The organism is Pseudomonas sp. I3-I5, from assembly GCF_022699445.1.
Lineage (GTDB): Bacteria > Pseudomonadota > Gammaproteobacteria > Pseudomonadales > Pseudomonadaceae > Aquipseudomonas > Aquipseudomonas fulva.
This window is the reverse complement of sequence record NZ_CP093940.1, coordinates 2694809-3156181: the sequence shown is the minus strand read 5'-3', so window position 1 is coordinate 3156181 and position 461373 is coordinate 2694809. Positions and strand designations below refer to the sequence as shown.

The following is a 461373-nucleotide window of genomic DNA, read 5'->3' as shown; positions in this document are numbered from 1 at the left end:
GCCATCACGCCGGAAGCGCCATCCAGCGCACGGCCACCCAGCGAGCCGGTCAAGGCCGAGCCCGCCGACAAGGTTTCCAAGCCCGTAGCCCGGCCTGACCTGGAAAGCGCCGTCAGTGCCATCCAGGATTTCGTCAAGGCTTCGGAGCGACAACTGGATTTTTCCATCGACGACTCCACCGGCCAGGTGGTGGTCAAGGTCATCGCTCGCCAAAGCGGTGAAGTCATTCGCCAGCTGCCTTCTGAAGCTGCGCTCAAGCTGGCGGAAAACCTCAAAGATGCCAACAGCCTGTTGTTCAGCACCCAGGTTTAAGTTGGCACGGCTTTTGTTTACCAGCGCACGGATGCTTTTTCGTCGGGATACCGGCGGTTACGATAAAGGAGATGTGATATGGCAAGCTCGACCATCAATGGGCTTGGCTCTGGCCTGGACATCAGCGGCATTGTGAAGGCCCTGGCTAGTGCCGAAAAGGCGCCTAAGCAAACCCAGATCAACAACCAGACCACCACCGCCACCACCTCGCTTTCGGCCATCGGCTCCGTCAAGAGCGCGCTCGAAACGTTCCGTGCCGCAGTCGCCAAGCTCAACACCGCTTCAAGCTTCTCTGGCCTGGCTTCTTCGTCCTCGGACGAGGCCATCGCCAAGATCAAGCTGGGCGACGGCGCTTCCTCGGGCAATTACGCGCTTGAAGTCACCCAGCTGGCGACCGCCTCGAAAATCTCCACCCAGATTTATGAAAAGACCTCGACGATCGTCAACGACTCGGGTGAATCCCAGACCCTGACCATCAACCAGGGCAATGCGACCCACAGCGTAAACATTGCCGCGGGCGCCACTCTTCAGCAGGCGCGTGACACGATCAATGACCAGCTGCAGTCCAAGGGCATCACGGCCAACATCGTGACCGATGCCAGTGGGTCGCGGCTCATTTTCTCATCGACCAAGATGGGCGAAGGTACCGAGTTGACGCTGGGTGGCGATGCCAGCATGGCGCAGGGTGTGTCTACCGTTGCCACGCCGCAGAACGCCAAATACACCCTCGATGGGCTGGCGCTGGAGTCTGCTTCCAACACCGTGACTGGCGCGATCAGCGGTGTGGACATAACCCTGGTCAAGGAAGGCAAGTCCAACCTGGCCGTCACCAGCAACAGCGACACGCTCAAGACGTCGGTCAAGTCTTTCGTCACTGCCTACAACGCGCTGATGACCACCATCAACACCCAGACCAAGGTCACTACCGGGGCCGATGGCGCAGCCACAGGTTCGGCCGCGTTGACCGGCGATGCCACCATGCGCTCGCTGGTCAATTCCGTGCGCAACGAGATCAGTCATAGCGTCGGTGCAACGGGTCTGCGCACCTTGTCGCAGCTCGGAATCAACACAGTACAGAAAACCGGCCTGCTGGAGTTCAACGACACCAAGTGGGATGCGGCGGTCAAAACCTATGGTGCCGACATCAACAACCTGTTTACAGGCAAGGATGGGCTGTTGACGCGCATGACCAACGTCACCGAGGAGTACACCAAAGCCGGTGGCATCCTCGCCTCGCGCCAGACCAGCCTTACCAATCAGCTCAAGGAGCTTGAGGAGTCGCAGCAGGCGTTGGATCGGCGCATTGATTCACTGACGGACACCTTGACCAAGAAGTACAACGCGATGGACACCATGGTTGCGCAGCTCAAGGCGACCAGCGACAGCGTCATGACCACGCTCAACGCGTTGAATAAAGCCAAGAGCGACAGCTGACAGCGCTAAAGAAAACGCGCGGGGCGCCGATAAACAGGTTATACGGCCCCCGTCCAGCCTTGTTCACTGAGGATTCACCATGCACCCGATGAGAGCCCTTCGCCAATACCAGAAGGTCAATTCCCACGCCCAGATCTCCGAGGCCACGCCCCATCGTCTGGTGCAGTTGCTCATGGAAGGCGCGTTGGATCGCATGGCTCAAGCCAAAGGCGCCATCTCTCGCGGTGACGTGGCACAAAAAGGTGTCATGTTGGGCAAGGCCGTCGACATCATCGGCGGCTTGCGCGAAGGGCTGGACAAGGACAAGGCTGTCGACCCGGATGAACTTGATCGCCTGGACAGTCTGTACGAGTACATGGCACGCCGGCTGACCCAGGCCAATCTACACAGTGATCCCGAAATGATCGATGAGGTCGCACGACTCATGATCACCGTCAAGAGCGGCTGGGATGCTATCGCGACTGCCGAGTAACAACCTCTCTGCAAGGAGTCACCTATGAGCGCATTGCATCAGATTGCCCACACCTGTCACGCATTGAACGAAGCGCTGGAAGCTCGCGATTGGGTGACCATTGGTCAATTGGACTTGGGCTGCCGTGCGCTCGTCGATGAGGCGCTGGTAGCCGACCAGGAAGATGCGACCGCGCTCAAGGCGAACCTGGAGGCACTCATGGCCGTGTATCGTCAGCTAATCGACGTTGCAAGTGATGAGCGTCAATCTCTGGTCGCAGAAATGTCGAATATCAATCAAGCCAAACAGGCCACAAAGGTATACCATCTGTTCAGCTGAGATTGCGTGAGGCCGTATGCAGCCCGCACTTCTACGGCGCCATATATTTGACTGCTCGGAAGTTTTTGACTTTACTAGTGCCTGTTCTCGTATTCCAGACGTCGAAACACTGACCATTCAGTCGGAATGATGTCGAGCACGCCCTCGGGCGCCGATATGACTAGGGAAGTTGCTATTGCATGTGGCGTGAAACCAAGATTCTCCTGATCGATGACGACAGCACCCGCCGCCGCGATCTGGCGGTGGTGCTCAACTTCCTGGGCGAAGAAAACCTGTCATGCGCCAGCCATGAGTGGCAGCAGGTGGTCGAGCCCTTGTCTTCGAGCCGCGAGGTGTTGTGCGTGCTCGTCGGAGCCGTCAACACGCCCGGCACACTGCTCGGGCTGCTTAGGACAGTGCTTTCATGGGATGAGTTCCTTCCTGTTCTATTTTTAGGTGATATTTCTTCGAGCGAGTTGCCTGAAGAGCTGCGCCGTCGCGTGCTGTCGAACCTGGAAATGCCGCCCAGCTACAGCCAATTGCTCGATTCGCTCCACCGAGCGCAGGTTTACCGCGAGATGTACGACCAGGCACGTGAGCGCGGTCGTCAGCGCGAGCCGAACCTGTTCCGCAGCCTGGTGGGCACCAGCCGCGCCATTCAGCACGTACGCCAGATGATGCAGCAGGTGGCCGATACCGACGCCAGTGTGCTGATCCTGGGCGAGTCGGGCACGGGCAAGGAGGTGGTGGCGCGCAATCTGCACTACCACTCCAAACGCCGCGAAGCGCCGTTCGTGCCTGTCAACTGTGGCGCGATCCCGGCTGAGTTGCTGGAAAGCGAACTGTTTGGCCATGAAAAAGGTGCGTTTACCGGCGCCATCACCAGCCGTGCTGGTCGCTTCGAACTGGCCAACGGCGGCACGTTGTTCCTGGATGAGATTGGCGACATGCCGCTGCCCATGCAGGTCAAGTTGTTGCGCGTGCTGCAGGAGCGTACGTTCGAGCGGGTGGGCAGCAACAAGACACAGAGCATCGATGTGCGCATCATTGCCGCGACCCATAAAAATCTCGAGAACATGATCGAGGCCGGCACCTTCCGCGAAGACCTGTATTACCGGCTTAACGTCTTCCCTATCGAAATGGCGCCCCTGCGCGAGCGCGTCGAAGACATCCCGCTGCTGATGAACGAGCTGATCTCGCGGATGGAGCACGAAAAACGTGGCTCCATCCGCTTCAACTCGGCGTCGATCATGTCCCTGTGCCGCCACGGATGGCCGGGCAATGTCCGCGAGCTGGCCAACCTGGTCGAGCGCATGGCCATCATGCATCCGTACGGGGTGATCGGTGTGTCGGAACTGCCGAAGAAATTCCGCTACATCGATGACGAAGACGAGCAGATGGTCGATAACCTGCGCAGCGACCTGGAAGAGCGCATTGCCATCAACGGGCACGCGCCCAGCTTTAACAACCCTGCCATGTTGCCGCCTGAAGGCCTGGACCTGAAGGACTACCTGGGCAGCCTGGAGCAGGGGCTGATCCAGCAAGCACTGGACGACGCCAACGGCATCGTCGCGCGCGCTGCCGAGCGCTTGCGCATTCGCCGCACCACGCTGGTCGAGAAAATGCGTAAGTATGGGATGAGCCGGCAGGGTGGTGAAGACCAGGCAGAGGAGTGATCGTGGTCGATAGGCGGTAGATTCTCTGCCGGAGTGCAAAGTCTCCGGCAAATGTCGTAAGCCCTTATCTGCGGCACGGGTATTGCTACGCACTGGCCACCACACCGTTTTTATGACGGTCAGCCACGCGAGAGAGCACGATGCCCCAGGCCGCCCATGTATCCCGAGCCCTTTCCCCCCAGGCGCAGTCACTGGTCGAGCAGGAAAGCCGCCAGGGTGTCGAGCAGGCGTTCGCTTTGTTCGACCAGGTCTCCAGCCAGCTCAGCCAGTCCTACAGCCTGCTCGAAGCCCGGGTCAGTGAGCTCAAGGGCGAGCTGGCGGTGGTCAGCGCCCAGCGCATCGAGGAGTTGAACGAGAAAGAACGCCTGGCCAACCGCTTGCAGCATTTGCTGGACCTGCTGCCGGGCGGGGTGATCGTCATCGACGGGCAGGGTAGCGTTCGCGAAGCCAATCCGGCCGCCTGCGAGTTGTTGGGCAAGCCATTGATCGGCCAGCTGTGGCGTGAAGTCATTGCCCGCAGTTTTGCCCCGCGCCTGGACGACGGCCATGAAGTGTCCCTGCGCGACGGCCGTCGCCTGTCCATTGCCACGCGCTCGCTGGATGCCGAGCCGGGGCAGCTGGTGCTGCTCAACGACCTGACGGAAACCCGTCGCCTGCAAGACCAGTTGGCACGCCACGAGCGATTGTCCTCGCTCGGGCGCATGGTCGCCTCGCTGGCGCATCAGATTCGCACGCCGCTCTCTGCTGCCATGCTTTACGCCAGCCACCTGGCCGACCCTGAACAGGCGTTGACCACTCAGACCCGGCAGCGCTTCGCTGGCAGTCTCAAGGAGCGTCTGCATGAGCTGGAACAACAGGTCCGCGACATGCTGGTGTTCGCCCGTGGCGAGTTGCCACTCACGGATCGAATTTCTCCGAAAGCCTTGTTCCAGGCGTTGCAGCAGGCTGCGCAGACGCATGTTCACGGGCACGCGGTGCGCTGGCAGTGTGACAGCCGCCTGGGTGAGCTGCTGTGCAACCGCGACACGCTGGTGGGTGCACTGCTGAACGTGATCGAAAACGCCACCCAGGCCAGCCAGGGCGCTGCGCGGCTCAAGGTGCACCTATGGCGTCGCCAGCAGACCCTGCACCTGTGCATCAGTGACGCTGGCACTGGCATTGCACCTGATCTGCTCGCCCGTCTTGGCGAGCCATTCCTGACCACCAAGTCGACCGGTACGGGGCTCGGGCTGGCGGTGGTCAAGGCGGTGGCCAAGGCCCACCACGGCAGCGTGCAGGTGCGCTCGAAGGTGGGGCGCGGCACCTGCGTGCGGGTGGAGTTGCCCTTGATCGACGGGTCGTTGGCGGAGAGCCGGTGATGACGGTGAATGTGTTGCTGGTCGAGGATGACCGTGTGCTGCGCGAGGCACTGGCCGATACCCTCGACCTGGGTGGTTTCGCCTACAAAGCGGTGGACAGCGCAGAGCAGGCCCTGAAAGTGGTGCACGAAGAACCCTTCAACCTGGTCATCAGCGACGTGAACATGCCGGGCATGGACGGCCACCAGTTGCTGGCCCAGCTGCGCCGCCAGCAGCCGCAATTGCCGGTATTGCTGATGACCGCTCACGCGGCCGTGGAACGGGCGGTGGAAGCCATTCGCCAAGGTGCGGTGGATTACCTGGTCAAACCCTTTGAACCCAAGGCACTGCTCAACCTTGTGCAGCGGCATGCCGCCGGGCGTATGACGGACGAGGAGGGCCCTGTTGCACGCGAGCCCTCCAGCCGGCAGTTGCTGGAGCTGGCCGCACGCGTGGCGCGCAGTGGCTCGACCGTGTTGATTTCCGGTGAGTCGGGCACGGGCAAGGAAGTGCTGGCGCGCTACATCCACCAGCAGTCCCCCCGTGCCAGCCAGCCGTTCGTTGCGATCAACTGTGCCGCCATTCCGGACAACATGCTTGAGGCCACGCTGTTCGGCCATGAGAAGGGTGCCTTTACCGGGGCGATCGCTGCCCAGCCCGGGAAGTTCGAGCAGGCCAACGGGGGTACCTTGCTGCTGGACGAGATCTCGGAAATGCCCCTGGCCTTGCAGGCCAAGTTGCTGCGGGTGCTGCAGGAACGTGAGGTCGAGCGGGTAGGGGGGCGCAAGCCCATCGCGCTGGATATCCGCGTGGTGGCCACCACCAATCGGGACCTGGCGGGCGAGGTGGCTGCCGGTCGTTTTCGCGAGGACCTGTTCTACCGGTTGTCCGTGTTCCCGCTGGCCTGGCGCCCCCTGCGCGAGCGGCCCGGCGACATCGTTCAACTGGCCGAGCGCTTGCTGGCTCGTCACATTGCAAAAATGCAGCATGCCCCCGTGCGCCTGTCCGCCGACGCGCAGGCCTGCCTGCAAGCCTGGACCTGGCCTGGCAACGTGCGTGAGCTGGATAATGCATTGCAGCGCGCCTTGATCCTGCAGCAAGGCGGGGTGATTGAGGCGGCGGATTTTTGTCTTGATGGCGCCATTCCCTTGTCAGGTGGCGCTGTGCCACTATCTGGGCAAGGTGGACTTGCAGCCGAGCAGGGCGACGACAAGCGGCGTCACGAGTACCAGCAGATCATCGATACCCTGCGGGCCGAGCGAGGTCGGCGCAAGGAAGCGGCCGAGCGCCTGGGGATCAGCCCGCGCACGCTGCGCTATAAGCTTGCGCAGATGCGCGACGCCGGTTTCGACGTCGAGGCCAGTCTGTTTGGCGAGTAAGACAGTCGCGTTTTACCCTGCAGACGTCATCTCTAGCGCGGGTAATCCAGCGCTCTTTTAGGCATCGCCCGCCAAGCGTGCGTGATCTTCACGGTGCTTCGTAGCCTGATACGCCCGTTTTTTCCTAGACGTATTCACCCTTTCATAAGGCTGGCACCTTTGTTGCTTTACGAAGGCTATCCGCCGCATGACTGTCAAAAATATGCGGCCGCCGGAGAGAGAAGCTCATGACCCAAGGTGTTGAATTCAATCGTCTGATGCTGGACATGCGGGCCATGCAGGCCGATGCCATGTCGCTGCCGAAAGTATCAGCCGCCCCTGAGCTGGCCCCAGGGCAAAGTACCTTTGCCGACATGCTGGGCCAGGCCATCGGCAAGGTGAATGACACCCAGCAGGCCTCTTCGCAGTTGGCGAACGCGTTCGAAATCGGCAAGACCGGGGTCGACCTCACCGACGTGATGATTGCCTCGCAGAAAGCCAGCGTTTCGATGCAGGCCTTGACCCAGGTACGCAACAAGCTCGTCCAGGCGTACCAGGACATCATGCAAATGCCGGTTTGAGGGCAGACGTAGACCATGGCTGAAGCAGTCGTCGACAACGCGCCCGCCAAGGGCGGCGCGCCAGCGCCCAAGGCACCCCTGGTGCGCCTGGCGTTCCTGGAAAACATTGCGCAGATGCCCATGCTGCGTCAGATCGGCCTGATGGTCGGCCTGGCTGCCAGCGTGGCGATCGGCTTTGCCGTGGTGCTGTGGTCGCAGCAGCCGGACTACCGTCCGCTGTACCCCAGCCTGTCGGGCATGGACACCAAGCAGGTCATGGACACCCTGGCGGCGGCCGACATTGCCTACAACGTGGAACCCAATTCCGGGGCCCTGCTGGTCAAGGCCGACGACATCTCCCGTGCGCGCCTGAAGCTGGCAGCTGCGGGCGTGGCGCCTACCGACGGCAACGTCGGCTTCGAGCTGCTCGACAAGGAGCAGGGCCTTGGCACCAGCCAGTTCATGGAGGCCACGCGTTACCGCCGCAGCCTGGAAGGCGAATTGGCGCGCACCGTGTCGAGCCTGAACAACGTCAAGGGTGCTCGCGTGCACCTGGCCATTCCCAAGAGCTCGGTGTTCGTGCGCGATGAGCGTCGGCCCAGTGCATCGGTTCTGGTCGAGCTCTATCCAGGTCGTGCACTTGAGCCCGGCCAGGTAATGGCCATCGTCAACCTGGTGGCTACCAGCGTGCCTGAGCTGGACAAGTCCCAGGTCACCGTGGTCGACCAGAAAGGCAACCTGCTGTCCGAACAGATCCAGGATTCTGCCCTGACCCAGGCCGGTAAGCAGTTCGACTACAGCCGCCGAATGGAAGGCATGCTGACCCAGCGTGTGCACAACATCCTGCAACCGGTGCTGGGCAACGACCGCTACAAGGCCGAAGTGTCTGCCGACCTGGACTTCAGTGCGGTCGAGTCCACCTCCGAGCAGTTCAATCCGGACCAACCGGCGCTGCGCAGTGAGCAGTCGGTCGACGAGCAGCGCGCTAGCAGCCAGGGCCCACAAGGTGTGCCGGGCGCGTTGAGCAACCAGCCACCGGGTGCCGCTTCGGCGCCACAGACCACTGGCGGTACCGCAGGTGCAGCGGGCGCCATCCAGCCTGGCCAGCCGTTGGTCGATGCCAATGGCCAGCAGATCATGGACCCGGCCACCGGCCAGCCGATGCTCGCGCCTTATCCGTCCGACAAGCGCCAACAGAGCACCAAGAACTTCGAGCTCGACCGCTCCATCAGCCATACCCGCCAGCAACAGGGGCGCATGACGCGCCTGTCCGTGGCGGTTGTGGTGGACGATCAGGTCAAGGTGGACGCCGCCACCGGGGAGACCACCCATGTGCCGTGGGCTGCCGAGGACCTGACGCGCTTCACCCGGCTGGTCCAGGATGCCGTTGGCTTCGACGCCAGCCGGGGCGACAGCGTGACCGTGATCAACGTGCCGTTCGCGCCAGACCGTGGCGAAGAGATTGCCGATATCGCGTTCTACCAGCAGCCCTGGTTCTGGGATATCGTCAAGCAAGTGCTGGGCGTGCTGTTCATCCTGGTGCTGGTGTTCGGCGTATTGCGGCCTGTGCTCAACAACCTGACAGGGGGTGGCAAGCAGCCTGCCCTTGAAAATGACATGGAGCTGGGCGGCATGATCGGTCTGGATGGCGAACTGGCCAACGACCGCGTCAGCCTGGGTGGCCCGACAAGCATTCTGCTGCCTAGCCCCACCGAGGGTTACGAGGCACAGCTCAACGCAATCAAAGGCCTTGTGGCCGAAGACCCGGGCCGCGTAGCCCAGGTCGTCAAAGACTGGATCAACGCCGATGAGTGATAACCGAGCCGTTACCGCCAAGCTGAGCCGCGTCGACAAGGCAGCCATCCTGCTGCTATCGCTGGGTGAAACCGACGCCGCGCAGGTACTGCGCCACATGGGGCCCAAGGAAGTGCAGCGCGTGGGCGTGGCCATGGCGCAGATGGGCAACGTGCACCGTGACCAGGTCGAACAGGTGATGAGCGAGTTCGTCGAAGTGGTCGGCGATCAGACCAGCCTGGGCGTGGGCTCCGATGCGTACATTCGCAAGATGCTCAACCAGGCACTGGGCGAGGACAAGGCCAACGGCCTGGTCGACCGCATCCTGCTCGGTGGCAACACCAGCGGCCTGGACAGCCTCAAGTGGATGGAACCACGCGCCGTGGCCGACGTGATTCGCTACGAGCACCCGCAGATCCAGGCCATTGTCGTGGCTTACCTGGACCCTGACCAGGCCGGTGAGGTGCTGAGCAACTTTGACCACAAGGTCCGGCTGGACATCGTATTGCGCGTCTCGTCGCTCAATACCGTGCAACCTGCTGCCCTGAAGGAGTTGAACCAGATTCTGGAGAAACAGTTCTCCGGCAATTCCAACGCCGCGCGCACCACCCTGGGTGGCATCAAGCGTGCCGCCGACATCATGAACTTCCTCGACAGCTCCGTGGAAGGCGCCCTGATGGATTCGATCCGCGAAATCGACAGCGACCTGTCCGAGCAGATCGAAGACCTGATGTTCGTCTTCAACAACCTGGCCGATGTGGATGACCGCGGTATCCAGGCGCTGCTGCGCGAGGTGTCTTCCGACGTGCTGGTGGTGTCGCTCAAGGGCGCGGACGAGCGGGTCAAGGACAAGGTGTTCAAGAACATGTCCAAGCGTGCTTCGGAACTGCTGCGTGATGACCTCGAGGCCAAGGGTCCAGTCCGTGTCAGCGATGTTGAAACGGCCCAGAAGGAAATCCTCACCATCGCCCGTCGCATGGCCGAAGCCGGCGAAATCGTGCTCGGTGGCAAAGGTGCCGAGGAAATGATCTAAGCGGCGAGCCGCCATGGGTCAGCGCAAGGCGATTGCGTCACGCACGCAATCTGCCTTAGCGTGCAGTCTTCGGCAGGCGGTATGACGCCTGGCACCCTGATAGACAGGTTTTTGAATGTCGACCAAAGAACATCACCCCAGTGACCTGATCCGGGCCCGCGACCTCGAGGGCGTGGACGTCTGGACGTTGCCCAGCTTCGACCCCCAGCCCGCGCACGAGCCTGAGCCCGAACCGGTCGAGGTGGAGGAAGAAGTCGAGGAAGTGCCGCTGGAGGACGTTCAGCCGCTGACCCTCGAAGAGCTCGAAGCTATTCGCCAGGAAGCCTACAACGAAGGCTTCGCAACCGGTGAGCGTGATGGGTTTCACAGCACCCAGCTCAAGGTGCGCCAAGAGGCCGACGAGGCCCTGAAGGCGAAGCTGGCCAGCCTGGAAAAGCTGATGACCCATTTGATGGAGCCCATCGCCGAGCAGGACACCCAGATCGAAAGGACCCTGGTGCACCTCGTGTCGCACATGGCGCGCCAGGTGATCGGCCGTGAACTCACGAGCGATTCCAGCCAGATTACCCAGGTGCTGCGCGAAGCCCTCAAGCGCCTGCCCATGGGTGCCGACAATATCCGTATTCACCTGAACCCGCAGGATTTCGAACTGGCCAAGGCCTTGCGCGAGCGCCACGAAGAGCAGTGGCGCCTGCTCGAAGACAGCACCCTGCTTCCCGGTGGCTGCCGTATCGAGACTGCCCACAGCCGTATCGATGCGACCATGGAAACCCGCATCGAGAAGACCGTCGCGCAGTTGTTCGATCAGATGCATGACCATGCGCTGCACCCGGCAGCGCCTGATGTGAGCGTTGACCTGGACGCGCCGGTGGAGGACGCCGATGCGCCTTGACCGTACCAGCTTCGCCAAGCGCCTGGGCAGTTATGCCGAGGCCATCGAGGTGCCGGCGCAACCGGTGGTCGAGGGGCGACTGCTGCGCATGGTAGGCCTGACCCTGGAAGCCGAAGGGCTCAGGGCAGCCGTGGGTAGCCGCTGCCTGGTGGTCAACGACGACAGCTACCACCCGGTGCAGGTCGAAGCGGAAGTCATGGGGTTCTCTGGGTCGAAGGTGTTCCTCATGCCGGTTGGCAGCATTGTCGGCATCGCCCCGGGTGCCCGCGTGGTGCCGCTCGACGACGGTGGCCGGCTGCCCATGGGCATGAGCATGCTGGGCCGGGTACTGGACGGCGCGGGCCGCGCGCTGGACGGTAAAGGCGGCATGAAGGCCGAGGACTGGGTGCCGATGGACGGGCCGGTGATCAACCCGCTCAACCGCGACCCCATCAGCAAGCCGCTGGACGTGGGCATCCGCAGTATCAACGGCCTGCTCACCGTCGGGCGCGGCCAGCGCCTGGGCTTGTTCGCCGGTACCGGTGTGGGCAAGTCGGTCTTGCTGGGCATGATGACCCGCTTCACCGAAGCAGAAATCATCGTGGTCGGCCTGATCGGCGAGCGGGGCCGCGAAGTGAAGGAATTCATCGAACACATCCTTGGCGAGGAGGGGCTCAAACGCTCCGTGGTGGTGGCTTCGCCCGCTGACGATGCGCCCCTGATGCGCTTGCGGGCGGCCATGTACTGCACCCGTATCGCCGAGTATTTTCGCGACAAGGGCAAGAACGTGCTGCTGTTGATGGATTCGCTGACCCGCTTTGCCCAGGCGCAGCGGGAAATCGCACTGGCCATCGGGGAGCCGCCCGCCACGCGTGGCTATCCGCCTTCGGTGTTCGCCAAACTGCCCAAGCTGGTCGAGCGAGCGGGCAATGGTGAGCCGGGTGGCGGCTCGATCACGGCGTTCTACACGGTGCTGTCCGAGGGCGACGATCAGCAAGATCCGATCGCAGATTCGGCCCGGGGGGTGCTGGACGGCCACTTCGTACTGTCGCGACGGCTGGCCGAGGAGGGTCACTACCCGGCAATCGACATCGAAGCGTCCATCAGCCGGGTGATGCCCCAGGTGGTCGATGCCGACCACCTTCGCCAGGCGCAGAAATTCAAGCAGCTCTGGTCTCGGTTGTCGCAGAGCCGCGACCTGATCAGCGTGGGTGCCTACGTGGCGGGCGGGGACCCCGAGACTGACCTTGCCATCGCGCTGCAGGCCAGGCTGGTGGAATTTCTGCGTCAAGGGCTGCGTGAGAACGTGGGCATGGCGCAAAGCCGCGATCAACTGGGGGCGATCTTCACGCCCCCGGCGGGCTGATAGGCCATGGCATTGCCCGGACGTGCGGCGCGCCTGGCCCCCGTGGTGGACATGGCCGAGGAAGCCGAGCGCAAGGCGGCCCAGCGCCTGGGCCATTTCCAGCAGCAGGTGGCCACGGCCCAGGCCAAGCTAACGGAGCTGGAGCGCTTTGGCGAGGATTATCAACAGCAGTGGCTCAACCGGGGCGGCCAGGGTGTAGACGGTAACTGGCTGGTCAACTACCAGCGCTTTCTCGGCCAGCTGGAAACGGCCATGACCCAACAGCGCCAGAGCCTCGCCTGGCACCAGAACAACCTCGCCAATGCCCGCGGCACCTGGCAGCAGGCGTATGCGCGGGTAGAGGGCTTGCGCAAGCTGGTGCAACGCTATATGGACGAGGCGCGGCGCGCCGAGGACAAGCGCGAGCAGCGCTTGCTCGACGAGTTGTCCCAGCGGCTGCCGCGGCAGGGGCCGCTGTAGCTGGGGGAGCTTGATCTAGCCCCAGGTCTCTGCCCACCGGCCAATACAGCTCCCATCCCCGCTTGCCCCCTCGCCCCATCACTGCTACACCTTCATGGAGCCGCATCCGCCATCATCGAAGGAATCGCTAGCATGGCAGTGGAAACCGATGTCTCGCAGGACGGTAAAAAGCTGACGATCAAAATCAAGGGACGTTTCGATTTCGGCAAACACCAGGCCTTTCGTGAGGCCTACGAACGCCAGCCACGCCGCCCTGACGCGGTCATCGTCGACTTGCAAGAGGTGACCTACCTGGACAGCTCTGCATTGGGCATGCTTCTGCTGCTGCGCGATCACGCCGGCGGGGACGAGGCGGATGTGCGGGTCGTCCATGCCAATTGCGACGTACGCAAGATTCTCGCCATCTCCAATTTCGACAAGCTTTTCGACATCAGTTGAATGCGCCGATGGCTGATGAACTTGGGTTGACCGTGCTGGTGGCTGAAGATGGCGCGGTTGATCGGCTGCTGTTGGCGCAGATCGTCAGGCGTCAAGGGCATGAAGTGTTCACTGCCGAAAATGGCCAGCAAGCCGTGGACGTGTTCAAGGCTCGACGCCCGCAGCTGGTGCTACTCGATGCGTTGATGCCGGTCATGGACGGTTTCGAGGCGGCGCGGCAGATCAAGGCCCTGGCTGGCGAAACCCTGGTGCCCATCATCTTTCTCACGGCACTCAACGAAGAACAGGCCCTGGTGCGTTGCCTGGAAGCCGGTGGGGATGATTTTCTGGCCAAGCCCTACAGCGCAGTCATTCTGGCAGCCAAGATTCGGGCCATGGACCGGCTGCGACGGCTTCAGGCCACGGTGCTGGATCAGCGCGATCAGATTGCGCGGCACCACCACCATTTACTCAACGAACAGCGGGTGGCCAAAGCCGTATTCGACAAGGTGACCCATTCGGGCTGTCTGGACGCACCGAACATCCGCTTTTTGCAATCGCCGTACGCGCTGTTCAACGGCGACCTGATGCTGGCCGCGCTCACGCCGTCCGGGGACATGCGCGTGCTGCTGGGGGACTTCACCGGGCACGGGCTGCCGGCTGCCGTGGGGGCGATGCCGCTGGCCGAAGTGTTCTACGGTATGACGGCCAAGGGCTACGGCATGGCGCAGGTATTGCGAGAGATGAATGCCAAGCTAAAGCGCATTCTGCCTGGCGACATGTTCTGCTGCACACTGCTGGTCAACCTGAGCATGCAGCGCGGCGCAGTGGAGGTATGGAATGGCGGCATGCCTGATGGCTTCCTGCTTTCCACTGGGGGCAAGGTGTTGTCTGCATTGAGTTCCCGGCACTTGCCGCTGGGTGTTCTGGGTGCTGAGCAGTTTGACGACCAGACCGAAGTCTGGCCGCTGGCGCCGGGCGAGCGGCTGCTGCTGATGTCCGATGGGGTGCTCGAAACCGCCGATGATCAGGAGCGTCTGTTCGGTGAGCAACGCCTGCGGGCGGTATTGGCCGACAACCGCAATCCCGCGCTGTTGTTCGATGAGCTGCTCGACGCGCTGCAACGCTTCGGTGGGCGGGCGCGCGACGATGTCAGCTTGTGTGACATACGCATGCTGGGTGCGCAATTGCCGCAGCCCATGGCGATGTTGCCTCAGGACCTGGGCCGCTGTAGCGCCATGGACTGGTCGCTGAGTTTCGATGTGAGAGGAGAAAGCCTGCGCCGTTTCAACCCGGTACCCTACCTGGTGCAGTTGTTGCAGGAAATACATGGCCTGCGTTCATCGGCCGGCACCCTCTACAGTGTGCTGAGCGAACTGTACTCTAATGCGCTTGAACATGGCGTGCTGGGGCTGGATTCTCGGCTCAAATGCGATGCGCCAGGCTTTGCCGATTATTATCAGGAGCGTGCCAGGCGCTTGCAGGTGATCGAAGAAGGCTACGTGCGCATCAATCTTGCAGTTGAACCGCTCGCCGCTGGTGGGCGTCTGAAAGTGGAGGTCAGGGACAGCGGCGAAGGGTTCGACGTGCAGCAGGTGCTTGCGCAGCCATTGCCAGAGCAAGGCCTCAGTGGCCGGGGAATGGCACTGGTCAGGCGCCTGTCCACTGTGGCGCGCTGGACAGAGGGCGGGCGCTGTGCGCACGTCGAGTTCATCTGGTGAGTCCGCGTCGGGCTCTGCCATAATCTGACTTGATCAAGGAGCGAACAAGTGGCTGACATGCATATCGACCACAAGGTACTCAGTGACCTGCGTGAAATCATGGAAGACGGCTATCTGCAGCTGGTGCAGACCTTTCTGGACGATTCCGAACGGCGTCTTGGCCAACTTCACGCTGCCCGCAGCGCAGTGGAACTCGGCGCCGCCGCCCACAGTTTCAAGGGCAGCAGCAGCAACATGGGTGCCGTTGCGCTGGCAACTCTGTGCCAGGAACTCGAGGACAAGGCCCGCCATCCCCCGCTGCTGGGCATCGAAGACCTTATCAACCGGATTGATCTGGAGTTTGCCGAGGTGCAGCGCTTCTACCGTGCCGAACATCATCGGATATCGGCAGGTTAGCCCACGCGCTTGCCGCCCCGTATGAGTTGGCGCGAGTTTTGCTGGGTAATGCCCGTGATCATTTTGTTTATGGCGCGGAGACTGCTCAATGCCTGTTGCATCCAACCCTTTGCTGCAAGCCAACATCAAGGCTGACGCAGCCCGTTCTGCTAGCGCCACCGCCGCCAAACCCCAGCAGACGCTGGGCGAGCAGGGTGATGGCTTCGGTCAGATGATGGCCAGGCAGGGGCGTGACAAGGTTGCCGGCGCTGCAGACAAGAACGCTTCGAGCAAGGCCGCTGACAAGGCTGAAGCGGCCTCAAGCGGCAAAGGCAAGCCTGCCGACAAGCGCAGCGTTGCCGATGACGGCAATGCCTCGCCCACCGAGCACGCCACCCAGGCCGACACTGGCATGCGCGATGCCAGCCTGGTTGCCGGTCAAGTCACCGACGCGCAGCCTGGCGCTCAGTTGATCCAGGCCCAGGCCGAGGCGGTAGCCCCTGTTTTGCAGGCTGCCAATGATCAGCCGCCGTCCGAAGAGGCGCCAGATTTCGACCCTGCTGCCGATGCCCTGGCGAACTTGCCTACCCTGCGCCTGGCCCTGGAGCACAGTGCCCAAGCCAAGGGGGCCACCTCGGCCCATGCCGCAGACCCTGGTCAGCAACAGGCGCAGGCTGCGTCCGTCAATACCTTGGCGCAGGTGGGGCAAGGGGCCGAAGAAGCTTCCACCGACACCGGTGACAAGGCATTTGGCGCATTGCTCGAAGAAGGGTTGAAAGACACCAAGGGCGCCAACAGCGATACCCGAATCGATGACTTCGCCAGCCGCCTGGCCAACCTCACCCAGGCGGCAACGGCCAAGACGGCCAACGCCGTGCCGGTGAGCCCCAACCCGTTGCAGCAGCCGCTGTCGATGAACCAGAACGCCTGGACCGAGGGGCTGGTGAACCGAGTCATGTACTTGTCCAGCCAGAACCTCAAGTCGGCTGATATCCAGCTTGAACCTGCCGAGCTGGGGCGCTTGAACATCCGCGTCAATGTCGCCGCCGACCAGGCTACCCAGGTGACCTTCATCAGCGGCCACGTCGGTGTACGCGATACACTGGACAGCCAGGTGCACCGGCTGCGCGAACTCTTTGCCCAGCAGGGCCTGGCCCAGCCGGATGTCAACGTGGCCGATCAGTCGCGAGGTCAGCAGCAACAAGGGCAGGCGGCGCAGGGGCAGGGGGGGAATGGCCTGTCCGGGGTGGCTGCGCGTGCAGGGGAGGGCTCGGTCGACGCAGCCGAGCGCGAACGGCCTGTGGAGCAGCAGGTCGTGATTGGGGACAGCGCTGTGGATTATTACGCCTGAGGCGGCTGAAGATAGGGTGACCGCCCGGCTGCCAATGCTGTTCATGTAAGACCGCTGGGGCCGTGTAATGGCCCCAGCCTGGACGCTCGCCTATTTGGCATAACACTTGCTCACCCCAAGCCATCTTCCCAGTTACTCCCGATGGACGACGGAATATTGGCATGGCGAATACCGAAGCAGTCAAAGACCCTGCCCCAAAAGGCAAACTCAAACTGATCCTCCTGGCCGTGGGTGGCCTGCTGGTGGCCGTGGGCATTTCCGTGGGCGCCACGTGGTTCATCATGCACAAGAGCGAGCCCGCGCCTGCTGAGCAGGAAGGCGCCAGCACCACCAAGCCAGCAGCCATCTACGAAGCGCTCACACCCGCGTTCGTGGTGAACTTCAACCAGAATGGTCGCCAGCGCTACATGCAGGTCAGCATCACCTTGCAGGGGCGCAATCAGGCTGACCTCGATGCCCTTAAAGTGCACATGCCGGTCATCCGTAACAACCTGGTGATGATGTTCTCCGGGGTCGGCTTCGATACCCTGGCCAGCAGTTCGGTCGGCCAGGAAATGCTGCGCCAGAAAGCGACCGTCGTGGTGCAGGAAGTGGCCCAGAAAGAAGTCGGCAAGCCCGTGATCGACCAGTTGCTGTTCACCAATTTCGTATTGCAGTAGGAGCACGCAATGGCCGTACAGGACCTGCTGTCCCAGGATGAGATCGATGCCCTGCTGCACGGCGTCGACGATGGCCTGGTGCAGACTGAAAGTGCATCCGAGCCTGGCAGTATCAAAAGCTATGACCTGACCAGTCAGGACCGTATCGTCCGAGGCCGCATGCCGACCTTGGAGATGATCAACGAGCGATTTGCCCGTTACACCCGCATCAGCATGTTCAACCTGCTGCGCCGCTCGGCCGATGTGGCCGTGGGCGGCGTGCAGGTGATGAAGTTCGGGGAATACGTGCATTCGCTGTACGTGCCCACCAGCCTCAACCTGGTCAAGATCAAGCCGCTGCGCGGCACCTCGCTGTTCATCCTCGACGCCAAGCTGGTGTTCAAGCTGGTGGACAACTTCTTCGGCGGGGACGGCCGGCACGCCAAGATCGAAGGCCGCGAGTTCACCCCGACCGAGTTGCGCGTGGTACGCATGGTGCTGGACCAGTGCTTCATCGACCTCAAGGAAGCCTGGCAGGCGATCATGGAGGTGAACTTCGAGTACATGAACTCCGAGGTCAACCCGGCCATGGCCAACATCGTCGGGCCCAGCGAGGCGGTCGTGGTGTCCACGTTCCATATCGAGCTCGACGGCGGCGGGGGCGACCTGCACGTGACCATGCCGTACTCGATGATCGAGCCGGTGCGTGAAATGCTCGATGCCGGGTTCCAGTCCGATCTGGACGACCAGGACGAACGCTGGGTCAAAGCGCTGCGTGAGGACGTGCTTGATGTCGCCGTGCCGGTAACGGCCACGGTAGCCAGGCGTCAGCTCAAATTGCGGGACATCCTGCACATGCAGCCCGGGGACGTCATCCCAGTCGAGCTGCCCGAGCACCTTGTGCTGCGCGCCAACGGCGTGCCGGCCTTCAAGGCGCGCCTGGGCTCACACAAGGGCAACCTGGCGCTGCAGATCATCGACCCGATCGAACGCCGCTGACGGCGGCCGCTCCCAACGAACTGAATGCCTGTCGAGGAAATCATGGCTAACGAAAACGAGATCACCTCCCCGGAAGACCAGGCGCTCGCCGATGAGTGGGCTGCTGCGCTGGAAGAAACCGGTGCGGCCGGCCAGGCCGACATCGATGCACTGCTGGGCGATACCAGCCAGAATCAGGGGCCCGGCCGCCTGCCGATGGAGGAGTTCGCCAGCTCGCCCAAGCCCAATGCCAACGTCAGCCTCGAAGGCCCGAACCTGGATGTGATTCTCGACATCCCGGTGAGCATCTCGATGGAAGTAGGTAGTACCGAAATCAACATCCGCAATCTGCTCCAACTCAACCAGGGTTCGGTGATTGAGCTCGACCGCCTGGCAGGCGAGCCCTTGGATGTGCTGGTCAATGGCACGCTGATCGCCCATGGCGAAGTGGTAGTGGTCAACGAGAAGTTCGGCATCCGCCTGACGGACGTGATCAGCCCCAGTGAACGCATCAAGAAGCTGCGTTGATGAAGGCCAGGGTGTGCGTCATTGCGGCGGTTGCCGCGGCACTGGCCAGCCAGGCGTGCCTGGCCGCCGCTACGCCTGCGGCGACGCCGGTCAACCCTCCAGGGAGCCTGGGCGGGCAGCTGGCACAAATGGTCTTTGGCCTGTTGCTGGTGGTCGGGCTGATCTTTCTGCTCGCCTGGCTGCTGCGCCGGATGCAAGGTTCGGCGGTCAAGGGCGGGCACGTGATCGACATCATCGGCAGCCGCGCCATCGGCCCGCGTGATCGGCTGCTGCTGGTGCAGGTGGGCAAGGAGCAGATCCTCATCGGTCATACACCTGGCAACATCGAAGCGTTGCACGTGCTGGCCGAGCCAGTGGATGTACCCCAGGGTGCCCGCCAGGTGACGCCTGAGTTCGCCCAGCGGCTGATGGAACTGATGGGCAAGGACCCTAAGGACAAGACCCGATGAGCGCAGCGCTGCGACTGTTGTTCACCTTGGCGCTGCTGTTGGCGGCGCCGTTGGCACTGGCGGCCGACCCGCTGTCAATCCCGGCCATCACCCTGTCCAACGGTACCGATGGGCAGCAGGAGTACTCGGTCAGCCTGCAGATCCTGTTGATCATGACGGCGCTGAGCTTCATTCCAGCGTTCGTCATCCTGATGACCAGCTTCACCCGGATCATCATCGTCTTTTCCATCCTGCGCCAGGCGCTGGGGCTGCAACAGACGCCTTCGAACCAGATACTGACCGGCATGGCGCTGTTCCTGACCCTGTTCATCATGGCGCCGGTGTTCGACCGCATCAACCAGACGGCCCTGCAGCCTTACCTGAACGAGCAGTTGACCGCCCAACAGGCCATTGACCGAGCGCAGGGCCCGCTCAAGGACTTCATGCTGGCCCAGACCCGGCAGAGCGATCTGGACTTGTTCATGCGCCTGTCCAAGCGCACCGACATCGCCAGCCCCGATCAGGTGCCGTTGAGTATCCTGGTGCCGTCCTTCGTCACCTCGGAACTCAAGACGGCCTTCCAGATCGGCTTCATGATCTTCATTCCGTTTCTGATCATCGACATGGTGGTGGCCAGCGTGCTCATGGCCATGGGCATGATGATGCTGTCGCCGCTGATCATCTCCTTGCCATTCAAGATCATGCTGTTCGTGCTGGTCGATGGCTGGGCCCTGATCATGGGCACGCTGGCCAGCAGTTTCGGTGGTGTGTGACTTTGCCTGGGAGGGCCGTGCATGACGCCTGAAGTAGCCGTCGACCTGTTCCGCGACGCCTTGTGGCTGACCACGTTGATGGTTGCCGTGCTGGTGGTTCCCAGCCTGCTGGTGGGTTTGATCGTGGCCATGTTCCAGGCCGCCACCCAGATCAACGAGCAGACCTTGAGCTTTCTGCCGCGCCTGCTGGTGATGTTGATCACACTGATCGTGGCCGGGCCGTGGTTGGTGCAGAAGTTCATGGAGTACATCACGACCCTGTACACCAACATCCCCCAGCTCATCGGTTGATGCGCCAATGCTTGAGCTGACCGACACGCAAATCGGCACCTGGGTGGCCACCTTCATCCTGCCGCTGTTCAGGGTGACGGCAGTGCTGATGACCATGCCCATCTTCGGCACGCGCATGTTGCCGGCGCGGGTGCGCTTGTACGTTGCCGTGGCGATTACCGTGGTCATCGTGCCGGCGCTCCCGCCCCTGCCGCCGTTCGATCCGTTGAGCCTCAAAGGGGCGCTGCTGTGCGCCGAGCAGATCATCGTCGGTACCATGTTCGGCTTGGGGTTGCAGTTGCTTTTCCAGGCCTTCGTGATCGCCGGGCAGATCGTGGCAGTGCAGATGGGGATGGCCTTTGCATCTATGGTCGATCCTGGCAACGGGGTCAACGTCACTGTGATCAGTCAATTCATGACCATGCTGGTGAGCGTGCTGTTTCTGCTGATGAACGGTCACTTGGTGGTATTCGAGGTGTTGACCGAGAGCTTCACCACGCTACCGGTTGGCAATGCCCTGGTGGTCACGCATTTTTGGGAGTTGGTCGGGCGCATGGCGTGGGTGTTCGGCGCTGGGCTGATATTGATCCTGCCGGTGATCGCAGCGCTGCTGGTCGTCAACGTCGCCTTTGGCGTGATGACCCGTGCGGCCCCGCAACTGAATATTTTTTCCATTGGTTTCCCACTGACCTTGGTCATGGGCATGCTCATTTTCTGGATCGGCCTTGCCGATATACTGTCTCATTACCAGGCGTTGGCCAGCGAAACGTTGCTGTGGCTGCGGGATTTGGCGAGGGCCGGTTGAATGGCAGAAAGCGAGAGCGGTCAGGACAAGACAGAGGAACCCACCGAAAAGCGCAAGCGCGACGCACGGGAAAAAGGCGAAATCGCGCGTTCCAAGGAGCTCAACACGGTGGCGGTCACCCTGGCAGGTGCCGGGGGCATATTGGCTTTTGGCGGGTATCTGGCCGAGACTTTGCTGGAAATGATGCGCATGAACTTCAGCCTGACCCGAGAGATCATCGTCGATGAGCGATCCATGGGGGCGTTCTTGCTCACGTCCGGCAAAATGGCCATCTGGGCCGTGCAGCCGATTCTGATCCTGCTATTCGTGATTTCCTTCGTTGCGCCGATCGTACTGGGTGGGTTCGTATTCTCCGGCAGCTTGCTGCAACCCAAATTCAGCCGCATGAACCCACTTTCGGGCATCAAGCGCATGTTTTCCATGCATGCCTTGACCGAGTTGCTCAAGGCGCTGGCCAAGTTCTTCGTGATCCTGGTGGTGGCCGTGGCGGTGCTGGCCAGCGACCGTCAAGCTCTGCTGTCGATCGCCAACGAGCCGCTGGAGCAGGCAATCATCCACAGCCTGCAGGTGGTAGGGTGGAGCGCACTCTGGATGTCGGCCGGGCTGTTGCTGATCGCGGCCGCCGACGCCCCGTTCCAGCTGTGGCAGACGCACAAGAAAATGAAGATGACCAAGCAGGAAGTGCGCGACGAGTACAAGGACAGCGAGGGCAAGCCCGAGGTCAAGCAGCGTATCCGCCAGTTGCAACGCGAGGTGTCGCAACGGCGAATGATGGCGGCGGTGCCCCAGGCCGATGTGATCATCACCAACCCGACCCATTACGCCGTCGCGCTGCAGTACGATCCGGAAAACGGGAATTCGGCCCCCTTGCTGCTGGCCAAGGGCAGCGACTTCATGGCCTTGAAGATTCGCGAGATCGGCGCTGAGCACAAGATCCAGATTCTCGAATCCGCCGCCTTGGCTCGGGCGATCTACTACTCCACCGAGGTGGAGCATGAAATTCCTGCCGGCCTGTACTTGGCGGTGGCTCAGGTGTTGGCGTATGTCTTCCAGATCCGTCAGTACCACGCAGGCAAGGGTAAGCGGCCAGATCCGCTGAAGACCGACTTGCCCATTCCGCCCGATCTGCGACGCGACAGTTGACCTTGCGCCGGGGATGGCTGAAATGGCCGCCATAGGGCCAGCACAGGCAATATAAATTCTCCACCCGACAAAGTTGGAAAGCTTCTTGCAATGGCAGCGCCAGTCGCCTGACAGGCGTCAAAGTTTTGCAAGAAGAGGACTCGCGGTGGATCGCACTCAGTTAATCAGCAACGCTCGCCATAACCTGGCCGGTCTCGGGCGGGGCAATCTCGGCGTGCCGCTGTTGCTGTTGGTGATGCTGGCAATGATGATGTTGCCAATACCACCGTTTTTGCTCGACGTGTTCTTCACCTTCAACATCGCCTTGTCCATCGTGGTGCTGCTGGTCAGCGTGTACGCGCTGCGCCCGCTGGACTTCGCCGCTTTCCCCACCATCCTGCTGGTGGCGACCCTGCTGCGACTGGCCCTGAACGTGGCTTCCACCCGCGTGGTCATGCTGCACGGCCAGGAAGGGCACGGCGCCGCGGGCATGGTGATCCAGGCCTTCGGCGATGTGGTCATCGGCGGCAACTACGTGGTCGGTGCGGTGGTCTTCGCCATCCTCATGATCATCAACTTCGTGGTAGTGACCAAGGGTGCGGGGCGTATCTCGGAGGTCAGCGCACGCTTCACCCTGGATGCGATGCCGGGCAAGCAGATGGCCATCGACGCCGACCTGAACGCCGGCCTGATCGACCAGGCGCAAGCCAAGGCGCGCCGCAGCGAGGTCGCCCAGGAGGCTGAGTTCTACGGTTCGATGGACGGTGCCAGCAAGTTCGTGCGCGGTGACGCCATCGCTGGCCTGCTGATCCTGTTCATCAACCTGATCGGTGGCATGCTGATCGGCATGTTGCAGCATGGCATGAGCTTCGGTGATGCCGGCAAGGTGTATGCCCTGCTGACCATCGGTGACGGCCTGGTGGCGCAGCTGCCTTCGCTGCTGCTCTCCACCGCCGCAGCCATCATGGTCACCCGTGCCTCGGGCTCGGAGGACATGGGCAAGCTGATCAACCGCCAGATGTTCGACTCGCCCCGGGCCCTGGCCGTGTCCGGCGCCATCATGATCGTCATGGGCCTTGTGCCGGGCATGCCGCACCTGGCGTTCCTGAGCCTGGGCCTGATGGCGGGCGGCGGTGCCTACCTGGTGTGGAAAAAACAGCATAAGACCAAGGTGCTGGCCCAGCAGGAAGCGCAGCGCCAGCAAGAGCTGCTGCCGTCCCCGCAGAGGGCGGCCGAAACCAAGGAGCTGGGCTGGGACGACGTCACCCCGATCGACATGATCGGCCTCGAGGTGGGTTATCGCTTGATTCCGTTGGTCGACCGCAACCAGGGCGGGCAGCTGCTGGCGCGGATCAAGGGGGTGCGCAAGAAGCTGTCTCAGGACTTGGGCTTTCTCATGCCTACCGTGCACATCCGCGACAACCTGGACCTGCAACCCAGTGCCTATCGCCTGACGTTGATGGGGGTAATTCTGGCCGAAGCAGAGATCTACCCGGACCGCGAGCTTGCCATCAACCCAGGGCAGGTGTTCGGCAGCCTCAACGGCATTGCGGCTCGCGATCCTGCTTTTGGCCTGGAGGCGGTGTGGATCGACGTCGGTCAGCGCTCCCAGGCTCAGTCGCTTGGCTACACCGTCGTAGACGCCAGCACGGTGGTGGCCACTCACCTCAACCAGATATTGCAGAAGCATTGCCACGAGCTGATCGGTCACGAAGAAGTGCAGCAACTGTTGCAAGTCTTGTCCAAGGCGTCGCCCAAGCTGGCGGAAGAGTTGGTGCCGGGTGTCATTTCGCTGTCTGGTCTTCTCAAAGTCCTACAGGCTTTGTTGTCAGAACAGGTGCCAGTGCGCGATATTCGTAGCATTGCCGAATCCATCGCCAACAACGCGGCAAAGAGTCAAGATACCGCCGCTTTGGTCGCGGCCGTGCGCGTCGGATTGTGTCGCGCCATCGTGCAAAGCATTGTTGGCGTTGAGTCCGAGCTGCCTGTGATCACTTTGGAGCCCAGGTTGGAACAGATCTTGCTCAATAGTCTGCAGAGGGCCGGGCAAGGTCAGGAAGACGGAGTGCTTCTTGAGCCGAGCATGGCCGAAAAGCTGCAGCGTTCGCTGATCGAAGCCGCACAGCGTCAGGAGATGCAAGGCCAGCCGGCCATCCTCCTGGTTGCTGGCCCGATCCGCGCCATGCTGTCGCGTTTCGGTCGGCTGGCCGTACCGAATTTGCATGTGCTGGCGTATCAGGAAATACCGGACAACAAGCAAGTCACCATCGTTGCCACCGTGGGCCCTAATGGCTGAGGTAGTGGATAATGCAAGTTAAGCGATTCTTCGCCGCTGATATGCGTCAGGCCATGAAGCTGGTGCGCGATGAGCTGGGCGCTGATGCGGCCATCATCGGCAATCGCCGTATCGCAGGCGGGGTCGAACTGACCGCCGCGCTGGACTACAAGCTGTCCGCCCTGGCACCTCGGGTACCGAACGTCGAACTCGAAGAAGAGCTTCGCAAGACGCACACGCGCATCGCCACGGCCAAGGCCGAGCTCGATCAGCGCCCGGACAGCAGCGACAGCAATCGCCAACTGTTCGCCGGTCAATCGCTCACGGCGTCCGAGCCCTTGGTCGAGCCGCATGTCGATACCCCGCAGCCGGCCGCCACCGCAAGCAGCCAGGCCTCGGTGGACCCGCGCCTGTTCGATGCCATGCGCTCGGAGCTGTCCGGCTTGCGCGAATTGCTGGAAGTGCAGCTGGGGTCGCTGGCCTGGACCCAGCTGCAAGGTAGCAAGCCGCAGCAGGCCACGTTGTGGCGCCGGCTGCAGCGCATCGGCCTGTCTGGCCCCATTGCCCGCGAATTGCTCGAGCTGACCAAGGACATCGAGGAGCCTCGCCACGCCTGGCGTATGCTGCTGGCGCACCTGGCGCGCATGATCCGTACGCCTGACGTCGAACCGATCGAGGACGGCGGCGTGATTGCCGTCGTCGGCCCAGCCGGCATGGGCAAGACCACCACCCTGGCCAAGCTCGCGGCGCGTTATGTGCTCAAGTACGGCGCCCACAACCTGGCGCTGGTGAGCATGGACAGTTTTCGCATCGGCGCCCAGGAACAGCTCAAGACCCTGGGCCGGATCCTGAATGTGCCGGTCACCTATGTCGACCCCGGTCAGTCGTTGGCGGCGGCGCTCGAGCCGCTGCTGCGCAAACGCGTGGTGCTGATCGATACGGCCGGCCTGCAAGCCAGCGACCCGGCCTTGCGCATGCAGCTCGATACCCTGGCCGGTCGCGGTATCGCTGCGAAGAATTACCTGGTCCTGGCCACCACCAGCCAGAAGCAGGTGCTGACCGCGGCCTACCACAGCTACAAGCGCTGCGGGCTGGCCGGCTGCATCCTGACCAAACTCGACGAGTCGGCAAGCCTGGGCGATGTCCTGAGCCTTGCCATCAGTTTCCGACTGCCCGTGGCCTACCTTACCGATGGGCCGCGTATCCCGGACGATCTGCACTTGCCCCGTGGGCACCAGCTGGTCACCCGCGCGGTCAATGTGCAGCAGCAGGACGAGCCCAGCGAGGAGGCCATGGCCGACATGTTCGCTGATCTCTACCACAACCCACGGCGAGCGGGTTGAAAATGAAATGTGTGCAAGGTAGCTATGCCAAGGGGTACGCAGCATTGCCCTTCGTGTGGCATGAGTCCCAGCGAGACAAGGTAAAGAACAGACATGGGTAGCATGCATCCCGTACAGGTGATCGCCGTGACCGGTGGCAAAGGTGGCGTCGGCAAGACAAATGTTTCAGTGAACCTGTCTCTGGCGTTGGCCGAGCTGGGCCGCAGGGTCATGCTGCTCGACGCCGACCTGGGCCTGGCCAATGTCGATGTGTTGCTGGGCCTTGCGCCCAAGCGCACGCTGGCCGATGTCATCGAGGGGCGTTGCGAACTGCGCGATGTGATGCTGCAGGGCCCGGGCGGTGTGCGCATCGTCCCGGCCGCTTCGGGCACCCAGAGCATGGTGCACCTTGCGCCTGCCCAGCATGCGGGTCTGATCCAGGCGTTCAGCGAAGTCGGCGACAACCTCGATGTGCTGGTGATTGATACTGCGGCCGGCATCGGCGATTCGGTGGTCAGCTTCGTGCGCGCGGCTCAGGAAGTGCTGCTGGTGGTGTGCGATGAGCCGACCTCGATCACCGATGCCTACGCGCTGATCAAGCTGCTCAACCGCGATTACGGCATGAATCGCTTCCGGGTGCTGGCCAATATGGCCCAGAGCCCTCAGGAAGGGCGCAACCTGTTTGCCAAGCTGACCAAGGTCACCGACCGCTTCCTGGATGTGGCGCTTCAGTACGTGGGCGCCGTGCCTTACGACGAATGCGTGCGCAAGGCGGTGCAGAAACAGCGTGCCGTGTACGAGGCGTTCCCGCGCTCCAAATGCGCCTTGGCCTTCAAGGCCATTGCGCAGAAGGTCGACAGCTGGCCGCTGCCTGCCAACCCCCGTGGCCACCTGGAGTTCTTCGTCGAACGCCTGGTGCAGCCGACCAGTGCAGGTTCGATGTCATGAGCGCCAGCGGCTTCAAGATGTACAGCCGCGCCTCGAAGGACGCGCAATATGAGCTGATCGAGCGCTATGCCCCGCTGGTCAAGCGCATCGCCTATCACCTGCTTGCGCGACTGCCTGCCAACGTGCAGGTCGAGGACCTGATCCAGGCGGGCATGATCGGTCTGCTCGAGGTCGCCAACAAGTATGACGCCAGCAAGGGCGCCAGCTTCGAGACCTATGCCGGCATCCGCATTCGCGGCGCCATGCTCGACGAGGTGCGCAAAGGCGACTGGGCGCCGCGTTCGGTGCACCGCAACACCCGCATGGTCAGCGACGCCATGCGCGCGGTAGAAGCCAAAACCGGCCGCGACGCTAAAGATCATGAAGTTGCTGCCGAACTCAAGTTGAGCCTCGATGATTATTACGGGATTCTCAACGACACACTGGGCAGCCGCCTGTTCAGCTTCGACGACCTGTTGCAGGACGGCGAGCACGAAGGCTTGCATGAGGACGGCGTTAGCGGCCAGGCCGAGCCTGCCCGTGGGTTGGAGGAAGAGCGGTTCCAGGTCGCGTTGACCGAGGCCATCGCCAACCTGCCGGAGCGTGAGCGCCTGGTGCTGGCGCTGTACTACGACGAGGAACTGAACCTGAAGGAGATCGGTGAGGTCTTGGGGGTCAGCGAGTCGCGGGTCAGCCAGTTGCACAGCCAATGCGCCGCGCGCCTGCGCAGCCGCCTGGGGGAATGGCGGGCCCGTTGAGCCCGCCGCCGTCGTTGCCGTTTTCCACGTTGTACCGAATCGATTGAGTGCGCGCTCGGGGCCGAGCGCGTTTGAGACTGCTTGGAGGTCTAATTGGACAAAAACATGAAAATCCTCATCGTCGACGACTTTTCGACGATGCGGCGCATCATCAAGAACCTGCTGCGTGACCTGGGCTTCACCAACACCAGCGAAGCCGATGACGGCATGACGGCGCTGCCCATGCTCGAAAATGGCCATTACGATTTTCTGGTAACTGACTGGAACATGCCGGGCATGTCCGGTATCGACCTGCTGCGCAAAGTGCGCGCCAGCGACAAGCTCAAGAGCTTGCCGGTGTTGATGGTGACCGCGGAAGCCAAGCGCGACCAGATCATCGAGGCCGCCCAGGCAGGCGTGAATGGCTATGTGGTCAAGCCGTTCACCGCCCAGGTGCTCAAAGAAAAGATCGAGAAGATCTTCGAACGCGTCAACGGCTGAGTCACGTCAGGGGGCGCGCCATGAGTTCATCACACACGTCATTGGGCGAGTTCGAATCGACCCTCAAAAAGCATGCCCAGGAGTTGGTCGAAAGCCTGGAGCGCGGACGGTTCGGCGAGGCGGTGCAACTCATTCACGAGTTGAACCAGACCCGCGATCGGGGGCTGTACCAGGAAGTGGGCAAGCTGACCCGCGAACTGCACAGCGCCATCGTCAGTTTCCAGATCGACCCGACCATACCCCAGGCCGAAGAGGTGTCGCAGATTACCGACGCCACCGAACGCCTGTCCTATGTGGTCAAGCTCACCGAAGGGGCGGCAAACCGCACCATGGACCTGGTCGAGGAAAGCACGCCTGTGCTCAACGACCTGGCCAGCGAAGCCAAAGCGCTGAGTGCCGATTGGCAGCGCTTCATGCGCCGGGAAGTGAACGCCACGGAGTTTCGCGACCTGGCCAAGCGCGTCGACGGTTTCTTGGCGCACAGCGCCGAAGGTAACCGCAAGGTGGCTGGCCATCTCAACGACATCCTGCTGGCCCAGGATTACCAGGACCTGACCGGGCAGGTGATCAAGCGCGTCACGGCGTTGGTGACCGAAGTGGAAAGCAACCTGCTGAAACTGGTGATGATGGCCAGCCAGGTCGACCGCTTTGCAGGCATCCAGCATGACCAGGATCAGTTGCGCGCAGAAAAAGATCGAGAAAAACATCCGACTCGGGGTGAAGGTCCGCAGATTCATGCCGATAAGCGTGAAGACGTCGTGTCCGGTCAGGACGATGTCGATGATCTGCTATCCAGCCTGGGTTTTTAAGGAGCACCTTTGATGAGCTTCGGCGCCGATGAAGAAATCCTTCAGGATTTCCTGGTAGAAGCCGGTGAAATACTTGAGCAATTGTCCGAGCAGCTGGTCGAGCTTGAAAGCCGCCCTGACGATGCCGACTTGCTCAATGCAATTTTTCGCGGTTTCCACACTGTAAAAGGGGGCGCCGGCTTCCTCCAGCTCAATGAGCTGGTGGAGTGCTGCCATATCGCCGAGAACGTGTTCGACGTGCTGCGCAAAGGTGAGCGCCGGGTCGATGCAGAACTGATGGATGTGGTGCTCGAAGCACTGGATGCCGTCAACGGCATGTTCGCCCAGGTGCGTGAGCGCAGCGAGGTCACACCGGCCACGCCCGAACTGCTGGCAGCCCTGGCGCGTCTGGCAGAGCCCGGCAGCGCCGAAGCGGCCCCGGCACCGGCTGTGCCCGTGCCGGTTGAACCTGCGCCCGTGCAGCAGGCTGCGCAAGCTACCGAAGCTGACATCACCGACAGCGAGTTCGAGCAACTGCTCGATTCGCTCGACGCAGTCAAAGCCCAGGCGGCGGCCGAGCAGATGCCTGCCGAGCCGGTCAGCGGCCAGGGTGACGACATCACCGATGCCGAATTCGAGTCGCTGCTCGACCAGTTGCATGGCAAGGGCCAGTTCAGTGCCGAAGTGACGGCCCAGCCGGTGGCTGCCACTGCCGAGCCGGCCAGCGATGAAATTACCGACGCCGAGTTCGAGTCGCTGCTGGATCAGTTGCATGGTAAAGGCACGTTCAAGGCCGATGCCTTGCCCGCAGCCAAGGCGGCGGCGCCTGTCGAACAAACATCTGCCATCCCTGGCGACGATATCAGTGAGCACGAGTTCGAGGCGTTGCTGGACCAGCTGCATGGCAAGGGCAAGTTCAATGGCGACGTGGCTGCCGTCGATGCACCTGCCAGTGTTCAGGCCGCAGCCCCAGCCAGGGCCGAGGCGCCGGCGGTCGCCCGTCCTGCTGGCGCGGCGGCACCGGTTGCAGCGCCCAAGCCTGCCGCGGCCCCGCGGGCGCCAGCGGCGAGTGCCGACAAGCACGCGGTCAGCGAAGCGGAAACGACCGTCAGGGTCGATACCGCGCGCCTGGACGAGATCATGAACATGGTCGGCGAACTGGTGCTGGTGCGTAACCGTCTGGTACGCCTGGGCCTGAACAGCGGCGATGAAGCCATGTCCAAGGCCGTGTCGAACCTCGACGTGGTCACCGCCGACTTGCAGACGGCGGTGATGAAGACGCGCATGCAGCCGATCAAGAAAGTGTTCGGCCGCTTCCCGCGCCTGGTACGTGACCTGGCGCGGCAGTTGAAGAAAGAGATCAACCTTGAACTGGTGGGCGAAGAAACCGACCTGGACAAGAACCTGGTCGAGGCGCTGGCCGACCCGCTGGTGCACTTGGTGCGCAACGCCGTGGACCATGGGGTGGAAATGCCCGATGAGCGCGAGGCCGCGGGCAAGGCGCGCACCGGGCGTGTCGTATTGTCTGCCGAGCAAGAAGGCGACCATATCCTGCTGTCGATCTCCGACGACGGCAAAGGCATGGACCCGAACGTACTGCGTGCCAAGGCCGTGGAAAAGGGCCTGATGGACAAGGACGCCGCCGACCGCCTGAGTGAGTCGGACTGCTACAACCTGATCTTCGCCCCGGGCTTTTCCACCAAGACCGAGATTTCCGACGTCTCCGGGCGGGGCGTGGGCATGGACGTGGTCAAGACCAAGATCTCCCAGCTCAATGGCTCGATCAACATCTACTCGGCCAAGGGGCAGGGCTCGAAGATCGTCATCAAGGTCCCGTTGACCCTGGCGATCATGCCCACCCTGATGGTGATGCTGGGCAACCAGGCGTTCGCCTTCCCGTTGGTCAACGTCAACGAGATCTTCCACCTGGACCTGTCGCGCACCAACGTGGTCGATGGCCAGGAAGTGGTGATCGTGCGGGACAAGGCGTTACCGCTGTTCTACCTCAAGCGCTGGCTGGTCCAGGGCCAGGTGCATGAAGAACAACACGAAGGTCACGTGGTGATCCTGTCGGTCGGCACCCAGCGCATCGGCTTTGTCGTCGATCAACTGGTGGGCCAGGAAGAAGTGGTAATCAAGCCTCTGGGCAAGATGTTGCAAGGCACCCCGGGGATGTCCGGGGCCACCATCACCGGCGACGGTCGCATTGCGCTGATTCTCGACGTCCCGAGCATGCTCAAGCGTTACGCCGCGCGGCGTATTTGATCTCGGTGGCGCCCCCTTGGCCGGGGGCGCCGCCTAACGGAGTGTTTATGGCAGTCAAGGTCCTGGTGGTGGATGATTCCGGTTTCTTCCGCCGCCGCGTCTCGGAAATCCTCTCGGGGGACTCGACGATCCAGGTAGTGGGCACTGCAACCAACGGCAAGGAAGCGATCGACCAGGCGCTTGCGCTCAAGCCCGATGTGATCACCATGGACTACGAGATGCCCATGATGGATGGCATCACGGCGGTGCGGCACATCATGCAAAGGTGCCCGACACCTGTGCTGATGTTCTCATCGCTCACCCATGAAGGCGCTCGGGTCACGCTCGATGCGCTCGATGCCGGGGCGGTGGACTACCTGCCGAAGAATTTCGAAGACATCTCGCGCAACCCCGAGAAGGTCAAGCAGATGCTGTGCGAGAAGGTGCATACCCTGTCGCGAAGCAATCGCCGCATGGCCAGTTACGCCCGCCCGGCGGTCGCGCCCGCTGCTGCCCCTGCGCCGACGCCCACAACAGCCACCAGCGCTGCAGCGCCGGCACCGGTGCGCAGCACCACAGCCCCCGTCAGGCCGGCGGCCGCCCATTCGCCTGCGCCCAAGCGCAAGCCTTACAAGCTCGTTGCTATCGGCACCTCGACCGGGGGACCGGTGGCCTTGCAGCGTGTGCTCACGCAATTGCCAGGCAATTTCCCGGCGCCGATCGTGCTCATCCAGCACATGCCGGCAGCCTTCACCAAGGCCTTTGCAGAGCGCCTGGACAAGCTGTGCCGGATCAGCGTCAAGGAAGCCGAAGATGGCGACATTCTGCGCCCCGGGCTGGCGCTGTTGGCCCCCGGTGGCAAACAGATGATGATCGATGGCCGTGGAACCGTGAAGATTCTGCCCGGTGACGAGCGGCTCAACTACAAGCCCTGCGTGGACATTACCTTTGGCTCGGCAGCCAAGTCCTATGGCGACAAGGTGTTGTCCGTGGTACTGACGGGCATGGGCGCGGACGGCCGGGAAGGGGCGCGCCTGCTCAAGCAGGGTGGCAGCACGGTGTGGGCACAGGATGAAGCCAGCTGCGTGATTTATGGCATGCCCATGGCGATCGTCAAGGCCAACCTAGCCGATGCGGTGTACAGCCTCGACGATATTGGCCGGCACCTGGTGGAGGCGTGCGTCTGATGGACGTGCTCAGCCTGATTGGCCTGATCCTGGCTTTTGTCGCCATCGTGGGCGGTAACTTCCTCGAAGGCGGCCATGTGGGCGCCTTGATCAATGGGCCGGCAGCGCTGATCGTATTGGGCGGTACCCTGGCGGCAGCCTTGCTGCAATCGCCGCTCTCCTCGTTCAAGCGGGCCTTGCAGATCCTGCGCTGGATCCTGTTTCCACCGCGCGTCGATCTGCCGGGTGGGGTCGATCGCGTGGTGAACTGGAGCCTCACGGCGCGCAAGGAAGGCCTGCTCGGGCTGGAAGGGGTAGCCGATGGCGAGCCTGACCCTTACGCGCGCAAGGGCTTGCAGTTGCTGGTCGACGGCGCCGAGCCCGAAGCCATTCGCAGTATCCTCGAAGTGGATTTCCTGACCCAGGAGGGCCGTGACCTGCAGGCTGCCAAAGTCTTCGAGAGCATGGGCGGGTACGCTCCGACCATCGGAATCATCGGCGCGGTGATGGGGCTGATTCACGTCATGGGCAACCTGGCCGACCCGGCGCAACTGGGCAACGGCATCGCCGTTGCCTTCGTGGCGACCATCTACGGGGTCGCCAGCGCCAACCTGATCCTGTTACCCATCGCCAACAAGCTCAAGGCGCTGGTGCTGCGCCAGTCGCGTTACCGGGAAATGCTCCTCGAAGGCCTGCTGTCCATTGCCGAAGGCGAGAACCCGCGCTCGATCGAGCTGAAGCTGCAAGGCTTCATGGAGTAGCCCATGCGTCGTCGCCGTCATGCCGAGGAGCCGGAAAACCACGAACGCTGGCTGGTATCCTACGCCGACTTCATCACCTTGCTGTTCGCCTTTTTCGTGGTGATGTATTCGATTTCCTCGGTCAACGAGGGCAAGTACAAGGTGGTGTCCCAAGCCTTGTTGGGCGTGTTCAACGACCCTGAGCGCAGCATGAGGCCCATTCCCATCGGGGATGAGCGCCCGCTGACCGTGCGACCTGCCCAGCCCTTGGTCAAGGACAGCGAGCAGTCCGACGCTGGCCTGACGGCCGCCAGCAACGACCCGCTCAAGACCATCGCCGATGAAGTGCGCGACGCCTTTGGTGACCTCATCAAGGGTGATCAGATGACGATCCGGGGTAACGAGCTGTGGATCGAGATCGAGCTCAATTCCTCGTTGCTGTTCGGCAGTGGCGATGCCATGCCCAGTGACAATGCATTCGCCATCATCGACAAGGTGGCGGCCATTCTCAAGCCTTTCGCCAACCCGGTTCACGTCGAAGGCTTCACCGATAACCAGCCTATCCGTACGGCGCAATACCCGACCAATTGGGAGCTTTCCTCGGCCCGTGCCGCCAGTATCGTCAGGCTGTTGGCCATGGGCGGCGTGAACCCTGGGCGTATGGCCTCGGTGGGCTACGGCGAGTATCAGCCCGTGACGGGCAATGATACCCCCGAGGGCCGGGCCCGTAACCGGCGCGTGGTACTGGTGATATCCCGCAACCTTGAGGTGCGCCGCAGCCTGACCAGTACCGGTGCTGCCAATGCCACGCCTGATGCTGCACTGCGCCGGGCTGGCACACAAAGTGCACCGGCAAGCTCAGCAGCGGTGGCAGGCCAGTGACTCGTCAATTCTCTGTCGCCCCATTGGCGGATGTCCATGCACGGCGCCTGACCGACAGCCATCCACGCCTTTCATTTTCCAGCAAGGCAGCGGGCACACCACGCGCCCTGCCTCACCCACGGACAGAGTTTGCCTGATGAGAGTCTGGGCAGTAGCCAATCAAAAAGGTGGCGTCGGCAAGACCACCACCACCATCGCCCTGGCTGGCCTTCTGGCCGACGCCGGCAAGCGTGTAATCGTTGTCGATCTTGATCCGCATGGGTCGATGACCAGCTATTTCGGGCATAATCCCGATGCGCTGGAGCACAGCTGCTACGACCTGTTCCTGCACAAGGGCAGCGTTCCGGACGGGCTGCCGGGGCAGTTGCTGTTGCCAACCAGTGACGAGCGCATTTCATTGCTTCCCTCTAGCACTGCCCTTGCTGTGCTGGAGCGTCAATCGCCCGGTCAGAACGGTTTGGGGCTGGTCATCGCCAAGAGTCTGGCGCAGTTGTGGCAAGACTTCGACTTCGCATTGATCGACAGCCCCCCTTTGCTAGGGGTGTTGATGGTCAATGCGCTGGCGGCCAGCCAGCAACTGGTCATCCCGGTGCAGACCGAGTTCCTGGCCGTCAAGGGACTTGAGCGCATGGTCGGCACCCTTGCCATGATCAACCGCTCCCGGCGCCAGGCGCTGCCTTACCAGATCGTGCCGACGTTGTTCGACCGACGTACCCAGGCGTCCCTGGGAACGCTCAAGTTGCTGCGCGATGCCTACGGCGAACAGGTATGGCAGGGCTACATTCCCGTGGACACGCGGCTGCGCGATGCCAGCCGCAAGGGCGTCACGCCGTCGCAATTCGACAACAAGAGCCGAGGGCTGGTGGCCTATCGGGCGCTGCTCAAGCACTTGTTGACCTACAAGCCCGCGGCGCAGGTGGCCTGATGACACAAACACGGCAAGTGAGCAGCAAGCCCCAGTTGGCCCTGCAGTCCTATCTTGACGGTCTGCTCCAGGAAGCCACCGAGCCCTTGGAGACGCCGCCACCGCCAGGCGCGGCAGATGACTTCGCCCTGGCGGTGCGCCAGGAGCAGGCCCGCGATGCGCGTCAGCCTGGCCAGGCCACGCAGGCACAACCGGCGCCGCCCGCACCTGAGCGGCCGTTCGCCGAGCCCAGGCTTGCGGTGTTGCCTAGCGTCATACCTGTGCAGCCGCCCGTGGTGGCGGTGGTGGAACAGGCAGTGGTGGCCGAGGCCAGCATCCCGGTCTTGACTGATACCCCGGCTGTGGAGCCGGCAATGCCCCTGGTGGACGTCCACCTGCCTGCACCGGATGTGCCCGTACCGCCGGCCACCGTCGATGGGCGCCCGGCCTGGGCTGCCGAGCCGTTCGAGTGCCTGCTGTTCGATGTGGCCGGCCTGACCTTGGCCGTGCCGCTGGTGTGCCTGGGCTCGATCTACACCTTGGCCGACCGCGAGCTGACGCCGCTGTTCGGGCAGCCCGAGTGGTTCCTGGGCATCCTCACCTGCCAGGCTGGCAACCTCAAGGTGCTCGACACCGCGCGCTGGGTCATGCCTGACCGCTACCGCGATGATTTCCGCCAGGGCCTGCAATACGTCATTTCTGTCCAGGGCTACGAGTGGGGGCTGGCTGTGCATCAGGTCAGCCGCTCGCTGCGCCTGGACCCGTCCGAGATCAAGTGGCGTAGCCAGCGGGGCCAGCGGCCGTGGCTGGCCGGCACGGTCATTGAACACATGTGTGCACTGCTGGACGTGGCGGAGCTGGCCGAGTTGATCGCCAGCGGCGCCGTCAAGCAGTTGCACGCCAAACAGCACATCACACCGAACACACCGCCAAAGGCGGATTTCAAGGGGTAGGGGAATGAAAAAGTCGTCCGCACAAGGTTCTGAAGATCCGATCCTGCAGTGGGTTACCTTCCGTCTGGACAACGAGTCCTACGGCATCAACGTGATGCAGGTACAAGAAGTGCTGCGCTACACGGAAATCGCCCCGGTGCCGGGTGCGCCCAGCTATGTGCTGGGTATCATCAACCTGCGCGGCAACGTGGTGACCGTGATCGACACGCGCCAGCGCTTCGGGCTGATGCCAACCGAGGTCACCGACAACACCCGCATCGTCATCATCGAAGCTGACAAGCAAGTGGTCGGCATTCTGGTCGATAGCGTCGCCGAGGTGGTGTACCTGCGCCAGTCCGAGATCGAAACCGCGCCCAACGTCGGCAACGAAGAATCGGCCAAGTTCATCCAGGGCGTGTGCAACAAGAATGGCGAATTACTGATTCTGGTCGAGCTGGACAAGATGATGACCGAGGAAGAGTGGTCGGAACTGGAGAACATCTGACTTGATTTTCGAGGTCGGCGTCATCTTACTGGCCCTGCTGTGGGCCTTGAGCCTGTGGTTCTTCCTGAACTACACCAAGCGTCAGCGCGAGCTGGCTGCGCAGCAGGCCATTGGCGATGCCTTGCGCGACCAGCGTATCAAGGACCTCGGCAAGCGGCTCGATGACTACCAGAACGTCACCGTGCGCATGGGCGACGCCATCCATGAGCTGCGCGGTGCGGTGGCCACGCTGCCCGACCGGCTGGAACGGCTGGAGCAGCGTGACCCGAGCAGCGTCACCTTCACCCAGGCTGCACGGCTGGTCGGCATGGGCGCTAGCGTGTCGGAACTCACCGAAACCTGCGGCCTGACCCAGGCCGAGGCCGAGCTGATGAGCAAGCTGCATCGCAACGACTGAACATCAGGGCGGCGCCAGTCGCCCTGTGCGTTTCAAGGTTTGCCCCACGAATGGTAGTTGCCCACTTGTGCAACATTGCCCAGTGCCAAGTCGTGGGTAATCGCCGCCTTTACCGCCTGCGTCTTGCCAATGGTCAGAAACAGCGGTTTGGTCTGTGGCAATGTGTGCAGGTTGGTGAGTTGGCGCAAGCGGTAGAGCCGGGGTAAGTGCTGATCGATCACATCATTGAGCACTGCGGGGCCCGTCAAGTGATTCAGGCGTCTGGCATACGCCTTGAAACCGGCAGTGCCGGTGATGGGCCTGTGCTGATAAAAGTCTGGCATGGCCTGGTAGCGTTCGTGCATGAGATCGCTGATCGCCTGCAGGTTGGGGTTTGAAGGATGAGTGCCAATCATGTTGGTGTTGTAGTGGCAGTGCATGCCGAGCGTATCGTTGTTTGTAGGGTCACCCAGGATGAAACCGTCCTGTGTCGTGGCCAGTTCGACGGTTTCGATAGCGGCGCGAGCAGGGTCCTGCGGTGCCTCGGGATGGGGTAGCAGCGAATCGTCGACATCCATGTAGATGCCCCCCAAACTGTCGAGCATTGAATAGCGCAAGATGTCCGATGCCGAAGCGTAATTGGCCCCAGGATCGCTGGTGGCATGCTGGTATTGCTCGAAATTCACGCTTTCAGTGAAGTGCGCATAGAACGGCTGCTCCTCTAAAGGCAGCACTTCAAGCCTGGGCGCGCGTTCATTGAGCAGTTGCCGATTGGCTTCAAAGGCCTGGGGTTCTGCCTTGGACAAGTACAGGCGGTAACTGTAATTGCTGTTGCTCAGGCGCTCTGCGTTGGCGGCCAAGTTGTCTACAAGCTCAGGCGCGATGATCTTGTTGCCTACCCATAGGCTGGAAATGGTTTTGGGAATAGGCTGAGCCGCCGAGTGGTCGACGGCAGGGATATCGAGCGGTAATGGCAGATCAATACCAAGGCCCCTGAGCGTTGCCGTGCGCATTTCGTCGGTAACCGGGCGCGTCGTGATATCCACTGGGGTAAGGCCACGACGGCCCGGGGTCACCTGGTAGTAGGTTGGGTCCACATCGTTGACTGCATCATCGACGATGAAAGCATCGTGTTCACTGTCGTACAGCACGTTTGCGTTGTAACCGCCGATTTCCCCTTGCAGCTGCGCGGGTCCCTGCTCACTGACAGGTATTCGGATGATGGAGCGCGCGACCGGGCTATCGTCAGCCGGCACGGGCTGCAGCGCATCGCCGAAGAAATCACCGATCTCCGGCTCGGAAAAATGCGGTGGGTTTATCGGGCTCAGCGGGTAGCCCAATTGGTCGTTCAAACGGATGGGCGTGAAGAAGCGCGAGCGTTGTGCGCAGAACACTTCTGTTGCGCGCGTCGTGGCCTCGCCAACCAGGGGGAGGGCATTGAACAGTCCGTAAACCGTGTTGCTGACGCCCTGCGCTTTGTCCTCCAGTGTCTTGCCATTGATGGCCTGATCCAGGCCCAGGCCAAACTGAGCGGCGCCTGCCAACGCAAGCATAGGTGCCAGGGCAGGAATCACGATCGCCAGCGGTGCCAGTAAATTGATCGAGGCGAGCACATAGCCTCGCCATTTTGCCTTGGTCACGGCTTGGTCACTGGTGATGATGAAGTCCGCATCGGCGTAACTGCGCACGCGCTGACGCTCAGTAAGCACGGCAAACAAGTCATCCTTGATCGACGGGCTGTACTGTTTGGTCTTGTAGTAGACGTATTGCCGCGGCGGCCACTGACCATCGGTTGTGAAACCGGAACGATTGGGCGATCGATGATAAACGGCAGGATAGGCGCCTAACCCCTCGAGCGCCGTATCCAAGCCGCTGAAGTCCAGCCCGTCTGGCGTATCGGCTAGCCGGAAATATCGGCGCAGTGCCTCACGCTTCTCTGCAACGCGGCACTGGTCACCAAACCAGTCTTTCATGCTGTCCAGGCTTGCGAACTCATGGAAAGGCGAGGCATTACCTGGAAGGTACAGCACCACCCCGCGCCTGTGCTGGTCAGCGATTGCGATCAGGTCGGTGGCTGTGTAGCCATAGACATTGAGCGCCCGGATTCTGAGACTGGTAGCGCGAGGCGCCAGGCCTGCCGCTTCCCAGAGCATCTGGCGCGCCGTGTCGCTGAGCGAGCCCTCTTGCACTTGCTTGTTGCAAGCCGCTACGAAGCCGATTTGCAGGCATTGCTGGTGGCTGTCACGGGCGTTGTGCCAGTAATCGTCGAGCATGGCGACGAAACGGGTGTGAAAATCCAGCTCCCAGATGGCGTGCTGCATGGCTTCGACGTCGATGGGCAGGTGGGTCGAGCTGTCGTAGCGTGCGGGTTGGGTTCTGCGGAACAGCCCATTGAAGACCGAATAGGCAGGTCTGTTGTCCAGCACGCTATTCTCGGGCAGGCGGTTGACGATTTTGAACGGGCGCGATGGCATGTGACCTGCCCACTCGCCAGGAAGCAGCTGCCCCAACAGATTCTTGCAGGTTTCCCCCTGCCAGTTCGACAGCACTGCCTGGGTCAGCGAAAGCCGTTGCATCACGACGGCCTCATCGCCCCGGTAGTGCAAGGTGACGACATCCGTCTGATCCGGATCCAGGTCATGGCCTTGCCGCTGAGCCCACTCGCGTATAGCAGCGGCGGCCTGGCGATCTGGGCGCGGTATGTTGCGCAGGTGATTACGCACGTACCGTTGGCCGACTGAGTTGACGAAGGTAGTAGCCATGGTTATCGACTCATGTAGTGGATAGAGCCGATACAGTGTCGATGCGCCTGCAGTTTTGGGTCGTAGCCAACTACTACCCTTCAGGCAAACGCAAGTGCGCCGGGGTAATGTCCCTCGGCTCAGCCGGGGTGTCCTCGAAGCCCGGTGGTACTTTGCCGCGCAGCTGCCAGGCGAAAGCGATGACTTCGGCGATGGTCAGATACAGCGCCTCAGGGATCTGCTCGCCCAGTTCAAGACGCGCCAGTAAACGAACCAGCTCAGGGTTTTCATAAATGGGCACTTCATGTTCGCGGGCCAGGGCCAGGATGGCGTCTGCCAACTCATCGTCACCTTTGGCGCTCAGTGTCGGCGCCTGCTGCCCGTCGTAGCTCAGCGCCACGGCCTGACGCGGGTTAGGGTTACTCATGCGTTTTCATCTACCCAACGTTGTTCGACCCTGGTACGTGAGCCTTGTGCAGGCCTGCCGGGGTAGCAGTGCAGATCATCGACCAGCAGACCGCGGGCCAGCAGGCGCTCACGCAGCGCGCCAAGCTGCCCTTCGATCAGGCGGGCGGTCTGTTCGCGCTCGGCCCACAGCTGGCCGTTCAGACGGCCCTGTGTCAGCTGGGCCTGGACTTGAAGCGGCCCGAGCGGCGGCAGATCGAAAGCCAGCTCGATACGCCACAACGGTTGCAGCGTTTCAGGCGCCTCACGCTCGCGGTCGGCTTGCTGCTGAGGTGTCTCTTCGCGCTGAAGCTTGATTTGCAAGGGCACGAAATCCTGTCCATGGCGAATGGGCACTTCGGTCTGCCAAGTGGTCTGCAGGTTGCCGTTTTCCAGCGTGCCGCTTTGCTGCAGGCTGCTCATGGCGTGGCTTTGCAGGCGAGAGACGGCGGCCGCTGCCAGGCGCAGCAGCTGTTCCAGGTCCCCTTCTTCTTCCATCGCCTGCAATAACCTGGAGGGGAGGGGGAACGCGCCGGGCTGGGGTTTGGGGCTTACCCGCTCCAGCATGCCCAGGGCGTTTCGGACCAGGGCGGGCATGGCCGCGGCCACGCTCGCCGCTGGTGGGCCGAGGGCGCTACTGGCACTGATCTGGTTGATCAATTGCAGCATGTTTGCCTTGAGGTCAGTGGCCAGCGTGGCTGTCGTCCCTGTCATCAACTTGGCCTCGAGAAAGGCGCCGCTGTTGAGCAACGCCTGAGCAACGGCTTTGGCATCCCCCAGTTGCTGGACCGTCGGCAGCGCGCCAAGCAATCGTTCGACGGTCGTGCGCAGCGCGCTGTCAGTCCCGGCGTCGCGTGCCACCTGTTGCAAACCGGCCAGCAGGCCCGGCAGCGACGCCTGACGATTCTGCTGGCTGCCAAGGTGCTGGGCGATGCCCAATTGATCCTGCCTGCCGGCCAGGGGGACGAACTGCAGCGACTGGTCGCCCTGTACGCTTGCACTGAGCAGACTGCCGATTGCCAACGGCCGGGGGCTGTCCACGGCCAGCACGGCACCGGCTTGGGCGGTATTGAGAAGGCTCACCAGCGCGCGATAGCTTGCAGGCTGACCCGGTACTTCAGGGAGTAGTTGGTTGGTCATGACCTTACCCTGCACCAGGGTACCGACCGGTACCTGCGTAGTATCCAGGCGGGTGAGGGTTGCGGTTTGGCTAGCGCTGGCCTGCTGCAGCAAAATGGCCAGACGCCCGGCTTCGGGTTGGCTGACGGTCACTTGGCTGCCCTGGGGCAAAGGCTGGCTGGCGCTGGCTTGCAGTTGAGTCTGCAGACCGTTGGCTTGCAGCAAGCGCAACACCAACTGGAACTCCTGGCCAGTCTGGCGCATGGCAACCACCTCGGCCTGCGCCGTCTCCCCAGGGCTCAGCAAACCCGGTTGAGCCTGGGTGAGGCGCAGCAATTCGCCGGTCATGGCAGCCTTGATCGCTTGGGCTCCAGTGACGGTTTGCGGGCCGAGACTATTGATTTCAGTCATGATTGTATACAACCTTAGGCGCTCAGCCTCTTGGCAGCAGGGCTGTGCATGTAATAATGCCGCCCGCCCGTAGTTGCCACTGTAACGGCAGCGCATCGGGCGACTTGAGTGGCAGGGCTCCGGGCACCGTCACCCGAACCCTAGAACGATAAGGCGAAACCGTGACCCTTCATCTTCAAGCCGTGGGCCTGGCCTGCGAGCGCGACTGGCGTCTGCTGTTCGAGCACCTTGCCTTCGAGCTGCGACCCGGCGACATGCTACAGATCAGCGGCCCCAACGGCAGCGGCAAGACCAGCCTGCTGCGCCTGCTGGCTGGCCTGATGCAGCCGACCGCCGGTCAGATCCTGCTCGGTGGCCGTCCGCTGGATGAACAGCGGCATGCGTTGGCCAGCATCCTTGTGTGGATTGGCCATGCTGCGGGCATCAAGGAACTGCTCACGGCCGAAGAGAACCTGACCTGGCTGTGCGCGCTGCACCGTCCAGCCAGCCGCGAACAGATCTGGCAGGCCCTGGCTGCCGTTGGGCTGCGTGGTTTCGAGGACGTGCCCTGCCATACTTTGTCGGCAGGGCAGCAACGCCGCGTGGCCCTGGCGCGCCTGCACTTGGCAGCTGCGCCGTTGTGGATCCTGGACGAACCGTTCACTGCCCTGGACAAACAGGGTGTCGCGGACCTGGAGGCCCACTTGGCCAGCCATTGCGAACACGGTGGCACCGTGGTGCTGACCACCCACCACACCTTGTCCCACACGCCTGCGGGCTACCGAGAACTCAACCTGGGGCAATGGGCAGCATGAGCGTCTTCACCCTGTTGTTGCGGCGCGAGGCGCGGTTGCTGTTCCGCCGTCCTGCGGAGCTTGCCAACCCTCTGGTGTTCTTCGCCATCGTGGTGGCCTTGTTCCCCTTGGCGGTTGGCGCGCAGACCCAGATGTTGCAGAACCTGTCCCCGGGGCTGGTGTGGGTGGCCGCATTGCTGGCGGTGTTGTTATCGCTCGATGGCCTGTTTCGCAGCGATTTCGAAGACGGTTCACTGGAGCAGTGGGTGCTCTCGCCGCATCCGCTGGCACTGATGGTGTTGGCCAAGGTGCTGGCGCACTGGTTGTTCTCCGGGCTTGCGCTGGTGTTGCTGTCACCTTTGCTGGCGCTGATGCTCGGCTTGCCTGGGCATTGCCTGCCTGTGCTACTGGGCTCGCTGTTGCTGGGTACGCCGGTATTGAGCCTGTTGGGCGCGGTGGGCGCCGCGCTGACCGTCGGCCTCAAGCGCGGCGGTTTGTTGCTGGCGTTGCTGATCCTGCCGTTGTATATCCCTGTATTGATCCTGGGCAGTGGTGCCTTGCAGGCGGCGTTGCAGAATATGCCCGCCACTGGCCACCTGCTCTGGCTCGCCAGCCTGACGGCCCTGGCCGTGACCCTGGCACCCTTTGCGATCGCCGCCGGCCTGAAAATCAGCGTCGGCGAATAACGAGCCTGGGCTTTGAAGCCTGGCCAATACCCTGGATGCACCCTGATGAAAATGAGCTGGACGTGGTTTCACAAGCTGGGCTCTCCGAAATGGTTCTACGCCATTAGCGGGCGCATGTTGCCCTGGCTGTCCATCGCTGCCGTTGTATTGCTAGTGGTTGGCACGGTCTGGGGGCTGGTCTTTGCGCCCCAGGACTACCAGCAGGGCAACAGCTTTCGCATCATCTATATCCATGTCCCGGCAGCGATGCTGGCGCAGTCCTGTTATGTCCTGCTGGCGGTGGCCGGTGTGGTGGGGCTGGTGTGGAAGATGAAGCTGGCCGATGTCGCCCTGCAATGCGCTGCCCCCATCGGCGCCTGGATGACCGCCGTGGCGCTGGTGACCGGGGCCATCTGGGGCAAGCCAACCTGGGGCAGCTGGTGGGTGTGGGATGCGCGCCTTACCTCGATGCTCATCCTCTTGTTCCTGTACTTCGGCATCATTGCGCTGGGCCAGGCAATCAGTAATCGTGACAGCTCGGCGAAAGCCTGCGCCGTGCTGGCCATCGTTGGGGTGGTGAACATCCCCATCATCAAGTATTCGGTCCAGTGGTGGAACACGCTGCATCAGGGCGCCACCTTCACCCTGACCGAAAAGCCCGCAATGCCCGCCGACATGTGGTTGCCGCTGTTGTGCACGGTGCTGGGCTTCTACTGCTTTTTCGGCGCGGTGCTTCTGATGCGCATGCGCCTTGAGGTGCTCAAGCGCGAGGCGCGTGCCAGTTGGGTGAAGGAAGAGGTATCGAACAGCCTGGGTGGGAGGGCCGTGCCATGAGTTTCGCCAGTTTCGGCGACTTTATCGCCATGGGTCATCACGGCCTTTATGTGTGGTCGGCCTACGGCATCTGCGCCGCTGTGCTGGCGCTCAACGTCGCCGTACCGGTGCTGGCCCGGCGCCGTTACCTGCAAGAAGAGGCGCGCCGCTTGCGCCGGGAGAAAACGCAGTGAATCCGCAGCGCAAGAAACGCCTGTTGCTCATCATCGGTCTGCTGGTCGGCGTGGGGGTTGCCGTGGGCTTTGCCCTCACTGCCTTGCAACAGAACATCAACCTGTTCTACACCCCCACCCAGATCGCCAATGGCGAGGCTCCGCTGGACACGCGTATCCGCGCTGGCGGCATGGTCGAACAGGGCTCGGTGCAACGTTCCTCCGACTCGCTGGACGTGCGTTTCGTGGTCACCGATTTCAACAAGTCCGTGCCCATCACGTACCGCGGCATCCTTCCGGACCTGTTCCGTGAAGGGCAGGGCATCGTGGCCTTGGGCAAGCTCAACGGCGACGGCGTGGTGGTGGCCGACGAAGTGCTGGCCAAGCATGACGAAAAGTACATGCCTCCTGAAGTCAGCAAGGCGCTGAAGGAAAGCGGCCAGGCGTCAGCCCAGACGGGGGCGCGGCCATGAACGCAGCGCTGGTGATACCTGAACTCGGTCAACTGTCGATGATTCTGGCCATCTGTTTCGCTGCGGTGCAGGCCAGCCTGCCGCTGCTCGGGGCGTGGCGTGGTGACAGCTTGTGGATGAGCCTGGCGCGGCCCGCAGCCTGGGGGCAGTTCGCCTTCCTGACGTTCGCGTTCGCGTGCCTGACCCACGCCTTCATGACCGACAACTTTTCGGTTGCCTACGTGGCCAGCAACTCGAACAGCGCATTACCCTGGTACTACAAGTTCAGCGCAGTCTGGGGGGCGCATGAAGGCTCCCTGCTGCTCTGGGCGCTGATTCTGGGGGGCTGGACCTTTGCCGTGTCGGTGTTCTCGCGGCAATTGCCCCAGGTGATGCTCGCCCGGGTGCTGGCGGTCATGGGCATGATCAGCGTGGGCTTTCTGAGCTTTTTGATCATCACCTCCAACCCGTTCCAGCGCCTGCTGCCTCAGGTGCCTGTCGATGGCCGTGACCTCAACCCGCTGCTGCAGGACATTGGCCTGATCGTGCATCCGCCAATGCTGTACATGGGCTATGTCGGCTTTTCGGTCGCCTTCGCCTTTGCCATCGCCGCCTTGCTCGGCGGGCGTCTGGATGCCGCCTGGGCCCGGTGGTCGCGGCCCTGGACCCTGGTAGCCTGGGCCTTCCTGGGCGTGGGTATCACCCTGGGTTCCTGGTGGGCGTACTACGAACTGGGCTGGGGTGGCTGGTGGTTCTGGGACCCGGTGGAAAACGCATCGTTCATGCCCTGGCTGGTAGGGACGGCGCTGATCCACTCCCTGGCGGTGACAGAGAAGCGCGGGGTGTTCAAAAGCTGGACCGTTCTGTTGGCCATCGCTGCGTTCTCACTGAGCCTGCTAGGGACGTTCCTGGTGCGTTCCGGGGTGCTCACCTCTGTGCATGCCTTTGCCGCCGACCCCTCGCGCGGCATTTTCATTCTGTTCTTCCTGCTGTTCGTGGTCGGCGGCTCGCTGACCCTGTTCGCCCTGCGTGCGCCGGTGGTCAAGAGCCAGGTGGGGTTCGCCCTGTGGTCGCGCGAAACCCTGCTGCTGGCGAACAATCTGGTTCTGGTGGTTGCAGCGTCGATGATCCTGCTAGGCACCTTGTACCCGCTGGTGCTCGACGCCCTGACCGGCGCCAAGCTTTCGGTAGGCCCGCCTTATTTCGATGCCCTGTTCCTGCCGCTGATGGCACTGTTGATGCTGGTGCTGGGGGTAGGGGTAGTGGTGCGGTGGAAGGATACGCCTGGCAAGTGGCTGCTGGGCATGATGACGCCGGTCCTCGTCGGCAGCGCAGTGCTGGCCCCGGTGGCGGGTCTGATCGTCGACGATTTCGACTGGCAGGTACTGACCACGTTCGCTCTGGCTGCCTGGGTGGTGCTCGGAGGGCTGCGCGATGTGTTCGACAAGACGCGCCACAAAGGGCTGCTAAAGGGGCTGCCTGGGCTGGGGCGCAGTTACTGGGGGATGCAGGTCGCTCACCTGGGGCTTGCGGTGTGTGCCCTCGGGGTGGTGCTGTCGAGCAACAATAGCGCCGAGCGTGATCTGCGAATGGCCCCGGGCGAAAGCGTGGAGCTGGGCGGTTATCACTTCCTGTTCCAGGGCGCCAGGCACTTCGAAGGGCCCAACTTCATTTCCGACAAGGGCACAGTGGTGGTCAGCCGCGAGGGTCGTCTTGTGGCCACCCTGCACCCGGAGAAACGCTTGTATACCGTGCAGCAGTCGATGATGACCGAGGCCGGGATCGACGCAGGCTTTACCCGCGACCTGTACGTGGCCCTCGGGGAGCCTTTGGAAAACGGTGCCTGGGCGGTGCGTGTGCATATCAAGCCCTTTGTTCGCTGGATCTGGCTGGGCGGTCTGTTGACGGGCCTGGGCGGATTGCTGGCGGCCCTCGACCGGCGCTACCGCGTCAAGGTCAAGTCCCGGGTGCGTGAGGCCCTGGGCGTGTCTGGAGCAGTTGCATGAAACGTTGGTTGATGGTGGTGCCCCTGGCGGTGTTCCTGCTGGTGGCGGTGTTCCTGTACAAGGGTTTGTTTCTCAAGCCCGATGAATTGCCCTCGGCAATGATCGGCAAACCGTTCCCGGTCTTTTCGCTGGCTTCCACCCAGGGCGACCGTACGCTTACCCAGGCAGACCTGCAGGGCCGGCCTGCGCTGGTCAACGTCTGGGCCACCTGGTGTGCGTCGTGCAAAGTCGAGCATCCTTATCTCAACCAGCTGGCTTCCCAGGGTGTGGTCATCTACGGGGTCAACTACAAGGACGACAACGCCGCAGCGCAGAAGTGGCTGACCGAGTTCCACAACCCCTACCTGCTCGACATCAGCGACGAGCAGGGCAGCCTAGGTCTGGACCTGGGTGTGTACGGTGCGCCGGAGACGTTCCTGATCGATGGCGATGGCGTGATTCGGTACAAGCATGTGGGCGTGGTCGACGCCAGCGTTTGGCGAGAACAGTTGGCGCCACGCTACCAGGCGCTGCTCGACGAGGCGACACCATGAAGCGCTGGTTCGCAGCCCTGGCCTTGAGCCTGTGCGTGGGTGGGGTAGCCAAGGCCGCCATCGATACCTACCAGTTTCGTGACCAGGCCGAGCGTGAGCGTTACCAACAACTGACCAAGGAATTGCGCTGCCCCAAGTGTCAGAACCAGGATATCGCCGACTCCAACGCACCCATTGCGGCTGACCTGCGCCGGGAAATATTCCGCATGCTGGGGGAGGGCAAGAGCAACCAGCAAATCGTCGACTTCATGGTGGACCGTTATGGCGACTTCGTGCGCTACAAGCCGGCGCTGAGCGGCCGGACCTGGTTGCTCTGGTTCGGCCCGGGCATTCTGCTGGCCGGCGGGTTTGCCGTATTGGCGATGATTGTACGGCGTCGTCGCCTGGCGTCCGTGCAAGGCACTGATGAATTGTCAGCCGAGGAGCGCGCACGGCTGGCCAACCTGCTGGAAAAAGAACGTACCCATGACTGAATTCTGGCTTAGCGCGGGCTTGTTGCTGCTCGCGGCCCTCAGCTTTCTGCTGATCCCGATCCTGCGTGGCCATCGCCGCCAGCAGGAGCAAGACCGAACAGCGCTCAACGTGGCGCTCTATCAGGAACGTATCGACGCGCTGGCCGCGCAGCAAGCATCGGGTGTGCTCGATGACCTGCAATTGAGTCAGGGCCGCGATGAAGCCGCCCGGGAGTTGCTGGCCGACACCGAGGGCGCCGAACCCGCCAGGCAGCGTCAATTGGGCAAGGCCTTGCCGTTGCTGGCAGCCGTCCTGGTGCCGCTGCTGGCGTTAGGGCTGTACCTGCACTTCGGTGCGGCGGACAAAGTGGCCCTGACCCAGGAATTTGCCCAGGCACCGAAGTCGATGGAAGAGATGACGGCACGTCTGGAGCGAGTGGTCCAGGCACAACCTGATTCAGCCGAGGCGGTGTACTTCCTGGGCCGTGCCTACATGGCCGAACAACGCCCTGCCGAGGCGGCCCGCACGTTCGAGCGCGCAGTGGCCATGGCCGGTCGCCAGCCCGAGTTACTGGGCCAGTGGGCCCAGGCCCTGTATTTCGCGGCCGACAAGCGCTGGAGTGCGCAACTGCAGGCATTGACTGACGAAGCGCTCAAAGCCGACCCCAACGAGGTCACCAGCCTGGGCCTGCGTGGAATTGCGGCGTTTGAAGGTGAGCGCTATCAGGAGGCTATCGCGTACTGGAAGCGGTTGTTGGCGCAGTTGCCGCAAGGAGATGCTTCGCGCGCTGCATTGCAGGGTGGCATTGACCGTGCGGCCGAGCGGTTGGGCACTCAGACCGCTCAGGTGCCGGCACCTGCTGCGGTGCGTTTGAAGGTGCGGGTGGAATTGGCGCCGGCTTTGCGGGACAAGGTAAAGGCACAGGACACCGTCTTCATTTTCGCCCGCGCCAGCAGTGGCCCGCCCGTGCCGCTTGCCGCCAAGCGGGTGACGGTGGCGCAATTGCCGATCGAGGTCGAGCTTTCAGATGCGGATGCGATGATGGCGCAGATGAAACTGTCCGATTTCGCCGAAGTCCAACTGGTTGCGCGTGTTTCCAAGGATGGGCAGCCGACCCGTGGTGAGTGGGTTGGCCAGAGCGCGCCTTTGCCCAATACGACCCAGGCCCAGCAGCGCCTGATCATCGACAGCCCTGATTCGTAAGAGAGTTTCCTATGCACGCGACGGTACGCCTCACCCTGATCACCCTGGCGCTGGGTTTGTCGGCCTGTACGGTGCATGGGCCTTCTTCGCAGCCTGAGCCTGAACCACCGATCGAACGGCTGCCGCCCAAGGGCCCGGTGGTCACGCCGCTGCCGGGTGGGCAGCCTGCAGGGCCTGGGAGCAAGCCTGCACCGCCAGCCAAGCCAGTGCCGCGCACCTCGGCAAGCTTTGCGCCGCCGCCGGGCGGGGCGAGCCATTGGGACCCCAAGTTGGGCGTGTATGTGTTGGACAAGAAGCCCAATACCTTCTATCGCCAGCGAACGTATTACCGGTTCGACAATGGCTGGAGCTGGTCGGTGAGCCCGGATGGACCGTGGCAGCAGACCGACAGCAGTGGTGTGCCTGGGGGGCTGGGGCGGGCTTTTGGGCAGTAGTTTTTTTCGACACCCGGCCGGCCGCGATACGACGCACAGCAGCCTTAGTTATATAGGCGTTCTAACCGACAACCTGGGGCCGCTGCGCGGCCCATCGCGGCACAAGACCGCTCCTACATGAAATGGGATTGCCTTGTAATATTGTGCAAAGCAGTTGCACCGCAATGAGCAAAATGAATGCTTGGTACCCAAGACACTTCATCCCAAAGAGCGCCAGTCCATTGAAATAGCCGCTCTTGATCTTGATCTTGATCTTGATCTTGATCTTGATCTTGATCTTGATCTTGATCTTGATCTTGCTTCTAAGCGCGCGGTAGTTCAGACCCCGCAGATCGCGACTTCAGGAGGCCGAGCGCAGGGCTTGCGGAGGGAGGTGACAGGCATGGATGCCTGTCAAGCGCTGGGCCCCAGGATGGGGCCTGCAGCGCGGTCCTCCCGGGAGCAAGCCCGGAGCGAGGGAACCCCGGAGCGCAGCGTAGGGGCCGGATGATAGGAGCAGGCGGTTTTTGCTTACTTTTTGACAAGACAAAAAGTGAGCCGCCGTAAGGGCGGAAGGGTGACTGTGCGCCACCCTAGCCAATGAATACCTACTCAATATAAATGCCCATGCTAACAATCCAACTCCAGCCTCAAAGACCTGAGCCCCAAGTCCCAGGTTCAAAGTCCCAAGTCCCAAGTCCCAAGTCCCAAGTCCAAAGTTCAAAGTCCAAAAGCCGCAGAGTCCAATTCAAGATCAAGCTAATTACAAAGCGCCCGCCCCCAAATCCCACTCCCGCCTCCCATACAGCCCCCACCCATAATACCCATTGACTCCACCACCCACCCCCTCCGCATAATCCCCAACCCACCCGGAGGCATCATGCACAAGACAATCCTGGTCCTGGTCGAAACCGTAGACACCTACCTCCCCCTGCTGACAAACGCCGGCTACCACCTCATCCTCGCCCAGACCCCCGACCTGCGCACCCAGGCCATCGAGCAAAACGGCCCTCGCATCGACGCCGTCCTCACCCGCGGCCCCCTCGGCCTGACAGCCAAGGAAATCGACGCACTGCCCAACCTGCAGATCATCTGCGTCATCGGCGCCGGCTATGAGCAGGTCGACCTGCAAGCCGCCCGTGCCCGCCACATCACCGTCACCAACGGCGCCGGCGCCAACGCCGACGCCGTGGCCGATCACGCCATGGCCATGCTCCTGGCACTGCTGCGCAACATCCCGCAAGCCGACGCCAGTACCCGCGCTGGCCAATGGCAGCGCGTGATCAGCCCATCGGTCACAGGTAAACGCCTGGGCATTCTGGGCATGGGCGCCGTTGGCCAGGCCATTGCCAAGCGCGCACACCAGGGGTTCGACATGCCCGTGAGCTACTACAACCGAACACCACGACCGGCGTTGCCCTACACCGGCCATGACAGCGTCCCGGCCCTGGCCGAGGCAGTCGATATTCTCGTGGTCGCCACACCCGGCGGCGCCGACACTCGCCACCTGGTGAATGCACAGGTGCTGAAGGCGCTCGGCCCCCAGGGCTACCTGGTCAACATCGCTCGGGCCAGCGTCGTCGATACCCAGGCCCTGACCCAGGCACTGCAGAGCGGTCAATTGGCCGGTGCGGCCCTGGACGTGTTCGACGAGGAACCTGATGTTCCCGACACCCTCAAGTCGCTTCCGAACACGGTATTGACGCCCCATGTCGCCGGGCAATCGCCAGAGGCGGCAGAAGCCACGGTGACGTTGGTCCTGCGTAACCTCGATGCCTTTTTCGCCGGCAAGCCAGTGCTGACACCGGTGCTTCATTAGGCCCCACACCGCCAATAGCCTGCACAAGGGCAGGCAACAAGGAGCGTATTGATGCAACTCGAAATCTTCCAGGTCGACGCCTTCAGTGCCGAACCCTTCGGCGGTAATCCGGCCGCGGTCATCCCGCTCGATCAGTGGCTGCCCGATGCCGTGCTGCAGCGCATCGCCGAGGAAAACAACCTTTCGGAAACGGCGTATTTCGTGCGCAACGGCGATGTGTTCGACCTGCGCTGGTTCACGCCCACCGTGGAAGTGGACTTGTGCGGTCACGCCACCCTGGCCTCGGCCTACGTGCTGTTCGAACACCTCAAAGAACCGGCGCAGGTGCTGCGCTTCAATACCCGCAGCGGTGAACTGCGGGTAACACGGCAAGCGGACGGCCTGTTGGCCATGGATTTCCCTGCCCGCCAACCTGAGGCCCAGCCAGTGCCAGCCGGTCTGCTGCAAGCATTGGGCCTGCGCCAGGCGCAGGCGGTGTATCGCAGCGATGACTACGTGGTGGTGGTCGATGACCCTGAGTTGCTCGATACCCTCACGCCAGATTTCGTCGAGCTGGCTGGCTTTGACGTGCGCGGTATCGCCGTAACGGCGCCGGGGCGTGGGTTCGACTTCGTGACGCGCTGGTTCGGGCCACGCGTGGGGGTCAATGAAGACCCGGTGACCGGTTCGGCCCATACCTCGCTCGCACCGATCTGGGCACAACGGCTAGGCAAGCAGTCGCTTGAATGCGAGCAAGGCGGTGCGCGCAAGGGCCAGCTTCGCTGCGTGCTCCCGGGCAATGGCCGGGTGATCATCAGTGGGCGGGCGGCGTTGTTCATGCGCGGTACCGTCTACCTGTAAGACGACCCTGTCGTCACCGACGATGCGCAGGCCGACACCAAGGCTTGCCAAATCCGGGCAATGCTGCGAAAAGAACGGCATTTTCGTAGCGGCTGGAGCCTGCGCATGAACCAAGAACTGCAAATCATCGACCTGGTCGAGGGTGAGGGCAAGGCGGCCGTCAAAGGTGCGCTGATCACGACCCAATACACCGGGTGGCTGGCCGATGGCACCGAGTTCGACTCCTCCTGGTCACGCGGCAAGCCGTTTCAATGCGTGATCGGTACCGGGCGCGTTATCAAGGGGTGGGACCAGGGCATCATGGGCATGCGCGTTGGCGGCAAGCGCAAGCTGTTGGTGCCGGCGCACCTGGGTTATGGCGCGCGTAGCGTTGGTTCTATCCCACCTGATTCGGACCTTGCGTTCGAAATCGAGCTGCTCGAAGTGCTGACGCGCGATGACTGACACGATAGCCCCGTAATGCCTGTGCCAGACGCCTGGCACCCTGGCAGCGGGGAACAAAACGGGCTATTGGCACTCTGAACCGAACCCGTCGTCAAGGAAGGCACTCACTGCAAAAGGCGCCCTGTGCCCGTCCAGGCGATGCGCGGGTGACCCGTTTGTCACACGAGCCTGCATTGATGAAGTTGATTCCACACCTGCATCGTCGCCGTCATTGGTTGCTGGGCCTGGCCCTGACCGCCGTAGGCGTACCGCTGGCGCTGGACGCCGTCGAGAGCCGCGCGCAACCGGTGGATGGCACCCAGACCCTGGTGTTTCTGCGCCATGCCGAAAAACCCGGTGAAGGCCTGGGCCAGCTGAACTGCCAGGGCCTGAACCGCGCGCTGGACCTGGCCACGGTTTTACCCGAACGTTTCGGCAAGGCCGATTACGTGTTTGCTGCCAACCCGTCCCGGCACGTGGAGGAGGGCGCTGATGACCAAAGCTACAGCTACCTGCGTCCGCTCATGACCATCAGCCCCAGTGCCATTCGCCTCGGCCTGCCGGTCAACATCGACTACAGCGCCAACGACACCGATGACCTGGCCGACGAACTGCTCAGCGACAAGTACCGTAACGCGACCATCTATACGGCATGGTCTCACGGCTACCTGCCGGACCTGATCAATACCGTCGCCCAGAAGGCTGTCGGCAAGGAGCATGTCATCACCGAAGATTGGCAGGATGGGGACTTCGACACCCTCTATGTCCTGACCCTGGACTGGCACGATGGCAAGGCCAGCCTGCGCAGCCGCAACGTGCGTCAGGGGCTCGATGACGGTGAGCATAGCTGCCCGACCTGATCCGCTGGTACTGTTGAGCCAGGATGCTGAACAGGGATGAACGATGAAGCGGCAGGTGACGGTGATCGGGGGCGGCGTGATCGGGCTGGCGACGGCCTATGCGCTGGTGCAGGAAGGCCATTGCGTTGAATTGATCGAGGCCCACGACACCTTGGGGGCGGCCACCAGCTTTGCCAACGGTGGTCAATTGTCCTACCGCTACGTCGCGCCACTGGCGGATGCGGGCGTGCCGTGGCAGGCGCTGGGGTGGTTGTTGCAGGGCGACTCCCCGCTGCGCCTGCGCTTGCGTCTAGACCCGGCGCAGTGGCGCTGGTTACTGGCCTTCACACTGGCGTGCCGACGCAGCGTCAATCAGCGCAACGCCGCCGTATTGCTTGACCTTGCCCTGCAAAGCCAGGCCGTGTTGGCCCAGTGGCGCCAAGCCCAGGCAATCGGTGATTTTGCCTGGCGCCGCAACGGCAAGCTCGTAGCGTTTCGCAGCGAAGCCCAGTTCAGGCGCAGCCGTCTGCAACTGACGGACCCTGATCGCCAGCAGGTACTCGGCGCCGCTGAGCTGCGGGCGCTGGAACCGGCGCTGCAGGCGTCGCCATTCGTGGGCGGCGTCTTCACCCCGGACGAAGAAGTGGGCGACTGCCACGCCTTCTGCCTGCGCTTGGCCGCCGCTCTGCAAGCCTGCGGCCAATGCCAGTTCCGGCTCGGTCAGCCGGTGACGCAACTGCTTCACCGTGAGCATCAGGTGGTGGCGCTGCGCCTTGGCCATGAAGAACTGCCAATCGACCAGTTGGTGCTGTGCGCAGGTTACCGCAGCGCGGCGCTGAAGGTGCCAGGGGTGAACATTCCGATCTATCCACTCAAAGGGTACAGCCTGACTGCGCCCCTGGTGCCGGGGCAGGGGGCGCTTGAGATCAGCCTGACGGACTACGAGCGCAAGATCGTCTATGCCCGGCTGGATCGACAGTTGCGCGTCGCGGCCATGGTGGACATCGTGGGACAGGACGAGGCGCTGGACAAACGCCGCTTGCAGAGCATGCGCCGCCTGGCACTGGAGACGCTGCCCCACGCCGCCGATTATGCCCACGCGGTGGAATGGGCCGGTATGCGACCGGCGACGCCCACCGGTGTACCCATCATAGGCGCAACGCCTTACCGTAACCTTTGGCTCAACCTTGGCCATGGCGCGCTGGGCTTCACGCTGGCCTGCGGCAGTGGCCAGCGGCTGGCCAGAATGATCGGTTGAGCAGTGCCTGCGCAGGATCGATTGCCGATCCCGCGCAGGTTGCGCCCTGGTGCCCTAGCGGCCGACGCGCATTGGCCAGCCTATGACCTTCTTCGCCCGAGGGGTGGCATAGGTGCGCACCTTGGACGTACTCAGGCCCAGGCGCACCAACGACTCGGCGATGGTCACCGCCGCGCTGACCCCATCGACCACCGGTACCCCGGTGCGTTGGCGGATCTGCTCGTCCAGCCCGGCCATGCCTCCGCATCCCAGGCAGATGACCTCGGCCTTGTCATCACGTACGGCCCGTTCGGCTTGTTCGACGATGGCCTCGACAGCGCGCTGCGGATCGGCTTCGAGCTCCAGCACCGCCAGGCCGCTGGCGCGTACCGATGCGCAGCGGTCGTACAGCCCGGAAAGCCTGAGGCGGTCCTCGATCAAGGGGACGGTACGGTCCAGCGTGGTGACCACCGAGTAAGCGTGACCCAGGTACATGGCGGTGCTGGCGGCGGCATCGGTGATGTCCACCACCGGCACGTTCAGCAGCTCCTGCAGGCCTTCACGGCCGTGCTCGCCATAACCGGCCTGGATCACTGCATCATAGGGGCCCTCATAGGCCAGTACCCGATCCATCACGGCAATGGCGGCCAGGTAACTCTCGAAATTGCCCTCCACCGATTCTGCGCCGAACCACGGCGTAAGGCCGATGACTTCTGTGCCCGGCGCCGCCACGGCGCGGGCCTGCTCGGCGATGGCCTCGGTGATGGCTTCGGTGGTGTTGACGTTGGCAATCAGGATTCGCATGGGCAGTCCTCCTTGTTCAGTGGCTGCTGTGGTCGACGGCGATGCATTCGCCGCTGACGTCGTGGTAATGACGGTTGCGCGGCGCGATCAACAGGTACAGGGCGGCGGCGATGCCAGCCCCGATCAGCCACGAGAAGGGCGCGACGCTGTGGAAGTTGGGTACCAGGGCCAGCACGATGGCCAACAGGGCCGCCGGCACGAACGCCGCGACCGCGCGCAGGTTGATGCCCTTGGTGTAGTGATACGCGCCGGCGGGGTCTTCGCTGTAGAGCTGCGGGACGTTGATGCAGCCTTTGCGCAGCAGCCAGTAGTCGGACATGATCACCCCGTACAGCGGGCCCAGCAATGCACCCAGGCCGGACAGGAAGTAGACGATCACCAAGGGGCTGTTGTACAGGTTCCACGGCAGGATGAGCACCGCCAGCGTGGCGCTGATCAGCCCCGCGCGACGGAAATTGAGGTGACGCGGTGCCAGGTTGCTGAGCACGAAGGCCGGTGCCACGAAGTTGGCCATGATATTGACCGCCACCGTGACGATGAGGAACGACAGGCAGCCCAGCACCAGGAAGGTGGTGTTTGGAATGGCTGCGACGATCTGCGTTGGGCTGTCGATGATCTGGCCGTTGATCTTGAACTGAGCGCCGCACAGCACGACGGTGATCACGGCAAACACCAGGATGTTCACCGGCAGGCCCCAGAAATTGCCAACGCGAATGGTCTTGCGGCACGGCGAGGAACGGGCGAAATCACAGAAATTGAGCACCAGCGTGCCATAGATGGCCAGCCACAAGGCACCGCCGGCAAAGATGTTGCGCCACATCTCGTAACCGCTCAGGGGTTCTGCCACCGACCAGGCGATGCGTGTGTCGGCCTTGAAGTACATGAACACCGCCAGCGCTGCAACCGTTACCAGAATGACAGGGCCTGCGAAAGCTTCGTAGCGACGGACCATCTCCATGCCGTAGGCGAGAATCACCAACTGCACCAGCCAGATGGCCACGAAACAGGCCCAGCCCAGGCTGGACAGGCCAAGGATGCTGTCGTGGTCGTAGGCTGCCATCTGCGGCCAGACGGCGCTGAGCAGCACGCGCAGGACCACCGAGGCCAGGTAGGTCTGGATACCGAACCAGGCGATGGCGATGACTGCGCGGATCAGCGCCGGGATCTGCGCGCCGTGGATGCCGAAGGCGATGCGGCTGATGACCGGGAAGGGGACGCCGGTCTTCTGCCCCATGTAGCCCGACAGGTTCATGAAGAAGTACACCAGGGCGGCACCAATGGCCAGCGACAGCAATATCTGCCAGCCGCCCAGGCCCAGGGCGAACAGGCCCATGGCGAATGAATAGTTGGCGATGTTGTGCACATCGTTGGTCCACAGGGCGAAGATGCTGTAACGGCCCCAGCGGCGCCCGGCGATGCGGGTGGGGGCCAGGTCCCGGTTGTGCAGGCGGGGGCTCAGTGCCATGTCCGGCACCGTGTCGGCCGGGGTTGATTGGGTCTGGGTGCTGTCGACGGATAGTTCAGGGGCAAGGTTGAGGCTGCTACTCATTCCGGCGGGCTCCTGATGCACGTTGACTGCGATGAGCGGGCAGCGCACGGGCTCGCCATCTCGTCGGTGCAGCGTTGGCATCTCGGGGTTCTGGGCGCGGCGGCCGACGGTCAATCGGCGTCGCGGGTTCTTGTGTATTTATGTTCGGTGAAACTTGTATACAAAACACAAGCACAGGGAAGCCAGTTCCATGCCAGCTTGAGCAGGCGATCGCCACAGTGACCACTCAGGAAGCGTGCAGATTTCAGTAACAAGCTGAAAAATCAGCGTTTTAAGCTGACCATTGAGTCAATAATTGTTTGAATTCATGGGCTTAGTTAATCAGTTAGTCAGCATTAAGTGAGCGCTTCATGTAACACATCGGGGCATGGGTGGTGAAAGTGCACACAAAAATGGCACTTAAGGTGACATTAGTGTGTACAAAAAATAGGCAATTCAAGGTGGCGCACTTGGGCGGTCTTGCCATGTAAAATACGCCTCCGCTTACCGATGTGACCTGACATGACCTCTCCGATTGCCGCCCTCGAGCAGCATCTGCTTGCCGCCCTGAACCCCGCCCCTGCAGAAACCCGTCGCCTTTTCCACGGCCGAGGACGTTGCTGGCCCGGCCTTGAGCAGATCACGGTGGACTGGCTTCAAGGCGTGTTGTCGGTCGCCTTGTTCCGTGAGCCCCCCGAGGGGCAATTGGCAGAGCTCGAGGCGATGCTGTTGCGGCTGTCGCACCTTGAGCAGTGGACGGGCCAGGCGATCCTGCTGCAACACCGTTACCTGCCCGACAGCCCCGGTCAGTGGCTGGTGGGCGAGCCGTGTCAGCAACGTGAGGTGATCGAGGACGGGCTGACCTACCTGCTGGACCTGGGGGTACGTCAGAACAATGGCCTGTTCCTGGACATGCGTCATGGTCGCCAGTGGGTGCGCGCCCAGGCCAAGGGGCAGCGCGTGCTGAACCTGTTTGCCTACACCTGCGGTTTTTCGGTGGCGGCGATTGCAGGTGGGGCCGAGCAGGTGGTGAACCTGGACATGGCGAAATCGGCACTGTCCCGAGGGCGCGACAACCATCGCCTCAACCAGCATGACCCGTCCCGTGTGGCCTACCTGGGTCATGAGCTGTTCAAGTCATGGGGCAAGGTGCGCAAATACGGGCCTTACGATCTGATCATCATCGATCCGCCCACCTTCCAGCGCGGCAGCTTCGTGTTGACCCAGGACTACGCGAAGATCCTGCGCCGCTTGCCTGAGCTGTTGAATGAAGGTGGGACGGTTCTGGCCTGCGTGAACGACCCCGGCATAGGGCCTGAGTTCTTGATCGAGGGCATGGCCGAGCACGCGCCCGGCCTCGCCTTCGTGGAACGGCTGCAGAACCCGCCGGAGTTCCCGGATGTGGATCCGGCTGGGGGGTTGAAGGCGTTGGTGTTTCGGTTAGGTTGATCGGGGCAGGCCGTCATTCAGGGGACCACAGCCGCGTCCGGCTTTCATGGGTGTTGCGAAGCTCAAGCCCCGGACCGCTGTACTGCCGGCCTAGCCCCATCAGCTTCACTGACCGGTATAGATCTGGTCGAACACGCCCCCATCGTTGAAATGCGTTTTCTGCACAGTGCGCCAGTCACCAAAGGTCTTCTCGACCGAGAGGAATTCGACCTTGGGGAAACGATCGGTGTACTTGGCCAACACGGTCGCATCGCGTGGACGCAAGTAGTTCTGGGCGGCGAGTTCCTGGGCGGCCGGTGACCACAGGTACTTCAAGTATTCCTCGGCCACGGCTTGGGTGCCTTTACGGGCCACAACTTTATCGACCACGCTCACCGGCGGCTCGGCTTCGGCTGAAACGCTTGGATAGACCACCTCGAACTGATCGCGACCGAATTCGCGCGCAATCATTTCCGCTTCGTTCTCGAACGTCACCAGCACATCGCCAATCTGGTTGGTCATGAACGTGGTAGTGGCGGCGCGACCACCGGTGTCCAGCACTGGCGCCTGCTTGAACAGCTTGCCGACGAACGCACGCGCCTTGGTCTCGTCACCGCCTTGCTTGAGCACATAGCCCCACGCCGACAGGTAGGTGTAGCGGCCGTTACCCGAGGTCTTGGGGTTGGGTACGATGACCTGTACGCCGTCCTTGAGCAGATCCGGCCAGTCCTTCAATGCCTTGGGGTTGCCCTTGCGCACGATGAACACCGTGGCAGAGGTGAACGGCGCACTGTTGTTCGGCAGGCGCGTGACCCAGTTGTCAGGGATCAATTTGCCGTTGTCGACCAAGGCATTGATGTCGGTGGCCATGTTCATGGTGATCACGTCGGCCGGCAGGCCATCGATCACCGCGCGCGCCTGTTTGCTGGAGCCACCGAAGGACATCTGCACAGTGACCTTCTCGTTATGCTCGGCCTCCCAGTGCTTCTGGAAGGCCGGGTTGTAGTCCTTGTAGAAATCACGCATCACGTCGTAGGAAACGTTCAGCAGGGTCGGGGCAGCGTGGGCCAGGGTGCCGAAGGCCAGGCTGGCAGCGGCCAGCGAGACGGTGAAAAACTTTTTCACGACGCATTCCTTATAGGTATGAATGTTGGGGCAATGTGCCAGCGACTATAGCGTCTTGTTCTTCAGGTATTAAAGAATCAATGCGTCTTTGCTTATGCGTGCTGGCCGATGGGCGGTGTTGGCAGTTGTCCACGGGCTTTGCCCACTCAATGACTCCCTCACCCTCCAAGGTGCGGGAGCCCTCCGGATCTCGTCATGAGCGCCTCGCTCAACCGGATTTGGGGAACAACGCATTTCCACACCGGGCACAAAACGCCGCTCCACTTTCATGGGATTTCTTGCTGCAGGTCGGGCAGGGGTGTTGCAGTTGCTCGCCACGCATGGCATTGGCGAGCTCGGCGGTAAAGATCCCGGTTGGCACCGCGATGATCGAGTAGCCGATGATCATCACCAGCGAAGACAGCACCTGGCCCAAAGGTGTTCTAGGCACGATGTCGCCGAACCCGACCGTGGTCAGCGTGACGATGGCCCAGTAGATCCCCTTGGGAATGCTCGTGAAGCCATGCTCCGGGCCCTCGATCACGTACATGAGGGTGCCGAATACGGTGACCAGCGTCGATACGCTGACCAGGAATACGATGATCTTCTGCTTGCTGCCGCGCAGGGCATCGAGCAGGTAATTGGCCTGCTTGAGGTACGGGCTGAGCTTGAGTACACGGAAGATCCGCAACATGCGGATGACCCTCACGATCAGCAGGTACTGCGCGTCACTGTAGTACAGCGCGATGATGCCCGGCACGATCGCCAGCAGGTCGACCAGGCCGTAGAAGCTGAAGGCGTAGCGCAGGGGCCGGGGCGAGCAGTACAGCCGCGTGATGTATTCGCACAGGAAGATGGCGGTGAAGCCCCACTCGATCGCGGCCAGCAGGCCTCCGTAGCCGCGATGCACCTCATCGATGCTGTCCAGGATGACCGTGACCAGGCTCGCCAGGATGATCAGCAACAGGGTTTTGTCGAAGCGTCTTCCGGCCACGGTGTCGCTCTGGAAGACGATCACGTAAAGCCGCTCGCGCAGGCTTGCAGGTTTGTTCATTGGCTCTGTCCATCGTGAAGTCGGCTGAGCCTATGGGGTGCCTTTCAGCTATGCAAGCGCCCCGGTGTCTGGCGTTTGCCAAGCTTCAGGTGACTGCCCAAGTGGATAAGCCAGCAGGCGGCGACGAAAGGCGCCGTGAGCGCCGGGAACGGCAGCCTGCTCAACAGCGGGTGTAACGCCAGTGCCAGGCCGATGGCCAACAACGTGACCCAGGGTTTTTCCCCCTGACGGCTGAAGGCTAGGGCTGCCAGGGCCGCGTTGAAACCATAAAGCCCCATCCATGCCGACGGCGTATCACCCACGAGCAGTGCCAGGCCTGCACCTGCGGCAGAGCCTATGACCGCCCAGAAGCAGGCATACGGGTTGGCGATCAATAGGCCGACGATGATCAGCAGCCCAGCCAGGGGTTGATCGAGCAGGAAGATCTGCCCGACCCCTCTTGCCAGGGCACTCGCCAGGTCGGCCTCGACCACCGCGGGTACGGTGACCGTCTGTACGAACAGCAACGTGCCCCAGCCCAGGAGCACGAACGGCGCCGTGTAGGCAGTCAGCAGCTTGCCGCCGCGTTTGCGCCACTGGTGGGTGATGATGCTGGACAGCCCGCCGGCAGCGAGGATCAGCGGCGGCAGAATGGCGGACCAGGGCAGCACGGCGCTGATCAGCAGGCCTATGAGTACGCTGTTGTAGCAGTACAGCCCGGCCTGGCGGTCAGCACGGTCGTAGCCGCGACGCTGCGCGGTGAGCAGGCCGGCCAAGGCGCCGAGCAGGGCGCCACCGACCAGGTTGGGCGCGGTCAGCAGGATGGCCAGCAGGCAGCACAGGCCGCACAGGGGGTTGCGCAGCAGTAGCACCTGGCTGAAACCGTTGAGTATCGCCGTCGCCCAGTCGGGGCAAGGGTTTACGAAATTTTTGGTGTACATGGGGCAGTCAGTGAGGTGGATGGGAGGGCGGTGGGCCTCTTTGGGCCTCGATTTACCGCAGGTCCGGTACATCGGTGTTCGGGGAGGGCTGCGCCCTCCATTCGCGGGTCAAGCCCGCTCCTACAAGCTCTGCGCTGTGCCATGGAGCGGCGCGCCTCCTGTGGGAGCGGGCTTGACCCGCGACGGGGGCGCATAGCGCCCCCGGGAATCTCAGTTCAACGTCTCGATCCGCAGCGTGTTGGTCGACCCTGGCTTGCCGAAAGGCACACCGGCAGTGATCAGAAGCGTGTCGCCACGGCTGGCCATGCCTTGGGCCTGGGCAATTTCCAGCGCAGTGGAAACCACTTCGTCTACCTGGCGTAGGCGGTCATTCACTACCGAATGCACGCCCCAGGTCACGCTCAGGCGGCGAGCGGTGTTCGGGTTCGGCGTCAGGTTGAGGATCGGTGCCCGTGGCCGCTCGCGCGAAGCACGCAGGGTCGAGGCGCCTGACTCGCTGTAGTTGACCAGCACCGCCACCGGCAAGATGCCGCTGATGCGGCGGATGGCGCAGCTGATGGCGTCCGATACGGTGGCCTCTGCCTTCGGCCGGCCGACGTCGAGCTGGGCCTGGTAGTCCGGGCCGTTCTCCACCTGGCGGATGATCTTGCTCATCATCTGCACGGCTTCGAGCGGGTAATCGCCCGAGGCCGTCTCCGCCGACAACATCACAGCGTCCGCGCCTTCCGCCACGGCATTGGCCACGTCGGTGACTTCGGCACGAGTCGGAGCAGGGGAGAAGCGCATGGATTCGAGCATCTGCGTGGCCACTACCACGGGCTTGCCCAGCTGGCGGCAGGTGCCGATGATGCGCTTCTGGATCTGCGGCACGCTCTCGGCAGGCACTTCCACACCCAGATCGCCCCGGGCCACCATGATCGCGTCGGCCTGCTCGGCGATCGCTTGCAGCTGCTCCACCGCCGACGGTTTCTCGATCTTGGCCATCAAGTAGGCGCGGTCGCCGATCAGCCGGCGTGCCTCGGCAATGTCCTCGGGGCGTTGCACGAACGACAGCGCCACCCAGTCCACGCCAAGCTCCAGGCCGAACGCCAGGTCGCGGCGGTCCTTCTCGGTCAGGGGCGACAAGTCCAGAACCGCCTGAGGCACATTCACCCCCTTGCGGTCGGACAGCTCCCCACCTGCCAGCACCTCGGTGACGATGGCGTCACGGTGTTTGGCCGTCACGCGCAGCCGCAACTTGCCGTCGTCCAGCAGCAGGTCCATGCCAGGTTCCAGCGCAGCGATGATCTCCGGGTGAGGCAGGTTGACCCTGCTGCTGTCGCCTGGCGTCTTGTCCAGGTCCAGGCGCAAGGCTTGACCACGTTGCAGGTGCACCTTGCCTTCGGCAAAACGACCCACCCGCAGTTTTGGCCCTTGAAGGTCCATGAGGATGCCCAATGGGTAGTTGAGCTGCTGCTCCACCTCGCGGATCCATTGATAGCGCAGCGCATGGTCGGCGTGCTCGCCATGGCTGAAGTTCAGGCGAAAGATATTCACGCCTGCTTCCACCAGTTGCCGTACAGCGTCGATGCCACCGGTAGCCGGGCCCAGGGTGGCGAGGATTTTCACTTTCTTGTCAGGCGTCATGAGGGGTCGGTCTCGAGAATCAGGATGGCGCGAAAGTCGTTGACGTTGGTGCGCGTGGGTTCAGTGACGATCAGCGCATCGAGCGCGGCGAAGTAGCCGTAGCCGTTGTTGTCGTCCAGCTCGTCGCTGGCAGAAAGGCCCAGGGCTTGGGCGCGTGCGTAGCTGCTGGGCGTCATCACAGCGCCGGCGTTTTCTTCCGAGCCGTCGATGCCGTCGGTATCGCCTGCCAGTGCGTAGACGCCCGGCAGGCCCTTGAGGCTTTCGGTGAGGCTGAGCAGAAATTCCGCGTTGCGCCCGCCGCGCCCATTGCCGCGCACGGTGACCGTGGTCTCACCGCCGGACAGAATCACGCAGGGGGCCTTGAGCGGCTGGCCATGCTGGACGATTTGCCGGGCAATGCCTGCGTGCACCTTGGCCACTTCCCGTGACTCACCCTCCAGGTCGCCCAATATCAACGGACTGAAGCCTGCCTGGCGCGCCTTGACTGCCGCAGCTTCCAGCGATTGCTGAGGCTTGGCGATCAGCTGGAAATGGCTGCGGGCCAGGGCTGGGTCGCCCGCCTTGAGGGTTTCGGAGGCCGGGTCGTTGAGCCAGTCGATGACGGCCTGTGGGGCGTCGATGGCGTAGCGTTTGAGGATCGCCAGTGCCTGGGCCGAGGTGCTCGGGTCGGCCACGGTGGGGCCAGATGCGATGACCGTGGCCAGGTCGCCCGGCACGTCCGAGATCGCATAGGTGTAGACCGTGGCCGGCCAGCAGGCCTTGGCCAGGCGCCCACCCTTGATCGCCGAGAGGTGCTTGCGCACGCAGTTCATCTCGCCGATGGTGGCGCCGGATTTGAGCAGGGCCTTGTTGATGTGCTGCTTGTCCGCCAGGGTCAGGTCGGCGGCGGGCAGCGCCAGCAAGGCAGAGCCACCGCCGGACAGCAGGAATATCACCCGATCCTGCTCGCTGAGGTTGCCGACCAGCTCCAGCACGCGCCTGGCAACCGCCAGGCCGGCTGCATCAGGCACCGGGTGGGCGGCTTCGACCACTTCGATGTGTTGGCAGTTGGCACCGTGGCCGTAGCGGGTCACGACCAGGCCGCTGACCTCGCCTTGCCAGTGCTTTTCGACCACCTCAGCCATGGCGGCGGCGGCCTTGCCTGCGCCGATGACGATCACCCGGCCACTGCGGTCGGCGGGCAGGTAGGGTTCGAGCACGTGGCTGGGGTGGGCAGCGGCAATGGCTGTGTCGAATAGCTCACGCAGCAGTTTCTGTGGATCGACCGACATGGCAGGCTCCCTTTATTGTTGTTCTGCACAATCGAGAACGCCCCTGGAACAGCCTCCGTGCAGGCCGAACCAGGGGCGGTGTTGCTCGGGGTCACCCCTGGCTGTGTTCAGCCAAGAGGCGTAACAGGCGTGCCGGTTTACCGGCAGCAGGGCTGCAAGGCAGGACCGGCGCTCGGATCAGCGGTCGTCGCGGATCGAGAAGTTGGCCATGTGCTCCAGGCCCTTGATCAGCGCCGAGTGGTCCCAGTTGCTGCCGCCCAGGGCCGCGCAGGTGTTGAACACCTGCTGCGCGTTGGACGTGTTGGGCAAGTTGATGCCCAGCTCACGGGCACCCTGCAGGGCCAGGTTGAGGTCCTTCTGGTGCAGGCTGATGCGAAAACCTGGGTCGAAGGTGCCTTTGATCATGCGCTCGGCGTGCACTTCCAGAATTTTCGACGAGGCGAAACCGCCCATCAGTGCTTCGCGCACCTTGGCCGGGTCTGCGCCGTTCTTGGCGGCAAACAGCAGCGCCTCGCTGACGGCCTGGATGTTCAGGGCGACGATGATCTGGTTGGCCACTTTCGCCGTCTGACCGTCACCATTACCGCCTACCAGGGTGATGTTCTTGCCCATGCTCTGGAACAGTGGCAGGGCGCGCTCGAAGGCGTTCGGGCAACCGCCGACCATGATGCTCAGGGTCGCGGCCTTGGCACCCACTTCACCTCCGGATACCGGAGCGTCCAGGTAGGTAGCGCCGGTGGCGTTGATCTTCTGCGCAAAGGCTTTGGTGGCGGTCGGGGAAATCGAACTCATGTCGATCACCACCTTGTTCGGTCCCACGCCCTGGGCGACGCCGTTTTCCCCGAACAGCACACTGTCGACTTGTGGGGTGTCCGGGACCATGACGATGATGAACTCGGCTTCCTGGGCTACTTCCTTGGGGTTGGCCAGGGCCACGGCGCCGTCGGCGATCAGGTCGGCTGGAGCCGCATCGTGGTGGGTGGAGACGAACAGGCTGTGCCCTGCTTTTTGCAGGTTCTGGGCCATGGGCTTGCCCATGATGCCGGTGCCGATGAAACCGATTTTAGCCATGAGAAATTACCTCTTTTTATCGTTGTTCGCGTTCCCGGTGGGGCTCAGATCGCGTTGTGTGATTTCAGCCAGCCGAGGCCTGCTTCGGTGGTGGTCAGTGGCTTGTACTCAGCCCCCACCCAGCCCTGGTAGCCGATGCGGTCCAGGTGCTCGAACAGGAAGCGGTAGTTGATCTCGCCCGTGCCCGGTTCATGGCGGCCAGGGTTGTCGGCCAGCTGCACGTGGTTGATCAGCGTGAGGTTGGCTTCCAGCGTGCGCGCCAGGTCACCTTCCATGATCTGCATGTGGTAGATGTCGTACTGCAGGAACAGGTTGTCGCTGCCCACCTCGGCCTGGATGGCCAGCGCCTGATCGGTGGTGTTGAGGTAAAAGCCTGGGATGTCGCGGGTATTGATCATTTCCATGACCAGACGAATCCCGGCGGCCTGCAGCTTGTCGGCGGCATAGCGCAGGTTTTCCACGAAGGTCTTGCGCACGGTGGCGCAGTCCGGGCCGTCTGGACGAATCCCAGCCAGGGCGTTGACCTGGGTGTTGCCCAGTACCTTGGCGTACTCGATGGCCTTGTCGACACCTGCACGGAATTCTTCGACGCGGTCGGGGTGGCAGGTGATGCCACGCTCACCCTTGGACCAGTCACCTGCGGGAAGATTGAACAGCACCTGGGTCAGGCCATGGGCCTTGAGCTGCGCCTGGATTTCGTCAGCGCTGAAATCGTAGGGGAACAGGTATTCGACACCACTGAAACCGGCGTCGGCGGCGGCCTTGAAGCGGGCCAGGAAGTCCTGCTCGGTGAACAGCATGGACAGGTTGGCAGCGAAGCGAGGCATGGTTGTCTCCTTGCGTTGAGAGCCCCGGACCAGCCGGGGCGTCAGGCGATCAGTCCAGCAGCGAGATGGCGGTCGGCGCGTCGTTGCCGACCAGGGCGAGGTCTTCGAATTCGTTGACCGCGTTGATCTCGGTGCCCATGGAAATGTTGGTGACGCGTTCAAGAATGATCTCGACCACGACCGGCACGCGGAACTGCTCGGCCATTTGCCGTGCCTTGAGCAGGGCAGGGGCGATGTCGGCCGGCTCGAATACCCGCAGGGCCTTGCAGCCCAAGCCTTCGACCACGGCTACGTGATCGACGCCATAGCTGGCAGCGTCGGTGGCGTTGATGTTCTCGAATGCCAGTTGTACACAGTAGTCCATGTCGAAACCACGCTGAGCCTGGCGAATCAGCCCCAGATAGGCGTTGTTCACCAGCACGTGGACGTAGGGCAGGTTGAACTGCGCCCCGACGGCCAGCTCCTCGATCATGAACTGGAAGTCGTAGTCGCCAGACAAGGCCACGACCTGGCGCTTGGGGTCGGCCTTGACCACGCCCAGTGCTGCAGGAATGGTCCAGCCGAGCGGGCCGGCCTGGCCGCAGTTGATCCAGTGCCGTGGCTTGTACACGTGCAGGAACTGCGCACCGGCGATCTGCGACAGCCCGATGGTGCTGACATAGCAGGTGTCCTTGCCGAACACCTGGTTCATCTCCTGGTACACACGCTGGGGCTTGACCGGCACGTTGTCGAAATGGGTCTTGCGCTGCAGGCTGGCCTTGCGCTGCTGGCAGTCTTCAAGCCAGGCCTGCCGGCACTTGAGTTTCCCGGCGGCTTGCCATTCCCTGGCGACTTCCAGGAACACATCCAGGGCTTTGCCGGCATCGGACACGATGCCCAGGTCCGGGGTGAACACGCGGCCAATCTGGGTCGGCTCGATGTCCACATGCACGAATTTGCGGCCTTCGGTGTACACGTCCACGGAACCTGTGTGGCGGTTGGCCCAGCGGTTGCCGATGCCCAGCACCAGGTCGGACTTGAGCAGGGTGGCGTTGCCATAGCGATGAGAGGTTTGCAGGCCGACCATCCCGACCATCAGCGGGTGGTCATCGGGGATGGTGCCCCAACCCATTAGGGTCGGGATCACCGGCACACCGGTCAGTTCGGCGAATTCGACCAGTTTGTCGCTGGCGTCGGCGTTGATGATGCCGCCGCCTGCAACGAGCAAGGGCCGCTCGGCTTCGTTGAGCATGGCCAGGGCTTTTTCGGCCTGGACGCGCGTGGCCGACGGCTTGTGCACGGGCAATGGCTCGTAGGCATCGATGTCGAATTCGATTTCAGCCATCTGCACGTCGAATGGCAGGTCGATCAGTACCGGGCCGGGGCGGCCGCTGCGCATCTCGAAGAACGCTTTCTGGAACGCGTACGGCACCTGGCCAGGCTCCAGCACGGTGGTTGCCCACTTGGTGACGGGCTTGACGATGCTGGTGATGTCCACGGCCTGGAAGTCTTCCTTGTGCAGGCGGGCGCGCGGCGCCTGGCCAGTGATGCACAGGATCGGGATGGAGTCGGCGCTGGCGCTGTAAAGGCCGGTGACCATGTCCGTGCCAGCTGGGCCGGAGGTGCCAATGCAAACGCCGATGTTGCCCGGGTTGGCACGGGTATAGCCCTCTGCCATGTGCGAGGCGCCTTCGACGTGGCGAGCGAGGACGTGATCGATGCCACCCACTTTCTTCAGGGCCGAGTACAACGGGTTGATGGCAGCCCCTGGGATGCCGAACGCAGTCACGACGCCTTCACGGCGCATGACCAGTACGGCTGCATCGATTGCTCTCATTTTGCTCATGATTTGTGCCTCATCGATTTTGTAATTGTATACAACCTGTGTTGCGATTCAGTGTATTCACGGTCAGGTGATCAGGTCAATGGGTTTTGATCGGGTAAGTCGATGCGGCCGTGAAATGGGGTGATTGCGCTATCGAATACGATTGGATCTAAATATTGTATACAAAAATATTTTCGGTTGTGTTCTATTGCTGTATCGGTTTTCAACTGCCCTCAGGGCTTCTCACAATAAAAAGAGGACCTTCCCATGAATGCTTTGAACCTGAACCTGGCGCTGAGCCTGGTAAACGCCGCATTGGCTGCTGGGCGGACCATCCAGGCGGCGCCGCTGACGGTGGCGGTGCTCGATGCCGGTGGGCACTTGCTTGCCTTGCAGCGTGAAGACGGGGCGAGCCTTATCCGACCCGAGGTCGCAACGGGCAAGGCCTGGGGGGCGATAGCGCTGGGCAAGGGCTCGCGTCTGCTGGCGCTGGATGCGCAGCAACGGCCGGCTTTCTTCGCCGCGCTCAACGGATTGGGCGAACGTCCGGTCGTGCCGGCGCCAGGCGGCGTGCTGGTGCGTGATCAGGATGGGCGGGTGCTAGGGGCGGTGGGGATCAGCGGGGATACATCGGATATCGACGAGCAGTGCGCGATCAGTGCCATCGAGGCGCTGGGGCTGCGCGCCGATGCGGGCGCGGTGGCCTGACCCGCATAAACTGTCTTTGCTCAATGCCCCAACCTGCGGCGCAGGTGGGCACATTCAGGGCGAACGGCAAGGTGGTGCTGCTCAGGCCGGCTCGGGTTCGCAGCCTTTGAGCACCATGCGGATGATGGTTTCGGCCGCAGCGTCGTAGTCGCTGTCGGCCAGCTTGGCCTTGCCGGTCACCGCCGAGATCTGCCAGTCGAAATCGGCGTAAGTCTGGGTCGCCGCCCAGATGCTGAACATCAGGTGATGCGCATCGACGTGGGCAATCTGGCCGCGGTCTATCCACTGCTGGATGCACTCGATGTTGTGCCGCGCCTGTTCGTTGAGCTGTTCCACCTGGCTGGGCGACAAGTGCGGTGCGCCGTGCATGATTTCGCTGGCAAATACTTTCGAAGCATGGGGCAGATCGCGGGAGATCCGGATCTTGGAGCGAATGTACGCGCTCAGTACCTCGCGAGGATCGCCCTCGGCGTTGAATGGGGTGGAGGCCTGCATGATCGGCGCGATGATGCTTTCCAGCACCTCGCGGTACAGGTTGTCCTTGGATTTGAAGTAGTAGTAGACGTTGGGCTTGGGCAGGCCGGCCTTGGCGGCGATATCGCTGGTTTTGGTGGCTGCGAAGCCCTTGTCGGCGAATTCCTCGCTGGCCGCGCGCAGGATCAATTCCTTGTTGCGCTCGCGAATGGTGCTCATGGTCAGGGATCTTCCTCGTGTCAGGCCACCTCTAGGAGGCAGCCGGCATGGTAGCACCGTGCCCAATGGCGGCTCAAGGCAGCGGCTTTGGGCAGGGCCTTTGCGTCCAGTCGCGCGCATAGGCGCTAGCGCAGCAGGTTGGTCTTCGCCAGGTCCAGCACCTCGTCGCCGCGCCCGCTCATCACGGCCTTGAGCATGTACAGGCTAAAGCCCTTGGCCTGCTCCAGCTTGATCGCTGGCGGCATGACCAGTTCTTGGGTGGCGGTGACCACGTCGACCAGTACGGGGCCGTCGTGGGCCAGCGCACGGCGCAGGGCCTGCTCCAGGTCTTCGGAGCGCTCGACGCGAATCCCCAGGATGCCCATGGCATTGGACATGGCGGCAAAATCGGGGTTGTGCAGGTCGGTGCCGGTATCGAGGTAGCCGGCAGCCTTCATTTCCATGGCGACGAAGCCCAGTGACGCGTTATTGAACACCACCACCTTCACGGGCAGTTTGAGCTGCGCGAGCGAGATGAAGTCCCCCATCAGCATGCTGAACCCACCATCGCCACTCATCGAGATCACCTGGCGCCCCGGGAAGGCCGCCTGTGCGCCCATGGCCTGTGGCATGGCGTTGGCCATCGAGCCGTGGTTGAACGAGCCGACCAGGCGACGCTGGCCATTCATCTTCAGGTAACGCGCCGCCCAGACCGTGGGCGAACCGACGTCGGCGGTGAAGATCGCGTCTTCGGTGGCCAGTTCGCTGAGCAGGCGTGTGACATATTGTGGATGGATCGGCCGGTCACCCTTGGAGGGTACCGCCAGATCGTCCAGCCCCTGGCGCGCCTTGTCATAGGCTTTGAGTGCATCATCCAGGAAGCGCCGATCAGTCTTGCGCGTCAGGCGTGGCAGCAGGGCGGTGAGGGTTTCGCCGACATCGGCAGCGATACCCAGCGATAACGTGGCGCGTCGCCCCAGCGCTTGCGGGTCACGGTCGACCTGCACGATCTTGGCGTCGCTCGGGAAAAACTGCCGGTAGGGAAAGTCGGTGCCCAGCATCACCAGCGTGTCGCAGCCGAGCATGGCGTGGTAACCGGAACTGAAGCCGATCAAGCCCGTCATGCCGACGTCGAAGGGGTTGTCCCATTCCACATGCTCCTTACCGCGCAGCGCATGGACCACTGGTGCGCCGAGTGCATCGGCCAGGGCCACGACCTGGTCGTGCGCACCTGCGCAGCCGCTGCCGCACAGCAGGGTCACCTTGTGGCTGTCTTGCAACAATTCGGTCAGGCGCTGCAGATCGACGTCCGTGGGCAAAATGCGTGGCTGCTGCAGGGTAGGCCAGGCCGCCGGTTTCTGCTCGACCTCCAGCAGCGAGACGTCACCGGGAATCACCACCACCGCCACACCGCGATTGAGGATGGCCGAACGCATGGCCCGGTGCAGCACCTGCGGCATTTGCGCAGGGTTGCTGACCAGTTCGATGAAATGGCTGCATTCCTTGAACAGTTCCTGCGGGTGGGTTTCCTGGAAGTAGTTCAGGCCAATCTCCGAGGAGGGGATCTGCGCGGCGATGGCCAGCACGGGCACCCGGTTGCGGTGGCAGTCGAACAGGCCATTGATCAAATGCAGGTTGCCCGGCCCGCAACTACCCGCGCACACCGTCAGCTCACCGGTTACCGCCGCCTCGGCACCGGCGGCAAAGGCCGCAACTTCCTCATGGCGCACGTGCATCCACTCGATGCTGTCCATGCTGCGCAGGGCGTCGGTCAGGCCATTGAGACTGTCGCCGGTCAGGCCCCAGATCCGCTTGATACCGGCTTGTTCGAGTGTCGAGGCCAACTGCTGGGCCATGTTGAGCTTTGCCATGGGTACTCCTGGTGCGAATGGAAGAACGTGATCGATGGGATAGAGACAGGCGCTTGGCCACGGCTGTTCGTTTGCGTCCATGAACGAATCGTCATGCGCGCTGCCCCGTGCCTGACGCTGCCCTGAAACCCATGTGTGCGTCCTGGGTCATCTGCCGCCGGCAGGCCACGGCACGCGCGCGCCCGGCAGAACTGTTCCGCCACCGGCCGGTCTGTATGCCATCGTGATTGCCCTGGGAGCACGCCTGGCTATTCAGGCGCTTCAGGATGATGAAATCGCACGCGTCTACTAAGGATGAATGGAATGGCTGGCAGCAGTTTTTTTGCGTTGTTGGATGACATCGCGGCCCTGTTGGATGACATCTCGTTGATGACCAAGGTCGCGGCCAAGAAGTCGGCCAGCGTACTGAGCGATGACTTGGCCGTTAACGCCGAGCAAGTAACAGGCATGAAGGCCGATCGCGAACTGCCGGTGGTATGGGCCGTATTCAAAGGCTCTCTGAAGAACAAGGCCATCCTGGTGCCGTGCGCCCTGATCCTTAGTGCGGTGCTGCCGGCGGCGGTCAAATGGCTGCTCATGGCCGGCGGCCTGTACCTGTGCTACGAGGGCTTCGAGGCGATCAAGGACAAGTTTTCCCGCAGCGAGCATGGCGCGAAGGGGCAAGGGAAAAAAGCGCTTCCCAAGACCCCCGAGGAACTGGCCGCGTATGAAAAACGCAAGGTCAAAGGGGCGATCAAGACCGACTTCATCCTGAGCGCGGAAATCATCGTCATTACCCTCAACGTGGTGGCTGAGGCCCCGCTGTACCAGCAGATTCTGACCTTGGTCTTGATCGCCTTGGTGATGACGATTGGCGTGTACGGGCTGGTCGCTGGCATCGTGCGGCTGGACGACGCAGGGTTCGCCCTGGCGAAATCCAAAGCCCAGGGTATGTGGGGTCGCGCGGTCAGAAAGCTGGGTGAAGTGCTGGTGTCGGCCGCGCCTTTCCTGATGAAGGCGCTGTCCTGGATCGGCACGGTCGCGATGTTTCTGGTCGGCGGTACATTCATTACTGAAGGCATTGCGCCACTTGAGCACGTCATCGAAGGCTGGGTCGCGCACAGCGGAAGCTGGGAAGCAGTGGCCAAGCTCGTCGTGTTCGGGGTTGTCGGGGCTGTCGCTGGCGGCCTGACAGCGCTGGTGGTCGGCGGATTCTCTTGGGTTCGCGCACGCGCTACCGGCTGAGCGACAACGCTTGGGCAAAGGGGCCGCCAGGCGGCCCCGTCATCATGCCGTGATCAGAACAGCACCTTGACCAGGAAGCTCATGGTGTTCTGGTCAGTGGTGAAGGCGCCGGAATCCTTGATGCCGTATTTGTTCTTCCAGTAGTCGTATTCCACACCCACGTACAGCTGCTTCTCGCCCAGGTGCATGGCTTTGCCCAGGTCATACTTGATCTGCGGGTTGAAGTGCAGGTTGGCGTGGTAGGTGCCACGGCGGTTTTCATCGTTGTCCACCACCCAGTCCATGAAGCCATCGATCAACACGTCGGAGGCGCCGACCGGGATGGTGTAGGCCCACACCGGGGTGATCTGCCAGACATTGTCGCCAGGGCGGCTGCCGTCGGTGGTGCGCTGGTAGAAGTTCAGCTGGAAGTAGTCGAAGCCTGGGATGTCCAGGTCGAAACCGGGGCCGATCAGGTAGGCTTCCGTGTCGCCCTCGCCAAACTCGTAGGTCATGGCCAGCAGCACGTCCTTGACCGGCCCGAAGGACAGCTTCTGATCGAAGATCTTGTTGAACGACAGCCGCGGGCTGATCTCGCCGTAGTAGGTGTTGGGGCCGTTGCCGGCGTCCTTCTGGCCTTGGTAGAAGATCTTGTCGACGAACAGGAAGTTATCGCCGTACTTCCAGCCGTCGGCGTGCTCGAAGGTCAGGGTCTGTTGGGTCGACGGATTGACCTTGAAGTTCTTGCCCCACAGGTAGGTCAAGCTGTTGCTCTGCCACTGCAGCAGGTCGCCGGCGAAGGTGGTGCCACAGGCCAGCAGGCCGCCGGCGAGGATCAGGCTGTTGATGGTACGCATTGCGGATGTCGCTCCCTTGGTTGATCTGTTGTCAGCGCTCGGTGTTGGCGCTTTTTCTGTCTTTGTAGTCAGCTTTTTTCGATGGGCCACAGCTGTCTGGCAAGGGTTGAGCCAACTTCTTCCCGGTTGGCGAAACCGTCCTGCTCGACGTCGTTCTGAACGGATGAAAAGGGTCTTTCAGGCTGGCAACACGTTGGCCAACCGCCCGAATTCATTGACTGAGCGGTCAGTAAACGCAGGCAGAATCCGTCCTGCCCTGATCGAGGGGGCGCGCAGATTACTGGCTTGCGCGCCTGGCCTCAAGTGCTCCGTCATGGAGCACGGTGGAGCAAACCTGTGCATGTGGTCAGGTTGTCAGAAGTGTACCTTGATCAAGGCACTGGCCACGCTCTGATTGCTGTCCAGGGCGCCCCGGCTGTCGATGCCGTATTTGTCTTTCCAGTAGCTGTACTCCAAGCCCACGTACAGCTGCTTGTCGCCCAGGCTCAGCGCCTTGCCCAGGTCGTATTTCACCTGCGGGTTGAAGTGCAGGTTGGCGTGATAGGTGCCCCGTCGGTTCTGGTCGTTGTCGGTCACCCAGTCCATGTAGCCGTCTATCAGAATGTCGGATTTGCCCAGTGGCACGGTGTAGGACCAGGCGGGCGTGATTTGCCATACGTTGTCGCCGGGGCGGCTGCCCTCGGTATTGCGCACGTAGAAATTGAGCACGAAGTAATTGAAACCTGGCACGTCCAGGTCGAAGCCTGGGCCGATCAGGTAGGCTTCATTGTCACCTTCGCCACGCTCGTAGGTCATGGCCAGCAGCACGTCCTTGACCGGACCGAACGCAAGCTTGCGGTCGAGGATCTTGCCCAGCGAGAAGCGAGGGCTGAACTCGCCGTAGTAGGTGGTCACCCCTTTGCCGGGGTCGGCCTTGCCGTTGTAGAAAATCTTGTCGACAAACAGGAACGTGTCGCCGTATTTCCACTTGTTGGCGTGCTCGAAGGTAAGCGTCTGCTGGATGCCAGGGTTGATCTTGAAATCCTTGCCGTACAGGTAGGTCAGGCTCTCGCCGTGCCATTGCAGCCATTGGCCGGCCTGGGTCGGTACGCTGGCAAGCAGGCTGGTGCCCAGCAACAAGGCGGTGGGGATGTGGTTCATGTGACAGCTCCCGGATGTTGTTCTTGTGGGTTGTCAGGCGCGTGCGCGCCCCGGGCGGCCCACGCGCAGTGGGCCGACGGCACAGCAGTGATTCAGGCGTGAAGCATGGGCGGCCAGGGCGCCGCCCGTTGGCTCAGTGGGGGTGGCAGGGCGCGTTGTGCGCTGCGCGGTCCGCGCCGCCGAGGATGTTGAACAGCACGTTGAGCACCAGCGCACTGACCGTGGCCATGGCGATGCCGCTGTGGGTGATGGGCTCCATCCACTGGGGCATCTGGGCGAAGAACTCCGGCCGTACCACCGGGATCAGACCGAAACCGACGCTGACCGCAACCAGCAACTGATTGCGCCGATCGCCGATGTCCGCTTCCTGGAGGATCTTGATGCCCGTGGCAGTGACCATGCCGAACATGGCAATGGACGCGCCGCCCAGCACCGCTGGCGGGATCGAGGCGATCAGGTAGGCCGCCTTGGGCAGCAAGCTGAGCACCACCAGCAAGCCGCCGGCCACCACCGTGACGAAACGGCAGCGTACGCCGGTCATCTGCACCAGGCCGATGTTCTGGGCGAACGAGGAATGGGTGAAGGTGTTGAAAAAGCCTGCGATGAAAGAGGCGCCTGCGTCGCACAGCAGCCCCCGGCGCAGCATGCCTGGGGTGACTTCACGGTCGGTGACCTTGCCCAGGGCCAGGAACATGCCCGTGGATTCGACGAAAATGATCACCACCACCAGGCACATCGACAGGATCGGGGCCAGGCTGAAGGTGGGCATGCCAAAGTGCAGCGGCGTGACCACCTGCAGCCAGGGGGTAGCCCCCAGGCCCGAGAGGTCGACCATGCCGATCGACCCCGCCAGCAGGTAACCCAGGCCCATCCCCACCAGCACCGACACGTTGACCCAGAAGCCCCGCATGAAACGGTTGATCAGCAGAATCACTGCCAGCACCAGGCCGGCGACCAGCAGATAGATCGGTGAGCCGAAGGTGGTCGCTTGCTGGCCGCCTCCGGCCCAGTTCACCGCCACGGGGAACAGCGACAGGCCAATGGACGTGATCACCGTGCCGGTCACCAGCGGCGGGAAGAACCTCACCACCTTGGACATGAAGGGCGCGACCAGCATGCCGAAGAAGCCTGCGGCAATGGTGGCCCCGAAGATGCCCTGCAGGCCCACGCCGGGCATGCCGGCCATGGCCACCATGCTGCCGACGGCGGCAAAGCTGGCCCCCATCATCACGGGCATGCGAATACCCACAGGGCCGATGCCCAGCGACTGCACCAGGGTGGCGACGCCGGCGACCAGCAGGTCGGCGTTGATCAGAAAGGCAACTTCTTCGCGGGACAGGCCTGCAGCCTGGCCGATGATCAGCGGTACCGCGATGGCGCCGCCATACATCAGAAGCACATGTTGCAGGCCAACCAGAAAGAGCTGGAACAGGGGCAGGGGCTGTCGCGGCGGCGCTACCGGAATAGACGCCTTGGATGACTCGGACATGCAGCACCTCGAGTTTTGTTTTTATTCTCGGATCCAAGCGGCGGGCGAGCCCAGGCTTCAAATGGCGGTCTTCAACCTGAAGATCGCCTTGTTTGAAGCCTGTGCCAGCGCCTGCGCTCGATGCTTGCGTACGACGTTATGCGGTGTAGCCAATTACGCTCAGTTGACCGGCGCGCCCTTGGCGATCCAGTCGCCTACTAGCTTGCGCTCCTCGGTGGTCATCTGCGTGATGTTGCCCAGCGGCATGATCTGGCTGGCAACCGCTTGCGCCTGGATGCGCGCGGCCTGGGCCTGGATCTGTTGCGGTGTGTCGAACATCACGCCACCTGGAGCGGCGCTGAACAGTGGGCTGGTCGGTTTCGAGGAGTGGCACACGGTGCAGCGTTCCTGGATCACGTGATGGATCTTCTCGAAGCTGTCACCGCCGGCCTGCGCCGTCGCCTCGGCCGGCACCGCCGGTTCGGCGGGCTTGGCCGCGTCTTCGGCGTGGCGCTCGGCGGCCGTTTTGCCGCCCACGGCCGTGGCTGGCAACGGCTGGTATTCGATCTTGGCAGCGGCCTGTTCCGGGCTGACCGGCATTGGCTTGGGACCGGTGACATAGGCCAGGCAGATCATGGCCAGGGCACCGACCGGCAGCGTCCAGGCGTACTTGTTGCTGTCGTGACGGGTGTTGAAGTAGTGACGGATCAACACCGCCGCCACTGCGATCCCCGCCAGGATCAGCCAGTTGTACTGGCTGCCGTAGGTGCTGGGGAAGTGGTTGCTGATCATGATGAACAGCACCGGCAGCGTGAAGTAGTTGTTGTGGCGTGACCGCAGCAGGCCCTTGGCCGGCAAGACCGGGTCCGGGGTCTGGTTGTTCTCGATGGCAGCCACCAGCTGGCGCTGGGCCGGCATGATGATACGGAACACGTTGCCGACCATGATGGTGCCGATGATCGCGCCCGTGTGCAGGTAGGCGCCGCGGCCACTGAACACCAGGCTGAAGCCCCAGCAGGCGGCAATGATCAGCACGAACAGCACCGCACCGAGCAGGGCAGGGCGCTTGCCCAGGGGCGAGTCGCACAGGAAATCGTAGACGAACCAGCCCACGACCAGCGACCCGATACCGATCGCCACGCCCTCGGCGCCACTGAGGGTGCTACCCGGTGCCAGCAGGTACAAGGTGGGATTCCAGTAGAACACCACGCACAGCAGGGCAATGCCGGACATCCAGGTGAAGTAGGCTTCCCATTTGAACCAGTGCAGGTTCTCGGGCATTTTCGGCGGGGCGAGCTTGTATTTTTCCAGGTGGTAGATGCCACCGCCATGGATGGCCCAGAGGTCACCTGACAACCCATCGCGCGGGTTGCTTCGATTCAGGTGGTTCTCCAGCCAGACAAAGTAGAACGATGCACCGATCCAGGCCACGCCGGTGATCATGTGAACCCAGCGAATGCTCAGGTTCAGCCACTCGTGAAGGTGTGCTTCCACAGTATGTACCTCTTGCCGGTCACAGGCGCGGGCAGTGCCCTGGCATGACCGACCTTTTCTTATTGGTGGGGGTTGAGGATCAGCATCTGTTCCTCGCTGAAGTAATGCTCATCGCAGTTGTTGCCAGAACCACTGCGATCAACCACCAGGAAGTCATCCCGCTTTTCGATCGTCAGCACCGGGTGGTGCCAGACGCCGCGATGGTAATTGACGCCCTGCCTGCCGTTGCTGCGGAAGGCGCGGACCAAGCCTGATACAGGTGCATCGCCAAGTGGCGCGACCACGATCAGAAAGGGGTTGCCGAGCAGCGGAATGAAAGCCTGGCTGCCCAGCGGATGGCGTTCGAGCATGCGCACGGTCAGCGGCATTTCCAGCGCGTCGGCGCGGAAAATACTGATGATCGCCTTGTCTTCAGGCTCGGCGGTCTCGACCGTGGCGAGCTTGTGAAAGCGCATGGTCGAGCCGTTGTTGATCATGAAGTGGTCGCTGCCATCGGTTTCGATCACGTCACCGAAAGGGGCGAAGGCTTCTTTGGTCAGGGGCTCGATCATCAGGGTGCGCATGCGGTTATCTCTTCTATTGTGCGTTGTTCTGTAAAGAATCGTCGGTCGCTTACAGCTGTTGCAGGCGGAACAGGGCGATCTGGTTGATCTGCTTGAGCGCCTCGGCGAACTCGGCCTTCGCATCGTTGTGGATGCGCTGTTCGAACGAGGCCAGGATCTGGTGCCGGTCGCTGCCCTTGACGGCCATGATGAACGGGAACTGGAACTTGGCCTTGTACGCCTCGTTGAGCGAGGTGAAGCGCGCGAATTCCTCGGCGGTGCATTGGTGAATACCGGCCCCGGCCTGTTCGTTGGTGCTCGAGGCGGTCAGTTCACCCTGGACGGCAGCCTTGCCGGCCAGGTCCGGGTGGGCGTTGATCAAGGCCAGTTGGTCGGCGTGAGGTGCGCTCAGCAGGATGTCGCTCATGCGCTGGTGCAGCGCGTGCACGTTGTCCAGTTCGTCCAATTGGCCGAGGTCGTAGGCCTTCTCGGCAACCCAGGGCGAGTGCTCGTAGATGTCGGCGAAGGCGTGAACGAACGCGTCACGGTCAAGGGTGGACGGCTTGAGGGTCTTGAAGGTGGTCATCAGACGGTCTCTTTCTGGTACGGGTGGGTGGCTTGCCAGTGGCGGGCAATGTCGACACGGCGGGCGAACCATACCTGCTCGTGGCTTTTGGCGTAGTCGACGAAACGCTTGAGCGCTGCCAGGCGTGCCGGCCGGCCGACCAGGCGGCAATGCAGGCCGATGGAGAGCATCTTCGGCGCCTCGGCGCCTTCGGCGTACAGTACGTCGAAGGCGTCCTTGAGGTACTGGTAGAACTGCTCGCCACAGTTGAAGCCCTGGACCTGGGTGAAGCGCATGTCATTGGTGTCCAGGGTGTAAGGGATGACCAGGTGCGGCTTGCCGGTGGGATTGTTCGGCTCCCAGTAGGGCAAGTCGTCGTCATAGGTGTCGCTGTCGTAGAGAAAGCCGCCTTCTTCCATGACTAGCCGACGGGTGTTGGGGCCGGTGCGGCCGGTGTACCAGCCCAGCGGGCGTTCGCCAGTGATTTCGGTCAGGATGCGGATGGCTTCGAGCATGTGCTCGCGCTCCTGGGCCTCGTCCATGTACTGGTAGTCGATCCAGCGGTAGCCGTGGCTGCAGATTTCATGACCAGCCTGGACCATGGCGCGGATGACGTCGGGGTGGCGCTGGGCGGCCATGGCCACGGCGAAGATGGTCAAGGGGATGCCGCTGTCTTTAAACAGCTTGAGCAGGCGCCATACGCCTGCGCGGCTACCGTATTCATAGAGCGACTCCATGCTCTGGTTGCGTACGCCCTGCAACGGCTGGGCCGCGACCATCTCGGAGAGGAAGGCTTCGGATTCCTTGTCACCATGCAGGATGTTGCGCTCGCCGCCTTCTTCGTAGTTGAGCACGAACGACAGCGCAATGCGGGCGTTGCCTGGCCAGTGCGGGTGAGGAGGGTTATTGCCGTAACCGATCATGTCGCGAGGGTAGTCAGCGCTCACTGCAGTCTTCCTTCTTGTACGTGTGGGCAGGGTGGCGGGCCGCGTCGCTGTGTCGCACCACCGGATGCAATGATTGTATACAACTTATGAATTCTTTTGTAAGTCCGAATTTCCGTATTTATGACCAGGTGTCGCGTCTGGATACCTTGCAAGAAACCTGCCCACTTGGTCAGCTAAGCAAGGCGAAGACGCAGTGTCCCGCTTAATTCACGCTGGTGCCATGGCCCACAAGGGCATCGGCTTGGAAAGCAAAAAAATTGTGTACAATTTACTTTGCGAATGTCTTAATTGCGTTCATCCAAGGCGCACGCTGCCCCGATTCGGGTCACTGCCGTGCGTACTTGCCCCTGGCAAACACGAGGCGACAAGCAGATGGGACGTTTGACCACTCACGTACTGGACGCAGCCCATGGCTGCCCAGGCAGCGCAATCAACGTGGAGTTGTACCGTGTCGAAGGCAGCCAGCTGACGCTGGTCACCACGGCGCTCACTAACAGCGATGGCCGCGTCGATTCGCCATTGTTGCAAGGCGATGACTACCGTTCCGGTGTTTACCAGCTGCAGTTCAATGCTGGTGACTACTACCGCGGGCGAGGCGTGGCGCTGCCTGAACAGCCGTTCCTGGATGTGGTGGTATTGCGCTTTGGCATCGATGCGCAGCAGGAGCACTACCATGTGCCGCTGCTGATCTCGCCTTACAGTTATTCGACCTATCGTGGAAGCTAGTTGGTCGCTAGAAGAATCTTCGTAGGTCCTTGCCCGCTCTCACACTGGCGGGCTTTTTTTTGCGTTGGGTACGCGTCAGATTCTCAATCTATCCAGACCTGCACCGCGCCAGTAGGCAAGCGCATCTCAAGCAGGTGCGGCCTTGCACTGCGATGAGCTCCAAATACGGTGCACGGTTGTTGCGCTCACCCCGCAGAGAGGTGGCCTTGAGGTACTGGCCGGCGGTTTACACCGATAAGGCATGCGCCCCAGTGCTGAGCGTTCGCATTGCTTATGCGCCTGGATAAACGGCAGTGTGCGAAGGTAGTACAAAGCGGTATTTCTCGTACCAGGGTCATGAGTTACATTCCGCCTCTGCGGACTTAGGCGCTCAGGCGCCTTTGTCCGCAGAGGATCGGGTCAAAGAAATATGAACTTGGCAATGAAGATCGCGCACAGTACCCACAAGCTGGCGGAAATCTCCTTGTACTTACCCGTACCGGCCTTCAATGCCACGTAGCTGATGAAACCCAGCGCAATGCCATCGGCCACCGAGAACGTCAGTGGCATCATGATCACGGTGACGATCGCCGGAATGCTGTCGGTCGCCTCGTCCCAATTGATGTGCGCCATGCTGCCCATCATCAGCATCGCGACATAGATCAAGGCACCTGCGGTAGCATAGGCCGGGATCATGCCGGCCAGCGGTGCGAAGAACATGGCGGCGATGAACAGCACGCCCACTACCACCGCCGTCAGGCCGGTGCGACCCCCGGCGGCCACCCCCGCTGCGCTTTCCACATAGCTGGTGACCGGCGGCACGCCGACCACCGCGCCAAACACGCTCGACGCACTGTCGGCCTTGAGGGCCCTGGACAGGTTCTCGATACGGCCGTCGGGGGCCACCAGGTTCGCCCGCTGTGCCACGCCCATCAGCGTGCCGGCGGTGTCGAACATGTGCACGAACAGAAACGCCAGGACCACGCTGATCATGCTCACGTTGAACACGCCCGCCACGTCCATGGCCATCCAGGTCGGTGCCAGGCTGGGCGGCATCGACACCACGCCACCGAACTTCACCAGCCCCAGGCCCCAGCCCGCCAGCGTCACGCCGATGATGCTGATCAGGATCGCCCCGAATACCCGCTTGTAGCTGAGGATGGCGATCAGCAGGAAGCACACCGCCGCCAACAGCGGGCCTGGTTCATGCAGCGAACCGAGCTTGATCAGGGTGGCGGGGCTGTCGACGATGATGCCTGCTGTCTTCAGGCCGATCAGGCCGAGGAACAGGCCCACACCGGCGCCCATGGCATGGCGCAGGCTGACGGGGATGCTGTTGAGCAGCCACTCGCGCACCTTGGACAGCGTCAGGAACATGAACAGCACGCCGGAGATGAAGACCGCGCCCAGCGCCGTTTCCCAGTTGTAGCCCATGGTGCCGACCACGGTGTAGGTGAAGAACGCATTGAGGCCCATGCCAGGCGCCAGGCCCACCGGCCAGTTGGCATACAGCCCCATGAGCAGACAGCCGAGGGCGGCGGCGATGCAGGTCGCCACGAAGGCGGCGCCATGATCGATGCCGGCATCGGCCATGATGTTGGGGTTGACGAAAATGATGTAGGCCATGGTGATGAAGGTGGTCACCCCGGCGATCAGCTCGGTCTTGACGGTACTGCCGTGTTGCCTGAGTTTGAAAATGCGCTCCAGCCAACCCGTGGCGGGCGGTGAGGCGATGTCCAGCGTAGGGACTTCGGTTTTGCGGCTTTCCACAGCGAGTACTCCTCAAGTCTTTCTTGTTGTTATGGAGCCCGTGGTCCTGAGCAATGCACTTGGCGGCTCCGCGAGGGCGGCAACTGTCCAGCGGCTTGCAATGTCGCTGGATATTGTTGACCGTAAGGTCAGGAAGTTGCCTGAGCGATTATGCTTTTGTGTACAAAGAAAGCAAATACTGTTTTATGTTTTGTATGCCGGGTGTGGTGAACAATCGCTATATGCGTTAAAGCGCGCCTGCAGAAACGGCTCAGCCTGTGTACAATGACGCCATACTTTCCTTCGTGCCTCGAGAGCCCATGAACGAACAGCTGCAACCCCTGAAAAAACCCGCGCGTACCGGCAAGGCCGGCCGCAGTGGTACCCAGGACGACATTGTCTATGCGCACATCTTCGAGGCCATCCTGGAGCAACGTCTGGCGCCGGGCACCAAGCTCAGCGAAGAGGCGCTGGGCGAGATTTTCGGCGTCAGCCGCACCATCATTCGTCGGGCCCTGTCACGGCTGGCTCATGAGAGCGTGGTGCTGCTGCGGCCCAACCGAGGTGCCGTGGTCGCCAGCCCAACCGTGGAGGAGGCGCGCCAGGTGTTCTTCTCGCGGCGCATGGTCGAGCGCGCCATCACCGAGCTTGCCGTGGAGCACGCCACGGCCGAGCAGTTGGCCGAGCTTAGGCAGATGGTCCGCGAAGAGCGCGACAGCTTTTCTCGAGGGGATCGCGGTGCCGGTATCCGGTTGTCCGGCGAGTTTCACCTTAAGCTCGCCGAAGCGGCCGGTAATGCGCCGTTGGTCAGCTTCCAGCGCAGCCTGGTATCGCAGACGTCGCTGATCATCGCCCAGTACGAAAGCGGCAACCGTTCCCATTGCTCGTACGACGAACACCTGCAACTGATCGATGCTATCGAAGCGCGTGACGCCGCCCAGGCCGTCAGCCTGATGATGCATCACATGGACCACATCGACAGCAAGCTGAACCTGGATGAGGAGAGTGCCTCGGACGATCTGCACGCGGTGTTCTCCCATCTGTTGAAAAAGCCCAAGGTCGCGGTCAAGAACTGACCGCTCGCCTGGGCTCGCATCAAGCGCGAACCTTATCCTTCGCGCTGATGCACGCAACGGCCGGCCGCATAGGTTTCACGAACCGTGCGGTCGTCGCCCAGGGTGGTCAACACGAACAACGTCTCCTCGATGCTTCTGGACTGCTGCAGGCGATAGTCCAGCAAAGGCGTTGCCTTGTAGTCCAGCACCACGAAGTCCGCGTCATTGCCCGGGCGCAGGCTGCCAATCCGGTCATCCAGGCGCAGCGCACGCGCACCGCCCAGGGTCGCCAGGTAGAGCGACTTGTAGGGGTGCAGGCGTGCACCTTGCAGTTGCATCACCTTGTACGCCTCATTGAGCGTGTTGAGCAGCGAGAAGCTGGTGCCGGCGCCTACGTCGGTGCCCAGGCCGACATTGACCTTGAAACGCTCCGCCTGGGGCAGGTTGAACAGCCCGCTGCCCAGGAACAGGTTGGAGGTGGGACAGAACGCGATCGCCGAGCCCGTTTCTGCCAAGCGCTGGCATTCTTCGTCGCACAGGTGCACGCCATGGGCGAATACCGAGCGCTCGCCCAGCAGTTCGAAGTGGTCGTACACATCCAGGTAGCCTTTCTGTTCGGGGAACAGCGACTTGACCCAGTCGATTTCCTGAAGGTTCTCCGACAGGTGCGTGTGCAGGTAGACGCCTGGGTGTTCCTTGAGCAGTTGGCCGGCCCGTGCCAACTGCTCAGGCGTGCTAGTCGGTGCGAAACGCGGGGTGACGGCATAATGCAGACGACCCTTGCCATGCCAGCGCTCGATCAGCGCCTTGCTCTGAGCGTAACCGGACTCGGCGGTGTCGGTCAGGTAATCGGGGGCATTGCGGTCCATCATCACCTTGCCGGCGATCAGGCGCAGGTCCAGGCGCTCGGCTTCCTCGAACAAGGCATTGACCGATTCGGGGTGCACACTGCCGAACACCAGTGCGGTAGTGGTGCCGTTACGCAGCAGCTCCTTGAGAAAGATGTGCGCCACCTGGTCAGCGTGGTCCTTATCGGCGAATTGCTTCTCGCAAGGGAAGGTGTAGGTGTTCAACCAGTCCAGCAACTGCTCACCGTAGGAGCCGATCATGCCGGTCTGCGGGAAGTGGATGTGGGTGTCGATGAAACCTGGGGTGATCAATGCGTCCTGGTAGTGCTCTACCGGTATGTCGGCGTCCAGGGTCGGCAACAGGTCACTGGCATGGCCCACGGCCTGGATGCGTCCGCCGTCGATCACCAGCAGGCCGTCTTCGAAATACTCATGGGAAGCGTCCAGGCCGACCTCGGCCGGGTCGGCGATGCTGTGCAGGATGGCGGCTCGGTAGGCTTTGCGGGTAACGGTCATATCTCACTCGTCAAATGGCTTGGCTGCGCCGTGAAGGCGGCAGCAACTGGGCAATGGGGCCGGCGTTGGCGGCAGCATCGTGCTGGCCGAAGCGGGCGTTGTAGGTGGCGATGATTTCGCCGGCGATGGACACGGCGATTTCGATGGGCAGCTTGCCCTTGACCTCGGTCAGGCCCATCGGGCACCGCATGCGGGCCACCACGGCGGCATCGAACCCGCGCTCGCGCAGGCGATGCTCGAACTTGACCCGCTTGGTCTTCGAGCCGATCAGGCCGAACCAGGTGAAATCGTTGCGCTTGAGGATGGCAGCGGTCAGCTCCAGGTCGAGCTGATGGTTATGGGTCATGACGATGCAGTAGCAGCCCGGCGGCAGGTCTGCCACTTCGTCGACCGGCTCCTCGCTCACCACGCGCGTCACGCCAGCAGGGATCTGGGCAGGAAATTCCTGCTCGCGCGAATCGATCCAGCGCACCCGGCAGGGCAGCGCGGCGAGCAAGGGTACCAGAGCCCGGCCTACATGGCCCGCGCCGAATACCGCGATCTGCGCTTGCACGGCGGCCATGGGTTCGAACAACAGCACCGTCACGCCCCCGCAGCACTGGCCGAGGCTGGCGCCCAGGCTGAAGCGTTCCAAATGGGGGGTGCCGCGTTGCTCAAGGAGCATCTGCCGGGCGATATGCAGCGCCTTGTATTCCAGATGGCCGCCGCCGATGGTGTCGTATGAACCGCACGCGCTGACCACCATCTTCGAACCGGCATTGCGCGGGGTGGAGCCGCGCTCCTCGATGATGGTCACCAGTACGCAGGCCTCACCGCGGGCTTGATGTTCGGCCAGGGCGTTGATCCATTGGTGCATATGCAAGATCCTCCTGTGGATGCCAGTTCAGGCCTTCCTGCCGACTTGCCGGCAATGGGGCCCGAACAGGCAACGCACCTTCAATTGTTCACTGCGTCCAGTTCCTGCACCGCAGGTTGCACGGCAGCCGCCTTGCGCATTTGCTCGCAGCCCCACAACACCCGTTCTGGCGTGGCAGGGGCGTCTATGTTCGGCTGCACGCGGTAGTCGGCCAGGCTGGCCACCGCATCCTTGATCGCGCACCAGGCGGCAATTCCGAGCATGAACGGCGGCTCGCCCACCGCCTTGGAATGGAACACCGTGTCCTCTGGGTTCTTGCGGTTCTCCACCAGCTTGACCCGCATGTCCAGCGGCATGTCGGCCACCGCTGGGATCTTGTAGCTGGCCGGCCCATTGGTCACGAGTTTGCCCTTGGCGTTCCACACCAGCTCCTCGGTGGTGAGCCAGCCCATGCCCTGGATGAATCCGCCCTCGACTTGCCCGATGTCGATGGCCGGGTTCAGCGAGTCGCCCACATCGTGCAGGATGTCGGCACGCAACATCTTGTACTCGCCGGTCAGGGTGTCGACGATCACTTCCACGCAGGCCGCGCCGAAGGCGTAGTAGTAGAAGGGGCGGCCCCGTGCCTGGCTGCGGTCATAGAAGATCTTTGGTGTGCGGTAGAACCCGGTGCTCGACAGCGACACCTGACCGAAATAAGCCTGCTGCACCAACTGCTCGAAACTGACGATCTGGTCGCGCACACGCACGTGGCCATTACGGAACTCGACGTCTTCCTCGGTGACCTGGTAATGCCTGGCGGCAAACTCGGTCAAACGCTTCTTGAGAATCTCGGCGGCATGCTGGGCGGCCTTGCCGTTCAAGTCGGCCCCACTCGAAGCAGCGGTGGGGGAGGTGTTGGGCACCTTGTCGGTGTTGGTGGCGGTGATCTGGATCCGGTCGATATCCACCTGGAAGACCTGGGCCACCACCTGCGCCACCTTGGTGTTCAGGCCCTGGCCCATCTCAGTGCCACCGTGGTTCAGGTGAATACTGCCATCGGTGTAGATGTGGATCAGCGCCCCTGCCTGGTTGAGGAAGGTGGCGGTGAAGGAGATGCCGAACTTGACCGGGGTCAGCGCCAGGCCTTTTTTCAGGATCGGGCTGCCGGCATTGAAGCGACCGATGGCCGCTCGCCGTTCGGCGTAATCACTGCTGGCTTCAAGCTCGGCGGTCATTTCCTCGAGCATGTTGTGCTCGACGGTCTGGTAATAATGGGTAACGTTGCGCTCGTCCTTGCCGTAATAGTTGGCCTTGCGCACAGCCAGCGGGTCGCGGCCAAGGTATCGGGCGATATGGTCCATCACCTGCTCGATGGCGACCATGCCCTGCGGCCCGCCAAAGCCTCGGTAGGCCGTGTTCGACGCGGTGTTGGTCTTGCAGCGATGCCCGTGGACGGTGGCATCGCCCAGGTAGTAGGCGTTGTCGGAATGGAACATGGCGCGGTCGACGATCGAGCCGGACAGGTCTGGGGAATAGCCACAGTTGCCGGCCAGGTCCAGGTTGATGCCGTGCAGGCGACCCTGGTCGTCGAAGCCCACGTCGTACTCGACGTAGAAGGGGTGTCGCTTGCCGGTCATGGTCATGTCCTCGACCCGAGGCAAGCGCATCTTCGTCGGTTGCCCGGTCAGGCGGGCGATGACGGCGCACAGGCAGGCCGGGCTCGCGGCCTGGGTTTCCTTGCCGCCAAAGCCGCCGCCCATGCGGCGCATGTCCAGCACCACTTTGTTCATGGGCACATCAAGCACTTCGGCCACCAGTTTCTGCACCTCGGTGGGGTTCTGAGTGGAGCAGTAGACGATCATGCCGCCGTCCTCGGTGGGCATCACCGAGGAAATCTGTGTCTCCAGGTAGAAGTGTTCCTGGCCACCGATGTGCAGGGTGCCTTGCAGGCGATGCGGCGCGCTGGCCAGGGCCGCGGCGCTGTCACCGCGCTGGTGGGTATGGCTGTCGAGCACGAAGTGCCGCTTGCGCAGCGCCTCGACCACATCGAGCACCGGTTCGAGGTCCTCGTATTCGATGATGGCTGCCATGGCGGCGCGGCGTGCGGTGTCCAGGTCACGTGCGGCCACGGCCAGGACCGGCTGGCCAAAGAACTCGACCTTGTCGATGGCCAGCAAGGGGTCGCCTGCCACCACCGGTCCAATGTCCTTGAGCCCGGGTATGTCCTCATGGGTAATCGCGATGCGTACCCCTTCGAAGGCATAGCAGGGCGTGGTGTCGATGCGCAGGATGCGCGCGTGGGCACGGTCTGCGGTGCGTGCGTAGACGTGCAACTGGTTGGGGAATTCCAGTCGGTCATCGATGTACAGCGCTTCGCCGGACACGTGCTTGTCGGCGCTGTCGTGCTTGACGCTGCGCCCGACCCCGGTGGTCAGGTCCTGGCGGAACAGGTCGGCCATTTCGGCCTGGCTTTTTGCCACATGATGATTAGACATAAGCGGTCACCCGGGTTTCGATGTGCGGCGTTTGCTGTTCGATGAAGTACTTGCGCAGCAGGTTCTGCGCGGTCAGCAGGCGGTACTGCTGGCTGGCGCGGAAGTCGCTGAGCGGGGTGAAGTCTTCGGCCAATGCCTGGCAGGCGCGCTCCACGCTGGCCTTGTTCCAGGGCTGGCCCAGTAACGCCGCCTCGCAGGCACGGGCGCGCTTGGGGATGGCGGCCATGCCGCCAAAGGCGATGCGTGCCCCGTTGACCACACCGTGCTCGATGCTCAGATTGAAGGCTGCGCACACCGCCGAAATATCATCGTCCAGGCGCTTGGAAACCTTGTAGGCGCGGAACGTCCAGTCGTGCCGGGCGAGGGGTACCAGGATCTTCTCGATGAACTCGCTGTCTTGCCGGGCGGTGATGCGGTAGTCGATGAAATAGGCTTCCAGCGGCATCGTGCGCTGGCGCTCGCCCTGGCGCAGGACCACCTGGGCATCCAGTGCGATCAACAAGGGCGGTGAGTCGCCGATGGGCGAAGCGTTGCCGATGTTGCCGCCCAGGGTGCCCTGGTTGCGGATTTGCAACGAAGCGAAGCGATGCAGCAGCGCGCCGAAGTCCGGGTACTGCGCATTCAACGCCTGGTAGCAGTCGGTCAGTGGGGTGGCAGCACCGATTTCTAGGTGGGTGGCGGTCTGCTCGATCCGCTTGAGCTCGGCCACATGCCCCACGTAGATCATCACCGGCAGGGTCTTGTGCATTTGCGTGAGTTCCAGCGCCAGGTCGGTACCACCAGCCAGCAGCCTGGCTTCGGGGTGCGAGCTGTACAGCTCGGCCAGGTCGGCGACGGTCAGCGGGACCAGGCAACGTTTGTCGCCACTGTTCAGCTCGCCGGTCTGCGACGGTGCAATGGCCTTGAGGCGGGCGATGGTCTGCGCTTGCTGGGCATCGAACTGATCGTGGCAGGGCTGCCGGCAGCTCTGCCGGGCCGCGTCCAGGATGGGCCGGTAGCCCGTGCAGCGGCACAGGTTGCCCGCCAGTGCTTCCTGGGCTTGATGCACGTCGGCACCCTGACTGTTCTTTTGCAGGGCGAACAACGACATGACGAAACCTGGCGTGCAGAAACCGCATTGCGATCCATGGCAGTCCGCCATGGCTTGTTGCACGCTGTGCAGCTGGCCTTGGTGCTTGAGGTCTTCGACGCTGATCAGTTGCTTGCCGTGCAAACTGGACACGAACGTCAGGCAGGAATTGAGGCTGCGATAGCGCAAGGCATCGTTGCCGGCGTCGTCCTGAGTCAGTTCACCGATCACCACGGTGCAGGCGCCACAGTCACCGCTGGCGCAGCCCTCTTTGGTGCCGGGTTTGCCCAACTGCTCGCGCAGGTACTGCAGCACGGTCATGTTCGGGTCCAGGGCGTGCTCGCTGCGCAGCTCCTGGTTGACGAGAAACTGGATCACGGGGATGGCCTCGCAATGGTTTTATTGTTGTTGGGCCGACTCTAAGCAACACCTGTCACGCGGGTCAATGTTTTTCTGACTCAAAGGTCAGGAAATTGCTCGGCGGCCGGCCCACCCTGGTTGATGGTGCTTACACCAAGCATAGATCGCGCCGACCCGGCAGCTGTCCGGGCGGTCAAATAAACCGCGATACACCGCTGCGCTTCCCAGGGGCAAGTAGGCTACAATCCGCCCCCTTGTGCCCCGTTCAGTGATTTGAAGGAAAACCATGACGTTCAAGGCCCCGGACAGCCTCGCCGAGCAGATCGCCGATTACCTGGCCGAGCGCATCATCCGCGGCGAACTGGCGCCTGCAGAGCGTATCCAGGAACAGAAGGTGACCCAGGCGCTCAACGTCAGTCGGGGTTCGGTGCGTGAAGCGCTGCTGATCCTCGAGCGCCGCCACCTGGTGGCGATATTGCCGCGCCGTGGCGCCCACGTCACCGAGCTGGACGAGCGCAGTGTGCGCAGCCTGTGCACGCTCATGAGCGAGTTCTACATCCTGCTGGGCAACGCGGTTGCACAACGCTGGCGCAACGAAGACGAACTGCGCCCGTTTCTGGACATTCAACAGCGTCTTCAGGTGGCTCACGCCGCGCGTGACATCGAGGCGTTCGTGGCCGAGAGCTTCGAGGTAATGCGTGCCGCCTATCCCTTCGCCGACAATCCGTTCCTCCAGGAAACCGTCGAGAACCTGCAACCCGCCATGAGCCGCGCCTACTACCTGTCCCTGGACCAGCGTCAAGCGAACATGGTCGATTACCTGGGCCTGTTCAGTCACTTGCTCGAGGCGGTGGTGCTGCGCGACTTGCCGCGCATTCGTGAAGTACTCACCGCCTATGGCCAGCGCAGTTGCGAACTGGTACTGGCGGCGCTGGCCCGGCCCTGATCGATGCGCCTCAAATGCATCCGCCTGGCGGGGTTCAAGTCATTCGTCGACCCCACCACCGTCAACTTCCCGAGCAACATGGCGGCGGTCGTGGGCCCCAATGGCTGTGGCAAGTCCAACATCATCGACGCCGTGCGTTGGGTGATGGGCGAAAGTTCGGCAAAGAACCTGCGCGGCGAGTCGATGACCGACGTCATCTTCAACGGCTCCAGCGGCCGCAAGCCAGTCAGCCAGGCCAGCATCGAACTGGTGTTCGACAACAGCGAAACCACGCTCGTGGGCGAGTATGCCGCCTACGCCGAGATCTCGATTCGGCGCAAGGTGACCCGCGATAGCCAGAACAGCTACTACCTCAACGGCACCAAGTGCAGGCGCCGGGACATCACCGATATTTTCCTGGGCACCGGCCTTGGGCCACGCAGCTACTCGATCATCGAACAGGGCATGATCTCCAAGCTGATCGAAGCCAAGCCCGAGGAACTGCGTAATTTCATCGAGGAAGCGGCCGGTATCTCCAAATACAAGGAGCGTCGCCGCGAAACCGAAAACCGCATCCGCCGCACCCAGGAGAACCTGGCGCGCCTGACCGACCTTCGCGAGGAGCTGGAACGCCAGCTCGAACGCCTGCACCGCCAGGCCCAGGCGGCCGAGAAGTACCGTGAATACAAGGCGCAGGAACGCCAGCTCAAGGCACGCCTGGCGGCGCTGCGCTGGCGCGAGCTGGATGAACGGGTTCGTCAGCGCCAGTCGGTGATCGGTAACCAGGATGTGTCCTTCGAGGCACTGGTGGCCGAGCAGCGCAATGCCGATGCCAGTATCGAGCGGCTGCGTGACGGTCATCATGAGCTGTCCGAGCGCTTCAACCAGGTGCAGGCCCGGTTCTACTCGGTGGCCGGCGACATCGCCCGGGTCGAGCAGAGCATTCAGCACGGCCAACAACGCCTGCGCCAGTTGCAGGACGATTTCAAGGAAGCCGAGCGCACGCGCCAGGAAACCGAATCGCACCTGGGGCATGACCGTACGCTGCTGGCAACCCTGGGCGAAGAACTGGCCATGCTTGAGCCCGAGCAGGCGCTGACCCTGGAGGCTGCCGAAGAAAGCGCTGCCGTGCTGGAAGAGGCCGAGTCAGGCATGCACGGGTGGCAGGAGCAATGGGACACCTTCAACAGTCGCTCGGCTGAACCGCGTCGCCAGGCCGAGGTGCAGCAGGCGCGCTTGCAGCAGTTGGAAAGCGGCCTGGAGCGACTGGCCGAGCGTCAGCGCAAACTCACCGACGAGCAGGCGCAGTTGGGCGAAGACCCGCAAGACGCAGCCATGCTGGAGCAGGTTGAACAGTTGGCCAGCAGCGAGTTGTCGCTCGAAGCACTGCAACAGGAGGAAGAGCAGGTTATCGAGCGCCTGGAAACGGTGCGCCAGGCGCTGCAGGAGGCTGGGCTGGCTCAGCAGCAGGCCCAGGGCGATATGCAACGCCTGGGCGGGCGCCTGGCATCGCTGGAAGCCCTGCAACAGGCAGCCCTGGACCCAGGCGCTGGTGTGGGCGAGTGGTTGCAGGGGCAGGGGTTGGCAGACTGCCCCCGCCTGGCACAAGCGCTGCGCGTGGAGCCCGGGTGGGAGCTTGCGGTGGAAACCGTGCTGGGCGCCGATTTGCAAGCGGTGCTGGTGGACGACTTTGCACCGTTGGACCTGGCAGGCTTGCAGCAGGGCGATGTAAGCCTGCTGCTCGCGGCTTGCGCCAGCCAGGCAGCGACTTCCGGCAGCCTGCTAGACAGGGTGCAGGGTCCTGTTGACCTGGCGCCATGGCTGGGCCAGGTCAGGCCCGTGGAAGACCTGGCCGAGGCCCTGGCCTTGCGTGCCGGGTTGGGCGAAGGGCAGAGCCTGGTCAGCCGCGATGGCTACTGGGTCTCTCGAAACAGCCTGCGTGTGCGCCGCGGGGGTAGCGGTGAGAGCGGCGTGCTGGCGCGCGGTCAGGAAATCGAACGACTCGAGCACAGTCAGCGCGAGCAGCACATCGCCTTGCAGCAGCTTGAACAGCAGTTGCAGACTTTGCGTGAACAGCAGCAGCACCTGGAAGCGCAGCGCGAGCAGGTACGCCGTCGCGCCCAGGAAGAAAACCGCTTGCAGGCCGAGCTCAAGGCCAGCTTGTCAGCCAACCGTGCCCGCGCCGAACAGGTCGCGCTGCGCCGCCGCCGTCTGGAAGAGGAGCTGGCGGAGCTCGACGAGCAGCGCGCCCTTGAGCATGAGCAGCTGGGCGAAGCCCGCTTGCTGTTGCAGGATGCCCTCGAACTGATGGCCCAGGACACCGACCAGCGCGAAGTGCTGCTGGCCCAGCGCGACCGGCTGCGTGAGGGCCTGGACCGTATTCGCCAGGAAGCCAGGCAGCACAAGGATCATGCCCACCAACTGGCGGTGCGCCTGGGGTCGTTGCGCGCCCAGCATGACTCCACGCGTCAGGCTCTGGAACGCCTGGAACTGCAGGCGGCCCGTCTGAGCGAGCGACAGGAGCAGTTGAGCCTGAACCTGGAGGAGGGGGAGGCGCCGTTGGAGGAACTGCGGCTCAAGCTCGAAGAGCTGCTGGAACGGCGCATGGGCGTCGACGAAGAAATGCGCCAGGCACGCTTGCAGATGGACGAGGCCGACCGCGAACTGCGCGATGCCGAAAAGCGCCGCACCCAGGCCGAGCAGCAGGCCCAGTTGCTGCGCGGTCAACTTGAACAACTGCGTCTGGAATGTCAGGGCCTGGAAGTGCGGCGTACCACGTTGCAGGAGCAGTTGCTTGCCGACGGTTACGACTTGCAGGGTGTTCTCGCCACGGTCGAGCCCGACGTTACCGAGGCCGGCACCGAGCAGGCTTTGGAGCAACTGGAGGCCCGTATCCAGCGGCTGGGCGCGATCAACCTGGCCGCCATCGAGGAATACGAACAGCAGTCCGAGCGCAAGCGCTACCTCGATGCCCAGGATGCTGACCTGGTCGAAGCGTTGGACACACTCGAAAATGTCATTCGCAAGATCGACAAGGAAACCCGCCACCGCTTCAAAGATACCTTTGATCAGATAAATGCCGGATTGCAGGCACTTTTCCCAAAAGTTTTCGGCGGTGGCAGCGCTTATCTGGAACTGACGGGCGAAGATCTACTCGATACAGGGGTGACGATCATGGCGCGACCACCGGGCAAGAAGAACAGCACCATTCATCTGCTGTCCGGTGGCGAAAAAGCACTGACCGCCTTGGCGCTGGTGTTTGCCATCTTCAAGTTGAACCCCGCACCGTTCTGCATGCTCGATGAAGTCGACGCACCGCTGGACGATGCCAACGTCGGGCGGTATGCCCGGCTGGTGAAGGAAATGAGTGAGAGCGTGCAGTTCATCTACATCACGCACAACAAGATCGCCATGGAAATGGCCGACCAGTTGATGGGTGTCACGATGCACGAGCCAGGCTGTTCGCGCCTGGTGGCCGTGGACGTGGAGGCGGCAATGGCGATGGTCGATGCGTGAAACCTGTAGTCAAACGGCACAATCTTCATTGAAATGCCCCTGTCATGTGAGACAGACGGTGTAAAGTTGTCTTTGGTCGTGCTAGCTTTATGTCACTCGTTTTCTGCGTGGGTAAAACGCCTGTCAGAACATAGGCTTGGCGCCACGTGTTAAAGGCCTTTGAAGCCTTTGTTTTCAGCATATTTATTAGAGGCACGGGATTACATGGAAATCGGTCTGCGCGAGTGGCTGATCCTTATCGGCATCATTGTCATTGCCGGCATTCTTTTCGACGGCTGGCGCCGTATGCGCGGCGGCAAGGGCAAGTTGAAATTCCGTCTGGACCGCAGTTATGCCAATGCGGCGGACGATGAAGGCGGTGGCGCCGAAGTACTTGGCCCACCCCGCGTGCTCGACACCCACAGGGAGCCTGAGCTGGACGAAAGTGATCTGCCGTCGCTCAGTGCCTCGGATCGCGACCGTGAGCGTGAGCCCAAGCCCGCCAAGGTCAGCAAGTGGCCAAAACGCCCGACGGCTGCAGAAGCGCCACGCGTTGACGCAGGCTTCAGCGCGCCTTCCCGCGAAGCGGATATCGTGATCGACGAGGAAGACGACTTCGCCGCGGACAATGGCCGTAGCCCATCCCCAGCAACGGCCAACAACAGTGTCAAGGAGCTGCCACCGGCCGAGGAAGTGCTGGTGATCAGCGTCATTTCCCGGGACGAGGGCGGGTTCAAAGGCCCGGCGTTGCTGCAGAACATTCTGGAGAGCGGCCTGCGGTTCGGCGAGATGGACATCTTCCACCGTCACGAGAGCATGGCCGGTCACGGCGAAGTGCTGTTTTCCATGGCCAATGCCGTCAAGCCGGGCATCTTCGACCTGGATGACATCGACCATTTCAGCACGCGTGCGGTGAGCTTCTTCCTCGGCCTGCCAGGCCCACGCCATCCGAAGCAGGCCTTCGACGTGATGGTGGCGGCCGCTCGCAAGCTGGCCCATGAGCTCAACGGTGAACTCAAGGATGATCAGCGCAGCGTGTTGACGGCGCAGACCATCGAGCACTACCGCCAGCGCATCGTGGAATTCGAGCGCCGCGCCCTGACCCAGAAGCGCTGATAAATCCAGACGAAGAGCAGCCTCGGGGCGTGCTGGTCGGCCCAGGCCTCTTGCTCATCGAATCGGCTTTCGGCAAGCGAGCCCGCTTCACAGGTTCACCACAGTCTTTCGAGTCTGTGTCGAACCTGTGAAGCGGGCTCGCTGCCTAAGGCAGAAGGCGATGACCAGGCTTGGCCCTCCAGACGCTGCCAGGCTGCTCTTTCGTTTTGCAAGAGAAGCTGAAAAATGACCGCTGAAACCCGCATCCACGAACTGCGTGCCGAACTCGACCAGCACAACTACCGCTACTATGTGCTGGACGAACCCAGCGTGCCCGACGCCGAGTACGACCGGCTGTTCAACGAACTCAAGGCGCTGGAGGCCGAGCACCCCCACTTGGTCACGCCCGATTCGCCCACCCAGCGGGTAGGTGGTGCGGCCCTTGCTGCATTCAGCCAGGTTCGTCATGAGGTTCCCATGCTCAGCCTGGGCAATGCCTTCGAAGAAGCCGACCTGCGCGAGTTCGGTCGCCGCGTGACGGAGGGGCTGGACCAGCCAGACGCGGTGGATTTCAGCTGCGAGCCCAAGCTCGATGGCCTGGCGGTCAGCCTGCTCTACCGTGACGGTCATCTGGTGCAGGGTGCCACGCGAGGCGACGGCACCACCGGCGAGGACATCAGCGCCAACGTGCGCACCGTGCGCAACATTCCCTTGAAGCTGCACGGCCAAGGCTGGCCTGCGGTGCTGGAAGTGCGGGGCGAGGTGTTCATGAGCAAGGCCGGCTTCGACCGGCTCAATGCGTCCCAGGCCGACATTGGCGGCAAGACGTTCGCCAACCCGCGCAATGCTGCGGCAGGCAGCCTGCGTCAGCTGGACTCCAAGATCACTGCCAGTCGCCCGCTGGAATTCTGCTGCTACGGTGTCGGTCAGGTGTCCGCGCCTGTGGCCGACAGCCATATCGCCACGCTGGAGCAACTCAAGGCATGGGGATTGCCGATCAGTCGTGAGCTCAAGCACGCGGCCGGCATCGAGCAATGCCTGGACTATTACCGCGACATCGGTGAACGGCGTAACAGCCTGCCTTACGAGATCGACGGCGTGGTGTTCAAGGTCAACAGCCTGGCCGCACAACGTGAGCTGGGTTTCCGTGCCCGGGAGCCGCGCTGGGCCATCGCCCATAAGTTCCCGGCGATGGAGGAGCTCACCGAGGTGCTGGACGTGGAGTTCCAGGTGGGGCGCACGGGCGCGGTTACCCCGGTCGCCCGTCTGAAGCCGGTAAAGGTCGCCGGTGTCACGGTGTCCAATGCCACGTTGCACAACATGGACGAAATCGCACGCCTGGGCCTGCGCATCGGCGATACGGTCATCATCCGCCGCGCAGGTGATGTGATTCCGCAGGTGATGCAGGTGGTGCTGGAGCGTCGCCCGGAAGGGGCGCGTGAAGTGCAGGTGCCCAGCCAATGCCCTGTGTGCGGCTCCCACGTGGAGCGCACCCAGCTGGTCAAGCGCAGCAAGGGCAGGGAAGTGACCAGCGAAGGGGCCGTGTACCGCTGCGTCGGCCGCCTGGCCTGTGGGGCGCAGCTCAAGCAGGCGATCATTCACTATGTGTCGCGCCGGGCGATGGATATCGACGGGCTGGGTGAGAAAAGCGTGGAGCAGTTGGTGGACGAGGGCCTGATTGCCTCACCAGCCGACCTTTACACGCTCGCGTTCGACCAAATCGTAGGCCTCGAGGGTTTTGCCGAAGTGTCGAGCCGCAAGCTGCTCGAAGCCATCGCCGCCAGCAAGCAGCCGACCCTTGCCCGCTTCATCTATGCCCTGGGCATTCCCGATGTCGGTGAAGAAACCGCCAAGGTGCTGGCCCGCTCACTGGGCAGCCTGTCACGCGTGCAACAGGCATTGCCGCAGGTGCTCACCTACCTGCCGGACATCGGCCTGGAAGTGGCCCATGAGATTCACAACTTCTTTGAAGACGAACACAACCAGAAGGTCATCCGCCAGTTGCTGGACAGCGGCATGCAGTTGCAGGACGAAGGCGAGCTGGCAGCCGAATTCGCCGCCAGTACCACCCTGGCCGACCTGCTCGCCAAGCTCGACATCCCCTCGGTAGGGCCGACCGGCGCGCAGAAGCTGGTGGCGCGCCTGGACAGCCTGGACAAGATCATCGCCGCGGATGGCATCGACCTGCGCCAGGCGCTCAATACGCGCCAGGCAGAGGCTGTACGCGCGTTCTTCAGGGATGAAGCCAACCAGCAACTGGCCCACGCCATCGAAGCGCAGTTGCTGGCCTTCGGCATGCACTGGCGTAGCGAGAAGAAGGTGGCCGAGGGGCTGCCTCTGGCGGGCCAGACCTGGGTGCTCACCGGCTCCCTGGAACGCATGAGCCGCGACATCGCCAAGGAAAAGCTCGAAGGCCTGGGTGCGAAAGTGGCGGGGTCGGTTTCTGGCAAGACCCACTGCGTGGTGGCAGGGCCGGGTGCCGGGTCGAAGCTGGCCAAGGCCAGCGAGCTGGGCGTGAAGGTGCTCGATGAAGAGGCGTTTGTGGCGTTTCTTGCCCAGCAGGGCATCGAGGTCTGATCACCCTGGGGCTGTGCTGACCCGCTGCGTGAGTGCCGGCACTTGTCCATCTTGGCGGCCGGGGTCGCTGGCGGGTTAGGGTGTTTGACCGTGTGGCGCGCGCTAGCCAGACAAGTCATTGAGAAATGATGACTTTTTCTGCCGCAGAGGTTGTATCTGGGCTCAGGACCGGTACAATGGCGCCACTCGCTGTTCAGCGAGACATGTAGTGGTGGCCCTGTCGGTCCTCCCGCATTGATTACCCGTTAACCTGGTCAGGCCCGGAAGGGAGCAGCCATAGCGGGAACATCGAGTGCCGGGGTGTGGCTGGCGGGGCCGCCTCCATTTCAGGCCCTGAATTCTACAAGGCCAAGCGCTCAGTCACCTAAACTGTGCCGTTTTTTCGTAAGTGCCCGCACTGCGAACACTGGTTATAACGCTGCGCACACTACCGCATACGCAGCATCAGGCGCTGGGGTTACTGTGATTTTGCCAACGTGCACTTCTGCAGATGGGCCTGGCCCACGCTTTCAGGCACAACCTCCAACTTCGCACCGCCTACGAAAACGCCAACTTTGATCGATTGGCGGATGTAGTAATTCTTCCCGCCCACCGCCATCAAATCGATGACATTGTCACTGAATTCGGACTCAGTGCCGATCTTGTGCGGGCCAGGGGTAACCAGGCGGTAGAAGTAGACCCGGTTTGCAGTTTGTCCCACGATCTTGCCATCGACAGTGACGATTTTCTTCAGGGCTTTACCGACGAAGTTGTCACGGTAGATATAGAGGCCGGCCTGGTCGGCGGGCGGTGCTGCAAAAGTCTTTAGCGCGGCGTCTGCTTCGGGGCTCTCCATGGGTACGGAGGCGCAGCCCGTTAAGATAGCCAGACTGATGACAGTAGCGAACAGCTTGATGCGAGACAGCATCGAGATTTCCTTGTCGATAATGAATGTTGAATGATCAGCGCTTCGCTCCATCATTAATATCATTATGCCATGCTGCCTCGCGGTGCATCGAGACGTGAATACAAACGCCTTGAGCGTTGCACTCATGGGCATGCAGGTGAATCCGATTCTGGATGTCGTTAGCCCTATTCAGTGCCTAGGTTTACCTGCCGAAGGGGTCGCCATTTTCAAACGGCGCACTACATTCGGATGTGCTGATCGTGCTGAGGCCACTGCCATCAACCGGCGAAACCGCGGGCAGGCCAGGTGATCGGCCGCAGGGCACTCAGCCGCATGGCGTAAGCCCTTGCTCATGGCCTGCAATGTCTTGATCTGGCTGTCGAGCTCATCGGCCTTGGCCAGCAGCTGCGCCCGGTCGACCTTCAGGTCCACCAGCAGGGTGCTGATCTCGTCCAGCGAAAAACCGGCGGCCTGGCCCAGCGCTATCAATGCGAGCCTTTCAGCCACGTCGGCCGAGAACTGCCGGCGTTGGCCTGGCTCGCCACGCGCCGTGAGCAGGCCTTTCTTCTGGTAGTAACGCAGCGTGGAAGACGGCACGCCCGTGCGTCTCGCCACATCGGCAATGTCCATGTACAAGCCCTTGACTTGAAGTTGACTTCAACTTGCATGCTGCCCGGCGTATTCAACAACGTCAAATGAGAGGAAGCGTCATGGTCATCAGCAAACAGTGGATTGCAGCAATGGGCATCGGCGTTGGCGCCACACTGGTCATGGACGGCTGGTCTGCGGTCTCCAGGCGCCTGGGCGCCACCACGCTCGATTACGCCTTGGTAGGTCGCTGGGCCGGGCATGCACTGCAAGGGCACTGGCGCCATCAGGCGATCCGGCAGGCCCCGCCCATCAAGCACGAGCGGGTGTGGGGCTGGGCGCTGCACTACGCCATTGGCGTGGCGTTCGCGATGCTGCTGGTCACTACGGCGGGCGTCGCGTGGCTGAGCGCGCCGACCCTGTGGCCGGCATTGGCCGTGGGCGCAGGTACGGTACTGGCGCCCATGTGCCTGATGCAGCCTGCCATGGGCATGGGTTTTTTTGCTTCACGCACGCCCAGCCCCTGGCGTGCGCGCTTCAAGAGCTTGGTGAACCACATGGTATTCGGTATCGGGTTGTACGTGACGGCCTTGGCGCTATAGGGGTCAGGTGCCCGTCCCGGTGGGTGGGGGCTCTTCGGTGCTGCCGTAGCGTTGCAGCAAGCGCTCCATCTCCCCACTCTGCTTGATGCGCACCAATGCGCGCAGCAGCGCTTGGGCGGGGATGTCAGGGTCGTTGCGGACCAGGCAGCCCAGGTCCTGCTCGTCCAGCACCGCCAGTGGCTGCAATTGCGCATGGCGCTGGTGGTTGAACCACCGTAGTGACAGTTGGTTGCTGACGGCATACCGGTACCGTCCCGCTTGCAACTTCTGCAAGGCCAGCTCCTGGCTGCGGCTGTCTTCCCGGTAAAGCCGGTGTGCCGCCAGCAAGGGTTCAAGCGTGGTGTAGGTGTAGCCCAGAACGGTGCCGATGGGCTGGGGTGACAGCCGTTGTGGCGAAATCGGGCCGCCTTCGCCCAGGCGGCCTACCAGCACATCGCGCTGGTGAATCAGCGGCACGCTCCAGATGAAGTCCTTCGGCCGCGCCATCAACCACTGGTCGCTGACGTAGCAACGTACATCGATATCACCCTGGTTCATCGCCTCCTCGAGGCGCATTCGAGCCATCACATGATATTCGGGTCGGGCACCGGCTTGTTTGGCAGCTGCTTCCATGACATCGAACAGCAGGCCTTCGACCGGCTGGCCGTTCTCGATGCGAATCAGCGGCATGCTCCAGCTCTCGGCCACCGAAAAGCGCAGTACCGGCTGTTCAGCCAGGCTGTGAGCCGACCAGAAAAGAAACAAAGCCAGCAGGGTCCGCACCGCAGGTTCTCCATGATCCGCTGTCCATCGTCGCGCACGGCCAGTCAGGCAGTGCAATTTTGCCCCCGCTCCGCTAGCATTAGCGATCTTCCGCTCGATCAGGCTACGATGGTTTTTCGATGAGTTATCAGGTTCTTGCACGTAAATGGCGTCCGCGCTCGTTTCGCGAAATGGTCGGCCAGGCCCATGTGCTCAAGGCCTTGATCAACGCGCTGGACAACCAGCGCCTGCACCATGCCTACCTGTTCACCGGCACGCGCGGTGTAGGCAAGACTACCATCGCGCGCATCATCGCCAAATGCCTGAACTGCGAAACCGGTATCACCTCCACGCCCTGCGGGACCTGCTCGGTCTGCCGCGAAATCGATGAAGGGCGTTTCGTCGACCTGATCGAGATCGACGCCGCCAGCCGCACCAAGGTCGAGGATACCCGCGAGCTGCTGGACAATGTCCAGTACGCGCCGAGCCGTGGGCGCTTCAAGGTCTACCTGATCGACGAAGTGCACATGCTCTCGACCCACTCCTTCAACGCGTTGCTCAAGACGCTGGAAGAGCCACCGCCCTACGTCAAGTTCATCCTGGCCACCACCGACCCGCAGAAACTGCCGGCGACCATCCTTTCGCGCTGCCTTCAGTTCTCGTTGAAGAACATGAGCCCGGAGCGGGTGGTCGAGCACCTGAGCCACGTGCTCGAGGCCGAAAACGTGCCGTTCGAGGCCGATGCGCTGTGGTTGCTCGGCCGCGCGGCCGACGGCTCGATGCGCGATGCCATGAGCTTGACCGACCAGGCCATCGCCTTCGGTGAAGGCAAGGTGCTGGCCGCCGATGTGCGCGCCATGCTCGGCAGCCTGGACCATGGCCAGGTGTACGGGGTGCTGCAGGCATTGCTCGAAGGGGATGCACGCGCCCTGCTCGAAGCCGTGCGCAACCTGGCCGAGCAGGGCCCGGACTGGGCCGGGGTGCTGGCCGAAATGCTCAACGTGCTGCACCGTGTGGCCATTGCCCAGGCCTTGCCCGAGGCCGTGGACAACGGCCAGGGTGACCGGGAGCGCGTGCTCGCCCTGGCCGCTGCATTGCCGGCCGAGGACGTGCAGTTCTATTACCAGATGGGCCTGATAGGGCGGCGCGACTTGCCTTTGGCGCCCGACCCGCGTGGTGGTTTCGAGATGGTACTGCTGCGCATGCTGGCGTTCCGCCCGGCCGATGCCGATGGAGCCCCGAGGCCGGTGCTAAAGCCAGTGGGGATCAGCCAGGCCACAGCTGATTCCGTCGAACCGGTGGCGCCCCCGGCAGCGGTTGCCCAACCGGTAAGCGAGCCGGCTGCGTCGGCGCCGTCAACGCCTGCGCCTGTGATCGAGGTGCCTGCGCCGGCAACGGCAGACCATGAACCCGAAGCTGAGCGTGACCGCGAACTCGAGGCGGAGATTAAGGCCATCTCGGTGCCTGAGCCAGTCGCGCCGGTAATCGATCTGCCGTGGGAAGCGCCTGCCGCACCGGCCATGCAGGAGCCCCAGCCGGCTCCAGCCCCCGTTGCTGCAAACCCTGCTCCTGCCCAACAGGCCGCTGCAACCCACGATGATGTACCTCCGTTCGATCCGGGTGCGTATGCATCGGTGGGCATGGACCGCGACGACGAGCCGCCGCTCGACGAAGACTACTACGCTGGCGAAAGCGATCCGGTGGGCTTCAGCTACCTCGACGAGCTGGCCGAACACGTCCAGGAGCAGCCCCAGGCGGCCGCCGAGCCGCTGCCTGCTGCCAAGCCGGCGACCGGGCTGGCCTTGCAATGGCTGGAATTGTTCCCGCAGTTGCCTGTCTCTGGTATGACGGGCAACATCGCGGCCAACTGCACGTTGATCGCCGCCGACGGTGATGACTGGCTCCTGCACCTGGACCCGGGCCAAGGCGCGTTGTTCAACGCCACCCAGCAAAGACGCCTGAACGAGGCGCTCAACCAGCACCTGGGGCGTACTTTGAACCTGCGCATCGAGCTGATCCGGCCCGAACAGGAAACGCCAGCTCAGGCGGCAGCCCGCAAGCGCCTGGAGCGCCAGCATGAAGCCGAGGCGTCGATCGAGCACGACCCGCTGATCCAGCAGATGATCAAGCTGTTTGGCGCCAAGGTGCGGCACGATACTATTGAGCCTGTAGAGGCCCTGGCCAGTCAGGGCCAATAACGAATAACCATGCGGCCAGCCCCGTGCCCGGCCGCATCACATGACCCAATCGAGGTATTCCCCATGATGAAAGGTGGCATGGCCGGCCTGATGAAGCAGGCCCAGCAGATGCAGGAAAAGATGCAGAAAATGCAGGAAGAGCTGGCCAACGCAGAAGTCACCGGCCAGTCCGGCGGTGGTCTGGTCAGCGTGGTGATGACCGGTCGCCACGACGTCAAGCGCGTGAGCATCGACCAGAGCCTGATGTCGACCGAAGAAGACGACAAGGAAGTGCTCGAAGACCTGATCGCTGCAGCCCTGAACGATGCCGTGCGCAAGATCGAACAGAGCAGCCAGGAAAAGATGGGCGGCATGACGGCTGGCATGCAATTGCCGCCAGGCTTCAAGATGCCGTTCTGAGCCCCTGCGCGCCCACGAACCGTCGCTGGTAACAGCGGCGGTTTTTTTATGGCCGCCGTGCCGATTTGACGCCACACCCCATGGTGGGTATAAACCGCCTCTTAATGACTTGTCAGGCGTTTCCCATGAGCTTCAGTCCTCTCATCCGCCAGCTGATCGACGGCTTGCGCATCTTGCCCGGCGTTGGCCAGAAAACGGCACAGCGCATGGCCCTGCAATTGCTGGAGCGTGACCGCAGCGGGGGGCTGCGGCTCGCCCAGGCGCTGACTCAGGCCATGGAAGGGGTAGGACATTGCCGCCAATGCCGCACCCTGACCGAACAGGACCTGTGCCCGCAGTGCGCCGACCCACGGCGTGACGACACGCAACTGTGCGTGGTCGAGGGCCCGACGGATGTCTATGCCGTCGAGCAGGCCGGGTATCGCGGCCGCTACTTCGTGCTCAAGGGGCATCTGTCGCCGCTCGACGGACTGGGCCCGGAGGCGATCGGCATTCCACAGTTGATGGCACGCATCCAGGAGCAGGGCACCTTCACCGAAGTCATTCTTGCCACCAACCCCACGGTGGAAGGTGAAGCCACGGCGCACTACATTGCGCAGTTGCTAGCTGAGAAGGGTCTGGTCGCCTCGCGTATCGCCCATGGCGTGCCCCTGGGCGGCGAGCTGGAGTTGGTAGATGGCGGCACGCTGGCCCATGCCTTTGCAGGGCGTCGCCCTATCTCGCTCTGAGGCAGTGATAGGGTACGACCTGCGGTGCAGTGACCTCGGGATTTCCGCCGCGAAGCTGATCCTGGTGTCGCCGCACCCCATCGCCGCCCAGGCGTCACCCCTCAACGCTCGCTGAGGGAAAACTCGGTCAGGCAGAAGGTCGGTACGCCCGCCGCTTGCAAACGGCGCGAGCCGTCCAGCTCGGGCAGGTCGATGATGGCTGCCGCCTCGAACACCTGCGCACCCGTACGGCGCACCAGGTTGGCGGCGGCCAGAAGCGTACCGCCGGTGGCGATCAGGTCGTCGAAGATCAGTACCGAGTCGCCCTCGCACAGACTGTCGGCGTGCACTTCAAGGAAGGCTTCACCGTACTCGGTCTGGTACCCCTCGCTGAGCACGTCAGCGGGCAGCTTGCCTTGCTTGCGGAACAGGATCAGGGGCTTGTTCAGTTGATGGGCGATGATCGAACCGATCAGAAAACCACGCGCGTCCATGGCGCCGATGTGGCTGAATTCGGCCTCCACATAACGCTCGATGAACTGATCGGCCACATAGCGCAGCCCGCGCGGCGACTGGAACAGTGGGGTGATGTCGCGGAAGATCACACCCGGCTTGGGAAAGTCCACTACCGGGCGGATCAGGGCTTTGAGGTCGAAGGCGTCGCTGTGCATTGTTGCAGGTATCCTGGGAAAACGAACGGCCCAGTATACCTGCTAAAGCCGCCCTCAGGCCTCCATTGCGCCACCGGCCAGCGCGCAAAGCTGGATCGGGTCGAGGATATGCACCTCCTTGCCTTCGGCGCGCAGCAGGCCATTCTGCTGGAAGCGGGTGAACACGCGCGACACGGTTTCCACCGCCAGCCCCAGGTAGTTGCCCATCTCGTTGCGCGACATGCTCAGGCGGAACTGGTTGGCCGAATAGCCACGGGCGCGGAAGCGCGCCGACAGGTTGACCAGGAACGTCGCGATGCGCTCATCGGCGGTTTTCTTCGAGAGCAGCAGCATCATCTGCTGATCGTCGCGAATTTCGCGGCTCATCACGCGCATCAACTGGCGACGCAGCTGCGGCAATTGCACCGACAGTTCATCCAGGCGCTCGAACGGAATTTCGCAGACCGACGTGGTTTCCTGGGCCTGGGCCGACACCGGGTAGGCCTCGGTGTCCATGCCGGAGAGGCCCACCAGTTCGCTGGGCAGGTGGAAACCGGTGATCTGCTCTTCACCGCTGTCGCTCAGGCTGAACGTCTTCAGAGCGCCGGAGCGTACGGCATAGACCGAGCCAAAATTATCCCCCTGGCGGAACAGGAACTCGCCTTTCTTGAGAGGGCGACCTCGCTTGACGATTTCGTCCAGTGCGTCCATGTCTTCCAGGTTGAGTGAAAGGGGCAGGCACAGGGGGGCCAGGCTGCAATCCTTGCAATGGGCCTGGCTGTGTGGGCGCAGTTTGACTGGCTCGGACATTTGACTCGATCCTTGTGGGAAAGCACACATAAGTCGTAAGGGTAACCCACGACATAGGGTGTAGGCCAGTGGCCGCGACCAGTAGGCTGGCTTGCCACGCCCGGCTGCGCATCACCCGATGGCCTGAGTGCCAGCAGCCGCATGGCCAGGACGCATGGAGTGCGGCCAAATGCCTCGCTCAGATCACACGGGAGAACCGTTGGCGATTGTGCAGGGCCAGGTAGGCATCGAAGACCATGCACACCGAACGGGCCAGCAGTCGCCCGGCCGGTAGAATCCGAATGCCCTTGTCGTCCAGGCGAATCAGGCCATCGCGCTGCAAGGTCAAGAGCTCCGGCCACAGGTCATTGAAATAGCCACGAAAATCGATGGCGAATGACTGTTCGATCGACTCGAAGTCCAGCTCGAAATGGCAGATCAGCTGTTGGATGACCGCCCGGCGCAGACGGTCGTCGGGGGTGCACAGCAGGCCGCGCTGGGTGGCGAGCTGGGCGTTGGAGAGGCTGTCCTGGTAGGTGGTGAGGTCGCTGCTGTTCTGGCAGTACAAATCGCCGATTTGGCTGATCGCCGACACGCCCAGGCCGATCAGGTCGCAGTGCCCATGAGTGGTATAGCCCTGGAAGTTACGCTGGAGCGTGCCTTCCTCCTGGGCAATGGCCAGTTCGTCATCGGGCAAGGCAAAGTGGTCCATGCCGATGTAGCGGTAGCCGGCAGCGGTCAATTGCTCGATAGTGGCGTGCAACATGTCCAGTTTGGCCGCTGCACTGGGCAGCTCCCCGGCTTCGATGCGCCGTTGCGGCATGAACCGTTCGGGCAGGTGGGCGTAGTTGAAGACTGACAGGCGATCGGGCTGCAGGCGGATCACTTCTTCAACGGTGCGTGCGAACCCTTCGGGCGTCTGGCGCGGCAGCCCGTAGATCAGGTCCAGGTTCACCGAGCGAAACTGCAGGGTGCGAGCCGCCTCGATCAAGGTGCGCGTCTGCTCCAGGCTCTGCAGACGGTTGACGGCACGCTGCACGGCCGGGTCCAGGTCCTGCACGCCGAGGCTGACGCGGTTGAAGCCCAGCTCACGCAGCAGGCCCATGGTCGACCAGTCCGCCTCGCGCGGGTCGATTTCGATGCCGTAATCGCCCGAATCGTCATCGAGCAGGCTGAAGTGCTGGCGCAGCGTGGCCATCAGCTGACGCAGCTCTACATGGCTCAGGAAGGTCGGGGTGCCGCCGCCGAAGTGCAGCTGCTCCACACGTTGCCTGCTGTCCATGTGGCAGGCCACCAGCTGGATTTCCTGTTCCAGGCGTTGCAGGTAGGGGGCAGCGCGTGCCCGGTCCTTGGTGATGACCTTGTTGCATGCGCAGTAGTAGCAGATGTTGGCGCAGAACGGCACATGCACGTACAGCGACAGCGGGCGCACGGCCCGCCGGCTTTCGCGCAGGGCGTGCAGCAGGTCGAACGAGCCCACTTCGCTGTGCAGTTGCACGGCGGTTGGGTAGGAGGTGTAGCGTGGCCCGGCCAGATCGTAGCGGCGGATCAGGTCGGTGTCCCAACGTAGGTCGTCGAGCATGAGGGCGGTCCCCGGAAAGAGCAGCAATGTTCCGGAGTCTAGGGATGTCTGTAGGAATCTGTGTTGATTTGTATCAAGCGCTAAACGGCCTGAGGGCGCTAGGTCTAGCTCAAGCGATGCGCGGTGGGTACGGCCGGTTACTGGCCATAAGCCATACGCTGCGCCGCCTGGCTCGCCTCAGTGGCCCATCAGCCAGTGTTGATGAGGGCCGGGCATTGTCCATACGCCGAACAGCACCACGAGCATGCCGCCGGCCACCCGCACGCTGCGTTGTCTCAACAACCTGTTTACCCGCTCGGCCGCCAACCCGGTGGCCAGCAGCACGGGCCAGGTCCCGAGCCCGAATGCCGCCATCAGGGCTGCACTGTGCAATGCATTGCCTTGGCTGGCGGCCCACAGCAAGGTGCTGTACACCAATCCGCACGGCAGCCAGCCCCACAAGGCGCCCAGCAGCAGTGCGCGAGGCAGGCTCGAGACCGGAAGCAGGCGTGACGCCACCGGCTGGATGTGCCGCCACAGCCCGCGACCCATGGCTTCGATGCGGGTCAGTCCGCTCCACCAACCGGCCAGGTACAGGCCCATGGCGATCAGCAGCAAGGCGGCCATGATGCGCAAAACAAGCACGGCAGGGCTGTTGGCCACCGCCCAGCCCGCCATGCCGAGCATCAGGCCCGCGGCCGTGTAGCTGAGCACACGCCCGACGTTGTAAGCCACCAGCAGCCGCAATCGACGGCCGCGCTGCGCCGGGGGTATGGCCAGAGTCAGGGCGCCCATCAGGCCGCCGCACATGCCCATGCAGTGACCGCCTCCGAGCAGGCCGAGCACCAGCGCCGAGCCCAGTAGGGGTAGCAAGTCAGCCACGAGCCGGGGGCTCGGAAGGGTTATCAGGCGTTTGTTCGGGCGTGACGGCGGCTTGGTGACGGGGATCCTGATCGTCGAAGAGAATGCTGTGAGCGGGGCTTTCCAGGTCGTCGTACTGGCCGCTGTCCACCGCCCAGAAGAAGATGTAGACGGCCACGCCGACCAGCAGCAGCGCTGCGGGAATCATCACATAGAGGGCGGGCATGGCAGGTTCCTCGCAAGGGTAGGTGCTGACGGGGCCAGGGCAGGCGCCGCAGCAGGCATTCGGGTCAGGCGCAGGGCGTTGAGCACTACCACCAGTGAACTGACCGACATGCCGACCGCTGCCCACACCGGGGTGATCCAGCCAAGGGCCGCGAACGGCAACATGAGGCCATTGTACAGGCTGGCCCACAGCAGGTTCTCGATGATGATGCGCCGCGTGCGCCGCGCCAGCGAGGCCGTCTGCACCAGCGCCTGAAGCCGGTTGGAAAGCAGCACCGCGTCGGCGCAGGTCTTGGCCAGGTCAGTGGCACTGCCCATGGCGATGCTGATGTCTGCCGCCGCCAGCACCGGCACGTCATTGACCCCGTCCCCCAGCATCAGCACCTTGTGCCCGGCCTCTTGCAGGGCCTTGAGCCGCGCTAGCTTGTCATCGGGCCTAAGGCCGCCGGCGGCCTCGTCGATGCCCAGTTGCGCGGCCACCTCGCCGACCATCGGCGAGCTGTCTCCGGACAGCAGCAGCGTACGCCAGCCAAACGCCTTGCAGGCCGCGAGCAGGGCAGGGGCGTCTTCACGCAGGCGATCGTCCAGCCCGAACCAGGCCAGCGGCCCGCGGCGGTCGCCCAGCAGCAGCCACTGTCCCCGTGGCTCGGGTATCGCCGGCGGCGGGGTGCCGCTCAAGGCGCAGACGAAGCTTGCCTGGCCGATGCGCAGGCGTTGGCCTTCAACCTCACCCTCAAGGCCCAGCCCGGGCACGGCCAGCACACCATCGGCCGGCGTGGCCACTTGGCCGAAGGCCCGTGCGATGGGATGCTCGGAGCGGTTTTCCAGGGCCGCGGCCCAGGCCAGGCAAGTGTCGGCCGTTGCATGGCCCAGCGGCCTGATGCTGCGCAAGGTCAGGCGCCCTTCGGTCAGCGTGCCGGTCTTGTCGAAAATCACCGTGTCGATCTGATTCAGGCCCTCCAGCACATGACCGCGTGTAACCAGCAGGCCCAGCTTGTGCAACGTGCCTGTCGCCGCCGTCAACGCGGTCGGGGTGGCCAGCGACAGCGCGCAGGGGCAAGTCGCAACCAGCATGGCGAGCACAATCCAGAACGCCCGTTGCGGCTCCACCTGCCACCACCACACGCCAATCGCGGCGGCCGCGAGCAGTGAGCACAATAGGAACACCTGGGAGGCGCGGTCGGCAATCTGGGCCAGGCGTGGCTTTTCGGTCTGGGCACGTTCGAGCAAGCGGACGATGGCAGACAACCGCGAATCCTGGCCCAGGGCTTGCACCTGCACCTGCAGGGCGCTTTCCACGTTCAGCGTGCCACCTGTGACCCGATCACCCTCCTGGCGAGGTTGGGGCAGGTATTCGCCGGTCAGCAGCGACTCATCGACACTCGAGCGCCCTTGCACGATGCGACCGTCAGCCGGGATCACCGACCCCGGCAGCACCTGCACGCTGTCCCCGCAACGCAGTTCACTGAGCAGGATGCGCTCGCTGCGGCCCTGGGCATCGACACGCAGACAGGATGCCGGCAACAGGTTGACCAGTTGCGCCGTCGCGGCGGCCGTGCGTTCGCGGGCGCGCCGTTCCAGGTAGCGCCCGGTCAGGAGGAACAGGGCGAACATGCCGACAGTGTCGAAATACAGCTCGCCGCTACCGGTGACAGCCGTCCAGATCCCGGCACCGAACGCCAGGGCGATGGCCAGCGAGACGGACAGGTCCATGGTCAGGTGGCGGGTGCGCAGGTCACGCGCTGCGCCCTTGAAAAAGGGCGCGCAGCTGTAGAAGACGATGGGAATGGTGAGGAACAGGGCCACCCAGCGCAGGATTGTGTGCAACTCGGCGGACAGGTCCATGTTGAATTCCGGCCAGGTGGCCATGGTTGCCATCATCGCCTGGAACCACAGCAATCCTGCGACCCCCAGCCTGCGCAACGCACTGCGGTTTTCCCGGTTCAACTGCTCGGCCGCCTGGTCCGGCTGATAGGGGTGGGCGGCGTAGCCAATCCGGCGCAGCGCCGCCAGCACCTGCGACAGCGGCAATTGCCGATCATCCCAGCTCAGCAGCAGCCGATGATTGGACAGGTTCAAGCGCGCCTCGGCCACCCCCGGCAGGTTGCGCAGGTGCTTGTCGATCAGCCAGCCGCAGGCGGCGCAACTGACGCCCTCGACCAGCAGCGTGGTTTCGGCCAGTTCGCCCTCGTGCCGCACGAATCGCTGCTGCACATCGCTGCGGTCGTACAGCGCCAACTCGTCTTGCAACTGCCGGGGCAGGGCTTGCGGGTTGGCGCTGTTGTCGCTGCGGTGCTGGTAGTAGTGCTCGAGGCCCCCGGCCATGATCGACTCGGCCACAGCCTGGCAGCCTGGGCAGCAGAAGGCTCTGGGCTGCCCCAGGACCACGGCGGTGAACCCGCGACTGGCGGGAACGGGCAGTGCGCAGTGGTAGCAGAGGATGGGTTGGGTCATCGCATCATTGCCTTGCACAAGTCGATCGCGAGCGCGATCAAAGGTGTTGAGCGCCTTGTAGCGCCTCGTCACCCAACTCCAGGATCACACCATGCTCGACCTTCTCTTCTTCGAACAGGCGCCACACCTGATCGCCTTCGCTGCCCAGCAGCTCGACGAAGCGCCGGCCATTGACCTTGTCTTCCAGCTGGCCGACATAGCGCCCCTGCTCGACACGGCTCAGCAGCACCCGGCGGTCCATGGCCGGCTGGGTAGGGGAGATAAGGTTCAGCTCCAGCGTCTGCGGGTCACTGCTACCGGTCAGGCGCACATCTACCTCACCGGTCAGGTCGTCCAGGTGGACGCTGGCCTTGAGCGCCAGTTGCTGAGCCAGCAGCTCCCTGTCCAGGGAGCGGTTGATGCCCTTGCCGGCCTCGTAGTAGTTGTCGTTCACCAGGTTGTCCGGGTTGCGCACGGCGATGCTGACCATGGTCAGGCTCAGGCACACCGAGGTGGTCAGGATGCCGATGATGATCCAGGGCCAGAGGTGCTTGTACCAGGGGCTGGCGGCGGTGGCAGGCATGGTGTTCATCCTTCTTAGCGAATCTGCGGGCCGATGAAACGGCTCTTGGCTTCAACCTGGGCGTCGCTGTCATCGGCGCTCTTGAGGATGAAGGTGATTTCGTTGGTGGTCGAGGGAAGTTTTTCCGGGGCCACCGACAGTTGCACGGGGAGGCTGACGATGTCGCCGGCGGCCACGCGGATTTCCCGTTGGCCATCGAGCATCAGGTCGGGCAGGCCGGTGGCATCGAGCACGTAGACGTGGTCGCGCTGGTCCTTGTTCATGACCTTGAGGCTATACACGTTTTCGATGCGCCCCTGCGCATTCTCCCGGTACAGGACGCGGTCCTTGCTCACGTCCAGGCCTACCAGCGAGCGGGTGGCAAAGGCGCTGGCCAGGGCGATGATCATGACCAGCAGCACCACGGCGTAGCCGATCAGGCGAGGGCGCAGCAGGTGGGTCTTCTGCCCGGACAGGTTGTGCTCGGTGGTATAGCTGATCAGCCCTCTGGGGTAGTGCATCTTGTCCATGATGCTGTCGCAGGCGTCGATGCACGCGGCGCAGCCGATGCACTCGATCTGCAGGCCATCGCGGATGTCGATGCCCGTGGGGCACACCTGCACGCACAGGGTGCAGTCGACGCAATCGCCCAGGCCCTTGGCCTTGTAGTCCACGTCTTTTTTACGCGGCCCACGGGTCTCGCCACGGCGCGGGTCGTAGGACACGATCAGTGTGTCCTTGTCGAACATCACGCTCTGGAAGCGCGCGTAGGGGCACATGTACACGCACACCTGCTCGCGCAACCAGCCGGCGTTGCCATAGGTGGCCAGGGTGAAGAAACCGACCCAGAAGTAGGCCCAGCCGTCTGCCTGGCCCGTGAAGAACTCGACCACCAGCTCGCGGATGGGGGCGAAATAGCCGACGAAGGTCATGCCGGTGACGAAGCCGATCAGCAGCCACAGGCTGTGCTTGGCGAACTTGCGGGCGAACTTGTTGGCGCTCATGGGCGCCTTGTCCAACTTCATTCGCTGGTTGCGATCACCTTCGGTGACCTTCTCGCACCACATGTAGATCCACGTCCACACGCTTTGCGGGCAGGTATAGCCGCACCAGACCCGGCCTGCGAACACGGTGATGAAGAACAGGCCGAAGGCCGCCACGATCAGAATGCCCGACAGCAGGATGAAGTCCTGGGGCCAGATGGTCGCGCCGAAGATGTAGAACTTGCGCTCTGGCAGGTTCCACCACACGGCCTGGTGCCCGCCCCAGTTCAGCCAGACGGTACCGAAGTACAGCAAGAGCAAGACCGCACCACCTACCATGCGCAAGCGCCTGAACAGGCCGGTGAAGGCACGTGTGTAGATTTTTTCGCGCGAGGCGTAGAGGTCGACGGAATCCTTTCCTGTCTTGGCAGGCGGGGTTACATCATGTACCGGTATATGCTTGCTCATCATCATGTCCCACGGCAGTGGAGAAATGCCGCGGCCAGTGCATGCCGGCCGCAGTCTCGCGCAATCTGCTAGGCCCTGTGTGAAAAGCCTTGATACTCGGTGATGCTGCGTTGAAAACAGCCTGGATCGCCAGCCCGGTCGGAATGCTCATTTACAACATGTAAACTCCGCTTCCTCGGCTGTTTTCGCCTTGCCTGACCTTCGTCTCAAGACTCTTCACACAGAGCCTAGCGCTGCGCGGCCATGATACGCCCCTGGCAGACGTTCAGACCGAGGTGCGACCTTTGGCCGCATTGGGTTGATCTTGTGAAACGTGATATGGGAAGTGTCAATTGATCCAGGTCAGCCGGTGACGCATTTGTTGCCCGCCTGTTGGAACAACCCGGTTGCTGGGCTTATGTCTGGCCTGGCTGCCAGCAGCCCACCCCCAAACTTCCTCACTCGGCTTTCTCGCCTGCCTCCGGCGAGTGCGAAAGGCTGTACACATAAGCAGCCAGCAAATGCACCCGGTCGTTGCCCTGCAACTGTGCCTGGGCCGGCATCTGCCCCTGGCGGCCGTAGCGGATGGTCTGCTGCAACTGTGCAAAGCTCGACCCATAGATGAACGCCTGGGGGTGCGTGAGATTCGGAGCGCCCATGGCCGGGGTGCCCTTACCCTCCGGCCCGTGGCAGGCCACGCAGCTGCTGGCGAAGATCACCTTGCCCTTGGCCGGATCGGCATTGATGCCCTCCGGCAGACGGCGACCGTCCAGGTTGGTGAGCACGAAGGCGGCCACATCGGCCACGCCCTGTTCGCCCAGCACCTCGGCCCACGCCGGCATGACCCCGTGGCGCCCGTTCATGATCGAGGCTTTTATGGTTTCCGGCTCGCCGCCCCAGCGCCAGTCCTTGTCGGTCAGGTTGGGGAAACCGTAGGCACCCTTGGCATCGGAACCGTGACATACCGAGCAGTTGGAGGCGAACAGGCGACCGCCCATCTTCAGCGCTTGTGGGTCCTTGGCCACCTCTTCGATGGGCATGGCCGCGAACTTGGCGAAGATCGGCCCGAACCGGGCGTCGGCCTTGGCCATTTCCTTCTCCCATTCGTGTACACCGCTCCAGCCGGCCTGGCCGTCCGAGAACTCGGCCTGCTTGTCGTTATCCAGGTAAGCGTAGCCGGGCAGTATGCCTTTCCAGTTGCCCAGGCCCGGGTACAGGGCCAGGTAGCCCAGGGCGAAGACAATGGTGCCGACGAACAGCCAGAACCACCACTTGGGCAGCGGGTTGTCGTACTCCTCGATACCGTCGAACGCATGGCCGACGGTTTCGCTGGTGGTCTCCTCGCGTTGACCCTTGCGGGTAGACAGCAGCAGCCAGGTCAGGGCGAGGATGGTGCCCAGGGTCAGAACGGTGACGTACACACTCCAGAACGTTGTCATTGTTTTTTGCTCCCGGATGCCTTTTCTTGTGCGTGCTCGACGTGTTGGCGGGCCTGGGGGTCATCGGCAAAGGGGAGTTGGGTCGCTTCGTCGAAGTCTTTCTTGCGCCGCGGGCTGAACACCCACAGCGCCAGGCCGATGAAGGCCACCAGCACCACCACGGTGCCCAGGCCGCGAATCATTCCGATATCCATCGCCGTCACCGTTTGCTCTTGATGAGGGTGCCAAGGCCTTGCAGGTACGCCACCAGGGCGTCCATTTCGGTCTTGCCCTTGACCGCATCCCGAGCGCCGGCGATGTCGGCATCGGTGTAGGGCACCCCGAGGGTGCGCAGCACCTGGAGCTTACGGGCGGTGTCCTTGCCATCGAGGGTGTTTTCCACCAGCCATGGGTAGGCGGGCATCTTCGATTCCGGCACCACGTTGCGCGGGTTGTACAGGTGGGCGCGGTGCCAGTCATCGGAATAGCGCCCACCGACCCGGGCCAGGTCCGGGCCGGTGCGCTTCGAACCCCACAGGAACGGGTGGTCCCAGACGCTTTCGCCGGCGACCGAGTAATGGCCGTAGCGCTCGGTCTCTGCCCGGAATGGGCGGATCATCTGCGAATGACAACCCACGCACCCTTCGCGGATGTAGATGTCCCGGCCTTCAAGCTCCAGTGCGGTGCGCGGCTTCATGCCTTCGACCGGCTGATTGGTCACGTCCTGGAAGAACAACGGGACGATCTGGGTGAGCCCGCCGATGCTGACGGCGATCACCATGAAGAAGGCCAGCAGGCCGATGTTCTTCTCTACGGCTTCGTGCTTCATCAGTGCGCTCCCACGACAGCGATCTTGGCGGCTTCTTCAGCCTCCACCGGGTTGGCCGCGCGCACGGTGCGCAACACGTTATAGGCCATCAGCAACATGCCGCTGGCGAAGAACGCGCCGCCCAGCGCGCGAACGATGTAGCCCGGATGGCTGGCCTGCAGGGCTTCGACGAACGAGTAGGTAAGGGTGCCGTCGGCATTGATGGCGCGCCACATCAGGCCCTGGGTGATGCCGTTGACCCACATCGAGGCGATGTACAACACGGTGCCGATGGTCGCCAGCCAGAAGTGGGCATTGATCAGGCCGATGCTGTGCATCTGCTCACGCCCGTACAGGCGCGGGATCATGTGGTACACGGCGCCGATGGAGATCATCGCGACCCAGCCCAGGGCCCCGGCATGCACATGGCCGATGGTCCAGTCGGTGTAGTGCGACAGCGAGTTCACCGTCTTGATGGCCATCATCGGCCCTTCGAAGGTGGACATGCCGTAGAAGGCCAGCGACACCACCAGAAAGCGCAAGATCGGGTCGGTGCGCAGTTTGTGCCAGGCACCGGAGAGGGTCATCATGCCGTTGATCATGCCACCCCAGCTTGGGGCCAGCAGGATGATCGACATCACCATGCCCAGCGACTGCGCCCAGTCGGGGAGGGCGGTGTAGTGCAGGTGGTGCGGGCCGGCCCAGATGTACAGGGTGATCAGCGCCCAGAAATGCACGATGGACAGGCGGTACGAATAGATCGGCCGCTCGGCCTGCTTGGGCACGAAGTAGTACATCATGCCCAGGAAGCCCGTGGTCAGGAAGAAACCGACGGCGTTGTGGCCGTACCACCACTGGATCATGGCATCGGTCGCGCCCGAATAGGCCGAGTACGACTTGAACAGGCTGACCGGCAACGAAATGTGGTTGACGATGTGCAGCATCGCAGTGACCACGATGAAAGCCCCATAGAACCAGTTGCCGACATAGATGTGCTTGGTCTTGCGCTTGACGATGGTGCCGAAGAACACCGCGCCGTAGGCGACCCAGACAATGGTCAGCAGAATTGCCAACGGCCATTCCAGTTCGGCGTATTCCTTGGTAGTGGTGTAGCCCATGGGCAGCGTGACCAGGGCGCCGACGATCACGGCCTGCCAACCCCAGAAGGTGAAGGCCGCCAGGCGATCGGAGATCAGCCTGGCCTGGCAGGTGCGCTGCACCACGTAGTAGCTGGTGCCGAACAGTGCACAGCCGCCAAAGGCGAAGATCACCAGGTTGGTGTGCAGTGGGCGCAGGCGGCCGAAGCTGGTCCAGGGCAGGTCCAGGTTGAGCTCAGGCCACACGAGCTGCGAGGCGATGAAGACACCCAGGCCCATGCCGATGATCCCCCAGACCACCGTCATGATGGCGAACTGGCGGACGACCTTGTAGTTATAAGCAGTCGAACTGATTGCAGTGCTCATTCTCAGGTTCCACGGTTTTATGTTCTTGTTGGTCGAAATCGGCATCAGTATCGGAAACCCCCTGGGTTACCGCAACGCAACTTTGGTACGCCGACCCGTGTCCAGCCCTGTTCGACAGTGGCACGCAGTGAACGGGGGATGCCATGGATTGTACACAAATAAATATTTGTAATGTGTACCGTTTCTCGGTTTTTTCTGATCGAACGGTCAGGCTTTTTCGGACGGTCAGAAAGTGGGCCTCAAGGCATGGCAAGAATGTGCATTGAGGGGGCGTGGGATGCGCAAGCGGCTGGGGTGCTGGACGCTCACAAATGAAAAGCGCCGCTAGAGCGGCGCTGTGGGGCGGGGAAGAAGACGAAGAGCGGGTTACTTGACCGTCACGCCTTGGGCTGCGTCGCCCTGGGAGAGGCTGTAGACGTAGGCCGCCAGCAAGTGCACTTTGTCATTGCCCTGGATCTCGGCCTGCGCGGGCATCTGGCCCTGGCGACCATAACGAATGGTCTGTTGCAACTGGGCGAAGCTCGATCCATAGATGAACGCCTGCGGATGGGTCAGGTCCGGCGCACCCATGGCAGGAGTGCCCTTGCCCTCAGGCCCGTGGCAGGCCACGCAGTTGCTCGCGAACAGCGCTTTGCCCTTGACCGGGTCGGCCTTGACGCCTTCGGGCAGCTTGCGCCCATCGAGGTTGGTCAGCACGAACGCCGCCACATCCGACACGCCCTGTTCACCGATCACCTCGGCCCAGGCCGGCATCACGCCGTGACGGCCGTTCATGATCGACGCCTTGATCGTTTCAGGCTCACCGCCCCAGCGCCAGTCGTGGTCGGTCAGGTTGGGAAAGCCGTAGGCGCCCTTGGCATCGGAACCATGGCAAACCGAGCAGTTGGAGGCAAACAGGCGGCTGCCCATCTTCAGTGCTTGCGGATCCTTGGCCACTTCTTCCACCGGCATGGCGGCGTACTTGGCGAAGATCGGGCCGAACTTGGCATCGGCCTTGTCCATCTCCTTCTGCCATTCATTGACACCGGTCCAGCCATCTTCGTAACCGGGCAGGATGCCTTTCCAGTTGCCGAGGCCCGGATACAGCACAAGGTAGCCAGCGCTGAAGACCAAGGTGCCGACGAACAACCAGAACCACCACTTGGGCAGCGGGTTGTCGTATTCCTCGATGCCATCGAAGCTGTGCCCCATGGTCTGGTCGGTCGTGCTGTTGCTCTGCCCTTTGCGGGTGCCGAGCAACAGCCAGGTCAGGCCGATCAGGCTGCCGATGGTCAGTACGCTGATGTAGGTACTCCAGAAGGCGGTCATTGTGCTTTGCTCCTCGCAGCTGCACGGGTTTCAGGTGCCTGCTCGACAGGAGGCAGGCGGTCGTCGACGAAGGGCAGCAGGCGCGCTTCGGCGAAGTCCTGGTCGCGGCGCCGGTTGAATACCCACAGGCTCAGGCCGATGAAGGCGATCAACACCACCAGGGTGCCCAGGCCGCGGATCATGCCGATGTCCATTTCCATCGCATTCACCTCTTGTTCTTGATCGAGGTGCCCAGCACCTGCAGGTAGGCGACCAGGGCGTCCATTTCGGTTTTGTTCTTCACCGCCTCGCGCGCGCCGGCAATGTCTTCGTCGGTGTAAGGCACGCCCAGGGTGCGCAGCACGCGCATCTTGGTGTCGGTGTGGCTGTTGTCGACCTGGTCGGCCACCAGCCACGGATACGACGGCATCTTCGACTCCGGCACCACGTTGCGCGGGTTATACAGGTGGGCGCGGTGCCAGTCGTCCGAGTAGCGCCCGCCGACTCGGGCCAGGTCTGGCCCGGTGCGCTTGGAGCCCCACAGGAACGGGTGGTCCCACACGCTTTCGCCGGCAACCGAATAATGGCCATAGCGCTCGGTTTCGGCGCGGAACGGGCGGATCATCTGCGAGTGGCAGCCTACGCAGCCTTCGCGGATGTAGATGTCACGGCCTTCGAGTTGCAGCGCGGTGTAGGGCTTCATGCCCTCGACCGGCGTATTGGTTACGTCCTGGAAGAACAACGGGACGATCTGGGTAAGGCCGCCGATGCTGACGGCGAAGACCATCAGCAAGGCCAGCAGGCCGACGTTTTTCTCGATGACTTCATGTTTCATCAGGCAGGTCTCCTCAAGCCAGCTGGGCGTTCGCAGGGACGGTATCCAGCGCTGGCGAACGTACGGTGCGCCAGGTGTTCCAAGCCATCAGGAACATGCCGCTGAGGAAGATCGCGCCACCGACGAAGCGCACGACGAAGCCTGGGTGGCTGGCCACCAGGGTTTCGACGAACGAGTAGGTGAGCGTGCCGTCGCTGTTGACTGCGCGCCACATCAGGCCCTGGGCGATACCGTTGACCCACATCGAGGCGATGTAGAGCACGGTGCCGATGGTGGCCAGCCAGAAATGCGCGTTGATCAGCCCGATGCTGTACATGCGCTCCTTGCCGAAGACCTTGGGGATGGTGTGGTACAGGGCGCCGATGGAGATCATCGCTACCCAGCCCAGGGCGCCGGCATGCACGTGGCCAATGGTCCAGTCGGTATAGTGGGACAAGGCGTTGACGGTCTTGATGGCCATCATCGGGCCTTCGAAGGTGGACATCCCGTAGAACGCCAGGGAGACCACCAAGAAGCGCAGGATGGGATCGCTGCGCAGTTTGTGCCAGGCGCCGGACAGGGTCATCATGCCGTTGATCATGCCGCCCCAGCTCGGTGCCAGCAGCACCAGCGACATCACCATGCCCAGCGATTGGGCCCAGTCGGGCAGGGCGGTGTAGTGCAGGTGGTGAGGGCCTGCCCAGATGTACAAAGTGATCAGTGCCCAGAAGTGCACGATCGACAAGCGATAGGAATACACCGGGCGTTCGGCTTGTTTGGGCACGTAGTAGTACATCATGCCCAGGAAGCCTGCGGTCAGGAAGAAGCCCACGGCGTTATGGCCATACCACCACTGCACCATGGCATCGGTGGCCCCGGCGTAGACCGAGTAGGACTTGGTCAGGCTGACAGGCAGTTCCAGGTTGTTGACGATGTGCAGCATCGCCACGGTCAGGATGAAACCGCCGAAGAACCAGTTGCCCACATAGATGTGCTTGGTATTGCGTTTGATCAGAGTGCCGAAGAACACCACGGCATACGCCACCCACACGATGGTGATCAGGATGTCGATCGGCCATTCCAGTTCGGCGTATTCCTTGGAGCTGGTGTAACCCAGCGGCAGGCTGATGGCAGCCAGCAGAATCACCAGTTGCCAGCCCCAGAAGGTGAACGCGGCCAGGCGTGGCGCGAACAGGGTGGTCTGGCAGGTGCGTTGCACCGAATAATAGGAGGTGGCGAACAGCGCACAGCCGCCAAATGCGAAAATCACCGCATTGGTATGCAGTGGGCGCAGGCGGCCGAAGCTGGTCCAGGGGAGATCGAGGTTCAGGAAAGGCCAGGCAAGCTGGGCGGCGATGAAGACGCCGAGCCCCATCCCGACGATTCCCCACACCACCGTCATGATGGCGAATTGGCGGACCACCTTGTAGTTATAGGCGGTACTGCTGGTTGTGTTCATGTATGGGTTCCCATCCACGGTTATTGGCAGGCTATAGAGCGAGGCAAGCATGAGTAATGGGCAAAATGCCTGCATTGACGGGGATCAATGGGCCAAGGTCGGAAATGTCCCAGGCTTGCGCTGCACACCTGAACACTGGGTGTACGGTGAGCCGTACCGGACCTGCCTGATCCTTGCCCATGGCGCCGGGGCGCCGATGGACAGCGAGTTCATGGAGCAGATGGCGCAAAGGCTTGCAGCACGTGGGGTAGCCGTGGTGCGCTTTGAGTTCCCGTACATGGCCCAGCGTCGGCAAGGCGGCAGCAGAAGGCCACCCAATCCGCAGCCGGCCTTGCTGCAATGCTGGCGCGAGGTGTACCAACACGTGCGACCTTTGGTCGCGGGTAAATTGGCGATTGGGGGCAAGTCGATGGGCGGGCGCATGGCCAGCCTGGTAGCGGACGAGTTGGGGGCCGATGCGCTGGTGTGCCTGGGCTATCCGTTCTATGCAGCAGGCAAGCCGGAAAAGCCACGGGTCGAACACCTGGCCGGGTTGCAGACTCCGACCTTGATCGTTCAGGGTGAGCGCGATGCCTTGGGCAATCGGGAGGCGGTTGGGCGGTATGCCTTGTCACCTGCAATCGAGGTGCAGTGGCTTGCGACGGGCGATCATGACCTAAAGCCCCTGAAGGCTTCCGGGTTCAGTCATGAACAGCACCTGCAGGCAGCGGCCGACAAGGTGGCGCGCTTTCTGGATAGGCAATGACGATGCGCGGTGGCAAACCCCGGGTTCATCAAGGGCATGCGGCCGAGTGAGGCACTCGGCCTGGGGCAGGCTTAGTCGCGGTACTCGCACAGGTAAGCCGTATCGACCTTGACTTGCAACTGGAACTTGCTGTCGGCCGGCACGTTGAACTGGGTGCCAGTCGCGAAGGTTTCCCAAGCATCGCTGCCTGGCAGCTTCACGGCCAGCTCGCCCGAGACCACGTGCATGATTTCACGCTTGGCCGTGCCGAACTCGTATTCACCAGGGGCCATCACACCGACGGTGGCCGGGCCTTCTTCGCCAGTGAAAGCGATCGACTTGACGGTGCCGTTGAAGTACTCGTTGACCTTGAACATGGGCGACTCCAGTAACAGAAGAGGGCAAAAAGGCTGGCCAGTATGCCCAAGGCCACCGGCGCCGTCATCCGCTTTGACAGGCGCCGCCCATCAACCGCTCGGCAGGCTCAACGGCAGCAGGCGCGCGGTGTTGCGCGCGTCTTCCAAGGCCCTGTGCTGTTGGCCGCAAAAGTGCATGCCGGCCATGTGCAGGGCACTGTTGAGCCCCGTCGGACGCTGCAGGTGGCGGGCCTTGGCAAAACGCTGCTTGAGATTGATGTGCGGCAGTGCCCGCAGCGCGCTGTCCAGGCCATGTTGCCGCCATTCCTGGAGCAATTGCACACGGTCGTAGTCGCCCCAGCTCACCCAGGCCTGCAACTGCGCCTGATGGTGCGCCAGCCACCGTTCGAAACTGGGCCACACCTCGGTGAAAGGGGCCGCCGAGTCCACGTTCGCCTGGCTGATGTGGGTCAGCTCACGGCAGAATGGCGTCAACTGAGGCCGCCTGCGTGGCCGCACGAAGCGCTGGAAATGATCGACCTCGCGGCCTTGGCCAGTTACCAGGCTCGCGCCGATTTCAATCACTTCCATGTCTGCGACCGGCCATCCGCCGTCGTCTGTCGTCGCTTCCAGGTCGATCACCAACCAATGGCCCATATCAGGCTCCCTTCCAGGTCATGCTAGAGCGTAGCCAAAGTCCCGCCTCCCGACACCCCCTGGCATTTTGCCGCCTGCTTTGGCATAAAGGGCGCGACCCGGTGGTTGTGCCGGGTCCGGAAAGCGCCTAGCGTAAGCGGATCCCGTTCTGGCATGTGATGAGTGTTCGTTTTGACCCTAGCGCCCGGCCTCAAGGTCCTGTCCGCACTGTTTATTTCTGCCGCCTGTTGGTTGGCGCCGTCGGCACGGGCCGTCGAGCGGGTGGAAGTCAGGGTCGGGGCTGCTCACTTCCCGCCGTACACCGTGCGTCCCGAGCAAGGTGCGGGCACCGGTCTGCTGACGCAGTTGATCGACGCGTTGAACCTGTCGCAACCCCGTTATCGCTTCGTGCTGGTGCCCACCTCGGTGCAACGACGCTTTGGCGATCTGCTGCAAGGCCGTACCGACATGGCAGTGTTCGAGAACCCGCAATGGGGTTGGGCGCAAGTGCCGCACGAGGCGGTGGACATGGGCCTTGAAGACGCCGAAGTGTTCGTAGGGCGTACCAGCAGCCTGGCCGACCCGCACTATGTCGATGCCCTGCAGGGCAAGCGCCTGGCCATGTTCAACGGCTACCACTATGCCTTCGCAGGGTTCAACCCCGACCCCACCTACCTGCGCAAGGCCTTCAACGCCACCTTGACCTATTCCCACGACAGCAACCTGCTGATGGTGCAGGCCGGTCGCGCCGACATCGCACTGGTGACCCGCTCGTACCTCACCGATTTTCTGGCCCGTAACCCCTCCAGCCAGGGCCGGCTGGCGGCATCGGGGCGTATCGATCAGGTCTACCATCACTATGCCGTGCTGCGCGCAGGTGGGCCGTTGTCAGCCACCGCGTTTGCCGGGTTGCTGCAGGCGCTGCGCGAGAAGGGCGAGCTGGCGCGCATCTTCGAACCCTACGGCATCACCGTCACTGCCGGGCGCCCGTAATCCCCCTCAAGGGCAGCAGCTAAATCCGGGGGAGGTGGCATCGTCTTGCAGAGTGAGCCTTTCTTTCACGTCACCGAGTATCGCCCATGCCCTCAGATGCCGCTTTGCAGACACCCTACACACCACGCTGGCGCAGCCTGAGCGCCGAGCAGCGCGACGGTTTTCTGTGCCTGTCGCTCGAAGCTCGACCCTTGATCACCCTGCGGGTGCACACCCAAGGCACTCCAGTCGTGCAGGTGGAATGGGTCTGCTCGCAGCGACCCTACCAGGCGCTGTGGGCGGCGTGCTATTGGCTGTTGTCCCAGGACCTCACCTGCCAGACGTTGACTTGGCACCTGCATGAAGTGCCTGCCCAAGCGCTGGCCTCTGGCTTGCTGGTGAGCAGCGAGCAACCGGGGCAGTACCTGTGCCAGCGGGCATTGTTCTGGCAGTTGCCTCAGCCGTGGCTGGGTGAAGTGCAGGCCGCGGTGTATCCGCAACAGATGCGCATCAGCGCGGGCAAGCGACACCCGTTGCGAGCGCCCAAGCCGCGAGGCGAAGTGTACCGGCGCTTCGATGCGCGGCTGGGCAGCTGGGTATCGCTGCGCACCCTGGAAATCGAGCACGACCTTGAGCGCTTCAACCGCTGGCAGAACGAGCCGCGGGTAGAGGCGTTCTGGCAGGAAGGGGGTAGCCTGGCGCAGCACCGCGAGTATCTGGCCAAGCTAGAAGCGGACCCTCATACCCTCACGCTGATCGGTTGCTTCGATGATCAGCCGTTTGCCTACTTCGAAGCCTATTGGGCCAAGGAAGACCGCATCGCCCCGTTCTATCAGGCCGACGATTATGACCGTGGCATCCACATGCTGGTAGGCGAACAGCAACACCGCGGCCCCCACAAGGTCGCCAGCTGGCTCTGCGCGCTGGTGCACTACCTGTTCCTGGATGACCCGCGCACCCAGCGCGTTGTCGCCGAGCCACGTGCCGACAATGCGCGGATGATCGGCTACATGCAGGATCAATGCTTTCACTGCGACAAAGTGTTCGACTTCCCGCACAAGCGGGCTGCGCTGATGATTCTGGGGCGGGAGCGGTTTTTCGATCGGTGCACGCTGGTTTAAGGAGGGTATTGACGGAGGTTCGACAACTACCCGGTGTCGCACTTCAAACCAGTGATTTTGCGGATGCGCACCGGCTGGGTAGGCGCGGCCTTGCCGGTCCGGCGCCCCGGCCAGGCCGCTCTACACGGGTCATCCTTCCCCCTTCGCGCCGTGCCTAGCGCGTCATCTTCCGGCAATGCACCATCGCATCGCGAATCATGAAGTTGACCAGGGTAGGGGAGACGCCCAGTTCCTTGGCGATGTCTTTCTGCGGCACACCATGCAGGCGGTACATTTCGAACGCATACCGCGTGCGTGGCGGCAGGTCGTTCAGTGCGCGGGCGATGTCGTCGAGGGCCGCAAGGTTGATGTGGGTAGCTTCGGGCGAGGCGTTCTGCAGGACGACGTTCAGCCCTTCTTCCTCGCTGCCGGAGTATTTCAACTCCATCGCCTGCTTGCGGTAGTGGTCGATGGCCAGGTTGCGCACGATCTGGAACAGGTAGCTCAGCTGCGCCTTGAACGAAGAGGTGATCTGCGGGGCGCTGCCGAGCCTGAAGAAGGCGTCCTGCACCACATCTTCGGCCCGCGAGCGGCAGCCGGTGATGCGGGCGGCAATCTTGAGCAAGATGCTGCGGTTTTCTACGAACGCTTGGAGCAGTGGTGAATCGCACTTACTTGTGGACAGTTGTTCCGCCATGGAAATCACCTGGAAGCATAGGGTAAAGAGCGCGTTGATTTGTAGGACGCGTCCTGGGACGAGCGACAAGCTATTCAGAATGATAATGATTGTCAAATACGAAACGAAATTAGTATCTGTATCTTTCAGTTCTAAGTCGCGCCCGACTCGCGTGCGTACCCGCCGCATGGCGCCACGCATCACGCGGCGCCTGGTTAACGCGCACGCCCGTCTTTTCTCCCACAGGCCCGCGCTTCGTTAATTTCTGCCCCCCGCCATCCGTTCCCCTCTGTACATCCCCGGCCGCTGATGCTGTCCGCCCCTGCAGGTGGCCACACCGGCCCGCCCACCTCGACACCGGCAGGAACACCCATGACGCATGCCTTCGAACTCCCGACTTCGCTGGTCCAGGCCCTGATGCAACGCGCCGCACAGAGCCCGGACAAGATCGCCTTGCGCTTTCTGGCCGATGCGCCCGGCGAACAGGCCGTGCTCACCTACCAGGCGCTCGACCAGCGCGCGCGCGCCATCGCGGCTGCGCTCCAGGCACGGGCCGCATTCGGGGACCGTGCCGTACTGTTGTTCCCTAGCGGCCCGGACTACGTGGCGGCCTTCTTCGGCTGCCTGTACGCCGGCGTCATCGCGGTGCCGGCCTACCCACCGGAGTCCGCACGCCAGCACCACCAGGAGCGCCTGCTTTCGATCATCGACGACGCCGAGCCGCGCCTGCTGCTGACCGTCGCGGCATTGCAAAAAAGTCTCCAGGGCCTGGAGACGCTGCAAGCCGCGCAGGCCCCGGAGCTGCTGGCCGTTGACCCGCTCGATCCGGCACAGGCGGCGGCTTGGCGCGAGCCTGCGTTGCAGCCCCATGACATCGCGTTCCTGCAATACACATCCGGTTCCACGGCCTTGCCAAAGGGCGTGCAGGTCACCCACGGCAACCTAGTGGCGAACGAACAGCTGATCCGCCACGGCTTCGGTATCGATCTGAACCCAGACGACGTGATCGTCAGCTGGCTCCCGCTCTACCACGACATGGGGCTGATCGGCGGGCTGCTGCAGCCGATCTTCAGCGGCGTACCCTGCGTACTGATGTCGCCTGGCTATTTCCTGGCACGGCCGCTGCGTTGGTTGCAGGCCATCAGTGAGTACGGCGGCACCATCAGCGGCGGCCCCGACTTTGCGTACCGGCTGTGTAGCGAGCGGATCAGCAAGGCTTCCTTGGCAGGGCTCGACCTGAGCCGCTGGCGGGTGGCGTACTCGGGTTCCGAGCCGATCCGCCAGGACAGCCTGGCCACCTTCGCCGACACCTTCCAGGCCTGCGGCTTCAACCCACAAAGCTTCTTCGCCAGCTACGGGTTGGCAGAGGCCACGCTGTTCGTCAGCGGCAGCCGCCGCGGTGAGGGCATCGGCGCCTTGGCGCTCGATGCCCAGGCCTTCGCCGAAAACCGTGCCGAGCCCGGTGAGGGCAGTGTGGTGATGAGTTGCGGCTGGCCACAGCCCGGCCATGCGGTACGCATCGTCGAACCCCGGCAGCGCCAGGTGCTGGCGGACAATCAGGTAGGGGAAATCTGGGCTGCCGGGCCAAGCATCGCCCACGGGTACTGGCGCAATGTCCAGGCCAGCGCTCAGACGTTCGTCGAGATGGATGGCCAGCGCTGGCTGCGCACAGGCGACCTGGGTTTCATGCGCGGCGGCGAGGTGTTCGTCACCGGTCGCCTGAAAGACATGCTCATCGTGCGCGGGCAGAACCTCTACCCGCAGGACCTGGAAAAGACCCTTGAGCGTGAGGTCCCTGCGCTGCGCAAGGGCAGGGTGGCCGTGTTTGCCGTCGAGCACGAGGGTGAGCAAGCCATTGGCGTGGCCGTGGAAATCAGCCGCAACGTGCAGAAGACGACCGCGCCCGATGCGCTGATCAAAACGCTTCGTCACGTTGTCGCCGATGCGTGCCGCCAGGCCCCGGCCGTGGTCCTGTTACTCAACCCAGGTGCCTTGCCCAAGACTTCCAGCGGCAAACTCCAGCGCTCGGCCTGTCGCCTGCGCATGGACGATGGCACCCTCGATTGCTACGCGCGCTTTCCACAACCCGCTTTGCCGGCCACCGAGACCGTGACCGGTGAAGGGTTGCAGGCGCAAATCGCGCGTCTTTGGTGCGACATTCTCAAGGTCGAGGCGGTGGCGGCGGACGATCATTTCATGCTGCTGGGCGGCAACTCCATTGCCGCCACCCAGGTCACGGCAGCGCTGGCCGACGCCTTGGGCATCGAGTTGAGCCTGCGCACCCTTTTCGAGGCGCCAGTGCTGGCCGACTACACCCAGGCGGTTGCTGCAAGCCTTGCCCAAGGCCAGCAAGCGGGGGCCATCGACCTGTTGCCCCGCGACAGGCCACTGCCCCAGTCGCTGGCGCAGAACCGCCTGTGGCTGCTTTGGCAACTGCAGCCGCAATCGGCTGCCTACAACATTCCTGCTGGCCTGCAACTGCGCGGGGCCCTGGATGAACCTGCTCTGGAAGCCGCCCTGCAGGCGCTGGTAGAGCGCCACGAAGCCTTGCGTACGGTGTTCAGCGAAGTCGACGGCCAGCCATTGCAACGCGTCCTGGCTCACCTGCCGGTGAACCTTCAGCGGCTTGACTTGCAGGGGCAAGCGCCCGAGCAGGTCGACAGCCAGCGAGAGGCCGAGGCCTGCCTGCCGTTCGACCTGCAGAGAGGGCCGCTGCTGCGCCTGACGCTGGTCCATCTGGACGAGGAGCATCACCAGCTTTGGGTAACCCTGCACCACATTGTTGCCGATGGCTGGTCGCTCACCTTGCTCATGGACGAGCTGGCGCGTCTTTATGCGGCTTATTGCCAGGGCCTGGAACCCAAGCTGGCACCGCTCGGGCTGGGCTACGCCGACTACGGTAACTGGCAGCGCACCTGGTTGGCAGAGGGTGCAGCCGAGCGTCAGCTCGCCTACTGGCGCGATCAGCTGGGCGATGCGGCGCCGGTTCTGGACCTGTGCACCGACCACCCCCGCGCCAGCCAGCGTGGCAACCACGCCGCACGCCTGAACGTGAAGGTGCCTGCGCACTTGTCCCAGGCCCTCAACGCCTTGGCACATCAACACCAATGCAGCTTGTTCATGGTGCTGCTGGCGGGTTGGCAGGCGCTGCTGCACCGTTATACCGGCCAGGCCGACATCCGGGTCGGTGTGCCCAATGCCAACCGCTCGCGCCTTCAAAGCCAAGGGCTGGTCGGTTTCTTCATCAACACCCAGGTGCTGCGCGCTCAGGTACACGGCCGACTGCCGTTCGCCGAATTGCTCGGCCAGGTGCGCCAGGCCACCCTCGACGCACAGGCCAACCAGGACCTGCCGTTCGAGCAGTTGGTCGAGGCGCTGCCCCAGGCCCGTGAACAAGGCCTGTTCCAGGTCATGTTCAACCACCAGCAACGCGATCTGTCGGCGCTGCGGCGCCTGCCGGGTCTGCTGGCCGAAGAGCTGCCCTGGCACAGCCGGGAAGCCAAGTTCGACCTGCAACTGCACAGCGAGCAAGATCACCAGGGCCGTGTGCGCCTGGCGTTCGACTACGCCAGCGAACTGTTCGAGCAGGACACGGTGGCGCGGCTTGCTCAGCACCTGTTGAGCCTGTTCGAGCACGTCTGCGAAACGCCGCAGCTGCCCATCGGCGAAGTCCCCCTGCTGGATGAGGCGAGCCGTGCACGCTTGCTGGACTGGGGGCAAGCGCCGGCTGCGCAGCCGCCACAGCTGCTGGTCGAGCAGCTCAATGAGCAGGCTCGCCTGCACCCGCAGCGCACGGCACTGGCCTGGGAGGGCGGCAGCCTCGGTTACGCCGAACTGCATCAGCAGGCCAATCGCCTGGCCCATTACCTGCGCGACAAGGGCGTGGGCCCCGATACCTGCGTGGCCATCGCCATTGAGCGCTCGCCCCAGCTGCTGGTAGGCCTGCTGGCCATCCTCAAGGCCGGCGGCGCCTATGTGCCGCTGGACGTGGATTACCCGGCCGAGCGTCTGGCCTTCATGCTGGCCGACTGCAATGCCGGCCTGCTGCTCAGCCACAGCAGCCAATTGGCCACGCTGCCGCACGTGCAGGGTGTTGGCGTGATCGCGCTGGACCAACTGCACCTGGACAACTGGCCGAGCCAACCGCCCCGGCTCCACCTGGACGCCGACAACCTGGCCTACGTGATCTATACCTCCGGCTCCACCGGCCAGCCCAAGGGCGTAGGCAACACCCACGGGGCGCTCACCGAGCGGCTGCAGTGGATGCAGGCGACCTACGCACTTGGCGCGGACGACGTGTTGATGCAGAAGGCACCGATCAGTTTCGATGTTTCGGTGTGGGAATGCTTCTGGCCGCTGATCACCGGCTGCAAGCTGGTACTTGCCGGTGCCGGTGAGCACCGCGATCCGCAGCGCATCGCAGCGCTGGTGCAGGCCCATGGCGTGACCACCCTGCATTTCGTGCCACCTTTGTTGCAGGTATTCGTCCAGGAACCCCAGGCTGCGGGCTGCAGCAGCCTGCGCCGCCTGTTCTCCGGCGGCGAGGCGTTGTCGGCTGCCTTGCGCGACCGGGTCTTGCAGGTGCTGCCACAGGTGCAGCTGCACAACCGTTACGGCCCGACCGAAACCGCCATCAACGTCACCCACTGGCATTGCACCGCCAGCGACGGTGGGCATTCGCCCATGGGCCGCCCGTTGGGCAATGTGCTGTGTCAGGTGCTGGACGATGAGCTGCACCTGAGTGCACCTGGGGTGCCGGGCGAGCTGTACCTGGGTGGCACGGGCTTGGCCCGTGGCTACCTGGGCCGCCCTGGCCTGACGGCCGAGCGCTTCGTGCCCCAGCCTGGCGGCAATGGCCAGCGCCTGTACCGAAGCGGCGACCGAGTGCGCTGGTTGGTGCAGTACCCGGCGCTTGAGTACCTGGGCCGCCTCGACCACCAGGTGAAAGTACGTGGCTTCCGCGTGGAGCCCGAAGAAGTGCAGGCCTGCCTGCTGGCCCAGGCCGGCGTCGAGCAGGCGGTGGTGCGGGTTCATCAGGACACCGTCGGCGCACAACTGGTGGGTTACTACAGCGGCACTGCCGAATCGGGCCCCTTGCTCGCGGCGCTTGCCGAGCAACTTCCGGCCTACATGGTGCCCGCACAGCTGATGTGGCTGGCGCAGATGCCGCTCGGCCCGAGCGGCAAGGTCGATCGCAAGGCATTACCGGCGCCTGTGTGGCAGCAGCGTGAGCACATCGAGCCACACAGCCCCTTGCAACGGCAGGTCGCGGCCATCTGGTGCGAGGTGTTGGGCCTGCCCCAGGTCGGCTTGCAGGACGATTTCTTCGCCCTGGGCGGGCACTCCTTGCTGGCGACGCAAATCGTCTCGCGCACGCGACAGGCCTGCGACGTCGAGCTACCGTTGAAAGCCCTGTTCGACGCCAGCGAGCTGGGCGCCTTCTGCGCTGAAGTCGCACGCATCCAGGCCAGCGGTGAACGCAATGCGCAAGGCGACATCCCGCGCGTGGATCGCCGTCAGGCGGTACCGCTTTCCTATTCGCAACAGCGCATGTGGTTCCTTTGGCAAATGGAGCCCAACAGCCCGGCCTACAACGTCGGCGGCATGGCGCGCCTGCGCGGCACCCTGCATGTAGATGCCTTCGAGCGGGCGTTGCACGCGCTGGTCGTGCGTCACGAAACCCTGCGCACCACCTTCCCCAGCATCGAGGGCGTGCCTTATCAGTGCGTGGCCGACGACAGCAACCTGCAGCTGGCCTGGCAAGATTTCAGTGCACTGCCCGACGCTGCCCGCCAGCAGCGCCTGCAACAGCTGGCCGACCAGCAGGCACACCAGGCGTTCGACCTGGAGAGTGGCCCCCTGCTGCGTGGCTGCCTGGTCAAGCTGCAGGAGCGCGAACACGTCTTCGTGCTCACCTTGCACCACATCGTCACCGAAGGCTGGGCCATGGATATCTTTGCCCGCGAATTGGGCGAGCTGTACGAAGCCTTCGTTGACGACCGTGAGTCGCCGCTGACGCCCTTGCCCGTCCAGTACCTGGACTACAGCGTATGGCAACGGCAATGGCTGGACAGCGGAGAGGGCGCTCGCCAGCTGGCTTACTGGAAACAGCGGCTGGGACAAGAGCACCCGGTACTGGCGCTGCCCACCGACCGCCCTCGACCTGCCGTGCAAAGCCACAAGGGCGAGCTCTACAGGTTCGAGCTGGACCCTGCGCTGGTGCAGCGCGTGCACACCTTCAACAGCCAGCGTGGCCTGACCTTGTTCATGACCATGACCGCCACCCTGGCGGTGCTGTTGCACCGCTACAGTGGTCAGCGCGACCTGCGTATCGGCGCGCCGGTGGCCAACCGCATCCGCCCCGAGAGCGAAGGGCTGATCGGTGCCTTCCTCAACACCCAGGTGCTGCGCTGCGAGCTGGACGGCCAGATGACCGCTGCCGAGGTGCTCGAGCAGGTGCGCCAGGCCGCCATCGAGGGGCAGTCCCACCAGGACTTGCCGTTCGAACAACTGGTCGAGGCCTTGCACCCGCCGCGCAGCAGCGCCTACAACCCGCTGTTCCAGGTGATGTGCAACGTGCAGCGCTGGGCCTTCCAGCAAAGCCGTACGCTGGCCGGCATGCAGGTGGACTACCTGGTCAACGACGCAGCCGCCACCAAGTTCGACCTCTACCTGGAGGTCACGGACCTCGATGGCCGTCTGGGCTGCTGCCTGACCTACAGCCAGGACCTGTTCGACGCGCCACGCATTGCCCGCATGGCCGCGCATTGGCAGCAGTTGCTGATCGGGCTGCTGGACCAGCCGCAGCAACGCCTGTGCGAACTGCCGATGCTCAGCAGCGCCGAACAGCAGGGGCTGGTCGCGCGACTGCGCGGCGAGCCGGTCAGCACGGCGCGGCATACACTGCATGGGCTGTTCGCGGCCCAGGCGGCCCAAGACCCGCAAGCACGGGCCCTGACGTTCGCCGGCCAGCACCTGAGCTACGCCGAGCTCGATCAGCAGGCCAACCGCCTGGCCCGCGCCTTGCGCGAGCGCGGTGTCGGCCCGCAGGTGCGGGTGGGCGTGGCGCTCGAACGCTCGCTGGAAATGGTCGTCGGCCTGCTGGCAGTACTGAAGGCCGGTGGCGCCTATGTACCGCTTGACCCGGAGTACCCGCTGGACCGCTTGCGCTACATGATCGAGGACAGCCAGGTCGCCGTACTGCTCAGCCAACGCCGCTTGCTGCAAGACCTCGGGCCGCTGCCGGAGCACCTGGCCTGCTGGAGCCTGGAAGACGACCAGCCTACGCTGGGCGCCTATAGCGAGGCGCCGCTGGACGATGTCAGCCTGGCGCAGCACCCGGCTTATCTGATCTACACCTCCGGGTCCACCGGCAAACCCAAAGGTGTGGTGGTCAGCCATGGCGAGTTCGCCATGCACTGCCAGGCAGTGATCCAGGCGTTTGGCATGCGCAGTGACGATTGCGAGCTGCATTTCTATTCCATCAACTTCGACGCGGCCAGCGAACGGCTGTGGGTGCCGCTGCTGTGTGGCGCACGTGTGGTCATCCGCGCCCAAGGGCAGTGGGGCGCCGACGAGATCTGCCAGCTGGTGCGAGAGCAACACGTCAGCGTGCTGGGCTTCACGCCCAGCTACGGCAGCCAGTTGGCTCAGCATCTGGCCGTGCAGGGCGAGTGCCTGCCGGTGCGCCTGGTGATCACCGGGGGCGAGGCGTTGACCGGCGAGCACCTGCAGCGCATCCGCCAGGCCTTCACCCCTGATCAGCTGTTCAACGCCTACGGCCCCACCGAAACCGTGGTCATGCCGCTGGCCGCCCTGGCCCCGCAATCGCTGGCGGCCGACCTGGGCAGCGTGCCCATCGGGCGGGTGATCGGCCAACGCACGGCCTACATCCTCGATGATGACCTGGCCCTGTTGCCCCAGGGGGGCATCGGTGAGCTGTATGTGGGCGGCGCCGGCCTGGCCCAGGGCTACCACGACCGTCCTGGGCTGACCGCCGAACGCTTCGTCGCCGACCCCTTCAGCCACACCGGCGGGCGCCTGTACCGCACCGGCGACCTAGTGCGCCTGGGCCAGGATGGCCTGGTGGAGTACATCGGGCGCGCCGATCAGCAGGTGAAGATTCGCGGCTTCCGCATCGAGCTGGGTGAAATCGAAAGCCGCTTGCAGGCCCATGCCGATGTGGATGAAGCGGTGGTCATCGCCGTTGACATGCAGGGCGTGCGGCAACTGGTCGGCTACCTCGTAAGCCAGCACGCCGCTGGCGACCCGCATGCCCAGCAACAGCTGCGCGAAGCCGTCAAAGCCCATGCCCATCAGCATCTGCCGGACTACATGGTGCCGGCGCACCTGGTGCTGCTCGATTCCCTGCCGTTGATGGGCAATGGCAAGCTGGACCGCCGGGCCTTGCCGCTGCCCGACCTCGACCAGGCTCGCCAGCATTACCAAGCGCCGACCAATGATGTGCAAGCGCAATTGGCGCAGGTCTGGGGCGAGGTGCTCAACGTCGATCAGGTCGGTGTTCAGGACAATTTCTTCGAACTGGGCGGTGACTCGATCCTGTCGATCCAAGTGGTGAGCCGCGCGCGGCAGGTAGGCCTGCAATTCTCCCCGCGTGACCTGTTCCAGCACCAGACCATCCAGGCCCTGGCGGCCATCGTGCAGCCGGTGCAGGTCACCGACAGCATCGAGCAAGGCCTACGCCAGGGCAGCGCACAGTTGACCCCGATCCAGCACTGGTTCTTCGACAGCGCGTTGGCGCAGCCGCAGCACTGGAACCAGGCCGTGCTGTTGCAATGCCGCGTGCCGCTGGATCAGACCCGGCTGCACACCGCGCTGGCCGCCCTGGTGGAGCACCACGACAGCTTGCGCCTGCGTTTCAGCGATGCTGCTGGCCATTGGCAGGCCGAGTACGCCCAGCCTGATGATCAACAGCTGCTGTGGTCGGCCACGGTCGCCGACCTGGACGATTGCCAGGCGCTGTACACCGACCTGCAACGCAGCCTCGACCTGCAGCGCGGTCCCTTGCTCCGTGCCTTGCTGGTGAGTGACGGGGAGGGCGAACAACGCCTGGCATTGACCATCCATCACTTGGTGGTCGACGGCGTTTCCTGGCGCATCCTGCTCGAAGACTTGCAGGCGCTGTACCGAGGCCAGGCCCTGCCGGCCAAGACCCATGCCCCAGGTGACTGGGCGGCGCGGCTGGCAGCCTATGCCAGCAGCGATTCGCTGCGTGACGAGCTGGGCCAGTGGCAGGCCCAGGTGGGTGAGGTACGCCATGAGCTACCCTGCGATCATCCCCAGGGCGGCAACGTGCAGCGTCATGCCCGGACCGTGACCATCGGCCTGGATGCCCAGCAGACCCGCCAGTTGCTGCAGCAGGCGCCTGCGGCCTACCACACCCAGGTCAATGACCTGCTGCTGACGGCACTGGCCCGCACCCTGTGCCAGTGGACTGGCCAGCCGCAGGCGCTGGTGCAGTTGGAGGGCCATGGCCGGGACGGGTTGTTCGAGGACATGGACCTGACCCGCAGCGTCGGCTGGTTCACCAACGCTTATCCGTTGAGCCTGTCCCCCCTGGCAGGGGATGATGACCAGGCACGGGCGGCGTCCATCAAGCGCATCAAGGAGCAGTTGCGCCAGGTGCCGCACAAGGGCCTTGGCTACGGTGTGCTGCGCTACCTGGCGGACCCGGCAGCGCGCGAGCAAATGGCGGCCCTGGCCCAAGCGCGCATCACCTTCAACTACCTGGGGCAGTTCGACCAGCAGTTCGACGACGGCGCGCTGTTCACGCCGGTGGACGCGCCGGTGGGCCTGGCCCATGACCCGGATGCGGCGCTGCCCAACTGGCTGAGTGTCGATGGCCAGGTCTACGGCGGTGCGTTGCAACTGCGCTGGACATTCAGCCGCGAACGCTATGAGCCGCACACCATCGCCACGCTGGCGAATGCCTATCGCCAGGAACTGGTGGCGCTGATCGACCATTGCCTGGCAGACGGGCAGGGCAGCTACACCCCCTCGGACTTCCCCCTGGCGCACCTTACCCAGGCGCAGATCGACGCGTTGCCCGTGCCGGCCAACCTGATCGAGGACGTCTACCCCCTGACCCCAATGCAGGAAGGCATGCTGCTGCACACCCTGCTCGAACCCGGCACGGGCCTGTACTACATGCAGGACCGCTACCGCATCAGCAGCGCACTCGACCCGCAGCGCTTCGCCCAGGCCTGGCAACAGGTGGTGGCGCGGCATGAGGCCTTGCGCGCCTCGTTCAGCTGGAACAGTGGCGAGGCCATGCTGCAGATCATCCACAAGCCCGGGCAATTGGCCATGGATTACCAGGACTGGCGCGACCTGGACGACGCCGACCAGGAGGCTCGCCTGCAAGCCCTGCACAAGCAGGAGCGCGAAGCCGGCTTCGACGTGTTGCACACGCCGCCGTTCCACCTGCGCTTGGTGCGAGTGGCCGATGCGCGCTACTGGTTCATGATGAGCAACCACCACATCCTCATCGATGCCTGGTGCCGCTCGCTGCTGATGAACGACTTCTTCGAAATCTATCAGGCGCTGGGCGAGGACCGACAGGCGCAACTGCCGGTGCCGCCGCGCTACCGTGACTACATTGGCTGGCTGCAGCGCCAGGGGTTGGACGACGCGCGTGCCTGGTGGCAGGCCAACCTGGCCGGCTTCGAGCGCGCCACGGCGCTGCCAAGCGATCGTCCGTTGCGCCATGAGCATGCGGGCAGCGGCATGGTCGTCGGTGATTGCTACACGCGCCTGGCGGTCAGTGAGGGCACTCGCCTGCGCGAGCTGGCCCAGGCTCACCAGTTGACCGTCAACACTTTCGCCCAGGCGGCCTGGGCCCTGGTGCTGGCGCGCTACAGCGGCGAGCGCGACGTGGCCTTCGGCGTGACCGTGGCGGGTCGGCCGGTGAGCATGCCGCAGATGCAACGCACCGTCGGCCTGTTCATCAACAGCGTGGTGCTGCGTGTGCAGCTGCCAGCGGTTGGCCAAGGGTGCACTGTGCGCCAGTGGTTGCAGGGTTTGCTGGAGCGCAACATGGAATTGCGCGAGTACGAATACCTGCCGCTGGTGGACATCCAGGCGTGCAGCGAACTGCCCAAGGGCCAGCCGTTGTTCGACAGCCTGTTCGTGTTCGAGAACGCCCCGGTGGAAACCGCCGTGCTCGACCACGCCAAGCACCTGGATGCTACCTCCGACTCAGGTCGCACCCACACCAATTTCCCGCTCACCGCGGTCTGTTACCCAGGTGATGACCTGGGCCTGCACCTCTCGTTCGACCAGCGCTACTTCGACTACCCGACCGTCGAGCGCTTGCTGGCCGAATTCAAGCGCCTGCTCCTGGCGCTGGTCCAGGGGTTCGACGAACAGGTGCAAGCCTTGCCGCTGGTGGGCGCCGAGGAACAGCGTTTCTTGCTCCAGGCATGCAACGACACTCAGCGGGCTTACCCCCTGGAGCAGAGTTATGTCGCGCAGTTCGAGGCGCGCGTGGCCGCCCATCCCCAGCGTACCGTGGCCCGGTGCCTGGACGCCGAGTACGACTATGCCAGGCTGAACCTGGCGGCCAACCGCCTGGGCCATGCATTGATCGGGGCTGGTGTACGGCTGGATCAGCCGGTGGCCCTGCTGGCCGATCGCGGCCTGCCGCTGCTGGGCATGATCGTTGGCAGCTTCAAGGCCGGTGCTGGTTACCTGCCGCTGGACCCAGGCCTGCCACCTGCGCGCCTGCAAAGCATCCTTGAGCTCAGCCGGGCGCCGGTGCTGGTGTGCAGCGCGGCCTGTGCCGAGCAGGGGCAGGCCTTGCTGCAAGCCCTGAACCCTGGCGTACGGCCCCAGTTGTTAGTGTGGGAAACCGTCCAGACCTGCACCATGGACAGCCACAACCCTGGGGTCCACAGCGGCCCGGACAACCTCGCTTACGTGATCTACACCTCAGGCTCCACCGGCTTGCCCAAGGGCGTGATGGTGGAGCAGCGCGGCATGCTCAACAACCAGCTGAGCAAGGTGCCCTACCTGGCGCTGACCGAGCACGATGTCATTGCGCAGACGGCGTCGCAGAGCTTCGACATTTCGGTGTGGCAGTTCCTGGCCGCGCCGCTGTTCGGCGCCCAGGTTGAAATCGTGCCCAACGCCATTGCCCACGATCCCCAGGGCCTGCTCACCCATGTCCAGGCCACCGGCATCACCGTTCTTGAGAGCGTGCCATCGCTGATCCAGGGCATGCTTGCCAGCGAACACCAGGCGCTGGACGGCCTGCGCTGGATGCTGCCTACCGGCGAAGCCATGCCACCGGAGTTGGCGGCGCAATGGCTGCAACGTTACCCACGGATCGGCCTGGTCAACGCCTACGGGCCAGCGGAATGTTCGGATGACGTGGCGTTCTTCCGTGTCGATGCCGACTCTACCCAAGGCAGCTACCTGCCCATCGGCACCCCGACCGACAACAACCGGCTGTACCTGCTGGGCGATGAACAGCAACTGGTGCCCTTGGGGGCCGTGGGCGAGTTGTGCGTGGCGGGTACGGGTGTGGGCCGTGGCTACGTGGGCGACCCGGCACGCACGGCGCTGGCGTTCATTCCCCACCCTTACGGTGCAGCAGGCGAGCGTCTGTACCGCACCGGCGACCTGGCCCGCCAGCGGCCTGACGGTGTGCTCGAGTACGTAGGCCGGATCGATAACCAGGTGAAGATTCGCGGTTACCGTATCGAACTGGGAGAAATCGAGGCCCGGCTGCATGAGCAGCCGCAGGTCCGCGATGCAGCGGTCGCTGTGCAGGAAGGTGTCAACGGCAAGCACCTGGTGGGTTACCTGGTGCCTCACCACGGGGTCACGGGCGACGACACCGTGCTCGCTCAGCTCAAGGCACGCCTGCGCGCCGAGCTGCCTGAGTACATGGTGCCCCTGCATTGGGCCTGGCTTGAGGCCTTGCCTCACAATGCCAACGGCAAGCTCGACCGCAAGGCCCTGCCCGCCATCGACATCGGCAGCCAGCACAGCCAGGCCTATCAGGCACCGCGCAGCGACCTCGAGGGCCTGCTGGCCGGTATCTGGGCCGAGGTGCTCAAGGCCGACCGGGTCGGTGTGCACGACAACTTCTTCGAACTGGGCGGCCACTCGCTACTGGCCACCCAGATTGCCTCGCGGGTGCAGAAGCAACTGCAACTGAACGTGCCACTGCGGGCGATGTTCGAGTGCAGCACGGTGGCGGAACTGGCCGTGTACGTGGAGGGGCTGCAGGGCAGTGCGCTGAATGAAGACAAGGTGGATCGGTTGAGTGACTTGATGGCGGAGTTGGAGGGGTTGTGAGGGGCGGCGGGCGATGAGCAATCGTTCGTCCGTTCAAGGGCTAACGAAGTCGCAGGGGCTGCGGGGCTGAAGTCCTGATGCTGCGGTGCGGCCTCTCGCGGCCGGTCCAGCGCCCCGGTGAGGCCGCTCCCAGGAATGAGTGGCTTTTGGATTCAGTGCGAAGCATCACGGGCAAATCCCAGGCTGTTTGCACTGCACCTTGAGACTCTAATTCCCAGGGACTTCAGCGCGTATTCCCGTTATTCACCGCTTACCCAAAATCGTCCCCAACATCTCAGGCCGCGGTGCCCCTTGCTGGCTGTGCACCTTGCCTTCACTGTCCCGGTAGAAGATCGCAGGAGTGGCCTGCAGGCCCATCTCCTGCATCAGGGCCATGTTGAAGGCGAGCTTTTGCTGCACCTCGGCCGGCACCTTGTCCAGGGCCTTGAGGGTGCTGGCCTTGCCGGCTTTCTCGTGCTGCTGCAGCGCCTTGGCAGGGTCCTTGGCGGCGAGCAGTGCTGCCGACTTACCTGGGCTGTCTTCACGGATGATACCCACCATGATGTGGCGCAGCTGCACCTTGCCCGATTCCACCCAGGGGCGGGCCTGTTCCCAGAACATGTTGCAATACGGGCAGTTGGGGTCGCTGAACAGGTAGATCTTGCGCGGTGCATCGGCCTTGCCGTCGGCGATCCAGGCGGACTTCTCCATCTTTTGCCAGAACGCCTGGGTCATGGGGCCGTAGACCAGCTTCTCCAGCGGGGCGGCGCTCAGGTCCTGGCCCTGCTCGTCGAACAGGTTGCCCACCAGCACGTGCTTGCCGTCAGGGGTCAGGTACAGGGCCAGGGGGTTGTTCTGGTACTCGGCGGCATAGCCGCGCAGGCCGTCGGGCGCATCGAAGCTGCCCTTGATCACGGCGCCCTTGCTTTGCAACTGCTGGACCGCCTTGGGCAGGTCTTCGGCATACAGGGCGGGGCTGGCAAGCAAGCAAGCGGTGAGCGGGAAGAGTGCAGGCAATCGCATGGTCAATGTCCTTGTGCGGCAGGTTCGGGCGTGGCGGCCCGTTGGTAGGATTCCAGGGCGTGACGCAGGCTGGCGCGCGACAGCTCGCCCAGATGGCTGCCAAGCAGGCGGCCGCCCTCGTCGTAGAACAGGGTGGTAGGCAGGGCCATGGAGCCGACGCGCTGGGCCAGCAGGCCAGTGCCGTCGAACAGCACGTGGGTCAGGCTCAAGCCGGTGGTGGCCAGGAAAGTGCTGACGTTTTCAGGTGTCTCGCCTTGGTTGACGAACAGGAACGTCACATGGGGGTACTCGCCTTGCGCTTGTTGCAGTACAGGCATTTCCCGACGGCAGGGCGGGCACCAGGTCGCCCAGATGTTGATCACCAGCGGCTTACCCCGGTAGCGCTGCAACGCCACCGACTCGCCTGCGGCATCGCGCAGGGTGATGGCAGGCAATTCGGTCCCCTTGCTGTACAGGTGGCTACCCAAGCTGGCCAACCCCCAGAACAAGGCGCCGCTGAACAGCGCCCAGCTCAATGGCCGGCGCAGGCCAGGGCGACGCCAGCCTTGCCACACAGCAGCCAGGCTGATGCCCACAAGCCCTGGCCAGAGCAGGAAACCGCCGTCGCGGATGTCGATGATCTGGAGCAGATCGCCCCGGTACATCGACCAGTAGGCCGCGACAAATCCGATCCGCGCGCACAACAGGCCGATCAGGAACAGATTGAACAGCGCGGACTCGGGGCTCTCGCCGCCACGCCGTGCCACCCACCAGCCGACCACGCTGGCAATGCCCAGGGCACACAGCAGCACCAGATGGTTCAGGGCCATGGTCAGTGGCCCCAGGGTCACGGTCAGCATCAGCCCTGGCTCCGGGTGAGGGTCCACTGTTGCACGAAGGTGGCGGCATCCACTTCTCCGGTGATGCGCCTTGCCCGGCGCTCCTGGCCTTCTGGGCCGAGCCAGATCAGGGTAGGTGGGCCAGGCACCTGGTAACGCTGCAACAGCGCCTTGCTGGCGGGCGTATCGGTGGTGACGTCCAGGCGCAGCAGGTGCACGCCGGCCAGTTCGGCCTGGACGTCGCTGCGGCTGAACACCTGCTTTTCCATAACCTTGCAGGCCACGCACCAGTCGGCGTAGTAATCGAGCAGTACCCACTGGTTGCGGCCTTTGGCCGCGTCCAGCTCCCGTTGCAGTGCCTCGGGCGTACTCACGGTGACGAAGGCGTCGTGGGCAGGCGAGTCGGTGGCGGCCACCGTCCCACCCGTGAATGGGCGCAGCGGTTGCCACAGGTCATCGCCGCCGGCAGCGGCGCCGACCAGCAGCAAGCCGCCCCACATGGCTGCCAGCAACGGTGCAATGCGCAGCGCCGGAAGGCGCTGTAGCGCAGGCCAGGCGGTCCAGCCCAGTGCGATCAGCCAGGCCCCGCTCAAGGCCAACAGCAAGCTGGCCGGGAGCAGGCTGCGCACGGTGTACAGCGCCATGGCCAGGAACACGAAGCCGAAGATGCCTTTGACCAGGTTCATCCAGGCGCCAGGGCGTGGCAGGAAGCGGTTGCCCAGGGTCACGATCAGCAGCAGCGGTACTCCCATGCCCAGGCCCAGGCTGAACAGCACCAGCGCCCCTTGAAGCACGTCGCCGCTCTGGGCGATGTACAACAGCGCCCCGGCCAGCGGCGCGGTCATGCAGGGCCCCAGCAGCAGCCCGGACAACACGCCCAGCAGCGCAGCACCATACAGGTTGCCACCGCGCGTGCCCTGGCCGGCGCGGTCCAGGCGGTCGCGCAGGGCAGCGGGCAATTGCAGTTCGAAGGCACCGAACATGGGCAGGGCCAACAACACGAACAAAGCGGCCAGGCTGCCCAGTAACCAGGGTTGTTGCAGCCAGGCCTGCAAGCTGGCGCCCAGTAGCGCAGCCACCACACCCAAGGCGGCATACACCAGGGCCATGCTCAGCACGTAGGTGCCAGCCAGCATCCAGCCACGCCGTGCACTGGCACCATTGCCCAGCACCAGCCCGGCGAGAATCGGCAGCATCGGCAACGAACAGGGCGTAAAGGCCAGCAGCAGGCCCAGGCCGAAGAAGGCCAGCAGGCCCCAGGCCAGGTTGCCCTGCTGCAGGCCGCTGGCCAACGCCTGATCGCTGGCCTGCTCAGCTTCCAGGGTGGCGACCGAGGCTTCGCCTCCCAGGTCGACCAGCGTCGTCTGCGGGGGGTAGCACAGGCCCGCATCGGCGCAGCCTTGCCAGCCAAGACGCAACTGCCCCTGGGCGCCGGGGGGCACCATCAACTCAAGCTGTTCGCGGTAGACGGTGCTGTCGCCGAAAAACTCATCGTGGTGATTGATGCCCGCAGGCAAGGGCGGATGCTGGGCCGTGGGCAGCCCGTCGAACTTCAGGCGTTTCTGGTACAGGTAATAGCCCGGCTGAATCTGAAAATACAGGCGGGTAGAGCCGTCGGCCTGACGGTCGTGGGTTAGCACGAAAGCCTGTTCGACGGGTAGAAAGTCAGGCTTGGTGGCGAATGGGTTGGCCTGCGCTGGGCCAGCCAGCAGCACCATCAATAACAGCAGAAAAACGCGCATGAGTTTGCCTTGGCAGATCGTTGAATGGGGCCATGCTGGCGAGGATCGATTAACCCACTGTTAACGCGGGAATAGGGTTGAAGCAAGTCGGCTGACCTCAGGGTTCGACGAAATACCGCGACACAATGTCAGCTTGACTTTGCTTGTGATGGCGTCAATGCGGTAAAGTTGACAATCAAGTCAGTTTTTCCTGACCTGCACGACAGGGTTTCGACCCCCTCGACCCCTGCACAAGAATTAAGAACACATGGGCAGCACCCCCTGCTGCCCAGAGGATCAAGCATGTCCAACCGTGATATTTCCCGGCGCGCCTTTCTGCAAGGCGGCCTGATCGCTGGCGTCGGCGTGACCCTGGCGCCGCTTGGCAGCCAGGCGTTCGCCGCGCTGATGGAGGACCGGGTTACCGCCTCGCCGCTCAAATGGATGAACCATGACGGCAAGGCGCGCTTTCGTAACGACGCGTTGTCGAAAGTCTGTGGCAACAAGGTCTTCGCCCGTGACATTCGTGCCAAGGACATGCCCGGCTGGCCTGCGCAGCAAGGCCACGCTCTGTTGCTCAAGGCCACCAAGGCCGACCGCCTCTATGAAGGCCACGACCTCAGTGTGCTGGGTGCCGAGTTGCAACCGGACCGCATCGTCACCGCTGCCGACCTGGAGCGCGACGGCATCGCCTGGCCCGAGGCGCACTCGCCAGACCCGCTCTTGCCCCCTGGCAAGGTCCCGATGTTCATCGGCCATCCGGTGGCGCTGCTGATCTGGCACGACTTCGAGCGCTTTCGTCAGGCCAAGCGCCTGCTGCAATTCAACGACCAGGTGATTCGCTACGGCGCCCAGGCGCCGTTGTACCAGCGTGACCCCTACGGCAGTTTCCGCTTCGTGCGGGTGGGTGGCGCCACCCCGTTCGACGAAGACGAATTCTCCAGCCTGAAGGATTCGCCGCTGTTTCCCACCATCCTCAACCGCAAGCCGGTGTGGTCCAAGTCGCCCAACCAACATGGCGACCTCACCGAGCAGGGCCTGTTCTACGCCAACCGCATGGCCGAACAGCTGGCCAACCCGCCCGAGCACTGGCTGGTCTTCGACGAGCGCTTCAAGACCCCCTCCATCGAGCCGGCGGCCTTGGAGCCGGACAACGGCAACGGTTGGTTCGACGAGGCCAGCGGCACCCTGCATTTCGTCGTGGCGACCCAGTGCCCGTTCGAGGCCGCGCAGGAATGCGTGCACATGATCAAGCCGTCACGCTTTGGCCTCAAGCACTTGAACATGCACCCAGGCTACACCGTCGGCTACGGCTCCAAGGACAACAACATCTTCGTCTTCTACGCTGCCGTGGCAGCGCTGTATGGCGAGGGCGTGCCGGTGCGCCTGGCCAACGACCGCTACGAGCAATTCCAGAGCGGCATCAAGCGCCACGCCTTCGACATCCGTTACCAGCTGGCGGTGGACAAGAAGGACAACAGCTTCAAGATCTTCCGTGCCGACATGAGCTGTGACGGCGGTGGTCGCATTAACTACAGCCCCTCCGTTGCAGCCGTAGGCGCTACCGCTGCCCAGTCGATCTACTACATGCCGCAGAACGATCTGGCAGTCACTGCCTATCATTCGCGGGCAGTGGAAGCCGGCTCCATGCGCGGTTACGGCACCCTGCAAAGCATGGCCGCCACCGAGATGATGGTGGACGAAGTGGCCGGCCGCCTGGGCGTCGATGCCATTGACCTGCGGCGCAACAATGCCCTGAAGTCGGGCATGAAGAATACCCAGGGCGCGGTGCCAGCCGGTGCATTGCGCCTGCACGAGATCCTCGACAAGGCGGCTCAGCACGAAGGCTGGCGTAACCGTGATGCACGCAAGCAACGGCGCGAGGCCAGCGACCCGGATCATTGGTACGGCACTGGCTTTGCCATCTGCCAGAAAGACTTCGGCACCGGCGCCGAAGCACCCATGGCCAGCATCGAGTTCAGCCGCGACGGGCGCATCAGCCTGCGCCACATCGGCACCGAGCTTGGCACCGGCATGTCCACCTCCCAGGCACTGGTGGTCAGCGATTTCCTGGGCCGTTCGGCCGACGAAGTGCTCACTGCCGTCACCGAGTGGCCCGAGCTTCAACTGTCCACCAGCGGCAACCCGTACCTGATCAGCCAGGCCGAACAGGACGCCGCCCTGCGCAACCCGCGCTGGGTCGGCAAGCTGGCCTCACCCTCGTCGGCGACCAACTCGGCGTTCTATTTCAGCCATGCCACACGCGAGGCGGCTCGCGCGTTGTTCAATCACGGCCTATGGCCTGCTGCCATGGCCATCTGGACCCAGGGCCCGCACGGCGGCCAGGCCAACCCGCTGGTGGTGCGTCGGGAAAACGCAGTGTGGGTCAACGGTGAGCTGACCGGCAACGGCCTGGCGCCTATTCCTTTTGCGCAACTGGCCGAGAAGGCCCATGCCATGGGCCTGGTAACAGGCGTGAGCGTCCACGGTTTCAACCGCTGGAGCTGGGCTGAGTCCGACTTCGTCATCGACGGCGTGCGCGAGCGTTTCCCGCTCGACGCGTTGGCCGTGAAGTACGGCGACGGCGCCGCCAATGCCAAGAAGGCGCAGATGACCAGCAGCGGCTACCACCTGCTCGACCGTCAGAACCCTGCTTACCCCGATACACAGTTGAACAACGCCATGGTCACCTATTACAGCCCGGTCGCCACCCTGGTGGAGGTGAAGGTGAACAAAGGCACGCACCAGGTGCAGGTCCTCGATCACCACAGCTGGGTCGAATGCGGCCGCGTGCTGGTGCCTGAACTGGTCAAGGGCCAGCTCGAAGGCGGCATCGCCATGGGCATTGGCCATGCACTGACCGAGGAAATGCCGTTGTACGAAGGCGGGCCGGGGGAGGGCGACTGGAACTTCAACCGGTACCGCCTGCCGCACGCGCGTGATGTGGCGGTATGGACGCAAAGCAGCGAGATTCTTCCGCCGCTTTCACCCACCGACCCGTCCAAAGGCATCGCCGAGGTGGTGATGATCCCGATCGTCGGTGCCATCGGCAATGCCGTGGCCCATGCCATCGGCAAGCGCGTACGCGATCTTCCCATTACCCCAGCCCGTATCCAGGAGGCCCTCAATGGCTAACCGTCCACTGCAACTGACCCTCAACGGTCAACCGGTCGGCCCGGTCCAGGTCCCTGACGACCTGGCGATGATCGACTACCTGCACGAGCACCAGAACCTCACCGGCTCGCGCCTTGGCTGCGGGCAGGGCATCTGCCACGCCTGCGTGGTGATCGTCGACAACCCCGACGGCACCAGCGAAGAAGTGCGCACCTGCATCACCGGCGCCCATTACTTCGAAGGCAAGAAGGTCCGTACCATCGAAGGCCACGCCCAGCAGGACGAGGCTGGCAACCTTACGTTGAACCCGATCCAACAGAAGTTCGTCGACCTGTTCGCGTTCCAGTGCAGCTACTGCGCACCAGGCTTCGTCAACGCCGCCACAGTCCTGGTGGAAACCGCACAGCGCCAGCCGCTGAAAAAGAGCGAGGTGCAAGCACGTATCGAAGCCAGCCTTGGTCACCACATCTGCCGTTGCACCGGCTATGTGCGCTACTACCAGGCCACGCGCACGGTGCTCGATGACCTCGGCCTGGTAAAGGAGGGTTGAGCATGGGCTTTTTCCGTAGCGCCCTGGCGCTAGCGTATGGCCTTGCCGCAACGTGCTCGGCGCTGGCCAGTGATGACGGCCAGATCAAGCGCGGCCAGTACCTGGCCCGTGCTGCCGACTGCATGGCGTGCCACACGGCCGAGGGCGGAGCGCCGTTCGCCGGTGGCCTGCCGATCCATTCGCCGTTTGGCACCATCTACGGCACCAACATCACGCCCGACAAGCAGTACGGCATCGGCAACTACAACGCCGACGAGTTCTTCGCGGCCGTCACCCAAGGCAAGCGCAAGGACGGCGCCAACCTGTATCCGGCCATGCCCTATACCTCGTATCACCTGATGCGGCGTGAAGACTCGGATGCGATCTTCGCCTACCTCAAGACCATCGCCCCGGTCCATCGCCCGGCACCCCGGACGGCCCTGCGTTTTCCGTTCAACGTGCGCCTTGGCCTGAGCGGCTGGAACATGCTGTACGGCAAGAGCGTGCAGGCCCAGCCTGTCGAAGGCAGCAGCCCTGCCTGGCAGCGTGGCCAGTACCTGGTCGAGGTCATGGGGCACTGCGGCGAGTGCCACACCCCGCGCAACGCGGTCGGCGCCTTGCAGCAGGACCTGCGTCTGAGCGGTGGGCTGCTCAACGGATACCTGGCCCCGAGCCTGCTGGCCACCGACCTGGCCGAGCGCGGCTGGTCGCAACCGGATCTGACCGCGTTCCTCAAGCACGGGATCAGCGCCCAGGGCAGTATGTTCAACGAAATGTTTCCGGTGGTGCACCTGAGCACTCAGCACCTGGAAGACGCCGACCTTGCCGCCATGGCCACTTACCTGCTCGGCGACAACCCGCCGGTGGCCAAGGCGATCGCGCCCGTGCCGCTGGCGCAGATGAGCGAAAGTGCCCAGCGCGGTCGCCAGCAATACCTGAACGTATGCGCCGGTTGCCACGGCGTGGAGGGGCAGGGCAAGCCGCACATCGCCGTGGCGATGCAAGGCAATACGGTGCTGCGCCAGGCCGATTCGCGCAACCTGGCCAAGGTGATACTCGACGGGATCCGCGAGCAGCAGTTCACCGGCTTTGAGCGCATGCAGCCGATGCCAGGGTTCGCTGATAAGCTCGATGAACGCCAGGTGACCGACATGGTCAACTACCTGCGTCAGGCATGGGGCGGGCTGCCCGGTGATTTCAGTGAACAACAGCTGGCCGAGCTGAAAGCGGAGTAAAGCGTGCAGCATCTCGATCTACAGGTGATTCGCCAGGCGTTGCAGTGGTCTAGCACAGGTCAAGCGGTGTGGTTGTGCACCGTGCTCGCCACTTACGGCTCGGCGCCCCGCGCGCCGGGCTCGTTGCTGGCAGTCAACGACAAGGGCCAGTGGCTGGGGTCGTTGTCCGGCGGTTGCGTCGAAGACGATTTTCTTGAACGCGTGGCCCTGGGCGAGTTCGTGCAACCGGCGGCCATCGTGCGCTACGGCGATGGCAGCGACCCGCGCTCGCGGGTCAGCTTGCCCTGTGGCGGCGTGCTGGACGTGCTGGTGGAACGCCTGCCGTCCACGTGCGAGGTGCAAGACCACCTGCGCCAGCTGGAAAGCGCGTTGCAGGGTCAGCGGCGGGTACTGCGCCAGGTGAAGGTGCCCAGCGGCATCCAGGCTCTGACAGACGCAGCCGGTCAAGGGCCGCGCGTGCACCGCGACGGTGACTGCGTGCATCTGCGCGTGGGTGCCGCCCAGCGGCTGCTGCTGGCGGGGTATTCCAGTGTTGCGCAGTACTGCGCCGAATTCGCCAAGGCCATGGGGTTCGAAGTGGTCCTGTGCGAGCCACGTGAGGAGGTGCTCGAAGGGGTGCAGATCGACGGTATCGAGGTACGCCGCGAGCTGCCCTCGGAATTCATCTTCAATGGCGGTTGTCATGCCGACACCGCCGTGGTGGCGCTCACCCACGATCCCAAGATCGACGATCTGGCCATGCTCGAAGCTGTGCGTACCGAGGCGTTCTATATCGGCGTGATGGGTTCGCGCGCCACCTCCGATAAACGCCGCGAGCGGCTGCACCGCATCGGCGGCCTGGATACCGATGCGCTGGATCGCATCCATGCGCCCATCGGCCTCAACCTGGGCAGCAAGACGCCGGCCGAGATCGCATTGGCGGTGTTGGCAGATGTACTGCGGGTGCGCAACGGGCTTGACCGGGCCGCCTTGTGAAGGTGGCGGCGCTGGTCCTGGCCGCTGGGCGCAGCAGGCGCTTCGGTGCCGACAAGCGCCGGGCCCTGCTGCCCGACGGGCGCAGCCTGTTGGCCCAATGTGTACAACGGGCCGAGGCGGTGTTCGAGGATGTGCGTGTCGTGGTACGCGAGGACGAGGGCCGCGAGGACTTCGACCTGGGCACCGCCTGTGGCTGGGTCGTCAGTGCCCAGGCAGCTTCGGGCATGGGGCACAGCCTGGCAGCAGGCGTTGCCGCCCTGGCTGACAGCGATGCGCAGGCGGTGGCTATCTTGCTGGGGGACATGCCGTGGATAGAGGCCGCGACCCTCAGGCACCTGGCCGAGATCGCCCAGGCTTCGACCATCGTGCTGCCGCGTCATGCTGGGCAGCAGGGGCATCCGGTGATCTTCGGGCGCGCGTTCTGGCCGGCGCTGTTGGGGCTGACCGGTGACGAAGGCGCCAGAGCGGTGGTGCATGCCAACCGCGCCTCGTGCACGGTGATCGAAGTGTCGGATGCGGGGGTGTTGATGGATGTGGATACGCCCGAGGCACTGGGCGTTTTAGGGCGTTGAGCAGGGCGGGGCACGTGGTGCTGCGCTGTATCTGGAAGATAGCGATCTCTATAAAAGGGCCTGGCTGGATCAGTCAGGGGGGGGCGCTGTTTTGAGGTTTCAGCTTCGCAGCTGATAGTGCCGGGGCCGCTGCGCGGCCCATCGCGGCACAAGGGCCGCTCCCACACGGGAAGCCGATAGACTCCAGATGTGGTGCATGACAGTTGACCCCCAAAGTTAAGCACCGCATGGTCCGGCGCTCCGGCAAGACCGCTCGTTGACTGTCAGACAATCCGCACGTTTCGCCGCCCAATCCTTCTCCCCAAACCCTGTGCCTGCGTCCATAATTCCCCCTTAATCCATTCACGCTGCAATATCGGCCACACCATTGCGGGAGCCCCACCCATGCACGTTCTGCTTTGCGAGGACGACGACCTCATCGCTGCTGGCATCTGTGCAGGCCTTGCCGCACAGGGCTTGACCGTCGACCGGGTGGGCAATGCCGCCGCCGCCCGGGCCATGCTCCAGGCGGCGCAGTTCGACGTGATGATCCTCGACCTTGGCCTGCCCGACGAGGACGGCCTGAAGCTGCTGCGCCGCCTGCGTCAGCAAGGTGAGACGTTGCCAGTGCTGGTGCTCACCGCCCGTGATGCGGTCACTGATCGCGTCGACGGCCTGCAGGCCGGGGCCGACGACTATCTGCTCAAGCCGTTCGACCTGCGCGAGCTGGCCGCGCGCCTGCACACCCTGCTGCGCCGAGTCGCCGGCCGTGCGGTGAACGTGATCGAGCATGGCCCGCTGCGTTACGACCCCAGCAGCTGCGAGGCTACGCTTGCCGGCAAACCCGTGGACCTGTCTCGTCGTGAGCAAGCCTTGCTCCAGGCGCTGTTGCAGAACGCCGGGCGCGTGCTGTCCAGCGAGCAATTAAAGGACTGCGTGTACGGGTTCAACGACGAAGTGGAAAGCAATGCGCTGAACGTGCATATCCATCACCTGCGCCGCAAGCTGGGCAATGGCATCGTCGAGACCGTGCGCGGGCTAGGCTATCGCCTGGGCCCAGCCAATGCACCCACCGAGACGCCATCATGAGCCTGCGTGTGCGCCTGAGCCTGATCCTGGGCAGTGCCTTCGTGATCATCTGGGCGCTGGCCGCCGCCTGGATGTTGCGCGACCTGCGCCAGCAGATGATGTTCTCCCTCGACCAGCGCCTGGTGGCATCTGCACGCATGGTTGCCGGCCTGATCGACCAGCTGCCCCAGCCGCTCAGCGTCAAGGGCGAAGGTACTCACTATGCGGCTGACCAGTTGAGCGTACCGGACGGCATGGCCTGCCAGGTCAGCTCGCTGCGTGGGGAAATCCTGGCCAGCAACCACAAGCACGATGGCGTCATGGATGACGGGCGCAGTGGTTTTCGCGACCAGACCATCGACGATGCCTCATGGCGCACCTTCACCTACAACCATGGCGATGTACGCATCACCACAGCCGACCGGCACATGGAGCGCGAAGCCCTGAACCAGTCCATCCTGCTCGCTGCCTCGGCGCCGGTGCTGATGGCCTTGCTGGGCAGCCTGGGCTTGCTCTGGATCGGGCTGGGCAAAGGCCTGGAGCCGCTCAATCGCATGCGCGATGCCCTGCGGCGCAGGCGCCCCGACAGTGTCGAGCCGTTGCAGGTGGCCGGCATGCCCAGTGAGCTCCAGCCGTTGCTGGAGACCCAGAACCAGCTGTTCGTGCGCATCGCCCAGACCATCGAGCGCGAGCGGCGCCTGACCGACGATGCCGCCCATGAGCTGCGCAGCCCGCTGACAGCCATCAAGACCCACCTGCAGGTTGCTCGCATGACCGAGGGCACGGTGCGCGAACAAGCGCTCGAGCATGCCGAACAGGGCGCCGATCGCATGCACCGGACCCTGGAGCAATTGCTCATGCTGGCACGGGTGGAGGGTAGCTTGTCGTTCGACGACGGTGTGCAGTGCAGTGCCGAGCAAGTCGCGCGTCAGGCGGTGCAGGACGCCGGGGGTGGTGACAACCGCAGGATCGTCCTGAACTTGCCGCCCGAGGCGGCCCAGGTCTACCTGAGCATGCCCGCACCGCTCGCGGTGGCGGCGCTGCGCAACCTGCTGGACAACGCCTTGCGCCATGGCGGTGACGATGCGGTGGAGCTGGAGGTACAGGCCGTGGAGGGGCAGGTGGGGTTCATGGTGCGCGATCACGGGCCAGGCATCGCCGAGGCAGACCTCGGGCACCTGACCGAGCGTTTCTGGCGTCATGGCCAGAGCAGCGGATGCGGACTTGGCTTGGCCATCGTTCAGGCAATTGTGCAGCGCTGTGCGGGTAGCCTGAAATTCGATAGCCGAAGTGATGGGTTGAGGGTGGTATTGCAGGTGCCGGCGCGGCCTGCGGGGTGATCCTGGGCGTTGTCTGAACATTCTGGGGCCCAAAGCACGCCGTGTAAGAGGTGGTTGAGCAAGCTAGTTCTTTTATAGTCGGTGAAGATGTCTACTGCTACCTATTCTGGTAGACTTCTCGATCTATAATCATTGCAGTTGCAGTTGCAGTTGCAGTTGCAGTTGCAGTTGCAGTTGCAGTTGCAGTTGCAGTTGCAGTTGCAGTTGCAGTTGCAGTTGCTCTTGCTCTTGCTCTTGCTCTTGCTCTTGCTCTTGCTCTTGCTCTTGCTCTTGCTCTTGCTCTTGCTCTTGCTCTTGCTCTTGCTCTTGCTCTTGCTCTTGCTCTTGCTCTTGCTCTTGCTCTTGCTCTTGCTCTTGCTCTTGCTCTTGCTTCTAAGCGCGCGGTAGTTCAGGCGCCGCAGATCGCGACTTCAGGAGGCCGAGCGCAGGGCTTGCGGAGGGAGGTGACGGGCATGGATGCCCGTCAAGCGCTGGGCCCCAGGATGGGGCCTGCAGCGCGGTCCTCCCGGGAGCAAGCCCGGCGCGAGGGAACCCCGGAGCGTAGCGTAGGGGCCGGATGATAGGAGCAGGCGGTTTTTGCTTACTTTTTGACAAGACAAAAAGTGAGCCGCCGTAAGGGCGGAAGGGTGACTGTGCGCCACCCGCGCCAATGAATACCAACTTGCTGTATGCGCCCACGCTTTGAAGTTTGAAGTTTGAAGTTTGAAGTTTTAAGTTTTAAGTTTTAAGTTTGATTGCATTGGTGTGGGTGTTGATATTGAGCATAGTCCATTTGCGATGGCGACGCTTAATCACCTTTTCGCCCTTACGGCGAGTTACTTTTTGTCAAACGCCACAAAAAGTAACCAAAAAAGGCTGCGCTCCATTCATACGGCCCCTACGCTGCGCTTCGGGGTTCCCTCACTCCGGTCTTGCTCCCGGGAGGACCGCGCTGTAGGCCCCATCCTGGGGCCCAGCGCTTGACAGGCATCCATGCCTGTCACCTCCCTCCGCAAGACCTGCGTTCGGCCTTCTGAAGTCGCGAAGATCAAGATCAAGATCAAGATCAAGATCAAGATCAAGATCAAGATCAAGAGCCAGAGCCAGAGCCAGAGCCAGAGCCAGAGCAAGAGCAAGAGCAAGAGCAAGAGCCAGAGCAAGAGCCAGAGCAAGAGCAAGAGCAAGAGCAAGCCCCCCTAAATCCTCCCCCCGGCCAAGCGTCTCTCAAGCGACTACCGCCCATTCGCTTGCTTGCGAGGATTCACCATGTCCACCGCTACCAGCCTTGCTCAGATCCCACCGGCCACCACCCCGCATCCCCTGTACGAATTCACCGACTCCCCGCTGCTGCACCGCCAGCAGCAACAGGAGTCCAATGCCCGTAGCTACCCCCGCCGTATCCCGCTGGCCCTCAAACGAGCCCGTGGCATCTATGTCGAGGACGTCGAAGGCCGCCAGTTCATCGACTGCCTGGCCGGGGCCGGTACGCTGGCGCTGGGCCATAACCATCCCGTGGTGGTCGAAGCCATCCAGCGCGTGCTGGCCGATGAACTCCCCCTGCACACCCTGGACCTGACCACCCCGGTCAAGGACCGCTTCGTCCAGGACCTGTTCGCCGTACTGCCCGAAGCACTGCGCCGTGAAGCCAAGGTGCAGTTCTGTGGCCCGACCGGTACCGATGCGGTGGAAGCGGCGCTCAAGCTGGTGCGCAGCGCCACCGGACGCAGCACGGTCCTGACCTTCCAGGGCGCCTACCACGGCATGAGCCAAGGGGCACTCAGCCTGATGGGGAGCCTGGGTCCCAAGCAACCCCTGGGCGCATTGCTGGGCAGCGGCGTGCAGTTCATGCCGTACCCCTACGACTATCGCTGCCCATTCGGCCTGGGCGGCGAGGCGGGCGTTAAGGCCAACCTGCACTACCTGGAAAACCTGCTGCTCGACCCCGAAAGCGGGGTGCCGCTGCCAGCAGCGGTGATTCTGGAAGTGGTGCAGGGCGAAGGCGGCGTGATACCCGCCGACATCGAGTGGCTCAAGGGCGTAAGGCGCATCACCGAGCAGGCGGGCGTCGCGCTGATCGTCGATGAAATCCAGAGCGGCTTCGCCCGTACCGGGCGCATGTTCGCCTTCGAACACGCCGGTATCGTCCCAGACGTAGTCACCTTGTCCAAAGCCATCGGTGGCAGCCTGCCCCTGGCCGTGGTGGTGTACCGCGACTGGCTCGACACCTGGAAGCCGGGCGCCCATGCCGGCACCTTCCGCGGCAACCAGATGGCCATGGCCGCAGGGTCTGCCGTGCTCGAATACCTGGTCGAGCACCGCCTGGCGGACCATGCCGAGGCCATGGGGCAGCGCCTGCGCGGGTACTTGCAACGCCTGCAGGCGGACTATTCGCAGTTGGGGGATATCCGTGGCCGGGGGTTGATGCTGGGCGTGGAACTGGTCGATCCGCACGGCACGGCGGACGCCCAGGGGCACCCGCCGGCCAACCGCGAACTGGCCCCGCGCGTACAGCGCGAGTGCCTCAAGCGAGGCCTGATCCTGGAACTCGGTGGCCGCCACGGGGCCGTGGTGCGTTTCCTGCCGCCTTTGATCATCAGCGACGAACAGGTCGACGAGGTCGCGCAGCGTTTCGCTGCTGCCGTGGCCGCGGCGGTCTGAGCCCAGCCGGGGGCCGCGTGCCCCCGGCTATACCCCTTCAGTCCAAAGTTCTGCCTGCACGCCAGTAGCCCATCAGGGTCAGCCATTGGCGCGGTAACCCGCGCTCCTTGATCAAATGACGACGGATGGCCATGACCGTGGCCGACTCGCCCGCCACCCAGGCGTGGAACGCGCTGCAGGCGGTACTGGCCTGCTCCCACAGGATGCGCTTGTCGATATCGATATCCTCCAGCCTGGCCCTGGGCACGGCATGCCCCTGGGGCAGGCGGGCCAGTTCATGCACGGCATGCAGCATGGCCTGGCCGTGCTCGCAGTTCAGCAGATCGCGTGGCAGCCAGTGCAACTCGACGCCGCTGCCATGCCGCACATCCAGGCAATCGGCCTGCAATGGCACCTCGATGAACGCCTGCACCGCCAGGTCCGGTTGCGTCACGGCCAAGGCTTCGAGGATGCCGGCAATCGCTGGCAGCGCCGTTTCATCCCCGACCAGCAGCACATTACGTACCCCTTGCGGCGGCTTCCACTCGTACCCACCAGGGTCTCCCGTATAGGCCAGATTAGGTGCCAGCATCTGCAGGCGATCACCCGGCTGCGCCTGGGTAGCCCAGGCTGAGGCAGGGCCGTTGACGCCGTGCAGGACGAAATCCACGTCCACCTCCAAGGCCTCTGGGCGCAGTGCGCGCAGGGTGTAGGTACGCATGGGTGGGCGCTGCTCGGCAGCGAGCGCACTGTGGGCGGCCTTCCAGTGCTGGTCGGCAGGCAGTTGCGCAACGGAGCCATCGGGCGCGGGGAAGAACAGCTTCACCCGCTGGTCTGGGGCCAGGGTCGTCATCTGCGCCACGTCCGGGCCGGTGAACACCAGCCGGGTGAGCGAAGGGGTAAGGGTCAGGCGACGGCTGAGCACCAGGTCGAACAGGCGGTAGGGCTGGGCCTGGCGTGTGGCGCCGCCAATCAGACGGCGCAGGCCTTGCTGGAGGGTTTGGGTCATGCGGGCGGGGCTGGGCATGGGGCGTTCTCGTGCAGACGTCTTTGCTGAGAAACGTGCTGACGCCCAGGCAAATTAAACGCACATCACCAACCGCGACCGGCGTTCACCCAGAAGTTGACCGACAGCGACGTGGACACCGACTCCACCTGGTGGAACCAACCCTCGGGCAAAAACAGCAGGTCGCCGGCTTGCAGCACCACGCGCAGGAACGGCACATCGCGGGCGGCCGGGAAACGCTGGTAGTCGGCGGCATCGGGGTTGAAGTCGCAGCCGTCCAGGCCACCCTTGGGGCTGGTCGACCAGGTGCCCAGCGCCGGACGGTGATGCGGGGCAGCAAGAATGAACGACTTCTGCCCCCAGACTTGAGCGAACAGGTTGTCGGTGTCGTCCCGGTGCAAGGGTGTGAGCGTCCCTTTGGGCCCGATCCAGATGCGTGGCGCGATGTAGCGCGAGCGTTCGAAATAGTCGGGGAAGCGGATCAGCGCCAGGAGCTTTTCCGGGACGATGTTGTTGCCCATGTAGGCCGGGGTTTCACCCGGTTTGGCCGGGGTATCGAGCGAGGCAATGAAGTCGGCCATGGAGGTAGCGCGAAAGTCGCGGTCGGTGGAGAAGGTCTTTTTCACGTAATCGCCGTGGCGGGTGATGCCTTGCAGCTCGGCAAAGTGCGCGAGGGATGCCTCACGCCCCATGCTGAACAGCGGCCAGTCGTGCAGGGCATCGCTCATCACCACCGGCATGCCCTGGGGCAGGAACTCCCGGGCAAAACGCTCGGCTGACAGGTGCGCCCGTGGCAGGCGGGGCACCTCACGCAGCACAGGCTGCGCTGCCGATATCCGTTCGCTGATGCGCGCGGGCGTGGGGTAGCGTTGGTTCATGGCCACCTTGCTGGCCGACGTGCCTTGCCGCGCGCTGTTGATGATCTGCGGCAGCAGCGTGGCCAGGCCCATGTTGCCGGTGATCTTCAGCCGCGCACTGGCGAACAGTTCCTCGACATTGGCCGTGCCGCCCATGATCCCGAGAAAGTCGCGCTCGGCCACTTCGATGGTGACGTCCGGCGCTGCGTGGCGACCCGCACCGGTGCGGCTCTGCTCGCGCACCTCCGACCAGAATGCCCGGTCATGGGCGAAGACGAACTGGTAGACGCCCTCGATGCCCACGCCATGGGCATTGGCGAACAGCCTGCTGAGAATGCTCTGAAGGTCCACGGTCAACCCCTGTCGATCTTTCGTTGTGCAGGGTTAACGAGCGATACGCGCACCGATTTAACCGGCGCCTTACCGGCATGCGTGGCGCCAGCGCCTAAGCTGCGCGGCTAATTTTCTTGCGTCGTCCTACGTCCCGTAGGGATAGCCGAGCCAACGCTCGATACCCAACTGTATGGAAGGTCGCAGATGAATGCCGATAAGTCCCTCAAGCTTGCCCGCCGTTTCATAGAGCTGCCAGTGGACAAGCGTCATCTGTTTCTGGATGGCCTGCGCGCCGAAGGCATCGACTTTTCCCAATTCCCCATCGCCGCCGACGTGCAGGTCCCGGACCGTGATGCACTGTCCTATGCCCAGCAGCGCATGTGGTTTCTCTGGCAGCTGGACCCGCGCAGCGGTGCCTATAACCTGCCCAGCGCCGTGCGCTTGAGCGGGCCTCTGGACGAGGCGGCGCTGGAGCAGGCCTTTGCTTGCCTGGTAGCACGCCACCAGAGCCTGCGCACGGTATTCGCCGAAGGCGAAGACGGCCAGGCTCGGCAGGTAGCGGCCAAGTACCCGATGCACGTGGCCAAGCACAGCCTGGTTGACCTGGACGCCGATGCCCAAGCGCGCGGTGTGCGCGAGCTGGCCGAACACGAGGCGCAGCAACCCTTCGATCTGGCCGTCGGCCCCTTGATGCGCGTCACCTTGCTGCGGCTTGGGGCGCAGGAGCACGTGCTGCTGCTGACCCTGCACCACATCGTGTCCGACGGCTGGTCGATGAACGTGCTCATCGACGAGTTCGTCCAGGCTTACCAGGCCTTTGCCGCAGGCCTTGAACCAGCGCTACCGGCCTTGCCTGTCCAGTACATGGACTATGCGCTGTGGCAACGCAAGTGGCTGGAAGCCGGTGAGCAGGCGCGGCAGTTGGGCTACTGGCGCGAGCAGTTGGGCGATGAGCAGCCGTTGCTGGAGCTGGCCACCGATTTTCCACGCCCGGCGGTGGCCAGCCAGCGCGGCCAACGTCACGAGCTGGTCATCGACCCGGCCCTGGCTGATCAACTGCGGGCCTTGGCGCGCCAGCACAACGTGACCTTGTTCATGGTGCTGCTGGCGGCATTCAATGTGCTGCTGTACCGCCACACCGGCCAGACCGATCTGCGCATCGGCGTGCCCGTGGCCAACCGCAACCGGGCCGAGGTCGAAGGCTTGATCGGTTTGTTCGTCAACACCCAAGTGCTGCGCACCTGCCTGCACGGGCATCAGTCGGTCGCCAGCCTGCTGGCCGCCGTAAAACAGACCACCGCCGGTGCCCAGGCGCACCAGGACCTGCCCTTCGAACAGCTGGTCGAGGCCCTGGACCTTGACCGCAGCCTCAGCCATAACCCGCTGTTCCAGGTGATGTACAACCACTTGCCCAACGTTGCCGATATCGAGGTAATGACGGTGGGCGAGGGGTTGGAGCTGCGCCCACTGGAGGCGAGCAGCCGCCCCACGCCCTTCGACCTGACCCTGACCACCTTCGAGCGCGGCGGTCGTCTGCATGCCTCGCTGACCTATGCCAGCGAGCTGTTCGAACCGGCCACCATCGCCCGCATGGCCGGGCACTGGCTGCAACTGCTGCAAGCGATGAGCGAGGATGCCGACCAGCAACTGGACCAACTGCCTTTGCTCGATGCGCACCAGACGGCATTTTTGCAACAGCAGGCCACGGGCCCACAGGCACCAGCAGCGCCGTCGGCACTGGAGATGTTCGAGGCCCAGGTGCAGCGCGTTCCCGATGCCTTGGCGCTGACATTCGCCGGCCAATGCCTGAGTTACGCCGAGCTGGACGCCCGCGCCAACGCGCTGGCCCTGCAACTGGTCGAGCTGGGCGTCGGTGCTCAGGTGTGCGTTGGCCTGGCCGCCGGGCGCTCGTTGGAAATGGTGATCGGCCTGCTGGCCGTGTGGAAGGCCGGGGCAGCTTATGTACCGCTGGACCCGGCATTCCCTGCCCAGCGGCTGGCCTACATGATCGAAGACAGCCGGGTCGGTGTGCTGCTGACCCAGCAGGCGTTGCAAGCCAGCCTGCCGCACATCGCCGGGGTGACGACCCTGCTGCTCGACCCCGCCCGCCCTGAAATGAGTGCGCAGGGCCCGCAGCGCCCCGTCCACGCTGGCGAGCTGGCCTACGTCATCTACACCTCCGGTTCCACCGGCACCGCCAAGGGTGTGGCCGTCAGCCACGGCGCCCTGGGCAACTACCTGCAAGGCATTTTCCAGACCTTGCCGCTGCAGGGCGCAAGCAACATGGCGGTGGTCTCCACCCTGGCTGCGGACCTGGGGCATACCGTGCTGTTCGGCGCATTGTGCTCCGGGCGGTCGCTGCACATCATCGAGCAGGACGTGGCCCTCGACCCGCAGCGCTTCGGCGCCTACATGCAAGGCCATGGCATCGACGTGCTGAAAATCGTGCCGTCGCACCTGGAGGCGCTGCTGGGCGCCGATCAACCGCAACAGGTGCTGCCTGCTCGCTGCCTGGTGCTCGGTGGCGAGGCCTGTTCGCCTGCACTGATCGAACGCCTGCGCGCCTTGGGCCGCTGCGACATCATCAACCACTACGGCCCGACCGAAACCACCGTCGGCGTACTGACCCAGAACCTCAGCGCGGCAGACAGCCCCATCGTGCTGGGCCGGCCATTGCCCAACACCCGCACCCAGGTGCTCGATGCCGGCCTGCAACTGCAGGCGCCGGGCAGCCACGGTGAGTTGTACATCGGTGGCGCTGGCCTTGCGCGTGGGTACCAGAACCGTCCAGGCATGACCGCCGAGCGCTTCGTGCCTGACCGCTTCGGTGCACCGGGTGCGCGCCTGTATCGCACAGGTGACCGGGTGCGTCGCCTGCCCTCGGGCGAGCTGGCGTTCCTTGGCCGTGTCGATCGCCAGGTCAAGCTGCGCGGCTACCGCATCGACCTGGATGAAGTGCTGCTGGCCCTGCGTGCAGCGCCCCAGGTGCGCGACGCGGCCGTGCTGCTGGTGGGCGAAGCCGCCCATGCGCAACTGGTGGCCTATGTGGTCTACGCGGACACTGACGCGCAAGCGCAGCTGGAGGCGTGGCTGCAAGCGCGTCTGCCTGACTACATGCTGCCCAGCACCTATCAGGCCCTGGCCGTCATGCCCCTGACCGCCAACGGCAAGCTCGACGCCCGCGCGCTGCCTCAGCCGACCCAGGCGCGTGCCGCCGATGCCCATGTGCCGCCGGTAACTGAGCGCCAACGTGCCCTGGCGGGCATCTGGGAACAGGTGCTCAAAGTGCCGGCAGTCGGCCTTGGCGACAACTTCTTCAGCCTGGGCGGCCACTCGTTACTGGCCGTGCAGATCGTCTCGCGTGTGCGCCGCCAACTGGGGCTCGACCTGCCGCTGCGGGCCATGTTCGACACGGCCAACCTGGGTGAACTGGCCCAGGCGCTGGAGCACTGCGAGCGCTACCGCGAACAGGCGGCCATTGCGGCACTGCCGCGCAGCGAGCGCCTGCCGGCGTCGTTCGCCCAGCAGCGCCAATGGCTGTACTGGACCTTGCAGCCCCAGAGCACCGCCTATCACACCCCGCTGGCCGTGCGGCTGCAGGGCCAGCTTGATCGCCAGGCCTTGCAGCGGGCGATGGACACCTTGCTGGCACGGCACGAAGCCTTGCGCACCACGTTCGTCCAGGAGGATGGCCAGCTTTACCAGCAGGTGCAGCCGGCCGGGGCGGTGGACCTGCAATGGATGGCCTTGCCCGATGCCAGCCAACCCCAGCTGGAGCTTGCGGTGCGCGCCGAAATCACGCGCCTGTTCGACCTGCACCAAGGCCCCCTGATGCGGGTCAAGGTGATCGAGCGCGCGATTGATGAATGGGTGCTGGTGCTCACGCTGCACCACATCACCTCCGACGGCTGGTCCATGAGCCTGTTGGTGCACGAATTCGTCGACCTCTACAGCGCCTTCAGTGCCGGCCATACGTCCGCTCTGCAACCGCTGGTGGTGCAGTACGCCGACTACGCCCACTGGCAGCGCCAGTGGCTGGACCAAGGCGAGATGCAGCGCCAGCAGGCCTATTGGGTCGAACGCCTGGGTGGTGAACCGGTGGTGCTGTCGCTGCCGACCGATCACCCGCGCACGGCGCAGCTCAGCGACCGTGGCGGGCGCCTTGACCTGCGCCTGCCGCAGGACCTGGAGCGTCAAGTACGCGAGTTGGCCCAGGCCCAGGGCGTCACCTTGTTCCAACTGTTCCTGGGTACCTTCGCCTTGCTGTTGCAACGCTACAGCGGCCAGCCGGACGTGCGCATCGGGGTGCCGGTGAACAACCGCAACAGCCAGGAGCTGGAGGCGGTGGTGGGCTTTTTCGTCAACACCCTGGTCATGCGCTTGTGCCCGCAGCCTGAGCAATCGGCGGGCCATTGGCTGCAGACGGTCAAGGAGATGACGTTGTCGGCCCAGGCCAACCAGGACCTGCCCTTCGACCGCCTGGTGGAAGTGCTCAACCCCCAGCGTGCGCTGAATCACAACCCGCTGTTCCAGGTGATGTACAACCACCTCAGCACTGTCGGCGCCACCGCGACCGGCACTAGCCTGCCAGGTTTGCAGGCTCGCGAACTGGTGCTCGATGGCGGCGGCGCGCAGTTCGAGTTGTCCCTTGAAACCCTGGAAACGCCGCAGGGCATTTCCGTGGCCCTGGTGTACGCCGCCGACCTGTTCGAAGCCGCCACCCTCGAGCGTATGGCCGGTCACTGGCAGACCCTGCTGCGCGGCATGGTTGCCTGCCCTGCACAGGCCATTGGCGAGCTGCCGATGCTCGCTGCCAGTGAACAGCACGGCCTGCGCACTTGGAACCAGACCGCTCAGCGTTACCCCGAGCAATACTGCGTCCACCGCCTGATCGAGCAGCAGGCCCAGCGCAGCCCCGAGGCGACCGCCGTGGTGTTCGGCGCACGTCAACTCACCTATCGCCAACTCAACAACGCCGCCAATGGCCTGGCCCGGCAACTGATCGATCGCGGCGTTGGCCCGGACGTGCTGGTAGGCATCGCCGCCGAGCGTTCGCTGGAGCTGGTCATCGGCCTGTTAGCCATCCTCAAGGCCGGTGGCGCCTACCTGCCGCTGGACCCGGACTACCCCGAGGAACGCCTGGCCTACATGATCGAGGACAGCCGCATGGCCTTGCTGCTGCATGCACCAGGCTTGCGCCTGCCGGTGCCCGAAGGGCTGGCGACGCTCGAGCTGCTGGCCCCGCAGGCGGACCCGGTTGACGTACCGAACCCGCAGGTCGACCTGGCGCCGGAGCACCTGGCCTACGTGATCTACACCTCCGGCTCCACTGGCAAGCCCAAGGGTGCCGGCAACCGCCACGTCGCCCTGGCCAACCGCCTGTACTGGATGCAACAGGCCTATGAACTGACCGCCGTCGACCGGGTGCTGCAGAAGACGCCGTTCAGCTTCGACGTGTCGGTGTGGGAGTTCTTCTGGCCGTTGATGACCGGCGCCCAACTGGTGGTGGCCGAACCCGGCGCGCACCGCGACCCGGCGCAACTGGTGGCCCTGATCGAGCAGCATGGCATCAGCACGTTGCACTTCGTGCCGTCGATGCTACAGGTGTTCCTGCAATCGCCGGACCTGGACGGGTGCCACAGCCTGCGGCGCATTCTCTGCAGCGGCGAGGCACTGGCGCTCGATGCCCAGGCCCAGGTGTTCGCACGCCTGCCCAAGGCCGGCCTGTACAACCTGTATGGTCCGACCGAAGCCGCCATCGACGTCACCCACTGGACTTGCGTGGAGGAGGGCAGCGACAGCGTGCCCATCGGGCGCCCCATTGCCAACCTGCACACTTATGTACTGGACGCGGCCCTGCAGCCGGTCGTGCCGGGGGTGGCCGGTGAGCTGTACCTGGGCGGCGTGGGTCTGGCCCGTGGGTATCACCGCCGCCCGGCGCTGACCGCCGAGCGCTTCGTGGCAAGTCCTGTGGGTAATGGCGAGCGCTTGTACCGCACGGGCGACCTGGTGCGTTACCGCGCCGACGGCGTGCTGGAATACCTCGGTCGCCTGGACCACCAGGTGAAGATCCGTGGCCAGCGCATCGAGCTGGGTGAGATCGAGGCGCGCCTGCTGGAAGTGGCCGGCGCGGGTGAAACCGTGGTCGTGGCCCGAGAGGATGCCCAAGGTCAGCACCTGGTCGGCTACGTGGCCGACCCATACCCGCCTGCTGATCTAGCAGCCTGGCAAGCCCAGCTCAAGGCCCGATTGGCCGAGGCCTTGCCGGCCTACATGGTGCCTTCGCACCTGGTCTGGCTGGCGGCGATGCCCTTGAGCCCCAACGGCAAGCTGGACCGCAAGGCCTTGCCTGCGCCTGATCTGGAACAAGCCCGGCAGGCCTTCCAGGCACCGAGCACTGAGCTCGAGTGCACCGTTGCAGCCATCTGGAGCCAGGTGTTGCACCTGGACCAGGTAGGCATGGCCGATCACTTCTTCGACTTGGGCGGGCACTCGCTGCTCGCCACCCAGGTGATTTCGCGCGTTGCCCAGGAACTGGACCTGGAGGTGCCGCTGGCGCTGCTGTTCGAACACAGCACCCTGCACGCCTTTACCCAGGCCGTGAGCGCTCTGCAAGGCCACCGCGCCGCACCGATTGCCCCCGTGGACCGCAACCAGCCGCTGCAGCTGTCGTTCGCCCAGGAGCGGCAGTGGTTCCTGTGGCAGCTGGAGCCGCACAGCAGCGCCTATCACATCCCCATGGCCCTGCGCCTGCGTGGCGAGCTGGACCTGCAAGCGCTGGAAGACAGCTTCAACCTGCTGGTGCAGCGCCACGAAAGCCTGCGCACCACCTTCATCCAGGAGCAGGCCCAGGTTCGTCCGGTCATCCACGCCCACTGTCGTTTGCCTGTGCCGGTGCAATCCGTTGCGGGCGAAGACGAGGAGGGCACACTGATCCAGGCCTTTATCCAGGCCCAGACCGCCCAGCCTTTCGACTTGGTCAATGGGCCGTTGCTGCGCATCGGTGTGCTTAAACTGGGGGCACAGGACCACGTGCTGACCTTGGTTCAGCACCACATCGTTTCCGATGGCTGGTCGATGCAGGTGATGGTCGATGAATGGATGCAGAGCTATGCCAGCCTGACAAGCGGCGCGCAGCCGAACCTTGCGCCGCTGCCCGTCCAGTACCTGGACTACGCCCACTGGCAGCGCGACTGGCTGGCAGCCGGTGAACGCGAGCGTCAGCTGATGTACTGGCGTGAGCAACTGGGCGATGAGCCGGTGGTGCTGGAGTTGCCCACCGATCACCCGCGTCCTGCCGTGCAGAGCTACCGCGGTGCCCGCCTGGGGCTGACCTTGGACACGCAGCTGACCACGGGCCTGCAACAGCTGGCGCAGCAGCACAACGTCACGCTGTTCATGCTGCTGCTGGCCTCGTTCCAAGCACTGTTGCAGCGCTACAGCGGCCAGGACGACATCCGTGTCGGCGTGCCCGTCGCTAACCGCCATCGCCTGGAGACCGAGCGTCTGATCGGCTTCTTCGTCAATACCCAGGTCTTGCGTGGGCGCTTCGATGGGCAGCTGACCGTAGAGGCGCTGTTGGAACAAGTGCGCCAAGCCGCGCTGGGCGCCCAGCAGCATCAGGACCTGCCGTTCGAGCAGCTGGTCGAAGCCCTGCAGCCGGCACGCAGCCTGAGCCACAACCCGCTGTTCCAGGTGATGTTCACCCACCGCAACCTGCTCGACCAGCAGCTGGGTGACGGCTTCAAGGTGCCGCAGCTCGATGTCCAGACCCTGAGCGGCGAACACCACAGTGCCCAGTTCGACCTGGCCCTGGACACCTTCGAGACACCCGACGGCCTGGGGGCGACCTGGACCTTTGCCACCGACCTGTTCGAAACCAGCACGCTTGAGCGCATGGCCAGCCATTGGCAAACCCTGCTGCGCGGCATGCTTGCCAGCCCTGGGGCACGAGTGGCCGAGCTGCCCCTGATGGACGCACGGCAGCTGGACACTGCGCGCACCTGGAACCAGACCGCTCAGCGTTACCCCGATGAGCACTGCGTCCACCGCCTGATCGAGCAGCAGGCCCAGCGCAGCCCCGAGGCGACCGCCGTGGTGTTCGGCGCACGTCAACTCACCTATCGCCAACTCAACAACGCCGCCAATGGCCTGGCCCGGCAACTGATCGATCGCGGCGTTGGCCCGGACGTGCTGGTAGGCATCGCCGCCGAGCGTTCGCTGGAGCTGGTCATCGGCCTGCTGGCCATCCTCAAGGCCGGTGGCGCCTACCTGCCGCTGGACCCGGACTACCCCGAGGAACGCCTGGCCTACATGATCGAGGACAGCCGCATGGCCTTGCTGCTGCATGCACCAGGCTTGCGCCTGCCGGTGCCCCAAGGGCTGGCGACGCTCGAGCTGCTGGCCCCGCAGGCGGACCCGGTTGACGTACCGAACCCGCAGGTCGACCTGGCGCCGGAGCACCTGGCCTACGTGATCTACACCTCCGGCTCCACTGGCAAGCCCAAGGGTGCCGGCAACCGCCACGTCGCCCTGGCCAACCGCCTGTACTGGATGCAACAGGCCTATGAACTGACCGCCGCCGACCGGGTGCTGCAGAAGACGCCGTTCAGCTTCGACGTGTCGGTGTGGGAGTTCTTCTGGCCGTTGATGACCGGCGCCCAACTGGTGGTGGCCGAACCCGGCGCGCACCGCGACCCGGCGCAACTGGTGGCCCTGATCGAGCAGCATGGCATCAGCACGTTGCACTTCGTGCCGTCGATGCTGCAGGTGTTCCTGCAATCGCCGGACCTGGACGGGTGCCACAGCCTGCGGCGCATTCTCTGCAGCGGCGAAGCACTGGCGCTCGATGCCCAGGCCCAGGTGTTCGCACGCCTGCCCAAGGCCGGCCTGTACAACCTGTACGGCCCGACCGAAGCCGCCATCGACGTCACCCACTGGACTTGCGTGGAGGAGGGCAGCGACAGCGTGCCCATCGGGCGCCCCATTGCCAACCTGCACACTTACGTACTGGACGCGGCCCTGCAGCCGGTCGTGCCGGGGGTGGCCGGTGAGCTGTACCTGGGCGGCGTGGGCCTGGCCCGTGGGTATCACCGCCGCCCGGCGCTGACCGCCGAGCGCTTCGTGGCAAGTCCTGTGGGTAATGGCGAGCGTTTGTACCGCACCGGCGACCTGGTGCGTTACCGCGCCGACGGCGTGCTGGAATACCTCGGTCGCCTGGACCACCAGGTGAAGATCCGTGGCCAGCGCATCGAGCTGGGTGAGATCGAGGCGCGCCTGCTGGAGGTGGCCGAAGTCCGTGAAGCGGTCGTGCTGGCTCAGCCTGGCGCCGCCGGTGCGCAACTGGTCGGCTACGTGCTGGTCGCCGGCGCTGACCTGGAGGCCACGCGCCAGGCGCTGCTGCGCGAGCGCCTCAAGGCTCACCTCAAGGCCAACTTGCCCGGCTACATGGTGCCCGGCCAATGGCTGCTGCTGGAACAGTGGCCGCTCAGCCCCAATGGCAAGCTGGACCGCAGGGCCTTGCCGCTGCCCCAGGCCGCGCCACAACAACAGGGCTACGAAGCCCCGCAACGCCCGGTCGAGTGCCAACTGGCAGCGATCTGGCAGGACCTGCTCCAGCTCGACAAGGTCGGCTTGAACGACCATTTCTTCGACCTGGGCGGTCACTCTCTTCTCGTCGTGAGCCTGGTCTCACGCATTCAACTCGAGCTTGGTATGAAGGCAACTGCGCAATTGATTTTCCAATACCCCACCCTGGGCGAGCTGGCCCGCCAACTGGAGCGCGAAGGCGGGGCGGTGGATGCCTCCACCCTTGACCAGCTCGAAAGCTTGCTCGACGAAATGGAGGCGGTGTAATGGATCACGCCAGCGCCCTGCGCATTGCCCAACGCTTCATCGCCTTGCCCGTGGACAAGCGCCGTCAGTACCTGGCCAAGATGGCCGAACAAAAGGTCTCGCCCAGCAACCTGCCGATTCCGGTCATCCGCGAGCAGTTGGACAGCTTGCCGCTGTCCTTCGCCCAGGAGCGCCAGTGGTTCCTCTGGCAGCTGGAGCCAGGCAGCAGCGCCTCTCACATCCCTACCGCCCTGCGCCTGCGCGGCCAACTCGACACCCAGGCCTTGCAGCAGGCGTTCGATGCCCTGGTGGCACGCCACGAGACCCTGCGCACCACCTTCGTGGTGGAGGAGGAGCGGCCCTGCCAGCGCGTGCATGGCGCCCTGCCGATCGCGATCGAGCCGTTGCACCTGCCGGCCACCCTGGCACCCGAGCACCAAGACGCCCAGGTACAGGCGTTGATCGAGCAGCAGATCGCCAGGCCCTTCGACCTCGAACACGGTCCGCTGGTACGGCTGGGGCTGCTGACGGTGGCTGACGATGAACATGTGCTGGTGATGGTGCAGCACCACATCGTCTCCGATGGCTGGTCGATGCAGGTCATGGTCGATGAGCTGATGCAGCTGTACTTGGGCTTCGTCCACGGGCGGGCGGTCGAGCTGCCCGCGCTGCCCATTCAATACGCCGACTACGCCATCTGGCAGCGTCGCTGGATGGAAGCCGGCGGCAGCGAGCAGCAACTGGCCTACTGGCGTGAGCAACTGGGCGCGCATCAACCTGTGCTGGAGTTGCCCACCGACCGTCCGCGTGCGGCCCAGCCAAGCCTGCGCGGCGCGCGTGTCGACCTGCCCATCGACAGCGCCCTGAGCGAAGCCTTGCAAGGCCTGGCGCAGCAGCAACAGGTCACGCTGTTCATGCTGTTGCTGGCGTCGTTCCAGGTGCTGCTGCACCGCTACACCGGCCAGACCGATATTCGCGTCGGGGTGCCCAACGCCAACCGCAACCGGGTCGAGACCGATCGCCTGCTGGGCTTCTTCGTCAACACGCAGGTGCTGCGCGCCGATGTGCAGGGGGCCTTGGCCTTCCCGGCGTTGCTGCAACAGGTCAAGCAGACGGTGCTCGGTGCCCAGGCGCATCAGGACCTGCCGTTCGAACAACTGGTCGAAGCTTTGCAGCCAGACCGCAGCCTGAGCCACAACCCGTTGTTCCAGGTGATGTACAACCACCAGCGCCAAGGCCGCGACCAACGCACCCGGCAGGTGCCTGGGCTCGATATCGAAGGGCTGTTCTGGGAAAGCCACAGCGCCTCGTTCGACCTGACGCTGGACACCGTGGAGGGCGAAGACGGCCTGTGGGCGTCGCTGACCTATGCGTGCGACCTGTTCGATGCCGCCACCATCGAGCGCCTGGGGCGCCATTGGCTGACCCTGCTGCGCAGCCTCGTCGCCGACCCGTCGCGCTGCATTGCTGCGCTGCCGATGCTGGCCGTCGATGAGCATGAGCACCTGCACGCTGTGCGCAACGCCCCGGACCTGCGTCACGCCGACGGCCCGCTGGTGCACGAGCGCATTGCCCAGTGGGCTGCGCAAACCCCGCAGGCCACCGCCTTGTTGTTTGGCGAGCAGCGCATGAGCTTTGCCCAGCTTGACCAGCAGGCCAACCGCCTGGCCCATGCCCTGGTCACAGCCGGGGTCGGGCCGGAAGTGCTGGTCGGTATCGCCCTGGAGCGTGGCCTTGAGATGGTCGTGAGCCTGTTGGCGGTGCTCAAGGCCGGCGGTGCCTATACGCCGCTCGATCCGCAATACCCCCGCGAACGCCTGGCCTACCTGATGCAGGACAGTGGCATGGCCCTGCTGCTCAGCGACAGCGCGCTCATGCAGCGCCTGCCGGTCCCTGAGGGGTTGGCAACCCTGGCCCTGGACCACATGGACCTGGCCTCGCAACCCTGCCACGCGCCGGCGAACGCCGCCCAGGCCGATAACCTGGCCTACGTCATCTACACCTCGGGTTCCACCGGCCTGCCCAAAGGGGTGGCGGTAGCCCATGGCCCCATCGCCATGCACTGCCGGGCGATTGGCGAGCGCTACGAAATGACGCCAGCCGACTGCGAACTGCACTTCATGTCGTTCGCCTTCGACGGTGCCCACGAGCGCTGGCTCACGCCCCTGACCCACGGCGCTTCGCTGCTGATCCGCGACCCGCAGCTGTGGACGCCGGAGCAAACCTATGCCGCCATGCATGAGCATGGGGTGACGGTCGCGGCGTTTCCACCGGTCTACCTTCAGCAACTGGCCGAGCACGCCGAGCGCGACGGCAACCCACCGCCGATGCGGGTGTACTGCTTCGGCGGCGATGCGGTGTCCGAGGCCAGCTACGCCATGGCCCGGCGCGCACTGCGCCCGACCTACATCATCAATGGCTACGGCCCTACCGAAACCGTGGTCACCCCCCTGATCTGGAAAGCCGGCGAACAGGACCGCTGCGGCGCAGCCTATGCGCCCATTGGTGATCGCGTCGGTGAACGGCGCGCGTATGTGCTCGATGCCGACCTGAACCTGTTGCCCCTGGCCATCCCGGGAGAGTTGTACCTGGGCGGGCAGGGTTTGGCCCGTGGCTACCTCAAGCGCCCGGCGCTCACTGCCGAAAGGTTCGTACCGGACCCGTTCGGCAACGGTGCCCGGCTGTACCGCAGCGGTGATCGGGTAAGCCTGCGCAGCAGCGGCATCATCGATTACCTCGGGCGCATCGACCGCCAGGTCAAGGTGCGAGGTTTTCGTATCGAGTTGGGCGAGGTGGAAGCTCGCCTGCTGGCGGTGCCGGGTGTGCGCGAAGCGGTGGTGGTGGCCCAGGCCGGCCCGAGCGGCCAGCAACTGGTCGGCTACGTGGTGAGCGACGACGCGCCGCAACTGGCGTCCGATCATCAGGCCCAGGCTGAGCGCCGCGAATCGATCAAGCGCCGTTTGAAGGTGGACCTGCCTGACTACATGGTGCCCACGCACGTGCAGTTGCTCGAACGCATGCCCCTGACCCCCAACGGCAAGATCGACCGCCAGGCCCTGCCGGCAGTCGACCTGACCCAGCTGCAAGGCCAGCATGTGGCCGCCAGCAGCCCGCTCGAGCAGGCGTTGGTGCAGATTTGGCAGGCGGTGCTGAAGGTCCCTCAGGTTGGGGTGACCGACAATTTCTTCGAATTGGGCGGCGATTCGATCATCTCGATCCAGGTGGTCAGCCGGGCCCGTCAGGCCGGCATCGTGCTCAGCCCCAAAGACCTGTTCCTGCACCAGACCGTGCAGGCCCTGGCCGGTGTGGCCCGTTTTGGCGAGGTCGCCCGCATCGACCAGGGCCCGGTCGCTGGCAGCCTGCCGCTGCTGGCCATCCAGCGCTGGTTCTTCGCCCAAGGCATTGCCGATGCGCATCACTGGAACCAGTCCGTGCTGCTGGCGCCGACGCAGGCGTTGCAGCCACGGGTGCTGGAGGCGGCGTTGCAGGCGCTGGTGCTGCACCATGATGCCTTGCGCCTGCGCTTCGATGCCCAAGCCGGGCTCGCCTGGCACCGGGCTGCGGCCCAGCAACAGGGCGCCGAGGAGCAGGCGCCGCTGCTGTGGCACGCCACGGTCGAGCGCGGCCAGGCCCTGACCGCGTTGTGCGAGCAGGCCCAGCGCAGCCTCGACCTGCACCAAGGGCCACTGCTGCGGGCTGTGCTGGCGGAGCTGGACGATGGCAGTCAGCGGCTGTTGCTGGTGGTTCATCACCTGGTCGTGGACGGTGTGTCCTGGCGCATTCTGTTCGACGATCTGCAGCAGGCCTACTCGCAGTGCCTGGCAGGCCAGGCGCTGTCGCTGCCGGCCAAGACCACGGCCTACAAGCATTGGGCAGAACGCCTGCAGGCACTGGCCAAAACCCCGGCCCTGGCCGAGCAGCTGCCGTACTGGCAGGCGCAGGTCGAAGGCGCCGTCGACGACCTGCCAGGCGCACGTCCTCACGCCAGCCTTGAAAAGCGCCATGCCTGTACGGTACACACGCGCCTGGACGACACGCTGACCCGGCAACTGCTGCAACAAGCCCCGGCGGCCTACCGCACCCAGGTCAACGACCTGCTGCTGACCGCGCTGACCCGCGTGATCTGCCGCTGGACCGGGCAGGCTTCGGCGCTGATCCAGCTTGAAGGGCACGGCCGTGAAGACCTGTTCGACGATGTCGACCTGACCCGCACGGTGGGCTGGTTCACCAGCGCCTTCCCGGTACGCCTGGACAGTGCAGGTGACGTGACCGACGCGATCAAGACCGTCAAGCAGCAACTGCGCGCGATCCCCGACAAGGGCATCGGCTACGGCGCCTTGCGCTACATGGGCAGCGCCCAGTCGCAGGCAGCCTTGAACGGCCTGGCCGAGCCGCGCATCACCTTCAACTACCTGGGCCAGTTCGACGGCAGTTTTGCCAGCGATCAAGGCGCCCTGTTCGTGCCAGCCAGCGAGGACGCCGGCGCCGAACAGGGCGCCGAGGCGCCGCTGGGCAACTGGCTGAGCATCAACGGCCAAGTGTACGCAGGCCAATTGCGCTTGGGCTGGACCTTCAGCGAAGCGATGTTCGAGCGCACTGACATCGAGCGCTTGGCGCAGGATTACGCACGCGAGCTGAACCAGCTGGTCGCCCACTGTCTGCTACCGGACAGTGCCGGGGTGACGCCTTCGGACTTCCCGCTGGCCATGCTCGACCCGTCACAACTGGACGCCCTTGGCCTGCCTTGGGCGGACGTTCAGGACCTGTACCCGCTCTCGCCCATGCAGCAGGGCATGCTGTTCCACAGCTTGCTGGAGCAGCAAGGGGGCGACTACATCAACCAGCTGTCGGTCAGCGTCCAGGGGCTGGCGCCTGAGCGTTTCCGGGAGGCCTGGCAGGCGGTGGTGCAGCGACATGACATATTGCGCAGCGGGTTCCTCTGGCAAGGCGGGCTGGTCCAGCCGCTTCAGTGGGTGCGCAAGCAGGTGCAGTTGCCATGCCGTGAAATTGACCTACGTGGCCATGAAGACCTTGACGCTGCACTGACGCGCCTGGCCGATGCCGAACGCGAGCAAGGCTTCGACCTGGCCCAGGCGCCACTGCTGCGCCTGACGCTGGCCCGCACGGGGGATGATCGTTATCAACTGATCTATACCAGCCATCACATCCTGCTCGACGGCTGGAGTAATTCGCAGTTGCTCGGCGAGGTGTTGCAGCACTACGCAGGCCAGGCGGTACACAGCCTCAATGGGCGCTACAGCGACTATATCGGCTGGCTGCAACGCCAGGACAAACGGGTCAGCGAGGCTTTCTGGCGCACGCAGTTCGCCACCCTTGACGAGCCGACCTGGCTCAGCCGTGCGCTCAAGTGCGCCGCCACCGGCCAGAGTGGGCAAGGCGAATTCAAATGGCGCCTGGACGCTGCGATCACCGAACAGTTGCACGGCTTTGCCCGTCAGCAGAAAGTCACCCTCAACACGCTCGTGCAGGTCGCCTGGCTGTTGCTGTTGCAGCGCTACACCGGTCACGACAGCGTGACATTCGGGGCTACGGTGGCGGGCCGGCCTACGCAATTGCAGGGCATCGAGCAGCAGATCGGCTTGTTCATCAATACCTTGCCCGTGGTCGCGCAGCCTGAACCGCAACAAGCGCTGGCGGATTGGTTACAGACCGTACAGGGCATCAACCTGGCACTCCGGGACCACGAACACAGTGCACTGAGTGATGTGCAGCGCTGGGCCGGGCAGGGCGGCGATGGATTGTTCGACACCTTGCTGGTCTTCGAAAACTACCCCGTGTCCGAGGCGCTGCAGCAGGGCGGCGTCAGTGACCTGCACTTTGGCGACATGCACAGCCATGAGCAGAACAACTACCCGCTGACGCTGAGCGTCAGCACCGGGGCCGACCTGTTGTTGCATTACAGCTATGACGCTGCGCAGTTCAGTGCCGAGTGCATTGCCCAGGTTGCAAGCCAACTGGCCCATCTCCTGGCGCAGATGGCCGACGGCTCGCCCCAGCGTTGCCTGGGCGAGCTGAAGCTGTTCGAAGAGGGGCGTCAGCGCGCCCCGGTGCAGGACTGGGGCATGGCCGCCGGTGAGTACCCAAGCCTGGCGCCTGCCCATGTGCTGTTCGAGCAGCAGGCCCGGCGTGTTCCGAACCACACTGCGCTGATCACTGAAACCACCGAGCTGACCTACGCCCAGCTCAACGCAGCGGCCAACCGCCTGGCGCACCGCTTGATCGCCCAAGGCGTGGGCCCCGACGTGCTGGTCGGCATCGCCGTCGAGCGCGATGCGCCGATGGTCGTTGCCCTGCTGGCCGTGCTCAAGGCAGGCGGCGGCTATGTACCGCTCGACCCGAAATTTCCCCAAGAGCGCTTGCAGCAGATGGTCGAGGACAGTCGCATCGCGTTGCTGTTGACCCAGTCGCACTTGCGCGAAACGCTGGCACTGGACGCGCAGGTGCAGTGCCTGCTGCTGGATACGCCTGACGACGGCAACGGCTCCGCCAGCGACCCGCTCAACCGCGTGCACGCCGACAACTTGGCCTACGTGATCTTCACCTCCGGCTCGACCGGTCGGCCGAAGGGCGTGGCCATCAGCCATGGTGCCTTGACCCGCCACGCCTTCGTGGCCCAGTGGTATTCCGATATCCACGCGTCCGATTGCGTGCTGCAATTTGCCACGTTCAACTTCGATGCCTTCGTCGAGCAGCTGTACGCCCCGCTGGTCTGCGGTGCCACCGTGATGCTGCGCGGCAATGAAATCTGGGACAGCGAGACGTTTTACCAACGGGTGCTGGCCCACGGCATCAGCGTGGCCGACTTGCCGACCGCGTACTGGAACCTGCTGGCAACCCAGTTTGCCAGCGTAGGGCCACGCGACTACGGGCAACTGCGTCAGATTCATGCGGGCGGCGAAGCCATGCCCCCTGAAGGCATGGCCGCCTGGCACAAGGCCGGCCTGGGCCATGTGCGTCTGCTCAACACCTACGGCCCGACGGAAACCACGGTCACCTCCACCACGCTCGACTGCACTCCATACGTGCTGGGCGAACAACCCGTGCCTCACACCTTGCCGATCGGCACGGCCTTGCCTGGTCGGGAGATCTACCTGCTGGACGATGCCGGGCAACCGGTACCGACCGGTGTCGTGGGTGAGCTGGTGATCGGCGGCGAGTTGCTGGCCCGTGGCTACTTCGGCCGCAGCGCGCTGACCGCCGAGCGCTTCCTGCCCGACCCGTTCGCCGGCAACGGCGGGCGCTTGTACCGCACGGGCGACCTGGCGCGTTACCGCGCCGATGGCGTGATCGACTACGTCGGCCGGGTGGACCATCAGGTGAAGATCCGTGGCTTCCGCATCGAGCTGGGCGAGATCGAGACTTGCCTGCTGGCCCAGGCCGGTGTCAGCGAGGCGTTGGTCGTGGCACAGCCTGGTCCGAACGGGCCGCAACTGGTTGCTTACCTGGTTGCAGATGCAGACGTGCAGGCGTTGCGCGAAGCGCTCAAGGCGAGCCTGCCGGACTACATGGTTCCTGCCCATGTCATGCTGCTCGATCACATGCCGCTGAGCCCGAGCGGCAAGATCGACCGCAAAGCGCTGCCGCTGCCCGAGGCCTCCAGCAACCAGGCGTTCATCGCCCCCCAGACCCCGCTCGAACAGCAACTGGCGCGTATCTGGCAAGACGTGCTGAAGCTTGAGCGGGTCGGGGTGGACGACAACTTCTTCGAGCTGGGCGGTGACTCGATCATCTCCATTCAGGTGGTCAGCCGGGCCCGTCAGCAGGGGCTGCACTTCACGCCCAAGGAGCTGTTCCAGCACCAGACCCTGCGCGCCCTTGCCAAGGTCGTGCGCAATGCCGACAGCGCGGTGCAGATCGACCAAGGCACCGTCCTCGGCGGCATGCCGCTGCTGCCGGTGCAGCACAGCTTCTTCAGCGAGGTCATTGCCCAGCGTCACCACTGGAACCAGTCGGTGCTGCTGGTACCGCGCACAGCACTTCAGGGCGTTGCACTGGAGCAGGCGTTGCAGGCGCTTGTGCAACATCACGATGCGCTGCGCCTTACCTTCAGCGAAGGTGAGCAAGGCTGGTTGGCCGAACATGGCGAGCCGGTGATGGCGCTGCTGTGGCAACGCCAGGTGGCCGATGCCCAGGCGCTGACCGCCCTGTGCGACGATGCCCAGCGCAGCCTGGACCTGGCCGAGGGCCCGCTGCTGCGCGCCGTGCTGGCCACGCTGGCCGACGGCAGCCAGCGCTTGCTGCTGGTGATCCATCACCTGGTGGTCGATGGCGTGTCGTGGCGCATCCTCTTCGAGGACCTGCAACAGGCCTACGCGCAATGCCTGGCCGGGCAGCCCGTGAAACTGCCGAGCAAGACCACGGCTTACAAGGCCTGGGCGCAGAAACTGGAGGCGCATGCCCACAGCCCGGCGCTACAGGGGCAGAAGGACTACTGGATGGCACAACTGCGCGGGCAGCGCGCAGACCTGCCGGGCGTCAAGGTCGATGCAGGCATGCAGGGGCACCACGCCCAGACTGTGCAGACCCGCCTGGATGCCCAGCAAACCCGTCGCCTGTTGCAGCAGGCGCCTGCAGCCTACCGCACCCAGGTCAACGACTTGCTGCTGACCGCCCTGGCGCGTGTGATCTGCCAGTGGACAGGCGAACAGGCCGCGCTGATCCAGTTGGAAGGCCATGGGCGCGAGGAGCTGTTCGACGACGTCGACCTCACCCGTACCGTGGGTTGGTTCACCAGCGTGTTCCCGGTGAAGTTGCCCGTGTCCAGCGACCTTGGCGACACGCTTCGCCAGGTCAAGGAGCACCTGCGCGGCATTCCCGACAAGGGTGTCGGCTACGGTGTCCTGCGCTACCTGGGGGACGCTGCCACACGCGAGGCCTTGGCGGCGCTGGCGACACCGCGTATCACCTTCAACTACCTGGGCCAGTTCGACGGCAGTTTTGCTGGCGACGATGACGCCTTGTTCACCCCCGCCACAGAAAAGCGCGGCCGTGAGCAAAGCCCGGACGCACCCCTGGACAATTGGCTGGTGCTCAACGGGCGCGTATACGACGGTTGCCTGAGCCTGGACTGGACGTTCAGCCGCGAGCAGTTCGATGTGCAGGCCATCGAGGCCTTGGCCGATGCCTACGGCGCACAACTGCAGGCGCTGATCGAACACTGCCTGGCCCCTGATGCAGGTGGCGTGACGCCCTCCGACTTCCCCCTGGCCGGTCTGGACCAGGCGCAGCTGGACCAGCTTGCGGTGTCGGCGGCCAACCTCGAGGACATCTATCCACTGTCCCCGATGCAGCAAGGCATGTTGTTCCATAGCCTGTACGAGCAGGGCAGCGGCGATTACCTGAATCAGATGCGTCTGGACATCGGCGGGCTCGACCCGCAGCGTTTTCGCAGCGCCTGGCAGGCCACCCTCGACGCCCACGCCATCCTGCGCACCGGGTTCAACTGGCAGTTCGAGCAGGCCGTGCAGATGGTCATGAGCCGGGTCGAGCTGCCGTTCCGCCTGCTGGACCTGCGCGACGACCCCGCTGCAAAAGCCACCCTCAACGCACTGGCGCAAAGCGAACTGCAACAAGGCTTCGAGCTTCACACCGCGCCGCTGCTCAGGCTGGTACTTGCACAGACCAACGCGCAGGACTATCACCTGATCTACACCAGCCACCATATCCTGATGGACGGCTGGAGCACCTCGCAGCTTCTGGGCGAAGTGCTCCAGCGCTATGCCGGCCAGCCGGTGACCCATGGGCCTACGCAGTACCGCGACTACATCGGTTGGTTGCTGCGTCAGGACCGTCAGGCCAGCGAAGTGTTCTGGCGCGATCAATTGGCTTGTCTGCCGGCGCCGACCCTGCTTGCACAAGCCTTGAAGCCGGCAACGCGCAGCACAGGTCAACATGATCATTACCACCGGCTGGACGAACATCACACCCAGCGCCTGAATGCCTTTGCGCGCCGTCACAAAGTCACCCTCAACACCGTCATCCAGGCGGCCTGGCTGTTGTTGCTGCAACGCTACACCGGGCACAACGGCGTCGTGTTCGGGGCCACCGTCGCCGGACGCCCGGCGGCGATCAGCGGCGTGGAGCAACAGATCGGCCTGTTCATCAACACCTTGCCGGTGGTGGCCAGCCCCCAGGCAGATCAGCCGCTGCAAGCGTGGCTGCACGCGCTTGTGCAACTCAACCTGGCGCTGCGCGAGCAGGAGCACACCCCGCTCTTCGATATCCAGCGCTGGGCCGGGCAGGGCGGTGAAGCACTGTTCGACAACATCCTGGTGTTCGAGAACTATCCGGTTTCCGAGGCGCTGCAAGCAGCGCCCGTGGACCTGCGCTTTGGCAGCATCGATAACCATGAGCAGAGCAACTACCCGCTGACCGTCAGCGTAAACGCCGGGTCCACCGTGCTGCTGCACTTCACCTATGCGGGCGAGGCGTTCGATGCCCCGGGTATCGCGAGCATCGGTGACAACCTGGCCCACTTGCTCCTGCAAATGGTCGAGGGGGCCGACGGGCTTTGCCTGGGCGATCTGACCCTGCTGGACGACGGGCGTCAGCGCGCCCCGGTGCAGGACTGGGGCATGGCCGCCGGTGAATACCCAAGCCTGGCGCCTGCCCATGTGCTGTTCGAACAGCAGGCCCGGCGTGTTCCGAACCACACTGCGCTGATCACTGAAACCACCGAGCTGACCTACGCCCAGCTCAACGCAGCGGCCAACCGCCTGGCGCACCGCTTGATCGCCCAAGGCGTGGGCCCCGACGTGCTGGTCGGCATCGCCGTCGAGCGCGATGCGCCGATGGTCGTTGCCCTGCTGGCCGTGCTCAAGGCAGGCGGCGGCTATGTACCGCTCGATCCGAAATTCCCCCAAGAGCGCTTGCAGCAGATGGTCGAGGACAGCCGCGTCGCGTTGCTGTTGACCCAGTCGCACTTGCGCGAAACGCTGGCACTGGACGCGCAGGTGCAGTGCCTGCTGCTGGATACGCCTGACGACGGCAACGGCTCCGACAGCGACCCGCTCAACCGCGTGCACGCCGACAACCTGGCCTACGTGATCTTCACCTCCGGCTCGACCGGTCGGCCGAAGGGCGTGGCCATCAGCCATGGTGCCTTGACCCGCCACGCCTTCGTGGCCCAGTGGTATTCCGATATCCACGCGTCCGATTGCGTGCTGCAATTTGCCACGTTCAACTTCGATGCCTTCGTCGAGCAGCTGTACGCCCCGCTGGTCTGCGGTGCCACCGTGATGCTGCGCGGCAATGAAATCTGGGACAGCGAGACGTTCTACCAGCGGGTGCTGGCCCACGGCATCAGCGTGGCCGACCTGCCGACCGCGTACTGGAACTTGCTGGCAACCCAGTTTGCCAGCGTAGGGCCACGCGACTACGGGCAACTGCGCCAGATTCATGCGGGCGGCGAAGCCATGCCCCCTGAAGGCATGGCTGCCTGGCTCAAGGCCGGCCTGGGCCATGTGCGCCTGCTCAACACCTACGGCCCGACGGAAACCACGGTCACCTCCACCACGCTCGACTGCACTCCATACGTGCTGGGCGAACAACCCGTACCTCACACCTTGCCGATCGGCATGGCCTTGCCTGGTCGGGAGATCTACCTGCTGGACGATGCCGGGCAACCGGTACCGACCGGTGTCGTGGGTGAGCTGGTGATCGGCGGCGAGTTGCTGGCCCGTGGCTACTTCGGCCGCAGCGCGCTGACCGCCGAGCGCTTCCTGCCCGACCCGTTCGCCGGCAACGGCGGGCGCTTGTACCGCACGGGCGACCTGGCGCGTTACCGCGCCGATGGCGTGATCGACTACGTTGGCCGGGTGGACCATCAGGTGAAAATCCGTGGCTTCCGCATCGAGCTGGGCGAGATCGAGACTTGCCTGCTGGCCCAGGCCGGTGTCAGCGAGGCGCTGGTCATGGCGCAGCCTGGCCCCAGTGGGCCGCAACTGGTGGGCTATGTGGTCACGCAGGTGGCCGTGGCCACGCTGCGCGAAGCGCTCAAGGCGAGCCTGCCGGACTATATGGTGCCGGCTCACCTGATGGTGCTCGACGGCCTGCCATTGAGCCCGAGCGGCAAGATCGACCGCAAGGCGCTGCCCCAGCCCGAGGCTGCCAGCAGCCATGCTTTCGTCGCCCCGCAGACAGCGCTCGAACAGCAGTTGGCCACAGTCTGGCAAGATGTGCTGAAGCTTGAGCGGGTCGGGGTGGACGACAACTTCTTCGAGCTGGGCGGTGACTCGATCATCTCTATCCAGGTGGTCAGCCGAGCGCGGCAGCTGGGGCTGCACCTGACCCCGAAAGCGTTGTTCCAGCACCAGACCCTCCGGGCCTTGGCCCAGGTCGTTGGCACGGCAGGCACAGCCTTGCAGATCGATCAGGGTGCGGTCACCGGCACCACGCCGTTGTTGCCGGTGCAGCACAGCTTCTTCAGCGAAGCCATCGCCCAGCGTCACCACTGGAACCAGTCGGTGCTGCTGGTGCCGAGCGCGCCGCTTCACGGGGCTGCGCTCGAGCAAGCGTTGCAGGCGTTGGTGCACCATCACGATGCCCTGCGCCTGCGCTTCAGTGAAGGCGATCAGGGTTGGCAGGCCTGCCACGGCGACAACGCCCAGGCGCTGCTGTGGCAACGCGAGGTAACCGATGCCCAGGCACTCACTGCCCTGTGCGACGGTGCCCAGCGCAGCCTGGACCTGGCCGACGGCCCGCTGCTGCGCGCAGTGCTGGCCACCCTGGCCGACGGCAGCCAGCGCTTGCTGCTGGTGATCCATCACCTAGTGGTCGATGGCGTGTCGTGGCGCATTCTGTTCGAGGACCTGCAACAGGCTTACCAGCAGTGCCTGACTGGGCAGCCGCTCAGCCTGCCGGCCAAGACCAGCGCCTACAAGGCCTGGGCAGAACGCCTGCAAGCCCACGCCCAAAGCGAAACCCTGCGCCAGCAACTGAGCTACTGGCAGGCCCAACTGCAGGGCTTTGCCCAGACGCTGCCTGGCGAAGATGCCCAAGGCAGCCAGCAGGTGACCGACGCCCATACCGTGCAGGTTGAACTGGATGCAGCGCTGACCCGACAACTGCTTCAGCAGGCGCCGGCCGCTTACCGCACCCAGGTCAACGACCTGCTGCTGACCGCGCTGGCGCGGGTGATCTGCCACTGGACGGGCGAGCACGCGGCATTGATCGAGCTGGAAGGCCACGGCCGCGAGGCGCTGTTCGACGACGTCGACCTCACCCGTACCGTAGGCTGGTTCACCAGCCTGTTCCCGGTGAGACTGCCGGTGGCGGGGCCAGTGGGGGACACCATCAAGCAGGTCAAGGAACACCTGCGCGCCATCCCGGACAAAGGCATTGGCTTTGGTGTGCTGCGTTATCTGGGCGATACGGCTACCCGCCAGGTATTGACCGGCCTGTCGCAGCCACGCATCACCTTCAACTACCTGGGCCAGTTCAGCGCCAGCGCCGCCGGTGAGGACGATGCGCTGTTCGCCCCGGCCGCGGAAAGCGGCGGGCGCCAGGTCAGTGATCAGGCGCCGCTGGGCAATGCCCTGACCATCAACGGGCAGGTGTTCGAAGGCGCCCTGAAGCTAGACTTCACCTTCAGCCGCCAGCGGTTCGCCGCGGGCATCATCGAGCACCTGGCGCATGCCTACGTGAGCGAGCTGCGTACGGTCGTTGAGCACTGCCTGGCCTTGGAACACCTCTGCCTGACCCCGTCCGACTTCCCGCTCGCGGGGCTGAGCCAAGCACAGCTGGACCGTTTGCCGGTAGCGGCCGAGGCTGTCGAAGACCTGTACCCGCTGTCGCCGATGCAGCAGGGCATCCTGTTCCACACCCTCGAAGCCGCCCAGCAGGGGCTGTACGTCAGCCAAACCAGCGTGCAGGTACAAGGGTTGGATAACGCCCGCTTCCTCGCGGCCTGGCAGCACATGGTCGATCGCCATGAAATTCTGCGCACCGGGTTCTGGACCGAAAGCCACCTCAACGAGCCATTGCAATGGGTGGCCAAGCGTGCCGAACTGCGTGTGCGCGAGCTCGACTGGCGGGGTCGCCCGGTCAGCGCCGCCGACCTGCAAGGCCTGGCCGAGCAGGACTACGCCCGCGGCTTCGACCTGCTGCAGCCGCCCTTGATGGGCCTGACCCTGGTGCGCCTGGATGAGGGGCGCCAGCAACTGATCTGGAGCAGCCACCACATCCTCATGGACGGCTGGAGCCACTCACGCCTGCTGGGTGAGGTGTTCGCCGTGTACGGTGGACAAGCACTGCCCGGCAAACGCGGCAGCTACCGCGACTATATCGCCTGGCTGGCCGCCCAGCCCCAGGCGCAGATGGAACACTTCTGGAAAGACAAGCTGGCCGGGCTCGAAGGGCCCACCCTGCTGGCCACCGGGTTGCATCCAGCGCCCGTCGCCGAGGCCGACGGCTACGACGCGCTGTACTTGAACTGGGACGCCGCGCAAACCCGGCAACTGCGTGATCAGGCCCAGCGCCTGCGGGTCACACCCAACACGCTGATCCAGGCAGCCTGGCTGCTGCTGCTGCAACGCTACACCGGGCAAGCGCGCGTGTGCTTCGGCGCAACCGTCGCCGGTCGTCCGGCAAACCTGCCGGGTGCTGAAGACATGCTGGGCTTGTTCATCAACACGCTGCCGATCATCCAGGCGCCTCTGCCCGAACAGCGGGTGGGGCAGTGGTTGCAGGCCCTGCAGGACTACAACGTGCAGGTGCGCGACTACGAGCACGTGTCTTTGGCCGATGTACAGCGTTGGTCCGGGCAAAGCGGACAGGCGTTATTCGACAGCATCGTGGTGTTCGAGAACTATCCCCTGGACGAGCGCCTGCAAGACGCCGGCGAAGACGGCTTGCGCTTCGGCGCCAGCGAAGGCCGCGACGTGACCAACTATGCCATGGACCTTGCCGTGCACCTGGATGACACCTTGAGCATCGAGTTCCTGTACTGGCGCAGCCGCTTCAGCCACGCTGCCTGCCAGGGCATTAGGCGCAGCTTCGAGCGCTTGCTCCAAGCGCTGCTGGGCGACCCACTGGCCGCCATCGGCAGCCTGCCCATGCTCGATGCCGACGCTGAGCGGCAGCAGGCCGAGGCCAACCGGCTGGTCGCCAACCCGACCCGCACGCCGCTGCTGCAGCGCATCGCCGGGCATGTACAGGCCCGTGGTCAGCAGGTGGCGGTCAGCTGCGCCGGGCAGTCCCTGACGTATGCCGAGCTTGAAGCGCGCGCCAACCGCCTGGCCGTGGCCCTGATCGACGCCGGTGCTGCCCCGGAGGTACGTGTCGGGGTGGCGCTGGAGCGCTCGGTAGACATGATCGTGGCCTTCTATGCGGTGCTCAAGACCGGCGCTGCGTATGTGCCTGTCGACATCGATTACCCGCGCGAGCGGGTGCAGTGGATCATCGAGGACTCAGCCATGCGGCTGCTCATCAGCCAGGCTAGCGTCAGCGAACGTTTGCCAAGCGCCGAAGGGGTCGACACGCTGCTGCTCGAATCGCTCGCGCCGGTGCAGGCGCAGGTCGCCCTGCCGGCGGTGGTGATCGACGAAGACAACCTGGCGTACCTGATCTACACCTCCGGTTCGTTGGGCAAGCCCAAAGGCGTTGCGGTCGCCCGCGGGCCGCTGGCCATGCACTGCCAGGCTATCATCGAGCGCTATGGGATGAGTGAGGCGACCCGCGAGTTGCTGTTCATGTCGTTCGCCTTCGATGGCGCCCAGGAGCGGTGGCTGTCCACCCTGGCGGCCGGTGGTCAGCTGGTGGTGCGCGACAACCGTCTGTGGACGCCCGAGGAAACCTGGCAGGTGCTGCATGAGCAGGCCATCACCATCGCCTGTTTCCCGCCTGCGTACCTGCAACAGTTGGCCGAATACGGCCAGGCCTTCGATAACCCGCCACCGGTGCAGATCTACTGCTTTGGCGGCGACGCCGTGGCCGATGCCAACTTCGAATTGGTCAAGCGCACCCTGCGTCCAAGGCTGCTGACCAATGGCTACGGCCCCACCGAGACGGTGGTCACACCGTTGCTGTGGGTGGTCGATACCGACCAGCGCTGCGAGGCGGCCTATGCGCCGATTGGCACACGGGTGGGTGAGCGTACCCTGCACATTCTCGATGCCGGCCTTAACCCATTGCCCGACGGCGTGCCAGGTGAGTTGTACATCGGCGGGCAAGGGCTTGCGCGGGGCTACCATGCTCGACCAGGCCTGACGGCCGAGCGATTCGTGGCCGACCCCAGTGGCAAGGGTGCGCGCCTGTACCGCACCGGCGACCTGGTGCGCCGCCGGGCAGACGGGGTGATCGACTTCCTTGGCCGCCTGGATCATCAGGTCAAGATCCGGGGTTTTCGTATCGAGCTGGGCGAAATCGAGGCCCGCTTGCGCAGCCAACCCCAGGTGCGCGATGCGGTCGTCGTGGCCCGTGACACCGAAGGCGGCAAGCAACTGATCGGTTATGTGGCCACCAGCAGCCCGGCGCTACAAGGCGAGGCGCTGCGCATGGCATTGCAACAGGGCTTGCCTGACTACATGGTGCCCAGCCAGATCCTGGTGCTGGAGCACCTGCCGCTGAGCCCCAACGGCAAGGTTGACCGCAAGGCGCTGCCAGACCCGTCCTTCAAGGGTCGCGAGTACGTGGCGCCGCGCAACGCCCTCGAAGCCGGCCTTGCCGCGATCTGGCAAGAGGTGCTGGAGCTGGAGCAGGTTGGGGTGACGGACAACTTCTTCGAGCTGGGCGGCGATTCCTTGCGCACCCTGAAGGTGCTGTCCAAGGTGCGCAATCAACCGGCGTTGGGCGTTGAGCTGAAGCTGCGCGACATGATGAGCAAACCCACCATCGCCGAGTTGTCCGGTTACGTGGACGACGCCGTGGCAGTGCTTTCACCGCTGCTGCCGCTCAATGGCCCGGTCGCGCAGTGCGAGCCCCTGTTCTGTCTTCACGCAGGGTTCGGCACCGTGTTCGACTATGAGCCTCTGGCGCGACGGCTGGACGGGGTGCGCCAGGTCATCGGCGTGCAGTGCAGGATGCTGCTGGACAAGCACTGGCAGGACAGCTCGCTGGAAGCCATGGCCCAGGACTACGCAGGGTTCATCCGCGAACAGCAACCACAAGGGCCGTACCACTTGCTGGGCTGGTCGCTGGGCGGGCCGTTGGCGCTGCTGGTGGCCCGTGTGCTGGAAGGGCAGGGCCAGTGCGTGCACTTCGTTGGGCTGGTGGACAGCTTCGTGCCCGGTGACCACGGGCCGGAAGACGACCTGACCGAAGAGCTGCGCAACTTCTTGTCCATCATCCTCGACCAGCCGCCCGAAAGCCTGCCGGCGTTCGACCTGTCTGACGACGGCTCCCACCCGGCCCTTGAAGCGCTGGTAGCGCAAGTGCAGGCCCACGTGCTGGGCAGCGGTGATTCACCGCGCTTCGCTGCCGAGGAACTGGTGCATGCCTTTACGGTGGCGCTGCGCCTGAAGGCGCTGTCGCGACGCCTTGCGCCGCTGCCCGCCATCGAGTGCCCGGCCAGCTTCTGGTGGGCAGAGGACGGGTACCGCGCACCGGCTCAAGCTTATCAACGGCGGTTCAGCCAGGACGATGCAACGCTCATCCACGCGTCGCACTTCGAGATCCTCAAGCAGCCCCAGCTGCTGCGCGAGGTGTGCGAGTGCCTGGACACGACCACCGAAACCCAAGGGCGCGCGTGACGCGCCCTGTCACTGATTTTCAAGTAAGGATCGAACATGGCATTGCACCCTGACCTGGCAGCGTTTCTGGAACTGGTCGAATTCGGCAGGCTGACCGGCAAGAGTCAGCCCATGCACGCGATGGACGTGGCCCAGGCCCGCGCCGAATTCGCCGCCAGCTCGCAAGTGCTCGACCCCAGCCCGCCCGGTGACCTGAGTGTCAGCGAACTGAGCATCCCGACCCGCGACGGCGCCCAGCTGCCCGCTCGGCTCTACCGCAACGGGCAGCCTGCAGCTGCACCGCAACCGGTGATCCTCTACCTGCACGGCGGCGGCTATGTGGTCGGCAGCCTCGACTCGCACGACTCGGTGTGCCGGCGCCTGGCGAGCATGGGCGACTTCGCAGTGCTCGCCCCGGATTACCGACTGGCGCCGGAGCACCGTTTTCCGGTCCCTGTGAACGACGCGCTCGATGCCGCCAACTGGCTGGCCGAGCACGCCCTGGCCCTTGGGCTGGACAACCGCCGGGTGGTGTTTGCCGGCGACAGCGTCGGCGCAAGCCTTGCGACCGTCCTGGCCATCACTGCGGTCAAGGCCCCTGAAACGCTGGCGATCAAGCCGTTGGCGCAGTTACTGTTCTACCCGGTCACCGACCTGTCGTGCCTGCGCGACTCCCACCGCCAGCATGCCGAAGGCTATTTGCTGGAGACCGAGACGCTGGCGTGGTTCTACCAGCATTACGCACCGCTGCCCGAACAACGCCTGGACTGGCGCGCTTCACCGCTGCTGGCCCAAGTGGACACGCCGCTGGCGCCGGCCTACCTGTGGGTAGCGGAGTACGACCCATTGCACGATGAAGGCCTAGCGTATCGCGACAGGTTGCAGGCAAGCGGGACGCCGGTGACCTTTGTGCGGGCGCAGGGGCTTAGCCATGACTTTTTGCGGATGTCGGGGTTGGTGGGGCAGGTCGGGGGGATTTATCGGGATGTGGGGGCGTGGTTGAGCGCGGTTGGGGGACGAGCGTAATAGTCCTCGCGTGCCGTTACCGTAACAGAGCACACACACATCCAGGCCTATGTAGTGCGACCAACTTGGAGAGTAGGTGTGTGCTTTTTCTGATTCTTAACTAAGGCTTGCGCGCGGGTGATCTTGATGAAATCCCGCAATGCCAGGTAGGCATACAAGCCGCCACAGGGAGTGGTGACTGCAGCCAACCACATAAACCGAGCAGGAAAGCCCTAGGGCCGGTCGAAATCAAGGGTGAAGCTGCGAGCAATGAGGCGATGAAGTAGATCAGTAGCCACCAGACCTTGAACCCACGCTCGATGGCCAGTGGATGCAGTTTGTCGGCATCACCGATCTTATACGTGGGGAGGTGACTGGATGCTTGATAGCGTTCGAGTCGCGCTGCCTCCCTGCACTTCGCAGGCAAGCCGGCTCAGTCGCCGAGCCGGCTTGTCGTCACAGACAGGGGCTTTAGAAGCTGTACCGGGTGGTGAACATCACGTTGCGGGGCTCACCGTAGTAACCGGTGAAGAACGTGGGGTCCAATGCGCTGAAGTACTTCTTGTCGAACACGTTGTTCACGTTGACGGTGGCGCTCAGTTCCTTGGTGATGTCGTAGCGTGCCATCAGGTCGAACACAGCGTATTGCTGCTGGGTCGCCTTGCCCTGGCTGGTGGTCAGGCTCAGGCCGCTCTGCCAGTTCATGCCGCCGCCCACGGTCAGCTGGTTGAGATCGCCGGGCAGGCGGTATGTGGTCCAGAGCTTGACCAGGTTGGCAGGCGCTTCGGTCATGATGCGCTCGCGGTCCGAGTCCTTGGTCAGGCTGTGGCTGTAGCTGGCGCTGACGTTCCAGTCGGGCATGACTTCGCCGTAGATTTCCATGTCGATGCCGCGGGTCTTGGCGCCGGACACCGCGCGGTACGCCGACTCACGAATGGTCCCTTCGACGGTTTCGCCGGTGGCCACGCCCAGGTTGTCCTGCTTGATTTCGTAAAGGGCGACGGCGGTGTTGACCCGCCCATCCAGAAATTCGCTTTTCAGGCCAATTTCGTAGTTGTCACCTTCGCGCGATTCCAGGGTCTTGCCTGCCTGATCGCGGATCGACTGCGGCTTGTAGATCTTGGTGTAGCTCGCGTAAAGCGAGTGGATGTCGGTAAGGTCGTACACCACCCCTGCATAAGGGGTGACGAAACCGCTCTCGCGGGTGGAGGCGCGGCTGTTCAGGCCCGGATAGGACGGGTTGGCCACGGTTTTTTTCTTGTAGCTGTAGTCGCCCACCCGTGCGCCCAGGATCAGCGACAGGTCATCGGTGGGTTTGAAACGCGCCACCATGTACGCGGCGTTCTGGCGCACGGTGGTGTCGTCGTTCATCAGCTTGCCCACGGAAAGGGGGCGCTCGGTGTCGTTGTCCCAGGTGTAGATGTTGGCCGGACGGCCTTCCAGGTCGTCGTCGGCCGGGTCGCTGTAGTCGTGAAATTCCGAACCGCTCAAGCCGATCACCAGCTCATGCTCGCGGCCCAACAGCTGGAAGGGGCCCTGGACCAAGGCGTCGATGCCCAGTTGGCGCTGCGAGCCTGAGCCGTCGCCGCCGTACAGGTAGGCCCCTTCGCCGGTTTGCTTGTCGGGGAAGTCGCCGCTGAGCGAGGCCAGGGAATAGTCGCGCGAACTGTACATGTTGTTGACCGCCACCTTGAGCTTCCAGTCGTTGACCAGGCTCTGCTCAAGGTTGGCGAAGGTGGTAAGAGTGTTCTGCTTACGGTAGCTCCAGCGCGAACCTGCGTTGATCGAACGGGAAAAGTCGGTCTGTTCGCCATTGCTGTAGAACAGCGGGAAGCTGGCGAACGATACGCCACGCGGGTTGTTCTTCTGGTAGTCCACGCCCACGCTCAACAGGGTGCTGTCGGTGAGGTCGGCTTCGAGGATGCCGTAGTAGGTCTGTTTTTCCTGTTGGTAGTGGTCGATGTAGCTGTTGCCCTGCTTGTACGCCACGACCGTGCGACCGCGCAGGCGGGCATCGTCGGTCAGGGGGCCGGACACGTCCACCTCGGTGCGGTAGGTGTCCCAGGAACCCGCCCCGGCGGTGATCGAGCCCTGGAAGGTGGAGGTCGGGCGCTTGCGGACCAGGTTGATGCTGCCCGAGGGGTCACCGGCGCCTGTCATCAGGCCGGTAGCGCCGCGCACGATTTCGACGCGATCATAAATCGAGGTGTCGATCAGGCTTTGTGGGCTGGCACTGGTCTGCACGATCAGGGTCGTGGGGATACCGTCGAACTGGTAGCTGTCGATCGAATAGCCGCGCGAATAGATGTTCACCCGCTCACTGTCGATGTTCTGCACCGACAGGCCCGGCGCCTGCTTGAGCACGTCACTCAGGGTGGTCAGCTGTTGGTCTTGCAGGCGTTGACGGGTCATGACGCTGACCGACTGGGGGGTTTCGCGCAGGGACATGGGCAGCTTGGTGGACGCACTGCTGCTGTTGACGGTGTACGAACGGCTGGCTTCGCTCGAACCGTCCAGGTTGCTTTGCACGGTGGTGGCGTCCAGCTGCAGCGAGCTGGTGTCGTTGCCACGACGGTGAATGGTCACGCTGTTGCCCTGGATGTCGTACGCAAGCCCCGTGCCTGCCAGCAAGGTTGCCAGGGCCTGCTGCGCGGTGAGGTGGCCCTTGACGGCTCGACCGTTGAGCCCTTGCACATCATCCGGGCTGAACAGCACCTGCTGGTCGGCCTGGCGACCGAACGCCTGCAGCGAAGCGGAGAGCGGCATGGCGGCAATGTCCACGTCCACTTCCTGGGCCATCACCTGGGCCGACAGCGGCAGGCACAGCGCCATGCTCAGGCTCGAGCCGAGCAGCGTCGTCTGGAAGACACGGTGAAGCCTGAAGGCTTGGGTGATCGGGTTGAGCGTGCTAAGGGCTGGCATTACATCCTCTCTGGTGGAGATTTAAATGATAATGATTTGTATTAGTTGCTCAGTGAGACGCACCAGCGTAGGAAAACCGGAAAGAAAAAATTTCAGTCCGGTTACAACGCTTCAGGCGGGGTGAAGTGCTGGCGCGATCTTGCCGCGGTGCAGGCGCACCAAGTGGTCGGCCATATCGAAGTAGCGATCGTCGTGGGAGATCACGATGATGGTCTTGCCCAGCCGCTTCAGGTCCGGCAGCAGCTCGGTGTAGAAGATCCGCCTGAAGGTCGGATCCTGGTCGGCGGCCCATTCATCGAACACCAGTACGGGACGCTCCTCCAGCCAGGCGCTGACCAGCGCCAGGCGCTTGCGCTGGCCGGTGGACAGGTCGGTGGTGCTGAACACCCCGTCGCGGATGCTCACCTTGTGGTCGATCTCCAGGCGCCTGAGGTAGCGCCCGGCGTCATCGGGTAGCGGTTGATCGCCTTGGATCACGTCGTCGAACAGGTAGTAGTCAGCGAAGATGGTGGTGAACAGCTGGCGGTAGTCATCGCGGGTCTGGGCCGTCACGGGCAGGCCGTTGAGCACGATGCTCCCGGCTTGCGGGGCATACAGGCCCAGCAGCAGCTTGATCAGGGTGGTCTTGCCGCAGCCGTTTTCACCGACGATGAACACGATGTCGCCTTGCTGGACCTGCAGGCTCACCGGCCCGAACTGGAAGGGCTCGGCGCCCTCCACGGCAGGGAAGGTGTAGCGAACGTCCTTGAGTTCTAGCAAGTTCATGGCCATGGCTGGTTTGCGTGCGTCGTCCAGCAGCAGGTGTGGTTCGGGCGAGGAGAACTGCGTCGACAGCGCAGCAATACGACGAAAGGCGATCCGGGCCTTGCCGATGATCGGCAGGGTGCTGATCAGGTGCTCCAGCGGGCCTTTCATGTACAGCAGCACCAGCACGAAACCGCTGGTAACGCTCTTGTCCGCCGAGGGCCAGTACGATTGCAGGGCCAGCGCCACCGCAATCACCACGAAGAACAACATCGAGCCCAGGGTCTTGGCGATCACGAAGGTGTTGATCGAGCGGACCTGGGTGGCGCAGATCCGATTGGCCGTGTCGCGGATGCCGTGGCTGAACATCCGTTGGCGGCGCGGCCGGTGAATGCGCAGTTCCTTGGCCCCTTCGGCGATGGCACTGTAGTGTTTTTGCAAGTCGTCCTCGGCTTCCCGCGCGGCTTCGAAGCCCCGCATGCCTTTGGCCTGGGCGATGAACTGCAGCACGGTGCCCACACCGATGGCCACCAGGATCACCAGGAACATCTGCCAAGACAGGTGCGCCAGGTAGCCCAGGCACCCCAGCGTCACGGTGAGCGAGATGGCCAGCGGGGCGAAGACGTAGGCGAAGTCGCTGATGGTGTCCACGTCATGGGTCAGTACCGGGATCAGCCGATGGCTGCGGTAGCGCTCGATCTGGTCGATGGGCGCGGCCAGCACCTTCTCACCCAGCTGACGACGCAAGGTGGCGATGACGTGTTGGCCTACGTAGTTGGTGCCCATGTCGGACAGAATCGAGCTGAGCAGGGCCAGCAGGCACAGGCCAGCGAAGCCCAGTACCACGCCCTGTGTCAGGCCGGCGTCGCTGTGCAAGCTGCTGTTGATGGTGGCCAGCAAAGCGGTGACGCTCAGGCCACCGATCATGCCCAGGACGATGCAAACCGTGACCAGAGGCCAGAACGGCTTGAGCAGGCCGAACAGTTCCCTGACGGCGCCACGAGGTTGATGGGTCATGTGTTTCTCCTCAATCGCGTGGGGCTGTCAGAGTTCGCGGACGACTCGGAAACCAAGGAAATCGCCGCGAACCTCGGGCGAGCGGTTGTTGCGGTTGCCCGAGCGCGAGAACACCGGGGCCTCGCCCCAGTCGTTGCCGCGCATGACGCGTTTCTCGCAGTTGCCGGTTTTCCAGGCGCTGCCATCGGCAGGCGCACCTTCGTAGTCTGGGTTCAGGCAGTCGGCCGTCCACTCGTAGACATTGCCGTGCATGTCGTACACGCCAAAGGCGTTGGCCGGGTAGCTGCCCACGGGCGCGGTGTAGGAGTAGCCATCGGCAGGGCCATAGGTATTGGCGTGCTGGCTGATGCTGTAGGCCTTCTCGTCGTTGTTGTCGAAGGGGAACGGGAAAGAGCCAGTGGAGCCGGCCCGGGCGGCGTATTCGCGCTGCGCCTCGCTGATCAGGCGGTAAGTGTGCCCGGTTTTTTTCGTCAGCCATTGAGCATACGCATCGGCGTCGAACCAGCTGATGCACACCGCCGGCTGGCGAGGGCCCTGCTTGTAGGTGGGTTTGCTGGCCTTGCAGAAGCGGCCAGGACGGGTGTCGCCATCGGCGATCTTGACCCCGGTTTCACGGATGTACGCATCCAGCTCGCCTGCGGTGACCGGGAAGCGGCCCACCGCGAACGGTTTGGCGAAGGTCACGGTATGCTGCGGGCCCTCATCGTATTCGCGACCCACTTCATCCTCCGGGGTACCCATCAGGTAACTGCCGGCGGGCAGCACTACCATTTCCGGGCAATGTGGGCAGTCCTTGAAAACGCTACCGGGTTTGATCGCTTCGCCCGCGTGTACGGCAGGGCTGGCCAGCAGGCCGAGCAGCACGGCAGTGCCGAGCCTGTACAGGGTGCTGGACAATGGCTTGAATGAAACGCAAGGCAGGTTGGGCATGGTGAAAAGTCCGTGATCGATGGTCTGCATGAGGGGTTCAGCGGCGCAAGCGTGGAGTGAGCACAGCGATCAGCCGGTCGATTTCGGCTTCGGTGTTGAGCAGGCCCGGTGCAGTGCGTACCACCGGGCCCACGTCGCGCGACACCGCATCGACGACGATGCGCTGGCTGTTGAGGTAGGCGGCGACCTCGTCGGCATCCTGGTCGGCTACCCGAAAGAAGGTGAAACCTGCCGATTGGCGAGTGCTGCGCGGCGTGACCAGTTGCACGCCCGGCATCGTTTCGAGCCGCTGTTTGAGGTAGTCGTTGAGGCCGTGAATGCGTGCCTGTATGGCGGCCTTGCCGTGCCGCAGGTGCAAGTCGAAGGCTGCGCCCAGCGCCCATCGGTGCTCGAAGGCGTGATAGCCGCCTGGGGTGAAGGTGGTGGCGAAATCCTCATCTTCGGAAAAAGTCGCGATGAGGGGGTTCAGGTTGTCGAGTGCGGTGCTGGCCGCGCAGATGATCCCTGTGCCGCGCGGGCCGAACATCCACTTGTGCGTGCCGGCAATGAAGTAGTCGCAGTTGAGCTCGGCAAAGTGCATGTCCTCTACACCAAAGCCATGCACGCCGTCGACGACGTACAGGATGCGCTCATGCTCGGCGCGGTCCCGGTTGGCCTCGCGCACCAGTTCGCCGATGGCGCCCACCGGCAGCTTCACGCCACTGCCCGAGTGCACCCAGGTCATGCCCAGCACGCGGGTCTTGGGGTTGATGGCCGCCTTGATGGTGCTCAGCACTTGGTCGGTGGACAGGTTCCACGGCTCGTCGAACAGGCGCAGCCGGCGTACCGGGGTGCCATCGCGGGCGGTGCGAAAGTCCAACGTGTGGCGCGCTGCCGAGTGCTCGTGCACCGTCGTCAGGATCTCTTGCCCGGGTGCTATCTTGAGCCCGCCGTAGATTAGGCCCAAGCCCTCTGTCGTGCTGCCGGTCAGGGCAATTTGCCGTGGTGCGACTTGCAGGTAACGGGCCGCCGCTTCGCGGACCTGCGCTTCGTGCTTCCATTCCGACTGGCTATCCCAGTCCACCAGCCGGGCCGGGTGCCGATCGAATTGCGCGCGCAGAGCCTCGATGGCGTCGCGTACCGGTTTTGGGTGCGAGGTGATCAGAAAGTTGGCGAAGTGGGCGTAGGCTGGGTCGAGGTCGAACAAGCTGCGAAAGCCCGCCCAGGCGTCAGAGCCTGCGGCCCGTGTGGGCGCTGCCTGGGCGGCGGGTATCAAATGGCTTGCCAGTGGCAGGCTGGCAGCGAGCAGGCTGGCCTGCTTGAGAAAGGCGCGACGGTCGTTCATCTGAGGGCTCGCATCATCATCGTGAGGGGGTGGCGCCAGGGGCCGCTGCCGCCTGCACCTGCTGCCAGACACGCAGGAAATTGCCGCCCCACAGCTTGCTGATGTCAGCTTCGGAGTAACCTCGTGTAATCAGTTCGGCCGTGACGTTGCGGGCCTCGCTGGCGTCCTGCCAGCCGTCAATGCCACCGCCCTCGTTGAAGTCCGAACTCAGGCCTACATGGTCGATGCCGACCTTGCGCACCGCGTAGTCGATGGCGTCGCCGTAGTCCTTGAGCGTGGCTGGCGGTTCTTCGTCGAGAATGGCGTACAACGCATTGGCGTACTGGCCCACTTTCTGTTCCGGCCAGCCCGCGATAACGGGGTCGCCCGGCATGAGGGCGTAGTTCAGGTCAGCCAGGGGCGGCAGGGCATAGTCGCTGCGCAGCGCGTTGAGGCGCTCCTGGGTTTTGTTGCTCAAGGGCTTGAGGTAGGTGGAGAAGGCGACGATCTGGATGACACCGCCGCTGTCCTTGATCAGTTGCATTTCCTTGTCCGACAGGTTGCGGCGGATGTCGACCATCGCCCGGGGCGCCGAATGCGACGCCACCACCGGTGCCCGGCTGAGCGCCACGACCTGGGCCAGGGCCTGGCTGGACATCTGCGACACGTCGATGATCACCCCCAGATCGTTCAGGCGCTGTACTGCCTGCTTGCCGATGGATGACAGGCCTTCGAGTGCATCGACGGTGTCATTGAAAAAGGGCAGCGGGCGCGAGGAGTCGGCCCAGCTGTTGTTGCCCACGTAGCTGAAGCCGAACAGGCGCACGCCGCGCGCAGCCCAACGGTCCAGCTGGTCCAGGTCGTCGCCCAGTGCGTAGGCATTGAGCATGCTGAGCAACACCGCAAACTTGCCTTCGCCGTGCAACCTGCGCATGTCCTGCGGGGTATAGGCAACGCCCACCCGTTCGGGAAAGTCGCGGACCATGCCCATGATGGCGTTGTAGCGCACCTCTTGCGTGTGGCGGGCGGCCTCGACGAAGCCGGGGGTAGGGCGGTGTGGGCCATCGTCGCCGGTCCAGGATTCGGGCCAGGCGAAAATGGTCAGGGCAGCGGCAGACAGGCGCCCGCGCGCCGCTTTGTTCAGGTCGAAGCGACCAGCACCGTCTTGGTCGGCTTCGCTGCCTTCGGTGCCGAAGGTCAGCGGCAGTGTGATGTGGCTGTCGAACGAAAGCAGGCGTTCCTGCAGGTCATTGGCCTGGCGCATGACGACCCTGGGGTAGCCTGACGGCGTGTCGAGATAGTCCCAGGCCGCCCACCCGGCACCGGCGGTCACGGCCGCGGCCAGGCTGATATACAAGGCTTTTTTCCAGCGTGGTGTCGTCATCTTGGTCTCAGTAGGTTCACCGTCGAGGGATGGGCTTGGATGCCGCCGCTACCTGGAGGGAACGAGCTGCGATAGCGGAAATTTAAGCGCCCGCCCGTTGACTGAAGACAGGTGCCAGGGCGCACTGCAGCGCTAAATTTCGCCCGCCGAGCCACGTCCTAGCCTTGGATGGGCCGTGCTCCATGGCCGAAGTGAAAGCACAGGTAGGGCAATGACGATTTCTCGACGCGGGTTCATCGCCGGTGTGGCATTGACGGGTATGGCAGTGCCAGGCGCGCGGTACCTGCAGCGGCGGCGAGCCAGTGAAGAGCAATACCCTGAGACCCCCGGCGAGGCGGTGGTGGAACTTGCCGATACGCCTGTCAGGCAGCTGGGCGACACCTTGCGCGGTATCTGGCGCTGGACACCTCAAGGCCGCGAGGCCGGGCTCGCCGGTATGCCGTCAGGGGAGCTTGAGCTTTTCCTGGATGTGGCCTCGAGCGGGCGGGGGTTGCGCGGCTACCTCGACACCCCTGAACGTTTGCGCAGCACCCTGGAGCCACGCTATCGGGTGGTGGCTGACTTGTTGCTCGACCGACCAGGGACACTGCGCTGGCGGCTGTTGGCCACGGACGCCAACCCCCTGGGGGCACGCTACGAGTGCCAGGTTGTGCTTGACGAGGTCTGGGGGGCGTACGGCAACGCAGGACCTGCGACCTTGAGCGGGCACGTGGTGGCGCTTGAGCGGCCACTGGCGCTGCCCGTGCAGGACAACCGTTTCCTGGCGCTGAAAAGAACGTTCCCCGAAGCGCGGGAGCGCACGCCATTGTCGGCGCCGTTACTGGCGAAGCTGATCGCGCCGGAACACCGGCTGTTTCACCAGCTCTGGCATGCGTCGCGGGACAAGTGGCACAAGCTCGATGACGAAAAGCGCGGTGCGTTGCGCGGGCTTGGCTGGCAGCCAGGGCCGAGGGCGCGCGAGCGTGATGCACGGGGCCGGCACAAGGACCGCAACGGCTCCGGCGAGGACTTTCTGTTCATGCATCGGCACATGCTGGGCAACGCCAGGGCCATTGAGCCGTTACCGTCGTGGCCGCGTTTTCCTTTGCCCCAGCCAGCGCTCGAGCGCGACCGCGTAGGGTTCGCAGCCTACTTCGACAACCATGACGGCAACGCCTTGCCGCCGACATGGCTGGCCGATGATGACGAGGAGTACACCCAGTGGGTGCGTGACATCAAGAGCCCGGACACGTTCTACGGCAACTTCCAGGTCTGGGAGTCGCGCTACAGCGATCCGCATTACCTCAGTACCTTGACCTTGGGGCAGTTTGGCTCAGAACTGGAGCTGGGCTTGCATGACTGGCTGCACATGCGCTGGGCCTCGGTGCCGCGCGATCCGGCCAACGGCATGCCGGTGCCGATGGCGCGCACGCCCGACGACTATGCCCAACGCTGGTATGGCGCCGAGAACGATTTTCTCGGCGACCCTTTTTCATCCCATGTGAACCCGGTGTTCTGGCGCTTTCATGGCTGGATCGACGACCGCATCGAGGACTGGTTCCAGGCCCATGAACGGCTTCATCCTGGTGAAGTGCGGCGCCTGGACGTCAACGGCGTGCCCTGGTTCGCGCCGGGGCGATGGGTGGAAGTTGCCGACCCCTGGCTGGGGCCTGATACCCATGGATGCTCCACAGTGCCTGGGCTGCGCCCAGGGCGGAGTGTGGAGATGGACCCGGAGACCATGAAGCTGGCCCTGCGCATCATCTATGCCGAGGATGATCGTTTCGCCGCGTTACGGCCCAAGGTGCCGCAGCGGCCATGGTATGCCCGGCATATCAAGGTGACGCGGCCATTGCGGTGAGGGTTCATGGAGATTCATGCCGCGATAGGCCGCGCAGCGGCCTCGGCGACCCTGGCGTTTTTCCAGCCCAGCGTTGCGCCTAAGGGGCATCACCGCCCACCTGCCACCCACCACCGAGCGCCTTGTAAAGCGCCACGCTCGCTTGCAAGCGGGCCAGGCGAAGCGTTGCCTGCTGATCCTGGGCTACATACAGCGTGCGCTGGGTTTCCAGCACGGTCAGTACGGTCTCGGCGCCTGCCCCATAGCGCTGTTCGGCCAGGTCAAAGGCCAGTTGAGCTTGTCGCACTTCTTCGTCCTGCCAGTGGCGTTGGCGGTCGACACCGTCCAGGGCATTGAGCGCCTTCTCCACATCGCTCAGGCCAGCGAGAATGCTGCTGCGATACTGCTCCAGCAGTTCGGCCTGCTCGGCCTCGGCCAGATCGCGGGAAGCCCTGAGCCTGCCGTTGTCGAAAATCGGCGCAAGCAGACCAGAGGTCAGGGTGTAATAGGGGCTTTCCAGCGTCTGGGCGAAGGTGCGCGCGCCGCTGCCCAGGGTGGCGCCAAGGGTTACCTTGGGCAGCATGGCCGCCCGGGCCACTTGCACGTTGGCGTTGGCCGCTGCCAGGCGGGCCTCGGCGGCGGCGATATCGGGGCGACGGGTCAGCAGGTCGCTGGGCAGGCCGCTGTCAACCGTCGGCCAGGCCACGCTGGCGAACGGCTGGCGGCTGGTCGGCAGTTGCTGTACTGGGTCGCCGAGCAATGTTGCAAGGGTGATGCGGGTGTCTTGCACGCGTTGCGCCATCAGGGGGACCTGACGCTCCTGGGCCGCGACCAGGCTGCGCTGCTGGGCAAGCTCCAGGTGTGTTGCCGAGCCTGCGCGCTGGCGTGCCTGGACCAGGCGCAAAATGCCCCGTGCATTGTCCAGGTTCAGTTGGGCGATGCGCAGTTGTTCGGCTAAGGCCAGGCCCTGCAGATACGTGTCGGCGATGTCGCTGAGCAGGGTCAACTGCACCGTCTGCCGGTCAAAGCGGCTGGCTTGCAATGTGCGCAGGGCGTTGTCGCGGCTAGCCCGCAGGCCGCCCCAGAAATCGATTTCATAGCTGGCACTGAGCTGGGTATCGAACGCGGTACTGGTGCGCTCGCTACGGGTGGCATCGAGGTCGTTATAACCCTCACCCTTGAGCAGCCGCTGGCGGCTGGCATCCACGCCCAGCTCGACCGCTGGCAGCAGGGGTGCGTTGGCGATGGCGGCTCGCGCTCTGGCCTGCCGGATGCGTGCGGTGGCGGCCGCCAGATCGTGGCTGTTAAGCAGGGCGCGTTGCACCAGGCTGTCCAGCTCGGGGCTGTTGAAGGACTGCCACCACTGACGCGCCGGTCGGTCGGCCTCACCGAAAGCGTGTGTCGGGCCCTGCCAGGTACGCGGCATATCGACCGCTGCCTGGGGCAGGGTGGGTGGGCTGCACCCGGCGAACGCCAGGCAAAGGGTCAACAGGCTGATGCGGCTTGGCAAGGGCATGGCTTATTCGCTGGTAAGGGCTTTGACCGGGTCGAGTCGGGCGGCTTTGCGTGCGGGCATGAAGCCGAACACGATGCCGGTGATCACAGCGCAGGTAAAAGCGCCAAGCATGGCTGGCAGCGCGAAGGCCACCGCGATATCGGCCAGCATCAAGCCGGCGCCGACGACCAAGGCCAGGACGATGCCACTGAGCCCGCCCACCATCGAGAGCATGACCGCCTCACTGAGGAACTGGCGCATGATGTCGCGCTGGCGGGCTCCGGTGGCCATGCGGATACCAATTTCGCGGGTACGCTCGCGCACGGTCATCAGCATGATGTTCATCACCCCAATGCCGCCCACCAGTAGCGAGATGGCCGCGATGGCGCCTAGCATCAGCGATAGGCTGCTCTGGGTGCGTGCCTCGGCCTGGATCAACGCCGCATCGTTGGTCAGTTCGAAATCGTGGCGGCCCTGGTGGCGTTGGCGCAACAGGTGATCGATGGCCGCCTCGGTCGCGTTGACCTGGGTCGAATCGCGCGCCGCAATGGTGATGTAGTCGGGGTCGCGATGACCGAACAGGCGGATGGCGGCGGCCGAGTACGGCACCACGATACGCCCGTCGCTGTCCTGGTCGCCGGAGCTGGCGCCTTTTCCCGCCAGTATGCCGATCACCTGGAATGGCACGTTGCCGATCAGCAGGTATTGACCGATCGGGTTGGCATGGTCGCCCAGCATCTTTTCCCGCACTTTCTGGCCAATCACGGCGACCGCCGCCGCGGCGGCTTCGTCGGCCTGGCTGAAGAATGAGCCTTCCACCACGGGCCAGTTGAAAATGTCCTCGAACCAAGTGTTGTTGCCGCCCACGTAAAACACCTGGCTGGTGTTGTTCTGGCGCACCATCAGCTTTTCCCCGATCACGGGCATGACGTGCTTGACCTGCGGCAATTCGCCGATGGCCGCGACATCGTCCAGGGTGACGGTGCCTGCCGGCTCGCCGAGTGTCGCCGGCTTGCCGTTGAGATAAAGGATGTTCGAGCCGAACGCGGCCATCTGCGCCATCACCTGGCGCTTGCTGCCTTCGCCCACGGCCAGCATGACCACAACCGAGGCTACCCCGATGACGATACCCAGCAAGGTGAGCGCCGTGCGAAAGCGATTGATCCACATGATGCGCCAGGCTGCCTGGAGTGCTTCGACCAGCTCGCCTTTCCAGGCGCCGCGCAACTGCGCCCCCTGGTCCAGGCGCTGACGCAGAGCATCGGCCTGCAGGCCTGGGTGGCGGGCTGTGCCGTCGCGCTCATCGGCCGAGTCGCTGATCATGAGGCCGTCGCGGATCTCGATGACCCGGTGCGCGCGGGCCGCGACATCTCGGTCGTGGGTGATCAGGATGATCACATGACCTTGGCTGGCCAATTCGTCCAGCAACGCCATGACTTCCTTGCCGCTGTGGCTGTCCAGGGCGCCGGTAGGCTCGTCGGCGAGGATGATGTGGCCACCGTTCATCAAGGCGCGGGCAATCGACACCCGCTGCTGCTGACCGCCCGACAGTTGATGCGGGCGGTTGGCGGTGCGGCTTGCCAAGCCTAGCCGCTCCAGCAGGGCCGCGGCGCGGGCGTGGCGCTCCTGGGCCGGGATGCCGGCATAGATGGCCGGCATCTCTACGTTTTCCAGCGCAGAGCCGGAGGGGATCAGGTGATAGCCTTGAAAGACGAATCCGAACGCCTCACGGCGCAGCCAAGCCAGCTCATCGTTGCCCAGCTCGGCCACGTCCATCCCCGCGAAGTGATAGCTGCCGCTGGTGGGGCGGTCCAGGCAACCGAGGATGTTCATCAGGGTCGATTTTCCGGAGCCCGAAGCGCCAACGATCGCAACGAACTCACCGGGATGAATGCGCAGGCTGATACCTCGCAGCACGTCCACCTTGGGGGTGCCGAAGCCGCCGTAAGCCTTGCAGATGTCGCGCAGTTCGATCAGGGGCGTGGTCATTCAGCCTCCACTGCCTTGGCCGATCAGCAACCGCTCACCTTCGCCCAGGCCATCGAGCACCTGCACACGCAGGCGATCGCTCAGCCCTGTTCGTACCTGACGCGGTCGCACCTGGCCATCGGGGGCGAGCACCTGTGCAATGTGCACGCCATCCTTTTCGTCCAGCGCAGCCAGGGGTACGGTCAGTACACCGCTGGCCTGCCCGGCGACGAAGAACACTTGCGTGGTCATTTCGGCCATCAGCGCACCGTCAGGGTTCTCCACATCCAGCAAGACGGTGTACTGCACCACCTGAGTACCGGTGGCGCCATTGGTCGCGCTCGCCGGGCTGCCGCCACCGCTGCTGGTTTGCTCCAGCGGTTTGGGTGGAATCGGCAGGATCTGCCTGACGCGGCTGCTCCAGCGGCGCTTGCCGCCGGCCAGTGTCGTGAAATAGGCCGTCATGCCGGGCTTGACCTTGCCGATATCGGCCTCCGACACCTGCGCCCACACCGTCATCGGCGAGAGCTTGGCGATGCGCAGAATCAATGGGGTTTGTTGCTGGGCATTGAGGGTCTGGCCTTCACGGGCATCCACCGCCACCACGGTGCCATCCATCGGGGCGTAGATACGGGTATAGCCCAACTCGGCTTCGTCACTGCGCAGGCTCGCCTGGGCCTGGCGGATTTGCGCTTGGTACATGTCGATACGCGCCTGGGTGACGCTGAGCTGCGCATCGGCCGCCTGCACATCCTCTTCGCGGGTGGCGCCGGCATCGGCTAGGCTGCGCTGGCGGGCGAGCTGCTGCCTGGCCAGTTTGAACTGGGCGCGCTGCTCGGCGAGCTGCGCCTTGAGGTTGTCGATGGAGAAGCGCCCGGCATCCACGCGCGCCTGCTGTGTGGACGGGTCAATCTCCACCAGCAGTTGTCCCTTGCGCACGGTATCGCCGGCTTCGACATGGAGCGTGCGAATCTGCCCGGACGCTTGTGCGCCAACATCCACATAGCGCCTGGGTTGCAGCGTGCCCAGCGCGGTGACGCTGCTTTCGATGTCTGCACGCGTCACGCTGACGGTGTTGGTCGGTACCGCGCCCAAGGGTAGGGTACGCCAGGCCAGAAGACTGCCCAGGCTCAGCAGGGCTAAGCCGCCCAGAAGCAGGCGGTGGCGAATAGCGGGTGCACGTCTCATGGGGACTTCCAGCCGAATTGGGCCTGAACGCAGGCGGTGCCTGTGCGCAGGCAGGTCCCCGTTAAACGAAGGTCATGGCGGCTAATTTAGGTTTGCCAGGCGACCGACGTCGGTTGCTGCGGGTAATGATAATTTGTAAGATTCCAATTTGATATCACCTGCGCCCGTCTGGGCTGCGCGGGGCCGTCATCGGGCGATTCAGGGTGCCGCCGTGGAACACTATTATCGCGAGTTGGTCAATTTCCTGAGCGCACGCCTCGGTAGCCGCCAGGCTGCTGAAGATGTGGCCCATGACGCCTACGTTCGGGTGCTGGAGCGTGTCGATGCGCAAGTGATCGAGCACCCCCGCGCGTTTCTTTATCGCACTGCGCTCAACCTGGTGGTGGATCGACACCGGCGTCACTTGATTCGCCAGACCGAACCGCTGGAAGTGCTCGATGAGGGCGTTCAGTGGCAGCACACGCTCTGGTCCCAGGACATGCACCACGCCCAGCGCCTGGACCTGCTCAAGCGTGCCTTGGACGAACTGCCCAAGCCATGCCGTGACAGCTTTCTGCTGCGCAAGCTCGAAGGCTTGTCCCATCCGCAGATTGCCGAACGGCTGGGCTTGTCGCGCAGCCTGGTGGAAAAGCACATCGTCAATGCCATGAAGCACTGCCGGCAACGCATGCGCCAGTGGGAGTCCTGACGGCACGCCGCGCAAACTGCACATTCTGTCGGGCCACCGCTTGCTTTTCGAGGGTTTCCCGGCTTGTATCTAGGGGTATCAATGCTGGACTTGGCCAGGGCTTGACGGGCTCGACCAAGTCTTGGCGGCCTCTCCACTGTCCAGGTTCGACCATGGCCAACAAGTCCTTGCGTATCCTGATTGCCGATGCTCACCCGCACCAACGCCTGCAACTGGAGCGTATGCTCAATGGCCTGGGGTATTACCGTATTGCCCCCGTCGACAGTTTCGAGGAGCTACAGCGGCTGGTGCTGGGTGCCCTCCAGCCCTTCCACCTGCTGTTGGGCAATATCGAGTTGGCCAGCCACGCAGGCGTGGACCTGGCCCGGTTTTGCCTGGTCAGCACGCAGATCCAGCATGCCCTGCTTTACCATTGCGCCCAACTGAAGGTGCCTGCGGTACCCCAGGCCGAGCGCCAGGCGGTCAGCCTGAGCCTGCCGCACGTGCCTGACGATGCCGCCCTGGCGTCCTTCATGTCGATCGTCGACGCACCCCTGGTGGTGGGCACCCTACGGATGCCGGACGGGTTGCGCAGGGGAGGCCCCAGAGCACCCGGCAACTTGGCCCAGACGGTCTTTCATCGCTGATCCAGGCAGGGTAGGGGCAATCGGGTCGCTATTTGCTATCCTCCGGCCTTTGACCATTGCTGCGAAACCTGCCATGACTGCCACCGATACCGCTCGTCCACCCCGGTTCACCCGCCGTGACCACCGGACGCTGGGCCTGGCTGCGCTGGGCGGCGCGCTGGAAATCTACGATTTCATCATCTTCGTCTTCTTCGCCCTGACCCTCAGCCAGCTGTTCTTCCCGCCTGAGATGCCTCAATGGCTACGGCTGCTGCAAAGCTTCGGCATCTTCGTCACCGGTTACCTGGCCCGACCACTGGGTGGCATCCTGATGGCGCATTTCGCTGATCATCTGGGCCGCAAGCGCGTGTTCAGCCTGAGCTTTTTGATGATGGCGCTGCCGTGCCTGCTCATCGGCGTCATGCCGACGTATGCCGACATTGGGTACGCGGCGCCGTTGTTGTTGCTGGCGCTGCGCATCCTGCAAGGGGCCGCGGTCGGTGGTGAAGTGCCCAGTGCCTGGACCTTCGTTGCCGAACATGCGCCGCCCGGGCGACGCGGCTATGCCTTGGGCTTTCTGCAGGCCGGGCTCACGTTCGGCTATCTGCTGGGCGCACTGACGGCAACCTTGCTGGCCCATGTGTTCTCGCCCGAGGAAATACTCAGCTACGCCTGGCGTTATCCGTTCCTGCTGGGGGGCGTGTTCGGGGTCATCGGCGTGTGGTTGCGCCGCTGGCTGAGTGAAACACCGGTTTTCCTGGCGTTGCGTAGTCAACAGGCGCCGGTGAAGTTTCCTTTGCGACAGGTGCTTGGCGAACATAAACGCGCTTTGGCACCCGCGGCGCTGCTGACCTGCGTGCTGACCTCGGCGGTGGTGGTGCTGGTGGTGATCACCCCGACGGTCATGCAGCAGCGCTTTGGCATGAGCGCGGGAGCTACCTTTGCCCTGAGCAGCGTGGGCATCGTGTTTCTGAACCTGGGCTGTGTGCTTGCCGGGTTGCTGGTCGACCGCGTGGGCGCGTGGCGGGCGCTGCTGTTGTACAGCGTGCTGCTACCCCTCGGGGTCGGCGTGCTCTATGCCAGCCTGATCGGGCACTGGGGCATGACCTGGGTGGCCTATGCCCTGGCGGGCTTGTCGTGCGGTGTGGTGGGCGTGGTGCCATCGGTCATGGTCGGGCTGTTCCCTGCGCAGATTCGCGTATCGGGCATTTCGTTCACCTACAACGTGGCCTATGCGCTGTGGGCCAGTATCACGCCCTTGGCGCTTATCGCACTGATGCCATGGAGCCCTTGGGTGTGTGTCGGGTTCTGTCTGGTGATGGGCGGGGTAGGGGTAATGACCTCGGTGTACTTCGGGCGACGAGAGCCCATGGCGGCGGGTGAAGCGGGGCTTGAGCTCCCGCGCACGGCCTGACACTCACAATCACACCGTTTCGGAGCAGACCCTGCAAAAAAGCCCCCGGTTCTTTCGAACCGGGGGCTTTTTGTATCGTGCAGAGCGAGGTGACTACATGTTCGGGTAGTTGGGCCCGCCAGCGCCTTCAGGCGTGACCCAAGTGATGTTCTGGGCCGGGTCCTTGATGTCGCACGTCTTGCAGTGCACGCAGTTCTGCGCGTTGATCTGGAAGCGCTTGCTGCCATCTTCCTGGGTGACCACTTCGTAGACGCCTGCCGGGCAATAGCGCTGGGCAGGTTCGTCATAAAGCGGCAGGTTGCTGGCGATCGGAATGCTCGGGTCGGCCAGCTTCAGGTGGCAGGGTTGCTCTTCTTCATGGTTGGTGCTGGACAGGAAGACCGAGCTGAGCTTGTCGAAGCTGAGCTTGCCGTCGGGCTTGGGGTACTCGATTTTTTGCGAGTCCGCGGCCAGCTTCAGGCAGGCATAGTCGGGCTTGGTGTCGCGCAGCGTGAAGGGCAGCTTGCCGGCGAACCAGTTCTGGTCGATGTAGTTGAACGCAGCACCGAGCAACGGGCCGAACTTGTGCATGGCCGGGCCGAAGTTGCGGCTGGCGAACAGCTCCTCATGCAGCCAGCTGGCCTTGAAGGCACTGACATAGCTGTCGAGCTGGTCACCGCCCTCACTGCCGGCGATCAGGGCGTCAGCGACGGCCTCTGCGGCGAGCATGCCCGACTTCATGGCCGTATGGCTGCCCTTGATCTTGGCCACGTTCATGGTACCCAGGTCGCAACCGATCAGGGCGCCGCCCTTGAACACCATCTTGGGCAGCGAGTTGATGCCGCCCTTGGCCAGGGCGCGGGCACCGTAGCTGATGCGCTTGCCGCCTTCGAGGTACTGGCTGATCACCGGGTGGTGTTTCAGGCGCTGGAACTCGTCGAAGGGCGACAGGTAGGGGTTGGCGTAGGACAGGTCGACGATCAGCCCGACCACCACCTGGTTGTTCTCCAGGTGGTAGAGGAACGAGCCACCGGTGTTGTCTTTGGCCATGACGTCCAGCGGCCAGCCGGCGGTGTGCACCACCAGGCCTTGCTGGTGCTTGGCTGGGTCGATTTCCCACAGCTCCTTGAGCCCGATGCCGTAGTGCTGTACGTCCGAATCGCTATCAAGCTTGAAGCGCTTGATCAGTTGCTTGCCGATATGGCCACGGCAGCCTTCGGCGAACAAGGTGTATTTGGCGCGCAGTTCCATGCCCGGCGTGTACAAACCGTCTTTGGGCTGGCCTTCGCGATCGACACCCAAGTCGCCTGTGACGATGCCGCGTACGACGCCGTCCTCGTCGAACAGCGCTTCCTGGGCTGCGAAGCCTGGGTAGATCTCGACACCCAGGTTCTCGGCCTGCTGGGCCAGCCAGCGGCACAGGTTGCCCAGCGAGATGATGTAGTTGCCCTGGTTGTGCATGGTCTTGGGCACGAACAGGTCAGGCACCTTGGTGGCGCTGCCGGCATCCTTGAGCACGTAGATGTCGTCACGCTTGACCTCGGTGTTCAGCGGCGCGCCCAGCGCCTTCCAGTCCGGGAACAGCTCGTTCAGGGCGCGTGGCTCGAACACGGCGCCGGAGAGAATATGGGCACCGACTTCGGAGCCTTTTTCCACCACGCAGACGCTGATTTCGCTACCGGCTTCGGCGGCCTTCTGCTTCAGGCGGCAGGCGGCGGACAGACCCGCCGGGCCGGCGCCGACGATGACCACGTCGAATTCCATGTATTCGCGTTCCACAGGTTCTCTCCTACTCATCAAGGCTCATAGCTGTTGCTTTGTCTTATGGGTGCGCGGGCATTCGCAGCGGTGGCGAGGCCACCAGGTTGTAGCTGGGCAAATGACGAACTACACCGTTTTGTCTTGGACGCGCATTATATCTACACCACTTGACCGGTCCAATACAAACGTTTGTTTGAATTTGCCGCAGCCCAGTAAAATCAAAGGTACGCGGCTGGAAGGTGACCGATTTGCCGTATTGACCGGATGGGGTGATACGGTCAAGATACGAGCGGTTTTACGTTCGCCGTAGGCATGCAGCCGGGCGCAGGTACACCTCTAAAGACCAGGTGTGGAGCAGGGTTTTCAAGCGTTCAAGCGGTTTGTAGTGAAGTCTACACGCCACGACAGCAAATGGCCCGCGTGCATTTTTGCCCCAGGCATGTGCACAGGACTGATGGGTCGGGGCGCGCTTGGTTGCGGTCACCATGAAAACTTCGTCTGCGGCTCGTTTCCAGAGGTGCCCTTGTACCCACGCGTATCGCAGGGCCTAGTCCCAGGCGACTATCTATTCACCGGAGAGTAACGAGGAATCCATGAAGGTTCTTGTAGCTGTCAAACGAGTGGTCGACTACAACGTCAAGGTTCGCGTCAAGGCGGACAACTCCGGCGTCGACCTTGCTAACGTCAAGATGTCCATGAACCCCTTCTGCGAAATTGCCGTGGAAGAGGCCGTTCGCCTGAAGGAAAAAGGCGTTGCGACCGAGATCGTGGTCGTATCCGTCGGCCCGACTACCGCCCAGGAGCAGTTGCGTACCGCCCTGGCGCTGGGTGCCGATCGCGCCATCCTGGTCGAAGCAGCCGACGAGCTGAACTCCCTTGCAGTGGCCAAGGCGCTCAAGGCCGTGGTCGACAAGGAGCAGCCGCAGCTGGTCATTCTCGGCAAGCAGGCCATCGACAGTGACAACAACCAGACCGGCCAGATGCTCGCCGCACTGACCGGTTACGCCCAGGGCACCTTCGCGTCCAAGGTCGAAGTCGCTGGCGACAAGCTCAACGTCACCCGTGAAATCGACGGCGGCCTGCAAACCGTCGCGCTCAACCTGCCGGCCATCGTCACCACCGACTTGCGCCTGAACGAGCCGCGCTACGCGTCGTTGCCCAACATCATGAAGGCCAAGAAGAAGCCGCTCGAGACCCTGACGCCAGATGCGCTGGGCGTTTCCCTGGTCTCTACCAACAAGACCCTGAAAGTCGAAGCACCCGCTGCCCGTGGCGCTGGCATCAAGGTCAAATCGGTGGCCGAACTGGTCGAGAAGCTGAAGAACGAAGCGAAGGTAATCTAAATGACTATCCTGGTTGTCGCTGAATACGAGAACGGTGCCGTAGCACCGTCCACCCTCAATACCGTTGCTGCCGCCGCCAAGATCGGTGGTGACGTGCACGTACTGGTCGCCGGTCAGAACGTAGGTGCCATTGGCGAATCCGCCGCCCAGATCGCTGGCGTGGCCAAGGTGCTGGTCGCCGATAATGCCGCCTACGCCCATGCGCTGCCCGAAAACGTTGCGCCGTTGATCGTCGAGCTTGCCCAGGGCTACAGCCACGTGCTGGCCCCGGCCACTACCAATGGCAAGAACACCCTGCCGCGCGTTGCAGCGCTGCTGGACGTCGATCAGATCTCCGAAATCATCTCGGTCGAATCTGCCGACACCTTCAAGCGCCCGATCTACGCGGGTAACGCCATCGCTACCGTGCAATCGAGCGCCAGCGTGAAGGTCATCACCGTGCGCACCACCGGTTTCGATGCCGTGGCCGCCGAAGGTGGCACTGCCGCTGTCGAGGCGGTGGGTGCTGCCCACGATGCTGGCATTTCGGCGTTCGTTTCTGAAGAGCTGGCCAAGTCCGATCGTCCTGAGCTGACCGCTGCCAAAATCGTCGTTTCCGGCGGTCGCGGCATGGGTAACGGCGATAACTTCAGCCACCTGTATAGCTTGGCCGACAAGCTTGGCGCCGCTGTTGGCGCATCCCGTGCGGCCGTCGATGCGGGCTTTGTGCCCAACGACATGCAGGTCGGCCAGACCGGCAAGATCGTCGCCCCGCAGTTGTACATCGCCGTGGGTATCTCGGGCGCCATCCAGCACCTGGCCGGGATGAAGGATTCCAAGGTGATCGTGGCGATCAACAAGGACGAAGAGGCACCGATTTTCCAGGTGGCCGACTACGGCCTGGTTGCCGACCTGTTCGAAGCCGTGCCGGAGCTGGAAAAGCTGGTCTGATCCGCTGGCTTCACTTATAAAGAACCCGGCCCTCTCGTTGAGGGCCGGGTTTTTTTATGGTCGAGGAGTGTGGGATGAGGTTGCGTGCAATGGGCAGGGTGCTGGCCTGCATGACAGTTCTGGTATCGCCGCTGGCGATGGCGGCAGGCAAGTGCGAACGCCTGGTGGCCACCGGCAGCCCCGACGCGCCGCCTTACTCGTGGCAGGACCCCAAAGACCCCAAGCACTTGATTGGCGCCAACGTCGACCTGCTGCGCCACGTGGCGAGCGAGCTGGGAATCAAGGTGGAAGTGCTCAACGCGGGTAGGCGCGACCAGGCCCTTGAGGAAGTGCGCAGCGGTCGCATGGACCTGCTGCTCGATGCGCCGCTGCAAGTGGAGCAATTGACGTCACTGGACTACATCCACCCGCCGCTGCAGCTCAACGAGTACCTGGTATGGACGCGGCACGATGCCGAGTTGACCTTCGATGGCCCAGCTGACCTTGCGCGTTATCAGGGCAGTCTGTCGGAACGGGCGCGCTTGACCCCTGCCTTTACCGCGTTCGCCAAAGACCAGTTGAAACCGGTGATGGCGCAGAACCTGACCCAGGCCTTTCAAAAGTTGGTACTCGGCCAGGTGGACTATGTGCTGGCCGGTCGCTATTCGGGCATGGCCATGGTCCAGAGCCTGGGCATGAACGATGCCCTGATTGCCCGCGGCCTACCCGTGGACCGACCTGGGCTGTACTTGGCGCTGTCCCATGACTCGGCGTGCAATGACAGTTGGCTGCGTGGGCATTTGGCGAAAAAGCTGACAGAATTGCCCATCTCCGGTACGTCCGATGCTGTGCTGCAGGCCAATCTCGAGCGCTGGAAGGCCCAATTGCAGGTGCAGGGCGACGCCCCCAAACACTAGGAAGATCGCGTGAAAACCCAACCTTTGATCCTTGCCATGGCCATGTTTGCCCTGGCTGGCTGCGCCAATGACCCTGCCCCGGATGAGCAGATGCGCCTTTCTGAGCAGGCCCTGGAACAAGCGAAAGCGGTTGGTGCTACCGACCAGGTCGAAGCGTTCAAGCTGGCCGAAGACAAACTGGGACGTGCTCGTACAAACATGCTCACACAAGACTTTCGCGACGCTCGCATGCGCGCCGAACAGGCTGAGCTCGATGCTCGGCTGGCCGAGGCCCAGGTGTTGAACCAAAAGAGTGATGAGCAGTTGCAATTGCTGCAATCGAGGATCAAGCGCTTGCGCAAGCAGCTGGAGGTGCAGCCATGATGGCGCGTGGTTCTATCACGGCACTGACAGTGCTGGCCCTTGCAGCAGGCCTGACCGGTTGCGCCAGCCAGCGCAGCACGGCCGCGCTGGATCAAGCCGCTGCCAGCTTCCAGAAGGTCAAGGATGACTCGGATGTGCTGCGCAGCGCGCCGCGTGATGTGATTCGCGCCGGCGAGTCGCTGTCCCGTGCAGAGCGTTTGTCCAGCTACATGGGTACCGGTGCCGATGTACGCCATTACGCCTACCTCAGTCAACGCTACAGCGAAATCGCCAGTGAGCACGCCAAGCTTGCGCTGAATCAGGAGCGCCAGGCCAAGCTCGACCTGGAACGCCAACGGCTGCAACTGGCGCTGCGCGAGGCCAAGCTGGCCAGCGTGCAGCAGCAGGGCAAATGGGTCGAGTCGCAGATCGTCGCCCTGGCGTCTGAGCAGCCCGACCGTGGTCTGGTCATGACGCTGGGTGATGTATTGTTCGATACCGGCAGCGCCGATCTCAAGAACTCGGCCAGCCGGACGGTGCTCAAGCTCGTGCAGTTCCTCCAGCTCAACCCCCGCCGGATAGTGCGCATCGAAGGCTATACCGACAGCACGGGGACGCCCGAAGAGAATCTCAAGCTGTCCCGCGACCGGGCGCAGGCCGTGGCCGATATGCTGGCCGACTTGGGCATCGATGAAAAGCGAATGCAGGTGGAGGGCTACGGTGACCAGTACCCGGTTGAAGTCAACGCCTCGGAGCGGGGCAGGGCGCAAAATCGACGGGTCGAGATCGTGTTTTCCGACGACAAGGGCAAGCTTGCGCCGGCACGCTGACGGCTGATAGCAGGCTCGGGCAGTGGCCCATGCTGGCCGTCGAAACGGGCGGTGCATGGCAGCTGCTGCCTCTGCGCCTGAGTGACTCATGGGCACTCGCCACCTGTTGGGTAGGTTCAAGATCAGCCTACCTGTGCACCGCACGCACGCGGGCGCTGCAAATCGCTTCCAAGCAAGTGTACCGTTGACTATCCTGTCATCTGTCCCAGTACACTTTGCAACTGTTCCGGTATCCTGAGCCGCAGTGAGCGACACAAGAATAATGAGCCTGTCCGCGCGTCGAGATCCAGCCATGACCAATCTGCTTTTGTACCAGCGTATCGCCCAGCAACTGGCCGAAGACATCCGGCGCGGTGTCTACCAGCCCGGGGAACGGGTGCCTTCGGTGCGCAAGATGAGTGCGCAGCTCAATGTCAGCCATGCCACCGTCCTGCAAGCGTATGCCAACCTGGAAGACCAGGGGTTGATTCGCGCGCGTCCCCAGTCTGGCTACTATGTGCACCAGACTCCGGCGCTCACGGCGCCCACGCCGGACATCGCGCGCGTGGAGCGTCCCGGTCTGGTAACGCGGGCCAGCATCATCCAGCAGGTACTGACCGAAGCGCGCCGCGATGGCGTATTCGCCTTCGGCGCGGCCGTACCGCACGTCGACTATCTGCCGGTGCGTGCCCTGCACCAGCAACTGGCCAAAGTGACGCGCTTTCACAGCCCGCGTGCTTTCAGCTACATGTTCAGCCCAGGCTTCGAACCTCTGCGTCGGCAGATCGCCATTCGCATGCGCGACGCTGGTGTGCTGGTCGACCCGCAGGAGGTAATCGTCACCCATGGCTGTGTCGATGCCTTGCAAATGTCGCTGCGCGTGCTCACCAAGCCCGGCGACCTGATTGCGGCCGAGTCGCCGACCTACTACGGTCTGTTGCAGCTGGCGGACTTGCTCGGATTGAAAGTGATCGAGATCCCCAGCGACCCCTCGACCGGCATCAGCCTCGAGGCCTTGCAACTGGCCGCCAATCAATGGTCTATCAAGGCATTGGTGTTGACCGCACGGTTGAGCAACCCGCTAGGGGGTACCATTCCCGAAGAGCGGCAAAAGCAGTTGCTGCGCCTGGCATCGGACTACGACATCCAGATCGTCGAAGATGACATCTATGGCGAGTTGATGTTCGAGCAGGGCAAGACCAAGGCCTTGAAGGCCTTCGACCGGCTGGACAGGGTCATCTACTGCTCAAGCTTCTCCAAGACGCTGTCGCCAGGCGTGCGTGTGGGTTGGATGATTGCTGGCCGTTACCAGGACGAGATCCAGCGCTTGCAGACCTTCACCACCCACTCGGCGTGCAGCGTGACCCAGATGGCGGTGGCGGCATACCTGGAAAACGGGGGTTATGATCGCCACCTTCGCTTCATTCGCCAGGAATACCGCAAGAACCTCAGCGCTTATCAGTTGGCCGTGCAGCAGCACTTTCCAGAGGGCACTCAGATGACTCGCCCAACGGGCGGCTTCATTCTCTGGGTGAGCTTGCCTGGCCGGGTCAATACCCAGGAGCTGCACGTGCGAGCGCTCGAACAGGGGATCAGCATCGCGCCGGGGCTGATTTTCAGCAATACCGAACAGTTCAACCACTGTATCCGCCTGAACTGCGGGATTCCATGGAACAAGGAGGCCGAGCGCGCAGTCATCACCTTGGGACTACTGGCACAACAATTGTGCAGGGAGCCTGCCATCCCACTTTTGTGAGGCTTGCCAGGCGGCTGCGGAACAGGGAGCATACGCATTTTCCATGGGGTTCTGTCCATTTGCCATGAACGCACTGCGCCGGTATCTGTTGGTCTTGTGTCTGCTGCCTGTGGCTTTGCCGGGCAGCCCAGCTCAGGCTGCCCAGCCAGCAAGCCAGGCACAGTCCGCTTCAGGTAAAGCGCAAGTCAAGCCGAAGGCACAGCAAAGTGCTCGCAAGGCAGCCAGCAAGCGTGCCAAGTCGACGCACAAAAAGGTCAGCAAGCAAGTGGCCAAGCCGTTGCCGAAAACCAACCTCGACCTGAGCTTGCCCACCGAGCTGGTCGATAACCTGCAGCCGAACGTTGGTGAACCCTCGCCCATCAGGAAGCGCAAACCGTTGCTACCGCCGCTGTTCGTCGAAAAGTCCGAAGCCGACAGCCCGTTTCAACTCAATGGCCGCTTGATCAGCAACGAAATGCAACTGCAGCTTCGCAATGACAGCCGCCGGGATGTCGAAGGCGCCGCCATCGATTTCGAGTACCGTCAGTAGATGGGAGCTGACCGGCCGGTCAGTGGATTTTCATCAGGGCGGCAATTTCAAACGTCTGTTTGAGCGGTTACTATCCGTGTGTGCCGCCCTATCCCGTACTCTGGAGTCCTGATTCACTTGAATGCCATGAAATGCCGCGAAGGCTGCGGCGCCTGTTGCATCGCGCCATCCATTACTTCAGCCATGCCGCTGATGCCCGAGGGCAAGCCGGCAGGTGTGAGGTGCCTGCACCTGACGCCTGCGAATCTGTGCGACCTGTTCGGCAAACCCGAGCGGCCGGCGGTCTGTGGTGGGTTCAAGGCCGATCCCGAGGTGTGCGGTGCTGACAATGAAGAGGCGATCAGGATTCTTGGCTGGTGGGAGCGGGTAACGGCGGCGTGACAGGCTGGATCTTCGACAACAAGGATAAACATGATGAGATCGTTCAAGCGTATAGCGCTGCTGTGTAGCGTCAGTGTTCTGTTTGCACCTGTTGCCTTGGCTGAAAACTGGCAGGTGGCCAAGGACGAGGAGGGCATCAAGGTGTCCCTCAGTGAAGTGCCGGGCTCCAAATACAAGGCGTACCGAGGCGTGACCGTCATCAAGGCGCCGTTGGCCAAAGTCCAGGCGTTGCAGGAGGATGTGGCTGGGGCTTGTGCCTGGATTCACGAGTGCAAGTTGCAGAAACTGCTCAAGCATGAGGGTGATCAGAGCTGGACCTATACCCAGTTCAATACGCCCTGGCCTGTAACGCCGCGCGACTCCGTGCTGCGTGTTACCACGGTCAAGGGTGCCGATGGCAGCCTTACACGTAACCTCGTCGAAGAGCCTGCCTACGTGCCCGAAGAGAAGGGCTTTGTTCGAGTGGCTATGGTAGACGGTTTCTGGAAGCTGGTGCCCAAGGGTGACAGCACGGAGGTGACGTACCAGGTGCATACCGAGCCAGGCGGGAGTGTGCCGGCGATGATTGCCAACAAGTTCGTCGTGGAAGCCCCGTTCAATACGCTCAAGGCGCTTCGCGCGCGCGCCGAGAAAAACTGAGGTTTTTCTGCTGCATTGGTGAAGGCCGCCTGACTTGAGAGGCGGTCAGCACAGGACCGACGAAAAAGGCTGCCCTAGGGCAGCCTTTTGGCATTTGACGGTGAACGCTTACTTGCGGTCGGTCAGTGCCACGATATCGCGCTTCGCCTCGCCGGTGTACAGCTGGCGCGGGCGGCCGATCTTGTACGGGCTGGAGAGCATTTCCTTCCAGTGCGAGATCCAGCCGACGGTGCGCGCCAGGGCAAAGATCACGGTGAACATGCTGGTTGGAATGCCGATGGCCTTCAGGATGATGCCCGAGTAGAAGTCGACGTTCGGGTACAGCGAGCGCTCGATGAAGTAAGGATCGGTGAGGGCGATCTCTTCCAGGCGCATGGCCAGCTCGAGCTGTGGATCGTTCTTGATGCCCAGTTCGCGCAGAACTTCGTCGCAGGTCTGCTTCATCACAGTGGCGCGCGGGTCGCGGTTCTTGTAGACGCGATGACCGAAGCCCATGAGCTTGAACGGATCGTTCTTGTCCTTGGCCTTGGCGATGAAGGTGTCGATGTTGGACACATCGCCAATCTCATCGAGCATGGTCAGTACCGCTTCGTTGGCGCCGCCGTGGGCCGGGCCCCAGAGTGCCGCGATGCCGGCAGCGATGCAGGCGAACGGGTTGGCACCCGACGAGCCTGCCAGGCGCACGGTGGAGGTGGAGGCGTTCTGCTCGTGGTCGGCGTGGAGGATGAAGATCCGGTCCATCGCCTTTGCCAGCACCGGGCTGATCGGTTTGATCTCGCACGGGGTGTTGAACATCATGTGCAGGAAGTTTTCCGCATATGACAGGTCGTTGCGCGGGTACATCATGGGCTGGCCCATGGAGTACTTGTACACCATCGCGGCCAGGGTCGGCATCTTGGCGACCAGGCGCACCGCGGAGATTTCGCGGTGTTGCGGGTTATTGATGTCCAGGGAGTCGTGGTAGAAGGCCGACAGGGCGCCGACCACACCGCACATCACCGCCATCGGGTGAGCGTCGCGGCGGAAGCCGTTGAAGAACGTCTTGAGCTGTTCGTGAACCATCGTGTGGTTCTTGACGGTGCTGACGAACTGGGCTTTCTGCTCGGCATTGGGCAGTTCGCCGTTGAGCAGCAGGTAGCAGGTCTCGAGGTAGTCGGACTGCTCGGCCAGTTGCTCGATGGGGTAGCCGCGGTGCAGCAAGATACCCTTGTCGCCGTCGATGTAGGTGATCTTCGACTCGCACGAGGCCGTTGCCATGAAACCAGGGTCGAAGGTGAAGTGACCAGTGGCCCCCAACCCGCGGACGTCGATTACATCAGGACCAACCGTGCCGGTTAAAATGGGCAGCTCGACGGGGGCAGTGCCCTCGATGACCAACTGCGCTTTTTTGTCAGCCATGTGGCCTCCTATTAATGCTTGAAATCATCAGACAGACCCCCCACGCAGGGCCCGCACCACTATAGAGGGATAAATTCAGATGTCAATTTGCCTAAAGGCTTGTTGAATCAGCTGTTCAAGCCTGATTTTTCCCGAAATTCTCGCCCGTTTACGCCTTTTGCTCGTTAAAGGCAATGCGCTATTCGGGCTACCCCCTCACGTTGTCATGAGCAGCCTAACTGTCTATACTCGGCACCCGACCGCCAGGGGCTTGCAAGCCCGACCTGCTGGGGGTCGCCGTTCCCTGGGTGGTGGGTACCTGACCAGTACACTTACCAACAACTTTGCCCTGATTCGCTAGGGGCTCTTCAGTGTGAAAAAAGCCGTGAAAAGCCAACGACCTGTAAACCTAGACCTAAGGACCATCAAGCTTCCTGTCACTGCGTACACGTCCATCCTGCACCGTATCTCCGGCGTCATCCTGTTCATCGGCCTTGCCATCATGCTGTATGCACTGGGCAAGTCGCTGGGTTCCGAGGAAGGTTTCGGTGAAGTGAAGGCGTGTCTGACCAGCCCGCTGGCCAAGTTCGTGACCTGGGGCCTGTTGTCCGCCCTGCTTTATCACCTCGTGGCAGGTGTTCGTCACCTGATCATGGACATGGGTGTCGGCGAGACGCTGGAAGGCGGCAAGCTGGGCTCGAAAATCGTGATCGTCATCTCCGTGGTGCTGATCGTTCTGGTGGGAGTTTGGGTATGGTAACCAACGTCACGAACCTGTCGCGTTCGGGCCTCTATGACTGGATGGCGCAGCGCGTCTCGGCGGTCGTTCTCGCGGCTTACTTCATCTTCCTGATCGGCTACGTGGTCGCCCACCCAGGCATCGACTATGCCCAGTGGCATGCCCTGTTCTCCAACAACGCGATGCGGATCTTCAGTCTGCTGGCCCTCGTTGCCCTCGGCGCTCACGCCTGGGTCGGCATGTGGACCATTGCTACCGACTACCTGACGCCTATGTCGTTCGGCAAGTCGGCAACTGCGATTCGTTTCCTGTTCCAGGCGGTATGCGGCGTTGCGATGTTCGCTTACTTCGTCTGGGGTGTGCAGATTCTCTGGGGTATCTGATCCATGGCTAGCATTCCAACCATTTCCTTCGACGCCATCATCATCGGTGGCGGCGGCGCCGGCATGCGCGCAGCGCTGCAACTGGCCCAGGGCGGTCACAAGACTGCCGTGGTCACCAAGGTCTTCCCGACCCGTTCGCACACCGTGTCCGCCCAGGGCGGCATCACCTGCGCCATCGCTTCGGCCGACCCGAACGACGACTGGCGCTGGCACATGTACGATACCGTCAAGGGCTCGGACTACATCGGTGACCAGGACGCTATCGAATACATGTGCCAGGAAGGCCCGGCTGCGGTCTTCGAGCTGGACCACATGGGCCTGCCGTTCTCGCGCACCGAAACCGGCCGTATCTACCAGCGTCCGTTCGGTGGCCAGTCCAAGGACTTCGGCAAGGGTGGCCAGGCTGCCCGTACCTGTGCCGCTTCCGACCGTACCGGTCACGCGCTGCTGCACACCCTGTACCAGGGCAACCTGAAAGCCGGTACCACCTTCCTCAACGAGTACTATGCCGTTGACCTGGTGAAGAACCAGGAAGGCGCCTTCGTCGGCGTGATCGCGATCTGCATCGAAACCGGCGAAACCATGTACATCAAGTCCAAGGCCACCGTTCTGGCCACTGGCGGTGCTGGCCGAATCTACGCCTCCACCACCAACGCCCTGATCAATACCGGTGACGGCATCGGCATGGCGCTGCGCGCTGGTGTTCCGGTACAGGACATCGAGATGTGGCAGTTCCACCCGACCGGTATCGCCGGTGCCGGCGTACTGGTTACCGAGGGTTGCCGCGGTGAGGGTGGTTACCTGATCAACGCCCATGGCGAGCGCTTCATGGAGCGCTACGCGCCGAACGCCAAAGACTTGGCCGGCCGCGACGTGGTTGCCCGTTCCATGGTCAAGGAAATCATCGCCGGCAACGGCGTGGGCCCGAACAAGGACCACGTGCTGCTGAAGCTGGACCACCTGGGCGAGGAGGTGCTGCACAGTCGCCTGCCAGGCATCTGCGAACTGTCCAAGACCTTCGCCCATGTCGATCCGGTCGTCGCGCCAGTGCCGGTCGTTCCAACCTGCCACTACATGATGGGCGGCGTTGCCACCAACATTCATGGCCAAGCCATCACCATGGACGAAGAAGGCAAGGATCACATCATCCCTGGCCTGTTCGCCGTAGGTGAAGTGGCGTGCGTATCGGTTCACGGTGCCAACCGCCTGGGTGGCAACTCCCTGCTCGACCTGGTGGTGTTCGGCCGTGCTGCCGGCCTGCACCTGGAGAAGGCACTGAGCGACGGCATCGAGCACCTCGACGCCAGCGACACCGACATCGACGTTGCCCTCAATCGCCTGAACAAGCTCAACGAGCGCTCCACCGGCGAAGACGTTGCCAGCCTCAAGCGCGAATTGCAGAGCTGCATGCAGAACTACTTCGGCGTATTCCGTACCGGCGAGTACATGCTCAAGGGTATCGAGCAGCTGGCTGGCCTGCGTGAGCGTATCGCCAACGTCAAGATCAACGACAAGTCCCAGGCCTTCAACACCGCGCGTATCGAAGCGCTGGAGCTGCAGAACCTGCTGGAAGTTGCCGAAGCTACCGCCATCGCGGCCGAAGCCCGTAAAGAGTCGCGCGGCGCTCACGCCCGTGAAGACTTCGAAGACCGTGACGACGAGAACTGGCTGTGCCACACCCTGTACTACCCGGGTGTCAAGCGCGTTGCCAAGCGTGGCGTCAACTTTGCGCCGAAGACCGTGCCGGCCTTCGAACCAAAAATCCGGACCTACTAAGGGTGGCTGCTATGTTGAAAGTCGAAGTTTATCGCTACAACCCCGACACCGACGCGGCCCCCAAGATGGAGTCGTTCGACGTCGATACCGGCGGCAAGGACCTGATGGTTCTGGATGTATTGGCGCTGATCAAGGAAAAGGACGAGGGCTTCTCGTACCGTCGCTCCTGCCGTGAAGGCGTGTGCGGCTCCGATGGCATGAACATGAACGGCAAGAACGGCCTGGCCTGCATCACTCCGTTGTCGGGCGTGGTCAAGGGCAACAAGCTGGTACTGCGTCCGTTGCCTGGTCTGCCGGTCATTCGTGACCTGGTCGTGGACATGAGCATCTTCTACAAGCAGTACGAGAAGGTGAAGCCGTTCCTGCAGAACGATACGCCGCCTCCGGCCATCGAACGTCTGCAGTCGCCGGAAGACCGTGACAAGCTGGACGGCCTGTACGAGTGCATCCTGTGCGCGTGCTGCTCCACGTCCTGCCCGTCGTTCTGGTGGAACCCGGACAAGTTCCTGGGCCCCGCCGCGCTGTTGCAAGCCTACCGCTTCCTGGCCGACAGCCGTGACACCAAGACCCAGGAGCGCCTGGCGTCCCTGGATGACCCGTTCAGCGTATTCCGCTGCCGCGGGATCATGAACTGCGTCAACGTTTGCCCTAAAGGTCTCAATCCGACCAAGGCAATCGGCCACGTACGTAACATGCTGCTGCAAAGCGGCACCTGATAGACGTTGTACCTGCAGTACGCCGACGCGCGGGTGTAACACCCGCGCCGAGGTAAAACCCGAACGGGGCTCACAAAGCCCCTGTTCATTACCTATGAAGATGAGACCAGCAGGGGCTTTCCGGGCTGGTACCCGGAAAATCAGCAGGATCCAGGTGGCGTGGTTCAGTCGCTGTTTTCGGACCGTTCCAGGTTTCATGGCTCTCGCCGATCAGTCCCCTAATCGAGGGTGACCAAGCATGCAAGAAAGCGTGATGCAGCGCATGTGGGAAAGCGCCCACCTTTCAGGTGGTAACGCTGCATATGTGGAAGAGCTCTACGAACTCTACCTGCACGACCCTAACGCTGTGCCAGAAGAGTGGCGCACCTACTTCCAGAAGTTGCCCGCCGACGGCAGCACCGCTACCGACGTATCGCACTCCACGATCCGCGATCATTTCGTACTGCTGGCAAAGAACCAGCGCCGCGCCCAGCCGGTATCTGCCGGGAGCGTGAGCAGTGAACACGAGAAGAAGCAGGTTGAAGTGCTGCGACTGATCCAGGCCTATCGTATGCGCGGCCATCAGGCTGCCAAGCTTGACCCCTTGGGGTTGTGGCAGCGCCCTGCGCCCGTAGACCTGTCGATCAATCACTACGGCTTGACCAATGCCGATCTTGATACGACCTTCCGTGCCGGCGACCTGTTCATCGGCAAAGAGGAGGCGAGCCTACGCGACATCCTCGATGCGCTCCAGAAGACATATTGTCGCACCATTGGCGCCGAGTTCACCCACATCGTCGATTCCGAGCAGCGCAGCTGGTTCCAGCAGCGCCTGGAAAGCGTGCGAGGCCGTCCTGAATTCTCCGCCGACGTGCAGTCCCACCTGCTCGAGCGCGTCACCGCAGGCGAAGGTCTGGAGAAATACCTGGGCACCAAGTACCCAGGCACCAAGCGTTTCGGCCTGGAAGGTGGCGAAAGCCTGATCCCGATGCTGGACGAGATGATTCAGCGCTCCGGCTCCTACGGCACCAAGGAAGTCGTCATCGGGATGGCCCACCGTGGTCGCCTGAACGTGCTGGTCAATACCTTCGGCAAGAACCCGCGCGAGCTGTTCGACGAGTTCGAAGGCAAGAAGATGAACGAGCTGGGCTCCGGTGACGTGAAGTATCACCAGGGCTTCTCTTCGAACGTGATGACCCCGGGGGGCGAAGTCCACCTGGCCATGGCATTCAACCCGTCCCACCTTGAAATCGTGTCGCCTGTGGTCGAAGGCTCGGTGCGCGCCCGTCAGGACCGCCGCAACGACAGCGTCGGCGACAAGGTGCTGCCTATCTCCATCCACGGCGATGCGGCCTTCGCAGGCCAGGGCGTGGTGATGGAAACCTTCCAGATGTCGCAGACCCGCGGTTTCAAGACCGGCGGTACCGTGCACATCGTGATCAACAACCAGGTCGGCTTCACCATCAGTAACCCGCTCGATGCGCGCTCGACCGAGTACGCCACCGACGTGGCCAAGATGATTCAGGCGCCGATCCTGCACGTCAATGGCGACGACCCGGAAGCCGTGTTGTTCGTCACCCAGCTGGCCGTCGACTACCGCATGCAGTTCAAGCGTGACGTGGTCATCGACCTGGTCTGCTACCGTCGCCGCGGTCACAACGAGGCCGACGAGCCCAACGGCACCCAGCCGCTGATGTACCAGCAGATCACCAAGCAGCGCACCACCCGCGAGCTGTACGCAGAAGCCTTGATCCAGGCAGGCCGCATCGATGCCGAGCGCGCCCAGTCCAAGATCGACGACTATCGCAGCGCGCTGGACAACGGTCTGCATGTGGTCAAGAGCCTGGTCAAGGAGCCGAACCGCGAGCTGTTCGTGGACTGGCGCCCCTACCTGGGTCACGCCTGGACGGCTCGCCACGACACCCGCTTCGACCTCAAGACCCTGCAGGAGCTGTCGGCCAAACTGCTGGAGCTGCCCGAAGGTTTCGTGGTCCAGCGTCAGGTTGCCAAGATCTACGAAGATCGCCAGAAGATGCAAGCCGGTGGCCTGCCGATCAACTGGGGCTACGCCGAGACCATGGCTTACGCCACGCTGCAGTTCGAAGGGCACCCGATCCGCATGACCGGCCAGGACATCGGCCGCGGTACCTTCTCCCACCGTCACGCGGTGCTGCACAACCAGAAGGACGCCAGCACCTACGTACCGCTGATGAACCTGTACCCGGGCCAGCCACGCTTCGAACTGTACGACTCCTTCCTGTCCGAAGAAGCGGTACTGGCATTCGAGTACGGCTACTCCACCACCACGCCCAACGCGTTGGTGATCTGGGAAGCCCAGTTCGGCGACTTCGCCAACGGTGCGCAAGTGGTCATCGACCAGTTCATCACCAGTGGCGAGCACAAGTGGGGCCGTTTGTGCGGCCTGACCATGCTGTTGCCTCACGGTTATGAAGGGCAGGGCCCCGAGCACTCCTCGGCACGCCTGGAGCGTTACCTGCAGCTGTGTGCAGAGCAGAACATTCAGGTGTGCGTGCCGACCACGCCGGCGCAAATCTACCACCTGCTGCGTCGTCAGGTCATTCGCCCGCTGCGCAAGCCGCTGATCGTGCTCACGCCCAAGTCGCTGCTGCGTCACAAGCTGGCCGTCTCGACGCTGGAAGATCTGGCGGAAGGTTCGTTCCAGACCGTCATTCCGGAGATCGACACCCTCGATCCAGCCAAGGTCGAGCGCCTGGTGCTGTGCGGTGGCAAGGTCTACTACGACCTGCTGGAAAAACGTCGTGCCGAAGGCCGCGAAGACATTGCGATCGTGCGTATCGAGCAGTTGTATCCGTTCCCGGAAGACGACCTGGTCGAAATCCTGGCACCGTACACCAACCTCAAGCATGCGGTCTGGTGTCAGGAAGAGCCAATGAACCAGGGTGCCTGGTACAGCAGCCAGCACCACATGCGCCGTATCCTGGGCCGCCACAACAAGGCGCTGAACCTGGAATACGCCGGTCGCGAGGCTTCTGCCGCGCCAGCCTGTGGTTACGCTTCCAAGCACGCCGAGCAGCAGGAACGACTGCTGCAAGACGCGTTCACCGTTTAACGCCTTCGCGCATCTGAAACCGAATTTAAGGAAACACTGATAATGGCTATCGAGATCAAAGCCCCAACCTTCCCGGAATCGGTTGCCGACGGCACCGTTGCCACCTGGCACAAGCAGCCAGGCGACGCCGTCAAGCGGGACGAGCTGATCGTCGACATCGAGACCGACAAGGTCGTCCTGGAAGTGCTGGCCACTGCCGACGGCGTGTTGGGTGACATCGTCAAGGGCGAGGGCGACACCGTCCTGTCCGACGAAGTGCTGGGTTCGATCGTGGAAGGCGGCGCTGCTGCCGCTGCACCGGCTGCTGCGCCTGCCCAGGCCGCCGCACCGGCTGCCGCTGCTGCCGACGCCAGTGAAGACGACCCGGTCGCTGCCCCTGCTGCCCGCAAGCTGGCAGAAGAAAATGGCATTGACCTGGCCAGCGTCTCGGGTACCGGTAAAGGCGGTCGCGTGACCAAGGAAGATGTGGTCGCTGCCGTTGCCAACAAGAAGTCGGCGCCTGCCCCGGCGGCCAAGCCTGCCGCAGCTGCAGCGGCACCGGTCGTGACCGCCGCTGGCGATCGTACCGAGAAACGTGTGCCGATGACCCGTCTGCGCGCCAAGATCGCCGAGCGCCTGGTCGAAGCCCAGTCCAACATGGCCATGCTGACCACCTTCAACGAAGTCGACATGACTGAAGTCATGGCCCTGCGTTCGAAGTACAAGGACCTGTTCGAGAAGACCCACAACGGCGTGCGCCTGGGCTTCATGTCGTTCTTCGTCAAGGCTGCGACCGAAGCGCTCAAGCGCTTCCCTGCAGTCAATGCCTCGATCGACGGCAACGACATCGTCTACCATGGTTACGCGGACGTCGGTGTGGCTGTCTCCAGCGACCGTGGTCTGGTGGTTCCGGTACTGCGCAACGCCGAGTCCATGAGCCTGGCCGAAATCGAGAACGGCATCGCCACCTTCGGCAAGAAAGCCCGTGACGGCAAGCTGGCCATCGAAGAAATGACCGGCGGCACCTTCACCATCACCAACGGTGGTACCTTCGGTTCGATGATGTCGACGCCGATCGTCAACCCACCGCAAGCCGCGATCCTGGGCATGCACAACATCATCCAGCGCCCAATGGCCATCAATGGCCAAGTGGTGATTCGCCCGATGATGTACCTGGCACTGTCCTACGATCACCGCCTGATCGACGGCAAGGAAGCGGTAACCTTCCTGGTGACCATCAAGAACCTGCTGGAAGATCCGTCCCGCCTGCTGCTGGACATCTAATCGCGCGGCTGTAAGCTGCGAGCGACAGGCTTCAGATCGAAGCCTGTCTGTCTTGCGGCTTGCAGCGGCCGCTTGAGCTAACAAGGAATCTTTTATGACCCAGAAATTCGACGTGGTAGTGATTGGTGCCGGTCCTGGCGGCTATGTAGCTGCTATCAAGGCCGCCCAACTCGGTCTGAAGACTGCCTGTATCGAGAAGTACACCGACGCCGAGGGCAAGCTGGCCCTGGGCGGCACTTGCCTCAACGTAGGCTGCATTCCTTCCAAGGCGCTGCTGGACAGCTCCTGGAAATACAAGGAAGCCAAAGAGAGCTTCAATGTCCACGGTATCTCCACTGGCGAAGTGAAGATGGACGTACCGGCGATGGTTGGCCGCAAGGCAGGCATCGTCAAGAACCTGACCGGCGGTGTCGCTACCCTGTTCAAGGCCAACGGCGTGACCTCCATCCAGGGCCACGGCAAGCTGCTGGCGGGCAAGAAGGTCGAAGTGACCAAGGCCGACGGCACCAGCGAAGTCATCGAAGCGGATAACGTCATCCTGGCTTCCGGCTCGCGCCCGATCGACATTCCGCCGGCTCCGGTCGACCAGAACGTGATCGTCGACTCCACCGGCGCCCTGGAATTCCAAGCCGTGCCCAAGCGCCTTGGCGTGATCGGCGCTGGCGTGATCGGCCTGGAACTGGGTTCGGTATGGGCGCGTCTGGGCGCGGAAGTGACCGTGCTCGAAGCCCTGGACACCTTCCTGATGGCTGCCGACAGCGCCGTCTCCAAGGAAGCCCAGAAGGTCCTGACCAAGCAGGGCCTGGACATCAAGCTGGGTGCGCGCGTCACCGGTTCCAAGGTGAACGGCGACGAAGTCGAGGTGACCTACACCAACGCCGAAGGCGAGCAGAAGATCACCTTCGACAAGCTGATCGTTGCCGTGGGCCGTCGTCCAGTGACCACCGACCTGCTGGCTGCCGACAGCGGTGTGAACATTGATGAGCGTGGCTACATCTACGTCGATGACCAGTGCGCAACCAGCGTGCCGGGCGTCTACGCCATCGGTGACGTGGTGCGTGGCCTGATGCTGGCGCACAAGGCCTCGGAAGAGGGCATCATGGTCGTCGAGCGCATCAAGGGTCACAAGGCCCAGATGAACTACGATCTGATCCCATCGGTCATCTACACCCACCCGGAAATCGCGTGGGTTGGCAAGACCGAACAGTCCTTGAAGGCCGAGGGTGTTGAGGTTAACGTGGGCACCTTCCCGTTCGCGGCCAGCGGCCGTGCGATGGCAGCCAACGACACCGGTGGTTTCGTCAAGGTCATCGCCGATGCCAAGACCGACCGCGTACTGGGTGTGCACGTGATTGGCCCATCGGCTGCCGAACTGGTACAGCAAGGCGCAATCGCAATGGAATTCGGCACCAGTGCCGAGGACCTGGGCATGATGGTCTTCAGCCATCCAACCCTGTCCGAAGCGTTGCATGAAGCAGCGCTGGCGGTGAATGGCGGTGCCATTCACGTCGCCAACCGTAAGAAGCGTTAATCATAAGAAACCACGGCGGGCTGCCCGTCGTGAGTCTTGCGTGCATGACTCACCGCGGAAAGTCCGCCGGACCGGATCACATGGGATAACCCGGGGTCAACGGTCACAGGTGGTGCGGCGCCAGTGATGGCGCAGCGCCGAAGCGCAGTACCTAACGAAGACGGTAAAAAGCATGAATCTTCACGAGTATCAGGGTAAGCAGCTGTTCGCTGAGTACGGCCTGCCAGTTTCCAAGGGTTTCGCGGTCGACACCCCTGAAGAAGCGGCAGAAGCCTGCGACAAGATCGGCGGGAACGAGTGGGTCGTCAAAGCCCAGGTTCACGCTGGCGGTCGCGGTAAAGCGGGCGGCGTCAAGCTGGTTCGCAGCAAGGAAGACGCCAAGGCGTTCGCTGCACAGTGGTTGGGCAAGAATCTGGTCACCTACCAGACCGATGCCAACGGTCAGCCCGTCTCCAAGATTCTGGTCGAATCCTGCACCGACATCGCCAAAGAGCTGTACCTGGGCGCTGTGGTCGATCGTTCGAGCCGCCGCATCGTGTTCATGGCCTCCACCGAAGGTGGTGTGGACATCGAGAAAGTCGCGCACGACACGCCTGAAAAAATCCTCAAGGCCACTATCGATCCACTGGTCGGCGCTCAGCCGTTCCAAGGTCGTGAGCTGGCGTTCCAGCTGGGCCTGGAAGGCAAGCAAGTTCAACAGTTCGCCAAGATCTTCGTGGGCTTGGCCAAGCTGTTCAAGGATCACGACCTGGCCCTGCTGGAAGTGAACCCGCTGGTGATCAAGGCCGACGGCGACCTGCACTGCCTCGATGCCAAGATCAACATCGATGCCAACGCCATGTACCGTCAGCCGAAGCTGAAAACCTTCCACGACCCGTCCCAGGACGATGCCCGTGAAGCCCACGCTGCCAAGTTCGAACTGAACTACGTTGCCCTGGAAGGCAACATCGGCTGCATGGTCAACGGTGCTGGCCTGGCCATGGGTACCATGGACATCGTCAACCTGCATGGCGGCAAGCCAGCCAACTTCCTCGACGTGGGCGGCGGTGCTACCAAGGAGCGCGTTACCGAAGCGTTCAAGATCATTCTGTCCGACAGCAATGTCGCGGCCGTTCTGGTCAACATCTTCGGCGGCATCGTTCGCTGCGACATGATTGCCGAAGGCATCATCGGTGCGGTGAAGGAAGTCGGCGTCAAGGTTCCGGTCGTCGTTCGCCTTGAAGGCAACAATGCCGAACTGGGCGCTAAAGTACTGGCAGAAAGCGGTTTGAACATCATTGCTGCAACCAGCCTGACCGACGCTGCTCAACAAGTTGTCAAAGCTGCGGAGGGCAAGTAATGAGCGTCCTGATCAATAAAGACACCAAAGTCATCTGCCAGGGCTTCACCGGCTCGCAAGGTACTTTCCACTCCGAACAAGCCATCGCCTACGGCACCAAGATGGTCGGTGGCGTCACCCCAGGCAAGGGTGGCACCACCCACCTGGGCCTGCCGGTGTTCAACACCGTCAAGGAAGCCGTCGAGGCGACCGGCGCCGATGCTTCGGTCATCTACGTACCAGCGCCATTCTGCAAGGACTCCATCCTTGAAGCGGCGTTCGGCGGCATCAAGCTGATCGTGTGCATCACTGAAGGCATCCCGACCCTGGACATGCTGGACGCCAAGGTCAAGTGCGACGAGCTGGGCGTGACCCTGATCGGCCCTAACTGCCCAGGCGTCATCACGCCCGGCGAATGCAAGATCGGCATCATGCCTGGCCACATTCACTTGCCAGGCAAGGTCGGTATCGTGTCGCGCTCCGGCACCCTGACCTACGAAGCTGTCAAGCAGACCACCGACGCCGGCTTCGGTCAGTCGACCTGTGTCGGCATCGGCGGTGACCCGATCCCGGGCTCCAACTTCATCGACATCCTGAAGCTGTTCCAGGAAGACCCGAAGACCGAAGCGATCGTCATGATCGGTGAGATCGGCGGTTCGGCTGAAGAAGAGGCCGCAGCCTACATCAAGGCCAACGTCACCAAGCCTGTCGTTTCCTACATCGCCGGTGTTACCGCACCTGCGGGCAAGCGCATGGGCCACGCTGGCGCCATCATTTCCGGCGGCAAGGGCACTGCAGACGAGAAGTTCGCAGCCCTGCAGGACGCAGGTGTCAAAACCGTGCGTTCGCTGGCCGACATCGGCAAGGCCTTGGCCGAGCTGACCGGTTGGGAAGTGAAGAAGTAATACCGCTGCACCCCCCACGCGCACAAAGGCCACCTTCGGGTGGCCTTTGTCGTATCAGGGGGCTGCTTCATCTGACGAAGCTTTGCGCGGCAGGGTAGGGGTAAAGCGATTAGGTTTTTTCGATGGCTGTGATAGGAATTTTCGTACATACGCCGTGTTCAGCCAGCGGATAATACCGATCGTTCCGTTCACGCAGACGACAATGGCGTACGCACATCGGACAACACGCACTGTGCCAGTGCGTTTGAAGGGTAAACCGGTTAATCTACGCGACTATTTTGTGCCCGTGCCCCAAAAGGGAACGACACGCTAAACGGGTCTGGCCTACCAAGCCGGGCAGCATTTCCCTCACCCATGGGGAAATCCCCTCACGAATCCCGATTTCAGCAGTGTGGTACTACCTCAAATGAAAGTTCTTAAAGGCCAGGATATCCTGGCGCTTGGCTTTATGACGTTCGCGCTTTTCGTAGGCGCTGGCAACATCATCTTCCCGCCCATCGTCGGCCTGCAATCCGGCCCGCATGTATGGATGGCTGCGCTGGGCTTTTTGGTCACGGCGGTAGGGCTGCCTGTGATCACCGTGGTCGCCCTGGCCAAGGTAGGCGGCGGCATGGATGCGCTGAGCAGCCCGATTGGCAAGTTCTTCGGTGGCCTGCTGGCAGCCGTTTGCTACCTGTCGGTCGGCCCCTTGTTCGCAACACCGCGTACCGCGACGGTATCGTTCGAAGTGGGTGTGGCGCCGTTGACGGGTGAAAGCCCGCTGGCGTTGTTCATCTACAGCCTGGTCTACTTCATCGTGGTGCTGGCGGTGTCGATGTACCCTGGCAAGCTGCTGGACACCGTGGGTCGGTTCCTGGCACCGCTCAAAATCATCGCGCTGGCCGTGCTTGGCATCGCGGCATTCGCATTGCCAGCGGGCACCATTGGCGAGGCGCAGCCTGCCTATGCTGCTGCTGCGTTCTCCAAGGGCTTCTCCGACGGCTACCTGACCATGGATACGCTCGGGGCGCTGGTATTTGGCATCGTCATCGTCAACGCCATCCGCTCGCGCGGCGTTGAGTCGCCCAAGTTGATCACCCGCTATGCCATCATTGCCGGGCTGATTGCCGGTGTTGGTCTGGCGCTGGTGTACATCAGCCTGTTCCGCCTGGGCGCCGGTAGTCACGAAATCGCGGCAGGGGCCAGCAACGGTGCGGCCGTGCTGCACGCCTATGTGCAACATACCTTCGGCTCGCTGGGCAGCGGCTTCCTGGCCGTGTTGATCGCGCTGGCCTGCCTGGTGACTGCCGTGGGCCTGACCTGCGCGTGTGCCGAGTACTTCAGCCAGATCCTGCCGTTGTCCTACCGCGCACTGGTCGTGATCCTGGCGGGCTTCTCGCTTCTGGTGTCCAACCTGGGGCTTACCAAGCTGATCATGTTCTCGATCCCTGTGCTTACCGCCATCTACCCGCCGTGCATCGTCGTGGTGGGGTTGAGCTTCGTGAACGACCTGTGGAACTCGCCAACGCGCATCCTTGGCCCGGTAATGCTGGTCTCGTTGCTGTTCGGCATGGTCGATGCCGTTAAAGGCAGCAGCATTGCCCACGTGCTCCCGGACTTCATGGCGCACTTGCCGTTGAGCGATCAGGGCCTTGCCTGGCTGGTGCCGTCGGTGGTGACCTTGGTGGGTGCAGTGGTATGCGATCGCATGCTCGGCAAGCCCCGTCAGGCCATGGCATGAGTCGCTAAGCACAAGGTCCGGCATTGGCCACAAGCCATGGGATGCTGGACCCACCGCTTGGCAGCGCAAGCCCCGCATTCGCAAGGATGCGGGGCTTTTGTTCGCATGCACCCTGCCAAACGCCGCAAGCGAACCGCCCTGGAAATTATTCTTCGGAGTTTGCGTGCCTTTTGCGGCTTGCCAGCGTCGAAAGACGGTCTTTATGCTTTCGGCACATGGCACCTACGGATCTCTGCATGAACTTCATCCTGAGTAATCTCAATAACCTCATAGCGGCATGCTGGTTCGTGCTGTGCTGGGGCGGTTATACGCGCTATGCCATCTGGAAGGGGCGGGACACTGCATGCCTGGCCAGCGTGCTGCATTTGTATCGCGAGGACTGGATGCGCAGGATGCTGCTGCGTGACAACCGCATTGCCGATGCCAGCGTGATCGGCAACCTGGAACGCAACGCCTCGTTTTTTGCCTCCAGCACCCTGATCATTCTCGCCGGTATCCTGACGGTGCTGGGAGCTTCCGACCGCGCGTTGTCGTTGCTGGCCGACCTGCCGTTGGTACAGCAGGCCTCCCAAGGGATGTCGGAGATCAAGTTGCTGTGCCTGGCCACGGTGTTCGTGTATGCCTTCTTCACGTTCAGCTGGTGCATGCGTCAATACAACTTCGCTGCTGTCTTGGTGGGCTCGGCGCCCATGATCGGCGAGCGCCAGGTCAGCGAACTAGAACGCAAGGCCTTTGCCTTGAGGGCGGCCAGGGTGTTGTCGTTGGCTGCCAACCAATTCAACTTCGGGCTGCGCGCCTATTACTTCGGCATGGCCATGTTGAGCTGGTTTATCAACCCCTGGTTGTTCATGGCGGTAAGTGTAGGGGTTGTGCTGATTCTTTATCGCCGCGAGTTCCACTCGGACGTGCTTGACGTCATGGTATTCACCCCCACCGAAAGTTCGACAGGTGAGGTGCATGCCTCCCAGTCCACTGTGCCTAACTGAAACGATTAGTCCATGAATGACAGGCATAAAAAAACCCGACATTGTCGGGTTTTTTGATCGGTTCGATTACTGCTTGGCAGGATCGGCCGGAGTCGTGGTGGTTGCTGGAGTGGCTGGGGAAGCCTCTTCGGCAGCCTTACGATTGGCTTCGGCCTGGTCTTGGGCAGCTTCGGCGTTTTCCTTGGCAGCGTCGTTCATCTTGTCCTGTGCGTCACCCATCTTCTCCTGGGCTTCTTCACGGTGTTCTTGTGCGTCCTGGGCTTTGTCTTCGCTCGCTTTATCGCAAGCAGCCAGGCCCATGGCAGCAGCCAGCATCAGAGCAAAAGCAAATGGTTTACGCATGAGGGTGTCTCTCCTTGGTGGAATAAGTTGACTTGATGCTTCGAGTCGGGGCCTGCTGGATTAGTTCCACCGTCAGTACACAGATATTAAATATCTTGAAACTGAACTTCCGGCCCTGGCGAGTGTTTCGCACTAAGGCGGGTTATCCGTTGCGGGCAACTGCCACTTAGCCGGTATCACAATGTACGCGAGGTACGAACATGCATGGCTCTTTGCTGTGTCTGTATCGACGCCCGTCCTAACCCGGAAACGTTACACCGCCCGCGGCAAGCAGGGCGGCACAGCGGCTCGCCATGACCCGCTCGGATTTGAAGATCGAACCATGCAGGCCCTTGAAATCGATTTGGCAGCCCCCATCTGCATGACATCCGCCGCCAACGCAGCCATTGTGCCGCTTGGCGACCACTGTCATCTGATCGGAGTTTGAAGAACATGAGCGTGGAGACTCAAAAAGAAACGCTGGGCTTCCAGACCGAGGTAAAGCAACTGCTGCACCTCATGATCCATTCCTTGTACTCGAACAAGGAGATCTTCCTGCGCGAACTGATCTCCAACGCCTCCGACGCCTCCGATAAGCTGCGCTTCGAGGCGCTGGCTAAGCCTGAACTGCTCGAAGGCGATGCCGACCTGAAGATTCGCCTGAGCTTCGACAAGGAGGCCGGTACGGTCACCCTCGAGGATAACGGCATCGGTATGACCCGCGATGACGTCATCGCTCACTTGGGCACCATTGCCAAATCCGGCACTGCCGACTTCATGAAGAACCTCACCGGCGATCAGAAGAAAGACTCGCACCTGATCGGTCAGTTCGGCGTGGGCTTCTACTCGGCATTCATCGTGGCCGATCAGGTCGATGTCTACAGCCGTCGTGCAGGCCAGCCTGCCAGCGAAGGCGTGCACTGGTCGTCCAAGGGCGAGGGCGAGTTCGAAGTTGCGACCGTCGACAAGCCTGAGCGCGGCACCCGCATTGTCCTGCACCTGAAAAAAGACGAGCTGGAATTCGCCGATGGCTGGCGCCTGCGCAACGTGGTCAAAAAGTATTCCGATCACATTGCCCTGCCAATCCAGTTGCCCAAGGAGCAGGCAGCCGCCGAAGGCGAAGAGCAGCCAGCCGAAGAGTGGGAAACCGTCAACCGTGCAAGCGCCCTGTGGACCCGTCCGCGTACCGAGATCAAGGACGAGGAATACCAGGAGTTCTACAAGCACATCGGCCATGACTTCGAAAACCCGTTGGCCTGGAGCCATAACAAGGTCGAAGGCAAGCTCGAATACAACTCGCTGCTGTACGTGCCTGCCCGTGCACCGTTCGACCTGTACCAGCGCGAAGCCCCGCGCGGCTTGAAGCTGTACGTGCAGCGCGTGTTCATCATGGATCAGGCCGAGTCGTTCCTGCCGCTTTACCTGCGCTTCATCAAGGGTGTCGTGGACTCCAACGACCTGTCGCTGAACGTGTCGCGGGAAATCCTGCAGAAAGACCCGATCATCGATTCGATGAAGACCGCGTTGACCAAGCGCGTGCTGGACATGCTTGAAAAACTGTCCAAGAACGAGCCCGAGCAGTACAAGAGTTTCTGGAAAAACTTCGGTCAGGTATTGAAAGAGGGCCCGGCCGAAGACTTTGCCAACAAGGAAAAGATCGCTGGCCTGTTGCGCTTCGCGTCCACCCAGGACGAAAGCGGCGAGCAGAGTGTGTCGCTGGCTGACTACCTGGCCCGCGCCAAGGAAGGGCAGGACAAGATCTACTACCTCACCGGCGAGTCCTACGCGCAGGTCAAGAACAGCCCGCACCTCGAAGTCTTCCGCAAGAAAGGCATCGAAGTGTTGCTGCTGACCGACCGCATCGACGAGTGGCTGATGAGCTACCTGAACGAATTTGACGGCAAGGCGTTCGTGGATGTGGCCCGTGGCGATCTGGACCTGGGCAAACTTGATAGCGAAGAAGACAAGAAGGCCCAGGAAGAAGTCGCCAAGGATAAGGAAGGCTTGGTGGAGCGCCTGAAAACCGCACTGGGCGAAAACGTCGCCGAAGTGCGTGTCTCCCATCGCCTGACTGATTCGCCAGCCATCCTGGCCATCGGCGAGCAGGACCTGGGGTTGCAAATGCGCCAGATTCTGGAAGCCAGCGGCCAGAAAGTGCCCGATTCCAAGCCTATCTTCGAGTTCAACCCAACCCACCCGCTGATCGAGAAGCTCGATCACGAACAGAGTGAGGACCGCTTCGCCGAGCTGTCGCACATCCTGTTCGACCAGGCCGCGCTGGCAGCCGGTGATAGCCTGAAGGATCCCGCAGCCTATGTGCGGCGCCTGAACAAGCTGTTGGTCGAGTTGTCTGCTTGAATTGACGTATGGCTAAAGCCCGCTTCGGCGGGCTTTTTTCATGGTGCAGCCTGAGGAGTACAGCATGAGTAAGGTAGTCGTCGAATCTTTGATCCACCACCTGTCCGGCAAGACCTTCGAAAGCCGTTTGGCCTATGAGCCCGGCGCCCTGGGTCGACCTGGCCTGGTGATGGCGCCCAACTGGATGGGCGTGACCGAAGGGGCCGAGCGCATCGCCAAGGAGGTGGCAGCGCAAGGTTATGTGGTGCTGCTCGTCGATCTCTATGGGCAGACCGTTCGCCCGGCGAATGCCGATGAAGCGGGCGCAGCAATGATGCCGCTCAAAAACGACCGCGGCGAGTTGCGCAGGCGCATGGAAGGTGCCCTTGCCCAGTTGCTCGGTCAGTCCAAGGCGCCACTGAGCCCAGGCAAGGTGGCTACCTTCGGGTTCTGCTTTGGGGGCTGCTGCGCGCTCGAATTGGCGCGTGCGGGGGCTGATCTTCGTGCAGCGATCTCCTTCCATGGCACGCTGGACACGCCTGACCCCGAGGATGCCAAACGCATCAAGGGCTCGGTCCTGGTGCTGCATGGCGCATCCGATCCCTTGGTGCCCAAAGAGCAGCTACCGGCATTCGAAGACGAAATGAACGCCGCCAAGGTCGATTGGCAACTGGTCAGCTATGGCGGGGCGGTGCATTCGTTCACCGACCCGGATGCCAACGTGCCCGGCAAGACGCAGTATGACCGGCGCACGTCCGAGCGCGCCTTCCGCGCGATGCACAACCTGCTGGCCGAGGTATTCCAGCGCTAGCGCGCAGGTGGCCGCAGCGATTGCCAGCCCTGCTTTGATGGCAAGGCTGGCGAACCGCACGCTGCGCGTGCAGGTCTAGTAGGTTTGCCCCCTTACAAGGAAGCCCACCATGATCGCCAGAGCACTGGCCTGCGTAGCGTTGACCGCCTGGCTGGGGCCAGGGGCCGAGGCCCGTGAATACCGTTACAGCGATGCTCACCTGCATTACGTGGATTTCTTCCAGGAATCCGAAGGTATGCCGGCGCTGCTCAAGGCCATGGACGCTGCAGGCATCGATCAGTCGATGATTTCGGGCATTCCCGTTGCCAAGAAATGGCATGAAGACGAGCCCAAGCGTCCCCGCTATTACGCCGGCGACGATGCGGACGCCTATTGGTACAGCGCCACCGATACCTATGTAGCAGCGGCGCTGCAGCCATTGTCGGACGAACAACGCAAGCGATTCCATCCCTTCCTGACCGGCTTCAATCCAGTCGACAAGAATGCCGTGAGCCATATCGAACGCATGCTCGACCTTTACCCAGGCCTCTGGCAGGGTATTGGCGAGGTATTCACCCGTCACGATGACCTGACGGCGTTGACCAGCGGCGAAACCCCGCGTGCCAACAACGAAGCCATGACACGGGTCTACCACCTGGCCGCCGAGCGCGACCTGCCGGTGCTGTTGCATTCCAACATCACTTCCAAGCGCGAGCGTAACCCGTTGTACCTGGCCGAGATCGAAGAGCCCCTGCGCAATCATCCGCATACGCGTTTCATCTGGGCACACGCCGGCAGCAGCATGGAAATTCACCGGCATCAGACACAGATGGATTTTCTACTGCCGGTGCTGACGCGATTACTCGAGGACTACCCGAACCTGTACGTGGACCTGTCGTGGAGTGTGCTCAAGCCCTACCTGCTCGATGAGCAGGACGTCCCACGCAAAGCCTGGCTGGCGCTCGTTGAACGCTACCCAACGCGGTTCATGCTGGGCTCGGATGTGGTCGGCCGCTTCGATAGCCTGGGAGAGGAGATGGACAGTTTCAGGCCATTTCTGGATGCCTTGCCCGAAGATGTAGCCAGACGCGTGGCCAAGGACAACTTTCTGGCTGTGCTGCCCAAGGGTAAATGACAGCGTAGGTCGCGTCGGGCCCAACGGATCTGTTTTCCCGCGTAAATGAAAACGCCCCGAACCAGTCGGGGCGTTCTCTATTGGCGCGTCAGCGAATCACTTGCCTTCCCAGCGCTTGAGCACCAGGGTGGCATTGGTGCCGCCGAAACCGAAGCTGTTGCTCATGACCGTATCGATCTTGGCATTTTCTTCGGTCTTGCGCAGGATCGGCAGGTCAGCGACCGCCGGGTCCAGTTCGTCGATGTTGGCCGAGCCAGCGATGAAGTTGTTTTCCATCATCAGCAAGCAGTAGATCGCCTCGTGTACACCGGCAGCCCCCAGCGAGTGGCCGGACAGGCTCTTGGTTGAGCTGATCTTCGGTGCATTTTCGCCGAACACTTCGCGCACACCCTTCATTTCGGCAACGTCGCCCACTGGGGTAGAGGTGCCGTGGGTGTTCAGGTAGTCGATCGGCGTGTCGACGGTCGACAGCGCCTGCTGCATGCAGCGGATGGCGCCTTCGCCGCTTGGGGCGACCATGTCGTAGCCGTCGGAGGTGGCGCCATAGCCGATGATCTCGGCGTAGATCTTGGCGCCACGGGCCAGAGCGTGTTCCAGCTCTTCGACCACCACCATGCCACCGCCGCCGGCGATGACGAAGCCATCACGGTCCGCGTCATAGGCACGCGAGGCCAGTTCCGGGGTTTCGTTGCGCTTGGTCGACAGGGCGCCCATGGCATCGAACAGGAACGACTGGCTCCAGTGCTCTTCTTCACCGCCGCCGGCGAATACGATGTCCTGCTTGCCCCACTGGATCTGCTCCAGTGCGGTGCCGATGCAGTGAGCCGATGTAGCGCAGGCGGAAGAGATCGAGTAGTTGATGCCCTTGATCTTGAACGGCGTCGCCAGGCACGCCGAAACGGTGCTGCCCATGGTGCGAGTGACCCGGTAAGGGCCTACACGCTTGACGCCTTTTTCGCGCAGAGTATCCAGCGCTTCCATCTGGTTCAGGGTCGATGCACCGCCGGAGCCGGCCACCAGGCCGGTACGTGGGCTGGAGACCTGCTCATCGGTCAGGCCCGAGTCCTTGATGGCGTCCTGCATCGCCAGGTAGGCGTAGGCAGCCGCATGCCCGACGAAACGGAAGACCTTGCGGTCGATCAGCTCTTCGAGGTTGAGGTCGATGGAGCCGGAAACCTGGCTACGCAGCCCCATTTCCTTGTATTCCGGGTTGTAACGGATACCCGGACGGCTGTTGCGCAGGTTTTCGGTGACGGTAGCTTTGTCATTGCCCAGGCACGACACGATGCCCAGACCAGTGATAACGACGCGGCGCATGCGAATAACCCTTAGAAGTTGTCAGTGGAGGTGAACACGCCGACCCGCAGGCCTTCGGCGGTGTAGATCTCGCGGCCGTCGACGCTGACCGAACCATCGGCGATGGCCATGTTCAGCTTGCCTTTGAGCACGCGCTTGATGTGAATGTTGTAGGTGACGTTCTTGGCGGTAGGCAGCACCTGGCCGAAGAACTTCACTTCACCGGAGCCCAGTGCACGACCGCGGCCCGGCAGGCCTTGCCAGCCCAGGAAAAAGCCGACCAGCTGCCACATGGCATCGAGGCCCAGGCAGCCTGGCATCACTGGGTCGCCTTCGAAATGGCAGGCAAAAAACCAAAGATCAGGATTGATGTCCAGCTCGGCGACCAATTCACCTTTGCCGTACTTGCCGCCTTCTTCACTGATGTGGGTGATGCGATCGACCATCAGCATGTTCGGCGCGGGCAGTTGCGCATTACCTGGGCCGAACAGCTCACCGCGACTGCAGCGCAGCAGGTCTTCCCGAGTAAAGGCGTGTTGTTTGGTCATGCGAGCTCCTCAATAACCCCCTGCGGCAGGGGATGAATCTTCCCGGCCAGCCCGTCACGCATCGCGAACGGGGCGGCAGCCTACAGGTAGACTATTGCGTTGTAGTGAAAGTCACAGCGCACCTGTCGAAAGAAGTACAGGTGTGCACTGAAACGTCTATTTTCAGGTCCGAAAGGAGTCCTGTCCAGTGTTTAAGACTGCCGCACTTTAGCATTTATCGCCAGTCGCGGTTGCCTGTCCTGGCAGCCAGCGCACCAGCACCTGCTGCAATTCACTGCGGCGCAGGGGTTTGCTCAGATAGTCATCCATTCCTGCGGCAAGGCATCGTTCGCGATCACCCTGCAATGCATTGGCAGTCAGGGCGATGATCGGTACGTGTGCACCGTGGGTCAGCAGGCGCATCTGGCGCGTGGCCTCGTAACCATCCATGTAGGGCAGGCCACAGTCCATGAAAACGGCGGCGAAACGTTGCAGCCTGACCAGCTCCACGGCCTGCTGGCCGTCGTCGGCCGTGCTCACCTCAACGCCCAGGCTGCACAACATGGCCTCGGTGACGCTCTGGTTGACAGCATTGTCTTCGACCAGCAGTACCCTGGTGGGTTCGGTCCAGGCAAGCTGGCCGGGCGGCGCAGCGCGGCGGATCTGGCGCGCCGATGCTGGCAGTGCCAGTGGCATCTCCAGCGTGAAGGTCGAGCCATGGCCTTCAAGGCTCTGACCGTGCAGGTGCCCGCCCATGCGCTCGGCCAGGGTGCGCGCGATGGACAGGCCCAGGCCGGTGCCGCCGTAGCGGCGAGAAATCGAGCTGTCGGCCTGCTGGAAAGCGACGAACATCATCTCCAGACGATCATTGTCAATGCCGATGCCCGTGTCCTGCACGCTGCATGTCAGCCAGATGCGCTGCTCATCCATCAACTGCCAACGGGCTTCGACCCGCACCTGCCCCTGCTCGGTGAACTTCAGGGCATTACCGATCAGGTTCAGGAGAATCTGCCGGATCCGGGTAGGATCGCCGTTCACCTGCAACTGGGCGGTGTCCTCGGCCAGGCTCAAGTCGAGCGCCAGACCTTGTTGCTGTGCAGCATGCTGGAACGACTGGACGCAGTGGGTGATGAGCTCGCCGAGGTTGAAATCGATGTGTTCGAGCTGCAAGGCCGCCCGTTCGATCCGCGAAAAATCGAGGATGTCATTGATGACCCGCAGCAGATGCCCCGTCGACTCGCTCGCCACCGCGGTGTAGTCGGCCTGCTCGCTGCTCATCGAGGTGGTTTCGAGCAACTGCAGCATGCCCAATACGCCGTTTAGCGGTGTGCGCAGCTCGTGGCTCATCATGGCCAGGAAATCAGACTTGGCGCGGTTGGCCTGCTCGGCTTCCTCGCGTGCCTGGATCAGCTCGGCGATGGCTTTTTTCTGCTCGGTGCTGGCCTGCTCGAGCGCATGCGCCAGGTTATTGATGTGCCGGGCCAGATGCCCTAGCTCGCTGTCGTCCACCACCGGAACCGGCGTGTCGTAGTGACCCTGCTGGATGGCCTTGACGGCATGGCCCATGTCGCTGATGGGCTTGGCCAGGCTCATGGCCAGACGGCGAGCCAGCAAAAATGTGAACAGCAGTGCGAACAACGCCAGCACTGCGGCCTTGATCACGATCTCCTGCTGACGCTGGCTGAACGCATCGTCCGACATGCCGACGATGACCCGGCCCAGGTAGTCATCGCCGATGGCCGGGGCAGCCGCCAGGCCTTCCTGCAAAAAGTCGCTTTCGAGTCGTATCTGCTGCAGACGAATCGGCGCTTGAAACACTTCCACCTGCTGGGCACGGTTGGTGCTTTCGTCAGACTGCTCGACGTACACCAGAATGTGATTGCGACTGTCCTGTACCTCCAGGAACCGCACGTGGGGAATGCTCAGCGTGGCGCGCATCAGGCCTTCGAGCACTTCGTTGTTGCCTGAGATGACGCCGTATTCGGACGCGGGCGCAAGCTGGTTGGCGATCAATTGGCCGGTGTGGTTGAGCTCCTGACGCAAATCCTGGATGCGCACGAACGTGAAGAAGCTGATCAATAGCAGCGTCAGCAGCAGCGCCGGGCCTAGGCTGATGATCTGCGTGCGCGTATGAATGTCCCAGTTCAGGCCCTTGGTCATGGGGTGCGCTCTCCATCAGCCAAGGCTTGGGCGGCGGTGTCGGGATCAATGGGCTCCAGGCCCAGCGCCCGTGCCACCTGCTGATTGCCGCTGACCCCGAAATGGGCTGGGTAGAGGCTGCGGGGCCAGCGCGCAGGTGATTGCCCGAGCAGGCTGTCGAGCACGCTTAACCAATCTTGCTGGTCGCTGTAGGTGCTGGCCAGCGCACCGGCACGGACGAATCCGGCATTGGGGCCAATCAGGGCCATTTGACGGCCGTAACTGCTGAGCAACAGGTTTTTCGCTGTCTTGGAATTGTACAGGTCCGGATCATCAAGCCCGAGCAGCACGTCACTGCTGCCCAGCAGGTGTTGCAGGGGGCGGCTGTCACGTGGGTCGGGCCAAGCCTGTGCCACGATCTCGAGGCCAAGCGGTTGCGCGGCACGGCGCAGCTCATCAAGCAGAAACCCACTGTGTTCACCGTAGAGCACCCCGATGCGCCTGGCTTGCGGCAACAGGTAGCGGGTCAGGCGCAACTGCCGATCCAGTGGCGGGTCGCTCCACAACAAGGTGAGAAACCCGGGGCGTGACTTTCCCAGGCGCTGTTCCACCTGCACCCGGCTGACCCTCATGGCCAGTGCCGGTGGGCCGGCGGTTTGCGACAGGCGCCACTGTAATGCCTCGTCGTCCAGCAACACCAGGCGCAGGTCCAGGTCGAGCCGGCTCGGCGCAGGCAGCTCGCTGGCAGCCTGAAAATGCACGTGGTCGTTGGGGCGTCGACTTTCCAGGGCAGCGATGAAGCTGCGGATGCCTGGCTGGTCCTGGGCGCCGACCAGCAAGATCTCGCTGGCGGACAACTGCCCCAATGGCCACAGCCATAGCACCAACAGGCGCAGCAAGCGAAGCATCAGAACTCCAGCTCCGCGCTCAGGCTCAGCCGCTGCCGGCTGTCATAGCGGTTCTGCACGGCGGTGGTGGGCTCATCATCCAGGCGTTGCTGCCACAGGGCTGCCAGTTCCAGATTGCTCCCGTACACGCGCCAGCGCTTGGCCACGCGCAGGTCCAGGCGCTCGTAGCGGTACTGATTGAGGGCATCGTCACCGTAGTAGAAAGCGCCACTGGACCAGCCGTGGCCCCAGTCCCTCATCCAGCCGGCAGAGCCGCTGTTGCTGGCGCTGAGGTTGCGGTCGGCAGGATTGCTGGCCCAGGCGTCGACATGGGCGAAGGTCAAGCGCAGCCGGTCGCGCAGGGTAGGGCGCCAATCGAACTGGGCCTCGCTGCCGCTGAAGCGCGCCCGGTTCGCATTGCTGGCAATGTACTGGTTGTTCTTGAGCGGCTCGCTGATCATGCCAGTGATTTCGTCGTAGAACACCTTCAGGTCCATGCTCAGGTCCAGGTCGCTGAAATAACCGTTGTAGCCCAGCTCACGCGAGCGCATGTGCTCCTGCTCCAGGTCACCAGGGCCGCGGGTCTTGACGAAGTATTCGCCATGCTGCTGGCCAAAGGCGTAGGGCATCAGGTTCTTGACGGTGTAGCTCCAGTTGACGTTGTTTTCGAACATGTCAGGCGAACGTACCGCCTCGGAATAGACGGCGCGCAGGCCATGGCGCGGGGTGATCAGGTAATTGACCGCCAACCGTGGGGTAAGCGAGCTGCCAGAGAGCCGCGAATCCTCGAACATGGCGCCGCCCTGCACGATCCAGTGCTCGTCGGCTCGCCATTCCAGTTGCCCGAAAAGCCGCCAGGTCTGGTCGTCGACGCTGCCATTGAAGTAGGTCTGCGAGTCGGCACGATCATAGCGATAGTTCATGCCGCTGAGCAGGCGCAGGCTGTCGGTCAGGCTGTAGGTGTCCTGTATTTCCAGGTCATAGCGGGTTTCGCGCGTGCTCTGGTCGACATCGCCGCACACCACGTCACTGCCGCCCTGACTGTTCCACTGTGCCTTGATCGCATCGACCAGGGCCTGCTCCTGGGGGTTGCTGCTAGGTGGCGGGTTGTTCGCGCCACGGGCTACCCGCTCGGCGTAATTGGGGTTCATCTGCCAGAGGCGGGTGAGTTCGGGGCTGAAGGACAGCGCCGCGTCGCAGGCTCGCCACACCTGCTGGCGGTCGAAATGCTGCGCCGAGCCCTGGACATACAGGCTGTGTTCAGCGGCAAAGTCGATGTTCCAACGCACCGAGCCTGCATAGTCCATGGCCTTGACGTCGGCATCCTTGCCGCGCTGGGTCACGAACGGGAATACCGGCTGGTAGGTATAAGGCCGCTGGTTGGTGCCTTCCTTGGCGGCCAGTTGCCATTCCAGTGTCTGGTCCACCGTCAGGGTATGGCTGGCGCTCAGGTTCAAACGTGTGGCGCGGCGGCTGTCACGGTAGTCCTGGCCGAACTGGTCATGGTCGAACCCGTCATCCTGCTGGCCCGACAGCGATAGACGCATATCGCCGTTGTCCCAGCCAAAGCCCTGGCTGGCATAGAAGTCGTCGATGCCGTTCTGCCCGCGTGTGACTTTCAGACGCGTGCCGTGGCTGTCGGCAGGATTGCGAGTGAGAATGTTCACCACGGCCATCAGGGCATTGGCGCCATAGCTGACCGTGTTCGGCCCCCTGAACACCTCGATCCGGTCGATGTCCTCCAGCGCCAGCGGGATATCGCTCCAGTCCACCGTCGCCAGCCCTGCCCGGTACACCGAGCGGCCGTCGATCAGCACCTGCATGCGACGTGCTTCGTTGACGTTGCTGCCGTGGTAATTGACGGTCGGTTGATTGCCCGCCCCGTAGCCCACCATCATGCCCGGCACGAGCCTCAGCAGTTCGGGAATGTCACGCGCGCCGCTGGCCCGGATCAACGCGCTGTCGAGCACGGTCATGCTCCCTGGCACCGCAGCCGGGGATTGTTTGAGGCGTGTTGCAGTCAAAACCTGTGGCAGGTCACTGTTGTCGATGAACAAGTCATCTGCCAGGGCAGGTGCACCGAGCAGGGCGGTCAACAGCAACAGCCGCGGGTAGGGAGGCGAGCCAGGGAGCACGGAGCGGCCTTGTATCGTGGGTAAACCGGCATGGTAAATGAACTTTGCCGTTTTGCCAGTGATCTGCGGCGGTATTGATGCTCGCCGACCGGTGGGTACATACCTGGCCTGGATGAGCGATGCCCGACCGGCCTTGGCGCGGGGCAGGCGACCCGTATAATGCGCCGGTCGCCATTTATTTTAGGTGTTAACGGATTGGATATGACTGATCAGCAACCTGTTGCAGTTCTGGGCGGCGGCAGCTTCGGCACGGCCGTGGCCAACCTGCTGGCACAGAACGGTGTGCCAGTGCGCCAATGGATGCGCGACCCGGCACAGGCCCAGGCGATGCGCGAGCATCGCGAGAACCCGCGTTACCTCAAGGGCATCGGGCTGCACGAAGGGGTGGAGCCGGTCAGTGACCTGCTGGCCACGCTTAAGGCCTGCGACCTGATTTTCGTGGCCTTGCCCTCCAGCGCCTTGCGCAGCGTATTGGCGCCACATGCCGACCTGTTGCGTGGCAAGGGGCTGGTCAGCCTCACCAAAGGGATCGAGGCCCAGACGTTCAAACTGATGAGCCAGATCGTCGAGGAGATCGCCCCGCAGGCGCGCATAGGTGTGCTTTCCGGGCCCAACCTTGCCCGGGAAATTGCCGAGCACGCCCTGACTGCCACCGTGGTGGCCAGTGAAGACGAGCTTTTGTGCCAGCAGGTGCAGGCTGTGCTGCATGGCAAGACTTTCCGCGTGTATGCCAGCAGTGACCGTTTTGGCGTGGAACTCGGCGGCGCCTTGAAGAACGTCTACGCCATCATCGCTGGCATGGCCGTGGCGCTGGGCATGGGCGAGAACACCAAGAGCATGCTGATCACCCGGGCACTGGCCGAGATGACCCGCTTTGCGGTCAGCCAGGGTGCCAACCCCATGACTTTCCTGGGCCTGGCCGGCGTGGGCGACCTGATCGTCACCTGTTCCTCGCCCAAGAGCCGCAACTACCAGGTGGGCTACGCGCTCGGCCAGGGGCTGAGCCTGGATGAGGCCGTGAGTCGGCTGGGGGAAGTGGCAGAGGGCGTCAATACCCTCAAGGTGCTCAAGGCCAAGGCCCAGCAGGCGCAGGTGTACATGCCCCTGGTCGCTGGCCTGCATGCCATCCTGTTCGAGGGCCGCACGTTGAACCAGGTGATCGAGCACCTGATGAGCGCCGAGCCGAAGACCGATGTCGATTTCATTTCCACCAGCGGCTTCAACTGAGCCCGGATAACCCTGGCAAAACGGCAAGGAGCGACACATGAACGATACCCCTGAACACGCCCAGCGCGAGTCCCTCATCCTGCGTGTGGTCTGGATGCTGGTTTTCCTGGTGGTCTGGCAATTGGCCGAGTTGGTGCTCGCAGGCCTGGTGGTGATCCAGTTGATCTATCGGCTGATCTACGGCGCCCCCAGCGCCAGCGTGATGGACCTTGGCGATAGCCTGAGCCAGTACTTGGCACAGATCGGACGTTTCGGCACCTTCCACACGGATCAGAAACCCTGGCCGTTTGCCGATTGGCCAGCACCACGCCCGGCCGACGGCGAGGCGCCCCACGTGGCGCGCGCGCCTGAGCCTGCCCCACCTGACCAAGAGCCCAAGCTGTGAACCTGTGGGTGTTGCGCCACGGCGAAGCCGAGCCGCGAGCCACCCGCGATGCCGAGCGGCGCTTGACCGCGCATGGTCGCGAGCAGGTGCTGCACAGCGCCGCACACCTGGCAGGCAAGCCCTTGCAGGCGATCATTGCCAGCCCTTATGTCCGGGCGCAGCAGACCGCTGCCTTGGTTCATGAGGCATTGGGGTTGAGCGAGCCGGTAAGCACGGTGCCGTGGCTGACCCCCGAGAGCGATGTGCAATATGCGATCGGCCAGATCGAGCGCCTTGGCCTTGATCACGTGCTGTTGGTCAGCCACCAGCCACTGGTCGGGCACCTGGTCGGGCTGCTCGAACACGGTCACCTGCAGCGGCCAGCCGCCATGGGCACTGCCAGCCTGGCGGAACTTGAGGGTGATTGGCCCCTGGCAGGCCTGATGACGCTACGGGCCTTGCACACGTCCCGCTGATTGCCTGCCGTGGCTTTGCCAAGCGGGTTTGCAAGGGAGGCAACTGGCATTTTTGTCAGTTGTTTCAATCGATTGCGGTTTGCTAGCTTTGCCACAAAGGACATGTACAAGGTTGGGTCGATGACGGGCGAAATGTGGAAATTGTTGTGCTCGCTGGACCTGCAAACCACCACTGAGAAGGTCGAGCAAGGCATCGCCCTGGATCACGCCCAGCACAGCTTGCTGCGGGAGGTCGCCGACGCCAAGTTCTACCATCTGATGCGCAAGATCCAGACGGACACGGCGCTTGAGGAAAATCGACGTCAGCAGGCCGAGCAGCAAGCCTGCACCCGCGTGGCCCATCTGATGCAAACCAGCTGCCTGGCATTGCGCAGGCTGGAGCTGGACGCTGATGACCAGCGTCTGGCCCGTGAGGCGCTGGAAAGCCATCAAGTCTTCATCAAGGCGTGCCTGCGACGCTCGCTGGGCAGCTTTGATCGATCGGCATGACCTGATCGCCCTTGCCGATGACCTTTCCGAACGTTGCCTGAGCCCTGGTGGACACCCACAATGGGCCATTCTCTGCGCCCGGAAGCCCGCCATGCCGCAACCGATATTCTTTGCCCATGCCAATGGGTTTCCGTCGGCCACCTACGGCAAGCTGTTCGCCGCCCTGGCGCCGGACTACCACGTGCAGAGCCTGCCCCAGCACGGCCATGACCCGCGGTTTCCGGTGGACGCCAACTGGCAGAGCCTGGTGGACGAGCTGTTGTACCATCTTGAGCAGCAGCCCGACCCCGTTTGGGGCGTGGGGCATTCGCTGGGGGGTGTTCTGCATTTGCATGCCGCCCTGCGCCGACCAGAACTTTACCGGGGCGTGGTCATGCTCGACTCGCCCGTGCTGACCCGCGCAGACCAGTTGCTGCTGCGCGCCGCCAAGCACCTGGGCTTGATCGACCGCATTACCCCAGCCGGTCGGACGCTAGGGCGGCGCGCCGAATTCGAAGATCGGCTCAGTGCCCGCGCGTATTTCGCCAGCCGATCACTGTTCCGCCACTTCGACCCCGACTGCCTGGATGCCTACGTCGAACATGGCTTGCACGAGCAGCAGCACACGCTGTCCCTGCGCTTCGATCCTGCTACCGAAATCAGCATCTATCGCAACGTACCCCACCTGAACCCTGCGCCTGTCCGGCAGTTGCGCCTGCCGCTGGCCATGGTCCGTGGCCAGGCCAGTACCGTAGTGCGCCGCCATCATGCCTTGGCGGTGCGGGGCATACCGAAGGGGGAATACCACAGCGTTCCGGGTGGCCACATGTTCCCGCTGGAGCACCCGGAAGATACCGCCAGCCTGATCAAGGGCCTGTTCGATAGGTGGGGGCAGGCATGAACGTGCAGGTCGAAGACATACGCTTGAATCTTGGCCATATCGAACTGGCCGGCCACGTGTTCGGCCCCGAGGACGGCCTGCCGGTCATTGCGTTGCACGGCTGGCTGGACAACGCCAACAGCTTCGCGCGTCTCGCGCCTCGCCTTCAGGGCCTGCGCATAGTGGCCTTGGACATGGCCGGTCATGGCCATTCGCAGCATCGCCCGCCGGGTGCCGGCTACGCGCTGGCCGACTACGCCTACGACATCGTGCGCGCAGCCGAGCAACTGGGCTGGGAGCAGTTCGCGCTGCTGGGCCATTCGCTTGGCGCCATCATCAGCGTGCAACTGGCCGCCGCACTGCCCGAGCGCGTCAGCCACCTGGCACTTATCGATGGCCTCATCCCGCCCACCGGCGAAGAGCAGGACGCCCCCGAGCGCCTGGGGATGGCGCTGCGTGCACAGATGCGCCTCGATACCAAGCGCAAGTCGGTGTACAGCACGCAGGACCAAGGCGTGGAGGCACGCATGAAGGGCATGGTGGCGGTGAGCCGCGAAGCGGCCGAGCTGCTGGCCCAGCGTGGGCTGATGCCCGTGGCCGGGGGGTACAGCTGGCGCAGCGACAGCCGCTTGACTTTGCCCTCGCCAGTGCGCCTGACGCAAGGCCAGGCAATGGCCTACGTGCGACACGTCAAGTGCCCCGGCTGCCTGGTGGTGGCAGCGCAGGGCATGCTGGCACGTCGCGAAGGGCTGCTTGAGCAGCTACCCTTTGAACAGGTGACCTTGCCCGGTGGCCATCACCTGCACCTGAACGATGAGCAGGGCGCAACGCTTGTAGCAGACTGTTTCAATCGCTTCTTTGGCTTTGCTTGACTTGCACCGGACAAGTGTCGAGGCTTGGCGGGTTGATCAGGGAGACAACCATGCAATTGCCAGACATGTACATGCTTCACCTTGACGCCGGGCGCCGCGTGGTTTGCCTATGACTGCGCCTGTCGCCTGGCGTTGCCTGCTGGCCGCCGGTACGCTGCTCGCCAGCTCTACGCTCTGGGCCGGCGGCCTGCCCGTGCCAGTGGACGCCAAGATTGTCGACCAGCGCCCGGCCGTGGAGCAGGAGCGCGTCTACCCATTGGGGCCACTGCGCAAGATCAGCGGCCGCCTGCGGGTGGAGGATAAAGTCGAGAGCCGTGGCCAGGTCAGCTCCACGACCTATGAACTGCCGGTTGAGCGCTCTGCGCGGGAGGCGTTCACGCGCGCGCGCGAGAGCTTGCAGCAAGAAGGCGGGTACCCGTTGTTCTGGTGCCAAGGCCGCGATTGTGGCGAGGCCAGCCTGTGGGCCAACGAAGTCTTTGCCAATGCTCGGCTCAATGGTGGCGATGAGCGCCAGGCGTTCATCCTGCTACGCCGCTCTGCCGACCAGGCTGATACGTTGGTCGCACTCTACAGCGTGACCCGTGGCAACCGGCGGGCCTACCTGCATGTGGAGGAGTTCGTCGCAGCCCACCCGTTGGGTGAGCTGCTGCCCACGGCTGCAACCGTGCTGCGTGAGATGCGTGACACCGGCAAGCTTGATTATCCTGATTTGAGCGACCCGCAGCCGGCCTGGGCAACCCTGCTTGCACGCAGCCTCAACCTGGACAGCACCTTGCGCGCCACCCTCAGCGGCGCCCAGGCCGAGGCCTGGCGTGAAGCGCTGATAAAGGCCGGTGTACGCAGCGCTCGCCTGGAAGTCGGCGACTCGCCCACCGATGGCCTGCACCTCGAACTGATTCGTTGACGGGCAAGACCATGGTTGAAAATGACCGCTTGCTGATCCAGATCCTGTTGCTGGCATTGCTGGGCGCCGGCCTGTGGGTCATGGCCCCCTTCATTTCGGCGCTGCTGTGGGGTGCCATCCTCGCATTCGCCAGCTGGCCCCTGATGCGTTTTCTCACCCGCGTGCTGGGTGGACGCGAAACCCTCGCCGCCGGGCTGCTGACCAGCGCCTGGATCCTCATCGTGGCGCTGCCCTTGGTCTGGCTGGGCTTCAACCTGGCCGACCACATTCGTGATGCAACCTTGTTCGTGCGTGATGTGCAGGTCGATGGCCTGCCGGATGCGCCCGTGTGGCTGGTCGACATCCCGTTGGTAGGCGAACGCATGGCCAGCTGGTGGTCGTCCCTGGACCAGCAGGGTGCTGCGCTACTGGCGTCGGTCAAACCCTACCTGGGGCAAGTGGGTAACTGGTTGCTGGCCCGCAGCGCGCAGATCGGCAGTGGCGTGCTGGAGCTCACCCTGAGCCTGGTCTTCGTGTTCTTCTTCTATCGCGACGGGCCGCGGCTCTCGGCGTTCGTGCTGCGGCTGCTGCACCGGCTGACCGGCGAGCGTGCCGAGTATTACCTGAACCTGGTAGCCGGCACGGTGCAACGGGTGGTCAACGGTGTGATCGGTACGGCGGCGGCGCAAGCCCTGCTCGCCTTGATCGGCTTTCTCATCGCAGGCGTGCCGGGTGCCATCGTGCTTGGGTTGGTCACCTTCATGCTCAGCCTGATCCCCATGGGCCCGCCGCTGGCCTGGCTGCCGGTGACCGGCTGGCTGGTATGGAAGGGTGAGTACGGCATGGCGATCTTCATGGGCATCTGGGGCACCTTCGTCATCAGTGGCGTGGACAACGTGCTCAAGCCCTACCTGATCAGCCGTGGCGGAGACCTACCGCTGGTGATCGTGTTGCTCGGCGTGTTCGGCGGCCTGATTGCCTTCGGCTTCATCGGCCTGTTCATTGGCCCGACGTTATTGGCCATAGGCTACAGCCTGCTGCTGGACTGGAGTCGCAACGTGCAGCCCACCCCGACTGCCTAGCCCTGCTGCCTGGCCGAACACCTTTCTTTACGTGTTCTTTATGCCAGGCCTGCCGCTTCGATCTCGAGCCTTTACGCTGGCCTGACCGAAAATCCCCGTAAAGCGGCCACTGCCGCATCAACGGGGAATCATTCATGAACGTGCTCGAAGGGTTGTCACTGCTGATCGCGGTGGCCATGGCGGTGTACCTGCTGACGGCGCTATTGCGCGCCGATCGCAGTTAAGGGGTCGCCCATGCATGCCTACGATATCGCCTTGCTGCTGGCCTTCTTCGCCATAGTCCTGCTACCGGCCCCTTGGCTGGGAAGGTTCTACTTCAATGTCATGGAGGGCCGGCGCACGTGGCTTACGCCATTACTGGGACCGATCGAAAATGCCTGCTACCGGCTGGCTGGGATTTGCCCATCGCAGCAACAGGGCTGGCGCCACTATGCCCTGGCGCTGCTGATCTTCAATTTGGTTGGGTTCCTCCTGCTGTTCGGCGCGCTGTTGGGCCAAGGCCTTCTGCCGTTGAATCCGCAGCGCTTACCCGGTCTTGAGTGGTCGCTGGCCTTCAACACCGCGGTCAGTTTCGTGACCAACACCAACTGGCAGGCCTACAGTGGCGAGGCCTCCATCAGCTACCTGAACCAGATGCTCGGCCTGACCGTGCAGAACTTTGTCAGTGCTGCCACGGGCCTGGCCGTGCTGGTAGCCCTGTGCCGTGGTATCGCCCGTCGCAGCAGTGCGGCCCTGGGCAATTTCTGGGTGGACATGACCCGGGCCACGCTTTATGGGCTTTTGCCCATGTCCTTGCTGCTGGCGCTGCTGTTGGTCTGGCAGGGCGTGCCACAGACCTTCAGCGACTATGCCCATGCCCTGACGTTGCAAGGGGCCGAGCAGTTGATCCCGCTCGGCCCGGCAGCCAGCCAGATTGCGATCAAGCAGCTGGGTACCAACGGCGGCGGCTTCTTCGGCGTCAATTCGGCGCATCCGTTTGAAAACCCGACAGCGTGGAGCAACCTGTTCGAGGTATCGGCGATCATCCTGATTCCCGTGGCTCTGGTGTTCATGTTCGGCCATTACGTGAAAGACCTGCGCCAGAGCCGCGCCATTGTGGCCTGCATGCTTGCACTGTTTCTGGTCGGCGGCGCCTCGGCCTTGTGGTCCGAACATCAGCCCAACCCAGCGCTGCACGCCAGCGAGGTAGAGCAGGCAGCCCCTCTGGAAGGCAAGGAAAGTCGCTTTGGCACCACCGGATCGGTGTTGTGGACGGTCACCACCACGGCCGCCTCCAACGGTTCGGTCAATGCCATGCACGACAGCCTCAACCCACTGACCGGCATGGTGGCCATGGTCAACATGATGGTCGGCGAAGTCATCTTCGGCGGCGTCGGGGCGGGCCTGTACGGCATGTTGCTGTTCGTGCTGATCGCGGTGTTTCTCTGCGGGCTGATGATCGGCCGCACGCCGGAATACCTGGGCAAGAAGCTTCAAGCCCGTGAGGTGCAGCTGTTGGTGGCGACCTTGTTGGTGATGCCGGTCGGCGTGCTGGTACTGGCCGCCGTCGCTGCCAGCCTGCCAGGGCCGGCCACAGCGGTCAGCAACCCCGGTGCCCATGGCTTCAGCCAGTTGCTGTATGCCTATACCTCCGGGGCCGCCAACAACGGGTCAGCCTTCGCAGGCTTTGGCGCCAACACGGTGTTTCACAACCTCATGATCGGTCTGGCGATGCTGATCGGCCGTTTTGGTTACATCCTGCCAATCCTGGCGCTGGCAGGGAGCCTGGCAGCCAAGCCACAGGCACCTCAAGGCCCCAACAGCTTCCCCACCCATGGGCCACTGTTCACCTTCCTGCTGCTGCTGACCATCCTGCTGGTAGGCGGGCTGACCTTCCTGCCGACCTTGGCCTTGGGGCCGATTGCCGACCATTTGAGCCAGGCCTATTGAGAGATTGACCATGAACATGCCCATTCCAGAGATCAAGGCCCAACCAGACGCAGCAGCCCAGACGCGGCTGGCCGCGCTGTGGCGGCCGGCATTGCTGCAGGCGTTCCTCAAGCTCGATCCGCGTCAGCTCAAGCGCTCACCTGTCATGCTGGTGGTGGCCATCACGGCCGTACTGACCACCGTGCTGTGCCTGACCCCAGCCAATGGCGTCACCCCAGGCGTTGCGGTGCAGATCGCCGCCTGGCTGTGGTTCACCGTGCTGTTTGCCAACTTCGCCGAGGCCCTGGCCGAAGGCCGGGGTAAAGCCCGTGCCGACAGCCTCAAAGCCGGCAGCCAGGGGCTCTCGGCCAGGCGGCGCAACCCGGATGGCAGCTTCGACAACGTCCCGGCCGCGTCCCTGCGCAAGGGTGATGTCGTCCGGGTGGAGGCTGGGGAGATGATCCCCGCCGACGCCGAGGTGATAGAAGGCATCGCTGCCGTCAACGAGGCAGCCATCACCGGGGAATCCGCGCCCGTCATTCGCGAGTCAGGCGGCGATCGTTCGGCGGTGACCGGCAACACCCGTCTGGTGTCGGACTGGCTGCTGATCCGCATCGCCAGCAACCCCGGTGACTCTACCCTGGACCGCATGATCGCCCTGGTCGAGGGCGCGCGCCGGCAAAAAACGCCCAACGAGATCGCCCTGGACATGCTGTTGATCGGCCTGACCCTGGTGTTTCTGATCGTGGTGGTGACCCTGCAACCCTTTGCTCACTTCGCTGGGGGCAGCTTGCCGCTGATCTTCCTGGCCGCGTTGCTCGTCACACTCATTCCCACCACCATCGGCGGCCTGCTCTCGGCCATCGGCATCGCCGGCATGGACCGCCTTGTGCGCCTCAATGTCATCGCCCGTTCAGGGCGCGCCGTGGAAGCCGCAGGCGATGTGCACACCTTGATGCTGGACAAGACCGGTACCATCACTTTCGGTAACCGCCGCTGCAGCGCACTGTACGCTGCGCCCGGGGTGACGGCCCGTGAGCTGGGGGAGGGGGCTTTGCTGGCTTCGCTGGCCGACGACACGGCAGAGGGCAAGTCGATCGTCGAGTACCTGCATCAGCTTCATGATTTCGTCGAACCGCCGGCCGGGCACTACCAACCGGTGGCCTTCACTGCCCAGACACGCCTGTCTGGTATCGACCTGGGGGCACATCGTTATCGAAAAGGCGCCGTCGATGCGCTCCTTGCCTTCGTCGATATGCCGCGCGCGGACATGCCGCCAGCCCTTGCCCGTGAGGTAGAGCGCATCGCCCAGTCAGGCGGTACGCCGCTGCTGGTCTGCGTCGACAAGCGCCTGTTGGGCGTGATTCACCTCAAGGATGTGGTCAAGCCTGGCATTCGCGAACGCTTTGCCGAACTGCGCAAACTGGGCATCAGGACCGTGATGGTCACTGGCGACAACCCGCTCACGGCAGCCGCGATCGCGGCCGAAGCAGGCGTGGACGATGTGCTGGCCGAGGCTACACCGGAGAAAAAACTGGCGCGCATTCGCCAGGAGCAGCAAGACGGGCGCCTGGTGGCCATGTGCGGCGATGGTGCCAACGACGCGCCAGCCCTGGCCCAGGCGGATGTGGGCATGGCCATGAACGATGGTACCCAGGCTGCCCGTGAGGCGGCCAACATGGTCGATCTGGACAGTGATCCGACCAAGCTGCTGGACGTGGTGCACGTTGGCAAGGCGCTGCTCGTCACCCGTGGGGCGCTGACCACCTTTTCCATCGCCAACGACGTGGCCAAGTATTTCGCCATATTGCCAGCCTTGTTTGCGGTGATTTACCCGCAGCTGGGCGTGCTCAACGTCATGCAGCTGGCAAGCCCGCAGAGCGCCATCCTGTCTGCCATCGTGTTCAACGCACTGATCATCGTCGTGCTCATTCCGTTGGCCCTGCGTGGGGTGCAGATCAAGGCTGCCAGCGCTGCGCAGCTGCTCAAGCGCAACCTGCTGATCTACGGACTGGGCGGCATCATCGTACCGTTTGCCGGCATCAAGGTCATCGACCTGTTGCTCAACGCCTTGCACCTGGTCTGAGGAGGCCATCATGACTGCATACCTACGCCCGGCCCTGAGTCTGCTCCTGTCGATGACCTTTCTGACAGGTGCGCTGTACCCCTTGGCAGTCACGGGTATTGCCCAGGTGGCGTTCCCCTACCAGGCCAATGGCAGCCTGGTGCAAGACGAGCAGGGGCGTGTGCGCGGCTCTGCCTTGATCGCCCAGCGCTTCGAGGGTGACGGTTGGTTTCATTCCCGTCCTTCGGCAGGTGATTTCGCGACCGTGGCCAGCAGCGCGAGCAACCTTGCCCCTGGCAATCCCGCGTTGATGCAGCGTGTCCAGGCACAGGCGGGTGCGTTGTACCGGCCAGGGCAGGGGCCGGTCCCCTTGGCCTTGGTCACGACCTCGGGCAGTGGGCTGGATCCACACTTGCCGCCGCAGGCCGTGGCGTATCAATTGCCACGGGTAGCTGCCGCCCGGCATCTACCCGTCGAACGCTTGCAGAGTCTGCTCGAAGCCGCCACGCTGCGCCCATTGGTGGGCCCTGCGGTGGTCAACGTCCTGGCCCTTAACCAGGCGCTGGAAAAGACGAGCCGTTCGGGCCAGGGCCTGTGACCCTTGCTGTGAAGGAAATCCCATGAGTGACTCCGACCGCGCCGATGCGCTGCTGGCGAATTTCCCCCAGCCAGGGCGAGGCCGGCTGAAGGTGTTTCTTGGCGCCGCGCCCGGTGTCGGCAAGACCTTTGCCATGCTCACCCACGCCCATGCCCAGCAGCGCATGGGCCGCCCGGTACTGGTAGGCGTGGTCGAAACCCATGGCCGTGCCGAAACCGAGGCCCTGTTGGCGGGCTTGCGCCAGCAACCGATGCTACGCACCCGTTACCGGGGCGTGACCTTGCACGAAATGGACCTGGATGGGGTGCTCGGTACCCCGGGCAGCCTGGTGCTGGTGGACGAGTTGGCCCACAGCAACGCACCGGGCAGCCGCCACGCCAAGCGCTGGCAGGATGTGCAGGAACTGCTGGCCGCCGGCATCGACGTCTACACCACGGTCAATGTCCAGCACCTGGAGAGCCTCAACGACAAGGTGCGTGATATCACCGGTGTCCTGGTGCGTGAAACGGTGCCGGACTGGGTGGTGCACGAAGCGTTCGACCTGTTGCTGGTGGACTTGCCCCCGCGCGACCTGCTCGAACGCTTGCGCGAAGGCAAGGTGTATGTGCCTGAGCAAGCGCGCGCAGCCATCGACGCATTCTTTTCCCAGCGCAACCTCAGCGCGCTGCGCGAACTGGCCATGCAGGCCGCTGCCGCCCAGGTCGATGCCGATGCGGCCCAGGGCTATCGCCAAGGCGGCGCTGCAGCGCCAGCGCTGCGTGGGCGCTTGCTGGTCGGTGTGGATGGCGATGACCAGGCCGAGCGCTTGGTGCGTCATGCCAGCCGCGTGGCGCAGCGCCGGCACCTACCCTGGAGCCTGGTCCACGTGGACAACGGTCGCCTGCGCGACGAGAGCGGGCGCCAGCGGTTACAGGCCGCCCAGCAACTGGCCGAGCGCCTGGGTGGGGACGTGGTCGTGCTGCGCGCCGCGGAGGTGGCCCGTACACTGATCGAGCATGCCCGAGAGCGGCGTGCCAGCGTGGTACTGGTCGGACAGTCCCGAGACCGGTGGCGCCGCCGCCTGTTCGGCGCTGGTGTCGCTGCACGGTTGTTGCGGGCCAGTCAGGGTCTGGAGGTCAATGTGCTCGATCGCGACGTCCTGCGCTCGGCACCCAAGCCAACGGCCCGGTATGCGTGGGTGTGGCGACATTACCTGCTGGCGCTGGCAGCGACCGCTCTGGCGGCGGGCCTGGCCTGGGCAGTGGCCAGCGTGCTGGCATTGCCCAACATTTCCCTGGTGTTTCTGGCAGCGGTCCTGCTGGTGGCGGTGCGCACCAGCCTTGGCCCCGCCCTGGCCTGTGCGCTGCTTTCATTCCTGGCGTACGATTTTCTGTTCATTCCGCCCAACTTTTCCCTGAGTATCCAGCGCGAAGAGGACGTGCTGACCCTGGTGTTCTTCCTGCTGATGGCCGCGCTCACGGGTAATCTGGCCGCGCGCCAGCGCAGCCAGTTGCAGGCCCTGCGTGAAACCCAGGCGCAAACCATCCAGTTGTTGGACCTGTCTCGACGCCTGACCGGGGCCACGGACCGTCAGGCGGTGCTGGAGGTTGCGCACCAGCACCTCGATGGTCGGCTTGGCTGGCAGGTCTGCATCCTGCAGCGCGACGAGCATGGCCAACTGCACATAGCCAGCGGCGGTCCCATTGCTTTCACCGATAACGAGCGCGCCGCGGCCCAGTGGGCCTGGCAGCACGACCAGGCGGCCGGGCGCAGCAGCGACACCCTGCCCGAAGGGCGTTGGTGGTGGTGGCCCTTGACCGTGGACAGCCAGCCTCTGGCCTTGATGGGTGTGTCTGAGCGCCCAGGCCAGGCACTCAGTGGCCCCGACCGGCGATTGCTTCGTGGCTTGGCGCAGCCTGTGGCCCAGGCCCTGGCGCGGGCGCAGTTGTCCGAGCAGTTGGAGGCGGCGCGTCTGCACGGTGAGACCGAACAACTGCGCAGTGCGTTGCTGGCCTCCGTATCCCACGACTTGCGCACGCCGCTGACGTCCATGCGCGGCAGCATCGACAGTTTGCTGGCGTTGGGCGAGGCCCTTGCCGAGTCGGACCGGCGTGAGCTGCTCGAAGGCACCCGCGACGAAGCCGAGCGGCTGGACCGCTATATTCAGAACCTGCTGGACATGACCCGCCTGGGGCACGGCAGTCTCAAGCTGGCACGGGATTGGGTAGCGCCTGCCGACATCGTGGGCAGCGCGTTGCATCGACTGCGCGCCGTGCTGGCACCCCTGAACCTGGAAACTCAGGTGCCGGCCAACTTGCCGCTGCTGTTCGTGCATGCCGCGTTGATCGAGCAGGCCCTGGTCAACGTGCTCGAGAATGCCGCGCGGTTTTCGCCTGCTCAGGGGCGGCTGCGCGTCGAGGTGACGGCGCGCGACCAGCAACTGCACATCGCCGTCAGCGATGAAGGCCCTGGCATTGCCCTGGCAGATCGGGACAAGGTCTTCGACATGTTCTACACCGCTGCCCGCGGTGATCGCGGTGGTCAGGGCACCGGCCTGGGTTTGGCGATCTGCCAGGGGATGATCGGGGCACATGGCGGTCAGGTCAGGGTTGGCGAGGGCATCGATGGCGTTGGCACCTGCATGACTTTATGCTTGCCGCTGCCTACCCAACCGGACACCGGAAGCGACCTGCCATGAGCCAGACCGCCACTTTGCTGGTCATCGATGATGAGCCCCAGATCCGCAAATTCCTGCGCATCAGCCTGGCTTCCCAGGGTTATAAAGTCCTAGAAGCGGAGAACGGCACCCAGGGGCTGGCGCAGGCGGCCTTGGGTAAGCCTGACCTGGTGGTCCTGGACCTGGGCCTGCCGGACATGGACGGGCAGCAGGTGCTGCGCGAACTGCGCCAGTGGAGCACGGTGCCGGTGGTGGTCTTGTCGGTACGCGCCAGCGAAGCGCAGAAGGTCGACGCCTTGGACAGCGGCGCCAACGACTATGTGACCAAGCCGTTTGGCATTCAGGAGTTTCTCGCACGTATTCGTGCGCTGCTCAGGCAGATACCGCAGACGGGCGGTGCCCCAGCCTGCCTCAGCATTGGGCCGCTGACCGTCGATCTTGCCTTGCGACGCGTGACCCTGGATGAGGCCGAAGTGACCTTGACCCGCAAGGAATATGCACTGTTGGCGCAGCTTGCAAGCCATCCGGGGCGCGTCATCACTCAGCAGCAACTGCTCAAGGACATCTGGGGGCCAACCCATGTGGGTGACACGCATTATTTGCGCATCGTGGTCGGGCACCTGCGGCAAAAGCTTGGCGACGACCCAATGGCGCCGCGCTTCATTGCCACCGAGGCAGGGGTAGGGTACCGGTTGCTCGCCCCGGTGCAGTGACCGGCCTGGCTCAGGCTCTGGGCGGGTCCTTCTCGAACAGCGTGCGGACGCTGTCCAGGTAGTGCCGTGCGCCCAGGCCCAAGGGTCTGGATTTGATCCAGATGATGTCCACCCACAGGCGCAGGCGGCTGGCCATATTGTCCATGCGCACCTCTGCCAGTGCGCCTGACGCGATGAGCGGCTCTACCAGGGGCTGTGGCAAATAAGCCCAGCCAAGGCCTGATTGCACCAGGTCCAGTGTGGCCAGGTAGCTGTCGGTCAGCCAGATGCGTCGGGACAGCACCATGCGCGGGTCAGAGCCGGTGGGGTTGCCGGAGGCGACGATGATCTGCCGCTGTTCGGCGAAGGCTTCTTCGGGCAGGGGCATGGCACCCTGCACGCCGGCAGGGTGACGCGGGGAGGCGACGGCCACCAGTAGCTGACTGCCGGCTTCGAGAAACGACTCGCGCTCATCGATACCCGGGCGTTCGAAGACCAGTGCCAGTTGCACGGTGCCGTCGTGCAGCAAGCGGATGGCCTCGCGCTGGCTGGCCGAGCGCACCTCCACTTCCAGGCCGGGAAAGGCCTGCGCCAAGGCGTGTAGGGGTTGGCTCCAGGGCCCGGTTTGCAGTTCGGGTGCCATGGCGAGGGTCAGGCGCTTTTCCAAGCCTTGGTGCAGTTGCAGGGCCTGGGCATCGAGCAGGTTCAGCTGGCAGATCACTTGCCTGGCTTGCGGCTCCAGCGCCAGTGCTGCGCTGGTGGGCAAGGCTTTGCGGGTGGTGCGGTCGAACAGCGGCAGGTCCAGTTCTGCCTCCAGTTGCGCGATGGCCATGCTTATTGCGGATGGCACCCGGCCTAGCTTGCGCGCTGCAGCGGAAAAGGACCCGGCCTCCAGCACGGCCAGGAAGATCGTAAGGGAGTCACTGGTGAAGGCCATGCGGGTGCCTGATGCTGAGCGGGGTGGGGGTCGAGGGTAATGCTGGGGCGGGGAGATTGCTACCGCCTTACGGGTCTTCGGGGTTCATCTATAAGATTCGTCCTGAAATGGGGCTGGAGTTTTAGCCCAAGATGCCGTTGCCGTTGCCGTTGCCGTTGCCGTTGCCGTTGCCGTTGCCGTTGCCGTTGCCGTTGCTTTGGCTCTGGCTTTGGCTTTTGCTTCTAAGCGCGCGGTAGTCCAGGCAACACAGATCGCGACTTCAGGAGGCCGAGCGCAGGGCTTGCGGAGGGAGGTGACGGGCATGGATGCCCGTCAAGCGCTGGGCCCCAGGATGGGGCCTGCAGCGCGGTCCTCCCGGGAGCAAGCCCGGAGCGAGGGAACCCCGGAGCGTAGCGTAGGGGCCGGATGATAGGAGCAGGCGGTTTTTGCTTACTTTTTGACAAGACAAAAAGTGAGCCGCCGTAAGGGCGGAAGGGTGACTGTGCGCCACCCGCGCTAATGAATACCAACTTGGTATATGCGCCTACGCTTTGAAGTTTGAAGTTTGAAGTTTGAAGTTTGAAGGTTGAAGTTTGAAGTTTGAAGTTTGATTGGGTTGGTGTGGGTGTTGATAGAGAGCATAGTCCATTTGCGATGGCGACGCTTAATCACCTTTTCGCCCTTACGGCGAGTCACTTTTTGTCAAACGCGACAAAAAGTAACCAAAAAACGCTGCGCTCCATTCATACGGCCCCTACGCTGCGCTTCGGGGTTCCCTCACTCCGGTCTTGCTCCCGGGAGGACCGCGCTGTAGGCCCCATCCTGGGGCCCAGCGCTTGACAGGCATCCATGCCTGTCACCTCCCTCCGCAAGACCTGCGTTCGGCCTTCTGAAGTCGCGAAGATCAAGATCAAGATCAAGATCAAGATCAAGATCAAGATCAAGATCAAGATCAAGATCAAGATCAAGATCAAGATCAAGATCAAGATCAAGATCAAGATCAAGAGCAAGAGCAAGAGCAAGAGCAAGAGCAAGAGCAAGAACAAGAACAAGAGCAAGAGCAAGAGCAAGAGCAAGAGCAACAGCAACAGCAACAGCAACAGCAACAGCAACAGCAACAGCAACAGCAACAGCAACAGCAACAGCAGTATGGCAGTTTGGCTGATGGATGAATCTCAGTGCTGTTGGTTGCTATTATTTGATTTTAAGTATTTGCGTCTGCTATGACTGGTTTTGTTACCAGAGCCTAAGAACTTCCCGTCGTGCATTGCTCTCGCCCCTATATACAGCCCGTGTGGGAGCGGCCTCGCCGGGGCGTCGGACCGGCCGCGATGGGTCGCGTAGCGACCCCAGTCGTCTCATGAGGTTGCTCAAACACCGAAACTTCACACCCCCTGCGAAAGCACCCGATCAATGCAGTCGACAAAATAATCCACACTCGCCCGCCTGGTGCACATCGGCGGTTTGATCTTCAGGATGTTCAGGTAATCGCCCGTCGGCTGCATGAAAATCCCCAGCTCGCGCAGGCGATCACACAGCACCAGAGTTTCCTCGGTCGCAGGTTCCAGCGTATCCCGGTCGCGCACCAGTTCCAGCCCCAGATAAAAGCCCGAACCATGCGCCGCGCCTGCCAATGGGTGCTTGTCGACCAGCGCTTGAAGCTGGGCCTTGAAATAGCGCCCGGTTTCGCGGGCATTGTCCCACAGGCCCTCCTGCTGCAACACATCCAGCACCGCCATGCCAATGCGGCAACTGACCGGGCTACCGCCGGCAGAGGAGAAGAAGTACCCCTCAGCCTCCAGCGCCTCGGCGATGTCGCGACGAGTGATCACTACCCCCAGCGGCTGGCCATTGCCCATACCCTTGGCCATGGTGATGATATCCGGCACCACGCCTTGCTCTTCGAAACCCCAGAAATGCTCTCCTAGACGGCCATAGCCCACCTGCACTTCGTCGGCGATGCATACCCCGCCGCGTGCACGCACCTTGGCATAGGCCGCTTGCAGGTAGCCCGGCGGTAAAGCGATGCCGCCGGCATTGCCATACACAGGCTCGCAGATGATCCCGGCCAGCTGGCGCCCGTTCGTATCGAGTTCGGCCAGGCGAGCATCGACGTCGCGCAGGTAGTCAGCGGCGCTGTCCGCGCCTCGGAAACGGCCGCGGAACGTGTTGGGGGCTTCTACCGGGTGCACCCAGGCGGGGCGAGTTTCCAGGGCCTGCGGGTTGTCGGCGATGGACGTGGAGATTGCATCCGTCGCCACTGACCAGCCATGGTAGGCCTCCAGCACGCTGAGCATGTCGCGGCCACCGCTGTAGGCCCATGCCAGGCGGATAGCCAGGTCATTGGCTTCGGTACCGCTGTTGACCATGAACACGCGGTCGAAACCGTCGGGCGCCAGGGCCAGCAGGCGTTCGGAAAATTCGGTGACGGCGGCGTAGTGAAAACGCGAATTGGTGTTGAGCAGCGACCACTGCCGGGCCGACTCGGCCGCCATGCGCGGATGACCGTGCCCCAGGACGGCCACGTTGTTGAGCATGTCCAGGTACGAGCGACCGTGCAGATCGATCAGGTAGTTGCGCCAGCCACGCTCGATCTGTGGTGGGTCGGCATAATAGTGCTTTTGCGACCGGGCAAAACTGGCCTCGCGCCGAGCCAGCAACGTGTGGGGATCTGGCAGGGCGTCGGCGTTGCAGTCCACACCCAGTAAGCCCGCAGGGGAAGGGCACAGGGCCAGCCATGCTGGCGCCTGGGAGGGCACCGCGAAGAATGGCGGTTCCAGGCTGCTGTCCAGGCACAGCTGAACGCTGAGCCTCTCGCCGCTTTTGCCCAATGCATCACCTTTTTGCAACCGTTGGCCGTCGACGGGGGCGTGGGCCAAGCCATCGATCCACAGGTTCCATGAGGGGGTGCGCAGATATCCGCTCTGTTCACCCACCGACCGCCATGTGCCGTCCTGCGGCGCCTGCACGACCGTGCCCGGTTCCAGTTTCAACTCCACGCCCAACGCACAGGTTGCCGGTTCTTCGCTACGATCGATGTGCGTCTGAGACAGGCGATACTGCCCATGCAACGTGCACGCTGGCGCTGACTGGGCTGCCAGCAGACGCTGGTCAAACCCTGGCACTTCCCAGTTGCCGGCGTCGCAGTGCACGCTCAGTACACCCAAGTCCAGGCGGGCGACAGGGCGGCCAGCCACGGTAGGGAGCAGCGGTGCGCAATCATCGAAGCTGGGTACACAAGACGCCAAGCCAGCTGCCTGCAAAATGGCGACTTCCATCAGTGCCAGCGGTGTCGCCTGCGCAGTCTCGAAAATCTGCCATTCGTGGGCGGCGTTATCGCGGATGTACTGGTTACCAGGGTCGATGGCCTGCTGTTGAGCACTACTGAGCACCAGCACAATTGCACGGTTGAGCACCAAGGGCCACAACGCGCGTAGTTCTGCCTCGGTCAGCGGATTGACCGCCTGATAGGCACTGACTGCGGCGAGCACCCTGAAGGGGTCGCCTTCGGCATGATGCAGCAGGGCTGCGCAGGTCACCGACAGGTCGGCAACGCGCCAGGTGCGAACCAAGTCGCCGAAATCGATGAGCCCCTGCAGTTGCCACTCGCGCTGCGCATCGCGAGCCCAGACGGTATTGTCATCGGTGATGTCCAGGTGCACGGCCTGGATGGGCAATTGCTCCATCAAGGGGGACAGGCGCAAGGCCGCGGCGCGTGCTGCCTCGCTCAGCCGTTCGCGTTGCCTGGGGTCGTCTACCTGTGATAGCAGGCGGTCAATCAATGCCGGGGCATGCCTGGGGTCCCACTGCAGCGTTCGCTCTAGACCCTCGTGGTCAAAATCGGCCAGGGCCCTGTCGACCTGCGCGCAGAGCGTGCCCATCGCCCTCATCACGGGGGCGGGAAGCCATCCGCATCGGGTCAGGGGTTGTCCTTGCAAGTACTCCAAAACCCGGACTCTCAGCACCTGCCCATCGATAGGCAGTGTCAGCAGGGTATCGCCATCCTTTGCGGCAAGCACCGAAGGCACCGGCAAGCCCCGGTCCCGCAGCACGCCCAGCGCAGCATGCTGGGCATGCAACTCGGGCTCGGCATAGCTGGCGTGACACGCCTTGAGCACGAACTGGGCCTGGCCAGTATCCATGAGCACATTCAGATCCTGCTGACTGCCAAGCGGCTGTATGTCACCCCGCAGGCCGTAATGCTCCCAAAGCATTGCAAGCGCCTGGGAGGGTGCCAGACAGGGCGCAGGCAGGCTCACACGTTCTGCGATGTGGCGAAGGGCGGTGGTAGCATCATGAAGGTGTGTAGGCATGGGGTCGTACCGGGTCATGAAGGGGACTGACGCCATTAATGCCCGTTCTGAGCGATGAAGAAAGACGATTGTCTTCAGTTTTTCTGACAACCCCACAAGCAGTGCGGCTACGCCGTGGAGCAACGGCCCGCGCATCGATCCTGTACACCGATAATTTACTGTACAAGAAATACGATGCCTTAATGATGGCATCCCAGGGTGAGTCCTGGCCTCGCTCAATCACACTTATTAACCCCTTCTATAGGAACGACCACCGTATCTTCTAGTCGAAACGGCATCAGGGACGTGACGAACAGACTCCAGGCACTCCGTTGGACTGTGCCTTGGGGATGTACAAGTATTGACTGATTTGTCACACATAAGTGGTGACAAGACGCTGGTGCTGACGCACCCCACCCTCAGGTGACCCCTATGTTCAATCGGCAACTCAAAGCTACCTTGGCCGCCCGCGAAACCGAACTGGCCGCGCTTCGCCAGCGCCTCGACGTCTTGGAAAGCGGCGCATTCCTGCGCCTTGATGCACAACGTCGCGCCCTCGAATGCAGCTCGGCGTTCGCCACTGCCTTGGGCGTTTCGCCCGAAGAGGTGGTAGGGCAGCCACTCGGAAACTGGCTGGCCGCTCCGGCGCAGGAAAGCCAGGCGCTGCTGGAGGCCCTGTTGCGCTCCAGCGCCATCATCCAGTTCGACCTTGAGGGCAAGGTGGTGTCCGCCAACTCCAATTTCCTGACGGCGTTGGGTTACCGCCTGGACGAAGTGGTGGGACACCATCACCGCATGTTCTGCAGCCCTGATGAGGTCAAAGGCGAGGCCTATAGCAATTTTTGGCGCACGCTCAACGCAGGTCGCTACGTGACCGGGCGTTTCAAGCGCCTGGACCGCCACGGGCATGAGGTCTGGCTCGAGGCCAGCTATAACCCGGTCAGCGATGCCAGCGGCAAGCTGGTGAGGGTGGTCAAGTTCGCTTCCTTGGTGACCGACCAGGTGCAGCGTGAAGAGGCAGTCAAGCAAGCAGCGCAGGTGGCGCTTGAAGTGTCGCTGCAAACCGATGGCAGCGCCAGTGAAGGGGTCGTGGTCATGCAGGAAGTGGGGCAGTCCATGCAGGGGGTCGCGCGTCAACTGCAGTCGGCTGGCGATACCATCAGCGCGCTCGGCCAGCAATCGACGGTGATCAGCGCCATCGTCCAGACCATTGGCGCCATTGCATCGCAAACCAATCTGCTGGCGCTCAATGCGGCCATCGAGGCGGCGCGAGCAGGTGATCAGGGGCGTGGCTTTGCCGTGGTCGCCGACGAAGTACGCAAACTGGCCGGTCGCACCAGCGCAGCCACGGCGGAAATCGACGCGGTGGTGGCACGAAATCAGGCGTTGGTGACCCAGGCCGTGGGCGAAGTGCAAAGCAGCCGTGCCGAGGCAGCCAACGGCCTGCAGCTGGCTGACCATGCGGGGCATGTGATCAGCAGTATCCAGGAAGGTGCCAAGCGTGTGGTCGGCGCTGTCGAGCGGGTCAGCAAGGACCTGCGTTAGCATCCTGTAGGTTCGGGCGCAGGGGGCAGGCCAGGTCCAGGCGGTGCAGCAAGGATGCACGCAGTGCCTGCAGGTCGACCATGCGCTGCTCGATGAGCGCCAGTTTATCGCGCAACAGTGCTTCAACGGTTTGTGCCGGCTCGGTTGCGCTCCACAACTGCTGTACGTTACTGCCAATTTCGCTGAGGCTGAACCCAAGGTGCTGCGCCGTACGGATGAAGGCGACCAACTGCACGGTGTCATCGGCATAGTCCCGGTAACCGTTGGCCGAGCGCTGGGCCTTGATCAAACCCTTGGCCTCATAGAACCGCAGGGTATCGCGGCTGACCTCGCAGCAGGCGGCAAGTCGACCAATTCGCACGGTAATTTCCTTCTAAGGGTGCTTGACCCTGGAGCATACTCCAGGCTCTAGCCTGGGGCCTTCTTTACTTGAGGAAGGTGTAAGACGATGTGGAGCAAGCCCCACTACCGCAAGCTGGTGCGTATCAGTGGTTATTACGATTTGCTGATGACCATCGGTTTTGCGACCCCATGGACATTTGTCTGGTTGCACGGCTGGCTGGGTAATATGCACGCCTCACTGGGGCTTTACGGTGAATTGCCGGTGTTCGAGCCAATGCACCTGTTGATGGCCAACCTCATGGGCTCGATCGTCTGCGTGTGGGCGTGGCTGCGCATACGTCATCCTCAAGTGCGGTTCGGTCGTTATGATGCGGCCGGTCGCGTGCTGTTCAGTAGCTGGCAGCTGTATGCGCTGATGCACGGCGGCTCGGCGCTGATCTGGGGCATCTTGGTGATGGAGGTAGTGTGGGCGATCCTGCAACTGATGCCCGTCACCGGGCGCCGCCAGACGCTGTGTAGAACGCCCGCCGCCGCCTGACAGCGTGCCAACCCGACGCGCCCTGTGGATGAGCGCGTCGGGCCGGGACATGACTAACGCGCCGTGGGTGTCAGCGGCCCTCAGGCTGCAAGAACGCCGCCTCCAGCAGCTGCTGGGTATAGGGGTGCTGCGGGTCCTGAAAGATGGCCTGAGCATCCCCTTGCTCGACCACATGACCTTGCTTGATCACCATCAGCTGATGGCTCAGGGCCTTGACCACCGCCAGGTCGTGACTGATGAACAAGTAGGTGAGGTTGTATTTTTGCTGCAGGTTGCGCAGCAGCTCAACCACCTGGCGCTGCACCGTCCGGTCCAGCGCGGAGGTGGGTTCGTCCAGCAGGATCAGCGCCGGCTTGAGCACCAGGGCCCTGGCGATCGCGATGCGCTGGCGCTGCCCGCCTGAGAACTCATGGGGGTAGCGATGGCGCGTCTGTGGGTCCAGCCCGACCTCCTGCAGTGCTGCGATGATGGCTGCTTCCTGTTCCTGGGCAGTCCCGATACGGTGGATGCGCAGGCCTTCGCCCACGATCTCGGCCACGCTCATGCGGGGGCTGAGGCTGCCGAACGGGTCCTGGAATACCACCTGCATTTCCCGGCGCAGCGGACGCACGGCTTGCTGATTCAGCCCTTGCAGGTCTTTGCCGTGGAAGCGGATGCCGCCTTGGCTGCCGATCAAGCGCAGGATCGCCAGGCCCAGGGTCGACTTGCCTGAGCCCGACTCGCCCACAATGCCCAAGGTCTGCCCCTGGGGCAGGCTGAAATTGATACCGTCCACGGCTTTCACGTGGTCGACGGTGCTGCGCAGCAGGCCTTTCTTGATCGGGAACCACACTTTCAGGTCGTCCACCGCCAGCAGTGGCGAGCCGGGTGTGTTGTGAGCCGGCAAACCGCTGGGCTCGGCGTTGATCAGCATCTGCGTATACGGGTGCTGTGGGGCATCGAACAGCGTGGCGCAGTCGGCTTGTTCGACGATCTGCCCCTGCTGCATCACGCACACCCGGTGCGCGATTCGCCGTACCAAATTCAGGTCGTGGCTGATCAACAACAGGGCCATGCCCAGGCGCGCCTGCAGCGCCTTGAGCAGGTCGAGCACCTTGAGCTGTACGGTCACGTCCAGCGCGGTGGTCGGTTCATCTGCAATCAGCAGTTCTGGCTCGTTGGCCAACGCCATGGCGATCATCACACGTTGGCGTTGGCCGCCCGAGAGCTCGTGGGGTAGCGCCTTGAGGCGCTTGCGCGGCTCTGGGATACCCACCATCTCCAGCAACTCAAGGGTGCGAGCGGTGGCCTGCTTGCCGGTCAGCCCCTTGTGGATGAGCAGGATCTCGTTGATCTGCTTTTCGATGCAGTGCAGCGGATTGAGCGAGGTCATCGGCTCCTGGAAAATCATCGCGATGCGGTCGCCGCGAATGCGCTGCATGCTCTTTTCGTTCTGCTGCAGCAAGTCCTTGCCTTGGTAGCGGATGGTGCCACTGGGATGACGCGCCAGGGGATAGGGCAGCAAGCGCAGGATCGAGTGGGCAGTCACCGACTTGCCCGAACCGCTTTCTCCGACGAGCGCCAGCGTTTCACCCTTGCGGATGTCGAAGCTGATGCCGTCGACCACCCGGTTGGTGTGCTCGCCACTCACGAATTCGACGGCCAGGTCGCGCACTTCGATCAGGTTTTCTTCGCTCATGTCACTTCCTCGGGTCGAAGGCGTCGCGGGCGGACTCGCCGATGAATACCAGCAGGCTCAGCATCACGGCCAGCACGGCAAATGCGCTGATGCCAAGCCACGGCGCCTGCAGGTTGGATTTGCCCTGCGCAACCAACTCACCGAGCGACGGAGCGCCCGGAGGCAGGCCGAAGCCGAGGAAGTCCAACGCGGTCAGCGTGCCGATCGCGCCGGTGAGAATGAACGGCATGAACGTCATGGTCGAGATCATGGCATTGGGCAGGATATGCCGGTACATGATCGCGCCGTTGCGCATGCCCAGAGCGCGCGCGGCGCGCACGTACTCAAGGTTGCGTCCGCGCAGGAATTCGGCGCGGACCACGTCCACCAGGCTCATCCAGGAAAACAACAGCATGATGCCCAGCAACCACCAGAAATTGGGCTGCACGAAGCTGGCCAGGATGATCAGCAGGTAAAGCACCGGCAGGCCGGACCAGATTTCCAGGAAGCGTTGCCCGGCCAGGTCTACCCAGCCACCATAGAAACCCTGCAAGGCACCGGCGATCACGCCGATGATCGAGCTGAGCACGGTCAGGGTCAGGGCGAACAGTACCGAAATGCGAAACCCGTAGATTACCCGTGCCAGCACGTCGCGCCCTTGATCATCGGTGCCCAGCCAGTTATCGGATGAGGGCGGGGCGGGGGCGGGCACGCGCAGGTCGTAGTTGATGCTCTGGTAGCTGAAGGGTATGGGCGCCCACAGCACGAAGCTGTCTTTCTTGGCCAGCAGGTCACGCACGTAGGGGCTTTTGTAGTTGGCTTCCAGCGGGAACTCACCGCCAAAGGTGGTTTCCGGGTAGCGCTTGAAGGCAGGGAAGTACCACTGGCCGTCGTAATGCACGGCAATGGGCTTGTCATTGGCGATGAGCTCGGCGCCCAGGCTCAACCCGAACAGGATCAGGAACAGCCACAGCGACCACCAGCCACGGCGGTTGGCCTTGAAACGCTCGACGCGACGACGGTTCAGGGGGGACAAGGCCATGTCAGTGCTCCCGGCTGGCAAAGTCGATACGTGGATCGACCAAGGTGTAGGTCAGGTCGCCGATCAGTTTCACCACCAGCCCCAGGAGGGTGAAGATGAACAGGGTGCCGAAGACCACCGGGTAATCGCGGTTGATGGCCGCTTCGAAACTCATCAGGCCCAGCCCGTCGAGGCTGAAGATCACCTCGATCAGCAGCGAGCCTGTGAAGAAGATGCCGATGAAGGCCGAAGGAAAGCCGGCGATCACCAGCAGCATGGCATTACGGAACACGTGGCCATACAGCACCCGCGACCGGCTCAGGCCCTTGGCCTTGGCGGTGACCACGTACTGCTTGTTGATCTCGTCGAGAAAGCTGTTCTTGGTCAGCAGCGTCATGGTGGCGAAGTTGCCGATCACCAAGGCCGTGATCGGCAACACCAGGTGCCAGAAATAATCGAGGACCTTGCCTGTGGTGCTCAGCTCATCGAAGTTGTTGGAGGTCAGGCCGCGCAGTGGGAACCAGTCGAAATAGCTGCCGCCGGCGAACAGGACGATCAGCAAGATGGCGAACAGGAACGCCGGGATGGCATAGCCCACGATGATCGCCGAGCTGGTCCACACATCGAAGTGACTGCCGTGGCGAACCGCCTTGGCGATCCCCAGGGGGATCGAGATCAGGTACATGATCAGCGTGCTCCACAGCCCCAGTGAAATCGATACGGGCATCTTCTCCAGAATCAGGTCGATGACCTTGGCGTCACGGAAGAAACTGTCGCCAAAATCCAGCTGGGCGTAGTTCTTGACCATGATCCACAGGCGTTCGGGCGGCGATTTGTCGAAGCCGTACATGCGCTCGATCTCCGCCACCAGCGCAGGGTCCAGGCCCTGTGCACCCCGGTAGTTGGAGCCGGCCACCGACACCTCGGCACCGCCACCTGCGATCCGGCTGGTGGCGCCTTCGAAGCCTTCGAGCTTGGCGATCATCTGTTCCACCGGCCCGCCAGGTGCGGCCTGGACGATGATGAAGTTGATGATCAGGATGCCGAACAGTGTAGGGATGATCAGCAGCAGTCGCCGCAGGATATAGGCCAGCATGTCAGTTGGCCTCGCCAGCAGTGGCCTGGGTGGCCTTGGGCGTTGAGCCGGGCTTGATCCACCAGGTGTCGATGCCGATGTCGTACTTGGGCGGAACCTTGGGGTGACCGATGTGGTTCCAATAGGCCACGCGCCAGGTCTTGATGTGCCAGTTCGGGATCACGTAGTAGCCCCACAGCAATACCCGGTCCAGGGCACGGCAGTGGTCGATCAGGCTCTGACGCGACTCGGCGTTGATCAGGCCATCGACCAGTTGGTCGATGGCGGGGTCACGCAGGCCGATGAAATTGCGGCTCCCGGGGTTGTCGGCGGCCGCGCTGGACCAGAATTCCCTCTGTTCGTTGCCAGGAGAGTTGGACTGGGGGTAGCCGCCCACGATCATGTCGTAATCGCGCGAGCGCAGGCGGGTGATGTACTGGGACACATCGACCCGGCGGATGTTGAGTTCGATACCCAGGTCCGCGAGGTTGCGCTTGAACGGCAGCAAAATGCGTTCGAACTCGGTCTGGGCGAGCAGAAACTCGATGCTGACCGGCTGGCCGTTGGTGTCGACCATCTTGTCGTCGACGATTTTCCAGCCCGCCTCCTGCAGCAACTTGTAGGCTTGGCGCTGCTGCTCCCGGATCATGCCGCTGCCGTCGCTGACCGGGTTATGGAAGGCCTGGGTGAAGACCTGTTCTGGCACCTGGCTGCGCACCGGTTCGAGGATTTGAAGTTCGCCAGGGCCGGGTAGGCCGCGGGCCGCCATCTCGGAGTTCTCGAAGTAACTGCCGGTGCGTGTGTAGGCGCCGTTGAACAGCTGCTTGTTGGTCCATTCATAGTCCAGCAGCAGGCTCAGCGCCTTGCGCACGCGGATATCCTGGAATACCGGCCGGCGAATGTTGAAGATGAAGCCCTGCATGCCAGTAGGGTTGCCATTGGGCAGCTCCTCCTTGATCAGGCGGCCGTCGCGCACAGCAGGCACGTTGTAAGCCGTGGCCCAGTTCTTGGCGCTGACTTCCAGCGCATAATCGAAGGCGCCCGCCTTCAGTGCCTCCAACGCGACCGTGGTGTCGCGGTAGGCGTCGAAGGTCATGGCGTCGAAATTGTAGAAGCCACGGTTGATGGGCAAGTCCTTGGCCCAGTAGTCCTTGACCCGCTCATAACGGACCGAACGCCCGGCCTTGACCTCGGCCACCTTGTACGGGCCGCTGCCCAGTGGGATTTCCAGATTGCCGCGGTTGAAGTCGCGCTGGGCATACCAATGCTTGGGCAGCACGGGCAACTGGCCGAGGATCAGCGGCAGTTCACGGTTGCCCTTGTGCTTGAACTTGAACACGACCTTGAGCGGGTCTTCGGCGACCACCTCGGCCACGTCCGCATAGTATTGGCGGTACAGGGGAGCACCGTCCTTCATCAGCGCATTGAAGGTGAACACCACGTCTTCGGCACGCATGGGATGGCCATCGTGGAACCGCGCCTCGGGGCGCAGGTAGAAGCGCACCCAGCTGTTGTCAGGCGCCTTCTCGATCTGTCGAGCGACCAAGCCGTATTCGGTGAAAGGCTCGTCCAGGCTCTGGCGCATCAAGGTGTCGTAGATGATGCTGATGTTTTCGGCAGATACCCCTTTGTTGATGAAGGGGTTGAGGCTGTCGAACCCGCCAAAGCTGGACTGGCGGAAGGTGCCGCCCTTGGGGGCGTCCGGGTTCACGTAGTCGAAGTGCTTGAAATCCGCCGGGTACTTGGGCGGCTCGTCGTACAGCGTGAGTGCGTGCTGCGGCGCTGCCAGCGCGGGAAGGCTCAGGCAGGCCAGCAACAGGCTGCCAGCCAGCCGGCGCAAGGAATGCGTGGGCGTCATTGGGCTTTCTCCGAAGTCTTGATCCACCAGCTGTTCAGCCCGAGGGTATAGGGCGGCGTGGTGACGAAGCCGAACCGATTGCGGTAGGCCAGGCGGTGATTGTCGAGGTACCAGTTGGGAATCATGTAGTGCTGCCATGAGAGCACGCGGTCCAGCGCTCGCGCCGCTGCGACCTGATCATCGCGAGTGCGCGCCGCCAGCAAGGTGTCTAGCAGGTGATCGACCACGGGGTCGTCGACCCCGGCGTAGTTCTTGCTGCCCTTGATGGCCGCCTGGCTTGAATGGAAGTACAGCCACTGCTCGAGGCCCGGGCTCAGGGTCTGGTTCAGGGTCATCAGAATCATGTCGAAGTCAAACTGGTCCAGTCGCTGTTTGTACTGAGCGCGGTCCACGGTTCGCAAGCGCGCGTCTACACCGATGCTGGAGAGGTTTTCGACATACGGCTGCAGGATGCGTTCCAGGTTGGGGTTTACCAGTAGCACTTCCATGCGCAGCGGTTGGCCCTTGCTGTCGACCAGACGCTGGCCCTTGAGTGTCCACCCGGCCTCAGCCAGCAAAGCCAGGGCCTTGCGCAACGTCTGCCGGTCAATCCCGCGCCCGTCCGTACGGCTGACCTGGTAGGGTTCAGTGAACAGCTTGGCCGCGAGCTGGTCGCGAAACGGGGCCAGCAACAACCATTCCTTGCCTTGGGGCAGGCCAGCGGCCGCGAACTCGCTATTGGGGTAATAACTGGTCGAGCGCCGGTAGGCGCTGCTGAACAGGGCACGGTTGGTCCACTCGAAATCGAACATCAAGCCCAGTGCCTGGCGCACCCGTGGATCGCTGAAGGTGGCGCGACGGCTGTTCATGAACAGGCCCTGGGTCTGGGTAGGGATGCGGTGGGGGATCTGCGCCTTGATCACCTCGCCGCGTCGCACGGCGGGGAACGTGTAGCCGTTGGCCCAGTTCTTGGCCTGATGCTCGATGTAGATGTCGAACTCACCTGCCTTGAAGGCTTCGAAGGCAACGGTGGAGTCGCGGTAGAACTCGTACTCGACACGGTCGAAGTTGTACTTGCCTCGATTCACCGCCAGGTCTTTGCCCCAGTAGTTTTTGACGCGCTCGAACACCAGGCGCCGGCCTGGCTGTACCTGGGTCACCCGGTAAGGCCCACTGCCCAGCGGGGGTTCGAAGGTAGTGGCCTTGAAGTCGCGCGTACGCCAGTAATGCTGGGGCAGGACGGGCATTTCCCCAAGGCGCAGGATCAACAACGGGTTGCCGGCTCGCTTGAACACGAAGCGAATACGCAGCGGCCCGAGAATGTCCACCCGCTGCACTTCCTGCAGGTTGGTCCGGTAAAGCGGATGACCTTCCTTGAGCAGTGTGCGGAAGGAGAAGGCCACGTCTGCCGACGTGATGGGCTTGCCATCGTGCCAGCGGGCTTGCGGGCGCAGGTTGAACACTACCCAGCTGCGGTCCTGGCTGTATTCGACCGAGCGGGCAATCAACCCGTAACTGGAGGTCGGCTCATCGCCCGAGGGGTCGTACTGGCCGGTACCCACCATGAGGGTCTCGTTGAGTTCATTGACCCCATACTGTTGAAAGTTGGGCGTGCTCACCGGGCTCGTACCCTTGAAGGTATAGGGGTTGAGCGTGTCGAACGTACCGAAGGCCATCGCCCGCAACGTGCCACCTTTGGGGGCTTGCGGGTTGACCCAGTCGAAATGGGTGAACGAGGCCGGGTACTTGAGCGTGCCGAACTGCGCGTAACCGTGGCTTTCGCTCACGGTTGCGACTGCGGGAAAGCTCAAGGCCAGGCTGAGTGTAAGAAGGAGGGGACGTATCAAGTCGGCATCCGATCCAAAGGCATTGGGCTTTGATCGGGCTACAGTAACAGTTTGCACTGGCGCAGCAAGCGCCAAACGGCAAGAAAACACAGGTACGCGCACGCACAGGTGTCCGCTTGCCGCCTGGGGTCAGTGGCCGACGTAGACGGTCAGGGTCTGGCCGGGTTTGAGCGCATGGCCACTGCGCGGATTCCAGCGCTTGAGGTGGGTCATCTCGACATTGAAGCGTTTGGCCACCAGATACAGCGAATCGCCCTTGCGCACCTTGTATTGGGTTGTGCGTTTTGCCGAGCTGGCGACCCGGTTAGCGGCGCCACTGGAGGCTTTGCCGCCGCGCAAGGCTAGCACCTGGCCGGCGCGCAGGCTGCTGCCCGACAGGCGGTTCCAGCGCTTGATGTCCGCAATGGATACACGGTTGGCCTTGGCGATGGTCCCTAGGTTGTCACCACGCCTGACCTTGTAGCTGCGCGCGGCCACGGGCGCCTGGGCTTCGGCCACGGCGCGAGCGAAAGCGGCCTTGGGTGGCTGCAGGGTGACCAACTGCTCGGGGTTGAGGTTGGAGAGGCTGGCCGAGAGCAACTGCGCCTTGGCCGTGGGCACCAGCAACTGCTTCGGGCCATCGACCGTCATGCGCTTCTTGAAGGCTGGGTTCAGCTGGATGAGTTCGTCTTCGTCGATGTCGGCGAAAGCGGCCACCCGCGTCAGGTCGAGCCGGTCGTTGATCGCGACGGCCTCGAAGTAGGGCTCATTGGCGATCGGCGTCAGGTTCACGCCGTAGGCTTCAGGTGTGGAGACCACCTGTGACAAGGCCAGCAGCTTGGGCACGTAGTCGCGGGTTTCCTGAGGCAGTGGCAGGTTCCAGTAGTCGGTGGGCAAGCCCAGCTTCTCGTTGCGCTCCATCGCGCGGCTGACCGTGCCTTCGCCAGCATTGTAGGCCGCCAGTGCCAGCAGCCAGTCGCCGTTGAACATGTCGTGCAGGCGGGTCAGGTAGTCGAGCGCGGCGTTGGTCGAGGCGGTGACATCCCGACGGCCGTCATAGAAGTTGGTCTGGCGCAGGTTGAAGTGTCGACCGGTGGCTGGCATGAACTGCCACATGCCGGCTGCACTGGCGCGGGAGTACGCCATGGGGTTGTAGGCGCTCTCGATCGCCGGCAGCAGGGCCAGCTCCAGCGGCATGCCGCGCTCCTCGAGGCGTTCGACGATGTAGTGCAGGTAGAGGCTGCCGCGCTCCCCGGCGCTTTCGATGAACGTGGGGTTGCTGGCAAACCACAGGCGCTGTTGATCGATGCGCGGGTTGACGTCGCGGTACTCCTGGAGCACGAAGCCCTGGCGCATGCGTTCCCAGACATCCCGAGGCGCTTGCTCGACCGGCTTGACCAGCAATGGCGCCGGCCTTGGTTTGATTCGCGCTTGCTGGCTGTGCGCACGGACGCTATCGGCTTCGTCGAGCTGATGGGTGCTCTGGCAGCCCACCAAGGTGGCGGCCAGAGCGAGCGCACTGACCTGGGCCAGGCGCGTCAGCGCGACGGAATGAGAGGTTCTGCGGCTTCGGGAAGACATCGGCGGGCACAGGTATCCGGGCAAAAAATTTCGGCGATTCTAGGAACCGCTCCGGACCGGGTCAACCTTTGACCGCCACTTGCGATATATCTTGGGGTTATCAGAAGCTGTCTTTCCAAGACCTCAAGGCAGCAAAAACAGCGACATGCGAGGTGTTGGAATGTCCCTTCCATTCGTCTGCTTTTTGTTTAACAGATGTTTCAGCGGTGCGCAGGAAGGGGTTTGTCAGCCGTTCCAGACCAATGGTGGAGGGCAGTGTGATGCAGTTTTGCGCACGCAGCCGGGAGACCGTTTCGAAGCGCTTCACTACATCTTCATTGTCAGGTTCCACGGCCTTGGCAAAACGCAAATTGCTCAAGGTGTATTCATGTGCGCAGTAGACCTGGGTCTCGGCTGGCAGGGCTGCCAGGCGGGCCAGGGCCGGTTGCATCTGCTCGGCAGTGCCCTCGAACATGCGTCCGCATCCGGCTGCGAACAGGGTATCGCCACTGAACAGTACAGGCGTGGCCGCGCCAGCGTTGAAGAACGCGATGTGCCCCAGTGTATGGCCCGGCACGGCAAGCACCTCATAGACCTCACCCAGCACTGTGACCTGGTCGCCATCGTCCAGTGCCACATCCCTGCAAGGGATATCCTCGTTGGCTGGGCCGTGTACTTGCGCGCCCGTCAACGCCTTGAGCCGCGCCACACCGCCTACATGGTCGTTGTGATGGTGAGTGATGAGCATGTCGGTAAGCTGCCAACCAGGATGCGCGGCAAGCCACCGTTCCACCGGGCCGGCATCGCCAGGGTCGACCACCGCGCAGCGGCGTTTGGCAGTATCCTGTAACAACCAGATGTAATTGTCCGAGAAAGCGGGCAACGCTTCGATCTGTATCATGGTGGGAATCCGATTCGCCTTGCTTGGCACATGAAGGCATCTTAGCCGCGATGGCGCGGTGGGAGAACCTTTCGAGGAATTGCACAATGACCGACCAAGCCTTTGCCCAGGCCGACCCGGACTGGATCAAGCTGATCAGCCTGGCCCGTGAGTGGTTTCAGGGCCCGCTCGGCCAATTGATGCTGCACGAAGAACAGAAGCTGCTGGAGGAAGAGCTGGGGCGCTTCTTCGGTGGCTACCTGGTGCACTATGGCCCCTGCGCCGACGCCCCACCCAGTGCGCCGAAGGTCCAGCGCAACGTGCGCCTCGGCGCGCCGCTGCCGGGGGTGGAGATCGTCTGCGAGGAACAGGCCTGGCCGTTGAGCGAGCACGCGGCCGATGTGGTGGTGTTGCAACATGGGCTGGATTTCAGCCTGTCGCCCCACGGGCTGCTGCGTGAGGCCGCCAGCGCCGTGCGCCCAGGCGGTCATCTGCTGATCGTCGGAATCAATCCGTGGAGCAGTTGGGGGGTGCGTCACCTGTTTAGCCGTGGCGCTTTGCGCAAGGCCCGCTGCATCTCGCCATCGCGACTGGGTGACTGGCTCAACCTGCTGGGCTTTGCCTTGGAGAAACGCCGCTTCGGGTGCTATCGTCCGCCGCTTGCTTCGCCTGCCGGGCAGCAGCGCCTGGAAGGGTGGGAGCGCATGGCGGGCGGGTGGCAAAGCGCTGGCGGCGGTGTCTATGTGCTGGTGGCGCGCAAGATGGTCGTGGGCCTGCGGCCGCTGCGGCCCCAGCGTCGCGAGCCGATGGGCAAGTTGCTGCCGTTGCCATTGGCCAAGGTCAACCGCACCTCGTCGACCCCCGATCCCGATAAGCAGTGAATACGAGTGGTACATGAGCGATAGCGTCGAAATGTTTACCGATGGTGCCTGCAAGGGCAACCCTGGCCCCGGCGGCTGGGGTGTGCTGATGATTTTCAAAGGCGTTGAAAAAGAGTTGTGGGGGGGCGAGCGCGAGACCACCAACAACCGCATGGAGTTAATGGCCGCCATCCAGGGGCTGATGGCGCTCAAGCGTGAATGCGAGGTCGTGCTGACGACTGACTCGCAGTACGTGATGAAAGGCATCAACGAATGGATGGTCAACTGGAAAAAGCGTGGCTGGAAAACCGCGGCCAAGGAACCTGTGAAGAATGCCGACCTGTGGCAGTTACTCGACGAACAGGTCAACCGCCACAAGGTGACCTGGAAATGGGTCCGCGGCCACATTGGCCACCCCGGCAACGAGCGTGCGGACCAGCTGGCCAACCGTGGCGTGGACGAAGTGCGCGCCCGGGCATGACGCGCTGAACCCGATGCCAGGTGCGAAGGGGGCTCAGCGCTCGCCCTGCTGTTATACTGCGCACCTTTGTAAACGATGCAAGTTGGAGTCCCCCAAGTGGAGCAACAGCAAGACAAGCGGTTCGTTATCCTCGATACCGAAACCACGGGTATGCCGGTCAGCGAGGGGCACCGCATCATCGAGATTGGCTGCGTCGAGGTGGTCGGCAGGCGCCTGACAGGCAGGCATTTCCACGTCTACTTGCAGCCTGACCGCGAAAGTGACGAGGGCGCGATCAACGTCCACGGCATCACTGACGCCTTCCTGATTGGCAAGCCGCGCTTCGGCGACGTCGCCGAGGAGTTCTTCGCGTTCATCCAGGGCGCTACGCTGGTCATCCACAACGCGGCATTCGACGTCGGGTTCATCAACAACGAGTTCGCGCTGCTGGGCCAGCAGGACCGTGCTGACCTGTCCCAGCACTGCACCATTCTCGACACCTTGTTGCTGGCGCGGGCGCGTCATCCGGGGCAACGCAACAGCCTGGATGCCTTGTGCAAACGCTACGATATCGACAACTCGGGGCGCGAACTGCACGGCGCATTGCTCGACGCCGAGCTGCTGGCGGATGTCTACCTGGCAATGACCGGGGGGCAGACCAGCCTCTCGTTGGCAGGGCATGGCAGCGATTCGGACGAAAACGGGCAGGGTAGCGGAGGAGCTGACATTCGTCGCATCAGCGGTCGCGCGCCCGGCCGGGTCATTCTGGCCGCACCGGATGAGCTCGAAGCTCATGCCGAACGCCTTGCAGCGATTGCCAAGTCCGCTGGCGGCCCATCGCTCTGGCAGGCACTGGCTGAGCGGTCAGCGGACTAAAAAAGCGACGGCCTGCTGCTGGTCAATCAAGACCGCAAGCGGTCTCACCCTCATCGAGCAGTAACAGGCCAGTGCCTCTTCGTGTCACGGGATACGGATGATTTCGACACCGGTGCGGGCAAGCTCGAATCGATTTTCACCCAGGTAGTTGACGCGATCGCCGATGGCAAGGCGGTAGGTGGTGATAGGTGCGCCGGTCGTGCTGCCGTCGTGTTGCAGGGTAGATTCCTGAAACTCGTGCACGGGATAGATACGGCCTTCGGCGTCGCGGGCATGGAATTGGCCGACCATTACTGCTGCCATTTGGGTGGAACCCTCTGAATTGCGTAGGAAATGTCTGTAGCAGTAGACCTTCCAAGGGCAGGGGAAGTTTTCGCGGCCGGGAAAAAAAACCAAAGCAGCGCAAAACGGTCATCTATAACTACATCGTCCCTGAAAACATGAAGTTGGAGATTGCCATGACCCAGGTCTATTCGGTTGCCGTCGTCGTCGGTAGCCTGCGCAAGGATTCCTATAACCGCAAGGTGGCCCGCGCGCTGTCTGAGCTGGCGCCGTCGAGCCTGGCACTGAAGATCGTCGAGATCGGCGACTTACCCCTGTACAACGAAGACCTGGAAACCGATGCCCCGCCAGCTGCCTGGACACGCTTTCGGAACGACATCAAGGGCAGCGATGCGGTGCTCTTCGTCACGCCGGAGTACAACCGGACCATGCCAGGCTGCCTGAAGAATGCCATCGATGTGGGTTCAAGGCCTTACGGGCAAAGCGCGTGGGGCGGCAAGCCGGCAGCCGTGGCGAGTGTGTCTCCTGGTGCGATCGGCGGCTTCGGTGCCAACCATTCAGTGCGCCAGTCCCTGGTGTTCCTGGACATGCCATGCATGCAGATGCCGGAGGCCTACATTGGCGGCGCTGCCAGCCTGTTCGACGAGTCAGGCAAACTCAACGACAAGACCCGGCCGTTTTTGCAAGGCTTCATCGACAAGTTCGCGTCTTGGGTGAAGCTGAATCGCTCTGTATGACCGTGGCCTGAGCGGCACCACATTGTGCGGGCCAGTCGGCCCGCGCAATGTTTGTCAGCCAAGGGCTGCCCGATCGTGGCAGTCAGCGGAATGTGTAGGACACTCCCGCATAGACCGCAGCGCCTTCGCCCGGAGTGGAGCGGGCAATGTCCCGCCCTGCGTCATTGAAGCCTGGGGTTACGGTCGCTGCGTAGCGCTTGTTGGTCAGGTTGCGTAGATCCAGCCAGGTCTGCCAGTCACGCTGCGGCGAGTCCCAACCGAGACGGGCGCCGAGGGTGGCGTAATCGTCGACATGGTAGCTGTTGGCATAGTCCACTTGCACCTTGGACGCCATCTGCGTGTTGATCCCGGCGTAGAAGCCGCTGGGCCAGTCGAAGCGCAACTCGGCCTGATAGTAGTGCATGGGGATGCCCGGCAGGCGGTTGTCGCCGAATCTTTCGTCGTCGCGGTAATGGAAGTCACTGAAGGTGTAGGCCTGACGCAGGCTCATGCGACCCAGGCCTGACTGCTCCCAGAGCGTGCTGTCCAGCCCGGCCTCCACGCCCTGGTGCACCGTGGCGCTGGCATTGAATTCCGAGGTGAAGTTCGGCACCACCTCGACCGCGAGCAGTTCGTGGCGTACTTGGGCGTAGTACCAGGCAAGGTCCCACCGCCCGAATGCCGACTCGCCGCGCGCACCTACTTCCAGCGTGGTGGCTGTCTGGTTCTGCATTTCGATCGGTTGAATCTGCTTGCCGCCCACGCTTGGCGAGCTCCAGATCAGCGACCATGGGTGGGGCGGTTCCACCGAGCGGCTGAGGTTGCCGTACACCTGCAGGTCCGGGCGTGCGTCGTAGCGCAGTCCGATGCGCGGCGCATAATCCCAATCATGCATCGACACCTTGCCGCCTTCGGCGGGGTAGGTCACGTCGCTCTCGCGTCGCGTATAGATAGCGGCCAGCCCGGTTGTCAGCCACAGGTTCGGTATGAGCTCCAGGTCATTACCCAGATGCAACACGGTATCGGAGCCTTGATAGGTGAAGTCACGTGTCCGAGTGCCGATCACCTGGCCGTTGCGCGCAAATTGTGAGGCGCCGCTGTTGGGCAGGTGCTTGGTGGTGCGCCAGCCCACGGTCGTCTTGCTCTCACGGCCAAACACCGTGTCGCGCCGCTGATAGTTCAGCGTGCCACTGACGTCGGTGTAAGCCACCTTCAGGCGCATCGGGCCCTCGCGCAGGTCCATGGGGTAATCGTGGTAGACCAGGCCGGCTTCGACGCGGGCATCATCGTCGAGGTAGAACGTGGTCTTGCTGCCAACCCAGGTACTGCCCGGCTGCGGACGGCTGTCATCACGTGCCAGGTAGGCAGGGTTCGCCGAGGTAGGGTGATGCTTGATCTGGTCTTTGGTCAAACGTCCGGCCAGGTCGTTCTCCGTTTCCCGGTAGCGCAGGTACAGCCGTGTTTCAAGGTTGGGGTTGAAGCGATAGCCGACGTTGGCCGCGATGCCCTTGGCGCTGCCGCTGCTGTGCTGCTGGTAGCCGTCGTAGTGCGCATCGGTCAGCGCAACGTAGTAGTCAAGGTTACCGAGTACCTGGCCGGAGCTGATGTGGCGGCGCTGATAGCCACGGCTGCCGACTTCATAGCGCACGTGCAGGGGCGCTGCATCGTAGCCGGTGTGGGTGACGTAATTGATGGCACCGCCCAACGCCAGCGATCCCTGATCAAACCCGTTGGCACCGCGCAGCACTTCGGCGCGGTTGAGCCACAACGGCTCGAACAGCTCGTAGGGCGTGCCCCCGGGGCCGGTCAGCGGCAGGCCGTCGAACTGCGTGTAGACCCCTGAGCCGTGCGCGCCTGGGGCCCGGTTGAGGCCGGAGCCGCGAATCGACAACTTGATGCCGTCGTTGCCCGCCGACTGGGCGAACACCCCCGGCTGGTAGGCAAGGACATCCTGGTTGCTGGCCACACGGCCTTGACCCACCTTTTGCATGTCCACCAGGTTGGTGCCACCTGGGGCACTGCGCAGGCGCTGCGCTGCGGCCTCCAGGTCCCCTTGCGCCTGGTCGGTGATCAGCACCTGGCCAAGTTCGATCGGGCTTGCTGACCAGGCAGGCGGGCTCGCAATGATGGCGCCAAGCAGGCCAAGGCGGGGGGACAGCAACAAAACGCGACGCATCGTAGGGCTCCAGACGACCAGCAGTGAGGCAACAGCGGTATGACGTACGAACCCGCGCCCAGATCACCCACAGCAGGGTAAAAATGCTGACACTGCCCCAACGCTTCCACCCACACGCCAGATCGGGCGACCGATAGGCCTGAGGGCGAGTCCAGCATTTGCCAGGCACAAACAAAAACACCCCGCGTAAGCGGGGTGTCTGGGATTGCCAGGCGGGTTAGCCGATCAGGTACAAACCTGCATGCTGCACCAGGTCCAGCAGCGGCTGCGGGTACACACCCAGTACGAAGACGAGCAGGGCGACAGCCAGCAGCATGACGCCACCGGTGCGCTGTTCCCACTTCAACGGTGCGTCGTGACGGCGCAGGTTAGGCTCGACCAGGTACAGGGTGACCATCACACGCAGGTAGTAGTACACACCGATGGCACTACCGATGACCAGCGCGCCCACCAACCACCACAGCTGCGACTCGACACCGGTGGCAATGATGTAGAACTTGCCGATGAAACCAGCGGTGAGCGGGATACCGGCCAGCGACAGCATCATCACGGTCAGCACGGCGGTCAGGTAGGGGCGACGCCAGAACAGACCGCGGTACTCGTACAGCGCGTCAGCATCGCGGCCACCGTAGGGCGAGGACATCAAGGTGATGACACCGAATGCCCCAAGGCTTGTGAGCACGTAGGTGACCAGGTAGACGCCCATGGCCTCCAGCGCCAGGCCCTTGCTGGCCACCAGCGCGATCAGCAGGTAGCCGAAGTGGGCGATGGACGAGTAACCCAGCAGGCGCTTGAGGTTGCTCTGGGTCAGCGCCAGCAGGTTACCGACCAGGATCGACGCCACGGCGATGATGGCAAGCACCGTGCTCAGCACACCGCTGCTGGCGGCAGGGGAGAGCATGAACAGGCGGATGACCACCGCGAACACCGCAACCTTGCTGGCCGTGGCGAGGAACGCGGCGACCGGGGCCGGAGCACCTTCGTACACATCGGGCGTCCACAGGTGGAACGGTACCAGCGACAGTTTGAACGCCAGGCCGACCAACATCATGCCCAGACCCAGTTGAGCCAGCAGGCTCGGCATGCTGGTGGCAGCCAATGCCTTGCCCAACTGGTCGAAGGTCAAGCTGCCGGCGTCGGCGTACAGCAGCGCCATGCCGAACAGCAGGAAGGCAGAACCTGCTGCCGACAGCACCATGTACTTGATGCCGGCTTCAAGCGAGCGCTTGTTGAAGAACGCATACGCTACCAGGCCGTAGACCGGTACCGACAGCAACTCCAGGCCAATGAACAGGCCCGCCAGGTGGTTGGCGCTGACCAGCACCAGCCCGCCCAGTGCCGACATCAGCAGCAGCAGGTACAGCTCTTCGCGGTTGCCCGGGAAACCCTTGGCGCCTTCGCCCAGGTAGGCATGGGCGAGCGTTACGCATGCCAGGGTCGCGACCAACATGATTGCCATGTACAGGCAGGCGAACTTGTCGATGGTGATCAGCGACGTGACCGCCAGTGGCGCGACCTTCAATGCTGGCAGGATCGAAAGCAGGGCCAGGTTCAGCCCCACGGTGGACAGCAGGAACGTCTGCGAGTGATTGCGCTTCCAGGCGATCGCCAGCATCACCACCACCGTGGTGATGGTGGTGATCAGCATCGGCGCCAATGCGATGAAGTGTTGAGTGGTGAATTCCATAGCGCTCTTACCGGGCCGAAGCGAGTTGAGTGAAAGCGGAACCGAGCCACTGCTGCACACCACTCATGGTGGCGGCAGAGGTGTCGAGGAACGGCTGTGGATACACGCCCAGCAGCACCAGCAGTACCGCCAGGCCCAGCACCATGACCAGCTCGCGGGTGTCCATGCCGGCCAGTACGGTGTCCGATTTGCTCGGGCCGAAGTAGGCGCGGTGAATCATGATCAGCGAGTAGACCGAGCCGAATACCAGGCCGGTAGTGGCGATGACGGTGATCCAAGGCACGTGCACGAAGCTGCCGATCAGGATCAGGAACTCACCCACGAAGTTGCCGGTGCCTGGCAGCCCCAGGGAGGCGGCAGCGAAGAACAGGCTGATGGCAGGCAGGTAGGCGATGCGGTGCCACAGCCCGCCCATCTGGCGCATGTCGCGGGTGTGCAGGCGCTCGTACAACTGACCGGACAGGATGAACAGCGCGGCAGCCGACAGACCGTGAGCCAGCATCTGGATGACCGCACCTTGCAGTGCTTGCTGGCTACCGGAATAGATGCCGATCAGCACGAAGCCCATGTGAGAGACGCTGGAGAAGGCGATCAGGCGCTTGATGTCGGTCTGGGCGAAGGCCAGGAAGGCCCCGTAGAAGATGCCGATCAGGCCCAGGGTCATGGCGATGGGCGCGAACTCTGCCGATGCATTGGGGAACAGCGGCAGGGCGAAGCGCAGCAGGCCATAAGCAGCGGTCTTGAGCAGGATACCCGCCAGGTCCACGGAACCTGCGGTCGGCGCCTGGGCGTGGGCGTCGGGCAACCAGGAGTGGAACGGCACCACCGGCAGCTTCACGGCAAAGGCAATGAAGAAGCCCAGCATCAGCAGGTATTCGGTACCGGCCGGCAGGTCGGCCTTGAGCAGGTCGCTGTAGTTGAACGTGATCACACCGGTGTTGGTGTAGTTGACCAGTACCAGGCCCAGGATCGCCACCAGCATGATCAGGCCGCTGGCCTGGGTGAAGATGAAGAACTTGGTCGCCGCGTAGATGCGCGTCTTCTTGCCGTCCGCCGAGCTATGACCCCAGAGCGCGATGAGGAAGTACATCGGCACCAGCATCATTTCCCAGAAGAAGAAGAACAGGAACAGGTCCAGCGCCAGGAACACACCGACCACACCACCCAGGATCCACATCAGGTTCAGGTGGAAGAAGCCGACGTGGCGCTGGATCTCTTTCCAGGAGCACAGCACCGACAGCACGCCCAGCAGGCCTGTGAGCAGGATCATCAGCAGCGACAGGCCGTCGAGGGCCAGGTGGATGCTGATGCCGAAGCGCTGGATCCACTGGACTTTGTATTCCAGGGCCCATGCAGGCTCGGCGCCCGGAGCCGGGGCAAGGGTGTAGTCGCCGTTAGCCCACAGCCACAGGCCGATGCCGAGCAACAGGGACATGGTCAGCAGCGCGATCCAGCGCGGCAGGGTAGCGCCGAAGCGCTCGCCCAGCCAGCACAGGAAGCCGCCGATGAAGGGGATCAGGATCAGCCAAGGCAAAATCATGACGGGTTGGTTTCCTTTTGCAGGGTCGCAAGGTTCGCAAGGTTCATGGTCATACCGCGGCCACTACCACAGCGCCGAGTACCAGCACTGCGCCAATGGCGATGGAGGCGGTATACCAGCGCAGCTGGCCCGTCTCGGTCTTGGTCATGGCCACGTGGCCACCGCGAGCCAGACGAGGGATCAGGCCGATACCGCGGTCAACCGGGTCTTTGCGCAGCAGGTGGCTGATCAGCAGGTAGGGCTTGACGAACAGCTTGTCGTAGATCCAGTCGAAGCCCCAGGCCGCGAACCACCAGGCCGACAGCACGCGGCCGATGCCACTGTTGGCCACCGCGCTGACGAAGCTGCGCTTGCCCAGGAACAGCAAGGCGGCGAGCAGGATACCGGCAATGGCGATGGCGCCCGAGGTGATCTCCAGAGCATGCTTGGCCTCACCGCCGGCATGGCCTGCGCTTTGAGGCAGCACGTCAGCCAACGGCGGTGTGATCCATGCGCCGACGAAGGTCGACAGCACGATCAGCACGCCCAGTGGCAGCCAATGGCTGATGCCGTGGCCGGCGTGGGCTTCGGTCTTCGCTTCGCCGTGGAAGGCGATGAAGATCAGGCGGAAGGTGTACAGCGAGGTCATGAAGGCGCCGAGCAGGCCGGCGTACAGCAGGCCGGAGTTGCCGCTGGCAAAGGCTTCCCACAGGATCTCGTCCTTGGAGTAGAAGCCTACGGTCACGATCGGCAAGGCCGCCAGGGCAGCGCCACCGACCACGAAGCTGGCGTAGGCCAGCGGCAGTTTCTTCCACAGCCCGCCCATCTTGAAGATGTTCTGCTCGTGGTGGCAGGCCACGATGACGGCGCCCGAAGCCAGGAACAGCAGCGCCTTGAAGAAGGCGTGGGTCATCAAGTGGAAGATCGCCGCATCCCAGGCGCCGACGCCCAGTGCCAGGAACATATAGCCGATCTGGCTCATGGTCGAGTAGGCCAGGATACGCTTGATGTCGGTTTGCACCAGTGCAGCGAAGCCCGCCAGCACCAGGGTAACGCCACCCACCACGCCCACCAGGTGCAGGATGTCCGGCGCCAGCAGGAACAGGCCATTGGTACGGGCAATCAGGTAGACACCGGCCGTTACCATCGTCGCCGCGTGGATCAGCGCCGACACCGGGGTCGGGCCGGCCATGGCGTCCGCCAACCAGGTCTGCAGCGGTAGCTGCGCGGATTTGCCCACGGCGCCGCCGAGCAGCATCAGCGTTGCCAACACCATCCAGGTATCGCCGGCCTGGAATTTCTGCGGTGCCAGCACCAGCAGTTCCTGGACGTTCAGCGTGCCCAGCTGGGCGAACAGGATGAACAGGCCGATGGCCATGAACACGTCGCCGATACGGGTGACGATGAAGGCCTTGAGCGCTGCGTTACCATTGTTGCGGTTGCTGTAGTAGAAACCGATCAACAGGTAGGAACACAGGCCTACGCCTTCCCAGCCGAAGTAGATGAACAGCAGGTTGTCGCCCAGGATCAGGAACAGCATGCTGGCGATGAACAGGTTGGTGTACGAGAAGAACCGTGAATAGCCGGTCTCGCCACGCATGTACCAGGACGCGAACAAGTGGATCAGGAAACCCACACCTGTCACTACGCCCAGCATGGTGACCGACAGGCCATCGAGGTACAGGGTGAAGTTCGGCGCAAAACCATCCACCGACATCCACTGCCACAGCAGCTGGCTGTACGCACCGCCTTCAGGCGGGGCGACGTTGAATTGCCAGATCACGTAGGCGGCCGTGGCCGCCGACAGGCCAACCGAACCGACGCCGATCAAGGCGGACAGGTTCTCCGAGAACCTCCCGCGCGAGAACGACAGCAGCACAAAGCCCACAAGGGGAAAGACGAAAGTCAGGAAGAGAAGGTTCATCCGCGCATCTCACTGGCAGCATCGATGTCGAGAGTGTGGAAGCGGCGATACAGCTGCAGCAGGATGGCCAGGCCAATGCTGGCCTCGGCTGCTGCCAGGCTGATCACCAGAATGAACATCACCTGGCCATCGGGTTGGACCCAACGGGCACCGGCGACGACGAACGCCAGGGCAGAGGCGTTCATCATGACTTCCAGGCTCATGAGCACGAAGAGGATGTTGCGGCGGACCATCAGGCCAACCAGACCTAAGCAGAACAGGATGCCGGCGACGGCCAGGCCATGTTCGAGAGGGATAGCACCCATGATTTACTCCTTCGCCTCATTGCGGCCCAGGTGGAAGGCGGTGACCGCTGCCGCGAGCAGCAGCATCGACGCCAGTTCGACCACCAGCAGGTAGGGGCCGAACAGGCTCACACCCACTGCTTTCGGGCCCACGGTGGTACCGCTGATGGCAGCGCCGCTGGGTGCGACGAACAGCACGTACAGCAGCTCCACCAGCAACAGGGCGCCAAGGATCACCGGCCCTGCCCAGATGCCGGGCTTGAGCCAGCCGCGCTCCTGGGCGACCGAAGCCGGCCCCAGGTTGAGCATCATCACCACGAAGACGAACAGCACCATGATGGCGCCGGCATAGGCGATCACTTCCAGGGCGCCCGCGAACGGCGCACCCAGGGAAAAGAAGATCATCGCCACGGAAATCAGCGAGATGATCAGGTAGAGCAGGGCGTGCACGGGGTTTGTGCCGGTCACCACCCGAAGGGTGGACACCACGGCGATCCCGGATGCGAAGTAGAAAGCGAATTCCATCTTTCTGTCCTTATGGGAGCAAGCTCTTCACGTTGATCGGCTCGGCTTCGTTCTGCGCAGCGCCTTTCGGCTTGCCAGCGATCGCCATGCCCGCAACACGGTAGAAGTTGTAGTCAGGGTTCTTGCCGGGGCCGGAGATCAGCAGATCTTCTTTCTCGTACACCAGGTCCTGACGCTTGAACTCGGCCATTTCGAAATCCGGAGTCAGCTGGATTGCGGTGGTCGGGCACGCTTCTTCGCACAGGCCACAGAAGATGCAGCGCGAGAAGTTGATGCGGAAGAACTCCGGGTACCAACGGCCGTCGTCGGTTTCTGCCTTCTGCAGCGAGATGCAGCCCACCGGGCAGGCCACCGCGCACAGGTTGCAGGCCACGCAGCGCTCTTCGCCATCAGGGTCGCGCGTCAGGACGATGCGGCCACGGTAGCGCGGCGGCAGGTACACGGGTTCTTCGGGGTACTGCAGGGTGTCGCGCTTGCGAAACCCGTGGGAGAACACCATGGCCAGGCTGCGCAGCTGGGTGCCGGTGCCCTTAACGATGTCGCCGATATACTTGAACATGGGTCAAATCCTCACTGGGCCGCGACGGCTGGCGTGTTGTAAAGCACGATCGCAGCGGTCACCAGCAAATTGATCAGGGTCAGCGGCAGGCAGAACTTCCAGCTGAAGTCCATCACCTGGTCATAGCGCGGGCGCGGAATGGAGGCGCGCAGCAGGATGAACAGCATGATGAAGAACGCGGTCTTCAGGGCGAACCACAAGAACGACAGTTGCGGCAGGATGCCGAACGGGCCGTGCCAGCCGCCGAAGAACAGGGTGACCAGCAGCGCCGAGATGAGGATGATGCCGATGTACTCACCGACGAAGAACATGCCCCATTTCATGCCGGCATACTCGATGTGGTAGCCGTCGGCCAGTTCCTGTTCCGCCTCCGGCTGGTCGAAGGGGTGACGGTGAGTCACGGCCACGCCAGCGATGAAGAAGGTGCAGAAGCCGAAGAACTGCGGAATGATGAACCACAGGTTCTGCGCCTGGTACTCGACGATGTCGCGCATGTTGAACGAACCGACCTGTACCACCACGCCCATCAGCGCCAGGCCCAGGAACACTTCGTACGACACGGTCTGGGCCGAGGCCCGCAAGCTGCCCAGCAAGGCGTACTTGTTGTTCGAGGACCAGCCGGCGAACAGGACGGCATAGACCGACAGACCTGCCATGGCGAAGAAGAACAGCAGGCCGATGTTCAGGTCGGCCACGCCCCAGGTCGGGGTGATCGGAATGACCACGAAGGCAATCAGCAGGGCGCTCATGGCCACGACGGGTGCCAGGGTAAAGATCACGCGGTCGACGAAGGGCGGGTTCCAGTCTTCCTTGAAGAACATCTTCAACATGTCGGCAGCGATCTGGAACATGCCGAACGGGCCAACGCGGTTCGGACCGTAACGGTCCTGCCACCAGCCCAGCAGGCGCCGCTCGATGAAGCTGAGCAGCGCGCCGCAGACCACCACCGCCAGCAGGACCACGATGGCCCTTAGCACGGTGAGGATCACGTCGATCACTTCGGGGGTGAACCAGCTCATTGTGCTGCCTCCTGCAGGCCTTCGACGGATGCCCCGAACACGGCAGGCGGGATGCCGGCCAAGCCCTTGGGCAGCGCGACCAGGCCAGCGCCCAGCGCTTCATTGATACGCAGCGGCAGGCGCAGCGCCACACCCGCGACGTTCAGGTCCAGCAGGGCACCTTCGTTGACGCCCAGGCGATCGGCTTCGGACTTGGCCAGGGCCACGTAGGCAGCCGGGATGCGCGTTTGCACCGGCGCGGCACGCGAGGAGCTTTCTTCGCTGCCGAACAGGTGGAAGAACGGTACCGCTGTCCAGGTGCCGCGGGCCGGGTTGAAGGCGCCAGGTACCGTGGTGAACCAGGCCAGGCCATCACCTTTGGATTCGATCAGCCGCACGCCTGGGTCGCCGGCACGCAAGTGACCACCCACCTCGTCCTGAAACTTGTTCCAGGCCTGGGGCGAGTTCCAACCTGGCGACCAGGCGAACGGGACCTGCTGGCGTGGCTCGGCCGAGCCCGAATACCCTTCCATGGAGAAGGCGAACGCGGTATCGCGATCTTGCGGGGTACGCGGCTCGTGCACGCTGATGTTGGCGCGCATGGCGGTGCGCCCGGAGTAGCGCAGCGGCTCACGGGCAAGCTTCAGGCCCTTGATGCGGAAGGCGGCGCTTGGCGCGGCATCGACGATGCCAGCCAGTTGCGGGGCCGCCTGGGCGCAGGCGTGGGTAACGTGGTCCAGTTGGGTCCAGTCCACGGGCTTGGCCAGCAGGGTGGCACGCAGGGCGTGCATCCAGCGCCAGCCTTCGTGGACCTGGATGCTGCTGTCCAGGTACTGCGGGTCGAACACCTGGAAGAAGCGCTGGGCACGGCCTTCCTGGCTGACCAGGGTGCCGTCGCCTTCGGCGAAGGAGGCGGCGGGCAGTATCAGGTGAGCGCGCTCGACCGTCGGGGTTCTGGAGTGGTCGGCAACGATGACCACCTTGGCCGCTGCCAGGGCAGCATCCACCTTGGCTGCAGGGACGCGGGCGTAGAGGTCGTTTTCCAGCACCACGATGGCGTCGGCCTTGCCGTCGATGACCGCATCCAGTGCAGCGTCGACCGACTCGCCACCCAGCATGGCCAGGCCAAGGCTGTTGGCTTCAGGCACCACCAGGCTCAAGGAGCCTTGTTTGTCGCGCAGCTTCAGGGCCTTGGCGATGTTGGCGGCTGCTTCGATCAGCGAAGCATCGGCCAGCGAGGTGCCGGCAATGACCAGCGGGCGCTTGGCCGCGATCAGGGCATCGGCGATGCGCTGGGCCAGCGCCTTGGCCTCGTCGTCCAGGCCGGCGACGGCTGGCGCACTTGCGTCGATGGCATGGGCCACGGCAAAACCGAGACGGGCCAGGTCCGCCGGGGCTGCATGCACGCATTCTTCGGCCACGTCGTCGAGCTTGGTCTCGGCCAGGCTGGCGATGAACAGGGGGTACAGCGCATGCTGACCGATGTTCTTGACGGCAGCGTCGAGCCACGGCTGAACCTTCATCGCCTCGGCCATGGCCTCGGCCTTGCCCTTGGTGGCCTGGCGCACGGCCAGGGCGACGCGGGCAGCGGTCTGGGTCAGGTCTTCACCGAGCACGAATACCGCATCATGGTCTTCGATGTCGCGCAGGGTCGGAACGGGCAGGGGGCTGTTGTTCAGCACGTCTAGCGCCAGACGCACGCGCGTCAGCTCACCGGCTTCCATCCCGCAGTGGAAATACTCGGCACCGACTAGTTCGCGCAGGCCATAGTTGCTTTCGAGGCTGGCGCGTGGCGAACCGATACCGACGATGGTACGGCCGCGCAGCAGGTCGGCGGCTTTGTCCAGGGCCGCGTCCAGGCCCAACTTGGTGCCGTCGGCCAGTTGCGCCTGGCGTGGACGATCCGTGCGGTTGACGTAGCCATAGCCGAAGCGGCCTCGGTCGCACAGGAAGTACTGGTTCACCGAGCCGTTGAAACGGTTCTCGATGCGGCGCAGTTCACCGTAACGCTCGCCTGGGCTGATGTTGCAGCCACTGGAGCAACCGTGGCAGATGCTCGGGGCAAACTGCATGTCCCACTTGCGGTTGTAGCGCTCGGAGTGGGTTTTGTCGGTGAACACGCCGGTTGGGCAGACTTCGGTCAGGTTGCCCGAGAACTCGCTTTCCAGCACACCGTCTTCGACGCGCCCGAAATACACGTTGTCATGGGCGCCATAGACACCCAGGTCGGTGCCACCGGCGTAGTCCTTGTAGTAACGCACGCAGCGGTAGCAGGCGATGCAGCGGTTCATCTCATGGGCGATGAACGGGCCGAGGTCCTGGTTCTGGTGGGTGCGCTTGGTGAAGCGATAGCGGCGCTCGTTGTGGCCGGTCATCACTGTCATGTCTTGCAGGTGGCAGTGCCCGCCTTCCTCGCACACCGGGCAGTCGTGCGGGTGGTTGGTCATCAGCCATTCGACGACGCTGGCGCGAAACGCCTTGGACTCGTCATCGTCGATGGAGATCCAGGTACCGTCGGATGCAGGCGTCATGCAGGACATGACGATACGCCCGCGCGTGTCGTTCTCGTCGGTGTACTGCTTGACCGCACATTGGCGGCAGGCACCGACGCTGCCAAGCGCCGGGTGCCAGCAGAAATAAGGGATGTCGAGGCCAAGTGACAGACAGGCCTGTAACAGGTTGTCTGCACCGTTGACTTCGAGCGCTTTGCCGTCTACGTGGATAGTGGCCATTGTTCAAAGTTCTTCGTTGGCCCGCGTGAGCAGGCGTGGCTAATGGAAATCGGTAAGCCTGCGACACGCCGCGATCGGGTCGGGCCTGTCGGCAAGCTGGCGAGTGGCACGGACCACCCGCAGGAACATCGTGTTATGCGCCGACTACGGTCGGCCCGGCCTGAAGCGGTCTTGCCAGGTCAGGGCGCAACGCCTCGCCAGCGACAACCGGTGCGACACCGGCCTCGAACTCCGAGCGGAAGTACTTGATGGCACTGCCAAGCGGCTCCACCGCACCGGGTGCGTGGGCGCAGAAGGTACGGCCTGGGCCGAGGAAGTTGACCAGCCCCAGCAGGGTCTCGATGTCTTCGGCGCGGCCCTGGCGGTTCTCCAGGGCGCGCAGCATCTTCACGCTCCAGGGCAGGCCGTCACGGCACGGTGTGCACCAGCCGCACGACTCACGGGCGAAGAACTCCTCCATGTTGCGCAGCAGCGAGACCATGCTGACACTGTCGTCCACCGCCATGGCAAGGCCGGTCCCCATGCGGGTGCCGACTTTGGCGATACCGCCCGCGTACATTTGCGCGTCCAGGTGCTCGGGCAGCAGGAAACCGGTGCCGGCCCCGCCTGGCTGCCAGCACTTGAGCCGGAAGCCGTCGCGCATGCCGCCCGCGTAGTCCTCGAACAGTTCGCGTGCGGTGACGCCAAACGGCAGCTCCCACAGGCCTGGGTTCTTGACCTTGCCGGAGAAGCCCATCAGCTTGGTGCCATGGTCTTCGCTGCCTTCGCGGGCCAGCGACTTGTACCAGTCGTTGCCATTGGCGACGATGGCCGGCACGTTGCACAGGGTCTCGACGTTGTTCACGCAGGTCGGCTTGCCCCACACGCCCACGGCGGCAGGGAAGGGCGGCTTGGAGCGTGGGTTGGCGCGGCGACCTTCGAGCGAGTTGATCAGCGCGGTTTCTTCACCGCAGATATAGCGGCCTGCACCGGTGTGCACGAACAGCTCGAAATCGAAGCCGCTGCCCAGGACGTTCTTGCCCAGCAGGCCAGCGGCCTTGGCTTCATCGATGGCACGGTTGAGGTTTTTTGCCGCCGTGGTGTATTCGCCGCGCAAGAAGATGTAGCCGCGGTAGGCCTTCAGCGCGCGGGCGCTGATCAGCATGCCTTCGATCAGCAGATGGGGCTGTTGCTCCATCAGCATGCGGTCCTTCCAGGTGTTGGGCTCCATTTCATCGGCGTTACACAACAGGTAACGGATGTTCATGGACTCATCCTTGGGCATCAGGCCCCACTTCACGCCGGTGGGGAAGCCCGCGCCACCACGGCCCTTGAGGCCGGAGTCCTTGACGCTTTGCACGATCTCGTCAGCCGACATCTGCGCCAGCGCCTTGCGGGCAGCGGCGTAGCCGTTCTTCGATTCGTACTCGGCCAGCCAGACCGGCTCGCCGTCTTCACGCAGGCGCCAGGTCAGCGGATGGGTTTCAGCCGAGCGCGCGATGCGGTTGGCCGGGCCGAAGGAAGTGATGGTCATGCGTAACCCTCCAGCAGCTTGGAGACGCCAGCAGGCTGCACGTCGCCAAAGGTGTCGTCGTCGATCATCAGCGCCGGGGCCTTGTCGCAGTTGCCAAGGCAGCAGACCGGCAGCAGGGTGAACCGGCCATCGGCAGTCGTTTGACCCAGGCCGATGCCCAGCTCGCTCTGGATCTGGCTGACCACCGACTCGTGGCCGCCGATGTAGCACACCATGCTGTCGCACACGCGGATAATGTGGCGGCCCACCGGCTGGCGGAAGATCTGGCTGTAGAAGGTGGCGACGCCTTCGACGTCGCTGGCCGGGATGCCCAGCACCTCGCCGATGGCGTGGATGGCGCCGTCCGGCACCCAGCCACGGGCTTTCTGCACGATTTTCAGGGCTTCGATGGACGCCGCACGCGGGTCCTCGTAGTGGTGCATTTCATGCTCGATGGCCGAGCGTTCGGTTTCGCTCAGGGCGAAACGGTCTGTCTGGATAAGCGTGCTGTTCATGCTTAGCGGTCCACGTCAGCCATAACGAAGTCGATACTGCCCAGGTACGCAATGAGGTCGGCGACCATGCTGCCTTTGATCACCGAGGGGATCTGCTGCAGGTGCGGGTAGCTCGGGGTGCGGATCCGGGTGCGGTAGCTCATGGTGCCGCCGTCGCTCGTCAGGTAGTAACTGTTGATGCCCTTGGTCGCCTCGATCATCTGGAACGACTCGTTGGCCGGCATGACCGGGCCCCACGACACTTGCAGGAAGTGGGTGATCAGGGTCTCGATGTGCTGCAGGGTGCGCTCTTTGGGTGGCGGCGTGGTCAGCGGATGGTCCGCCTTGTACGGGCCTTCGGGCATGTTGCGCAGGCACTGGTCGATGATGCGGATACTCTGGCGCATCTCCTCGACGCGGACCATGCAGCGATCGTAGGCATCGCCGTTGTGGGCCAGTGGTACTTCGAATTCGAAGTTTTCGTAGCCTGAGTAGGGGCGGGCCTTGCGCAGGTCGAAGTCGCAACCGGTGGAGCGCAGGCCGGCTCCGGTGGTGCCCCAGGCCAGTGCCTCTTGCGTGTTGTAGGCTGCCACGCCAATGGTACGGCCCTTGAGGATGCTGTTCTGCAGCGCGGCCTTGGTGTATTCGTCCAAGCGCTTGGGCAGCCACTCGACGAAATCCTTGACCAGTTTGTCCCAGCCACGCGGCAGGTCGTGGGCGACGCCACCGATACGGTACCAGGCCGGGTGCAGACGGAAACCGGTGATCGCCTCGATCACCGTGTACGCGCGCTGGCGGTCGGTGAAGGTGAAGAACACCGGGGTCATGGCGCCCACGTCCTGGATGTAGGTGCCCAGGAACAGCAAGTGGCTGGTGATACGGAAGAATTCGGCGAGCATGATGCGAATCACGTCGACCTTTTGCGGCACCTGGATGCCGGCCAGCTTTTCCACCGCCAGAACGTACGGCAGGTTGTTCATCACACCGCCGAGGTAGTCGATACGGTCGGTGTAAGGAATGAAGCTGTGCCAGGACTGACGTTCGGCCATTTTCTCGGCACCACGGTGGTGGTAGCCGATGTCCGGTACGCAGTCGACGATTTCTTCACCGTCGAGTTGCAGGACGATACGGAAGGCACCGTGGGCAGACGGGTGGTTGGGGCCAAGGTTGAGGAACATGTAGTCCTCGTTGGCGCCCTGGCGCTTCATGCCCCAGGCTTCGGGGTTGAAGCGCGCCGACTCTTCCTCAAGCTGCTGCTTGGCCAGGGTCAGGCTGTAGGGATCGAACTCGGTGGCGCGGGCCGGATAGTCCTTGCGCAGCGGGTGACCTTCCCAGGTCGGCGGCATCATGATGCGGCTCAGGTGCGGGTGGCCAGCGAAATCGATGCCGAACATGTCCCACACTTCACGCTCGTACCAGTTGGCATTGGGCCAGATGCTGGTCACCGACGGCAGGTTCAGGTCGCCTTCGCTGAGCGAGACCTTGATCATCACATCGCTGTTACGCTCGATCGACAGCAGGTGGTAGAACACGCTGAAGTCGGCGGCAGGCAGGCCGCGGCGCTGGGTGCGCAGGCGCTCGTCGACGCCGTGCAGGTCGTACAGCATGCTGTAGGGCTTGGCCACACCGCGCAGGAAGCTCAGCACTTCCTTGAGCTGGGCGCGCTTGACCCACAGCACGGGCATGCCGGTGCGGGTTTCCTGGGCGACGAATGCTTCGGCGCCAAAACGGTTGTGCAATTCGACGACCACATCTTGGTCGTTTGCCTTGTAGGGCGGAATGTAAATAGCGTTGTCCGCTGTCATGGTCTCGGTCGCTTTGGGTCAACGTTAAGAATGAAGCCAGGCCGCCGGCACCCTCGGGCGCCGGCGGCAGGTCGCTGGATCAGACTTCGTCGGGGCTGCGCAGGTTGGTGACGGCAATGCGCTGTTCACGACGCAGCTCCTTCTGGGCGGGCATCTCGGCACGGTAAATGCCTTGATCGCCCACGACCCAGGAAAGCGGACGTCGCTCTTGGCCGATCGACTCCTGTAGCAGCATCAAGCCTTGCAGGAAAGCCTCAGGGCGTGGCGGACAGCCGGGCACGTAGACGTCCACGGGGAGGAACTTGTCGACCCCCTGAACGACCGAGTAGATGTCGTACATGCCGCCGGAGTTGGCGCACGAACCCATGGAAATGACCCATTTGGGCTCGAGCATCTGCTCGTAGAGACGCTGGATGATCGGCGCCATCTTGATGAAGCAGGTACCGGCAATGACCATGAAGTCGGCCTGGCGCGGCGAGGCCCGGATGACTTCGGCGCCGAAGCGGGCGATGTCGTGGGGTGCCGTGAAGGCCGTGGTCATTTCCACGTAGCAGCAGGACAGGCCGAAGTTGTACGGCCACAGGGAGTTCTTGCGGCCCCAGTTGACGGCGCCACGCAGCACATCTTCGAGCTTGCCCATGAAGATGTTCTTGTGGACCTGGTCTTCGAGCAGTTGATCGGTGACGGTTTCCCGTTCACCGACCGGGTATTGCTCGTTGGGTGCGTCCGGATCGATTCTGGTGAGATTGTATTGCATGCCAAAGCCTCATTGTTTCAGCTTCGCTTGCCGCTTGCGGCGACCTTCGGGAGCCCAGTCAAGGGCCCCGACGCGCCATAGGTAGACAAGACCTGCCAACAGAATTGCTATGAAAACGAGTGCTTCGACGAACCCGGTCCAGCCGCTTTCGCGGACGGACACAGACCATGCAAAGAGAAAGAGGGCTTCGATATCGAAGATCACGAAGAGCATCGCGACCAGATAGAATTTTGCCGACAGGCGCAGGCGAGCGCTGCCGGTGGGCAGCATGCCGGATTCGAAGGGTTCGTTCTTGGCGCGACCCCAAGCCTTGCTGCCGAGCAGGCTGGACAGGCCGAGCATGAAGGCACACAGGCCGACGACACCCAGAAGGAAAATGGCAAAGCCCCAGTTGTGGGCGATGAGTCCTGCCGAATCGGACATGCTTCAAATCCTTATACAGAGACCCAGCTCTGCAGTCTGAAATAAGTGTAGAGCGGCGACGTGGTGTCGCACTTGCAGTGACCAAATGTCGCAGCTGAATCAATCCTGCTGATTTTATGGGTAAACCCGGTGCAAGTAAAATTTCCGTAGCAAATTTATTCGCAGGTTCAACAACACATTCGGCTTGTAACTGGCTGAAAGCCTTGAGATTCGGGCATTGCGCGTGCTTTTGTTAATTATGTTTCTTGCGAGTGGTAACGAATTACGAATTGAGTAATGATAATTAATATCATTTAGCGCTGCGCTTCTTAGTTGGTCCGTTCTGCGCCGTGTAAAGTTCATCTGCAGATTTCCTGTGCTTGCAAATGCGAAAAGCGCGTGTTCTAGCAGTTTTCGACACGCTGGGTACCGCTCTGGATCAATACTAAAGCGTGAGCGCGGTGGTTGGGTCATGTGCCGCTGTGGTCTGTAGCATAGACCAGGGTGCTCTGATTGCCCTGACCTTGGGACAGGCGCTAGGTGGGCGGCGCTCGCTTTCTGCGACACCGTCTACGCAAAGGAGGTGGCTAGGCGCCAGGTGCAGTTGGGCGCAAGGTCACTGGAATGTCGGATTTAACCCCTTCCCTGTAGGGCATTTCCCAAACATACTCTTGCCGCCTGTTTTCCGTTGCGGCTGCCCGGGTGGCGCTCTAGTCTCGGCCTGTCGTTGCTCATCAACGACACAGCTTTGACAGGCTGTGACGGTAAATAGTGCGCGGCTTTCCTATATGGTGGCTGTGCGTGCGGGCACGCTTGCGTGCGCCGGAACTTAGCTATTTCCGCCGGTCTGTCAACCCACGCACAGCTGCCGCCCTTCTGTTTGACAGCAGGTGGGTGGCCAGCCCTAGAAGGTAAATAGCTATGTTGAAGATAGTCCCTGATCCACCCCGCAACTCCCATTCCCTCGAAGACACCCTGACCCAGGCCACCGACCACGCACTCTGCGCAGCTACCGTGGTGCATCAGGTCTTGCTCCTACAGCCCAGGTCCCCGGCATCGATCCTGATGATGACCACGATGCATGAACTCGAAGCGCTTCGAGCTTTGCTTGAGTCGGCCTTGATCCAAGTGCAGATCCCGGCGGGTGCCAAGCCTTTGCATTGAAGCTGATCGATGTGCAGCTACAGCCGGTCTTTGGCGGTTAAGCCGCGCCTTCCCGATCACCGCAGCTCGCAAGGTTCCACATCCACGGCGGGAGCGGATCTGGCTGCGTCAGGGGCCGGCCATGCAGTAGGAAATTTCCAGGGGATTCGAAAATGACCACAGAAGACACACAGTTCACCGTCGGTCAAACCACCTTTTGCCAAGGCGAAAACGGCACCCACGCGTTGTTTCGCATCGAGCCCGGCATACCGTGTCGGGATGCTCGCGAGCAGTCGTCGGAGTTGATGGGTTACGTTCGCGAATTGACCATCATCGGCCTGACGGAAGAGAGGCCGATGATGATCTGGGCGGCCCACTACCTCAGCGCCATGGCCAAAGCGTTGATGGACGACGCCGAGCTGGGCATGGCGCAGTGATTTTCGGCCAGATGGCCTAGCCTAGCGACTTGCGTGGTCTGGCGCCGCGCAAGGCCGCTGCTACAGGGCAGGCGTACCAGTGGTAGGTCAGTGCACTCAGGTGAAGGCCCACAAGCCATGAAGCGTTGGCCCCGTCCTTGACTGCTACATCCTTATCACCGATGGCTTTCGACCGGCTACCGCGTCAGGCGTACCAGATAGATGCCGGTACGAGGATCTGTTGCAAGCTTCAGGTTACAGGCGACAAGCGGCTGGCCATTGCTTTGACAGCTGACCTCCAGGGCCGTCCCGCTCTCCCCGACAAATGCCCAGCCAGCAGTACCGAAATCATCGTCCAAGGTGCCATCACCGTTGAAGCGCAACAGGGCAAATGGGTCGCGTGCTGCTTCGTCTTCATACAGCACGCTCAGGTAAATTTTTTCGTGATCGCCTGGTTGCCCATCGAAGGCCAGGTCCAGCGCGGAAGCCATGACCAATGGGTTCTTTTGAATAATGACAGGTTGCCCTGCATTGAAATGGGTGTTGGGCGTACCGTCGCATTTGAAAGACATGAGCGCGGAACCTTCATCATAGGTATTGATGTCGGTCCGGCACGCCAGCACGAAGTCAGTGTTGGAGGTGGACTGTTCAAGACGCGCTGCAAGCAGCGTGTGCCCGGGCGTGCTCAACTGCAAATGGCCGCGCGCGGCAAACGTCTCGTCAACGTTGGCTCGGTTATCAAGGCGGGTCACGATGACGTGGCTGTGGTAATCCTCGGTAGGCATAGGCGCGTGCGCGGCATAAATACCTTGTTCATTTACCGCTATCGTGCCCAGTAGCACGGGCTGCCCCTGGTGTTCAGCGCGCCAGAAGCCGGTGCCATTGAACTCGGTAGCCAAATCCCCTTTCAGCGAAATGGCAACAATATGATCGCGCGAATGAAAGTAGAGGACGCCGTCCCGAATTCTGCCGCTGGCGCTTTGCTGGACATTGGAACTGCGGTGCTTGGAGGCGGGGGTTGACTTGATTGGCCGGTCCTGGCGCATGGAGCTGATCGACCGATAAACACGGTAGGCCTGTCCATTTTCGCCAAATTGCGTGTCGGGCTTACCATCTGGGAGCACGTGAAAGACGACGGGACAAAACGAATTCGGGGCATCGTTGTAGTCACCTACCACATAGATTCCCTCGGTTTCGTCCGCAACGATCGTGGACAGATAGACCCGTAAGGCACCGGTGTATTCAACGGTGGCGACCCCGTCGGTTCCAAACTCTCGGTCAGGCGCTCCGCCAGCTCCTAGCCGTAGCAGTTTGATGTATTGCTCAGCCCTGTGAGCCGAGGACAGGAGGATGTGTCCGGTTGATTCGAGCAACGCCATTGGGCCAGCGTGGTTGTAGTGGTTGTGCCAAAAGCGGCCTCTTGAAGCAAACGTAGGGTCCAGCTCACCGGCTTTGGAAATCGTTGGCATGATGCGACTCCTGATTGGGCCAGTCGCAAGGTTTACAGAAGAGGCTGCTGCAAAAAACTGGTAATACTGCTAGGCGTCGGATGCAGAAAACCCTGCCGCCATTAGCGAAGCTCCCCTATTATGGGCGAATGGCCGTGGTCCAATTGCAGGTTAGCGTGACGTGAACCGGCCAGTTTCAGCAAAATAAAGGCCCGGGTCTTCGACAAGCCCCGGGCCTTTATTGAGCCGCACCTTATGAAGCGGTTGCGGCAGTTCTTTTGATATTACGGCTCGTCCTCGACGGTGTCCCTCGCGTTGTCCTCACCGAGTGGGAGAGGCGCCGGCACTCCCCGGTGATGGTCTGTTGTCTATTTTGCTAGATGTCTCACTCATCAAAATGAGCGGGACTGAAACTAGCAGAGCGAATCTCCATCGAGCAGGTGCTCGAGCAGTGTACCGTCCTGTTTCCTTTGAAGATTTCTAGACTCCTCATAAGGATCTGAGTAGATATCAGGGTTTTTATTATATCGCTTTAGCAGTTTTTCGTAAGATTGATCACCCAATATCTCGTCTATCTGCCAGGAGTCATGTCGCGGCTTGAAGGTGACGGGTTTGAATCGATTGAACGGGCTAAGAATCGCAGCGTTGTTTGAATCAAACATGGGTACCCCTTGGGGGTCGCGTGCCCATTCGACTTTTCGCGGCCGCCAAGCTTGAAGCAGTTCTGCTTTACCGGCATCGCTGCTCAGTAGTTGATAAATTTTCGGATCGTCAATCATCCGGCCTTGACTATCGCCAAGTGAAATGCTGAGGTGCATGGGTCCTTGATAGCCCTTTACTTCCTTTTTGGTCGCGCGGGCTAGATCTTTCGCAAACGAATCGCCGAAGCAATTGTAATGAGTGGCGCTATAGCAGGTGTGCATTTTTATCTTGCCATAGTCGTCAATGTTTACTCCTTTTTTCGAGAGATATTGCAGGAATTCGCCGGCGTCCAAGTTGCCTTCGCTGGTTATGACTTTGCCCAACGCTCTGCCTGAGTCATCAGCCGCCCCGTGCAGCTCAACGACTAAACGCTTGACGCCTTTGTGGGTGTCCTCGTATAAACGTAATTGATCATCAATGAAGCGATAGCCACCTATCCCAGCCATTGTCTTGTCGGCAACTGTACGCGTTCCGACTAGCGATCTCGATGCCGCCCCGCTCAGTCTAGTAACACCGCTGATGCCGGCTGCAAAACTACCAAGGCCGGTACCGAATGACAGTACATTCAGCGTTGATGCGAGCTGAGGGTCGCTGTTTTCTACCAGTATGGACGCGAGTTCCAGTCCACCCGATACAGCACCTAGCGTTGCGGCGAGCGCACCGCCCCCGATAGGCGCAGTGAGGATACTGCCCACCGCTACAGCGATACGGAATTCACGGGTGGTCATGATCGGAGGCGCCAGCACAGCGCTTAAATGTGAGACGCGCGCATGCCCGCTGGGGTCATGGTAGTTTATCGGATCCCCGGCACAGAATGCATACGTCGCGGGGCCTCCGACGCCGAATGGGCTTGCATCGTCAGGGGAGCAAAACGTCATGGTGGCGGGATCATAAGCGCGGTAGTTCCCTAGATAATAAAAATCTCGCGGGTAGATGACCTCACCCTTGAAGCCTAGCCAGTTTTCCCACTCGTTGTCGACGTTCATGTAACCGTAGGGGGAGTAATCATGAAGTGCGCCAAGCTTTCCGTCAGGCTTGATGGTGGCAAAGATGGTATCACTGGCATCTCTGAGTTCAAAACGGATACGTGTTGACGTCTTGCCATTCCCGTCTTTAGAGGCCGTCTGCCGTAAGGTGCACCCCACGCTTTCGTTGAGCAGAATATCCGTCTTCTCCAAGGTGCCGCCCCAGAAATGGCTGTTGGTGGTTTTCTGGCTTCGTGCGTAAACCTTGTTACCCCGGTAGTGCAGCTGAAAACCCCGAGGAGAGTCGTTCCCACCGGATGTGAACAAACCTCGAACGCGCCCGGCGGTGTCGTAAGTAAAATTCAGGTCTGGAGCTTTATCGCTATAGCTCTTGAGCCAGGTAACGCTCCCAACGCGTCCATCGTCAGAATACGAGATGTATTTAGTGATGCGACCGTTGTGGTTTGGAATGTCAGCATGTCGGGCTCGGACAAGAAGGCCTGGGGCGGTCGAGGAGAATACGCGCGGCTGGTCGAACCAGTTCTTCTTGTTTTCATCTTTGGAACTATTATAGGCATCTGTCTCATAACCATAGGTGGTCATATTGCCAATAGCGTCATACCCATAAGCCGCTTTATAAATAGTTGTGCCAGCATCGTTAACGCCGTGCCCGTTGCCATCCCAGTCGATCAACTGACCCTGGGCGTTGTACTTATAGTCGTTGGTGTATTTGGATGCCCCGTTTATGATGCAAGAGTGCTTGGTCAGGCGCCCGGCGGGGGACAATTCTCGCTGCAAGATGATCGTCTCCATGCCGTCACTTGTGAACTGTCTTTCGACTTCGCGGCCAAGCACATCATAGAGGTAGCTGATCGTCATTACACGTTTGCTGATGACATCATTGACCGTCTCGCTCTGCAACCTGCCGTTGTCCGAGAACACTGCGGTCGTAACGCATGCCGGGCTGACCTGTTTGATGACTCGATCAAGGGCGTCGTAGGTATAGTGTGTAGTCTGTCCAGCGATGTCGGTCACTTTGATAACACGGCCGCGCAGGCTCAATTCTGTCTGGGTAGAGAGGGTTGGGCTGCCGGTCTCGCTCGCTTTGACACCATACGCGCATGCTTCTGTATAGGTCCTATTGTCATCGTTCCATGTCTGCGTATATCCCTTGAATAGATTACTTATATTTGGCGACTTGCGATGTGGAATCGGAGACGCACCCGTATATGTGAAGCTCTTGGCGACAGTGTTTACCGTTTGTTTGGCCACTCGCCCCCACGCGTCCAATACCTGCTCGCCGAGTAGGGTAGGCGCTACCTCATCCTGCGGCTCATTTGCCTGTGCGGCTTGGGACACTTTCATCGAAAGGGGAACTGGGCTGGCGCTGTGTTTCTCATAATCGTAATGCAATATGGCGCCGTTCTTCTCTTTTTTTACCAGGCGGCCCAAAGCATCATATTCCATCGTGAGAGGGGGCGTTGAACCTGCCGTGATTTTGCGCGGCAACCCGTGGACGTTGTATTCAGTGGTGTGGAGAGAAATGTCGACTGACTTTTTTGCTATTTTTTTTGAATATTGTGTTCGGATGGCCCGTCCATGGGAGTCGTAGCCGATGGTCAGTTGAAGGGTTTCTGCAGCGCCTTCAGTGCCGTTGGTGTAGAGCGCTGTGCGTTGATTGGCATCCCATTGATACGTTTCGGTAAATGTTCCTCGCTTGATCACGAGTTTGGAGTCTTTTCTTTGTTCGGTCTGAATGCGTGTGTCGAGGAGGGTGCCCTTACCGTCTTTTATCGAGACTGTTTTGATGATGTCAGTAGGCGTCGTTTTCCATTCAGTCGTTCGTACGTCAAATACGTCCCCATGGGCATCGTAGTCATATTCAATCAGTGAAGTCGGTTTGCCGTGCCTGTCGTAATGTTCGACAGTGAGTTCATGCGCTGCGCCGGTACCGTCATATGTATATCTCGTGGTCGTGCCGCCCGTTTCACTGTACGCTGTCTCGCTCGATTTACGCCACGCTGTTTCGTCACCGTCAATATTGGTCCACTCAGAAAGCACCCTGCCACGCTCATCATGAACGGTGCGCGTGTTCAGGCCTTTCGCGTCTATCACCTGGATTTGAATAGTGCGCTTTTCAGCATCGACCGTATAGCCGACGGTGGAATCGCTGAGCGTCGTTTTGCCTTGCTTCACTGTACTGGTTGCTAGCGCACCGTTAGCGTAAGTGTATGTTGTGGTTATCCCGGATGCGTCGGTTTGCTCGACAGGCATCTTTGCAAAGCCGTCATGCACGTAGGCGGTCTTCATCGTTGCCTTGGACGAAGTTACTGAGGTGTGTGTGGCGATTTTACGTGCTTTTTTTTCATCCGTCTCGTAACGGAGAGCGGTATCAACCTCGGAATTTTCGATTTGTTTACCTGCTTCGTTTAGCGCGTAGACCTTACTTGATTTCAGTTGGCAGAAATGCGCTGATTTGGGCGATGTGTCGTAGGTAAAATCTTCGACGGTCATCTGCACGTTTTTCCAATTATCGAGCTTGAACCCTGTGTCATTCATTTCACTCTGCGTCTTCGCGGCGCTTGTGACGGCGGCCATACTCCTTTCATAGCCTTTTCTTAGGTAATCGTCGTCCTTGACAGATTTAATGCATACCTTAAGAGCATCGACCATCGACGCGATGGCTTTGTCAGCGATGGCTCGCTGTACGTCAGTGACGCTGATAGACGAAACCGTCGGCATGAGCACTGTCAATTTTCGCGCTAATACTACAACGTGGTCGCGGTCGATCAGATCATCCTGAATCGTCGCTATCTTGTCATAGCCAAAATAAGTGATCTTTGCGGTGGTTTCGCCGTCCGCATTAATCTTGATGGCCCGCTCGCTTTCAACATGATTGCTGAAGCCAAGTTCATCGCCTGGGTAGTTTATATCCACTGGAAGATTGAACGCGCTTTTGGCATAGTTGTTAGGGGCGCTGGACTTGAATGTGGTGAAATTGCGGACTGTATTGGAGGCGAAATTCACCTCGTTCTTGTATTTGGGTGCGATGGGGGAGATTGCGCCCATAATGGCGTCCCACGACAAGCTTTGAAGTTGACTGGCGTCGTTAGTGACCTCGGACGTCGTGCGGTAATGCGTGTAATTGTTGAAATAGGTCCATTGGATTTTTTCATCGCCCCGTTTGAGCTCGATGATGTTCCCCTGTCGGTTGAAGGTGGACTCGGTCTTACTGACTTCAACGCCGTCGATCGTATCAACAACGCAACTGGTGGTCGTGTGTGCGTCGGCGTCTGTCTTAACGGTGCAGGTGCGCACTGATGTTGAGCCCAAGGCCTTGGACTCCAGATTTGTGATGACGCCATCGCTGTACGTATAGGTGACATCTTGAAGGGTTTCTACGTGGGTCTTCACCGCAGGCTTAGCATCTTTCTTATCTGACTGAACAGGAAGGGTTTGCTCGCTGGACAGGGTGATCTGCGTGATATTCTCCTTCCACGTCCATGTTTTAGTCAGCCGCGCCGTGCTGTCAGGCATCTCAATGGTCAACGTCTTGATTTTGTCGTTTTCCCATTTCAGCGTTTCTGTGAGCTGGCGATTGAACTCGATGGCCTCTTTGGTTTCATCAGTTTGCTCTGATTTGTAATGCGTCGTGGACTTCAGTTTCATATGGTCTTTCCCGGTTTCGAGGCGATAGACCATTTTTTCGAGAAAGGGGTGCTGCTTTGTAAGGCTTATCACGAGCGCCTTATCGTCGTAGGCGCAGTCGTACTTAACGGCCTCAGTACTGTCGGGGTGAAGTATCAGCTGGCGTAACGTGGGCGCCTGCGAGTCACTCCAGTTCCACTCCGCTTTCAGGACAGTCCCGATCGAGTCCTGGATGCTCGTAACGCGAGCGTCCCCATTCTTTGTCTGCCAGGTGAATGTCAGCCCTTTACCATTCGACTCAAGTATTTTGCGCGTCAGCACCAACGGCGGTTCGCTAGTGTCTTTGGTGAGGTCGCCGACGCAATCAAAAATTTCAGCCATGCCTGACGTGTGCATGACAGTGAAGGTTTGACCTTTCAGCGGTTTTTTCTGGAAATCGTCTACGGTCGCACCGAATTCGTTCTTTCTCATGTTCAGGATATGTGTAGCGTCGAAGATATACCCTGGCCCAATTGCGGTACTGGATGATTTATCATCAGTACTGATACTCATGACCTTCCCATTAACCAGCGGCACATCGCTGACGTGGATCGCATATTCTAAATAGGATGAGCCGCCGCGCATTTTCCACGTGCCCAGGCCGAAAAAGTTCAGTACTGGCAGTTTAGTAGAGTCATGCACTTGGCCGGTAAGGGCGAGCTGGAGCGGCACGCCATTTAACTGTCCAAGCAGCTCCCCCAGTGGTAATTTGAATTGGCATTTTCCAGAAAATGTATCGATATCAATGGGCGAGTTATCTAGGGCGCGTTCCAATTCAGCGATATCCATGGGCTTCTCCAGTGCTAGACGCACTAATGGTTTTTAGGTGTACAGCGCATGTGCCTCAACCAGTGTCGAGGTAGCACCTAAGGGCCGCAACTGACAAAAATGCTAGGTAGGTAGGGAATTCAAGGCGCGTTTGGAAGGTAACTACGCAGCGCCACATGTATGGCGCGCACGGGGGTATCAGTCGTTGAAGTTCACTACCTACTGTTGTGTCATCTGAACGCCTAGCGCTTGGTAAGCGCTGGGATTGACCTCAAGACCGTGTGGTGACGTTAGGCAGTGGCAGGTGCAATCTCCCCAACTAGGCCTGAAAAGATGCAGCTGAGCGGCGGGGATGCAGACCCTGCAGAGGAAATCCTGGGACTAGCGAATGCCGATAAAGGCCATGTATGGGCTTTGTCGATGAAACCGGAGCACTCGTTTCATGCACCGGGCTGGCTCGATTCTGAACGGTTGGTGTCAGCCAAAAAGTAAAGGCCCGAAGCATTCCACCTGCTCCGGGCCTTCATTCAACAATCTCTAACTGTTAGTGGAACTGCTCTTCCTCAGTCGAACCGGTCAGTGCAGTCACCGACGAAGCCCCACCCTGAATCACAGTGGTCATGTCATCGAAGTAGCCCGTACCCACTTCCTGCTGGTGCGCCACGAAGGTGTAGCCCTTGCTGGCGTCGGCGAACTCCTGCTCCTGCAGCTTCACGTAGGCAGTCATGTCGTTGCGGGCGTAGTCGTGCGCCAGGTTGAACATGCCATGCCACATGTTGTGGATGCCGGCCAGGGTGATGAACTGGTGCTTGTAGCCCATGGCCGACAGCTCGCGCTGGAATTTGGCGATGGTGGCATCGTCCAGGTTCTTCTTCCAGTTGAAGGAAGGCGAGCAGTTGTACGAGAGGATCTGGTCCGGGTACTCCTTCTTGATCGCTTCGGCGAAGCGGCGGGCTTCGTCCAGGTCCGGCTTGGCGGTTTCGCACCAGATCAGGTCGGCGTAGGGGGCGTAAGCCAGGCCGCGGGCGATGGCCTGGTCGAGGCCGGCGCGTACTTTGTAGAAGCCTTCACGGGTGCGCTCGCCGATCACGAACGGCTGATCGTATGGGTCGCAGTCACTGGTCAGCAGGTCGGCGGCGTTGGCGTCGGTACGGGCCAGAATGATGGTCGGCACGCCCGAAACATCGGCTGCCAGGCGCGCGGCGACCAGCTTTTGCACGGCTTCCTGGGTAGGTACCAAAACTTTGCCGCCCATGTGGCCGCACTTTTTCACCGAGGCCAGCTGGTCTTCGAAGTGCACGCCAGCCGCGCCCGCTTCGATCATGTTCTTCATCAGCTCGTAGGCATTGAGCACGCCGCCAAAGCCTGCTTCTGCGTCAGCCACGATAGGCGCGAAGTAGTCGATGTAGCCCTCATCACCAGGGTTCTTGCCTGCCTTCCACTGGATCTGGTCGGCACGGCGGAAGGAGTTGTTGATGCGCTTGACCACCGTCGGCACCGAGTCGACAGGGTACAGCGACTGGTCGGGGTACATGGACTCGGCAGAGTTGTTGTCGGCAGCTACCTGCCAGCCCGACAGGTAGATGGCCTGGATGCCTGCCTTGACCTGTTGCACGGCCTGGCCACCGGTGAGGGCGCCCATGCAATTGACGAAGTCTTTTTCCGGGCGGAACGATGGATGTGCACCTTGAGTGACCAGTTTCCACAGCTTTTCAGCACCCAGGCGGGCCAGGGTATGCTCCGGCTGCAGGGAGCCACGCAGGCGAACGACATCGGCGGCGGTGTAGGTACGGGTCACGCCTTTCCAGCGCGGGTTTTCGGCCCAGTCTTTCTCAAGGGCTGCAATTTGCTGTTCGCGTGTCAGTGCCATGGAAGTAAACCTCGTCGCATCGATCTTGGATTAGTTGTGCGGATGCTCGGGGCAGATCAGGGCGCTGGCGGCAGTCCTGTTCAAGCGGGTACGGCGGCAGCGGGCAAGGATGGGGTGCAAGGCGGGCAGTCATGTGCATCAGTGCCCCTGCAGGTCGGCTCGTGGATGCCTCGCTGCGGTGCTACACGAATGCTGTGACGGCGGTGACGCACTTGAGTCCCTCGAAACCACTTGCTCGGTGCAGTCGCAACCTCGTCGAACGGCCTTATGGGCTGTACGGACACGAGGCGCCTCCACGGTGACGGAGGGCGCCCCAAGGCCCTTGCCAGGGCCCCTGATTAGCGGGAGCGAGGCCATCATGCCCTCGCTAAAAAGTGCCTGTCAAACGTTTTGTAGTGCTTTTTTAGGTCTACTACATCTTTGGTCTAATACGACTCATCAGTCAGTTCAGAGGCCTTTGGTCGAGGCCGCAGACTGTCTCGGATCAGTCCAAAACATCGACTTTTACCCGCACTGTCATGTTTTTTCCCCGTTCAGTGCTGTAGGTATGGCTTCCAGTACTAAAGCCGGCCTGGCTCTGCTGGTTATACCCGGCCATATCGATCCACTCACCCACCTTGCCGGTGAGAGTTGTGTCGGTGCTTTGAACATCCACTACATCTGCACGTTCGCGGCTGATGCGATCATTATTAGTGCTGATCTGCAGGCGAACAGTGTCTCCAGTGAGCGTCGGTGTTACGTAAAAACCCTGGGTTACATTGCGGTATTGGGTATCGCTCTGCACACGCCCATATCCATCGGTACTGGAGCTGGTTACGGGGATGCTCTGGCCGACCTGAACCAGCGCTGGCTGACCTTCGCTGGCCTGGATCTGCTGCACGCCGCCGTCGCGGTTGGAGGTGCCGTGGCGGATGATCTTCGCGTTGCCGCGCGTATCCTGAAATTGGCTGTCGCTGGTGTCGACGCTGATCAGCAAGCGTTTGGCGGCGGTGTCCAGTTGCTTGAGTAGCTCACGCAGTTCGCCAATGCGTTGCGGGCTGGCATTGACGATGAGTTTGTTCTCGAAGGCGCTGACAGTACCGTCCTGGCCGATGAAGGCTTGCGCGGGCGGCAGCAACTCGGCGCTGCTGCGGTGCTGCAGTGGCACGACCTCAGTTTGGGCTTGTGCGGTCAGGCTGACCAGCAGTGCCAGCGAGATGAAAAGCGGGCGTGTGGACATGGGCAGGGTCTCCGTAAAAGGTGAGTGTAATCGCTGCATCGGCAGCACCCGAACTTCCTGAGCCATTTCGCAGCAATTGATGCCTGGGTCCTCAGTAGTGCCCACCTGTGGCTCGGCCTCCACAAGGAGGGTCTTGAAGGGCAGGGTAACGGCTGAACCTTGGCAGGGGCCGTGGGTCGCAATCACAGGTTATCCGAGGACGACTGTCATGAAACGCTGGTTCATCGTATGGGCGTGCTTGTGGAGCGCCGGTCTGCAGGCGGCGCCTGATACGCTGCGCATCCAGCAACTGCAGCGCTGCGGTGATCGATTGAGTGCCGAGCGCCAGCAGTGGTGCCTGCGCGTGACCGGCCTAGGTGAACAGGCGCCAACACTCAAGGTTGGGGGTGTGGTGGTACCTGCTGGAGCGTTGGAGCGCCAGGGGGACACGCTCACGCTGACCCTTGAACACCCGTCTGGGCCAAGTGCGCCGTTGTGGCTGGAGGTCGACGGGCAGGCCAGCAACCCTGTGTGGTTGACCCGTCAGCGCAGCCATGTGGTCGCCGCAGGCCCCGATGAAGTGGTCAAGAACATGGACGGCCTGACCACCTACCTGAATCTGGTCAGTGTGCTGATAGAGGAAAAATACGACGGTCTGCAGGAGGCGCGGCGCATTGCCGACAAGTACGGGGCGCAGGTGGTGGGTGCCATAGCGCCACTGAACGTCTACCAATTGCGCTTGCCGGTGCACGACCTGGTGCAACGGGACGCCATGATCCTACGCATGGGCACGGAGGTCAGTGTCGATGCGGTGATCGTTGAAGAGTCGGCTCCCGAGCGGGGCGAGGAGGGGGACGGGCGCGCCCAACCGGCCATCACCCAGGCGGACGAATGGGCCGCCAACCGCTTCATGGACGCCCTGTACTACTATCAGCGCCGCATCCCTGCATCCAGAATTCCCGTCCAGCCTGTGCGCGTGGGGGTGATCGAAAGGGGTGTGGACTTCGATGCGCCTGGCTTCAAGGGTTATCGCGGCGCCTGCCAGCACGGGCAGACATGCGTGTATGCCAGGGACGTCAGCGAGCCTGCTAGCCATGGCACCCACGTGGCGGGCATTTATGCCGCCCAGGACGAGGGATTTCTCACTGGCCTGGGCAAGGCCAGCCCGGGGTTCGATGTGATCGTCGACCGTAATTCCGATGCCGGTATCACGGCCAATATCGCTGCATCGGTCAACCTGGTGCAGGACGGTGTGCGGGTGCTGAATTGGAGTTGGGGCATCCACCGAGTAGGTGCGCGTAACATCAAAGGGGATGAGGTCGATTCGCTGGTCCGTTCCGGGCTGGCCATGAGCGGTTACGAGGAGCTGCTCGAGGAGTTCTTCCTGTGGCTGCGGGCCAAGCATCCGGATGTCATCGTGGTGAATTCGGCGGGTAATGGGGCTTCGTGGTCGGGCACGGACGAATATCGGCTACCGTCGTCATTCGTCACCGAACAGTTGCTCGTGGTGGGCGGCCATCAGCGCAGTGAACACGCCGTCCCGGTCAATGACCCGCGCCATGTGCGCAAGCGCCACAGCTCCAACATCGACAGCCGCGTGGATGTCAGTGCCGCTGCATGCCTGCGGCCCTCCGGCGCAAAGCCCCATTGCGGCACGTCCTATGCCACGCCTTTAGTGGCGGCCACCGTGGCCGCGATGCTGGCGATCAATCCGGCGCTGACCCCAGCGCAGGTGCGCATGTTGCTACGGCGTAGTGCGCTGACCCTTGGCGAGCAGCAGGATTTCGAGGCGATGGATGCCGAGGACCTGACTGCCCCCATCTTGCCGTCGGAGCGAGGCGGGCGCCTGGATGATCCGGACCTTGGGCGGTCTGCACGGCTGGACATGCAGCGTGCTCTGGATTTGGCGGTGCAGAGTCGTGATCGGGTGCGCTGATCGGTGGCTCCTGCCTGACAAATTCCGTAACATCGCGCCTTTACTTTCGCGCTCCGTCCGTTCTGGACCGTCACTCAGGAAACCCATGAAACCCGCTCGCCTACGCGCCGACCTGCTGGCCGGCTTGACCACCTCGTTTGCTCTTGTGCCCGAATGCATTGCCTTCGCCCTGGTGGCACACCTCAATCCATTGATGGGCCTTTATGGCGCATTCGTCATTTGCACGCTGACCGCGCTGTTTGGCGGTCGACCTGGGATGATTTCCGGTGCCGCGGGCTCGATGGCCGTCGTGATCGTCGCGCTGGTGGTGCAGCACGGCGCGCAATACCTGCTGGCCACGGTGTTGCTCGGGGGCGTGGTGATGATCCTGTTCGGCGTGCTGCGCCTGGGCAAGCTGGTCAGGCTGGTGCCGTACCCGGTAATGCTCGGCTTCGTCAACGGCCTGGCGATCGTCATTGCCATGGCCCAGCTGGAGCATTTCAAGCAAGGCGAGCGCTGGCTCGACGGCGCGCCCTTGTACTTGATGGTCGGCCTGGTGGCGTTGACGATGGCGGTGGTCTACATCCTGCCCAGGCTCACCCGCGCTGTGCCACCGGCGCTGGTTGCGATCCTGGGCGTGGGTCTGTTGGTGTACCTGTTCGACCTGCCGACGCGCACCCTGGGTGACATGGCCCACATTGCTGGTGGCCTTCCGCAGCTGGCTTGGCCGGCGGTGCCCTGGACCCTTGAAACGCTGCAGATCATCGCCCCTTACGCCGTGTTGATGGCCATGGTGGGCCTGCTCGAAACCCTGCTCACCCTCAACCTGACGGACGAGATCACTGAAAGCCGCGGCTTTCCGGACCGCGAGTGCGTCGCGCTCGGGGCGGCCAACATGGTGTCGGGATTGTGCGGCGGCATGGGCGGATGCGCCATGATCGGGCAGACGGTGATCAACCTCAGTTCCGGCGGGCGAGGGCGGCTGTCCGGGGTGATGGCCGGGGTGATGATCCTGTTGTTCGTGCTGTTCCTTTCGCCATTGATCGAGCGCATCCCCTTGGCGGCCCTGGTAGGCGTGATGTTCGTGGTAGCGCAACAAACGTTCGCCTGGGCGTCGCTGCGGGTGCTGCACAAGGTGCCGGTGAACGACATGCTGGCGATCATCGCCGTCACCGTGGTGACGGTCTTCACCGACTTGGCCATGGCCGTGCTGTTCGGCATCGTGATCGCGGCGGTGAACTTTGCCTGGCAACATGCGCGCGAACTGTACGCCGACAGTCATGAAGACGAGCACGGGCACAAGCGTTATCAGGTGCACGGCACGTTGTTCTTTGCCTCGACCGCGCCGTTCCTGAACCAGTTCGACCCAACCAATGATCCGGCCGAGGTGACCTTGGACTGCCAGCACTTGAGCTTTGTGGACTATTCGGCCATTGCCGCGTTGAAAACCTTGCGCGAGCGCTATGCCAAAGCCGGCAAGCACCTGCGGGTGGTGCATTTGTCCGAGCGTTGCAAGAAGCTGCTCAAGCGGGCCGGCGAACAGCACTGAAGCGCCGGCCCGCCGAGGGTACCGCAGGCCAGGGTCTCAGTCGGTCGGGGCCTGCAGGTGCCACTGTCCGTCGGCTTCACGGGCCAGCCCGCTGGCGGGCAGCAGGGCGAGCAGGCGCGGGTGCAGCGCTGCATCGGTAAAGGTCTGTACGGTGCTCAGGTCGAGCATGCCGGACAGCGTCAGATCAGCCTTGGTGTAGGACAGCCAAGCCTTTTTCAGAACTTGGGCCATGTCGCTGGCGGCGGTACTGGCGAAGCGGCGATGCCATTGCCGGCCGTCGAACGAAAACGTGTGCGCCAGGGCGTAGGCCGTCTGGTCGGCGCCTTCAAGGCAACGGTGGCAGCGGCAGGGTCCCTCGCCAAACGCATTGCGCAGGTAGCTGTTGAAATCCACGACCGGCTTGAGGGACAGGCGTTTGTCGACGTCGAACAGGTCGGCGATCAGGGGTTCTTCGGCGCTCACTCGGGATCCTCGTATGCTAGGGCGTGTATCGGCCGGCACCCTAACAGATCATGGCGAGCAGATCACCTGTGTTGGCCTGTCCCGTGCGGGCTCAGCAGGCGAACGCTAGAGACAAGGCGTGACGGCTGCCGTACTCTACGCGCCCCTATGCCCACCCACGTTTCGAGGTAGACCCGCTTGAGCAACCAGTACCCGTACATCGCCACCATCACCATCAGCGCCGAAGACCGAGGCGGCGACATCGAAGCCTCGGAAAACGCCAGCATGCGCGTGGGCCTGGAGGCGGTGACCGAGACCCTCAAGAAGGTGCATTTCGTCGGTACGCTGGCCGCGCCGGAAAAGAACGCCACGCACATCTGCGTGACCCTGGAAAACGGCCTGACCTACTATGGCCCGATCGTCAACGGCCACGCCGAGCTCGAAGGCGGCTGGATTGCCTTCGAGTCCGATATGCTGACACCCGAAGAGCTTGGGCTGTAAGTACTGCAGCACGGCGATAAAAATTCACTGCAACTTCCATAGATCGAGTAAGTTAAAAACTAGTATTTCTGCTAGTTGTTGCTACCCGTGGGCATCCTTAGCATCGAAGTCGGAAATATATCCGACAAGAGGATGCCGCGATGATCAGGATGAAGGCGAGAGTCGCCTGTGTTTTGATTCCACTGTCGACTTTTACTGGGATAGCAGACGCCGCCACGTGTGAAGGTGTCGTCAAGCAGATTGAAAGTTGGTATTCCGATACGCGTTCCGATTGTGGCTTGGATCCGGCCGTCGACTGCAGTGGGGTGATGTTAAGGGCCACGCATCGTTGGGATGAAAAAGTTGGCAATCCGGAAAAGATCCCCACACCGAACGACCCTCTTAAATATTATGTCTGGAACCCTAGCCCGGCGTCGGTAGCTTCGGGTGGCGTTTCGGTCTCCTGGATGCGTGCCGACCAAATCGCTTATCGAGATCCTGGCATGGCGGCGAACAACGGCTACATCATCACGCCTCGTCAGTTCGTGAACGATGCTGATAAAAAGCTGAACGTCGTCTGTGCGTTTCCACTCGACGCCTGGACCGACTTCCGCCAAGAACGTGGCTGTTTGGATAATGCCAACACCGCTGAAGTGGAGAACAGTTGTCAGGCACTCGGGATTACCGACGCAACAGGATGGGTCGGTCATTATAACGGTTTGCAGGCATTCGCTGGCACCAACCGCCACCAAAGACTATGTGGTTTCAGTTTGAAAAGAAGCCTTGGCCGTGCGCAACGCACTGAGGCGTTCAAGGACTTTATCAGTGCCCGCCAGGCGATCGCCAATACGTCTGATGCGTTGGAGACTCAAACGGAGTTGCGCGTGGCGACTTGGGATAAGGATAAAGTTCCGGTGGCGGCCTTTTTCTATAGTCTTGATGCCGGTCGCAAGCAAGCCATGAAGAACCAGTTTGATTATTATCAGCACACCGGGTCATGGGTCCCGGTGGTGAGGTTCGACTTTCCGCAGTCCGCCAACAGTGCGGCGCGCTTCTCCTGTGAGGCCGATGCGCAACATCGAGACCTGCCGCGTCGCATTCAGGCAAGCTCCAATAAGCCCTATATTCAAAGCGCTGAGTGGATCCAGCGTGACGACCCGCACTTAGGGAAAGACGTATGGTCTTTGGCGGTCACGCCTACGGCGCACGGCCGGCGCATCGCTGCGAACGAGACCGAAGCGATGTATGCCGAGTTGCTGAGAAAATATGGCGATGACCCGCGTTGGAGTGGGGATCGGTACGGGGGTGGCATGCGCAGGCAACTGGTCTGCCATCTGAATGGCACCGACCAGGGGCGTGCCATACGTGACAAGCCGGTCTACAACATGGAGCCCATACGCCCCGATGCCACGCAACAGCAAGCACTCGCCGAGGGTTGCAATGTGTGGCCGGCCGTACCGTATCTCTAGTGGTCCGGCGGGATATCCCCTTGGTTGAATGACCCTGCCACCGCCCGTGCATGGCTTTGCCCAGAGTACCGGTGGTGGCAGTACGTGTGCCGCGGTCTTTTCAGGAGTCACCCATGAATCGCCTAGCGCTGCAAATTTGCGGTATAGCCCTGCTATGCCTGTCCACTTCCAGTATCTGGGCCATGAGTGGTCCCGAAGTTGCCGATGCGCTGAACATGCGCCTGGCTGATACCCCCGAAAAATGCGCTGCAAATCAACCCGATTACTCCTGTAGCGGCGTGCTGGCCAGGCCAATGCCGCAGAACCATCCGTACAAGTTCTGGGAGCATGATTCGGCAGCCAGCCAGCGAGGCAGTGAGCAGTTTGTCTACCTGCGCAGCGATCTGCCGGCGGCGACGGCTACGGAGAATACCGGCTTCATCCTCATGAACCGTTTCGAAGCGTTGGCCCAGGACAAGGCTTACGATGTGAGCTCTCGGCCGCAGCCCGAAACCGTTGAGGTGAGCAACTGGGATGCCCAGACTCCGGCGAAAGTAGCCGTCCAGGCACTGTATTACCGCTTGGACGTACCGGGCGCGTTGTGGCGCGGGCAGAGACACCAATTGAGCTGGTATCAGGCCACGGGGGAGTGGTTACCCCTTGTTCGCTACCAGCCGAGCGACTCCCTTGTCTTCGGTTTTGCTCAGTCTGAGCAGTTAAACGAAGGTTACGCTGTAGCAGCACGAATCAACGCTCGATATGTGGATACGGCGCCTGCCTGCCCGGACGGGAGTGCCCGTTACAACTGCAATGGCGTATGGGTGCGTGGGGCCGGCCCCGGGAACTTTCGTGTTTGGAATAATACGCCTGACTCTAAACTCAATAACGCTGTTTCGTTCAGTTTCTATGCAGCCGATACCCAGGTTGTTCAATCGTCAAACTACACCCAGGGCTATATATTGAAAGCATCGGGCGCTCCGGCAGCTCAGCCCATCACGTTGCGTTGTATGTATCCGCAGAATGCGGCAACGTCACGCAGAAATAATCCTTGCTCTCATCAGGGGGTCTGCCGAAGCTTAGGCATCACTACGGCTACACAGTGGAATAACCGCTATAACGGCGGCCGGAACGGCACTTGTGCCTTTGATGCAGACCAGGCGGGCTTTCAGTTGGCGGCGGAAGTCCGAAAGCTGCGTTCCGCCAACGATTGGAACGAAGCGGTGATGAACGTTTGGCCCGACAATGTGCCGGCGGACCTTCCGTTGGAGGCATTTTATTATCGGAACACCGCAACAGCCAAAGATACTGCGAGACGCTATCAGCGAGAATTCAATCAGGATACCGCTGGCGGATACCTGCCTGTATTGGCGCTGGATACCTATGCGGCCAATGGGCAATTGGTAGAGTATCGCCCTGAAGATCAATACTTCGAATGATCAGTGAAAACATGACGGTGCGTACTCGTGCGCAAGCTGAATTGATAATACTAGCTATCTATCGTGAGCGTTTCAGTATGTGCTGATTTCAGCAGCGGAGGATAAAATGCCAACGACCCTGGCTAATGCATTGCAAAACGATATCGATGATTTCAACGCCTACTTATTGAAACTCGACCCCACCCGTGCTCCGGCAGGCAGTATCGGTCATGTTTATATCCCCGAAAGCGTCTACCCACTCAAGACCAAAGGCGCCGACGTCGGGGTTAGCGGCGACCTGATCAATGAAGGCGTTGCCGGCCTGCCTGTGGTTATCCCGGCCTACTCGAACATGCAAGTGGACGATGTGATCAAGGTCTACTGGGACGACGATCAGGTCTGGACCCACAAAGTGCGCAGCGGCCAGCAAGGCCAACCGCTGACATTGAACATCCCGGCCGATGATATTCCAGCGGGCATTACCGAACTCTATTTCAGCGTCACTGCACCTAGCGCCAGTGTCGAGGAGCAGTCGGTGCGACTGAGCGTGCTGGTGCGGCTCAATTATCCGGGCGAAGACCCCAATCTGGACCATCAACTGGCGCCAGCCACGGTGTCGCATGCCAAGATCGACCTCAACAGCAAGAACGTGCAAGTGACGGTGCCTGCCTACGCCAAGATGCGCCGCTATGATCGCATCCAACTGAGCTGGTCGGGGCACATGCTCGAGCATGAGGTGACCAGCCGCCAAGTCGGCAAGGCGATCACCATCGATATCCCCGATTCGGTGGTCGACGGCTCCAGCGATGCCAATGTGGAAATCAGCTACTACGTCATTGACGAGGTGGGCAACGAGTCCGATGACTGGTCGCCCAACACGGTGATCACCAACGATCTGGCCAAAGGCCTGCCGGCGCCGCACGTGGTGGATCCGCAGACCCTCCAGAGCGTGTCGCGCTTGCAGCCGGGCTCGCCAGGTGCGGCGGGGCTCAGTGTCGAGATCGATCCACCTGCGGGAGGGTTCAAGGTCGGCGATCAGATTCATGCGCTATGGACTGGCGAGGATGCTCAGGGGGTTAGGTCGGAGATCGATCTTGGTACGCAGGTGGTGGTACGTGGCACCCGCACCCTGATCTTCGACCTGCCGGTGCGCCACCTGCAACCTTTATGGGGAGGCCAGGGCATAGCCAGCTACGAATGCTACCGGGGCGCCAAGGTTGAATATTCCAAGCGCACGCGGGTGAAGTTCGTAGGCGCTGCGCTCAAATTGCCGCCGCCGCAGCTCAATGGTATCAGTCAGGGCTACACAGAAGCCGATCTTGATCCCGTCATAGTGGTCGTGCCAGCCGCGGCCAAGTTGCAAGCCAACGACCTGGTGACGCTTACATGGCGGGGTGTGCGCCCAGATACCACGCTGCTGCTCGAGAAACCCGCGCCGTTGCGCATCAGCACTGCCCAGGCCGGACAGGATGCGGTGTTTCGTCTCAATGGCAGCAAGCTGCTGCTACCGCTCGACGGTGGTACGTTGGATGTGTCCTACACAGTTACCCGGGGCAAGGTGCAGGTGTTGTCCGAATCCGCCTTGCTGGATGTCGGTGAAACGTTGGAAACCTTGGTTGCACCGACGCTCGATCCAGATCCCGCCAACGGCGTGCTCGACCCCGCGCTGGCTGAATACGCCCTGGGTGTGGACCTGGTCGTGCCGCTGCCCGGTACCATCAGCGCGCCTTATACGGTTGAAATCGAATGGAGTACTTCATCCGGCGGGGTCTATCTTGACACTCAGAATGTACCCGCCTCTGGCGGCACCAGCATCAAGTTCCAGATCCCGCGCGCGCAGCTCGATCCGGGTCTGACCCAAACCCAGAATGTGACGGTCTACTACCGCATCATGCGGCCTGGGCAAATCGACCTGGTATCCTTCGACCTTGAGCTGGTGCTTGGTAAACAGCCGCAGCACGACCTTCCTCTGCCAGTGGTCAACGAGGTGCAGCAGGACGTGCTCGACCCCAGCGCCCTGAGCCTTGCTGCGACGGTGACGATTCCGTCTGCGGCCGGGCTGGCTGCTGGTGACAAGGTGGTGGTGTATTGGAATGGCGACCACCCCAACAGCGTTATCGAAGTTCACGATTCGGTGGCCAGAGGCGAGGAGGGTGCGGCGCGCACAGTGCCGATCGACTTGCGCTACGTTCTGGCCAGCGAGAACGGCGAAGTCGATGTGCAATACGAAATCATCCGTTTCGACGATAAACGCCCTTCGGATTGGTCAGGCCTCATCAAGTTCCGCGTCCAGCGCGGCCCCTTGCCGGATGCGGTAATCGCCGAGGCTTTGCAGGGCAATATCAACCCATTCGACCTCAACGGCCAGGCCACGGTGGTGATCGCGGCTGCGGCCAGGCTCGAGATCGGCGATGAGGTGCTGGTCGATATCGAGGGCCTCCAGGGCGGACAGGTGAACACCATCACCCATACTGTGCAGGCCGGTGAGCAGGGGGTAGCACTGCACGTCCCGGTCGCCTCGGCGATCATCGTCGCCCACATGAACCATGGGCTGAAACTCAGCTACAGAATCAAACGCTTTGCCGATGGCCGGGTGGAGCAGTCGCCGGAGCAACTCTATTCGGTCAACCAGGTGGTCAGTGCTGGGCCTTTGCGAGTCATGGGAGCGCGCTTCAACGTCGATGGCAGAGCCGCCATAACCCCGCCGCGGCGTTTGACGGCCGTACATGGGGTGACCTCCAGCCCGATCATCGCCGAGTGGCGCTACAGGGGCGACGCCACTTGGACACCCGCGCAGACCTGGCACGATACCCAGCCAGAGCGCCTGCTCGAAGTGCGCACAGGCGCGCAGCAGATTGTGCTCAATGTCCCTAATGTGATGGGTAATGACAGGGGCTTCACTGCGCTGACCGATACGCCGGTGCCTGGCGCTTACGGGCTTAAATCATGGGGTAGTATCGCCGTTGCACCTGCGCTGGATGATGTGGTCGACCTCTCGGTCACCAACCTGGCCATGGCGGCCCGACGTTCGAATGGCGCGATTACCTGCTGGGGTCATCCCAATTACGGTGCGACCATGCGGCCGGAAGATGTGGTGCGGCGGGATTTCCTAAAGGTTCGCTCCAACTACGAGGCCTTCGTCGCCTTGTACGGCACCAATCCTGGCGATCGGTATCTGACCGGATGGGGCGTTATCGCCTCAGGTGGGCAGATTCCGCAATACATTCTCGACCTGCGGGACGTCGATGAAATCGTAGCTACCCTCTACGCATTCGCGGCGCTGCGCAGCAATGGGGGGATGGTTGCCTGGGGTCATCCGAACTACGGCGGTGTCATGCCGCCAGACCTTCAGATTCTTGACGATGTAGTCGAGGTGCAAGGTGGCGTTCGCACGTTCATCGGCCGACGTGTCACTACCGATGGGCGCAAGAAAGTGTTCGTATGGGGCGATTTAAGCCATGTCGGCAGCCTGCCCACGGACATTGCCCAGCGCGATGATATCGAGTCGATCGAGGCGCATACAGCTGCCGCTCACTGCTTGCTGACCAGTCAGCGCAAGGTCATTGCGTTCGGTGGTGCGGCCTACGGTGGGGTCGTGCCCGTCGAGATCGCGCGCTTGACCGACATTGTCGAGGTAACTGCAACCTCTTCGGCATTCTGTGCCAGGCGCAGTAACGGGCACGTTGTGGCGTGGGGGCGCGCGGCGGAAGGGGGGAATCTGCCCGCTGACATCGCCAAACGCGCTGATGTAATGCAAGTCAGTGCTACAAGCGCAGCGTTCGCCGCATTGTTCGCCGATGGCTCGGTCAGATGCTGGGGCAGTAACTCGTATGGCGGCTACACAACTGACCTAGCCGGCCAGTTGATCAACGTGAGGGCAATCTACGCCAACTATTATGCCTTCACTGCGTTGACCCATGATGGCCGCGTGCTGACTTGGGGGGACAGTCGATACGGCGGATCCAGTCTGTCCGTCCAGGCCGACCTGGTACAGAAGGTTCGCGCCCAGCGCATCTGATTATCAACCTCGATGGCAGGGCCGGCGGACACTCCCAACACGGCCCTCAATAGGAGCGCCTCATGAGCAACCTCAACACCCCGACCTCGGATCACGCCATCGCCGGATGGCTCAACCCGGACCGCCTGCCCGCACAAGGCGCAGCGGTCGACATCCAGCTCGATGCGATGTATGCAGGCAAGGAACTCACCGTCGTTCTGGCCAAGGTGGATGGTACGAAGTTGGCAAGCAAGAGCCTGCCAGTAAACTACAACGATCAACGTATTACCTTGCGCTTCCCAAAGCAGCTGTTCGCCCAGGGCAGAGGCAAGCTCAAGGTCTATTACACAGTTGGCCAGGATGGGCCCAGCGCGGCCTTGGAGTTCGGAATCAGCGATGGTTTCACCGGCAGTCATGAGGTGGACTTCTCAGCCCAGCGGCTGCCAGTGTTCCTTCACAACGGCAAGATCAAGCTGCCCAAGCAGTTGCCGGCACAGATGAAGTTCGCTCGTCCCTTGCTCGGCGCCACTGGCTACAAAAGCAGTGATGCAAGCGTCGCGACGGTGGACGGCGCCGGTAATATCGGGGTCTTGCGAAACGGTAGTACCACCATTACCGCTACTCTGGCCTCAGGTAGCACAGAGCAGTATCAATTGACCGTCACCGGCCTGGTCGGGTTGGAAATCCTTGCCGCCAGTTCGACACGGAGCAGTGCCGAGAAGCTGTGTAAGTCCCTTGGCATGCGCATGCCAAGCAAGTCAGACTTCATCTTGTTCAAGAATGTTTACGGCGATCAGCTCGGCCAGTGGTTGCCGGACCTGGCAATCTGGGGTGAGACGATCGGTGCCGACAGCGCCTGGACTTTCCACCCCCACACCGGCGTGATCACCGGCGAGTCCAGCAAGGACGGGGTATTGCGTCAGGCGGCGGGAATCAACTGAGGCAAGCCGGCGTGTAAACGGCCTGGTCTACTGCGGTTTGGTCGTCAATTGCCATTCGAACTCGAAGGCAGCTTAATTGCCTTCGAGTTCGACAGGCTTACTCCGCAAGCGCTGAGTCTCTATATCCTCTTCCTCTCAGGAGCCAAGCTCTGCCAGGCACCTCTCGAGCACATCCAGGCCTTCCTCGAGCACGTGGGCCTCGATGGTCAGCGGTGCCAACAGGCGGATGATGTGCCGCGCCTTGCCGCTGGGCATCAGCAGCAGCCCCCTGGCGCGTGCCGCTTCAATCACCTTTTCCAGCTGCGCCGGTGCCGGGCTGCCGTCGGCATTGACGAACTCGATCCCGCGCATGGCACCGACGCCGGTCAGGCGGCCGAGGAACGGCAGGCCCATCGCCTGCCAGTGTGCGAAGCGGCGCACGATTGCCTGCTCCTGACGTTCGCCCCAGGTAGCGATGTTCTCGTCGGTCATCTGCGCCAGGCTGGCCAGGGCCGCTGCGCAGGCGATTGGGTTGCCTGAATAGGTGCCACCCAGGCCGCCCTTGGGCAGCGCTGCCATCAGTTCCTTGCGCCCGACCACCGCACCCAGCGGCATGCCGCCGGCAATGCTTTTGGCCAACAGCAGCAGGTCGGGCTCAAGCCCCAAGCGCGGGAAGGCGAAGCGCTGGCCGGTGCGGCCGAATCCGGACTGGATCTCGTCGATGATGATCAGGATGCCATGGTCGTCACAGAAGCGGCGCAGGGCCTGGGCGAAGCTTGGGTCAAGGGCGAGGAATCCGCCTTCGCCTTGCACCGGCTCGAAGATGAACGCCGCCACGTCCTCCACTGCCAGTTCGACGCTGAACAGGCGGTCCATCGCCTTGAGGGCCTGTTCGCAGGTAACCCCGTTGTCGGCGCTGGGGTAGGGCATGTGGTACACCGGCCCCGGCAGTTCGCCGACCCGCTGCTTGTAAGGGGCCACCTTGCCGTTGAGGTTCAGGGTGGCCAGTGTACGCCCGTGGAAGCCGCCGTCGAAGGCGATGATGGCGCGCTTGCCGGTCGCCGCGCGGGCGACTTTCAGGGCGTTTTCCGCCGCCTCCGCGCCGCTGTTGGTCAGCATGCCGGCCAGCGCGTAATCGACCGGGATGAATTGGCTCAGTTGCGCCATCAGCTCAAGGTAAGGGGCATGCGGCGCTGCATTGAAGGCGTAGTGAGTCAGGCGGCTGGCCTGAGCCTGTATGGCCTGAACGACCGCGGGATTGCAATGGCCCAGGTTCAGCACGCCGATGCCGCCTACGAAATCGATGTAGCGTTTACCTTGCTCGTCCCACACCTCGGCGTTGCGGCCATGTGAAAGGGTGATGGGATGAACGATGGCGATGGATTGGCTGATGCAGTCGTGGTTCATGGGGCAGGGACCTATGGGCGATGTACTGCCAATCCAAGCGCGTGTCATCAGGGGGTGCAAACGAATTATTGGATTGCTTTCATTCCTTTGATTCTTGATGTATTCGAGTCAGTCATCAACGCTCTGCGAGCGATGAACTCGGAGCCTTATGAACTGACCTTCACGACATAGGCCTGCAGGCCAGTTTAGAGAACGTGTTCCTATGTGTAAGAGCACGTGATCATTCCTTGAGGGAATCACGTAGTGATAAAACGTCGTTTGTGACGCCCCGGCCAAGCCCCAATACTGACTCGGATCAAAAAATGACCGTGCGATCCAGTCAGAGGGTTCAACATGGCTTCCTCGAACAACAAGAAACAGCGTTCCTTGCAACATGGCCTGACTTCGCGCCAGGTATCGATGATTTCCATTGCCGGCATCATTGGCGCCGGGCTGTTCATTGGCTCGTCCAACGCCATCGCCACGGCAGGCCCGGCCATTCTCATTTCCTATGCCATGACCGGGCTGCTGGTGTTGCTGGTGATGCGCATGCTGGGCGAGATGGCCATTGCCAACCCTAACAGCGGCTCGTTCTCCACCTACGCCTCGCAAGCCATTGGCCCGTGGGCAGGCTTTACCATCGGCTGGCTGTACTGGTGGTTCTGGGTGTTGATCATTCCGGTCGAAGCCATTGCCGGCGCTGATATTCTGCATGCCTACTTTCCCGGGGTGCCGTCCTGGCTGTTCGCCTTCCTGATCATGCTCGTGCTATCGGGCACCAACCTGATCAGTGTCAAGAACTTCGGCGCGTTCGAATACTGGTTCGCGTTGATCAAGGTCGTGGCCATCGTTGCCTTCATCGTCGTGTGTACCTTGGCGGTGAGTGGGTTCTGGCCCTTGGCCGAGGTGTCCGGGGTCAGCCGACTCTGGGATGCTGGGGGCTTCATGCCCAATGGCTTTGGCACCGTTCTGGGCGGCGTGCTGATCACCATTTTTTCGTTCTTTGGCGCGGAGATCGTCACCATCGCTGCCGACGAGACGGCCAACCCCAAGGACAAGATCCGGCGTGCCACCAACCTGGTGGTGTATCGCATCGCGATCTTCTATCTGGCTTCGATCTTTCTGGTGGTTTCGCTGGTGGCCTGGAATGATCCAGGGCTCAAGGCAGTCGGCTCGTTCCAACGCGTACTTGAAGTGCTGAACGTGCCTGGTGCCAAGCTGCTGGTGGACTTGGTGGTGTTGGTAGCCGTGACCAGTTGCATGAACTCGGGGCTGTATACCGCCTCGCGCATGCTGTATTCGCTGGGTGCTCGCGGGCAGGCCCTGCCCATGACCCGGCGTATCTCAGGCTCCGGCGTGCCCACGGTCGCGGTGATCCTCTCGACGTTGGCAGGGTTTGCCGGGTGTCTGGTCAACTACGTGTTCCCAGGCAAGGTGTTCGGCTTTCTGCTGTCCACCACCGGTGCCATTGCGCTGCTGGTGTATCTGGTCATCGCCGTGTCGCAATTGCGCATGCGCGCCCGCGCAGAGCGGGAAGGGCGCGCGCTGGAGCTCAAGATGTGGTTGTTCCCATGGCTGACCTGGCTGGTGATCGCCACCATTGTCCTGGTGCTGGGATACATGTTGGTCAGCGATGCCTACCGATACGAAACATTGATGACAGCCGGGGTCACGACGTTCATCCTTGTGGTAGCGCTGGCCAGGCGCCCCGGCAAGGCGAGCCTGCAAACCGCGTGACCTCTCTGCTTTAATGAGGGCGTAGCGCGCCCTCATTACAACAAGCACAGGAAGCGTATGAACGATCAAGCCTTGAGCCTGCAGGCAGTGGCTGCCCCGGATGGCATTTGCTATGGCTGTGGCAGCGCCCATCCGGGCGGGCTGCATGTACAAAGCCATTGGGCCGAAGACGGCATTCATCTGATCTGCCGGCACACCCCCGACGCTACCTTTACCGGCTGGCCGGGGCTGGTCTACGGCGGATTGCTCGCGATGCTGGTGGACTGCCACTCCAATTGGACGGCCATGGCCTACCACTATCGAAACGAAGGCCGGGCGCCTGGCAGCTTACCGCGTATCGACTGCGTCACTGGCCGCCTGGGGCTTGAGTACCTCAAACCAACCGCTATGGGGGTTGAGCTGCTGCTCAAGGCTCGGGTTGAGGGGGAAGTAGCACGCAAAAGCCGGGTGATCTGCGAGGTGTGGGCCGATGGGGTGCTCACTGTCAGGGCCGATTCGGTGTTCGTCCGTGTCGATACCGATAAGTTGCAGCGCCAGGCCCATGCAAGGGCGTGAGTTCCTTACGGCCAAGCCTGCCTGAGCGGGAGAACGCGTGATGCTGCAACTGACCCCTGCCACTGACAGTGACCTTGCGTTCGCCCGCGACCTGACGCGCCGTCTCATGCTGCCGTATTACCACCGCTACGACCTGCTCTGGGTGGAGCAGGCGTTCGATCAGGCCTGGCAATGGCGCGAGCAGTGGCTGGTGACCGATACCGACGCCGTGTTGGGTTTCTGCAGCCTCAGCCAGGATAGCCAGGCGCTGTTCATCCGTGAGTTGCATTTGCTTCCCGCCCACCAAGGGCAGGGCGTTGGTAGCTGGGTGCTCGAAACGCTCGCGCATTGGGCAGCCCAACGGCGCCTGGCGTTGCTCAGGCTGATGGTGTTTCGCACCAATCCGGCGCGCAGGCTTTACCAGCGACGAGGCTTCGTCGAAATGGGTGAGGATGACTGTTTTGTGCGCATGCAGCGCACGATCGATTGCTCAGGACAATGATGCCTTGTCCCAACCGGCTGGCAGCGGCATAGTGCCCTGTGTGAGCGACGCGGAGGTAAGTGCGGACGTGGCGCTGCTCGGAGATACCCAGGGACAAGGAGACGCCCGGATGAATGGAATCGGCCCCCGGCTGCGGGAATAACGTGAACGGCTGGGCATGACCCAGCGTGTATTCGGCGATATCGGCGGGGTGGAACCCAACGCGCAGGGCAAGTACGAGAGTGGGGAGCGCACGCCACGTGTCGATTACCTGGCCGCCGTAGCGGCCAGGGGGGTTGATGCGCTGTATGTGCTTAACGGGGTGCGTACCCCTGTACCCTTGCACGGGCTTAGTGCGCAGGAGTCGGACGTGCTCAACGCGCTTCGGCGCGTCGCTGAAGCCGACAGGGCGGCGATTTATCACCTGTTGAAACGTCTGTCCGACGACAGGCATGAGCATCCGGGGCGTATAAGTTCGGACGCCGGTCGTCAGCCGTTTCTGACGAAAGCAATGCGCTAGGCCGGTTGTGAAAAATTTTGTTAAGGTGGCGGCATCCAATCGCCCTGCTGAAGAGGTGTGTGCTTGATTAGGGTCCTAGTGGTCGACGACCACGATCTGGTACGAACCGGTATTACGCGCATGCTGGCCGACATCGACGGCTTGCAGGTGGTAGGTGAAGGGGACTCTGGCGAATCGGCGCTCAAGCTTGCGCGCGAGCTCAAGCCAGACGTTGTACTGATGGACGTCAAGATGCCTGGCATCGGCGGCCTTGAGGCCACACGCAAGTTGCTGCGCAGTCACCCTGACATAAAGGTGGTGGCAGTGACCGTGTGTGAAGAAGACCCGTTCCCCACGCGCCTGCTACAAGCAGGCGCGGCCGGCTACCTGACCAAGGGGGCAGGGCTCGATGAGATGGTTCAGGCCATTCGCCTGGCATTCGCCGGCCAACGTTACATTAGCCCGCAGATCGCCCAGCAGTTGGCGCTCAAATCGTTCCAGCCACAGGGCTCGCCGTTCGATGCGTTGTCCGAGCGTGAAATCCAGATTGCCCTGATGATCGTCGGCTGCCAGAAAGTGCAGATCATTTCCGACAAGTTGTGCCTCTCACCCAAGACCGTCAATACCTACCGGTACCGGATCTTTGAAAAACTCTCGGTCACCAGTGACGTCGAACTGACATTGCTGGCCGTTCGCCACGGTATGGTTGACGCAAGCCTGTAAACCTCATGTCTGAAGTCTTTGATGCCAGCGCATTCCTGGCGACCTGCAGTGGTCGCCCGGGTGTGTACCGAATGTTCGATGCCGATGCGCGGCTGCTCTACGTGGGCAAGGCCAAGAACCTCAAGAAGCGCCTTGCCAGCTATTTTCGCAAGTCCGGGCTGGCGCCCAAGACCGCTGCGCTGGTCAGCCGCATCGCTCAGGTGGAAACCACCATCACCGCCAACGAAACCGAGGCGCTGTTGCTGGAGCAGAACCTGATCAAGGAGTGGCGCCCGCCGTACAACATCCTGCTGCGTGACGACAAGTCCTACCCTTATGTATTCCTCTCCGACGGTCAGTTTCCACGGCTTGGCATTCATCGGGGCGCGAAGAAAGCCAAGGGGCGCTACTTCGGCCCTTACCCAAGTGCCGGGGCCATCCGCGAGAGCCTGAGCGTGCTGCAGAAGACCTTTCTGGTACGGCAATGTGAGGACAGCTACTACGCCAACCGCACCCGCCCGTGCCTGCAATACCAGATCAAGCGCTGCAAGGGGCCCTGTACCGGCCTGGTCAGCGCCGAGGAATATGCCGAAGACGTGCGCCACTCGGTGATGTTCCTGGAAGGGCGCAGCCAGCAGTTGGGCAACGAGCTCAATGCCGAGATGGAAAAGGCCGCCATGGACCTCAATTTCGAAAAGGCGGCCGAACTGCGCGACCAGATTGGCCTGCTGCGCCGCGTACAGGACCAGCAATACATCGAAGGGGGCAGCGGCGAGGTCGACGTCATCGCCGCGTTCGTCAACCCTGGTGGCGCTTGCGTCCACATGATCAGCGTCCGTGGTGGGCGTGTGCTGGGGAGCAAGAACTTCTTCCCGCAGGTGGGTATCGAGGAAGACGTCTCCGAGGTGATGGCGGCTTTCGTTTCGCAGTACTACGTCGGCAACCCGGAGCGTGAGTTGCCGGGGGAGCTGATCGTCAACGTGGTGCACGAGGACTTCGAGGCCATCACCGAAGCCCTCAACGCCCTGCGCGGCCGTGAGCTGACCATCAGTCACCGAGTGCGTGGCACCCGCGCGCGCTGGCAGCAGTTGGCAGTGACCAATGCCGAGCAGGCGCTCAACGCACGCCTGGCCAACCGCCAACACATGGCCGCACGCTTCGACGCACTGGCTCAAGTGCTGGACCTGGACGAAGTGCCGCAGCGCTTGGAGTGCTACGACATAAGCCATTCCAGTGGCGAGGCCACGGTCGCCAGCTGCGTGGTGTTCGGGCCGGAGGGGCCGATCAAGTCGGACTACCGGCGCTTCAATATCGAAGGCGTGACTGCCGGCGACGACTACGCCGCCATGCACCAGGCCCTGACCCGTCGTTACGGGCGCATCCGTGATGGCGAAGGCAAGCTGCCGGACGTACTGCTGGTGGACGGGGGCAAGGGCCAGTTGAACATGGCGCGCGATGTGATGCAGGAGCTGGGTTTCAGTGAGCTGACCCTGCTTGGCGTGGCCAAAGGCGTTACGCGCAAGGCCGGCTTCGAAACCCTTTACCTGAACGATGTGCACAACGAATTCACCCTCAAGGGCGATTCGCCGGCGCTGCACTTGATCCAACAGATCCGCGACGAGGCTCACCGCTTCGCGATCACCGGTCACCGTGCTCGTCGCGGCAAGGCCCGGCGAGTGTCGAGCCTGGAGGATGTGGCAGGCGTCGGGCCCAAGCGCCGGCGCGACTTGCTGAAACATTTCGGCGGCCTGCAAGAGCTCAACCGCGCCAGTGTCGACGAGATTGCCAAGGCACCGGGCATCAGTAAAAAGCTTGCCGAGTCGATTTATGCCAGCCTGCATAGCGAGTAGAATGCCGGGTTCAACCCGCAGCCAGTCGTACCGATGAATATTCCAAACCTGCTCACCGTTCTACGCGTTCTGCTCATCCCGATTTTCATCCTGCTGTTCTACATGCCGTTCCACTGGAGCTACATGGCCGCCAGCAGCGTATTCGCCGTCGCCGCCGCCACCGACTGGCTGGATGGTTACCTGGCGCGTCGGTTGCAGCAGAGCACCCCGTTCGGTGCGTTCCTGGACCCGGTGGCCGACAAGCTGATGGTCGCCGTTGCGCTGGTACTGCTGGTGCAAACCCACGCCAACTTCTGGCTCACATTGCCCGCTGCAGTCATCATCGGTCGCGAGATCGTGGTGTCGGCGCTGCGCGAGTGGATGGCCGAGCTGGGCGCGCGGGCCCATGTGGCCGTGTCCAACCTGGGCAAGTGGAAGACGGCTGCACAGATGCTGGCGTTGGTGATCCTGCTGGGCAATCCGCCAGCGGTGACTTTCTGGGTCATTCTGGGTTACGGGTTATTGTTAGTGGCAGCGGGTTTGACCCTCTGGTCGATGGTGCACTACCTGGTGGCCGCCTGGCCGCACCTGCGCGAAGGCTCGGAGCAGAAATAAAAGTTTTTTTGAATCAAGGGGTTGACGCGGTTTTGGATATCGCTAAAATGGCACCCATCACGACGCGGGAATAGCTCAGTTGGTAGAGCACGACCTTGCCAAGGTCGGGGTCGCGAGTTCGAGTCTCGTTTCCCGCTCCAAATATCGATCTACAGAGTTCCATGGAAGTCTGTAAGTCATTGAAAAAGACGCTTAGGCGTCTTTTTTCGTTTCAGTCAAAGCCGCGCCGATCCATGGGCATCCGGACTTTTTTAGTCCACAAATTAGTCCATGAAATTCGGACTCTCACTGTGGCGGTTTGTGCTGGAGAGGAGCGTCGAGCGTCACGAGCATCTAGCCCTGAATTTCATGTTCAGGAGCTCGTACATCGCACTTTGAGATGCAACCTTTCGCCAAGCCAATTCCACCGGCAAGGACTACACCCTCGGAAATAGCGACGGCCTGTCACTTGGCGTGAGCGGGCTGGCGGTAAATCTTGGCACTTTCGCTATTCATGGGCTGGCAAGCAAAAACGCATGCCCCTCGGTACCTACCCCGAAGTCGGCCTGGGCAGGCACGCTCACTGCGCGACGAAGCGTGGCGGCTGATCGCCCCAGATCCCAATCCCTGTATGCACCGGCCCCACCAGCGCCACACCCACAACCTCGCAGAGCAAAACACCTTCCAGGCGATGTACGGCTTGTGATTCAAGCACCGCAGTGGTGTGCTCAAGAAGGGCCTGCAGAGCACGCTGTAGCAGATCCAGCGCATCTTTGATAACTACGTGTTGCCTGTAGTGGGCAAATTTTCCATCTTTGCGGTCAAGCGGCATGACCTGCTGGAAGTGCTGGCCAAGATCGAGCGGCGTGGAGCTTACACCGTGGCCGAAGGTCCGGATGTGGTTCAAGCAGCTGTTTCGCTTCGCTTCGGTCAAAGCACCAGGGCTGGAGCAGAACCCTGCGCCGGATCTCGATGTGCTGGTCGCGCCTAAGCCGGCTGTGGTCCACAACCCCTTGCTGCGGGTGTCAGAGCTTCCTGGACTGTTTGAGGCTGTCGGGGGTACGGTGGTGCATTGCAGATCCGTCTAGGCTTGCGCCTGCTGTCACTGACGGGCGTGCGCACCAGCGAGCTGCGTCTGGCCACCCCGGATCAGTTCGACCTGCGGCGGGGGCCTATGGACGATTCCGCCCGAAGTGGTCAAACAGTTGCAGCTTGAAATGCGCAAGGAAGGCCGTCGTAACCAACAAACTGCGCCTTACTCCGTGCCACTGTCCAGGCAGGCGAAGGACGTTGTTCGGCAGTTGCTGCAGTAGATTACGGCCGCCACAGAAATACGACCCTCAAGGCACCGCCGAAAAAACCGACCCCGTGATGCGCTCACTCAGCAATTCCAACGCACGGATACCTGCCAGTGAATTGCCAGAAGCGTTGAGCGCTGGCGACCAGACGCAGATGCTGTACCGCCCGGGGACCACTGCCACGATGCCACCGCCCACGCCACTCTTGCCCGGCAGGCCCACGCGATAGGCGAAATTGCCGGCTTCGTCGTACAGGCCGCTGGTGGCCATGATCGCGTTCACCTGCTGGGCCTGACGTGCGCTGAGCACGTGTTCACCGCTGTGCGGGCAATAGCCGCTGTTGGCCAGAAACGCAAAGCCCCGGGCCACATCGACGCAGTTCATCGACAGCGCGCAGTGATGGAAGTAGCTGCTCAGCACCGCGTCCACGTCGTTATGAAAGTTGCCAAACGCAGTCATCAGCCAGGCCATCGCGGCATTGCGCGCGCGGTGCTGGTATTCGGACTCGGCCACCACCGTGTCGCTGACGATGCGCGGGTTGCCAGCCAGGCGGCGAACGAAGTCGCGCATCGACAGGGCAGGGGTGGCGAAGCGTGACTGGTTGATGTCGCAGATGACCAGTGCGCCGGCATTGATGAACGGGTTGCGCGGACGACCCTTTTCCACCTCCAGCTGCACCAGCGAGTTGAAGGCCTGGCCCGAGGGCTCGTAGCCCAAGCGCGACCAGATGTCTTCGCCGCTATGGTTGATCGCCTGGACCAGGCTGAACACCTTGGAAATGCTCTGAATAGAGAAGGGCGTGTAGGCATCGCCTGCGCAGTGCAACTGGCCATCAAGGCCCTGCACTGCGATGCCAAGCTGGTTAGGGTCGACCTGGGCCAGGGCGGGGATGTATTGCGCGACCTGACCCTGGCTTAGCAGTGGGCGCACCTGGTCGAGAATCTCTTGCAGCATGTCTTGCATCGCGACGGCCTTGGGAAGGAGGAAGGATGGGTCTCAGACGCTGCGGCACGCCGTCAGGGCACGCCTTCTACCCACATGCCCTGGCCGAGCGTCGAAGCTTAGTGAGCCGAGTGCGGCAGTGGGGTCAGGCCGCTTTTCTCGATAGCGGCGTCCGCCTGGGCAGAGGCCATGTAATCAAGCAGCGCCTGGGCCGCCGCCCGGTGCTGGCTGTTGGCAACCACCGCACCCGAATACATCGTCATCTTTTGCCCCTCGGCCGGGATCAGCCCCACGATGTCGATGCCGGGCACCGGCTTGAGCTCGCTCAGCTGCTGGAACCCGATGGCTGCCTCACCGCGTGCGACCACCTTGCCGACGGGTTCGGCAGGGATCATATGGGCTTTGTGGGCGAAGCCTTCGCCCAGGTTCATGCTAGGGAACAGGGTCTTTGACAGGTAGACCCCGCTGGCACTGTCGGAGTAGGCGACCGAAGGGCTATCCAGCAACACCTGACGCAACTCGCCCATCGTGCCGATAGCCGGCTTGGGCTCGCCTTTGCGCACGGCCATGGCGATGAACGACTTGCCCAGGTCGATGCGGCTTGCCTGGTCGGCCTTGCCGTCGGCAACCAGAATGTCCAACGCCGAGCCCACCATCAGCACCACATCGGCCGGCTCGCCACGTTTCAGCCGGTTCGGGATGGCTTGCGGGGTCTGGCCCATCGATGGCGCGGCAAGCACGTTCAGCTTTACCCCGTAGGTGTGTTCATAGGCAGGTGCAACGCCGCGGATGGCACCCATGATGCCGCCGGAGCTGAGCACGGTCAGCGTGGTGGCCTGGTCATGGGTGGGTTCTGCGGCAGAGCAGGCAAAGGTGGCGACCAGCAGTGCCGTGCAGGACAGCGTTTTCAGCATGGAGATACTCCAGATAAAACGGGCAGCTTATTGGCAGCCTGGCCCGGCGCTAAATTAAGCGGCGTTAAGAATGTTTCATGCTCACCGGTTCGGCCATTTCTCCAGCAGGATCGACACGAACTTCTCTGCCGCCGGCGACAGCGAGGCGCCGCGGCGGTAGACCAGACCCAAGGTGCGGGTCACCTCCGGCTCGATCAACGGCACGCTTACCAGGGTCGGGTGGTCTGCACTGGGCATGGCCAGGCTAGGCATGGCCGAGACGCCAAGGCCGGCCTCGACCATGCCCAACGACGTGGACAGGTGCTGCACTTCGTAGAACCATTTGGGCCGCAGGTTCAGCCCGGCCAGGGCGTGGTCGAGCAGCATGCGGTTGCCGCTCAATCGACCCACGCCGATCAAACGGTAGTCGGCAAGCTCGGTCCAGGTCACCGCATCGCGGTTCGCTAGAGGGTGGTCGCGCCGGCAGGCCAGCACGAAGTGCTCCTGCACCAACGACACGAACTCGATGTCCGGGTGCTGGCCGCTCATCATGTTGATGCCAAAATCGGCTTCACCCCGCAGCACGGCCTCCAGGCCATCATTGGCGCTCAGGTCCAACAAACGAATGCGGATCTTGGGGTATTGGTCGTTGTAGTCGCGGATCACCGACGGCAGGAAATAGAACGCTGCAGTCGGGATACAGGCCAGCGTGACCTGCCCGGTCTGACGCTCGGCCAACTCCCGGATACTGAGAATCGAATCCTCGAAGTCGTCCAGCAAGCGCCTGGCCTTGGGCAGAAAATCACGGCCCACGCTGGTCAGGCTGACGCGGCGCGTAGTGCGCTCCAGCAGCGACGTGCCCAGACCTTCTTCTAGCTTCTTGATCCGTCGACTCAGAGCCGGTTGGGACAGGTGTAATACCTCGGCAGCCTCGTGAAAGCTCCCAAGTTCGGCGATTTTGACGAAAGATCGTATGTCTTGAAGCTCATATTCCACCAGTCACCTCCTCACCAAAAATGCCTATTATTGTTTTGTGAAACGGAATAATCACTACGATATTTGCATTGGAATGATTTATCCATCCCTGTCACTCTTTTGCTCACGGCATCAATGATGTCCATTGATCAACAAGAGTGCGAAATCATGCAACGAATTCCTTGCGTACTCATGCGCGGCGGCACCTCCAAGGGGCCGTTTTTCCATGCGTGGGACTTGCCTGCCAATGTGGTCGAGCGCGATGAATTGCTCATCGACCTGATGGGGTCCGGTCATGAACTGGAAATCGACGGTATCGGTGGCGGCAGCCCGCAGACCAGCAAGGTCGCGATCATCAGCCCGTCGCTGCATGCCGACGCCGACGTCGATTACCTGTTCGTGCAGGTGATGGTCGCCCAGCGCCGCGTGGACACTGCGCCCAACTGCGGCAACATGCTGTGCGCGGTCGGCCCCTTCGCCATCGAGCAGGGGCTGGTCAAGGGCCAGGAAGGCAAGACCTTGGTGCGCATCCGTAACCTGAACACGGGCACCTTCGTCAACTCGCTGGTGGAAACCCCAGGTGGCATCGTGCGCTATGAAGGGCGTACCGCCATCGATGGCGTGCCGGGCACCGCCGCGCCGGTGCACCTGACCTTCCTCGATGCGGTTGGCAGCAAGACCGGCAAGCTGTTTCCTACCGGGCAAGCCAAGGATGTGATCGATGGCGTGCCGATGACCTGTATCGACATGGCCATGCCCATGATGGTCATCCAGGCCAGTGACCTGGGCATGACCGGCGCCGAAACGCCCGACGAGCTCGACGCCAACGGCCCTCTGCTCAAGCGTCTTGAAGCGCTGCGGCTCAAAGCCGGCAAGGCCATGGGCCTGGGCGACGTCAGTGGCATGGTGATACCCAAGCCAGTGCTGGTGTCCAAGCCGCGCTACGACGGCACGCTCCAGGTGCGCTACTTCATGCCGCACAATTGCCACCGTGCTCTGGCGATCACGGGTGCTGTAGGGCTGGCCACTGCCTGTGTCAGCCCTGGCAGCGTCATTGTGGATCTGCTGGGTGAACACGCCCTGGAATTGAGCCAGGTTCGCCTTGAGCATCCAAGCGGTGGCATCGACGTCGCGTTGTCACGCAGCGGCGCCGATGGCAAGACCTTGCAAGCCTCGGTGGTACGTACTGCCCGGCGGCTCTTTTCAGGATTCGTCTACGCGCCTACCTTGCGCAGGTTGGCTGGCTAGCCACCTGCATGGATTGACCGCGGCACCTTGCAACAAGCGCATCCGCACAATATGAACAATGGGTGATGCCTCATGAAACTTGCCAAATCGCTGTACTTCCAGATCCTCTGCGCCGTCCTGCTGGGTGTAGTGGTCGGTCACTTCTGGGCGCAACAGGCCGTTGCGCTCAAACCTCTGGGCGATGCCTTCATCAAGCTGGTCAAGATGATGATCGCGCCCGTGGTGTTCTGCACCATCGTCACCGGTATAGCCGGCATGACCGACAAGCGCTCGCTCGGGCGCCTGATGAGCAAGACACTGCTGCTGTTCCTGGGGCTGACCATCGTCAGCCTGATCATCGGCCTGGCCGCGGTGTACCTGTTCAAGCCAGGGGTCGGCATGAACATCGACCCGGCCACCCTGAGCACCGAAGGGTTGACCCAGTACACCGCCTCGGCCGCCAAGCTGGGCGTGGTGGACTTCTTCATGCACATCATCCCGGACACCTTCATGGGGGCGTTCAACAAGGGTGAAGTGCTGCCGGTGCTGTTCATCGCCGTGCTCAGCGGGTTCGCGCTGTCGTCCATGGGCGAGAAGGGCAAGCCGGTGCTGGATGTGCTGGAAGCGGTCTCGACCATGGTGTTCCGCATCTTCGGCTACCTCATGCGTTTCGCACCGGTCGGTGCGTTCGGTGCCCTGGCGTTCACGGTCGGGCAGTACGGCGTGACCTCGCTGGGGTCGCTCGCCAAGCTGATCGGCACGCTCTACATCGCCTGTGCGTTCTTCGTGCTGGTCGTGCTGGGCGGCATCTGCCGCGCCCATGGTTTCAGCCTGTGGAAGCTGCTGCGCTATTTCCGCGAAGAGTTCCTGGTGGTACTGGGCACTTCTTCCACGGAACCGGTGTTGCCGCGCATGCTGGAGAAGCTGGAAAAGCTTGGCTGCAAGAAGGGGGTCGTTGGCCTGGTACTGCCCACCGGCTACTCGTTCAACCTCGACGGCACGGCGATCTACTTGTCTTTGGCCGCCGTGTTCATTGCCCAGGCCTGCAACATCGACCTGAGCCTGGGCCAGGTGGTGACCATGCTGGCGATCATGCTGCTGTCGTCAAAAGGCGCAGCGGGCGTGACCGGCAGCGGCTTCGTGGCCTTGGCTTCGACCCTGACCGTTGTCCATGACATTCCGCTGGCAGGCCTGGCCCTGCTGATCGGTATCGACCGCTTCATGTCCGAAGCCCGCGCCCTCACGAGCCTTGCCAGCAATGCCGTGGCCACCGTGGTGGTGTCGATTTCCGAGAATGCGTGTGACAAGCAGGTTCTGCTCAGTCGCCTCAATGGCGAGCCTGTGGCCGAGCAGGCACCGGCCACGGTAGGCCCCGACGCCGCCTGGGTCGCCAAGCCAGGCCACCACGGCTAAGACGTCCGCTACACCCTGAACTCAAAACGCAGCAACCCGCGTGCAGGAACGCGCGCGGGTAGGGGGCTCGTCTGCGCCATCGGCGGCCCAACCCGGATAAAAACAAGAGAGAAAAGCCATGCTCGCACTCCTGGGCTTGATCATGGTGGTGACGTTCACCTACCTGATCATGAGCAAACGCCTGTCCCCGATCGTCGCCTTGACGGTCGTACCGATCGTCTTCGCGCTGGTGGGGGGCTTTGCGCCTGACCTTGGCAAGATGATGCTCGACGGGCTGAAAATGGTGGCCCCGTCGGCCGCCTTGCTGCTGTTCGCCATCCTGTTTTTCGGCTTGATGATCGATGCCGGCCTGTTCGACCCTCTGATCCGTAAGATCCTCAAGCGCGTCAACGGCGACCCCATCAAGATCGCCATTGGCACTGCATTGCTGTCGCTGCTGGTGGCACTGGACGGTGACGGTACCACCACCTACATGATCACCTGCGCCGCCATGCTGCCCTTGTACAAGCGCATCGGCATGAACCCGATGATCCTGGCAACGGTGTCGATGCTGTCGTTGAGCATCATGAGTGGCATGAGCCCCTGGGGCGGGCCTGCCACCCGTGCCATCGCAGCGCTTGGGCTCGATGCCACCGACTACTTCATTCCCATGCTGCCCACAGTGATCGGTGGGGCTGCCTGGGTGGTGTTCACCGCCTACTTGCTGGGGCGTGCCGAGCGACGCCGCATCGGCAACGTGGCCCTGGAGTCCGGCGGCGGCAATTGCTACATCAAGGAAATCCTGGGTGACACGCCCCACAAGCGTCCGCGTCTGGCCTACGTGAACCTGGTGCTGGTCATTGTGGTCATGACCGCACTGGTGCTGGGCCTGATGCACGCGGCGATCCTGTTCATGATCGGTTTCGTTGCCGCCTTGATGATCAACTACCCGCAACTGGAACTGCAGAAAGAACGCATCCTGGCCCATTCGGGCAACGCCATGACCGTGGTGCTGCTGGTGTTCGCCGCTGGTATCTTCGCCGGCATCTTCTCGGGCACCAAGATGGTCGATGCCCTGGCGCAAACCCTCGTGGACTGGATCCCGGAAGCCTGGAGCCACTGGTTCCCGCTGGTGGTGGCGCTGACCAGCATGCCGCTTACCTTCGTGCTGTCCAACGATGCGTACTATTTCGGGGTGGTGCCGATCCTGGCCAATGCTGCCGCCGCCTATGGCATCGACCCTGTTGAAATCGCCCGCGCCTCGGTGCTTGGTCAGCCGGTGCACTTGATGAGCCCGTTGGTCGCCTCGACCCTGCTGCTGGTGGGCATGGTGGACAAGGACATCGGCGACTTCCAGAAGGCCACGGTGAAGTGGGCAGTGCTCACTTCGCTGGTCATCACCGCCTTGGCGGTGTTGACCGGTGCGTTGTCGTTCTTCGTCTGAATGGTGCGGGCGCCAGGCGCCCGCCATCGCTGACACCCCAAAAACAACAATAGAGTACCGATCATGTCCTTGACCCTCGTGCGAGGGGCCACGTGTGGCCTGCTCTGCGGCTGCCTGCCTGTGGCCGGCGCTACTGGCTTCATCGATGACAGCAAGCTCAAGTTGCAAATGCGCAATGTCTATTTCAACGAAAACTTTCGCGACGAACAGGGCATGAGCCCCCGCGCCGCAGCCACCGCCAAGAGCGAGCGTACCGAGTGGGCGCAGGGCTTCTTGCTCGATTATCAGTCGGGTTACACCCCCGGTACCCTCGGCGTGGGGCTCGATGCACTGGGCTTGTTGGGCGTGCGCCTGGATTCGGGGCGTGGCCGCAGTGGCACGGGCCTGTTGCCTGTGCATGACGACGGCCGGGCCGCCGACGCGTTCGCCAGTGCGGGCGGTACCTTCAAGGCGCGTGTTGGCCAGAACGTCGTCAGGCATGGCACCTTGTTGCCCAAGACCCCAGTGCTGGTGCACAACGATGCTCGCTTGATGCCGCAAACCTACCAGGGTACGCAGGTCACCAGTGCCGCAATCGATAACCTGAACCTCACGGCAGGGCACCTGACCCGTTTCAAACAGCGCGATTCTTCGAACAGCACCGGCCTGTACCTGGACGGCTACAGTGGCGGCGAAGCCGGAGACTTCAGCTTCGCCGGCGCCGACTACACCGTCAGCAAACAGCTGCGCCTGAGCTACTATCACGGTCAGCTCGAGCATTTCTATCGTCAGGACTTCGCCGGGGTGATTCACGACCATGCGCTGGCTGGCGGTGTCCTGACCACGGACCTGCGCTATTTCAAAAGCAAAAGCAGCGGTGCGGCCTACGGTGGCCCGATCGACAATGACATGCTCAGCGGGCAAATCGCCTACACGCATTCCGGCCACACGTTCGGTGCAGGTTATCAAGCGCTCAATGGCGAAGCGGGGCTGCCGTACATCAGCGGGGCGACGGTGTATTCATTCAGCAACGTGGGCATTGGCAAGTTCATCGAAGAAGATGAAAAGACCTGGATGGCGAGCTATGTCTACAATTTCGCAGCGGCCGGGGTGCCGGGGTTGACCTTCATGACCCGCTACCTGAGCGGCGATAACGGCCGTTCTGGCGCGGCGGGTCTGAGCGAGTGGGAGCGCGATGCAGAGCTTGCGTATGTCGTGCAATCAGGCCCCGCCAAAGGGCTTGGCGTTAAGCTGCGCAACTACGTGTACCGCTCGGACTTTGCGCGTGGCCGTGACAGCAATCGGCTGTACCTGACGTACGATATCGCGCTGTGGTGAGGTCGCGAGCATCAAGACGCGTGCGCTGGCAACCGTTTCACGCCCACAGCCCCAGCATGATCAATACGGCCATGCCCAGCGCGGCAGCAAAGGAGCAACCACTCAGCGCCAGGGCAGCGCGACCCTTGCGATACCAGCCATCGCGGCCCAGGGCCAGTGCAGGCTCGTACAAGCTGCGCCAGCACAGCTCGGTGGCGTGGAACGCCTGCAGGTGGTTGGGCGAGGCGTCCAGCCAGCGACGAAAGTCGATACGCTCGCATGCGGTGACGTCCGGGCTCTGCAAACGCACATACCACTGTGCTGCCTGGCGCGTCGGGGCATCGGGGCGGGGCTGGACGGCGAGCAACGCCTGCACCATGAGACGCTCGACACTGCGTAGCGGCAAGCCAAGACGTGTGGCGACCCTGGCCTGGGCCAACTGATCGAGACGGCTTAGCAGAAACACCTGGCGCGCAGCGCGTGGCAGGCGCTTGAGTGCGAGCAACAGGGCAGCATCGCTATCGGCAGCGTGCTTGGGTAAGGGCGTGGGGAGGCGCAAGAGCATGCGGGTCATGAGCAGTTCCTTGCTGAAGCGAGCATCTGGGAGAGCATCCGTGACGCTGAGCTTAAGCTGAACGAGATTGATTCTCAAGTGCTGAACCGGCAAACTTTTGTAACGGCCGTTCACCCTTGGAAACACTTTTGCTACCATCGCCGCCATCACGATCTTCATTAGCCTGAAGAGCCAAAAAAAAGACCCAGCAAAAAGCTGGGTCAAAAACCGTGATTAGCCTGATGAGGAGATAATCCGAGAGCGACCTAAGCTCCGGGTTATCCAGCGGATCTCGCGATCAGCTGAGTGCAATAATAATCGTTATCATTTGCCAGTCAAATGATTTTTTTATACATGACGGTAGAATACCTACCGCTGCGCTTCCTTGTCCCCCAAATCAGGGCCTTGGCTTCACACGCCATGCGCCAACTTTGACCCCTCGCATTCTCCACTACCTGCCTCAAGCGGCGGGGTCTGCCGTGCGCTGGTGTTCCAGCAGCGCGCGAGCCATGTCCATCATGTGCATCAACGCAAACATCAGTTCTCGCTGGCTACCATGCTGGTGGGTGGCGGTTTCCTGGGCGGTTGCCGCCGCACAGCGCAGCAGGGCGATGGCGTGCTCCTGGGCTTGATCGCGTGTGACGCCCTCGTGAAGCGTCCAGATCCTGTTTTCGGGCGTGGGACGCGGCGGGTTGGGGTTCAGGTAATAATCAAGCGCGCGGCGGGCGGCTTCGCTGTCGAGATCTGTTTCGTCGTTTTTCGGATGTTTCATTGCGATACCTTCCAGGTTCTCATCAAACACAATGAACTCAGAGCATAGGTCAATTTGTATTTTCTAGCGCCAGATAAATAATTCAGATTGTGTATTGCTGCTTCCAATACAGTCCGTATTGTTGCCGCTCATGGAAAACTGGAATGCATTTCTCAAGCGCTACAAGCGCGAACACAACCTCAGCCAGTTGAAACTGGCCGAGCGCCTGGGCATGACGCAGGGTGGGGTAGGGCACTGGCTTCGCGGCACGCGCCGCCCTACGTTGGAGACCATCAACGAAAAACTGGAAAAGCTCGGGCTGGTCTTTCTGGAGGCGCAGGTCATGGTGGTCGAGCGCGACCTCGTGCGTGAATCTCCCGGCAATTACGGCGCTGAGCCGCCTGTTTCCGCACAGGCCCTGCTTTATGCGAGCTTCCGCTTTCCAGTGCTCAAGTGGGCGGACTTGCAGGGCCCCTTGCCTGAAACCAGTGAGATACATGAGCAGACCGACTACATGCCTGCGGGCAATGCATTCTGGCTTGCCGTGGAAAACGACTCGATGAACGCCGCCAGCGGCAAGAGCGTGCCGGAAGGCATGCGCGTGCTGGTCGACACCGGCTTGCCAGCCGAGCCCGGCCGGTTGGTGATTGCCCGCCAGCCTGGCAAAGCGCCTGTGCTACGCCAGTTGGTCGAAGAAGGCGGTGACAAGATGCTCAAGCCGTTGAACACCCGTTACCCCACGGTGCTGTGCGAAACCGGCTGCGAGTTCCTGGGGGTGGTGGTGCGGGTACACGGCGCGTTCTGAGGCCACGTGGCCCGAGCGGTGAGGCAAGGGCCGCAGGCCGTCGGGCACCGCGACCCCGAGGCGCTCAAGATTCCAGCTCGACCAATGCTGCCCCTTCGCTGACCATGTCGCCTTCCTGGCACAACAAGGCTTTGACCGTGGTGGCCTTGGGGGCCCGAATGCTGTGCTCCATTTTCATGGCTTCCAGCACCACCAGCGGCGCACCCGCTTCTACCGCCTGGCCTACCTCTACCAAGACTCGCACGATGCTGCCGTTCATGGGAGCGGTCAGGCCGCCTTGGTGGGCAAGGTCGATGGCCGCTTCGGTAACCGGGTCGAATGCCTCGAAGGTGTGGAGCTCTCCGTCCCAGTGCAGATACAGGCTGGCGCCTCTGCGAATGGCCAGGTGGCGAGTGCGCAGGCCTGACTGCTCTCGCATCAGCCAATCGCCTTGCAGGGCCCACAGGCCTTGGGACGTCTGGTTGAGCGTAATGACCTGATCATGGCCGTTGCGGGCCAGATGCACAGTCGTCGAGGTGCCCGCCCCCAGGCGCAGCCCGTCTCGTTGGGCCCATGGGGAGTGGGGGTCATCCAAACGTGTGCGGGGCGGTTCGCTTTGCAACCACGCCTGGGCTGCAGCCTCCCAGCCCTCATCCGACAAGGCCTGCGCGGTGGGCAACAGCACATCCTGATGACGCGGGATGAAGCCGGTATCCAGCTCGGCTGCTGCGAATGCAGGATGGGCCAGGATGCGTCGAAGGAAGGCGATGTTAGTTTTGACACCGCCTACCGCGAACTCATCCAGCATGGCCAGCAAACGCAGGCGAGCCTGTTCCCGGTCTTCGCCCCAGGCGATCAGTTTGCCCAGCATCGGGTCGTAGAAGGGCGACACCGTATCGCCTTCGCTCACACCGCTGTCCACGCGCCGGCCTGCACCGCAAGCCGGTTCCCGGTACAGCGTCAGGGTGCCAGTGGCCGGCAAGAAGTCATTGGCAGGGTCTTCGGCGTACAGCCGCACTTCGATGGCATGACCGTTGAGCGGGACCTGGTCCTGGGTGATGGGCAGGGGCTCACCGCAGGCCACACGAATCTGCCAGGCCACCAGGTCCAGGCCGGTGATGGCCTCGGTGACGGGATGCTCCACTTGCAGGCGCGTGTTCATTTCCATGAAAAAGAACTCGCCACGGGCGTCGAGCAAGAACTCCACGGTGCCGGCCCCAACATAGCCAATCGCTTGGGCCGCCCGTACTGCCGCCTCGCCCATGGCGCGGCGCAGATCTGCCGAAAGGCCTGGGGCAGGGGCTTCCTCGACCACCTTCTGATGACGGCGCTGGATCGAGCAGTCGCGCTCGTTGAGGTACAGACAGTGACCGTGGCGATCGGCGAAAATCTGGATCTCCACATGGCGCGGCTTCAAGACGTACTTTTCCACCAGCATCCGCGCATCGCCAAATGATGACAGGGCTTCGCGTTGCGCCGACGCCAGGGCGTCGGCCAATTGGCTTTCGTCCTGGACCACCTTCATGCCCTTGCCACCACCCCCGGCGCTGGCCTTGAGCAAGACCGGGTAGCCCACGTGCCGGGCGGCTTGCCTGAAGGTCTCCAGGTCCTGTGCCTGGCCGTGATAGCCCGGCACCAGCGGCACGCCTGCGGCCTCCATCAAGGCCTTGGCTGCCGACTTGCTGCCCATGGCGTCGATGGCTGACGCTGGCGGGCCCAGAAACATCAAGCCAGCGGCTTCGACTGCGCGGGCAAAGTCTGCGTTTTCCGAAAGAAAGCCATAGCCCGGGTGAATGGCCTGGGCACCGCTGGCCTTGGCCGCCGCCACCAGCTTGTCGATTTGCAGGTAACTGTCTGCCGCCTTGTTGCCACCCAGGTCCACGCACACATCGGCTTCGCGGCTGTGCCGGGCATTACGGTCGATGGCGCTGTGCACGGCCACCGTGGTCAGGCCCATGGCCTTGGCGGTGCGCATCACCCTGCAGGCGATTTCGCCGCGGTTGGCCACCAGCAACGTTGTCAATGGCGGGCGGTTCATGGGTGTGGCTCCTTGTTCGCATTGGCTTGCCAGGCAGGTTGGCGTTTTTCCAGAAACGCCCGCAGGCCTTCCTGGCCCTCGGCGCTTACACGAATGCGCGCGATGGCGTTCTCACAATAACGACGCAGGCCGGGGCTCAAGGCACCGCCATCGACCTCGCGCAGCAGCTCCTTGGTCGCGCGCATCGCCTGGGGGCTGTTGGCTAAAAGGGTTTCAACCCACTGACCCACGTTGGCCTCCAATTGGCTGGCCGGGTACACCTCGGCCAACAACCCAAGCGCCTGGGCCTGCGCGCCGCTGAAGCGCTCTGCCGTAAGTGCATAACGGCGGGCTGCGCGCTCGCCGATGGCCTTGACCACGAAGGGGCTGATGACCGCCGGCGCCAGGCCAATGCGTACCTCCGACAGGCACAGCTGGGCGTCTTCGGCGCCAATGGCCATGTCGCAGCAACTGATCAGGCCCAGGGCACCGCCGAATGCGGCGCCCTGAACCACCGCCAAGGTCGGCACCTTGATGCGGTGCAGTGCATACATCAACTCGCCCAGCTCGCGTGCGTCATCCAGGTTGGTGTTGAAGTCCAGCTGCGCCGACTGCTGCATCCACGCAAGGTCGGCCCCGGCACTGAAATGCCGCCCCCGCCCGCGCAGCAACACGAAGCGTACGCCCGCGTCATCGGCCAGCTGCCCCAGGGCAATGTTCAGCTCGCGGATCATCAAGGCATTGAAGGCGTTGTGCTTGTCCTCGCGGCTGAGCCACAAGGTGGCGAAGCCACGTGGGTCGTGGCTCACTTCTACCGTAGTGAAATCGCTCATGGGATCACATCCTGAATATGCCGAAGCGGCTCGGTTCGATCGGTGCGTTCAGCGCAGCGGACAAGGCCAGGCCCAGAACATCGCGGGTCTGCGCCGGGTCGATGACGCCGTCATCCCACAGGCGCGCGCTGGAATAGTAGGGGTGGCCCTGATGCTCGTACTGATCGAGGATCGGCTGCCTGAGCCTGGCCTCGTCCTCGGCGCCAAACGGCTCGCCGCTGCGCTCGCTCTGCTCGCGCTTGACCTGCACCAGCACGCCGGCAGCCTGTTCGGCGCCCATCACCCCGATGCGCGCATTGGGCCACATCCAGAGAAAGCGCGGGTCGTAGGCGCGCCCGCACATGCCGTAGTTACCGGCACCGAAACTGCCGCCAATGATGACCGTGAACTTGGGCACCTGCGCGCAGGCCACGGCTGTGACCAACTTGGCGCCATGCTTGGCGATGCCGCCTTCTTCGTACTTCTTGCCCACCATGAACCCCGTGATGTTCTGCAGGAACAGCAACGGGATACCGCGCTGGCAAGCCAGTTCGATGAAGTGCGCGCCTTTTTGCGCAGCCTCGGCAAACAGGATGCCGTTATTGGCCAGGATGGCGATCGGGTAGCCGTGCAGGTGAGCGAAACCGCACACCAGGGTCGTTCCGAACAGGGCCTTGAATTCATCGAAGACCGAGCCATCGACCAGCCGTGCGATGACTTCGCGTACATCGAAAGGCTGCTTGGCGTCAGCCGGAATCACGCCGTAGAGCTCTTGCGCTGGATACAAGGGCGCAACCGGTGGCATGCATTGCACGGCGCCGAGCTTGCGCCAGTTGAGATTGGCCACGCAGCGCCTGGCCAGCGCCAGGGCATGCTCGTCATTGTCGGCGTAATGGTCGGCTACACCGCTGGTACGGCAATGTACATCGGCGCCGCCCAGCGCCTCGGCACTCACCACCTCGCCCGTGGCAGCCTTCACCAGCGGTGGACCGGCCAGGAAGATGGTGGCCTGCTGGCGCACCATGATCGCCTCGTCCGCCATCGCTGGCACATAGGCGCCGCCTGCGGTGCATGACCCCATTACCACGGCAATCTGGGCGATGCCCAGTGCACTCATGTTGGCCTGGTTGAAGAAAATCCGCCCGAAGTGTTCACGGTCGGGAAACACCTCGTCCTGACGCGGCAAGTTGGCGCCGCCCGAATCCACCAGGTAGATGCATGGGAGGCGGTTCTGCAAGGCGATGGTCTGCGCTCGCAGGTGCTTTTTCACCGTCAACGGGTAATAGGAGCCACCTTTGACCGTGGCGTCGTTGGCCACGATCATGCATTCCACGCCTTCCACGCGCCCGATCCCGGCGATCAGGCCGGCTGCCGGAACGTCTTCGCCATAGACCTGGTGTGCAGCCAACTGGCCGATCTCGAGAAAGGCAGAACCGGCATCGAGCAGACGGTCGATTCGCTCGCGGGGCAACAGTTTGCCTCGCGAGGTGTGCCGCTCCTGCGCCTTGGCGCCGCCGCCTTGGGCTACCTGGGCAAGCAGTTCACGCAGGTTGTCCACCTGGGCCTGCATGGCCGCCTGGCACTGGGCGAATTCGGGTGACCTGGGGTTCACTTGGGATTTCAGAATCATCATGACTCCTGGTGCAGTGGCGCGCCCTTGGCGCGGCCCTGCAAGGTTGGCCAGTGTGGCCACGGCTGGCGTGATGAGCCTGCCGTGGCGCCAGCGCGTTCAGCGGGTCTCGTTGAACAACTCGCGGCCGATCAGCATTCGGCGAATTTCGCTGGTGCCGGCGCCGATTTCGTACAGCTTGGCATCGCGCAACAAGCGACCTGCGGGGAATTCGTTGATGTAGCCGTTACCGCCAAGAATCTGGATCGCTTCCAAGGCCATCTGCGTGGCGCGCTCGGCGGTGTAGAGAATCACCCCGGCCGCATCCTTGCGCGTTGTCTCGCCGCGGTCGCAGGCCTGGGCCACGGCATACAGGTAGGCGCGGCTGGCATTGAGCTGGGTGTACATGTCGGCGACCTTGCCCTGGATCAGCTGGAACTCGCCGATGCTTTGCCCGAACTGCTTGCGGTCATGAATGTACGGCACCACCAGGTCCATGCAACTCTGCATGATGCCGGTCGGGCCGCCGGATAGCACCACGCGCTCGTAGTCCAGGCCGCTCATCAACACCCGCACGCCGCCATTGAGTTGACCGAGGATGTTGTCCTGGGGCACGTGCACGTCATCGAAGAACAGCTCGCAGGTGTTCGAGCCACGCATGCCCAGTTTGTCGAACTTGTTGCTGCGGCTAAAGCCTGCCCACTCGCGCTCGACGATGAACGCAGTGATGCCATGGGGGCCCTTTTCCAGATCGGTCTTGGCGTAGATGACGTAGGTGTTGGCATCGGGTCCGTTGGTGATCCACGTCTTGCTGCCGTTGAGCACATAGTGGTCGCCGCGCTTGTCGGCGCGCAGTTTCATCGACACCACGTCCGACCCGGCATTGGGTTCACTCATAGCCAGGGCGCCGACGTGCTCGCCGCTGACCAGCTTGGGCAGGTATCTGGCCTTTTGCGCGGGCGTGCCGTTACGGTTGATCTGGTTGACGCACAAATTGGAGTGGGCGCCGTAGGACAGCGCGACCGAGGCCGAGGCGCGGCTGATCTCCTCCATCGCCACCACGTGGGCGAGATAACCCAGGCCTGCGCCACCGTATTCTTCCGGCACGGTGATGCCGAGCAGGCCCATGTCGCCGAATTTGCGCCACATGTCGGCAGGGAACAGGTTGTCGTGGTCGATCTGCGCGGCGCGAGGGGCGAGCTCGGCGGCGGCGAAGGTGCGCACCTGGTCGCGAAGCATGTCGATGGTCTCGCCCAGGGCGAAGTTCAGGCTGGGGTAATGCATGCGGGGGCACCTTGTTGTTCTTGAAATGGGATCACGCCGCTAGCGGCAAGCTTACCTGGGTAGGCGGCTGACGCCGACAACGTGCGTTGCTGCCTATCACCTTTACGTAAACGTAAACCTGCGCCTGCTTTTTTGTCAATTTATCCATCACCTTTACGTAAACGTAAATCTGAGCCAAAGTGATTGGCGCGCGCTTGGCCCCTATCCAGAACAATCAAAAGAAGGGACGCACATGACTCAACCCAGCTATACCCGCGGTCGCCAGGATCGCCCTTTGCTTACCCAAACCATCGGCCAGGCCTTCGACGCTACAGTAGCGCGCCTGCACGAGCAGGAAGCGTTGGTGGCTCGGCACCAGCGCCTGCGCTACAGCTGGCGGCAACTGGCAGAGCAGGTTGAGTCGTGTGCTCGAGCGCTGATGGCCCTTGGGATCGAAACCGGTGACCGCGTGGGCATCTGGTCACCCAACTGCGCGCAATGGTGCATTCTCCAGGTGGCAACCGCCAAGTTGGGTGCCATCCTGGTCAACGTCAACCCGGCTTACCGTGTGGGCGAGCTTGAATATGTGCTGCGCCAGTCAGGGTGCAGTTGGCTGGTCTGTGCCGATGCGTTCAAGCATTCCGATTACCACGCCATGATCCAGGCCTTGGTGCCCGAATTGGCTACCGCCGCACCCGGTCAGGTCACCAGTGCCTCGCTGCCTGCCTTGCGCGGGGTGATAAGCCTGGCCAACGACCCGCCTGTTGGCTTTCTGCCGTGGGAGGCACTGGCCACTTGGGGCGCGTCCGTCAGCCGCGAGGCGTGCATCGCCCGGCAGAACAGCCTTCATTTCGACCAACCGGTGAACATTCAGTACACCTCCGGCACCACTGGCGCGCCCAAGGGCGCTACCCTCAGCCATTACAACATCCTGAACAACGGCTTCATGGTCGGCGCCAGCCTGGGCTTGACTGAACGCGACCGCATGGTGATCCCGGTGCCCCTGTACCACTGTTTCGGTATGGTCATGGGCAACCTGGGCTGCATCACCCATGGCACTACCATGATCTACCCAAGCGACGCCTTCGATGCCGAGTTGGCCTTGCGCGCCGTGGCCGAGGAACGTGGCACCATTCTGTACGGCGTGCCCACCATGTTCATTGCCATGCTCGACCATCCGGCTCGCCAGCATGTGGACCTGTCGTCCTTGCGCAGCGGCATCATGGCAGGCGCCACTTGCCCGATCGAGGTGATGCGCAGGGTCATCGACCAGATGCACATGGCCCAGGTGCAGATCGCCTATGGCATGACCGAAACCAGCCCGGTGTCTTTGCAAACCGGGCCGGATGACGTGCTGGAACTGCGCGTCACCACAGTGGGCCGTACCCAGCCGCAGCTGGAAAGCAAGATCATCGACCCGCAGGGCGGCACGGTTGCACGCGGTCAGACCGGTGAGCTGTGCACGCGCGGCTACAGCGTGATGCTGGGTTACTGGGATAACCCCCAGGCGACAGCCAGCGCCATCGACGCGGCCGGATGGATGCACACCGGTGACCTGGCGGTGATGGACGAGGCGGGGTATGTGCGTATCGTCGGGCGCAACAAGGACATGATCATTCGCGGTGGCGAGAACATCTACCCACGTGAAATAGAGGAGTTCTTCTATACCCACCCGGCGGTGGCCGATGCCCAGGTCATTGGTATCCCGTGCAGCCGCTATGGCGAGGACATCGTCGCCTGGATCAAGCTGCATCCGGGTCACCAGGCTACTGCAGAGGCACTGCAGGCCTGGTGCAAGTCCCGTATCGCCCACTACAAGGTGCCCCGCCATATTCGCTTCGTCGATGAATTTCCCATGACGGTGACGGGCAAGGTGCAGAAGTTCAAAATGCGAGAAATCAGCATGGCGGAACTGGGGCAGATTACCTAGATCCTTCAGTGATGTGCCCCAGGGGTGATCCCTCACCTCGATTGCGATGCTCGCCAAATTGCCTCGGCCAGTTGAGCGACAGATGTTATCGACTCAGGCTTGAAACCGAAATCGAAATCGTCCTTCATCTGGCCAATGGCGCGCCTGAAGGCGTCCTTATCGAGTGTCTTCAGAACTGTCGCAGGATTAGAATCCTTGATGCCTGCCTCCTGGAGACACTCGATGACATAGGCTTCGTATTCATTTCGCTCGCTGTGGCTCATACCGTCAAGCGTCATATCCGTAACTCCTGAATCACAAAGGTGACTCATGATCGGAACAACGCGGCCGATGCGCCACTGGCAAAACTGACAGTTTTCGACTTCAGTCGCCCGCCTTTATCGGGGGTTCCTGGCTGGGTGGATCACCCACGGTTGGCGGGACCGTCGGCTGAATCGGCAGCTCATCCGGATCACGCTCAGGCTCCGGGGGCGGGAGGTTGGGATCGTCAATGTTCGGATCGGGCGTTTCCGGGGGCGTTGGGAGCGTCATGACCATGCCTCGTGGGGTTGAGTGAACCTGTCCTGCAGCGTTCGACCGCTGGTGCCGTGAATCAATTCATTTTTGAACCCAGACTCGGTCGCCGCGCTCTCAACCCTTACCGCCACCAGTCCCAGGGAGCAAGGCCTGATGTCTTTGAACGAGCCCTTCGAAAGCGTGCCCACGGCAAACGATCATCCGGAGCAGGTCATCAGCCTGTCCCAGGCCTTGATGGCACCGCGTATCGCCATCGAGGACACCCAGCCGGTGCTAGATGGCGGCGCCTTTGCCGCCAAGGCCATCAGCAATCAGCCGGTTTCGGTCAGCACCAAGGTATTCACTGACGGCCATGACCGCATGGCCGTGGTGTTGAACTGGCGTCAGGCCGGTAGCCGACGCATTCATTGTGTGCCCATGACCTCGCCTGGCAATGACCTGTGGCTGGCAGAATTTACCCCGACTGAAATCGGGCCGCATGTGTTCAGCATCGAAGCCTGGATCGATCCGTATGCCACGTACTGCTACGACCTGGAGAAGAAGTTCAATGCCGGTGTCGGCGTAAAGCTTGAGCTTGAGGAAGGGCGTTTGCTGCTGGGCAAGGGCATCGAATTGAGCAGCGGCGCTCTGCGCGAGCAATTACAGGCGCTGCAAGGCACCTTGCAAACGCTGCCCGAGGATGAACAAGTGGCCCTGCTGCTGGGCGCCGAGGCGTCGCAGATGATGGCTGCGGCCGAGCACCGCAGCTACCTGACTCGCAGTTGCGACTACCCGCTGGATGTGGACCGCCCGGCCGCGCAATTCGCCAGCTGGTATGAGCTGTTCCCACGTTCGATCACCGATGATCCCCAGCGCCACGGTACCTTCAACGATGTGCACCAGCGCCTGCCGATGATTCGCGACATGGGCTTCGACGTGTTGTATTTCCCGCCCATCCACCCCATCGGCATGCAGCATAGAAAGGGCCGGAACAATGCTTTGCAGGCACAGCCGGGCGACCCTGGCAGCCCTTACGCAATTGGCAGTGCCGACGGTGGGCACGATGCGATCCACCCCAAACTCGGCACGCGTGAAGATTTCCGCCGCTTGGTGTCGGCCGCAGCCCAGCATGGTCTGGAAATCGCCCTGGACTTCGCCATCCAATGCTCCCAGGACCACCCTTGGCTCCAAGCGCATCCAGGCTGGTTCAGCTGGCGCCCGGACGGGACCATCCGCTACGCCGAGAACCCGCCGAAAAAGTACCAGGACATCGTCAACGTCGATTTCTACGCACCCGACGCCGTACCTGGGCTGTGGATTGCACTGCGCGATGTGATCATCGGTTGGGTGGAGGAGGGCGTGAAGACGTTCCGGGTGGACAACCCGCATACCAAACCCCTGCCGTTCTGGCAGTGGCTGATCGCCAATGTACGCAGCCAATACCCGGACGTGTTGTTCCTGGCCGAGGCGTTCACCAAGCCCGCCATGATGGCGCGCTTGGGCAAGGTCGGCTATGCGCAGAGCTACACCTACTTCACCTGGCGCAACACCAAGCAGGAGCTGAGCGAGTATTTCGAAACGCTCAACCAGCCCCCATGGAGCCAGTGCTACCGGCCGAACTTCTTCGTCAACACCCCAGACATCAACCCGTTCTTCCTCCAGCAGAACGGCCGCGCAGGCTTCCTCATCCGGGCCGCGCTGGCCACCATGGGGTCGGGCTTGTGGGGCATGTATTCGGGGTTCGAGTTGTGCGAAGCGGCAGGGCTGCCGGGCAAGGAAGAGTACCTGGACTCGGAGAAGTACGAGATCCGCCCGCGTGACTTCACCCAGCCGGGCAACATCATTGCCGAGATCGCCCAGCTCAACCGTATCCGCCGGCAGAATCCGGCCTTGCAGAGCCACCTGGGCCTGACGCTGCTCAATTGCTGGAACGACAACATTCTGTATTTCGCCAAGCGCACGCCTGCGCGTGACAATTACATCCTCATCGCCGTCAGCCTCGACCCGCATAATGCCCAGGAAGCCCATTTCGAACTGCCATTGTGGGAGCTGGGCCTTGATGACGGTGCCGAGACGCACGGCGAGGACCTGATGAACGGTCATCGCTGGTCGTGGTACGGCAAGACCCAGTTCATGCGCATCGAGCCTTGGCACCAGCCTTTCGGTATCTGGCGAATCAGTAAAGTCAGCTGAGCCTGGCGGAGAGCGGGCCCGCCTGCTCTCTGACGGTTTTTACCGATCAAGCATTCAGAGGAATGGTACATGGCCAAGCGTACCCGCCCGGCAGCCTTCATTGACGACCCGCTGTGGTACAAGGATGCGGTGATTTACCAGTTGCACATCAAGTCGTTCTTCGATGCCAACAATGACGGTATCGGTGACTTCGCCGGGTTGATCAGCAAGCTCGACTACATCGCCGACCTGGGCGTCAACACCTTGTGGCTGCTGCCGTTCTATCCCTCGCCCCGACGCGACGACGGCTACGATATCGCCGAGTACAAGGCAGTGCATCCAGACTACGGCACCCTCGCCGACGCCCGCCGCTTCATTGCCGAGGCGCACAAACGCGGGCTGCGGGTGATCACCGAACTGGTCATCAACCACACCAGCGACCAGCACCCGTGGTTTCAACGTGCCCGCCATGCCAAGCGTGGCAGCAAGGCCCGCGACTTCTACGTGTGGTCCGATGACGACCACAAGTACGACGGCACCCGCATCATCTTCCTCGATACCGAGAAATCCAACTGGACCTGGGACCCGGTGGCAGGCCAGTACTTCTGGCACCGCTTCTACTCCCATCAGCCGGATTTGAATTTCGACAATCCGCAGGTGCTCAAGGCCGTGATCGGCGTGATGCGCTTCTGGCTGGACCTGGGTGTCGATGGCTTGCGGCTTGACGCCATCCCGTACCTGATCGAGCGCGACGGTACCAACAACGAGAACCTGCCCGAAACCCATGATGTGCTCAAGGCGATCCGGGCCGAGATCGATGCCAATTACCCTGATCGCATGTTGCTCGCCGAGGCCAACCAGTGGCCGGAGGATACCCGTCCTTACTTTGGCGAAGGCGACGGGGACGAATGTCACATGGCGTTCCATTTTCCGCTGATGCCACGCATGTACATGGCGCTTGCCATGGAAGATCGCTTTCCCATCACCGACATCCTGCGCCAGACCCCGGAGATTCCGGCCAACTGCCAGTGGGCCATCTTCCTGCGCAACCACGATGAGCTCACCTTGGAGATGGTCACCGACCGCGAGCGCGACTACCTCTGGAACTACTACGCCGAGGACCGCCGCGCCCGGATCAACCTAGGCATCCGGCGCCGCTTGGCGCCGCTGCTGCAACGCGACCGGCGCAGGATCGAGCTGCTCACCAGCCTGCTGCTCTCGATGCCAGGTACGCCAACGCTGTATTACGGCGATGAGCTGGGCATGGGCGACAACATCTACCTGGGCGATCGCGACGGCGTGCGCACGCCCATGCAGTGGTCGCCTGACCGCAACGGCGGGTTCTCCCGGGCCGACCCGCAGCGGCTGGTGCTGCCACCGATCATGGACCCGCTCTATGGCTACCAGACGGTCAACGTCGAAGCACAGAGCCACGATCCTCATTCATTGCTGAACTGGACGCGTCGCCTGCTCGCCGTGCGCAAGCAGCAAAAAGCCTTCGGCCGTGGCACGCTGCGCACGCTGACACCCAGCAACCGACGCATCCTTGCCTACATCCGGGAATTCACCGACGCCGATGGCCACACCGAGGTGATTCTCTGTGTCGCCAACGTGTCCCGGGCGGCCCAGGCTGCGGAACTGGATTTGTCCCAGTACGCCGACAAGGTCCCCGTGGAAATGATCGGCGGCAGCGCCTTCCCGCCCATCGGGCAGTTGCCGTTCCTGCTGACCTTGCCGCCTTATGGCTTCTACTGGTTCGTGCTGGCTGCCCACGACCGCATGCCCAGCTGGCACAACCAGCCTACTGAGGGGTTACCGGAATTGACCACATTAGTGCTACGCAAACGTCTTGAAGAGCTGCTCGAGTCGCCTTCACGCGACGCCTTGCAGTCCACCATCCTGCCCCAGTATTTGCCCAAGCGACGCTGGTTCGCGGGTAAGGAAGGGCCTGTCGATCAGGTCGACCTGAGCTATGGCGTGCGCATGGCCACGGCCGGTATGCCCGTGCTGTTCAGTGAAATCGAGGTGACCAGCGACGGGGTGACCAGCCGCTACCAGCTACCGTTCGGCTTGCTGCCCGAAGAGCAAATCAGCACGGCTCTGCCGCAGCAGTTGGCCTTGTCGCGCGTGCGACGGGCCAATGAGGTGGGCCTGATCACCGATGCCTTCGTCCTCGAACCCTTCATTCGCGCGGTGCTCAAGGCCTGCCAGGAGGGCGTGCGCCTGACCTGCGGGAACGATCAGGGCGAACTGCATTTCAATCACACCGAGCAGCTGGCTGGCCTGGCACTGGGCGATGACAGCTCGGTGCGCTACCTGAGCGCCGAGCAGTCCAACAGTTCGGTAGTGGTGGGCGATTCGGTGGTGCTCAAGTTGATCCGGCGGGTCAACGCAGGCATTCACCCAGAGCTTGAAATGAGCGCTTATCTCACCGCTGCGGGCTTCGCCAATATCTCGCCGTTGCTGGCCTGGGTCAGTCGCGAGGAGGCCCAAGGCGCGCCACACCTGTTGATGATTGCCCAGGGCTATCTGAGTAATCAGGGCGATGCCTGGGCCTGGTCCCAGAACACCTTGGAGCGCGCCATTCGCGACCAGATGCAGCCCTCCAGTGCCGAAGGCGAACCCCATACCGACGCGGTCAGCGAACTGCGCGACTTCGCTTCTTTGCTGGGTCAGCGCCTGGGCGAGATGCACCTGATGCTCGCCGCACCTACCGAGGACCAGGCCTTCGCGTCTTATCCCAGCACTGACGCTGACAGCGAGCGGTGGAGTGCGCAGATCAGCACGGAGCTGACCCACGCGCTGGATCTGCTGGTGCAGCATCGTGACAAACTCGACCCTGAAAGCCAGGCGTTGGTCGATGACTTGCAGCAGCAGCGCGACGGGCTCGCCCAACGCGTGGCAGAACTTGCACGGCAGGCGCAGGGTGGGCTGTTGATGCGCGTGCATGGCGACCTTCACCTGGGCCAAGTGCTGGTGGTGCAAGGCGATGCCTACCTGATCGACTTTGAGGGGGAACCGTCCCGACCACTGGAAGAGCGCCGGGCCAAGCACAGCCCGTACAAAGATGTCAGCGGTGTGTTGCGCTCTTTCGACTATGCTGCTGCGATGATCCTGCGCAGCGCGTCTACGATGGACCTTTCCGAGCCGGCGCGACAAGCTCGGCAGCGGGTGGCACGACAGTACCTTCACCAGTCCCGGCATGCGTTCATCGAGGCTTATGGCCTGGCCACCGCGGCCATGCCCCACGCCTGGGAGCAAGCCGAAGGCGAGCGTGCGGCACTTGAGCTGTTCTGCCTGGAAAAAGCGGCATACGAAATAACTTATGAAGCCGAAAATCGTCCAAGCTGGCTGGCCGTGCCTTTGCATGGCCTGCATGGACTGATCAGTACCTGGGGAGAGTCAGAATGAACGTTTCAACGCGTGAAAACGGCGGGCTTGGGCAACGGGACCTGGATGCCCTGGCGCGCGCCGAGCACGCCGATCCTTTTGCGGTACTGGGGCCTCACACCGATCCAGCAGGGGGCATGACCATTCGTGCCTACCTGCCCAATGCCCTGGGCGCCCGCGTGCTGGCGCGCGACGACCAGCGCGTGCTGGCCGACATGCGGCCAGGTGCATTGCCTGGCCTGTTCACCGCGCACCTGAACGAAGCGCATCCCTATCAGTTGCACATCAACTGGGCCGGCGGCGAGCAAGTCACGGAAGACCCCTACAGCTTCGGCCCGCAGCTGGGCGACATCGACCTGCACCTGTTCGCCGAGGGCAATCACCGGGACCTGGCAGGGCGCTTCGGTGCCCAACCGGCACAGGTCGACGGGGTGGATGGGGTGTGCTTTTCGGTCTGGGCACCCAATGCGCGCCGGGTATCGGTCGTGGGCGAGTTCAACAACTGGGACGGCCGTCGGCACCCGATGCGCCTGCGCCACGGTGCCGGTGTCTGGGAGCTGTTCATTCCACGTCTGGGTGTGGGTGAAACCTACAAGTTCGAGGTGCTGGGCAAGGACGGGATCCTGCCGCTCAAAGCAGACCCGTTGGCCCGTGCTACCGAGTTGCCGCCCAGCACCGCGTCCAAGGTGGCGGGGGCGCTTGGGCATGAATGGCGCGATCAGCAGTGGATGGACGAGCGCGCCCAGCGCCACGCCTATACCGCCCCATTGTCCATCTACGAGCTGCACCCAGGGTCGTGGCGCTGCGAGTTGGATGAAGCCGGCGAAGTGGGGCGTTTCTACAATTGGCGCGAGTTGGCCGAGCGCCTGGTGCCTTACGTGCAGGAGCTGGGCTTCACCCATATCGAGCTGCTGCCGATCATGGAACACCCATTCGGCGGCTCGTGGGGCTACCAGCCGCTCTCGATGTTCGCCCCCACGTCGCGCTACGGCACGGCAGAGGACTTTGCCGCCTTCATCGACGCCTGCCACCAGGCCCGCATCGGCGTGATCCTGGACTGGGTGCCGGCGCATTTCCCCACGGACGAACACGGCCTGGCGCGCTTTGACGGCACGGCCCTCTACGAGTACGACAACCCGTTCGAAGGCTATCACCAGGACTGGAACACGCTGATCTACAACCTCGGGCGTAACGAGGTGCGGGGCTTCATGATGGCCTCGGCGCTTCACTGGCTCAAACATTTCCACATCGACGGGCTGCGGGTAGATGCCGTGGCATCGATGCTGTACCGCGACTACTCACGCAAGGCCGGAGAGTGGGTACCCAACCGCCACGGCGGGCGTGAGAACCTGGAAGCCATCGACTTCATCCGCCACCTCAACGGCGTGGCGGCGCATGAAGCGCCGGGTGCCTTGATCATTGCCGAGGAATCGACTGCCTGGCCTGGCGTGAGCAAGCCAACCGAAGAGGGTGGCCTGGGCTTCCATTACAAGTGGAACATGGGCTGGATGCATGACTCGCTCAGCTACATCCAGAACGACCCGGTGCACCGTACGCATCACCACAACGAGATGAGCTTCAGCCTGGTGTACGCCTACTCTGAGCACTTCATCCTGCCCATTTCCCATGACGAGGTGGTGCACGGCAAGCGCTCGTTGATCGACAAGATGCCGGGCGATCGCTGGCAGAAGTTCGCCAACCTGCGTGCTTACCTGGCCTTCATGTGGATGCACCCTGGCAAGAAATTGCTGTTCATGGGCTGCGAGTTCGGCCAATGGCGCGAATGGAACCATGATCATCAGTTGGACTGGTACCTGCTGCAGTATCCCGAGCACCAGGGCGTACAGCGCCTGGTAGGCGACCTGAACCGCCTGTACCGTGACGTGCCGGCCCTGCATGAGCAGGACTGCAAGCCCGAAGGCTTCCAGTGGTTGATCGGGGATGACGCGCAGAACAGCGTATTCGCCTGGCTGCGGTGGAGCAGCGCGGGTGAGCCGGTGCTTGTGGTTGCCAACTTCACCCCGGTGGTGCGCGAGGCTTACCGCATCGGTGTGCCGTTCGGGGAACAATGGCAGGAACTGCTCAACAGCGATGCTGAAGCCTATGCGGGCTCCAATGTGGGCAACATGGGCGCGGTCGCCACGCAGCAGACCCCTTGCCATGGTCAGCCCTTGTCGCTGACGCTGAACCTTCCGCCGCTGGCGATACTGGTACTCAAGCCAGTCTGATCGCCAACCACCCGCGGGCGTCCTGCCCGCGGGTGAATTCAGGGCCCTGTTAGGCTGTCATGGGCGCGATGTGGCAGAAAAGCATTCTTTGAATGAGCGGCCTTGGTACCCTACGCGCACTTGATCATCTGACCATCGTCAGCCATGGGTCGGTCAACCCGGCAATCGTTTTGAACGTGGTTGGCGCAGGCTCAAGCGGCGATGGTTGACCTACCAGAAAAAGCCCGCCGGTCAATCCCTGGCTGGGATTGCCCGACGGGCTAGGAACGATCACGTCACGCGTTGCGCGTGACGTACCGCGTTTGCCATCACTCTTCGCTGTGTTGCAGCACCATCAGAGCTACCGAGCGCCCGGTCAGGTCAAATGAGCTGTCGAAGGGCAGGTCCTTAGGTTTGCGCAGTTGTGGCTGGTCTGTATCCATCACGCAGCTCCAGTGTTCGCCCTCTGGAACGCTTGGCAGCTTGAACGGCACGGTGTCGTGGTGGGCGTTGACGATCAGCAACACGGTGGACTCCGAACCTGGACGGGCAATGCCACTGACCTGAGCACGGCCGTCGATCAGCATGCCCAGGCAACGACCATTGGGGTCTTCCCACTGTTCAACGCTCATCTCGTTGCCATCCGGCGCCAGCCAGGTGACGTCCTTGACGCCGATCGCCTCGTTGTAATCGCCCACCAGGAAGCTGGAGCGGCGCAGCACCGGATATTTCTGGCGCAGGCGGGTCAGGCGCTTGACGAACGTCAGCAGCGCCTGGCCTTCTTCATCCAGGTCCCAGTTCACCCAACCGATTTCGCTGTCCTGGCAGTAGGCATTGTTGTTGCCATGCTGAGTGCGGCTGAATTCATCGCCGGCAACGATCATTGGCGTGCCTTGGGCAAACAACAGGGTCGCGAAGAAGTTACGCATCTGCCGCATGCGCAGGGCATTGATTTCCGCGTCTTCGGTGGGGCCTTCGGCCCCGCAGTTCCAGGACAGGTTATTGCTGGTCCCGTCCTGGTTGTTTTCGTCGTTGTCCTCGTTGTGCTTCTCGTTGTACGACACCAGGTCGCGCAAGGTGAAGCCGTCGTGGGCAGTGATGAAGTTGACCGACGAATACGGCCTGCGACCACGGTTGTTGAACATGTCACCAGAGCCGGTCATGCGTGCGGCGAAATCGGCCAGTTGGCCCTCGTCGCCCTTCCAGAAGGCGCGCACGGTGTCACGGAAGCGGTCGTTCCACTCAGCCCAGCCGGGTGCGAAATTGCCCACCTGGTAACCACCCGGGCCACAGTCCCATGGCTCGGCAATCAACTTGACCTGACGCAGCAGCGGGTCCTGGCGGCAGGCCACCAGGAAGCTGTGACGCTCACTGTAGCCTTCGTGGTAGCGACCCAGAATGGTCGCCAGGTCGAAGCGGAAGCCGTCGACATGCATCTCGCCTGCCCAGTAACGCAGCGAATCGGTCACCAGCTGCAGGACGCACGGATGGCTCAGGTCCAAGGTGTTGCCGGTGCCCGAGTCGTTGATGTAGTAACGCTTCTGGTCGGGCATCAGGCGGTAATACGAGGCGTTGTCGATGCCGCGCATGGAAAGCGTCGGGCCCATCTCGTTGCCTTCGGCGGTGTGGTTGTAGACCACATCGAGGATCAGCTCCAGGCCCGCGTCGTGCAGGTGCGCCACCATCTCCTTGAATTCGGCGATCTTGCCGCTGGCCAGGTAGCTTGGGTGCGGCGCGAAGAACGCGATGGTGTTGTAGCCCCAATAGTTGTTCAGACCTTTGTCGAGCAGGTGCTGATCGTTGACGAAGGCATGGATGGGCAGCAGCTCGATGCTGGAAACGCCCAGGTCCTTGATGTGCTTTAGCAGCTCGTCGTTGGCCAGGCCTGCGAAGGTGCCTTGCAGGTTCTCAGGCACGGCCGGGTGGCGCTTGCTGATGCCCTTGGTGTGGGCCTCGTACACGACGGTCTGGTCCCACGGGGTTTGTACACGGTTGTCCCGGCCCCAGGTGAATGCGGGGTCGATGACCTTGCACTTGGGCACGAAGGGGGCGCTGTCGCGCTCGTCGAACGACAGGTCACCGTCTGGGTGGCCAATGGTGTAGCCAAACAGCGCCTCGGACCATTTCAGCTCGCCGACCAACTGCTTGGCATACGGGTCGATCAGCAGCTTGTTGGGGTTGAAGCGGTGGCCGTTCTCCGGCTCGTAAGGGCCATGTACGCGGTAGCCGTAGATCAGACCCGGATGCGCGTCAGGCAGGTAACCATGGTAGATCTCGTCGGTGTATTCAGGCAGCTCGATCCGTTCGAGCTCTTTCTCGCCGGTGGCGTCGAAGACGCACAGCTCGACCTTGGTGGCGTTCGCCGAAAAGATGGCGAAGTTCACGCCCAGGCCGTCCCAGGTGGCGCCGAGGGGGTAGGGTAAGCCTTCGCGAATGCGCGACGGTGCAACGGAGCGGGTTTTCTTTGCGGTGCGCGGGCTCATGGCAATCCTCGAATGGCCTTGTCTGGAAAATAAGGTTAAGTACTACAACGGCCCTGGCGTCATCAGGCCTGGCAACCGAGGGGCTCGGTGCCAGTGCGGCGCTGAAGACGGCAGGGCCGTGGATGGTTCAGCTAGCGGTCGGCTTTTTCGGTGCGCGTGGCTTCTTCGAAGCCGCAGGCTTCACCCCTGGCAGTGCAGCGACCTTGGGATCAGCTGGCGGCTTGGGTGCAGCAGCGGCTTTGGGCTTGGCAGGCGCCTTGGGCTTGGCGGGTGACTTGGCTTTGGCCCCCGGAGCCTTGGCCTCGGCTTCTGCCAGTTTGCGGGCCATGTCCCAGTGACGTTCTTCCTCACCGTGTGGCTTACCTTCCGACTCCCAGATCTGGTAGGCAAACTCGCGTATGCGTTTATCATCGACACTCATATGACGCTCCTGAATGCTAGTTATCTTCGATCAACAGATTGACTGGAAAGTCCGACAGCACAGCACAAACCATCAACTCTCTTACAGGGCTGACAACGGCCCCGCCGAAAAGTCCAGTCGAATTGGCAGGTGAGAAGTCGAACGGCAATATGACCCGGGTATCTTCCCAGTTCTGGGCAGGCACGTGAGGGCTCTGCGCAGCCCCCAGCAGCTCGCTGGTCAGGCGCGGCGCGACGATGACGGCGCGTTGGGTATCGCCCAGGCGGGCGAAGGCGACGATCTTGTCGGCATGGCGTCCCTTGACGGTCAATGGCAGGTAGCTGCCCCGGCGGAACAGCTCTGGGTTGGCCATGCGGCAGTCCAGTACGCGGGCCACCAGCGCCTGCTTGACCCGGCCGTCGTGCCAGTGGCTTAGCAACGCGTCGAGCGGCGCGGCCTCTGCCAAGGTGCTGCGTCGAGCGGGGTAGTCGACGGGTCGGCGGTTGTCCGGGTCCACCAGGCTGAAGTCCCAGTATTCGTTGCCCTGATAGAGATCAGGCACCCCCGGCACGGTCATGCGCATGAACGCCTGCACCAGGCTGTTGAGCGCTCCCGGGCAACTGATCAGCTGCGCCGCATCGGCGATGGAGGTACGCAGGGGCAGGGCATCGGCCTCCAGCAGCAACCCTTCCAGATAGCGAGCACAGCCCTTTTCGTAGGCTTCGTTGGGTGCGTTCCAACTGCTGCGCAGCTTGGCCTCGCGCAACGCCTTCTGTTGCCACTGAGCGACACGTTCGGCGAACTGCTTCAAGCCTTGGGCGTCATCGACGGCCAAGCCCAAGGGCCAGGTGCCCAGCAGGGTCTGGAGCAGCAGCATTTCATCCCCAGGGCTTGGCGCCATGCCATCCTCCAGCTGTGCGCGCAACGGCGCTGCCAGCTCGCGCCAGTGCGCCATGCGGCTGGCCAGCCAGGGGCCGCGTTCGCTCAGCACAGCCAGGCGAGCGCGTGTGTCTTCACCGCGCTTGTGGTCGTGGGTGGCGGTAGCCAGCAGGTTGTCCGGGAAGTCCCGCAGGCGTCGCTGGGCCTCGTTGTGGAAGTGCTCAAGCGGTGCGCTGAAGCGTTCGGCTTCAAAGCCCACATCGTTGCGCGAGAGCAACCTGGCGCTGCGGTAGAACGCGGTATCTTCGACGGCCTTGGCCGCGCTGGGGGCGGTCAATTGCTGGAAGCGTACGCAGGCGTGGCGCAGTTGCTTGCGGGTACGACCCGGTGGCAGCTGGCGCCAACCTTCGCCGCCCAGCCATTTTTCCAGTTGCTCGAGCAATGGCCAGTCGGCCTCGCTCAGGTCCTGGCGCGCATCGGCCAGGGCTTGCTGGAAGAATGCCTCGTCCTCGGCCGGGCGGCCGCAGGCATTGAAGTAAGTGCGGTAAACCGGGTAGTGCGCCACCAGTGCCTGCAAGGCGCGACGAATGGCGCCCAAGGACAGATCGCGGGTCATCAGGTCGTTTCGCGCGACTTGCAGCAGGGCTTGCGCCACCGATTCGCAATCACCTGCCAGGCTGGCGTTGAGCACCAGATGGCGCGCCAGGCGTACTTCTTCGGTGAACGCGGGGCGCTCGCTGACCGTCGACCACAGTTCGGTCAGCGGGGCCTCACCGGCCGGATCGTGCTGCAACAACGACACCTGGTTCATGAACTCGTAGCCGGTGGTGCCATCGGTGAGCCAGTCGCGGTGCAGATGCTCATCGACGCCGAGGATCTTCTCGACGTAGATGGGGAAGTGCTCCACGTCAGCGTCCAGCGGGCGGCTGGCCATCAGGCTGTCCACGCGCCGGCGCAGCTTGCGGCAATAACCGCGTGGGTCTGCCAGGCCGTCGATGTGGTCGATGCGCAGGCCATCGACCAGGCCGCGTTCGATCAACTCGAACAGCTTGGCGTGGGTGGCTTCGAACACCACCGGGCGCTCGACCCGCAAACCGCCCAGCTCATTGATGTCGAAAAAGCGCCGCCAGTTGATGTCGTCGGCAGCGGTGCGCCAGCTGGCCAGGCGGTAGGTCTGGCGTTCCAGCAGCAGGTGCAGGCGCTTGAAACCGGCCTCGCTGCGGCTGTCGAATGCCACCAGGGCCGACGCCAGGTCGGCGCCTTCGCGCACGCGACGAGCCAGTTCGGCCTGCAGCGGTGCGGCATCGTCAAGCGGGGTGGCCGACTCGGCCAGGGCGGTGAACTGTTCGGCCAGGCTGGTCAGCGTCGGGTCAGCGCTTAGGGCCAGCACCCAGCCGTAGTCGACCGGGCAGATCGGGAAGCGGTGCTCATAATGAGCGATTTGTAGCACCCCATGGTCGGCGTCGAATTCCAGGGGAATCTGGCCTTCTTTTAGCGCTACCCCGTAATCGCTGCCCAGGAACGGCAGCAGCAATTGACCGGCCAGCAGCGGGTCGGTGGAATGCCACTGGATATCGAAGAACTCCGCATATGGGCTGCGACGGCCCCATGCCAATAAACTCTGCCACCAGGGATTGTCGGCGCCGCCTACGGCCATGTGGTTGGACACGGTGTCCACGATCAGGCCCATGCCGTGCTGGCGCAGCGCCTTGACCAGGCGCTCCAGGGCCGCTTCGCCGCCCAGTTCCGGGTTGACCTGCGTGGGATCGACGACGTCGTAACCGTGGCGTGAACCTGCTCGGGCCTTGAGTATCGGCGAGGCGTACAGGTGGCTGATGCCCAGTTGAGCAAAGTAGGGGACCAGCGGTAGAGCATGGTCTAAGGTAAAGTCGCTGTGGAACTGCAGGCGCAGGGTCGCAGTGAGCGGTTTCATCGGTCGCGCTCCCACGCCTGCTCGCGCGCTTGCGCCAACACTTCCAGGCGCCGTGCGGCATCCTCGTTGTCAAGCATGTGGCTTGCCGGTTCGGCAAAACGGCGGCGCCAGTTGGGATGCCCTTCGGTGGTGCCGGGCATGTTCGGCTGTTCTTCCAGACCCAGCAGGTCTTCAAGCGGGACCAGCACCAGCGGAGCTTTGGTGTAGCCTACATAACCAATAGCGGCATCGATCACGGCAGTGTCGTCCTTCAGCGGGCCATAGTGGGTTTCAAGCGTGCGGCGCAAGCCTTCGTGTTCTTTGCGGCGGTCATCGCGCCATTGCTGTTCGGTGGACTCATCAATCAGGCCCAGTCGCCGGCTCCACTCCACGTCCCGGTTTTGCAACCAACCCGCCACGGTCGCCAGGTCATGGGTGCCGGTGGTCGCCAAGGCATCGTCGGGCCACTGAAGCTGAGGGGTGAACTGGCCTCGAGGCGCCTGCTCGAAGGGCAGCACGCGCATGCCCAGGATGTTTTTCTGCGCCAAGGCCTCGCGTAGCCCGTCCGGTACCGTGCCCAGGTCTTCACCCAGGATGATTGCACCGTGGCGGCTGGATTCGAGCGCCAGCAAGCGAAGCATGTCTTCGAGCGGGTAATACAGGTAGGCGCCTTCATTGGGCTTGCCACCACGCGGGATCAGCCAAAGCCGTTGCAAACCCATCACATGATCGATGCGCAGGCCACCGGCATGGGCCAGGTTGGCACGCAGCATCTCGATGAACGCGCGATAGCCGTTGCGCTTGAGCCCTTCGGGAGAGAACCCGCAGATGCCCCAGTCCTGGCCTGAGCGATTGAGGATGTCAGGTGGCGCGCCAACGGTGAGGTTGGCCAGCAGTTCGTCCTGACGGCTCCAGGCTTGGCTGCCGGCGCCATCGGCGCCAACGGCGAGGTCGGCAATCAGGCCGACTACCATGCCGCTGCCTTTGGCTGCCTCTTGAGCGCGCTGCAGGCTGCGCTCGGTCAGCCATTGGCAGAAGGCGTGAAACTCTACCCTGGCCGGATAACTTTCGGCCAAGGCGCGGACTTCGGTTCCGAAGGGGTCGCGCCACGCCTCTGGCCAGTTGCGCCAATCAGCCCCATGGCCTTTGTCGACCGCCTCGGCTTGCAGCACTTCAAAACGGCAATGGTGCTCCAGTGCCTCGCCTGCGGCCTGGCGATAGCTCTCGAAATCGGCGCGTTGCGGGTGATCGCCTTGGCTGAAGTGCTGGTAGAGCGCGTCCAGCAGCTTGTAGCGCGCATCGGCTGCGCGCGGCCAGTCCACCAAAGCCGCTTGCTCGAGCGAGGTCAGGGTCTGTTCCAGGTGGCAGGCCTCGACCGCCAGGCGCACGGTGCGTTCACCCAGAATGGCCGCCGGGCTTGCGTAAAGCGTATTGAGCAGCAGCCTGCTCGAAGGCGAGTAGGGGCTGTAATGTTGTTGATCGAAGGCCGACAAAGCATGGATAGGGCTGATCGCCACCGCATCGGCGCCCCGTTCGGCCGCACTGCGTACCAGCTGCTCGAGGGCCATGCAGTCACCGTAACCACCATCGCCGGGGCGGCGCAGGCTGTAGAGCTGCGCCGACAAGCCCCAGCAGCGCGCAGGTGCCGCCTCGACCAGGTCATGCAACGACGGGCAACCAGGCGGTGCGACCGCGAGCGTAAAGCGATGCTGCGCCACTTCCAGTTGGTGATAGCCGACTGGAAAATCACCTGGCAGGTGGGCCTGGGCATCAAGCTGCAAGTCGATGTGACTGCCATCTTCCAACTGACCACACACCGGGGCCTGCGCTGGGAAATACCGCGAGAGGTCGAGCGGCTTGCCCTGGTCGGCAGTGAGCAGGGGCGGGACGTGCTGGGCGTCATCGCTGTGCTCAAGCCTGGATAGACTGTCTTGTAGTTGCGCGTCGTCGCCAGCCGGATGGCCCAGGGCTTCGAGGAGTTTGCGCAGTACCTCGTCGGTCACTTGCTGCGGTTTGTTGTTGGCATCCACCCAGTTTCGGGCAAGGCCCGCCCGTTGAGCGAGCCGGTGAAGCAGGGAATCGCTCATGGCATCTCCTGGTTTGGGGGTAGCAGGGTGACCACACAGCTGAAGGGCGAAAGCGTCGAGCCGGCGTGCGCCTTGTCGCCGCTGTCGAAAAGGCAGGTGCCTGCAGGCGCAGCCGCCAGGTGCTGCGCCTGGTCGCCCAGGTTCAGGTCGATGCGCAAGGTACTGCCATCCCCCAGTTGCCAGCGTGCAGTCAGCGCCTTGTCAGCCAATACCTCGGCGCCCAGGGAACGGGTGCCAGGCAGACGCGGGACCAGGTGCTGGCGGCGCGTAGTGAGCAGCTGCTGGTACAGCCCATGCCAGCCGGCAATCACATCCTGCGGGTCAGGCCTGGAGGCGTGGAACGTCTGCTCGGCGTTCGGGTCGGGAATACGCGCACGCTTTTCGGGGTCGGCGAAGGCGGCAAAATGCTCGAATTCACCGCGCCGGCCTTCGCGCACCGCGTCGGCGAGCTCATCATGAAAGTCGGTGAAGAACAGGAAGGGTGCACGGCTGCCGTCGTCATCGCCCATGAACAGCAAAGGAATCATCGGGCTCAGCAACAGTAGCCCGGTTGCCGCGCGCAGGGCCGCGGGCGATGTCAGCCGGGTTAGACGCTCGCCCATGGCGCGGTTGCCGATCTGGTCATGGTTCTGCAGAAACAGCACGAAGGCGCTTGGCGGCAGGTGGCCGCTGGGTTCGCCGCGTGGTTCGCCATGGCGGTTGAGCTGGCCCTGGAAGACGAAGCCCTCGCCAAGGCAGCGCGCCAGCTTGCCGATCGGGTCATCCTTGTAGTCTTCGTAGTAGCCTTCGGTTTCATCGGTCAGCAACACGTGAAGCGCATTGTGGCCATCGTCGTTCCACTGTGCGTCGAAGCCTTGTTCGAGCAAGAACGCCTGGTTGTGCTCGTTTTCCAGCACCAGCCACACGTGTCGGCCCGGCTCGACGGCCTCGCGCACACGCTTGGCCAGTTCCTTGAGGAAGTCAGGCTGATCGATGGCATGCACCGCATCCAGACGCAAGCCGTCGATCCGGTAATCGCAGATCCACATCAGGGCGTTCTGGATGAAATATTCACGCACCTCGGGCCGGCGGAAGTCGATGGCGGCACCCCAGGGGGTCTGACGGTCTTCACGAAAGAACGAGCTGGCGTACTCATGCAGGAAGTTGCCATCGGGGCCGAAGTGGTTGTAGACCACATCGAGCATCACCATCAGCCCGTGGCCATGCGCCTGGTCCACCAGGCTGCACAGTTGCTCGGGTGTACCGTAGTTGTGCTGCGCTGCATAAGGCAGCACGCCGTCGTACCCCCAGTTGCGGGTGCCCGGGAATTGGCTGATCGGCATCAATTCAATGGCGGTAATGCCGGTCGAGGCAATACGGTGCAAATGGCTCGACACACCTTCATAGCCACCCAGTACGCCCACATGCAGCTCCTGGATCACCGCCTCGTGCCAGGGGCGGCCTTGCCAGGGGTGCTGCCAGGTGTAGCCGGCCAGGTCCACGACTTGGCTGGGGCCGTGGACGCCCTCGGGTTGAAAGCGCGATGCGGGGTCGGCAACGCGAAGCTCGCCATTGATGCAGTAGCGGTACAGGTCCCCTGGCTTGGCAGGGGCGGTGCCAATGAACCATCCATCGTCATCGTCATCGGGAACGAGGTCGACGGCGTCCTGGTGCTGCAATTCCAAACTCACGCTGCGCGCGTCGGGTGCCCAGAGGGCGAAGCGCGCCGACGTGGCGTCCTCAACATGTGCGCCATGCCTTTGCATCTTCGACCTCTCTTCAGTAATGAGCCAATTGGGCTTGCTTGACCAGGTCTTCGTACAAGCGTGCGTAGGGTTCCACCGCTTGGCACCAGTTGAATGGCTGGGTCATGGACAGGCAACGCATGGCATTGAGCAGGTCTTTCTTCTGGTAGATGTAGAACGCCCGGCTGAGCGCCTCGCGGTAGCTTTCTACCGTCGACTCGTCGAACAGGAAACCTGTTACGCCGTTCTCGATGGTATCGGCCAGCCCGCCGGTCTTGCGTGCAACGGGCAGCGAGCCGAAGCGCTGAGCGTACATCTGGCTGAGGCCACATGGCTCGTAGCGCGAAGGCATCAGCAGGAAGTCGCTGCCAGCGAACATGCGGCGTGCGTCGGTTTCGTTGAAGCCGATGCGTACACCCACACGGCCGGGATGACGCAGGGCCAGTTCGCGCATGGCTTGCTCTTCTTCAGGCTCGCCACGACCAATGATTGCAATTTGGCCGCCTTGCTCGACGATGTACTCGGCAACGCCCAGGGTCAGGTCCAGCCCTTTCTGGTAGACCAGGCGCGAGACCACGGCGAACAGCGGGCCCTCGGAGGGGTCCAGCTGGAACAGCTCGCGCACTGCCTGTGCATTGCGCGCCTTGCCTTCCCAGTCGTTGATGCTGAAATTGTGCTGCAGGTGCTTGTCGGTCGCTGCATCCCAGCTTTCGTCGATGCCGTTCGGAATGCCGCCCAATAGCCCCTGTTGCGCCTTGCTGGCCAGGAAACCGTCCAGGCCGCAGCCGAATTCGGGGGTGGTGATTTCCTGGGCGTAGGTGGCACTGACCGTGGTGATATGGCTGGAGTAGGCCAGGCCAGCTTTCAGGAAGGAGAGCTTGCCGTAGAACTCCATGCCTTCCTGCTGCATGGCATGGTCGGGTATGGCCAGTTCCGGGCTGCAGCCACGGCTGTAGACACCCTGGTAGGCCAGGTTGTGAATGGTGAACAGGGTCGGGGTGCTCAAGCCGCGCCAGTGCATGTACGCAGGGGCCAGGCCCGCTGGCCAGTCATGGGCATGCACCATTTCCGGTTTCCAATGGATCATGCCTTCACCGGCTGCGATTTCTGCAGCCGCCAGGCCCAGGCGGGCGAAACGGATATGGTTGTCCGGCCAGTCGCGACCGTTTTCTGCTGCGTAAGGCGTGCCGGGACGCTGGTAGAGCTCTGGGCAGATCAACACGTAGATCACCAGCCCGTCGGGCAAGTCCATCCGGCCGATCTTGCAAGGGGGCAAGGCTGCATGGCCGCCCAGCTCACCGACGATGTGGATGGGGTTGTCGCTTTCCACCACCTGCGGGTAACCCGGGATCAGCACACGCACGTCGTGCAGGTGGGCAAGGGCGCGAGGCAACGCCGCGGAGACGTCGCCCAAACCACCGGTCTTCACCAGGTCAGCGATTTCCGAGGTGACGAAAAGGATCTTGCGTTTGTTCGGGTTGTTCTGGCGCTGGGCGCCAGGTGCCTTGCCTGTCTTGGCGAGCTCCGGGATGAGCGGTTCGCGGTGTTCCGATGTAAAGGTAGCTACTTGAGTCGCGACAGCGGCACTGATCATTCTTTCTCTCCGTCCCTAAGCTTGGCCGGGTACTGATAAACCGCGGCGGTCTTTCGTGTTGATTCTCTCTTTGCGAATTCTGCGTACTGCAATCCTTGCCCCCGAGTCGTGCGCACAGGCACAGCGCATTTGGCATTCCGGCCAAAAGGCGAGTGGACTGGTTGGGGTGGGCGGGCCGTGCGTGGGAATAACCCATTTCATCTGGCCTGCTTAGTTCCTGACCTGCCGGCTTTCCTTAAAGTTCGACTTTTTTTCCGTTGCTCTTCCAATGAGCAAATGGCGGGCCGGAACTTGAGTGTAGGCGAGAAATATTACAAATGTGACCGAACGGTCATTCCAGGCGGCCCCCGTGCTAGACGCAAACGTTGGCATAAACTCGCCGAGCACTCAGGGCGCTTTTATTGCACGCCGGCGAGAGGCGACGAGCGGCGCTGTGTGTATTGCTTTGCACCTTAACGGTGCGACCCGTGCTGTATGACGGGGCCTTGATTGATCGAGCGCTGTTAAATTGACTTGCGCACCCTGAATAGCAGATAGCGCGGCGTCTCGTCCCCAATAAACCAACATGAACATACCGCCCGTCGCTGAACCCTCATGCCGTCCACTGGACTAACCTGAAAGGCGAAACGTCGTCACTCATTCCAGAAGGGGAGCACCTGCTCATGCAATTGGGAATCGTCGGGCTGGGCCGCATGGGCGGCAACATCGCAAGGCGGCTTATGCTCGCTGGCCATCACACCGTGGTGCATGACCGCAACGCACAAGCCGTTACTGCTCTGGAGGGCGAAGGCAGCGTCGGGGCGGCTGACCTGGCTGCACTGGTCGAGAAACTCCAGGCGCCTCGTGCCGTCTGGGTCATGCTTCCCGCCGGGGCGCCTACCGAGCAGACCATTGCCCAGCTGGCTGACTTGCTGAAACCTGGCGATTCGATCATCGACGGTGGTAATACTTTCTACAAAGACGACATGCGCCGCGCCGCAGAACTGGCCCAGCGTGGGCTTCACTACCTGGATGTCGGTACCTCAGGCGGGGTATGGGGCCTGGAACGCGGTTACTGCATGATGATCGGCGGGGAAAAGGACGTGTTCGAACGTCTGGAGCCCCTGTTTGCAGCACTCGCTCCCGGTGTCGGGGACATCCCGCGCACCCACGGACGCACCGGAGAACCACAGCGTGCCGAGCATGGCTATATCCATGCCGGCCCGCCGGGTGCCGGGCACTACGTGAAGATGGTGCACAACGGCATCGAATACGGCTTGATGCAGGCTTACGCCGAAGGCTTCGACCTGCTGCGCAGCAAAGGCGGTGACGAGCTGCCCGAGGACCAGCGCTTTGACCTGAACGTGGCCGAGATCGCCGAAGTGTGGCGTCGTGGCAGCGTGGTCACGTCCTGGCTGCTGGACCTGACCGCCGACGCGCTGGTGGCCGACCCTCAGTTGGCCCAGTTCAGCGGCTCGGTGTCGGACAGCGGGGAAGGGCGCTGGACCATCGACGCGGCCGTCGAGCAGGCAGTGCCAGTCCCGGTGCTGTCCAGTGCGCTGTTCGCGCGTTTCCGTTCGCGCCAGCAACAAGGCACGTATGGCGACAAGATTCTCTCGGCCATGCGCCTTGGGTTCGGTGGGCACGTTGAGAAGAAACCTGAATGAGCAAAAAACCGGCAACGCCCGCTGCTCCACCCTGCACCTTGTTCCTGTTCGGCGCCAATGGCGACCTGGTCAAGCGACTGCTGATGCCTGCGCTCTACAACCTCAGCCGTGATGGCCTGCTCGATCGGGACCTGCGCATCGTGGGTGTCGACCACAATGCTGTCAGCGCCGAGGAATTTGCTGAACGTTTGCATGCGTTCATGGCCGAGCGCGACAAAGGTGGCGAGGGTGCTCCAGCGAACCTGGACGAAAAGCTCTGGGCCAGCCTTGCCAAGCGCCTGGACTACCAGACCGGGGACTTTCTCGACGCGGCGACTTATGAGGCGATCGCCCAGCGCATCGACAAGACCAGCCATGGCAACGCCATTTTCTACCTGGCGACCTCCCCACGGTTCTTCCCCGAAGTGGCCAAGCGCCTCGGGGAAGCCGGGTTGCTGGACGAATCGGGCGGCGGGTTTCGCCGGGTGGTCATCGAGAAACCGTTCGGACACGACCTTGCCAGCGCCGAGGCGCTCAACGCCTGCCTGCTGAACGTGATGGGCGAGCGTCAGATTTACCGGATCGACCATTTCCTGGGCAAGGAAACCGTCCAGAACATCCTGGTCAGCCGTTTCTCCAACGGGCTGTTCGAGTCGTTCTGGAACAATCATTACATCGACCATGTGCAGATCACCGCCGCTGAAACCGTAGGGGTCGAAACCCGTGGTGCGTTCTATGACGGCACCGGTGCAATGCGCGACATGGTGCCCAATCATCTGTTCCAGCTGCTGGCGATGGTGGCCATGGAGCCGCCTGCAGCGTTTGCCGCCGACGCGGTTCGCGGGGAGAAAGCCAAGGTGATCGGCGCGATCCGCCCGTGGTCGACCAAGATGGCATTGAAGAACTCGGTTCGCGGCCAATATGTAGCCGGCACCCTGGGCGGGAAGCACGTGCCGGGTTACCGCCAGGAAAGCAAGGTGGAACCTGACAGCCAGACCGAAACGTTCGTGGCCATGAAGATCATGATCGACAACTGGCGCTGGGCCGGTGTGCCCTTTTACCTGCGCACCGGTAAGCGCATGAGCGTGCGCGATACGGAAATCGCCATCTGCTTCAAGCCGGCGCCGTATGCCCAGTTCCGAGAGTCCGCGTTGCAAAGGCCCAAGCCCAATTACCTGAAGATCCAGATCCAGCCCAACGAAGGCATGTGGTTCGACCTTCAGGCCAAGCGGCCAGGGCCGGAACTGGTGATGGAGAATGTCGAGCTGGGTTTCGCCTACAAAGACTTCTTCAAGATGACCCCGGCCACCGGTTACGAAACCTTGATCTACGACTGCCTGACAGGCGACCAGACGTTGTTTCAGCGTGCCGACAACATCGAGAACGGCTGGCGCGCCGTCCAGCCGTTTCTCGATGCCTGGGCCCAGGGCGGGGAAGTGCACGACTACGAGGCCGGCCAGGATGGCCCGGAGGCGGGCAACGAGCTGCTGGCCCGGGACAAGCGCGAGTGGCACCGGCTGGGTTGACGTTGCACCGTTTCGATCCGATCGCGTGGTGCCGGGCCTGTCCGCGAAAGCGGGTTCGGCACCATTGACGCACTGAATTCCAGGAGTATCGATGCCTGCCCATATTGAAGATTATGCCCTGCTGGGCAACTGCCGCAGTGCAGCCCTGGTTAGCAGCGACGGCTCGCTCGACTGGCTGTGCCTGCCGCGTTTCGATGCGCCAGCGGTATTCGCGGCCTTGCTGGGCAACGAGGAAAATGGCCGTTGGCGCCTGGCGCCCTCGGACCCCGTGACAGAGCGCACCCGGCGCTACCTAGACGACACGCTGGTGCTTGAAACCGTCTGGGTCACGGCCTCGGGAAAGGCGCGGGTGCTGGATTTCATGCCCTTGGGTGACGAGAACGCGGTCGTGCGCATTGTCGAAGGGCTTTCGGGCCAGACCACGTTCGAAATGGACCTGGTGATGCGCTTTGACTACGGGCGCAGCGTCCCTTGGGTAGAGCGGCTCGACCCGCTGACCCTCAGCGCGGTAGCAGGCCCGGACCGCTTGATCCTGTCCTCGACCGTGGCCCCCCATGCTCGCGATCATCACACGGTGGCGCGTATGCGGGTAGGCGAGGGCGAGCGGCATGTGTTCAGCTTGCGTCATCACCCTTCGCACCTGGCGGTTCCCGCCGAACAGGACGTCGATGCCTGCCTCAAGGCCACCGTGGATCAGTGGCAGGCCTTTGCAGCCAAGTGCCCGGACGTGGGACCGTACACGGCCTTGGTCCGCCGCTCGCTGCTGGTGCTCAAGGCCATGACCTATGCGCCCACGGGCGGGATCGTGGCGGCGGTGACGACCTCGCTACCCGAGCGCGTGGGCGGTGAGCGTAACTGGGACTACCGCTTCTGCTGGCTGCGCGATGCCACCATGACCTTGCTGGCCTTCATGAACCTGGGATACTTCGAAGAAGCCCAGGCCTGGCGTGAATGGCTGCTGCGTTCGGTGGCGGGCAACCCGGAGCAGATGCAGATCATGTACGGCCTGGCCGGTGAGCGTGACCTTCAGGAGTACACGTTGCCCTGGTTGGCCGGTTACGAGCACTCCCAGCCTGTGCGGGTGGGCAACGCAGCCGCCGCGCAAACACAGCTGGATATCTATGGTGAACTGGCCGACGCCATGAGCCAGGCAATCCGTGGTGGCCTGCCCAGGCATCCGCGCAGTGCCGCGATCAGCCGGGTGATCATGCCGTACCTGGAAAGCATCTGGCGTGAGCCTGATGAAGGCATCTGGGAAGTACGCGGTGGTCGGCAGCACTTCGTACACTCCAAGGTCATGGCCTGGGTGGCGTTCGACCGCGCTGCGGGGCTTGCCGAAACCACCGAGGAGGACCGTGAACGCGGCCTTCACTACCGGCAGGTCGCTGATCAGATCCACCGGGAAGTGTGCGAGCAGGGGCTCGATGCTCAGGGCCAGCACTTCGTGCAGGCCTACGGCTCTTGCGAGATGGATGCCAGCCTGCTGCACATCGCGTTGACCGGCTTCTTGCCGGCCCACGACCCGCGGTTTCTGCGAACCTTGGCCCAGATCGAAAAGCGCCTGTTGCACAACGGCCTGTTGCTGCGCTACGACACCGACAGCTGCACCGATGGCCTGACGGCAGGCGAGGGGACATTCCTGGTGTGCTCCTTCTGGCTGGCCGACGTGTACGTGCTGCTAGGACGCCAGACCGAAGCGCACGCGCTGTATCAACGGCTGACCGAGCTGTGCAACGATGTGGGCCTGCTGGCCGAGCAGTACGATCCGGTAGGCAAGCGCATGCTGGGTAACTTCCCGCAGGCGTTCAGCCATATCGGCATCATCAATACCGCGCTCAACCTGCACCGTGCGCAATGCCCTGCGCGCGTGCGCGCCAGCGCCTGAAGCCTGGTAGCCGGCGCTTGCGCCGGCTCAAGGTTTCGCTACGCAAGCGGAGTAGACTACGGAACATTTCCGAGAGCACGGAGCGTTCATGGGTATTCGCGGTAGGGATCGTCAGATCGACAACATCGAGTTCAACGTCAGCGACATCGCGCGCAGCAAAGCATTCTACGCAGCGGTGTTCGGCTGGAAGTTCACCGATTACGGGCCAGCCTACACCGAGTTCAGCGACGGCCGGCTGACGGGTGGTTTCACTACAGGTGAGCCCGTGCGGCCAGGAGGGCCTCTGGTCATTCTCTATGCAGATGACTTGCAGGCCACCCAGCGACGGGTGCAAGCAGCGGGCGGCACCGTCAGCAGGGCAGTGTTCGCGTTTCCGGGCGGTCGCCGTTTTCATTTCACCGATCCGGATGGGTTCGAGTTGGCCGTGTGGACGGCCGACGCCTGATGGCCAACCACAAGATTGAAATCCGTCGTCGCAACGTCGAAAAGATTCTGCAGGCTGCCGAGCGCGTATTCGCCGAAAAGGGCTTCGCTGCCACTTCCATGGGCGATATCGCCGAACAGGCGCAGCTGCCGCGCTCGAATCTTCACTACTACTTCAAGACCAAGGACGACCTGTTTCGAGCGGTGCTGCAGGACTTGCTCGAAGTCTGGAAGCAAGACGCGTTGAGCTTCGAGCACTTCGATGACCCTCGCGTCGTGCTAACCAGTTATATCCGCGCGAAGATGGCACACTCCCGTTCACGGCCGCTGGGCTCGAAAATCTGGGCCGAGGAGATGCTGCACGGTGCGCCGGTGCTCAGGGCGGACCTGGATGAGAGCCTGGTGCCCTGGGCCAGGCTAAAGGAGGCGAAGATCCGCCGCTGGGTGGAGGAGGGGCGCATTCTGCCGGTGCAGCCGTCGGCGCTGCTGTACATGATATGGGCATCGACCCAGCATTATGCCGACTTCGGTTACCAGGTGGCCTTGCTCAACGAAGGCGAGCCGCTGTCCGACCGAGACTTCGAAAACGCTGTGCAGACGGTCACCCGTGTAATCCTGCGAGGTATTGGGTTAGAGCCTTGAGGCGTCAGACGGCTGTTGACTGCCACTGGCAGAGGGCGTGCAGCGGTCCCGGCGCACGATGATGCGGGGAGTATAGACCCTGGGGCCGCTGGGCGGCCCCAGGATTTGAGCCGTGAATCATAAACATCAGGGCCCATGTGCGCCCCACCGCGACGGATCCGGCGTCTGGCGAAACCGCGCCTGCATCCACACTCCCTACCCTCAGCCAACCTCCCGATACGGGTTGCGCGGGTCCTGCGTCCAGTTCAGGTACGGCTTGCCGGTGTCTTGTGCCACCATCTCGATGCAGTCTTCAACGGGACAGGTGATCTGGCATAGATTGCAGCCTACGCATTCCTCTTCGATCACGCTGTAGGCATGGGTACCGTCGGCCTTCACCGTACTGGCGATGGCCTGGTGGGAGGTATCCTCGCAGGCGATATGACACCGGCCGCAACCAATGCAAGCGTGCTGATCGATGTGCGCAATGGACTGGTAGTTGATGTCCAGGTACTTCCAGTCAGTGGTGTGACCGACCGCCTGGCCTCTGAAGTCTTCAAGACGGGCATGCCCATGCTGGTCCATCCAACGTGCAAGGCCGTCCTTCATGTCCTCGACGATGCGAAAGCCATGCAGCATGGCGGCGGTGCAGACTTGAACCGCGCCGCTGCCCAGAGCCACGAACTCGGCAGCATCACGCCAATTGCCGATACCGCCGATCCCGCAGATCGGCAAGCCCTGGGTGGCGGGGTCGCGGGCGATCTCCGCAACCATGTTCAGGGCGATGGGTTTGACGGCGGAGCCGCAGTAACCGCCGTGCGTGCTTTGGTCGCCGACAATTGGGTGGGCCACCATGCGGTCCAGGTCCACGCTGGTGATGGAGTTGATGGTGTTGATCAGCGATACCGCATCAGCGCCGCCTCGATGCGCTGCTCGAGCCGACTGGCGAATGTCGGTGATGTTGGGGGTGAGCTTTACGATCACCGGCAGTGAGCAGTGGGTCTTGCACCAGCGGGTGACCATCTCCACATACTCAGGCACCTGGCCCACCGCCGCCCCCATGCCCCGCTCGGGCATCCCGTGGGGGCAGCCGAAGTTCAGTTCGATTCCATCGGCCCCTGTGGCTTCTACCAGTGGCAGGATGAATTTCCACGATGCCTCCTCGCACGGCACCATCAGCGACACGATCAGTGCACGGTCCGGCCAGTCCTTCTTGACCTGAGTGATCTCCCGCAGGTTGATTTCCAGTGATCGATCGGTGATCAACTCGATGTTGTTGATGCCCTGAACCAGGCGATTGGCGCCGAAGTGCGCCGAATATCGCGATGACACGTTCACCGCTGCTGGGTCTTCCCCCAGTGTTTTCCAGACCACGCCACCCCAACCCGCTTCGAAGGCGCGTACCACGTTGTAGGCCTTGTCGGTGGGCGGGGCCGAGGCCAGCCAGAAGGGATTGGGGGCGCGAATGCCGGCGAAGACGATAGACAAGTCAGCCATTTACGCGGCCTCCACGTTGAGCATGAGTTGGGCATGGATGGCCTGGGCAGCTACCTTGCCATGTTGTACGGCCTGCACGGTGAGGTCCTGGCCCAGGGCGGTGCAGTCACCGCCGGCATACACGCCCGGCAGGCTGGTCTGCATGCACGCATCGACGCGAATGCGCTCGCCGTCGCGCGCCAGCTGCGCGGCGACCGGGTCCGCCACGCTTTGGTCTTCGAAGCGCTGCCCGATGGCCTTGAAGATCGCGTCGGCAGCCAGTTCGAAGGTTTCTCCAGTGTCGCCCAGGCGACCGTCTACCATTGCGGTGCGAGCGAAGCGCATGCCGCGTACCTTGCCATCGTCGCTCAGCAGTACGGCGTCGGGGCGCGCCCAGGTATGCAGACGCACCTGGTTGGCCTTGGCGATGGCTTGCTCGTGGCCCGTGGCGCCCATGTCGGACGCCCCACGGCGATACACCAGCTTGACGTCGCGCGCCCCCAGTCGGCTCATCTGCACGGCCATGTCGATCGCCGTGTTTCCGGCGCCGATCACCAGGCAACGGTCGGCCAAGGGCAACCGACTCAGGTCATCGGCCTGGCGCAGTTCGCGGATGTAGTCGGTGGCAGCCAGCACGCCAGGTGCCTGTTCATCGGGCAGGCCCAGTTGCCGCACGGCACTGAGCCCAAGGCCGAGAAAGACGGCATCGTACTGATCCCGCAGGTCACCGAGCCCCAGGTCGCTGCCCAGGCGCCGGCCATAGCGGATCTCGATGCCCCCGATGCCCAGCAAAAACGCCACTTCACGTTGGGCGAAATCATCAACCAACTTATAGCGGGCGATACCGTACTCGTTCAGGCCACCCGGTTTCTCACTGGCTTCGAAGACGACCACATCGTGCCCGTGCATGGCCAGACGATGTGCACAAGACAAGCCCGCCGGGCCGGCGCCGACCACTGCGATGCGCTTGCCGGTAGCCGGGGAGCGCTGGAAGGGGTGTTCGCTGAACTGGGCGTTGTCCAAGGCATAGCGTTGCAATTGGCCAATCAGCACCGGCGCGCATTCCTGCGCGTTGTTGCGCACGCAGGCCTGTTCGCAGAGGATTTCGGTGGGGCAGACACGGGCACAACTGCCACCGAGAATGTTGGCCGACAGGATCCGTTCAGCAGCGCCTTGCAGGTTGTCATCACTGATGCGGCGGATGAAGGACGGAATGTCGATGTCGCTGGGGCAGGCATTGATACACGGGGCATCGTAGCAGTACAGGCAGCGCGCGCTCTCCACGGCGGCCTGGCGCGCGGTCAGGGGTGGGACCAGGTCGCTGAAATGCTCGGCCAACTGGTCGCTGCCGGCCCTTGGGCGGGGCAAATGGTTCAGTGCGTCTATCACGGTGGTAGCCTCTCTTTCTTGTCGTGGGCTTGAAAAGTGGGGCGCGGGCAGCCCCGATCACCGGCACGCCGGCCCCCGCGCACGGTGTCGGCCTGAGGGGTCGGTGTTGCAGTGAAAGCCGGTCGATCAGTGTCAGCGGCTAGCGGGGCACGGGGGTGGCCCGGTGGTGTTCTGCCCGACGCTCGAGCAGTTCGTACACCGAAGGGTAGGCCGGGCGTTCGACATACCGTCCGGCACCGACTTCGGCGCGCAAGTCACCGTCGGCCCACACCACCTTGCCCTGGCTGATGGTGTGGCTGGGCACGCCGCGCACGGTACGGCCTTCGAAGATGTTGAAGTCCACCTGCTGGTGATGGGTCTTGGCCGAGAGGGTGCGCGTGCCCTGTGGGTCCCACAGCACCAGGTCGGCGTCGGCCCCGACACGAATGGCGCCTTTGCGTGGAAAGAGGTTGAAGATCTTCGCCGTGTTGGTAGAGGTAACGGCGACGAATTCGTGCATGGAGAGGCGACCTGTGTTCACACCGGCATCCCACAGTACCGCCATGCGGTCCTCGATACCGGCCGTGCCATTGGGAATGCGGCTGAAATTGTCGCGTCCCATGGCCTTTTGCTCGGCGCAGAAACAGCAGTGGTCGGTGGCGGTGGTGTGCAGATTGCCCGACTGCAGGCCGCGCCACAGCGCCTCCTGGTGTTCACGCGGTCGGAACGGCGGGCTCATTACATAGCCCGCTGCCGTGGCCCAGTCCGGGTCGCGGTAGACGCTGTCGTCCAGCAGCAGATGGCCAGGCAAGACCTCGCCGTATACCGGCTGCCCCTTGCCGCGAGCGTAGGCGATCTCATCCAGCGCCTCGCGGCTGGAGACATGCACCAGGTACAACGGCGTACCGAGGGTTTCGGCAATACGGATAGCGCGGCTGGCCGCTTCGCCTTCAACCTGGGGTGGACGTGACAACGGGTGCGCCTCGGGCCCTGTCATGCCCTGGGCCAGCAACTTGCGTTGCAGATGATCCACCAGCTCGCCGTTCTCGGCGTGCACCGTGGGCACGGCGCCCAGTTGCAGGCAACGCTCGAAGCTGGCGACCAGGGTGTCGTCAGCGGCCATGATGGCGTTCTTGTAGGCCATGAAGTGCTTGAAACTGTTCACCCCATGGTGGGCGACCAGCTCACCCATCTCCTCGGCCACTTGGTCGCTCCACCACGTGATGGCCACGTGAAAGCCGTAATCGCTGGCGCTCTTTTCTGCCCAACCGCGCCAAGTGTGAAACGCCTCCATCAGCGACTGCTGGGGATTGGGGATCACGAAATCGATGATAGAGGTGGTTCCGCCTGCCAGCCCGGCGGCGGTGCCGCTGAAAAAGTCCTCGCTGGCTACCGTGCCCATGAACGGCAACTGCATGTGGGTATGCGGGTCGATCCCGCCGGGCATCAGGTACTGGCCGCTGCCATCGAGCACATTGCAACCGACGGGTGGGTCGATGTCCTGGCCAATGGCCTGGATCAGGCCGTTCGCACACAGGACATCGGCGCTGAAGCTTTCTTCGTGGGTGACCACGGTGGCGCCACGGATCAACAGAGACATGCCGTTTTTCCTCGCAGGCTGACCGGTCTGTGCCGGTTCTTGAAATTGTGCAGGTCAGGCGGGCAGCTAGATCCTGTCAGCGCTGACAAGATTCGAGGCTAGATGCAGATTCTGGATTCGGCAAGAAATAAATCCCACGAATTTTGTGGTTTTTAACTTACTGATTAATAAAGAAATTAAATTACGAATAGCTCTAGCACAGGCGTTTCGCAAGAGATTGACTAACTTGACAAGATTGAAATTTGGTCGAAATTTCTACCCACATTCTGCGTGTGTACTCCGGCCATCGACTCGCCCCGATGAGCGAACAACTACAACAACATTCTGGAGAAGGCCCCATGCAACAGAGCAGATCGCACGAGGTTGAACGCAACGGCCTGGTAGAGCTGTGCGAAGGCCCCGACGTGCTCGACAGCCCGCGCTACAACCCCGACATCGCCCCCACCAAGGTGCATCAGCGCACCTGGAACAGGTGGCACATCACCGCCCTGTGGGTGGGCATGTCCATCTGCGTGCCTACCTACACCCTGGGCGGCGTGCTCACGGCGTATTTCGGTCTGAGCGTGGGTGAAGCGTTGCTGGCCATCTTGCTGGCCAACCTCATCGTGCTGATTCCACTGACGCTCAATGCCTTTCCCGGCACCAAGTACGGCATTCCATTCCCGGTGCTGCTGCGTGCATCCTTCGGCATTCTGGGTTCCAACGTACCGTGCCTGGTGCGGGCCGTGGTCGCCTGCGGCTGGTTCGGGATCCAGACGCTGTTCGGCGGGCTGGCGATTCATCTGTTCCTGGGCTCGGTATTCGAGGGCTGGAAGGCCCTGGGCGGCACCGGCGAGGTGATCGGCTTCATGATCTTCTGGTGCCTGAACCTATGGGTGGTGCTGCGCGGTGCAGAATCGATCAAGTGGCTGGAAACCTTGTCAGCGCCTTTGCTGGTATCGGTGGGTGTCGGGCTGCTGGTGTGGGCGCTGCCGCACATGTCCATGACCGAACTGTTGGCCCAGCCACCGAAGCGTCCTCAAGGGGCCAGCGTGGTGGGTTATTTCTGCGCAGGGCTCACTGCCATGGTGGGCTTCTGGGCCACCCTGTCGCTGAACATCCCGGACTTCAGTCGTTATGCCCGCAGCCAGAAGGACCAGATTCTGGGGCAGATATTCGGCTTGCCCCTGACCATGTTCCTGTTTGCCTCGCTGGGTGTGGTGTTGACGGCGGCCTCGGCCTCATTGGTGGGCGAGACCGTTTCCGACCCGGTGACGCTGATCGGCAAGATTCAGAGCCCCTTCTGGGTAGCATTGGCCATGGCCCTGATCGTGATCGCTACCTTGTCCACCAACACGGCGGCCAACATCGTCTCGCCCACCAACGATTTCCAGAACATTGCACCGCGCCTGATCGGGCGCAGCCGGGCGGTGTGGCTGACCGGTTTCATCGGACTGGCGCTGATGGGCCACGAGCTTCTCAAGAAGCTGGGCTGGATCGTTTCCGACATCAGCCTTGAAAGCGTCTATTCCAACTGGTTGCTGGGGTATTCCAGCCTGCTCGGTCCCATTGCAGGGATCATGGTGGTGGATTACTTCCTGGTACGGCGTCAGCACCTGGATCTGGCCGGGCTGTATCGTGATGACGTCTATCCTGCGTGGCACTGGCCGGGCTTCGCGGCCTTTGCGCTGCCGGTGGCGCTCACGGTGCTGGCCATTGGCAACAGTCACTTCAGTTGGTTCTACGACTATGGCTGGTTCACCGGCTCGCTGCTCGGGGCTGGCTTGTACTACGTCTTCGCTGCCATGGCCGCCCCTAGCCCGACGCGCATGGCCAAGCCTTTGCCTTGAATACCTGCTCGTCGCAGTGCGGGCAGGCCCGCGCCGTGGCTTACACATCCGACAAGAAAAGCCTGAGGAGAGACCTATGACCCGCGCTCAAGACGTTCTTCAATCGACTGCCCGTCATGTCGATAGCGCACGCCTGTGGCAATCGCTCATGGACCTGGCGCACCTGGGCGCCACGGCCAAGGGTGGCGTATGCCGACTGGCCCTGACCGACCTGGATCGCCAGGCCCGCGACCTATTCGTGCAGTGGTGCGAAGCGGCAGGGTGCACGGTGACGGTCGACGGGGTGGGCAATCTGTTCGCCCGCCGGCCAGGGCGCGATGCCGCACTGCCTCCGGTAATGACGGGCAGTCACATCGACACCCAGCCCACCGGTGGCAAGTTCGATGGCTGCTACGGGGTCATGGCCGGGTTGGAGGTCATCCGCACCCTCAACGACCTGGGCGTGGAAACTGAGGCCCCACTGGAGGTGGTGGTGTGGACCAACGAGGAAGGCTCACGCTTTGCACCGTGCATGATGGGCTCGGGCGTCTTTGCCGGCAAGTTCAGTCTCGAGCAGACGCTGGCTAAACGCGATGCGCAGGGGATTAGCGTGGGCGAGGCGCTGAATGAAATCGGCTACGCCGGCAGCCGCGCGGTGACGGGCCATCCGGTGGGCGCGTATTTCGAGGCCCACATCGAACAAGGCCCGATCCTGGAAGACCAGGCCAAGACCATCGGCGTGGTGCTAGGCGCCCTGGGCCAGAAATGGTTCGACCTGACCTTGCGTGGGGTGGAGGCCCATGCTGGCCCAACGCCCATGCACCTGCGCAAGGATGCCTTGGTCGGCGCCGCTGCCGTGGTCGAGGCTGTCAACCGCGCCGCCTTAGGTCACCAGCCGCACGCCTGCGGCACGGTGGGCTGCCTGCAAGCTTATCCTGGCTCGCGCAACGTGATTCCAGGTGAAGTGCGCATGACCCTCGATCTGCGTCACCTCGAAGGAGACCGGCTTGAGGGAATGATTGCCGAGGTTCGCAGTGTGATTGAACAGACCTGCGAGCGGCATGGGCTGACGTATGAGCTGGTGCCGACCGCAGATTTCCCGGCCTTGTATTTCGACGACGTTTGCGTGAGTGCGGTACGTGAGTCAGCCCAGGCGCTGGGGTTGCCGCACATGGATATCGTCAGCGGGGCAGGGCACGACGCGATCTTCCTGGCTGAACTTGGGCCGGCTGGCATGATTTTCGTGCCGTGCGAAAACGGCATCAGCCACAACGAAATCGAGAACGCCACGCCTGAGGATCTAGCGGCAGGGTGTGCCGTGTTGCTGCGCGCCATGTTGGCGGCGTCCGAGGCGGTGGCCAAGGGGCGTTTGGCGGCTTAGTTTCGGGGCTGTTCATGCTGTCGTGGACGCTGTGGGCGCTACAGTGGTCTGGTTGATGGGAGCTGCGGGGATGAAACTGTGGGCAGTGCGATGGTTTCAGCTTCGCAGTTTACATTGCCGGGCCCGCTGCGCGGCCTATCGCGGCCGGTCCGGCGCCCCAGCAAGGCTGCTCACGGCTAGCGGTACTTGCTGAAATGTGAGGACTACGCAGATCCATTGTGGGAGCGACTGTCTTGCATATGCCGCGATGGACCGCGCAGCGGACCTCACAATCTATGACTCACCCTGGACATCCAAGGCTGTTCATACCCTACCAATACCACCCATATACACGCTGTCCGCTCAATCGACAGGTAACAACACACCCTCACGCCCCAAATGATACCGCTGAAGATCCACGGCTAACGTGAGGTTGCCAGCATAATGCAGGGCAGCCTCCTGCCTTACGTCATCGATCGAAGGGCTGCGCCGATTGTCAGCCTGGTAGCGCGCACTGAAGTGCGTCAGCACCAGGTTACGCACCCCGGCGGCTTGGGCAAAGCGAGCCACTGCCGCCGCAGTACTGTGGCCATAGGTCACGCCAGATCTTTCCACCGCAGGTTGCGTAAAGGTCGCTTCGTGCACCAGCACATCGGCACCTGCCGCAGCCTCGGCCAACAGCTCGGGCGTGTCGTTGTCGCCGCAAACAATGATGCGGCGGGCAGCTCGACCAGGCTGCAGGTAGTCCGCCGCTTGCAGCTCACGGCCTTGGTGACTCACCGCCAGGCCTTTTGCTAGCGTCCCCCACAATGGCCCGCGAGGGACACCTTCGGCGTCAAGGCGCACGCTGTCCAGCCGTGGCTCGGGGCAACGCTCCTCGAAGAGGTAGCCCACGCTGGGCACGCGGTGTGACAAAGTAACGGTGCTCACCGTGACGGCTGCGTTGTGCCAGCCATTGAAATCTTCGACGGGCAACAGCCGCAGATCGAAGGACAGATGACTGTCGGTCACCGCCAGGCTGATGCGCAACCACTCGTGCAAGGCCCGGGGCAACACCACATCCAAGGGTTGGCGCCGCCCGTTCATGCTCGCACTGGCCAGCAGGCCGGGCAAACCCAGGCAGTGGTCGCCGTGTACGTGAGTGATGAAAATGCCGCCCAGGTCCTGAGTCGACAGCGGTGTGTGCAACAGGCGATGCTGGGTGCCCTCACCGCAGTCGATCAAGTACCAGCGTTTGCCCGTGGCCTCCAGCAGCGCCGCCGCGCTGACGTTGCGGGCCTTGGTCGGGGCACCGGCGCTGGTGCCCAGAAACAGCAGGTCCATGTCTACTCCTTGTCATGCGCCATCAAAGTCTTACTCCACGCCCGTGCTGTCAGCCTGGCGCCAGACCAGTTTGCTGGTGTCATAGCCTTGCTCGCGCGCGATGTCCAGCAGCTGGTCACGGGTCTTGTCCGGAATGGCCGGGGTGCGGGACAGCAGCCACAGGTACTCGCGGTTAGGATGGCCGACCAGCGCTACGCGGTAGTCCTTGTCGTGGTAGAGCACCCAGTACTCGCCCTTGGTCAGGTCAGGCGCCAGGCGGCTGAACCAGTTGTCGAAGCGTACCCAGAGCTTGTCGGTGCTGCCCGGCTGCTGAGCTTCGGCGATGCCCTTGGCTTCGTTCCACTGCCCGTCCTTCTCCATGCAGCGGTTGGTTACATCGATGCGGCCATCGGTGCGCAGGGCATAGTGAGCTTCGGACTGCACACAGTTGCGCTGGAAGAACATCGGCAGCCGTGCCAGCTCGTACCAGGTGCCCTGATAGCGTTGCAGGTCGACCTGCTGCGTGCGTGGTGGGGCAGGGTGATCGTTGCCGGCGCAGCCAACCAGGGCAAGGGCCATGCAGGAAAGCATCAATGCCTTGCGTATCGCCATTGTGTTTCTCCTGAGAGTGAGTGCTTACACAGGTTCGATGCCAGCCTCGGGCAAAAGTTGTACGCGCGTTGCTTGGCCTGAGCCGTCCGCCTATTCCCGCAGTCCCGCTTTTGGCAGACGCACGGCAACCGGGCTGCGCTACCATCGCTGTCATTGCCAGAGCCCACAGGAGTGTCGCCCGTGACCCAATACAGCGCGTTCAAGGTAGAGCTGAACGAAAACATTGCCCACGTTCAAATCAACCGCCCGGAAAAACTCAACGCCATGAATGCCGCGTTCTGGGAGGAAATCATCGAGATCTTCCAGTGGGTGGACGACACCGACGCGGTCCGGGCCGTGGTCATCAGCGGTGCTGGCAAGCACTTTTCGGCCGGCATCGACCTGGCCATGCTGGCTTCGGTCGCCGGGCAGATGGGCAAGGACCCTGCGCGCAACGCCCGCACGCTGCGCAAGACCATCCTGGCCCTGCAAGCCTCGTTCAACGCCGTCGACCGCTGCCGCAAGCCAGTGCTGGCGGCAGTACAGGGCTACTGCATCGGCGGAGCCATCGACCTGCTGTCAGCCTGCGACATGCGCTACTGCAGCGGTGACGCGCAGTTCTCCATCAAGGAAATCGACATGGGCATGGCCGCGGACGTCGGCACATTGCAGCGTTTGCCACGCATCATCAACGACGGCATCATGCGAGAACTGGCCTACACCGGACGTACCGTCGAGGCCGAGGAGGCGCTGCGCATCGGCCTGGTGAACCGGGTCTACGATGATCAAGCCGCCTTGCTCGAGGGTGTGTTCGCCATTGCCCGGGACATCGCAGCCAAATCACCGATCGCCGTGGCCGGTACCAAGCACATGCTGAGCTACATGCGCGATCACCGCATCGACGACGGCCTCGAGTACATCGCCACCTGGAATGCGGCGATGTTGCAGTCCGAAGACATGCGCCTGGCCATGGCCGCGCACATGAACAAACACAAACCGTCGTTCGCCGACTGACAGAGTCGACGGGCGCACCTTACAGGAATGCCCTTATGTCAGCACGCTGGACGACCGCAGTACTCGACCCGCAAACGCCCGCCGGCTTGGCCGTGGCCCACAGCCCGGAGGGCTTTCTGGTCGGGGAAGAGGGCGCGTTGTTCCCGCGCGACTGGCTCAAGGGCCAGGGGCTGGATGTGCTGTGCGAGCACGGCATCGGTCACTTCGATGGCCAGCCGGTATTTCTGCTTGAGCTGGCCAGTGCCGGCCAGGTACCCGGTTGCAGTTGGCGGGGCCTGCGCACGTTCATGCTCGAAGGGGATGCCGAGACATACACGATCCTGGGTTACGCCGCGCAGATCGGCACCTGGGCGCGCGAGCACCGGTTCTGTGGCAGTTGCGGTCAGCCCATGACGCAAATTCGCTGGGAGCGGGCCATGCACTGCAGGGCCTGCGACCTGCGCAGCTACCCGCGCATCTCGCCCAGCATGATCGTGTTGATCACACGAGGCGACGAGATCCTGCTGGCGCGCTCGCCGCGCTTCGTGGCAGGCGTGTACAGCACCCTGGCGGGCTTCGCCGAACCCGGCGAGTCGGCCGAAGACTGCCTGGTGCGCGAAGTGCGCGAAGAAGTGGCGCTGGAGGTCAAGAACATCCAGTACGTGGGTAGCCAGTGCTGGCCCTTCCCGCACTCGATGATGCTGGGCTTTCATGCCGAATACGCCGGGGGCGCCATCGTCATGCAGCCGGATGAAATCGAGGATGCCCGCTGGTTCAATGTGCACGATCTACCGCCGCTGCCGGCTGGACGGTCGATTGCCCGTTACCTGATCGACCTGTACGTAGCCCGCCGATTGGGCCGTGCCGACCCTGCGTTCCCCGGGCAGTGACCGATCAGGCTCGCTCCAGGTCGAGACCCCAGTCCCTTACGCGTGCAGTTCCTGGCTGATCACGCCTGGCCAAACCAGTGCTGCCAGGCCAGGCGCACGGTCAGGGCCAGCACCACGGTGATGAATACGGGACGGATGAACTTGCTACCGCCGCTGATCGCCGTCCGGGCGCCAAAGAAGGCGCCGACCATGACCGACAGGCCCATGCACAGGCCGACGATGTAATCCACCTGCCCGGAAATCACGAACACCGTCAGGGCTGCGATGTTGCTGACGAAGTTCATGCTGCGGGCCACGCCACTGGCGCGGACAAGGTCGATGGGGTAAAGCAGCAGGGTGCTGACCGTCCAGAAAGCACCTGTACCCGGCCCAGCCACGCCGTCATAGAACCCCAAGGTCAGGCCTTGCGGCAGCTGCCACTTCTTGCGAATCGGGGCATCGGCGTCCAGTGGCGCCTTTGGCGTGCCGCCGAACAACAGGTACAGGCCGCAGGCGAACACGATCACTGGCAGCATCTTGTTCAGCCACTCGGCAGGCATGTAGTGCGCAACGACCGCCCCTAGCAGGGCCCCGGCCAAGGTGCCAAACAGGGCCCGACGCCACTGAGCCGGGTGAAAGAGCTTGCGCCTGTAGTAGGTGAGGCTGGCCGTGGCCGAGCCGAACGTGGAGCTGAGCTTGTTGGTGCCCAGTACCAGGTGAGGCGGCATGCCGGCTGTCAGCAGGGCGGGGGTGGTCAGCAGGCCGCCGCCGCCAGCGATGGCATCGATGAAACCGGCGACGAAAGCGACCCCTGCCAGGATGAGCAGGGTCAAGGGTTCTACGGTAAGTTCGAAGGGCATGGGAATCTGGCAGGCAATGAGACGGTATGCGACAAAACGCCGCGTGATAAGCCGGACATGTTAATACCCCGACCGCGCAAGTGCCAACGCGGGTATCAATCGAGGAACCCGCGCCAGCGTCACCTGGCTGTGATCACAAAAACCAGCGGTACTCCCGAGCACTGATCTCCTGCATAAACGCCAAGTGGTCCTGGCGCTTGTTCTCGCAATACACCCTGACGAATTCGGCCCCCAAGCCTTCGATCACCGCAGGCGCGTGCTGCATGGCCGTTACTGCGCTTAGCATGTCCTTGGGAAAGTCGATGCCGCTGGAGCGGTCTTCGTTCAACGGTGCGATAGGGTCCTGCGCGGCGTCGAGGCCCTGTTCCAGACCGCACAGGATGGCGGCCAGCACCAGGTAGGGGTTGGCATCGGCGCCGGCCAGGCGATGTTCGATGCGCAGGTTGCGGGCATCGGATTCTGGGATGCGAATACAGGCATCGCGGTCTTCGTATCCCCAGCTGGCCCGGCTGGCGGCGTTGACCATGGCGCCATAACGGCGGAAGGCATTGTGGTTGGCGGCGAAGATCGGCATGCACTGAGGCAGCAGAGACAGGCATCCGGCTACCGCCTGGCGCAGCGGACGCTGGCCATCGGCGGCCAGCAGGTTGTTGCCCCCCTCGTCATACAGGCTGACATGCACATGCATGCCGCTGCCGGGCGCATGCAAGTAAGGTTTGCTCATGAACGAGGCGCGGTGGCCGTGCTTGCGTGCGACACCGCGCGTACTACGGCTGAACAACGCCGCCCAGTCTGCCGCTTGCAGCCCATCGTTGCAGTGTCCGAAGTTGATCTCGAACTGGCCTGGCCCCAGCTCGGCGGTGATGACGTTAGCATCCACGCCTTGCACATTGGCTGTGGCAACCATGTCATGCAGTACCTCTGCGAAGCGGCTCAAGCGCTCGATGTGCAAGTTGGGCTGGTCGTCTTCATCGGCGCTCAGAGGATCGCGGGGAAACTGTGGCAGGCCCGCTGTGAGCGCGCGGTCGAACAGGTAGAACTCCAGCTCGAACGCCACGACTGGATGAATGCCGCGGCGTGCCAGGCGTTGCAGAACCCGCGCCAGCACCTCTCGGGGTTCGAACGCAATGGGCGCCGGCGTTGCGTCGCTGCTGATCAGCATCTGCCCCAAGGGGTGCGCTTCCCATGTGACGGGCTTCAACGTGCCGGGCACCAGCCGGCGCAGGGCGTCAGGGTCGCCGTCGTTGAAGCAGTAGTCGCCGATCTGGAACAGGCCACCCTGGGTGCCAAGGAGCACTGCGTTCTGGGGCAGTTTGAGCGGGCTGCCGGCGGCGACCTTCTCAAGCATGTCGATCGGGTAGCGCTTGCCGTAAAAGTGGCCTGGGATGTCGAGGCTGATAAGGTCGACATGGCGCACGCCGGGATACTGGGCACGAAAGGCGCGAACCTCAGCGAGTACGTCCGGGAAGCTCGTTTGGGCAGGCGTGCGTTCCAAGTCCGGGCTCATGGGCAACTCCACAGGCGAATAGATCCAGGGAAATGTAGCAGAGGCCGCCCAATCCGCCCGCTGTAGCCTGCATCCACAGGCTCAGGTGGACTTCTTCCTCGGTTGCCTGGCTTTACCTGCGCCACCTTTGGCACCTGCTGCCTTGCCTGAACTTGACCGGGCCTTGCCGCCGCTTCTGCGCTTTTTCTTCCAGGGCGGGGCTGCGCCCGCCGCCGGGCCGGTAATGGTCATGCGCAGGCCGCTGCAACGTTCTACCAGCTTGCCCATCCAGGCCGATTGCCGGGCCACGAATTCTTCCAGACTCATGTCGCCGCTTTGCACCATGTCCAGTGCCTGCTCCCAGATGGCAGTGGTGCCGGGGTCGGCGATAGCACGGGGGACGGCGTCTATCAGGCTGAAGGCAGCAGGCGTTGCCGCCAGCGCCTTGCCGTTCTTGACCAGGTAGCCCCGGTCCAGCAGGCCCTGGATGATGCTGGCACGGGTGGCTTCGGTACCGATCCCAGTGGTTTCCTTGAGCTTTTGTTTGAGCCGAGGGTCGTCCACCAGCTTGGCCACGTTCTTCATGGCCTTGATCAGGTCGCCTTCGGTAAAGGGCTTGGGGGGTTGGGTCCACAGGTCTTTGAGCTGGACATCCTGGACCGAGCACGCTTGGCCTTCGCGCAACACCGGGAGTACCTGGGGCGGGGCGGCTTCGCGGCCCTTGGCCGGCGTCAAGGCCTCCGGCAGGGCGCGACGCCAGCCCGGCTCGACGATCTGCTTGCCCACGGCGCGCAAGGCATAGCCTGCGCAGTCGAAGTCTGCCTGGGTGCGGTCGTACTCATGGTGAGGGAGAAACTGTGCGAGGTAGCGCGCGCGGATCAGGGTATACACAGACTTGTGCTTGGCCGGCAGGCGCCCTGGGTCGCTGGCGGCGACCGTCGGTATGATGCCATGGTGGGCACTGACCTTGGCATCGTTCCAGGCGCGTGAACGGCGCTGGGGTTGCAGATGAGGTTGCAAGGGCGCCAGGCTGGCATCAGCCCGCTGTAGCGCCGCAAGAATGGCGGGCGCTTCCCCATGCTGGCTCATCGGCAGGTAACCGCAGTCGCTGCGCGGGTAGGTAATCAGCTTGTGAGTCTCGTAAAGCGCCTGGGCGATATCCAGGGTTTCCTGGGCGCCGAGGCCGAACTTCTTCGAGCACAGCTCTTGCAGAGTACCGAGGTCAAAGGGCAGCGGCGCGGCTTCGCGCACACGTTCCGTTGCGACTTTCACGGCCTGGGCAACGCCGGCCTGCTCGATGGCGGCGGCCGCTTGCTGCGCCAACGCCTGGTTAAGGCACCGACCCTGGTCGTCGCAGACGTCCTCCGGCGCCCGCCACTGGGCCATGAACGCCTGGTTGGCATGACTTAGACGCACGTCGATGGCCCAGAAGGGCACGGGCACGAACTGTGCGATGCTGCGGTCTCGATCTACCACCAGGCGCAGGGTCGGCGTTTGCACGCGACCCACTGGTAGTACGCCCTGGTAGCCGGACTGACGACCGAGCAGGGTGAACAGTCGGCTCATGTTCATCCCGATCAGCCAGTCGGCTCGTGAACGGCCCAGCGCCGAGTGATAAAGGTTGAAGGTCTCATGCCCCGGCAGCAGGCGGGCCAGGGCCTTGCGAATCGACGCATCATCGAGCGCGGACAACCACAGGCGTTGCACCGGGCCACGGTAGCGACAGTGTTCGACCAACTCGCGAGCAATCATTTCGCCTTCGCGGTCGGCATCGGTCGCGATGATCAGCTCGCGGGCCTCTCCCAGCAGGCGCTTGACCGCCTTGTACTGGCTGGCGGTCTTGGGCTTGACCAGCATTTTCCATTGTTGCGGGATAATCGGCAGGTCGGCCAGGTTCCAGCGCTTGTAGCGCTCGTCATAGCTGTCGGGTGGGGCCGTTTCCAGCAGGTGGCCAATGCACCAGGTCACGCACACGTCGGTGCCTTGCCAACAGCCATCGCCTTTGCGATTGGCGCCGAGCACTTTGGCGATGTCTTTTGCCTGAGAGGGTTTTTCACACAGAAACAGCCGCATGACCATTGACGCTTCATCGATGGAGATGAGCGCTAGGATGCGGGTGCGCAACGAAGTAGGCAAGTTTTATGTGGATGGATGTACAGTGCGAGGCGTATCCGGATGTGCCGGTGATGTGAGCCGGCACAGGATCGGTACGTTAGCAGCGCGATTGAATACGGCTAACGGTCAGCCTGTCGCCGGCAAGCCGGCGCCTGACGGGGACGTGTACGCGCGTGAGCTTGAACCGCTCCTGTGGGGACAAGAGCGGCGGTCGCGCCGGCATGCCGGGGTCAGATGCGAACAGGCCTGGCACGCTTCAAGAAGGCAAGTGCGACTCGCGCACCATGTCTACGTGAGGGATGCCGGCCTCGAGGAACTCTTCGCTGACCACTTTGAAACCCAGCCGCTCGTAGAACGGTGTGGCATGCACCTGCGCGCTGAGGCGTTGAGGCTTGAGGTCACGGGCCTGCGCTTCTGCGATGACGGCATTGACCAGTGCGTCGCCCACTTTCAGGCCGCGCCAGTCCTTGAGCACCGAGATTCGGCCGATGGTGCCATCGGCGAGCAAGCGTGCGGTGCCGATCGGGTAGTCGCCCTCCAGTGCCAGGAAGTGCAAGGCATCCTGGTCTTCGGAGTCGAATTCCAGTTCGACCGGTATGTGCTGCTCGGCGACGAACACCGCCTCACGGATGCGGCGAATGTCGGCGTTGTCCTTGACCCAATCGGCCAGACGCACCCGAATCTTATTCATCGGCAAAACCCAGGCTACCTTGCTTGACCAACTGCTGGATCAGCATCAATGCATCTTCATCCTGCAGCCACTGGCCGAGGTTCTCGCTGTGCAGGGCGTCGGCAGCGCACACCAGCTTGAGCAGGTCGCGCAGCTTTCCAGGCAGCGGGCAGCTACGGCCGCTGGCAAAGAGCAGCAGGTCGCTGTCGAACTCGGACCAGGCCATGCGGGCGCTCGGGTTGCGGATCAGGATGGCGCCCTGCTGCAAGGCATTGAGCAACTCCTGCTCGGACAACTCCTCGCCAACGATCTGCTCGGGGTAACGCGGCTCGGTCATGAACTGGCCGAACCAGGTCAACAGCAGATCCTTGTCACCCATGTGTTTGTCCAGCAGGGCCTTGAGGCGGTCCAGGGCATCATGCTGGATCTGATGAGGGTCGCTGACTGGCTGTGCATCGGCGTCGCTGTAGCGCTCTTCGTCCGGCAGGAACTGGCCGAGGAAGTCGGTGAAGTGAGTGAGCACTTCGGCGGCGCTCGGTGCGCGGAAACCGACCGAGTAGGTGAGGCAGTCGTCCACGGCAACGCCATAGTGAGCCAGGCGCGGCGGCAGGTAAAGCATGTCGCCAGGCTCCAGGGTCCACTCGTCACTTTGCTCGAAATCGGCCAGGATGCGCAGGTCGCTGTGCTCAAGCAGGGCGCTGTCGCTGTCGCACATCTGCCCGATCTTCCAGTTACGCTGCCCGTGGCCTTGCAGCAGGAACACGTCGTAGTTGTCGAAGTGCGGGCCCACGCTACCGCCTGGGGTAGCGAAGCTGATCATGACGTCGTCAATACGCCAGCTGGGCAGGAAGCGGAAGTTTTCCAGCAACTCTGCCACTTCCGGCACGAACTGGTCGACGGCTTGTACCAGCAACGTCCAGTCTTTTTCCAGCAGCTCGGCAAACGTGTCCTCGTTGAACGGACCGCGGCGCATTTCCCACGGGTGTGCGCCGTGCTCGAGCACGATACGGGACTCGACCTCATCTTCCAGCGCCAGACCAGCCAGCTCGTCCGGATCGATGGGGCTGATGAAATCGGGGAATGCCTGGCGCACCAGCAGCGGCTTTTTCTGCCAGTAGTCGCGCATGAATTCACGGGCTGTAATGCCGCCCAGCAGCTGCAGTGGAGTATCAGGATTCATCTTCAACCTATTGAAAAAACGTAATTTTCAGACGGGAATAAAAACGCCCGGCCAGGCCGGGCGTTGGGCGCAGAGCGCGCGTTAGACGCGTTTGGCCTGCGCAGCCGCGTTACCGATGTAGGTAGCGGGCGTGAGTTGCTTGAGTTCGGCCTTGGCCTCGGCGGGCATGTCCAGCCCATCGATGAAGCTCAGCAGAGCATCCGGGGTGATGCCCTTGCCGCGGGTCAGCTCCTTGAGCTTCTCGTAGGGGTTCTCGATGTTGAATCGACGCATCACGGTCTGGATCGGCTCGGCCAGCACTTCCCAGCAGGCATCCAGATCGGCCGCGATACGGGCGTGATTCACTTCGAGCTTGCCGATGCCTTTGAGGCTGGCTTCATACGCGATGACGCTGTGGGCAACGCCCACGCCCAGGTTGCGCAGCACGGTGGAGTCGGTCAGGTCACGCTGCCAGCGCGAAACCGGCAGCTTGCTGGCCAGGTGCTGGAACAGGGCGTTGGCGATGCCCAGGTTGCCTTCGGAGTTTTCGAAGTCGATGGGGTTGACCTTGTGCGGCATGGTCGAGGAGCCGATTTCGCCGGCAACGGTCTTCTGCTTGAAGTAGCCCAGCGAAATGTAGCCCCACACGTCCCGATCGAAATCGATGAGGATGGTGTTGAAGCGCGCGATGGCGTCGAACAGCTCGGCAATGTAGTCGTGCGGCTCGATCTGAGTCGTGTAGGGGTTGAACTGCAAGCCCAGCTCGTCTTCGATGAAGGCGCGGGCGTTCTGCTCCCAATCGATCTGCGAATAGGCCGACAGGTGGGCGTTGTAGTTGCCCACGGCGCCGTTGATCTTGCCCAGCAGCGGCACGGCAGCGACTTGAGCGACCTGGCGCTCCAGACGGTACACGACGTTGGCCAGCTCCTTGCCGAGGGTAGTCGGGGAGGCAGGCTGACCATGGGTGCGCGAGAGCATCGGCACATCGGCATGGGCGTGGGCCAGGGCGCGAATGGCGTCGGCGATCTGACGCATCAGCGGCAACAGCACCTCGTCACGACCGGCGCGCAGCATCAGGGCGTGGGACAGGTTGTTGATGTCCTCGCTGGTGCAGGCGAAGTGGATGAATTCGCTGACCTTGGCCAGCTCAGGCAGCTGGGCGGCCTGCTCCTTGAGGAGGTATTCGATCGCCTTGACGTCGTGGTTGGTGGTGCGCTCGATTTCTTTGACGCGCTCGGCGTGCTCGAGCTTGAAATCGGTGGCCAGGTTGTCCAGCAGCGCGTTGGCTTCGGCGGAGAACGCCGGCACTTCGCTGATCTGCGGGTGGGCGGCCAGGCGCTGCAACCAGCGCACTTCGACCAGGGCGCGGAAACGGATCAGGCCGAATTCGCTGAAGATGGGGCGCAAGGCCTGGGTTTTGCCGGCGTAACGGCCGTCTACAGGGGAAACCGCAGTGAGCGAAGAAAGCTGCATGGGGTGTTCTCGGACAGTCAGGCTTTTGGAGGGCGCATATCATACATTAAAAATGCGCTGGAGTCGGGGGGCTGACCAAAGGTTGCTTCAATCTGCTCGGTTTGCTGAGTGGGCGCTGCACCGATCCGGTGGCGGAGCAACGCCATTGACTGATCTCTGTCAGCGCGCGTCGGGGCTGCCGTGCAGCCCGTCGGGGCACAAGGCCCCTCCTGCAAGGAACGTGGTCAGCCAGGCGCGTTCGCGTCTGTGCGCCCGAATGTATGAGGCTGGGTTTCAGGGCGCTGTGCGCATCATGTCGTACAGCTCGTTGAGCAATTTGCGTCGGCTGAACACCAGCTGCCAGCGGTGCCCACCGAGCTGGCGCCATAGCCGCGCAGCGCGGATACCGGCCAGCAGCAGGGCGCGGATCTTGGAGGCGTTGTTGGGCTGCTGCAGGAAGCGCATGTCGCCGTGCACCTGGATGCGCTGACGCAAGGTGCTCAAGGTGTCTTGGTACAGCGCGCCGCTCGACGCGATGACGTTCTCGTGCACCAGGCCGAAGTGATCGGCCTGGGACTGGATCTGCGGCAGGCGGTTACCGATGGTCTCGAGCAGGTCGCCGCGCTTGTTCAGCTGCCGTTCCAGGCCCAGCATCGACAAGGCATAACGCAAAGGCTCGCGCTGCAGGCTGCTGGGGTCGCGCTCCAATGCCCCGACCAGCGCGCGGTAACCGTCGCGCAAGTTCAGGTCATCGCCACCGAAGACCTCCAGCGTATCCTTGGGATCACGCACCAGCAGGCTGCCCAGCATGCAGCCGATATCAGCTTCGCTGGCCTGCCCGGTACGGGCGATACGGTCCACCAGCACGGCTGCCTGGAATACGCCGCCCAGCGCGATCAACTGTTCCTGCACGCGGTTCACGAGCGTGGGCTCCACGGCTCGGCTGCTTCGATCACGCCACCGCCCAGGCACACCTCGCCGTCATAGAACACCACCGACTGGCCAGGGGTAACTGCGCGCTGCGGCTCGTCGAAGACGGCCCGATAACCGGTGGCCGTACGGTGCAGGGTGCACTGCTGGTCGTGTTGTCGGTAGCGAACCTTGGCAGTGAGCTGGCGCGGGCTATCGAGGTCGACCGGGTTCACCCAGAAGATTTCGGAGGCCAGCAGGGCGCGGGAGAACAACCAGGGGTGTTCATTGCCCTGGCCGACCACGAGCACATTGCGCGTCAGGTCCTTGTGCAGCACGTACCAAGGCTCGTCCCCAGCATCCTTCAGGCCGCCGATACCCAGGCCCTGGCGCTGGCCGATGGTGTGGTACATGAGGCCATGATGACGACCGATCACTTCACCGTCGGTGGTTTCGATGTCGCCGGGTTGGGCCGGCAGGTATTGCTTGAGGAAGTCGCTGAAACGTCGCTCACCGATAAAGCAGATGCCGGTGGAGTCTTTCTTCTTGGCCGTGGCCAGGCCGTGTTTCTCGGCAATGGCGCGCACCTCGGGTTTTTCCAGCTCGCCCACCGGGAACAAGGTGCGGGCAATTTCCTTGCCGCCCACGGCATGTAGGAAATAGCTCTGGTCCTTGTTCGGGTCCAGGCCTTTGAGCAGCTGGGTCAGTTCGCCGGTGTCGCGGCGGCGAACATAGTGACCGGTGGCGATCAGGTCGGCGCCCAGGGACAGGGCATAGTCCAGGAAGGCCTTGAACTTGATCTCGCGGTTGCAAAGGATGTCGGGGTTCGGGGTGCGGCCGGCCTTGTATTCCTCAAGGAAGTGCTCGAACACGTTGTCCCAGTACTCGGCCGCGAAATTGGCGGTGTGCAGGGTGATGCCGATGCGGTCGCAAACCGCTTGGGCATCTGCCAGGTCTTCACGGGCCGTGCAGTATTCGGTGCCGTCGTCCTCTTCCCAGTTCTTCATGAACAGCCCTTCCACCTGGTAACCCTGCTCCATGAGCAGAAGGGCGGAGACGGAAGAGTCCACGCCGCCGGACATGCCGACGATGACGCGGGTCTTGGCGGGGTCTTTGAGTGCTGGGCTGGTCATGGTTACCGATGTAGATCAAGAGGAAAAACGCCGATACTACCAAACCCGCAGCGGCGCGTCAGTCGCGCAGCAGGTCAAGGCTGTGCAGCGGGCCCTGCAGGTAGTCGTCAAGGCAGCGAGGCACCAGTTCACTGCGCCAGCGCGCCGGATCGGCGAGCAGCTCGTCACGGGTCAGCCACATGGCGCGCTCGATATCGCTGTCCAGGGGGCTGTCGACGCGATGCCGGACAGGGCGGGCGGCAAAGCAGATGCGCTGGTAGGTCACGCCGTTGCTCGGCGCCGTATACAGGTAAATACCCACCAGCCCGGTCAGCTCCACCTCCCAGGCCGTTTCTTCCAGGGTTTCACGCAGCGCCGCCTGGGCCAGGGTTTCATTGGGTTCGAGGTGGCCGGCAGGTTGGTTGAAGACGTGTCGCCCGGCCTTGAACTCTTCGACGAACAGAAACCTGCCGTTGTCTTCGACAACGGTGGCGACGGTGATATGAGGGTGCCAGGTCATGCAGTGCTCCAGGGTGAGCGAGTTGGCCGTTGTGCGGCCCAGAAAGCACGAACCCCGGTGCGTGGCCGGGGTTCGTGGGTTACGTCAAGCGAGCCTTACAGGGCGGCGATGGCGCTGTTCAGGGTCTGGCTTGGGCGCATGACCTTGGCCGTCAGGTCGGCGTCAGGGGCATAGTAGCCACCAATGTCCACTGGCTTGCCTTGAACAGCGTTGAGTTCGGCAACGATTTTTTCTTCGTTGTCGCTCAAAGCCTTGGCCAGAGGGGCAAAGCGAGCTTTCAGGGCTGCATCGTCGTCCTGGGCGGCCAGTGCTTGTGCCCAATACAGGGTCAGGTAGAAATGGCTGCCGCGGTTGTCGATGCCGCCGACCTTGCGCGAAGGCGACTTGTTGGTGTCCAGGAACTTGCCGGTTGCCTGGTCCAGCGTCTGGGCCAGCACCTTGGCGCGTGGGTTCTCGTAGGTGTTGCCCAAGTGCTCCAGGGAAGCGGCCAGGGCCAGGAATTCACCCAGCGAGTCCCAGCGCAGGAAGTTCTCTTCTACCAACTGCTGCACGTGCTTGGGGGCCGAGCCGCCAGCGCCGGTTTCGAACAGGCCACCGCCATTCATCAGCGGCACGATCGACAGCATCTTGGCGCTGGTGCCCAGTTCCATGATCGGGAACAGGTCGGTGAGGTAGTCGCGCAGCACGTTGCCGGTCACCGAGATGGTGTCCTTGCCTTCGCGGATGCGAGCCAGGGAGAACTTGATGGCCTCGACCGGGGACATGATGCGGATATCGAGGCCGGACGTGTCGTGGTCCTTGAGGCAGGTCTGCACCTTCTCGATCATGGCGCTGTCGTGGGCGCGAGCCGGGTCCAGCCAGAACACGGCCGGGGTATCGCTCAGGCGGGCGCGGTTGACGGCCAGCTTGACCCAGTCCTGGATGGGTGCATCCTTGACCTGGCACATGCGGAAGATGTCACCTGCTTCGACCTTCTGTTCCAGCACCAGGTTGCCCTTGGTGTCGACAACGCGCACGACGCCATCGGTCTTGATCTGGAAAGTCTTGTCGTGGGAGCCGTATTCCTCGGCTTTCTGCGCCATCAGGCCAACGTTCGGCACGCTGCCCATGGTGGTCGGGTCGAAGGCGCCATTGGCCTTGCAGTCTTCGATGGTGGCCTGGTAGATGCCAGCGTAGCAGCGGTCCGGGATGATCGCCTTGGCGTCCTGCAGCTCGCCGGCGCTGTTCCACATCTTGCCCGAATCACGAATCATGGCCGGCATCGAGGCATCGACGATCACATCGCTCGGCACGTGCAGGTTGGTGATGCCTTTATCTGAGTTGACCATCGCCAGGGCAGGGCGCTCGGCGTACAAGGCCTGGATGTCCGCTTCGATTTCGGCTTGCTTCTCGGCGGGCAGGTCCTTGATGCGGGCGTACAGGTCGCCGATGCCGTTGTTGGCATTGAAGCCGACTTCGGCCAGGGCGGCCGCGTGCTTGGCTAGTACATCGTTATAGAATTCTTCGACGATGACGCCGAACATGATCGGGTCGGAAACCTTCATCATGGTCGCTTTGAGGTGCACCGACATCAGCACGCCCGATGCCTTGGCGTCGGCAATCTGCTCGGCGACGAAGGCCTTGAGGGCCTTGCGGCTCATGGTGGCGCAGTCGATGATTTCAGCTGCCTTGACGGCGGTTTTCTCTTTCAGGACGGTGGTGGTGCCGTCGGCGCCGACCAGCTCGATGCGCAGGCTGTCGTCAGCCTCGATCAGTGCAGCCTTCTCGCTGCCGTAGAAGTCGCCCTGGCTCATGTGAGCCACGTGCGACTTGGAGTCGGCCGCCCAGGCGCCCATCTTGTGAGGGTGCTTGCGTGCGTAGTTCTTGACCGACAGCGGTGCGCGGCGGTCGGAGTTGCCTTCGCGCAGGACCGGGTTCACGGCCGAACCCTTGATGCGGTCGTAGCGGGCGCGCGATTCCTTTTCCTCGGCGGTGGCCGGTTCGTCGGCGTAGTCCGGGATGTTGAAGCCCTTGCCTTGCAGCTCCTTGATCGCGGCCTTGAGCTGCGGTACCGAGGCGCTGATGTTCGGCAGCTTGATGATGTTGGCTTCAGGGGTGGTGGCCAGTTGGCCCAGTTCCGCCAGGTGATCGCCTACCTGTTTTTCTGCGCCGAGTTGCTCCGGGAAGGCTGCAAGGATACGGCCTGCCAGGGAGATGTCGCGGGTTTCGACGGCAATGTCAGCGCAAGCGGTGAAGGCTTCGATGATCGGCAGCAGCGAGTAGGTGGCGAGGGCAGGAGCTTCGTCGGTGAAGGTATAGATGATCTTGGAACGGGTGGGCATGCGGGCTAACTCTCTGTGTGCTGAGCGTGCTCGAGTCTCGTGGTGCACCGGGTAGGCACACCGCCCTGGCAGCGCCATGGGCGGAAAGTCGAGAGGCTGCGAGCTGTGATGGTGGATGCATCAGTCGAGCGTCAAGTGCCGAGCTGCGGTAACAACCCGGGCTTAGTGGCCTAAGATGGCCTGGGACGGTCCGCATTTTCCTAGGGATCGCCCCGGTGACCCTGCGGTCGCGGGGCAGTATATCAAACCAATCAGCCTAATCATCAAGACTGAGTGATATCGGCCCATTTATAAGACCAAAGACGTAGCGACAATGTGACCGGTTGTCGCATGCGGCAGCCTCGCGGGTCGTGCAGAAGCGGAGGGAAGTCTTGATAACAGAGTTGTAACTTCATGCGTACAGATAGGCCGCACGCTGGTGGTCGACACGCGTGCGATCCTTCAAGGATGGACGTACCGGCGTCACGCACTCACAGTGGCGGCCAGTGTCGAGTCAGGTAGCAGCGCCTGGGCAGCCTCTTGGGTGCGGATATTGACAGCGTGCAGGCCTTTGGGGCCTTGAATGATATCGAAATGAACTGCCTGTCCCGCCTTGAGGGTCTTGTAGCCGTCCATCTGGATAGCGGAAAAGTGGGCGAAGAGGTCTTCGCTCTTGCCATCCTCGACCACGAACCCATACCCTTTGGCGTTGTTGAACCACTTGACTTTACCGTTTGCCATCCCTATGTCCCTCTGCAAGGACTCCATCACTGGAGTATCATCCACATCATCCGCCAATGAGCCTTCGAAAAAATCGGGCTGGTTGCGCGGATCTTTATTGACCACGGTGTGTTCCTATTGGTTGTAACACCGTTTTGCCGATAGTCAAGGTCATGCAGCGGCCAGGCCGTATCGCTTGCTGCAGGGTCAACCCATAACCTTATCCTGTCGATGTGATGAAATTCTTTCCATGCATGCACACAGCCAGATTCGACTAACATTCAATCAGGATCGCCCTCAATCCAACGAGGACGATGGCGCTGGTCTGGCGGTTCAGGAAGCCAAGCCGATCCTGCAGGCGCCACCTATGTACAAGGTGGTTTTGTTCAACGATGACTACACGCCGATGGATTTCGTCGTCGAAGTGCTCGAAACGTTCTTCAATCTGAACCGCGAGCTGGCGACCAAGATCATGCTGACCGTCCATACCGAGGGGCGGGCAGTATGCGGATTGTTTACCCGCGACATCGCCGAAACGAAGGCCATGCAGGTCAACCAATACGCCAGGGAAAGCCAGCATCCGCTACTCTGTGAAATCGAGAAGGACGGTTAATCGCCGACCACTTGGGTATGAGGTGAAGCTATGTTAAACCGCGAGCTCGAAGTCACCCTCAATCTTGCCTTCAAGGAGGCCCGTTCGAAGCGTCATGAGTTCATGACGGTCGAGCATCTGCTGCTGGCTCTCCTTGACAATGAGGCTGCCGCGACCGTTCTGCGCGCCTGTGGCGCCAATCTCGACAAGCTCAAGCATGATCTGCAAGAGTTCATCGATTCTACGACCCCTTTGATTCCCGTCAGCGACGAAGACCGCGAGACTCAGCCGACCCTGGGCTTCCAGCGTGTGCTGCAGCGTGCCGTGTTCCATGTCCAGAGCTCCGGCAAGCGCGAGGTTACCGGTGCCAATGTGCTGGTGGCGATCTTCAGCGAACAGGAAAGCCAGGCTGTGTTCCTGCTCAAGCAGCAGAGCGTGGCCCGCATCGATGTGGTCAATTACATTGCCCACGGCATCTCCAAGGTGCCCGGCCATGGGCCGCATTCAGACAGCGACCAGGAGATGCCGGACGATGAGGGCGGTGAAACCACCTCTTCGAGCAATCCATTGGACGCCTACGCCAGCAACCTCAACGAGTTGGCCCGCGCCGGGCGTATCGACCCGTTGGTTGGGCGCGAGCAGGAAGTCGAGCGCGTGGCACAGATCCTCGCCCGTCGCCGCAAGAACAATCCCCTGCTGGTAGGTGAGGCCGGCGTGGGTAAAACAGCCATTGCCGAAGGTTTGGCCAAGCGCATCGTCGACGGTCAGGTGCCCGATCTGCTGGCCCAGAGCGTGGTCTATTCACTCGACCTGGGTGCTTTGCTGGCCGGTACCAAATACCGCGGCGACTTCGAGAAGCGCTTCAAGGCGCTGCTCGGTGAACTGCGCAAGCGGCCACAGGCCATCCTGTTCATCGACGAAATCCATACCATCATTGGTGCCGGCGCAGCGTCTGGCGGTGTCATGGATGCCTCCAACCTGCTCAAGCCATTGTTGTCGTCGGGCGAAATACGCTGCATCGGTTCCACGACGTTCCAGGAATTTCGTGGCATCTTCGAGAAGGACCGGGCGCTGGCGCGGCGCTTCCAGAAGGTCGATGTGAGCGAGCCTTCCGTGGAGGACACCGTCGGTATCCTGCGCGGCCTCAAAGGGCGCTTCGAAAGCCATCACAACATCGAGTACAGCGACGAGGCGCTGCGTGCAGCGGCAGAGCTGGCCTCGCGCTACATCAATGACCGGCACATGCCCGACAAGGCCATCGACGTCATCGACGAAGCCGGCGCCTACCAGCGCCTGCAGCCTGAGGCCAATCGCGTTAAGCGAATCGACGTGCCTCAGGTCGAGGACATCGTCGCCAAGATCGCCCGTATTCCACCCAAGCATGTCACCAGTTCCGACAAGGAGCTGTTGCGTAACCTGGAGCGGGATCTGAAGCTGACCGTGTTCGGTCAGGATGCGGCCATCGACTCGCTGGCGACCGCCATCAAGCTGTCGCGCGCAGGGCTCAAGTCGCCTGACAAGCCTGTCGGTTCGTTCCTGTTCGCCGGCCCGACCGGCGTGGGCAAGACCGAGGCAGCGCGTCAGTTGGCCAAGGCGCTGGGTGTCGAGTTGGTGCGTTTCGACATGTCCGAATACATGGAGCGTCACACCGTGTCGCGCCTGATCGGCGCGCCGCCTGGCTACGTCGGGTTCGACCAGGGCGGTCTGTTGACCGAAGCCATCACCAAGCAGCCGCACTGCGTGTTGCTGCTCGATGAGATCGAGAAGGCCCACCCGGAAGTCTTCAACCTGCTGCTGCAGGTCATGGACCACGGGACCTTGACCGATAACAACGGGCGCAAGGCCGACTTCCGCAACGTGATCCTGATCATGACCACCAACGCGGGCGCTGAAACCGCTGCGCGAGCGTCCATCGGCTTTACCCACCAGGACCATGCGTCCGATGCCATGGAAGTTATCCGCAAGAGCTTCACGCCGGAGTTCCGCAACCGCCTGGATACCATCATCCAGTTCGGCCGTCTGAGCACCGAGACCATCAAGAGTATCGTCGACAAGTTCCTCATCGAACTGCAGGCGCAACTTGAGGACAAGCGTGTGCTTCTGGAGGTCAGCGACGCGGCACGTGGCTGGCTGGCGGTGTCGGGCTACGACGTGCAGATGGGTGCGCGGCCGATGGGTCGACTGATTCAGGACAAGATCAAGCGGCCTCTGGCCGAGGAGATTTTGTTCGGCGAATTGGCCGAGCACGGCGGGGTGGTGCACGTGGACCTGCGCGATGGCGAACTGGTCTTCGACTACGAGACCACTGCCGAAGTGGCGTAAGCCTCGGGGGCCGCAATGCGGCCCCTTCCTGACCCAGGCAGGCACAAAAAAGCCCGGCAGATGCCGGGCTTTTTCATGGCTGGAGCTTAGCGCGCACGGTACGTGATGCGGCCCTTGCTCAGGTCATACGGCGTCAGCTCGACGCGAACCTTGTCGCCAGTGAGAATACGGATGTAGTTCTTGCGCATCTTTCCAGAGATGTGCGCGGTTACGACGTGCCCGTTTTCCAACTCCACGCGGAACATGGTGTTGGGCAGGGTGTCGACGACAGTGCCTTCCATTTCGAAGCTGTCTTCTTTCGACATGCAGTAGAGCCCTCGGATCCAGTGTTGGCCCGACGCATAACCGCACCGGGCAAAAAAGTGGCGTGGATTATGCCCGAAAACTGTGTGTCAAGCCAATGCTTTCAGTTGAGGGCAACCCAACGCTGGTTTATCAACAACTCGATAGGCCGATACTGCGTCTTGTAGTTCATTTTCTTGCAGTTCTTGATCCAGTAGCCAAGATACACGCCGTCCAGATCGAGCCGCAACGCCTCGCCGATCTGCCAGAGGATGGCAAACCTGCCCAGGCTGCGGCGCTCCTCATCAGGCTCGTAGAAGGTGTACACGGCAGACAGGCCATTGGGCAGCAAGTCGCAGACGGCGACTGCCAGCAGTCGCCCGCTGGCGCGAAATTCGTAGAACCAGCAGAACGGCAATTGGCGCACCAGAAACGTGGAGAACTGATCACGGCTGGGTGGATACATGTCTCCATCGGCATGACGTGCCTCGATGTAGCGCCGGTACAGGTCGAAATACTCTTCCTTGAAGGCAGGGCGTGCAGCCGTCACCGTCACATCGGCGTTGCGCTTGAGAATCCGGCGCTGCTGCCGGCTGGGCACAAACCGTGCCGGCGGTATGCGCGCAGGCACGCATGCATTGCAGTTCTGGCAATGAGGGCGATAAAGGTGATCGCCACTGCGGCGAAATCCCATCTCCGACAGGTCGGCGTACACGTTCACGTCCATGGGCTGGCTGGGGTCCAGGAACAACGTGGTGGCCTGCTCGTCGGGGAGGTAACTGCAGGAGTGGGGTTGAGTGGCATAAAACTTCAACCGCGCCAGCTCTGTCATGATCAACCCCTTCGGTGAGACTTTGCCTAAGTGTAAGCCAGGTGTGAAAAACGCGCCTAGCAAACCCATGTGGCGGTGTTGGGCTGATCGAGGTGGCGGGCCAGGTAGCCTGCGAATTCGCGGCGACTGATGGCGTGAGCACCCAGGCTTTGCAGGTGATCGGTCGGCATCTGGCAGTCGATCAGCACGAAGCCGGCTGCTTCCAGGTGTCGGACCAACGTCACGAAGCCCACCTTCGAGGCATTGTCCGCGCGACTGAACATGGATTCCCCGAAAAACAGCTGCCCCATGGCCAGGCCATACAGGCCGCCGACCAGTTCACCGTCCTGACGAACTTCGACCGAATGGGCAATGCCGCGCGCGTGCAGTTCGCAGTAGGCCATGCGCATGGGGTCGGTGATCCAGGTGCCGTTTGTATAATCGCGCGGCGCCGCGCAGGCTGCGATCACCGCGGCGAAGTCGGTGTCGAAGCTGACCTGGTAGCGGCCTTGGCGCATCCACTTGGCCAAGGAGCGCGACACGTGCAATCGGGCAGGCACCAGCACGGTGCGCGGGTCGGGCGACCACCACAGGATCGGCTGGCCATCCTGGTACCACGGGAAGCAGCCATGGCGGTAAGCCTGAACAAGCCGTTCGGGCGTCAGGTCGCCGCCTGCGGCGAGTAGGCCGTTGGGCTCTTGCAGGGCGCGGTCCAGCGCAGGGAAGGTCAAGGAATCGCGTTTCAGCCAGGTCAACATGGTCGGTCATGCGGTAGGGGAGGGGAGTGGCCAGCATGGCGCGATGGGGAAATGGGGTCAATCGCTTCACGGCCGCAGGTGGGCGATACGTGATCGCCCACTCCACAAGCAATCGGGTTGCTTCCGCTGAATGGCGGGCCTGGGCAGGGCCGGTGTAGGCAGTGTCCCGCAGCCATTCAGGCAATTTCGGATACATTGCAGCTACGGCCGGCACCATCAGCCACATTTGCTGTCACACCTGTGCAAAAACACAGCATAAGCCTTTGTCACAGAAGACAATGCGTGCTCAAATTGCAGCTATTGGAAAGTCGCCCCCGGCCAGATCCCCAGACGGCGTGCCGCCATGGCGGCTGGCGGGCAGTAATGTTAAAAGTAGTGATCCGTTGGCTTCGGCCCTGGCCGATCACTATTGGACGCGCACCATGCGCAGGAATAGACGCGTTTTGAAGAAATCCACCGCAACCCCAGCTCCCTTGCCCGTGCCCCTGTGGCGGCAGCAGCTGCACTATCGCCTCAAGGAGGGTGCGCTGATCGCTGTCGGCGCCCTGTGCCTGTACCTGTGGATGGCGCTGCTGACCTACGACACCTCGGACCCGGCCTTCAGCCACACCGCCACCGTCGACCAGGTGCAGAATGCCGCCGGGCGAGCCGGTGCCTATTTCGCCGATATCCTGTTCATGGTGCTGGGCTACTTCGCCTACATCTTCCCATTGCTGCTGGCGATCAAGACCTGGCAGATTTTCCGTCAGCGCCACCAGCCCTGGGACTGGAGCGGCTGGTTGTTCTCCTGGCGATTGATAGGCCTGATATTCCTGGTGCTGTCCGGGGCTGCGCTGGCCCATATCCACTTTCATCCGCCGGCAAGCATCCCGTTCTCGGCCGGCGGCGCCCTGGGCGAAAGCCTGGGCGATCTGGCTCGCAACTTCCTGAACGTGCAGGGCAGCACCCTGATGTTCATCGCCCTGTTCCTGTTCGGGCTGACGGTGTTCACCGACCTGTCGTGGTTCAAGGTCATGGACATGACCGGCAAGATCACGCTGGATCTGCTGGAACTGGTGCAGGGCGCGGCCTCGCGCTGGTGGGAGGCGCGTAACGAACGCAAGCGCCTGGAAGCGCAGCTGCGCGAGGATGAGCCCGTCGTCAAGGCCAAGCCTGTGGCGCCCGAACCACGTGAGCCGGCCAAGCCTGCTCTGCGCGAGCGCTTGTTCAAGCGCGAGCCTGCGTCTGCTCAGCCCGAGCCTCGCGAGCCGACCCTGGGCGGTGAGCCTGTGACGATGCGCGACTCGGTCGCGCGTGAACCGGTTGCGCGTGACCCAGGGGTGCAGCGTGAACCTGTGATCACACGCGAACCGGCAGCGGCGCGGCCTTCGGCGCCTGCGCCTGTAGCCGCCCCGGCCCTGATCTCCAATATCGTGCCACCGTCGGCCGCCAAGGCGCCTGAGCCAGTCAAGCGCATTGCCAGAGAAACCCCGGCGCCGCAATTCATCGACAGCGCAGTGGAAGGCACCTTGCCGCCGATTTCCATCCTGGACCCGGCTGAACAGAAAAAAATCGAGTATTCCCCCGAGTCCCTGGCGGGCGTTGGCCAATTGCTGGAAATCAAGCTCAAGGAGTTTGGTGTCGAAGTGGCGGTGGATTCCATTCACCCAGGGCCTGTGATCACCCGGTACGAAATCCAGCCGGCTGCCGGTGTCAAAGTGAGCCGTATCGCCAACCTTGCCAAGGACCTGGCGCGTTCGCTGGCCGTGACCAGCGTGCGGGTGGTCGAGGTGATTCCGGGCAAGACCACTGTGGGTATCGAGATTCCCAACGAGAACCGCCAGATGGTGCGTTTCTCCGAAGTGCTCGCCACCCCGCAATATGACGAACAGAAGTCGCCGGTCACCCTGGCCCTGGGCCACGATATCGGCGGCAAGCCGGTCATCACCGACCTTGCAAAGATGCCGCACTTGCTGGTGGCGGGTACGACCGGCTCGGGTAAGTCGGTGGGCGTGAACGCGATGATTCTGTCGATCCTGTTCAAATCCAGCCCCGAAGACGCGCGCCTGATCATGATCGACCCGAAAATGCTCGAGCTGTCGATCTACGAAGGCATCCCACACTTGTTGTGCCCCGTGGTCACCGACATGAAGGACGCGGCCAATGCCCTGCGCTGGAGCGTGGCGGAAATGGAGCGGCGCTACAAATTGATGGCCGCCATGGGCGTGCGCAACCTGGCGGGCTTCAACCGCAAGGTCAAGGATGCCCAGGAAGCCGGCGAAATCATTCACGACCCGCTGTATCGCCGCGAAAGCATGGAGGATGAGCCGCCTGCCCTGAAGACGCTGCCGACCATCGTGGTAGTGGTGGACGAATTCGCCGACATGATGATGATCGTCGGCAAGAAGGTCGAGGAACTGATCGCGCGCATCGCGCAGAAGGCGCGGGCTGCCGGTATTCACTTGATCCTGGCGACCCAGCGACCGTCGGTGGATGTGATCACCGGTCTGATCAAGGCCAACATCCCGACGCGCATGGCGTTCCAGGTGTCGAGCAAGATCGACTCGCGTACCATCATCGACCAGGGCGGTGCCGAGCAACTGCTGGGCCACGGTGACATGCTGTACATGCCGCCTGGCACCAGCCTGCCGATTCGGGTCCATGGTGCATTCGTGTCCGATGACGAAGTGCACCGGGTGGTCGAGGCGTGGAAACAGCGCGGTGCCCCTGACTACAACGACGACATCCTCAACGGTGTCGAAGAAGCCGGCAGCGGTTTTGAAGGTAGCAGTGGCGGTGGCGATGGCGACGATTCCGAAAGCGATGCACTGTACGACGAAGCCGTACAGTTCGTGCTCGAGAGCCGCCGCGCGTCCATTTCGGCCGTACAACGCAAGCTAAAGATCGGCTACAACCGGGCGGCCCGCATGATCGAAGCCATGGAAATGGCTGGCGTGGTGACTCCGATGAACAGCAACGGCTCGCGGGAAGTGATCGCCCCGGGCGGCCCGCGCGATTGATATCACCCTGCCGGGCGCCAACGGTGGTGTCCGGCCCCCTTCAACGCTTAATGAGGATTCCCATGCGCGCTATTCGCATGCTGTTGGTTTCGGCCCTTGCCCTGGGCCCGGTCTCGGCGTTCGCCGGCGAGCAGGATGTCCAGCGCCTGACCCAGTTGCTGGAAAAGTCGCAGACCATCGAAGCCAATTTCTCCCAGCTGACCCTGGATGCAGGCGGCACCAGCCTGCAGGAAACCACCGGCAAGATGACGGTCAAGCGCCCAGGCCTGTTCTACTGGCACACCAATGCGCCCCAGGAGCAGGTGGTGGTATCGGACGGTAAGAACGTCACCCTGTGGGACCCTGACCTTGAGCAGGCCACCGTCAAGAAACTCGACGTGCGTCTGAACCAGACGCCGGCGCTGCTGCTTTCCGGTGATGTGTCGAAGATCAGCCAAAGCTTCGATATCGTCTCCCGTGAGCAGGGCGATGTGATGGACTTTATCCTCAAGCCCAAGACCAAGGACACGCTGTTCGACTCGCTGCGTGTATCGTTCCGCAAGGGCCTGATCAATGACATGCAACTGATCGACAGCGTTGGCCAGCGCACCAACATCCTGTTCAATGGGGTCAAGGCCAACCAGACGGTAGCGGACAGCACCTTCAAGTTCGACATCCCCAAAGGTGCGGACGTCATCAAGGAGTAACCAGAGCCAGTCATGGACCTGTTTAGAAGCGAACCTGTCGCCCAGCCCCTGGCCGCCCGTCTGCGCCCGTCCAACCTGGACGAGTATGTCGGCCAGGAGCACCTGCTTGCCCGCGGTAAACCGCTGCGTGAAGCACTGGAGCAGGGTGCGCTGCACTCCATGATCTTCTGGGGCCCGCCGGGGGTTGGTAAGACCACCCTGGCGCGGCTGCTGGCGCAATTTTGCGACGCGCATTTCGAAACGGTGTCGGCGGTACTGGCCGGCGTGAAGGAAATCCGCCAGGCGGTGGAAGTGGCCAAGCAGCAGGCCGGCCAGTACGGGCGCCGTACCATCCTGTTCGTCGACGAAGTGCACCGGTTCAACAAGTCTCAGCAGGATGCCTTCCTGCCCTTCGTGGAAGACGGCACCTTGCTGTTCATCGGTGCTACCACCGAAAACCCGTCTTTTGAATTGAACAACGCGCTGTTGTCACGGGCGCGTGTCTACGTGCTCAAGAGCCTGGACGAGCCCGCGCTGCGCAAGCTGGTGGACCGCGCCCTGACCGAGGAGCGGGGGCTTGGCAAACGCAACCTGCGCGTTGGCGACAAGGCCTTCGACATGCTGAGGGCCGCCGCCGATGGTGACGGGCGACGCATGCTCAATTTCCTGGAAAATGCCGCTGACTTGGCCGAAGACGGCAGTGAAATCGACGTTGATCTGCTGCAAAGCCTGCTTGGAGACAGCCGTCGCCGGTTCGACAAGGGCGGGGAGGCGTTCTATGACCAGATATCAGCGCTGCATAAATCCGTGCGGGGTTCGGACCCTGACGCGGCGCTCTACTGGTTTGCACGCATGCTCGATGGCGGCTGCGACCCCCTCTACATTGCGCGCCGGGTCGTGCGCATGGCCAGTGAGGACATCGGCAACGCCGACCCCCGCGCCTTGAGCCTGTGCCTGGCAGCATGGGACGTGCAGGAGCGGCTGGGCAGCCCCGAAGGTGAACTGGCAGTGGCACAGGCCATTACCTACATCGCTTGCGCTCCGAAGAGCAATGCCGTTTACATGGGCTTCAAGACCGCCCTGCGCGAAGCGGCGGAGCACGGTTCGCTGGAGGTGCCGCTGCACTTGCGCAACGCGCCGACCAAGCTCATGAAGCAGCTGGGTTACGGCGATGAGTACCGCTATGCCCACGACGAACCGGATGCCTACGCAGCCGGTGAAGACTACTTTCCGGAGGCGCTGGAGCCGCGCCAGTATTACCAACCGGTGCCGCGCGGGCTCGAGCTCAAGATTGGCGAAAAGCTCCGGCACCTGGCCGAGCTTGATCGCAGCAGTCCGCGACAGCGGAGAAAACCATGATTACGCTGATCGCCGCCGTCAGTGCCGGTGGTATCGCCGGTACCCTGTTGCGCTTTGCCGCAGGCAATTGGGTCGTCGCCCACTGGCCGCGACACTTCTATATAGGTACGCTTGCCGTCAACTTGGTGGGCTGCTTGTTGATCGGCCTGCTGTACGGCCTGTTCCTGCACAAACCCATGGTCCCGGCCGAGTTGCGGGCGGGTTTGATCGTGGGTTTTCTGGGCGGCCTGACCACGTTTTCCTCATTTTCGCTGGACACCGTACGCTTGCTGGAAAGCGGGCAGGTGCCTCTGGCGTTGGGTTATTCGGCCATCAGCGTCGTGGGCGGGCTGCTCGCGACCTGGGCGGGATTGTCCCTCACTCGATTCTGACCAACACCTACACATAACGAGAGAACGATATGCTCGATTCCAAACTGTTACGCGGCCAACTTCAGGAAGTGGCGGATCGCCTGGCCTCCCGTGGCTTTAGCCTGGATGTCGCGCGCATCGAATCACTGGAAGAGCGCCGCAAGGCGGTACAGACCCGTACCGAGCAACTGCAGGCCGAGCGTAATGCCCGTTCCAAATCCATCGGCCAGGCCAAAGCCAAGGGCGAAGACATTGCACCGCTGATGGCGGATGTGGAACGCATGGCCAATGAGCTGGCCGCCGGCAAAACCGAGCTCGACGGTATCCAGGCAGAGCTGGACAGCATCGTGCTGACCATCCCCAACCTGCCCGATGCCAGTGTGCCGGTCGGTGCCAGCGAAGACGAGAACGTCGAAGTGCGTCGCTGGGGCACCCCCAAGGCGTTCGATTTTGAAATCAAGGACCACGTCGCCCTGGGCGAAATCAGCGGTGGTCTGGACTTCGAGGCGGCGGCCAAGCTGTCTGGCGCGCGTTTTGCCGTGCTGCGCGGCCCGATTGCACGCCTGCACCGCGCACTGGCGCAGTTCATGATCAACCTGCACACCGGTGAGCACGGCTACGAGGAGCACTACACCCCGTATCTGGTGCAGGCGCCAGCCCTTCAGGGCACCGGCCAGCTGCCCAAGTTCGAGGAAGACCTGTTCAAGATCACCCGCGAAGGCGAGGCGGACTTCTACCTGATCCCGACCGCCGAGGTGTCGCTGACCAACCTGGTGGCTGGGGAAATTCTCGACGCCAAGCAACTGCCGCTCAAGTTCGTGGCGCACACACCGTGCTTCCGCAGTGAAGCCGGTGCCTCGGGCCGAGACACCCGCGGCATGATCCGCCAGCACCAGTTCGACAAGGTCGAGATGGTGCAGGTGGTGGAGCCCGGCAAGTCGATGGAAGCGCTCGAAGGCCTGACGGCCAATGCCGAGCGTGTGCTGCAACTGCTCGAGCTGCCGTACCGTGTGTTGGCCCTGTGCACCGGTGACATGGGCTTTAGCGCCGTCAAGACGTTTGACCTGGAAGTGTGGGTGCCCAGCCAGGACAAATACCGCGAGATCAGCTCGTGCTCCAACTGCGGCGACTTCCAGGCCCGCCGCATGCAAGCGCGCTGGCGCAACCCGGAAACCGGAAAGCCGGAGCTGGTGCACACCCTGAACGGCTCCGGTCTGGCCGTGGGCCGCACGCTGGTCGCGGTGCTGGAAAACTACCAGCAAGCCGACGGTTCGATCCGAGTACCCGAAGTGCTCAAGCCCTACATGGGCGGCGTTGAGGTGATCCGCTAAATGGACTACCTGCCGCTGTTCCACAAGCTGCAGGGCGCCTTGGTGCTGGTGGTTGGTGGTGGCGAGATCGCATTGCGCAAGGCGCGTCTGCTGGCCGATGCTGGCGCCGCGCTGCGCGTGGTGGCCCCGGAAATCGATGGCCAGCTGGCCAGCATGGCGCGCGAAGGCGGTGGCCAGGTCCTGGTGCGCGGTTACCAGCCGGGGGACCTCACAGGTTGCCGGCTGGTGATCGCCGCCACGGACGATCCTGGGCTCAATGCCCAGGTTTCGGCCGATGCCCAGGCCCTGAGTTTGCCGGTCAACGTGGTCGATGCGCCGGCGCTGTGCACGGTCATCTTCCCGGCCATTGTCGACCGCTCGCCTTTGGTGATTGCCGTGTCCAGCGGGGGCGATGCACCGGTCCTGGCACGCTTGATTCGGGCCAAGCTCGAAGCCTGGATTCCTGCTGCCTACGGTGAATTGGCCGGGTTGGCGGCGCGTTTCCGACACACCGTCAAGTCGTTGTACCCGGATGTGAACCAGCGCCGGGGTTTCTGGGAGACCGTCTTTCAGGGGCCGATTGCCGAACGGCAACTGGCCGGGCAGGGCGCAGAGGCCGAGCGGTTGTTGCAGGCGATGGTCGATGGCGCGCCGGTGCAGCAGGGCGGCGAAGTCTACCTGGTCGGTGCCGGCCCGGGTGACCCGGACTTGCTGACCTTCCGCGCGCTACGGTTGATGCAGCAGGCCGATGTGGTGCTGTACGACCGCCTGGTAGCGCCTGCGATCATCGACATGTGCCGTCGGGATGCCGAGCGCATTTATGTGGGCAAGCGTCGTGCAGAGCATGCCGTTCCCCAGGACCAGATCAACCGGTTATTGGTGGACCTTGCCCAGCAGGGCAAGCGGGTGCTGCGCCTGAAGGGTGGTGATCCGTTCATTTTCGGCCGTGGCGGCGAGGAGATCGAGGAGCTGGCCGAGCACAATATCCCGTTTCAAGTCGTGCCGGGCATCACCGCTGCCAGTGGTTGTGCCGCTTACGGCGGCATCCCGCTGACCCACCGCGATCATGCCCAGTCGGTGCGCTTTGTCACTGGGCACCTGAAGGACGGTAGCAGCAACTTGCCTTGGGACGACCTGGTCGCGCCTGCCCAGACGCTGGTGTTCTACATGGGCCTGGTCGGCTTGCCGACTATCTGCGAAGAACTTATCCGCCATGGGCGGGCAGCGAGCACCCCGGCCGCCTTGATCCAACAAGGCACGACGCGCAACCAGCGTGTGTTCACCGGCACCCTGGCCGACTTGCCCGCCCTGGTCGCACGCCACGAAGTGCATGCGCCTACCTTGGTGATCGTGGGTGAGGTGGTGCAGCTGCGTGAAAAGCTGGCGTGGTTCGAGGGGGCACAGCACGGTTGACAGTCTGCGGACGCTTTGGGGATGAGCGAGGCAGTTGTCCCTAACATCCGCAAGCTTGCAGATCGAGTCCACCCCCCCACCTGTGGGAGCGCCCCGGCAAAGCCGCTCCCACAGAGGCTGCGTGAATACGGACAACCGTGGCCTAGAACAATGGCACGGTATAGCTGACGGTCACCCGGTTCTGATCCTGTGTCCACTCGCTGGGCAATCCACTGCGTAGCATGCCATTGCGCCAGCTCAAGCCCAGCCCCTTCAGCGCACCGTCCTGCACCACATAGTCCAGGGCGATGTCACGTTCCCACTCCTTTTCATCACCGCCGGCAGTGGTGCGGATGTGCGTGCCCTTGAGGTAGGTGAGCGAGGCAATCAGGCCAGGCATGCCCAATGCCGCAAAGTTGTAGCTGTATTGGCCGAAGGTGGTGCGTTCACCTGCACGGGTGAAACTGGTCACCAGCCGGTCGGTGAACAGATACAGGCTCGAGCCCGCTGCGCCTTCGCCCGTATTGCCCTGGTTGATCTGCACGAAGTTGCCACTGTCCGAGACCCGCTGATGGCCAAGCAACACCGAGTGGCCACCAGTGGCGTAAGTGAACATGGCACTCCAGGTATCATTGTCGATCTTGCCTGCGGTGTCGCCCAGGCCGGTGACGCGATACCCCGCCGCGCGCCCGCTGGCCGAGTCGTTGCGTCCATCGGCGTCGGTCTTGAAGTAGCGCAGGTCGGTGGTCAGTGACTGGTTGTCGCTCAAGGCCCAGGTGTGCACGAGCCCCGCAAAATGCTGGACGTAGTAATCCTCCAGCTGGGCGCCGTAATATTGCAGCTTCAAGGCGGGGGTGAGCTGGTAATCAGCCCCGGCAAACACAAACGCATTACTCTCGCGTGTACCGCCTGCCACGGCCAGGCCTGAGCGGTTGGTCGAGCCACGGCCGGTGGTGTGCTCCAGGCGACCCCCGGTCAGGGTCAGGCCATCGATTTCTTTGGAGGTGACGATCCCGCCTTCGAAGGTCTGTGGCAGCAAGCGCCCATCGTTGGCCACCAGAATCGGCAGTTTCGGTTGCAGCGTACCGTAGCGTGCCTCGGTCTGCGAAAAACGGACCTTGCCGGTCAAGCCCAGGCGACTCCATTCGTCCACCGCGCTGCCATCGCTGGCATCCGGGATCATCGAACTGCCTCGGTGATTGCCTGCACCGCCATCCAGGCGTAGGCCCAGCAAGCCGAGGGCGTCAACGCCAAACCCCACGGTGCCGTCGGTGAAACCCGACTTGTAGTCGAGCATGAAACCCTGCGCCCATTCGGCCGTCTTGCTTTGGCCGGCAGGGCCGGGGCGGTCGCGGTAATCGTTGTTGAAGTAGTAGTTGCGCAGGTGCAGGTTGGCTTTGCCGTCCTCGATGAAGGCCGCCTTGGCAGCCGGAACGGCCAAGGTGGTCAAGGTGAGTAGGTACAGGGGCACGTAGGGCGTTCTTGTCATTGTTTTCTTCCTGAGGGTGATAGGCGCCCAGGGAGCGGGCGCAAAGGGTGCTGCAGGGTGGGCAATCAGTCCGGCAGCCACTCCTGCAGGGTGAGCTCCACGGTGATGAAGGACAGGTTGCGGCCCCGTTGCAGGCAGCCGGCAAAGAGCTTGCCATCGGCGTCGGCGAGCACTGCCTGAAGGTGGCTTCGGCCGGCGATGACCTCACCGCTCAGGCTGAGGATCTCGATACCGGGCCCGGGTACATGAATGGCTTGATGTCCGCGCTCACCGTGGTAGCGCAGTTCGCCGTCGATCAGGCTGCCCAGCCCGCCACGGACCACGGCGCAGGCGATGCCGTGGCTGGCGCAGAGGGCTTCGGCGCTGTCGATCACATCTTCGTTGGGCTTGAGGCGGGCGACCACCAGCCGCCCGAGGCGGCCTTGCTGGACCTGCGAGGTAGTCGTGGACAGGGCAGGTGTCATGAGGCCTCCTTGATCACAGGGTGCAGCAGGTTGAAGTGGGTCTCGGTGTCAGGCTGCACCTGGTAGGCGACGTGCTCGAACAGGCATAGCCGCAGCACCAAGGGTTCGCTACCGACCACGACCCGCTGCAATACCAGGTGCCCACCGTGCTGTTGCCCAAGGCTGTCGAGCATGCCGGCGTGGCAATGCAGCAACGGGGCACCGCTGGCATCCCTGCCGACAGTCAAGGCACCGCTGATGAACGTCACAGGGCCTGTGAGCTCCACGGGCTTGCCATAGTCGTAAGGGCGTTGGCTGTCGCTCGTGGTCACCATGCGGTGGTAGGCCAAGGCGCACGCGCTGCCCCACAGCACGCGGCCGACCGCGCTCTGGTAGCGACAGCGCTCAAGCACCGCCAGCAGGCTTTCGGCCACCTGGCTGCCGGACGCAAGCTCCACGCGCAGTTCCTGGCAGCACGCCACTTCACAGTCGAGCAGCCGGGGTAGGCGGGCCGGGCCTGCGTGCTTGAAGTGGCGCACCCCGCTGCGCAATTCGAAATGGGGCCTCATGCCGGTTGCTCCGTGCCAGTCTCGAGCAACGTGCGGATGTGTTTCTTGACGATCTTGCCGTAGCCAGACTTTGGCATCTCATGCCAGCGCACGAACTGCTTGGGCCATTTGTAGCGCGCCAGACGCGGCTCCAGGTGCGCGAGCAGTTGCTCATCGCTGACCTCGGCCGTGGTAACGATCACCGCGCAACCGCATTCGCCCCATTTGTCGTCTGGCATGCCGAGTACGGCCACTTCGTTGACGGCAGGATGGGTCAGCAACGCTTCCTCCACTTCGCGTGGATACACGTTCGAGCCACCGGAGATGTACATGTCCGAGGCGCGCCCGGTGATGAACAGGTAACCGTGCGCGTCCACATGCCCCAGATCGCCGGTATGGAACCAGCCATGGCGGAAGCATTCGGCATTGGCCTGAGGGTTGTTGTAATAGCCGGCGAACACGGCCGGGCCGCGCACGCAGATTTCGCCGTCCGTACCCGTGGGCAGCTCGTGGCCTTTGTCGTCGAGAATGGCCACCTGCATGCCGGTGCGCGGGTAGCCGCAGGAACCGACCTTGGCCTGGGGGCCATCGTCGGCATCATGGCAGTCGGCGGGCAGCACCGTGATGTTGCCGGTGACCTCGCCAAGGCCGTAATACTGGACCAGCACCTTGCCCAATGTGCGCAGCGCATGGCACTGGTCCGCGCGGTACATGGGGGCGCCTGCGTAGATGACGTAGCGCAGGCTGCTGTGATCGTAACGGCTGATGGCCGGGTCTTCGGTGAGCATCTTGACGATGGTCGGTACCGTGAACAGGTTGTCGATACGGTGCTGCTGCACCAGGCGCCAGGCCTCGTCGCAGTCCAGCCGGTCCCCGACAGGGAGCACGCAAGCAGCACCCCGGGCTACGTTGACCAGTGCATGAATACCGGCCCCGTGGGACAAGGGGGCCAGTACCAGCGAACGTGACTGCTGGCTCAGGCAGGGCATCAGGTCGGCCAAGTGGTTGTTGACCACGAACGCCATTTGCCCGTGGGTCAGTACCCCTGCCTTGGGGTGCCCGGTGGTGCCCGAGGTGTAAAAGAACCAGAGCGGGTCGTTGTAGTTCACCTCGGCAGGGCGAAACCCTGGCTGAAGCTGGGCGCCTTCATCGAGCAGGGCAGCGTAGGCCAGTTCACCCGGGCGTGGCGCCGCCATGGCAATCACGGTCTGCAGTGCCGGTGATGCCTGTCGCACAGCGTCCACATAATGGCCGAAACCTTCGTCGTAGAGCATCGCTACTGCGCCGCTGGAACTGCCCAGGTAGGCGGCTTCGGGTGGGGTGATGCGCACATTGGTGGGCACCCAGACCATACCCAGGCGAAAGGCCACCCAGGCACTTTCGAACAGCGGCAGGTTGTTGCGCGAGTGCACCAGCAAGCGGTCGCCCTTGCCCAAGCCGCGTGCACGCAGCGCGGCAGCGATGCTGTCAACACGGTGCAGCAGTTGGCGCCATGACACCTGGTGATCGCCGCGAATGAAGCCTGGCAGGTCAGGCAAACGCCTAGCCACCTGGGCCAGCAACTCCCCCAGGTTCATGACATTGTCGATTCCGTTCATCGCACGCTCTCCAGAATGCTCACGTAGTTGGTCACGGCGGCCCCGCCCATGTTGAACACGCCGGCTCGGTCTGCGCGCGGCAGTTGCATGTCGCCGGCCTGGCCGGTGAGCTGCATGGCCGCCATCACGTGCATCGAGACGCCGGTCGCACCAATGGGATGGCCCTTGGACTTGAGGCCACCGGAAGGGTTGATCGGGAGCCTGCCGTCCTTGCGGCTGACGCCGTCGGCGATTACCCGTGCGCCTTGACCGCGTTCGGCCAGGCCCATGGCCTCGTATTCGAGCAGTTCGGCGATGGTGAAGCAGTCATGGGTCTCCACCAGGGACAGGTCGTCCAGCGTCAGGCGCGCCTGGCTCAGCGCCTGCTGCCAGGCACGTGCAGCGCCTTCGAATACCGTGGGGTCGCGCCGTGACAATGGCAGGAAGTCGTTGACCTGGACGGCTGCGCGAAAGCGAACGGCCTGGCCGCTCCCGGTGGGTTGATCGCCCCGGCTGATCACCAGGGCGGCCGCGCCGTCGCTGATCAGTGAACAATCACTGCGCTTGAGGGGCCCCGCCACGAAGGGGTTCTTGTCCGAGGGTGTGCGGCAGAAGTCGTAGCCCACGTCGCGGCGCATGTGCGCATACGGGTTGAGCGCGCCGTTGGCGTGGTTCTTGGCGGCGATCATGGCCAGTGCGTCGGACTGATCACCATAGCGATCGAAGTAGGCGCTGGCGATGTTGCCGAACACCCCGGCAAAGCCGTTCTCGATGTTGGCTTCTTCGGGCGTGTAGCAGCACTTGAGCAGGATCTTCCCCACCTCGGCCGTGGGCAGGCTGTTCATCTTCTCGAAGCCCACTACCAGGGCATGGCGCGATTGTCCGCTCAGCACGGCGTGCAAGGCCGAGTGAATCGCCGCTGAACCGGTGGAGCAGGCGTTCTCCACGCGCACGGCCGGAGTGAAACGCAGTGCTGGCAGGTGATTGGCGAGCAGGGCGGACGGGAAGTCCTGGTAGAGAAAACCTGCATTGAAGTGGCCGACGTGTACCGAATCGATCTGCTGTGCATCGAGCCCTGCGTGATTCAGGGCGCCGAGGGCCGCGTCAGCCATCATGTGCTCGGGGTCGATGTCGGGAAACTTGCCGAAGGGGGCGTGGTACCAGCCGTTGATGAGGGGTGAATGCATGAGAGTAATCCTCGCTCGGGGTTGGCGAGTTCGAGGGCAAGAACGGTGCCAGGCCTGCGGCAAGCGCTCTGCCACGCGCATTCGTGGCACGTTCGACGGTGGCGACGGGTAGCGAGCACGTGCTACAGGTGTCGCCTTGACTTGGCAAGCGACACCCAAGGGAGACACCTGTTACACACTCAGGCAGTGGCGAGATGCCCACTGGCACAGCAAGACGCGTCAGTGGATTTTATTTAGCATTTTAAAATCAAGCAGTTAAGCGCGTATGGCGGATGCCCACTACGCTACACCGTACATCCGCTTGAGTGTGGCACCTCTATTGCAACGTCATCTGCACCATCGCCGTATCCCACTCGATCAATAAGAACAAATAGGTCAGGAGAGCTTCATGAGCGATTTCACCCGCCGTTCCTTCATCAAGACGGCCTCCCTGGCATCGGCGGCCGTTGCCGCTGCCGGCCTGGGCCTCTACAGCACTGGTGCCCGGGCTGCCGACTTCAAACTCAAGTTTGCCAACAACCTGCCCATCAGCCACCCCATGAACGTGCGCGCCCGGGCCATGGCCAAGGCCATCAAGGAGGAGACCAACGGCGCCTTGGTGGTGCAGGTATTTCCAAGCAGCCAGCTGGGCAGCGACACCGATACCCTTGCCCAGGTGCGCTCCGGGGCGGTCGATCTGTTTTCCCTCTCGCCCGTGATCCTGGGCACCATGGTGCCGTCGGTGCAGATAAGCGCCGTAGGCTTTGCGTTCAAGGATTACCAGCAGGTGTGGAGCGCCATGGACGGTGCCTTGGGTGAGCATGTGCGCGCTGAGATCGCCAAGACCGGCACCCTGTTCGCATTCGACCACATGTGGGACAACGGCTTTCGCGTTACCACCACCAGCACCCGACCGGTCGCGAGCCCGGACGACTTGCGCGGCATGAAGCTGCGTGTTCCGCCCAGCCCGATCATCATGTCGATCTTCCGCGCTCTGGAAGCTGCGCCGACCAGCATCAACTTCGCCGAAGTGTATTCGGCCTTGCAGACCCGGATCGTCGAAGGGCAGGAAAACCCCATGACCCTGGTATCGACGGCCAAACTTTACGAAGTGCAGAAATATTGCTCGCTGACCAACCATGTGTGGGATGGCTTCTGGATGCTCGGCAACAGTGCCTCGATCGGGCGCCTGCCGGCGGATATGCAGGCGATCCTGCGCAAGCACATCGACGCGGCGGTGATGGGCCAACGCCAGGACCTGGCCAAGCTCGAAGGCAGTACCCGCGATACCTTGAAAGGACAAGGCCTGGAACTGGTCGAGGCGCCTGCCGATCCGTTTCGCAACAAGCTGCGCAGTGCCAATTACTACGCCGATTGGCACGACAAGTTCGGCGACCAGGCCTGGAGCATCCTTGAACAATACGCCGGGAAGCTGGCGTGATGCGCGCGCCAGCGCTTCCGGCCTCCACCGTTTCGCAGCGCCTGCCGGCCCGGGTGCTCATCTGCCTCAACCAGTGGGCCATGCGCCTGGTGGGCGTGATCGCGGTTGCCCTGATGGTGATCGAGACCTGCGTGCTGCTGGCCGGCGTGATTGCCCGCTACGTGCTGCATAGCCCATTGATCTGGTCCGACGAACTGGCCTCGTCGTTGTTCATCTGGCTGGCGATGTTCGGCGCCGTACTGGCGCTGGACCGCGGCGAGCACATGCGCATGTCGGCGCTGGTCAACAAGCTGCCGCAGGCCTGGCGCGGTTTCAGCGAAACCTTGTCGGCGCTGATCGTCTGCCTGTTCGTGGCGATGATCATCTCGCCGGCCATGCAGCATTCCCACGAACAGATGTGGATCACCACCCCGGCGCTGGGCATTCCCGACGGCGTGCGTGCTGCGGCGCTGCCCGTTGGAGCGGTGCTGATGCTGCTGGCGGCCGTCGCGCGCATGGCCCGTTATTCGACCGTGCGCCAGTTCATGGCCGGGTTGGCAGTCGTGGCTACGGTAGCCGCCGCTTTGTGGCTGGCGCAGCCGGTACTGGCAGCGATGGGCAACTACAACCTGGTGGTGTTTTTCCTGGTGCTGCTGGGCGCCTGCGTGTTCGGCGGCATCCCCATTGCCTTTGCGTTCGGCACGGCGACCATGGCTTACCTGGCCCTGGCGACCCACGCGCCCCTGTCGATCGTGGTCGGTCGCATGGACGAAGGCATGTCGCACATGGTCCTGCTGGCCGTGCCGCTGTTCGTGTTGCTGGGTGTGGTGCTGCAGTTGTCGGGCATGGCCCGCACGCTCATCGATTTCATGGCCTCGCTGCTGGGGCACGTGCGTGGCGGCCTGCAATACGTGCTGTTGGGGGCGATGTTCCTGGTGTCGGGTATTTCAGGGTCGAAGGTTGCCGACATGGCGGCAGTGGCCCCGGCGCTGTTTCCTGAAATGAAGCGGCGCGGATCCAAGCCTGAAGAGTTGGCAGCGCTGTTGTCGGCCACAGGGGCGATGACCGAGACGATTCCGCCAAGCTTGGTGCTGATCACCATCGGTGCGGTGTGCAGCGTGTCGATCACGGCGCTGTTCATTGGCGGGTTGATGCCTGCGGTGGTGGCCACCCTGGCCATTGCGGTGGTGTGCTGGTGGCGCTCGCGCAAGGACGAAGCGCCGGCGATTGCGCGGGCACCCTTGTCCCGCGTGGCCAAGACGTTCCTGGTTGCCCTGCCGGCTCTGGCGCTGCCGTTGCTGATCCGGGTGGCGGTGCTGGAAGGGGCGGCCACCGCGACCGAAGTCTCGACCATCGGTGTGGCCTACGTGGTGCTGGTGGGGCTGGTGATGCACCTGTTCATGCGCCATATCGAATGGCGCCGGCTGTACCCGATGTTGCTGGAAGCGGCGGCCTTGTCCGGGGCGATCCTGCTGATCATCGGCATGGCCTCGGCGATGGCCTGGGCGCTGACCCAATCGGGCTTCTCGCAGTCGCTGGTAGAACTGATCGAGGACATACCCGGCGGGGTGATGGGGTTCATGGTGGTGACCATCCTCACCTTCCTGATTTTGGGCAGTGTGCTGGAGGGTATCCCGGCCATCGTGCTGTTCGGCCCGCTGATGTTCCCCCTGGCCGAAATGCTCGGCATCCACCCGGTGCACTACGCCATGGTCGTGATCCTGGCCATGGGCATCGGCTTGTTCGCACCGCCTTTGGGTGTGGGTTTCTACGCTGCGTGCGCCATCAGCAAGACGTCATCCGATCATGTCATTCGCCGCGTCTGGGGGTACCTCGGGGCGTTGCTGGTGGCGCTGGTGGTCGTTGCCTGCTTCCCGTGGATTTCCATCGGTTTCCTTTAAGAGAGCGCTGACATGAGCCAATTTGCGAAAAAGACTTTGCCTGCAACTGCCGTGGGCCGCGTGGCGCTGGTCACCGGTGCGGCCATGGGGATCGGCGCGGCCATCGCTGAACGCCTGGGGCATGATGGCCACACGGTGGTGGTGGCCGACATCGACCTGCAGGCTGCCGAGCTCAGGGTGCAGGGGTTGCGCGAGCAGGGCATCGATGCCTTGGCGCTGGTGATCGACATCGGTGATGCAGCGTCGATCACGGCCTTGTTCGATGAGCTGCGCGCGCGCTGCGGGCGCTGTGATGTATTGGTCAACAATGCCGGTATCGCTCGCACCCAGTCATTTCTGGACACGGACTTGGAAGGCTGGCAGCGGCTGATGAACGTCAACCTGACCGGCACACTACTGTGCAGCCAGCACGCTGCGCAGGTGATGCGCGAACACGGGTGGGGACGCATCATCAACGTTGCCTCCATCAGCGGCATGCGGGCGAGCATGGGGCGCACCGCGTATGGCACGTCGAAGGCAGCGGTGATCGGCCTGACCCGGCAGATGGCCATCGAACTGGCCGAACATGGCATTACGGTAAACGGCATCGCCCCGGGCCCGGTGGACACGCCCTTGACGCAGACACTGCATTCTGCGGCGACACGCGAATCCTATGCCCGTGCGGTGCCTTTGCGCCGTTATGGCACACCGGCGGAGATGGCGGGGGCGGTGGCGTTTCTTGCGTCCGATGATGCGTCCTACATCAGTGGGCATGTGATCCCGGTGGACGGGGGGTTCATGGCGTCCGGGATTCTGGAGATTTGAGCGGGGGCTGCCGAGCAGCCCCAGGATTTCGGCCTCACATGACAATTCGCCGGCTTCCAGATCAGTTCCTCACTGCTCTGCGCCGCGTTGCGCCTCATCCTCTCGAGTCGCCTGTTCCCCGGCTTGCAGGGCCGTCTCGACGAAGGTGGCAATGCAGGGGTTGTGGTTGTCGGCCTTCCACACGGCCACCACTTCGATGACCGGTGCTTCGCGCAGGGGCCTGAAGCTGGTGCTGGCCAGGCGCATGTTGCGCATCGACCGGGGGACCATAGCCACCCCCAGGCCTTCGCCCACCAGGTTGACGATGGTCTGCTGCATGTTGATCTCAAGGCCGATGTTCGGGGTGACCCCATGCTGGAGGCAGTAGTTGCAGATCATGTCATGCAGGGCAGGAGCAATACGCCGTGGCACGATGATGAAGGTTTCACCGGCAAGCTCACGTGGCTCCACAACGGTTTGCTCGGCCAGGCGGTGGCCGGGCGGCAGTACCAGGGTCATTTCCTCGCGGTATAACGTGACGGTTTCCAGGCCCGTGCAGTCCTGAGGCCGGTACATGATCGCTACATCCTTGTTGCCGCTGGTGATGTCCTGGGCCAGGTCCAATGGCAGCGTCTCGGTCAATTTCAAGTTCACCTGGGGAAACAGCGCGGCATAACGGCGGGTGATCGCCGGAGTGATGCTGTAGGCGGTGGACATCATGAACCCCACGGAAAGCGCCCCCGCCGCTCCGCGCGCGGCGGCCAGGGCATTGCGCTTGGCTTGCTCGAAGGCGGCGAACACCGTGCCGGTGTCGAGGTAGAAACGCTGGCCGGCCTCCGTCAGCTCGACCCTGCGCCGTGAACGGTCGAACAGCTTGACCCCCAGCTCTTCTTCCAACAGCGCGATCTGCCGCGACAACGGTGGCTGTGAAATATGCAAGCGCTCGGCCGCGCGGCCGAAGTGAAGGGTTTCGGCCAGCGTGCGGAAATACTGCAGATGCCTCAGCTCGATCATGATGCTCTCGAAGGTATCAGTCGATGCATGATTATGTATTGGAAAATATAACTGCGCCTCCCTAATGTGAACCGTGCAACGTCATTCGGCCCAGGCGGTGTCACAAGCCCGCCCGTCGACATAGTCAAAAGCTATAGAACAAGAAAAAAGGTGACGCTAATGACCGCTTGTAACCCTGCCGTGCGTGCGCCCCAACCCGTAGTGGAGGCGTGCAACATCGCTCAAGACAGTGACCCTGGAGTGCGCCAGGCCTTCAACCGGGCCTTGCGGCTGATGGAGCGTGGCATCGCCGTACTGATCCGCGGAGAGACCGGTACCGGCAAGGAAATCCTCGCCCGCGCTCTGCATGCACACAGTCAGCGCCGCGCGGCGCCATTGGTGGCGCTCAATTGCGCATCCATTCCCGAAACCCTCATCGAAAGCGAGCTGTTCGGCTACAGCCGCGGGGCGTTTTCGGGTGCTCTGCCGGGCGGCAAGAAAGGCAAGGTTCAGCAAGCCGATGGCGGCGTGCTGTTTCTCGATGAAATCGGCGACATGCCCCTGGAACAACAAACGCGCCTGCTACGGGTGATTGCCGAACGTGAGGTGACGCCCCTGGGTGCCGAGCGCAGCATCCCGGTCAACTTCGCACTGGTCTGCGCGACGCACCAGGACCTCTCGGCGCGTGTTGCCGAGGGCAGTTTCCGCGAGGACCTGTTCTATCGCATCGCCACAGGCGTAGTGCAGTTACCGCCGCTGCGCGAGCGTCAGGACCGTGGTGAGCTGCTGTGCAACATGGTGGCCCATGAGCTTCCAGGCTGTGACCCTCGCCAGGTACTGGCGCAGGTGTGGAGTTTGCTGATGGCCCATACCTGGCCTGGGAATCTGCGCCAGATGCGGGCGGTCGTGCGCTACGCCTGCGCAGTGATGGAAGGCCCGCGTATGCTGCGCAGCGACCTGCCGCTGGACGTTCTCGAGCAGTGCCAGGCCCCGGCTGCGTTGCCTGCCAACATCACACCCATCCGCCGGGCGGCCCCGTTAGGCGATGAGCGCAGTGACGTGTTGCACGCTTTGCAGAGCTGCCACTGGAACATGTCGGCGGCGGCCCGCGCTCTGGGGATTTGCCGGCCCTCGTTGTACCGGGTGATGCGCCGGCTGGACATTCCCCCGCTCAAGGAGCAATTAGCGCTCGGCGCCTGCGGCACCGCCTGATGCCCTGACCCTCCAACACCTTTGACGACCGCCTGCTGCCAATGAGCAGGCGCGCCTGGCTGCGGCCACTTTCGATGGATGACGATCATGAGCACTCCCGTTGTGCATGCTGCACTCAATTTCACCCTGACCGGCCGCACGGCCCTGGTAACGGGCGCTGCCCGTGGCATTGGCCATGCGATCGCCATGGCACTGGGCCAGGCCGGTGCACGAGTAGGGGTGTGCGATTTGGATGCCGAGGCGGCCGAGGCGGCTGCGGCTCGGTTGCGAGAAGTCGGGATCGAGGCTGTTGGGGTGGGAGCGGATGTTGCCGATGAGGCCCAGGTGCAGGCTATGGTGGGCCAGGTGCAAGCTATGTTGGGAGGGGTCGACATCCTGGTGAACAACGCAGGGATCGTTTCGACCGGCCCCTTGCTGGAGGTCACCACTGCGGAATGGAACCGGGTAATGGCCATTGACCTGAACAGCGTGTTTTTCTGCGCCAAGGCCGTGCTGCCGGGCATGATGGCGCGCCAGAGTGGGCGCATCATCAATATCGCGTCGGTGGCAGGCAAGCGTGGGGGGGGCTTGCTGGGCAATAGCTGCTACGCGGCAGCCAAGGGCGCGGTGATCGCGTTGACCAAAGGGCTGGCGCGAGAAGCCGGCCCCTATGCCATCACCGTCAATGCCGTGTCGCCGGCGCTGACCGACACCGAGATGACCAGCGCGCTAGCGCCTCAGGCCAGGGCCGAAGTGCTCGCACAGATGCCGCTTGGCCGCGCCGGCACGCCGCGCGACATCGCCGCCGCCGTATGCTTCCTGGCCTCGCGGGAGGCCGGGTTCGTGACCGGCGAGATCATGGACGTCGATGGCGGGTTCATGCGCGACTGATGCCATCTGGCCAGGGCACAGGCTGATTCAGCTCCCACCCCATATACCCTTCCCGGGCAAGCGAGCGCGATCGTGGGGCAGGCTGAAGTCCAACAGCGGCCCCTTTGGCACGATCCCGTTGGGGTTGATGGTGGTGTGGCTGAGGTAGTAGTGGTTCTGGATGTGCTGCATGTTTACCGTGTCTGCTACCCCTGGCCATTGGTACAACTCCCGCAGCCAGTGGGTCAGGTTGGGGTAGTCGCTCAGACGGCGCAGGTTGCACTTGAAATGGCCGTGGTAAACGGCATCGAAGCGTACCGCCGTGGTGAACAGGCGTACGTCGGCCTCGGTGAGGTACTCGCCTGCCAGGTAGCGATGTCGGCTGAGCACGTCTTCGAGGTGATCCCACTCGCTGAACACCTCGTCGAAGGCCGCTTCGTAGGCCTGCTGTGTCGTCGCGAAGCCGGCGCGGTAGACGCCGTTGTTGATCGCCGGGTAAATGCGTTCGTTCAAGGCGTCGATGTCCGCTCGCAACGGCTGCGGGTAGAAGTCGAGCAGGTTGCCGGTCAGCGAATTGAAGTCATGGTTGAACATCCGCACGATCTGCGCCGACTCGTTATTGACGATGCGGTTTTCGTGCTTGTCCCACAGCACCGGCACCGTCACGCGGCCAGTGTAATGGGGATCGTCCTGGGTGTAGCGCTGGTGCAGGTACTTGAGCCCATCGAGGTGATCGCCGGATGAGCCGTTCTGGCGGTCGAAGGTCCAGCCGTCACCTTGCATCAGCCAGCTGACCACCGAGACGTCGATCAGCGGCTCAAGGCCTTTGAGCGCGCGCATGATCAGGGTGCGATGCGCCCAGGGGCAGGCCAGCGAAACGTACAGGTGGTAACGACCTGACTCGGCGGCAGGCAGCGGGTTGCGCCGCTGCGAGTCTTCACGCTTGAACGCGCCGTCCTTGCCGTTTTCATACCACTGGTCATGCCAGCGACCGTCGACCAACAGGCCCATGATGAGCTCCTTAACAAAAGCGATTTGTCGTTGGAGCTCAGTCTAGAGAAAGACGTTCGAACCAATAGCGCAAAGAGTGGGGCGGTATGATCGGTTAAATCGATCGATCGCGATCAGCCCACCACCCTTGCGCGTGGGCAAACGCCTGCTCGCGGTCTTGCCCCAACCCGCGAAGCGCCAGCGCCATTGTGGCCAGCACCGCTTTTTGGGCATAGCTGTCTTCAACTTCACCACGCCAGAAGGCCAGCATGTGCTCGGGCTCAAGCGATGCCGGCTTGACGTGCCGACGCTCGCTCAGCGCAGGCCATTCTTCGTCCCAGGCCTTACCGTCAGTGGTGCCGTAGAGATGGCTGATGACATCCGGGTTGATCTCGATTTCGCCACCGTCACCTTTGATCACTACCGCATGATCGCCCAACAACCGACTGGCCTCGCGGTGTACGGCCTGGTAACCCGGGTGGAAGATGCTCTGCAGGCCACAGCGTGCGCCGAGCGGGTTCAGCACCCGTGCGAGGGAATGGATCGGCGAGCGCAGGCCCAAGGTGTTACGCAGGTCGATCATGCGCTGAAGTTGAGGCGCCCAGTCCTGCAGTGGGAAAAAGGCCAGGTGGTGATGGTCCAGGGCTTCACTGACAGCCTGCCAATCGCGGCACAGGGGAATGTGCAACAGCGCGAGCAGTTGCTCGCTGTACAGGCGGCCCGCGGTGTGCGCGCCGCCACCGTGCATCAGGATACGCACCCCATTGCCGGCCAGACACTTGGCTGCCAACAGGTACCACGGCAAATGGCGCTTCTTGCCGGCATAGCTCGGCCAGTCGATGTCCACTGCAATGGCAGGCGCTTGCAGGTGCGCGCGCAGCGCTTCGGTGAAGCCGGCAAGCTCTTCTGCGCTTTCTTCCTTGTGCCTTAGCAGCATGAGGAAGGCGCCCAGCTGCGCGTCTTCGACTTTACCTTCCAGCAGCAAAGCCATGGCGGCGCGGGCTTCTTCGCGTGTCAGGCCGCGCGCGCCACGCTTGCCTTTGCCAAGGATGCGTACGTACTCGGCGAAGGGGTGTTCAGCGGGGGTTTCCAGGGTCAGTGGGCGAGGGCTGGTCATATGCAATTGGTCGGCTTGGGCAGGCCCGCCAGCTTGGCGGCAAGTTTGGCGGGAGTGCCATTGAACAGGCGATTCAGATGGGCGCTGTTGCCCTTTTCCGGGCCCAGCTTGAGCGCTGCGTATTTGATCAGCGGGCGCGTGGCGGGCGAGAGCTGGTACTCCTGGTAGAACGTGCGCAGCAATGACAGGATTTCCCAGTGGTCAGGCGTCAGGGCGATGCCTTCGCGGGTGGCCAAGCCTTGCGCGGTGGCCGGTGACCAGTCCTCAAGGTTGACCAGAAAGCCGTCCTTGTCCAGGGCAATGGCCTTGCCTTCGATATCGAGCGTGTTCATAACCAGCTGTTGACCTTGTCATGGTGCAGGGACAGCGCAACGAAGCCTGGGTAGTCGACCGTCGTTGCCAGCGAGGAAGAAATGGCCCTGGCTTGCATGTCTTCTTCCAGGGCATAGAGGCGACCGACCAACTCGGCCTGCTCCAGCAGACGCAAAGGCTCGCTGCCCGAGAGCAGGGCGTAGACCGCATCGCCACACAGCAGTACGGCGTCTTCGCTGCCCAGCAAGCGCAGGCAGCTGTGAAGGCGTCCGTCACCAAACGGGGAGTGGGCTATTACATGCAGGGTTGTCATCAGAGCGTCACCACTTGGTCGAACTGTGCGATCAATGCCGCAAGCTGCGCATCGTCGAGTACCTCTACCGGCAGGCCAAGGCTTGCGTGGGCCATGCCGCGCCGTGCCAGGCTGTGGCCACAGGCGTATAGCGCGTCCACGCCGAACATGGGTAATGCCTGCAGGTTCGCCGCCAGGTTTTTTTGCTCAAGGGCGGTGGGGTGCTGGTCGCAGGCAAGCTGGAACACGCCATCGTCCAGAAACAACATGCCCAGCGGCAGATCGAAGGCGCCGCCGGCCAGGACGATATCCAGCGCTTCGCGAGCAGACAGCCCGCTCCAGGGCGCCTGGCGACTGATGATCAACATGGACTTGGCCATTCAATCGCCTCCAAAGCAGATCAGCCGGTCGGCCGTTTGCGCGGCTTCATGCAGCTGACCGAGCCCGGACAGTTCATAGGGTTGCTGCAGGTTCACGGCAGGGCGCTGATAGCGGCTGGCTTCGCGTTCGTCCAATACGCCACGGCGCAGGGCAGCGGCGATGCACACCACCGCATCCAGCTGGTTGGCCTGTAGGAACGTGCGCCATTGCTGCGCGATGTCCTGTTCGTCCTGAGGGGCTACCACATTGGATGAAGCACTGTGCACACCGTCCTGGTAGAAGAACAAGCGGGTGATGCCGTGCCCGGCAGCCAACGCTGCCTCGGCAAAGCGCAGCGCCCGGCGGGAAGCGGGCGCCTGTGCGGGGGAAAACACCGCGATAGCGAATTTCATGGCGAACTCGTGCTATGGAATCGCGCCATGATAAACAAAAAGGCCTGGCTGCTGCAGGCCTGTGGTCGTCAGGCCTTCTCCTTGCCCTCAGGCAAGAACCAGTTCAGGACCAAAGCACAGATGCCTCCGGTGGCAACCCCCGACTCCATCACATTGCGAATGGCCGCTGGCATATGGGCGAGGAACTCGGGTACCTGTGCCACGCCCAGGCCCAAGGCCAGCGATACGGCGATGATCAACAGGGCGCGGCGATCGAGGCGGGTGCTGGCCAGGATATTGATACCCGAAGCTGCCACGGCACCGAACATGACCATGGCCGCGCCGCCCAGCACAGGCTCCGGAACCGCCTGGATCACCCCGGCAACGCTGGGGAACAAGCCGAGCAGTATCAGCATCGCCGCAATCCATACGCCGATGTGACGGCTGGCGATACCCGTCAGCTGAATGACGCCGTTGTTCTGGGCGAAGATCGAGCTTGGGAACGTGTTGAACACGCCAGCCAGCAGTGAGTTGGCGCCGTTGACTAGCACGCCGCCTTTGATCCGTTGCATCCACACTAGGCCTTCCACGGGCTGGCGCGAGACCTTGCTGGTGGCCGTCACATCACCGATGGCCTCCAGAGAGGTCACCAGGTAGATCACCAGCATCGGGATGAACAGTGCCCAGGAAAAACCGAGGCCAAAGTGCAAAGGTGTCGGCACTTGGAAGAGCGCGGCCTCATGCATGCCGGTAAAGTCCAGGCGGCCCAGGTAGCCGGCCAGGGCATAGCCCGCCGCCAGTGCGATGACGATGGCGCAACTGCGCAGCCAGACCACAGGTATGCGGTTGAGGATGACGATGATTGCCAACACCACGCCTGACAGCAGCAGGTTCTCGCCGTTGGCAAAGGTCCCGTTGGCCATGGCGCCAAAACCACCGCCCATGCTGATCAGGCCGACCTTGATCAGGGTCAGGCCAATCATCAGCACAACGATGCCCGTTACCAGCGGAGTGATCAGCCGTTTGACGAAAGGCAAGATGCGCGAGACGCCCATCTCGACGAAAGACCCTGCAATCACCACGCCGAAAATGGCGGCCATGACGCCTTCTACAGGCGTGCCTTGCTTGACCATCAAGGCCCCGCCGGCAATCAGCGGGCCGACGAAGTTGAAGCTGGTGCCTTGCACGATCAGTAGGCCGGCGCCGAAGGGGCCGAAGCGTTTGCACTGGATGAAGGTGGCGATGCCGGAGATGACCAGGGACATGGACACGATCAGGTTGGTATCACGAGCAGAGACGCCCAACGCCTGGCAGATCAGCAGGCCAGGAGTGACGATGGGCACAATGATCGCCAGCAGGTGTTGCAGCGCCGCCAGCAAGCCGATGAGCAGCCGCGGCTTGTCTTCCAGACCCAGTACCAGTTCGTTGTCAGGCGCTGTCGCACCTGGGCTATGTTCCTGTGAGCTCATTGCGCAGCGCTGCCCGTCTATAAAAAAGGAGCGCATTCTACGGGCAGAATGGGGAATGCGGTAGGGGAATGCCGGTTAGCCGCCTGTTCGACGATCATCGCCTTCGTTACCTGACTTTTAAGTCAATAAGTCTGAGCGCAGCCACCGCTGCGACTGCGCATGTTCGGTAGAAACGGCAGGGACAAAAAAGCCCGCGTAGGCGGGCTTCTTCACACACGTCGTTGTATCAGTCGTCACGACCCATGATGCCGAACAGCTGCAGCAGGCTGATGAACAGGTTGTAGATCGAAACGTACAAGCTGATGGTCGCCATGATGTAGTTGCGCTCACCACCGTGGATGATGGCGCTGGTCTGGAACAGGATGCACGCCGACGAGAACAGCACGAAGCCGGCGCTGATGGCCAGTTGCAGGCCGCTGATCTGGAAGAAGAAGCTGGCCACGACCGCACCCAGCAGGACGAAGAAGCCTGCGGTGATGAAGCCGCTGAGGAAGCTCATGTCCTTGCGGGTGATCAGCACATAGGCCGACAGGCCACCGAACACCAGCGCCGTCATGGCGAAGGCCGAACTGACGACTTCAGCGCCGCCGCTCATGCCCAGGTAGCGGTTGAGGATAGGGCCGAGAATGAAGCCCATGAAACCGGTGAGGGCGAAGGTGGAGACCAGGCCCCATACCGAGTCGCGCAGCTTGGCGGTGAGGAAGAACAGGCCATAGAAGCCGATCAGCACGACGAACACGTTCGGGTACGCGAACCGCATCTGCTGTGAGATGAAGGCCATCAGGCCGCTGAAAGCGAGGGTCAGTGCCAGCAGGCTGTACGTGTTGCGCAGGACCTTGCTGATCTCCTGCTGCTCGACCTGCTGGCCGTGGTGTACGGCATAATCCTGTTCGCGCATGGCGACACTCCTTGGTGAACCTGTGATATGAAACGTCGAGGATGGTAGGAGTCTACCAGAGCTCCTGCAACCCGCGACACAGAGAGTTTGACAGCGTGTTTCATTCCGGTATTATGGCGGCCGCAAAGCAGCTGGAAGCGTGGCCGAGTGGTTTAAGGCAACGGTCTTGAAAACCGTCGATGGGCAACTATCCTAGAGTTCGAATCTCTACGCTTCCGCCACTACTCTCTACAAAAAAGCCCTGACAATTCAGGGCTTTTTTGTGTCCGAACGATTTCCGCCTTTTGCCCAAGCCCTGCTCGTGTCCGTCGTTGCCAATCGCAGTACTTGAGTCACACCTCCCTCGCTCGCACCGATCCTCTCGCCCAAAGGCTACGCAATACCCATCTAATATGGCAGTGTGACTCCCCTCGTCACCTCCACAGGGACCTCCATGCAAACGCGCAAAACCGGTATCCGTGCCCAACAGGCCGACCGCACCCGGGACAACATCCTCAAGGCTGCCGTACAGGTCTTCAGCAGGGAAGGCTTCGCCGGTGGGCGCGTCGAGCAGATTTCCAGCCTGGCGAAATCCAACGACCGAATGATCTACTACTACTTCGGCAACAAGGAAAAGCTGTTCATCAGTGTGCTAGAGCACATCTATGCCAGCTTCAACCAGGCCGAAGCCGGGCTGCAGCTGGACTTGGCCAACCCTGAGCAGGCGGTGCGTGCGCTGGTGGCATTCATTTGGGATTATTACGTGCAACACCCCGAATTCGTCACCCTGCTGGCCACTGAGAACCTTCACCAAGGCGAGCATGCGCGCAAGTCACAAAACCTCAAGGCCTTGTCGGGCGAAGCGGTTGGCGTGCTGCGGCCGATCATCGACGCGGGCCAGGCGAAAGGCCTGTTTCGCGACGACATCGACATCACCCACGCCTACCTGATGATTGCTTCGCTCTGCTATTTCTATAACTCCAACCGCCATACGCTCAGTTCGTTCTTGGCCGTGGACCTGGCAGACCCCAAGGCCAAGGCCGACTGGTTGGCGTTCATCAGTGACCTTGTCCTGCGCGGTCTGCGCCGCTGACCTCAATGGCTGCCTGGGTTGGCGCGAACCTGCGCGGCCGTGGCGGCGAGCCCTTGCCAGGCGGGCTTGTCACCTGCAAAACGCTGGCGCAGGTACGCCGCAAGATCGGCTACCTGTCGGTCCGACAAGCTGTCCTTGAAGCCTGGCATGTAGCCCAGGTCACGGGTGGCGGGGGTAGGAATTCCATGCAGTATCACCCGCAGCAGATTGTCTGGCAGGTCGCTGTGAACGTTGCTGTTCACCGCCATCGACGGGCTGACGCCGAACAGTTTCGGCCCCTGTCCATCGCTGTGGCAGGCCATGCAGGCGCCTTTGAACACGCGTTCGCCATTGCTCAATGAAACGTGTGTTTCAGCCGGCTGCGGTGCCTTGGTCGCCTGCGACTGAGGTTCGCCATCGAGTGAGCCGAGGTAATGGGCGATGGCACGCACGTCGCTTTCCGGCAGCGTCGCCAGCTCGCTGACCACCGGGCCCATGGGGCCGGCCGCCACACCGTGTTTGTCAGAAAATCCGGTACTCAGGTAGTTGAACAACTCGTCTTCGGTCCACGGGGTGGATGATTTACCCAACGCATTGAGGGCCGGTGCTTCCCAGCCATCGACCATCCCGCCGGCCAGGTAGCTGCTGCCAGCTTTCTCGGCGCCCATCAGGTTGCGCGGCGAATGGCACGCCGTGCAGTGACCGAGACCGTCGACAAGGTAGGCGCCGCGGTTCCACTGATCGCTGCGCTGCGGGTCGGCCTGATATTCACCGCGCTGCAGAAACAGGGCGTTCCAGCCAGCCATCAGCGGTCGCTGGTTGAACGGGAAGCGCATCTGGTTGGCGGGCGCTTGCTGGCGTACCGGGGTCTGCGACATCAGGTAGGCATACAGCGCTTGCATGTCGGCGTCGTTGATGACGCGGAACGAGGTGTAGGGAAACGCGGGGTACAGGTGACGGCCGTCACGGCTGATGCCTTCACGCATGGCCCGTTCGAAGGCGGCGAATGACCAGCGGCCAATGCCGGTTTCCGGATCGGGCGTGATGTTGGTGGTGTGGAGCGTGCCGAAGGGCGTGTGCATGGCCAACCCGCCGGCATTGACCTTGCCGCCGCTGACGGTATGGCACACGGCGCAGTCGCCGGCCGCTGCCACCTGGCGCCCGCGTTCGAGCATCGCGGCGCTCCAGCTGCCAGCACCGGGCGGGGTGACCGGTGCGATTTCACTGCGCCAGGGCAGGGCGGTGGCAAGCATGCCCAGGGCTGCGCCCAACACCCCAGCCAGGCCGCCGAACCACCACTTTGAGCGTTTGCTTGCAGGCTGCGCCGGGGCCGAGGGCCCAGGCCCCTGGTCATTGGCGCCAAGGGCGGCGCGCACCCGTTCGGCCGTGATCGGCAGCTCGCGAAAGCGGATGCCGGTGGCATCGAAGATGGCGTTGGCAATGGCAGCGGCGCTGGGTACCGAAGCGGATTCGCCGCTGCCCATCGGTGCTTCGTGCTGACGCGGCAGCATCATCACGTCGATGGCAGGCAGCTCGGGGAAGGTCAGGATCGGGTAGCCGCCCCATTCCTTGCTGGCCACGGTCGACGCTTCGAAGCTGACTTGCTCCTTGAGTACGCGGCTGGTGGACTGAATGACATTGCCGTGGATCTGGTGGCGCACGCCTTCGGGGTTGACCATCATCCCGGCGTCATGCCCGATCACCACGCGGGTGACGGCGACTTCACCGGTACGCCGGTCAACGGCCACGTCAGCCACCCACGCCGCCCATGCGGCGCCAAAGCCTGGGAATTTACTGTGGATGTAGCGCGCATAGGCAAAGCCGCGCCCGCGCAGTACGTCACCTTCGCCCTGGCTCTGCATGGGCTGGGTATGCGGCTGCCAGTCGGCGCGGGCGGCGGTGGCCTTGACCAGGTCGATGGCACGCGGGTCGGACAAGTGCTTGAGCCGATATTCCACCGGATCGACACCCGCTGCGAACGCCAGCTCATCGATGTACGATTCGTGGGCAAAGCTGTTGGGCATGGCCGACACACCGCGCATCCACGAAGCGCGCACCAACGGCGTCATGTCGTTGATGGTCACGCGCATGTGTTCGTAGTCATACGGTGGAATCGACGTGCGGTCGCCCATTTCGAACAAGGCCGGTACCGGCTCCACCGCGCCAGTGAGCAGCAGGGCCAGGGTCGGCGCGCCGTTGGACGGATAGCTGGTCTGGAAGTCATAGGCAGCCACGCTGCCATCTTCGTTCAGGCCGCCGTCGATCTCCATCAATTGTGCAGTGCCTTTGGGTTCCCAGGCGTGTTCCTGCTCGCGGGTCAGCTGTACCCGCACGGGGCGTAGCACAGCACGCGACAGCAGCACGGCGTCGGCGCAGACATCGTCGGCGCAGTTACGGCCGTAGCAACCGGCAGCCTCCATGCGGATGATTTCGATGCGCTCCTCGCCGCAGGCCAGCAGCCAGGCCAGATCAGCGCGCAGCAGGTGTGGGTTTTGGGTGCCAGACCACACGCGGATCTGCCCAGGCGTGTAGTCGGCCAGCGCGCATGATGGGCCAATCGAAGCATGCAGCTGATACGGCCATAGATAGGTACGGCTCAGGCGCTGACTGGCATTGGCAAGGCCTGCATCGACATCGCCCTGGTCCAGCACCGTGCGCTGGACCCTCGGGTTGTCGCGGATGGCCTGGGCCACATCGCTCAGGTCGGGCAGCTTGCCGGTAAAGGGCTTCCAGCTGATTTTCAGGTCTTGCGCGGCACGAATGGCCTGCTCCTCGCGCTCGGCAACCACGCCGACGAAATCGCGGATCACGACCACGGCCACGACGCCGGGTACGTGGGCGATGGATGACTCATCGACGGCCAGCAGGCTGTTGCCAACGAAGTCGCCGCTGTCATGGCCAGCATAGGGCGGACGGATCACTCGCCCGTGCAGCATGTCGGGCAGGCGCATGTCGTGAACGTAGGTCAGTTCACCCGTGGCCTTGCCGGGAATGTCCACGCGGGCAGTGCTGCGCCCGACCAAGGTGTAGTCTTCGATGGGCTTGAGCGGCGCATCCTCGGCAATGTGCAGTTGCTGGTTTTCCCCTTTTACCAGTTCGGCATAACTCAGTGCAGTGCCGTCGTCGGTGAGGACCGTGCCTTCTTCGATGCGCAGCGACTCGGGCTCGCACCCAAGGCGCAGTGCCGCCCGTTGCAGCAAATGACGGCGCGCAGTCGCCGCAGCCTTGCGCAACGGCACGGCTGAAATCTGCAGGGTGGCGCTGGCGATGGTCGCGCCTTGGTTGGGCGCCCGCTCGGTGTCGCCCAGCACCATGTGCACCTGGTCCATGCGCAGGTTCAACTCTTCGGCGACGATCTGCGCCAGCGAGGTGCGGATACCGGTACCCAGGTCAACGTGACCATTGAAGGCATAGACCCTGCCGTCGTCACAGACGGCGATGAACAGCGCCAGTTCGCGCTCCCGGGGCTCGGGCGTCACACCCTTGGCCACCGGGCCGGAAGGCGGTGTGATCTGATCGACGATCAGCAGCACCCCAGTCTTGGCCAGCAGTTGGTCACGGCTGGGCACCTGTTGCGAGTGGTTCATGCTTTTCTCCGGGTGTCGGCGGCGCGGCGCACGGCGCGCAGGATTTCGACGTGAGTGCCGCAGCGGCACAGGTTGCCGGACAGTTCGTTGCGAATCTGTTCGTCGCTCGGCTGGGGGATTCGATCGAGCAGGGCCGTGGCGGTCATGATCATGCCGTTCATGCAATAGCCGCATTGGGCTGCCTGCTCGTCGATGAACGCCTGCTGCACAGGGTGCGGCGCACGCTTGCAGCCCAGCCCTTCAAGGGTGGTGATCTCCCGGCCGACGGCTCCGGCCAGGGGGATGATGCAGGAGCGGGCGGCCACGCCGTCGATGATCACCGTACATGCCCCGCACTCACCCAGGCCGCAGCCGTACTTGGGGCCGTTCAGGCACAGGTCGTTGCGCAGGATCAGCAGCAAGGGCGTTTCAGGCAGGGCGTCGACTTCGAACGACTGGCCGTTGACCCGCACGGAGAGGGTTGTTTGCATGGTGGGCTCATCTCTGGAGGTGACTTGCGCTACCGAAGCACCCACAGGGTGCGTGCATTTCGGTAAGTACTCACTACATGAAATGAGCGAGCAAGAAGCAGGCCAGGCATTCGGATGAGCAGGGCATGAAAAATGAGCTCACCGAATCGGTGGCTCAGGCAGGGCGCGCGAAGGGGTGTCCAGCAGTGGTGTGGCTCAGGCCGCGCCGTCGTCGCTGTCGATCATCTTGCGCAGCAGGTACAAGATGGCGACGCGCTCAGCGGCATTGAGGCTGCCCATGCTCAGTTCACTGATCTGCCGGGCGCAGGGAATCATCGCATCGAGCAAGGCCGCGCCACTGTCGGTGAGCGTGACGATCACCTTGCGCCGGTCTCCCAGGTCTGGCGAGAGCTGCACCAGTTCACGTGCTTTCAGACGCTCGACGATCCCGCGGATGGTCGCCTGGTCCACGGCCGTTGCCTTGATCAACTCGGCCTGAGAGCTGGGGCCATGATCGCGCAGGGCGCACAGGGTGACGAATTGAATGGAGGTCAACTGTGGGTCGCAAGCCTGCTGCTGGAAGATCGCCGTGTGCCGCTGGTAAGCCTTGCGCAGCAAGTGACCCACCTGTTCGGTAACGTCGTAGGGGGCGGTGTCGTGTGGGGCGCTGTTGGGGGGAGTCGTGTTCGGCATGAGAGGCTTTGGGCTGGTGGAAAGGAGCTGGCCGGCCGCCAATAGCGGAGCGCCCGGCCAGTATAACCGTTATCGCGCCAGCGATTGCTGGGGCGCGACCACGTCCCCGGCCATGACCACGGCCTGATCGTCCAGGTAGATATCGCAGTTGCGCAGCGGGATGTCCAGGTGGCAAGGGGTCTTGCGCTTGCCGCCCACTTCGGTGTTCGGGCCTGTGGAGAACAGGAAGTTGCCGTAAAACGCGCGGGCATCCATGCACATCCCGTCGTTGCGGTCGTGCAAGCCCATGGCAGTCCACTGGGCGCGCGGTTGCAAGCCCCAGCCGATGTGCGAGATGCCGTAAACCTCAGGGTCGTTGAAGTACTTGAGGTAGTCGCGCAGGTACTCGGCCTCGAAATCGCCATGAATGCCGGTGATGAAGCCCTTTTCGATTTCGAGCGTGATGCGCTCGCGGCAATAGTTCTTGAACGGCAGGATGATGTCGCCTACATCCAGGACCAGCGTGCCCTCGGCGCTGTCCTCGTTTGGCCAGGTGAACAGAAATCCACTGGGCCAGTGGTCCCAGCGCCCCGGCTCGTCGGCGTAGCCGTACTCGGTGACTGCCGGGTACTGGCCGAGCGGGGCATGGAAGTCGCTGCCAGCCTTGGACCGCACATGCATGCTGCGGGCCTGCTTGAGCAGGGTTTCGGCAGCCAGTACCCGGCGCTTGTCGTCCTCGTTGGGCAGCATGCGCGCCAGCACTTCCGGAGGTTCCACCGCCAGCAGAATGCGGGTGCCGGTCTTGAGAATCTGCTCCTGCTCGGGGGAGTGCAGAAGCATCATCGTGTCGACGATCAGGTCGGCGGCTTCCAGTGCGCGCTGCGCCGCCAGATTGCCGGTAAGTGCCGTGTCCCCGCAGTAGGCGGTCATGTCCCGGCCCATGGCGGTCGGGTGATTGAACGCCGGCAGTTCCACGGCGTAGACCTTCGCCCCTAGTCGCTGCGCTGCTTCCATCGCGGCGTTGACCGTGCGCGGATCGGAGTAATGGCTCTTGAGGACGGCCACGCTCTGGGTGTCGTCCACACGGGACAGCTTCAGTACGTGCTCGAACATCTGGGTCAGTTGTGCATTGCTCACCGGCATTGTGGGTTCTCCTGGGTGGCCTCTGGCGGCATCAAGCGGTGCACCATCGCAGTGCTTGGCGCTTTATCTTGGCGCACAAGAAACAGTGTGTACGCCATAACCTGAGCGATAAGAGCGCATTCATTCGATCAACGCAAGTGATCTTTGAGACGTTACCAAACAACTCATCTCCCAGTTATGCGGTAACAAACGGCCATGTTGCCGTTCGATCACCTGTTTGAAAATATTTTAGCAAGGCTATTCCTAAGAGCCATTTAAAGTGTATACGCTGTAAATGACTCGCGGCCATGCCGCTTGCCACACATCAGAACAACAGGAGACTCTCCATGCGGGGAAGCCAAAAAATCGCAATCGTCGGCGCGGGTTTGGGTGGGGCGGCAGCAGCAACGTTGCTGCAGCAGGCCGGCTTCGATGTCGAGGTGTACGAACAGGCCCCGGCGTTCACCCGCCTGGGTGCCGGGATCCACATCGGCCCCAACGTCATGAAGATCTTTCGGCGCATGGGGCTGGAGCAGAAGCTGGAACTCATGGGTTCGCACCCGGACTTCTGGTTCAGCCGCGACGGCCAGAGCGGCGATTACCTCTCGCGCATCCCACTGGGTGAGCATGCTCGCCGCGAATACGGTGCGGCCTACATCACCATCCACCGGGGTGACTTGCATGCGCTGCAGATCGATGCCATCAAGCCGGGTACCGTGCACTTCGGCAAACGCCTGGAAAAGATCATCGATGAGGGTGATCAGGTGCGTCTGGACTTCGCCGATGGCACCCACACGGTCGCCGACATCGTCATAGGGGCCGACGGCATCCACTCCAAGATCCGCGAAGAATTGCTCGGTGCCGAAGCGCCGAACTACAGCGGCTGGGTGGCGCACCGTGCGCTAATCCGTGGGGTAAACCTGGCGCAGCATGCCGACGCATTCGAGCCCTGCGTCAAGTGGTGGTCCGAAGACCGGCACATGATGGTCTACTACACCACGGCCAAGCGCGACGAATACTACTTCGTGACCGGTGTGCCCCACGAGGCGTGGGACTTCCAGGGCGCCTACGTGGACAGCAGCCAGGAAGAAATGCGCGCTGCCTTCGAGGGCTATCACCCCACCGTCCAGAAGCTGATCGACGCCACCGAATCGATCACCAAGTGGCCGCTGCGCAATCGCAACCCGCTGCCGCTGTGGAGCCGTGGGCGTCTGGTGATGCTCGGTGACGCCTGTCATCCGATGAAACCGCACATGGCGCAGGGCGCCTGCATGGCCATCGAGGATGCGGCCATGTTGACGCGCTGCCTGCAGGAGACCGGTCTGTCGGACCACCGCACCGCCTTTGCCCTGTACGAGGCCAACCGTAAAGAGCGAGCCTCCCAGGTGCAGTCGGTATCCAACGCCAACACCTGGCTCTATACGCAGGAGGATCCAGCCTGGGTATACGGCTATGACCTGTACGGTCAGCCGCTCAAGAGCGGGGAGGCCGCATGACTACCTTCGTGACTGGCGGCCATGTGAACGCCAATGGTATCCGCCAGCATTACCTGCGCTATGGCGGTAAGGGGCATGCGCTGATCGTGGTGCCAGGGATCACCAGCCCGGCGATTACCTGGGGGTTCGTCGCCGAGCGCCTTGGCCAGCACTTCGATACTTACGTGCTGGATGTGCGCGGGCGTGGTTTGTCATCAAGCGGCCCCGATCTGGACTACGCCACCGATGCCTGTGCCGCCGACATTCCCGCCTTTGCCGCCGCGCTGGGGCTGGACAGTTATCACTTGGTTGGGCACTCGATGGGCGCACGGTTCGCGATTCGTGCCGCTGCCAACGGCGCGCCAGGCTTGCAGAAGCTGGTGCTGGTCGACCCGCCGGTATCCGGGCCAGGGCGCCGCGCCTACCCAAGCAAGCTGCCCTGGTATGTCGATTCCATTCGCCAGGCCAGCATGGGTATGAGTGGCGAGGACATGCGCACCTATTGCGCCACCTGGAGCGACGAGCAGTTGGCGCTGAGGGCCGAGTGGCTGCACACCTGTTACGAGCCTGCGATCGTGCGGGCCTTCGATGACTTCCACGAGGTAGACATCCATCAGTACCTGCCCGCTGTACGCCAGCCGGCGTTGTTGATGGTGGCTGGGCGTGGCGGGGTAATCGAGCCGTGCGACATCGCCGAAATCCGTGAGCTCAAGCCTGACATTCAGGTCGTACAGGTTGCCAACGCTGGGCACATGATTCCCTGGGACGACCTCGATGGTTTCTTTGCTGCATTCGGCCTCTTCCTCGATCGATCCCTTGCCTGAAGGAGCACGAGACATGACCAAGCTATACCGCATCGGCCAGATCGTGCCGAGTTCCAACACCACCATGGAAACCGAGATACCGGCGATGCTCAACGCGCGCCAAGCCATCCGCCCGGAGCGCTTCACCTTTCATTCCAGCCGCATGCGCATGAAGCAGGTGAGAAAGGAAGAACTGGCGGCCATGGATGCCGAGTCCGACCGCTGCGCGGTGGAGCTGTCCGATGCCAGGGTCGATGTACTGGGCTACGCCTGCCTGGTGGCGATCATGGCCATGGGCCTGGGCTATCACCGGCAATCCGAACAGCGCCTCAGGCAGGCGACTGCCGATAATGATGCACTGGCGCCGGTCATCACCAGTGCCGGAGCGCTGGTCGAAGCCTTGCATGTGATGAAGGCCAAGCGCATCGCCATCGTCGCCCCGTACATGAAGCCGCTGACCGAGCTTGTGGTGAACTATATCCGCGAAGAAGGCTTCGAGGTTCAAGACTGGCGTGCCCTGGAGATTCCCGACAACCTGGCCGTGGCCCGTCACGACCCCGCCAACCTGCCCGGTATCGTCGCCGGCATGAACCTTGAAGGGGTGGATGTGGTGGTCTTGTCGGCCTGCGTGCAGATGCAGTCGTTGCCGGCCGTGGCCAAAGTCGAGGCGCAGACCGGCAAGCCTGTGGTCACCGCTGCCATCGCTACCACCTACGCCATGCTCAAGGCGCTGGACCTCGAGGCGGTGGTGCCAGGTGCCGGCGCCTTGCTGTCGGGCGCCTATTGAAATCGGGAGATGGACATGAGCGAGGCACAAAGTGCTCGGGACAACTATCAGGGTGTATGGGGGCAGCGTATCGGTTTTGGTCGCGCACCGGCGCTGCTGATGATCGACTTCATGCAGGGCTATACCACGCCGGGGGCTGCGCTGTACGCCCCAGGCGTCGTCACGGCAGTGGCGCAGGCCGCGGACCTGCTGGCGCTAGCCCGCGATTGCGGCATCCTGGTGGTGCATACCAACATCCGCTACCAGCCCCCGCATTTTGTCGATGGCGGGGTATGGGTGCGCAAGGCGCCGGTGATGAAGGACATGGTCGAGGGTAACCCCTTGGCGGCGTTCTGCGAGGCCGTTGCCCCACAGCCGGAGGAGGTGGTGCTGAGCAAGCAGTACGCCAGCGCTTTCTTCGGCACCAGCCTGGCGCCGCTGCTGCACGCCCAAGGAGTGGACACCGTGGTCTTGGCCGGCTGCTCCACCAGCGGGTGCATCCGCGCCAGCGCGGTAGATGCGATGCAGCATGGCTTTCGAACCATCGTGGTGCGCGAATGTGTGGGTGATCGCCATGACGACCCGCACCACGCCAACCTGTTCGACATCGACAGTAAGTACGGCGATGTGGTTTCCCGCCAGGAAGCGATGGCGCAATTCAGGCAATTGACCGGCTGACACCGGCAGGCGCCTACCCAATAACAATCAAGGAACGGTGCCGGAAGCACGTTCATGACCGCCTGCTGTCCGGGCGGTCGCCCCGCAGGAGCACTCGGGGTTTTTCAGGCGTGGCCTGGGCATGTCGCGTGTAGCGTGCGACGGTCCTTGTGCGTCGAAAACTGCTGGCCTTAAAAACAACCACAAAGTCGCCCGCCAGGAGACAGGAAATGCCAATTGCGAATGCAACCACGGTCCATAGCGACATTGATCAGGGCACCAAAGCGCTGTACAGCAAGATCACCTGGAGGCTCATTCCCTTCCTGTGCTTTTGCTACCTTGCCGCCTACCTGGACCGTATCAACGTCGGCTTCGCCAAACTGCAGATGCTCGAAGATCTGCAGTTCAGCACCGCCGCCTATGGCCTGGGTGCCGGGCTGTTCTTCGTCGGCTACATCATTTTCGAAGTGCCCAGCAACCTGATTCTGCAGCGCGTCGGTGCCAAGCTGTGGATCGCCCGCATCATGATCACCTGGGGCCTGTTGTCGGCGTGCACCATGTTCGTCAGCACCACCACCCAGTTCTACATCCTGCGGTTTCTGCTCGGCGCGGCCGAAGCAGGGTTTTTGCCAGGGGTACTGTTCTACCTGACCATGTGGTACCCCACTTACCGACGCGGGCGCATCATCGCCCTGTTCATGATCGGGCTGCCGCTGTCGAGCGTGATCGGTGGGCCTATCTCGGGGTGGATCATGGGGCACTTCGATCAGGTCCACGGCCTGCATGGCTGGCAGTGGCTGTTCCTGCTGGAGGCGATCCCCAGCGTGCTGCTCGGCATTCTGACCTTCTGGGCCTTGCCCAATCACTTCCAGCAGGCCAAGTGGTTGTCGAGCCAAGACAAGGCTCAGCTGGCAGCAGACCTTGCCGCCGACGATGCAGAGGGTAAGGACAGCAAGCACAGTTTCCGTGACGGGTTCTTCAACCTCAAGGTGTGGATGCTCGGCGGTATCGATTTCTCGATCCTGCTCAGCGCCTACGCGATGGGCTTCTGGATGCCGACCTTCATCCGCGATGCAGGGGTAAGCGACACGTTCCACATCGGCTTGCTCACTGCCATCCCGAGCCTCGCCGCACTGGCCGGCATGCTGCTGATCGGCGCCAGTTCCGACCGTCACCGTGAGCGTCGTTGGCACATCATCGTCCCATTCATCGTCGGCGCCATCGCCATGGCCAGCAGCACCTTGTTCAGCCAGAACCTGGTCATGACTGTATTCCTGTTCGCAGTCGCCTCGGCCGCGATCATTGGTGCGGTGCCGGTGTTCTTCAGCCTGCCGGCGACTTTCCTGAAAGGAACGGCAGCCGCCACCGGGTTTGCCCTGGCCTGTTCGGTGGCCAACATTGCCGGGCTGGTCAGCAACTCGCTGATGGGCCTGGTCACTGACTGGACCGGTACTTCCCACGCGGCGCTGTGGGTGTTCGCCGGCTGCTTGCTCCTGAGTTGCTTCCTGGTCATCGCCCTGCCAGCGAAGCTGGTCAACCGCTAGCGGTCCAGCGCTTCACGCCCGGTAGGGCAGGCGGGCCGATGCCGGCCTGCCCACCCATTCTCAATGCAATCTGCACGTCGGCGGGCGTTTGTCTCGCCGGTGGATTGCTGTTGCCCGAATTTCAGGAATCGCCCCATGCACGCTTGCACTGCACCGCGTTTTTTCCCGAAGGCACGCCTGGCTGGCGGCTGCATCGCAGCCGCGCTGTGTACCGAGGCACCGGCTGAAGAGGTCGGTTTCATCGAAGGCGCCCGTGCGACCCTCCAGGCTCGCAATTATTTCTTCAGCCGCGACTACGCCGATATCAAAGGAGCAAGCACCCAATCGCGTACTCAGGAGTGGGCGCAGGGCTTCATCCTCAACGCCAGCTCAGGTTATAGCCAGGGCATCATTGGTGCCGGGGTCGATGTGATCGGCCTGTTGGGTTTCAAACTCGACAGCAGCCCCGAACATGCACGCTCAGGCCTACTGCCAAGCCTTGACAGCGGCACGTCCGCCGACCATTACAGCCGCGTGGGCGCGGCGCTCAAGTTCAAGGTTTCCCAAACCGAATTGAAGGTGGGGGAATTAATGCCCAATCTGCCTGTGTTGCTGTTCAGCGACCTGCGCCTGCTGCCACCGACTTATCAGGGCGCAATGCTGGAGTCACATGAGTTTGCTGGGCTGACGCTCAGTGCCGGCCAATTTCGCTCCACCAGCCTGCGCGACTCGTCCAACAGTCAGAAAATGTATGCGCTGGTCAACGACCCCATCAACCCCGCGCGGCTGGCCCGCTTTACCAGTGACCGCTTCAATTACCTGGGCGCCGACTATGCCTTCAACGACAACCGCTCCAGCGTGGGGGTATGGCAGGCGCAGCTGCAGGACATCTACCGGCAGCGATTCTACAGCCTCAAGCACGCCGAGCCCCTAGGTGACTGGACCTTGGGTGTGAATGCCGGCTATTTCCACGCCCGCGAGGATGGGCGCAAGCTTGCCGGCAACTATGATAACCATGCGCTGTTCAGCCTGTTCTCGGCGAGAACGGGCGGGCATACGTTTTACGTGGGCTACCAGCAGATAGGCGGGGAGGACGGTTTCATCCAGGTGGGCGCCAACACCAACCCGATGGGTAATACCCTGCCGACCTACGAGTTCTCGGCGCCTGGGGAGCGTTCCTGGCAGGTGCGGCATGACTACAACTTTGCGGCATGGGGGATCCCCGGGCTGACCTCGACATTGCGTTACGTACAAGGCCGGGACGTCAAAACCGGGCTGGGCTTTGAAGGGCGTGATCGGGAGCGGGATCTGGACCTGGCCTACGTGGTGCAAAGTGGGCCGCTGGAGGGGCTCGGCGTGCGCGTGCGCAATGTGATGGCTCGCTCCAATTACCGAACAGATATCGACGAGAACCGCGTGGTGCTCAGCTATACCATGAAGCTGTTCTAGAGGTTGTAGCGGACACCATCAGGCGAGCACGACAAACGGCCACCTCGGACGTGCACCTGGCCGGCTAAAAGCGACCAGGTGTACAACCCCGCTCAGCTGTAGCGGTTTATGCGATTAATTATCATATGATGATGATTATGATGTAGATTTGCGCGCACGGATTTTCACGCGCAAGGAGTCAGCTCGCAATGCCCCCGTCCATTTCCCATCCCACTACCTTCACCCTCGGCCTGTACGCTTGCTTAATCTGCCCGCCATCCTTTGCCGATACCCAGGCAAGCCAAGACGGCCCCGTGCTGGAGCTGGGCTCAACCGATGTGATTGCTACCGGCCTTGGCAGCGTCACTGAACGCAGTGGCTCCTACACCACCGGTAGCATGAGCGCAGCCACCCGGTTGAATCTCTCGATCAAGGAGACACCCCAATCGGTCTCGGTCATATCCCGCCAGCAGCTGGACGACTTCCAGCTCAACAGCCTGTCCGAGGCCATGGCTCACGTCACGGGAGTTACGGTGCAACGCAATGACTCGGAGCGACCGAGCTACTATTCGCGTGGTTACGCCATCAACAACTTCCAGATCGATGGCATGCTCAACACGTTCTCGGGGCTCAAGTCCGACTCCGACACCATCATCTACGATCGAATCGAAGTCGTGCGTGGGGCCACAGGCTTGACCACAGGTGCAGGCGATCCCTCAGGCACCATCGCAATGGTTCGCAAGCGCCCTACGCACGCGTTGGCGGTAAAGAGTGGTGTAAGTGGTGGCAGTTTCGACAATTACTACAGCTACCTGGACGTGGGTGGCCCGCTGGGCTGGGACGGCCGTCTGCGCGGACGCACCGTGCTGGCGTACCGCGACAACAAGTCGTTCATGGACAAGTATGCCACCCAGCGTGAAGTGGCCTACGGCGTGCTCGAAGCCGACCTGACCCCAAGCACCGTGCTGGCGGTGGGGTATGACTATCAGAACAAGCATGTGCAAGGGTCATCCTGGGGCACGGTACCGTTCTGGAACGCCGACGGCAGCAAAGCCAACTTGCCCCGTTCCACCAACCTCAGTGCGCCCTGGTCTTCCTGGCCGCTCAAAGACCAGACGGTATTCGCTACCCTCGACCAGTATCTGGCCAACGACTGGGTCATGAAGGTGGCGTATACCCACCGGCAAAGCGACAGCGACGGAAAGGTCTACTATGGGGGCAATGGCTTCCCCGAAGCCGACCGTAGCGGCATGCAGGCCTGGTATTCGCACTTCGGGGGCTCCGAGCAGATGGACGCGCTGGACTTCAACCTCGCGGGCCCTTTCCAGTTGTTCGGCCGCAGCCATGATTTCATGATCGGTTACGGCGAGTCGCGACGGCGCGACAGTGAACCCCACCGCCTTGATCTGCCTGTACCCGACGGTTTCGAGACGATTGCCGATTGGAAGTACATGGGGGCCACCCCTACGTTCTATGACCTCGAAACTGGGCTGGACAGTTCGCGCTCCAGTATTCGTCAGAAGGCCGGCTACATTGCAACACGTCTGAACCCCACGAATCGCCTGCACATCGTGATTGGCAGCCGCTACGGCAGTTGGCAGACGCAACAGCGGGAGTGGGATTACGGTGATGCCCTGCAAGTCACCGATCAGTCCACTACCAGGCAGGTCCAGAATGATCAGTGGACGCCCTATGCCGGCGTACTCTTCGATCTGACCGACCAGTTCACCGCCTATGTCAGTTACACCGATATCTTCAACCCGCAAACCGTGAGAGACGTCAACAAGCAGTACCTGGAGGCCATCGTAGGCAAGGTTTATGAGGTGGGGCTCAAGGGCAGCCTGTTCGCTGACCGCCTGAACCTGAGCACGGCAGTGTTTCGCAGCAAGCAGGACAACGTGGCGGAACAAGACGACTCAGTGCCGCCCAATGGCAACGAAGTATTCTACAAAAGCGGTGGCAAGGGCGTGGTTGTCGAAGGTTACGAGGCTGAAGTCGCAGGCGAGGTGATGACCGGGTGGCAGATGAGCCTGGGCTACAGCTATACGCATGCTGCCACGGCCGAGAAAAAGCGAAAGAACACCGAACAACCCTTGAACCTGGTGCGCTTGTCCAGCACCTATGCCCTAACACCAGCATTGACCGTAGGGGCAAGCCTGGACTGGCAGAGCGACAATTTCAGGCTGGCGAACCGACCGGTAGGGCGCGACGGTGATCGAATCATCACGGCCAAGGACGAGATCGGCCAGAAAGCATTTTCGGTGGTTGGACTGATGGCGCGCTACCGGATCGATGAGCACCTGACTGCTTCTGTCAACGTCAAGAACCTGTTCGACGAGCATTACTACAACAACGTCGGCTTCTACAACGGCGTGTACCACGGTGAGCCACGTACGATGATGGTCAGCCTGGATTGGAGGCTCTGAGGCGATGACCAGGTTGCGCTGTACACTCGGCCAGTCGGCGGCCATGTGATAGCCCGCAGCGCCCATCACCCGCGCGCTTGGCGAACGGGCGATGGGCGCTTGCTCAGACCAAGCCTTTACTCAGCGGCCTGTTCCACTGCCGGCTCGTCTGCAGCCTCGCCCTGTGCTGCAGGCGCAGCGGTCTGTGCCTTGGCTTGCGCCCGCTTGCGGCGTTCCTGATTACGCTGCTGGGCCGCCTGACGCTTGGCATGGATCGCCTGGGCGGCGGTCACCACGCCTGCCGGCTCACCGTTAAGGTCCAGGCGCGGGGCGTTTTCCACCATGCTGGTCCAGTAGCGGTTGCCCCGGCACCAGGTGGAAATGCCCAGCTTCAGTTGCTCACGGGTAATGCCCAGCAGCTCCAGGTGTTGCTCGGCATCCTTGAAGATGCCCTCCTTGAGCGGCACTTTCGGCGCAGGGTTGACAGGGAAGGCCAACGGGAAGTGCTTCTGCAGCGGCCAGATGGCGGCCACTGCCGGGTCCAGTTCACGCGGCTTGGTCTTCTGCGGGGGCTTGCGCTTGGCCGGCGCTGGGGCGCTTGCCTGTTGCTGCTCTTTTTCAGCCCGCAGGCGATCCCGTAGCGCTGCCAGTTGTTCAAAGCTCATCGTTCAATTCACTGCTTCAAGGTTGATTGCGTGGTGCAAGGATATGCGATGCAGCCCCGGTGAGCAGCCCAAAAGGCACAAATCGTCGCTTTTTTTACAGAAACCCACGACGGTCTTGCTCCAGGGCAGCGGTATTTGCGTCACACAATGGCGCGAATCCTTGCCCCAGGGGCACGGTGCAAGCTTTCCCGACAGGCCGCTGCTCCTCTGTCATCCAGCCCTAGACCTTGAACTTGGCGACCATCGCGTTCAGGTCCACAGCCAGGCGTGACAACTCCTGGGCGGCGGCGCTGGTCTGGTTCGCGCCGGCCGAGGTCTGCATCGCCAGGTCCCTGATGTTCACCAGGTTTCGATCCACTTCGCGGGCCACCTGGGCCTGCTCTTCGGAGGCGCTGGCGATCACCAGGTTGCGTTGGTTGATGGACGAAATGGCTTCGGCAATCGTGTTCAGTGCCTGGCCTGCGGATTGGGCGATTTCCAGGGTGCCTGACGCCCGCCCTTTGCTGGCGTGCATGGCCCCGACTGCAGACTCGGTGCCCGACTGAATGCCTGTGATCATGCCTTCGATCTCGGCTGTCGATTGCTGGGTTCGGTGCGCCAGCGCCCTGACTTCGTCGGCGACCACGGCAAAACCACGGCCGGCTTCACCGGCGCGCGCAGCCTCGATGGCAGCGTTGAGCGCAAGCAGGTTGGTCTGGCCTGCGATCGAGCCGATGACATCCAGTACCCGGCTGATCTCGTTGGCGCTGGTGGCCAGCTGTTCGATTTCCTGGGAAGTGGTCGTGACATCGCCGACGAGCTGACCAATGGATTGCAGCGCATCATTGACCCGCTGCTGGCCCTCACGGGTGGTCTGGTCTGCACCTTTGGAGGCATCGGCGGTGTTGACGGCATTGCTGGCCACTTCCTCAACCGCTGCGGTCATTTGGTTCACGGCCGTGGCGGCTTGGTCGATTTCGGCGCTTTGCTGATGCAGGCCGCGGCTGGTGTCTTCGGTGACCGTGAACAGCTCTTCGGATGCCGAGGCGAGCTGGTCGGAGGCGGCTGCGATGCCGGCAATCGTCTCGCGCAAGCTGTCTTTCATTCTGGACAAGGCGTGCAGCAACAGCGCGGGTTCGTCACTACCCGTCACCGTGATGACCTGGTTGAGCTCACCCGAGGCCACCCGCTCGGCAACGGCCACCGCTTCGCTCAAAGGCCGCACGATACTGCGGGTCAGCATGATGGCCAGCGCAATCATCAGTACGATGATGCCCACGATAGTCGCCGTGATAATCGAGAAGGACTGATCATAGGCGTCCGTACTGATCTGGGAGGCGTTGGTTGCGCCGTTGGAATTGTACTGGGTCAGCTCGATCAGCGACTTCATCATTGCGTCGGCGTAGTTGGCCAGTTCACCGTTGACCAGGCGGGTCGCTTCTGCAATGTCGTTCCTGCGTACAGCGTCAAGAATTGCGTCCTGCAACCTATGGTAGGTCTCGCTTCTGGCCAGAAATGCGTCGTACAGGGCCCGGTCTCGTTCTTCTGTCGCTGTTGCCTTGTACGTTTTGATTTGTTCCTGGTAGTGCTTGGAGATGTCCGCGATCTTGTCCAGTGTCGCGGCCCTGGCGCTGGGGCTTTCTTCCAGAACGCTGCGCAAGGTCAGTGCTCGGGCGCGGCCCAGGTTCATGCTGACCTCGTCCAGCAGCATGATTGACGGTAACCATTCGGTGCGCACTTCGTCAGTGGCCTTGTCCATCGTGTGCATGCGGTACAACGATGCCAGCCCCAGGATCAGTACGAGGAGGGCGACCAGCGTAAAGATGACAGCCGCGCGTGTGCCAATTTTCAAGTTCCGAAAATACATGTGTAGCTCCTTGGTGTAGCAATGCTTGCTAGGCTAAGCAAGTCCAGCAGGGTGACCGTGGTAATAAGGCTGCAGCCCTCTCGTTGAAACAGCTATCGGCACCTTGAGCAATAAACTTTAAGAATAAACATAAGCAGTTTACGAACGGCGTAGTTCGCCGTTGGATCGCTCAATTGCCGTGGTTTTCAGCACACCGCGAGCCTGTTCTTATGGTCATTGTGCAGGGTTATTTAGGTAACAATTTATTTCGTATTGATCTGGATCAAGAAAATGCTGATTGGATCGGCCGCAGGTCTTTGAATCGTTCGTCAACATACGCCTGTTTGAAGGCGCGCGAGTATCGAATGTCAGCTGTGAGCCTTGGAAACAGGCAGCCCCGCCCCTCGTAAGGGCCGAGGCCGCTGGGGCTATTGCAGTGTGTCAGGCTTAAACGCCGCCGGCAGTTGTGCCAGCGTGGTTTCGATTCGCGCTATCGATACCGCCAATGCGCTGGCCTCATCGTACTTGCCTTCGCCTTTGAGCTTGTCTCGCTCGCGGCGCAGGTTCAACAGGGTTTTTTGAAGTCTCAACGCCGGCTCATTGTAGTCGTCCATAGAGTTCTCTTAACGATAGCGTCCTTGCTGTTGTAGGAAAGGCTGACCGTAACAGGTCAGTTCCACCTCATAAACTGATCTTTCATACAGCGAGAACGAAGTCTAAGGAAACCTCCTACATCGCGGGATACATATTCCTACAAAGAGGCTGCGAGGCAGCAACTTCTGCAGCTTCTGCTAGGCTCGAAGGTTTCCGGCCAAGGAGAGGCCTGTGCATTTCATCGTGATCGAGCGGCATCGCAGTGCCTACCGACGCCCTCTGCGTTTCGCTCAAGGCACGCTGCTGGAAGTGGGGCCGCGTTTTGAGAGTGAGCCGGGCATGCAGGACTGGTACCTGTGCAGTTGCACGGGCCAGGAGCCAGGCTGGGTGCCGGAGCAGCTTATCGAGCGCCTGGACTTCAATCAGGGTAGGGCGTTGGATCACTATTGCGCCCACGAGCTGGATGTGGAACCAGGCCAGTTGGTTGAGCGGTTGCGCCTGCTCAACGGCTGGCTATGGTGTCGTCGTCATGGTGATGGGGAGCTGGGGTGGTTACCTGTCGGCAAGCTCCAGCAACTGATGTGAAGGTAAACGACCCCGCGCTACGGTGGACGGCTACGTGGGGCGCCCATTCCTGATCTGATCTGCTTTTTTTCTACAAACCTGAATCTGTAACCATATCAGTGAAGAACGGAAAATAACGTCATTCCGTATCACACTGTCGAGGTTTCAATGAGCAAGCTGGCGCTGTTCCTGGGTGGTTTCCTGCTGTTGACCATCATGATCGGGCTGCTGGGGACCATTCCTCCCAGTTGATCGCATGACCATTTCCCTTTTCAGCCCGCCGGGTTTCCAGTGCCCAGGCGGGCTTGTCGTTTGCGCCGCATTCCAGCGCTATCCCCAGTCAGTCTTCAGGCTCGGCGTTAGCACAGCCGCCGATCTGTCCGGCGCATCTGTTCAATGGTCGAAGTGGGATAAGTCGTTCTCCAGGCTGGGAAATCTGTCCACAGAAAAAGTGGGTAGGTCTGTGGATAACGTGCTGTAACCCAAGCCCCCGGCGGGCTCCGTTAAATTGAGCAGAAATTGAGCAACATTTCGTCTGGCTTTTGGACTGCCTAATCGAGCGGAGCCGTCACACATTCTCTTTGCCCAAACCGCCTTATCAACTGGCTTGATGGACCGGCGATGATCTCGAGTTGCCGGGTGAAGCTGCTTGACTTCAGTGAGCGCGCAGCAGAAGCCTCAGATGGCTCGACGCTGCGGCTCAGCTTGCTCCACGCGATTGCGTCCCTTCGCCTTGGCCAGGTAAAGCGCCTTGTCGGCGCTGGCCAGTAGTGTGGTCAGGTCTGGCGTCGGCATGCCTTCGTCGCAGCCTGCCAGACCGATACTGACGGTGATCTGCAAGCGCTGGCCGGCTTGCTCCACCTGAAGGTCCTGAACGGCACGGCGCAGGCGCTCGGCCGTAAATTGCGCCCTGTCCGGTGCAAGCCCTGGCACGATGATCACGAACTCCTCGCCACCCATGCGCGCGAATACTTCGCCGCTGTGCAACTGTTCCTGCAACGCATCGGCGAACTGGCGCAGCACCTGGTCGCCAACGGCGTGCCCGTGGGCATCGTTGATGGACTTGAAGTGATCGATATCCAGCATCATCAGCGTCAGTGGCAGGAATTGCTGATGCTGACGACTCTCCAGCAGCGCGTTTGCACGTCGAGTAAAAGCGCTGCGGCTCAAAGTGCCCGTAAGGTGGTCGGTGGTGGCCTGGTGCGCCAAACGCGCAAGCAGGCTGCGATTGGCCTGGGTCACGCAGGCCACTACCAGCGGCCCCAGTACCAGCATGGCGATGCCCAGGCGCGCCGACATCAGCGCCGTTACACCCGACTCGCTCTGCGGCACGCTGAAGTGCATGAGGCTCTGGGCAACGGCAACGATCAACGTGCTACCGGCTGTCAGCGTCAACAACGAAACCAGGAAGGGCGAGTACGTCCAAGCACACCACAAAAGGGCTGCGATCGGAAACGCGATGGCGCCGGGGCCGCCGAACGCGATGCTGAACGCCAGCGACACCAGCATGACCATCAGGGGCGCAAGGCGAATCCTTTGGCTCCCACCACGCAGCAAGGTACGCGCGGCCGGTGCGGTGAGCATCACCGGCAGCACCAGTACTGCGGTGGAAAACTGCTCGCTGAACCACGCCAGCCACGTGCTGCGCAGGGACTGTTCGAACCAGGGGGCAGCCATCACCGAGGCCAGGCTCGCAGCCACCGAGGCCCCGGCTGCACATGCGCCAAACACACTCAGCACCCCGTGGGGCGTGCGCATGCGCCGATGCAGGCGCGGCAAGCGCGATAGCAATTGCCAAACGGTGACCACGACGCCCATGTTGCACAGGTTGAACCACAGCGCCGGCCCCAGGGCACTCGCACAGAGCAGGTCCGCGCCAACCATGGCCAACCACATCAACACGAAGCCAGCCACAGTTGCCTGGCGTGGATAGCGCAGCAACACGCCTGCCAGTACGGCATTGACTGGCCAGAACAAGGACAGGGATTCGATCGGGCGAGCCAGAATGCCGCCAATGGTAAGCGCGAAGGTCAGGCTGAACAGTGCGGCGTAGGGCAACAAGCGCGATTGGGCTGGAAAAACCATGGGCTCGACCGGCAAGCGGAAACGATATCCAGGACGACCGCTGAACGCACCTGGGGCAATTGCGCATCAGTGTGTTGTTCCGGCTAGTTGATGTCAATCTGCCCAGCTCGAAGCTTTTGCGTATGCCGCCTACTTCACAGCCCGAAGAACCACGGCACCATGACCACCGTGACCCCCATTACCAATAGCGTGAACGGCACCCCTATCTTCACGAAGTCCGCAAATCGGTATTGTCCAGGGCCCAGCACCAGCGTGTTCACCGGCGAAGACACCGGCGTCATGAAGGCCGCCGAGGCTGCCAGCGCCACCGTCATCGCAAAGGGGTAGGGCGACATGCCCAGCTGCGTTGCGGTCGAGATGGCAACCGGTGCCATCAGCACTGCGGTTGCAGTGTTGGAGATAAACAGCCCGATCACTGCCGTGACCGCGAACAGGCAGGCCAGCATGGCGCTGGGCCCGGCGTCGCCCAGCACATTCACCAGCGCCCCGACGGCCAAGTCTATGCCACCGGTTTTCTGCAAGGCTTGGGCAAATGGCAACATGCCTACGATCAGTATCAGGCTTTGCCAATGGATCGAACGGTAGGCGCTGTTCATGTCGATACAACGGCCTGCGCCCATCAACAGGCAACCAATGAACGCTGCCATGACATTGGGCACCGCGCCGCTGACCATCAGGCCAACCATCACCGCGAGGCTCAACAACGCCTGGGGCGCGCGCCGGCGAGCAGGTGCCACCAGGTCGATCTCGGCCGGCAAGCTCAACACCAGAAAATCGCGCGGTTTGCCTTGTAGCTGGCGTACCGCCTTCCACGGCCCGACCACCAGCAGGGTGTCGCCCAGGCGCAGCTTTTCTTCGACCAACTGGTCTTGCACGGCCGCCTGCTCCCGGCGCAAGCCCACCACGTTGAGGTCGTAGCGTGAGCGAAAGCCCAGCTCGAGGATGCTCTTGCCGATCAGTTGCGAGCCCGGTGGCAGGGACACCTCGGCCATGCCTACCTCCTGCGATTGGTCGATGAAGTAGGCGGCCTTGAAGTGCAAGGGTTCCAGTTGCATGGTCTGGCACAGGCTGCGCAAATCGTCGCGGCTGGCAAACAGATCCAGCAGCAGTACATCACCCTGGTGCAGCACGGTATTGGAATCAGGCGAAATGACGCGTGTGGTGAACTTGTGTTGACGTTCGATGCCGATGACATTGGCCCCGTGGCGGGTACGCAGCTCCAGCTCGCCCAAGGTATGGCCGATCAGCGGTGATTGGGGGCGAATGCGCAAGCGACGCTCACGACCATTGAGTTTGTAGTCCAGAACCAGGTCCAGCAAGGTCCGCCGGGTCTCGACACGTCCATCCTTGCGCACCTCGCCATTGAGCCAGTGTCGGGTCAGAAGCATGTAGCCCACACCCAGCACCAGTACCACCAAGCCAAAGGGCGTGAAGCTGAAGAACGAGAAGCCTTGTTCACCATGGCGTACCAGTTCGCTGTGCACCACCACGTTGGGCGGGGTCGCCACCAGGCTGAGCATGCCACTGATCAGGCCGGCAAAACTCAGCGGCATCATCAGGCGGCTGGGCGAGAGTTTCAAACGCGCGGCAATACTCAACACGACCGGTATGAAGATGGCCACTACTCCCGTGGAGCTCATGACCGAGCCCAGGCCGGCCACCGCGACCATCAGCAGTACCAACAGTCGGGCCTCGCTGTTGCCCGCCCGTTCGCTCATCCACTCACCGATCCGATAGGCGATACCAGTGCGCACCAGCCCTTCACCGATGACGAACAGCGCAGCGATCAGCACGACGTTCGGGTCGCTGAAACCTGCGAGCGCCTGTTCGATCGTCAGCACGCCCGACAATGGCAATGCCACGATCACCAGCAGCGCCACGACATCCATGCGTGGACGGTTGATGATGAACAGCACGACGACAATGGCAAGCAGGGCCAGCACCCATGTCAGGTCTAGATTCATCGGGAAAGGTGTTCCTTCACACAGGGCACATGAACGATAGCCGGTAGTGTGCCACCTGAGCGTGAACGAGGTGTTGATGTATTGCAGTGTTTATCGGGGAGGAACGACGCGGGTGCTTGAGCGGGTGTCAGGTACCTGACACCCGCCCAAGCAATGGATCATTTGGTGCGGATGGACAGGACTACGCCATTGGTCGTTTGTACGAGGACGTAACGATCGCCCATGCTTACCCAATGGCTTTCCTTCTCCGGAGCCGGCAGGCCTTTGGCTTTCCAGTCCTTGATGGCCTGATCGTCGCGCTTGTATTGATCCGGGGCTTTGTCGCCTTCTTTCAGCTCACGGTTGTGGGTGGCCGAATTCTGCACGCTATCGTCGGTAGACGTCGCTGCAGTGGCGACCATGGGCAGGCAGGGCAGGGCAGCGAGGAGCAGGTAGTGCAGTTTCATGGCGGTTTCCTTGTTGCGTGGTGTTTGTGCTAAGACAGCGAAAGTCGCGCCACAATTCACTCTCGTGCATGCCAGTGCTAGAGTCGCCTCCTTCTTAAATGATTTCGAGGATGGACCATGCGTGTGATTCTGCCCGTGGCCGCAGCCGTGCTGCTGGTCGGTTGTGCTTCTGCGACCATGGATGCGGCCCGTAGCGGCCAACCCACTACGCACATGAATTCGCGCAAGGCGCCTGAACGCGTTGCCCAGTGCATCCAGTACGGGTGGCAGGAAGAGCGTGTGTTCGGCCAGGACGCCAGCGGCTACCTGGAGCCGCGCAAGCAAGGTGGCTTTACCGTCTATACCCGCGAGGCCGAAACGTTCGTCGATGTCTACCCGCAGGACGGCGGTGCGCGTGTCGATTACTACACCCAGAACGACAACGGGGTCTCGTTGCAGCGCCGGGCGGCGGCTGCAACCTGTCTCTGACGGGTAAGGGGCGAGCCAGGGCTTTACACTTTTTTGCATCCGAACGCTGTCAGGTGTGTCGCATCGGCCGCTAGCATGCCCCATTACCCATCAAGGATGTCGCCGTGAACCCTTCATCACAGCTGAACCAAGCCAATTGGGACGAGCGCGCACCGCTGCACGCAGCCTCGCAGGACTACCAGTTCGATCAGTACGTCCAACGCCCTGCGCACCTTTCACAGACTGTTCAGTTCGACCTGCCGATGCTGGGCAATATCGAGGGGCAAAGGGCGGTGCACCTGCAATGTCACATCGGCACCGACACGCTTTCGCTTGCCCGGCTGGGCGCCGATGTGTGCGGCCTGGACTTCTCCCCGGCCTCCCTGGCGCAGGCCCGGCGCCTGGCAACCCTGTGCGCTACGCCCATCGACTACCATCAGGCCGATGTGTACGCCGCAGCCCAGGTGTTACCGGCAGGCACGTTCGATCTGGTCTATACCGGCATCGGCGCCCTGTGTTGGCTGCCGCGCATTGCGCCGTGGGCACACACCGTGGCAGCCCTGCTCAAACCCGGTGGCCGGCTTTTCTTGCGCGAGGGGCACCCCATGCTGTGGGCGGTCAATGAAGGCCATCAGGACCGCCTGCAGCTCGACTATCCGTATTTCGAATGCGAGCAGCCAACCGTATGGCAGAGCGACGAGACCTATGTGGCCACCTCGCAGCGATTGGCCAACACCCAGACCCACGAGTGGAACCACGGGTTGGGCGAGCTGATCACCGCGTTGATGGCCAACGGGTTGCAGCTGACAGCGCTGGTAGAACACCAAAGCGTGCCGTGGGAGGCACTGCCGGGGCAGATGGACAAGGGCCCGGACGGGGAGTGGCGGTTGCGCGAGCAACCCGCTCGCCTGCCGCTGAGTTATACCCTGACAGCCGTCAAAACCTGATCAGGACAGGTAGCCACCGTCTACGTTGAGCGCCGCCCCGGTTGTATAACTGGAGGCGTCGCTTGCCAGGTACAGCACAGCCCCGGCCATTTCCTTGGGGTCTGCCACGCGTTTGAGCGGGATCTGCTGTAGCGCGGTATTGAGGATAGCCTCGTTCTTGACCAATGCCGATGCAAACTTGGTGTCGGTCAGGCCCGGCAACAAGGCGTTGCAGCGAATCCCGAACTGCGCACACTCCTTGGCAAACACCTTGGTCATGTTGATCACTGCAGCCTTGGTCACCGAGTAGATGCCCTGGAACAGGCCAGGCGATACGCCATTGATCGACGCCACGTTGATGATGCTGCCGGCGCCATGTTCGCGCATCAGCTTGCCTGCTTCCACCGACATGAAGAAATAGCCGCGAATGTTCACATCCACGGTTTTCTGGAACGCCGCTGGATCTGTGTCCAGCACATTGCAAAACTGTGGGTTGGTCGCGGCATTGTTCACCAGGATGTCCAGCCGCCCGAACTGCTCGCGTATGCCGGCGAATACCTGCTGGATCTGCTCCAGCTCGCCGATGTGGCACGCCACTGCCGTGGCCTTGCCGCCGCCCGCGATGATGGCATCGGCCACGTGTTGGCAGCCCTCGAGTTTGCGACTGGAGACGATCACATGTGCGCCTTGCTGCGCCAGCACATGTGCAATCGCCTCGCCAATGCCTCGGCTGGCCCCGGAAACAAAGGCGATCTTGCCCTGAAGGTCGAACAGGTGGGTCTGCGGCATGCTGCTGGTCCCTTGTGGTCGTAAGGTGCGTTGGTGATCAGAGGCTCGACTTGGCAATGACCTGCAAGGTCATCTGCTCCAGCAGCCGGTTCATGTGAATGAACTGGGCGAAGCGCTTGTCCTGGGTCTGGCCGTGAAAATAACGGAAGTAGATCTGCTGGACGATGCCGGCCAGACGGAACAGGCCGTAACAGTAGTAGAAATCGAAGTTGTCCAGGTCGATGCCTGCACGCTCGGCGTAATAGTCCACGAACTGGCGCCGGGTAAGCATGCCCGCAGCGTTGCTCGGCTGGCGGCGCATCAGTTGTACTGGCGCCGGGTCGTCTGCCTGAATCCAGTACGCCAGGCTGTTGCCCAGGTCCATCAAAGGATCGCCCAGCGTGGCCATTTCCCAGTCCAGTACGCCAATGATGCACATCGGGTTGTCGGCATCCAGGATGACATTGTCGAACCGATAGTCGTTATGCACGATGGCAGGTGTGGCGTGATCGGCAGGCATCTTCTCACGCAACCAGGTCTTGACCTGCTCCCAGCGCGGGGCGTCGGGGGTCATGGCCTTGTCGTAACGGCTGGCCCATCCTTCTATCTGGCGCTGCACGTAACCGTCGGGCTTACCCAGGTCGCTCAAGCCGCAGGCGTTGTAGTCCACACGGTGCAAGTCCACCAAGCGGTCGATGAAGCTTTTGCACAAGGCCGTTGTGCGTGCAGCGTCAAGGTTCAGTGCCGCGGGAATGTCCGAGCGCAGGATGATCCCTTTGACGCGCTCCATGACGTAGAACTCACTGCCGATCAGGCGGGTATCGGTGCAGTACGCATAAGCCTTGGGACAGTAGGGGAACCCATTGTTGAGCTGGTTGAGAATGCGAAACTCACGGCCCATGTCGTGCGCCGACTTGGCTTTCTGCCCGAACGGCGGTCGGCGCAAGACCAATTCTCGATCGGTGTATTTGACCAGGTAAGTGAGGTTGGACGCGCCACCCGGGAACTGGCTGACGGCGGGCGCGCCGGCCAGGCCGTCAATGTGCGCCTTGAGGTAGCCGTCGATGGCTGCCAGGTCAAGCTCTTCGCCGGAACGTACTTGCGTAGACTCGTCGGTGAGCGTCATGGGTTTTCCTTATTCTCGATCACGCGGACTATTTTGCAATCTAATGCTTGCGCTTGGTTGGGACAAGCGTCCCAGGTCGCCATTGGCCGGGGTGTTGCTGGTCGATCAACGCCCTTGATGCTTGCCATGCCGACAAACGCCGGACCAAAAAAAACCGAAGCCTTGTGGGCTTCGGTTCAGGGTCATCCAGGGATGCTGCTCAGGACGGGAACAGTTCGCTGAGCTTCATCGACAGCATCATGTCGCCTTCCACGCGCAGCTTGCCACCCATGAAGGCCTGCATGCCGTCGGTTTCGCCGCTGACGATGCCCTTGAGCGTTTCGCTGTCCATCACCAACGTGCAGTTGGCGTCCGGGTTCTCGCCTTCCTGCAGTTGGCAGGTGCCGTCCTTGACGATCAGGGCGTAGTGCTTGTCTTCATCGGTAATGTTGAAGCCGAATACCAGGTCCAGGCCTTGGGCAGCGGATGGGTTGAATTTCTCTTGCATCTTTTTGACGGCATCAGCTACGGAGGTCATGGCGCATTCCTTATAGAGTGATTTTCACGTCCCCGCAGGGACACAACAGGCCGGGCTCACCGATAGGTGATGAGCGCCGGCGTCCTCAACAGTTGCACATGGGCTTGACTGTTGAAAGAAGCCAATGCCACGTCGCGGCCTTTGAACTTCAATTGGCTCAGCGACGTGTTGATTATCTGCCAGTTCAAGGCAAATGCCTGATCCGGGGTAATACCTGAAACCAGGTGCAGCAAGGCGGCAATGGTGCCACCGGAGGTGAAAATGGCAATGTTGTCGCCATTGCCTGCGTTGTCGAGCACGCGGTTCAGCCCTTCGCGCACGCGGGCAGTGAACGCTTCCCAGGTTTCCAGTTCGTCGCTGCCATGGGTGCCTGCGTGCCAGCGCTGCACCATGAGTGCGAACAGGCGCTGAAATTCGCTGCGGTGATGCGTGACGTTGCTCAGGATTTCTGGCGCGTTGGGCTCGTCTATCGACAAGCCAGGCAACAGCGCGCGAATCACCCCATCGGCGTCGAACTCATTGAATGCAGCGTCGGTCTCAACAGCCGGCACGGCGTTGCCACTGGCCTGCATCGCTTGAAGGGCCAGGCGGGCAGTGTCTTGCTGGCGGCGCAGATCGCCCGCCACACACCGCTCCAGCCGTATCCCTAGCTGGGCAAGGTGCTCACCTAGCGCCTGGCTCTGGCGCACGCCAACGGGCGACAGCACGTCGTAGTCCTGTGCGCCGAAGGAGGCTTGGCCATGTCGAATCAGGTAGAGGTTGCCCACGAACGCTTCCGCTGTTGAAGGTTGCTGCCGAGGTTAGGGTGCGGTGCACAGCGCTGTCAACGAAAAAACATACAAGCGTTTGAAAAGGTCGTTTGAAAGGTGTTGCCAGCGTTTACATCCCCTGGCAGCGCCTGGGGTGCACCGGTATGCTTGTACCATTCACGCGCCTTCTGGCGCAGCTATCGAAGGAGTCACCGTGGAGTTTCTTGCCGAGTACGCAAGCTTTCTCGCCAAAACCGCCACCCTGGTCATCGCTGTTCTCATCGTGCTGTCGGCCATTGCCGGCTTGCGCGGTAAAGGGCGGCGCAAACCGGGTGGGCAATTGCAGGTTACCCGCTTGAACGCGTTCTACAAGGACCTGCGCGAGCGGCTGGAATCAGGCCTGTTCGACAAGGCTCAGCTCAAGGCGTTACGCAAGCAGCAGGCCAAGGCCGAGAAGAAAACCCGCAAGGTCAAGGCGGACGAAAAAGCCAGGGTCTTCGTGCTCGATTTCGATGGCGACATCAAGGCATCTGCAACCGAAAGCCTGCGCAACGAAATCACCGCACTGCTCACCCTCGCCACCCCTCAAGACGAGGTGGTACTGCGTCTGGAAAGCGGGGGCGGGCTGGTGCACAGCTATGGCCTGGCTGCCTCCCAGCTGGCCCGCATTCGCCAGGCCGGCATCCCCTTGACGGTATGCATCGACAAGGTGGCTGCAAGCGGCGGCTACATGATGGCCTGCATCGGCGAGAAGATCATCAGCGCACCCTTTGCGGTGCTCGGCTCCATCGGCGTCGTGGCACAGTTGCCCAACATCAATCGCCTGTTGAAGAAGCACGACATCGATGTCGAGATGCTGACTGCCGGTGAGTACAAGCGCACCCTTACCGTGCTGGGTGAAAACACCGAAAAGGGCAGGGAAAAGTTCCAGGAAGACCTGGATGTCACGCATCAACTGTTCAAGGACTTCGTCGCCCGCTACCGCCCCCAGCTGCACATCGATGAAGTGGCCACCGGTGAAGTGTGGCTGGGCATTGCAGCCCTGAACCGCAAGCTGGTGGACACGTTGCAGACCAGCGATGAATACCTCAGCGAACGCGCGCGCAGTGCCAACCTGTTCCACCTGCACTTCGCAGAGCGCAAGAGCCTGCAGGAGCGCATTGGCATGGCGGCCAGCGGCACCGTGGAGAATACGCTGGTAGGGTTGTGGAGCAAACTTGGCCGTCTGCGCTAACACCTTGAACCTGCTGAAATTTTTTTTCGTTCAGGGGGTTGCACGGTTACGTGAATGTAGACATAATGGCGCCCATCGAAACGCAGCACGCTTTAAAGGCGCAGTGTTTCGGGGAGATAGCGAGGTGTAAGCCGCTAGATCCTGACTTTGAGGCCGAGTAGCAAAGTGGTTATGCTCCGGATTGCAAATCCGTCTACGCCGGTTCGATTCCGACCTCGGCCTCCACCATTCGAAAGCCCCGCAGCCCTTTGGGTTGCGGGGCTTTTTTAATGCCCGCGATTTTCTCCAGTGCTCAGCAGCCAAAGGGAGCTGGTCAATGCTGGCGCGGTTTGGATCAACTGCGCACTGGATCTTGGGCTTTTTCGCTTCAAGCGGTAGGATTTTCCCGAGGCGCACCCTTTGTTTCGAGTCATGAAAAGAAAAATCTCAAGGGCGCTGCGAAAGTGGGTTGTTTACCTTGTGCTTGCAGGGCTGGCAGGCAACTCCAGCCGAGTGTTCGACCACCTGTCCGCCTTGAAGCCTTGGCGCGTCGCCAAGGGCTTCGCGGCTTACCTTATGACGACCTTGTGATACCACGCTGGCGCAGTGCGTTTACCTTCCGAGCTAAGACACTGGCCAGCAGCGTTCACACCTGGTCGTTGGTCAACGGCTGGTGATGTAGCTAAGGTTCAATACTCAACCCGCTCAAGGAAAATGCGCATGTGGTGGATCGGCCCCGAAAAATCCAGGTTCAAGATTCAGCGCCGCGTATCGGCCGTGGTTCTGGTATTGGCCGTCTTGTTTCTTGCCACTCAAATCGAAGCGTACATTCATGGCGAGGCCTTGCTGACAGACGTGCTGGGCGGGCTGTTCCTGACCGCGCTGGGTGGCGGCATGTTTTACATGGCGGACAAGTGGTAGCTCCCGCTCATGCGGGTGCATGAGGCGCGGACGCAGGTCCGCTCAAGGCGTCTGCTCGCACACCCAGTCCACGAAGTTACGGATCTTCGGTGAATCGTGGCTCTGGGTCGCATAGGCCACGTAGTGAGCATCCGGGCTGGGTGCATAGTAGTGCAGGGGAATCAGCAAGGCGCCGCGCTGCAGCTCTTCTGTCACCATGAACCTGGGTACCAAGGCCACACCCAACCCTGCGATCGCTGCGCGAATGCACAGGTCGAAGGTGTCGAACTGCGGGCCTCTGTAGCTGTTTCTGGATGTCATCGCCTGAGCACCCAGCCAGTCATGCCACGCCTCGGGTCGCGAAACGCACTGCAAGAGCGTATGGCTGTGAATGTCATCGATAGCCTTCAGCGGCCGGTGCAGCAGCAGGGCAGGGGCGCACACGGGCACGACGTCTTCGCGAAACAGCTCGACGCACTGGGCGCCGGGCCAGGTGCCACGCCCATAGAAGAATGCAACGTCCGCCTTGGCCTGTAACAGGTCGAACGGCTCCAGTTCATTGCGCACGCTTAGCCGCACGTGCGGATACGCTGCGCTGAATGCCGGCAGCCGAGGAATCAGCCAGCGCGAGCCGAATGTCGGTTGGGTCGCGATTCTCAAGGTTTCTGCCTGGCCATCGAACGTTAAGATGAAGCGCGTCGAGATGTCCGTTTGGCTCAGGATCTTGCCAACTTCGCTCAGGTACAGCTCGCCCACGGCGGTCAGTTGCAAGCCGCCACGCAACCGATTGAACAGCCGACGCTGCAACATTTGCTCAAGTTGAGCGACCTGCTTACTGACGGCGCTTTGCGTCAGGTTCAGTTCACGGGCAGCGAGGGTGAAGCTGGCATGACGGGCAGTGGACTCAAAGCACTGCAGCGACATCATGGACGGAAGCAATTTCTTGTGCATGGCTTGCAGGCATCACCTAAGACTATGGCCAGGCAGGCCGGACGAGCCGCCTGGGCCAAGGCGGCTGGGCGGTCGGCCAATCTATGCGCTGGTTGCCTGGATTTCAAGCGCGCGCAGGCAGGACGCGATGGATTGCGCCTGGGCCTGGGCGTACAGGGTCGTCTCGTCGATCACGCGAGCGCCCAACGCTGCCTCCAACTGCTGCTGGTTGCCTTGCGTCATGGCGTCGGCCTTGGTGCTGTCGCCGAGGTTGGACTGAAAGATCCCGGCAGCGCTCACAGGCAGGAAGTCCTCATACACCAGTGGCTCGAAACCGACCGCGCCTTGTTCGATCAGCGTTTCGAGATCCGTCCCATGCGCTTTGGCCGCATCCCTCACGAAATAATTGAAGTAAGCGAGCTTGTGCGTGCGCAGCGAGGCGTAGTCGTCAGGAAACGCGCTGAATGCCGTTTTGAGTAGGTGCGCATACTGCTCGGCATTGTCCGCCGATGGTGCTGCGCCCAGCGCTTGCCTGGCCTGGCTCAACAGCCGGTCATACAGTGCTTTGCCCGCAGGTGTCAGCGCCGCGCCGCGCTGCTCGATTTCTCCGAAACGAGCCGTGTGATGCCCCGGTGCCCCATCACCACCAGCAAAGGTCACCGCTTCCTGCAGGGCCTTGAAGCTTGTCTGGCGCAACAGGATTGGGCACTGGCGCGGCGGTGGCCCTTCGATGACTGCCTTGGGGGTCATGCCGCGCGAACGCATCTGGGCCTGAGCGCGGTCGATGTCGAGAGTGCGGGGCGTGAGGTGGTTGATGTGCGGCCCACGAAACGCCACCACGTCAGCGATCAGGCGATGCTGGTCATGCAGGGCGCGGTATTGCTGGGCACTGACCGTCGCGCTCTGGTGCCAGCGAAAGGTTTCCAGCGCCTCCTGGACGAACGCTTGAGCGTCCGTATCGGTAAGTCCGCCGTCACATTCGTGGCGGTCGATGAGCGCCATTACGCCAGGGGTGAAAATGGTCCGCTCGCTCAGCAACTGGCAGGCCTGTTCACGCAGTTGTGGGTCTTCGATCAATTCGAGCCGCAACAGCGAGGTGAACACCCTGAACGGATTGGCGCGCAGCGACGCTGCCTCGATAGGTCGGAATGCGGTGGCATGTACTGGCACGGCGGCGATGCTCAGGTCGTAGTAGCCAACTGGCGACATGCCCATGACTGCAAACAGTCGGCGCAAGCCTTGCAGCTCCTCGGCCGTTCCAACACGGATCGCGCCATGGCGTTCCACGCTCAGGCGCTGCTCGTCACCGCTGCTACGCAGTCGTTCTGCCAATGCAGGCTGAGCGGCCAGGGTCTGGGCATTGACTTCGGCGACCAAGTCCAACAAATCGCCATAGAGCGGTACCTCCTGCTTGTACATCGCTGACAGGGCGGTACTGAAAAGCGCACGGATTGCATCGGGGTGCATGAAACGGACCGGGTCCATGGTGAGCCTCCTGGAAAATTCGAGGCCTGCATTGATCACGGTGACGCGCCGGCCTGGCAAACGAATTAACCGAATCGCTGCCTGACTTTTTCGCATGCGTGGCGTCTGGTACGTGCACCGGCAGTGCCACGGCATGCTGAGTCGGCAGTCACAGCGGCTTGTACCTTGCAAATCAGGCCATTCCTACCGGGAATGCAGGCCCGATATTTTTTCGTTTGCGTGAACATAGCTTTTACCGCAGGTTGTGACGGCCTTTGACGGTGGGCTGTGCCCGCCGCCTGCGCTGTTACTGCAGCGCCGTGTAGTGCCGGAACAGGCACGTCGTAACCCGCCATAATAAGGATAAAACATGCACAACCCTAACCCCGCCGGGGTCATCGCCGCGTCCACCGAGCGGACCTGGATCACAGCCTTCGTGTTTTGCTTCCTGACGATGGTCATCGATGGCGCCGATGTCATGATCCTGGCCTATAGCCTGGCCACGCTCAAAACGGAATTCGGCCTGACTGGCCTGCAGGCAGGCATGCTCGGCAGCTGCACCCTGGCCGGCATGGCTGTTGGGGGCATTTACGGTGGCTGGGCAACCGACCGCCTTGGGCGGGTGCGCACCGTGGTGCTCAGTGTGCTGCTGTTCAGCCTCGGTACGGGGCTATTGGGCTTTACCGAGAACTATGTACAGTTTGCGATCATCCGCTTTGTCTCGGCCCTAGGCCTTGGTTCGGTGTACGTTGCATGTAATACACTCATGGCCGAGTACGTACCTACCCGGTTCCGAAATACCGTCCTTGGCAGCCTGCAAGCGGGCTGGTCGGTCGGGTATATCGTTGCAACGCTGCTCGCTGCCTGGATACTGCCAAGCTACGGCTGGCGCACGTTGTTCTTCGTGGGCGTCACACCGGTGATTCTTGCCCTGCTGATGCACAAGATGGTGCCGGAACCTTCGACCTGGACCCGCTTGCAGAGTGCCGATCGTGCAGAGCGCAAGGCGCGTGAGCGTGTGGAGGGCGGCAAGTACAAACAGATCTTCGCCAACCCCAATGCCGCGAAGATGTTCGTTCTCTGGTCGCTGACTGCAGGCTTCTTGCAGTTTGGTAACTATGGCGTCAACAACTGGATGCCCAGCTACCTGGAGACCGAGTTGGGCATGGCGTTCAAGCAGATGACCACGTTCCTGGTCGGCACCTACACCGCTTCGATCCTTGGCAAGGTCATCGCCGGCATGGCGGCGGACAAGTTCGGGCGGCGCAAAGTGTTTGCCGCGGGTTGCCTGGGGACGGCGCTGTTCCTGCCGATCATCGTGCTGTTCAACCAGCCGGAAAACATTCTGTGGCTGTTGATCGTCTTCGGCTTCCTCTATGGCGTGCCTTACAGCGTCAACGCCACGTACATGACGGAAAGCTTCGAGGCCAAGTTCCGTGGCTCTGCGGTTGGCGGTGCCTACAATATCGGGCGTATCGGTGCTGCGGTGTCACCGGCTGCCATTGGCTTCTTCGCCAGCCAGGGCTCGATCGGTGTCGGTTTCCTGATCGTTGGCGCTGCTTATTTCCTTTGCGGCATGATCCCGCTGCTGTGCATCCGTGAGAAACAATTCGATCCGGCTCGTGAATGATCGGTGGTGGCCGATAAGGCGGGGGCGCGTGCTCGGTAAACCTTGGCTCACCTTTCCAAGAAATGACCCAGTGCAGTCACCGCTTCTGCTAAAGGCGTGCTCGTACGCGAAGGACTGAGCGCCCTGAGTCTGCCTGAAAACGCCGCCTGTAAAGGCGGTGTTCCTGCTCGGCAAGCTTGACGACCCTGCGGCTAGATCATCGGATTGGCAATCACCTCGGCCAGCCGCTCAGTACTTGCCCTTGGGGCTTTTCTCGAACTTCCATTCCGTCATTTTCTTCGCCGCCAGGAAACTTTCGCAGTTCGCGATGAACACATTGCGGTTTGCATCCTTTGACAAGCTGGCAAGGTTTTTTCCGTACAGTTGCGGGCCACAATTGTCTGCCGTTGGCTCGGGCACTTTCTCTTCGGTGCAGCCTGCCAGCGGGGTGATCAACCCAACAAGCGGGAGGAGGAGGGCGCGTTTTCTGTCCATGACGGAATCCTTCGTCGGTCTATTTCAAGGTGCGTCCAAGTTGTCTGCTAGCCAGCCTGCGGGTGCGCAGACTATCACGCCAGCTGAGTGTTTTGGCTGGCACATCCACGCATAACGCCCTTTTCAGAATTCGAGATCACCTTGCCTGCTCTGTTCGGCAATCGGCATTATCAGTTGCGCACCCTGGTTGCGAACATTGCCAACGGCCTTGTCGACCGGATACCAGCGGAAGTCAGTGGCCGGACGGCAGCCTGTCGCCACGATCGCCTCGGCGCGCTGCGTTGAAGTGGCGGGGTCCAGCCACTCCCTGGCAAGGTGCGGCGCCAACACCAGGGGCTTTCGGTCATGAATATCGATCAAGCCTTGATCAGCGGCGGCCGTGATGATCACGAAACCATCGTGCGCGTCTGGTTCAAGGTTCTGGTGAACTTCGGCAAGCGCGGCAAAGTAGAGCGGTGCACCGTCGGCGCTGGTGATGTAGTAGGGTTGTTTGCGCTTGGGATCTTGCGCATCTGGCAGCCATTCGAACCAGCCATTGGCAGGGGCGAGCGCTCTTGCATGTGGCCACAGACCCTTGAAAAACTTGCCAGTGGCTACGGTTTCGGCCCGGGCATTGATAGGGTCGAGTCGCTTGCCTTTGGCCCAGCGAGGCGACCATCCCCACTTCACTTTGTCTACGTGCAGACCTGCCTCAGCCTGGCGTATAACTTCGACGCGGGTAGAAGGCGCCACGTTATAGCGATCAACCGGTTCATGGTCGTAGCCGTTGATCACCACCAAGTCCAGCGCCAGCTGTCGCAAGTAGTGATCCATCGACTCGTAGATCGAGTAGCGTCCGCACATGTATTCACCTCTCGTCCGTCAGAAATTCACACGTTCAGGATTGACCCGTCCGCCGATGCCAGATTAACTGTATATGCATACAGTTTGCATTGGACTTTCTCTCATGACCATCACCTTCCTGGGCGCGCCACGTGGCAGCTCTGAACCACTTCCGATTTATTCGTATTACGTTCCGGCCGGTTTTCCGTCGCCTGCCGCGGATCATCTTGAGGGCTACATATCCCTCGATGAGTTATTCGACATCCGCGCACCGCATGTGTATCTGGTGAAAGTGGAGGGTGACAGCATGCAAGGCGCTGGCATCTATTCGGGCGATATCGTGGTGGTGGACCGGGGGCGCGAAGCCGAGCACGGGGATATCGTGATTGCGGCCATCAACAGTGAGCCCGTTTGCAAGCGCCTGCACCGACGTGACGGTGTGGTGATCTTGAAGTCCGAGAACCGAGCCTACCCCCCGCGCTATGTCATGGAGGGTGATGATCTGCTCATTTGGGGCGTGGTGCGCTATAGCGTCCGCGATCATGCGCAGTGAGCCAATATTTGCGCTGATCGACTGCAACGCGTTCTACGCCAGCTGTGAACGCGTATTTCGGCCTGATCTGGCGAAGACGCCGATCGTGGTGCTGAGCAACAACGACGGTTGTGTCATTGCCCGGTCCTATGACGCCAAGCCATTCGTGAAAATGGGCGAGCCTTATTTTCAGGCGCGGGAAAAACTCCGTCGGCACGGTGTGGTGGCATTCAGTAGCAATTACGCGCTGTATGGCGACATGAGCGAGCGGGTGATGACGCTGATCGAAGCGATGGTGCCTGCCACCGAGGTCTACAGCATCGACGAATGTTTCGCTGAGCTCACGGGCATGACCCAGGACTTGACGTTGTTCGGGCACCGGCTGCGCTTGCGCATTGCCCAGTGCACCGGCATCCCTGTCGGTGTAGGTATCGCACGTACCAAGACCTTGGCCAAGCTGGCCAACCACACTGCCAAGCGACTGCAGAGCCACACTGGCGGCGTTGTGGACATCACCGACCCGGTAAAACGGGATTGGGTGCTACGCAATACTGCGGTCAAGGAGGTGTGGGGTATTGGGCGCAAGATGACGGCGCACCTGGAGGCCATGGGCATTCGAACGGCGATGGACTTGGCCCGCGCCGATGCCTGGACGTTACGGCAACGCTTCAACGTGGTGGTGGAAAAGACGGCCAGGGAACTGGCAGGCACGCCTTGCCTGGAGCTGGACGATGTCGAACCGCCCAAGCAGGAAATCTGCAGCAGCCGAATGTTCGGCACGCGCCTGAGCGAGTTGGCGCCGATCAAGCAGGCAGTGGCCACGTACGTCGGCCGTGCCGCCGAAAAGCTCAGGGCCCAGGGATCGGTGTGCAAGCGCATGCGGGTGAGCATCCGCACGGGCATGTTCAACCCGAACGAAGTGCACCATGCTCAAGGCGCATGGGTGGAGCTTCCCTATCCGACCTGCGACACGTTGCTGATGACCCAGCTGGCTACCGATGCCGTAGAGCGGATCTTCCGGCCGGGGCTTCGTTACAGCAAGGCGGAGGTGTTGCTGATGGACCTGCGTCAACCGGGTGATTTTTCGGGGGACTTGTTCGCCTCAAGGCAATCGGCGGCCTGCGATCGTCTCATGGAAGTACTGGACAGCATCAATGAGCGTTGGGGCAGGGGGACGGTCCGTGCAGCCAGCGTGCCAGCCGCGCCGGAATGGGGCATGAAACGGGAGATGATGAGCCAGTCCTACACCACCCGAATCGATCAACTATGGACCATCAGGGGTTGAGTGCGAAGCGGCTTGACGCTGACGAGCGGGCGCGACGGAGGCTTGGCGGTTGCAGGATTGTCAGACAATGGCGATTGTGCCCGCAGTTTTGTCTGTTCATCCCTGTAAAAAACGATCAACGCCGTGTCGCAATAATCGCTTTCTTTCAGATTTGGCTGATATATTTCGCCCCTTGCCGCAGTGTGGCTCAATATTCAGCAGGTTTTAATGAAACACGTTAGCGCGTCTGGCCATGAGGCCTCTCACCCGCCGGTGCAGGCCATTCTGAGTGCTCCTGGGGTGTGGGTAGAGCCGCCGAATATCCGCAGGGGCGGTGAGAGCGGTGTATTGAAGGTCGAGCTCGACGGCTTCACGTTCTACAAGAAGCAGCAGGTCGGCCATATCTACCGTAGCCTTGTGCACCCGTTCGGCTATCCGACAGTGGCCCGTGAGGCCAAGGCGCTGCGTGCCGCTGCCGCGCTGGGCGTCGCTACGCCATTGCTGCTGCACAGCGACGTCCACAAGCAGGACGGTGAGTGGCGTGCGGTGATGGTCACGGCAGCGCTGGACGGTTATGTATCGCTTGAAGACTTTTACCTCCAAGGCCTGGACAAGACCATCGAGCCCAAGCTACACCACGACATGCTTGAAGCGTATGGGCGTGCACTGGCCACGCTGAACCTTGGCCGCTGGCAGCATGGTTGCCTGTACTTGAAGCATGTGTTCGTCGCCTTCGACGAGTCGGGCATCAAGATCGCGTTGCTGGATTTCGAGAAAGCCAGGCAGCGGCTGACCGCAATGAAAGCCAGCCGCCACGACCTACGACAGGTCAAGCGCAGGTCTGACTGGGCAACGGCCGAGTGGGAGGCGTTTTGCAAAGGTTATCGGCAGGTGTTCGGCAGGGATGTGGAGCGATTCCTCTGACGGCATGTGAAGTGTCGGGGCTGCGAAGCGTTGATTGCGGCGGCAATAGGCGGCTTCGCTTACAAACGTTCTTCACCAGGTAGAGGGCTTGCTTGCAGCGCTCAAAAAGGGCTGTAAAAAAGCTTTAAAACCCCGTCTCAGGTCAATTTTCTGGCCTGACGCCTCCCGTAGTCTGTCTGTCTTTCAATCACGGAAGGCAGACGACATTTCATGGAACGAACCCTCGATATACAGCCACTCTCGGCTGAACAAATCCCCCTGTCCATCAACGGCACGGCCGTGACTGCCGCCCCGGGCGAAACTGTTCTAAGTGTGCTCAACGCCGTGGGCGTGCGTCAGCTCGCCCTCAACGACCATGGCCAGGTCAGCGGCGCTTTCTGCGGCATGGGCGTATGCCATTGCTGCCTGGTCGCTATCGATGGACGCCCCAAGCGGCGCGCCTGTCAGACGCTGGTGCGGGCCGGCATGCGCGTCGAAACCCAAGTCAATCCGATTGTCGGGGAGGCGCGGGTATGAGCGGGCATCCAGTCATTGTCGGAGGGGGGTCGGCGGGGATGGCTGCCGCCATCGAGTTGGTGGACGCGGGCGTGCGCTGCACGCTGATCGACGAGGCATCGCGCCCCGGCGGGGTGGTCTATCGTGGCCCGCTGCGCGCAGGTGTCGACCTGGGCTACCTGGGCGCTCGCTACAGCAAGGCTCTGGGTAAACTGCACACCGACTTCGCCGCCCGTGCGCAGTCTATCGACCTGCGGCTCAATAGCCGTGTCGTGGGCGGTGATGACCATAGCCTGGTAGTACTCGACGAGCAGGAACAGTTGCAGTCGCTGGCCTTCGAGCAACTGATCCTGGCAGCCGGTTGCCATGAGCGCAATGTGCCGTTCCCGGGCTGGACCCTGCCGGGCGTCATGCTGCTCGGCGGGTTGCAGCTGCAGATCAAAAGTAACGTGGTCAAGCCATTGGGTACGACCCTGATCGCTGGTACAGGCCCGTTACTGCCGTTGGTTGCCTGTCAGTTGCACGCCGCCGGTGCCAAGGTGGCGGGGGTGTACGAGGCCTGTGCGTTCAACCGTATCGCACGCCAGAGCCTGGCGCTGATGAACAAGCCCCAGTTGTTCCTCGACGGCCTGAGCATGCTGGCCTACCTGAAGCTGCACGGCATTCCCATGCACTATGGCTGGGGCGTGGTCGAGGCGCGGGGCGAAGGTGAGTTGACCGAAGTCAGCGTGGCGCCCTACGACGATGCCTGGAAAGCGGACATGACCCATGTGCGTCGCGAGTCGGTGCAGACGCTGGCGGTAGGCTACGGCTTCATCCCGCGTACGCAGCTTAGCCAGCAATTAGGGCTTGCCCATGGTTACAGCACCGATGGCTACCTGCGCGCCGAGTGCAACGTATGGCAGCAAAGCAGCCTGGAGCATATTCACCTGGCAGGCGACATGGCCGGCATACGCGGAGGGGAGGCAGCAATGCTGACCGGACGCATCGCGGCTGTGTCAATTCTGCAGCAGCGTGGCGTGCTGAACGCTGCGCAGGCCATTGAACGGCGCGAGCGTTACCTGGGCCAGTTGGCAAGCATCAAGCGTTTTCGCTCTGGCGTCGAGCGCTATACCGCGCGGGGGCCAGCACAGGTCGAGCTGCCACAGGCTGACACGGTGATTTGCCGCTGTGAGCAGGTGACGCGCGAGGCCATCGACCTGGCATTGGAGCAGGGGGTTCAGGATATGGCCGGG

General features: G+C 62.5%; 367 protein-coding genes, 3 tRNA genes, 1 other RNA gene and 2 pseudogenes (2 of these 373 only partly in view). 203 read left to right on the top strand and 170 right to left on the bottom strand.

All coding sequences use genetic code 11. The features are described from left to right. The 39 genes from MOP87_RS14005 to MOP87_RS13815 all read left to right on the top strand — a co-directional run. On the top strand, positions 1-312 hold the 3' portion of the coding sequence (locus MOP87_RS14005) for a flagellar protein FlaG (RefSeq protein WP_027915942.1). The gene continues 39 nt to the left of window position 1, outside the view; the window shows 312 of its 351 coding nt (coding positions 40-351); its start codon lies off the left edge, out of view; its stop codon occupies positions 310-312. A 78-nt stretch (positions 313-390) separates the two neighbouring features. Beyond that, positions 391-1746, top strand: a complete 1356-nt coding sequence (gene fliD, locus MOP87_RS14000) for a flagellar filament capping protein FliD (RefSeq protein WP_027915943.1) — start codon at positions 391-393, stop codon at positions 1744-1746. A gap of 79 nt (positions 1747-1825) precedes the next feature. Then, positions 1826-2218 (top strand): flagellar export chaperone FliS, encoded by a 393-nt coding sequence (gene fliS, locus MOP87_RS13995; protein ID WP_110607046.1) that lies wholly within the window; start codon positions 1826-1828, stop codon positions 2216-2218. Positions 2219-2242: 24 nt separating this feature from the next. Then, positions 2243-2536: a hypothetical protein gene (locus MOP87_RS13990; protein ID WP_027915945.1), complete on the top strand. Its 294-nt coding sequence runs from the start codon at positions 2243-2245 to the stop codon at positions 2534-2536. Between the two features lie 179 nt (positions 2537-2715). Beyond that, positions 2716-4191 carry a transcriptional regulator FleQ gene (gene fleQ, locus MOP87_RS13985; protein WP_242809669.1) on the top strand — a complete coding sequence of 492 codons (1476 nt, stop codon included), beginning with the start codon at positions 2716-2718 and terminating at the stop codon, positions 4189-4191. A 140-nt stretch (positions 4192-4331) separates the two neighbouring features. Next, positions 4332-5549, top strand: a complete 1218-nt coding sequence (locus MOP87_RS13980) for an ATP-binding protein (RefSeq protein WP_028687993.1) — start codon at positions 4332-4334, stop codon at positions 5547-5549. Next, the gene (locus tag MOP87_RS13975) at positions 5549-6907 is read left to right on the top strand and encodes a sigma-54 dependent transcriptional regulator (RefSeq protein WP_028687992.1); all 1359 of its coding nucleotides are present in this window, start codon (positions 5549-5551) and stop codon (positions 6905-6907) included. The genes MOP87_RS13980 and MOP87_RS13975 overlap by 1 nt, the downstream gene beginning before the upstream one ends. Before the next feature lie 227 nt (positions 6908-7134). Beyond that, complete coding sequence (fliE, locus tag MOP87_RS13970; protein ID WP_023533916.1) at positions 7135-7467, top strand: flagellar hook-basal body complex protein FliE; 333 nt, start codon at positions 7135-7137, stop codon at positions 7465-7467. Positions 7468-7482: 15 nt separating this feature from the next. Continuing rightward, positions 7483-9261: a flagellar basal-body MS-ring/collar protein FliF gene (fliF, locus tag MOP87_RS13965; protein WP_023533998.1), complete on the top strand. Its 1779-nt coding sequence runs from the start codon at positions 7483-7485 to the stop codon at positions 9259-9261. Next, positions 9254-10273, top strand: a complete 1020-nt coding sequence (gene fliG, locus MOP87_RS13960; RefSeq protein ID WP_023533955.1) for a flagellar motor switch protein FliG — start codon at positions 9254-9256, stop codon at positions 10271-10273. The genes fliF and fliG overlap by 8 nt, the downstream gene beginning before the upstream one ends. A 115-nt stretch (positions 10274-10388) precedes the next feature. Continuing rightward, entirely contained in the window at positions 10389-11165 is a 777-nt protein-coding gene (fliH, locus tag MOP87_RS13955) for a flagellar assembly protein FliH (protein ID WP_027915949.1), read from the top strand. Then, the gene (gene fliI / locus MOP87_RS13950) at positions 11155-12510 is read left to right on the top strand and encodes a flagellar protein export ATPase FliI (protein ID WP_023533988.1); all 1356 of its coding nucleotides are present in this window, start codon (positions 11155-11157) and stop codon (positions 12508-12510) included. The genes fliH and fliI overlap by 11 nt, the downstream gene beginning before the upstream one ends. Positions 12511-12516: 6 nt before the next feature. Continuing rightward, complete coding sequence (gene fliJ, locus MOP87_RS13945; protein ID WP_242809668.1) at positions 12517-12969, top strand: flagellar export protein FliJ; 453 nt, start codon at positions 12517-12519, stop codon at positions 12967-12969. A 132-nt stretch (positions 12970-13101) separates the two neighbouring features. Continuing rightward, on the top strand, positions 13102-13407 hold the full coding sequence (locus tag MOP87_RS13940; protein WP_027915951.1) for an STAS domain-containing protein: 306 nt from the start codon (positions 13102-13104) through the stop codon (positions 13405-13407). A gap of 8 nt (positions 13408-13415) precedes the next feature. Beyond that, positions 13416-15107 (top strand): fused response regulator/phosphatase, encoded by a 1692-nt coding sequence (locus MOP87_RS13935; RefSeq protein ID WP_242809667.1) that lies wholly within the window; start codon positions 13416-13418, stop codon positions 15105-15107. Between the two features lie 48 nt (positions 15108-15155). Beyond that, on the top strand, positions 15156-15503 hold the full coding sequence (locus MOP87_RS13930) for an Hpt domain-containing protein (RefSeq protein WP_027915953.1): 348 nt from the start codon (positions 15156-15158) through the stop codon (positions 15501-15503). A gap of 88 nt (positions 15504-15591) precedes the next feature. Next, positions 15592-16833, top strand: a complete 1242-nt coding sequence (locus MOP87_RS13925; RefSeq protein WP_242809665.1) for a flagellar hook-length control protein FliK — start codon at positions 15592-15594, stop codon at positions 16831-16833. Between the two features lie 161 nt (positions 16834-16994). Continuing rightward, positions 16995-17492 carry a flagellar basal body-associated protein FliL gene (fliL, locus tag MOP87_RS13920; protein WP_023533973.1) on the top strand — a complete coding sequence of 166 codons (498 nt, stop codon included), beginning with the start codon at positions 16995-16997 and terminating at the stop codon, positions 17490-17492. A 9-nt stretch (positions 17493-17501) separates the two neighbouring features. Then, entirely contained in the window at positions 17502-18470 is a 969-nt protein-coding gene (gene fliM / locus MOP87_RS13915) for a flagellar motor switch protein FliM (protein ID WP_023533965.1), read from the top strand. Positions 18471-18512: 42 nt separating this feature from the next. After that, on the top strand, positions 18513-18977 hold the full coding sequence (fliN, locus tag MOP87_RS13910) for a flagellar motor switch protein FliN (protein ID WP_023533974.1): 465 nt from the start codon (positions 18513-18515) through the stop codon (positions 18975-18977). Further along, positions 18977-19426 carry a flagellar biosynthetic protein FliO gene (gene fliO, locus MOP87_RS13905; protein ID WP_242809663.1) on the top strand — a complete coding sequence of 150 codons (450 nt, stop codon included), beginning with the start codon at positions 18977-18979 and terminating at the stop codon, positions 19424-19426. Before fliN ends, fliO begins: the two co-directional genes overlap by 1 nt. Next, positions 19423-20178, top strand: coding sequence for a flagellar type III secretion system pore protein FliP (gene fliP, locus MOP87_RS13900; RefSeq protein ID WP_023533994.1), 756 nt, complete (start codon positions 19423-19425; stop codon positions 20176-20178). The genes fliO and fliP overlap by 4 nt, the downstream gene beginning before the upstream one ends. 21 nt (positions 20179-20199) lie before the next feature. Further along, complete coding sequence (gene fliQ / locus MOP87_RS13895) at positions 20200-20469, top strand: flagellar biosynthesis protein FliQ (protein ID WP_023533926.1); 270 nt, start codon at positions 20200-20202, stop codon at positions 20467-20469. A 7-nt stretch (positions 20470-20476) separates the two neighbouring features. Beyond that, entirely contained in the window at positions 20477-21253 is a 777-nt protein-coding gene (gene fliR / locus MOP87_RS13890) for a flagellar biosynthetic protein FliR (RefSeq protein ID WP_027915956.1), read from the top strand. Continuing rightward, positions 21254-22396 carry a flagellar biosynthesis protein FlhB gene (gene flhB / locus MOP87_RS13885; RefSeq protein ID WP_242809661.1) on the top strand — a complete coding sequence of 381 codons (1143 nt, stop codon included), beginning with the start codon at positions 21254-21256 and terminating at the stop codon, positions 22394-22396. A gap of 145 nt (positions 22397-22541) precedes the next feature. Then, entirely contained in the window at positions 22542-24671 is a 2130-nt protein-coding gene (flhA, locus tag MOP87_RS13880) for a flagellar biosynthesis protein FlhA (RefSeq protein WP_027915958.1), read from the top strand. An 11-nt stretch (positions 24672-24682) separates the two neighbouring features. Continuing rightward, a complete protein-coding gene (gene flhF, locus MOP87_RS13875) occupies positions 24683-25993 on the top strand; it encodes a flagellar biosynthesis protein FlhF (protein ID WP_242809659.1) in 1311 nt (436 codons plus the stop codon). A gap of 93 nt (positions 25994-26086) precedes the next feature. Then, the gene (gene fleN / locus MOP87_RS13870; RefSeq protein ID WP_023533996.1) at positions 26087-26920 is read left to right on the top strand and encodes a flagellar synthesis regulator FleN; all 834 of its coding nucleotides are present in this window, start codon (positions 26087-26089) and stop codon (positions 26918-26920) included. Beyond that, entirely contained in the window at positions 26917-27657 is a 741-nt protein-coding gene (fliA, locus tag MOP87_RS13865) for an RNA polymerase sigma factor FliA (protein ID WP_023533945.1), read from the top strand. Before fleN ends, fliA begins: the two co-directional genes overlap by 4 nt. A gap of 105 nt (positions 27658-27762) precedes the next feature. Further along, a complete protein-coding gene (locus tag MOP87_RS13860; RefSeq protein WP_161780420.1) occupies positions 27763-28137 on the top strand; it encodes a chemotaxis response regulator CheY in 375 nt (124 codons plus the stop codon). 20 nt (positions 28138-28157) lie between these two features. Further along, positions 28158-28946: a protein phosphatase CheZ gene (locus MOP87_RS13855; RefSeq protein WP_023533920.1), complete on the top strand. Its 789-nt coding sequence runs from the start codon at positions 28158-28160 to the stop codon at positions 28944-28946. 12 nt (positions 28947-28958) lie between these two features. Beyond that, positions 28959-31190: a chemotaxis protein CheA gene (locus MOP87_RS13850; protein ID WP_242809657.1), complete on the top strand. Its 2232-nt coding sequence runs from the start codon at positions 28959-28961 to the stop codon at positions 31188-31190. 47 nt (positions 31191-31237) lie between these two features. Then, positions 31238-32356, top strand: coding sequence for a chemotaxis response regulator protein-glutamate methylesterase (locus tag MOP87_RS13845; RefSeq protein WP_027915962.1), 1119 nt, complete (start codon positions 31238-31240; stop codon positions 32354-32356). After that, positions 32356-33096 carry a flagellar motor protein gene (locus MOP87_RS13840; protein ID WP_027915963.1) on the top strand — a complete coding sequence of 247 codons (741 nt, stop codon included), beginning with the start codon at positions 32356-32358 and terminating at the stop codon, positions 33094-33096. Before MOP87_RS13845 ends, MOP87_RS13840 begins: the two co-directional genes overlap by 1 nt. A gap of 3 nt (positions 33097-33099) precedes the next feature. Then, positions 33100-33957, top strand: coding sequence for a flagellar motor protein MotD (gene motD / locus MOP87_RS13835; protein WP_028687986.1), 858 nt, complete (start codon positions 33100-33102; stop codon positions 33955-33957). 136 nt (positions 33958-34093) lie between these two features. Continuing rightward, a complete protein-coding gene (locus tag MOP87_RS13830) occupies positions 34094-34882 on the top strand; it encodes a ParA family protein (protein ID WP_028687985.1) in 789 nt (262 codons plus the stop codon). Beyond that, on the top strand, positions 34882-35814 hold the full coding sequence (locus MOP87_RS13825) for a CheW domain-containing protein (RefSeq protein ID WP_027915966.1): 933 nt from the start codon (positions 34882-34884) through the stop codon (positions 35812-35814). The genes MOP87_RS13830 and MOP87_RS13825 overlap by 1 nt, the downstream gene beginning before the upstream one ends. A 4-nt stretch (positions 35815-35818) precedes the next feature. After that, the gene (locus MOP87_RS13820) at positions 35819-36298 is read left to right on the top strand and encodes a chemotaxis protein CheW (protein WP_003254393.1); all 480 of its coding nucleotides are present in this window, start codon (positions 35819-35821) and stop codon (positions 36296-36298) included. A gap of 1 nt (position 36299) precedes the next feature. Further along, positions 36300-36695 carry a DUF2802 domain-containing protein gene (locus MOP87_RS13815; RefSeq protein WP_023533917.1) on the top strand — a complete coding sequence of 132 codons (396 nt, stop codon included), beginning with the start codon at positions 36300-36302 and terminating at the stop codon, positions 36693-36695. 32 nt (positions 36696-36727) lie between these two features. Here MOP87_RS13815 and MOP87_RS13810 read toward each other — a convergent pair whose 3' ends face one another. The 3 genes from MOP87_RS13810 to MOP87_RS13800 form a co-directional block, all read right to left on the bottom strand. Then, positions 36728-39436: a DUF6543 domain-containing protein gene (locus tag MOP87_RS13810; RefSeq protein WP_242809656.1), complete on the bottom strand. Its 2709-nt coding sequence runs from the start codon at positions 39434-39436 to the stop codon at positions 36728-36730. Between the two features lie 73 nt (positions 39437-39509). Beyond that, on the bottom strand, positions 39510-39842 hold the full coding sequence (locus MOP87_RS13805) for an EscU/YscU/HrcU family type III secretion system export apparatus switch protein (RefSeq protein ID WP_027915968.1): 333 nt from the start codon (positions 39840-39842) through the stop codon (positions 39510-39512). After that, positions 39839-41389 carry a flagellar hook-length control protein FliK gene (locus MOP87_RS13800; protein ID WP_242809654.1) on the bottom strand — a complete coding sequence of 517 codons (1551 nt, stop codon included), beginning with the start codon at positions 41387-41389 and terminating at the stop codon, positions 39839-39841. The genes MOP87_RS13805 and MOP87_RS13800 overlap by 4 nt, the downstream gene beginning before the upstream one ends. Positions 41390-41550: 161 nt before the next feature. Here MOP87_RS13800 and ccmA point away from each other — a divergent pair, with 161 nt between their 5' ends. The 15 genes from ccmA to MOP87_RS13725 all read left to right on the top strand — a co-directional run bounded on the left by ccmA (position 41551) and on the right by MOP87_RS13725 (position 54052). Then, positions 41551-42183, top strand: a complete 633-nt coding sequence (ccmA, locus tag MOP87_RS13795; protein ID WP_049695633.1) for a cytochrome c biogenesis heme-transporting ATPase CcmA — start codon at positions 41551-41553, stop codon at positions 42181-42183. Then, complete coding sequence (gene ccmB / locus MOP87_RS13790) at positions 42180-42848, top strand: heme exporter protein CcmB (protein WP_049695734.1); 669 nt, start codon at positions 42180-42182, stop codon at positions 42846-42848. The genes ccmA and ccmB overlap by 4 nt, the downstream gene beginning before the upstream one ends. Positions 42849-42893: 45 nt before the next feature. After that, positions 42894-43661 carry a heme ABC transporter permease gene (locus MOP87_RS13785; protein ID WP_197874223.1) on the top strand — a complete coding sequence of 256 codons (768 nt, stop codon included), beginning with the start codon at positions 42894-42896 and terminating at the stop codon, positions 43659-43661. After that, entirely contained in the window at positions 43658-43834 is a 177-nt protein-coding gene (gene ccmD / locus MOP87_RS13780) for a heme exporter protein CcmD (RefSeq protein WP_023533952.1), read from the top strand. The genes MOP87_RS13785 and ccmD overlap by 4 nt, the downstream gene beginning before the upstream one ends. Then, complete coding sequence (gene ccmE, locus MOP87_RS13775; RefSeq protein WP_028687980.1) at positions 43831-44286, top strand: cytochrome c maturation protein CcmE; 456 nt, start codon at positions 43831-43833, stop codon at positions 44284-44286. Before ccmD ends, ccmE begins: the two co-directional genes overlap by 4 nt. Positions 44287-44297: 11 nt before the next feature. Beyond that, a complete protein-coding gene (locus MOP87_RS13770) occupies positions 44298-46271 on the top strand; it encodes a heme lyase CcmF/NrfE family subunit (protein ID WP_242810548.1) in 1974 nt (657 codons plus the stop codon). Then, the gene (locus tag MOP87_RS13765) at positions 46268-46804 is read left to right on the top strand and encodes a DsbE family thiol:disulfide interchange protein (protein ID WP_023533963.1); all 537 of its coding nucleotides are present in this window, start codon (positions 46268-46270) and stop codon (positions 46802-46804) included. The genes MOP87_RS13770 and MOP87_RS13765 overlap by 4 nt, the downstream gene beginning before the upstream one ends. Continuing rightward, positions 46801-47277, top strand: a complete 477-nt coding sequence (locus MOP87_RS13760; RefSeq protein ID WP_242809652.1) for a cytochrome c-type biogenesis protein — start codon at positions 46801-46803, stop codon at positions 47275-47277. The genes MOP87_RS13765 and MOP87_RS13760 overlap by 4 nt, the downstream gene beginning before the upstream one ends. After that, on the top strand, positions 47270-48460 hold the full coding sequence (ccmI, locus tag MOP87_RS13755; RefSeq protein WP_242809650.1) for a c-type cytochrome biogenesis protein CcmI: 1191 nt from the start codon (positions 47270-47272) through the stop codon (positions 48458-48460). Before MOP87_RS13760 ends, ccmI begins: the two co-directional genes overlap by 8 nt. Before the next feature lie 11 nt (positions 48461-48471). Beyond that, positions 48472-48894 (top strand): hypothetical protein, encoded by a 423-nt coding sequence (locus MOP87_RS13750; protein ID WP_059183762.1) that lies wholly within the window; start codon positions 48472-48474, stop codon positions 48892-48894. An 859-nt stretch (positions 48895-49753) separates the two neighbouring features. Beyond that, complete coding sequence (locus MOP87_RS13745) at positions 49754-50692, top strand: 2-hydroxyacid dehydrogenase (RefSeq protein ID WP_027915978.1); 939 nt, start codon at positions 49754-49756, stop codon at positions 50690-50692. Positions 50693-50743: 51 nt separating this feature from the next. After that, complete coding sequence (locus MOP87_RS13740) at positions 50744-51532, top strand: PhzF family phenazine biosynthesis protein (protein WP_049695636.1); 789 nt, start codon at positions 50744-50746, stop codon at positions 51530-51532. Positions 51533-51637: 105 nt separating this feature from the next. Then, complete coding sequence (locus MOP87_RS13735; RefSeq protein WP_059183763.1) at positions 51638-51976, top strand: FKBP-type peptidyl-prolyl cis-trans isomerase; 339 nt, start codon at positions 51638-51640, stop codon at positions 51974-51976. A 176-nt stretch (positions 51977-52152) separates the two neighbouring features. Beyond that, complete coding sequence (locus MOP87_RS13730; protein WP_027915981.1) at positions 52153-52815, top strand: hypothetical protein; 663 nt, start codon at positions 52153-52155, stop codon at positions 52813-52815. Between the two features lie 43 nt (positions 52816-52858). Further along, positions 52859-54052: a D-amino acid dehydrogenase gene (locus MOP87_RS13725; protein WP_028687975.1), complete on the top strand. Its 1194-nt coding sequence runs from the start codon at positions 52859-52861 to the stop codon at positions 54050-54052. Between the two features lie 54 nt (positions 54053-54106). On the opposite strand, the gene MOP87_RS13720 is transcribed toward MOP87_RS13725, so the two are convergent. Beyond that, entirely contained in the window at positions 54107-54835 is a 729-nt protein-coding gene (locus MOP87_RS13720; RefSeq protein WP_027915983.1) for an aspartate/glutamate racemase family protein, read from the bottom strand. Positions 54836-54851: 16 nt separating this feature from the next. Then, a complete protein-coding gene (locus MOP87_RS13715; RefSeq protein WP_028687974.1) occupies positions 54852-56384 on the bottom strand; it encodes an NCS1 family nucleobase:cation symporter-1 in 1533 nt (510 codons plus the stop codon). Positions 56385-56885: 501 nt separating this feature from the next. Between MOP87_RS13715 and MOP87_RS13710 the strand changes: the two genes are divergently transcribed. Continuing rightward, the gene (locus MOP87_RS13710) at positions 56886-57812 is read left to right on the top strand and encodes a class I SAM-dependent methyltransferase (RefSeq protein WP_027915985.1); all 927 of its coding nucleotides are present in this window, start codon (positions 56886-56888) and stop codon (positions 57810-57812) included. 105 nt (positions 57813-57917) lie between these two features. Here the strand turns inward: MOP87_RS13710 and MOP87_RS13705 are convergent, their stop codons facing one another. The 8 genes from MOP87_RS13705 to gcl all read right to left on the bottom strand — a co-directional run bounded on the left by MOP87_RS13705 (position 57918) and on the right by gcl (position 67489). Next, positions 57918-58916 (bottom strand): sulfate ABC transporter substrate-binding protein, encoded by a 999-nt coding sequence (locus tag MOP87_RS13705; protein WP_049695637.1) that lies wholly within the window; start codon positions 58914-58916, stop codon positions 57918-57920. A gap of 208 nt (positions 58917-59124) precedes the next feature. Beyond that, positions 59125-59949 (bottom strand): ion transporter, encoded by an 825-nt coding sequence (locus tag MOP87_RS13700; protein ID WP_028687973.1) that lies wholly within the window; start codon positions 59947-59949, stop codon positions 59125-59127. Between the two features lie 44 nt (positions 59950-59993). Further along, the gene (locus MOP87_RS13695; protein ID WP_028687972.1) at positions 59994-60869 is read right to left on the bottom strand and encodes an urea transporter; all 876 of its coding nucleotides are present in this window, start codon (positions 60867-60869) and stop codon (positions 59994-59996) included. 210 nt (positions 60870-61079) lie between these two features. Next, complete coding sequence (gene pyk / locus MOP87_RS13690; protein WP_242809648.1) at positions 61080-62495, bottom strand: pyruvate kinase; 1416 nt, start codon at positions 62493-62495, stop codon at positions 61080-61082. Further along, positions 62492-63766, bottom strand: a complete 1275-nt coding sequence (locus MOP87_RS13685) for a glycerate kinase (protein WP_023535914.1) — start codon at positions 63764-63766, stop codon at positions 62492-62494. Before MOP87_RS13685 ends, pyk begins: the two co-directional genes overlap by 4 nt. A 177-nt stretch (positions 63767-63943) precedes the next feature. Next, complete coding sequence (locus tag MOP87_RS13680) at positions 63944-64837, bottom strand: 2-hydroxy-3-oxopropionate reductase (protein ID WP_027915990.1); 894 nt, start codon at positions 64835-64837, stop codon at positions 63944-63946. Positions 64838-64881: 44 nt separating this feature from the next. Next, the gene (gene hyi, locus MOP87_RS13675; RefSeq protein WP_242809646.1) at positions 64882-65664 is read right to left on the bottom strand and encodes a hydroxypyruvate isomerase; all 783 of its coding nucleotides are present in this window, start codon (positions 65662-65664) and stop codon (positions 64882-64884) included. A gap of 49 nt (positions 65665-65713) precedes the next feature. After that, the gene (gcl, locus tag MOP87_RS13670; RefSeq protein WP_027915992.1) at positions 65714-67489 is read right to left on the bottom strand and encodes a glyoxylate carboligase; all 1776 of its coding nucleotides are present in this window, start codon (positions 67487-67489) and stop codon (positions 65714-65716) included. 246 nt (positions 67490-67735) lie between these two features. On the opposite strand from gcl, the gene MOP87_RS13665 reads away from it, so the two are divergent. Beyond that, entirely contained in the window at positions 67736-68176 is a 441-nt protein-coding gene (locus tag MOP87_RS13665) for a heme-binding protein (RefSeq protein WP_023535891.1), read from the top strand. 81 nt (positions 68177-68257) lie between these two features. Here MOP87_RS13665 and MOP87_RS13660 read toward each other — a convergent pair whose 3' ends face one another. Both MOP87_RS13660 and poxB read right to left on the bottom strand, forming a co-directional pair. After that, on the bottom strand, positions 68258-68869 hold the full coding sequence (locus tag MOP87_RS13660) for a TetR/AcrR family transcriptional regulator (protein WP_023535917.1): 612 nt from the start codon (positions 68867-68869) through the stop codon (positions 68258-68260). A gap of 125 nt (positions 68870-68994) precedes the next feature. After that, positions 68995-70719: a ubiquinone-dependent pyruvate dehydrogenase gene (gene poxB, locus MOP87_RS13655; RefSeq protein WP_033695150.1), complete on the bottom strand. Its 1725-nt coding sequence runs from the start codon at positions 70717-70719 to the stop codon at positions 68995-68997. A 303-nt stretch (positions 70720-71022) separates the two neighbouring features. Between poxB and MOP87_RS13650 the strand changes: the two genes are divergently transcribed. Then, positions 71023-71943, top strand: coding sequence for a DUF808 domain-containing protein (locus tag MOP87_RS13650; RefSeq protein ID WP_110607427.1), 921 nt, complete (start codon positions 71023-71025; stop codon positions 71941-71943). A 53-nt stretch (positions 71944-71996) separates the two neighbouring features. Here the strand turns inward: MOP87_RS13650 and MOP87_RS13645 are convergent, their stop codons facing one another. The 7 genes from MOP87_RS13645 to puuE form a co-directional block, all read right to left on the bottom strand. Then, positions 71997-72779: an outer membrane protein OmpK gene (locus MOP87_RS13645; RefSeq protein WP_027915996.1), complete on the bottom strand. Its 783-nt coding sequence runs from the start codon at positions 72777-72779 to the stop codon at positions 71997-71999. A 354-nt stretch (positions 72780-73133) separates the two neighbouring features. Continuing rightward, positions 73134-73919 (bottom strand): outer membrane protein OmpK, encoded by a 786-nt coding sequence (locus MOP87_RS13640; RefSeq protein ID WP_027915997.1) that lies wholly within the window; start codon positions 73917-73919, stop codon positions 73134-73136. 133 nt (positions 73920-74052) lie between these two features. Next, a complete protein-coding gene (locus MOP87_RS13635; protein WP_023535929.1) occupies positions 74053-75408 on the bottom strand; it encodes a nucleobase:cation symporter-2 family protein in 1356 nt (451 codons plus the stop codon). Between the two features lie 159 nt (positions 75409-75567). Next, positions 75568-76881, bottom strand: a complete 1314-nt coding sequence (locus MOP87_RS13630) for a urate hydroxylase PuuD (RefSeq protein WP_049695643.1) — start codon at positions 76879-76881, stop codon at positions 75568-75570. A 59-nt stretch (positions 76882-76940) separates the two neighbouring features. After that, positions 76941-77444, bottom strand: a complete 504-nt coding sequence (locus tag MOP87_RS13625; protein ID WP_023535901.1) for an ureidoglycolate lyase — start codon at positions 77442-77444, stop codon at positions 76941-76943. A gap of 49 nt (positions 77445-77493) precedes the next feature. After that, entirely contained in the window at positions 77494-78009 is a 516-nt protein-coding gene (uraD, locus tag MOP87_RS13620) for a 2-oxo-4-hydroxy-4-carboxy-5-ureidoimidazoline decarboxylase (protein WP_027915999.1), read from the bottom strand. Continuing rightward, on the bottom strand, positions 78009-78935 hold the full coding sequence (puuE, locus tag MOP87_RS13615) for an allantoinase PuuE (protein WP_027916000.1): 927 nt from the start codon (positions 78933-78935) through the stop codon (positions 78009-78011). Before puuE ends, uraD begins: the two co-directional genes overlap by 1 nt. A 372-nt stretch (positions 78936-79307) precedes the next feature. On the opposite strand from puuE, the gene uraH reads away from it, so the two are divergent. Further along, positions 79308-79661, top strand: coding sequence for a hydroxyisourate hydrolase (gene uraH / locus MOP87_RS13610; RefSeq protein ID WP_242809644.1), 354 nt, complete (start codon positions 79308-79310; stop codon positions 79659-79661). A 399-nt stretch (positions 79662-80060) separates the two neighbouring features. Here the strand turns inward: uraH and MOP87_RS13605 are convergent, their stop codons facing one another. Next, positions 80061-81410: an NCS2 family permease gene (locus tag MOP87_RS13605; protein ID WP_049695645.1), complete on the bottom strand. Its 1350-nt coding sequence runs from the start codon at positions 81408-81410 to the stop codon at positions 80061-80063. Between the two features lie 299 nt (positions 81411-81709). Here MOP87_RS13605 and MOP87_RS13600 point away from each other — a divergent pair, with 299 nt between their 5' ends. Next, the gene (locus MOP87_RS13600; protein ID WP_027916003.1) at positions 81710-82465 is read left to right on the top strand and encodes a GntR family transcriptional regulator; all 756 of its coding nucleotides are present in this window, start codon (positions 81710-81712) and stop codon (positions 82463-82465) included. Between the two features lie 32 nt (positions 82466-82497). Here the strand turns inward: MOP87_RS13600 and guaD are convergent, their stop codons facing one another. The 4 genes from guaD to xdhA form a co-directional block, all read right to left on the bottom strand. Further along, positions 82498-83808: a guanine deaminase gene (gene guaD / locus MOP87_RS13595; RefSeq protein ID WP_027916004.1), complete on the bottom strand. Its 1311-nt coding sequence runs from the start codon at positions 83806-83808 to the stop codon at positions 82498-82500. 10 nt (positions 83809-83818) lie between these two features. Further along, complete coding sequence (xdhC, locus tag MOP87_RS13590; RefSeq protein WP_027916005.1) at positions 83819-84664, bottom strand: xanthine dehydrogenase accessory protein XdhC; 846 nt, start codon at positions 84662-84664, stop codon at positions 83819-83821. Between the two features lie 80 nt (positions 84665-84744). Beyond that, on the bottom strand, positions 84745-87141 hold the full coding sequence (gene xdhB / locus MOP87_RS13585; RefSeq protein WP_028687966.1) for a xanthine dehydrogenase molybdopterin binding subunit: 2397 nt from the start codon (positions 87139-87141) through the stop codon (positions 84745-84747). Then, a complete protein-coding gene (gene xdhA / locus MOP87_RS13580) occupies positions 87134-88588 on the bottom strand; it encodes a xanthine dehydrogenase small subunit (protein WP_242809642.1) in 1455 nt (484 codons plus the stop codon). Before xdhA ends, xdhB begins: the two co-directional genes overlap by 8 nt. 268 nt (positions 88589-88856) lie before the next feature. Here xdhA and MOP87_RS13575 point away from each other — a divergent pair, with 268 nt between their 5' ends. From MOP87_RS13575 to ffs, 5 genes are all read left to right on the top strand, one after another. Next, entirely contained in the window at positions 88857-89516 is a 660-nt protein-coding gene (locus tag MOP87_RS13575; RefSeq protein ID WP_023535885.1) for a GntR family transcriptional regulator, read from the top strand. A gap of 3 nt (positions 89517-89519) precedes the next feature. Next, positions 89520-93011: a chromosome segregation protein SMC gene (smc, locus tag MOP87_RS13570; RefSeq protein WP_027916008.1), complete on the top strand. Its 3492-nt coding sequence runs from the start codon at positions 89520-89522 to the stop codon at positions 93009-93011. Between the two features lie 204 nt (positions 93012-93215). Then, positions 93216-94106, top strand: coding sequence for a cell division protein ZipA (gene zipA, locus MOP87_RS13565; protein ID WP_027916009.1), 891 nt, complete (start codon positions 93216-93218; stop codon positions 94104-94106). Positions 94107-94331: 225 nt separating this feature from the next. Then, positions 94332-96662, top strand: a complete 2331-nt coding sequence (gene ligA, locus MOP87_RS13560; RefSeq protein WP_028687965.1) for an NAD-dependent DNA ligase LigA — start codon at positions 94332-94334, stop codon at positions 96660-96662. Positions 96663-96880: 218 nt separating this feature from the next. Next, positions 96881-96977: signal recognition particle sRNA small type (gene ffs, locus MOP87_RS13555), an RNA gene on the top strand. A gap of 142 nt (positions 96978-97119) precedes the next feature. On the opposite strand, the gene MOP87_RS13550 is transcribed toward ffs, so the two are convergent. Both MOP87_RS13550 and MOP87_RS13545 read right to left on the bottom strand, forming a co-directional pair. Further along, positions 97120-97569 (bottom strand): DUF2846 domain-containing protein, encoded by a 450-nt coding sequence (locus MOP87_RS13550; RefSeq protein ID WP_028687964.1) that lies wholly within the window; start codon positions 97567-97569, stop codon positions 97120-97122. Between the two features lie 168 nt (positions 97570-97737). Beyond that, positions 97738-98178 carry a helix-turn-helix domain-containing protein gene (locus tag MOP87_RS13545; RefSeq protein WP_242809640.1) on the bottom strand — a complete coding sequence of 147 codons (441 nt, stop codon included), beginning with the start codon at positions 98176-98178 and terminating at the stop codon, positions 97738-97740. Positions 98179-98258: 80 nt separating this feature from the next. Between MOP87_RS13545 and MOP87_RS13540 the strand changes: the two genes are divergently transcribed. Then, on the top strand, positions 98259-98738 hold the full coding sequence (locus MOP87_RS13540) for a DUF2938 domain-containing protein (RefSeq protein WP_059183773.1): 480 nt from the start codon (positions 98259-98261) through the stop codon (positions 98736-98738). 3 nt (positions 98739-98741) lie between these two features. Here the strand turns inward: MOP87_RS13540 and MOP87_RS13535 are convergent, their stop codons facing one another. Next, a complete protein-coding gene (locus MOP87_RS13535; protein ID WP_028687962.1) occupies positions 98742-99500 on the bottom strand; it encodes an ABC transporter substrate-binding protein in 759 nt (252 codons plus the stop codon). 119 nt (positions 99501-99619) lie between these two features. Here MOP87_RS13535 and dnaX point away from each other — a divergent pair, with 119 nt between their 5' ends. The 3 genes from dnaX to recR all read left to right on the top strand — a co-directional run bounded on the left by dnaX (position 99620) and on the right by recR (position 102804). Then, entirely contained in the window at positions 99620-101677 is a 2058-nt protein-coding gene (gene dnaX, locus MOP87_RS13530; RefSeq protein ID WP_059183774.1) for a DNA polymerase III subunit gamma/tau, read from the top strand. Positions 101678-101740: 63 nt separating this feature from the next. Continuing rightward, positions 101741-102076, top strand: a complete 336-nt coding sequence (locus tag MOP87_RS13525; protein ID WP_023535908.1) for a YbaB/EbfC family nucleoid-associated protein — start codon at positions 101741-101743, stop codon at positions 102074-102076. A gap of 125 nt (positions 102077-102201) precedes the next feature. Then, on the top strand, positions 102202-102804 hold the full coding sequence (gene recR / locus MOP87_RS13520; RefSeq protein WP_023535938.1) for a recombination mediator RecR: 603 nt from the start codon (positions 102202-102204) through the stop codon (positions 102802-102804). Positions 102805-102905: 101 nt separating this feature from the next. On the opposite strand, the gene MOP87_RS13515 is transcribed toward recR, so the two are convergent. The 16 genes from MOP87_RS13515 to ccoN (MOP87_RS13440) all read right to left on the bottom strand — a co-directional run bounded on the left by MOP87_RS13515 (position 102906) and on the right by ccoN (MOP87_RS13440) (position 118543). Beyond that, positions 102906-103454 (bottom strand): adenine phosphoribosyltransferase, encoded by a 549-nt coding sequence (locus MOP87_RS13515; RefSeq protein WP_023535921.1) that lies wholly within the window; start codon positions 103452-103454, stop codon positions 102906-102908. Between the two features lie 54 nt (positions 103455-103508). Continuing rightward, entirely contained in the window at positions 103509-104243 is a 735-nt protein-coding gene (gene fnrA, locus MOP87_RS13510; protein ID WP_027916015.1) for a Crp/Fnr family transcriptional regulator FnrA, read from the bottom strand. 178 nt (positions 104244-104421) lie between these two features. After that, entirely contained in the window at positions 104422-105804 is a 1383-nt protein-coding gene (gene hemN, locus MOP87_RS13505; protein WP_242809639.1) for an oxygen-independent coproporphyrinogen III oxidase, read from the bottom strand. A 177-nt stretch (positions 105805-105981) separates the two neighbouring features. Next, entirely contained in the window at positions 105982-106665 is a 684-nt protein-coding gene (locus MOP87_RS13500) for a sulfite exporter TauE/SafE family protein (protein ID WP_242809637.1), read from the bottom strand. Further along, the gene (gene ccoS, locus MOP87_RS13495) at positions 106658-106870 is read right to left on the bottom strand and encodes a cbb3-type cytochrome oxidase assembly protein CcoS (protein ID WP_028687961.1); all 213 of its coding nucleotides are present in this window, start codon (positions 106868-106870) and stop codon (positions 106658-106660) included. The genes MOP87_RS13500 and ccoS overlap by 8 nt, the downstream gene beginning before the upstream one ends. After that, complete coding sequence (locus tag MOP87_RS13490; RefSeq protein ID WP_242809635.1) at positions 106852-109323, bottom strand: heavy metal translocating P-type ATPase; 2472 nt, start codon at positions 109321-109323, stop codon at positions 106852-106854. The genes ccoS and MOP87_RS13490 overlap by 19 nt, the downstream gene beginning before the upstream one ends. 37 nt (positions 109324-109360) lie before the next feature. Further along, positions 109361-109885, bottom strand: coding sequence for a FixH family protein (locus MOP87_RS13485; RefSeq protein ID WP_028687959.1), 525 nt, complete (start codon positions 109883-109885; stop codon positions 109361-109363). A 14-nt stretch (positions 109886-109899) separates the two neighbouring features. Then, a complete protein-coding gene (ccoG, locus tag MOP87_RS13480) occupies positions 109900-111315 on the bottom strand; it encodes a cytochrome c oxidase accessory protein CcoG (protein ID WP_111475193.1) in 1416 nt (471 codons plus the stop codon). Positions 111316-111752: 437 nt separating this feature from the next. Next, positions 111753-112733 carry a cytochrome-c oxidase, cbb3-type subunit III gene (ccoP, locus tag MOP87_RS13475; RefSeq protein ID WP_140174147.1) on the bottom strand — a complete coding sequence of 327 codons (981 nt, stop codon included), beginning with the start codon at positions 112731-112733 and terminating at the stop codon, positions 111753-111755. Continuing rightward, positions 112730-112927, bottom strand: a complete 198-nt coding sequence (locus MOP87_RS13470) for a CcoQ/FixQ family Cbb3-type cytochrome c oxidase assembly chaperone (protein WP_023535942.1) — start codon at positions 112925-112927, stop codon at positions 112730-112732. Before MOP87_RS13470 ends, ccoP (MOP87_RS13475) begins: the two co-directional genes overlap by 4 nt. Positions 112928-112932: 5 nt before the next feature. Next, positions 112933-113541, bottom strand: a complete 609-nt coding sequence (gene ccoO, locus MOP87_RS13465; protein ID WP_023535925.1) for a cytochrome-c oxidase, cbb3-type subunit II — start codon at positions 113539-113541, stop codon at positions 112933-112935. Further along, entirely contained in the window at positions 113541-114983 is a 1443-nt protein-coding gene (gene ccoN / locus MOP87_RS13460) for a cytochrome-c oxidase, cbb3-type subunit I (RefSeq protein WP_111475185.1), read from the bottom strand. The genes ccoO (MOP87_RS13465) and ccoN (MOP87_RS13460) overlap by 1 nt, the downstream gene beginning before the upstream one ends. Before the next feature lie 366 nt (positions 114984-115349). Further along, positions 115350-116291: a cytochrome-c oxidase, cbb3-type subunit III gene (ccoP, locus tag MOP87_RS13455; RefSeq protein WP_027916024.1), complete on the bottom strand. Its 942-nt coding sequence runs from the start codon at positions 116289-116291 to the stop codon at positions 115350-115352. After that, on the bottom strand, positions 116288-116491 hold the full coding sequence (locus MOP87_RS13450) for a cbb3-type cytochrome c oxidase subunit 3 (RefSeq protein WP_027916025.1): 204 nt from the start codon (positions 116489-116491) through the stop codon (positions 116288-116290). The genes ccoP (MOP87_RS13455) and MOP87_RS13450 overlap by 4 nt, the downstream gene beginning before the upstream one ends. A gap of 5 nt (positions 116492-116496) precedes the next feature. Beyond that, a complete protein-coding gene (gene ccoO, locus MOP87_RS13445; protein WP_023535920.1) occupies positions 116497-117105 on the bottom strand; it encodes a cytochrome-c oxidase, cbb3-type subunit II in 609 nt (202 codons plus the stop codon). A 13-nt stretch (positions 117106-117118) separates the two neighbouring features. Beyond that, the gene (gene ccoN, locus MOP87_RS13440) at positions 117119-118543 is read right to left on the bottom strand and encodes a cytochrome-c oxidase, cbb3-type subunit I (RefSeq protein ID WP_027916026.1); all 1425 of its coding nucleotides are present in this window, start codon (positions 118541-118543) and stop codon (positions 117119-117121) included. A gap of 49 nt (positions 118544-118592) precedes the next feature. Here ccoN (MOP87_RS13440) and MOP87_RS13435 point away from each other — a divergent pair, with 49 nt between their 5' ends. Continuing rightward, a complete protein-coding gene (locus MOP87_RS13435) occupies positions 118593-119288 on the top strand; it encodes an alpha/beta fold hydrolase (protein ID WP_028687958.1) in 696 nt (231 codons plus the stop codon). Between the two features lie 71 nt (positions 119289-119359). On the opposite strand, the gene MOP87_RS13430 is transcribed toward MOP87_RS13435, so the two are convergent. Both MOP87_RS13430 and MOP87_RS13425 read right to left on the bottom strand, forming a co-directional pair. Next, positions 119360-119644, bottom strand: coding sequence for a pyrimidine/purine nucleoside phosphorylase (locus MOP87_RS13430; RefSeq protein ID WP_027916028.1), 285 nt, complete (start codon positions 119642-119644; stop codon positions 119360-119362). A gap of 90 nt (positions 119645-119734) precedes the next feature. After that, entirely contained in the window at positions 119735-120280 is a 546-nt protein-coding gene (locus MOP87_RS13425; protein ID WP_023535887.1) for an exonuclease domain-containing protein, read from the bottom strand. Positions 120281-120451: 171 nt separating this feature from the next. On the opposite strand from MOP87_RS13425, the gene MOP87_RS13420 reads away from it, so the two are divergent. Both MOP87_RS13420 and MOP87_RS13415 read left to right on the top strand, forming a co-directional pair. Continuing rightward, positions 120452-121252: a transporter substrate-binding domain-containing protein gene (locus MOP87_RS13420; RefSeq protein ID WP_028687957.1), complete on the top strand. Its 801-nt coding sequence runs from the start codon at positions 120452-120454 to the stop codon at positions 121250-121252. 86 nt (positions 121253-121338) lie between these two features. After that, positions 121339-122352 carry a GNAT family N-acetyltransferase gene (locus MOP87_RS13415; RefSeq protein WP_197874209.1) on the top strand — a complete coding sequence of 338 codons (1014 nt, stop codon included), beginning with the start codon at positions 121339-121341 and terminating at the stop codon, positions 122350-122352. A 154-nt stretch (positions 122353-122506) separates the two neighbouring features. Here the strand turns inward: MOP87_RS13415 and MOP87_RS13410 are convergent, their stop codons facing one another. Continuing rightward, positions 122507-123028 carry an RNA polymerase factor sigma-70 gene (locus MOP87_RS13410; RefSeq protein WP_027916031.1) on the bottom strand — a complete coding sequence of 174 codons (522 nt, stop codon included), beginning with the start codon at positions 123026-123028 and terminating at the stop codon, positions 122507-122509. 351 nt (positions 123029-123379) lie between these two features. Here MOP87_RS13410 and MOP87_RS13405 point away from each other — a divergent pair, with 351 nt between their 5' ends. Further along, positions 123380-136330 (top strand): non-ribosomal peptide synthetase, encoded by a 12951-nt coding sequence (locus MOP87_RS13405; RefSeq protein WP_242809633.1) that lies wholly within the window; start codon positions 123380-123382, stop codon positions 136328-136330. 243 nt (positions 136331-136573) lie between these two features. On the opposite strand, the gene dsbG is transcribed toward MOP87_RS13405, so the two are convergent. The 3 genes from dsbG to dsbD are packed head-to-tail and all read right to left on the bottom strand — an operon-like array spanning position 136574 to position 139892. Continuing rightward, a complete protein-coding gene (gene dsbG, locus MOP87_RS13400) occupies positions 136574-137332 on the bottom strand; it encodes a thiol:disulfide interchange protein DsbG (protein WP_049695658.1) in 759 nt (252 codons plus the stop codon). A 2-nt stretch (positions 137333-137334) separates the two neighbouring features. After that, positions 137335-138171, bottom strand: coding sequence for a TlpA disulfide reductase family protein (locus tag MOP87_RS13395; RefSeq protein ID WP_027916034.1), 837 nt, complete (start codon positions 138169-138171; stop codon positions 137335-137337). Next, positions 138171-139892, bottom strand: coding sequence for a protein-disulfide reductase DsbD (gene dsbD, locus MOP87_RS13390; RefSeq protein ID WP_125922421.1), 1722 nt, complete (start codon positions 139890-139892; stop codon positions 138171-138173). The genes MOP87_RS13395 and dsbD overlap by 1 nt, the downstream gene beginning before the upstream one ends. 282 nt (positions 139893-140174) lie before the next feature. On the opposite strand from dsbD, the gene MOP87_RS13385 reads away from it, so the two are divergent. The 10 genes from MOP87_RS13385 to MOP87_RS13340 all read left to right on the top strand — a co-directional run bounded on the left by MOP87_RS13385 (position 140175) and on the right by MOP87_RS13340 (position 151320). Then, positions 140175-143006, top strand: a complete 2832-nt coding sequence (locus tag MOP87_RS13385; RefSeq protein WP_125922422.1) for a xanthine dehydrogenase family protein molybdopterin-binding subunit — start codon at positions 140175-140177, stop codon at positions 143004-143006. Continuing rightward, entirely contained in the window at positions 142999-143535 is a 537-nt protein-coding gene (locus MOP87_RS13380) for a (2Fe-2S)-binding protein (RefSeq protein ID WP_023535868.1), read from the top strand. Before MOP87_RS13385 ends, MOP87_RS13380 begins: the two co-directional genes overlap by 8 nt. A 2-nt stretch (positions 143536-143537) precedes the next feature. Next, on the top strand, positions 143538-144749 hold the full coding sequence (locus tag MOP87_RS13375) for a cytochrome c (protein ID WP_236166026.1): 1212 nt from the start codon (positions 143538-143540) through the stop codon (positions 144747-144749). A 3-nt stretch (positions 144750-144752) separates the two neighbouring features. After that, positions 144753-145724: an XdhC family protein gene (locus tag MOP87_RS13370; protein ID WP_236166025.1), complete on the top strand. Its 972-nt coding sequence runs from the start codon at positions 144753-144755 to the stop codon at positions 145722-145724. Beyond that, positions 145721-146296: a nucleotidyltransferase family protein gene (locus MOP87_RS13365; RefSeq protein WP_028687950.1), complete on the top strand. Its 576-nt coding sequence runs from the start codon at positions 145721-145723 to the stop codon at positions 146294-146296. Before MOP87_RS13370 ends, MOP87_RS13365 begins: the two co-directional genes overlap by 4 nt. A gap of 384 nt (positions 146297-146680) precedes the next feature. Further along, a complete protein-coding gene (locus MOP87_RS13360) occupies positions 146681-147364 on the top strand; it encodes a response regulator transcription factor (RefSeq protein WP_027916040.1) in 684 nt (227 codons plus the stop codon). Then, positions 147361-148683: an ATP-binding protein gene (locus MOP87_RS13355; protein WP_028687949.1), complete on the top strand. Its 1323-nt coding sequence runs from the start codon at positions 147361-147363 to the stop codon at positions 148681-148683. The genes MOP87_RS13360 and MOP87_RS13355 overlap by 4 nt, the downstream gene beginning before the upstream one ends. A 132-nt stretch (positions 148684-148815) precedes the next feature. Then, complete coding sequence (locus MOP87_RS13350) at positions 148816-149070, top strand: hypothetical protein (RefSeq protein ID WP_242809631.1); 255 nt, start codon at positions 148816-148818, stop codon at positions 149068-149070. A 585-nt stretch (positions 149071-149655) separates the two neighbouring features. Further along, positions 149656-149862 (top strand): hypothetical protein, encoded by a 207-nt coding sequence (locus MOP87_RS13345; RefSeq protein WP_242809629.1) that lies wholly within the window; start codon positions 149656-149658, stop codon positions 149860-149862. Positions 149863-149928: 66 nt separating this feature from the next. Then, the gene (locus MOP87_RS13340; protein WP_242809627.1) at positions 149929-151320 is read left to right on the top strand and encodes an aspartate aminotransferase family protein; all 1392 of its coding nucleotides are present in this window, start codon (positions 149929-149931) and stop codon (positions 151318-151320) included. A 37-nt stretch (positions 151321-151357) separates the two neighbouring features. Here the strand turns inward: MOP87_RS13340 and MOP87_RS13335 are convergent, their stop codons facing one another. Both MOP87_RS13335 and MOP87_RS13330 read right to left on the bottom strand, forming a co-directional pair. Next, entirely contained in the window at positions 151358-152326 is a 969-nt protein-coding gene (locus tag MOP87_RS13335; protein ID WP_027916319.1) for a siderophore-interacting protein, read from the bottom strand. A 65-nt stretch (positions 152327-152391) separates the two neighbouring features. Continuing rightward, positions 152392-153513 (bottom strand): cupin-like domain-containing protein, encoded by a 1122-nt coding sequence (locus tag MOP87_RS13330; protein WP_027916318.1) that lies wholly within the window; start codon positions 153511-153513, stop codon positions 152392-152394. Between the two features lie 186 nt (positions 153514-153699). Here MOP87_RS13330 and MOP87_RS13325 point away from each other — a divergent pair, with 186 nt between their 5' ends. From MOP87_RS13325 to MOP87_RS13315, 3 genes are read left to right on the top strand one after another with little or no spacing between them, the layout of a single operon-like run. Continuing rightward, the gene (locus MOP87_RS13325; protein ID WP_236166129.1) at positions 153700-163350 is read left to right on the top strand and encodes a non-ribosomal peptide synthetase; all 9651 of its coding nucleotides are present in this window, start codon (positions 153700-153702) and stop codon (positions 163348-163350) included. Next, positions 163350-181037, top strand: a complete 17688-nt coding sequence (locus tag MOP87_RS13320; RefSeq protein WP_242809625.1) for a non-ribosomal peptide synthase/polyketide synthase — start codon at positions 163350-163352, stop codon at positions 181035-181037. Before MOP87_RS13325 ends, MOP87_RS13320 begins: the two co-directional genes overlap by 1 nt. A 36-nt stretch (positions 181038-181073) precedes the next feature. Then, on the top strand, positions 181074-182042 hold the full coding sequence (locus tag MOP87_RS13315) for an alpha/beta hydrolase (protein WP_027916316.1): 969 nt from the start codon (positions 181074-181076) through the stop codon (positions 182040-182042). A gap of 450 nt (positions 182043-182492) precedes the next feature. Here the strand turns inward: MOP87_RS13315 and MOP87_RS13310 are convergent, their stop codons facing one another. From MOP87_RS13310 to MOP87_RS13290, 5 genes are all read right to left on the bottom strand, one after another. After that, positions 182493-184943: a TonB-dependent receptor gene (locus MOP87_RS13310; protein ID WP_033695166.1), complete on the bottom strand. Its 2451-nt coding sequence runs from the start codon at positions 184941-184943 to the stop codon at positions 182493-182495. A 111-nt stretch (positions 184944-185054) separates the two neighbouring features. Then, positions 185055-186704, bottom strand: a complete 1650-nt coding sequence (locus tag MOP87_RS13305) for a cyclic peptide export ABC transporter (RefSeq protein WP_049695665.1) — start codon at positions 186702-186704, stop codon at positions 185055-185057. 27 nt (positions 186705-186731) lie between these two features. Next, entirely contained in the window at positions 186732-187634 is a 903-nt protein-coding gene (locus MOP87_RS13300; protein WP_033736625.1) for a formylglycine-generating enzyme family protein, read from the bottom strand. Between the two features lie 37 nt (positions 187635-187671). Further along, the gene (locus MOP87_RS13295) at positions 187672-188958 is read right to left on the bottom strand and encodes an aminotransferase class V-fold PLP-dependent enzyme (RefSeq protein WP_049695666.1); all 1287 of its coding nucleotides are present in this window, start codon (positions 188956-188958) and stop codon (positions 187672-187674) included. Positions 188959-188974: 16 nt separating this feature from the next. Beyond that, a complete protein-coding gene (locus tag MOP87_RS13290) occupies positions 188975-190321 on the bottom strand; it encodes a dipeptidase (RefSeq protein WP_242809623.1) in 1347 nt (448 codons plus the stop codon). Positions 190322-190532: 211 nt separating this feature from the next. Between MOP87_RS13290 and MOP87_RS13285 the strand changes: the two genes are divergently transcribed. Beyond that, on the top strand, positions 190533-192161 hold the full coding sequence (locus tag MOP87_RS13285; RefSeq protein ID WP_181074435.1) for a PvdJ/PvdD/PvdP-like protein: 1629 nt from the start codon (positions 190533-190535) through the stop codon (positions 192159-192161). Between the two features lie 79 nt (positions 192162-192240). Here MOP87_RS13285 and MOP87_RS13280 read toward each other — a convergent pair whose 3' ends face one another. From MOP87_RS13280 to MOP87_RS13270, 3 genes are read right to left on the bottom strand one after another with little or no spacing between them, the layout of a single operon-like run. Next, positions 192241-193656, bottom strand: a complete 1416-nt coding sequence (locus MOP87_RS13280; RefSeq protein ID WP_049695669.1) for an efflux transporter outer membrane subunit — start codon at positions 193654-193656, stop codon at positions 192241-192243. Between the two features lie 3 nt (positions 193657-193659). Beyond that, a complete protein-coding gene (locus tag MOP87_RS13275) occupies positions 193660-195624 on the bottom strand; it encodes a MacB family efflux pump subunit (protein WP_049695670.1) in 1965 nt (654 codons plus the stop codon). Continuing rightward, positions 195625-196791, bottom strand: a complete 1167-nt coding sequence (locus MOP87_RS13270) for an efflux RND transporter periplasmic adaptor subunit (protein WP_242809621.1) — start codon at positions 196789-196791, stop codon at positions 195625-195627. 211 nt (positions 196792-197002) lie between these two features. Here MOP87_RS13270 and MOP87_RS13265 point away from each other — a divergent pair, with 211 nt between their 5' ends. The 3 genes from MOP87_RS13265 (at position 197003) to MOP87_RS13255 (ending at position 199498) form a co-directional block, all read left to right on the top strand. Continuing rightward, complete coding sequence (locus tag MOP87_RS13265) at positions 197003-197479, top strand: sigma-70 family RNA polymerase sigma factor (RefSeq protein WP_023533586.1); 477 nt, start codon at positions 197003-197005, stop codon at positions 197477-197479. 152 nt (positions 197480-197631) lie between these two features. Next, positions 197632-198105, top strand: coding sequence for a histidine kinase (locus MOP87_RS13260; protein WP_242809620.1), 474 nt, complete (start codon positions 197632-197634; stop codon positions 198103-198105). Positions 198106-198178: 73 nt separating this feature from the next. Next, the gene (locus MOP87_RS13255; protein ID WP_242809619.1) at positions 198179-199498 is read left to right on the top strand and encodes an MFS transporter; all 1320 of its coding nucleotides are present in this window, start codon (positions 198179-198181) and stop codon (positions 199496-199498) included. 93 nt (positions 199499-199591) lie between these two features. Here the strand turns inward: MOP87_RS13255 and MOP87_RS13250 are convergent, their stop codons facing one another. Then, positions 199592-201256: an electron transfer flavoprotein-ubiquinone oxidoreductase gene (locus tag MOP87_RS13250; protein WP_027916304.1), complete on the bottom strand. Its 1665-nt coding sequence runs from the start codon at positions 201254-201256 to the stop codon at positions 199592-199594. Between the two features lie 575 nt (positions 201257-201831). On the opposite strand from MOP87_RS13250, the gene MOP87_RS13245 reads away from it, so the two are divergent. The 9 genes from MOP87_RS13245 (at position 201832) to MOP87_RS13205 (ending at position 208863) form a co-directional block, all read left to right on the top strand. Next, positions 201832-202581, top strand: coding sequence for an electron transfer flavoprotein subunit beta/FixA family protein (locus MOP87_RS13245; RefSeq protein WP_027916303.1), 750 nt, complete (start codon positions 201832-201834; stop codon positions 202579-202581). Beyond that, entirely contained in the window at positions 202582-203511 is a 930-nt protein-coding gene (locus MOP87_RS13240; RefSeq protein ID WP_027916302.1) for an FAD-binding protein, read from the top strand. 74 nt (positions 203512-203585) lie between these two features. Further along, positions 203586-204407, top strand: a complete 822-nt coding sequence (locus MOP87_RS13235) for a transporter substrate-binding domain-containing protein (protein WP_104926372.1) — start codon at positions 203586-203588, stop codon at positions 204405-204407. Between the two features lie 9 nt (positions 204408-204416). Further along, positions 204417-204770, top strand: a complete 354-nt coding sequence (locus MOP87_RS13230; protein ID WP_027916300.1) for a DUF4398 domain-containing protein — start codon at positions 204417-204419, stop codon at positions 204768-204770. Next, on the top strand, positions 204767-205579 hold the full coding sequence (locus MOP87_RS13225) for an OmpA family protein (RefSeq protein ID WP_027916299.1): 813 nt from the start codon (positions 204767-204769) through the stop codon (positions 205577-205579). The genes MOP87_RS13230 and MOP87_RS13225 overlap by 4 nt, the downstream gene beginning before the upstream one ends. Positions 205580-205871: 292 nt before the next feature. Continuing rightward, positions 205872-207314 carry a PLP-dependent aminotransferase family protein gene (locus MOP87_RS13220; protein ID WP_027916298.1) on the top strand — a complete coding sequence of 481 codons (1443 nt, stop codon included), beginning with the start codon at positions 205872-205874 and terminating at the stop codon, positions 207312-207314. Between the two features lie 64 nt (positions 207315-207378). Continuing rightward, positions 207379-207843, top strand: coding sequence for a hypothetical protein (locus tag MOP87_RS13215; RefSeq protein ID WP_023533622.1), 465 nt, complete (start codon positions 207379-207381; stop codon positions 207841-207843). Between the two features lie 126 nt (positions 207844-207969). Beyond that, positions 207970-208224, top strand: coding sequence for a YkgJ family cysteine cluster protein (locus MOP87_RS13210; protein WP_027916297.1), 255 nt, complete (start codon positions 207970-207972; stop codon positions 208222-208224). Between the two features lie 33 nt (positions 208225-208257). Next, positions 208258-208863 (top strand): START domain-containing protein, encoded by a 606-nt coding sequence (locus MOP87_RS13205; RefSeq protein WP_027916296.1) that lies wholly within the window; start codon positions 208258-208260, stop codon positions 208861-208863. 108 nt (positions 208864-208971) lie between these two features. On the opposite strand, the gene gltA is transcribed toward MOP87_RS13205, so the two are convergent. Then, positions 208972-210261 carry a citrate synthase gene (gene gltA, locus MOP87_RS13200; protein WP_023533602.1) on the bottom strand — a complete coding sequence of 430 codons (1290 nt, stop codon included), beginning with the start codon at positions 210259-210261 and terminating at the stop codon, positions 208972-208974. 352 nt (positions 210262-210613) lie between these two features. Between gltA and sdhC the strand changes: the two genes are divergently transcribed. From sdhC to MOP87_RS13145, 11 genes are all read left to right on the top strand, one after another. Beyond that, on the top strand, positions 210614-211000 hold the full coding sequence (sdhC, locus tag MOP87_RS13195) for a succinate dehydrogenase, cytochrome b556 subunit (RefSeq protein WP_088523617.1): 387 nt from the start codon (positions 210614-210616) through the stop codon (positions 210998-211000). Next, complete coding sequence (gene sdhD / locus MOP87_RS13190; protein WP_023533603.1) at positions 210994-211362, top strand: succinate dehydrogenase, hydrophobic membrane anchor protein; 369 nt, start codon at positions 210994-210996, stop codon at positions 211360-211362. The genes sdhC and sdhD overlap by 7 nt, the downstream gene beginning before the upstream one ends. Positions 211363-211365: 3 nt before the next feature. Next, on the top strand, positions 211366-213138 hold the full coding sequence (gene sdhA / locus MOP87_RS13185) for a succinate dehydrogenase flavoprotein subunit (RefSeq protein ID WP_023533625.1): 1773 nt from the start codon (positions 211366-211368) through the stop codon (positions 213136-213138). An 11-nt stretch (positions 213139-213149) separates the two neighbouring features. After that, entirely contained in the window at positions 213150-213854 is a 705-nt protein-coding gene (locus tag MOP87_RS13180) for a succinate dehydrogenase iron-sulfur subunit (protein WP_023533615.1), read from the top strand. A gap of 238 nt (positions 213855-214092) precedes the next feature. Next, positions 214093-216924: a 2-oxoglutarate dehydrogenase E1 component gene (locus MOP87_RS13175; RefSeq protein ID WP_023533567.1), complete on the top strand. Its 2832-nt coding sequence runs from the start codon at positions 214093-214095 to the stop codon at positions 216922-216924. A gap of 42 nt (positions 216925-216966) precedes the next feature. Continuing rightward, positions 216967-218187 carry a 2-oxoglutarate dehydrogenase complex dihydrolipoyllysine-residue succinyltransferase gene (odhB, locus tag MOP87_RS13170; RefSeq protein WP_140174158.1) on the top strand — a complete coding sequence of 407 codons (1221 nt, stop codon included), beginning with the start codon at positions 216967-216969 and terminating at the stop codon, positions 218185-218187. A 94-nt stretch (positions 218188-218281) separates the two neighbouring features. Next, positions 218282-219718: a dihydrolipoyl dehydrogenase gene (gene lpdA / locus MOP87_RS13165; RefSeq protein ID WP_027916294.1), complete on the top strand. Its 1437-nt coding sequence runs from the start codon at positions 218282-218284 to the stop codon at positions 219716-219718. Between the two features lie 172 nt (positions 219719-219890). Continuing rightward, entirely contained in the window at positions 219891-221057 is a 1167-nt protein-coding gene (gene sucC / locus MOP87_RS13160; protein ID WP_023533614.1) for an ADP-forming succinate--CoA ligase subunit beta, read from the top strand. Further along, positions 221057-221941 carry a succinate--CoA ligase subunit alpha gene (sucD, locus tag MOP87_RS13155; RefSeq protein ID WP_004376004.1) on the top strand — a complete coding sequence of 295 codons (885 nt, stop codon included), beginning with the start codon at positions 221057-221059 and terminating at the stop codon, positions 221939-221941. The genes sucC and sucD overlap by 1 nt, the downstream gene beginning before the upstream one ends. A 406-nt stretch (positions 221942-222347) precedes the next feature. After that, positions 222348-223661 carry a branched-chain amino acid transport system II carrier protein gene (gene brnQ / locus MOP87_RS13150; protein WP_027916293.1) on the top strand — a complete coding sequence of 438 codons (1314 nt, stop codon included), beginning with the start codon at positions 222348-222350 and terminating at the stop codon, positions 223659-223661. Positions 223662-223897: 236 nt separating this feature from the next. Further along, positions 223898-224647 carry a DUF599 family protein gene (locus MOP87_RS13145; RefSeq protein ID WP_028686596.1) on the top strand — a complete coding sequence of 250 codons (750 nt, stop codon included), beginning with the start codon at positions 223898-223900 and terminating at the stop codon, positions 224645-224647. 66 nt (positions 224648-224713) lie between these two features. Here MOP87_RS13145 and MOP87_RS13140 read toward each other — a convergent pair whose 3' ends face one another. Next, complete coding sequence (locus MOP87_RS13140) at positions 224714-224989, bottom strand: hypothetical protein (protein ID WP_027916291.1); 276 nt, start codon at positions 224987-224989, stop codon at positions 224714-224716. Between the two features lie 432 nt (positions 224990-225421). Here MOP87_RS13140 and htpG point away from each other — a divergent pair, with 432 nt between their 5' ends. The 3 genes from htpG to MOP87_RS13125 all read left to right on the top strand — a co-directional run bounded on the left by htpG (position 225422) and on the right by MOP87_RS13125 (position 229230). Continuing rightward, a complete protein-coding gene (gene htpG, locus MOP87_RS13135; RefSeq protein ID WP_059183789.1) occupies positions 225422-227326 on the top strand; it encodes a molecular chaperone HtpG in 1905 nt (634 codons plus the stop codon). A 64-nt stretch (positions 227327-227390) separates the two neighbouring features. Continuing rightward, positions 227391-228116 (top strand): dienelactone hydrolase family protein, encoded by a 726-nt coding sequence (locus MOP87_RS13130; protein ID WP_027916289.1) that lies wholly within the window; start codon positions 227391-227393, stop codon positions 228114-228116. A 109-nt stretch (positions 228117-228225) separates the two neighbouring features. Beyond that, the gene (locus tag MOP87_RS13125; RefSeq protein WP_028686593.1) at positions 228226-229230 is read left to right on the top strand and encodes an amidohydrolase family protein; all 1005 of its coding nucleotides are present in this window, start codon (positions 228226-228228) and stop codon (positions 229228-229230) included. A gap of 96 nt (positions 229231-229326) precedes the next feature. Here the strand turns inward: MOP87_RS13125 and fabB are convergent, their stop codons facing one another. From fabB to MOP87_RS13100, 5 genes are all read right to left on the bottom strand, one after another. Beyond that, entirely contained in the window at positions 229327-230547 is a 1221-nt protein-coding gene (fabB, locus tag MOP87_RS13120; protein WP_027916287.1) for a beta-ketoacyl-ACP synthase I, read from the bottom strand. 11 nt (positions 230548-230558) lie between these two features. Then, positions 230559-231074: a 3-hydroxyacyl-[acyl-carrier-protein] dehydratase FabA gene (gene fabA / locus MOP87_RS13115; RefSeq protein WP_023533607.1), complete on the bottom strand. Its 516-nt coding sequence runs from the start codon at positions 231072-231074 to the stop codon at positions 230559-230561. Positions 231075-231281: 207 nt separating this feature from the next. Continuing rightward, positions 231282-233213: an ATP-binding protein gene (locus MOP87_RS13110; protein WP_027916286.1), complete on the bottom strand. Its 1932-nt coding sequence runs from the start codon at positions 233211-233213 to the stop codon at positions 231282-231284. Next, on the bottom strand, positions 233210-234100 hold the full coding sequence (locus MOP87_RS13105; RefSeq protein WP_242809618.1) for an ABC transporter substrate-binding protein: 891 nt from the start codon (positions 234098-234100) through the stop codon (positions 233210-233212). Before MOP87_RS13105 ends, MOP87_RS13110 begins: the two co-directional genes overlap by 4 nt. Beyond that, positions 234100-236214 carry a TonB-dependent receptor gene (locus MOP87_RS13100; protein ID WP_027916284.1) on the bottom strand — a complete coding sequence of 705 codons (2115 nt, stop codon included), beginning with the start codon at positions 236212-236214 and terminating at the stop codon, positions 234100-234102. The genes MOP87_RS13105 and MOP87_RS13100 overlap by 1 nt, the downstream gene beginning before the upstream one ends. A gap of 201 nt (positions 236215-236415) precedes the next feature. Here MOP87_RS13100 and MOP87_RS13095 point away from each other — a divergent pair, with 201 nt between their 5' ends. From MOP87_RS13095 to MOP87_RS13030, 14 genes are all read left to right on the top strand, one after another. Then, a complete protein-coding gene (locus MOP87_RS13095) occupies positions 236416-237441 on the top strand; it encodes an NAD(P)H-dependent glycerol-3-phosphate dehydrogenase (protein WP_027916283.1) in 1026 nt (341 codons plus the stop codon). A gap of 37 nt (positions 237442-237478) precedes the next feature. Continuing rightward, positions 237479-237826, top strand: a complete 348-nt coding sequence (locus tag MOP87_RS13090) for a DUF4389 domain-containing protein (RefSeq protein WP_132579170.1) — start codon at positions 237479-237481, stop codon at positions 237824-237826. Beyond that, positions 237823-238281 (top strand): phosphohistidine phosphatase SixA, encoded by a 459-nt coding sequence (sixA, locus tag MOP87_RS13085; protein WP_027916281.1) that lies wholly within the window; start codon positions 237823-237825, stop codon positions 238279-238281. The genes MOP87_RS13090 and sixA overlap by 4 nt, the downstream gene beginning before the upstream one ends. A gap of 120 nt (positions 238282-238401) precedes the next feature. After that, complete coding sequence (locus tag MOP87_RS13080) at positions 238402-238770, top strand: hypothetical protein (RefSeq protein WP_242809617.1); 369 nt, start codon at positions 238402-238404, stop codon at positions 238768-238770. A gap of 91 nt (positions 238771-238861) precedes the next feature. Continuing rightward, complete coding sequence (locus MOP87_RS13075) at positions 238862-239650, top strand: alpha/beta hydrolase (protein ID WP_027916279.1); 789 nt, start codon at positions 238862-238864, stop codon at positions 239648-239650. Further along, the gene (locus tag MOP87_RS13070; protein ID WP_027916278.1) at positions 239647-240501 is read left to right on the top strand and encodes an alpha/beta hydrolase; all 855 of its coding nucleotides are present in this window, start codon (positions 239647-239649) and stop codon (positions 240499-240501) included. The genes MOP87_RS13075 and MOP87_RS13070 overlap by 4 nt, the downstream gene beginning before the upstream one ends. Positions 240502-240610: 109 nt before the next feature. Next, positions 240611-241405, top strand: a complete 795-nt coding sequence (locus MOP87_RS13065; protein WP_027916277.1) for a DUF4892 domain-containing protein — start codon at positions 240611-240613, stop codon at positions 241403-241405. Between the two features lie 11 nt (positions 241406-241416). Then, positions 241417-242466, top strand: coding sequence for an AI-2E family transporter (locus MOP87_RS13060; RefSeq protein WP_027916276.1), 1050 nt, complete (start codon positions 241417-241419; stop codon positions 242464-242466). Positions 242467-242600: 134 nt separating this feature from the next. Further along, positions 242601-242690 carry a K(+)-transporting ATPase subunit F gene (gene kdpF / locus MOP87_RS13055; RefSeq protein WP_023533591.1) on the top strand — a complete coding sequence of 30 codons (90 nt, stop codon included), beginning with the start codon at positions 242601-242603 and terminating at the stop codon, positions 242688-242690. Between the two features lie 10 nt (positions 242691-242700). After that, positions 242701-244395, top strand: coding sequence for a potassium-transporting ATPase subunit KdpA (gene kdpA / locus MOP87_RS13050; protein ID WP_236166111.1), 1695 nt, complete (start codon positions 242701-242703; stop codon positions 244393-244395). Between the two features lie 10 nt (positions 244396-244405). Then, a complete protein-coding gene (gene kdpB / locus MOP87_RS13045; protein WP_236166112.1) occupies positions 244406-246460 on the top strand; it encodes a potassium-transporting ATPase subunit KdpB in 2055 nt (684 codons plus the stop codon). A gap of 10 nt (positions 246461-246470) precedes the next feature. Next, positions 246471-247037 carry a potassium-transporting ATPase subunit KdpC gene (gene kdpC / locus MOP87_RS13040; protein ID WP_027916273.1) on the top strand — a complete coding sequence of 189 codons (567 nt, stop codon included), beginning with the start codon at positions 246471-246473 and terminating at the stop codon, positions 247035-247037. A gap of 22 nt (positions 247038-247059) precedes the next feature. Next, positions 247060-249714, top strand: a complete 2655-nt coding sequence (locus MOP87_RS13035) for a sensor histidine kinase KdpD (protein ID WP_197873668.1) — start codon at positions 247060-247062, stop codon at positions 249712-249714. Then, entirely contained in the window at positions 249711-250406 is a 696-nt protein-coding gene (locus MOP87_RS13030) for a response regulator (RefSeq protein ID WP_236166113.1), read from the top strand. Before MOP87_RS13035 ends, MOP87_RS13030 begins: the two co-directional genes overlap by 4 nt. A 10-nt stretch (positions 250407-250416) precedes the next feature. Here the strand turns inward: MOP87_RS13030 and MOP87_RS13025 are convergent, their stop codons facing one another. Continuing rightward, positions 250417-251322, bottom strand: coding sequence for a LysR family transcriptional regulator (locus MOP87_RS13025; RefSeq protein ID WP_027916270.1), 906 nt, complete (start codon positions 251320-251322; stop codon positions 250417-250419). An 828-nt stretch (positions 251323-252150) separates the two neighbouring features. Between MOP87_RS13025 and MOP87_RS13020 the strand changes: the two genes are divergently transcribed. Beyond that, positions 252151-252528 (top strand): hypothetical protein, encoded by a 378-nt coding sequence (locus MOP87_RS13020; RefSeq protein ID WP_242809615.1) that lies wholly within the window; start codon positions 252151-252153, stop codon positions 252526-252528. A 158-nt stretch (positions 252529-252686) separates the two neighbouring features. Here the strand turns inward: MOP87_RS13020 and MOP87_RS13015 are convergent, their stop codons facing one another. Further along, positions 252687-255614, bottom strand: coding sequence for an aminotransferase (locus tag MOP87_RS13015; RefSeq protein ID WP_236166049.1), 2928 nt, complete (start codon positions 255612-255614; stop codon positions 252687-252689). A gap of 411 nt (positions 255615-256025) precedes the next feature. On the opposite strand from MOP87_RS13015, the gene MOP87_RS13010 reads away from it, so the two are divergent. Then, a complete protein-coding gene (locus tag MOP87_RS13010; protein WP_027916268.1) occupies positions 256026-257138 on the top strand; it encodes a PAS domain-containing methyl-accepting chemotaxis protein in 1113 nt (370 codons plus the stop codon). On the opposite strand, the gene MOP87_RS13005 is transcribed toward MOP87_RS13010, so the two are convergent. Then, entirely contained in the window at positions 257119-257499 is a 381-nt protein-coding gene (locus MOP87_RS13005) for a MerR family transcriptional regulator (RefSeq protein ID WP_242809613.1), read from the bottom strand. The two genes, MOP87_RS13010 and MOP87_RS13005, sit on opposite strands and share 20 nt — an antisense overlap. A gap of 87 nt (positions 257500-257586) precedes the next feature. Between MOP87_RS13005 and MOP87_RS13000 the strand changes: the two genes are divergently transcribed. Then, a complete protein-coding gene (locus MOP87_RS13000) occupies positions 257587-258018 on the top strand; it encodes a hypothetical protein (RefSeq protein WP_110606557.1) in 432 nt (143 codons plus the stop codon). A gap of 70 nt (positions 258019-258088) precedes the next feature. Here the strand turns inward: MOP87_RS13000 and MOP87_RS12995 are convergent, their stop codons facing one another. The 7 genes from MOP87_RS12995 to gloB form a co-directional block, all read right to left on the bottom strand. Beyond that, complete coding sequence (locus MOP87_RS12995) at positions 258089-259696, bottom strand: ABC transporter ATP-binding protein (RefSeq protein ID WP_049695687.1); 1608 nt, start codon at positions 259694-259696, stop codon at positions 258089-258091. Between the two features lies 1 nt (position 259697). After that, entirely contained in the window at positions 259698-260717 is a 1020-nt protein-coding gene (locus tag MOP87_RS12990; RefSeq protein WP_236166047.1) for an ABC transporter permease, read from the bottom strand. A gap of 1 nt (position 260718) precedes the next feature. Then, on the bottom strand, positions 260719-261792 hold the full coding sequence (locus MOP87_RS12985) for a microcin C ABC transporter permease YejB (RefSeq protein ID WP_110606558.1): 1074 nt from the start codon (positions 261790-261792) through the stop codon (positions 260719-260721). 1 nt (position 261793) lies between these two features. Continuing rightward, a complete protein-coding gene (locus tag MOP87_RS12980) occupies positions 261794-263629 on the bottom strand; it encodes an extracellular solute-binding protein (protein WP_242809612.1) in 1836 nt (611 codons plus the stop codon). After that, positions 263626-265455, bottom strand: coding sequence for an extracellular solute-binding protein (locus MOP87_RS12975; protein WP_081783924.1), 1830 nt, complete (start codon positions 265453-265455; stop codon positions 263626-263628). The genes MOP87_RS12980 and MOP87_RS12975 overlap by 4 nt, the downstream gene beginning before the upstream one ends. A 129-nt stretch (positions 265456-265584) precedes the next feature. Continuing rightward, a complete protein-coding gene (locus MOP87_RS12970; RefSeq protein WP_027916261.1) occupies positions 265585-267015 on the bottom strand; it encodes a lytic transglycosylase domain-containing protein in 1431 nt (476 codons plus the stop codon). A 100-nt stretch (positions 267016-267115) separates the two neighbouring features. Beyond that, on the bottom strand, positions 267116-267895 hold the full coding sequence (gene gloB / locus MOP87_RS12965) for a hydroxyacylglutathione hydrolase (RefSeq protein ID WP_088523606.1): 780 nt from the start codon (positions 267893-267895) through the stop codon (positions 267116-267118). A gap of 86 nt (positions 267896-267981) precedes the next feature. Between gloB and MOP87_RS12960 the strand changes: the two genes are divergently transcribed. The 3 genes from MOP87_RS12960 (at position 267982) to dnaQ (ending at position 270070) form a co-directional block, all read left to right on the top strand. Then, positions 267982-268755 (top strand): class I SAM-dependent methyltransferase, encoded by a 774-nt coding sequence (locus MOP87_RS12960; RefSeq protein WP_242809611.1) that lies wholly within the window; start codon positions 267982-267984, stop codon positions 268753-268755. A gap of 13 nt (positions 268756-268768) precedes the next feature. Continuing rightward, positions 268769-269215 carry a ribonuclease HI gene (gene rnhA / locus MOP87_RS12955; protein WP_023534768.1) on the top strand — a complete coding sequence of 149 codons (447 nt, stop codon included), beginning with the start codon at positions 268769-268771 and terminating at the stop codon, positions 269213-269215. Between the two features lie 96 nt (positions 269216-269311). Beyond that, complete coding sequence (gene dnaQ, locus MOP87_RS12950) at positions 269312-270070, top strand: DNA polymerase III subunit epsilon (protein ID WP_027916258.1); 759 nt, start codon at positions 269312-269314, stop codon at positions 270068-270070. 84 nt (positions 270071-270154) lie between these two features. Here dnaQ and MOP87_RS12945 read toward each other — a convergent pair whose 3' ends face one another. Continuing rightward, positions 270155-270373: a hypothetical protein gene (locus MOP87_RS12945; protein WP_027916257.1), complete on the bottom strand. Its 219-nt coding sequence runs from the start codon at positions 270371-270373 to the stop codon at positions 270155-270157. Between the two features lie 155 nt (positions 270374-270528). On the opposite strand from MOP87_RS12945, the gene MOP87_RS12940 reads away from it, so the two are divergent. Continuing rightward, positions 270529-271089 (top strand): NAD(P)H-dependent oxidoreductase, encoded by a 561-nt coding sequence (locus MOP87_RS12940; protein ID WP_023534853.1) that lies wholly within the window; start codon positions 270529-270531, stop codon positions 271087-271089. An 82-nt stretch (positions 271090-271171) separates the two neighbouring features. On the opposite strand, the gene MOP87_RS12935 is transcribed toward MOP87_RS12940, so the two are convergent. The 14 genes from MOP87_RS12935 to MOP87_RS12870 all read right to left on the bottom strand — a co-directional run bounded on the left by MOP87_RS12935 (position 271172) and on the right by MOP87_RS12870 (position 288443). Beyond that, on the bottom strand, positions 271172-273244 hold the full coding sequence (locus MOP87_RS12935) for a TonB-dependent receptor (RefSeq protein WP_242809609.1): 2073 nt from the start codon (positions 273242-273244) through the stop codon (positions 271172-271174). Positions 273245-273461: 217 nt separating this feature from the next. Beyond that, positions 273462-274931 carry an NADH-quinone oxidoreductase subunit NuoN gene (gene nuoN / locus MOP87_RS12930; RefSeq protein WP_023534778.1) on the bottom strand — a complete coding sequence of 490 codons (1470 nt, stop codon included), beginning with the start codon at positions 274929-274931 and terminating at the stop codon, positions 273462-273464. A 7-nt stretch (positions 274932-274938) separates the two neighbouring features. Beyond that, a complete protein-coding gene (gene nuoM / locus MOP87_RS12925; protein WP_023534786.1) occupies positions 274939-276471 on the bottom strand; it encodes an NADH-quinone oxidoreductase subunit M in 1533 nt (510 codons plus the stop codon). Positions 276472-276520: 49 nt separating this feature from the next. Further along, positions 276521-278374 (bottom strand): NADH-quinone oxidoreductase subunit L, encoded by a 1854-nt coding sequence (gene nuoL, locus MOP87_RS12920; protein ID WP_027916255.1) that lies wholly within the window; start codon positions 278372-278374, stop codon positions 276521-276523. Beyond that, the gene (nuoK, locus tag MOP87_RS12915; RefSeq protein WP_003251446.1) at positions 278371-278679 is read right to left on the bottom strand and encodes an NADH-quinone oxidoreductase subunit NuoK; all 309 of its coding nucleotides are present in this window, start codon (positions 278677-278679) and stop codon (positions 278371-278373) included. The genes nuoL and nuoK overlap by 4 nt, the downstream gene beginning before the upstream one ends. A 3-nt stretch (positions 278680-278682) precedes the next feature. Further along, the gene (gene nuoJ, locus MOP87_RS12910; protein ID WP_023534783.1) at positions 278683-279183 is read right to left on the bottom strand and encodes an NADH-quinone oxidoreductase subunit J; all 501 of its coding nucleotides are present in this window, start codon (positions 279181-279183) and stop codon (positions 278683-278685) included. A gap of 10 nt (positions 279184-279193) precedes the next feature. Then, complete coding sequence (gene nuoI / locus MOP87_RS12905) at positions 279194-279742, bottom strand: NADH-quinone oxidoreductase subunit NuoI (RefSeq protein ID WP_023534793.1); 549 nt, start codon at positions 279740-279742, stop codon at positions 279194-279196. A gap of 11 nt (positions 279743-279753) precedes the next feature. Then, complete coding sequence (gene nuoH, locus MOP87_RS12900; protein ID WP_027916254.1) at positions 279754-280761, bottom strand: NADH-quinone oxidoreductase subunit NuoH; 1008 nt, start codon at positions 280759-280761, stop codon at positions 279754-279756. Further along, positions 280758-283472 carry an NADH-quinone oxidoreductase subunit NuoG gene (nuoG, locus tag MOP87_RS12895; RefSeq protein WP_242809608.1) on the bottom strand — a complete coding sequence of 905 codons (2715 nt, stop codon included), beginning with the start codon at positions 283470-283472 and terminating at the stop codon, positions 280758-280760. The genes nuoH and nuoG overlap by 4 nt, the downstream gene beginning before the upstream one ends. Before the next feature lie 133 nt (positions 283473-283605). Further along, the gene (gene nuoF, locus MOP87_RS12890) at positions 283606-284985 is read right to left on the bottom strand and encodes an NADH-quinone oxidoreductase subunit NuoF (RefSeq protein ID WP_023534745.1); all 1380 of its coding nucleotides are present in this window, start codon (positions 284983-284985) and stop codon (positions 283606-283608) included. Continuing rightward, complete coding sequence (nuoE, locus tag MOP87_RS12885; RefSeq protein ID WP_027916252.1) at positions 284982-285479, bottom strand: NADH-quinone oxidoreductase subunit NuoE; 498 nt, start codon at positions 285477-285479, stop codon at positions 284982-284984. The genes nuoF and nuoE overlap by 4 nt, the downstream gene beginning before the upstream one ends. A gap of 2 nt (positions 285480-285481) precedes the next feature. Then, positions 285482-287263, bottom strand: a complete 1782-nt coding sequence (nuoC, locus tag MOP87_RS12880) for an NADH-quinone oxidoreductase subunit C/D (protein ID WP_023534867.1) — start codon at positions 287261-287263, stop codon at positions 285482-285484. A 79-nt stretch (positions 287264-287342) separates the two neighbouring features. Further along, positions 287343-288020, bottom strand: a complete 678-nt coding sequence (locus MOP87_RS12875) for an NADH-quinone oxidoreductase subunit B (RefSeq protein WP_023534774.1) — start codon at positions 288018-288020, stop codon at positions 287343-287345. A gap of 9 nt (positions 288021-288029) precedes the next feature. After that, positions 288030-288443: an NADH-quinone oxidoreductase subunit A gene (locus MOP87_RS12870; protein ID WP_008096178.1), complete on the bottom strand. Its 414-nt coding sequence runs from the start codon at positions 288441-288443 to the stop codon at positions 288030-288032. A 900-nt stretch (positions 288444-289343) separates the two neighbouring features. On the opposite strand from MOP87_RS12870, the gene MOP87_RS12865 reads away from it, so the two are divergent. Continuing rightward, on the top strand, positions 289344-289586 hold the full coding sequence (locus MOP87_RS12865) for a hypothetical protein (protein WP_027916251.1): 243 nt from the start codon (positions 289344-289346) through the stop codon (positions 289584-289586). Between the two features lie 152 nt (positions 289587-289738). After that, entirely contained in the window at positions 289739-290002 is a 264-nt protein-coding gene (locus tag MOP87_RS12860) for a DUF3077 domain-containing protein (RefSeq protein WP_027916250.1), read from the top strand. Between the two features lie 176 nt (positions 290003-290178). On the opposite strand, the gene MOP87_RS12855 is transcribed toward MOP87_RS12860, so the two are convergent. The 4 genes from MOP87_RS12855 to MOP87_RS12840 form a co-directional block, all read right to left on the bottom strand. Continuing rightward, positions 290179-291450: a hypothetical protein gene (locus MOP87_RS12855; protein WP_141400896.1), complete on the bottom strand. Its 1272-nt coding sequence runs from the start codon at positions 291448-291450 to the stop codon at positions 290179-290181. Positions 291451-291842: 392 nt separating this feature from the next. Then, positions 291843-297572: an RHS repeat-associated core domain-containing protein gene (locus MOP87_RS12850; protein ID WP_242809606.1), complete on the bottom strand. Its 5730-nt coding sequence runs from the start codon at positions 297570-297572 to the stop codon at positions 291843-291845. 523 nt (positions 297573-298095) lie between these two features. Next, complete coding sequence (aceA, locus tag MOP87_RS12845) at positions 298096-299421, bottom strand: isocitrate lyase (RefSeq protein WP_023534769.1); 1326 nt, start codon at positions 299419-299421, stop codon at positions 298096-298098. A 484-nt stretch (positions 299422-299905) separates the two neighbouring features. Next, positions 299906-300640 (bottom strand): secretin N-terminal domain-containing protein, encoded by a 735-nt coding sequence (locus tag MOP87_RS12840; RefSeq protein ID WP_110606567.1) that lies wholly within the window; start codon positions 300638-300640, stop codon positions 299906-299908. 208 nt (positions 300641-300848) lie between these two features. Here MOP87_RS12840 and MOP87_RS12835 point away from each other — a divergent pair, with 208 nt between their 5' ends. Together MOP87_RS12835 and MOP87_RS12830 are read left to right on the top strand one after the other, a co-directional pair. Beyond that, entirely contained in the window at positions 300849-302555 is a 1707-nt protein-coding gene (locus MOP87_RS12835) for a S8/S53 family peptidase (protein ID WP_242809604.1), read from the top strand. An 85-nt stretch (positions 302556-302640) separates the two neighbouring features. Further along, positions 302641-304083, top strand: coding sequence for a SulP family inorganic anion transporter (locus tag MOP87_RS12830; RefSeq protein WP_242809603.1), 1443 nt, complete (start codon positions 302641-302643; stop codon positions 304081-304083). 36 nt (positions 304084-304119) lie between these two features. Here the strand turns inward: MOP87_RS12830 and MOP87_RS12825 are convergent, their stop codons facing one another. Then, complete coding sequence (locus MOP87_RS12825) at positions 304120-304545, bottom strand: hypothetical protein (protein WP_028686568.1); 426 nt, start codon at positions 304543-304545, stop codon at positions 304120-304122. A gap of 177 nt (positions 304546-304722) precedes the next feature. Between MOP87_RS12825 and MOP87_RS12820 the strand changes: the two genes are divergently transcribed. The 5 genes from MOP87_RS12820 (at position 304723) to MOP87_RS12800 (ending at position 312805) form a co-directional block, all read left to right on the top strand. After that, positions 304723-305025: a hypothetical protein gene (locus MOP87_RS12820; RefSeq protein WP_023534858.1), complete on the top strand. Its 303-nt coding sequence runs from the start codon at positions 304723-304725 to the stop codon at positions 305023-305025. 140 nt (positions 305026-305165) lie between these two features. Continuing rightward, a complete protein-coding gene (locus MOP87_RS12815) occupies positions 305166-306473 on the top strand; it encodes a DUF2599 domain-containing protein (RefSeq protein WP_088523599.1) in 1308 nt (435 codons plus the stop codon). Positions 306474-306586: 113 nt separating this feature from the next. Then, a complete protein-coding gene (locus MOP87_RS12810) occupies positions 306587-307888 on the top strand; it encodes a hypothetical protein (protein ID WP_088523598.1) in 1302 nt (433 codons plus the stop codon). Positions 307889-307994: 106 nt separating this feature from the next. Next, positions 307995-311885 carry a hypothetical protein gene (locus MOP87_RS12805; protein WP_236166039.1) on the top strand — a complete coding sequence of 1297 codons (3891 nt, stop codon included), beginning with the start codon at positions 307995-307997 and terminating at the stop codon, positions 311883-311885. A gap of 62 nt (positions 311886-311947) precedes the next feature. Further along, on the top strand, positions 311948-312805 hold the full coding sequence (locus MOP87_RS12800) for an Ig-like domain-containing protein (RefSeq protein ID WP_242809601.1): 858 nt from the start codon (positions 311948-311950) through the stop codon (positions 312803-312805). Positions 312806-312940: 135 nt separating this feature from the next. On the opposite strand, the gene MOP87_RS12795 is transcribed toward MOP87_RS12800, so the two are convergent. Then, on the bottom strand, positions 312941-314191 hold the full coding sequence (locus MOP87_RS12795) for an aspartate aminotransferase family protein (RefSeq protein WP_088523595.1): 1251 nt from the start codon (positions 314189-314191) through the stop codon (positions 312941-312943). 333 nt (positions 314192-314524) lie between these two features. Here MOP87_RS12795 and MOP87_RS12790 point away from each other — a divergent pair, with 333 nt between their 5' ends. The 9 genes and pseudogenes from MOP87_RS12790 to MOP87_RS21790 form a co-directional block, all read left to right on the top strand. Beyond that, entirely contained in the window at positions 314525-315907 is a 1383-nt protein-coding gene (locus MOP87_RS12790) for an amino acid permease (protein ID WP_242809600.1), read from the top strand. 57 nt (positions 315908-315964) lie between these two features. Further along, complete coding sequence (locus MOP87_RS12785) at positions 315965-316462, top strand: thioesterase (protein WP_088523593.1); 498 nt, start codon at positions 315965-315967, stop codon at positions 316460-316462. Between the two features lie 37 nt (positions 316463-316499). Beyond that, positions 316500-316943 carry a GNAT family N-acetyltransferase gene (locus MOP87_RS12780; protein WP_027916240.1) on the top strand — a complete coding sequence of 148 codons (444 nt, stop codon included), beginning with the start codon at positions 316500-316502 and terminating at the stop codon, positions 316941-316943. 157 nt (positions 316944-317100) lie between these two features. Beyond that, positions 317101-317370 (top strand): annotated as a pseudogene (locus MOP87_RS12775) (transcriptional regulator); the annotation flags it as partial. Positions 317371-317505: 135 nt separating this feature from the next. Continuing rightward, positions 317506-318144 carry a UvrY/SirA/GacA family response regulator transcription factor gene (uvrY, locus tag MOP87_RS12770; protein WP_027916239.1) on the top strand — a complete coding sequence of 213 codons (639 nt, stop codon included), beginning with the start codon at positions 317506-317508 and terminating at the stop codon, positions 318142-318144. A 5-nt stretch (positions 318145-318149) separates the two neighbouring features. Further along, the gene (gene uvrC, locus MOP87_RS12765) at positions 318150-319973 is read left to right on the top strand and encodes an excinuclease ABC subunit UvrC (protein WP_027916238.1); all 1824 of its coding nucleotides are present in this window, start codon (positions 318150-318152) and stop codon (positions 319971-319973) included. 33 nt (positions 319974-320006) lie between these two features. Further along, positions 320007-320567: a CDP-diacylglycerol--glycerol-3-phosphate 3-phosphatidyltransferase gene (gene pgsA / locus MOP87_RS12760; protein ID WP_023534788.1), complete on the top strand. Its 561-nt coding sequence runs from the start codon at positions 320007-320009 to the stop codon at positions 320565-320567. A gap of 64 nt (positions 320568-320631) precedes the next feature. Next, positions 320632-320707, top strand: a tRNA-Gly gene (locus MOP87_RS12755). Between the two features lie 360 nt (positions 320708-321067). Further along, positions 321068-321154, top strand: a pseudogene (locus MOP87_RS21790) (hypothetical protein); the annotation flags it as partial. On the opposite strand, the gene MOP87_RS12750 reads toward MOP87_RS21790, so the two are convergent. The 4 genes from MOP87_RS12750 to MOP87_RS12735 form a co-directional block, all read right to left on the bottom strand. Continuing rightward, positions 321127-321453, bottom strand: coding sequence for a hypothetical protein (locus MOP87_RS12750; RefSeq protein ID WP_157852852.1), 327 nt, complete (start codon positions 321451-321453; stop codon positions 321127-321129). The pseudogene MOP87_RS21790 and the gene MOP87_RS12750 sit on opposite strands and share 28 nt — an antisense overlap. Positions 321454-321886: 433 nt before the next feature. After that, positions 321887-322807 carry a glutaminase B gene (gene glsB, locus MOP87_RS12745; RefSeq protein ID WP_023534785.1) on the bottom strand — a complete coding sequence of 307 codons (921 nt, stop codon included), beginning with the start codon at positions 322805-322807 and terminating at the stop codon, positions 321887-321889. Positions 322808-322905: 98 nt separating this feature from the next. Next, positions 322906-323700, bottom strand: coding sequence for a substrate-binding domain-containing protein (locus MOP87_RS12740; RefSeq protein WP_242809598.1), 795 nt, complete (start codon positions 323698-323700; stop codon positions 322906-322908). 81 nt (positions 323701-323781) lie between these two features. After that, complete coding sequence (locus tag MOP87_RS12735) at positions 323782-324675, bottom strand: LysR family transcriptional regulator (protein ID WP_027916235.1); 894 nt, start codon at positions 324673-324675, stop codon at positions 323782-323784. Between the two features lie 147 nt (positions 324676-324822). On the opposite strand from MOP87_RS12735, the gene MOP87_RS12730 reads away from it, so the two are divergent. From MOP87_RS12730 to MOP87_RS12715, 4 genes are all read left to right on the top strand, one after another. Beyond that, entirely contained in the window at positions 324823-325902 is a 1080-nt protein-coding gene (locus tag MOP87_RS12730) for a 4-oxalomesaconate tautomerase (RefSeq protein ID WP_027916234.1), read from the top strand. Positions 325903-325974: 72 nt separating this feature from the next. Beyond that, on the top strand, positions 325975-327294 hold the full coding sequence (locus MOP87_RS12725; RefSeq protein WP_242809596.1) for a dicarboxylate/amino acid:cation symporter: 1320 nt from the start codon (positions 325975-325977) through the stop codon (positions 327292-327294). A gap of 118 nt (positions 327295-327412) precedes the next feature. After that, positions 327413-328717 (top strand): citrate:proton symporter, encoded by a 1305-nt coding sequence (locus tag MOP87_RS12720; protein ID WP_027916232.1) that lies wholly within the window; start codon positions 327413-327415, stop codon positions 328715-328717. 63 nt (positions 328718-328780) lie between these two features. Then, positions 328781-330034 (top strand): OprD family outer membrane porin, encoded by a 1254-nt coding sequence (locus MOP87_RS12715; protein WP_049695745.1) that lies wholly within the window; start codon positions 328781-328783, stop codon positions 330032-330034. Between the two features lie 37 nt (positions 330035-330071). Here the strand turns inward: MOP87_RS12715 and MOP87_RS12710 are convergent, their stop codons facing one another. Then, positions 330072-330587 carry a DUF4880 domain-containing protein gene (locus tag MOP87_RS12710; RefSeq protein ID WP_242809594.1) on the bottom strand — a complete coding sequence of 172 codons (516 nt, stop codon included), beginning with the start codon at positions 330585-330587 and terminating at the stop codon, positions 330072-330074. Between the two features lie 439 nt (positions 330588-331026). Then, a complete protein-coding gene (locus MOP87_RS12705; RefSeq protein WP_028686560.1) occupies positions 331027-331338 on the bottom strand; it encodes a hypothetical protein in 312 nt (103 codons plus the stop codon). Positions 331339-331468: 130 nt separating this feature from the next. Between MOP87_RS12705 and MOP87_RS12700 the strand changes: the two genes are divergently transcribed. Continuing rightward, a complete protein-coding gene (locus tag MOP87_RS12700; protein WP_028686559.1) occupies positions 331469-332122 on the top strand; it encodes a S24 family peptidase in 654 nt (217 codons plus the stop codon). A gap of 64 nt (positions 332123-332186) precedes the next feature. Here MOP87_RS12700 and MOP87_RS12695 read toward each other — a convergent pair whose 3' ends face one another. The 4 genes from MOP87_RS12695 to MOP87_RS12680 form a co-directional block, all read right to left on the bottom strand. Further along, entirely contained in the window at positions 332187-334139 is a 1953-nt protein-coding gene (locus MOP87_RS12695; RefSeq protein ID WP_242809592.1) for an acetyl/propionyl/methylcrotonyl-CoA carboxylase subunit alpha, read from the bottom strand. Further along, the gene (locus MOP87_RS12690) at positions 334136-334951 is read right to left on the bottom strand and encodes a gamma-carboxygeranoyl-CoA hydratase (RefSeq protein ID WP_242809591.1); all 816 of its coding nucleotides are present in this window, start codon (positions 334949-334951) and stop codon (positions 334136-334138) included. Before MOP87_RS12690 ends, MOP87_RS12695 begins: the two co-directional genes overlap by 4 nt. Before the next feature lie 4 nt (positions 334952-334955). After that, the gene (locus tag MOP87_RS12685) at positions 334956-336563 is read right to left on the bottom strand and encodes a carboxyl transferase domain-containing protein (RefSeq protein ID WP_027916225.1); all 1608 of its coding nucleotides are present in this window, start codon (positions 336561-336563) and stop codon (positions 334956-334958) included. A 96-nt stretch (positions 336564-336659) separates the two neighbouring features. Continuing rightward, entirely contained in the window at positions 336660-337823 is a 1164-nt protein-coding gene (locus tag MOP87_RS12680) for an isovaleryl-CoA dehydrogenase (RefSeq protein ID WP_027916224.1), read from the bottom strand. Between the two features lie 232 nt (positions 337824-338055). On the opposite strand from MOP87_RS12680, the gene MOP87_RS12675 reads away from it, so the two are divergent. Further along, entirely contained in the window at positions 338056-339732 is a 1677-nt protein-coding gene (locus MOP87_RS12675; RefSeq protein ID WP_242809589.1) for an AMP-binding protein, read from the top strand. Between the two features lie 32 nt (positions 339733-339764). On the opposite strand, the gene MOP87_RS12670 is transcribed toward MOP87_RS12675, so the two are convergent. Together MOP87_RS12670 and MOP87_RS12665 are read right to left on the bottom strand one after the other, a co-directional pair. Next, a complete protein-coding gene (locus MOP87_RS12670; protein ID WP_125922528.1) occupies positions 339765-340010 on the bottom strand; it encodes a hypothetical protein in 246 nt (81 codons plus the stop codon). A gap of 85 nt (positions 340011-340095) precedes the next feature. Beyond that, on the bottom strand, positions 340096-340263 hold the full coding sequence (locus MOP87_RS12665; protein WP_178102867.1) for a hypothetical protein: 168 nt from the start codon (positions 340261-340263) through the stop codon (positions 340096-340098). Positions 340264-340401: 138 nt separating this feature from the next. Here MOP87_RS12665 and MOP87_RS12660 point away from each other — a divergent pair, with 138 nt between their 5' ends. The 3 genes from MOP87_RS12660 (at position 340402) to glgB (ending at position 348017) form a co-directional block, all read left to right on the top strand. Then, the gene (locus MOP87_RS12660) at positions 340402-342420 is read left to right on the top strand and encodes an alpha-1,4-glucan--maltose-1-phosphate maltosyltransferase (RefSeq protein ID WP_242809587.1); all 2019 of its coding nucleotides are present in this window, start codon (positions 340402-340404) and stop codon (positions 342418-342420) included. Positions 342421-342489: 69 nt separating this feature from the next. Continuing rightward, positions 342490-345810 (top strand): maltose alpha-D-glucosyltransferase, encoded by a 3321-nt coding sequence (treS, locus tag MOP87_RS12655; protein WP_242809585.1) that lies wholly within the window; start codon positions 342490-342492, stop codon positions 345808-345810. After that, positions 345807-348017: a 1,4-alpha-glucan branching protein GlgB gene (glgB, locus tag MOP87_RS12650; protein ID WP_028686553.1), complete on the top strand. Its 2211-nt coding sequence runs from the start codon at positions 345807-345809 to the stop codon at positions 348015-348017. Before treS ends, glgB begins: the two co-directional genes overlap by 4 nt. Before the next feature lie 308 nt (positions 348018-348325). Here glgB and glgX read toward each other — a convergent pair whose 3' ends face one another. From glgX to glgA, 6 genes are all read right to left on the bottom strand, one after another. Next, the gene (gene glgX, locus MOP87_RS12645) at positions 348326-350479 is read right to left on the bottom strand and encodes a glycogen debranching protein GlgX (protein ID WP_049695751.1); all 2154 of its coding nucleotides are present in this window, start codon (positions 350477-350479) and stop codon (positions 348326-348328) included. 127 nt (positions 350480-350606) lie between these two features. Further along, complete coding sequence (locus MOP87_RS12640; RefSeq protein ID WP_027916217.1) at positions 350607-350900, bottom strand: DUF2934 domain-containing protein; 294 nt, start codon at positions 350898-350900, stop codon at positions 350607-350609. Positions 350901-350916: 16 nt separating this feature from the next. After that, positions 350917-353691 carry a malto-oligosyltrehalose synthase gene (locus tag MOP87_RS12635; RefSeq protein ID WP_242809583.1) on the bottom strand — a complete coding sequence of 925 codons (2775 nt, stop codon included), beginning with the start codon at positions 353689-353691 and terminating at the stop codon, positions 350917-350919. Then, the gene (malQ, locus tag MOP87_RS12630) at positions 353688-355757 is read right to left on the bottom strand and encodes a 4-alpha-glucanotransferase (RefSeq protein ID WP_049695753.1); all 2070 of its coding nucleotides are present in this window, start codon (positions 355755-355757) and stop codon (positions 353688-353690) included. Before malQ ends, MOP87_RS12635 begins: the two co-directional genes overlap by 4 nt. Next, entirely contained in the window at positions 355754-357502 is a 1749-nt protein-coding gene (gene treZ / locus MOP87_RS12625; RefSeq protein ID WP_059183842.1) for a malto-oligosyltrehalose trehalohydrolase, read from the bottom strand. The genes malQ and treZ overlap by 4 nt, the downstream gene beginning before the upstream one ends. A 13-nt stretch (positions 357503-357515) precedes the next feature. After that, on the bottom strand, positions 357516-359075 hold the full coding sequence (gene glgA, locus MOP87_RS12620) for a glycogen synthase GlgA (RefSeq protein WP_027916213.1): 1560 nt from the start codon (positions 359073-359075) through the stop codon (positions 357516-357518). Between the two features lie 662 nt (positions 359076-359737). Here glgA and gnd point away from each other — a divergent pair. The 5 genes from gnd to MOP87_RS12595 all read left to right on the top strand — a co-directional run bounded on the left by gnd (position 359738) and on the right by MOP87_RS12595 (position 365176). Further along, on the top strand, positions 359738-360721 hold the full coding sequence (gene gnd, locus MOP87_RS12615; RefSeq protein ID WP_242809582.1) for a phosphogluconate dehydrogenase (NAD(+)-dependent, decarboxylating): 984 nt from the start codon (positions 359738-359740) through the stop codon (positions 360719-360721). Continuing rightward, a complete protein-coding gene (gene zwf, locus MOP87_RS12610; RefSeq protein ID WP_242809580.1) occupies positions 360718-362226 on the top strand; it encodes a glucose-6-phosphate dehydrogenase in 1509 nt (502 codons plus the stop codon). The genes gnd and zwf overlap by 4 nt, the downstream gene beginning before the upstream one ends. 91 nt (positions 362227-362317) lie before the next feature. After that, positions 362318-364111, top strand: coding sequence for a glycoside hydrolase family 15 protein (locus MOP87_RS12605; RefSeq protein ID WP_028686545.1), 1794 nt, complete (start codon positions 362318-362320; stop codon positions 364109-364111). Between the two features lie 88 nt (positions 364112-364199). After that, positions 364200-364556: a VOC family protein gene (locus MOP87_RS12600; RefSeq protein ID WP_110606582.1), complete on the top strand. Its 357-nt coding sequence runs from the start codon at positions 364200-364202 to the stop codon at positions 364554-364556. Continuing rightward, positions 364556-365176, top strand: coding sequence for a TetR/AcrR family transcriptional regulator (locus MOP87_RS12595; RefSeq protein ID WP_104926333.1), 621 nt, complete (start codon positions 364556-364558; stop codon positions 365174-365176). Before MOP87_RS12600 ends, MOP87_RS12595 begins: the two co-directional genes overlap by 1 nt. Before the next feature lie 201 nt (positions 365177-365377). Here MOP87_RS12595 and preA read toward each other — a convergent pair whose 3' ends face one another. The 3 genes from preA to hydA form a co-directional block, all read right to left on the bottom strand. Beyond that, positions 365378-366652 (bottom strand): NAD-dependent dihydropyrimidine dehydrogenase subunit PreA, encoded by a 1275-nt coding sequence (preA, locus tag MOP87_RS12590; protein ID WP_027916207.1) that lies wholly within the window; start codon positions 366650-366652, stop codon positions 365378-365380. Beyond that, the gene (locus tag MOP87_RS12585) at positions 366653-368020 is read right to left on the bottom strand and encodes an NAD(P)-dependent oxidoreductase (RefSeq protein WP_242809578.1); all 1368 of its coding nucleotides are present in this window, start codon (positions 368018-368020) and stop codon (positions 366653-366655) included. A gap of 139 nt (positions 368021-368159) precedes the next feature. Further along, a complete protein-coding gene (gene hydA, locus MOP87_RS12580; RefSeq protein WP_027916205.1) occupies positions 368160-369599 on the bottom strand; it encodes a dihydropyrimidinase in 1440 nt (479 codons plus the stop codon). Between the two features lie 338 nt (positions 369600-369937). Between hydA and MOP87_RS12575 the strand changes: the two genes are divergently transcribed. Both MOP87_RS12575 and MOP87_RS12570 read left to right on the top strand, forming a co-directional pair. After that, positions 369938-371428, top strand: a complete 1491-nt coding sequence (locus MOP87_RS12575) for an NCS1 family nucleobase:cation symporter-1 (protein ID WP_027916204.1) — start codon at positions 369938-369940, stop codon at positions 371426-371428. 76 nt (positions 371429-371504) lie between these two features. Further along, positions 371505-372788, top strand: coding sequence for a Zn-dependent hydrolase (locus tag MOP87_RS12570; protein WP_242809577.1), 1284 nt, complete (start codon positions 371505-371507; stop codon positions 372786-372788). 342 nt (positions 372789-373130) lie between these two features. Here MOP87_RS12570 and MOP87_RS12565 read toward each other — a convergent pair whose 3' ends face one another. Together MOP87_RS12565 and MOP87_RS12560 are read right to left on the bottom strand one after the other, a co-directional pair. Then, positions 373131-374090, bottom strand: a complete 960-nt coding sequence (locus MOP87_RS12565; RefSeq protein WP_104926331.1) for an MBL fold metallo-hydrolase — start codon at positions 374088-374090, stop codon at positions 373131-373133. 30 nt (positions 374091-374120) lie between these two features. Next, the gene (locus MOP87_RS12560) at positions 374121-374681 is read right to left on the bottom strand and encodes a lipocalin family protein (RefSeq protein WP_027916201.1); all 561 of its coding nucleotides are present in this window, start codon (positions 374679-374681) and stop codon (positions 374121-374123) included. A 180-nt stretch (positions 374682-374861) separates the two neighbouring features. On the opposite strand from MOP87_RS12560, the gene MOP87_RS12555 reads away from it, so the two are divergent. Both MOP87_RS12555 and nudC read left to right on the top strand, forming a co-directional pair. Next, positions 374862-375674: a crotonase/enoyl-CoA hydratase family protein gene (locus tag MOP87_RS12555; RefSeq protein ID WP_027916200.1), complete on the top strand. Its 813-nt coding sequence runs from the start codon at positions 374862-374864 to the stop codon at positions 375672-375674. A 35-nt stretch (positions 375675-375709) separates the two neighbouring features. Further along, positions 375710-376543, top strand: coding sequence for an NAD(+) diphosphatase (nudC, locus tag MOP87_RS12550; RefSeq protein WP_027916199.1), 834 nt, complete (start codon positions 375710-375712; stop codon positions 376541-376543). Positions 376544-376602: 59 nt separating this feature from the next. On the opposite strand, the gene MOP87_RS12545 is transcribed toward nudC, so the two are convergent. The 11 genes from MOP87_RS12545 to cspD all read right to left on the bottom strand — a co-directional run bounded on the left by MOP87_RS12545 (position 376603) and on the right by cspD (position 389846). Continuing rightward, positions 376603-377382 carry a TSUP family transporter gene (locus tag MOP87_RS12545; protein WP_027916198.1) on the bottom strand — a complete coding sequence of 260 codons (780 nt, stop codon included), beginning with the start codon at positions 377380-377382 and terminating at the stop codon, positions 376603-376605. 133 nt (positions 377383-377515) lie between these two features. After that, positions 377516-378889, bottom strand: coding sequence for a glutamine synthetase family protein (locus MOP87_RS12540; RefSeq protein ID WP_033695163.1), 1374 nt, complete (start codon positions 378887-378889; stop codon positions 377516-377518). An 81-nt stretch (positions 378890-378970) separates the two neighbouring features. Continuing rightward, positions 378971-380941, bottom strand: coding sequence for a DNA topoisomerase III (locus MOP87_RS12535; protein WP_242809576.1), 1971 nt, complete (start codon positions 380939-380941; stop codon positions 378971-378973). Positions 380942-381239: 298 nt separating this feature from the next. Further along, a complete protein-coding gene (locus MOP87_RS12530; protein ID WP_027916195.1) occupies positions 381240-381674 on the bottom strand; it encodes a GNAT family N-acetyltransferase in 435 nt (144 codons plus the stop codon). Continuing rightward, positions 381667-382833 (bottom strand): cupin domain-containing protein, encoded by a 1167-nt coding sequence (locus MOP87_RS12525; protein ID WP_242809574.1) that lies wholly within the window; start codon positions 382831-382833, stop codon positions 381667-381669. Before MOP87_RS12525 ends, MOP87_RS12530 begins: the two co-directional genes overlap by 8 nt. 81 nt (positions 382834-382914) lie before the next feature. Beyond that, on the bottom strand, positions 382915-384285 hold the full coding sequence (gene purB / locus MOP87_RS12520; RefSeq protein ID WP_181073767.1) for an adenylosuccinate lyase: 1371 nt from the start codon (positions 384283-384285) through the stop codon (positions 382915-382917). Positions 384286-384558: 273 nt separating this feature from the next. Next, on the bottom strand, positions 384559-385185 hold the full coding sequence (hflD, locus tag MOP87_RS12515; RefSeq protein WP_027916192.1) for a high frequency lysogenization protein HflD: 627 nt from the start codon (positions 385183-385185) through the stop codon (positions 384559-384561). Further along, positions 385182-386306: a tRNA 2-thiouridine(34) synthase MnmA gene (gene mnmA / locus MOP87_RS12510; RefSeq protein WP_027916191.1), complete on the bottom strand. Its 1125-nt coding sequence runs from the start codon at positions 386304-386306 to the stop codon at positions 385182-385184. The genes hflD and mnmA overlap by 4 nt, the downstream gene beginning before the upstream one ends. 58 nt (positions 386307-386364) lie before the next feature. After that, positions 386365-386805 (bottom strand): NUDIX hydrolase, encoded by a 441-nt coding sequence (locus tag MOP87_RS12505; protein WP_206405408.1) that lies wholly within the window; start codon positions 386803-386805, stop codon positions 386365-386367. A 95-nt stretch (positions 386806-386900) separates the two neighbouring features. Then, positions 386901-389126 carry an NADP-dependent isocitrate dehydrogenase gene (locus MOP87_RS12500; protein WP_242809572.1) on the bottom strand — a complete coding sequence of 742 codons (2226 nt, stop codon included), beginning with the start codon at positions 389124-389126 and terminating at the stop codon, positions 386901-386903. Between the two features lie 462 nt (positions 389127-389588). Then, on the bottom strand, positions 389589-389846 hold the full coding sequence (gene cspD / locus MOP87_RS12495) for a cold shock domain-containing protein CspD (protein ID WP_242809570.1): 258 nt from the start codon (positions 389844-389846) through the stop codon (positions 389589-389591). 229 nt (positions 389847-390075) lie between these two features. Between cspD and clpS the strand changes: the two genes are divergently transcribed. Both clpS and clpA read left to right on the top strand, forming a co-directional pair. Continuing rightward, on the top strand, positions 390076-390438 hold the full coding sequence (gene clpS / locus MOP87_RS12490) for an ATP-dependent Clp protease adapter ClpS (RefSeq protein WP_023534830.1): 363 nt from the start codon (positions 390076-390078) through the stop codon (positions 390436-390438). Positions 390439-390468: 30 nt separating this feature from the next. Beyond that, positions 390469-392739 (top strand): ATP-dependent Clp protease ATP-binding subunit ClpA, encoded by a 2271-nt coding sequence (clpA, locus tag MOP87_RS12485; RefSeq protein ID WP_058603465.1) that lies wholly within the window; start codon positions 390469-390471, stop codon positions 392737-392739. Positions 392740-392825: 86 nt separating this feature from the next. Here clpA and infA read toward each other — a convergent pair whose 3' ends face one another. The 3 genes from infA to aat all read right to left on the bottom strand — a co-directional run bounded on the left by infA (position 392826) and on the right by aat (position 394590). Beyond that, positions 392826-393044 carry a translation initiation factor IF-1 gene (infA, locus tag MOP87_RS12480; protein ID WP_002553999.1) on the bottom strand — a complete coding sequence of 73 codons (219 nt, stop codon included), beginning with the start codon at positions 393042-393044 and terminating at the stop codon, positions 392826-392828. Positions 393045-393145: 101 nt separating this feature from the next. Continuing rightward, entirely contained in the window at positions 393146-393853 is a 708-nt protein-coding gene (locus MOP87_RS12475; RefSeq protein ID WP_027916187.1) for an arginyltransferase, read from the bottom strand. A 56-nt stretch (positions 393854-393909) separates the two neighbouring features. Further along, a complete protein-coding gene (gene aat / locus MOP87_RS12470) occupies positions 393910-394590 on the bottom strand; it encodes a leucyl/phenylalanyl-tRNA--protein transferase (RefSeq protein ID WP_027916186.1) in 681 nt (226 codons plus the stop codon). A gap of 443 nt (positions 394591-395033) precedes the next feature. Between aat and MOP87_RS12465 the strand changes: the two genes are divergently transcribed. The 6 genes from MOP87_RS12465 (at position 395034) to cysG (ending at position 402686) form a co-directional block, all read left to right on the top strand. Beyond that, positions 395034-397589, top strand: coding sequence for a DNA translocase FtsK (locus MOP87_RS12465; RefSeq protein WP_178102866.1), 2556 nt, complete (start codon positions 395034-395036; stop codon positions 397587-397589). Between the two features lie 62 nt (positions 397590-397651). Next, positions 397652-398275 (top strand): outer membrane lipoprotein chaperone LolA, encoded by a 624-nt coding sequence (gene lolA, locus MOP87_RS12460; protein ID WP_242809569.1) that lies wholly within the window; start codon positions 397652-397654, stop codon positions 398273-398275. A gap of 12 nt (positions 398276-398287) precedes the next feature. Next, entirely contained in the window at positions 398288-399613 is a 1326-nt protein-coding gene (locus MOP87_RS12455) for a replication-associated recombination protein A (RefSeq protein ID WP_027916183.1), read from the top strand. Beyond that, entirely contained in the window at positions 399610-399984 is a 375-nt protein-coding gene (gene crcB / locus MOP87_RS12450; RefSeq protein ID WP_027916182.1) for a fluoride efflux transporter CrcB, read from the top strand. The genes MOP87_RS12455 and crcB overlap by 4 nt, the downstream gene beginning before the upstream one ends. 29 nt (positions 399985-400013) lie before the next feature. Beyond that, positions 400014-401294: a serine--tRNA ligase gene (gene serS, locus MOP87_RS12445; protein WP_027916181.1), complete on the top strand. Its 1281-nt coding sequence runs from the start codon at positions 400014-400016 to the stop codon at positions 401292-401294. Continuing rightward, positions 401295-402686, top strand: a complete 1392-nt coding sequence (cysG, locus tag MOP87_RS12440; protein WP_028686533.1) for a siroheme synthase CysG — start codon at positions 401295-401297, stop codon at positions 402684-402686. It begins immediately after the preceding gene. A gap of 142 nt (positions 402687-402828) precedes the next feature. Here the strand turns inward: cysG and MOP87_RS12435 are convergent, their stop codons facing one another. The 5 genes from MOP87_RS12435 to MOP87_RS12415 all read right to left on the bottom strand — a co-directional run bounded on the left by MOP87_RS12435 (position 402829) and on the right by MOP87_RS12415 (position 407909). Then, positions 402829-404154: an OprD family porin gene (locus MOP87_RS12435; protein ID WP_181073765.1), complete on the bottom strand. Its 1326-nt coding sequence runs from the start codon at positions 404152-404154 to the stop codon at positions 402829-402831. 65 nt (positions 404155-404219) lie between these two features. Further along, positions 404220-404618 carry a PPC domain-containing DNA-binding protein gene (locus tag MOP87_RS12430; RefSeq protein WP_027916178.1) on the bottom strand — a complete coding sequence of 133 codons (399 nt, stop codon included), beginning with the start codon at positions 404616-404618 and terminating at the stop codon, positions 404220-404222. Further along, a complete protein-coding gene (locus tag MOP87_RS12425; RefSeq protein ID WP_218568211.1) occupies positions 404615-405166 on the bottom strand; it encodes a hypothetical protein in 552 nt (183 codons plus the stop codon). Before MOP87_RS12425 ends, MOP87_RS12430 begins: the two co-directional genes overlap by 4 nt. Then, positions 405163-406743: an acyl-CoA synthetase gene (locus MOP87_RS12420; protein WP_027916176.1), complete on the bottom strand. Its 1581-nt coding sequence runs from the start codon at positions 406741-406743 to the stop codon at positions 405163-405165. Before MOP87_RS12420 ends, MOP87_RS12425 begins: the two co-directional genes overlap by 4 nt. Continuing rightward, on the bottom strand, positions 406740-407909 hold the full coding sequence (locus MOP87_RS12415) for an acetyl-CoA acetyltransferase (RefSeq protein ID WP_027916175.1): 1170 nt from the start codon (positions 407907-407909) through the stop codon (positions 406740-406742). The genes MOP87_RS12420 and MOP87_RS12415 overlap by 4 nt, the downstream gene beginning before the upstream one ends. Before the next feature lie 388 nt (positions 407910-408297). On the opposite strand from MOP87_RS12415, the gene MOP87_RS12410 reads away from it, so the two are divergent. From MOP87_RS12410 to MOP87_RS12400, 3 genes are read left to right on the top strand one after another with little or no spacing between them, the layout of a single operon-like run. Continuing rightward, the gene (locus MOP87_RS12410) at positions 408298-409329 is read left to right on the top strand and encodes a TRAP transporter substrate-binding protein (protein ID WP_242809568.1); all 1032 of its coding nucleotides are present in this window, start codon (positions 408298-408300) and stop codon (positions 409327-409329) included. Next, complete coding sequence (locus tag MOP87_RS12405; RefSeq protein ID WP_053103847.1) at positions 409329-411209, top strand: TRAP transporter large permease subunit; 1881 nt, start codon at positions 409329-409331, stop codon at positions 411207-411209. Before MOP87_RS12410 ends, MOP87_RS12405 begins: the two co-directional genes overlap by 1 nt. Positions 411210-411221: 12 nt before the next feature. Further along, positions 411222-412013 carry an SDR family NAD(P)-dependent oxidoreductase gene (locus MOP87_RS12400; RefSeq protein WP_049695771.1) on the top strand — a complete coding sequence of 264 codons (792 nt, stop codon included), beginning with the start codon at positions 411222-411224 and terminating at the stop codon, positions 412011-412013. A 69-nt stretch (positions 412014-412082) separates the two neighbouring features. Here the strand turns inward: MOP87_RS12400 and MOP87_RS12395 are convergent, their stop codons facing one another. Then, the gene (locus MOP87_RS12395; RefSeq protein WP_042139073.1) at positions 412083-413006 is read right to left on the bottom strand and encodes a LysR family transcriptional regulator; all 924 of its coding nucleotides are present in this window, start codon (positions 413004-413006) and stop codon (positions 412083-412085) included. A 159-nt stretch (positions 413007-413165) separates the two neighbouring features. Here MOP87_RS12395 and MOP87_RS12390 point away from each other — a divergent pair, with 159 nt between their 5' ends. Then, positions 413166-414197, top strand: a complete 1032-nt coding sequence (locus MOP87_RS12390) for a sigma 54-interacting transcriptional regulator (protein ID WP_080992833.1) — start codon at positions 413166-413168, stop codon at positions 414195-414197. Between the two features lie 87 nt (positions 414198-414284). Beyond that, entirely contained in the window at positions 414285-415067 is a 783-nt protein-coding gene (locus MOP87_RS12385) for a 3-oxoacyl-ACP reductase family protein (RefSeq protein WP_033695162.1), read from the top strand. A gap of 27 nt (positions 415068-415094) precedes the next feature. Here MOP87_RS12385 and MOP87_RS12380 read toward each other — a convergent pair whose 3' ends face one another. From MOP87_RS12380 to MOP87_RS12345, 8 genes are all read right to left on the bottom strand, one after another. Next, positions 415095-416057: a glutathione S-transferase family protein gene (locus MOP87_RS12380; RefSeq protein ID WP_049695772.1), complete on the bottom strand. Its 963-nt coding sequence runs from the start codon at positions 416055-416057 to the stop codon at positions 415095-415097. 94 nt (positions 416058-416151) lie between these two features. Continuing rightward, positions 416152-417153, bottom strand: coding sequence for a glycosyl transferase family protein (locus MOP87_RS12375; RefSeq protein WP_049695773.1), 1002 nt, complete (start codon positions 417151-417153; stop codon positions 416152-416154). Next, positions 417150-417485: a TusE/DsrC/DsvC family sulfur relay protein gene (locus MOP87_RS12370; RefSeq protein WP_023534859.1), complete on the bottom strand. Its 336-nt coding sequence runs from the start codon at positions 417483-417485 to the stop codon at positions 417150-417152. Before MOP87_RS12370 ends, MOP87_RS12375 begins: the two co-directional genes overlap by 4 nt. Further along, entirely contained in the window at positions 417482-417778 is a 297-nt protein-coding gene (tusB, locus tag MOP87_RS12365) for a sulfurtransferase complex subunit TusB (RefSeq protein ID WP_242809566.1), read from the bottom strand. Before tusB ends, MOP87_RS12370 begins: the two co-directional genes overlap by 4 nt. Continuing rightward, positions 417778-418137: a sulfurtransferase complex subunit TusC gene (tusC, locus tag MOP87_RS12360; protein WP_027916165.1), complete on the bottom strand. Its 360-nt coding sequence runs from the start codon at positions 418135-418137 to the stop codon at positions 417778-417780. The genes tusB and tusC overlap by 1 nt, the downstream gene beginning before the upstream one ends. Then, positions 418138-418530, bottom strand: a complete 393-nt coding sequence (tusD, locus tag MOP87_RS12355; RefSeq protein ID WP_027916164.1) for a sulfurtransferase complex subunit TusD — start codon at positions 418528-418530, stop codon at positions 418138-418140. 68 nt (positions 418531-418598) lie between these two features. After that, complete coding sequence (locus MOP87_RS12350) at positions 418599-419978, bottom strand: uracil-xanthine permease family protein (protein WP_145279820.1); 1380 nt, start codon at positions 419976-419978, stop codon at positions 418599-418601. A gap of 226 nt (positions 419979-420204) precedes the next feature. Next, entirely contained in the window at positions 420205-420876 is a 672-nt protein-coding gene (locus MOP87_RS12345; protein WP_242809564.1) for a Bax inhibitor-1/YccA family protein, read from the bottom strand. A gap of 133 nt (positions 420877-421009) precedes the next feature. Between MOP87_RS12345 and MOP87_RS12340 the strand changes: the two genes are divergently transcribed. Continuing rightward, positions 421010-421097: transfer RNA gene (locus MOP87_RS12340), tRNA-Ser, on the top strand. Positions 421098-421309: 212 nt separating this feature from the next. Continuing rightward, the gene (locus MOP87_RS12335; protein WP_027916162.1) at positions 421310-421948 is read left to right on the top strand and encodes a TetR family transcriptional regulator; all 639 of its coding nucleotides are present in this window, start codon (positions 421310-421312) and stop codon (positions 421946-421948) included. 2 nt (positions 421949-421950) lie between these two features. On the opposite strand, the gene MOP87_RS12330 is transcribed toward MOP87_RS12335, so the two are convergent. The 4 genes from MOP87_RS12330 to MOP87_RS12315 all read right to left on the bottom strand — a co-directional run bounded on the left by MOP87_RS12330 (position 421951) and on the right by MOP87_RS12315 (position 427778). Next, positions 421951-425514 carry a molybdopterin cofactor-binding domain-containing protein gene (locus tag MOP87_RS12330; protein WP_028686521.1) on the bottom strand — a complete coding sequence of 1188 codons (3564 nt, stop codon included), beginning with the start codon at positions 425512-425514 and terminating at the stop codon, positions 421951-421953. Then, positions 425511-425984, bottom strand: coding sequence for a (2Fe-2S)-binding protein (locus MOP87_RS12325; protein WP_027916160.1), 474 nt, complete (start codon positions 425982-425984; stop codon positions 425511-425513). Before MOP87_RS12325 ends, MOP87_RS12330 begins: the two co-directional genes overlap by 4 nt. A gap of 195 nt (positions 425985-426179) precedes the next feature. Continuing rightward, positions 426180-426656, bottom strand: a complete 477-nt coding sequence (locus MOP87_RS12320) for a MarR family transcriptional regulator (RefSeq protein WP_110606635.1) — start codon at positions 426654-426656, stop codon at positions 426180-426182. A gap of 69 nt (positions 426657-426725) precedes the next feature. Next, entirely contained in the window at positions 426726-427778 is a 1053-nt protein-coding gene (locus tag MOP87_RS12315; protein WP_110606636.1) for a 2,5-dihydroxypyridine 5,6-dioxygenase, read from the bottom strand. 326 nt (positions 427779-428104) lie between these two features. Here MOP87_RS12315 and nicC point away from each other — a divergent pair, with 326 nt between their 5' ends. The 7 genes from nicC to MOP87_RS12280 all read left to right on the top strand — a co-directional run bounded on the left by nicC (position 428105) and on the right by MOP87_RS12280 (position 436835). Further along, the gene (gene nicC / locus MOP87_RS12310; RefSeq protein WP_027916157.1) at positions 428105-429253 is read left to right on the top strand and encodes a 6-hydroxynicotinate 3-monooxygenase; all 1149 of its coding nucleotides are present in this window, start codon (positions 428105-428107) and stop codon (positions 429251-429253) included. Beyond that, complete coding sequence (gene nicD / locus MOP87_RS12305) at positions 429250-430056, top strand: N-formylmaleamate deformylase (protein WP_027916156.1); 807 nt, start codon at positions 429250-429252, stop codon at positions 430054-430056. The genes nicC and nicD overlap by 4 nt, the downstream gene beginning before the upstream one ends. A 13-nt stretch (positions 430057-430069) precedes the next feature. Beyond that, positions 430070-430822 carry an Asp/Glu racemase gene (locus MOP87_RS12300; RefSeq protein ID WP_028686517.1) on the top strand — a complete coding sequence of 251 codons (753 nt, stop codon included), beginning with the start codon at positions 430070-430072 and terminating at the stop codon, positions 430820-430822. Positions 430823-430837: 15 nt separating this feature from the next. Continuing rightward, positions 430838-431479: an N-carbamoylsarcosine amidohydrolase gene (locus MOP87_RS12295; protein ID WP_027916154.1), complete on the top strand. Its 642-nt coding sequence runs from the start codon at positions 430838-430840 to the stop codon at positions 431477-431479. A gap of 209 nt (positions 431480-431688) precedes the next feature. After that, complete coding sequence (locus MOP87_RS12290; RefSeq protein WP_049695779.1) at positions 431689-433002, top strand: MFS transporter; 1314 nt, start codon at positions 431689-431691, stop codon at positions 433000-433002. Positions 433003-433137: 135 nt separating this feature from the next. After that, the gene (locus MOP87_RS12285) at positions 433138-434430 is read left to right on the top strand and encodes an OprD family porin (protein WP_128610397.1); all 1293 of its coding nucleotides are present in this window, start codon (positions 433138-433140) and stop codon (positions 434428-434430) included. 188 nt (positions 434431-434618) lie between these two features. Further along, positions 434619-436835, top strand: coding sequence for a TonB-dependent siderophore receptor (locus tag MOP87_RS12280; protein ID WP_242809562.1), 2217 nt, complete (start codon positions 434619-434621; stop codon positions 436833-436835). 116 nt (positions 436836-436951) lie between these two features. On the opposite strand, the gene MOP87_RS12275 is transcribed toward MOP87_RS12280, so the two are convergent. The 3 genes from MOP87_RS12275 to MOP87_RS12265 form a co-directional block, all read right to left on the bottom strand. After that, a complete protein-coding gene (locus MOP87_RS12275; RefSeq protein ID WP_027916150.1) occupies positions 436952-437479 on the bottom strand; it encodes a ProQ/FinO family protein in 528 nt (175 codons plus the stop codon). 220 nt (positions 437480-437699) lie between these two features. Next, the gene (locus tag MOP87_RS12270; RefSeq protein WP_028686512.1) at positions 437700-439325 is read right to left on the bottom strand and encodes a methyl-accepting chemotaxis protein; all 1626 of its coding nucleotides are present in this window, start codon (positions 439323-439325) and stop codon (positions 437700-437702) included. Positions 439326-439732: 407 nt separating this feature from the next. Continuing rightward, positions 439733-439918 carry a hypothetical protein gene (locus MOP87_RS12265; protein WP_027916148.1) on the bottom strand — a complete coding sequence of 62 codons (186 nt, stop codon included), beginning with the start codon at positions 439916-439918 and terminating at the stop codon, positions 439733-439735. A 211-nt stretch (positions 439919-440129) separates the two neighbouring features. Between MOP87_RS12265 and MOP87_RS12260 the strand changes: the two genes are divergently transcribed. Continuing rightward, positions 440130-440483, top strand: a complete 354-nt coding sequence (locus tag MOP87_RS12260) for an SH3 domain-containing protein (protein WP_027916147.1) — start codon at positions 440130-440132, stop codon at positions 440481-440483. Positions 440484-441140: 657 nt separating this feature from the next. Here MOP87_RS12260 and MOP87_RS12255 read toward each other — a convergent pair. The 3 genes from MOP87_RS12255 to MOP87_RS12245 form a co-directional block, all read right to left on the bottom strand. After that, the gene (locus MOP87_RS12255) at positions 441141-442562 is read right to left on the bottom strand and encodes a GGDEF domain-containing protein (protein ID WP_027916146.1); all 1422 of its coding nucleotides are present in this window, start codon (positions 442560-442562) and stop codon (positions 441141-441143) included. 119 nt (positions 442563-442681) lie between these two features. Continuing rightward, positions 442682-444511, bottom strand: a complete 1830-nt coding sequence (locus MOP87_RS12250) for an SLC13 family permease (protein WP_242809560.1) — start codon at positions 444509-444511, stop codon at positions 442682-442684. A gap of 158 nt (positions 444512-444669) precedes the next feature. Further along, entirely contained in the window at positions 444670-444957 is a 288-nt protein-coding gene (locus MOP87_RS12245) for an RcnB family protein (protein ID WP_110606640.1), read from the bottom strand. A 117-nt stretch (positions 444958-445074) separates the two neighbouring features. On the opposite strand from MOP87_RS12245, the gene MOP87_RS12240 reads away from it, so the two are divergent. Both MOP87_RS12240 and MOP87_RS12235 read left to right on the top strand, forming a co-directional pair. Then, on the top strand, positions 445075-445425 hold the full coding sequence (locus MOP87_RS12240; RefSeq protein WP_023535507.1) for a hypothetical protein: 351 nt from the start codon (positions 445075-445077) through the stop codon (positions 445423-445425). Between the two features lie 104 nt (positions 445426-445529). Beyond that, positions 445530-446351 (top strand): class I SAM-dependent methyltransferase, encoded by an 822-nt coding sequence (locus MOP87_RS12235; protein ID WP_027916143.1) that lies wholly within the window; start codon positions 445530-445532, stop codon positions 446349-446351. Here MOP87_RS12235 and MOP87_RS12230 read toward each other — a convergent pair whose 3' ends face one another. From MOP87_RS12230 to MOP87_RS12215, 4 genes are all read right to left on the bottom strand, one after another. Further along, on the bottom strand, positions 446352-447119 hold the full coding sequence (locus tag MOP87_RS12230; protein WP_059183849.1) for an SDR family oxidoreductase: 768 nt from the start codon (positions 447117-447119) through the stop codon (positions 446352-446354). A 37-nt stretch (positions 447120-447156) separates the two neighbouring features. Then, complete coding sequence (locus MOP87_RS12225) at positions 447157-448224, bottom strand: phosphotransferase family protein (RefSeq protein ID WP_027916141.1); 1068 nt, start codon at positions 448222-448224, stop codon at positions 447157-447159. A 199-nt stretch (positions 448225-448423) separates the two neighbouring features. Beyond that, positions 448424-448741, bottom strand: a complete 318-nt coding sequence (locus MOP87_RS12220; RefSeq protein WP_027916140.1) for an SCP2 sterol-binding domain-containing protein — start codon at positions 448739-448741, stop codon at positions 448424-448426. A gap of 56 nt (positions 448742-448797) precedes the next feature. Further along, complete coding sequence (locus MOP87_RS12215; RefSeq protein WP_027916139.1) at positions 448798-449508, bottom strand: histidine phosphatase family protein; 711 nt, start codon at positions 449506-449508, stop codon at positions 448798-448800. A gap of 196 nt (positions 449509-449704) precedes the next feature. On the opposite strand from MOP87_RS12215, the gene sohB reads away from it, so the two are divergent. The 3 genes from sohB to MOP87_RS12200 all read left to right on the top strand — a co-directional run bounded on the left by sohB (position 449705) and on the right by MOP87_RS12200 (position 451624). Further along, positions 449705-450724: a protease SohB gene (gene sohB, locus MOP87_RS12210; protein ID WP_027916138.1), complete on the top strand. Its 1020-nt coding sequence runs from the start codon at positions 449705-449707 to the stop codon at positions 450722-450724. Positions 450725-450875: 151 nt separating this feature from the next. Continuing rightward, a tRNA-Cys gene (locus MOP87_RS12205) sits at positions 450876-450949 on the top strand. 474 nt (positions 450950-451423) lie between these two features. Next, positions 451424-451624, top strand: coding sequence for a hypothetical protein (locus tag MOP87_RS12200; RefSeq protein WP_027916137.1), 201 nt, complete (start codon positions 451424-451426; stop codon positions 451622-451624). A gap of 42 nt (positions 451625-451666) precedes the next feature. Here MOP87_RS12200 and MOP87_RS12195 read toward each other — a convergent pair whose 3' ends face one another. Together MOP87_RS12195 and MOP87_RS12190 are read right to left on the bottom strand one after the other, a co-directional pair. Next, entirely contained in the window at positions 451667-452554 is an 888-nt protein-coding gene (locus tag MOP87_RS12195) for a LysR family transcriptional regulator (protein WP_049695785.1), read from the bottom strand. An 81-nt stretch (positions 452555-452635) separates the two neighbouring features. Then, a complete protein-coding gene (locus MOP87_RS12190) occupies positions 452636-454018 on the bottom strand; it encodes a VOC family protein (protein WP_196109965.1) in 1383 nt (460 codons plus the stop codon). Between the two features lie 349 nt (positions 454019-454367). Between MOP87_RS12190 and MOP87_RS12185 the strand changes: the two genes are divergently transcribed. Further along, complete coding sequence (locus MOP87_RS12185; protein ID WP_027916134.1) at positions 454368-455627, top strand: MFS transporter; 1260 nt, start codon at positions 454368-454370, stop codon at positions 455625-455627. A 228-nt stretch (positions 455628-455855) separates the two neighbouring features. Here the strand turns inward: MOP87_RS12185 and trbK are convergent, their stop codons facing one another. Further along, the gene (trbK, locus tag MOP87_RS12180; RefSeq protein ID WP_042139095.1) at positions 455856-456101 is read right to left on the bottom strand and encodes an entry exclusion lipoprotein TrbK; all 246 of its coding nucleotides are present in this window, start codon (positions 456099-456101) and stop codon (positions 455856-455858) included. Between the two features lie 123 nt (positions 456102-456224). After that, on the bottom strand, positions 456225-456944 hold the full coding sequence (locus tag MOP87_RS12175) for an SOS response-associated peptidase family protein (protein WP_027916132.1): 720 nt from the start codon (positions 456942-456944) through the stop codon (positions 456225-456227). Between the two features lie 103 nt (positions 456945-457047). Between MOP87_RS12175 and MOP87_RS12170 the strand changes: the two genes are divergently transcribed. The 5 genes from MOP87_RS12170 to hcnB all read left to right on the top strand — a co-directional run. Next, positions 457048-457476, top strand: a complete 429-nt coding sequence (locus tag MOP87_RS12170) for a S24 family peptidase (RefSeq protein ID WP_027916131.1) — start codon at positions 457048-457050, stop codon at positions 457474-457476. Further along, positions 457466-458740: a translesion error-prone DNA polymerase V subunit UmuC gene (gene umuC, locus MOP87_RS12165; RefSeq protein WP_028686450.1), complete on the top strand. Its 1275-nt coding sequence runs from the start codon at positions 457466-457468 to the stop codon at positions 458738-458740. The genes MOP87_RS12170 and umuC overlap by 11 nt, the downstream gene beginning before the upstream one ends. A 207-nt stretch (positions 458741-458947) precedes the next feature. Then, complete coding sequence (locus tag MOP87_RS12160; RefSeq protein WP_242809559.1) at positions 458948-459643, top strand: lipopolysaccharide kinase InaA family protein; 696 nt, start codon at positions 458948-458950, stop codon at positions 459641-459643. A gap of 210 nt (positions 459644-459853) precedes the next feature. After that, a complete protein-coding gene (gene hcnA, locus MOP87_RS12155) occupies positions 459854-460159 on the top strand; it encodes a cyanide-forming glycine dehydrogenase subunit HcnA (protein WP_033736522.1) in 306 nt (101 codons plus the stop codon). Further along, on the top strand, positions 460156-461373 hold the 5' portion of the coding sequence (gene hcnB / locus MOP87_RS12150; RefSeq protein WP_028686448.1) for a cyanide-forming glycine dehydrogenase subunit HcnB. 177 nt of this gene lie beyond the right edge of the window; the window shows 1218 of its 1395 coding nt (coding positions 1-1218); it begins with the start codon at positions 460156-460158; its stop codon lies off the right edge, out of view. The genes hcnA and hcnB overlap by 4 nt, the downstream gene beginning before the upstream one ends.

Coding starts and splice junctions, on each gene's coding strand:
- fliD (WP_027915943.1), top strand. CDS start 391: ATGGCAAGCTCGACCATCAATGGGCTTGGCTCTGGCCTGGACATCAGC.
- fliS (WP_110607046.1), top strand. CDS start 1,826: ATGCACCCGATGAGAGCCCTTCGCCAATACCAGAAGGTCAATTCCCAC.
- MOP87_RS13990 (WP_027915945.1), top strand. CDS start 2,243: ATGAGCGCATTGCATCAGATTGCCCACACCTGTCACGCATTGAACGAA.
- fleQ (WP_242809669.1), top strand. CDS start 2,716: ATGTGGCGTGAAACCAAGATTCTCCTGATCGATGACGACAGCACCCGC.
- MOP87_RS13980 (WP_028687993.1), top strand. CDS start 4,332: ATGCCCCAGGCCGCCCATGTATCCCGAGCCCTTTCCCCCCAGGCGCAG.
- MOP87_RS13975 (WP_028687992.1), top strand. CDS start 5,549: ATGACGGTGAATGTGTTGCTGGTCGAGGATGACCGTGTGCTGCGCGAG.
- fliE (WP_023533916.1), top strand. CDS start 7,135: ATGACCCAAGGTGTTGAATTCAATCGTCTGATGCTGGACATGCGGGCC.
- fliF (WP_023533998.1), top strand. CDS start 7,483: ATGGCTGAAGCAGTCGTCGACAACGCGCCCGCCAAGGGCGGCGCGCCA.
- fliG (WP_023533955.1), top strand. CDS start 9,254: ATGAGTGATAACCGAGCCGTTACCGCCAAGCTGAGCCGCGTCGACAAG.
- fliH (WP_027915949.1), top strand. CDS start 10,389: ATGTCGACCAAAGAACATCACCCCAGTGACCTGATCCGGGCCCGCGAC.
- fliI (WP_023533988.1), top strand. CDS start 11,155: ATGCGCCTTGACCGTACCAGCTTCGCCAAGCGCCTGGGCAGTTATGCC.
- fliJ (WP_242809668.1), top strand. CDS start 12,517: ATGGCATTGCCCGGACGTGCGGCGCGCCTGGCCCCCGTGGTGGACATG.
- MOP87_RS13940 (WP_027915951.1), top strand. CDS start 13,102: ATGGCAGTGGAAACCGATGTCTCGCAGGACGGTAAAAAGCTGACGATC.
- MOP87_RS13935 (WP_242809667.1), top strand. CDS start 13,416: ATGGCTGATGAACTTGGGTTGACCGTGCTGGTGGCTGAAGATGGCGCG.
- MOP87_RS13925 (WP_242809665.1), top strand. CDS start 15,592: ATGCCTGTTGCATCCAACCCTTTGCTGCAAGCCAACATCAAGGCTGAC.
- fliL (WP_023533973.1), top strand. CDS start 16,995: ATGGCGAATACCGAAGCAGTCAAAGACCCTGCCCCAAAAGGCAAACTC.
- fliM (WP_023533965.1), top strand. CDS start 17,502: ATGGCCGTACAGGACCTGCTGTCCCAGGATGAGATCGATGCCCTGCTG.
- fliN (WP_023533974.1), top strand. CDS start 18,513: ATGGCTAACGAAAACGAGATCACCTCCCCGGAAGACCAGGCGCTCGCC.
- fliO (WP_242809663.1), top strand. CDS start 18,977: ATGAAGGCCAGGGTGTGCGTCATTGCGGCGGTTGCCGCGGCACTGGCC.
- fliP (WP_023533994.1), top strand. CDS start 19,423: ATGAGCGCAGCGCTGCGACTGTTGTTCACCTTGGCGCTGCTGTTGGCG.
- fliQ (WP_023533926.1), top strand. CDS start 20,200: ATGACGCCTGAAGTAGCCGTCGACCTGTTCCGCGACGCCTTGTGGCTG.
- fliR (WP_027915956.1), top strand. CDS start 20,477: ATGCTTGAGCTGACCGACACGCAAATCGGCACCTGGGTGGCCACCTTC.
- flhB (WP_242809661.1), top strand. CDS start 21,254: ATGGCAGAAAGCGAGAGCGGTCAGGACAAGACAGAGGAACCCACCGAA.
- flhF (WP_242809659.1), top strand. CDS start 24,683: ATGCAAGTTAAGCGATTCTTCGCCGCTGATATGCGTCAGGCCATGAAG.
- fleN (WP_023533996.1), top strand. CDS start 26,087: ATGGGTAGCATGCATCCCGTACAGGTGATCGCCGTGACCGGTGGCAAA.
- fliA (WP_023533945.1), top strand. CDS start 26,917: ATGAGCGCCAGCGGCTTCAAGATGTACAGCCGCGCCTCGAAGGACGCG.
- MOP87_RS13860 (WP_161780420.1), top strand. CDS start 27,763: ATGAAAATCCTCATCGTCGACGACTTTTCGACGATGCGGCGCATCATC.
- MOP87_RS13855 (WP_023533920.1), top strand. CDS start 28,158: ATGAGTTCATCACACACGTCATTGGGCGAGTTCGAATCGACCCTCAAA.
- MOP87_RS13850 (WP_242809657.1), top strand. CDS start 28,959: ATGAGCTTCGGCGCCGATGAAGAAATCCTTCAGGATTTCCTGGTAGAA.
- MOP87_RS13845 (WP_027915962.1), top strand. CDS start 31,238: ATGGCAGTCAAGGTCCTGGTGGTGGATGATTCCGGTTTCTTCCGCCGC.
- MOP87_RS13840 (WP_027915963.1), top strand. CDS start 32,356: ATGGACGTGCTCAGCCTGATTGGCCTGATCCTGGCTTTTGTCGCCATC.
- motD (WP_028687986.1), top strand. CDS start 33,100: ATGCGTCGTCGCCGTCATGCCGAGGAGCCGGAAAACCACGAACGCTGG.
- MOP87_RS13830 (WP_028687985.1), top strand. CDS start 34,094: ATGAGAGTCTGGGCAGTAGCCAATCAAAAAGGTGGCGTCGGCAAGACC.
- MOP87_RS13825 (WP_027915966.1), top strand. CDS start 34,882: ATGACACAAACACGGCAAGTGAGCAGCAAGCCCCAGTTGGCCCTGCAG.
- MOP87_RS13820 (WP_003254393.1), top strand. CDS start 35,819: ATGAAAAAGTCGTCCGCACAAGGTTCTGAAGATCCGATCCTGCAGTGG.
- MOP87_RS13810 (WP_242809656.1), bottom strand. CDS start 39,436: ATGGCTACTACCTTCGTCAACTCAGTCGGCCAACGGTACGTGCGTAAT.
- MOP87_RS13805 (WP_027915968.1), bottom strand. CDS start 39,842: ATGAGTAACCCTAACCCGCGTCAGGCCGTGGCGCTGAGCTACGACGGG.
- MOP87_RS13800 (WP_242809654.1), bottom strand. CDS start 41,389: ATGACTGAAATCAATAGTCTCGGCCCGCAAACCGTCACTGGAGCCCAA.
- ccmB (WP_049695734.1), top strand. CDS start 42,180: ATGAGCGTCTTCACCCTGTTGTTGCGGCGCGAGGCGCGGTTGCTGTTC.
- MOP87_RS13785 (WP_197874223.1), top strand. CDS start 42,894: ATGAAAATGAGCTGGACGTGGTTTCACAAGCTGGGCTCTCCGAAATGG.
- ccmD (WP_023533952.1), top strand. CDS start 43,658: ATGAGTTTCGCCAGTTTCGGCGACTTTATCGCCATGGGTCATCACGGC.
- MOP87_RS13765 (WP_023533963.1), top strand. CDS start 46,268: ATGAAACGTTGGTTGATGGTGGTGCCCCTGGCGGTGTTCCTGCTGGTG.
- MOP87_RS13760 (WP_242809652.1), top strand. CDS start 46,801: ATGAAGCGCTGGTTCGCAGCCCTGGCCTTGAGCCTGTGCGTGGGTGGG.
- ccmI (WP_242809650.1), top strand. CDS start 47,270: ATGACTGAATTCTGGCTTAGCGCGGGCTTGTTGCTGCTCGCGGCCCTC.
- MOP87_RS13750 (WP_059183762.1), top strand. CDS start 48,472: ATGCACGCGACGGTACGCCTCACCCTGATCACCCTGGCGCTGGGTTTG.
- MOP87_RS13745 (WP_027915978.1), top strand. CDS start 49,754: ATGCACAAGACAATCCTGGTCCTGGTCGAAACCGTAGACACCTACCTC.
- MOP87_RS13740 (WP_049695636.1), top strand. CDS start 50,744: ATGCAACTCGAAATCTTCCAGGTCGACGCCTTCAGTGCCGAACCCTTC.
- MOP87_RS13735 (WP_059183763.1), top strand. CDS start 51,638: ATGAACCAAGAACTGCAAATCATCGACCTGGTCGAGGGTGAGGGCAAG.
- MOP87_RS13730 (WP_027915981.1), top strand. CDS start 52,153: ATGAAGTTGATTCCACACCTGCATCGTCGCCGTCATTGGTTGCTGGGC.
- MOP87_RS13725 (WP_028687975.1), top strand. CDS start 52,859: ATGAAGCGGCAGGTGACGGTGATCGGGGGCGGCGTGATCGGGCTGGCG.
- MOP87_RS13720 (WP_027915983.1), bottom strand. CDS start 54,835: ATGCGAATCCTGATTGCCAACGTCAACACCACCGAAGCCATCACCGAG.
- MOP87_RS13715 (WP_028687974.1), bottom strand. CDS start 56,384: ATGAGTAGCAGCCTCAACCTTGCCCCTGAACTATCCGTCGACAGCACC.
- MOP87_RS13710 (WP_027915985.1), top strand. CDS start 56,886: ATGACCTCTCCGATTGCCGCCCTCGAGCAGCATCTGCTTGCCGCCCTG.
- MOP87_RS13700 (WP_028687973.1), bottom strand. CDS start 59,949: ATGAACAAACCTGCAAGCCTGCGCGAGCGGCTTTACGTGATCGTCTTC.
- MOP87_RS13695 (WP_028687972.1), bottom strand. CDS start 60,869: ATGTACACCAAAAATTTCGTAAACCCTTGCCCCGACTGGGCGACGGCG.
- pyk (WP_242809648.1), bottom strand. CDS start 62,495: ATGACGCCTGACAAGAAAGTGAAAATCCTCGCCACCCTGGGCCCGGCT.
- MOP87_RS13685 (WP_023535914.1), bottom strand. CDS start 63,766: ATGTCGGTCGATCCACAGAAACTGCTGCGTGAGCTATTCGACACAGCC.
- MOP87_RS13680 (WP_027915990.1), bottom strand. CDS start 64,837: ATGGCTAAAATCGGTTTCATCGGCACCGGCATCATGGGCAAGCCCATG.
- hyi (WP_242809646.1), bottom strand. CDS start 65,664: ATGCCTCGCTTCGCTGCCAACCTGTCCATGCTGTTCACCGAGCAGGAC.
- gcl (WP_027915992.1), bottom strand. CDS start 67,489: ATGAGCAAAATGAGAGCAATCGATGCAGCCGTACTGGTCATGCGCCGT.
- MOP87_RS13665 (WP_023535891.1), top strand. CDS start 67,736: ATGAATGCTTTGAACCTGAACCTGGCGCTGAGCCTGGTAAACGCCGCA.
- MOP87_RS13660 (WP_023535917.1), bottom strand. CDS start 68,869: ATGAGCACCATTCGCGAGCGCAACAAGGAATTGATCCTGCGCGCGGCC.
- poxB (WP_033695150.1), bottom strand. CDS start 70,719: ATGGCAAAGCTCAACATGGCCCAGCAGTTGGCCTCGACACTCGAACAA.
- MOP87_RS13650 (WP_110607427.1), top strand. CDS start 71,023: ATGGCTGGCAGCAGTTTTTTTGCGTTGTTGGATGACATCGCGGCCCTG.
- MOP87_RS13645 (WP_027915996.1), bottom strand. CDS start 72,779: ATGCGTACCATCAACAGCCTGATCCTCGCCGGCGGCCTGCTGGCCTGT.
- MOP87_RS13640 (WP_027915997.1), bottom strand. CDS start 73,919: ATGAACCACATCCCCACCGCCTTGTTGCTGGGCACCAGCCTGCTTGCC.
- MOP87_RS13635 (WP_023535929.1), bottom strand. CDS start 75,408: ATGTCCGAGTCATCCAAGGCGTCTATTCCGGTAGCGCCGCCGCGACAG.
- MOP87_RS13625 (WP_023535901.1), bottom strand. CDS start 77,444: ATGCGCACCCTGATGATCGAGCCCCTGACCAAAGAAGCCTTCGCCCCT.
- uraD (WP_027915999.1), bottom strand. CDS start 78,009: ATGACCACCTTCAAGACCCTCAAGCCGTCCACCCTTGACCGTGACGCG.
- uraH (WP_242809644.1), top strand. CDS start 79,308: ATGGGACGTTTGACCACTCACGTACTGGACGCAGCCCATGGCTGCCCA.
- MOP87_RS13600 (WP_027916003.1), top strand. CDS start 81,710: ATGAACGAACAGCTGCAACCCCTGAAAAAACCCGCGCGTACCGGCAAG.
- guaD (WP_027916004.1), bottom strand. CDS start 83,808: ATGACCGTTACCCGCAAAGCCTACCGAGCCGCCATCCTGCACAGCATC.
- xdhC (WP_027916005.1), bottom strand. CDS start 84,664: ATGCACCAATGGATCAACGCCCTGGCCGAACATCAAGCCCGCGGTGAG.
- xdhB (WP_028687966.1), bottom strand. CDS start 87,141: ATGTCTAATCATCATGTGGCAAAAAGCCAGGCCGAAATGGCCGACCTG.
- MOP87_RS13575 (WP_023535885.1), top strand. CDS start 88,857: ATGACGTTCAAGGCCCCGGACAGCCTCGCCGAGCAGATCGCCGATTAC.
- smc (WP_027916008.1), top strand. CDS start 89,520: ATGCGCCTCAAATGCATCCGCCTGGCGGGGTTCAAGTCATTCGTCGAC.
- zipA (WP_027916009.1), top strand. CDS start 93,216: ATGGAAATCGGTCTGCGCGAGTGGCTGATCCTTATCGGCATCATTGTC.
- ligA (WP_028687965.1), top strand. CDS start 94,332: ATGACCGCTGAAACCCGCATCCACGAACTGCGTGCCGAACTCGACCAG.
- MOP87_RS13550 (WP_028687964.1), bottom strand. CDS start 97,569: ATGCTGTCTCGCATCAAGCTGTTCGCTACTGTCATCAGTCTGGCTATC.
- MOP87_RS13545 (WP_242809640.1), bottom strand. CDS start 98,178: ATGGACATTGCCGATGTGGCGAGACGCACGGGCGTGCCGTCTTCCACG.
- MOP87_RS13540 (WP_059183773.1), top strand. CDS start 98,259: ATGGTCATCAGCAAACAGTGGATTGCAGCAATGGGCATCGGCGTTGGC.
- dnaX (WP_059183774.1), top strand. CDS start 99,620: ATGAGTTATCAGGTTCTTGCACGTAAATGGCGTCCGCGCTCGTTTCGC.
- MOP87_RS13525 (WP_023535908.1), top strand. CDS start 101,741: ATGATGAAAGGTGGCATGGCCGGCCTGATGAAGCAGGCCCAGCAGATG.
- recR (WP_023535938.1), top strand. CDS start 102,202: ATGAGCTTCAGTCCTCTCATCCGCCAGCTGATCGACGGCTTGCGCATC.
- MOP87_RS13515 (WP_023535921.1), bottom strand. CDS start 103,454: ATGCACAGCGACGCCTTCGACCTCAAAGCCCTGATCCGCCCGGTAGTG.
- fnrA (WP_027916015.1), bottom strand. CDS start 104,243: ATGTCCGAGCCAGTCAAACTGCGCCCACACAGCCAGGCCCATTGCAAG.
- hemN (WP_242809639.1), bottom strand. CDS start 105,804: ATGCTCGACGACCTACGTTGGGACACCGACCTGATCCGCCGCTACGAT.
- ccoS (WP_028687961.1), bottom strand. CDS start 106,870: ATGCCCGCCCTCTATGTGATGATTCCCGCAGCGCTGCTGCTGGTCGGC.
- MOP87_RS13490 (WP_242809635.1), bottom strand. CDS start 109,323: ATGACCCAACCCATCCTCTGCTACCACTGCGCACTGCCCGTTCCCGCC.
- MOP87_RS13485 (WP_028687959.1), bottom strand. CDS start 109,885: ATGCCTGCCACCGCCGCCAGCCCCTGGTACAAGCACCTCTGGCCCTGG.
- ccoG (WP_111475193.1), bottom strand. CDS start 111,315: ATGAGCAAGCATATACCGGTACATGATGTAACCCCGCCTGCCAAGACA.
- ccoP (WP_140174147.1), bottom strand. CDS start 112,733: ATGACAACGTTCTGGAGTGTGTACGTCACCGTTCTGACCCTGGGCACC.
- MOP87_RS13470 (WP_023535942.1), bottom strand. CDS start 112,927: ATGGATATCGGAATGATTCGCGGCCTGGGCACCGTGGTGGTGCTGGTG.
- ccoO (WP_023535925.1), bottom strand. CDS start 113,541: ATGAAGCACGAAGCCGTAGAGAAGAACATCGGCCTGCTGGCCTTCTTC.
- ccoN (WP_111475185.1), bottom strand. CDS start 114,983: ATGAGCACTGCAATCAGTTCGACTGCTTATAACTACAAGGTCGTCCGC.
- ccoP (WP_027916024.1), bottom strand. CDS start 116,291: ATGACCGCCTTCTGGAGTACCTACATCAGCGTACTGACCATCGGCAGC.
- MOP87_RS13450 (WP_027916025.1), bottom strand. CDS start 116,491: ATGGAAATGGACATCGGCATGATCCGCGGCCTGGGCACCCTGGTGGTG.
- ccoO (WP_023535920.1), bottom strand. CDS start 117,105: ATGAAACATGAAGTCATCGAGAAAAACGTCGGCCTGCTGGCCTTGCTG.
- ccoN (WP_027916026.1), bottom strand. CDS start 118,543: ATGAACACAACCAGCAGTACCGCCTATAACTACAAGGTGGTCCGCCAA.
- MOP87_RS13435 (WP_028687958.1), top strand. CDS start 118,593: ATGAGTAATGGGCAAAATGCCTGCATTGACGGGGATCAATGGGCCAAG.
- MOP87_RS13430 (WP_027916028.1), bottom strand. CDS start 119,644: ATGTTCAAGGTCAACGAGTACTTCAACGGCACCGTCAAGTCGATCGCT.
- MOP87_RS13425 (WP_023535887.1), bottom strand. CDS start 120,280: ATGGGCCATTGGTTGGTGATCGACCTGGAAGCGACGACAGACGACGGC.
- MOP87_RS13415 (WP_197874209.1), top strand. CDS start 121,339: ATGCCCTCAGATGCCGCTTTGCAGACACCCTACACACCACGCTGGCGC.
- MOP87_RS13410 (WP_027916031.1), bottom strand. CDS start 123,028: ATGGCGGAACAACTGTCCACAAGTAAGTGCGATTCACCACTGCTCCAA.
- MOP87_RS13405 (WP_242809633.1), top strand. CDS start 123,380: ATGACGCATGCCTTCGAACTCCCGACTTCGCTGGTCCAGGCCCTGATG.
- dsbG (WP_049695658.1), bottom strand. CDS start 137,332: ATGCGATTGCCTGCACTCTTCCCGCTCACCGCTTGCTTGCTTGCCAGC.
- MOP87_RS13395 (WP_027916034.1), bottom strand. CDS start 138,171: ATGCTGACCGTGACCCTGGGGCCACTGACCATGGCCCTGAACCATCTG.
- dsbD (WP_125922421.1), bottom strand. CDS start 139,892: ATGCGCGTTTTTCTGCTGTTATTGATGGTGCTGCTGGCTGGCCCAGCG.
- MOP87_RS13385 (WP_125922422.1), top strand. CDS start 140,175: ATGTCCAACCGTGATATTTCCCGGCGCGCCTTTCTGCAAGGCGGCCTG.
- MOP87_RS13380 (WP_023535868.1), top strand. CDS start 142,999: ATGGCTAACCGTCCACTGCAACTGACCCTCAACGGTCAACCGGTCGGC.
- MOP87_RS13375 (WP_236166026.1), top strand. CDS start 143,538: ATGGGCTTTTTCCGTAGCGCCCTGGCGCTAGCGTATGGCCTTGCCGCA.
- MOP87_RS13360 (WP_027916040.1), top strand. CDS start 146,681: ATGCACGTTCTGCTTTGCGAGGACGACGACCTCATCGCTGCTGGCATC.
- MOP87_RS13355 (WP_028687949.1), top strand. CDS start 147,361: ATGAGCCTGCGTGTGCGCCTGAGCCTGATCCTGGGCAGTGCCTTCGTG.
- MOP87_RS13345 (WP_242809629.1), top strand. CDS start 149,656: ATGCCTGTCACCTCCCTCCGCAAGACCTGCGTTCGGCCTTCTGAAGTC.
- MOP87_RS13340 (WP_242809627.1), top strand. CDS start 149,929: ATGTCCACCGCTACCAGCCTTGCTCAGATCCCACCGGCCACCACCCCG.
- MOP87_RS13335 (WP_027916319.1), bottom strand. CDS start 152,326: ATGCCCAGCCCCGCCCGCATGACCCAAACCCTCCAGCAAGGCCTGCGC.
- MOP87_RS13325 (WP_236166129.1), top strand. CDS start 153,700: ATGAATGCCGATAAGTCCCTCAAGCTTGCCCGCCGTTTCATAGAGCTG.
- MOP87_RS13320 (WP_242809625.1), top strand. CDS start 163,350: ATGGATCACGCCAGCGCCCTGCGCATTGCCCAACGCTTCATCGCCTTG.
- MOP87_RS13315 (WP_027916316.1), top strand. CDS start 181,074: ATGGCATTGCACCCTGACCTGGCAGCGTTTCTGGAACTGGTCGAATTC.
- MOP87_RS13310 (WP_033695166.1), bottom strand. CDS start 184,943: ATGCCAGCCCTTAGCACGCTCAACCCGATCACCCAAGCCTTCAGGCTT.
- MOP87_RS13305 (WP_049695665.1), bottom strand. CDS start 186,704: ATGACCCATCAACCTCGTGGCGCCGTCAGGGAACTGTTCGGCCTGCTC.
- MOP87_RS13300 (WP_033736625.1), bottom strand. CDS start 187,634: ATGCCCAACCTGCCTTGCGTTTCATTCAAGCCATTGTCCAGCACCCTG.
- MOP87_RS13295 (WP_049695666.1), bottom strand. CDS start 188,958: ATGAACGACCGTCGCGCCTTTCTCAAGCAGGCCAGCCTGCTCGCTGCC.
- MOP87_RS13290 (WP_242809623.1), bottom strand. CDS start 190,321: ATGACGACACCACGCTGGAAAAAAGCCTTGTATATCAGCCTGGCCGCG.
- MOP87_RS13285 (WP_181074435.1), top strand. CDS start 190,533: ATGACGATTTCTCGACGCGGGTTCATCGCCGGTGTGGCATTGACGGGT.
- MOP87_RS13280 (WP_049695669.1), bottom strand. CDS start 193,656: ATGCCCTTGCCAAGCCGCATCAGCCTGTTGACCCTTTGCCTGGCGTTC.
- MOP87_RS13275 (WP_049695670.1), bottom strand. CDS start 195,624: ATGACCACGCCCCTGATCGAACTGCGCGACATCTGCAAGGCTTACGGC.
- MOP87_RS13270 (WP_242809621.1), bottom strand. CDS start 196,791: ATGAGACGTGCACCCGCTATTCGCCACCGCCTGCTTCTGGGCGGCTTA.
- MOP87_RS13260 (WP_242809620.1), top strand. CDS start 197,632: ATGGCCAACAAGTCCTTGCGTATCCTGATTGCCGATGCTCACCCGCAC.
- MOP87_RS13255 (WP_242809619.1), top strand. CDS start 198,179: ATGACTGCCACCGATACCGCTCGTCCACCCCGGTTCACCCGCCGTGAC.
- MOP87_RS13245 (WP_027916303.1), top strand. CDS start 201,832: ATGAAGGTTCTTGTAGCTGTCAAACGAGTGGTCGACTACAACGTCAAG.
- MOP87_RS13240 (WP_027916302.1), top strand. CDS start 202,582: ATGACTATCCTGGTTGTCGCTGAATACGAGAACGGTGCCGTAGCACCG.
- MOP87_RS13235 (WP_104926372.1), top strand. CDS start 203,586: ATGAGGTTGCGTGCAATGGGCAGGGTGCTGGCCTGCATGACAGTTCTG.
- MOP87_RS13225 (WP_027916299.1), top strand. CDS start 204,767: ATGATGGCGCGTGGTTCTATCACGGCACTGACAGTGCTGGCCCTTGCA.
- MOP87_RS13220 (WP_027916298.1), top strand. CDS start 205,872: ATGACCAATCTGCTTTTGTACCAGCGTATCGCCCAGCAACTGGCCGAA.
- MOP87_RS13215 (WP_023533622.1), top strand. CDS start 207,379: ATGAACGCACTGCGCCGGTATCTGTTGGTCTTGTGTCTGCTGCCTGTG.
- MOP87_RS13210 (WP_027916297.1), top strand. CDS start 207,970: ATGAAATGCCGCGAAGGCTGCGGCGCCTGTTGCATCGCGCCATCCATT.
- MOP87_RS13205 (WP_027916296.1), top strand. CDS start 208,258: ATGAGATCGTTCAAGCGTATAGCGCTGCTGTGTAGCGTCAGTGTTCTG.
- gltA (WP_023533602.1), bottom strand. CDS start 210,261: ATGGCTGACAAAAAAGCGCAGTTGGTCATCGAGGGCACTGCCCCCGTC.
- sdhD (WP_023533603.1), top strand. CDS start 210,994: ATGGTAACCAACGTCACGAACCTGTCGCGTTCGGGCCTCTATGACTGG.
- sdhA (WP_023533625.1), top strand. CDS start 211,366: ATGGCTAGCATTCCAACCATTTCCTTCGACGCCATCATCATCGGTGGC.
- MOP87_RS13180 (WP_023533615.1), top strand. CDS start 213,150: ATGTTGAAAGTCGAAGTTTATCGCTACAACCCCGACACCGACGCGGCC.
- MOP87_RS13175 (WP_023533567.1), top strand. CDS start 214,093: ATGCAAGAAAGCGTGATGCAGCGCATGTGGGAAAGCGCCCACCTTTCA.
- odhB (WP_140174158.1), top strand. CDS start 216,967: ATGGCTATCGAGATCAAAGCCCCAACCTTCCCGGAATCGGTTGCCGAC.
- lpdA (WP_027916294.1), top strand. CDS start 218,282: ATGACCCAGAAATTCGACGTGGTAGTGATTGGTGCCGGTCCTGGCGGC.
- sucC (WP_023533614.1), top strand. CDS start 219,891: ATGAATCTTCACGAGTATCAGGGTAAGCAGCTGTTCGCTGAGTACGGC.
- sucD (WP_004376004.1), top strand. CDS start 221,057: ATGAGCGTCCTGATCAATAAAGACACCAAAGTCATCTGCCAGGGCTTC.
- brnQ (WP_027916293.1), top strand. CDS start 222,348: ATGAAAGTTCTTAAAGGCCAGGATATCCTGGCGCTTGGCTTTATGACG.
- MOP87_RS13145 (WP_028686596.1), top strand. CDS start 223,898: ATGAACTTCATCCTGAGTAATCTCAATAACCTCATAGCGGCATGCTGG.
- MOP87_RS13140 (WP_027916291.1), bottom strand. CDS start 224,989: ATGCGTAAACCATTTGCTTTTGCTCTGATGCTGGCTGCTGCCATGGGC.
- htpG (WP_059183789.1), top strand. CDS start 225,422: ATGAGCGTGGAGACTCAAAAAGAAACGCTGGGCTTCCAGACCGAGGTA.
- MOP87_RS13130 (WP_027916289.1), top strand. CDS start 227,391: ATGAGTAAGGTAGTCGTCGAATCTTTGATCCACCACCTGTCCGGCAAG.
- MOP87_RS13125 (WP_028686593.1), top strand. CDS start 228,226: ATGATCGCCAGAGCACTGGCCTGCGTAGCGTTGACCGCCTGGCTGGGG.
- fabB (WP_027916287.1), bottom strand. CDS start 230,547: ATGCGCCGCGTCGTTATCACTGGTCTGGGCATCGTGTCGTGCCTGGGC.
- fabA (WP_023533607.1), bottom strand. CDS start 231,074: ATGACCAAACAACACGCCTTTACTCGGGAAGACCTGCTGCGCTGCAGT.
- MOP87_RS13110 (WP_027916286.1), bottom strand. CDS start 233,213: ATGACCAAGGGCCTGAACTGGGACATTCATACGCGCACGCAGATCATC.
- MOP87_RS13105 (WP_242809618.1), bottom strand. CDS start 234,100: ATGCTTCGCTTGCTGCGCCTGTTGGTGCTATGGCTGTGGCCATTGGGG.
- MOP87_RS13095 (WP_027916283.1), top strand. CDS start 236,416: ATGACTGATCAGCAACCTGTTGCAGTTCTGGGCGGCGGCAGCTTCGGC.
- MOP87_RS13090 (WP_132579170.1), top strand. CDS start 237,479: ATGAACGATACCCCTGAACACGCCCAGCGCGAGTCCCTCATCCTGCGT.
- MOP87_RS13080 (WP_242809617.1), top strand. CDS start 238,402: ATGACGGGCGAAATGTGGAAATTGTTGTGCTCGCTGGACCTGCAAACC.
- MOP87_RS13075 (WP_027916279.1), top strand. CDS start 238,862: ATGCCGCAACCGATATTCTTTGCCCATGCCAATGGGTTTCCGTCGGCC.
- MOP87_RS13070 (WP_027916278.1), top strand. CDS start 239,647: ATGAACGTGCAGGTCGAAGACATACGCTTGAATCTTGGCCATATCGAA.
- MOP87_RS13065 (WP_027916277.1), top strand. CDS start 240,611: ATGACTGCGCCTGTCGCCTGGCGTTGCCTGCTGGCCGCCGGTACGCTG.
- MOP87_RS13060 (WP_027916276.1), top strand. CDS start 241,417: ATGGTTGAAAATGACCGCTTGCTGATCCAGATCCTGTTGCTGGCATTG.
- kdpF (WP_023533591.1), top strand. CDS start 242,601: ATGAACGTGCTCGAAGGGTTGTCACTGCTGATCGCGGTGGCCATGGCG.
- kdpA (WP_236166111.1), top strand. CDS start 242,701: ATGCATGCCTACGATATCGCCTTGCTGCTGGCCTTCTTCGCCATAGTC.
- kdpB (WP_236166112.1), top strand. CDS start 244,406: ATGAACATGCCCATTCCAGAGATCAAGGCCCAACCAGACGCAGCAGCC.
- kdpC (WP_027916273.1), top strand. CDS start 246,471: ATGACTGCATACCTACGCCCGGCCCTGAGTCTGCTCCTGTCGATGACC.
- MOP87_RS13035 (WP_197873668.1), top strand. CDS start 247,060: ATGAGTGACTCCGACCGCGCCGATGCGCTGCTGGCGAATTTCCCCCAG.
- MOP87_RS13030 (WP_236166113.1), top strand. CDS start 249,711: ATGAGCCAGACCGCCACTTTGCTGGTCATCGATGATGAGCCCCAGATC.
- MOP87_RS13025 (WP_027916270.1), bottom strand. CDS start 251,322: ATGGCCTTCACCAGTGACTCCCTTACGATCTTCCTGGCCGTGCTGGAG.
- MOP87_RS13020 (WP_242809615.1), top strand. CDS start 252,151: ATGCCTGTCACCTCCCTCCGCAAGACCTGCGTTCGGCCTTCTGAAGTC.
- MOP87_RS13015 (WP_236166049.1), bottom strand. CDS start 255,614: ATGCCTACACACCTTCATGATGCTACCACCGCCCTTCGCCACATCGCA.
- MOP87_RS13010 (WP_027916268.1), top strand. CDS start 256,026: ATGTTCAATCGGCAACTCAAAGCTACCTTGGCCGCCCGCGAAACCGAA.
- MOP87_RS13000 (WP_110606557.1), top strand. CDS start 257,587: ATGTGGAGCAAGCCCCACTACCGCAAGCTGGTGCGTATCAGTGGTTAT.
- MOP87_RS12995 (WP_049695687.1), bottom strand. CDS start 259,696: ATGAGCGAAGAAAACCTGATCGAAGTGCGCGACCTGGCCGTCGAATTC.
- MOP87_RS12990 (WP_236166047.1), bottom strand. CDS start 260,717: ATGGCCTTGTCCCCCCTGAACCGTCGTCGCGTCGAGCGTTTCAAGGCC.
- MOP87_RS12985 (WP_110606558.1), bottom strand. CDS start 261,792: ATGCTGGCCTATATCCTGCGGCGACTGCTGCTGATCATCCCTACACTG.
- MOP87_RS12980 (WP_242809612.1), bottom strand. CDS start 263,629: ATGACGCCCACGCATTCCTTGCGCCGGCTGGCTGGCAGCCTGTTGCTG.
- MOP87_RS12970 (WP_027916261.1), bottom strand. CDS start 267,015: ATGTCTTCCCGAAGCCGCAGAACCTCTCATTCCGTCGCGCTGACGCGC.
- gloB (WP_088523606.1), bottom strand. CDS start 267,895: ATGATACAGATCGAAGCGTTGCCCGCTTTCTCGGACAATTACATCTGG.
- MOP87_RS12960 (WP_242809611.1), top strand. CDS start 267,982: ATGACCGACCAAGCCTTTGCCCAGGCCGACCCGGACTGGATCAAGCTG.
- rnhA (WP_023534768.1), top strand. CDS start 268,769: ATGAGCGATAGCGTCGAAATGTTTACCGATGGTGCCTGCAAGGGCAAC.
- MOP87_RS12945 (WP_027916257.1), bottom strand. CDS start 270,373: ATGGCAGCAGTAATGGTCGGCCAATTCCATGCCCGCGACGCCGAAGGC.
- MOP87_RS12940 (WP_023534853.1), top strand. CDS start 270,529: ATGACCCAGGTCTATTCGGTTGCCGTCGTCGTCGGTAGCCTGCGCAAG.
- MOP87_RS12935 (WP_242809609.1), bottom strand. CDS start 273,244: ATGCGTCGCGTTTTGTTGCTGTCCCCCCGCCTTGGCCTGCTTGGCGCC.
- nuoN (WP_023534778.1), bottom strand. CDS start 274,931: ATGGAATTCACCACTCAACACTTCATCGCATTGGCGCCGATGCTGATC.
- nuoM (WP_023534786.1), bottom strand. CDS start 276,471: ATGATTTTGCCTTGGCTGATCCTGATCCCCTTCATCGGCGGCTTCCTG.
- nuoL (WP_027916255.1), bottom strand. CDS start 278,374: ATGAACCTTCTCTTCCTGACTTTCGTCTTTCCCCTTGTGGGCTTTGTG.
- nuoK (WP_003251446.1), bottom strand. CDS start 278,679: ATGGGTGCTATCCCTCTCGAACATGGCCTGGCCGTCGCCGGCATCCTG.
- nuoJ (WP_023534783.1), bottom strand. CDS start 279,183: ATGGAATTCGCTTTCTACTTCGCATCCGGGATCGCCGTGGTGTCCACC.
- nuoI (WP_023534793.1), bottom strand. CDS start 279,742: ATGTTCAAGTATATCGGCGACATCGTTAAGGGCACCGGCACCCAGCTG.
- nuoH (WP_027916254.1), bottom strand. CDS start 280,761: ATGAGCTGGTTCACCCCCGAAGTGATCGACGTGATCCTCACCGTGCTA.
- nuoG (WP_242809608.1), bottom strand. CDS start 283,472: ATGGCCACTATCCACGTAGACGGCAAAGCGCTCGAAGTCAACGGTGCA.
- nuoF (WP_023534745.1), bottom strand. CDS start 284,985: ATGACCATCACTTCCTTCGGCCCGGCCAACCGCATCGCGCGCTCGGCT.
- nuoE (WP_027916252.1), bottom strand. CDS start 285,479: ATGAACAGCACGCTTATCCAGACAGACCGTTTCGCCCTGAGCGAAACC.
- nuoC (WP_023534867.1), bottom strand. CDS start 287,263: ATGACAGCGGACAACGCTATTTACATTCCGCCCTACAAGGCAAACGAC.
- MOP87_RS12875 (WP_023534774.1), bottom strand. CDS start 288,020: ATGCAATACAATCTCACCAGAATCGATCCGGACGCACCCAACGAGCAA.
- MOP87_RS12870 (WP_008096178.1), bottom strand. CDS start 288,443: ATGTCCGATTCGGCAGGACTCATCGCCCACAACTGGGGCTTTGCCATT.
- MOP87_RS12865 (WP_027916251.1), top strand. CDS start 289,344: ATGTTGAAGATAGTCCCTGATCCACCCCGCAACTCCCATTCCCTCGAA.
- MOP87_RS12860 (WP_027916250.1), top strand. CDS start 289,739: ATGACCACAGAAGACACACAGTTCACCGTCGGTCAAACCACCTTTTGC.
- MOP87_RS12855 (WP_141400896.1), bottom strand. CDS start 291,450: ATGCCAACGATTTCCAAAGCCGGTGAGCTGGACCCTACGTTTGCTTCA.
- MOP87_RS12850 (WP_242809606.1), bottom strand. CDS start 297,572: ATGGATATCGCTGAATTGGAACGCGCCCTAGATAACTCGCCCATTGAT.
- aceA (WP_023534769.1), bottom strand. CDS start 299,421: ATGGCACTGACACGCGAACAGCAAATTGCAGCCCTTGAGAAAGACTGG.
- MOP87_RS12840 (WP_110606567.1), bottom strand. CDS start 300,640: ATGTCCACACGCCCGCTTTTCATCTCGCTGGCACTGCTGGTCAGCCTG.
- MOP87_RS12835 (WP_242809604.1), top strand. CDS start 300,849: ATGAAACGCTGGTTCATCGTATGGGCGTGCTTGTGGAGCGCCGGTCTG.
- MOP87_RS12830 (WP_242809603.1), top strand. CDS start 302,641: ATGAAACCCGCTCGCCTACGCGCCGACCTGCTGGCCGGCTTGACCACC.
- MOP87_RS12815 (WP_088523599.1), top strand. CDS start 305,166: ATGATCAGGATGAAGGCGAGAGTCGCCTGTGTTTTGATTCCACTGTCG.
- MOP87_RS12810 (WP_088523598.1), top strand. CDS start 306,587: ATGAATCGCCTAGCGCTGCAAATTTGCGGTATAGCCCTGCTATGCCTG.
- MOP87_RS12805 (WP_236166039.1), top strand. CDS start 307,995: ATGCCAACGACCCTGGCTAATGCATTGCAAAACGATATCGATGATTTC.
- MOP87_RS12800 (WP_242809601.1), top strand. CDS start 311,948: ATGAGCAACCTCAACACCCCGACCTCGGATCACGCCATCGCCGGATGG.
- MOP87_RS12795 (WP_088523595.1), bottom strand. CDS start 314,191: ATGAACCACGACTGCATCAGCCAATCCATCGCCATCGTTCATCCCATC.
- MOP87_RS12790 (WP_242809600.1), top strand. CDS start 314,525: ATGGCTTCCTCGAACAACAAGAAACAGCGTTCCTTGCAACATGGCCTG.
- MOP87_RS12785 (WP_088523593.1), top strand. CDS start 315,965: ATGAACGATCAAGCCTTGAGCCTGCAGGCAGTGGCTGCCCCGGATGGC.
- uvrC (WP_027916238.1), top strand. CDS start 318,150: ATGTCTGAAGTCTTTGATGCCAGCGCATTCCTGGCGACCTGCAGTGGT.
- pgsA (WP_023534788.1), top strand. CDS start 320,007: ATGAATATTCCAAACCTGCTCACCGTTCTACGCGTTCTGCTCATCCCG.
- glsB (WP_023534785.1), bottom strand. CDS start 322,807: ATGCAAGACATGCTGCAAGAGATTCTCGACCAGGTGCGCCCACTGCTA.
- MOP87_RS12740 (WP_242809598.1), bottom strand. CDS start 323,700: ATGCTGAAAACGCTGTCCTGCACGGCACTGCTGGTCGCCACCTTTGCC.
- MOP87_RS12730 (WP_027916234.1), top strand. CDS start 324,823: ATGCAACGAATTCCTTGCGTACTCATGCGCGGCGGCACCTCCAAGGGG.
- MOP87_RS12725 (WP_242809596.1), top strand. CDS start 325,975: ATGAAACTTGCCAAATCGCTGTACTTCCAGATCCTCTGCGCCGTCCTG.
- MOP87_RS12720 (WP_027916232.1), top strand. CDS start 327,413: ATGCTCGCACTCCTGGGCTTGATCATGGTGGTGACGTTCACCTACCTG.
- MOP87_RS12715 (WP_049695745.1), top strand. CDS start 328,781: ATGTCCTTGACCCTCGTGCGAGGGGCCACGTGTGGCCTGCTCTGCGGC.
- MOP87_RS12710 (WP_242809594.1), bottom strand. CDS start 330,587: ATGACCCGCATGCTCTTGCGCCTCCCCACGCCCTTACCCAAGCACGCT.
- MOP87_RS12705 (WP_028686560.1), bottom strand. CDS start 331,338: ATGAAACATCCGAAAAACGACGAAACAGATCTCGACAGCGAAGCCGCC.
- MOP87_RS12700 (WP_028686559.1), top strand. CDS start 331,469: ATGGAAAACTGGAATGCATTTCTCAAGCGCTACAAGCGCGAACACAAC.
- MOP87_RS12695 (WP_242809592.1), bottom strand. CDS start 334,139: ATGAACCGCCCGCCATTGACAACGTTGCTGGTGGCCAACCGCGGCGAA.
- MOP87_RS12690 (WP_242809591.1), bottom strand. CDS start 334,951: ATGAGCGATTTCACTACGGTAGAAGTGAGCCACGACCCACGTGGCTTC.
- MOP87_RS12685 (WP_027916225.1), bottom strand. CDS start 336,563: ATGATGATTCTGAAATCCCAAGTGAACCCCAGGTCACCCGAATTCGCC.
- MOP87_RS12680 (WP_027916224.1), bottom strand. CDS start 337,823: ATGCATTACCCCAGCCTGAACTTCGCCCTGGGCGAGACCATCGACATG.
- MOP87_RS12675 (WP_242809589.1), top strand. CDS start 338,056: ATGACTCAACCCAGCTATACCCGCGGTCGCCAGGATCGCCCTTTGCTT.
- MOP87_RS12670 (WP_125922528.1), bottom strand. CDS start 340,010: ATGACGCTTGACGGTATGAGCCACAGCGAGCGAAATGAATACGAAGCC.
- MOP87_RS12665 (WP_178102867.1), bottom strand. CDS start 340,263: ATGACGCTCCCAACGCCCCCGGAAACGCCCGATCCGAACATTGACGAT.
- MOP87_RS12660 (WP_242809587.1), top strand. CDS start 340,402: ATGTCTTTGAACGAGCCCTTCGAAAGCGTGCCCACGGCAAACGATCAT.
- treS (WP_242809585.1), top strand. CDS start 342,490: ATGGCCAAGCGTACCCGCCCGGCAGCCTTCATTGACGACCCGCTGTGG.
- glgB (WP_028686553.1), top strand. CDS start 345,807: ATGAACGTTTCAACGCGTGAAAACGGCGGGCTTGGGCAACGGGACCTG.
- glgX (WP_049695751.1), bottom strand. CDS start 350,479: ATGAGCCCGCGCACCGCAAAGAAAACCCGCTCCGTTGCACCGTCGCGC.
- MOP87_RS12640 (WP_027916217.1), bottom strand. CDS start 350,900: ATGAGTGTCGATGATAAACGCATACGCGAGTTTGCCTACCAGATCTGG.
- MOP87_RS12635 (WP_242809583.1), bottom strand. CDS start 353,691: ATGAAACCGCTCACTGCGACCCTGCGCCTGCAGTTCCACAGCGACTTT.
- malQ (WP_049695753.1), bottom strand. CDS start 355,757: ATGAGCGATTCCCTGCTTCACCGGCTCGCTCAACGGGCGGGCCTTGCC.
- treZ (WP_059183842.1), bottom strand. CDS start 357,502: ATGCAAAGGCATGGCGCACATGTTGAGGACGCCACGTCGGCGCGCTTC.
- glgA (WP_027916213.1), bottom strand. CDS start 359,075: ATGATCAGTGCCGCTGTCGCGACTCAAGTAGCTACCTTTACATCGGAA.
- gnd (WP_242809582.1), top strand. CDS start 359,738: ATGCAATTGGGAATCGTCGGGCTGGGCCGCATGGGCGGCAACATCGCA.
- zwf (WP_242809580.1), top strand. CDS start 360,718: ATGAGCAAAAAACCGGCAACGCCCGCTGCTCCACCCTGCACCTTGTTC.
- MOP87_RS12605 (WP_028686545.1), top strand. CDS start 362,318: ATGCCTGCCCATATTGAAGATTATGCCCTGCTGGGCAACTGCCGCAGT.
- MOP87_RS12600 (WP_110606582.1), top strand. CDS start 364,200: ATGGGTATTCGCGGTAGGGATCGTCAGATCGACAACATCGAGTTCAAC.
- MOP87_RS12595 (WP_104926333.1), top strand. CDS start 364,556: ATGGCCAACCACAAGATTGAAATCCGTCGTCGCAACGTCGAAAAGATT.
- preA (WP_027916207.1), bottom strand. CDS start 366,652: ATGGCTGACTTGTCTATCGTCTTCGCCGGCATTCGCGCCCCCAATCCC.
- hydA (WP_027916205.1), bottom strand. CDS start 369,599: ATGTCTCTGTTGATCCGTGGCGCCACCGTGGTCACCCACGAAGAAAGC.
- MOP87_RS12575 (WP_027916204.1), top strand. CDS start 369,938: ATGCAACAGAGCAGATCGCACGAGGTTGAACGCAACGGCCTGGTAGAG.
- MOP87_RS12570 (WP_242809577.1), top strand. CDS start 371,505: ATGACCCGCGCTCAAGACGTTCTTCAATCGACTGCCCGTCATGTCGAT.
- MOP87_RS12565 (WP_104926331.1), bottom strand. CDS start 374,090: ATGGACCTGCTGTTTCTGGGCACCAGCGCCGGTGCCCCGACCAAGGCC.
- MOP87_RS12560 (WP_027916201.1), bottom strand. CDS start 374,681: ATGGCGATACGCAAGGCATTGATGCTTTCCTGCATGGCCCTTGCCCTG.
- nudC (WP_027916199.1), top strand. CDS start 375,710: ATGTCAGCACGCTGGACGACCGCAGTACTCGACCCGCAAACGCCCGCC.
- MOP87_RS12545 (WP_027916198.1), bottom strand. CDS start 377,382: ATGCCCTTCGAACTTACCGTAGAACCCTTGACCCTGCTCATCCTGGCA.
- MOP87_RS12540 (WP_033695163.1), bottom strand. CDS start 378,889: ATGAGCCCGGACTTGGAACGCACGCCTGCCCAAACGAGCTTCCCGGAC.
- MOP87_RS12535 (WP_242809576.1), bottom strand. CDS start 380,941: ATGCGGCTGTTTCTGTGTGAAAAACCCTCTCAGGCAAAAGACATCGCC.
- MOP87_RS12530 (WP_027916195.1), bottom strand. CDS start 381,674: ATGAATAAGATTCGGGTGCGTCTGGCCGATTGGGTCAAGGACAACGCC.
- MOP87_RS12525 (WP_242809574.1), bottom strand. CDS start 382,833: ATGAATCCTGATACTCCACTGCAGCTGCTGGGCGGCATTACAGCCCGT.
- purB (WP_181073767.1), bottom strand. CDS start 384,285: ATGCAGCTTTCTTCGCTCACTGCGGTTTCCCCTGTAGACGGCCGTTAC.
- mnmA (WP_027916191.1), bottom strand. CDS start 386,306: ATGACCAGCCCAGCACTCAAAGACCCCGCCAAGACCCGCGTCATCGTC.
- MOP87_RS12505 (WP_206405408.1), bottom strand. CDS start 386,805: ATGACCTGGCACCCTCATATCACCGTCGCCACCGTTGTCGAAGACAAC.
- MOP87_RS12500 (WP_242809572.1), bottom strand. CDS start 389,126: ATGCCCACCCGTTCCAAGATCATCTATACCTTCACCGACGAAGCTCCT.
- cspD (WP_242809570.1), bottom strand. CDS start 389,846: ATGGCAAACGGTAAAGTCAAGTGGTTCAACAACGCCAAAGGGTATGGG.
- clpS (WP_023534830.1), top strand. CDS start 390,076: ATGCATGCACACAGCCAGATTCGACTAACATTCAATCAGGATCGCCCT.
- clpA (WP_058603465.1), top strand. CDS start 390,469: ATGTTAAACCGCGAGCTCGAAGTCACCCTCAATCTTGCCTTCAAGGAG.
- infA (WP_002553999.1), bottom strand. CDS start 393,044: ATGTCGAAAGAAGACAGCTTCGAAATGGAAGGCACTGTCGTCGACACC.
- MOP87_RS12475 (WP_027916187.1), bottom strand. CDS start 393,853: ATGACAGAGCTGGCGCGGTTGAAGTTTTATGCCACTCAACCCCACTCC.
- aat (WP_027916186.1), bottom strand. CDS start 394,590: ATGTTGACCTGGCTGAAACGCGATTCCTTGACCTTCCCTGCGCTGGAC.
- lolA (WP_242809569.1), top strand. CDS start 397,652: ATGCGCGCTATTCGCATGCTGTTGGTTTCGGCCCTTGCCCTGGGCCCG.
- MOP87_RS12455 (WP_027916183.1), top strand. CDS start 398,288: ATGGACCTGTTTAGAAGCGAACCTGTCGCCCAGCCCCTGGCCGCCCGT.
- crcB (WP_027916182.1), top strand. CDS start 399,610: ATGATTACGCTGATCGCCGCCGTCAGTGCCGGTGGTATCGCCGGTACC.
- serS (WP_027916181.1), top strand. CDS start 400,014: ATGCTCGATTCCAAACTGTTACGCGGCCAACTTCAGGAAGTGGCGGAT.
- cysG (WP_028686533.1), top strand. CDS start 401,295: ATGGACTACCTGCCGCTGTTCCACAAGCTGCAGGGCGCCTTGGTGCTG.
- MOP87_RS12435 (WP_181073765.1), bottom strand. CDS start 404,154: ATGACAAGAACGCCCTACGTGCCCCTGTACCTACTCACCTTGACCACC.
- MOP87_RS12430 (WP_027916178.1), bottom strand. CDS start 404,618: ATGACACCTGCCCTGTCCACGACTACCTCGCAGGTCCAGCAAGGCCGC.
- MOP87_RS12425 (WP_218568211.1), bottom strand. CDS start 405,166: ATGAGGCCCCATTTCGAATTGCGCAGCGGGGTGCGCCACTTCAAGCAC.
- MOP87_RS12420 (WP_027916176.1), bottom strand. CDS start 406,743: ATGAACGGAATCGACAATGTCATGAACCTGGGGGAGTTGCTGGCCCAG.
- MOP87_RS12415 (WP_027916175.1), bottom strand. CDS start 407,909: ATGCATTCACCCCTCATCAACGGCTGGTACCACGCCCCCTTCGGCAAG.
- MOP87_RS12410 (WP_242809568.1), top strand. CDS start 408,298: ATGAGCGATTTCACCCGCCGTTCCTTCATCAAGACGGCCTCCCTGGCA.
- MOP87_RS12405 (WP_053103847.1), top strand. CDS start 409,329: ATGCGCGCGCCAGCGCTTCCGGCCTCCACCGTTTCGCAGCGCCTGCCG.
- MOP87_RS12400 (WP_049695771.1), top strand. CDS start 411,222: ATGAGCCAATTTGCGAAAAAGACTTTGCCTGCAACTGCCGTGGGCCGC.
- MOP87_RS12395 (WP_042139073.1), bottom strand. CDS start 413,006: ATGATCGAGCTGAGGCATCTGCAGTATTTCCGCACGCTGGCCGAAACC.
- MOP87_RS12390 (WP_080992833.1), top strand. CDS start 413,166: ATGACCGCTTGTAACCCTGCCGTGCGTGCGCCCCAACCCGTAGTGGAG.
- MOP87_RS12385 (WP_033695162.1), top strand. CDS start 414,285: ATGAGCACTCCCGTTGTGCATGCTGCACTCAATTTCACCCTGACCGGC.
- MOP87_RS12380 (WP_049695772.1), bottom strand. CDS start 416,057: ATGGGCCTGTTGGTCGACGGTCGCTGGCATGACCAGTGGTATGAAAAC.
- MOP87_RS12375 (WP_049695773.1), bottom strand. CDS start 417,153: ATGACCAGCCCTCGCCCACTGACCCTGGAAACCCCCGCTGAACACCCC.
- MOP87_RS12370 (WP_023534859.1), bottom strand. CDS start 417,485: ATGAACACGCTCGATATCGAAGGCAAGGCCATTGCCCTGGACAAGGAC.
- tusB (WP_242809566.1), bottom strand. CDS start 417,778: ATGACAACCCTGCATGTAATAGCCCACTCCCCGTTTGGTGACGGACGC.
- tusC (WP_027916165.1), bottom strand. CDS start 418,137: ATGGCCAAGTCCATGTTGATCATCAGTCGCCAGGCGCCCTGGAGCGGG.
- tusD (WP_027916164.1), bottom strand. CDS start 418,530: ATGAAATTCGCTATCGCGGTGTTTTCCCCCGCACAGGCGCCCGCTTCC.
- MOP87_RS12350 (WP_145279820.1), bottom strand. CDS start 419,978: ATGAGCTCACAGGAACATAGCCCAGGTGCGACAGCGCCTGACAACGAA.
- MOP87_RS12345 (WP_242809564.1), bottom strand. CDS start 420,876: ATGCGCGAACAGGATTATGCCGTACACCACGGCCAGCAGGTCGAGCAG.
- MOP87_RS12335 (WP_027916162.1), top strand. CDS start 421,310: ATGCAAACGCGCAAAACCGGTATCCGTGCCCAACAGGCCGACCGCACC.
- MOP87_RS12330 (WP_028686521.1), bottom strand. CDS start 425,514: ATGAACCACTCGCAACAGGTGCCCAGCCGTGACCAACTGCTGGCCAAG.
- MOP87_RS12325 (WP_027916160.1), bottom strand. CDS start 425,984: ATGCAAACAACCCTCTCCGTGCGGGTCAACGGCCAGTCGTTCGAAGTC.
- MOP87_RS12320 (WP_110606635.1), bottom strand. CDS start 426,656: ATGCCGAACACGACTCCCCCCAACAGCGCCCCACACGACACCGCCCCC.
- MOP87_RS12315 (WP_110606636.1), bottom strand. CDS start 427,778: ATGCCGGTGAGCAATGCACAACTGACCCAGATGTTCGAGCACGTACTG.
- nicC (WP_027916157.1), top strand. CDS start 428,105: ATGCGGGGAAGCCAAAAAATCGCAATCGTCGGCGCGGGTTTGGGTGGG.
- nicD (WP_027916156.1), top strand. CDS start 429,250: ATGACTACCTTCGTGACTGGCGGCCATGTGAACGCCAATGGTATCCGC.
- MOP87_RS12300 (WP_028686517.1), top strand. CDS start 430,070: ATGACCAAGCTATACCGCATCGGCCAGATCGTGCCGAGTTCCAACACC.
- MOP87_RS12295 (WP_027916154.1), top strand. CDS start 430,838: ATGAGCGAGGCACAAAGTGCTCGGGACAACTATCAGGGTGTATGGGGG.
- MOP87_RS12290 (WP_049695779.1), top strand. CDS start 431,689: ATGCCAATTGCGAATGCAACCACGGTCCATAGCGACATTGATCAGGGC.
- MOP87_RS12285 (WP_128610397.1), top strand. CDS start 433,138: ATGCACGCTTGCACTGCACCGCGTTTTTTCCCGAAGGCACGCCTGGCT.
- MOP87_RS12280 (WP_242809562.1), top strand. CDS start 434,619: ATGCCCCCGTCCATTTCCCATCCCACTACCTTCACCCTCGGCCTGTAC.
- MOP87_RS12275 (WP_027916150.1), bottom strand. CDS start 437,479: ATGAGCTTTGAACAACTGGCAGCGCTACGGGATCGCCTGCGGGCTGAA.
- MOP87_RS12270 (WP_028686512.1), bottom strand. CDS start 439,325: ATGTATTTTCGGAACTTGAAAATTGGCACACGCGCGGCTGTCATCTTT.
- MOP87_RS12265 (WP_027916148.1), bottom strand. CDS start 439,918: ATGGACGACTACAATGAGCCGGCGTTGAGACTTCAAAAAACCCTGTTG.
- MOP87_RS12250 (WP_242809560.1), bottom strand. CDS start 444,511: ATGAATCTAGACCTGACATGGGTGCTGGCCCTGCTTGCCATTGTCGTC.
- MOP87_RS12245 (WP_110606640.1), bottom strand. CDS start 444,957: ATGAAACTGCACTACCTGCTCCTCGCTGCCCTGCCCTGCCTGCCCATG.
- MOP87_RS12240 (WP_023535507.1), top strand. CDS start 445,075: ATGCGTGTGATTCTGCCCGTGGCCGCAGCCGTGCTGCTGGTCGGTTGT.
- MOP87_RS12230 (WP_059183849.1), bottom strand. CDS start 447,119: ATGCCGCAGACCCACCTGTTCGACCTTCAGGGCAAGATCGCCTTTGTT.
- MOP87_RS12225 (WP_027916141.1), bottom strand. CDS start 448,224: ATGACGCTCACCGACGAGTCTACGCAAGTACGTTCCGGCGAAGAGCTT.
- MOP87_RS12220 (WP_027916140.1), bottom strand. CDS start 448,741: ATGACCTCCGTAGCTGATGCCGTCAAAAAGATGCAAGAGAAATTCAAC.
- MOP87_RS12200 (WP_027916137.1), top strand. CDS start 451,424: ATGTGGTGGATCGGCCCCGAAAAATCCAGGTTCAAGATTCAGCGCCGC.
- MOP87_RS12195 (WP_049695785.1), bottom strand. CDS start 452,554: ATGCACAAGAAATTGCTTCCGTCCATGATGTCGCTGCAGTGCTTTGAG.
- MOP87_RS12190 (WP_196109965.1), bottom strand. CDS start 454,018: ATGGACCCGGTCCGTTTCATGCACCCCGATGCAATCCGTGCGCTTTTC.
- MOP87_RS12185 (WP_027916134.1), top strand. CDS start 454,368: ATGCACAACCCTAACCCCGCCGGGGTCATCGCCGCGTCCACCGAGCGG.
- trbK (WP_042139095.1), bottom strand. CDS start 456,101: ATGGACAGAAAACGCGCCCTCCTCCTCCCGCTTGTTGGGTTGATCACC.
- MOP87_RS12175 (WP_027916132.1), bottom strand. CDS start 456,944: ATGTGCGGACGCTACTCGATCTACGAGTCGATGGATCACTACTTGCGA.
- MOP87_RS12170 (WP_027916131.1), top strand. CDS start 457,048: ATGACCATCACCTTCCTGGGCGCGCCACGTGGCAGCTCTGAACCACTT.
- umuC (WP_028686450.1), top strand. CDS start 457,466: ATGCGCAGTGAGCCAATATTTGCGCTGATCGACTGCAACGCGTTCTAC.
- MOP87_RS12160 (WP_242809559.1), top strand. CDS start 458,948: ATGAAACACGTTAGCGCGTCTGGCCATGAGGCCTCTCACCCGCCGGTG.
- hcnA (WP_033736522.1), top strand. CDS start 459,854: ATGGAACGAACCCTCGATATACAGCCACTCTCGGCTGAACAAATCCCC.